The sequence below is a fragment of the Nocardioides sp. T5 genome, assembly GCF_048161455.1.
GTDB lineage: Bacteria > Actinomycetota > Actinomycetes > Propionibacteriales > Nocardioidaceae > Nocardioides.
In genome coordinates this window covers 3091949-3539762 of record NZ_CP182415.1, presented here as the reverse complement: position 1 = coordinate 3539762, position 447814 = coordinate 3091949, and the positions used below count along the sequence as shown (strand labels likewise).

439 protein-coding genes, 8 tRNA genes, 1 other RNA gene, 1 pseudogene and 2 riboswitches (1 of these 451 only partly in view) are annotated in these 447814 nt (G+C 72.1%); of the genes and pseudogenes, 289 read left to right on the top strand and 160 right to left on the bottom strand.

The window, feature by feature from the left end; genetic code table 11:
* Positions 1–81 precede the first annotated feature (81 nt).
* The gene (locus ACNKF0_RS17310) at positions 82–771 is read left to right on the top strand and encodes a lytic transglycosylase domain-containing protein (RefSeq protein WP_416954115.1); all 690 of its coding nucleotides are present in this window, start codon (positions 82–84) and stop codon (positions 769–771) included.
* Positions 772–779: 8 nt separating this feature from the next.
* On the opposite strand, the gene ACNKF0_RS17305 is transcribed toward ACNKF0_RS17310, so the two are convergent.
* The 5 genes from ACNKF0_RS17305 to ACNKF0_RS17285 form a co-directional block, all read right to left on the bottom strand.
* Positions 780–1421, bottom strand: a complete 642-nt coding sequence (locus tag ACNKF0_RS17305) for a DUF4396 domain-containing protein (RefSeq protein ID WP_416954114.1) — start codon at positions 1419–1421, stop codon at positions 780–782.
* A 32-nt stretch (positions 1422–1453) separates the two neighbouring features.
* Entirely contained in the window at positions 1454–2053 is a 600-nt protein-coding gene (locus ACNKF0_RS17300; protein ID WP_416954113.1) for a GNAT family N-acetyltransferase, read from the bottom strand.
* Between the two features lie 59 nt (positions 2054–2112).
* Positions 2113–2817 (bottom strand): class I SAM-dependent methyltransferase, encoded by a 705-nt coding sequence (locus ACNKF0_RS17295; protein ID WP_416954112.1) that lies wholly within the window; start codon positions 2815–2817, stop codon positions 2113–2115.
* Positions 2814–4169, bottom strand: a complete 1356-nt coding sequence (locus ACNKF0_RS17290; protein ID WP_416958568.1) for a class II fumarate hydratase — start codon at positions 4167–4169, stop codon at positions 2814–2816. The genes ACNKF0_RS17295 and ACNKF0_RS17290 overlap by 4 nt, the downstream gene beginning before the upstream one ends.
* Positions 4170–4330: 161 nt before the next feature.
* Positions 4331–4648, bottom strand: coding sequence for a hypothetical protein (locus ACNKF0_RS17285; protein ID WP_416954111.1), 318 nt, complete (start codon positions 4646–4648; stop codon positions 4331–4333).
* Between the two features lie 170 nt (positions 4649–4818).
* Between ACNKF0_RS17285 and ACNKF0_RS17280 the strand changes: the two genes are divergently transcribed.
* Genes ACNKF0_RS17280 through ACNKF0_RS17270 form a run of 3 tightly spaced genes read left to right on the top strand, consistent with a single transcriptional unit; the run spans position 4819 to position 7699 of the window.
* Positions 4819–5208 carry an ArsR/SmtB family transcription factor gene (locus ACNKF0_RS17280; protein WP_416954110.1) on the top strand — a complete coding sequence of 130 codons (390 nt, stop codon included), beginning with the start codon at positions 4819–4821 and terminating at the stop codon, positions 5206–5208.
* Positions 5205–5747, top strand: coding sequence for an SRPBCC family protein (locus ACNKF0_RS17275; RefSeq protein ID WP_416954109.1), 543 nt, complete (start codon positions 5205–5207; stop codon positions 5745–5747). Before ACNKF0_RS17280 ends, ACNKF0_RS17275 begins: the two co-directional genes overlap by 4 nt.
* Before the next feature lie 59 nt (positions 5748–5806).
* The gene (locus tag ACNKF0_RS17270; RefSeq protein ID WP_416954108.1) at positions 5807–7699 is read left to right on the top strand and encodes a penicillin-binding transpeptidase domain-containing protein; all 1893 of its coding nucleotides are present in this window, start codon (positions 5807–5809) and stop codon (positions 7697–7699) included.
* Positions 7700–7706: 7 nt separating this feature from the next.
* On the opposite strand, the gene ACNKF0_RS17265 is transcribed toward ACNKF0_RS17270, so the two are convergent.
* Positions 7707–8429: a spermidine synthase gene (locus ACNKF0_RS17265; RefSeq protein WP_416954107.1), complete on the bottom strand. Its 723-nt coding sequence runs from the start codon at positions 8427–8429 to the stop codon at positions 7707–7709.
* A gap of 144 nt (positions 8430–8573) precedes the next feature.
* On the opposite strand from ACNKF0_RS17265, the gene ACNKF0_RS17260 reads away from it, so the two are divergent.
* Positions 8574–9443 (top strand): MerR family transcriptional regulator, encoded by an 870-nt coding sequence (locus tag ACNKF0_RS17260; RefSeq protein WP_416954106.1) that lies wholly within the window; start codon positions 8574–8576, stop codon positions 9441–9443.
* An 18-nt stretch (positions 9444–9461) separates the two neighbouring features.
* On the opposite strand, the gene ACNKF0_RS17255 is transcribed toward ACNKF0_RS17260, so the two are convergent.
* Positions 9462–9707: a hypothetical protein gene (locus tag ACNKF0_RS17255; protein WP_416954105.1), complete on the bottom strand. Its 246-nt coding sequence runs from the start codon at positions 9705–9707 to the stop codon at positions 9462–9464.
* Positions 9708–9821: 114 nt separating this feature from the next.
* On the opposite strand from ACNKF0_RS17255, the gene ACNKF0_RS17250 reads away from it, so the two are divergent.
* On the top strand, positions 9822–10682 hold the full coding sequence (locus ACNKF0_RS17250) for a MerR family transcriptional regulator (protein WP_416954104.1): 861 nt from the start codon (positions 9822–9824) through the stop codon (positions 10680–10682).
* Positions 10683–10685: 3 nt separating this feature from the next.
* Here ACNKF0_RS17250 and ACNKF0_RS17245 read toward each other — a convergent pair whose 3' ends face one another.
* Positions 10686–12413 carry a fumarate hydratase gene (locus tag ACNKF0_RS17245; protein ID WP_416954103.1) on the bottom strand — a complete coding sequence of 576 codons (1728 nt, stop codon included), beginning with the start codon at positions 12411–12413 and terminating at the stop codon, positions 10686–10688.
* Between the two features lie 193 nt (positions 12414–12606).
* On the opposite strand from ACNKF0_RS17245, the gene ACNKF0_RS17240 reads away from it, so the two are divergent.
* From ACNKF0_RS17240 to ACNKF0_RS17225, 4 genes are all read left to right on the top strand, one after another.
* The gene (locus ACNKF0_RS17240; protein WP_416954102.1) at positions 12607–13731 is read left to right on the top strand and encodes an ABC transporter substrate-binding protein; all 1125 of its coding nucleotides are present in this window, start codon (positions 12607–12609) and stop codon (positions 13729–13731) included.
* An 86-nt stretch (positions 13732–13817) separates the two neighbouring features.
* The gene (locus ACNKF0_RS17235; RefSeq protein ID WP_416954101.1) at positions 13818–14609 is read left to right on the top strand and encodes an ABC transporter permease; all 792 of its coding nucleotides are present in this window, start codon (positions 13818–13820) and stop codon (positions 14607–14609) included.
* Positions 14606–15394, top strand: a complete 789-nt coding sequence (locus ACNKF0_RS17230) for an ABC transporter permease (RefSeq protein WP_416954099.1) — start codon at positions 14606–14608, stop codon at positions 15392–15394. Before ACNKF0_RS17235 ends, ACNKF0_RS17230 begins: the two co-directional genes overlap by 4 nt.
* Positions 15391–16440 (top strand): ABC transporter ATP-binding protein, encoded by a 1050-nt coding sequence (locus ACNKF0_RS17225; protein WP_416954097.1) that lies wholly within the window; start codon positions 15391–15393, stop codon positions 16438–16440. The genes ACNKF0_RS17230 and ACNKF0_RS17225 overlap by 4 nt, the downstream gene beginning before the upstream one ends.
* Before the next feature lie 6 nt (positions 16441–16446).
* Here ACNKF0_RS17225 and ACNKF0_RS17220 read toward each other — a convergent pair whose 3' ends face one another.
* Positions 16447–17214, bottom strand: coding sequence for an isocitrate lyase/PEP mutase family protein (locus tag ACNKF0_RS17220; RefSeq protein WP_299925411.1), 768 nt, complete (start codon positions 17212–17214; stop codon positions 16447–16449).
* Positions 17215–17277: 63 nt separating this feature from the next.
* On the opposite strand from ACNKF0_RS17220, the gene ACNKF0_RS17215 reads away from it, so the two are divergent.
* From ACNKF0_RS17215 to ACNKF0_RS17200, 4 genes and pseudogenes are all read left to right on the top strand, one after another.
* Positions 17278–18834 carry an NAD(P)-binding domain-containing protein gene (locus tag ACNKF0_RS17215; RefSeq protein ID WP_416954096.1) on the top strand — a complete coding sequence of 519 codons (1557 nt, stop codon included), beginning with the start codon at positions 17278–17280 and terminating at the stop codon, positions 18832–18834.
* Positions 18755–19308: pseudogene (locus ACNKF0_RS17210) on the top strand (CapA family protein). Before ACNKF0_RS17215 ends, ACNKF0_RS17210 begins: the two are co-directional and overlap by 80 nt.
* Complete coding sequence (locus ACNKF0_RS17205) at positions 19242–19580, top strand: hypothetical protein (RefSeq protein ID WP_416958639.1); 339 nt, start codon at positions 19242–19244, stop codon at positions 19578–19580. Before ACNKF0_RS17210 ends, ACNKF0_RS17205 begins: the two are co-directional and overlap by 67 nt.
* 285 nt (positions 19581–19865) lie before the next feature.
* The gene (locus tag ACNKF0_RS17200; RefSeq protein ID WP_416954095.1) at positions 19866–20081 is read left to right on the top strand and encodes a M15 family metallopeptidase; all 216 of its coding nucleotides are present in this window, start codon (positions 19866–19868) and stop codon (positions 20079–20081) included.
* On the opposite strand, the gene ACNKF0_RS17195 is transcribed toward ACNKF0_RS17200, so the two are convergent.
* Positions 19999–22971 (bottom strand): ATP-binding protein, encoded by a 2973-nt coding sequence (locus ACNKF0_RS17195; protein WP_416954094.1) that lies wholly within the window; start codon positions 22969–22971, stop codon positions 19999–20001. The genes ACNKF0_RS17200 and ACNKF0_RS17195 overlap by 83 nt on opposite strands.
* 195 nt (positions 22972–23166) lie before the next feature.
* On the opposite strand from ACNKF0_RS17195, the gene ACNKF0_RS17190 reads away from it, so the two are divergent.
* Positions 23167–23454: a hypothetical protein gene (locus ACNKF0_RS17190; protein WP_416954093.1), complete on the top strand. Its 288-nt coding sequence runs from the start codon at positions 23167–23169 to the stop codon at positions 23452–23454.
* A gap of 102 nt (positions 23455–23556) precedes the next feature.
* Here ACNKF0_RS17190 and ACNKF0_RS17185 read toward each other — a convergent pair whose 3' ends face one another.
* Entirely contained in the window at positions 23557–26454 is a 2898-nt protein-coding gene (locus tag ACNKF0_RS17185; protein ID WP_416954091.1) for an ATP-binding protein, read from the bottom strand.
* Positions 26455–26613: 159 nt separating this feature from the next.
* On the opposite strand from ACNKF0_RS17185, the gene ACNKF0_RS17180 reads away from it, so the two are divergent.
* The gene (locus tag ACNKF0_RS17180) at positions 26614–27261 is read left to right on the top strand and encodes a DUF1707 SHOCT-like domain-containing protein (protein WP_416954089.1); all 648 of its coding nucleotides are present in this window, start codon (positions 26614–26616) and stop codon (positions 27259–27261) included.
* A 52-nt stretch (positions 27262–27313) separates the two neighbouring features.
* On the opposite strand, the gene ACNKF0_RS17175 is transcribed toward ACNKF0_RS17180, so the two are convergent.
* From ACNKF0_RS17175 to ACNKF0_RS17165, 3 genes are all read right to left on the bottom strand, one after another.
* Entirely contained in the window at positions 27314–28234 is a 921-nt protein-coding gene (locus tag ACNKF0_RS17175; protein ID WP_416954087.1) for a carbohydrate ABC transporter permease, read from the bottom strand.
* Positions 28231–29214, bottom strand: coding sequence for a carbohydrate ABC transporter permease (locus tag ACNKF0_RS17170; RefSeq protein WP_299925389.1), 984 nt, complete (start codon positions 29212–29214; stop codon positions 28231–28233). Before ACNKF0_RS17170 ends, ACNKF0_RS17175 begins: the two co-directional genes overlap by 4 nt.
* 100 nt (positions 29215–29314) lie before the next feature.
* Positions 29315–30640, bottom strand: a complete 1326-nt coding sequence (locus ACNKF0_RS17165) for an ABC transporter substrate-binding protein (protein ID WP_416954085.1) — start codon at positions 30638–30640, stop codon at positions 29315–29317.
* A gap of 227 nt (positions 30641–30867) precedes the next feature.
* Here ACNKF0_RS17165 and ACNKF0_RS17160 point away from each other — a divergent pair, with 227 nt between their 5' ends.
* Complete coding sequence (locus tag ACNKF0_RS17160; protein WP_299925383.1) at positions 30868–31878, top strand: LacI family DNA-binding transcriptional regulator; 1011 nt, start codon at positions 30868–30870, stop codon at positions 31876–31878.
* Positions 31879–31950: 72 nt separating this feature from the next.
* Positions 31951–33036, top strand: a complete 1086-nt coding sequence (locus tag ACNKF0_RS17155) for an ABC transporter ATP-binding protein (protein ID WP_299925380.1) — start codon at positions 31951–31953, stop codon at positions 33034–33036.
* Between the two features lie 38 nt (positions 33037–33074).
* Here the strand turns inward: ACNKF0_RS17155 and ACNKF0_RS17150 are convergent, their stop codons facing one another.
* Complete coding sequence (locus ACNKF0_RS17150; protein ID WP_416954082.1) at positions 33075–34487, bottom strand: GH32 C-terminal domain-containing protein; 1413 nt, start codon at positions 34485–34487, stop codon at positions 33075–33077.
* 244 nt (positions 34488–34731) lie between these two features.
* Here ACNKF0_RS17150 and ACNKF0_RS17145 point away from each other — a divergent pair, with 244 nt between their 5' ends.
* Complete coding sequence (locus tag ACNKF0_RS17145) at positions 34732–36366, top strand: amylosucrase (protein ID WP_416958566.1); 1635 nt, start codon at positions 34732–34734, stop codon at positions 36364–36366.
* 264 nt (positions 36367–36630) lie between these two features.
* Here the strand turns inward: ACNKF0_RS17145 and ACNKF0_RS17140 are convergent, their stop codons facing one another.
* From ACNKF0_RS17140 to ACNKF0_RS17125, 4 genes are read right to left on the bottom strand one after another with little or no spacing between them, the layout of a single operon-like run.
* Complete coding sequence (locus ACNKF0_RS17140) at positions 36631–37896, bottom strand: ABC transporter ATP-binding protein (RefSeq protein WP_416954080.1); 1266 nt, start codon at positions 37894–37896, stop codon at positions 36631–36633.
* 7 nt (positions 37897–37903) lie between these two features.
* A complete protein-coding gene (locus ACNKF0_RS17135) occupies positions 37904–38746 on the bottom strand; it encodes a carbohydrate ABC transporter permease (RefSeq protein ID WP_299925368.1) in 843 nt (280 codons plus the stop codon).
* On the bottom strand, positions 38746–39702 hold the full coding sequence (locus ACNKF0_RS17130) for a carbohydrate ABC transporter permease (RefSeq protein WP_416954078.1): 957 nt from the start codon (positions 39700–39702) through the stop codon (positions 38746–38748). Before ACNKF0_RS17130 ends, ACNKF0_RS17135 begins: the two co-directional genes overlap by 1 nt.
* Positions 39699–40946 (bottom strand): extracellular solute-binding protein, encoded by a 1248-nt coding sequence (locus ACNKF0_RS17125; protein ID WP_416954076.1) that lies wholly within the window; start codon positions 40944–40946, stop codon positions 39699–39701. Before ACNKF0_RS17125 ends, ACNKF0_RS17130 begins: the two co-directional genes overlap by 4 nt.
* 169 nt (positions 40947–41115) lie before the next feature.
* Between ACNKF0_RS17125 and galK the strand changes: the two genes are divergently transcribed.
* On the top strand, positions 41116–42234 hold the full coding sequence (gene galK / locus ACNKF0_RS17120) for a galactokinase (RefSeq protein WP_416954074.1): 1119 nt from the start codon (positions 41116–41118) through the stop codon (positions 42232–42234).
* 16 nt (positions 42235–42250) lie between these two features.
* Here galK and ACNKF0_RS17115 read toward each other — a convergent pair whose 3' ends face one another.
* Positions 42251–43177: an alpha/beta fold hydrolase gene (locus tag ACNKF0_RS17115; RefSeq protein WP_416954072.1), complete on the bottom strand. Its 927-nt coding sequence runs from the start codon at positions 43175–43177 to the stop codon at positions 42251–42253.
* A 111-nt stretch (positions 43178–43288) separates the two neighbouring features.
* Here ACNKF0_RS17115 and ACNKF0_RS17110 point away from each other — a divergent pair, with 111 nt between their 5' ends.
* Positions 43289–44122 carry an esterase/lipase family protein gene (locus ACNKF0_RS17110; RefSeq protein ID WP_416954070.1) on the top strand — a complete coding sequence of 278 codons (834 nt, stop codon included), beginning with the start codon at positions 43289–43291 and terminating at the stop codon, positions 44120–44122.
* Here ACNKF0_RS17110 and glpX read toward each other — a convergent pair.
* Genes glpX through ACNKF0_RS17085 form a run of 5 tightly spaced genes read right to left on the bottom strand, consistent with a single transcriptional unit; the run spans position 44087 to position 48005 of the window.
* Positions 44087–45091 (bottom strand): class II fructose-bisphosphatase, encoded by a 1005-nt coding sequence (gene glpX, locus ACNKF0_RS17105; RefSeq protein WP_299925350.1) that lies wholly within the window; start codon positions 45089–45091, stop codon positions 44087–44089. The two genes, ACNKF0_RS17110 and glpX, sit on opposite strands and share 36 nt — an antisense overlap.
* Before the next feature lie 10 nt (positions 45092–45101).
* Positions 45102–46082: a sulfate/molybdate ABC transporter ATP-binding protein gene (locus tag ACNKF0_RS17100; RefSeq protein WP_416954068.1), complete on the bottom strand. Its 981-nt coding sequence runs from the start codon at positions 46080–46082 to the stop codon at positions 45102–45104.
* Complete coding sequence (locus ACNKF0_RS17095; RefSeq protein ID WP_299925344.1) at positions 46079–46870, bottom strand: ABC transporter permease; 792 nt, start codon at positions 46868–46870, stop codon at positions 46079–46081. Before ACNKF0_RS17095 ends, ACNKF0_RS17100 begins: the two co-directional genes overlap by 4 nt.
* Positions 46867–47604: a molybdate ABC transporter substrate-binding protein gene (gene modA / locus ACNKF0_RS17090; RefSeq protein WP_416954066.1), complete on the bottom strand. Its 738-nt coding sequence runs from the start codon at positions 47602–47604 to the stop codon at positions 46867–46869. Before modA ends, ACNKF0_RS17095 begins: the two co-directional genes overlap by 4 nt.
* Positions 47601–48005 carry a TOBE domain-containing protein gene (locus ACNKF0_RS17085; RefSeq protein WP_416958564.1) on the bottom strand — a complete coding sequence of 135 codons (405 nt, stop codon included), beginning with the start codon at positions 48003–48005 and terminating at the stop codon, positions 47601–47603. Before ACNKF0_RS17085 ends, modA begins: the two co-directional genes overlap by 4 nt.
* 188 nt (positions 48006–48193) lie before the next feature.
* On the opposite strand from ACNKF0_RS17085, the gene ACNKF0_RS17080 reads away from it, so the two are divergent.
* Entirely contained in the window at positions 48194–48736 is a 543-nt protein-coding gene (locus tag ACNKF0_RS17080; RefSeq protein WP_416954064.1) for a DUF4245 domain-containing protein, read from the top strand.
* Positions 48737–49187: 451 nt separating this feature from the next.
* On the opposite strand, the gene ACNKF0_RS17075 is transcribed toward ACNKF0_RS17080, so the two are convergent.
* Positions 49188–49397, bottom strand: coding sequence for an exodeoxyribonuclease VII small subunit (locus tag ACNKF0_RS17075; protein ID WP_416954062.1), 210 nt, complete (start codon positions 49395–49397; stop codon positions 49188–49190).
* The gene (xseA, locus tag ACNKF0_RS17070) at positions 49390–50658 is read right to left on the bottom strand and encodes an exodeoxyribonuclease VII large subunit (RefSeq protein WP_416954060.1); all 1269 of its coding nucleotides are present in this window, start codon (positions 50656–50658) and stop codon (positions 49390–49392) included. Before xseA ends, ACNKF0_RS17075 begins: the two co-directional genes overlap by 8 nt.
* A gap of 47 nt (positions 50659–50705) precedes the next feature.
* Here xseA and ACNKF0_RS17065 point away from each other — a divergent pair, with 47 nt between their 5' ends.
* Both ACNKF0_RS17065 and ACNKF0_RS17060 read left to right on the top strand, forming a co-directional pair.
* Entirely contained in the window at positions 50706–51704 is a 999-nt protein-coding gene (locus ACNKF0_RS17065; protein WP_299925325.1) for a 4-hydroxy-3-methylbut-2-enyl diphosphate reductase, read from the top strand.
* Positions 51705–51717: 13 nt separating this feature from the next.
* Positions 51718–52341 (top strand): L-threonylcarbamoyladenylate synthase, encoded by a 624-nt coding sequence (locus ACNKF0_RS17060; protein ID WP_416954057.1) that lies wholly within the window; start codon positions 51718–51720, stop codon positions 52339–52341.
* A 4-nt stretch (positions 52342–52345) separates the two neighbouring features.
* Here ACNKF0_RS17060 and ACNKF0_RS17055 read toward each other — a convergent pair whose 3' ends face one another.
* From ACNKF0_RS17055 to ACNKF0_RS17040, 4 genes are read right to left on the bottom strand one after another with little or no spacing between them, the layout of a single operon-like run.
* Positions 52346–52786 (bottom strand): DUF6542 domain-containing protein, encoded by a 441-nt coding sequence (locus tag ACNKF0_RS17055; RefSeq protein WP_416954055.1) that lies wholly within the window; start codon positions 52784–52786, stop codon positions 52346–52348.
* 22 nt (positions 52787–52808) lie between these two features.
* Positions 52809–53972 carry a DNA recombination protein RmuC gene (locus ACNKF0_RS17050; protein WP_416954053.1) on the bottom strand — a complete coding sequence of 388 codons (1164 nt, stop codon included), beginning with the start codon at positions 53970–53972 and terminating at the stop codon, positions 52809–52811.
* Positions 53973–54020: 48 nt separating this feature from the next.
* Entirely contained in the window at positions 54021–54956 is a 936-nt protein-coding gene (locus tag ACNKF0_RS17045) for a phosphotransferase (RefSeq protein ID WP_416954051.1), read from the bottom strand.
* 12 nt (positions 54957–54968) lie between these two features.
* Complete coding sequence (locus ACNKF0_RS17040) at positions 54969–55748, bottom strand: exodeoxyribonuclease III (protein WP_416954049.1); 780 nt, start codon at positions 55746–55748, stop codon at positions 54969–54971.
* A 247-nt stretch (positions 55749–55995) separates the two neighbouring features.
* On the opposite strand from ACNKF0_RS17040, the gene ACNKF0_RS17035 reads away from it, so the two are divergent.
* Together ACNKF0_RS17035 and ACNKF0_RS17030 are read left to right on the top strand one after the other, a co-directional pair.
* Positions 55996–56805 carry a hypothetical protein gene (locus ACNKF0_RS17035; protein WP_416954047.1) on the top strand — a complete coding sequence of 270 codons (810 nt, stop codon included), beginning with the start codon at positions 55996–55998 and terminating at the stop codon, positions 56803–56805.
* A 109-nt stretch (positions 56806–56914) separates the two neighbouring features.
* Complete coding sequence (locus ACNKF0_RS17030) at positions 56915–58726, top strand: acyl-CoA dehydrogenase (protein ID WP_416954045.1); 1812 nt, start codon at positions 56915–56917, stop codon at positions 58724–58726.
* Here the strand turns inward: ACNKF0_RS17030 and ACNKF0_RS17025 are convergent.
* The gene (locus ACNKF0_RS17025; protein ID WP_416954043.1) at positions 58723–60282 is read right to left on the bottom strand and encodes a PH domain-containing protein; all 1560 of its coding nucleotides are present in this window, start codon (positions 60280–60282) and stop codon (positions 58723–58725) included. The two genes, ACNKF0_RS17030 and ACNKF0_RS17025, sit on opposite strands and share 4 nt — an antisense overlap.
* Positions 60279–60782 carry a PH domain-containing protein gene (locus ACNKF0_RS17020; RefSeq protein WP_416954041.1) on the bottom strand — a complete coding sequence of 168 codons (504 nt, stop codon included), beginning with the start codon at positions 60780–60782 and terminating at the stop codon, positions 60279–60281. The genes ACNKF0_RS17025 and ACNKF0_RS17020 overlap by 4 nt, the downstream gene beginning before the upstream one ends.
* 359 nt (positions 60783–61141) lie before the next feature.
* Between ACNKF0_RS17020 and ychF the strand changes: the two genes are divergently transcribed.
* A complete protein-coding gene (ychF, locus tag ACNKF0_RS17015; protein WP_299925292.1) occupies positions 61142–62218 on the top strand; it encodes a redox-regulated ATPase YchF in 1077 nt (358 codons plus the stop codon).
* 57 nt (positions 62219–62275) lie between these two features.
* On the opposite strand, the gene ACNKF0_RS17010 is transcribed toward ychF, so the two are convergent.
* A complete protein-coding gene (locus ACNKF0_RS17010; RefSeq protein WP_416954038.1) occupies positions 62276–62971 on the bottom strand; it encodes an NADPH-dependent F420 reductase in 696 nt (231 codons plus the stop codon).
* On the opposite strand from ACNKF0_RS17010, the gene ACNKF0_RS17005 reads away from it, so the two are divergent.
* On the top strand, positions 62970–63116 hold the full coding sequence (locus ACNKF0_RS17005) for a hypothetical protein (protein WP_416954036.1): 147 nt from the start codon (positions 62970–62972) through the stop codon (positions 63114–63116). The genes ACNKF0_RS17010 and ACNKF0_RS17005 overlap by 2 nt on opposite strands.
* Positions 63117–63192: 76 nt before the next feature.
* Positions 63193–64038, top strand: a complete 846-nt coding sequence (locus ACNKF0_RS17000) for an alpha/beta fold hydrolase (protein ID WP_416954034.1) — start codon at positions 63193–63195, stop codon at positions 64036–64038.
* A gap of 17 nt (positions 64039–64055) precedes the next feature.
* Here ACNKF0_RS17000 and ACNKF0_RS16995 read toward each other — a convergent pair whose 3' ends face one another.
* Entirely contained in the window at positions 64056–64625 is a 570-nt protein-coding gene (locus tag ACNKF0_RS16995; RefSeq protein ID WP_416954032.1) for a GNAT family N-acetyltransferase, read from the bottom strand.
* Positions 64622–65038 (bottom strand): VOC family protein, encoded by a 417-nt coding sequence (locus tag ACNKF0_RS16990; protein ID WP_299925260.1) that lies wholly within the window; start codon positions 65036–65038, stop codon positions 64622–64624. Before ACNKF0_RS16990 ends, ACNKF0_RS16995 begins: the two co-directional genes overlap by 4 nt.
* A gap of 44 nt (positions 65039–65082) precedes the next feature.
* Between ACNKF0_RS16990 and ACNKF0_RS16985 the strand changes: the two genes are divergently transcribed.
* Positions 65083–65370 carry a glutaredoxin domain-containing protein gene (locus ACNKF0_RS16985; protein WP_416954030.1) on the top strand — a complete coding sequence of 96 codons (288 nt, stop codon included), beginning with the start codon at positions 65083–65085 and terminating at the stop codon, positions 65368–65370.
* A gap of 40 nt (positions 65371–65410) precedes the next feature.
* Positions 65411–65821: a YccF domain-containing protein gene (locus tag ACNKF0_RS16980; RefSeq protein WP_416954028.1), complete on the top strand. Its 411-nt coding sequence runs from the start codon at positions 65411–65413 to the stop codon at positions 65819–65821.
* On the opposite strand, the gene ACNKF0_RS16975 is transcribed toward ACNKF0_RS16980, so the two are convergent.
* The 4 genes from ACNKF0_RS16975 to ACNKF0_RS16960 are packed head-to-tail and all read right to left on the bottom strand — an operon-like array spanning position 65818 to position 69202.
* The gene (locus ACNKF0_RS16975; RefSeq protein WP_416954026.1) at positions 65818–66720 is read right to left on the bottom strand and encodes a pseudouridine-5'-phosphate glycosidase; all 903 of its coding nucleotides are present in this window, start codon (positions 66718–66720) and stop codon (positions 65818–65820) included. The genes ACNKF0_RS16980 and ACNKF0_RS16975 overlap by 4 nt on opposite strands.
* Positions 66720–67619, bottom strand: coding sequence for a carbohydrate kinase family protein (locus ACNKF0_RS16970; RefSeq protein WP_416954024.1), 900 nt, complete (start codon positions 67617–67619; stop codon positions 66720–66722). The genes ACNKF0_RS16975 and ACNKF0_RS16970 overlap by 1 nt, the downstream gene beginning before the upstream one ends.
* 34 nt (positions 67620–67653) lie before the next feature.
* Positions 67654–68871, bottom strand: a complete 1218-nt coding sequence (locus ACNKF0_RS16965) for an MFS transporter (RefSeq protein ID WP_416954022.1) — start codon at positions 68869–68871, stop codon at positions 67654–67656.
* Positions 68864–69202, bottom strand: a complete 339-nt coding sequence (locus ACNKF0_RS16960) for a DUF3054 domain-containing protein (protein WP_416954020.1) — start codon at positions 69200–69202, stop codon at positions 68864–68866. The genes ACNKF0_RS16965 and ACNKF0_RS16960 overlap by 8 nt, the downstream gene beginning before the upstream one ends.
* 33 nt (positions 69203–69235) lie before the next feature.
* Between ACNKF0_RS16960 and ACNKF0_RS16955 the strand changes: the two genes are divergently transcribed.
* The 7 genes from ACNKF0_RS16955 (at position 69236) to ACNKF0_RS16925 (ending at position 76265) form a co-directional block, all read left to right on the top strand.
* Positions 69236–70543: a cytochrome P450 gene (locus ACNKF0_RS16955; protein WP_416954018.1), complete on the top strand. Its 1308-nt coding sequence runs from the start codon at positions 69236–69238 to the stop codon at positions 70541–70543.
* A 120-nt stretch (positions 70544–70663) separates the two neighbouring features.
* On the top strand, positions 70664–71041 hold the full coding sequence (locus ACNKF0_RS16950) for a response regulator (protein WP_299925236.1): 378 nt from the start codon (positions 70664–70666) through the stop codon (positions 71039–71041).
* Complete coding sequence (locus ACNKF0_RS16945) at positions 71038–72159, top strand: adenylate/guanylate cyclase domain-containing protein (RefSeq protein ID WP_416954016.1); 1122 nt, start codon at positions 71038–71040, stop codon at positions 72157–72159. The genes ACNKF0_RS16950 and ACNKF0_RS16945 overlap by 4 nt, the downstream gene beginning before the upstream one ends.
* Positions 72160–72163: 4 nt before the next feature.
* Entirely contained in the window at positions 72164–73738 is a 1575-nt protein-coding gene (locus tag ACNKF0_RS16940) for a peptide ligase PGM1-related protein (RefSeq protein WP_416954014.1), read from the top strand.
* Complete coding sequence (locus ACNKF0_RS16935; protein ID WP_416954012.1) at positions 73735–74349, top strand: histone deacetylase; 615 nt, start codon at positions 73735–73737, stop codon at positions 74347–74349. The genes ACNKF0_RS16940 and ACNKF0_RS16935 overlap by 4 nt, the downstream gene beginning before the upstream one ends.
* A gap of 25 nt (positions 74350–74374) precedes the next feature.
* Positions 74375–75433 (top strand): family 43 glycosylhydrolase, encoded by a 1059-nt coding sequence (locus tag ACNKF0_RS16930; protein ID WP_416954010.1) that lies wholly within the window; start codon positions 74375–74377, stop codon positions 75431–75433.
* A 25-nt stretch (positions 75434–75458) separates the two neighbouring features.
* Positions 75459–76265 (top strand): thioesterase family protein, encoded by an 807-nt coding sequence (locus ACNKF0_RS16925; protein WP_416954008.1) that lies wholly within the window; start codon positions 75459–75461, stop codon positions 76263–76265.
* Positions 76266–76267: 2 nt separating this feature from the next.
* Here the strand turns inward: ACNKF0_RS16925 and ACNKF0_RS16920 are convergent, their stop codons facing one another.
* Entirely contained in the window at positions 76268–77374 is a 1107-nt protein-coding gene (locus ACNKF0_RS16920; RefSeq protein ID WP_416954006.1) for a hypothetical protein, read from the bottom strand.
* A 57-nt stretch (positions 77375–77431) separates the two neighbouring features.
* Between ACNKF0_RS16920 and ACNKF0_RS16915 the strand changes: the two genes are divergently transcribed.
* From ACNKF0_RS16915 to ACNKF0_RS16900, 4 genes are read left to right on the top strand one after another with little or no spacing between them, the layout of a single operon-like run.
* Positions 77432–77731: a hypothetical protein gene (locus ACNKF0_RS16915; RefSeq protein WP_416954004.1), complete on the top strand. Its 300-nt coding sequence runs from the start codon at positions 77432–77434 to the stop codon at positions 77729–77731.
* Positions 77732–77736: 5 nt separating this feature from the next.
* Positions 77737–78648 (top strand): N-acetyl-1-D-myo-inositol-2-amino-2-deoxy-alpha-D-glucopyranoside deacetylase, encoded by a 912-nt coding sequence (mshB, locus tag ACNKF0_RS16910; RefSeq protein ID WP_416954002.1) that lies wholly within the window; start codon positions 77737–77739, stop codon positions 78646–78648.
* Positions 78649–78658: 10 nt separating this feature from the next.
* Positions 78659–79033, top strand: coding sequence for a hypothetical protein (locus tag ACNKF0_RS16905; RefSeq protein WP_416954000.1), 375 nt, complete (start codon positions 78659–78661; stop codon positions 79031–79033).
* Positions 79034–79042: 9 nt separating this feature from the next.
* Positions 79043–80794: a VanW family protein gene (locus tag ACNKF0_RS16900; RefSeq protein ID WP_416953998.1), complete on the top strand. Its 1752-nt coding sequence runs from the start codon at positions 79043–79045 to the stop codon at positions 80792–80794.
* A 5-nt stretch (positions 80795–80799) separates the two neighbouring features.
* Here ACNKF0_RS16900 and aspS read toward each other — a convergent pair whose 3' ends face one another.
* The 3 genes from aspS to ACNKF0_RS16885 form a co-directional block, all read right to left on the bottom strand.
* Positions 80800–82068, bottom strand: a complete 1269-nt coding sequence (gene aspS / locus ACNKF0_RS16895; RefSeq protein ID WP_416953996.1) for an aspartate--tRNA(Asn) ligase — start codon at positions 82066–82068, stop codon at positions 80800–80802.
* A gap of 232 nt (positions 82069–82300) precedes the next feature.
* Entirely contained in the window at positions 82301–83137 is an 837-nt protein-coding gene (locus ACNKF0_RS16890; protein WP_416953994.1) for a hypothetical protein, read from the bottom strand.
* Positions 83138–83185: 48 nt separating this feature from the next.
* Entirely contained in the window at positions 83186–84115 is a 930-nt protein-coding gene (locus ACNKF0_RS16885; protein ID WP_416953992.1) for a GNAT family N-acetyltransferase, read from the bottom strand.
* A gap of 63 nt (positions 84116–84178) precedes the next feature.
* On the opposite strand from ACNKF0_RS16885, the gene fdxA reads away from it, so the two are divergent.
* Together fdxA and dapC are read left to right on the top strand one after the other, a co-directional pair.
* Positions 84179–84505 (top strand): ferredoxin, encoded by a 327-nt coding sequence (fdxA, locus tag ACNKF0_RS16880; protein ID WP_056604759.1) that lies wholly within the window; start codon positions 84179–84181, stop codon positions 84503–84505.
* Complete coding sequence (gene dapC, locus ACNKF0_RS16875; RefSeq protein ID WP_416953990.1) at positions 84502–85662, top strand: succinyldiaminopimelate transaminase; 1161 nt, start codon at positions 84502–84504, stop codon at positions 85660–85662. Before fdxA ends, dapC begins: the two co-directional genes overlap by 4 nt.
* 111 nt (positions 85663–85773) lie before the next feature.
* On the opposite strand, the gene ACNKF0_RS16870 is transcribed toward dapC, so the two are convergent.
* Genes ACNKF0_RS16870 through ACNKF0_RS16850 form a run of 5 tightly spaced genes read right to left on the bottom strand, consistent with a single transcriptional unit; the run spans position 85774 to position 88956 of the window.
* Entirely contained in the window at positions 85774–86742 is a 969-nt protein-coding gene (locus ACNKF0_RS16870; protein ID WP_416953988.1) for a hypothetical protein, read from the bottom strand.
* Between the two features lie 9 nt (positions 86743–86751).
* Positions 86752–87681 (bottom strand): 2,3,4,5-tetrahydropyridine-2,6-dicarboxylate N-succinyltransferase, encoded by a 930-nt coding sequence (gene dapD, locus ACNKF0_RS16865; RefSeq protein ID WP_416953986.1) that lies wholly within the window; start codon positions 87679–87681, stop codon positions 86752–86754.
* A 43-nt stretch (positions 87682–87724) separates the two neighbouring features.
* Positions 87725–88273 carry a DinB family protein gene (locus tag ACNKF0_RS16860; RefSeq protein ID WP_416953984.1) on the bottom strand — a complete coding sequence of 183 codons (549 nt, stop codon included), beginning with the start codon at positions 88271–88273 and terminating at the stop codon, positions 87725–87727.
* Between the two features lie 48 nt (positions 88274–88321).
* The gene (locus ACNKF0_RS16855; protein WP_416953982.1) at positions 88322–88540 is read right to left on the bottom strand and encodes a helix-turn-helix transcriptional regulator; all 219 of its coding nucleotides are present in this window, start codon (positions 88538–88540) and stop codon (positions 88322–88324) included.
* Entirely contained in the window at positions 88540–88956 is a 417-nt protein-coding gene (locus tag ACNKF0_RS16850) for a hypothetical protein (RefSeq protein WP_416953980.1), read from the bottom strand. The genes ACNKF0_RS16855 and ACNKF0_RS16850 overlap by 1 nt, the downstream gene beginning before the upstream one ends.
* A gap of 367 nt (positions 88957–89323) precedes the next feature.
* On the opposite strand from ACNKF0_RS16850, the gene ACNKF0_RS16845 reads away from it, so the two are divergent.
* From ACNKF0_RS16845 to ACNKF0_RS16805, 9 genes are all read left to right on the top strand, one after another.
* Positions 89324–90361, top strand: a complete 1038-nt coding sequence (locus ACNKF0_RS16845; RefSeq protein WP_416953978.1) for a hypothetical protein — start codon at positions 89324–89326, stop codon at positions 90359–90361.
* Positions 90362–90911: 550 nt separating this feature from the next.
* Positions 90912–94112 carry an isoleucine--tRNA ligase gene (gene ileS / locus ACNKF0_RS16840; RefSeq protein ID WP_416953976.1) on the top strand — a complete coding sequence of 1067 codons (3201 nt, stop codon included), beginning with the start codon at positions 90912–90914 and terminating at the stop codon, positions 94110–94112.
* Between the two features lie 25 nt (positions 94113–94137).
* Positions 94138–95409, top strand: a complete 1272-nt coding sequence (locus ACNKF0_RS16835) for a hypothetical protein (protein ID WP_416953974.1) — start codon at positions 94138–94140, stop codon at positions 95407–95409.
* On the top strand, positions 95406–96092 hold the full coding sequence (locus ACNKF0_RS16830) for a hypothetical protein (RefSeq protein WP_416953972.1): 687 nt from the start codon (positions 95406–95408) through the stop codon (positions 96090–96092). The genes ACNKF0_RS16835 and ACNKF0_RS16830 overlap by 4 nt, the downstream gene beginning before the upstream one ends.
* 1 nt (position 96093) lies before the next feature.
* Positions 96094–97287, top strand: coding sequence for a hypothetical protein (locus ACNKF0_RS16825; protein WP_416953970.1), 1194 nt, complete (start codon positions 96094–96096; stop codon positions 97285–97287).
* Between the two features lie 8 nt (positions 97288–97295).
* Positions 97296–98354: a succinyl-diaminopimelate desuccinylase gene (gene dapE / locus ACNKF0_RS16820; RefSeq protein WP_416953968.1), complete on the top strand. Its 1059-nt coding sequence runs from the start codon at positions 97296–97298 to the stop codon at positions 98352–98354.
* Positions 98351–99136, top strand: coding sequence for a TIGR00730 family Rossman fold protein (locus ACNKF0_RS16815; protein ID WP_416953966.1), 786 nt, complete (start codon positions 98351–98353; stop codon positions 99134–99136). Before dapE ends, ACNKF0_RS16815 begins: the two co-directional genes overlap by 4 nt.
* Positions 99136–99480 (top strand): DivIVA domain-containing protein, encoded by a 345-nt coding sequence (locus tag ACNKF0_RS16810; protein ID WP_416953964.1) that lies wholly within the window; start codon positions 99136–99138, stop codon positions 99478–99480. Before ACNKF0_RS16815 ends, ACNKF0_RS16810 begins: the two co-directional genes overlap by 1 nt.
* A gap of 16 nt (positions 99481–99496) precedes the next feature.
* Positions 99497–99919, top strand: coding sequence for a hypothetical protein (locus ACNKF0_RS16805; protein ID WP_416953962.1), 423 nt, complete (start codon positions 99497–99499; stop codon positions 99917–99919).
* 71 nt (positions 99920–99990) lie between these two features.
* Here ACNKF0_RS16805 and ACNKF0_RS16800 read toward each other — a convergent pair whose 3' ends face one another.
* Positions 99991–100791 (bottom strand): enoyl-CoA hydratase/isomerase family protein, encoded by an 801-nt coding sequence (locus tag ACNKF0_RS16800; protein WP_416953960.1) that lies wholly within the window; start codon positions 100789–100791, stop codon positions 99991–99993.
* Between the two features lie 181 nt (positions 100792–100972).
* On the opposite strand from ACNKF0_RS16800, the gene ACNKF0_RS16795 reads away from it, so the two are divergent.
* Genes ACNKF0_RS16795 through ACNKF0_RS16785 form a run of 3 tightly spaced genes read left to right on the top strand, consistent with a single transcriptional unit; the run spans position 100973 to position 103046 of the window.
* The gene (locus ACNKF0_RS16795; protein ID WP_082602897.1) at positions 100973–101140 is read left to right on the top strand and encodes a DUF3117 domain-containing protein; all 168 of its coding nucleotides are present in this window, start codon (positions 100973–100975) and stop codon (positions 101138–101140) included.
* A gap of 2 nt (positions 101141–101142) precedes the next feature.
* Entirely contained in the window at positions 101143–102708 is a 1566-nt protein-coding gene (locus tag ACNKF0_RS16790) for a leucyl aminopeptidase family protein (RefSeq protein ID WP_416953957.1), read from the top strand.
* Positions 102708–103046: a hypothetical protein gene (locus ACNKF0_RS16785; protein ID WP_416953955.1), complete on the top strand. Its 339-nt coding sequence runs from the start codon at positions 102708–102710 to the stop codon at positions 103044–103046. Before ACNKF0_RS16790 ends, ACNKF0_RS16785 begins: the two co-directional genes overlap by 1 nt.
* Positions 103047–103074: 28 nt before the next feature.
* Here ACNKF0_RS16785 and ACNKF0_RS16780 read toward each other — a convergent pair whose 3' ends face one another.
* Positions 103075–103734, bottom strand: coding sequence for an O-methyltransferase (locus ACNKF0_RS16780; protein ID WP_299932259.1), 660 nt, complete (start codon positions 103732–103734; stop codon positions 103075–103077).
* A 202-nt stretch (positions 103735–103936) separates the two neighbouring features.
* On the opposite strand from ACNKF0_RS16780, the gene sigE reads away from it, so the two are divergent.
* The 3 genes from sigE to ACNKF0_RS16765 are packed head-to-tail and all read left to right on the top strand — an operon-like array spanning position 103937 to position 106649.
* On the top strand, positions 103937–104536 hold the full coding sequence (sigE, locus tag ACNKF0_RS16775; RefSeq protein ID WP_416953953.1) for an RNA polymerase sigma factor SigE: 600 nt from the start codon (positions 103937–103939) through the stop codon (positions 104534–104536).
* The gene (locus tag ACNKF0_RS16770; RefSeq protein WP_416953951.1) at positions 104536–105057 is read left to right on the top strand and encodes an anti-sigma factor family protein; all 522 of its coding nucleotides are present in this window, start codon (positions 104536–104538) and stop codon (positions 105055–105057) included. Before sigE ends, ACNKF0_RS16770 begins: the two co-directional genes overlap by 1 nt.
* The gene (locus ACNKF0_RS16765; RefSeq protein ID WP_416953949.1) at positions 105054–106649 is read left to right on the top strand and encodes a trypsin-like peptidase domain-containing protein; all 1596 of its coding nucleotides are present in this window, start codon (positions 105054–105056) and stop codon (positions 106647–106649) included. The genes ACNKF0_RS16770 and ACNKF0_RS16765 overlap by 4 nt, the downstream gene beginning before the upstream one ends.
* Before the next feature lie 15 nt (positions 106650–106664).
* Here the strand turns inward: ACNKF0_RS16765 and ACNKF0_RS16760 are convergent, their stop codons facing one another.
* A complete protein-coding gene (locus ACNKF0_RS16760; RefSeq protein WP_416953947.1) occupies positions 106665–106910 on the bottom strand; it encodes a helix-turn-helix domain-containing protein in 246 nt (81 codons plus the stop codon).
* Positions 106911–107009: 99 nt separating this feature from the next.
* Between ACNKF0_RS16760 and ACNKF0_RS16755 the strand changes: the two genes are divergently transcribed.
* Genes ACNKF0_RS16755 through ACNKF0_RS16745 form a run of 3 tightly spaced genes read left to right on the top strand, consistent with a single transcriptional unit; the run spans position 107010 to position 109928 of the window.
* Entirely contained in the window at positions 107010–107726 is a 717-nt protein-coding gene (locus ACNKF0_RS16755; RefSeq protein WP_416953945.1) for an SAF domain-containing protein, read from the top strand.
* Between the two features lie 5 nt (positions 107727–107731).
* A complete protein-coding gene (locus tag ACNKF0_RS16750) occupies positions 107732–109024 on the top strand; it encodes an AAA family ATPase (protein ID WP_416953943.1) in 1293 nt (430 codons plus the stop codon).
* 52 nt (positions 109025–109076) lie between these two features.
* Positions 109077–109928: a calcium-binding protein gene (locus tag ACNKF0_RS16745; protein ID WP_416953941.1), complete on the top strand. Its 852-nt coding sequence runs from the start codon at positions 109077–109079 to the stop codon at positions 109926–109928.
* A gap of 7 nt (positions 109929–109935) precedes the next feature.
* Here ACNKF0_RS16745 and ACNKF0_RS16740 read toward each other — a convergent pair whose 3' ends face one another.
* Positions 109936–111258: a hypothetical protein gene (locus tag ACNKF0_RS16740; RefSeq protein WP_416953939.1), complete on the bottom strand. Its 1323-nt coding sequence runs from the start codon at positions 111256–111258 to the stop codon at positions 109936–109938.
* Positions 111259–111275: 17 nt separating this feature from the next.
* Positions 111276–111719: a hypothetical protein gene (locus ACNKF0_RS16735; protein WP_416953937.1), complete on the bottom strand. Its 444-nt coding sequence runs from the start codon at positions 111717–111719 to the stop codon at positions 111276–111278.
* A gap of 136 nt (positions 111720–111855) precedes the next feature.
* Here ACNKF0_RS16735 and ACNKF0_RS16730 point away from each other — a divergent pair, with 136 nt between their 5' ends.
* The 4 genes from ACNKF0_RS16730 (at position 111856) to ACNKF0_RS16715 (ending at position 115648) form a co-directional block, all read left to right on the top strand.
* Positions 111856–113307 (top strand): WS/DGAT/MGAT family O-acyltransferase, encoded by a 1452-nt coding sequence (locus ACNKF0_RS16730; protein ID WP_416953934.1) that lies wholly within the window; start codon positions 111856–111858, stop codon positions 113305–113307.
* The gene (locus tag ACNKF0_RS16725) at positions 113304–113648 is read left to right on the top strand and encodes a DUF6912 family protein (protein ID WP_416953932.1); all 345 of its coding nucleotides are present in this window, start codon (positions 113304–113306) and stop codon (positions 113646–113648) included. Before ACNKF0_RS16730 ends, ACNKF0_RS16725 begins: the two co-directional genes overlap by 4 nt.
* A gap of 57 nt (positions 113649–113705) precedes the next feature.
* Positions 113706–115334, top strand: coding sequence for an L-glutamate gamma-semialdehyde dehydrogenase (pruA, locus tag ACNKF0_RS16720; protein WP_416953930.1), 1629 nt, complete (start codon positions 113706–113708; stop codon positions 115332–115334).
* Positions 115335–115441: 107 nt separating this feature from the next.
* Positions 115442–115648: a hypothetical protein gene (locus tag ACNKF0_RS16715; RefSeq protein ID WP_416953928.1), complete on the top strand. Its 207-nt coding sequence runs from the start codon at positions 115442–115444 to the stop codon at positions 115646–115648.
* Between the two features lie 115 nt (positions 115649–115763).
* On the opposite strand, the gene ACNKF0_RS16710 is transcribed toward ACNKF0_RS16715, so the two are convergent.
* Positions 115764–116234, bottom strand: coding sequence for a DUF2505 domain-containing protein (locus ACNKF0_RS16710; RefSeq protein ID WP_416953926.1), 471 nt, complete (start codon positions 116232–116234; stop codon positions 115764–115766).
* Positions 116235–116308: 74 nt separating this feature from the next.
* Here ACNKF0_RS16710 and ACNKF0_RS16705 point away from each other — a divergent pair, with 74 nt between their 5' ends.
* Together ACNKF0_RS16705 and ACNKF0_RS16700 are read left to right on the top strand one after the other, a co-directional pair.
* Positions 116309–121198, top strand: coding sequence for an NAD-glutamate dehydrogenase (locus ACNKF0_RS16705; RefSeq protein ID WP_416953924.1), 4890 nt, complete (start codon positions 116309–116311; stop codon positions 121196–121198).
* Positions 121198–122100: an SDR family NAD(P)-dependent oxidoreductase gene (locus ACNKF0_RS16700; protein ID WP_416953922.1), complete on the top strand. Its 903-nt coding sequence runs from the start codon at positions 121198–121200 to the stop codon at positions 122098–122100. The genes ACNKF0_RS16705 and ACNKF0_RS16700 overlap by 1 nt, the downstream gene beginning before the upstream one ends.
* Here the strand turns inward: ACNKF0_RS16700 and ACNKF0_RS16695 are convergent.
* Together ACNKF0_RS16695 and ACNKF0_RS16690 are read right to left on the bottom strand one after the other, a co-directional pair.
* Positions 122086–122856, bottom strand: a complete 771-nt coding sequence (locus ACNKF0_RS16695) for a sulfite exporter TauE/SafE family protein (RefSeq protein WP_416953920.1) — start codon at positions 122854–122856, stop codon at positions 122086–122088. The two genes, ACNKF0_RS16700 and ACNKF0_RS16695, sit on opposite strands and share 15 nt — an antisense overlap.
* Positions 122853–123560: a FadR/GntR family transcriptional regulator gene (locus ACNKF0_RS16690; protein ID WP_416953918.1), complete on the bottom strand. Its 708-nt coding sequence runs from the start codon at positions 123558–123560 to the stop codon at positions 122853–122855. Before ACNKF0_RS16690 ends, ACNKF0_RS16695 begins: the two co-directional genes overlap by 4 nt.
* 132 nt (positions 123561–123692) lie before the next feature.
* Here ACNKF0_RS16690 and ACNKF0_RS16685 point away from each other — a divergent pair, with 132 nt between their 5' ends.
* Genes ACNKF0_RS16685 through ACNKF0_RS16675 form a run of 3 tightly spaced genes read left to right on the top strand, consistent with a single transcriptional unit; the run spans position 123693 to position 126645 of the window.
* Complete coding sequence (locus tag ACNKF0_RS16685) at positions 123693–123974, top strand: hypothetical protein (RefSeq protein WP_299932206.1); 282 nt, start codon at positions 123693–123695, stop codon at positions 123972–123974.
* 8 nt (positions 123975–123982) lie between these two features.
* Entirely contained in the window at positions 123983–125185 is a 1203-nt protein-coding gene (locus ACNKF0_RS16680) for a CaiB/BaiF CoA transferase family protein (protein ID WP_416953916.1), read from the top strand.
* Positions 125182–126645 carry a carboxyl transferase domain-containing protein gene (locus tag ACNKF0_RS16675; protein WP_416953914.1) on the top strand — a complete coding sequence of 488 codons (1464 nt, stop codon included), beginning with the start codon at positions 125182–125184 and terminating at the stop codon, positions 126643–126645. The genes ACNKF0_RS16680 and ACNKF0_RS16675 overlap by 4 nt, the downstream gene beginning before the upstream one ends.
* Before the next feature lie 299 nt (positions 126646–126944).
* Here ACNKF0_RS16675 and ACNKF0_RS16670 read toward each other — a convergent pair whose 3' ends face one another.
* Positions 126945–127922, bottom strand: coding sequence for a Ku protein (locus ACNKF0_RS16670; RefSeq protein WP_416953912.1), 978 nt, complete (start codon positions 127920–127922; stop codon positions 126945–126947).
* Between the two features lie 83 nt (positions 127923–128005).
* On the opposite strand from ACNKF0_RS16670, the gene ligD (ACNKF0_RS16665) reads away from it, so the two are divergent.
* The 4 genes from ligD (ACNKF0_RS16665) (at position 128006) to ACNKF0_RS16650 (ending at position 131825) form a co-directional block, all read left to right on the top strand.
* Positions 128006–128920 carry a non-homologous end-joining DNA ligase gene (gene ligD, locus ACNKF0_RS16665; protein ID WP_416958562.1) on the top strand — a complete coding sequence of 305 codons (915 nt, stop codon included), beginning with the start codon at positions 128006–128008 and terminating at the stop codon, positions 128918–128920.
* The gene (gene ligD, locus ACNKF0_RS16660; protein WP_416953910.1) at positions 128917–129819 is read left to right on the top strand and encodes a non-homologous end-joining DNA ligase; all 903 of its coding nucleotides are present in this window, start codon (positions 128917–128919) and stop codon (positions 129817–129819) included. The genes ligD (ACNKF0_RS16665) and ligD (ACNKF0_RS16660) overlap by 4 nt, the downstream gene beginning before the upstream one ends.
* 90 nt (positions 129820–129909) lie before the next feature.
* The gene (locus ACNKF0_RS16655; protein ID WP_416953908.1) at positions 129910–130602 is read left to right on the top strand and encodes a response regulator transcription factor; all 693 of its coding nucleotides are present in this window, start codon (positions 129910–129912) and stop codon (positions 130600–130602) included.
* A 32-nt stretch (positions 130603–130634) separates the two neighbouring features.
* Entirely contained in the window at positions 130635–131825 is a 1191-nt protein-coding gene (locus tag ACNKF0_RS16650; RefSeq protein ID WP_416953906.1) for an NAD(P)/FAD-dependent oxidoreductase, read from the top strand.
* Here the strand turns inward: ACNKF0_RS16650 and ACNKF0_RS16645 are convergent.
* The 3 genes from ACNKF0_RS16645 to ACNKF0_RS16635 all read right to left on the bottom strand — a co-directional run bounded on the left by ACNKF0_RS16645 (position 131755) and on the right by ACNKF0_RS16635 (position 136419).
* On the bottom strand, positions 131755–133125 hold the full coding sequence (locus tag ACNKF0_RS16645) for a wax ester/triacylglycerol synthase family O-acyltransferase (RefSeq protein ID WP_416953904.1): 1371 nt from the start codon (positions 133123–133125) through the stop codon (positions 131755–131757). The genes ACNKF0_RS16650 and ACNKF0_RS16645 overlap by 71 nt on opposite strands.
* Positions 133126–133169: 44 nt before the next feature.
* On the bottom strand, positions 133170–135257 hold the full coding sequence (locus ACNKF0_RS16640; RefSeq protein ID WP_416953902.1) for a dehydrogenase: 2088 nt from the start codon (positions 135255–135257) through the stop codon (positions 133170–133172).
* Between the two features lie 73 nt (positions 135258–135330).
* Positions 135331–136419 (bottom strand): SDR family oxidoreductase, encoded by a 1089-nt coding sequence (locus ACNKF0_RS16635; protein ID WP_416953900.1) that lies wholly within the window; start codon positions 136417–136419, stop codon positions 135331–135333.
* A 192-nt stretch (positions 136420–136611) separates the two neighbouring features.
* On the opposite strand from ACNKF0_RS16635, the gene ACNKF0_RS16630 reads away from it, so the two are divergent.
* From ACNKF0_RS16630 to ACNKF0_RS16495, 28 genes are all read left to right on the top strand, one after another.
* Positions 136612–137880 carry a CpaF family protein gene (locus ACNKF0_RS16630; RefSeq protein ID WP_416953898.1) on the top strand — a complete coding sequence of 423 codons (1269 nt, stop codon included), beginning with the start codon at positions 136612–136614 and terminating at the stop codon, positions 137878–137880.
* A complete protein-coding gene (locus ACNKF0_RS16625; RefSeq protein ID WP_416953896.1) occupies positions 137880–138734 on the top strand; it encodes a type II secretion system F family protein in 855 nt (284 codons plus the stop codon). Before ACNKF0_RS16630 ends, ACNKF0_RS16625 begins: the two co-directional genes overlap by 1 nt.
* A complete protein-coding gene (locus tag ACNKF0_RS16620) occupies positions 138731–139672 on the top strand; it encodes a type II secretion system F family protein (RefSeq protein WP_416953894.1) in 942 nt (313 codons plus the stop codon). The genes ACNKF0_RS16625 and ACNKF0_RS16620 overlap by 4 nt, the downstream gene beginning before the upstream one ends.
* A gap of 35 nt (positions 139673–139707) precedes the next feature.
* Positions 139708–139893: a hypothetical protein gene (locus ACNKF0_RS16615; protein WP_299932164.1), complete on the top strand. Its 186-nt coding sequence runs from the start codon at positions 139708–139710 to the stop codon at positions 139891–139893.
* A 6-nt stretch (positions 139894–139899) separates the two neighbouring features.
* The gene (locus tag ACNKF0_RS16610; RefSeq protein ID WP_416953892.1) at positions 139900–140295 is read left to right on the top strand and encodes a TadE/TadG family type IV pilus assembly protein; all 396 of its coding nucleotides are present in this window, start codon (positions 139900–139902) and stop codon (positions 140293–140295) included.
* The gene (locus ACNKF0_RS16605) at positions 140292–140795 is read left to right on the top strand and encodes a hypothetical protein (protein WP_416953890.1); all 504 of its coding nucleotides are present in this window, start codon (positions 140292–140294) and stop codon (positions 140793–140795) included. Before ACNKF0_RS16610 ends, ACNKF0_RS16605 begins: the two co-directional genes overlap by 4 nt.
* Positions 140796–140818: 23 nt before the next feature.
* Positions 140819–141235 carry a pilus assembly protein TadG-related protein gene (locus ACNKF0_RS16600; RefSeq protein ID WP_416953888.1) on the top strand — a complete coding sequence of 139 codons (417 nt, stop codon included), beginning with the start codon at positions 140819–140821 and terminating at the stop codon, positions 141233–141235.
* Between the two features lie 174 nt (positions 141236–141409).
* Positions 141410–143590, top strand: coding sequence for a glycogen debranching protein GlgX (glgX, locus tag ACNKF0_RS16595; RefSeq protein ID WP_416953886.1), 2181 nt, complete (start codon positions 141410–141412; stop codon positions 143588–143590).
* Complete coding sequence (gene treY, locus ACNKF0_RS16590) at positions 143587–145914, top strand: malto-oligosyltrehalose synthase (RefSeq protein WP_416953884.1); 2328 nt, start codon at positions 143587–143589, stop codon at positions 145912–145914. The genes glgX and treY overlap by 4 nt, the downstream gene beginning before the upstream one ends.
* 13 nt (positions 145915–145927) lie before the next feature.
* Positions 145928–147676: a malto-oligosyltrehalose trehalohydrolase gene (treZ, locus tag ACNKF0_RS16585; protein WP_416953882.1), complete on the top strand. Its 1749-nt coding sequence runs from the start codon at positions 145928–145930 to the stop codon at positions 147674–147676.
* Positions 147677–147789: 113 nt separating this feature from the next.
* On the top strand, positions 147790–148572 hold the full coding sequence (locus ACNKF0_RS16580; protein ID WP_416953880.1) for a hypothetical protein: 783 nt from the start codon (positions 147790–147792) through the stop codon (positions 148570–148572).
* A gap of 154 nt (positions 148573–148726) precedes the next feature.
* Complete coding sequence (gene prfB / locus ACNKF0_RS16575; protein WP_416953878.1) at positions 148727–149842, top strand: peptide chain release factor 2; 1116 nt, start codon at positions 148727–148729, stop codon at positions 149840–149842.
* Between the two features lie 65 nt (positions 149843–149907).
* Positions 149908–150210, top strand: coding sequence for a hypothetical protein (locus tag ACNKF0_RS16570; protein ID WP_416953876.1), 303 nt, complete (start codon positions 149908–149910; stop codon positions 150208–150210).
* Complete coding sequence (locus ACNKF0_RS16565) at positions 150210–151259, top strand: hypothetical protein (RefSeq protein WP_416953874.1); 1050 nt, start codon at positions 150210–150212, stop codon at positions 151257–151259. The genes ACNKF0_RS16570 and ACNKF0_RS16565 overlap by 1 nt, the downstream gene beginning before the upstream one ends.
* Positions 151256–151822, top strand: a complete 567-nt coding sequence (locus ACNKF0_RS16560) for a tetratricopeptide repeat protein (RefSeq protein WP_416953872.1) — start codon at positions 151256–151258, stop codon at positions 151820–151822. Before ACNKF0_RS16565 ends, ACNKF0_RS16560 begins: the two co-directional genes overlap by 4 nt.
* Positions 151774–152817 (top strand): WD40 repeat domain-containing protein, encoded by a 1044-nt coding sequence (locus ACNKF0_RS16555; protein ID WP_416953870.1) that lies wholly within the window; start codon positions 151774–151776, stop codon positions 152815–152817. The genes ACNKF0_RS16560 and ACNKF0_RS16555 overlap by 49 nt, the downstream gene beginning before the upstream one ends.
* Before the next feature lie 32 nt (positions 152818–152849).
* On the top strand, positions 152850–153137 hold the full coding sequence (locus ACNKF0_RS16550) for a ribosomal protein L7/L12 (RefSeq protein WP_416953868.1): 288 nt from the start codon (positions 152850–152852) through the stop codon (positions 153135–153137).
* A 73-nt stretch (positions 153138–153210) separates the two neighbouring features.
* Positions 153211–153900, top strand: a complete 690-nt coding sequence (gene ftsE / locus ACNKF0_RS16545) for a cell division ATP-binding protein FtsE (RefSeq protein WP_416953866.1) — start codon at positions 153211–153213, stop codon at positions 153898–153900.
* A gap of 71 nt (positions 153901–153971) precedes the next feature.
* Positions 153972–154880 (top strand): permease-like cell division protein FtsX, encoded by a 909-nt coding sequence (gene ftsX, locus ACNKF0_RS16540; RefSeq protein WP_416953864.1) that lies wholly within the window; start codon positions 153972–153974, stop codon positions 154878–154880.
* A 121-nt stretch (positions 154881–155001) separates the two neighbouring features.
* Positions 155002–156243 (top strand): peptidoglycan DD-metalloendopeptidase family protein, encoded by a 1242-nt coding sequence (locus ACNKF0_RS16535; protein WP_416953862.1) that lies wholly within the window; start codon positions 155002–155004, stop codon positions 156241–156243.
* Between the two features lie 31 nt (positions 156244–156274).
* Positions 156275–156754 carry an SsrA-binding protein SmpB gene (smpB, locus tag ACNKF0_RS16530; RefSeq protein ID WP_416953860.1) on the top strand — a complete coding sequence of 160 codons (480 nt, stop codon included), beginning with the start codon at positions 156275–156277 and terminating at the stop codon, positions 156752–156754.
* A gap of 31 nt (positions 156755–156785) precedes the next feature.
* Entirely contained in the window at positions 156786–157661 is an 876-nt protein-coding gene (locus tag ACNKF0_RS16525) for an amidohydrolase family protein (RefSeq protein WP_416953858.1), read from the top strand.
* 194 nt (positions 157662–157855) lie between these two features.
* A complete protein-coding gene (locus ACNKF0_RS16520; protein WP_416953856.1) occupies positions 157856–159022 on the top strand; it encodes an N-acetylglucosamine-6-phosphate deacetylase in 1167 nt (388 codons plus the stop codon).
* 47 nt (positions 159023–159069) lie between these two features.
* Positions 159070–160434: a hemolysin family protein gene (locus ACNKF0_RS16515; RefSeq protein WP_416953854.1), complete on the top strand. Its 1365-nt coding sequence runs from the start codon at positions 159070–159072 to the stop codon at positions 160432–160434.
* Positions 160435–160503: 69 nt separating this feature from the next.
* Positions 160504–160874: a transfer-messenger RNA gene (ssrA, locus tag ACNKF0_RS16510) on the top strand.
* A gap of 141 nt (positions 160875–161015) precedes the next feature.
* On the top strand, positions 161016–161714 hold the full coding sequence (locus ACNKF0_RS16505) for a type 1 glutamine amidotransferase domain-containing protein (protein WP_416953852.1): 699 nt from the start codon (positions 161016–161018) through the stop codon (positions 161712–161714).
* A gap of 97 nt (positions 161715–161811) precedes the next feature.
* Positions 161812–162600, top strand: a complete 789-nt coding sequence (locus ACNKF0_RS16500) for a hypothetical protein (protein WP_416953850.1) — start codon at positions 161812–161814, stop codon at positions 162598–162600.
* Positions 162597–163097 carry an RDD family protein gene (locus tag ACNKF0_RS16495; protein WP_416953848.1) on the top strand — a complete coding sequence of 167 codons (501 nt, stop codon included), beginning with the start codon at positions 162597–162599 and terminating at the stop codon, positions 163095–163097. The genes ACNKF0_RS16500 and ACNKF0_RS16495 overlap by 4 nt, the downstream gene beginning before the upstream one ends.
* A 16-nt stretch (positions 163098–163113) precedes the next feature.
* On the opposite strand, the gene ACNKF0_RS16490 is transcribed toward ACNKF0_RS16495, so the two are convergent.
* Entirely contained in the window at positions 163114–163683 is a 570-nt protein-coding gene (locus tag ACNKF0_RS16490; RefSeq protein ID WP_416953846.1) for a TerD family protein, read from the bottom strand.
* A gap of 50 nt (positions 163684–163733) precedes the next feature.
* Positions 163734–164084 carry a nuclear transport factor 2 family protein gene (locus ACNKF0_RS16485; RefSeq protein ID WP_416953844.1) on the bottom strand — a complete coding sequence of 117 codons (351 nt, stop codon included), beginning with the start codon at positions 164082–164084 and terminating at the stop codon, positions 163734–163736.
* Positions 164085–164162: 78 nt separating this feature from the next.
* On the opposite strand from ACNKF0_RS16485, the gene ACNKF0_RS16480 reads away from it, so the two are divergent.
* The 3 genes from ACNKF0_RS16480 to ACNKF0_RS16470 all read left to right on the top strand — a co-directional run bounded on the left by ACNKF0_RS16480 (position 164163) and on the right by ACNKF0_RS16470 (position 165464).
* On the top strand, positions 164163–164960 hold the full coding sequence (locus ACNKF0_RS16480; RefSeq protein WP_416953842.1) for a MerR family transcriptional regulator: 798 nt from the start codon (positions 164163–164165) through the stop codon (positions 164958–164960).
* Position 164961: 1 nt separating this feature from the next.
* Positions 164962–165240: a hypothetical protein gene (locus ACNKF0_RS16475; RefSeq protein ID WP_416953840.1), complete on the top strand. Its 279-nt coding sequence runs from the start codon at positions 164962–164964 to the stop codon at positions 165238–165240.
* An 86-nt stretch (positions 165241–165326) separates the two neighbouring features.
* Entirely contained in the window at positions 165327–165464 is a 138-nt protein-coding gene (locus ACNKF0_RS16470) for a hypothetical protein (RefSeq protein ID WP_416953838.1), read from the top strand.
* Here ACNKF0_RS16470 and ACNKF0_RS16465 read toward each other — a convergent pair.
* Both ACNKF0_RS16465 and ACNKF0_RS16460 read right to left on the bottom strand, forming a co-directional pair.
* Positions 165455–166327 carry a cobalamin-binding protein gene (locus ACNKF0_RS16465; RefSeq protein ID WP_416953836.1) on the bottom strand — a complete coding sequence of 291 codons (873 nt, stop codon included), beginning with the start codon at positions 166325–166327 and terminating at the stop codon, positions 165455–165457. The two genes, ACNKF0_RS16470 and ACNKF0_RS16465, sit on opposite strands and share 10 nt — an antisense overlap.
* A 33-nt stretch (positions 166328–166360) precedes the next feature.
* Positions 166361–167083 carry an excalibur calcium-binding domain-containing protein gene (locus ACNKF0_RS16460; RefSeq protein WP_416953834.1) on the bottom strand — a complete coding sequence of 241 codons (723 nt, stop codon included), beginning with the start codon at positions 167081–167083 and terminating at the stop codon, positions 166361–166363.
* Between the two features lie 152 nt (positions 167084–167235).
* Between ACNKF0_RS16460 and ACNKF0_RS16455 the strand changes: the two genes are divergently transcribed.
* A complete protein-coding gene (locus ACNKF0_RS16455; protein WP_416953832.1) occupies positions 167236–167652 on the top strand; it encodes an HIT family protein in 417 nt (138 codons plus the stop codon).
* Between the two features lie 21 nt (positions 167653–167673).
* Here ACNKF0_RS16455 and ACNKF0_RS16450 read toward each other — a convergent pair whose 3' ends face one another.
* Positions 167674–168723, bottom strand: a complete 1050-nt coding sequence (locus ACNKF0_RS16450; protein ID WP_416953830.1) for a phosphatase PAP2 family protein — start codon at positions 168721–168723, stop codon at positions 167674–167676.
* 125 nt (positions 168724–168848) lie between these two features.
* Here ACNKF0_RS16450 and ACNKF0_RS16445 point away from each other — a divergent pair, with 125 nt between their 5' ends.
* The 3 genes from ACNKF0_RS16445 to ACNKF0_RS16435 all read left to right on the top strand — a co-directional run bounded on the left by ACNKF0_RS16445 (position 168849) and on the right by ACNKF0_RS16435 (position 171692).
* Entirely contained in the window at positions 168849–169616 is a 768-nt protein-coding gene (locus ACNKF0_RS16445; RefSeq protein WP_299931914.1) for an SDR family NAD(P)-dependent oxidoreductase, read from the top strand.
* A gap of 107 nt (positions 169617–169723) precedes the next feature.
* A riboswitch (cyclic di-AMP (ydaO/yuaA leader) is annotated at positions 169724–169929 on the top strand.
* Between the two features lie 3 nt (positions 169930–169932).
* Positions 169933–170406, top strand: a complete 474-nt coding sequence (locus tag ACNKF0_RS16440; protein WP_416953828.1) for a C40 family peptidase — start codon at positions 169933–169935, stop codon at positions 170404–170406.
* Between the two features lie 263 nt (positions 170407–170669).
* On the top strand, positions 170670–171692 hold the full coding sequence (locus ACNKF0_RS16435) for a DUF3048 domain-containing protein (RefSeq protein WP_416953825.1): 1023 nt from the start codon (positions 170670–170672) through the stop codon (positions 171690–171692).
* Here ACNKF0_RS16435 and ACNKF0_RS16430 read toward each other — a convergent pair.
* Positions 171676–172353 (bottom strand): TetR/AcrR family transcriptional regulator, encoded by a 678-nt coding sequence (locus tag ACNKF0_RS16430; RefSeq protein WP_416953823.1) that lies wholly within the window; start codon positions 172351–172353, stop codon positions 171676–171678. The two genes, ACNKF0_RS16435 and ACNKF0_RS16430, sit on opposite strands and share 17 nt — an antisense overlap.
* A gap of 86 nt (positions 172354–172439) precedes the next feature.
* On the opposite strand from ACNKF0_RS16430, the gene ACNKF0_RS16425 reads away from it, so the two are divergent.
* The 4 genes from ACNKF0_RS16425 to ACNKF0_RS16410 are packed head-to-tail and all read left to right on the top strand — an operon-like array spanning position 172440 to position 175743.
* On the top strand, positions 172440–172994 hold the full coding sequence (locus ACNKF0_RS16425) for a YqgE/AlgH family protein (protein ID WP_299931922.1): 555 nt from the start codon (positions 172440–172442) through the stop codon (positions 172992–172994).
* A gap of 23 nt (positions 172995–173017) precedes the next feature.
* Positions 173018–173311, top strand: a complete 294-nt coding sequence (locus ACNKF0_RS16420; RefSeq protein ID WP_299931924.1) for a DUF3039 domain-containing protein — start codon at positions 173018–173020, stop codon at positions 173309–173311.
* Positions 173308–175086, top strand: coding sequence for a DEAD/DEAH box helicase (locus tag ACNKF0_RS16415; protein WP_416953820.1), 1779 nt, complete (start codon positions 173308–173310; stop codon positions 175084–175086). Before ACNKF0_RS16420 ends, ACNKF0_RS16415 begins: the two co-directional genes overlap by 4 nt.
* A gap of 21 nt (positions 175087–175107) precedes the next feature.
* Positions 175108–175743 (top strand): IclR family transcriptional regulator, encoded by a 636-nt coding sequence (locus tag ACNKF0_RS16410; RefSeq protein WP_416953818.1) that lies wholly within the window; start codon positions 175108–175110, stop codon positions 175741–175743.
* Between the two features lie 28 nt (positions 175744–175771).
* Here ACNKF0_RS16410 and ACNKF0_RS16405 read toward each other — a convergent pair whose 3' ends face one another.
* Positions 175772–176245, bottom strand: coding sequence for an Lrp/AsnC family transcriptional regulator (locus tag ACNKF0_RS16405; protein WP_416953816.1), 474 nt, complete (start codon positions 176243–176245; stop codon positions 175772–175774).
* 81 nt (positions 176246–176326) lie between these two features.
* Here ACNKF0_RS16405 and hppD point away from each other — a divergent pair, with 81 nt between their 5' ends.
* The 4 genes from hppD to ACNKF0_RS16385 all read left to right on the top strand — a co-directional run bounded on the left by hppD (position 176327) and on the right by ACNKF0_RS16385 (position 179496).
* Entirely contained in the window at positions 176327–177559 is a 1233-nt protein-coding gene (gene hppD / locus ACNKF0_RS16400) for a 4-hydroxyphenylpyruvate dioxygenase (protein ID WP_299931930.1), read from the top strand.
* Between the two features lie 251 nt (positions 177560–177810).
* Complete coding sequence (locus tag ACNKF0_RS16395) at positions 177811–178443, top strand: DUF2975 domain-containing protein (protein ID WP_416953814.1); 633 nt, start codon at positions 177811–177813, stop codon at positions 178441–178443.
* The gene (locus ACNKF0_RS16390; RefSeq protein ID WP_416953812.1) at positions 178443–178685 is read left to right on the top strand and encodes a helix-turn-helix domain-containing protein; all 243 of its coding nucleotides are present in this window, start codon (positions 178443–178445) and stop codon (positions 178683–178685) included. Before ACNKF0_RS16395 ends, ACNKF0_RS16390 begins: the two co-directional genes overlap by 1 nt.
* 13 nt (positions 178686–178698) lie before the next feature.
* Entirely contained in the window at positions 178699–179496 is a 798-nt protein-coding gene (locus ACNKF0_RS16385) for a hypothetical protein (RefSeq protein WP_416953810.1), read from the top strand.
* 10 nt (positions 179497–179506) lie between these two features.
* On the opposite strand, the gene ACNKF0_RS16380 is transcribed toward ACNKF0_RS16385, so the two are convergent.
* Positions 179507–180106: a LysE/ArgO family amino acid transporter gene (locus ACNKF0_RS16380; protein ID WP_299931936.1), complete on the bottom strand. Its 600-nt coding sequence runs from the start codon at positions 180104–180106 to the stop codon at positions 179507–179509.
* 72 nt (positions 180107–180178) lie between these two features.
* On the opposite strand from ACNKF0_RS16380, the gene ACNKF0_RS16375 reads away from it, so the two are divergent.
* Both ACNKF0_RS16375 and ACNKF0_RS16370 read left to right on the top strand, forming a co-directional pair.
* A complete protein-coding gene (locus tag ACNKF0_RS16375) occupies positions 180179–181090 on the top strand; it encodes a LysR family transcriptional regulator ArgP (RefSeq protein ID WP_416953808.1) in 912 nt (303 codons plus the stop codon).
* A 120-nt stretch (positions 181091–181210) separates the two neighbouring features.
* Positions 181211–182017 carry a hypothetical protein gene (locus ACNKF0_RS16370; RefSeq protein ID WP_416953806.1) on the top strand — a complete coding sequence of 269 codons (807 nt, stop codon included), beginning with the start codon at positions 181211–181213 and terminating at the stop codon, positions 182015–182017.
* Positions 182018–182039: 22 nt separating this feature from the next.
* Here ACNKF0_RS16370 and ACNKF0_RS16365 read toward each other — a convergent pair whose 3' ends face one another.
* Genes ACNKF0_RS16365 through ACNKF0_RS16355 form a run of 3 tightly spaced genes read right to left on the bottom strand, consistent with a single transcriptional unit; the run spans position 182040 to position 184433 of the window.
* Positions 182040–182807: an amino acid ABC transporter ATP-binding protein gene (locus tag ACNKF0_RS16365; protein ID WP_416953804.1), complete on the bottom strand. Its 768-nt coding sequence runs from the start codon at positions 182805–182807 to the stop codon at positions 182040–182042.
* Positions 182807–183598: an amino acid ABC transporter permease gene (locus ACNKF0_RS16360; RefSeq protein ID WP_416953802.1), complete on the bottom strand. Its 792-nt coding sequence runs from the start codon at positions 183596–183598 to the stop codon at positions 182807–182809. The genes ACNKF0_RS16365 and ACNKF0_RS16360 overlap by 1 nt, the downstream gene beginning before the upstream one ends.
* A gap of 49 nt (positions 183599–183647) precedes the next feature.
* Complete coding sequence (locus ACNKF0_RS16355) at positions 183648–184433, bottom strand: transporter substrate-binding domain-containing protein (RefSeq protein WP_416953800.1); 786 nt, start codon at positions 184431–184433, stop codon at positions 183648–183650.
* A gap of 53 nt (positions 184434–184486) precedes the next feature.
* Between ACNKF0_RS16355 and ACNKF0_RS16350 the strand changes: the two genes are divergently transcribed.
* Positions 184487–185023 (top strand): DUF1697 domain-containing protein, encoded by a 537-nt coding sequence (locus ACNKF0_RS16350; RefSeq protein WP_416953798.1) that lies wholly within the window; start codon positions 184487–184489, stop codon positions 185021–185023.
* Positions 185024–185044: 21 nt separating this feature from the next.
* On the opposite strand, the gene ACNKF0_RS16345 is transcribed toward ACNKF0_RS16350, so the two are convergent.
* Together ACNKF0_RS16345 and ACNKF0_RS16340 are read right to left on the bottom strand one after the other, a co-directional pair.
* Positions 185045–185620, bottom strand: coding sequence for a nicotinamidase (locus ACNKF0_RS16345; RefSeq protein ID WP_416953796.1), 576 nt, complete (start codon positions 185618–185620; stop codon positions 185045–185047).
* Positions 185621–185645: 25 nt separating this feature from the next.
* The gene (locus tag ACNKF0_RS16340) at positions 185646–186893 is read right to left on the bottom strand and encodes a nicotinate phosphoribosyltransferase (RefSeq protein WP_416958560.1); all 1248 of its coding nucleotides are present in this window, start codon (positions 186891–186893) and stop codon (positions 185646–185648) included.
* A gap of 75 nt (positions 186894–186968) precedes the next feature.
* Between ACNKF0_RS16340 and clpS the strand changes: the two genes are divergently transcribed.
* The 3 genes from clpS to ACNKF0_RS16325 are packed head-to-tail and all read left to right on the top strand — an operon-like array spanning position 186969 to position 189074.
* On the top strand, positions 186969–187274 hold the full coding sequence (clpS, locus tag ACNKF0_RS16335) for an ATP-dependent Clp protease adapter ClpS (protein ID WP_299931953.1): 306 nt from the start codon (positions 186969–186971) through the stop codon (positions 187272–187274).
* Between the two features lies 1 nt (position 187275).
* Positions 187276–187869: a DUF2017 domain-containing protein gene (locus tag ACNKF0_RS16330; RefSeq protein ID WP_299931955.1), complete on the top strand. Its 594-nt coding sequence runs from the start codon at positions 187276–187278 to the stop codon at positions 187867–187869.
* Entirely contained in the window at positions 187866–189074 is a 1209-nt protein-coding gene (locus ACNKF0_RS16325) for a DUF429 domain-containing protein (RefSeq protein WP_416953794.1), read from the top strand. The genes ACNKF0_RS16330 and ACNKF0_RS16325 overlap by 4 nt, the downstream gene beginning before the upstream one ends.
* A 361-nt stretch (positions 189075–189435) precedes the next feature.
* Here ACNKF0_RS16325 and ACNKF0_RS16320 read toward each other — a convergent pair whose 3' ends face one another.
* A complete protein-coding gene (locus ACNKF0_RS16320) occupies positions 189436–190689 on the bottom strand; it encodes an MFS transporter (protein WP_416953792.1) in 1254 nt (417 codons plus the stop codon).
* An 88-nt stretch (positions 190690–190777) separates the two neighbouring features.
* Between ACNKF0_RS16320 and ACNKF0_RS16315 the strand changes: the two genes are divergently transcribed.
* From ACNKF0_RS16315 to ACNKF0_RS16300, 4 genes are read left to right on the top strand one after another with little or no spacing between them, the layout of a single operon-like run.
* Entirely contained in the window at positions 190778–191227 is a 450-nt protein-coding gene (locus tag ACNKF0_RS16315) for a M67 family metallopeptidase (protein ID WP_299931961.1), read from the top strand.
* Positions 191227–191517 carry a MoaD/ThiS family protein gene (locus tag ACNKF0_RS16310; protein WP_416953790.1) on the top strand — a complete coding sequence of 97 codons (291 nt, stop codon included), beginning with the start codon at positions 191227–191229 and terminating at the stop codon, positions 191515–191517. Before ACNKF0_RS16315 ends, ACNKF0_RS16310 begins: the two co-directional genes overlap by 1 nt.
* Positions 191518–191521: 4 nt before the next feature.
* Entirely contained in the window at positions 191522–192472 is a 951-nt protein-coding gene (locus tag ACNKF0_RS16305) for a PLP-dependent cysteine synthase family protein (RefSeq protein WP_416953788.1), read from the top strand.
* Positions 192473–192503: 31 nt separating this feature from the next.
* Positions 192504–193151, top strand: coding sequence for a DUF3152 domain-containing protein (locus ACNKF0_RS16300; RefSeq protein ID WP_416953786.1), 648 nt, complete (start codon positions 192504–192506; stop codon positions 193149–193151).
* Positions 193152–193154: 3 nt separating this feature from the next.
* Here the strand turns inward: ACNKF0_RS16300 and ACNKF0_RS16295 are convergent, their stop codons facing one another.
* Both ACNKF0_RS16295 and ACNKF0_RS16290 read right to left on the bottom strand, forming a co-directional pair.
* Positions 193155–194714, bottom strand: a complete 1560-nt coding sequence (locus tag ACNKF0_RS16295; RefSeq protein WP_416953784.1) for a CotH kinase family protein — start codon at positions 194712–194714, stop codon at positions 193155–193157.
* A gap of 33 nt (positions 194715–194747) precedes the next feature.
* Positions 194748–195797 (bottom strand): alkaline phosphatase family protein, encoded by a 1050-nt coding sequence (locus ACNKF0_RS16290; protein ID WP_416953782.1) that lies wholly within the window; start codon positions 195795–195797, stop codon positions 194748–194750.
* A gap of 91 nt (positions 195798–195888) precedes the next feature.
* Between ACNKF0_RS16290 and murI the strand changes: the two genes are divergently transcribed.
* Together murI and ACNKF0_RS16280 are read left to right on the top strand one after the other, a co-directional pair.
* Positions 195889–196713: a glutamate racemase gene (gene murI, locus ACNKF0_RS16285; RefSeq protein WP_416953780.1), complete on the top strand. Its 825-nt coding sequence runs from the start codon at positions 195889–195891 to the stop codon at positions 196711–196713.
* A 70-nt stretch (positions 196714–196783) separates the two neighbouring features.
* A complete protein-coding gene (locus ACNKF0_RS16280; protein WP_416953778.1) occupies positions 196784–197560 on the top strand; it encodes an MBL fold metallo-hydrolase in 777 nt (258 codons plus the stop codon).
* A gap of 18 nt (positions 197561–197578) precedes the next feature.
* Here ACNKF0_RS16280 and ACNKF0_RS16275 read toward each other — a convergent pair whose 3' ends face one another.
* Together ACNKF0_RS16275 and ACNKF0_RS16270 are read right to left on the bottom strand one after the other, a co-directional pair.
* Positions 197579–198238 (bottom strand): response regulator, encoded by a 660-nt coding sequence (locus tag ACNKF0_RS16275; protein WP_416953776.1) that lies wholly within the window; start codon positions 198236–198238, stop codon positions 197579–197581.
* Positions 198226–199380 (bottom strand): sensor histidine kinase, encoded by a 1155-nt coding sequence (locus ACNKF0_RS16270; protein WP_416953774.1) that lies wholly within the window; start codon positions 199378–199380, stop codon positions 198226–198228. The genes ACNKF0_RS16275 and ACNKF0_RS16270 overlap by 13 nt, the downstream gene beginning before the upstream one ends.
* Positions 199381–199613: 233 nt before the next feature.
* Between ACNKF0_RS16270 and rph the strand changes: the two genes are divergently transcribed.
* Together rph and ACNKF0_RS16260 are read left to right on the top strand one after the other, a co-directional pair.
* Positions 199614–200354 carry a ribonuclease PH gene (gene rph, locus ACNKF0_RS16265; protein ID WP_299931990.1) on the top strand — a complete coding sequence of 247 codons (741 nt, stop codon included), beginning with the start codon at positions 199614–199616 and terminating at the stop codon, positions 200352–200354.
* A gap of 41 nt (positions 200355–200395) precedes the next feature.
* Positions 200396–201004, top strand: coding sequence for a non-canonical purine NTP pyrophosphatase (locus ACNKF0_RS16260; protein WP_416958558.1), 609 nt, complete (start codon positions 200396–200398; stop codon positions 201002–201004).
* Here ACNKF0_RS16260 and ACNKF0_RS16255 read toward each other — a convergent pair.
* From ACNKF0_RS16255 to bcp, 3 genes are all read right to left on the bottom strand, one after another.
* A complete protein-coding gene (locus ACNKF0_RS16255; RefSeq protein WP_416953771.1) occupies positions 200993–201868 on the bottom strand; it encodes a bile acid:sodium symporter family protein in 876 nt (291 codons plus the stop codon). The genes ACNKF0_RS16260 and ACNKF0_RS16255 overlap by 12 nt on opposite strands.
* A gap of 67 nt (positions 201869–201935) precedes the next feature.
* Positions 201936–202008, bottom strand: a tRNA-Leu gene (locus tag ACNKF0_RS16250).
* A 137-nt stretch (positions 202009–202145) separates the two neighbouring features.
* Positions 202146–202619, bottom strand: coding sequence for a thioredoxin-dependent thiol peroxidase (bcp, locus tag ACNKF0_RS16245; protein WP_416953769.1), 474 nt, complete (start codon positions 202617–202619; stop codon positions 202146–202148).
* A 141-nt stretch (positions 202620–202760) separates the two neighbouring features.
* On the opposite strand from bcp, the gene ACNKF0_RS16240 reads away from it, so the two are divergent.
* From ACNKF0_RS16240 to ACNKF0_RS16195, 10 genes are all read left to right on the top strand, one after another.
* Complete coding sequence (locus tag ACNKF0_RS16240; protein WP_416953767.1) at positions 202761–203450, top strand: energy-coupling factor ABC transporter permease; 690 nt, start codon at positions 202761–202763, stop codon at positions 203448–203450.
* Positions 203447–203791 carry a PDGLE domain-containing protein gene (locus tag ACNKF0_RS16235; protein WP_416953765.1) on the top strand — a complete coding sequence of 115 codons (345 nt, stop codon included), beginning with the start codon at positions 203447–203449 and terminating at the stop codon, positions 203789–203791. Before ACNKF0_RS16240 ends, ACNKF0_RS16235 begins: the two co-directional genes overlap by 4 nt.
* A gap of 1 nt (position 203792) precedes the next feature.
* Positions 203793–204476 carry a cobalt ECF transporter T component CbiQ gene (gene cbiQ, locus ACNKF0_RS16230; RefSeq protein WP_416953763.1) on the top strand — a complete coding sequence of 228 codons (684 nt, stop codon included), beginning with the start codon at positions 203793–203795 and terminating at the stop codon, positions 204474–204476.
* Positions 204473–205228 carry an energy-coupling factor ABC transporter ATP-binding protein gene (locus tag ACNKF0_RS16225; RefSeq protein WP_299932005.1) on the top strand — a complete coding sequence of 252 codons (756 nt, stop codon included), beginning with the start codon at positions 204473–204475 and terminating at the stop codon, positions 205226–205228. The genes cbiQ and ACNKF0_RS16225 overlap by 4 nt, the downstream gene beginning before the upstream one ends.
* On the top strand, positions 205225–205473 hold the full coding sequence (locus tag ACNKF0_RS16220) for a DUF3618 domain-containing protein (protein ID WP_416953760.1): 249 nt from the start codon (positions 205225–205227) through the stop codon (positions 205471–205473). Before ACNKF0_RS16225 ends, ACNKF0_RS16220 begins: the two co-directional genes overlap by 4 nt.
* Positions 205474–205532: 59 nt before the next feature.
* Positions 205533–205832 (top strand): GroES family chaperonin, encoded by a 300-nt coding sequence (locus tag ACNKF0_RS16215; RefSeq protein WP_191280515.1) that lies wholly within the window; start codon positions 205533–205535, stop codon positions 205830–205832.
* A 35-nt stretch (positions 205833–205867) separates the two neighbouring features.
* A complete protein-coding gene (locus tag ACNKF0_RS16210) occupies positions 205868–207856 on the top strand; it encodes an NAD(P)-binding domain-containing protein (RefSeq protein ID WP_416953758.1) in 1989 nt (662 codons plus the stop codon).
* 87 nt (positions 207857–207943) lie between these two features.
* Complete coding sequence (locus ACNKF0_RS16205; RefSeq protein WP_186340748.1) at positions 207944–208087, top strand: GPGG-motif small membrane protein; 144 nt, start codon at positions 207944–207946, stop codon at positions 208085–208087.
* A 234-nt stretch (positions 208088–208321) separates the two neighbouring features.
* Positions 208322–208522 carry a hypothetical protein gene (locus ACNKF0_RS16200; protein ID WP_416953756.1) on the top strand — a complete coding sequence of 67 codons (201 nt, stop codon included), beginning with the start codon at positions 208322–208324 and terminating at the stop codon, positions 208520–208522.
* Positions 208523–208774: 252 nt separating this feature from the next.
* Positions 208775–209056, top strand: coding sequence for a hypothetical protein (locus ACNKF0_RS16195; RefSeq protein ID WP_416953754.1), 282 nt, complete (start codon positions 208775–208777; stop codon positions 209054–209056).
* A 173-nt stretch (positions 209057–209229) separates the two neighbouring features.
* On the opposite strand, the gene ACNKF0_RS16190 is transcribed toward ACNKF0_RS16195, so the two are convergent.
* Positions 209230–210942, bottom strand: coding sequence for a bifunctional metallophosphatase/5'-nucleotidase (locus ACNKF0_RS16190; RefSeq protein ID WP_416953752.1), 1713 nt, complete (start codon positions 210940–210942; stop codon positions 209230–209232).
* A 275-nt stretch (positions 210943–211217) separates the two neighbouring features.
* Between ACNKF0_RS16190 and ACNKF0_RS16185 the strand changes: the two genes are divergently transcribed.
* On the top strand, positions 211218–214238 hold the full coding sequence (locus ACNKF0_RS16185) for an ExeM/NucH family extracellular endonuclease (RefSeq protein WP_416958556.1): 3021 nt from the start codon (positions 211218–211220) through the stop codon (positions 214236–214238).
* A 143-nt stretch (positions 214239–214381) separates the two neighbouring features.
* On the opposite strand, the gene ACNKF0_RS16180 is transcribed toward ACNKF0_RS16185, so the two are convergent.
* From ACNKF0_RS16180 to ACNKF0_RS16170, 3 genes are all read right to left on the bottom strand, one after another.
* Positions 214382–214454, bottom strand: a tRNA-Lys gene (locus ACNKF0_RS16180).
* A 61-nt stretch (positions 214455–214515) separates the two neighbouring features.
* On the bottom strand, positions 214516–216084 hold the full coding sequence (locus ACNKF0_RS16175) for a phytoene desaturase family protein (RefSeq protein ID WP_416953750.1): 1569 nt from the start codon (positions 216082–216084) through the stop codon (positions 214516–214518).
* 49 nt (positions 216085–216133) lie between these two features.
* Entirely contained in the window at positions 216134–217198 is a 1065-nt protein-coding gene (locus tag ACNKF0_RS16170; protein WP_416953748.1) for an NAD(P)-dependent alcohol dehydrogenase, read from the bottom strand.
* A gap of 161 nt (positions 217199–217359) precedes the next feature.
* Here ACNKF0_RS16170 and ACNKF0_RS16165 point away from each other — a divergent pair, with 161 nt between their 5' ends.
* Complete coding sequence (locus tag ACNKF0_RS16165) at positions 217360–218262, top strand: universal stress protein (protein ID WP_416953746.1); 903 nt, start codon at positions 217360–217362, stop codon at positions 218260–218262.
* A gap of 3 nt (positions 218263–218265) precedes the next feature.
* On the opposite strand, the gene ACNKF0_RS16160 is transcribed toward ACNKF0_RS16165, so the two are convergent.
* From ACNKF0_RS16160 to ACNKF0_RS16140, 5 genes are read right to left on the bottom strand one after another with little or no spacing between them, the layout of a single operon-like run.
* Positions 218266–218451, bottom strand: coding sequence for a hypothetical protein (locus ACNKF0_RS16160; RefSeq protein ID WP_416953744.1), 186 nt, complete (start codon positions 218449–218451; stop codon positions 218266–218268).
* A gap of 46 nt (positions 218452–218497) precedes the next feature.
* Positions 218498–220690 (bottom strand): MMPL family transporter, encoded by a 2193-nt coding sequence (locus ACNKF0_RS16155; protein WP_416953742.1) that lies wholly within the window; start codon positions 220688–220690, stop codon positions 218498–218500.
* Positions 220691–220725: 35 nt separating this feature from the next.
* Positions 220726–221553, bottom strand: coding sequence for a sulfite exporter TauE/SafE family protein (locus tag ACNKF0_RS16150; RefSeq protein WP_416953740.1), 828 nt, complete (start codon positions 221551–221553; stop codon positions 220726–220728).
* Positions 221550–222929, bottom strand: a complete 1380-nt coding sequence (locus ACNKF0_RS16145; RefSeq protein ID WP_416953738.1) for an MBL fold metallo-hydrolase — start codon at positions 222927–222929, stop codon at positions 221550–221552. The genes ACNKF0_RS16150 and ACNKF0_RS16145 overlap by 4 nt, the downstream gene beginning before the upstream one ends.
* Positions 222929–223246 carry a rhodanese-like domain-containing protein gene (locus tag ACNKF0_RS16140; protein WP_299925017.1) on the bottom strand — a complete coding sequence of 106 codons (318 nt, stop codon included), beginning with the start codon at positions 223244–223246 and terminating at the stop codon, positions 222929–222931. Before ACNKF0_RS16140 ends, ACNKF0_RS16145 begins: the two co-directional genes overlap by 1 nt.
* A gap of 98 nt (positions 223247–223344) precedes the next feature.
* On the opposite strand from ACNKF0_RS16140, the gene ACNKF0_RS16135 reads away from it, so the two are divergent.
* The 3 genes from ACNKF0_RS16135 to ACNKF0_RS16125 all read left to right on the top strand — a co-directional run bounded on the left by ACNKF0_RS16135 (position 223345) and on the right by ACNKF0_RS16125 (position 225262).
* Positions 223345–223755 carry a DUF302 domain-containing protein gene (locus ACNKF0_RS16135; protein ID WP_416953735.1) on the top strand — a complete coding sequence of 137 codons (411 nt, stop codon included), beginning with the start codon at positions 223345–223347 and terminating at the stop codon, positions 223753–223755.
* Complete coding sequence (locus ACNKF0_RS16130) at positions 223755–224021, top strand: metal-sensitive transcriptional regulator (RefSeq protein WP_299925012.1); 267 nt, start codon at positions 223755–223757, stop codon at positions 224019–224021. Before ACNKF0_RS16135 ends, ACNKF0_RS16130 begins: the two co-directional genes overlap by 1 nt.
* A gap of 86 nt (positions 224022–224107) precedes the next feature.
* A complete protein-coding gene (locus ACNKF0_RS16125) occupies positions 224108–225262 on the top strand; it encodes an FUSC family protein (protein WP_416953733.1) in 1155 nt (384 codons plus the stop codon).
* Positions 225263–225309: 47 nt separating this feature from the next.
* Here the strand turns inward: ACNKF0_RS16125 and ACNKF0_RS16120 are convergent.
* Positions 225310–225385: transfer RNA gene (locus ACNKF0_RS16120), tRNA-His, on the bottom strand.
* A gap of 47 nt (positions 225386–225432) precedes the next feature.
* Entirely contained in the window at positions 225433–226044 is a 612-nt protein-coding gene (orn, locus tag ACNKF0_RS16115) for an oligoribonuclease (RefSeq protein ID WP_416958553.1), read from the bottom strand.
* A 131-nt stretch (positions 226045–226175) separates the two neighbouring features.
* Between orn and ACNKF0_RS16110 the strand changes: the two genes are divergently transcribed.
* Together ACNKF0_RS16110 and ACNKF0_RS16105 are read left to right on the top strand one after the other, a co-directional pair.
* The gene (locus tag ACNKF0_RS16110) at positions 226176–226979 is read left to right on the top strand and encodes a DsbA family protein (protein WP_416953731.1); all 804 of its coding nucleotides are present in this window, start codon (positions 226176–226178) and stop codon (positions 226977–226979) included.
* 31 nt (positions 226980–227010) lie between these two features.
* A complete protein-coding gene (locus tag ACNKF0_RS16105; RefSeq protein ID WP_416953729.1) occupies positions 227011–228024 on the top strand; it encodes an adenosine deaminase in 1014 nt (337 codons plus the stop codon).
* Positions 228025–228049: 25 nt separating this feature from the next.
* Here ACNKF0_RS16105 and ACNKF0_RS16100 read toward each other — a convergent pair whose 3' ends face one another.
* On the bottom strand, positions 228050–228208 hold the full coding sequence (locus ACNKF0_RS16100; RefSeq protein WP_416953727.1) for a hypothetical protein: 159 nt from the start codon (positions 228206–228208) through the stop codon (positions 228050–228052).
* Between the two features lie 225 nt (positions 228209–228433).
* Here ACNKF0_RS16100 and ACNKF0_RS16095 point away from each other — a divergent pair, with 225 nt between their 5' ends.
* Complete coding sequence (locus tag ACNKF0_RS16095; RefSeq protein WP_416953725.1) at positions 228434–229051, top strand: hypothetical protein; 618 nt, start codon at positions 228434–228436, stop codon at positions 229049–229051.
* Positions 229052–229254: 203 nt separating this feature from the next.
* Here ACNKF0_RS16095 and ACNKF0_RS16090 read toward each other — a convergent pair whose 3' ends face one another.
* A complete protein-coding gene (locus tag ACNKF0_RS16090; RefSeq protein ID WP_416953723.1) occupies positions 229255–229692 on the bottom strand; it encodes a group I intron-associated PD-(D/E)XK endonuclease in 438 nt (145 codons plus the stop codon).
* 64 nt (positions 229693–229756) lie between these two features.
* Here ACNKF0_RS16090 and ACNKF0_RS16085 point away from each other — a divergent pair.
* A tRNA-Arg gene (locus tag ACNKF0_RS16085) sits at positions 229757–229830 on the top strand.
* A 76-nt stretch (positions 229831–229906) separates the two neighbouring features.
* On the opposite strand, the gene ACNKF0_RS16080 is transcribed toward ACNKF0_RS16085, so the two are convergent.
* Complete coding sequence (locus ACNKF0_RS16080) at positions 229907–231295, bottom strand: dicarboxylate/amino acid:cation symporter (RefSeq protein ID WP_416953722.1); 1389 nt, start codon at positions 231293–231295, stop codon at positions 229907–229909.
* Positions 231296–231557: 262 nt separating this feature from the next.
* Here ACNKF0_RS16080 and ACNKF0_RS16075 point away from each other — a divergent pair, with 262 nt between their 5' ends.
* Positions 231558–232157, top strand: coding sequence for a hypothetical protein (locus ACNKF0_RS16075; RefSeq protein WP_416953720.1), 600 nt, complete (start codon positions 231558–231560; stop codon positions 232155–232157).
* 25 nt (positions 232158–232182) lie between these two features.
* Complete coding sequence (locus tag ACNKF0_RS16070; RefSeq protein WP_416953718.1) at positions 232183–232785, top strand: hypothetical protein; 603 nt, start codon at positions 232183–232185, stop codon at positions 232783–232785.
* A 3-nt stretch (positions 232786–232788) separates the two neighbouring features.
* Here the strand turns inward: ACNKF0_RS16070 and ACNKF0_RS16065 are convergent, their stop codons facing one another.
* Entirely contained in the window at positions 232789–233952 is a 1164-nt protein-coding gene (locus ACNKF0_RS16065; protein WP_416953716.1) for a methyltransferase domain-containing protein, read from the bottom strand.
* Positions 233945–235354 carry an aminopeptidase P family protein gene (locus tag ACNKF0_RS16060; RefSeq protein ID WP_416953714.1) on the bottom strand — a complete coding sequence of 470 codons (1410 nt, stop codon included), beginning with the start codon at positions 235352–235354 and terminating at the stop codon, positions 233945–233947. Before ACNKF0_RS16060 ends, ACNKF0_RS16065 begins: the two co-directional genes overlap by 8 nt.
* Before the next feature lie 124 nt (positions 235355–235478).
* On the opposite strand from ACNKF0_RS16060, the gene ACNKF0_RS16055 reads away from it, so the two are divergent.
* The 6 genes from ACNKF0_RS16055 to ettA all read left to right on the top strand — a co-directional run bounded on the left by ACNKF0_RS16055 (position 235479) and on the right by ettA (position 247398).
* On the top strand, positions 235479–240392 hold the full coding sequence (locus tag ACNKF0_RS16055; protein ID WP_416953712.1) for a metallophosphoesterase: 4914 nt from the start codon (positions 235479–235481) through the stop codon (positions 240390–240392).
* A 64-nt stretch (positions 240393–240456) separates the two neighbouring features.
* A complete protein-coding gene (locus tag ACNKF0_RS16050; protein ID WP_416953710.1) occupies positions 240457–241575 on the top strand; it encodes a PrsW family intramembrane metalloprotease in 1119 nt (372 codons plus the stop codon).
* Positions 241572–243335 (top strand): dynamin family protein, encoded by a 1764-nt coding sequence (locus tag ACNKF0_RS16045; RefSeq protein ID WP_416953708.1) that lies wholly within the window; start codon positions 241572–241574, stop codon positions 243333–243335. Before ACNKF0_RS16050 ends, ACNKF0_RS16045 begins: the two co-directional genes overlap by 4 nt.
* A 39-nt stretch (positions 243336–243374) precedes the next feature.
* Positions 243375–245030: a GTP-binding protein gene (locus tag ACNKF0_RS16040; RefSeq protein WP_416953706.1), complete on the top strand. Its 1656-nt coding sequence runs from the start codon at positions 243375–243377 to the stop codon at positions 245028–245030.
* Positions 245031–245190: 160 nt separating this feature from the next.
* Positions 245191–245640 (top strand): single-stranded DNA-binding protein, encoded by a 450-nt coding sequence (locus ACNKF0_RS16035; protein WP_416953704.1) that lies wholly within the window; start codon positions 245191–245193, stop codon positions 245638–245640.
* Positions 245641–245715: 75 nt separating this feature from the next.
* Positions 245716–247398, top strand: a complete 1683-nt coding sequence (ettA, locus tag ACNKF0_RS16030; RefSeq protein ID WP_416953702.1) for an energy-dependent translational throttle protein EttA — start codon at positions 245716–245718, stop codon at positions 247396–247398.
* A 22-nt stretch (positions 247399–247420) separates the two neighbouring features.
* Here ettA and ACNKF0_RS16025 read toward each other — a convergent pair whose 3' ends face one another.
* From ACNKF0_RS16025 to ACNKF0_RS16015, 3 genes are all read right to left on the bottom strand, one after another.
* The gene (locus ACNKF0_RS16025) at positions 247421–247915 is read right to left on the bottom strand and encodes a MarR family winged helix-turn-helix transcriptional regulator (RefSeq protein ID WP_299924952.1); all 495 of its coding nucleotides are present in this window, start codon (positions 247913–247915) and stop codon (positions 247421–247423) included.
* A 35-nt stretch (positions 247916–247950) separates the two neighbouring features.
* Positions 247951–249165: an acetyl-CoA C-acetyltransferase gene (locus ACNKF0_RS16020; protein WP_416953699.1), complete on the bottom strand. Its 1215-nt coding sequence runs from the start codon at positions 249163–249165 to the stop codon at positions 247951–247953.
* Positions 249166–249226: 61 nt separating this feature from the next.
* Positions 249227–249823, bottom strand: coding sequence for a TetR/AcrR family transcriptional regulator (locus ACNKF0_RS16015; RefSeq protein WP_416953697.1), 597 nt, complete (start codon positions 249821–249823; stop codon positions 249227–249229).
* 146 nt (positions 249824–249969) lie between these two features.
* Between ACNKF0_RS16015 and ACNKF0_RS16010 the strand changes: the two genes are divergently transcribed.
* Positions 249970–250152: a hypothetical protein gene (locus tag ACNKF0_RS16010; RefSeq protein WP_416953695.1), complete on the top strand. Its 183-nt coding sequence runs from the start codon at positions 249970–249972 to the stop codon at positions 250150–250152.
* Between the two features lie 42 nt (positions 250153–250194).
* A complete protein-coding gene (locus tag ACNKF0_RS16005) occupies positions 250195–251055 on the top strand; it encodes an acyl-CoA thioesterase (RefSeq protein WP_416953693.1) in 861 nt (286 codons plus the stop codon).
* Here ACNKF0_RS16005 and ACNKF0_RS16000 read toward each other — a convergent pair.
* On the bottom strand, positions 251039–251416 hold the full coding sequence (locus ACNKF0_RS16000; protein ID WP_416953691.1) for a globin: 378 nt from the start codon (positions 251414–251416) through the stop codon (positions 251039–251041). The genes ACNKF0_RS16005 and ACNKF0_RS16000 overlap by 17 nt on opposite strands.
* Before the next feature lie 32 nt (positions 251417–251448).
* On the bottom strand, positions 251449–252567 hold the full coding sequence (locus ACNKF0_RS15995) for a mechanosensitive ion channel family protein (RefSeq protein WP_416953689.1): 1119 nt from the start codon (positions 252565–252567) through the stop codon (positions 251449–251451).
* Between the two features lie 31 nt (positions 252568–252598).
* On the opposite strand from ACNKF0_RS15995, the gene ACNKF0_RS15990 reads away from it, so the two are divergent.
* Positions 252599–252988, top strand: coding sequence for a hypothetical protein (locus tag ACNKF0_RS15990; RefSeq protein WP_416953687.1), 390 nt, complete (start codon positions 252599–252601; stop codon positions 252986–252988).
* A gap of 1 nt (position 252989) precedes the next feature.
* Complete coding sequence (locus ACNKF0_RS15985; protein ID WP_416953685.1) at positions 252990–253358, top strand: DUF5130 family protein; 369 nt, start codon at positions 252990–252992, stop codon at positions 253356–253358.
* A gap of 116 nt (positions 253359–253474) precedes the next feature.
* Here ACNKF0_RS15985 and pepN read toward each other — a convergent pair whose 3' ends face one another.
* On the bottom strand, positions 253475–256045 hold the full coding sequence (gene pepN, locus ACNKF0_RS15980; protein WP_416953683.1) for an aminopeptidase N: 2571 nt from the start codon (positions 256043–256045) through the stop codon (positions 253475–253477).
* A gap of 60 nt (positions 256046–256105) precedes the next feature.
* Between pepN and ACNKF0_RS15975 the strand changes: the two genes are divergently transcribed.
* On the top strand, positions 256106–256705 hold the full coding sequence (locus ACNKF0_RS15975) for a DsbA family protein (RefSeq protein ID WP_299924922.1): 600 nt from the start codon (positions 256106–256108) through the stop codon (positions 256703–256705).
* Here ACNKF0_RS15975 and ACNKF0_RS15970 read toward each other — a convergent pair.
* Positions 256698–258275, bottom strand: coding sequence for a cation:proton antiporter (locus tag ACNKF0_RS15970; RefSeq protein WP_416953681.1), 1578 nt, complete (start codon positions 258273–258275; stop codon positions 256698–256700). The two genes, ACNKF0_RS15975 and ACNKF0_RS15970, sit on opposite strands and share 8 nt — an antisense overlap.
* Positions 258276–258375: 100 nt before the next feature.
* Here ACNKF0_RS15970 and metG point away from each other — a divergent pair, with 100 nt between their 5' ends.
* The 4 genes from metG (at position 258376) to ACNKF0_RS15950 (ending at position 262328) form a co-directional block, all read left to right on the top strand.
* Complete coding sequence (metG, locus tag ACNKF0_RS15965) at positions 258376–260169, top strand: methionine--tRNA ligase (RefSeq protein ID WP_299924916.1); 1794 nt, start codon at positions 258376–258378, stop codon at positions 260167–260169.
* Positions 260166–260747, top strand: a complete 582-nt coding sequence (locus ACNKF0_RS15960; protein ID WP_299924914.1) for a hypothetical protein — start codon at positions 260166–260168, stop codon at positions 260745–260747. The genes metG and ACNKF0_RS15960 overlap by 4 nt, the downstream gene beginning before the upstream one ends.
* Before the next feature lie 64 nt (positions 260748–260811).
* Positions 260812–261453, top strand: coding sequence for an NADPH-dependent F420 reductase (locus ACNKF0_RS15955; protein WP_416953678.1), 642 nt, complete (start codon positions 260812–260814; stop codon positions 261451–261453).
* Positions 261453–262328, top strand: coding sequence for an alpha/beta hydrolase (locus tag ACNKF0_RS15950; protein WP_416958551.1), 876 nt, complete (start codon positions 261453–261455; stop codon positions 262326–262328). Before ACNKF0_RS15955 ends, ACNKF0_RS15950 begins: the two co-directional genes overlap by 1 nt.
* Positions 262329–262370: 42 nt before the next feature.
* On the opposite strand, the gene ACNKF0_RS15945 is transcribed toward ACNKF0_RS15950, so the two are convergent.
* Positions 262371–263318: a GlxA family transcriptional regulator gene (locus ACNKF0_RS15945; RefSeq protein ID WP_416953676.1), complete on the bottom strand. Its 948-nt coding sequence runs from the start codon at positions 263316–263318 to the stop codon at positions 262371–262373.
* Between the two features lie 124 nt (positions 263319–263442).
* On the opposite strand from ACNKF0_RS15945, the gene ACNKF0_RS15940 reads away from it, so the two are divergent.
* Positions 263443–264078, top strand: a complete 636-nt coding sequence (locus ACNKF0_RS15940; RefSeq protein WP_416953674.1) for an isochorismatase family protein — start codon at positions 263443–263445, stop codon at positions 264076–264078.
* A 71-nt stretch (positions 264079–264149) separates the two neighbouring features.
* Entirely contained in the window at positions 264150–264599 is a 450-nt protein-coding gene (locus tag ACNKF0_RS15935; protein ID WP_416953672.1) for a GtrA family protein, read from the top strand.
* Here the strand turns inward: ACNKF0_RS15935 and ACNKF0_RS15930 are convergent.
* A complete protein-coding gene (locus ACNKF0_RS15930; protein WP_416953670.1) occupies positions 264581–265921 on the bottom strand; it encodes a DUF222 domain-containing protein in 1341 nt (446 codons plus the stop codon). The genes ACNKF0_RS15935 and ACNKF0_RS15930 overlap by 19 nt on opposite strands.
* Before the next feature lie 180 nt (positions 265922–266101).
* Between ACNKF0_RS15930 and ACNKF0_RS15925 the strand changes: the two genes are divergently transcribed.
* The 6 genes from ACNKF0_RS15925 to tig all read left to right on the top strand — a co-directional run bounded on the left by ACNKF0_RS15925 (position 266102) and on the right by tig (position 270436).
* Positions 266102–266635, top strand: a complete 534-nt coding sequence (locus ACNKF0_RS15925) for a ribose-5-phosphate isomerase (RefSeq protein ID WP_416953668.1) — start codon at positions 266102–266104, stop codon at positions 266633–266635.
* Complete coding sequence (locus ACNKF0_RS15920) at positions 266628–267530, top strand: Fpg/Nei family DNA glycosylase (RefSeq protein WP_416953666.1); 903 nt, start codon at positions 266628–266630, stop codon at positions 267528–267530. Before ACNKF0_RS15925 ends, ACNKF0_RS15920 begins: the two co-directional genes overlap by 8 nt.
* Positions 267527–268582 carry a PP2C family protein-serine/threonine phosphatase gene (locus ACNKF0_RS15915; protein WP_416953664.1) on the top strand — a complete coding sequence of 352 codons (1056 nt, stop codon included), beginning with the start codon at positions 267527–267529 and terminating at the stop codon, positions 268580–268582. Before ACNKF0_RS15920 ends, ACNKF0_RS15915 begins: the two co-directional genes overlap by 4 nt.
* A gap of 75 nt (positions 268583–268657) precedes the next feature.
* A tRNA-Gly gene (locus ACNKF0_RS15910) sits at positions 268658–268731 on the top strand.
* 45 nt (positions 268732–268776) lie between these two features.
* Positions 268777–268849, top strand: a tRNA-Pro gene (locus ACNKF0_RS15905).
* 180 nt (positions 268850–269029) lie between these two features.
* A complete protein-coding gene (gene tig, locus ACNKF0_RS15900) occupies positions 269030–270436 on the top strand; it encodes a trigger factor (protein ID WP_416953662.1) in 1407 nt (468 codons plus the stop codon).
* A 55-nt stretch (positions 270437–270491) separates the two neighbouring features.
* Here the strand turns inward: tig and ACNKF0_RS15895 are convergent, their stop codons facing one another.
* The gene (locus ACNKF0_RS15895) at positions 270492–271670 is read right to left on the bottom strand and encodes a phosphotransferase (protein WP_416953660.1); all 1179 of its coding nucleotides are present in this window, start codon (positions 271668–271670) and stop codon (positions 270492–270494) included.
* A 24-nt stretch (positions 271671–271694) separates the two neighbouring features.
* Between ACNKF0_RS15895 and ACNKF0_RS15890 the strand changes: the two genes are divergently transcribed.
* The 5 genes from ACNKF0_RS15890 (at position 271695) to ACNKF0_RS15870 (ending at position 275851) form a co-directional block, all read left to right on the top strand.
* The gene (locus tag ACNKF0_RS15890; RefSeq protein ID WP_416953658.1) at positions 271695–272120 is read left to right on the top strand and encodes a MarR family winged helix-turn-helix transcriptional regulator; all 426 of its coding nucleotides are present in this window, start codon (positions 271695–271697) and stop codon (positions 272118–272120) included.
* 118 nt (positions 272121–272238) lie between these two features.
* A complete protein-coding gene (locus tag ACNKF0_RS15885; RefSeq protein WP_172260025.1) occupies positions 272239–272844 on the top strand; it encodes an ATP-dependent Clp protease proteolytic subunit in 606 nt (201 codons plus the stop codon).
* 5 nt (positions 272845–272849) lie between these two features.
* Entirely contained in the window at positions 272850–273458 is a 609-nt protein-coding gene (locus ACNKF0_RS15880) for an ATP-dependent Clp protease proteolytic subunit (protein WP_056908602.1), read from the top strand.
* 169 nt (positions 273459–273627) lie between these two features.
* Positions 273628–274908 carry an ATP-dependent Clp protease ATP-binding subunit ClpX gene (gene clpX, locus ACNKF0_RS15875; RefSeq protein ID WP_416953655.1) on the top strand — a complete coding sequence of 427 codons (1281 nt, stop codon included), beginning with the start codon at positions 273628–273630 and terminating at the stop codon, positions 274906–274908.
* Positions 274909–275029: 121 nt separating this feature from the next.
* Positions 275030–275851 carry a hypothetical protein gene (locus tag ACNKF0_RS15870; RefSeq protein WP_416953653.1) on the top strand — a complete coding sequence of 274 codons (822 nt, stop codon included), beginning with the start codon at positions 275030–275032 and terminating at the stop codon, positions 275849–275851.
* Between the two features lie 64 nt (positions 275852–275915).
* Here the strand turns inward: ACNKF0_RS15870 and valS are convergent, their stop codons facing one another.
* Entirely contained in the window at positions 275916–278579 is a 2664-nt protein-coding gene (gene valS, locus ACNKF0_RS15865; protein ID WP_416953651.1) for a valine--tRNA ligase, read from the bottom strand.
* 77 nt (positions 278580–278656) lie between these two features.
* Here valS and ACNKF0_RS15860 point away from each other — a divergent pair, with 77 nt between their 5' ends.
* From ACNKF0_RS15860 to ACNKF0_RS15795, 14 genes are all read left to right on the top strand, one after another.
* Entirely contained in the window at positions 278657–279622 is a 966-nt protein-coding gene (locus tag ACNKF0_RS15860; protein ID WP_416953649.1) for a GNAT family N-acetyltransferase, read from the top strand.
* Positions 279623–279634: 12 nt separating this feature from the next.
* Positions 279635–281017, top strand: coding sequence for a bifunctional tetrahydrofolate synthase/dihydrofolate synthase (gene folC / locus ACNKF0_RS15855; RefSeq protein WP_416953647.1), 1383 nt, complete (start codon positions 279635–279637; stop codon positions 281015–281017).
* On the top strand, positions 281014–281430 hold the full coding sequence (locus tag ACNKF0_RS15850; RefSeq protein WP_416953645.1) for a DUF4233 domain-containing protein: 417 nt from the start codon (positions 281014–281016) through the stop codon (positions 281428–281430). The genes folC and ACNKF0_RS15850 overlap by 4 nt, the downstream gene beginning before the upstream one ends.
* A 23-nt stretch (positions 281431–281453) precedes the next feature.
* Positions 281454–281882, top strand: a complete 429-nt coding sequence (gene ndk / locus ACNKF0_RS15845; protein WP_416953643.1) for a nucleoside-diphosphate kinase — start codon at positions 281454–281456, stop codon at positions 281880–281882.
* 118 nt (positions 281883–282000) lie between these two features.
* On the top strand, positions 282001–283044 hold the full coding sequence (locus ACNKF0_RS15840; protein ID WP_416953641.1) for a rod shape-determining protein: 1044 nt from the start codon (positions 282001–282003) through the stop codon (positions 283042–283044).
* Positions 283044–283982: a rod shape-determining protein MreC gene (mreC, locus tag ACNKF0_RS15835; protein WP_416953639.1), complete on the top strand. Its 939-nt coding sequence runs from the start codon at positions 283044–283046 to the stop codon at positions 283980–283982. The genes ACNKF0_RS15840 and mreC overlap by 1 nt, the downstream gene beginning before the upstream one ends.
* Entirely contained in the window at positions 283979–284491 is a 513-nt protein-coding gene (mreD, locus tag ACNKF0_RS15830) for a rod shape-determining protein MreD (RefSeq protein ID WP_416953637.1), read from the top strand. Before mreC ends, mreD begins: the two co-directional genes overlap by 4 nt.
* On the top strand, positions 284488–286623 hold the full coding sequence (gene mrdA / locus ACNKF0_RS15825; protein WP_416953635.1) for a penicillin-binding protein 2: 2136 nt from the start codon (positions 284488–284490) through the stop codon (positions 286621–286623). The genes mreD and mrdA overlap by 4 nt, the downstream gene beginning before the upstream one ends.
* A 5-nt stretch (positions 286624–286628) precedes the next feature.
* On the top strand, positions 286629–287816 hold the full coding sequence (gene rodA, locus ACNKF0_RS15820; RefSeq protein ID WP_416953633.1) for a rod shape-determining protein RodA: 1188 nt from the start codon (positions 286629–286631) through the stop codon (positions 287814–287816).
* Between the two features lie 111 nt (positions 287817–287927).
* Complete coding sequence (locus ACNKF0_RS15815; RefSeq protein ID WP_416953631.1) at positions 287928–289901, top strand: TIGR03960 family B12-binding radical SAM protein; 1974 nt, start codon at positions 287928–287930, stop codon at positions 289899–289901.
* 52 nt (positions 289902–289953) lie between these two features.
* Positions 289954–290793 carry a hypothetical protein gene (locus tag ACNKF0_RS15810; protein ID WP_416953629.1) on the top strand — a complete coding sequence of 280 codons (840 nt, stop codon included), beginning with the start codon at positions 289954–289956 and terminating at the stop codon, positions 290791–290793.
* Positions 290790–291518 carry a hypothetical protein gene (locus ACNKF0_RS15805; protein WP_416953627.1) on the top strand — a complete coding sequence of 243 codons (729 nt, stop codon included), beginning with the start codon at positions 290790–290792 and terminating at the stop codon, positions 291516–291518. Before ACNKF0_RS15810 ends, ACNKF0_RS15805 begins: the two co-directional genes overlap by 4 nt.
* Positions 291519–291582: 64 nt before the next feature.
* Positions 291583–291951, top strand: a complete 369-nt coding sequence (locus ACNKF0_RS15800) for a hypothetical protein (protein ID WP_416953625.1) — start codon at positions 291583–291585, stop codon at positions 291949–291951.
* On the top strand, positions 291948–293627 hold the full coding sequence (locus ACNKF0_RS15795; protein WP_416953623.1) for a glycosyltransferase family 2 protein: 1680 nt from the start codon (positions 291948–291950) through the stop codon (positions 293625–293627). The genes ACNKF0_RS15800 and ACNKF0_RS15795 overlap by 4 nt, the downstream gene beginning before the upstream one ends.
* On the opposite strand, the gene ACNKF0_RS15790 is transcribed toward ACNKF0_RS15795, so the two are convergent.
* From ACNKF0_RS15790 to rfbG, 3 genes are read right to left on the bottom strand one after another with little or no spacing between them, the layout of a single operon-like run.
* Positions 293515–295107, bottom strand: a complete 1593-nt coding sequence (locus tag ACNKF0_RS15790) for a DUF2142 domain-containing protein (RefSeq protein ID WP_416953621.1) — start codon at positions 295105–295107, stop codon at positions 293515–293517. The genes ACNKF0_RS15795 and ACNKF0_RS15790 overlap by 113 nt on opposite strands.
* Positions 295108–295118: 11 nt before the next feature.
* Positions 295119–296231 carry an acyltransferase family protein gene (locus tag ACNKF0_RS15785; RefSeq protein ID WP_416953619.1) on the bottom strand — a complete coding sequence of 371 codons (1113 nt, stop codon included), beginning with the start codon at positions 296229–296231 and terminating at the stop codon, positions 295119–295121.
* A gap of 60 nt (positions 296232–296291) precedes the next feature.
* A complete protein-coding gene (gene rfbG / locus ACNKF0_RS15780; RefSeq protein ID WP_416953617.1) occupies positions 296292–297368 on the bottom strand; it encodes a CDP-glucose 4,6-dehydratase in 1077 nt (358 codons plus the stop codon).
* A 175-nt stretch (positions 297369–297543) separates the two neighbouring features.
* On the opposite strand from rfbG, the gene ACNKF0_RS15775 reads away from it, so the two are divergent.
* Entirely contained in the window at positions 297544–298854 is a 1311-nt protein-coding gene (locus ACNKF0_RS15775) for a hypothetical protein (protein ID WP_416953615.1), read from the top strand.
* A gap of 6 nt (positions 298855–298860) precedes the next feature.
* Here ACNKF0_RS15775 and ACNKF0_RS15770 read toward each other — a convergent pair whose 3' ends face one another.
* The 6 genes from ACNKF0_RS15770 to ACNKF0_RS15745 all read right to left on the bottom strand — a co-directional run bounded on the left by ACNKF0_RS15770 (position 298861) and on the right by ACNKF0_RS15745 (position 303878).
* Positions 298861–299631, bottom strand: coding sequence for a CmcI family methyltransferase (locus ACNKF0_RS15770; RefSeq protein WP_416953613.1), 771 nt, complete (start codon positions 299629–299631; stop codon positions 298861–298863).
* Complete coding sequence (locus ACNKF0_RS15765; RefSeq protein ID WP_416953611.1) at positions 299624–300406, bottom strand: NAD-dependent epimerase/dehydratase family protein; 783 nt, start codon at positions 300404–300406, stop codon at positions 299624–299626. Before ACNKF0_RS15765 ends, ACNKF0_RS15770 begins: the two co-directional genes overlap by 8 nt.
* On the bottom strand, positions 300388–300924 hold the full coding sequence (locus tag ACNKF0_RS15760) for a dTDP-4-dehydrorhamnose 3,5-epimerase family protein (RefSeq protein WP_416953609.1): 537 nt from the start codon (positions 300922–300924) through the stop codon (positions 300388–300390). The genes ACNKF0_RS15765 and ACNKF0_RS15760 overlap by 19 nt, the downstream gene beginning before the upstream one ends.
* On the bottom strand, positions 300921–302165 hold the full coding sequence (locus ACNKF0_RS15755; protein ID WP_416953607.1) for a methyltransferase domain-containing protein: 1245 nt from the start codon (positions 302163–302165) through the stop codon (positions 300921–300923). Before ACNKF0_RS15755 ends, ACNKF0_RS15760 begins: the two co-directional genes overlap by 4 nt.
* Positions 302162–302929 (bottom strand): glucose-1-phosphate cytidylyltransferase, encoded by a 768-nt coding sequence (rfbF, locus tag ACNKF0_RS15750; RefSeq protein ID WP_416953605.1) that lies wholly within the window; start codon positions 302927–302929, stop codon positions 302162–302164. Before rfbF ends, ACNKF0_RS15755 begins: the two co-directional genes overlap by 4 nt.
* A 76-nt stretch (positions 302930–303005) precedes the next feature.
* Positions 303006–303878, bottom strand: coding sequence for a glycosyltransferase family 2 protein (locus ACNKF0_RS15745; RefSeq protein ID WP_416953603.1), 873 nt, complete (start codon positions 303876–303878; stop codon positions 303006–303008).
* Between the two features lie 133 nt (positions 303879–304011).
* On the opposite strand from ACNKF0_RS15745, the gene ACNKF0_RS15740 reads away from it, so the two are divergent.
* Positions 304012–305112, top strand: a complete 1101-nt coding sequence (locus ACNKF0_RS15740; protein ID WP_416953601.1) for a glycosyltransferase family 4 protein — start codon at positions 304012–304014, stop codon at positions 305110–305112.
* A gap of 11 nt (positions 305113–305123) precedes the next feature.
* Here the strand turns inward: ACNKF0_RS15740 and ACNKF0_RS15735 are convergent, their stop codons facing one another.
* From ACNKF0_RS15735 to ACNKF0_RS15725, 3 genes are read right to left on the bottom strand one after another with little or no spacing between them, the layout of a single operon-like run.
* On the bottom strand, positions 305124–306026 hold the full coding sequence (locus tag ACNKF0_RS15735; protein ID WP_416953599.1) for a glycosyltransferase family 2 protein: 903 nt from the start codon (positions 306024–306026) through the stop codon (positions 305124–305126).
* On the bottom strand, positions 306023–306415 hold the full coding sequence (locus tag ACNKF0_RS15730; RefSeq protein ID WP_416953597.1) for a DUF2304 domain-containing protein: 393 nt from the start codon (positions 306413–306415) through the stop codon (positions 306023–306025). The genes ACNKF0_RS15735 and ACNKF0_RS15730 overlap by 4 nt, the downstream gene beginning before the upstream one ends.
* Positions 306412–307218 carry a glycosyltransferase family 2 protein gene (locus ACNKF0_RS15725; protein ID WP_416953595.1) on the bottom strand — a complete coding sequence of 269 codons (807 nt, stop codon included), beginning with the start codon at positions 307216–307218 and terminating at the stop codon, positions 306412–306414. Before ACNKF0_RS15725 ends, ACNKF0_RS15730 begins: the two co-directional genes overlap by 4 nt.
* A 117-nt stretch (positions 307219–307335) precedes the next feature.
* On the opposite strand from ACNKF0_RS15725, the gene ACNKF0_RS15720 reads away from it, so the two are divergent.
* Together ACNKF0_RS15720 and ACNKF0_RS15715 are read left to right on the top strand one after the other, a co-directional pair.
* On the top strand, positions 307336–309225 hold the full coding sequence (locus tag ACNKF0_RS15720; protein WP_416953593.1) for a hypothetical protein: 1890 nt from the start codon (positions 307336–307338) through the stop codon (positions 309223–309225).
* 12 nt (positions 309226–309237) lie between these two features.
* Complete coding sequence (locus ACNKF0_RS15715; RefSeq protein ID WP_416953591.1) at positions 309238–309957, top strand: TIGR03936 family radical SAM-associated protein; 720 nt, start codon at positions 309238–309240, stop codon at positions 309955–309957.
* Here the strand turns inward: ACNKF0_RS15715 and ACNKF0_RS15710 are convergent.
* Both ACNKF0_RS15710 and ACNKF0_RS15705 read right to left on the bottom strand, forming a co-directional pair.
* Positions 309912–311132, bottom strand: a complete 1221-nt coding sequence (locus tag ACNKF0_RS15710; RefSeq protein WP_416953589.1) for a glycosyltransferase — start codon at positions 311130–311132, stop codon at positions 309912–309914. The genes ACNKF0_RS15715 and ACNKF0_RS15710 overlap by 46 nt on opposite strands.
* Positions 311122–312894, bottom strand: a complete 1773-nt coding sequence (locus ACNKF0_RS15705) for a hypothetical protein (protein ID WP_416953587.1) — start codon at positions 312892–312894, stop codon at positions 311122–311124. The genes ACNKF0_RS15710 and ACNKF0_RS15705 overlap by 11 nt, the downstream gene beginning before the upstream one ends.
* A 408-nt stretch (positions 312895–313302) precedes the next feature.
* Here ACNKF0_RS15705 and ACNKF0_RS15700 point away from each other — a divergent pair, with 408 nt between their 5' ends.
* The 5 genes from ACNKF0_RS15700 (at position 313303) to proB (ending at position 320273) form a co-directional block, all read left to right on the top strand.
* The gene (locus tag ACNKF0_RS15700; RefSeq protein WP_416953585.1) at positions 313303–316641 is read left to right on the top strand and encodes an Rne/Rng family ribonuclease; all 3339 of its coding nucleotides are present in this window, start codon (positions 313303–313305) and stop codon (positions 316639–316641) included.
* 186 nt (positions 316642–316827) lie between these two features.
* Positions 316828–317127 (top strand): 50S ribosomal protein L21, encoded by a 300-nt coding sequence (gene rplU, locus ACNKF0_RS15695; RefSeq protein WP_056908626.1) that lies wholly within the window; start codon positions 316828–316830, stop codon positions 317125–317127.
* Positions 317128–317171: 44 nt separating this feature from the next.
* Positions 317172–317426, top strand: a complete 255-nt coding sequence (rpmA, locus tag ACNKF0_RS15690; RefSeq protein WP_056908627.1) for a 50S ribosomal protein L27 — start codon at positions 317172–317174, stop codon at positions 317424–317426.
* 158 nt (positions 317427–317584) lie between these two features.
* Positions 317585–319150, top strand: coding sequence for a GTPase ObgE (gene obgE, locus ACNKF0_RS15685; protein ID WP_416953582.1), 1566 nt, complete (start codon positions 317585–317587; stop codon positions 319148–319150).
* Positions 319140–320273, top strand: a complete 1134-nt coding sequence (proB, locus tag ACNKF0_RS15680) for a glutamate 5-kinase (RefSeq protein WP_416953580.1) — start codon at positions 319140–319142, stop codon at positions 320271–320273. Before obgE ends, proB begins: the two co-directional genes overlap by 11 nt.
* Here the strand turns inward: proB and ACNKF0_RS15675 are convergent.
* Positions 320270–320590 carry a MazG nucleotide pyrophosphohydrolase domain-containing protein gene (locus ACNKF0_RS15675; RefSeq protein WP_416953578.1) on the bottom strand — a complete coding sequence of 107 codons (321 nt, stop codon included), beginning with the start codon at positions 320588–320590 and terminating at the stop codon, positions 320270–320272. The genes proB and ACNKF0_RS15675 overlap by 4 nt on opposite strands.
* Positions 320591–320727: 137 nt before the next feature.
* Between ACNKF0_RS15675 and ACNKF0_RS15670 the strand changes: the two genes are divergently transcribed.
* The 3 genes from ACNKF0_RS15670 to ACNKF0_RS15660 are packed head-to-tail and all read left to right on the top strand — an operon-like array spanning position 320728 to position 324009.
* Positions 320728–321909, top strand: a complete 1182-nt coding sequence (locus tag ACNKF0_RS15670; RefSeq protein ID WP_416953576.1) for a cysteine desulfurase family protein — start codon at positions 320728–320730, stop codon at positions 321907–321909.
* A 10-nt stretch (positions 321910–321919) separates the two neighbouring features.
* Entirely contained in the window at positions 321920–323023 is a 1104-nt protein-coding gene (mnmA, locus tag ACNKF0_RS15665) for a tRNA 2-thiouridine(34) synthase MnmA (protein WP_416953574.1), read from the top strand.
* Positions 323020–324009, top strand: a complete 990-nt coding sequence (locus ACNKF0_RS15660) for a methionine synthase (protein WP_416953572.1) — start codon at positions 323020–323022, stop codon at positions 324007–324009. Before mnmA ends, ACNKF0_RS15660 begins: the two co-directional genes overlap by 4 nt.
* A gap of 17 nt (positions 324010–324026) precedes the next feature.
* Here the strand turns inward: ACNKF0_RS15660 and ACNKF0_RS15655 are convergent, their stop codons facing one another.
* The 3 genes from ACNKF0_RS15655 to ACNKF0_RS15645 form a co-directional block, all read right to left on the bottom strand.
* Complete coding sequence (locus ACNKF0_RS15655) at positions 324027–324665, bottom strand: alpha/beta hydrolase (protein WP_416953570.1); 639 nt, start codon at positions 324663–324665, stop codon at positions 324027–324029.
* A gap of 55 nt (positions 324666–324720) precedes the next feature.
* The gene (locus tag ACNKF0_RS15650) at positions 324721–326340 is read right to left on the bottom strand and encodes an MFS transporter (RefSeq protein ID WP_416953569.1); all 1620 of its coding nucleotides are present in this window, start codon (positions 326338–326340) and stop codon (positions 324721–324723) included.
* A 72-nt stretch (positions 326341–326412) separates the two neighbouring features.
* Entirely contained in the window at positions 326413–327021 is a 609-nt protein-coding gene (locus ACNKF0_RS15645; RefSeq protein ID WP_299924744.1) for a TetR/AcrR family transcriptional regulator, read from the bottom strand.
* 164 nt (positions 327022–327185) lie between these two features.
* On the opposite strand from ACNKF0_RS15645, the gene ligA reads away from it, so the two are divergent.
* Genes ligA through ACNKF0_RS15625 form a run of 4 tightly spaced genes read left to right on the top strand, consistent with a single transcriptional unit; the run spans position 327186 to position 333657 of the window.
* Complete coding sequence (gene ligA / locus ACNKF0_RS15640; protein ID WP_416953566.1) at positions 327186–329378, top strand: NAD-dependent DNA ligase LigA; 2193 nt, start codon at positions 327186–327188, stop codon at positions 329376–329378.
* A gap of 54 nt (positions 329379–329432) precedes the next feature.
* Positions 329433–330677 (top strand): calcium-binding protein, encoded by a 1245-nt coding sequence (locus ACNKF0_RS15635; protein WP_416953564.1) that lies wholly within the window; start codon positions 329433–329435, stop codon positions 330675–330677.
* 58 nt (positions 330678–330735) lie between these two features.
* Positions 330736–332982 (top strand): histidine kinase, encoded by a 2247-nt coding sequence (locus ACNKF0_RS15630; protein ID WP_416953562.1) that lies wholly within the window; start codon positions 330736–330738, stop codon positions 332980–332982.
* Between the two features lie 30 nt (positions 332983–333012).
* Positions 333013–333657: a response regulator gene (locus tag ACNKF0_RS15625; RefSeq protein ID WP_299924733.1), complete on the top strand. Its 645-nt coding sequence runs from the start codon at positions 333013–333015 to the stop codon at positions 333655–333657.
* Positions 333658–333688: 31 nt separating this feature from the next.
* On the opposite strand, the gene ACNKF0_RS15620 is transcribed toward ACNKF0_RS15625, so the two are convergent.
* Genes ACNKF0_RS15620 through ACNKF0_RS15610 form a run of 3 tightly spaced genes read right to left on the bottom strand, consistent with a single transcriptional unit; the run spans position 333689 to position 336820 of the window.
* Positions 333689–334600 (bottom strand): LCP family protein, encoded by a 912-nt coding sequence (locus ACNKF0_RS15620; protein ID WP_416953560.1) that lies wholly within the window; start codon positions 334598–334600, stop codon positions 333689–333691.
* Positions 334597–335214 (bottom strand): hypothetical protein, encoded by a 618-nt coding sequence (locus tag ACNKF0_RS15615; RefSeq protein ID WP_416953558.1) that lies wholly within the window; start codon positions 335212–335214, stop codon positions 334597–334599. The genes ACNKF0_RS15620 and ACNKF0_RS15615 overlap by 4 nt, the downstream gene beginning before the upstream one ends.
* A gap of 34 nt (positions 335215–335248) precedes the next feature.
* A complete protein-coding gene (locus ACNKF0_RS15610; RefSeq protein ID WP_416953556.1) occupies positions 335249–336820 on the bottom strand; it encodes a N,N-dimethylformamidase beta subunit family domain-containing protein in 1572 nt (523 codons plus the stop codon).
* Between the two features lie 126 nt (positions 336821–336946).
* Between ACNKF0_RS15610 and gatC the strand changes: the two genes are divergently transcribed.
* The 9 genes from gatC to ACNKF0_RS15565 all read left to right on the top strand — a co-directional run bounded on the left by gatC (position 336947) and on the right by ACNKF0_RS15565 (position 348777).
* Positions 336947–337246: an Asp-tRNA(Asn)/Glu-tRNA(Gln) amidotransferase subunit GatC gene (gatC, locus tag ACNKF0_RS15605; protein ID WP_268112728.1), complete on the top strand. Its 300-nt coding sequence runs from the start codon at positions 336947–336949 to the stop codon at positions 337244–337246.
* Complete coding sequence (gatA, locus tag ACNKF0_RS15600) at positions 337246–338775, top strand: Asp-tRNA(Asn)/Glu-tRNA(Gln) amidotransferase subunit GatA (protein ID WP_416953554.1); 1530 nt, start codon at positions 337246–337248, stop codon at positions 338773–338775. The genes gatC and gatA overlap by 1 nt, the downstream gene beginning before the upstream one ends.
* A gap of 16 nt (positions 338776–338791) precedes the next feature.
* Positions 338792–340285 carry an Asp-tRNA(Asn)/Glu-tRNA(Gln) amidotransferase subunit GatB gene (gatB, locus tag ACNKF0_RS15595; protein ID WP_416958548.1) on the top strand — a complete coding sequence of 498 codons (1494 nt, stop codon included), beginning with the start codon at positions 338792–338794 and terminating at the stop codon, positions 340283–340285.
* 165 nt (positions 340286–340450) lie between these two features.
* A complete protein-coding gene (locus ACNKF0_RS15590) occupies positions 340451–341860 on the top strand; it encodes a hypothetical protein (RefSeq protein ID WP_416953552.1) in 1410 nt (469 codons plus the stop codon).
* Positions 341861–341970: 110 nt separating this feature from the next.
* Positions 341971–342110, top strand: a riboswitch (cobalamin riboswitch).
* 76 nt (positions 342111–342186) lie between these two features.
* Positions 342187–344082: a hypothetical protein gene (locus tag ACNKF0_RS15585; RefSeq protein ID WP_416953550.1), complete on the top strand. Its 1896-nt coding sequence runs from the start codon at positions 342187–342189 to the stop codon at positions 344080–344082.
* The gene (locus ACNKF0_RS15580) at positions 344079–345221 is read left to right on the top strand and encodes a hypothetical protein (protein WP_416953548.1); all 1143 of its coding nucleotides are present in this window, start codon (positions 344079–344081) and stop codon (positions 345219–345221) included. The genes ACNKF0_RS15585 and ACNKF0_RS15580 overlap by 4 nt, the downstream gene beginning before the upstream one ends.
* A gap of 6 nt (positions 345222–345227) precedes the next feature.
* Complete coding sequence (locus ACNKF0_RS15575; protein ID WP_416953546.1) at positions 345228–346328, top strand: energy-coupling factor transporter transmembrane component T; 1101 nt, start codon at positions 345228–345230, stop codon at positions 346326–346328.
* Positions 346325–347944 carry an ABC transporter ATP-binding protein gene (locus tag ACNKF0_RS15570; RefSeq protein ID WP_416953544.1) on the top strand — a complete coding sequence of 540 codons (1620 nt, stop codon included), beginning with the start codon at positions 346325–346327 and terminating at the stop codon, positions 347942–347944. Before ACNKF0_RS15575 ends, ACNKF0_RS15570 begins: the two co-directional genes overlap by 4 nt.
* The gene (locus ACNKF0_RS15565) at positions 347941–348777 is read left to right on the top strand and encodes an ECF transporter S component (protein ID WP_299924696.1); all 837 of its coding nucleotides are present in this window, start codon (positions 347941–347943) and stop codon (positions 348775–348777) included. The genes ACNKF0_RS15570 and ACNKF0_RS15565 overlap by 4 nt, the downstream gene beginning before the upstream one ends.
* A 24-nt stretch (positions 348778–348801) precedes the next feature.
* Here ACNKF0_RS15565 and ACNKF0_RS15560 read toward each other — a convergent pair whose 3' ends face one another.
* Genes ACNKF0_RS15560 through ACNKF0_RS15550 form a run of 3 tightly spaced genes read right to left on the bottom strand, consistent with a single transcriptional unit; the run spans position 348802 to position 351501 of the window.
* Complete coding sequence (locus ACNKF0_RS15560; RefSeq protein WP_416953542.1) at positions 348802–349986, bottom strand: PQQ-dependent sugar dehydrogenase; 1185 nt, start codon at positions 349984–349986, stop codon at positions 348802–348804.
* The gene (locus ACNKF0_RS15555) at positions 349983–350894 is read right to left on the bottom strand and encodes an EamA family transporter (RefSeq protein WP_416953540.1); all 912 of its coding nucleotides are present in this window, start codon (positions 350892–350894) and stop codon (positions 349983–349985) included. Before ACNKF0_RS15555 ends, ACNKF0_RS15560 begins: the two co-directional genes overlap by 4 nt.
* A 13-nt stretch (positions 350895–350907) precedes the next feature.
* A complete protein-coding gene (locus ACNKF0_RS15550) occupies positions 350908–351501 on the bottom strand; it encodes a PadR family transcriptional regulator (protein WP_416953538.1) in 594 nt (197 codons plus the stop codon).
* Between the two features lie 64 nt (positions 351502–351565).
* Between ACNKF0_RS15550 and ACNKF0_RS15545 the strand changes: the two genes are divergently transcribed.
* From ACNKF0_RS15545 to ACNKF0_RS15510, 8 genes are all read left to right on the top strand, one after another.
* Positions 351566–352669 (top strand): exo-alpha-sialidase, encoded by a 1104-nt coding sequence (locus ACNKF0_RS15545; RefSeq protein ID WP_416953536.1) that lies wholly within the window; start codon positions 351566–351568, stop codon positions 352667–352669.
* A gap of 28 nt (positions 352670–352697) precedes the next feature.
* Positions 352698–353156 carry an SRPBCC family protein gene (locus ACNKF0_RS15540; RefSeq protein ID WP_416953534.1) on the top strand — a complete coding sequence of 153 codons (459 nt, stop codon included), beginning with the start codon at positions 352698–352700 and terminating at the stop codon, positions 353154–353156.
* Between the two features lie 320 nt (positions 353157–353476).
* Positions 353477–354127: a helix-turn-helix domain-containing protein gene (locus ACNKF0_RS15535; RefSeq protein WP_416953532.1), complete on the top strand. Its 651-nt coding sequence runs from the start codon at positions 353477–353479 to the stop codon at positions 354125–354127.
* A gap of 65 nt (positions 354128–354192) precedes the next feature.
* A complete protein-coding gene (gene ilvD / locus ACNKF0_RS15530; RefSeq protein ID WP_416953530.1) occupies positions 354193–355884 on the top strand; it encodes a dihydroxy-acid dehydratase in 1692 nt (563 codons plus the stop codon).
* A 43-nt stretch (positions 355885–355927) separates the two neighbouring features.
* Positions 355928–357133, top strand: a complete 1206-nt coding sequence (gene kynU, locus ACNKF0_RS15525) for a kynureninase (protein WP_416953528.1) — start codon at positions 355928–355930, stop codon at positions 357131–357133.
* Complete coding sequence (locus ACNKF0_RS15520) at positions 357130–357906, top strand: GNAT family N-acetyltransferase (RefSeq protein WP_416953526.1); 777 nt, start codon at positions 357130–357132, stop codon at positions 357904–357906. The genes kynU and ACNKF0_RS15520 overlap by 4 nt, the downstream gene beginning before the upstream one ends.
* 1 nt (position 357907) lies before the next feature.
* Positions 357908–358324: a VOC family protein gene (locus tag ACNKF0_RS15515; protein WP_416953524.1), complete on the top strand. Its 417-nt coding sequence runs from the start codon at positions 357908–357910 to the stop codon at positions 358322–358324.
* Positions 358321–358782, top strand: a complete 462-nt coding sequence (locus ACNKF0_RS15510; RefSeq protein ID WP_416953522.1) for a deoxycytidylate deaminase — start codon at positions 358321–358323, stop codon at positions 358780–358782. Before ACNKF0_RS15515 ends, ACNKF0_RS15510 begins: the two co-directional genes overlap by 4 nt.
* On the opposite strand, the gene ACNKF0_RS15505 is transcribed toward ACNKF0_RS15510, so the two are convergent.
* Complete coding sequence (locus ACNKF0_RS15505) at positions 358766–359218, bottom strand: DUF6973 domain-containing protein (RefSeq protein WP_416953520.1); 453 nt, start codon at positions 359216–359218, stop codon at positions 358766–358768. The genes ACNKF0_RS15510 and ACNKF0_RS15505 overlap by 17 nt on opposite strands.
* 25 nt (positions 359219–359243) lie before the next feature.
* On the opposite strand from ACNKF0_RS15505, the gene ACNKF0_RS15500 reads away from it, so the two are divergent.
* From ACNKF0_RS15500 to efeB, 8 genes are all read left to right on the top strand, one after another.
* Positions 359244–360260, top strand: a complete 1017-nt coding sequence (locus ACNKF0_RS15500) for a S66 family peptidase (RefSeq protein WP_416953518.1) — start codon at positions 359244–359246, stop codon at positions 360258–360260.
* A 57-nt stretch (positions 360261–360317) separates the two neighbouring features.
* The gene (locus ACNKF0_RS15495) at positions 360318–361013 is read left to right on the top strand and encodes a 4a-hydroxytetrahydrobiopterin dehydratase (protein WP_416953516.1); all 696 of its coding nucleotides are present in this window, start codon (positions 360318–360320) and stop codon (positions 361011–361013) included.
* Positions 361014–361260: 247 nt separating this feature from the next.
* Positions 361261–363018 carry an acetolactate synthase large subunit gene (locus ACNKF0_RS15490; protein WP_416958546.1) on the top strand — a complete coding sequence of 586 codons (1758 nt, stop codon included), beginning with the start codon at positions 361261–361263 and terminating at the stop codon, positions 363016–363018.
* On the top strand, positions 363018–363575 hold the full coding sequence (gene ilvN / locus ACNKF0_RS15485) for an acetolactate synthase small subunit (protein ID WP_299924652.1): 558 nt from the start codon (positions 363018–363020) through the stop codon (positions 363573–363575). Before ACNKF0_RS15490 ends, ilvN begins: the two co-directional genes overlap by 1 nt.
* 44 nt (positions 363576–363619) lie before the next feature.
* The gene (ilvC, locus tag ACNKF0_RS15480; RefSeq protein WP_416953513.1) at positions 363620–364648 is read left to right on the top strand and encodes a ketol-acid reductoisomerase; all 1029 of its coding nucleotides are present in this window, start codon (positions 363620–363622) and stop codon (positions 364646–364648) included.
* Positions 364649–364789: 141 nt separating this feature from the next.
* The gene (gene efeU, locus ACNKF0_RS15475) at positions 364790–365671 is read left to right on the top strand and encodes an iron uptake transporter permease EfeU (RefSeq protein WP_416953511.1); all 882 of its coding nucleotides are present in this window, start codon (positions 364790–364792) and stop codon (positions 365669–365671) included.
* A 116-nt stretch (positions 365672–365787) separates the two neighbouring features.
* Complete coding sequence (gene efeO, locus ACNKF0_RS15470) at positions 365788–366906, top strand: iron uptake system protein EfeO (protein ID WP_416953509.1); 1119 nt, start codon at positions 365788–365790, stop codon at positions 366904–366906.
* A complete protein-coding gene (efeB, locus tag ACNKF0_RS15465; protein WP_416958544.1) occupies positions 366903–368198 on the top strand; it encodes an iron uptake transporter deferrochelatase/peroxidase subunit in 1296 nt (431 codons plus the stop codon). The genes efeO and efeB overlap by 4 nt, the downstream gene beginning before the upstream one ends.
* A gap of 143 nt (positions 368199–368341) precedes the next feature.
* Here the strand turns inward: efeB and ACNKF0_RS15460 are convergent, their stop codons facing one another.
* Together ACNKF0_RS15460 and ACNKF0_RS15455 are read right to left on the bottom strand one after the other, a co-directional pair.
* A complete protein-coding gene (locus ACNKF0_RS15460; protein ID WP_416953507.1) occupies positions 368342–369448 on the bottom strand; it encodes a hypothetical protein in 1107 nt (368 codons plus the stop codon).
* A complete protein-coding gene (locus tag ACNKF0_RS15455) occupies positions 369448–369825 on the bottom strand; it encodes a hypothetical protein (RefSeq protein WP_416953505.1) in 378 nt (125 codons plus the stop codon). The genes ACNKF0_RS15460 and ACNKF0_RS15455 overlap by 1 nt, the downstream gene beginning before the upstream one ends.
* Before the next feature lie 113 nt (positions 369826–369938).
* Between ACNKF0_RS15455 and ACNKF0_RS15450 the strand changes: the two genes are divergently transcribed.
* Complete coding sequence (locus ACNKF0_RS15450) at positions 369939–371438, top strand: purine-cytosine permease family protein (RefSeq protein WP_416953503.1); 1500 nt, start codon at positions 369939–369941, stop codon at positions 371436–371438.
* Positions 371439–371609: 171 nt separating this feature from the next.
* A complete protein-coding gene (locus tag ACNKF0_RS15445; protein WP_416953501.1) occupies positions 371610–372326 on the top strand; it encodes a DsbA family oxidoreductase in 717 nt (238 codons plus the stop codon).
* Between the two features lie 3 nt (positions 372327–372329).
* On the opposite strand, the gene ACNKF0_RS15440 is transcribed toward ACNKF0_RS15445, so the two are convergent.
* Positions 372330–372902 (bottom strand): YdeI/OmpD-associated family protein, encoded by a 573-nt coding sequence (locus ACNKF0_RS15440; protein WP_416953499.1) that lies wholly within the window; start codon positions 372900–372902, stop codon positions 372330–372332.
* A gap of 217 nt (positions 372903–373119) precedes the next feature.
* On the opposite strand from ACNKF0_RS15440, the gene serA reads away from it, so the two are divergent.
* A complete protein-coding gene (gene serA / locus ACNKF0_RS15435) occupies positions 373120–374691 on the top strand; it encodes a phosphoglycerate dehydrogenase (protein WP_416953497.1) in 1572 nt (523 codons plus the stop codon).
* A gap of 21 nt (positions 374692–374712) precedes the next feature.
* Here the strand turns inward: serA and ACNKF0_RS15430 are convergent, their stop codons facing one another.
* The gene (locus tag ACNKF0_RS15430) at positions 374713–376164 is read right to left on the bottom strand and encodes a PLP-dependent aminotransferase family protein (RefSeq protein WP_416953495.1); all 1452 of its coding nucleotides are present in this window, start codon (positions 376162–376164) and stop codon (positions 374713–374715) included.
* A gap of 61 nt (positions 376165–376225) precedes the next feature.
* Here ACNKF0_RS15430 and ACNKF0_RS15425 point away from each other — a divergent pair, with 61 nt between their 5' ends.
* Positions 376226–376921 carry a YczE/YyaS/YitT family protein gene (locus ACNKF0_RS15425; RefSeq protein WP_416953493.1) on the top strand — a complete coding sequence of 232 codons (696 nt, stop codon included), beginning with the start codon at positions 376226–376228 and terminating at the stop codon, positions 376919–376921.
* Here ACNKF0_RS15425 and ACNKF0_RS15420 read toward each other — a convergent pair.
* Both ACNKF0_RS15420 and ACNKF0_RS15415 read right to left on the bottom strand, forming a co-directional pair.
* Complete coding sequence (locus tag ACNKF0_RS15420) at positions 376887–378386, bottom strand: gamma-glutamyltransferase (RefSeq protein ID WP_416953491.1); 1500 nt, start codon at positions 378384–378386, stop codon at positions 376887–376889. The two genes, ACNKF0_RS15425 and ACNKF0_RS15420, sit on opposite strands and share 35 nt — an antisense overlap.
* A 44-nt stretch (positions 378387–378430) precedes the next feature.
* Positions 378431–378997, bottom strand: coding sequence for an O-methyltransferase (locus tag ACNKF0_RS15415; protein WP_299924626.1), 567 nt, complete (start codon positions 378995–378997; stop codon positions 378431–378433).
* A gap of 424 nt (positions 378998–379421) precedes the next feature.
* Between ACNKF0_RS15415 and ACNKF0_RS15410 the strand changes: the two genes are divergently transcribed.
* Genes ACNKF0_RS15410 through ACNKF0_RS15390 form a run of 5 tightly spaced genes read left to right on the top strand, consistent with a single transcriptional unit; the run spans position 379422 to position 384385 of the window.
* Complete coding sequence (locus ACNKF0_RS15410; RefSeq protein ID WP_172259057.1) at positions 379422–379562, top strand: hypothetical protein; 141 nt, start codon at positions 379422–379424, stop codon at positions 379560–379562.
* Positions 379563–379572: 10 nt separating this feature from the next.
* Complete coding sequence (locus tag ACNKF0_RS15405) at positions 379573–380661, top strand: 3-isopropylmalate dehydrogenase (protein WP_416953488.1); 1089 nt, start codon at positions 379573–379575, stop codon at positions 380659–380661.
* Between the two features lie 35 nt (positions 380662–380696).
* Entirely contained in the window at positions 380697–381785 is a 1089-nt protein-coding gene (locus ACNKF0_RS15400; protein WP_416953486.1) for a branched-chain amino acid aminotransferase, read from the top strand.
* Positions 381782–383647: a Na+/H+ antiporter NhaA gene (nhaA, locus tag ACNKF0_RS15395; protein ID WP_416953484.1), complete on the top strand. Its 1866-nt coding sequence runs from the start codon at positions 381782–381784 to the stop codon at positions 383645–383647. The genes ACNKF0_RS15400 and nhaA overlap by 4 nt, the downstream gene beginning before the upstream one ends.
* Before the next feature lie 21 nt (positions 383648–383668).
* Entirely contained in the window at positions 383669–384385 is a 717-nt protein-coding gene (locus ACNKF0_RS15390; protein ID WP_416953482.1) for a DUF2306 domain-containing protein, read from the top strand.
* On the opposite strand, the gene ACNKF0_RS15385 is transcribed toward ACNKF0_RS15390, so the two are convergent.
* From ACNKF0_RS15385 to ACNKF0_RS15375, 3 genes are read right to left on the bottom strand one after another with little or no spacing between them, the layout of a single operon-like run.
* On the bottom strand, positions 384361–385005 hold the full coding sequence (locus tag ACNKF0_RS15385; RefSeq protein WP_299924611.1) for a response regulator transcription factor: 645 nt from the start codon (positions 385003–385005) through the stop codon (positions 384361–384363). The two genes, ACNKF0_RS15390 and ACNKF0_RS15385, sit on opposite strands and share 25 nt — an antisense overlap.
* A complete protein-coding gene (locus ACNKF0_RS15380) occupies positions 385002–386147 on the bottom strand; it encodes a sensor histidine kinase (RefSeq protein WP_416953480.1) in 1146 nt (381 codons plus the stop codon). The genes ACNKF0_RS15385 and ACNKF0_RS15380 overlap by 4 nt, the downstream gene beginning before the upstream one ends.
* Before the next feature lie 59 nt (positions 386148–386206).
* Entirely contained in the window at positions 386207–386551 is a 345-nt protein-coding gene (locus tag ACNKF0_RS15375; RefSeq protein ID WP_416953478.1) for a TraR/DksA family transcriptional regulator, read from the bottom strand.
* 88 nt (positions 386552–386639) lie between these two features.
* On the opposite strand from ACNKF0_RS15375, the gene ACNKF0_RS15370 reads away from it, so the two are divergent.
* From ACNKF0_RS15370 to cimA, 5 genes are all read left to right on the top strand, one after another.
* Positions 386640–388364: a serine/threonine protein kinase gene (locus ACNKF0_RS15370; protein ID WP_416953476.1), complete on the top strand. Its 1725-nt coding sequence runs from the start codon at positions 386640–386642 to the stop codon at positions 388362–388364.
* Positions 388365–388435: 71 nt separating this feature from the next.
* Positions 388436–388993, top strand: a complete 558-nt coding sequence (locus ACNKF0_RS15365) for a DUF5709 domain-containing protein (RefSeq protein ID WP_299924601.1) — start codon at positions 388436–388438, stop codon at positions 388991–388993.
* Between the two features lie 143 nt (positions 388994–389136).
* Positions 389137–390171, top strand: coding sequence for a zinc metalloprotease (locus ACNKF0_RS15360; RefSeq protein WP_416953474.1), 1035 nt, complete (start codon positions 389137–389139; stop codon positions 390169–390171).
* A gap of 164 nt (positions 390172–390335) precedes the next feature.
* Positions 390336–390752 carry a hypothetical protein gene (locus ACNKF0_RS15355; RefSeq protein ID WP_416953472.1) on the top strand — a complete coding sequence of 139 codons (417 nt, stop codon included), beginning with the start codon at positions 390336–390338 and terminating at the stop codon, positions 390750–390752.
* Between the two features lie 263 nt (positions 390753–391015).
* Entirely contained in the window at positions 391016–392596 is a 1581-nt protein-coding gene (gene cimA / locus ACNKF0_RS15350) for a citramalate synthase (RefSeq protein ID WP_416953470.1), read from the top strand.
* A 42-nt stretch (positions 392597–392638) separates the two neighbouring features.
* Here cimA and ACNKF0_RS15345 read toward each other — a convergent pair whose 3' ends face one another.
* Positions 392639–394432, bottom strand: coding sequence for an LVIVD repeat-containing protein (locus ACNKF0_RS15345; protein ID WP_416953468.1), 1794 nt, complete (start codon positions 394430–394432; stop codon positions 392639–392641).
* A 150-nt stretch (positions 394433–394582) separates the two neighbouring features.
* Here ACNKF0_RS15345 and ACNKF0_RS15340 point away from each other — a divergent pair, with 150 nt between their 5' ends.
* The gene (locus tag ACNKF0_RS15340) at positions 394583–395254 is read left to right on the top strand and encodes a DUF305 domain-containing protein (protein WP_416953466.1); all 672 of its coding nucleotides are present in this window, start codon (positions 394583–394585) and stop codon (positions 395252–395254) included.
* A gap of 11 nt (positions 395255–395265) precedes the next feature.
* Here the strand turns inward: ACNKF0_RS15340 and ACNKF0_RS15335 are convergent, their stop codons facing one another.
* On the bottom strand, positions 395266–395856 hold the full coding sequence (locus tag ACNKF0_RS15335; protein WP_416953464.1) for a TetR/AcrR family transcriptional regulator: 591 nt from the start codon (positions 395854–395856) through the stop codon (positions 395266–395268).
* A gap of 73 nt (positions 395857–395929) precedes the next feature.
* Here ACNKF0_RS15335 and ACNKF0_RS15330 point away from each other — a divergent pair, with 73 nt between their 5' ends.
* A complete protein-coding gene (locus ACNKF0_RS15330; protein ID WP_299924589.1) occupies positions 395930–396484 on the top strand; it encodes an NAD(P)H-dependent oxidoreductase in 555 nt (184 codons plus the stop codon).
* A 20-nt stretch (positions 396485–396504) separates the two neighbouring features.
* Positions 396505–397914, top strand: coding sequence for an amidase (locus ACNKF0_RS15325; protein ID WP_416953462.1), 1410 nt, complete (start codon positions 396505–396507; stop codon positions 397912–397914).
* A gap of 154 nt (positions 397915–398068) precedes the next feature.
* Here ACNKF0_RS15325 and ACNKF0_RS15320 read toward each other — a convergent pair whose 3' ends face one another.
* Genes ACNKF0_RS15320 through ACNKF0_RS15310 form a run of 3 tightly spaced genes read right to left on the bottom strand, consistent with a single transcriptional unit; the run spans position 398069 to position 399991 of the window.
* The gene (locus ACNKF0_RS15320; RefSeq protein WP_416953460.1) at positions 398069–398677 is read right to left on the bottom strand and encodes an energy-coupling factor transporter transmembrane component T family protein; all 609 of its coding nucleotides are present in this window, start codon (positions 398675–398677) and stop codon (positions 398069–398071) included.
* Between the two features lie 10 nt (positions 398678–398687).
* The gene (locus tag ACNKF0_RS15315) at positions 398688–399377 is read right to left on the bottom strand and encodes an energy-coupling factor ABC transporter ATP-binding protein (protein ID WP_416953458.1); all 690 of its coding nucleotides are present in this window, start codon (positions 399375–399377) and stop codon (positions 398688–398690) included.
* Positions 399374–399991, bottom strand: coding sequence for a biotin transporter BioY (locus tag ACNKF0_RS15310; RefSeq protein ID WP_299924577.1), 618 nt, complete (start codon positions 399989–399991; stop codon positions 399374–399376). The genes ACNKF0_RS15315 and ACNKF0_RS15310 overlap by 4 nt, the downstream gene beginning before the upstream one ends.
* A 102-nt stretch (positions 399992–400093) precedes the next feature.
* Here ACNKF0_RS15310 and ACNKF0_RS15305 point away from each other — a divergent pair, with 102 nt between their 5' ends.
* Positions 400094–400654 (top strand): TetR/AcrR family transcriptional regulator, encoded by a 561-nt coding sequence (locus ACNKF0_RS15305; RefSeq protein WP_416953456.1) that lies wholly within the window; start codon positions 400094–400096, stop codon positions 400652–400654.
* Between the two features lie 45 nt (positions 400655–400699).
* On the opposite strand, the gene ACNKF0_RS15300 is transcribed toward ACNKF0_RS15305, so the two are convergent.
* Positions 400700–401308: a pentapeptide repeat-containing protein gene (locus tag ACNKF0_RS15300; RefSeq protein ID WP_416953454.1), complete on the bottom strand. Its 609-nt coding sequence runs from the start codon at positions 401306–401308 to the stop codon at positions 400700–400702.
* 52 nt (positions 401309–401360) lie between these two features.
* Here ACNKF0_RS15300 and ACNKF0_RS15295 point away from each other — a divergent pair, with 52 nt between their 5' ends.
* Positions 401361–402002: a hypothetical protein gene (locus tag ACNKF0_RS15295; protein ID WP_416953452.1), complete on the top strand. Its 642-nt coding sequence runs from the start codon at positions 401361–401363 to the stop codon at positions 402000–402002.
* Positions 402003–402011: 9 nt separating this feature from the next.
* Positions 402012–402422 (top strand): hypothetical protein, encoded by a 411-nt coding sequence (locus ACNKF0_RS15290; RefSeq protein ID WP_416953450.1) that lies wholly within the window; start codon positions 402012–402014, stop codon positions 402420–402422.
* Between the two features lie 10 nt (positions 402423–402432).
* Here ACNKF0_RS15290 and ACNKF0_RS15285 read toward each other — a convergent pair whose 3' ends face one another.
* On the bottom strand, positions 402433–403323 hold the full coding sequence (locus ACNKF0_RS15285) for a 3-methyladenine DNA glycosylase (RefSeq protein ID WP_416953448.1): 891 nt from the start codon (positions 403321–403323) through the stop codon (positions 402433–402435).
* Positions 403324–403412: 89 nt separating this feature from the next.
* Between ACNKF0_RS15285 and ACNKF0_RS15280 the strand changes: the two genes are divergently transcribed.
* From ACNKF0_RS15280 to ACNKF0_RS15200, 17 genes are all read left to right on the top strand, one after another.
* Positions 403413–404774: a pyridoxal phosphate-dependent decarboxylase family protein gene (locus ACNKF0_RS15280; RefSeq protein WP_416953446.1), complete on the top strand. Its 1362-nt coding sequence runs from the start codon at positions 403413–403415 to the stop codon at positions 404772–404774.
* A gap of 24 nt (positions 404775–404798) precedes the next feature.
* On the top strand, positions 404799–405611 hold the full coding sequence (locus tag ACNKF0_RS15275) for a fumarylacetoacetate hydrolase family protein (RefSeq protein WP_416953444.1): 813 nt from the start codon (positions 404799–404801) through the stop codon (positions 405609–405611).
* A gap of 7 nt (positions 405612–405618) precedes the next feature.
* Positions 405619–407097 carry a glutamate--tRNA ligase gene (gene gltX / locus ACNKF0_RS15270; protein ID WP_416953442.1) on the top strand — a complete coding sequence of 493 codons (1479 nt, stop codon included), beginning with the start codon at positions 405619–405621 and terminating at the stop codon, positions 407095–407097.
* A 4-nt stretch (positions 407098–407101) separates the two neighbouring features.
* On the top strand, positions 407102–408106 hold the full coding sequence (locus ACNKF0_RS15265; protein ID WP_416953440.1) for a CPBP family intramembrane glutamic endopeptidase: 1005 nt from the start codon (positions 407102–407104) through the stop codon (positions 408104–408106).
* Positions 408107–408178: 72 nt separating this feature from the next.
* A tRNA-Gln gene (locus ACNKF0_RS15260) sits at positions 408179–408250 on the top strand.
* Positions 408251–408338: 88 nt separating this feature from the next.
* Positions 408339–408414: transfer RNA gene (locus tag ACNKF0_RS15255), tRNA-Glu, on the top strand.
* Positions 408415–408494: 80 nt separating this feature from the next.
* On the top strand, positions 408495–409916 hold the full coding sequence (xylB, locus tag ACNKF0_RS15250) for a xylulokinase (protein WP_416953438.1): 1422 nt from the start codon (positions 408495–408497) through the stop codon (positions 409914–409916).
* A gap of 105 nt (positions 409917–410021) precedes the next feature.
* Positions 410022–411293, top strand: coding sequence for an ROK family protein (locus tag ACNKF0_RS15245; RefSeq protein ID WP_416953436.1), 1272 nt, complete (start codon positions 410022–410024; stop codon positions 411291–411293).
* Entirely contained in the window at positions 411290–412801 is a 1512-nt protein-coding gene (locus ACNKF0_RS15240) for a sugar ABC transporter ATP-binding protein (RefSeq protein ID WP_416953434.1), read from the top strand. Before ACNKF0_RS15245 ends, ACNKF0_RS15240 begins: the two co-directional genes overlap by 4 nt.
* Complete coding sequence (locus ACNKF0_RS15235) at positions 412798–413874, top strand: ABC transporter permease (protein WP_416953432.1); 1077 nt, start codon at positions 412798–412800, stop codon at positions 413872–413874. Before ACNKF0_RS15240 ends, ACNKF0_RS15235 begins: the two co-directional genes overlap by 4 nt.
* A gap of 100 nt (positions 413875–413974) precedes the next feature.
* On the top strand, positions 413975–415051 hold the full coding sequence (locus tag ACNKF0_RS15230; protein WP_416953430.1) for a substrate-binding domain-containing protein: 1077 nt from the start codon (positions 413975–413977) through the stop codon (positions 415049–415051).
* A gap of 168 nt (positions 415052–415219) precedes the next feature.
* Positions 415220–416413: a Gfo/Idh/MocA family protein gene (locus tag ACNKF0_RS15225; protein WP_416953428.1), complete on the top strand. Its 1194-nt coding sequence runs from the start codon at positions 415220–415222 to the stop codon at positions 416411–416413.
* A complete protein-coding gene (xylA, locus tag ACNKF0_RS15220) occupies positions 416410–417570 on the top strand; it encodes a xylose isomerase (RefSeq protein ID WP_416953426.1) in 1161 nt (386 codons plus the stop codon). Before ACNKF0_RS15225 ends, xylA begins: the two co-directional genes overlap by 4 nt.
* Before the next feature lie 275 nt (positions 417571–417845).
* A complete protein-coding gene (locus ACNKF0_RS15215) occupies positions 417846–424229 on the top strand; it encodes a ThuA domain-containing protein (protein ID WP_416953424.1) in 6384 nt (2127 codons plus the stop codon).
* Between the two features lie 302 nt (positions 424230–424531).
* The gene (locus ACNKF0_RS15210) at positions 424532–425539 is read left to right on the top strand and encodes a sugar phosphate isomerase/epimerase family protein (protein WP_254180227.1); all 1008 of its coding nucleotides are present in this window, start codon (positions 424532–424534) and stop codon (positions 425537–425539) included.
* 61 nt (positions 425540–425600) lie between these two features.
* Positions 425601–426737 (top strand): inositol-3-phosphate synthase, encoded by a 1137-nt coding sequence (locus tag ACNKF0_RS15205; RefSeq protein WP_416953421.1) that lies wholly within the window; start codon positions 425601–425603, stop codon positions 426735–426737.
* Positions 426734–427288 (top strand): copper resistance CopC family protein, encoded by a 555-nt coding sequence (locus tag ACNKF0_RS15200; protein ID WP_416953419.1) that lies wholly within the window; start codon positions 426734–426736, stop codon positions 427286–427288. Before ACNKF0_RS15205 ends, ACNKF0_RS15200 begins: the two co-directional genes overlap by 4 nt.
* Positions 427289–427476: 188 nt before the next feature.
* Here ACNKF0_RS15200 and ACNKF0_RS15195 read toward each other — a convergent pair whose 3' ends face one another.
* From ACNKF0_RS15195 to ACNKF0_RS15180, 4 genes are read right to left on the bottom strand one after another with little or no spacing between them, the layout of a single operon-like run.
* A complete protein-coding gene (locus ACNKF0_RS15195; protein ID WP_416953417.1) occupies positions 427477–427884 on the bottom strand; it encodes a universal stress protein in 408 nt (135 codons plus the stop codon).
* On the bottom strand, positions 427881–429425 hold the full coding sequence (locus ACNKF0_RS15190; RefSeq protein ID WP_416953415.1) for a tripartite tricarboxylate transporter permease: 1545 nt from the start codon (positions 429423–429425) through the stop codon (positions 427881–427883). The genes ACNKF0_RS15195 and ACNKF0_RS15190 overlap by 4 nt, the downstream gene beginning before the upstream one ends.
* On the bottom strand, positions 429425–429976 hold the full coding sequence (locus ACNKF0_RS15185; protein WP_416953413.1) for a tripartite tricarboxylate transporter TctB family protein: 552 nt from the start codon (positions 429974–429976) through the stop codon (positions 429425–429427). The genes ACNKF0_RS15190 and ACNKF0_RS15185 overlap by 1 nt, the downstream gene beginning before the upstream one ends.
* Positions 429973–430968, bottom strand: a complete 996-nt coding sequence (locus ACNKF0_RS15180; protein ID WP_416953411.1) for a Bug family tripartite tricarboxylate transporter substrate binding protein — start codon at positions 430966–430968, stop codon at positions 429973–429975. The genes ACNKF0_RS15185 and ACNKF0_RS15180 overlap by 4 nt, the downstream gene beginning before the upstream one ends.
* 113 nt (positions 430969–431081) lie before the next feature.
* On the opposite strand from ACNKF0_RS15180, the gene ACNKF0_RS15175 reads away from it, so the two are divergent.
* Positions 431082–432701, top strand: a complete 1620-nt coding sequence (locus ACNKF0_RS15175; RefSeq protein WP_416953409.1) for an ATP-binding protein — start codon at positions 431082–431084, stop codon at positions 432699–432701.
* Entirely contained in the window at positions 432698–433399 is a 702-nt protein-coding gene (locus tag ACNKF0_RS15170; RefSeq protein WP_416953407.1) for a response regulator, read from the top strand. The genes ACNKF0_RS15175 and ACNKF0_RS15170 overlap by 4 nt, the downstream gene beginning before the upstream one ends.
* A gap of 14 nt (positions 433400–433413) precedes the next feature.
* Here the strand turns inward: ACNKF0_RS15170 and ACNKF0_RS15165 are convergent, their stop codons facing one another.
* Both ACNKF0_RS15165 and ACNKF0_RS15160 read right to left on the bottom strand, forming a co-directional pair.
* Entirely contained in the window at positions 433414–433884 is a 471-nt protein-coding gene (locus tag ACNKF0_RS15165; RefSeq protein ID WP_416953405.1) for a hypothetical protein, read from the bottom strand.
* Positions 433875–434462, bottom strand: coding sequence for an RNA polymerase sigma factor (locus ACNKF0_RS15160; protein WP_416953403.1), 588 nt, complete (start codon positions 434460–434462; stop codon positions 433875–433877). Before ACNKF0_RS15160 ends, ACNKF0_RS15165 begins: the two co-directional genes overlap by 10 nt.
* Before the next feature lie 151 nt (positions 434463–434613).
* On the opposite strand from ACNKF0_RS15160, the gene ACNKF0_RS15155 reads away from it, so the two are divergent.
* Genes ACNKF0_RS15155 through ACNKF0_RS15115 form a run of 9 tightly spaced genes read left to right on the top strand, consistent with a single transcriptional unit; the run spans position 434614 to position 439510 of the window.
* Complete coding sequence (locus ACNKF0_RS15155) at positions 434614–435090, top strand: Asp23/Gls24 family envelope stress response protein (protein ID WP_416953401.1); 477 nt, start codon at positions 434614–434616, stop codon at positions 435088–435090.
* A complete protein-coding gene (locus tag ACNKF0_RS15150; RefSeq protein WP_416953399.1) occupies positions 435080–435388 on the top strand; it encodes a hypothetical protein in 309 nt (102 codons plus the stop codon). The genes ACNKF0_RS15155 and ACNKF0_RS15150 overlap by 11 nt, the downstream gene beginning before the upstream one ends.
* On the top strand, positions 435385–435783 hold the full coding sequence (locus ACNKF0_RS15145) for a hypothetical protein (protein WP_416953397.1): 399 nt from the start codon (positions 435385–435387) through the stop codon (positions 435781–435783). The genes ACNKF0_RS15150 and ACNKF0_RS15145 overlap by 4 nt, the downstream gene beginning before the upstream one ends.
* Positions 435780–435956 (top strand): DUF2273 domain-containing protein, encoded by a 177-nt coding sequence (locus tag ACNKF0_RS15140; RefSeq protein WP_416953395.1) that lies wholly within the window; start codon positions 435780–435782, stop codon positions 435954–435956. Before ACNKF0_RS15145 ends, ACNKF0_RS15140 begins: the two co-directional genes overlap by 4 nt.
* Positions 435949–436314, top strand: a complete 366-nt coding sequence (locus ACNKF0_RS15135; protein ID WP_416953393.1) for an Asp23/Gls24 family envelope stress response protein — start codon at positions 435949–435951, stop codon at positions 436312–436314. Before ACNKF0_RS15140 ends, ACNKF0_RS15135 begins: the two co-directional genes overlap by 8 nt.
* Positions 436311–436865, top strand: a complete 555-nt coding sequence (locus ACNKF0_RS15130; RefSeq protein WP_416953391.1) for a hypothetical protein — start codon at positions 436311–436313, stop codon at positions 436863–436865. The genes ACNKF0_RS15135 and ACNKF0_RS15130 overlap by 4 nt, the downstream gene beginning before the upstream one ends.
* Positions 436862–437518, top strand: coding sequence for a hypothetical protein (locus tag ACNKF0_RS15125; RefSeq protein ID WP_416953389.1), 657 nt, complete (start codon positions 436862–436864; stop codon positions 437516–437518). Before ACNKF0_RS15130 ends, ACNKF0_RS15125 begins: the two co-directional genes overlap by 4 nt.
* Positions 437515–439026, top strand: coding sequence for a DNA-3-methyladenine glycosylase 2 family protein (locus ACNKF0_RS15120; protein WP_416953387.1), 1512 nt, complete (start codon positions 437515–437517; stop codon positions 439024–439026). The genes ACNKF0_RS15125 and ACNKF0_RS15120 overlap by 4 nt, the downstream gene beginning before the upstream one ends.
* 1 nt (position 439027) lies before the next feature.
* Entirely contained in the window at positions 439028–439510 is a 483-nt protein-coding gene (locus tag ACNKF0_RS15115; protein ID WP_416953385.1) for a methylated-DNA--[protein]-cysteine S-methyltransferase, read from the top strand.
* A gap of 3 nt (positions 439511–439513) precedes the next feature.
* Here the strand turns inward: ACNKF0_RS15115 and ACNKF0_RS15110 are convergent, their stop codons facing one another.
* Positions 439514–440095 (bottom strand): TIGR03086 family metal-binding protein, encoded by a 582-nt coding sequence (locus ACNKF0_RS15110; RefSeq protein ID WP_416953383.1) that lies wholly within the window; start codon positions 440093–440095, stop codon positions 439514–439516.
* Positions 440096–440251: 156 nt separating this feature from the next.
* Positions 440252–440974: an IclR family transcriptional regulator gene (locus ACNKF0_RS15105; RefSeq protein WP_090972091.1), complete on the bottom strand. Its 723-nt coding sequence runs from the start codon at positions 440972–440974 to the stop codon at positions 440252–440254.
* Positions 440975–441058: 84 nt separating this feature from the next.
* On the opposite strand from ACNKF0_RS15105, the gene leuC reads away from it, so the two are divergent.
* The 3 genes from leuC (at position 441059) to ACNKF0_RS15090 (ending at position 443923) form a co-directional block, all read left to right on the top strand.
* Positions 441059–442471: a 3-isopropylmalate dehydratase large subunit gene (gene leuC, locus ACNKF0_RS15100; RefSeq protein WP_416953381.1), complete on the top strand. Its 1413-nt coding sequence runs from the start codon at positions 441059–441061 to the stop codon at positions 442469–442471.
* Between the two features lie 50 nt (positions 442472–442521).
* Positions 442522–443121 (top strand): 3-isopropylmalate dehydratase small subunit, encoded by a 600-nt coding sequence (gene leuD / locus ACNKF0_RS15095; RefSeq protein ID WP_416953379.1) that lies wholly within the window; start codon positions 442522–442524, stop codon positions 443119–443121.
* 115 nt (positions 443122–443236) lie between these two features.
* Positions 443237–443923 carry an HU family DNA-binding protein gene (locus ACNKF0_RS15090; protein ID WP_416953377.1) on the top strand — a complete coding sequence of 229 codons (687 nt, stop codon included), beginning with the start codon at positions 443237–443239 and terminating at the stop codon, positions 443921–443923.
* Between the two features lie 48 nt (positions 443924–443971).
* On the opposite strand, the gene cofC is transcribed toward ACNKF0_RS15090, so the two are convergent.
* Positions 443972–444634: a 2-phospho-L-lactate guanylyltransferase gene (gene cofC, locus ACNKF0_RS15085; protein WP_416953375.1), complete on the bottom strand. Its 663-nt coding sequence runs from the start codon at positions 444632–444634 to the stop codon at positions 443972–443974.
* A 132-nt stretch (positions 444635–444766) separates the two neighbouring features.
* Between cofC and ACNKF0_RS15080 the strand changes: the two genes are divergently transcribed.
* On the top strand, positions 444767–445558 hold the full coding sequence (locus ACNKF0_RS15080) for a lysophospholipid acyltransferase family protein (protein WP_299924445.1): 792 nt from the start codon (positions 444767–444769) through the stop codon (positions 445556–445558).
* Complete coding sequence (locus ACNKF0_RS15075; protein WP_416953373.1) at positions 445555–446556, top strand: NAD(P)H-dependent glycerol-3-phosphate dehydrogenase; 1002 nt, start codon at positions 445555–445557, stop codon at positions 446554–446556. The genes ACNKF0_RS15080 and ACNKF0_RS15075 overlap by 4 nt, the downstream gene beginning before the upstream one ends.
* A gap of 210 nt (positions 446557–446766) precedes the next feature.
* On the opposite strand, the gene ACNKF0_RS15070 is transcribed toward ACNKF0_RS15075, so the two are convergent.
* Positions 446767–447814, bottom strand: the 3' portion of a protein-coding gene (locus ACNKF0_RS15070) for a trans-sulfuration enzyme family protein (protein WP_299924439.1). 38 nt of this gene lie beyond the right edge of the window; 1048 of the gene's 1086 nt are visible here — the last part of the coding sequence; the start codon falls outside the window, past its right edge — the gene reads right to left on this strand; the stop codon is at positions 446767–446769.

The window sequence follows — 447814 nt, the reverse complement described above, 5'->3', positions numbered from 1 at the left end:
ACCGTGTCCTCGTCTCGACCCGCGCCTGTCGTGCACCACCAGGCGTGACACCCCCTGTCGTCAACCCCTCCGTGAGTTCCTGTGTCGAAGTCCGACAAGTACGCCCCGAAGCACCGCGCGCCCGGCAAGCACAAGGCTGCGCGCGCGCCCCGTCGAGCCCTGCGCACCGGCGTCGCCCTGACGGGCATCGCCGCCGCCGTGACCGGTGTGAGCGTGACCGGCGGGCTGGCCACGAGCGATCCCGACGCGCTGGCCCCTGCCGCCGCGGACGTGGCCACCACCGCGCCGAGCGCCCCGACCGCGTCCGAGCCCACCGCGTCCGAGCCCACCGCGGAGGCGTCCGACACGGCCGTCGACGAGCAGCGGTCCTCGCGCCAGGTGGCGTCGCGTTCCGCGCGGCGCACCGACAAGACGAAGGCCACCGCGCTCGAGATGTCCGGCGGCTCGGCCGTGACGCGTTCGGAGAAGCTGTCCGCGGGCGACCCGCGCGACATCGCCCGCGCGCTGCTGCCGGCGTACGGCTTCTCCTCCGACCAGTTCTCCTGCCTCGACTCGCTCTACGTCAGCGAGTCGGACTGGCGCGTCGACGCCGACAACCCGACCTCGTCGGCGTACGGCATCCCGCAGGCGCTGACGCAGCTGCACGACCTGCCGGCGGACTACATGACCTCCGCCGAGTCGCAGATCAGGTGGGGCCTGGAGTACATCCAGGACACCTACGGCACCCCGTGCAGCGCCTGGAGCTTCAAGCAGGGCAACGGCTGGTACTGATCTCCTGATCAGCGCTCGGCGGCTGCATGGCCGGTCTCGGGCGGTGCCTCGAGCTCGTCGGCGATCGAGACGACCAGGCCGCCCAGCATGAACGCCACGATGGCAGCGACGAGCGTCGAGGTCGCGAGGTCCGGGATGAACCGCCGTGCCCCCTCCGGCTCCGCGCCGTGGAACCCGTGGGTCAGTGCGTGGCCCTTGCCGCGCGCGAGCAGGTAGCGGTTGACGGGCCAGGCCGCGAAGAACGCCACCGTCAGCGCGAGCATCATCGAGAGCCAGAACACGGGGTTGACCAGCCCCGCCTCCATGGCGCCTGGGATCGCAGCCATGACGAGGTTGTCGACCAGCTCCATGGTGGCGATGGACAGGGTGTCGGCCGCGAGGACGACGCTCAACGCGGCGCCGATCCCGAGGCCGGCGCGCAGGAGCGGCAGCGTCGACAGGGCGTAGCCGAACAGGAACGCCAGGCCGACGGCGATCGCGATCGTGGCGAGGTTGCCGAGCCCGAGGGCGGTGCCGATCATCAGGCCGAGGATCTCGCCGATGGCACAGCCGGTGAGGCAGTGGAGGGTGGCGGAGATCGCCATCGCGTTGGTGCTGCCCATGTCGTGGTGCTCGCCCTGGGCCGTGGGGTGCTCGGTCTGGTGTTCCATGCGTCGGAACATACCCCCAGGGGGTATGCAGGTCAATGGGCGTCGACGACTTTTCGCATGACGCAGTTCTTCAACCCCTTGGGGCGCACGTAGGTGAAGCCGAGGCGCTCGTAGAGCCGCCGGGTGCCGTTGTAGAGGAAGGACGAGGACATCTTCTTCGTCTGGTCCGTGAGGTCGTGGGGGTAGGACTCGACGACGCCACCGCCCGCCTCCGCGATGAGTGCCAGGGCGCCCTGGACCGCGACCTCACTGACACCGCGCCGCCGGTGGCGACGGTCGACGAAGACGCACGTGATCCGGTAGTCCGGGTCGGCGTCCTTCTCGGCGTCGTACTGCTTGCGGTGGTGGATCGTGGGCAGCTCGGCAGGTGTGCCGTACTCCGCCCACGCGATCGCCTCGTCGCCGTCCATCACCAGGGCGGCATGCGCCTCGCCCCGCTCGACGTAGGAGCGCTTCAGGGCACGGTTGGCCTCCGCGCCCTGACTGCGCTCAGGGCCGTCGGGGTGGAACCAGATGCACCAGCAGCCGCCGAAGATGCCGTTGTGCCGCTCGACCAGCGCGTCGAAGGCCGGCCACGTCTCGGCGGTGAGCGGCCTGATGTCGTACGTCGCCTCGCTGCTCGTCGCGGTCATCTCCCGAGGCTAGGGCGCATTCCGGACGATCGGCAGCCCTTGCCCGTCGGCCCTTCTCCTCAGCGGGCCTCGAAGACCGTGACGTGCCCGGCGTAGGTCCGTGAGCCCTCGAAGGGTGGCAGCACGAGGCCCTCGTCGGAGGAGTCGAGGTAGGCCTGTGCCTCGGCGTGGTCGGCGAACACCGCCCGCGTCTCGAGGTCCTGGCGGCGTACGTCGCTGAAGCGCCGCCCGAGCGTGAACTCGCCGTTCTCGCTCGAGAAGCGCGTCGCCATCCGACGACCGCCGGCCTCGCGGCGCAGGTCGGCGAGGCTGTCGTCACCGTTGGTGACGGCGACGAACGTGCCGCCCGGGCGCAGCACGCGACGGACCTCGGCGAGCGCCCGGTCGAGGTCGCGCACGTGGTAGAGCATCCAGCCGGCGTAGACGACGTCGAAGGTGTCGTCGTCGAAGGGGAGGTAGCAGATGTCGGCCTGGCGGGCGTCGACACCGCGGGCTGCGGTCAGCTCGACGAAGCGCTCGGAGTGGTCGACCGCGACCAGCGTGACGCCCGGCAGCGCGTTGATCCGCTCCGCCATCACCCCGGTCCCGCAGCCCACCTCCAGGACACGGGAGTCACCGGTCATGGCGCGGTCGACGGCCTTGAACGCCTCGTCGGCGGGGTCGCGGCCGTCGTCGGTCGGGTGCCAGACCGAGCGCCGGGTCTCGAGCCGGTCCTCCGTCGCGTACTGGGCGCGCACGTGCTCGGGGCTGTCGATGTCGCTCATGCCCGGCCTGTCATGGAGTCGACGTCGAGGGCGGCGTCGAGCTGCTCCTCGGTCAGGTCGCCCCGCTCGACGTAGCCCATGGCGAGCACCGTCTCGCGGATCGTCGCGCCGTCGGCGAGCGCCTTCTTGGCGACCTTGGCGGCCTGCTCGTAGCCGATGTGGGCGTTGAGGGGGGTGACCACCGACGGGGAGGACTCGGCGTAGCGGCGCATCCGATCGGCGTCCGCGGTGATCCCGTCCACGCACCGCTCGGCGAGCAGCACCGTCGAGGTCGACAGCACGTGGATCGACTCGAGCAGCGCGTGTGCCATGACGGGCATCATCACGTTGAGCTCGAAGCTGCCGGACGCGCCCGCCCAGGCGATCGTCGCGTCGTTGCCGACGACCCGGGCGCACACCATCAGCGTCGCCTCGGGCAGCACCGGGTTGACCTTGCCGGGCATGATGCTCGACCCCGGCTGCAGGTCGGGCAGGTGGATCTCGGCGAGCCCGGTCGTGGGTCCCGACGACATCCAGCGCAGGTCGTTGCAGATCTTCGTGAGGCCGGTCGCGACCGTGCGCAGCACGCCCGACAGCTCCACGAGGGAGTCGCGGGTGCCCTGCGCCTCGAAGTGGTCGCGCGCCTCGGTGAAGGGCTGCCCGGTGCGCTCCGACAGCGCGGCGATCGCCCGCTCGGCGAAGGCGGCCGGGGTGTTGATCCCGGTGCCGACCGCGGTGCCACCCAGGGGGAGCTCGCGCACCCGCGGCAGCACGGCCTCCAGCCGCTCGACGCCGAGGCGCAGGGTGGCGGCGTACGCCCCCATCTCCTGCCCGAGCGTCACCGGCGTGGCGTCCATCAGGTGGGTGCGCCCCGACTTCACCGTGTCGGCGAACTCCTCCGCCTTGGCCTCGAACGACGAGGCGAGCCGGTCGAGCGCGGGCAGCAGGTCGTCGACGACGGCGAGCGTGGCGGCGACGTGGATGCTGGTGGGGAAGGTGTCGTTGCTGCTCTGCGAGGCGTTGACGTGGTCGTTGGGGTGGACCTCGACGCCGGCGTGCGCGGCCAGGGTCGCGATGACCTCGTTGGCGTTCATGTTGGAGCTCGTGCCCGACCCGGTCTGGAAGACGTCGATGGGGAACTCGCCGTCGTGCGTCCCCCCGACGATGGCGTCGGCGGCGGTGACGATGGCCTGCGCCTGCTCGTGGCGTACGACGCCGAGCGCGGCGTTGGCGGTCGCGGCGGCCGCCTTGACGTGGGCCAGCGCCTGCACGTGGCGGGGCTGGAGGGTCAGGCCGCTGATCGGGAAGTTCTCGATCGCGCGCTGGGTCTGGGCCCGCCACAGAGCGTCGCGAGGCACTTCGACCTCGCCCATGGAGTCGTGTTCGATGCGTGTCTCGGTCACGGGTCGACCGTACCCACTGCGGTGCTGCCTACGCCTCGCCGGCGACACCGGTCATGCCGGGCACGGAACGCCCCGCCGACACCGGGGAGGGGCGGCGGGGCGTCCACGAAGGAGGGATCAGCCGGCGTGCATCAGCACCAGGGGTAGACGAACAGGCTGTCGTCACCCGCCCGGTGGTCGGCCAGGACGACCGACAGGGGGAGCGGGTCCGGCAGGGAGGCGACGTCGGTGCCGGCGCGCGGGGTCACGCCGACCGACACGGCCGTGGCGATGGGCAGCCCGCCCTTGGCCACGGACGAGAGGAGACCCGCTGACTTGAGCGTGCTGAGGCCGGCGCGCATGCAGTCCGTGTCGGGCTTGGCCTGCGCCGCTGCGGGGGCGAGGACGACGGTGGCCACGCCGAGGGAGAGGGCGGCGAGTCCAGAGGCGGTGCGGGAGGTGCGGGTCATGTCGGTGCTCCTTGTGGGGGGATCAAGGTCGGACCTCCACCGAACCATCGAGACACCCTCGTGTCGAGGGTTTGTCCAAGGTTGTTCCGAGTTCGTCCACAGTCGTCGTGGGCGACAGGTCCGTTCGGCCATCCTTGACAATTGGTAACGAGATGGTTACCAATAGGAGGGTGGACCCGTTCGCAGCCCTCGGTGACCCGGTACGCCGGGGCCTGGTCGTACGGCTGGCGCGCGGTCCGGCGCGGGTGGTCGACCTGACGGCCGACCACCCGATCAGCCGGCCGGCGATCAGTCGTCACCTCCGCGTGCTCGCCGAGGCGGGCCTCGTCGAGGCCGAGGACCACGGTCGTGAGCGGCACTACCGCCTCCGGCGCGACGGGCTGGCAGCCATGGCCGATTGGCTGGCGGCGCTCGAGGCCCCCGCTGCGCCCCGGCCGCGCTTCACCGAGTCGGCCTTCGACGGCCTCGACCTCGAGGTGCGCCGTACCGGGCGCGAGCGCCGGGCAGCGGCCGAGCCCGCGACCCCTCACCCATCCCCACCGCAGGAGGAGACCGCATGAGCACCACCTTGATGACCGGCCGGCGCGAGCAGCGCGACGGCCGCACCCTGCTCGTGATCGAGCGCGAGCTCCGGGCTCCGCTGGACGACGTCTGGGCGGCGTGCACCGACCCGACGCGCATGGAGCGCTGGATCGGCACGTGGAGCGGCGACCCCGAGGCCGGGTCGGTCACCTTCCGGATGACCGCGGAGGGTGACGACGTCCCGGCCGAGGAGATGGACGTCCTGGCGTGCGAGCCGCCGCGACGCTTCGTCGTACGCAGTCGTGAACCGCAACCCTTCAGCGAGGACGGCGCGGGGGAGACGGCGGTCTGGGAGATGGAGCTCGAGCTCGAGGAGGCCGACGGCATCACCTCGCTCAGGTTCGTCCAGGTGCTCGCGCCGGGTGCGACGGGCGTCGAGATGGCCGCGAGCGTCGGCCCGGGCTGGGACTACTACCTCGACCGCCTGCGAGCGGCGCTCTCGGGCGAGGACGTGGACGGCATCGACTGGGAGGCCTACGCCGGCGGGTCGTCCCACTACCGCGAGCGCTTCGCCTGAGGCACGCCGACGCGGCGTCGTGCCGCGGCAGGGAGGCCGTCGGCTGGGAGCATGGGCGCATGCGATCCCTCCGTCTCGGGGTCGCCGCTCTGCTCGTGGGGGTGAGCTCGGCCTGCTCCGTGCTCGGTGGCGACGACACCGCCCCGCCGTCCGGAGTGGCCGACGACCTCGCCGCCGCCCTGTCCGAGCACTCGCTCGGCGACGTGCCGTTGACCGACGAGGCCGACCGCGCCGCGTTCACCGAGCTGGTCTCTCCGCTCGAGGAGGTGCCGGTCGCCGTCGAGGTCGCCTCCGTCGAGGAGGTCGAGGGCGCCGGCGACGAGCCCGGGTCGGCGACGGCGGCGCTGGCGTGGCGGTGGGACCTGACCGATGCGGCGCCCTGGGAGTACGACACCACGGTCGCGCTGGTGCCGGACGGCACCGGGTGGCAGGTCGACTGGGCGCCCGACGCGCTGGTTCCGGGCCTCGCCGAGGGCGACGCCCTCGGCCTGCGCACGCTCCCGGCGGTGCGCGGCGACATCACCGGCGCCGGGGGCGCGGTCCTCGTGACCGAGCGGCCGGTGCTGCGCTACGGGCTGGACAAGACCAAGGTCGAGGGTCCGCAGGTCGCCCGCAGTGCCCGCCGGATCGCCCGGGTGCTCGACGTCGACGTGGCGTCGTACGTCGAGCGCGCGGAGGCGATGGGTGCGGAGGCCTTCGTCGAGGCGCTGGTCCTGCGCGAGGACGAGGCCCTCGACGTGCTGCCCGGGTTCGCGAAGATCCGCGGGGCGCTCGCTGTGCGCGACACCCTGCCGCTCGCCCCGACGCGTGAGTTCGCCGCGGCCCTGCTCGGCCGCGTCGGCCCGGCCACCGCCGAGGTGGTCGAGGCATCCAAGGGCCGGATCGCGGCCGGGGACGAGGTCGGGCTGTCCGGTCTCCAGGAGCGCTACGACGAGCAGCTGCGCGGGACGCCCGGCACCTCCGTGGTCGCCCGGGACGCCGACGACCAGCTGCGCACGCTCGCCGAGGTCCCGGCGACCGACGGTACCGACCTCGTCACCACCCTCGACCCGGCGCTCCAGCAGAAGGCCGAGGACGTGCTCGCCGGCCTCGGCGACGGTGCACCGGCGGCCGCGCTCGTGGCGATCCGCCCCTCCGACGGCGCGGTCCTGGCGAGCGCCAACGGCGCCGGGGCGGAGGGCGCCGACCTCGCGATGACCGGGCAGTACGCCCCCGGCTCGACCTTCAAGGTCGTCACCTCCCTGGCGCTCCTGCGCAGCGGGATGGGCGTCGACGACGTCGTGTCGTGCCCGGCCACGACGGTCGTGGACGGGCGCTCGTTCAAGAACTACGACGACTACCCGGCCTCCGCGCTCGGCGACATCACCCTCACCCAGGCCATCGCCCAGTCGTGCAACACCGCCCTCATCGGCAACGCCGACCGGCTCGCCGAGGGTGAGCTCGCCGCTGCTGCCCAGGCCCTCGGGCTCGGCACCGACCACGACCTCGGCTTCCCGGTCTACTTCGGGCAGGTGCCGCCGCCGGAGACGGAGACCGGTGCCGCCGCCGACATGATCGGCCAGGGCACGGTGCTGGCCAGCCCGTTCGCGATGGCCACGGTCGCCGCGTCGGTCCGGGCCGGCCGGGCGGTGCTGCCGGTGCTGCTCCCGGAGCACGCGGTGGAGCAGGTGCCGCCGCAGGCGCCACAGACCGGGCCCGAGGCGGGCACGCTCCGTGGGTTGATGCGGGCCGTGGTGACCACGGGCTCGGGTCGCTTCCTCCAGGACGTCCCCGGCGAGGTCGGTGCCAAGACCGGCACCGCCGAGCACGGTCAGCCCGACGCGTCGGGCTCGCTCCCGACACACGCGTGGATGATCGCGACACGGGGCGACCTCGCGGTCGCGGTCTTCGTCGAGACCGGCGTCTCCGGGTCGCAGACCGCCGGCCCGCTGCTCGAGGCCTTCCTGCGCTGAGGGGGACTCAGCGGCGGGCGAGGTAGAGGAAGTACTGCTCCGGCCGGTCCTGCAGCAGCACGTCATGGGCCTGTTCGTCCGCGGACCCGAACACCGTGCGGAGCGAGGTCAGCAGGTCCGGCGCGGCGCTGGCTGACCACACCACCAGGACGCCTCCGGGTCCCAGGACGTCCCGGCAGCGCCGGAGGAACTCCTCCTCGTAGACCGCCTCGTTGCGCTCGTGCACCAGGTAGCCCGGGCCGTTGTCGACGTCGAGCAGCACGAGGTCGTACGTCGAGCGCGCCTCGGCGATCGCCATCGCGATGTCGGCGTTGACGACGCTGGCGCGGGTGTCGGCGAGCACGGCCGGCCCGTGCGGCACCGTCCCGTCGCGCATCCACCGGATCAGCGCCTCCTCGATCTCCACCACGACGGCCTGCTCGACACGCGGGTCGGCCAGGACCCGCTGGAGCGTGAAGCCGAGACCGAGCCCGCCGACGAGCACGGTCGCGGGCTGCTCGACGAGGTCGAGCGCCTGCGCGGCGAGCTCGATCTCGCTCGTCGTCTCGAGGGTGTCCATCACGAAGACGCCGTTCACGCGGAGCTCGAGCACGTCGGCGCCGGTCCCGGACGTACGCCGTCGCAGCACCACCTCGCCGCGCGGGCTCTCCGCGCGGGCGACCTCAGCGCTCGTCTCCACGCTCGTCTCCGCGCTCGTCCCGACGTCGGTCGGGGTCTCGGGGCTCACCATGGCGACATCCTGCCAAGCCCGCGGCCGTCCGCGACGCCGACCCGGCCCGGGGCGGGCGGGGAAGCTTCGTCCAAGGTCGCCGCGCACCAGAAGGTGTCGCGAAATGGCTGCCCAGACGCGCGTGGCGCGTCTACCGTGAAACCTGTGTACACCGTGAGCCGCACCGCTGAGCTCACGGGCGTGCCCTCCGGTACCCTCCGCAAGTGGGAGCAGCGCTACGGGGTGGTCGTCCCCCAGCGCTCACCCGGCAACTACCGGCTCTACGACGACGACGCGGTGCGCCGGCTCAGCGTGATGCGCAGCCTCGTCGAGGCGGGGTGGACGGCGCAGGAGGCGGCCCGCCACGTGGCCGAGGACGTCGCGGCCGCCGAGGCCGAGGTCGAGCGACCGGATGAGCCGGCCTACGAGGCACGTTTCGAGACCCTCGTCGCCTGCGCGCAGGACTTCGACGTCCCCCGGCTCGAGCGACTGCTCGCCGAGGGGTTCGCCGACATCGACGTCGTGTCGGTGGTCGACGACTGGCTGCTGCCCTCGATGGTGCACCTCGGCAAGGCGTGGCAGCGCGGGCTCATCTCGGTCGCCGGCGAGCACTTCGTGACCGGCGCCGTGCACCGGCGCCTCGCCCTCGCCTTCCAGTCGCTGGCGCCCGCCCCGAGCGGGGGACCGCGCGTCGTCGTCGGTCTCGCGCGCGGCTCGCGCCACGAGATCGGTGTGCTGGCGTTCGCGCTGGTGCTTCGCTCGCGCGGCGTCGCGGTGACCTACCTCGGCGGCGACCTGCCGCTCGAGGCCTGGGTGGGCGCCGTCCGGCTCATCCAGCCGGAGGCGGTGGTGCTCGCCGCCCCCACGATCGAGGACCTGCCTGCGGTGCGCGAGGTGAGCGCCGCGCTCGATCCGATGACCGAGGTGCTGCTGGGTGGCGCCCACCAGGACCGCGTCGTGGGTCCGGTGCACCTCGGCCACCACGCGGGTGCGGCGGCAGCCGCCCTGGCCACCCGCCTCGGCGCCGTCAGCTGAGGCCGACCGGGCAGCGGATCAGCGGGCGGTGGTCGCCGCCGGCTCGTCGGTGCAACCGCTGCTGAACCACTGGCTGCCCACGATGTCCATCCGGCAGTGTCGGTCGGTCGAGGGTGCCTCCGACATCGCAGGCGACGCCCCCAGCACGGAGCCCATCGCGGCAGCGACGAGGGCCGCGATGCCCGCGGTGCGCAGCCGGCGGTCGGTGCGCCCGTCGCGGTCGGTCGTCGGCTGCGCTGTCATCGTCGCCGTCATGGTCGTCATCAGGTCTCCTGGGGAGGGCTCCTGCGGGTTGTCCACAGTTTGTCCACCGTTGGTGGACAAGAGGACAGTAGGTCCCTGTCCACACTTTGTCCAAAGTTCGCTACCCTGTCGGGTGTGTACACCGTCGGACGCACCGCACAGCTCACCGGAGTGCCGCGCGAGACCCTGCGCAAGTGGGAGCAGCGCTACGGCGTGGTGTCCCCGGCCCGCACCGAGGGCAACTACCGCCTCTACGACGACGAGGCGGTCCGCCGGCTGTCGGTGATGCGCGACCTCGTCGACTCGGGGTGGGCCCCGCGCGACGCCGCCAGGCGGGTGCTCGACGAGCCGGCCGGCTCCGTCTCCAGCGAGCCCAGGCCCGGATCGCCGCTGTCACGGGTTGACGACCTGGCCTCGTGCGGCGAGGACTTCGACGTCGTACGACTGGAGAGCATGCTCGACAAGGCGTTCGCCGAGGGCGACCTGGCGAACGCCGTCGACGAGTGGCTGATGCCGTCGCTCGTGCGGCTCGGGGAGGCCTGGCAGCAGGGTGCCGTCAGCGTCGCCGGCGAGCACTTCGTCAGCGCCGCCGTCCTGCGTCGGCTCGCGCAGGCCTTCCACCAGCTCCCGCACCCCCAGCCCGGCGCGCCGCACGTGATGGCCGGCCTGGCCCGCGGGTCGCGCCACGAGCTGGGGGTCATGGCCTTCGCGATGGTGCTGCGCAGCCGCGGCGTCAACGTCACCTACCTCGGCGCCGACCTCCCCGTCGAGAGCTGGGTCGACACGGCGCGGGTGCTCATGCCCGACGCCGTCGTGCTCGCCGTGCCGACGGTCGAGGACCTCCCGGCCGTGCGCGAGGCCGTCCAGGCGATCACGCCGATCGCCACCGTCCTGCTCGGCGGTGCCCACCAGGGTCGCGTCGAGGGGGCCGAGACGCTCGGTCACCAGATCGGCGAGGCGGCGGCCGACCTCGCCACCCGTCTCACCGCCGCCTGAGCGCTACTCGGCCGAGCGGACCCGGATCCCCGCACCCGTCAGCGAGCTCAGCGGGACCGTCACCGCGCCGGAGGGGTCGGTGAAGAAGTCGTTGCCCTTGTCGTCGACGACGATGAAGGCCGGGAAGTCCTCGACCTCGATCTTCCACACGGCCTCCATGCCGAGCTCCTCGTACTCCACGACCTCGACGGACCTGATGCAGTCCTGCGCGAGGCGGGCGGCCGGTCCGCCGATCGAGCCGAGGTAGAACCCGCCGTGGGTGTGGCAGGCCTCGGTGACTGCCTTGGAGCGGTTGCCCTTGGCCAGCATGACCATCGACCCACCCGCGGCCTGGAACTGCTCGACGTAGGAGTCCATCCGGCCGGCCGTGGTCGGTCCGAACGAGCCGGACGGCATGCCCTCCGGGGTCTTCGCCGGACCGGCGTAGTAGACCGGGTGGTTGCGCAGGTAGTCGGGCATCTCCTCGCCCGCGTCGAGGCGCTCCTTGATCTTGGCGTGCGCGATGTCGCGCGCGACGACCAGCGGACCGGTGAGGGAGAGCCGCGTCTTGACCGGGTGCTGCGAGAGCTCGGCGAGGATCTCGGCCATGGGCTGGTTGAGGTCGATCGGCACGACGGCGCCGCCCTCGATGTCGTGGGCCATGCCGGCGTCGGGCATGTAGTGCGCGGGGTCGGTCTCGAGCTGCTCGAGGAAGACGCCGTCGGCGGTGATCTTGCCGAGCGCCTGCCGGTCCGCGGAGCACGAGACGGCGATCGCGACGGGGCACGACGCACCGTGGCGGGGGAGCCGGACGACCCGGACGTCGTGGCAGAAGTACTTCCCGCCGAACTGTGCGCCGATGCCGAACGACTGGGTGAGCTCGAAGACCTTCTCCTCCAGCTCGACGTCGCGGATCCCGTGGGCGGCCATCGAGCCCTCGGTCGGCAGGTCGTCGAGGTAGTGCGCGGAGGCGTACTTGGCGGTCTTCAGCGCGAACTCCGCGCTGGTGCCGCCGATGACGACGGCGAGGTGGTAGGGCGGGCACGCGGCGGTGCCGAGCGAGCGGATCTTCTCGTCGAGGAACTCCATCAGCCGCGTCGGGTTCAGGACCGCCTTGGTCTCCTGGAAGAGGAACGACTTGTTGGCCGACCCGCCGCCCTTGGCCATGAAGAGGAACTTGTACTCGGGGCTCTGGCTGCCGTCGGGCCCGACCTTGGCCGGCGTGGAGTAGAGCTCGATCTGCGCCGGCAGGTTGGTGCCGGTGTTCTTCTCCTCGAACGTCGTCAGCGGCGCGAGCTGGGAGTAGCGCAGGTTGAGCCTGGTGTAGGCGTCGTACACCCCGCGGCTGATGGCCTCGCCGTCGTCGGCGCCGGTGAGCACGCCCTCGGACTTCTTGCCCATCACGATCGCGGTGCCGGTGTCCTGGCACATCGGCAGCACGCCGCCGGCGGAGATGTTGACGTTCTTGAGCAGGTCGAGAGCGACGAAGCGGTCGTTGCCCGAGGCCTCCGGGTCGTCGATGATCGTGCGCAGCTGGGCGAGGTGGCCGGGGCGGAGGTAGTGGCTGATGTCGTGCATGGCCTCCTCGGTGAGCCGTCGGATCGCCTCCGGCTCGACCTTCAGGAAGGTGCGCCCGTCGACCTCGGTCGTCGACACGCCCTCGGTGGTGATCAACCGGTAGGGCGTCTCCGGAGCACCGTTGGAACCGGCGGTGGGGAGGAGGTCGGAGTAGTGGAATTCAGCGGCGCTCACGGCTGGTGATGCTACGCCGGGTCGGTGCCCTCGTCCGACGCGCCCTCGGGCTCGCGCACCTCGCGGGGCCACACCGGTGTTCATCGGTCGTATGCCACGCGGTCACGCGGGAGTAGCCTCCGAACGGGTGGGACCGACGAGGCTCCGCCCGGCAGACCTGCCGCTCTCGGATCCACGTCCCCCTGGAGGTCCAGTGAACACCCGCAAGACGCTCGTCTCCGTCGCCGCGATGGCCACCCTGCTCTCGGCCGCCGCCTGCGCCGCGCCCGAGAAGGAGAACGACACCACCACCGAGAGCGGCGTCGACGCCGCGTCGGCCACCTCCGTCGAGGACTTCGGCAGCATGGACGAGCTCGTCGCGGCCGCCCAGGACGAGGGCGAGCTCAACGTGATCGCGCTGCCGCCCGACTGGGCCAACTACGGCGAGATCATCTCGACGTTCGAGGACACCTACGACATCACGGTGAACTCCGACCAGCCCGACGCCGCCTCGCAGGACGAGATCAACGCGGCCAACGACCTCCAGGGCACCGACCGCGCGCCCGACGTGTTCGACCTCGGCCAGTCGGTCGCCCTGGCCAACACCGACATGTTCGCGCCCTACCAGGTCGAGACCTGGGACGACATCCCCGACGAGTTCAAGGACCCCGACGGCGCCTGGGTCAACGACTACGGCGGCTACATGTCCATCGGCTACGACTCCGCCGTGGTCCCTGACGTGACCTCGGTGAAGGACCTCCTCGGTCCGGAGTTCAAGGGCAAGGTCGCGCTCAACGGCGACCCGACGCAGGCCGGCGCCGCCTTCAGCGGCGTGATGATGGCGTCCATCGCCAACGGCGGCTCCGCCGACGACATCGCCCCCGGTGTCGACTTCTTCTCCGAGCTCAAGAAGGCCGGCAACTTCCTCACCGTCGACCCCGACTCGACCACCATCGAGCAGGGCACGACGCCGGTCGTCATCGACTGGGACTACCTCGGCTCGGCCGCTGCGGCCAACGTCGACACGTGGAAGACCGTCGTGCCCGAGGAGGCCGTGGTCGCGGGCTACTACTACCAAGCGATCAACGCCGACGCGCCGCACCCGGCCGCCGCACGGCTGTGGCAGGAGTTCCTCTACAGCGACGAGGGGCAGAACCTGTGGCTCAAGGGTGGCGCCCGTCCGGTCCGCGGTGACGCGATGGCCGAGGCCGGCACGATCGACGCCGAGCTGTGGGACGCGCTGCCCGAGGTCACCGGCGACCCGGTCGTCCCGACCGACGACCAGACGGTGACCGCCGGCGAGTACCTGGCCGAGAACTGGTCCAAGGCCATCCGCTGAGCACCGCCACGACGAGCGGGGGCACGGGCCGACGGTTCGCCGTCGGCCCGTCCCTCGCGCTCCTGCCGTTCCTGCTCTTCGTCCTGGTGTTCCTGGTCGTCCCGACGCTCACCGTCGTGGTCGGCGCGTTCCAGGACGAGGACGGTGCGCTGACCCTGGGCAACCTCGATGCACTGACCAGCGAGGCCGCGCTCACTGCGCTGAGGGGGTCGCTGGTCCTGTCGGCGTCGACCGCCGTGATCGGTGCGGTCCTGGGGGCGGTGCTGGCCTACCTGGTCGTGTCGATGTCCCCGCAGAGCCTCCTGCGGCGATCGACCCTGGCCGTGAGCGGGGTGCTCGCCCAGTTCGGTGGCGTCGTGCTGGCCTTCGCGTGGATCGCGACGATCGGTCCGGTGGGCGTCCTCACCCAGGCGATGTCCGACCTGTTCGGGGCGGACATCTACGGCAGCGGGTGGCTCTTCGGCCTGCCCGGCCTGGTCGTCGTCTACTCCTACTTCCAGATCCCCCTGATGGTGATCGTCTTCGCCCCGGCTTTCGACGGCCTGCGGCCGCAGTGGCGCGAGGCGGCGGTCAACCTCGGGGCCAGCACGTGGACCTACTGGCGCCACGTCGCCCTGCCGCTCCTCACGCCGGCCTTCCTCGGCGCGCTGCTGCTGCTGTTCGCCAACGCGTTCGCGGCCTACGCCACCGCGGCCGTGCTGGTCAGCCAGGGCCAGCCCATCGTGCCGCTGATGATCCGCCAGGCGATCACGAGCGAGGTCCTGCTGGGCCAGGCCAACGTGGGGTTCGCCCTCGCGCTGGAGATGATCGTGGTGGTCACGGTCGTGATGGTCGGCTACAACCTGCTGCTGCGGCGTACGGCGAGGTGGATGCGATGACCCCGTCCACGGGCTTCAAGGTCTTCCGCGTCGTCGGGCTGCTGGTGTTCGCGGCCTACTTCTTCGTGCCGTTGCTGGCGATGTTCGACTTCTCGACGCAGCGCCGCGGCAGCGCCGAGGGGCGCACGTGGGACAACTGGGCGTTCATGATGACCGACGAGGACCTCCGGTCCTCGATCGTCGCGTCGCTGCTGCTGGCCCTCTTCACCGTCGTGCTGATGGTGGCGCTGCTGGTGCCGACGATGGTGTGGGTGCGGCTGCGGGTGCCCAGGGCCCGCGGGCTGATCGAGTTCCTGTGCCTGCTCCCGCTGACGATCCCCGCGCTGGTCATCGTCGTCGGGATCACCAACGTCTACTCCTGGGTGACCTACCTGCTGGGCGACAGCGCGCTCGTGCTCACCTTCGCCTACGTCGTGCTGGTGCTGCCCTACTCCTACCGCGCCATCGACGCGGCGCTGTCGGCCATCGACGCGGCGACGCTGTCGGAGGCGGCCCGCTCCCTGGGCGCCGGCTGGTTCACCGTGATCGCGCGCATCATCATGCCCAACATCACCAGCGGGATCCTGGGCGCCGCCTTCATCGCGGTCGCGCTCGTGCTCGGCGAGTACGTCTTCGCCTCCCTGCTGCACTTCGACACCCTGCCGGTGGCGATGGCGGCGCTCTACAAGAGCAACGGGCCGGCCGCCATGGCCGCGGCCCTCGCCTCGATGATCCTGGTGGCCGTGCTGCTGGTCGGCCTCACCTTCCTCAGCCGTGACCGGCACAAGCAAGGAGCGAGCTCATGACCGACCTCAGGACCGAGCGCGGTCTCGCCGTCGAGCTGTCCGACCTCACCCGCGTCTACGGGCAGGTGCGCGCGCTGGACGGCCTCACCCTGGACATCGAGCCGGGGGAGCTCGTGGCCCTCCTCGGACCGTCCGGTTGCGGCAAGACCACCGCGCTGCGGATCCTGGCCGGCCTCGACACCGCCACGTCGGGGACGGTCTCGGTCGGCGGCAAGGACCTGACCCGGGTCCCGGCCAGCAAGCGTGACATGGGGATGGTCTTCCAGGCCTACAGCCTGTTCCCGCACATGACGGTCGCCGACAACGTCGCCTTCGGTCTCAAGATGCGCGGTCGCGACGGAGCCGCCCGACGGGCGCGGGCGGGTGACATGCTCGACCTCGTCGGTCTCGCCGAGCACGCCGACCGCTACGCCCACCAGCTCTCCGGCGGTCAGCAGCAGCGCGTCGCCCTCGCCCGGGCGCTGGCGATCGAGCCGTCGGTCCTGCTGCTCGACGAGCCGCTCTCGGCCCTCGACGCCAAGGTCCGCGTGCAGCTGCGCGACGAGATCCGGCGGGTCCAGATCGAGGTCGGCACCACGACCCTCTTCGTCACCCACGACCAGGAGGAGGCGCTCGCCGTCGCCGACCGCGTCGGCGTCATGAACGCCGGCCGGCTCGAGCAGGTCGCCCCGCCGGCCGAGCTCTACTCGGCCCCCGCCAGCCAGTTCGTCGGAGAGTTCGTCGGCCTCAGCAACCGGCTGCCCGCCCAGGTCACGGGCGACACCGCCGCCGTGCTGGGGCGCGACGTGCCGGTGCTGCCCGGGTCGACCACCGGCCCGGGCCGCGCGCTCGTGCGTCCCGAGGCGGTCTCCGTCGTCGCCGACCCCGACGGCCCGGCCACGGTGGCCACCGTGATGTTCCTCGGACCGCTGTCGCGGGTCACGTGCCGGCTGCCCGACGGGACCGACGTCGTCGCCCAGCTCGCCAGCACCGAGGCGCTGCGCCTCCGGCCCGGCGACTCCGTACGCCTCGAGGTCGCGCCGGAGCCGGTCCTGGTCATCGCCTGACGGCGGTCACCGCCAGGGGGCGACCAGCGCGGCGAGGTCGGGCGCCAGCTCCTGCATCAGCTTTGGACCGAAGGTCACCCGGTGCACGCCCATCACCTGCAGGTCCTCCAGCGACCCGGCGGCGCTGCCGGTGCGCGGGTTGGCGATCACGTTGACCGGGCCGGACAGGGCGTCGAGCAGGGCCTGCAGGGCGGCGGCGTCCGGCACGCCGACGGGGTAGACGCAGCGCGCGCCTGCCTCCTCGCACGCGCGCAGGCGCGTGATCGCCTCGTCCACGGGGTCGGCGAACCGGTCCTTCTTGAGGAAGACGTCGGTGCGCGCGTTGACGACGAGGTCGACGCCGGCCGCGTCGGCGGCCTGGCGGAGCGCGCCGACGTAGTCGGCGTGCTCGGCCGCGGACCTCATCCGCCCGCCCTCGGAGTGCACGGTGTCCTCGACGTTGAGGCCGACGGCACCGGCCTCGAGCAGCCGCTCGACCAGCTCGTCGGGCGCGGCCCCGTAGCCCGCCTCCATGTCGGCGGTGACCGGGACCTCGGGCACGGCCGAGCAGATGCGGCGTACGCCGTCGAGGGCGTCGTCGAGCGTCATGTCCTCGTTGTCGCCCTGTCCGCGGGAGTCGGCCAGCGGGTGGCTGCCGATGCTGAGCGCACCGAAGCCGGCACCGGCGACGACCTTCGCGGACCAGGCGTCCCAGACGTTGGGCAGGACCAGCGTGGAGCCGGTGTGGTGGAGCTCGAGGAGCCGGGTGGCCAGGACGGCGACGGAAGTGGTCATGTCCCGAGGCTGCCACGCCTCGGGTCGCGGGCATAGAGGCGAGCAGGTGGGCGTTGGGACGGCATGCGCGTCCTCGACTCCGTGGTGATCGGCGCCGGCCAGGCCGGTCTCGCCGCGTCGTACTTCCTGCGCCAGCGCGGCATCGACCACGTCGTCCTGGACGCCAACCCGGGACCGGGCGGGGCCTGGCAGCACCGCTGGTCGTCGCTGCGGATGGACGACGTGCACGGGGTCGCGGACCTCCCTGCCTCGACCGCACCCGACGGCAGCGACCGCGCCGCCAACCTGGTGGTGCCCGACTACTTCGACGGCTACGAGCGGTGGCACCACCTCCCCGTCGTCCGGCCGGTGCGGGTGGACCGCGTCGAGAGCGAGGGGGACCTCCTCGTCGTGCACGCCGGCGACCAGGTCCGGCGCACCCGGACGCTGGTGAACGCCACCGGCACCTGGACGCGTCCGTTCGTCCCGCACTACCCGGGCATCTCGTCGTTCGTCGGCGAGCAGCTGCACACCGCCGGCTACCCGGGCCGCGAGCACTTCCGTGGCAGGCGCGTGCTCGTGGTCGGCGGCGGCGCCTCCGCGGTGCAGCTCCTCGGCGAGCTCGCGCCGCTGACCGACACGCTGTGGGTGACCCGGCGCCCGCCGGTGTGGCGCGAGGACGACTTCGACGCGGCCGCCGGCCTCGCCGCGGTCACGGCCGTCGAGGAGCGCGTACGACGCGGCCTGCCGCCGGCGAGCGTGGTCAGCGTGACCGGCCTGGCGCTGCGCCCGCAGGAGCAGGAGGCGGCCCGGCTCGGCGCCTACGAGCGGCGGCTCCCGATGTTCGAGCGGATCGAGCGCGACGGCGTGCGGTGGGCCGACGGCCGCTTCGAGCCGGTCGACGTGATCCTCTGGGCGACCGGCTTCCGGCCCGCCGTCGAGCACCTCGCGCCCCTCGGCCTCCGGTCGCCCGAGGGCGGCATCGCGCTCGTCCCGGTGCGCGGCAACGTGCAGGGCGCGACCACCGCCGCGCGCGACCCGCGGGTGCAGGCTCGTGGGCTACGGCCCCTCAGCGAGCACCGTCGGCGCCTCGCGCGCGGGCCGCCAGGCGGCCTTGGCGGTGTCGCGGCACCTCGCTGCGCTCGCCGCCTGACGCGGGGCGGCCACCACCCGGCAGGCACACTCGAGGAATGGACGTTCGGGTGCGTCACCTCCCCGGGGTCGCTGCCTGCGCGCTGGTGCTCTCCGGGTGCAGGCTCGGCCCCCGCCGGCGAACCGACACCGTCTCGACCCGCCACCGGTGACACGGCGACGACCATGCCGCTGAGGGAGGGCGAGGTGACCCTCGCCTTCGCTGGGGACGTCCACTTCGAAGGTGCCGCCGGGCGCCTGCTGGACCGGCCCGGCGGTCTGGGCCGCATCTCCCGGACGCTGCGTGCGGCGGACGTGGCCATGGTCAACCTCGAGACGCCGGTGACGCGGCGCGGGCAACGCGACCCCAAGGAGCCTGGAGAACGCCGGCGACCGTTACTGGTTCCGCACCGGTCCCCGCGCCGTCGACGTGCTGGCCGACGCCGGTGTCGACGTGGTCAGCGTGGCCAACAACCACGCGGGCGACTACGGCGCCACGGGCCTGGCTGACACCCTGACCGCCGGGCGCGAGCGCGGGGTGGCGATGGTCGGGGCCGGCCGGGGCGAGGCGGCGTACGCCCCTCACGTCGTGGAGGTCGGCGACCTCGAGGTCGCCTTCCTCGCAGCGGACGGTGTCCAGCGCGAGGGTGCCAGCGACGTGTGGACCGCGCGCCCGGGCCGCCTCGGTACGGCGTCGGCGCGGGGCAGCAACGCCGATGCCCTGCTCGCCGCGGTCGAGGAGGCGTCCGCACAGGACCAGGCGTCGTCGTCTACCTGCACTGGGGCAAGGAGTACCAGTCCTGCCCGACGCAGTCGCAGCGCCTGCTCGCACGTGACCTCGCCGCCGCCGGCGCGGACGTCGTCGTGGGGAGCCACTCCCACGTGCTCTCGGCGGCGCGGGGTGGGCGGGCGACGCCGTGGTGGGCTACGGACTCGGCAACTTCGTCTGGTACCACGACCGGCAGGCGGCGACCGGGGTCCTGACCGTCACCCTCGACGGTGGGGGAGCCATGCAGAAGTCGTGGACGCCGGCGCGCATCTCACCGGTCGACGGCCGGCCCGTACCCCTCGCGGGCCCCGACCGGGCCCGCGCCGTCGCGGACTTCCGGGCCCGGCAGCGCTGCACCGGACTGGCCGGCGACCCGGGGAGGCGCAGGCCGACGACCCGGCGTACGACTCCTCGGTCAGCCGCATCGACGCCGACCTCGACGCCCGGATGCGCCGCAGCCACCGACCCGGGTGCCCCGTCCCGCTGAGCGACCTGCGGCACCTCCGGATGACGCACCGCGACTACGACGGCCGCGCCCGCACCGGCGAGATGGTCGTCCACCGGCGGTGGGCCCGCGAGGTGACCGAGGCCTTCGGACGCCTCTACGACGCCGGCTTCCCGATCGCCCGGATGCGGCTCGTGGACGCCTACCGCGCCGACGACGACCTCTCGATGGCGGCCAACAACACCTCCGGCTTCAACTGCCGCCGCGTCGCGGGACAGACGAGCCTGGTCGCAGCACGCCTACGGCGAGGCGATCGACATCAACCCCGTGCAGAACCCCTACGTCCGTCCGGGGCGCGTCGACCCGCCGAACGGTCGGCGCTTCGCAGCGATCGACCGCAGCCGTGGGGCACCCGACCGGCTGGGCGCGGTCCGCAGCGGCGACATCGTCGTCGCCGCCTTCAGACGGATCGGGTGGGAGTGGGGCGGCTACTGGGTGTCGTCGAAGGACTACCAGCACGTCGCTGCGCCGCGGGCGCGCTGACCTGGGCTCGGGCCCGGTCGATCAGGGCGAGGAGGGGCACGTGCCCGCGCGCCTGGGCGTGGGCACGTCGCAGCAGCCGTCCGCCCAGCGTGCCGCGGCCCTCGCGCAGCGCGAGCACGCCCGCCCGCCAGCGGCAGTACGCCGCCTCGTGCGGTCGCCCGACGAGGTCCCACTGCTCGGCCGCCCCGGCCCAGTGCTCCAGCCGGTCGATGCCGTGGAGCCGGGCGAGCTCGGCACGCCACGTGCTCCGGGCCGCAGGGGCCGCGGCATGGACGGCCTCCGGGGCGAGCGGGTCGGGTGACCACTGCTGCTGCCACGCGGCGAGCCGGGCGACGAGGGCGCGCCGGCGGGTCGGGTCGACCTCGGCGACGTCGGCGGCCGCGCGGGCGGCGAGGCAGAGGAGCGACCCGGTGTAGGGCGACCACGACGTGGCTGTCTCACCGGCGATGCCCTCGCCGATGTGGTCGAGCGCCTGCGCGGGGAGCCCGCGCCACAGGTCGCACAACGCCTGGACGTGGAGCAACGCCTGCCGGTGGGCGCTGGTGCCGAGGTCGAGCGCGCCGACCTTCTCCAGGCGTCGATCGGCGGCCTCGAGGTCGCCGTGCAGCACCTCGACCCAGGCGCGGGTGAGGTGCAGGAAGCGCGTCGCGTGCCGGGGGTCGTCCCTCGTGCGGGGGCGGACCAGCCTCGAGGCGGCGCCGACGGCGCCCTCGTGGATCCGCGCCTCGGCCACGTTGCACACCAGCATCGTGCTCAGGACGAACGAGTCGATCCCGGCCTCGCGCACGGCGGCCAGCCCGGCGTCCGCCGCGTCGGCCACCTCGTCGGCTCGCGCGCACAGCATCAGCAGCAGGTCGGTGTGGTAGGTGCCGAGCCACACGTCGCTGAACGGATTTCCCTCGACGAGGATCGACCGCGCCTCGCGGACCGCGCGCAGCCCGACGACGGTGCGCCCGAGGGCGACGTCGTGCCAGGCGCGCTCGGCGAGGGCGTCGCGGTGGAGCGCTGGATCGCCCAGCCGGGCGCTGAGCTGGAGCGTGCGGTCGATGACCGCGTCCGCCTCGGTGTTGCGCCCGGCTCCGCGCAGGGCGCACGACTTGTCGCCCAGGGCCCGCACGAGGGAGGCCTGGTCGCCGAGGGACTCCAGCACGGCGATGGCCTGGTCGGCGAGGAGCACGGCGGCGTCGGGATCGACGTGAGCGAGCACCTGGCTGGCCCGGCGCAGTGCGAGCGCGTGGCCGGTCGCCGGGAGCGCCGGCGCGAGGGCCAGGGCCTCCGCCACCCAGTCACCGGCCTGCTCGGTGCGCCCGGAGCCGATCATGGCGTGGACGAGCTCCAGGAGCAGCTCGGACCTCACGATCCCGGCATCGGCGGGGGCCGGACCGTCCGCCGGCCACAGCTCGAGTGCCCGCTCCCAGTGGGCGGCCTCCTCGTCCCGCGCCAGCCCGCTGCACGCCGCGCGGCCGGCGGCGACGCGCCACGGCAGCTCCTCGCGCGGGTCCCCGGCGCGGCGCCAGTGCTCGGCGACCTCGGCGGCCGAGGGGTGCGGGGTCGCGGCCAGCGCGGATGCCAGCCGGCGATGGGTCGGGGCAGCCTCGCCCGGCACGAGCCGGGCGCGCACGGTGGCGGACATCAACGGGTGCCGGACGGTGACGTCGGTCGAGGTGTAGGGGTCGGCGAGCAGGTGGCGGGCCACGAGCTCGCGCAGGGCGTCGGTGAGCTCGGGCTGGTCCATCGATGTCGCGTCCGCGAGGAGCTGCGGGGGCAGGGGACGGTCGGCCAGCGCCGCGACGAGCAGCACGGCCCGGGCGCTCGGGCCCAGCTGGTCGAGCTGACGGGCGAGCAGGTCGGCGAGCGGCTCCGGGACCGTGTCGGCCGTCGTCGAGCGCGCCAGCTCCTCGGTGAACAGTGGCACCCCCTGCCCGAGCAGGTGCACCCGCTCGACGTCACTGCGCCGCAGCCGCGGCCCCAGGAGCATCCGGAGCTGCTCGCGGGTCTCCTTGCGTGTGAGGGGCGCCAGGTTGAGCACGAGCGCTGCCTCGCGACGCGTGCGGACGAGCCACGCGTCGGCCCCGGGCGACTCGCCCGTGCGCAGGCTGCCGACGATCGGGACGCCCCGGCCGCCGACGACGTGCCGCTCGATGAAGCCGCGTGAGCTCGGATCGGCCCAGTGGAGGTCCTCGACCACGAGCGCCAGGGGACGGAGCGCGGTCAGGGCGGCGAGGGTGGACTCGACGGCGGCGAAGAGGCGGGCGGTCGCGAACCGGTCCTCGACGTCGCGACCGGGCAGCCCGATCTCCGGCAGGACCCGCGCCAGCGCCGGGGCCACGAAGTCGGGGCAGCGGGCCAGTGCCTGGCCCATCCACCGTCCCTCGTCGGCGAGCCAGACCTGGCGCAGCGCGTCGGACACGACCGCGAAGGGTGCGTCGGACAGGAGGGGAAACCCGCTGCTCCTGGCCACGAAGGTGGACACCTGCTGGGCGGCCGCGGCGAGGAGGGTCGTCTTGCCGATGCCCGGCTCGCCGGTGACGACCAGCAGCCCGCCACCGGCCTCGAGGTGACGACGTACGACGAGGAGCTCGGCGCGGCGCCCCGCGATGCTTCGGGCGGGAGGGGGCAGGTGCCGCACGCCGTCCGCCGTCGCGGCCAGCCAGAGGTCGCGGAAGTCGGCCGGGTCGCCCCCGAGCGCCGGCACCACCACCTCGACGAGCGACCACGCGGGCAGGCGCGGGTGCGTGAAGAGGTGGAACACGGTGGTGTGCGAGCACCCCGCGCGGCGGGCGATGGCGCGGACGCTGGGCCGTCCTGCCTCGTGGTGCAGGCGGTGCAGTGCGTCGACGAGGTCGCGGTGGGGTCCGGCCTCGAGCTCGGGCTGGTGCAGCAGGCCCATCGGCCCTCCCAGGGTCTCCTTCAGGATCGACCCGGGGCGGAGGGTTGTCCAGACGCGTCCCGGGCCGCCGGTCCAGACCGGGGACGGACCAGGTGTCAGCGTTCGTCAACCCGTGTCAACCGGTCGCCCACCGGTCCCACCGTGGAAGGACATCCCCCGGACCGCTCGAGGTCCGGGACCACGAAGGGACACCACATGAACGAGAGCTCGCACGCCGTCCGCCGCCGTCTCGCTGCCTGTGCCGCGGTGGCCGTCGTCCTCCCCGCCCTGGCCGCCTGTGGGGCTGACCTCGACCCGCCCGCGCAGGACATCAGCCGCAACAAGGCCGAGAAGACCGACACGGTCACCGTGCCGGACCACACCACGGGCAACCGCCTCGACTTCGGTGACGAGTACGGCAAGGCGCCGGCGAAGGACCGCACGACCGATCCGCCCGAGGCACGGAACCTGAACCGGTTGGACTTCCGGGACAACGGCCTGTGAGGGGGCCGGCCGGACGCCGTCGGGGGGCGTCCGGTCCTTGTCCCTTGGCCGGGTCCACCCGATGGATCCCTGCTCCTCAGGAGCGGGGATCCGTCCGCGTCCTCACCGGGACGTCTCCGCGATCGCCCGGGACAGGGGGACGTGCTCGCGGGCCTCGCCCGCGGCGCGCCGCAGCAGCCGCGCGGCGACGACCCCCCGGTCCTCGCGGAGCGCCACCTGGGCCGCTCGCCAGCGGCAGTACGCCGCTGCGTGCGGTCGACCGAGGTGACCCCAGGCGGTCGCGGCTCGCGACCACTGGTCCACGGTGTCGACGCCGCGGGCACGGTCCAGCTCGGCGTCCCAGGACGTCCCGGCCGCCACCCCCGCCGAGGACCGTCGCGGGTCGAGCGGGTCGAATCGCGCCCGTCGACGCAGGTCCGCCAGGTCCTCGATCGCCGTCGTCGCCTCCGTGGTGGCTCGACGTCCCGGCGACGCGCACAGGTCGGCCGCGGCTCGGGCGAGCACCAGGAACGCCAGCCAGTAGTCGACGATCCCGGGGGAGTCGAGGAAGGCCTCGAGCGAGTCCCGCAGCACGTCCCACGCCTGAACCGGTTCGTCCTGCCACAGCAGCGCGGTCGCCTCCCACACCGCCCGGTTCAGCCGGTTGCGTGGACTGCCGCCGACCTTGACCAGTCCGCGCATGGTCTCGATCGCGTCGTCCGTCCGGCCCTGCACGATGTCGAGGCGTGCCGCGACCCACTGCCCCGGCCAGTCGTCGTAGCTCTGCGACCGGGGCACGTCGACGAGGCGGACAGCGGCCTCGCCCGTCCGGCCGGCGTCGAGGTAGGCCTCCACGACGTTGGCCTTGACCAGGGTGAGCATGTGGAAGTCGAGCTGCCACTCCCGCGCGAGGTCCAGCGCCTGCTGGGCGGCCGCCTCGACCTCGTGGGGCGGGCGGTGGTGCTGCAGGAGCACGTCGGTGTGCATCATCGCGAGGTGCGCCTCCCGCCACGGGCCGGCCGTGCCGTCCACCCGGCTCCGCGCCCGGCGGAACAGCTCGAGCGCGGCGGCCAGGTCGCCGAGGTGGCCCACGTGCCAGGCCAGGGTGGCGGCGGTCTGGAAGTAGAGCGCGTCGTCGTCGAGCTCCGCGCAGGCGTCGAGCGCGCTTTGCAGATCGCGCGTCGCCTCGTCGTAGCGAGCGAGGTCCATCAGGGCGTCGGCGCGCTGGTCCAGGACGTGGACGAGACCGGCGCCGACCGGGTGGCCGGCCAGGCGGTCGAGTGCCCGGTCGGCCAGCACGACGGAGGCCTCCGGGTCGTCCCCGACGAGCCAGACGACCTGCGCCGCGCGCCGGATCACCTTGGCGGCCTGCTCGTCGGGGAGCGCGTCGACGTCCGGCTGGGCGTCGTCCACCAGCGCCGCGCAGGCCTCGAGCCGGCCCGAGAGCTGCAGGGCGTCGAAGGCGGAGAGCCACGCGGTCACCAGGCCCTCGGGAGCCACGACGTGCTGGCGGCCCAGCTCGAGGATCCGCAGCCAGTGCTCGGCCTCCGAGCGTGGGTCGGTACGGCGGCGCGCCTGACGGGCGGCGGCGGCTCGCCACCGGGCCTCCTCGGACGCCCCGCCCGAGAGCCGCCAGTGCTCGGCGACGACGGCCGGGTCCGCCCCGCCGGCGCGTCCGAGCAGCTCGGCGAACGTGCGGTGGAGTCGCCGTACCTCGCCGGGGAGGAGCCGTCGACGAGCGGCCTCGGCCAGCAGGGGGTGCGCCAGCCGGACCATGTCGGTCGGGCCCACGCTCACCAGGTGCCGCGCCGCCAGCTGCCTCAGCGTGACCAGGACGGTGTCCTCGTCGAGGCCGGTCGCGTCCGCGAGCAGCTCGACGTCGACCGGGCGGTCGGCCACGCCGAGCGCAGTGGTCACCCGGTCCTGGTCCGGAGAGAGGTCGCCGAGGCGTCGGTCGAGGAGGTCGGCCAGGAGCGGCGGGAGGCTCGGGTCGTCCCCCTGGATGGCGAGCTGCGCGGTGAAGAGGGGGTGTCCCCGCGACCGCCGGTGGATGCGCTGGGCGCGGTCCGGGGTGCCGTCGGGCCACCCGGCCAGCCGGAGCTGGTCGCATGTCTCCTCCAGGGTGAGCGGGCCCAGGGCGACGGTCTGGGTCCCGGGGAGGGCCTGCACGCGTGCGAGCCACTCGCTGCGCCACTGCGGGACCTTCGGGTCGTCGACGCGCCACGTCACCGCGACCGGGACGTGCGGCCCGCGCGACAGGACGTACTCCAGCAGGTCGAGGGTGGTGGCGTCCGACACGTGCAGGTCCTCCACGACCAGCGCGAGGGGTCGCGACGCCGCGAGCCGGGCCAGCACCGCCGCCACGGCGGCGTACAGGTGCTGCTGGGCGAAGTCCACGTCGTCGGTGGTCGCTGCGTCGACGCCGAGCTCCGGCAGCAACCGGGCCAGCGCCTCGCGGGCGTAGCCGGGACAGTCCGCCAGCGCCTCGTCGATCCACCGCCCGTCGTCCGAGTCGTGGATCGACCGCATCAGCTCCACCACCGGCATGAGGGGGACCTCGGTGGAGAACGGCAGGCAGCGCCCGACCGCCACGTAGGCGTCCGCCAGGGACGCGGCAGCGTCCACGAGCGTCGACTTGCCGATGCCGGCCTCACCGGTCACGACCAGGAGGCCGCCGTTGCCGTCGAGGTGGTGGCGGACGACGACGAGCTCGGCGCGACGACCCGCGATCGCGGGTGGCGGAGGGCGAGGCCCCTCGTCGCCGGTCGACGACGCGGCGAGCCACAGGTCGTGGAACTCCGGCCGGTCGCCACCCATCGCTTCCACGAGGAGCTCGACGGTCCCCCAGGGCGGGAGGCCCCGGCCGGAGAGGACCTTGGAGACCGTGGTGTGGGAGACCCCGGTGCGGCGGGCCAGCGAGCGGAGGCTGGGCCATCCGGCCCGGTGGTGCAGGTCGTGCAGCGCTCGGGCCAGGTCCTGGTGCGCGCCCGGTGGCAGGTCCGGGCTGGGTAGCGCGCCCATGTCACCTCCGGCAGCCGCTGGCGCAGGGCCCGAGACGTCGTCCTCCCAGAATCCTTCGACCGGACCCGGATGTCCACGGATCTACCCGGTCCGGGCGGGCGGGTCGCCCCCTGACGCCCGTCACGGGTCGCGGCCGCTGCTCCTCGCTAGGCTGGAGCCATGGGGGAGATCGAGAACCGCCCGCACGACCCGTCGCAGATGCGCATCTCCGACGCCGACCGCCAGCGCGTCTCCGACGTGCTGCGCGACGCTGCGGGAGACGGCCGCATCGACCTCGACGAGCTCGAGGAGCGCCTCGAGCTGACCTGGCAGGCCAAGACCTACGGCGAGCTCGTGCCGATCACGCTCGACCTGCAGCCCACCGGGCCCGTGGCGCCACCGGCCGGCTCACCCGTGCGTCGTACGCCGTCGTCGGTGCCGGCGGTCGGCCACAACTCGTCGGTCGCGATCATGAGCGAGTGCAAGCGCCAGGGTGTCTGGTCGGTGCCTGAGCACCACAGCGCGTTCGCGTTGATGGGCAGCGTCGTGATCGACCTGCGCCAGGCGCAGCTGTCGGCCCGCGAGACGCTCATCAACGCCAGCTCGATCATGGGTGAGGTCAAGGTGATCGTGCCGGCCGACATGCACGTCGTCATGGACGGCACCCCGATCATGGGCGAGTTCACCCAGGCCAAGGACAAGGTGCCCGCCGAGATCGGCCCGGGGTCGCCGGTCGTGCGCATCCGCGGGATGGCCCTCATGGGCTCGGTCACCGTGCAGCGACAGCCCGCGCCGGGCACCCCGAAGAAGTACCTCGGCACCTACTGAGCGATGCCACCGACGCCGCCCGGCGTCCCACGCCGGGCGACGACGGTGCTGCTCAGCCCTTCACCGCCCCCGCGGTCAGGCCGCGGACGAAGAACCGCTGCATGAAGAGGAACACGATGATCGGCAGGATCATCGAGATGAAGCCGCCGGCCGTGACCAGGTGCTGGCCCGCCCCGGCCTGGCCCATCAGGTTGTTGCGCAGCGCCACCGTGATCGGTGCGTTGTCGCCCGGACCGACGAAGATGAGCGCCACCAGCAGGTCGTTCCAGACCCAGAGGAACTGGAAGATCGCGAACGCCGCCAGCGCCGGCACCGACATCGGCAGCACGAGCCGGAAGAACGTCTGGAAGTGGCTCGCGCCGTCGATCTTCGCCGACTCGATGAGGCTCTTGGGCAGAGTCGCCATGTAGTTGCGCAGGATGTAGATCGCCAGCGACATGCCGAACCCGATGTGCGCCAGCCACACCGCCGGGAACGTGCCGGCGATCTGCAGGTCGCTGTAGATGCGCAGGATCGGCACGAACGCGATGTAGTTGGGCACCACCAGGAGGCTCACCACGGCCAGGAACAGGAAGTTGCGGCCCGGAAACTCCATGAAGGTGAACGCGTAGGCCGCGAAGGCCGCGACCAGGATCGGGATGAAGGTCGCCGGCAGCGCGATCGCGAGGGTGTTCACGAACGCAATGTCGAGCCCGGCGTCGTTCCATGCGGTGACGTAGTTGTCGAAGCTCAGCCGGCTCCATGCCGACGGGGTCCAGAACAGCGTCCACCAGCCGGTCTCGTTGGCGTCGTCCCGTGGCCGGAAGGAGGTCAGGAAGAGCCCGACCACCGGCACGATCCACAGGAAGCACAGGGTGAGGACGACGATCCTGGCGAACCAGCCCGCCTTCTGAGGCTGTCCTTCGCGCGAGGCGCGCTTGCGCGTCTTCTCCGTCGGCGTGGCTGCTGCCATCGTGGTCTGTGTCGAGGTCATCCCATCATCTCCTCGCGACGGAAGTTGCGCACCTGGTAGAACATGATCGGGACGGTGGCCAGCATCAGCATCACGACGATCGCCGCGGCCGCGCCGTTGTTGAAGTTGCTGAAGAGCTGGTTGAAGAACTCGTTGCCGACCACGTTGGTGTTGAAGCCGCCGTTGGTCATCACGTAGACGATGTCGAAGATCTTCATCACGCCGATGAGCGTCGTGACGTAGACGGTCAGCACCGTCCCCCAGATCTGCGGCACGACCACCCGGAAGAAGATGTCGCGCTCGTTGGCCCCGTCGATGCGGGCGGCCTCCAGGGTGTCCTCCGGGACGCCCTTCACCGCTGCGGACAGCAGCACCATCGAGAAGCCGACCTGGGCCCACATCAGCATGATCATCAGGAAGAAGCTGTTGATGTGGAGCTGGTCGAGCTGCAGCCACGCCACGGGGTCGAAGCCCAGCGCGGTGACGATGGCGTTCTGCAGGCCGATCTGCTCGCGTCCCTCCGGGCGGTAGTCGTAGACCAGCCCCCACACGACGCCGGCGCCGACGGCGCTGATCGCCATCGGCAGGAAGATGATCGTCTTGGACGTGCTCTCCCACCGCGGGTTGAGCCGGTCGGCGAGGACGGCCATGGCCAGCCCGAGCGCCACCACGACCACCGGGACGACGATCATCCAGAGCAGCGTGTTGAACAGCGTGTCCTGGAAGTTCTCGCTCTGGAGGAGCTTCGTGTAGTTGTCCCATCCCACCCATGCCGTGCTCGTGGGGTTGGCGAAGCTGAAGACGACGGTCTGGACGGCGGGATAGACGAGGTAGAACACCAGGGCGGCGTAGGCGGGGAGGATGTAGAGGTAGGGCTTGATCCGGTCCTCCCACGGACCAGGCAGCAGCTCTGCGAGCTTGTTGAGCAACCAGTAGAGGACGAGCGCGGCAAGGATGCCCACGCCGACGGTGATCAGGGTGTTGAGGATCTTCAGGACCATGTGTCTCGCTCCTGGATGGGCACGTGACGGGGGAGGACGGGTGCCGGGAGGGGGGACGGCCGCCCGCTGTGGCGGCCGACCGCGTCCCCGCGGGCATCGCTCAGCTGGAGGGCCAGCTGTCGTCGATGTTGGTCAGCGTGGTGTCGAGGTCCTGCTGCTCGCTGATCCACGCCGTCATCTCCTTCCAGAAGCTGCCGGCACCGACCTCGCCGGGCATCTGGTCCGACCCGTCGAAGAGGAAGGGGTCGGCCTGGTAGGCCACGTCGGCGATCTGCCGGGTGAGGTCGCTCGGGTAGAGCGAGGTGTCGAACTCCGTGTGCGGCGAGATGAAGGAGCTCTCGGGTGCCGCCGTGGTGCCGAGCTCGACGCCGGCCAGGATCTCCATGATCGCGCGGGAGTCGTCGTTGTCCTCGAGCAGCGTCGCCAGGTCACCGCCGCCCAGGACCGGGTTCTCGCCACCGGCCTCGGCCGGCGGGAACCCGAAGACGCCGATCCGCTCGTCGACGTTGTCGACGACGTCCTGCGGCATGAAGTCGGCGGAGACGACGAAGTTGCCCTGCTTGAACATCCAGCAGCCCGGCTCGTCCTCCCACATGGTGTCCTCGGCGTCGCCGAAGTTGACGCTGGCGATGGAGCTGCGCCCGCCCGGGACGTTGCCCTCGGCGAGCACGTTGGTCTCCAAGTAGTCGGCGGCCTGGCGCACGACGTCGGAGTCGAACTTCACCTCGTTGGTGACCCACTGGTTGTAGACGTCGGCACCGCCGTAGCGCATGATCAGGTCCTCGAACCAGTCGGTGGCCGGCCAGCCGGTGGCGGCACCGGACTCGATGCCGAAGCACCACGGGGTGCCCCCGTCGCTCTTGATCTGCTCGGTGAGCGCGGCCAGGTCGTCGAGGGTCTCGGGAGCCTCGTAGCCCGCCTCCTCCCAGGCCTGCTTGTTGTAGAAGACCAGGCTCTTGACGTTCATGCTGATCATCAGGCCGTACTGGGTGCCGTCGATCTGGCCGGCCTCCAGCGTGCCGGGCGTCATGTCGGCGATCAGGTCTGCGGGGACGATGTCGTCGGTGAGCTCGACGCCCTCGCCGCGGTCGACGATCTGCTTGATGACGCCTGGCTGCGGGATGACCGCGATGTCCGGCGGGTCGCCCGCCTGGATGCGGGTGAGGATCAGCTGGTTGATGTTGTCGACGCGCTCCATGTTGACCTCGATGCCCGCGGCCTCGGCCTCCTCCTCGACCTTGGCCTTGAGCCCGTCGAAGACGAGCGGGTCGGTCGTGGCGAGGATCTCGACCACGCCGTCGTCACCGCCGCTCTCACCTCCGCCCCCACCGTCGTCGTCGCTGCCGAGACAGCCGGTCGTGGTCAGGGCCAGTGCCGCCGCCGTCGCGGCGAACGCCGTCCGGCGCCGTGTCGCAGTCAGTCGCATGAGGGTGCCTCCTCGGATGGCGGGGTCTGTCCCGCTCAGCCTCTGTGTCGTAGTGTGACGTGTACCACTGCTGAATCGAATCAGCCGCATCATGTGTGCCGGGCGGGACCGGTGTCAAGCAACGTTTCGGACACGTTCCCGCCGCAGGCGCACCACCGCTGCGGCATGCTTCGGCGCGCGTCGACGGACCCGCGACGACCCGACGACCGGGAGACGAGGGAGTGGCAGTGAGAACACGACGTCGCGTGATGCTCGCGGACGTGGCGGCCGAGGCTGGCGTGTCGCCCACCACCGCCTCCTACATCCTCAACGGCCGCGCCGACGAGATGCGGATCGCGCCGGCCACCGTGGCCAAGGTGCAGGCGGCCGTGGCCGACCTGGGCTACCGGCCCAACCGCAGCGCGCGCAGCCTCCGCACCCGGCGTACGGCGACGGTCGGGCTCGTGTCCGACCAGATCGCCGGCGAGCAGTACGGCAGCAGCATGCTGACCGGGGCGAGCCTGGCGGCACGCGAGCTCGACCACCTCGTCGTGATGGGGGAGAGCGGGGGCGACCCCGAGCTCGAGCGGCTGCTGATCGAGGAGATGCTCGAGCGCGACGTCGACGGAGTGGTCTATGCCACCCGCACCGCCCGCACCGTCCACCTGCCGCAGGGCCTGCGCGGCGTGCGGTCGGTGCTGCTCAACTGCGAGGACCTCGACGAGCGGCTCCCGTCGGTGGTGCCCGACGACGAGGGCGGGGGCCGGGCCGCCGTGGCCACCCTGCTGGCCGCCGGCGCCCGGGAGGTGTGGGTCGTGGGCGAGGACCCGGTGCCGGAGGCGACGGCGGGTCCACGCCGGATGGCCGGGATCCGCGCCGAGCTCGCCACCCACGGCCTCGACGTCGCAGGCCTGGTGCGCTGCGACTGGTCGGTGACCGAGGGGTTCGAGGCGACCAGCCGCTGGCTCGCGGGCGGCGGCCGCGCCGACGGCCTGGTCTGCATGAACGACCGCCTCGCGATGGGCGTCTACCAGGCGCTCGCCGAGGCAGGTCTGCGCGTGCCCGACGACGTCAGTGTGGTCTCCTTCGACGGCTCCGCGCTGGCGGGCTGGCTGCGACCCGCGCTGACGTCGGTCGAGCTCCCCTTCACCGAGCTCGGCGCGCTCGCCGTACGCCGGCTCCTCGACCCGGCGGACCACGGAGGCACCGACTCCGTCCCGATGCGCGTGCGCGCAGGCGGTTCGGTCCGCCCGGCATGAATCGCGCTACTGTGACCCCTGTCACTTCACTACGGATCGTCCGGCACGTACCTGCCGGTGAAGGAGCAGAACATGGCATCAGTGACGTTCGAGAAGGCGCAGCGGTGGTATCCCGGCGCCGATGAGCCGGCCGTGCCCGGCATCGACCTGGAGATCAAGGACGGCGAGTTCATGGTCCTCGTCGGGCCCTCGGGGTGCGGCAAGTCCACGACCCTGCGGATGCTCGCGGGGCTGGAAGAGGTCAACGACGGGAAGATCTACATCGGTGACCGTGACGTCACCAACGTCCCGCCCAAGGACCGTGACATCGCGATGGTGTTCCAGAACTACGCGCTCTACCCGCACATGTCGGTGGAGGAGAACATGGCGTTCTCGCTGAAGATGGCCAAGGTCCCGGCGGCCGAGCGCAAGGAGCGGGTCGCGAAGGCGGCCGAGATCCTGCAGCTCACCGAGTACCTCGAGCGCAAGCCGAAGGCGCTCTCGGGTGGTCAGCGCCAGCGGGTCGCGATGGGTCGTGCGATCGTGCGGGCGCCTCAGGTGTTCTGCATGGACGAGCCGCTGTCCAACCTGGACGCGAAGATGCGCGTCGCGACGCGCACCGACATCGCGCGCCTGCAGCAGGACCTCGGTGTCACGACCGTCTACGTCACCCACGACCAGGTCGAGGCGATGACGATGGGCGACCGGGTCGCGGTGATGAAGCTCGGCGTGCTGCAGCAGGTCGACACCCCGCTCAAGCTCTACGACAAGCCCGCCAACCTCTTCGTCGCCGGCTTCATCGGCTCCCCGCAGATGAACCTGCTGGAGGGTGTCGCGGCCGAGGACGGCACGGTCAAGGTCGGGGGCTACAAGGTGCCCGTCGACCCGACCGCGGAGAAGAAGATGTCCGGCAAGGTCACCGTCGGCGTGCGTCCGGAGAACTGGCGCCTCGTCTCCGACTCCGAGGGCGGGCTCCCGGTGCGCATCACGGTCGTGGAGGAGCTCGGTGCCGACAGCTTCGTCTACGGCACCAGCGACGTCGAGGGCGTTCCGTCCAACGTGATCATCCGCGTCGTGGGCCGCACCCAGCCGCGCAAGGGCGAGACGCTCTACGTCACGACCGACCCGCAGCACGTGCACGTCTTCGACACCGACACGGGCGAGCGCCTCTCCGACTGACCGCCTCTCGAGCCCCCGGGAGCCCCGCTCCCGGGGGCTCAGGCGTGCACGACGAGGTGCCGCACGAGCGCCGTGCCGCCCTCGGCGAAGACGGCGAGGCCGTCGTCCCCGGGGTCGGGGAACGCCAGGTCGGTGAGCGCGACCTCGCCGCCGCCGACGAACACCTCCACCGACGACTCGTCCACCACGACCTCGAGGCGGACCGGCCCGTCACCGCGGACCAGCGGGGCGGTGTGCACGGCCGCGAACGCCTCGTGGAAGCCGGTCTCGCCCGACGCGCGCCGGTCGAGCCCGACGGTCCCGGAGCCCGGCTCGACCCACACCGTCGTGCGGTGCCCGGTCCCGGTGCCGGTCCGGACGTGGACCCCGACCCGGTCGGCGTCGCCCGGCTCCACCTCGAGGACGACCCGGCACGTGCGGGCCGCGACGGGCAGCACCCGGGTGCCCGCCAGGGGCTCGTCGCGGAGCTCGTGCACGACGGGGGAGTGGCGCACGACCGGCCGCTGCACCAGGGCCAGCTCGCCGTCGCGGGGGCGCAGCGCGAGGGTGCGGGCCAGCGTCATCGCGCCGCGGTGGGTCGCGGCGGGCACCAGGTCGGCGTACCGCCAGTTGCTCATCCAGCCCTGCACGAGGGGCTCCGGCGCGTCGGCGTAGGACACCGCGGCGTAGAAGTCGGCGCCGTGGTCCATCCACCGTGCGTCCTGGGTGGGGCGGAAGTCGGCGCCGTCGAGCTCGCCGACCCAGTACTGCATCCCCGACCCGCCGGCCGGGGCCCCCTCCTGGACGCTGACGAGCATCACCACCGCTGTCTCGTCGAGCCCCTCGACCGGGACGCGGAGCAGGTCGGGGCACTCCCAGATTCCCTCGACCGAGCCCGTCGGCCCGAACGACGACGCGTGCTCCCAGTGCAGCAGGTCTGGCGACCGGTAGGTCTCGACCCTGCGCTCCTCGGACAGCACGAGCACCATCAGCCAGCCGGCCCCGTCTTCGTTCCCGTCCCGCAGGACCTTGGGGTCGCGGAACGCGGTGGAGCCGATGTCGAGCACGGGGTTGGCGGCGTACGACGTCCACGTGCGGCCGCGGTCGACGCTCCACGACACGGACTGGCGCTGCATCCCGCCGACCGGCTCGAAGGCGGTCCACAACGCCACCAGCGGCCCGGCGCCGTCCCCGCCGAGGCCGGAGGTGTCGGCCGCGTCGTGGACCACGCTGCCCGACCAGACGTGCTCGGTGTCGGTGGCGGCGAGGGCGACCGGGAGCTCGGTCCAGTCGAGGAGGTCCTCGCTCACCGCGTGGCCCCACGACATCGGCCCGTGCACCAGGGAGTCGGGCAGGTGCTGGAAGAACAGGTGGTACTCACCGTCGTGCAGGACGAGGCCGTTGGGGTCGTTCAGCCAGCCCCGGCGCGGCGTGAAGTGGTCGCGTGGGCGCAGGGACGGGTCGTGGCTCACGACCCCAGCGTAGGTCGCCGCACTTCGCCATACTGGGCGCGTGAACGACTTCGAGGAGCGCCTCGCCACCCTCGAGCCCGACCTCCACGACACGGTGTCGCGGGTCTACGGCGCCGAGGCCGCGCCGGAGGTGACCCGGGCCCTGGTCGAGGTCGCCCGCGCCGCGCACGACGCCCGTCCGGCCGAGCTGCGGGCGCTCGACGAGCAGCGGCTGCGAGACCCCGACTGGTTCCAGCGGCCGTCGATGGTCGGCTACGCCGCCTACGCCGACCGCTTCGCCGGCACCCTGCGCGGGGTGGGTGAGCGGGCGGCGTACCTGCGGGGGCTGGGCGTCGGCTACCTGCACCTGATGCCGCTCCTGACGCCACGTCCGGCGCCCAACGACGGCGGCTACGCGGTCATGGACTACCGCTCCGTGCGGCCCGACCTCGGCACGGTCGACGACCTGCGCGACCTCGCGACCACGCTGCGCGGCGAGGGCATCAGCCTGTGCCTGGACCTCGTGCTCAACCACGTGGCGCGCGAGCACGAGTGGGCGGTCGCCGCGCGGGCGGGGGACGAGGCCAAGCGCGCCTACTTCCACGTCCACCCCGACCGCGAGGTGCCGGACGCCTACGAGGCGACCCTGCCGGAGGTCTTCCCCGACTTCGCGCCCGGCAGCTTCACCTGGGACGACGAGCTGGCGGGCTGGGTCTGGACGACCTTCAACGACTACCAGTGGGACCTGGCCTGGTCCAACCCCGCCGTCCTGCGCGAGTTCGCCGACCTCATCCTGTCGCTGGCCAACCTGGGCGTGGAGGTGTTCCGCCTCGACGCGATCGCCTTCATCTGGAAGCGGCTCGGCACCGACTGCCAGAACCAGCCCGAGGTGCACCTCCTCACCCGCGCGCTGCGCACGGTGGCCCGCATCGCCGCACCCGCCGTGCTCTTCAAGGCCGAGGCGATCGTCGGCCCGGCGGACCTGCCGGCCTACCTCGGCGTGGGCGAGCACGCCGGCAAGGTCAGCGACCTCGCCTACCACAACGGCCTCATGGTGCAGGTCTGGTCGATGCTCGCGTCCCGCGACGCCAGGCTGGCGACGTACGCCCTCCAGCAGCTGCCGCAGCCGCCGTCGACGACGGCCTGGATCACCTACGTGCGCTGCCACGACGACATCGGCTGGGCGATCTCCGACGAGGACGCCCGCGCGGTCGGCCTCGACCCCGTCGCCCACCGGCGCTTCCTGTCGGACTGGTACTCCGGGTCCTTCCCCGGCTCGTGGGCGCGGGGGCTGGTCTTCCAGCACAACGAGCAGACGGGGGACCGGCGCATCTCCGGGTCGCTGGCCTCGCTCGCCGGCCTCGAGGCGGGCGACCCGCACGCGGCCGCGCGCATCCTGCTCGCGCACGCGATCATCCTGTCCTTCGGCGGGCTGCCGGTGATCTGGATGGGCGACGAGGTCGGTCTGCTCAACGACATCGGGTGGGCCGACGTCCCCGACCACGCCGCCGACAACCGGTGGGTGCACCGGCCGGTGATGCCGTGGGCATCGGTGGCCGACGACCCGCACGGCATCACGTCCGGGCTGCGGCACCTGGTCGACGTACGACGCTCGCTGCCGCACCTGCACGCGGCCTCGCCCACCGAGATCTGGGACCCGCGTGACCCCGGCGTGCTGCTCGTCGTCCGGCGGCACCCGGACGGCCCGCTCCTCGCTGCCGCCAACGTCACCGACCGGGAGGCGTGGGTGTCCGCCGACGTCCTGTTCTGGCTGGGCCTGCACACCGACGACCTGGTGGACGCCCTCACCGGCGAGCGGCCGGAGCTCCACGACGGCGCCGTCCGGCTCGAGCCCTACGCCGCCGCGTGGTTGCACGCGGCGCCCCAGCCGCCCGCCTGAGCCCCCCGGACCGGACCGGAATTCCCGGCCACCCCTCTCGCAGAGTCCCCGCTCGAGCGGGGAGTCCGTCACTGGGAGGGGCGTACAACCCCCACGAGGTGTCGGAGTTCCCCACCAAGTCCCAACCAAGTCCTCGCCGAGTCCTGCCGCACCAACGCGCGCGGTCGTACGACGCCCCTCCCGCGACGCGGCGAGGCCCCGGGAGCGGTGCTCTCGGGGCCTCGGTTCCGCGCCGACCAGCGGGGTCGGACATCCGTGCTGCGGTCAGCTGGTCGCTTGGTCGGCTCCCGGCTTGACGCCGTCCTGCTCCTCGCCGACCTTCTCGGCCTTCGCCATCGCGTTGCCGTCGGGGATGATGCCGGCGTTGTCGGCGTCGATGGTGAGGTTCTCGCCGGTGCTCGGGTCGAAGAGGTGGATCTTGCGGGCGTCGACCCAGATGGTGGCCTCGTCGCCCTCGCTGATCCGGCTGGCCCCGTCGAGCGAGATCACCAGCTGCGTACGCAGCGACTCGCCGTCGAGGTCCTTCTCGAGCTGCGTGAGCTGCTCGCGCACCTCGTCGGGCGCCTCGAACGGGATGTAGGCGTAGGCCTCGTTGCCGAGCCACTCCACCACGTCGACGGTGGCCTTGAAGGTCGCCTCGTCGGTGACCTTGTCGCTGTCGACGACCGAGGCGTCCTCGAAGTGCTCGGGTCGGATGCCGGCGATCAGCAGGTCCTTGCCCTGCGCCCTCGACGCCCGCTCCTCCGGCATCGTCACCGTGCCGAACGGCAGCTCGACGCGGTTGCCGTCGACCTTCGCCGGCAGGAAGTTCATCGGCGGGGAGCCGATGAAACCGGCGACGAACAGGTTGGCCGGGTTCTCGTAGAGCTCGCGCGGCGTGGCGTGCTGCTGGAGCACGCCGCGCTTCATCACCGCGACGCGGTCGCCCAGCGTCATCGCCTCGGTCTGGTCGTGGGTGACGTAGACCGTGGTGATGCCGAGGCGCTTCTGCAGGCGCGAGATCTCGGTGCGCATCTGGCCGCGGAGCTTGGCGTCGAGGTTGGACAGCGGCTCGTCGAAGAGGAACGCCTCGGCGTCCCGGACGATCGCGCGCCCCATCGCGACGCGCTGGCGCTGGCCGCCCGACAGGTTGCCGGGCTTGCGCTCGAGGTGCTCGTCGAGCTCGAGCGTCTTCGACGCGTCGCGCACCTTCTCGTCGACCTCGGAGTCCGACTTGCCGGCCAGCCGCAGCGGGAAGGCGATGTTCTCGTAGACCGTCAGGTGCGGGTAGAGCGCGTAGTTCTGGAAGACCATCGACAGGTTGCGGTCGCGCGGCGCGAGGTCGTTGACCTTCTTCCCGCCGATGATCATGTCGCCGTCGGTGATGTCCTCCAGCCCGACGATCATCCGCAGGAGCGTGGACTTCCCGCAGCCCGAGGGCCCGACGAGGATCAGGAACTCGCCGTCCTCCACGTCGATGCTCACGTCGTTGACGGCGGGGAAGCCGTCGCCGTACTGCTTGACGATGTTCTTCATCTCGATGGCAGCCATGAGCTGATCACCCCTTCACTGCGCCGGAGGTGAGGCCGGCGACGATCTTGCGCTGGAACAGCAGGACGATGACGATCACCGGCAGAGTGACGATGACCGACGCCGTCGCGAGCTGCGCGTACGGCGGGTTGAACGGGTCGGGACCGACGAAGAAGGACATCTGCGCCGGCACGGTCCGCGAGGCGGTGGTGGAGGTCAACGAGATCGCGAGCACGAACTCGTTCCACGCGAAGAAGAAGGTCAGGATCGCCGCCGTGAACACGCCGGGTGCGGCGAGCGGGACGATGACCTTCCGGAAGGCCTGCCACGACGTGGCGCCGTCGACCTGGGCCGCCTGCTCCATCTCCCACGGGATCTCGCGGAAGAAGGCGGAGAGCGTCCAGATCGCCAGCGGCAGCGTGAAGGACATGTAGGGGATGATCAGGCCGGGCCAGGTGTTGAACAGCCCGAACGTGGTCCACATGTCGAAGAGCGGGCCGACCAGCGCGACCACCGGGAACATCGCGATCGCCAGCGCCAGCGAGAGCACGAGGCGCTTGCCCTTGAACTCCAGCCGCGCGATGGCGTACGCCGCCAGCGTCGCGAAGATCACCGACAGCAAGGTGGCGATCAGCGCGATGCCGAACGAGTTGATCAGCGCCCGCATGAAGTCGGGGTTGTCGATGATCGCCTTGTAGTTGTCGAAGGTGGGCTCCTTGGGCAGGAACTGCGCGCTGCCCGCGGCCGTCTCGCCCTCGGACTTGAACGACAGCGAGATGATCCACGCCACCGGGAACAGGCACCACAGCATGATCAGGGCGAACCCGATCCACGTGCCGACAGCGGTCTTGCCGCTCTGGTTGCCGGCCATCAGCCCTCACCCCTCGCCTGCGCCAGGTCGACGCGGAACAACTTCACGATCAGCCATGCCAGGAGCAGCACGGACAGGAACAGCAGCACCGACATGGCCGAGCCGAGGCCCAGCTGCATCTGCTCGATGACCTGTCGGTAGGTCAGGAACGAGATCGACTGCGTCCCCTCGGCTCCCTTGGTCATCACGAAGATGTTGTCGAAGATGCGGTAGGCGTCGAGGGCGCGGAACAGCACCGCGACCATGATCGCCGCGCGCATGTTGGGCAGGATCACCTTGGTCAGGCGCTGCCACCACGTCGCGCCGTCGACCTTGGCGGCCTCGAGCATGTCCTCGCTGACCTGGGCCAGGCCCGCCAGCAGCAGCAGCGCCATGAACGGCGTGGTCTTCCAGATCTCCGAGACCATGATCGCGAACATCGCGTGCCAGTAGTCGCCGAACCAGTTGGTGTCCTCCGCGATCCACGGCAGCCAGCTGAACCACGCGTTGACGAAGCCGTTGTTGAGGGAGAACGCGAACTGCCAGGCGAAGGCGGAGACGACGGTGATGATGCCGTAGGGGATCAGGATCGAGGTGCGCATCAGGCCGCGGGCGAAGACGATGCGGTGCATCACCATCGCGAACGCGAACCCGATGACCAGCTCGACCGCCACCGTCACGACCATGATCAGCAGCGTGGTCAGCGTGCTCTTCCAGAACTGGTCGTCGCTGAGGATCGTCAGGTAGTTGTCGACCCCGACGAACGCCCGGTCGTCCGGCGCGGTGAGCCGGTAGCGGAAGAGCGAGAGGTAGAGCGCCTGGATCATCGGCCAGGCGGTGACCAGCAGCATCAGGACGACGGCCGGGGCGACCAGCTTGAGCCCCAGCCTGTTCTCCGCCGCGGTGCGGTCGGAGGCGATGGCCTTGGCCTTGTCCTTGGTCCGGGTGGGGGTCTCGGGTGCAGTCGTGGTGGTCACAGCAGGTCATCGCCCTTCAGGACGTCCTCGATGAACACCTTCGACTGCTCCGGGGTGTCGGTGTCGACGGACCGCGGCGGGTGCCAGATGTTCTGGATGGATCCCGACACGTCACTCCAGTAGGGCGTCACCGTGCGGGGTGCTGCGGCGTCGACGCTCTCCTGGAAGAGCTGCAGCAGGTCCTCGGGGAAGGTCTCCTTGAGCTTGGGGTAGTCGTAGCCGTCCGTGCTGGCCGGCATGTTGCCGGTCAGGTCGGCGTTGATGCCCTGCGACTCCGGGCTGACCAGGCACTGCGCCGCCTCGAGGGCGAGGTCCTTCTCGTCGGAGTAGGCGCTCACCCCGATGCCGATGCCGCCGTAGGGGGGCCGGGACTCCTCGCCCTCGACCGTCTGCGGGTAGCGGGTGTAACCGATGTCGTCGGCCACGTCGGGCGCGGTCTCGTCGTAGTTGGTCCAGATGTAGGTCCAGTTGACGAGGAACGAGCCCGCGTCGGAGCCGAACGTCGACCCTGCCGTGCCCTCGTTGGACACGCTGAGGTCGGCGGGAGCGGCGCCGGAGGTGGCGAGCTTCTCGATGATCTCCGCGGCCTTCTTGCCGGCGTCGTCGGAGATCGTGATGTCGGCGTCGACGCCCGCGTCCGCGTCCTGGAGGATGTGGCCGCCCGCGCCCTCCACCAGGGCGTTGATCCACACGACGTAGCCCTCGTACTTGTTGGCCTGCACGCCGACCTTGGCGTCGTTCTCGTTGGCCGCCTCGATGATCTGGTCCCAGGTCACGGGCTTCGACATGTCGATGCCTGCCTTCTCGACGAAGGACTTGCGGTACCAGAGGACCTGGGTGTTGGACCAGAACGGGAAGACGACGAGCTTGTCCTTCCACGTCGCGGCGTCCATCGCGCCCTTGAACGTGCCCTGCTCCTCGAGCTGGCTGCGCGCGTCCTGCGGCACCTCGGCGAGGAATCCCGCGTCGGCGAACTCCGCGGTGAACGGCGGGTCGATCGACATCAGGTCGATCTCCGGGTCCTTCGCCGCGAGCCGGCGCGCGAGCTGGATGCGCTGCTGGCCGGCGTCCTGCGGAAGCACCTGGGTGGAGATCGTGTAGTCGTCGGTGGAGCACTTCTCGGCGACGGCGTCCTGCCCGCCGCTGTCGGGGTTGATGTACCAGGTCAGCTCGGGAGGACCGCTGTCGCCTCCACAGGCGGACAGCAGACCGCTCGCGAGCGCGAGCGCGGCCAGCGGCGCCACCCTCCGTCGCCCCCTTGGCCGGCCTCGTTGCCGGATCGACGGTGCTCGGGACATCCGCGCCCTCCTTGTTCGGTTCGGGCCTCTGGTCTAGTGGTCCTCGACACCTTTTGGCAACATGCATCCCATTCCAACGGGTATGCGGCCCACAGCGGAGACGAGTAGGAATTCGATGACGGTCTGGCGTGCCCCCGGGCGGATCAACCTGGTCGGTGAGCACACCGACTACAACGACGGCTTCGTCCTCCCCTTCGCCCTCGAGGTCGGGTGCACGGCGTCGGTGTCGACGGTCTCCGCGGGCTCGGACGCCTGGACCGTGCGTTCGGTGCAGCAGCCCGAGCCGGTCGTCGTACGCCGCTCCGGCCTGGCGGGTGCCGACCTGACGGAGGTCGCGGAGTGGTCGCGCTACGTGCTCGGTGCGCTGTGGCTGCTCACCGACCGCGGTGTCGACGTCCCGCCCCTCCAGGTCGAGGTCGACTCCGACGTGCCGTCAGGTGCCGGGCTGTCGTCGTCGGCCGCCCTCGTGTGCTCGGTCGCGCGGGCCGTCGACGACCACCTCGGGCTCGGGCTCGACGACGACGCGCTCTTCGCCCTGACACGCGACGTCGAGAACGACGCCGTGGGTGCGCCGACGGGCGGGATGGACCAGCTGGTCAGCCTCCGCGGCGAGGCAGGACACGCGCTGTTCTGCGACATGCGCAGCCACGACACGCGGTCGGTGCCGCTCGACCTCGCCGGCAACGGGCTGACGGTGCTGGTCGCCGACACCCGCGCTCCCCACCGTCACTCCGACGGCGAGTACGGCGCCCGGCGCCGGGGTTGCGAGGAGGCCGCACGTCGGCTGGGCGTCGCGGCGCTGCGCGACGTGACCGCCGACGACCTCGACGAGGCGCTCGGCCGGCTCGACGACGACGAGCTGCGTCGCTACGTCCGGCACGTCGTCACCGAGGACGACCGCGTGCTGTCCGTCGTCCAGCTGCTCGACGAGGGCCGCCTCGCCGACATCGGCCCGCTGCTCACCGCCTCCCACCGGTCCATGCGCGACGACTTCCGGATCACCGTGCCCGAGGTCGACACGGCCGTCGACGCCCTGCTCGAGGCGGGTGCGCTGGGGGCGCGGATGACCGGCGGCGGCTTCGGCGGCTGCGTGATCGGGCTGGTGCCCGAGCGGTCCGTCGACGCGGCGAGCGACGCCGTACGCCGTGCCTTCGCCGACGCGGGCTTCGGCGAGCCCGACCTCTTCACGGCCGAGCCGTCGCAGGGCGCCCACCCCGTCGCTGGTCGGGGCTAGGGCTCTCCCCGCGGGGTCAGGAGGCTCGGTCGGCGGTGCGCCGGATGGCCTCGACGAAGGTGCCGAAGAGCTCGGGCGGCAGGTCGTGGCCCATGCCGTCGATGGTCACCAGCTCGGCGCCGGGGATGGCGGCGGCGGTCGAGCGCCCGCCGCTGACGTGGACCATCTTGTCGGCGGTGCCGTGGATGACGAGCGCCGGGACGCGGAGGCTGCGCAGCCGCGTCGTGCGGTCGTCCTGGGTCAGGATGGCGAGCATCTGCCGCACCGCGCCGCTGGCACTCACGCCGCGGTCGAAGGTCGTCTCCGCGCGGGTGCGCAGGGCGTCGGGGTCCGACGGGTAGGCGGCGGAGCCGATCAGGGACCACATCGCGAGGCTGGTCTCGACGTAGGCGTCCCGCCCGGCCCTGCGCGGCGCGATGAGCCGCGGCAGGAGGGACGGGTGCTGCCAGCCGACGGTGCGGCGACCCGTCGTCGAGCTGATGCTGGTGAGCGACCGCACCCGGCTCGGGTGCTCGACGGCGACGGTCTGCGAGATCATGCCGCCCATCGAGACGCCGACCAGGTGCGCGGACTCGAGGCCCAGGTGGTCGAGCAGCGCGACGGCGTCGCCGGCGAGGTCCGACATCGTGTAGGGGGCGTTGGCGCGGCCCGTCGCGAAGGCCTTGACGAGCTGGTCGGGGCGGGCCGGAGCCGCGATGCGTGACGACCTGCCGGCGTCACGGTTGTCGTAGCGCACGACGTGGAACCCGGCCGACGCGAGCTGCTCGCAGAACACCTGGTCCCACCAGGTCATCGGGCCGCTCAGGCCCATCACGAGGAGCAGCGGATCGTCGTCTGGATCGCCGAAGGTCTGGTAGCAGAGCTCGACCTCGTTGCCGACCGGCGCGCGGAGCTCGTCGGAGGCGACAGGCGGCTGGGTGCGGTCGGGACGCGACTCGGGCATGTAGCCAGTGAACACGAAGGCGGTCGCCAAATAAACGCGCTCGTCCCCAATTACACGCAAAGAGGCCCGCATCCCGGGTCCGGCGCGGGTTCTGGGCTAGGTTCGAACATTGTGACCCAGCGCACAGTGGCCGCATTCCTCACTCCGGAGGGCTTCTCGCAGCCTTCCGTGGTGGCGGTGCTGCGCGAGGGCTCGGTCATCACGGAGGCGGGGCGCTACGCGGTCTCGGCGTGGGGCTCGCGGGGTGCGCGTCGTCGTACGCCGCTGGGCGCGCGCCCGCCGCGGATGGGCGAGCCGGTGCTGCTGGTGCCGGGCTTCCTGGCCGGCGACTCCTCCCTCGGCCCGATGAGCCGGGCACTGCGTCACGAGGGCTTCCGCACCTACCGCGCGGACGTCCGGGCCAATGTCGGCTGCACGCTCTCGGCCGCCGCGCAGCTCGAGGAACGGCTCGAGGGGATTGCGCAGCGTCGCGGCTCACGCGTGCGGATCGTCGGCCACAGCCTCGGCGGCATGCTGGCCCGGGGCGTCGCGGCTCGGCGCCCCGACCTCGTCGCGGGCATCGTGACGATGGGCAGCCCGATGCTGGCGCCGGGCGCGCACCACGTGTCGTTGGCGCGCAGCGTCGACTTGCTCGTCCGGCTCAACCGGGCCGGGATGCGCGGGCTGATGGCGGAGGACTGCGTCGCCGGGCACTGCGCCCAGGAGAGCTTCGACCAGGCGCGCGCGGCGCTGCCGGAGGGGTTCGACTTCACCGCGATCTTCTCCCGGCGCGACGGCATCGTCGACTGGCGTGCGTGCGTCGACCCGGCCGCGCGGCCGGTGGAGGTGCGCTCGTCCCACGTGGGGATGGCGTTCGACCCGGTCGTGATCAGCGCGGTGTCGGCCGCGCTGCGGCCGGCGGTCGCGGCGTCAGTTGTCGAAGTCGATCGTGGAGAGATCGCGTAGCTTCGAGAGCTGGTGCTCGGCGGTGATCGAGCGCACCGTGCCGCTGCGCGAGCGCATCACCAGCGAGTCGGTGGTGACGCCGTTGCCGCGGTAGCGCACGCCTCGCATGAGCTCGCCGTCGGTGATGCCGGTGGCCACGAAGAACGCGTCGTCGCCGGTGACCAGGTCGTCGGTGCCGAGCACGAAGTCGCGGTCGAGGTTGTGGCCGGCGTCGAGGGCGCGCTGGCGCTCGTCGTCGTCCTGTGGCCAGAGCTGGCCCTGGATCTTGCCGCCGATGCACTTCATCGCGCATGCGGCGATGATCCCCTCGGGCGTGCCGCCGACGCCGAGCATCAGGTCCACGCCGGTGTCCGGGCGGGCGGCCATGATCGCGCCGGCGACGTCGCCGTCGGTGATGTACTTGATGCGCGCACCCGTCTCGCGGATGTCCTCGACGAGCCGGGCGTGGCGCGGTCGGTCGAGCAGCACGACGGTGACGTCGTGGATGGAGATGCCCTTGGCCTTGGCGACGCGGGCGATGTTCTCCTTGACCGGCAGCCGGAGGTCGACGACGTCGGCGGCCTCGGGCCCGGTGGCGAGCTTGTCCATGTAGAACACCGCGCTGGGGTCGTACATCGAGCCGCGCGGTGAGACGGCCAGCACCGAGATCGCGTTGCTCATGCCCTTGGCGGTCAGCGTCGTGCCGTCGATCGGGTCGACGGCGACGTCGCACTCGGGTCCGGTGCCGTCGCCGACCTCCTCGCCGTTGAAGAGCATCGGGGCGTTGTCCTTCTCGCCCTCGCCGATCACCACGGTCCCGCGCATCTCGACCGTGGAGATCATCACGCGCATTGCCTCGACCGCGACGCCGTCGGCGTCGTTCTTGTCGCCGCGCCCGACCCAGCGACCGGCCGCCATGGCGGCCGCCTCGGTGACGCGCACCAGCTCGAGGGCGAGGTTGCGTTCGGGCTGGGGCGCGCTGGAGCTCATGTCGCGCATGCTAGCGGCGCGCGGCGTAGCGGCTCACCGCGGTCGCCTTGGTCGACAGCCACACCTCCCGGCCCGGCACCAGCTCGAGCTCCGTCGCCGCGGCGGGCGTCAGGTCGGCGAGCAGGTCGGGGGAGGCGTGCACCAGCAGGCGTACGGCGTCGCCGTGCGGTGCGAGCGTCGCGATCGGGCCGTGCCAGCGCAGCCGCGTCGACCCCTCGGGCTCGTGCAGGGAGACCACGACCGCGTCGGGCGTGAAGGCCATCAGCTCGTCGCCGTCGGCCACGAGGTTGAGCCCCACGAGTCGCGCCACGTGCGCCGTGCGGGGCTCGGCGGCGACCTCGGCGGGAGGGCCGACCTGGACCACGCGGCCGTCCTCGAGCACCACCACGCGGTCGGCCAGCGTCAGCGCGTCGATCGCGTCGTGGGTGACGAGGAGCGCGATCCCCGGGAAGTCGCGCAGGTGTCGGCCGAGCTCGATCCGCAGCGCCATCTGGACCGACACGTCGAGGCCCGTGAAGGGCTCGTCGAGCAGCAGCACGTCGGGCTCGGTCGCCAGGGCGCGCGCGATGGCGACCCGCTGCGCCTGACCGCCGGAGAGCTCGCGCGGGCGGCGGTCGGCGAGGTCGGCGATCCCGAAGCGTTCGAGCCAGTCCCGCGCGACGGCGTCCGCCGTCGCCCGCCGCTCGCCGCGGGCGCGCAGGCCGAAGGCGATGTTGTCGAGGGCGGAGAGGTGGGGGAACAGCAGCTGTCCCTGGAACACCAGTCCGACCCGTCGCTCGCGGACGGGCTGGGTGAGCAGCTCGGTGTCGCCCAGCCGGGCGCTGCCCTCCACGTCGACGAGCCCGGCGAGGGCGTGCAGCAGCGAGCTCTTGCCGGCCCCGTTGGGACCGATGACCGCCAGGACCTCGCCCGGCTCGGCGGTGAAGGTGGCCTCGACCCGGTCCGCGACCCGCAGGTCGGCGACGAGCCGTCTGATCGGCGCCGCGCTCACGGCGTACCCAGCCAGTGGTCACGCAGGGCGACGAGGATGCCGACGGAGACCAGCAGCATCACCAGGCTCAGCGAGAGGGCGGCGTCCTGGTCGGCCTGACGGGTGACGTAGATCAGCGTCGGCATGGTCTGGGTGGTGCCGGGATAGTTGCCGTTGAAGGTGATGGTGGCGCCGAACTCGCCGAACGAGCGCGCCCACCCGAGCACGGTCCCGGCCACGACGCCCGGCAGGGCGAGCGGCACGGTGACCCGGCGGAACGTCGTCCAGCGGGTCGCGCCGAGCGTCGCGGCAGCCTCGTCGTACCTCGGGTCGGCCGAGCGCAGGGCGCCCTCGATGGCGATCACCACGAAGGGCATCGACACGAAGACGTGCGCGAGCACGACGCCGTAGGTCGTGTAGGGGAAGGCGAACCCGGTCAGCTCGAGCAGGGGCTCGCCGATGACGCCCGTGCGCCCGAAGGCGCTGCGCAGCGCGATGCCCGCGACGACCGGCGGCAGCACGAGCGGCACGGTGACGAGGGCACGTACGGCGCCGCGACCGCGGAAGTCGACGCGCGCGAGCAGCCAGGCGAGGGGCAGGCCGAGCAGCAGGCAGAAGGCGATGGCCACCGTCGAGGTGACCAGCGACAGCCGGAGGGCATCGAGCGCGGCGGGGGAGGTCAGGTGGTCCGGCAGCGCCTGCCAGTCGGTGGCCGCGACCATCGCCACGAGCGGGACGAGGAGCAGGAGCGTGGCGAGGGCTGCCGGCACCACCAGGAGCGCCGGCGGTCGCCCGAGGCGGTCCCTCACGGGACGCCGAACCCGGCGTCTGCGAGGACCGCCCGGCCCTCCTGTGACGTCACCCACGCGACCCAGTCGGCGGCGAGGTCGGGGTCCTCGGACTGCTCCAGCGTCGCCACGACGTAGGACGTCGGCTCGTCCTCCGCGCCGGGGATCGCGACGGCCTCGACGTCACCGGCCGCGGAGACCGCGTCGGTCGCGTAGACCAGGCCGGCGTCGGCCTCGCCCGAGACGACCTTGTCGAGGGTGGCGCGGACGTCCTCCTCGAGACTCACCGGTTCGGCCGTGACGCCGTTGGCGTCCAGCACGGCCGCGGCGACCTTGCCGCACGGCACCTCGTCGGCGCAGCGCACCCAGGTGGCGCCGGCGAGGTCGTCGATCGACTCGATGCCGGCGGGGTTGCCCGTCGGTACGAGGATCGTGAGCACGTTGGTCGCAAAGGTCTCGACGTCGGCCGCGACGCCGGCCTCCTCGGCGAGCGTCATCGACGCCTCGTCGGCGGTGGCGAGCACGTCGCCGGGGGCGCCGTCGGCGACCGACGCGGCGAGGTCGGTGCTGGACCCGAGGCTGAAGGTCACGTCGACGCCGTGCTCCTCCTCGAACGGCGGCGCGAGCTCCTCGAAGACGTCGGTCAGTGACGCGGCGGCGAGCACGGTGAGCTCGTCGCTGCCGCTTTCGTCGCTGGTGCCGCCGCCACAGGCGGCGAGGGGGAGCAGCAGGGCCAGGACGGCGAGCCGCCTCATCTCGGGACCTCGACGACGACGTTGGTGGACTTCACGCTGGCGATGGCCCGCACTCCCGGCTCGAGGCCGAGCTCGTCGGCGGCGTCGGTGCTCATCAGCGACACGACGCGGTAGGGGCCGCAGATCATCTCGACCTGGGCCATCACGGGGTCGCGCTTGACCCGGGTGACGATGCCGCTCATCCGGTTGCGCGCGCTCACGGTGCCGGCGCGGGTGCGGTCGCGCTCGGCGAGCTCGCCCGACTCGGCCAGGTGCTCGGCCAGCTCGGCGAGGTCGCGGCCGGCCACCGTCGTGCGGCCGCCGTCGCGGTGGGAGGGGAGACGACCGGCCTCCACCCAGCGACGTACGGTGTCGTCGCTGACGGCCAGCACCTCGGCCGCCTCCGCGATTCGGTAGGTGATCACGGAGTGAGTATGCCGCACGTGCGGCTCCTGTGGGCTCTTGTCCCCGCAACTGCGGTTTCCTGCCGCCTCCTCCCTCGTCCCCTGTAACGCCGGGTTGCTGCAACTACCCACCCGGATGCATCGGGGTCGGTACAGCCACCAACCCGGCGTTACAGCGCTTCGGGCGGGCTGGGAGGATGGCCGGCGTGAGTGGGCAGGGACAGCCGAGCCGTTACACGCGCTCGTTCAGTGGGATGACCGGCGCCCTCATCGTCACCGTCATCGCCGTGCTGGCGTTCGTCGCGTGGCGCGGGCTCTGGCGCACCGACGTCGACAACGAGCCGGAAGCCGTCGACTGGCAGGCGCGGGTCGAGCTGGCCCAGGAGGCCGACCTCGCGGTCGTCCACCCCCGCGAGCTGCCGGCCGGGTGGACGGCCACCAGCACCGAGCTGGCCGCGGGCGACGACCCGCGCTGGAGCCTCGGGGTGCTGACCGACGAGGGTCGCTTCGTCGGCATCCGGCAGCAGGACACCTCGGTCGCCGACCTCGTCGAGCTCTACGTCGACGAGGACGCCGTGGCCGGCGACGACGTCACCGTCGACTCCGACATCGCCGACACCTGGCAGACCTGGTCCGACGAGGGCGGCGACATCGGCTACTCCACCGAGCTCGGCGACGAGGCCCTCCTGGTCTACGGCTCGGCTCCCGCCGAGGACATCGAGGCCTACCTCGGGCTGCTCACCCGCTAGCCCCCGCTCCCGGGCCCCGCTGAGCGGTGGGTGAGGCACGTTTTCGGGCTGGGGAACCTGCGTGGCTCACCGCCGCGCTGCGGGTCGGCGTACGAGCGGTGGGTGAGGCAGCTTCTCGGGCTCCGGAACCTGCGTGGCTCACCGCCCCAGCGCGGGTCGGCGTACGAGCGGTGGCGGGCCCACATTTCTCAACCGTCGAACGTGGGTGGGTCACCGCCGAACCCGGGGTCGTACGAGCGGTGGCTGAAGCACGTTTTCGGGCTGGGGAACCTGCGTGGCTCACCGCCCCGCCGCGTGTCGGCGTACGAGCGGTGGCTGAGGCACGTTTTCGGGCTGCGGAACCTGCGTGGCTCACCGCCCGGCGTGGAGGCGGGCCCACATTCCTCGGACGTCGGACGTGGGTGGGCCACCGCTCGACCGAGGGGCGGTCAGCGCCCAGGACGACACGAGGTCAGGAGTCCTCGGTGCCCATCGCGTCGTCGAGGCGCTTGCGGGCGCCGTCGAGCCATTGCTGGCAGATCTTCGCGAGGGCCTCGCCGCGCTCCCAGAGCGCGAGGGACTCCTCGAGGGTCGTGCCGCCTGCCTCGAGGGTGCGCACGACCTCGATGAGCTCCTCGCGGGCCTCTTCATAGCTCGGCTGGTCAGGGGTGGCGTCACTCATCGGGGTCCTCCTCGACCAACGTGCCTATGTCTGTGTGGTCAGTGTCGATGCGGTCTGTCGTGGCATGGATGCGTCCGTCGGCGACCCGCACGGAGACCGCGGCGCCGGCCTGGGCCTGCGCGACGGACGTGACGACGTGGCCGTCGGCGTCCTGGAGCACGGCGTAGCCGCGCTGCAGGGTGGCGAGCGGTGAGAGCGCCTGTGCCCGGGCGCGCTGGTGGCCGATGTCGTCGGCGGCCCGGTCGAGTCGGTGGGAGAGCGTACGACGGGCGCGCGCGAGCAGCTCGTCGAGCTCGTCGGAGCGGGCGGTGAGCAGGTTGCGCGGGTCGGCCATGGCCGGACGCGAGCGCGCCTGGGCGAGCCACTCCTCCTCCCGGGCGATGCGATGGGTGATCACCTGGCGCAGCCGGTCGCGGGCCCAGGTGACCCCCTGGACCTCCTCGGCCATGTCGGGCACGACCAGCTTGGCGGCATCGGTGGGCGTGGAGGCCCGGACGTCGGCGACCAGGTCCAGCAGCGGCTGGTCGGGCTCGTGACCGATCGCCGACACCACCGGCGTACGCATCCGGTGCACGGCGCGGATCAGCGCCTCGTCGGAGAACGGCAGCAGGTCCTCGATCGAGCCGCCACCCCGCGCCACGACCACGACGTCGACGTCGGCGTGGCGCTCGAGCCGGTCGAGTGCCTCCATCACCTCGGCCGCCGACCGCGTGCCCTGCATGGCGGCGTAGGCGACCTCGAACTGCACGGCCGGCCAGCGGCGGCGCGCGTTGTCGAGGACGTCGCGCTCGGCGGCGCTGTTGGGCGCGGTCACGAGGCCGACGCGGCCGGGGAGGAACGGCAGGTCGCGCTTGAGCTCGGCGGCGAACAGGCCCTCGGCGGCGAGGAGCTGGCGGCGGCGCTCGAGCCGGGCCAGCAGCTCGCCGATCCCGACCATCCGGATCTCGCGTGCGGCCAGGGAGAACGAGCCCCGGTTGGCGTAGAAGCTGGGCCGGGCGTGCACGACGACGCTCGCGCCCTCGACGAGGGGCGGGTTCATCGAGTCGACCAGCGACCGCGAGCAGGTCAGCGTCACCGAGATGTCGGCGACCGTGTCGCGCAGCGTCATGAAGACGGTCTGCATGCCCGGGCGTCGGTTGACCTGCGCGATCTGGCCCTCGACCCACACGCCGCCGAGCTTGTCGATCCATTGCGCGACGGCGTTGGCGACGGCCCGCACCGGGGCCGGCGACTCTGCCGTGGCGTCGCGGAGTGAGGGCACGCGGCGAGGATAGGGGAGGCAACGGACACGCCCGTAGACTCAGCGCCATGAGCACCGACCTCGGCCTTCCTCCGGTCCTCGATCCCGAGACCGCCAAGAACGTCCTGCTCGCGGCTCCCCGCGGCTACTGCGCCGGCGTGGACCGCGCCGTGATCACGGTCGAGAAGGCGCTCGACCTCTACGGCGCACCGGTCTACGTGCGCAAGCAGATCGTGCACAACAAGCACGTGGTGGCCAACCTCGAGTCGCGCGGCGCGATCTTCGTCGAGGAGCTCGACGAGGTCCCCGAGGGCAGGACCGTCGTCTTCTCCGCCCACGGTGTCTCGCCGGCCGTCCACGCCCAGGCGGCCGAGCGCGGCCTGAAGACCATCGACGCCACCTGCCCGCTGGTGACGAAGGTGCACCACGAGGCCAAGCGGTTCGCCTCCGACGACTACGACATCCTGCTCATCGGCCACGCCGGGCACGAGGAGGTCGAGGGCACGGCGGGCGAGGCGCCCGACCACATCCAGCTCGTCGAGAGCCCGGCCGACGTCGCCCGCATCGAGGTCCGTGACCCCGCCAAGGTGGCCTGGCTCTCGCAGACCACGCTGAGCGTCGACGAGACGCTCGAGACGGTCGCGGCGATCCGGGAGAAGTTCCCGCTGCTGCTCGACCCGCCGAGCGACGACATCTGCTACGCCACCCAGAACCGTCAGCTCGCGGTCAAGGAGATCTCCTCGGCCGCCGACCTGGTGATCGTGGTCGGCTCGCGCAACTCCTCGAACTCCGTGCGGCTCGTCGAGGTGGCTCTCGAGGCCGGCGCCAAGGCGTCCTACCTCGTCGACGACCACACCGAGATCGACGAGGCCTGGCTCGAGGGTGTCGAGACCGTGTCCGTCACGTCGGGCGCCTCGGTGCCGGAGGACCTCGTCGAGGGCGTGCTCGCGTTCCTCTCCGAGCGTGGCTATCCCGACGCGCGCGCGGTGCACTCGGCCGAGGAGTCCCTCATCTTCGCGCTGCCGCCGGAGCTGCGACGAGACCTGCGCGCCGCGCAGAAGGCCTGAGGAGGAGCGCACGATGGCCCGCTACCTGGACATCCACCCGGACAACCCGCAGCCGCGGCTCGTCTCCCAGGTCGTCGAGGCCCTGCGCGCCGACCAGCTCATCGCCTACCCGACCGACTCCGGCTACGCCCTCGGGGCGCGGCTCGGCAACCGGGAGGGCCGCGACCGGATCCTCAAGATCCGTGAGCTGGACGACCGTCACCACTTCACGCTGATGTGCAAGGACTTCTCCCAGCTCGGGCAGTTCGTCCACGTCGACAACAACGCGTTCCGGGCGATCAAGGCAGCGACCCCGGGGCCCTACACGTTCATCCTCCCCGCGACGGGCGAGGTGCCCAAGCGGCTGATGCACCCGAAGAAGCGCACGGTCGGCGTCCGCATCCCGGAGCACACGCTCGTCTGCGCATTGCTCGAGGAGCTCGGCGAGCCGATCCTCACCAGCACCCTCATCCTGCCCGGCGAGACCGAGGCGCGGACGATGGGGTGGGAGATCAAGGAGGACCTCGACCACGCCGTGGACATCGTCGTCGAGTCGGGCGAGGTGACCGCCGAGCCCACCACGGTGATCGACTGGTCCGACGCCGAGCCGGTCGTCGTACGCCGTGGCGCGGGCGACCCCTCCCGCTTCGAGGCCTGACCGCTCAGCCGGCGGGCTGGCCGAGCTCGCGCTCGAGCTCGGAGGCGAGGTCGCCCTTGCGGTGGAGCCGCCAGCCGAGCCAGCCCAGGCACAGCGCGTAGCCGATGAACAGGGCGACGCCGTGGGTGGCGACCCCGGAGACGACGGCCTGCAGGACGCTGTCGCGGGGGTCGGCGACCGCGTCGCGCGCGACGAGGGAGATGAACCCGAACACGACCACCATGAGCACCGGTGGGAGCAGCGCGACGAGGTAGAAGTCCTGCCGTCGCACGAGCGCCGCCAGCCCGAGGCAGAGCGCCATGAAGCAGAGGTCGAAGAAGAGCGAGAGGCTGCCCACCAGGAGCACGTCGACGGCGACGGCGGTGAGCGTGAGGGCGACGCCCAGCAGCACCACCTGACGGCCCGGCTCCTGCCCGACCTGCCAGAACCCACCGGCCCGCGTCACGAGCTCCAACCTAGGACCGATCTCAGGCGCCTTGCGCGCGGCGCGCCGCGGCAGGTGCCGTGCCGGAGTGCTGGTCGAGGAGGTCGTCGAGCGTCGGCTCGCCGGTGGCACCCGGTACGCCGTCGAGGACACCCAGCTCGGGGGCGGCGGCCGAGCGAGGCACGGTCTCCACCTGGCGGGGGCCTTCCAGCTGGTCGTTGGTGACGCCGAGATCGGCAAACCGGCGCGCGGACACCAGCACGCGCCCCTCGAGCGACCCCATCGCCTGGTTGTAGGCGACGACGCTGGCGTTGAGGGAGCGGCCCACCTTGTCGAGGTGCCCGGCCATCGAGCCCAGCCGCGCGTGGAGCTCCTGCCCGAGCCGTTGCACCTCCTGGGCCTGGGCGTTGAGCACCTCGTGCTGCCAGCCCTGGGCGACCGTGCGCAGCAGCGCGATCAGCGTCGACGGGGTGGCCAGCACGACGTTGCGAGCCGCCGCCTGCTCGACGAGGTCGGGCACGGCCTGCAGGGCCGCCTGGAGGATCGCCTCGCCGGGGAGGAACAGCACGACGAACTCCGGGGTCCCGGCCAGCGCCTCCCAGTAGCGCCGCGACCCGAGGTCGGCGACGTGCTTGCGGACGTGCTCGCCGAGCCGGGCGAGCGCCCGCTCGTGCTCGGCGGGGTCGTCGGCCCCGGTGAGGTCGAGGAAGGCGGCGAGCGGCGCCTTGGCGTCGACCGCGATGGTGCGTCCGCCCGCGAGGGTGACGACGAGGTCGGGCCGCAGCCGCCCGTCGTCGAGCCGCGTCTGCTCGGCGAAGTCGCAGTGATCGACCAGACCGGCCAGCTCGACGGTCCGGCGCAGGTGGAGCTCGCCCCACTGCCCCCGCACCTGCGGCTTGCGCAGAGCCGTCGCGAGGGTGTGGGTCTCGTGCCGCAGCACGTCGGTGGAGTGGCGTACGTCGGCCACCTGCTGGTGCAGCTGGGCCTGCCACGCGGTGCGGTCGTGGGCCAGGTCGCTCAGCTGGTCCTGGAGCCGCTCGAGCCCGTCCTGGACGACGGCGTGGTCGGCGACGCGCTGCTGCAGTGCGGCGACTGCCGTGTCGTCGGCCGGGCGGCTGCGTGCCCAGAGCACGCCGATCACGGCACCGAGGGCCAGCCCGACGGCGAGGACGGCCGCCAGCGTCAGCACGAGGGGGAAGGTCTCCATGGGACCAGCATGGAGGTGGGCACCGACAGTCCCGCGGACGTCGGTCGCTCAGCGTGCGTCGGCCAGGACGGCGAGGTGCTCGGGGAGCGAGGCGCGCAGGCGGAGCAGCCGGTCGAGGGCGAGGGTCGCCTCGGCGGCGCCGAGCGCGGCGCCGTACGGGGTGTCGACGGGTGCCGTCACCTGGTGTGCGAGCCAGCCGGTGGTCGCCGCGACCCACCCGCCGAAGACCCAGGGCTCGACCAGCACCGAGGCGCCGGTTGCGGCGTACGCCGTCAGCACGCGCGCGAACCCGGCGACGTCGGTGCTCCAGTCGAGCCCGACCGCGACGGCCTCCCGGACCATCGACCGCGGACCTGCGGCGTCCCAGTCGAGCGCGAGCAGGATGGTGCCGAGGGCGAGGGTGTTCTTGGGGTCGAGGTCGCCGTGCGTGCCGGCGTGGGTGACGTGGAGACCGGTGGCTGCGGTGCGCTGCTCCAGCTCGGCGAGGTCCCCGGCGTGCCGGTGCAGGCGGGCGGCGAGGGCTGTCGGGACGTCGGGGCGCCCGGCCAGGGCGGCCCACCCGTCGGCGCCCCGCGGTCGGTCGTCGAGCGGGGCCTCGACGTGGTCGGCCACCGCGTGGATGCGGGCTGCCAGGGCACCTGCCTGCTCGAGCCAGTCTGCCGGCGACACCGGCCGGCCCTCGACCCAGCGGTGCACGCGCACCAGGTCGGGCCCGACCGCGGCGAGGCAGCGACCGTCGACGGGCACGGGCTCCGGGCAGGGGACCCCGGCGTCGAACGCGGCCTGCTCGACGGCGTACGCCGCCTCGACGTTGGAAGCGAAGTCGGGCGCGCCGGCGTTGGTGCGCATCACCTTCACGGCGTAGCGGCCGGTGTCGGTGTCCACCCGCCACAGGTCGTTCGACAGCCCGCCCGGCACCGACGCCACAGAGTGGACGGTCCCGAGCCCGAAGGTCGCTGCGACCTCGTCGGCGTGGGGGAGCATCCGCGCTGGGTCTCAGTCCAGGTCGACGACGACCGGCGCGTGGTCGGACGGCGAGCCCGAGCCCTGGGCTGGGTCGCGCTCGTCGCGGTCGACGAAGGCGCCGCTGACCCGCGACGCGAGGGTGGGGGAGGCGAGGACGAAGTCGATCTTGAGGCCGCGGTCGCGCTCGAAGCGCTGCCGGTAGTAGTCCCAGTAGGTGTAGCCGGCGTCGTGGGCGCGGGTCACCTCGGCGTACCCGTCGTCGAGGAACCCCTGGAAGGCGGCCCGCTCGGGCGGCGTCACGTGCGTCGACTTCGCGAACTGCTTGACGTCGAAGACGTCGTCGTCGGTCGGGCAGATGTTCCAGTCGCCGACCAGCGCGGTCTCGCCGTCGAGCCAGCCGCTCGCGGTCGCGCGCAGCCGGGCCAGCCAGTCGAGCTTGTAGGTGTAGTGCGGGTCGTCGGGCTTGCGGCCGTTGGGGACGTAGAGCGACCAGATGCGCACGCCGCCGCAGGTCGCCCCGATGGCGCGCGACTCGGCCGCCACGGGGTCGCCCCAGCCGGGCATGTCGGTGAAGCCGACCTCGACGTCCTCGAGGCCGACGCGCGACAGCAGGGCGACGCCGTTCCACTGGTTGAGCCCGGCGACGGCCACGTCGTACCCGAGCGCCTGCAGGCCCATCAGCGGCAGCTGGTCCTCGCGTGCCTTGGTCTCCTGCAGGGCGAGCACGTCGATGTCGTGGCGCTGCACGAACGCCTCGACGCGGTCGATGCGGGAGCGGAGGGAGTTGACGTTCCAGGTCGCGATGCGCACGCCTCCACCCTAAGGAGGGCAGTTCGGGCCGTACGCCGTGGGGCGAGGAAGTCTTTACGCAGGAAACTCTTTACAGATCGGGGCTTCGTGGGGGAGGTTCATCGGCACGCACCTGTCTCGGGAACTCGTGCCACCACCTGCTCCACCCTGTCGGACGCTGACCACCTCAGCTCGAGGTCACGTCCGGCGCTGCTCAGGACTCCGAGATGGCGTGTGCCAATCCCCCCATCAGGAGAGAAGAAACAGCATGCAGCGCAGTCGACTCGGGGCGATCGCCCTCAGCTCCGCCGCACTCCTCGGCGCGGCCCTCGCCTCACCGGCAATGGCCATGACGGACTCGGAGATCCCGTCCTTCCAGGAGTTCCAGTCGTCGTCCTACAAGGACGTCGACCAGCAGTACATCGTCAACGGCGACGAGCCGGTCAGCACCACCGGCGACCTCAAGGACTACTACGACCGGATGGTCCACGGCTCCGAGGAGGCCATGGAGGAAGGGCTCGTCGTCAACACCGTCGGCGGCGTCCAGGACAAGTGGTCCACGGCGCAGGTCGGCAACCTGACCTACTGCGTGAGCACCAAGTTCGGCTCGCGCTACACCGACGTGGTCAACGCGATGGCCGCCGGTGCAGCCCTGTGGGAGGGCGCCGCGCCGCGGATCAACTACGTCCACGTCTCCTCGCAGGACGGCAGCTGCACCACCCGCAACAAGAGCGTGCTCTTCTCGGTCGAGCCGGTGCAGACCACGCAGTACATCGCCCGCGCATTCTTCCCGAGCACTCCCAAGCGCTCGCGCAACGTGCTGGTGGACGACTCGATCTGGACCTCCGGTTCGTGGACCCCCGCCAACATCATGGGCCACGAGCTCGGCCACACGCTGGGCTTCCGTCACGAGCACACCCGGCCCGAGGCCGGCACGTGCTTCGAGGACAACAACTGGGTCCCGCTGACGCCGTACGACTCCTCGTCGATCATGCACTACCCCCAGTGCAACGGCACGTCGAGCAACCTCAGCATGACGGCGACCGACCGCCAGGGCGCGGCCGTCGCCTACCCCTGACGCACCCTCCTCACCCAGCCCCGAGCGCCCCTTCCGTCCCGAGCGGAGGGGGCGTTCGGCCTGTCCGGACCGTCGGGACGCCCGGGCTACTTCCGGGTAACCTCGGCGTGTGCCCACCCCTTCCTCGCCCTCGACGATCCTCTCCGCACGCGACCTGCAGTTCCTGCTGTTCGAGTGGCTCGACGTCGAGCAGCTGGCCGAACGGCCCCGGTTCGCCGAGCACGACCGGGAGACGTACGACGCCCTCCTCGCGCTGTGCGAGCAGCTGGCCACCGAGCACTTCGCGCCGCACTACCGTCGCAGCGACATCGAGGAGCCGGTGTTCGACGGCGAGAAGGTGCACCTCATCCCGGAGATCGCCACGGCGTTGGACGCCTTCGCCAAGGCCGACCTGCTCACACTGAGCCTCGACGAGGAGATCGGCGGTCAGCAGGTCCCGCACGTCGTCGCGTCGGCGTGCATGGCGTGGTTCACCGCGGCCAACATCGGCACGGCGGCGTACTCCTTCCTCACCGTCGCCAACGCCGGGCTGCTGCTGGCCCACGGCACCCCCGAGCAGGTCGAGCGCTACGTGACCCCGATGCTGGAAGGGCGCTTCTTCGGCACGATGACGCTGTCCGAGCCGCACGCCGGCTCCAGCCTCGGCGACGTCCTCACGCGTGCGGTCCCCGCCGACGACGGCACGTTCCGGATCTTCGGCAACAAGATGTGGATCTCCGGCGGCGACCACGAGATGGGCGACAACATCGTCCACCTCGTCCTGGCCAAGCTGCCCGACGCTGCGCCCGGCACCCGCGGCATCTCGCTCTTCGTGGTCCCCAAGCACCTCGTCGGCGAGGACGGCTCGATCGGCGAGCGCAACGACGTCGCGCTCGCCGGGATCAACCACAAGCTCGGCAGCCGCGGCACGGTCAACACCGCACCGGTCTTCGGCGGCGGCTCCTTCACGCCCGGCGGCGCACCCGGAGCGATCGGCTACCTCGTCGGCGAGCCCGGCAAGGGCCTGTCCTACATGTTCCACATGATGAACGCGGCCCGGCTCGGGGTCGGGATGTCCGCCACGACCACGGCCTACACCGCCTACCTCAAGTCGCTGGAGTACGCCCGCTCCCGGCCGCAGGGCCGCCGGCTGACGGGCGCCGACCCCGGTGCGCCGCAGGTGCCGATCATCGAGCACGCCGACGTGCGCCGGATGCTGCTCGCGCAGAAGTCCTACGTCGAGGGCGCCCTGGCCCTCAACCTCTACTGCTCGCGTCTGCTCGACGTCCAGGCGACCGCGCGCGACGAGGAGGAGCGCACGGAGAGCAGCCGGCTGCTCGACCTGCTCACGCCGATCGCGAAGTCGTGGCCCTCGCAGTGGGGCCAGGAGAGCAACAGCCTGGCCATCCAGGTGCTCGGCGGGTCCGGCTACACCCGCGACTACGACGTCGAGGCCCACTGGCGCGACCAGCGGCTCAACCCGATCCACGAGGGCACCCACGGCATCCAGGCGCTCGACCTCCTCGGCCGCAAGGTCCTCGGCGGGGGCGGCGCCTCGCTGACGGCCCTCGCCGCCCGCATCGCCGACACCGTCGGCCGGGCCCGCGACCTCGGTGGCGAGCCCGCCGCCCATGCCGACGCGCTGCAGACGGCCGTGGACCGGTTGGGCGAGGTCACCCTCGCGCTCGCCGGGCTGGGCGACCCCGAGCGCACGATGGCCAACGCCACCGTCTACCTCGAGGCCGCCGGCCACGTCGTGATCGCCTGGATGTGGCTCGAGCAGCTCGTCGCGGTGGGGGAGAAGACGGGCGACTTCTACGACGGCAAGCGGGCAGCGGCGCGCTACTTCTTCCGCTGGGAGCTTCCCAAGGTCGGCCCGATGCTCGACCTGCTGGCCTCGGGCGACACCACCACGCTGGAGATGCGCGACGCCTGGTTCTAGGCCGAGTTCCGGGCGTGGCTCCGGGCCGGTTGCGGGGTCGGGGCGCGCCCCACGAAGTCGGAGAGCAGCCCGGGCGTGGCCCGGTCGGCCAGCGCCACGGCCACGTCGAGACGTACGTCGCGGACCAGCACCCGCTCGGTGCCCGCGGCGGTCGTGGCCGTCAGGTCGGCGAGCCCGATGCGGCGCTGCCACCACGACTGCGAGACCACCCAGCCGATGATGCCCTCGGTCTCGAGCACCGTGCGGATCCGGGCGAACGTGCCGCCGCCGGCGACGAGGTGGTCCCCCGAGAGCGCGTGCCCGAGGTGGCGGTACGTCGCCTCGCCCGCCGCCGCCGCGAGCACGAGGAGCGCGACTCCCACCGCGGCGAGCCACCACCACGTGAGGTCGAACCACCACCAGCCGACGGCCAGCAGCACGATGACGTCCAGTGCGTTGCGGAGCTGGCGGAACCATGCGCGCCGGCGGGCCTTCGGCCCGTGCTCCACGAGCGGCTCGACCAGCGGCCCGTGGCGGTCGAGCACCGCCTCGCCGACCGCGACGGCGACGTCGCGCGGGCACGGCGGCAGGACCTGCGTGACGCCGTCCTCCACGCCCGTGGCCAGCGTGGACAGCTCAGCCCCGCCGACCAGCCGCATCAGCACCGGCTCGGTGATCTCGACGCCGCGGACCTTCGCCTCCTCGACCGTGATCGAGCGGGTGGTCACCAGACCGGAGGTGAGGTGCAGCGAGCCGTGCTCGCGCACGAGGCGGAAGCCCCACCACTGCAGGACGTAGCCGGCGACCGACACGACCAGCCAGAGGACCAGCGCGCCGACGGAGAGCACGAGCGCGATGGCGGCGACGGCGAACTGCGTGAGCCACTGCCAGACCGAGGTGGCCGTCTCCTCGTTCCAGATCGGCAGGTCGTCGGCGAACTGCGACAGCACGCCGAGCCCGCCGAGCACCAGGACGAGCCGGCCGAGGCTGAAGGGCGCGAAGCGCAGCCACGACCAGTCGATCTGCGCCAGCGGCAGCGCGGGCGCGGGAGCCGGGGGCGGCGGGGCGACGGGCTCGTCCGACCGCTCGGTCACGAGGTCGTCGGACCGGCCGGCCGCCTGCTCAGCGACCGCGCGACGCGTCAGCAGCGTCGTACGCAGTGCCTGGGCGTCGGGCGCGGCGAGGGCGTCGAGGGTGATGCGGTCGTCGTCGACGCCGGTGCCGATCTGCACCTTCTGCAGGCCGAGGATGCGGTGCATCAGCGATGCCTCGAGGTCGACGCTGCGCACCCGGTCGAGCGGAGCGGTCGAGGTGGTCTTGTTGAGGACGCCGCTGCGCACCTGGATCTGCGTGGCGGTGAGGCGGTAGTGGGTGGTCAGCCACGGCAGCGCACCGAGGAGGAGCGGGCCGATGATGGCGAGCGGGATGATGATCGGCCAGAACTGGGTGTCGCTCCGGCTGATCCCGACCAGCGCGATGACCAGGGGCACGATGGCCTGGCCGACGGCCTTCACGGGGTCGAGCAGGAGCTTGCGCGGGCTGAGCCGGACGTAGCCCTCGCCGGGCTCGGGGATCACGTGGCGTCGTCCTCGGTGGCCGCGGTGATGGCGGTGAGCCGGGCGACCACGTCGCGAGCGACGTGCTGGTCGAGGCAGTCGACGGTGATCGGTCCGGCGGCCGACGCGGTCGTGACGGTGATCGAGGCGAGCCCGAACAGCCGCATCAGGGCGCCCTGCCGGGAGTCCACCGTCTGCACGCGGCTGATCGGCGCGATGCGGGTCTCCCGGCCGATCCAGCCCTCGCGCGTGTGGACGGCCGTGTCGGTGACCTCCCACCGGTGCACCCGGAACCGGATGCGCGGCATCGCCAGCACGTGGACGGTCGCGAGCAGTGCCAGCAGCACGACGAGCAGTCCGACCCACCCCGGGACGCCTGGCACCAGCACGTAGGCGGCCGTCGCGGCGAGCACGAGCACGGCGTCGCCGATGAGCGCCGAGACCGTCCAGAACGGGATCGCCCGCGGCGACACCTGCTGGCTCGGCTCGCGCAGCACCGGCGTACCCCCCACGTCAGTCATGACCCGAAGTCTTGCAGGTCGCCCCGAGCGACCGGACGACGCGAACTTGTGCAACGGCGAGCGTCCGCGAGGCATGTGGAGGACTTCTGCAGGTTCGTGCAGTGCACACACCTGACCCAGCCCGGACCTTCCCCGTCGCGGTCCGGACGGGGTTTGGTGGCGGGGCCAACGGGTCCTCCAACGACCTGTCGATGACCGGGGCGGATCGCGCGGGGGTGCGGTCTGTCCACGGCTCCTGACCGACGCCGAGGCGCGCAGGAGAGAGGGCCCGGCCGGGACGGTCGGGCCCTCTGCCGTCCTCCCTTCCGAGCCGGCCACGAATCGCTCGCGCGCCGCGCGCAGCCGTAGACTCCCCGCCCGTGGCTCTCACCATCGGCATCGTCGGTCTCCCCAACGCGGGCAAGTCGACGCTCTTCAACGCACTGACCAAGAACGACGTCCTCGCGGCGAACTACCCGTTCGCCACCATCGAGCCCAACGTGGGCGTCGTCGGCGTCCCCGACGAGCGGCTCCCGCAGCTCGCGGAGGTCTTCGAGTCCGCCAAGCAGCTGCCCGCCACGGTCGAGTTCGTCGACATCGCCGGCATCGTGCGCGGCGCCTCGCAGGGCGAGGGCCTCGGCAACAAGTTCCTCGCCCACATCCGCGAGTCGGCCGCGATCTGCCAGGTCACCCGCGTCTTCCGCGACGAGGACGTCACCCACGTCGACGGCGAGGTCAACCCCGCCAACGACATCTCCACCATCCAGACCGAGCTGATCTTCGCCGACCTCGAGACCGTCGAGAAGGCGATCGCCCGGCTCGAGAAGGAGTCGCGCAAGGTCAAGGACCTTGTCGCCAACCTCGAGGCGGCCAGGGCCGCCAAGGAGGCACTCGAGTCCGGCACCCCGATCATCGCCACCGACATCGACCGCTCCCTGCTGCGCGAGCTGTCGCTGCTGACGGCCAAGCCGTTCATCTACGTCTTCAACTGCGACGCCGACGAGCTCGCCGACGAGGCCCTCAAGGACAAGATGCGCGAGATCATCGCGCCGGCCGAGGCGATCTTCCTCGACGCCAAGTTCGAGGCCGACCTGGCCGAGATGGACGACGACGAGATGGCGCACGAGATGCTCGCCGAGATGGGCATCACCGAGTCCGGTCTCGACCAGCTCGCCCGCGTCGGCTTCGACACCCTCGGCCTCCAGACCTACCTGACCGCCGGCCCCAAGGAGACGCGGGCCTGGACGATCAGGAAGGGCGCCACCGCTCCCGAGGCCGCCGGTGTCATCCACACCGACTTCCAGAAGGGCTTCATCAAGGCCGAGATCGTCTCCTTCGACGACCTGATGGCCGCCGGCTCCATGCTCAAGGCCCGTGAGGCCGGCAAGGTGCGCATGGAGGGCAAGGACTACGTGATGGCCGACGGCGACGTGGTGGAGTTCCGCTTCAACGTCTGACCCGTGGGAACGGTCGGGTCGAGGGAGCCCGAGCCGTACGACCCGACGGTTCCCCGGTCAGCCCCGGGTCGCGGCCGTGAGCGCGTCGCGCAGCTCCTGGGCGCCGACCCGCTTCGCGGTCGCACCGCTCCACGTGCCGTCGGGACTGCCGTCGTAGGGGAGGCCGTACGCCGGGGTGTCGGGCTGGAAGCGCCAGCCCTCGGCGAGCGGTCCCGCGTCGACGACGTCGTACCCGATCGTGTCGAGCAGCTCGGTCGCGGTCTGCTTGGCCGCGGTGTCGTCACCGGCGATGGCGAGCACGCTGCGCTCGTCGCTGCCGGCCGGCGCCTCGGGGCGGGCGAGCGCGCCGAGGTGCTCGAAGAAGATGTTGTTGAACACCTTCACGACGCGGGCGCCGGGGAGCGTACGCGCGGTGAGCTCGCTCGCGGTGGTCGAGCCGTCGTCGAGGTCGGGGATGCGGCCGTCGCGCTGCGGGTAGTAGTTGCCGGTGTCGAGCACGACCTGGCCGTCGAAGGCGTCCGCCGGAAGGTCGTCCAGCGCCTTGAGCGGCACGGTGAGCACGACCAGGTCGCCGGCGGAGGCCGCGTCCGTGGCGGTCCCGGCCCTGGCGCGGGGCCCCAGGTCGGCCACGAGGTCGGCGAGGGTCTCCGGGCCGCGGCTGTTCGCCAGCACGACGTCCACCCCTGCGTCGACCGCCAGGCGGGCGACGGTGCTGCCGATGTGTCCTGCTCCGACGATTCCGAGTGTGGTCATGACGACCCGAACGCCCTTCGTCGCCTTGATGTTCCGCCGGCCGAGCGGCGCAGGTGCCGCCGATCGGACCGAACGCCCGCCGGCCGGGTCGTCGTACGCGTGGAGCGAGGTCGGCGCGAGCCGTTCGGTCCGTACGACGGCGTGATCTTGGCCCCAGCGCCGCCGCTGCGGGCGAGTTCGGGGTTACCGTGGGGTAACCCACCGACGACCGCGGAGGAACGATGATCCCCCTGGCTCCACAGACGGTCGTGCTCCACGGCCACGAGCTGTCGTACGTCGACAGCGGCTCGGGGCCGGTCGTCCTCTTCATCCACGGCATCCTCGGGTCGCAGCGACAGTGGTCCCACCTCGTCGACGAGGTCGACGACGACCACCGCGTGGTGGTGCCCGACCTGTTCGGGCACGGCGACTCGGCCAAGCCGACCGGGGACTACTCGCTCGGCTCGCACGCTGCGACCCTCCGAGACCTGCTCGACCACCTCGGCGTCGAGCGGGTCACTCTCGTGGGCCACTCGCTCGGCGGCGGCATCGCCATGCAGTTCTACTACCTCTTCCCCGAGCGGGTGGACCGGCTGGTGCTCGTCGCCAGCGGCGGCCTCGGTCGGGAGGTCAACCTCGTGCTGCGCTCGGCCACGCTCCCGGGCGCCGAGCAGGTGCTCGGCGTGATCGCCTCCGGGCCCGTGCTGGAGCGGGTCGAGGCGCTCGGCCGGGGAGCGCAGAAGGTCGGCTGGAAGCCGGGCGCCGACATCGGCGCGATCTGGCGGGGCTTCACCTCGCTCGGCGATCGCGAGAGCCGCCGGGCGTTCCTCGCGACCACCCGAGCCGTGATCGACATCGGTGGCCAGAGCATCAGCGCCCACGACCACCTCGCCGGCGTGACGCCACCGCCGACGCTGATCGTGTGGGGCTCGAAGGACCGGATGATCCCGGCCTGGCACGCGCTGAGCGCGCAGCGGGCACTGCCGCAGTGCCGGGTCGAGCTCTTCGAGGGCGCCGGCCACTTCCCGCACCTCGACGATCCCGACCGCTTCGCGCAGGTCCTGCGGGACTTCATGGCCGAGGCCTGACGCGTACGACGTGGGCCTCAGGTGGTGGCGGCCCGCGCGCGCCACTCGTCCTCGAGCATCGCGAAGCTCAGCTGGGTGGTCCAGGCGCCCTTGAAGTGCACGTTGTCGACGAGGCGGGCCTCCTGCCTCATGCCGAGCCGGGCCAGCAGCCGCGCGGACGCGGTGTTGTCCTCGATGCAGACGGCCGTGATGCGGTGGAAGCCGAGGTCGTCGAAGCCGAGGCGCAGCATCGCGGTGGCGGCCTCGGCGGCGTAGCCGTGCCCCTGGTGCTCGCGGCCGAGGGCGAAGCCGACCTCGCCCTGGCCGTCCGAGGCCCACTTGAGCAGCACCTCGCCGATCACGGTGCCGGTCGACCGCAGCTCGACGGCCAGCACGAGCCACTGGCCGTGGGCGACGAGCTCGGTCTGGGTCAGCTTGACCTGCAGCGTCTCCTCCGTCGCCGCGCGGTCACGTTCCGGCCACGGGACGTAGCGCACCACCTCGGGGTTGGAGTGGAAGGCGACGAGGTCGTCGAGGTCGTCCATCCGGTGGGGGCGCAGCAGCAGCCGCTCCGTGCCGATCGGCAGGACGACGTCGAGCCCGCTCACAGCGAGAAGTGACCGGGCGCGAGGCTGCGCAGCACGCAGAACTCGTTGCCCTCCGGGTCGGCCAGCACGGTCCACGACTCCTCACCGGTCTGCCCGACGTCGGCGTGGGTGGCACCCAGGGCGAGGATGCGCTCGACCTCCTCCTCCTGCGACACGTCGACGGGGGAGACGTCGAAGTGCGAGCGGTTCTTCACCGCCTTGGGCTCGTCCACCTTCGCCAGGAAGATCGTCGGGCAGACCGGTCCGGCACGTACGGCGTCGAGCAGGGCCTGGTCCTCGACCCGCTCGGGGCCGATCTCCACGAGGCCCGGCTCGCGGTGCACGACGACCCAGCCCAGGACGGCGCACCAGAAGTCCGCGAGCAGGTCGGGGTCGTGGCAGTCGAGGGAGATCTCGGTCAGTCGGGAGGCCATGCATCGATCCAAGCAGCGTTCCGGGCCCAGGCATACTGGCCCACGTGTTCAACCGGAAGCCCGCATCGGTGTCGGCCGCCGAGGGTGCGCGCGCCGCTGGGGACGGCCGGGTGGTCGTCTACTGGCGCAAGGGTTGCCCCTTCTGCAAGCGGCTCCAGCTGGTGCTCGGCAAGCGGGTCGCCGACGTCGTGTGGGTCGACGTGTGGGCCGACCCCGCCGCATCGGCGTACGTCAGGAGCGTGAACGGCGGGGACGAGGTCGTGCCGACGGTCGTCATCGACGGTGTCGCGCGCACCAACCCGCCGCCGCGCGCGGTGGTCGCCGCGCTCTGAGGGCCTGCCAGGGCAGCCGACGGTCTGGTTGGATCGCCACGTGCGCCTGCTCCTCAACGTCATCTGGCTGGTCTTCGGCGGCTTCTGGCTGTTCCTCGGCTACGTGCTGGCCGGGGTGCTGCTGTGCATCCCGATCATCACGATCCCGTGGGCGATCGCGTCCTTCCGGATCGCGGGGTTCGCGCTGTGGCCGTTCGGCCGCACGATCGTCGCGAAGCCGTCAGCGGGCGTCGGGTCCTTCGTCGGCAACGTGATCTGGTTCGTCCTGGCCGGGTGGTGGCTGGTGATCGCCCACGTCGTGTCGGCCGTGGCGCTCGCGGTCACGATCATCGGCATCCCGCTCGCGCTGGCCGACCTCAAGCTGATCCCGATCTCGCTGGCGCCGCTCGGCAAGGACATCGTGCCGACCGGGGACGGGGAGTTCGACCGCCGGCGCCAGCAGCAGAGCTAGCGCGAGGCGTGCTCGCGCGCGATGGCCGCGCCCAGACGGGCGTTGTGCTCGACGAGCGCGATGTTGGCCGTGAGCGAGGCGCCGTCGCTGATCTCCACGATGCGGCCCAGCAGGTAGGGCGTGGCGTCCTTGCCGGTGATGCCGAGGGAGTCCATGTCGGCGAGCGCCTGCTCGATGATGCCGCCGATCTCCCCGGCCGGGATCTCCGACTCGGCGGGGATCGGGTTGGCCACGACGACGCCGCCGGCCAGTCCGAGGTCCCACTTGGCCTGCATCAGCGCGGCGACCTCGGCGGGCGAGTCCACGCGCATCGGGGCGCCGAAGCCCGACGAGCGCGAGTAGAACGACGGGAACTCGTCGGTCCCGAAGCCCAGGACCGGCACCCCGAGCGTCTCGAGCTTCTCCAGCGTCAGCCCGATGTCGAGGATGCTCTTCACCCCGGCGCAGACCACCGCGACCGACGTCGTCGACAGCTCGGTGAGGTCGGCCGACACGTCGTACGACGTCTCGGCACCGCGGTGCACGCCGCCGAGCCCGCCGGTCACGAAGACGCTGATGCCGGCGAGGGCCGCGAGTCGCATCGTCGACGCGACGGTCGTCGCGCCGTGCAGACCGCGCGACACGACGTAGGGCAGGTCGCGGATCGAGACCTTCATGACCGAGGCGTCCGAGGCCAGCAGCTCGAGGTCGTCGGCGGACAGGCCGATGGTCGGCCGGCCGTGGAGCACCGCGATCGTCGCCGGCACCGCGCCACCGTCGCGGACGATGCCCTCGACGGTGCGGGCCATCGCCACGTTCTGCGGGTAGGGCATGCCGTGGCTGATGATCGTGCTCTCCAGCGCGACGACGGGCTGGCCCGACGCGAGCGCGTCGCGGACCTCGTCGGTGATGGTCAGCATCAGGGGCTATCCTCGGGTCGCGCGAGCACGTCGCCCAGGTCGGGGCGGACGGTGTGGGGACTCTCGACGGTGGCTGCCGCGGCGCGGTGCCCGAGGTGGGCGGCGGTGACGGGGTCGGCCCCGCGCAACCACGCCGCGACCCAGGCGGCGAGCATCGCGTCGCCCGCGCCGGTCACGTCGACGACCGTGGCCGCAGCGGCCGGCAGGTGGGTCGGCTCGTCGCCGCGGCTGCACATCCAGGAGCCGCTGGCGCCCTGCCGCAGCCACACGTGCTCGACGCCGCGGTCGTGTAGGTCGCCGACCGACGCGCGCCAGTCCGCGGCGGGCCGGCCGGTCAGGGCGGCGAGCTCGTCGGTGTTGGGCGTGACGAGGAACAGGTCGTGCACCAGGTCGGCGAGTCGCCCGGCCTTCGCCACCGAGACCGGCTCGAAGACGAGCGGGACCCCCGCGTCCCCGGCCGCCGCGACGACCCGGGCCGCCTGGGCGCGGGCGAGGTTGCCGTCGAGCACGACCAGCGCCGCGTCGGTGAGGTGGACGGTCTCGAGCACGAGCTCGTCCACGATCGCCATGTCGGACACCGCTGCCACGAGCTCGCCGCGGTCGTCGAGCACGGCGGTGTACGTGCCGGTCGCGCCGGGCGCGCGGCGTACGGCCGACACGTCGGCACCGCACGCGGCCGTCACCCGCAGCGCCTCGTCGCCGAAGGCGTCGTCGCCCACGGCCGACACCAGGCGCACCGGAGCGCCGAGCAGGCCGAGGCAGGCGGCGATGTTGCGGCCGACGCCGCCGGGGGAGATCCGGGTGTGCCCGGGGTTGCTGGTCGCCGGGACGAGAGGTGCCGAGGTGCGGGCCACGACGTCCATGTTGGTGCCGCCGACGACCACCACCCACTGCCTCACGCGCAGATCCTGACAGAGGGGCGCGGCGCGCGGGTCAGATCTCGTCGTCGACGTACGTCGGTCGCGCGACGCGCACGCCCGCGACGGTGAGCGGCACCGAGGTGAGGGCGAGCAGCACCAGGATGAGCGTCCAGCCGCCGGTGGCCTCGTGGACCAGGCCGACGAGGAACGGGCCGACGGCGGCGAGGGCGTAGCCGACCGGCTGCACGAACCCGGAGAGCTGCGCGGTCACCGATGGGTGGCGGGTGCGGGCGGCGATGAGGGCGATCGCGGTCGGGAAGGCGAGCCCGGAGTAGCCGAGCATCAGCGCCCACAGCCACGGGAGGGTGGCCGGCGCGAGGAGCAGGCCGGTGTATCCGAGGGCGAGGAGCACCCCGAACGACACCGCCATCGCCCGCAGCCCGCGTCCGCGGGCGATGATCGTGGGCAGGACGAGGGCGCCGGCGATGCCGACGCTCGAGAGCAGGGCCTGCAGCGCCCCGGCGTGCGAGGCGGAGATACCGGCGTCGCGGTAGACCTGCGGGAGCCAGCCGAACTGGACGTAGGCGTGCATCGACTGCACGCCGAACAGGACGGTCAGGGCCACCGCGGTCGGCGAGTGGACGATGCGCCCGCTGGGGGCCGCGTCGCCGTTGACCTCGTGCTCGGCGGGGGAGCGGCGCTCGTGGACGGTGAGCCACGCCCACAGCGGCAGGGCGAGCACCGCCAGGAGGCCCCACATTCCGAGGCCGGCCCGCCACGACCCGGCCGCTTCGCTGACGGCTGCCGTCGCCACGGAGCTGAGGGTGGCGCCGACGACGAGGCCGGTGCCGTAGACGGTCATCAGCGCGACCGTGTGCCCGTGGGCCTTGATCCACGCGGGCACGAGGACGTTGCCGACGGCCATCCCGGCCAGTCCGACGACGGTGAGCAGCAGGAACACCGGTACGTCGGTCGCCGTGGCGCGCAGGAGCAGGCCGAGTGCAGCCGCGACGAGGCCGAGCGTGATGCCCGCGGTCATCCCGACCCTGCGCGCGAAAGCCACCGACACGGCACCGACGAGGCCGAAGACCAGGCCGGGCAGGCCCGTCACGGCTCCGGCGACCGCGGCACTCATGCCGAGCCCGGTCCGCAGCTCCTCGAGCACGGGTCCGACCGACGACGCGCCGGGCCGCAGGTTGACCGAGACCAGGGCCACGGCGGCGAGGAGGACGCCGAACGCGAGGCCGGTGGAGCGTACGGCGCCGCGGGGGCGGGCGTCGGCGTCAGCCACGGGCACCGAACCTCGCACCGAACCTCGGCAGCACCAGGAACGCCCCCAGGACGAGCGTGGCCACCACGACGAACGCGGTCGCAGTGCCCTGCCCGCTCACCTGACGCAGCACCATGCCCCCGACGAGCGCCCCCGCCCACACGACGAGTCCGGACGTCACCGCGGCCGGCGGCCGCCGGGCGGCAAGGAGCACCGCCCAGCCGAGCAGCGTGCCGGCGAGGAACGGCCACGCCGTCGTCCACCAGCCAGCGACGGTGAGCGACTCGTCGTGGCTCGCCCGCCCGATCGCCGCGAAGACGGCGACGAGCAGGAGGTCGACCGCGAGCCACATGGCCGCCAGCCTAGGCAGCACTACCCTCGGGTCATGGCGGCGCCCACCAGTGAGATCAGGTCGGCGGTGCACTGGGGCGTCGCGCACGGCCTGCCGACGCTGTTCCTGCGTCGCGCGGCTGCGCGGGGCGACCTGCAGGCCCGGCTCATCCGGCTCGGCGCGACCGGCTCCGACGAGGTGTTCGACCTCGTCGAGGAGATCCGGTCGCACGGCCCGCTCTACCGCTCCCGCATCGGCCACGTCACCACCAGCCACGCCGTCGTACGCCACGTGCTGACCAGCGACGACTTCCGCACCGGGCTGCCGACCGCGCAGGGTCCGCTCGGTCGGGTCTCCCGGTGGGCCGCGCCGAGCACGCTCCACCCGGTCGAGCCGCCGTCGCTGCTGGTGACCGAGCCGCCCGACCACACCCGCTACCGCAAGCTCGTCACCCGCGTCTTCACCATGCGGGCGGTGGAGCGGCTGCGCGAGCGGACCGAGGAGATCGCCGCCGACCTGCTCGACTCGCTGGAGGCGCAGGCGTCCGGCCCCGTGGACCTCGTCGAGACCTACTGCTCGGTGCTGCCGGTCACCGTCATCGCCGAGATCCTCGGGGTGCCCGAGCAGGAGCGGGGCCAGGTGCTCGACTTCGGCTCGGCCGCCGCGCCGAGCCTCGACCTCGGGCTGGGCTTCCGGCGCTACCGGTCCGTCGCGCGGGCGCTCGCGCAGTTCGACGCCTGGCTCGGCCGGCACCTCGAGACGCTGCGCCGGACGCCGGGCGACGACCTGCTCAGCCAGCTCGTCGCCGTCCGCGAGGAGGGCCGCGGGCTCGACGAGACCGAGCTGAAGGCGACGGCCGGGCTGGTCCTGGCCGCCGGCTTCGAGACGACCGTCAACCTCCTCGGCAACGGCATCGCGCTGCTGCACGACCACCCCGACGAGCGGGCCCGCGTGAGCGCCGACCCGTCGTTGTGGCCCAACGTCGTGGAGGAGGCGCTGCGGCTCGACCCGCCCGTGCTGCTCACCGGCCGCATGGCGGTCCGCGACACGGAGGTCGCGGGTCGGGCTGTGCGCGGCGGGTCGATGGTCACCGCGATCCTCGGCGGTGCCAACCGCGACCCCGACGTCTTCGCCGACCCGCTGCGCTTCGACGTGGCCCGCCCCAACGCGCGCGACCACATCTCCTTCTCCGCCGGTCGCCACCACTGCCTCGGCGCCCAGCTCGCGCGGATGGAGGGCGAGGTCGGGCTGCGGGCGATCTGGGAACGCTTCCCCGACCTGCGGCTCGAGCCCGGTGCCCGCCGCCGCGAGACCCGCATCCTGCGCGGCTTCGAGACGCTGCCGGTCACGCTGCGACCCTGAGGGACTGAGCCGCCCTTCCCCCAATTCAGGGCTTGCCGGTGCCGCACCGCGGGAGCACACTCGACAAGCGGGGGCTGCAGGGACGGTGCCATGGAACAAGGCCCGAGGCGGTGGTGTGTCGTGAGCCCCAAGGTCCTGGTGGTCGAGGACAACGCGCTCAACCTCAAGCTGGTGCGCGACGTCCTCGAGCACGCCGGCTACGACGTGGCAGCGGCGGCCACGGGCGAGCTGGGGGTGGCGTCCGCGGCGAGCGAGCCGCCCGACCTCGTGCTGCTCGACCTGCAGCTGCCGGGCATCGACGGCCACGAGACGCTGCGCCGCCTGCGTGACGGCGTCCTGCCCGACGGCGTGCCCGTCGTCGCCGTGACCGCCCTGGCGATGGCCGAGGACCGCGACCGGGCACGGAGCGCGGGGTTCGACGGCTACCTGGAGAAGCCGATCAGCCCGCGGTCGCTCCCCGGGCACGTGGAGCGCTTCCTGGCCGGAGGAGGGTCGTGACCGGCCAGGTCCTGCCCCGCCGGACCGTGCTCGCGGTCGACGACCAGCCGACGAACCTCCGCCTCCTCGACGCAGTGCTCTCGCCGCGGGGCTTCGAGGTCCTGTCGGCCTCGAGCGGGCCGGAGGCGCTCGACCTGCTCGCGTCGACCGCCGTCGACGTCGTCCTGCTCGACGTGCAGATGCCCGGCATGGACGGGTGCGAGGTCTGCCGCCGGATCCGGCAGGACCCCCGCACCGAGTTCCTCCCGGTCGTGATGATCACCGCTGGTGGCGGCGCGCAGCGGCTCGAGGGGCTCGAGGCCGGCGCCGACGACTTCATCACCAAGCCCTTCGACCAGTCCGAGCTGCTGGCGCGGGTCCGGTCGCTCGCACGGATCAAGGGCTACCACGACACCGTCCGCCGCCAGGCGGCCGAGATCGCCACCTGGAACCGCGAGCTCGAGGACCGGGTGGCCGCCCAGGTCGAGGAGATCGAGCGCATGGGCCGGCTGCGCCGCTTCCTGTCGCCGCAGCTGGCCGACGTCGTCGTCAACGACGAGGGACTCCTGGCCAGCCACCGCCGCGAGATCGTCGTGGTCTTCTGCGACTTCCGCGGCTTCACCTCCTTCGCCGAGGCCTCGGAGCCCGAGGAGGTGATGCACGTGCTCGGCGAGTTCCACCTGGCGCTCGGGGCGCGGATCGAGGAGCACGGCGGGACGCTGGAGCGGTTCACCGGTGACGGCGTGATGGTCTTCTTCAACGACCCCGTCCCCGTGCCCGAGCCGGCCGGGGCGGCGATCGCGATGTCGCTCGCGGTGCGGGAGGACGTACGACGTCTCGCGTCCGGCTGGGCGCGCCGAGGGCACGACCTGTCGCTCGGGGTGGGTGTGGCGCAAGGGTTCGCCACGCTCGGTCGGATCGGATATCCCGGTCGCTCGGACTACGCGGCCATCGGCAGCGTCACCAACCTCGCGGCCCGGCTCTGCTCCGACGCCGGTCCGTGGCAGGTGCTGGTGACCGACCGCGTGCTGGCGCACGTCGAGGAGCGGGTCGCGGCCGACGTGGTCGGCGACGTGCAGCCCAAGGGCTTCAGCCGGCCCGTGCGGGTCCACGACGTGCTGGAGACGACCGGGAGGTAGGCGGATGGACACGGTGGCGGGCGCTGCGACGACCCTGGCGGACCTGGACGAGGAGCAGCGCTACGCCGCCTTCGACGACCTGCAGCAGCACCTGCCGCAGGTGTGGGACGCCATGCGGACCGACCGGCCCGGGGAGTCGGCGGTCGTCGTGCCGTCGATCAGCCTCGAGAGCTCGACGGCGACGAGCGGGACGTTGATGCAGGCGATGGAGGAGCGTGCGCTGTTCCAGCTGCTGCTCCTGCGGCAGCCGATGCTGACCCTCGTCTACGTCACCTCCTCGCCCATCGCCGACGAGATCGTCGACTACTACCTCGCCCTGCTGCCCGGCGTCATCCCCAGCAACGCGCGCCGGCGGCTGCGACTGGTGTCGGTCGGCGACGCGTCGGTGCGGCCGCTGAGCCAGAAGGTGCTCGACCGGCCGCGGGTGCTGCACCGCATCCGCGACCTGGTCCCCGACCGGTCGGTCAGCCACCTGATCCCCTACACGACGACCGAGCTCGAGCGCGACGTCGCGATCAGCCTCGGCATCCCGATGTACGGGTCGGACCCGCGGCTGGCGTCGCTCGGCAGCAAGTCCGGGTGCCGCCGGCTGTTCGCGGAGGCCGGCGTCCGCGCGCCCGCCGGGGCCGAGGGCCTCCGCACGGTGGACGACCTCGTGTCCGCGACGAGGCGGATGCGGGCCGCGCTGCCGTCCCTGGCGGAGGTCATCGTGAAGATCAACGAGGGCGTGTCCGGGTCGGGCAACGCGCTCGTCGACGTCAGCGGGCTGCCCGCCCCCGGCGACCCCGACGAGGAGCCCGCCGTGCGCGACCGCATCGGCGAGCTGCGGCCCGAGGCGGCGGACCTGGCCGTGAGCGAGTTCCTCGCCGGCTTCGAGCGCCTCGGCGGCGTGGTCGAGGAGCGGATCACCGGGACGGCGCTCACCAGCCCGAGCGTCCAGATGCGGGTGCTGCCCGATCGGTCCGTCGAGCTCCTGTCGACCCACGACCAGCTGCTCGGGGGAGCGAGCGGGCAGAAGTACCTCGGCTGCGTGTTCCCCGCCGACCCGGCGTACTCCCGCCTGATCTCCGAGCCGGCCATGGTCGTCGGGCGCGACCTCGCCGCGCGCGGCGTGCTGGGGCGCTTCGCCGTCGACTTCGTCACCGTCCGCGACGGCGTCGGCGACTGGACCGCCCACGCGATCGAGCTCAACCTCCGCAAGGGCGGCACCACGCACCCCTTCCTCACCCTGCAGTTCCTCGTCGGAGGGGAGTACGACGGCGGCGCCGGGCTCTACCGGGACGCGTCCGGCACCCCCAAGTTCCTGGTCGCGACCGACCACCTCGAGGACGACCGGCTCAAGGCGCTCACCCCGCGCGACGTGTTCGACGTCGTGGTGCGCAAGCGGCTGCACTTCGACCACTCCCGCAAGACGGGTGTGGTGTTCCACATGCTCAGCTGCGTCACCGAGTGCGGCAGGCTCGGCATGACGGCGATCGGAGACAGCCCCGAGCAGGCCTGGCAGACCTACCAGGACGCCACGGAGGCACTGCTCGAGGAGGCCACGCTGGCCCTCGTGCCGGGGACCATGGCCACGTGACCGACCCCGGGACCCCCGTCTGGTACGCCGCCTACGGGACGAACCTGTCTCCGGCGCGGCTGGGCTGCTACCTCTCCGGCGGGCGGCCTCCGGGAGCCGCCCGCGACTACGACGGGTGTCGCGACCCGTCCCCGCCCCGAGCCCATCGGCCCGTCCAGCTGCCCGGTCGCCTGTCCTTCGCGGGGGAGTCGGGGGTGTGGGGAGGCGGGATGGCGTTCTTCGTCCCCGGTGGTGACGGCGTCGTCCACGCGCGTGCCTACCTGCTGGGCCTCGACCAGCTCGGCGACCTCGTCGCGCAGGAGGCGCGGCGACCGGTGGGCGCGGACCTGGTCCTCGCCGCCGACGGCCGGCCGACCCGCCACGGGCTCTCCCGCACCTACGACGTCCTGCTCGACCTGGGCGAGCTCGACGGGCACCGCCTCCTCACCCTCACCGGCACGCGCGTCCCGACGGCCGCCGCGCCGTCGGCGGCGTACGTCCGCACGATGCTCGAGGGCCTGACGGACGGGTTCGGGCTGGACGCCGACGCCCGCGCCGGCTACCTGGCGGCCGCCGACGGGGTCGCGCCCCGCTGGAGCATCGAGGCACTGCGCCGGATGTTGCCCGCGTGAACCGACGCCGGGGTAGGTTCCCCCGGTGCCGAACCGAGGAGCAGCGCGCCTGCTCGTGCTGCTGCTCGCCGCGTCCCTGCTGTCGCTGGCCCGTCCCGCGTCCGCCGCGCCCGCCGAGGAGTGGGTGCCGCGCCCGGTGCTCAACGTCGACTTCCCCGATCCGGCGGTCGTCGCCGCGCCCGGCGGGCTGGTCGCCTACGCCACCGGTGACCTGGTGCCGCACGCCTGGTCGCGCAAGGCCGACGGCCCGTGGCGGCGCGGACCCGGCCTGCTGACCCACAAGCCGTCCTGGTCGCGCCAGGGCGGGGTGTGGGCGGTCGACGTGGCGCGGGTCCGCGGCCGCTGGCTCCTCTACTACGCCACCCCGGTCAAGGGGATGGGCGAGCACGGCCGCTGCATCGGGGTAGCCCGCTCGCGCGCCGCCCGCGGCCCGTTCCGGCCCGTGGGGAGCGCCCCGCTCGTGTGCCCGTCGTACGCCAGCACGCCGACCGCGCAGGACCCGTTGCTGCCGCGCGACCCGACGCTGCCGCGCGCCGGGGTGATCGACCCGTCCTTCTTCCGCGACGCCGACGGGTCGTCGTACCTGCTCTACAAGACCGACCGGATCCCGTCCAGCGTCCGCCTCGTCGCCCTGACCCGCGACGGGCAGTCGGTGAGGCCCGGGGCGACGAGCCTCGAGCTGATGCGCTCCGAGGGCGTCCTGGAGAACCCCGTGCTCACCCTGCGGCCTGAGGGCTACGTGCTCCTGTCCTCCGAAGGCGACTGGACGCGCTGCGGCTACGCGACGACCTGGCGCCGCTCGACCGCCCTGCTCGATTGGACGGCGGCCGTGGGCGGGGTGTTCCTGGACACGACGACCACCGGCCTGTGCGGGCCGGGGGGCGCCGACCTGGTCGAGCGGCGCGACGGCGAGCTGACGATGTTCCTGCACGGCTGGACCTGCCGCGGCACCGCGCTCCCGTGCTCCGGGACCGGGAAGTGGGACCACAAGCCGCGACAGCGCGGGCGACGGGCGCTGTACGCCGCCGAGCTGGGCTGGCTCGACGGTGTGCCGCAGGTCACCAGGTGGCTCCGCGCGCGCTGAGGTGAGCCGGACCTAGGCTCGGAGGATGGCCTCCGAGTGGGACACCCACACCTCCCTGACCGCGGCCGGCGACGGCCTCTTCGGCGCCGACCTCGACCCCGGCTGGGTGGTCGGGGGCGGTGTCAACGGCGGCTACCTCCTCGGGGTCGTCGGCCGGGCGGTCGCCGAGGCCGTCCCGGCCAAGCCGCACCCGCTCACGGTCAGCGCCTACTACCTCTCCGCCTCCCGCCCCGGTCCCGCCCAGGTCTCCACCCGCGTGCTCCGCGAGGGCGGCTCGGTCGCGACCGTGGCTGCCGAGCTCGGCCAGGAGGGCGACACCCGCATCACCGCCCTCGCGACCTACGGTGACCTGCGGTCGATGCCGTCCGACGTGGCCACCACGGCCGAGGAGCCGACCCTGCCGCCGATCGAGGAGTGCGTCGCGGCCTCCCTCGCGCCCGACGACGTACGCCGGACTGCGCCGCTGCTCGAGCGCTTCGACATGCGCATCGACCCCGCCTGCGTCGGGTGGGCGATGGGCGCGCCGAGCGGCAACGGCCACATCCAGGCGTGGTTCCGGATGGCCGACGGCCACGACGTCGACCCGGTCGGCCTGCTGATGGTGTGCGACGCCCTGCCGCCGGTCACCTTCGACCTCGGTCGTCCGGGCTGGGCGCCGACCCTCGAGCTCACCGTCCACGTCCGGGCCGTCCCGGCACCCGGCTGGCTCAAGGTCTCCCACCGCACCCGCAACGTCGCCGGCGGGATGTTCGAGGAGGACTGCGAGGTCTGGGACTCCGCGGGCCGGCTCGTCGCGCAGAGCCGCCAGCTGGCGATGCAGCCGCGCTCCTGACCTCAGTCGAAGAAGCGCCGGTCCATCGACACGATCCAGCGCCGGCGCGGGTGCTCGGTGAGCGACCAGATCCGGTCGGTGGAGGGCCAGTAGGTCAGGTCCTCGGGGCCCATCGGCAGTGCCCAGCGTCGCTCGCGCATCGAGCCGGGCCGGCCGGCGAACACGCTGCCCGGCATCCACGGACCGTGCGACACCGTGACGTGGTAGCGGCCTCCGGCCAGGACGGCACCCTGCATCTGCCTGACCCCGCCCTCGTCGATCGCCAGCGGTCGGGAGAAGCCGTCGTCGCCCGAGGCGAGCTGCCACGTCGCCGGGTCGAGCTCGTAGCGGGCGAGCCGCGTCGTGGCGTCGGGGTCGAGGGCGTACTCACCCGCCAGCAGCGCCGGCGGCTCGGAGCGCCGGTCGAGCGACATGAAGGAGTAGCGCAGCTTCTCGTGCCCCTCGTCGGCGAAGGCCTGGTAGGTGAAGCGCACGGGCAGGACGTAGCGGTGGCCGTAGGAGTAGAGGGACGAGCCCTCGATGCCGAAGCGGTCCGGGTGGTCGTCGTCCCCGGCCACCCGCATGATGTCGTCGACGCGCGCGGTCACGAAGCCGCGTCCGGTCGCCGCGACGTGGAGGTAGGGGCCGGCCCACACGATGCCGCCGGCGTGGATCTTCATCGGCCGCAGGGTGAGGCGGCCGGTCGTGTCGAAGACCGGCGAGACCAGCAGGACGTGGCGGTACTTCCCGGAGTCGAGGTCGACGAAGGTCACCCGCGAGCCGCGCTTCACGCCGTCCCGGCCGGTGGAGTACCACGTCGTCACCACCACCCGTCGACCCCCGATGTCCTCGGTGTCGGAGGAGTCGGCGCTGGTCGAGATGCCCTGGGGGTACCACTGCTCGTCGCGCTCGTCGTAGTCGTCCCAGCGGTAGGCCTCGCGCACGGCCCGGCCGAGCAGCCGGGGCACGACCCGGGCCCGCCGGACGTCGTACTTGAGGTCGCCCAGCAGCCCGTCGAGCCCGGTCGGTTCGCCGAGCACCGAGGCGAGGGCCGCGATCTCGCGGACGTTCTCGTCGGTGCGGCGCAGGTGCACCCCTTGGACGTACGGCGACTCCGAGGCGGTGGTCATCCCACGACACTAGCCAGCCGCGTCGGTGGAGACCCGGCCCGATGGAGAATGACCCCCGTGAGGGCGATCTTCTTCGACGAGGACGACGCGCGGGCGGTCGTCGACCGGCTCCGCGCGGACGGCTTCGAGGCACACGTCGAGCGCGAGCGGCTGGCGGGCGAGGACGACGACGAGGACCACCCGTGGGCGGTCCTCAGCGACGCCCCGGCGTTCATGCTCGAGGTCCTCGTCGACACGCACGACGGCTGGCTCGACGAGGACGACGGCGCCGAGCCACCTCGGGAACAGGGCGCCCCCTCGCCGCCGTTGCACCTGCCGACCGCGCCCAAGCGCATCAAGCGCCCAGACCTAGGCTGACACCCATGACGCACCGTCCCGACCGCCGCATGCTCCTCGTCCACGCCCACCCCGACGACGAGTGCATCAACAACGGCGCCACCATGGCGCGCTACGTCGACGACGGCGTCGGCGTCACGCTCGTCACCTGCACCGCCGGAGAGATGGGGGAGGTGCTCGTGCCCGAGCTGTCCTACCTCGCCTACGAGGACAAGGGCGGGCTCGGCGAGCACCGCCGCGGCGAGCTCGACGAGGCGATGAAGGTCGTCGGCGTCACCGACCACCGCTTCCTGGGCGGCTTCGGCCGCTTCCACGACTCGGGCATGGCCTGGCACGAGGAGGGCCACGCGATCGCGGCCGAGGAGATCCCCGACAACGCCTTCTGGAACGCCGACCTCACCGAGGCCGCCGACGAGCTGGTGAAGGTGATCCGCGAGGTGCGCCCGCAGGTGCTCGTCACCTACGACCAGTTCGGCGGCTACGGCCACCCCGACCACATCCAGGCCCACCGGGTCGCGATGTACGCCGCCCAGCTGGCGGCCGTGCCGTCCTACCGGCTCGAGCTCGGCGAGCCGCACGACGTCGCGAAGATCTACTGGACCGCGATGAGCGAGTCGCGCATGCGGGAGAGCCTGCGCCAGCTCCGCGAGTCCGGTGACACCGAGACGTTCGCGGGGATGGAGCCCGACGGGAAGCTGCCGCCGTTCGTGACCCCCGACGAGCTCATCAGCGCCCGCGTCGACGGCGCCGCGACCGTCCAGCGCAAGATGGACGCCCTGGCCAAGCACGCCACCCAGGTCGAGCAGGACGGCCACTTCTTCGCCGGCGCCGAGAGCGGCCACTCGTGGTGGTCCGACGAGTACTACCGCCTGGCCAAGGGCACCCCCGGCGCGGCCGGTGCGGACGGGTTCGAGGAGGACCTGTTCGCGGGTCTGTGAGGGCGGCCCGGTGAGAGCGGGGCTCGGGCTGGCGGCCCTCGTCGTCGGGCTGGTGTCCGGCGCCGCGGGCACGCTCGTGCACCAGCGTTGGTGGGGCCTCGCCCTGGCCCTCGGTGCCGCGCTCGCCACGCTCGCCTGGCTGCCTGCAGGGGGTGTGAGGCTGGCGTTCGCGGCGGGCTGGTGCGTGCCCGTGCTGCGGGGCGCCCTGGAGCGTCCGGGAGGTGGCTTCCTGATCGGCGGCGACGCGGTCGGGTGGTCGTTCCTGGCCGGCTCGGTGGTGCTGCTGGTGGCGGCGGTGACGACCGCGGCAACGGGACGTCGTACGCCCGGGGTGGACGACCGGGGGCGCGCCGACGATCCGGGAGTTCGGGGTCTGCCCTCCTAGACTCGCCGCGTGCCGAAGAACCAGACCAGTGACGCGCAGCCCCGCGAGAAGGCGGGCGCCAAGGTCGTGCTGTGGCTGCTCCTCGGGCTCGTGGTGCTGTTCGGCGGGCTCTACGTCGCCGCGCACTACGTCGCCGGCGACAAGGTCCCGCGCAACACGACCGTGGCCGGTGTCCGCATCGGCGGGCACCCCCAGGACGAGGCCGCCGAGCGGCTCCGTGCGGGGCTCGCCGACCGCGTCGCGCGCGACATCGCGACCACCGTCGACGGCGAGGAGGTGGCCGTCGATCCCGCCCAGGCCGGCCTCTCGGTCGACTACGAGGCGTCCGTCGCCGAGGCCGGCGGCGAGGAGAGCTGGGACCCGGTCCGGCTCTGGAGCTACTTCACCGGCGGAGAGTCCTCCGAGGCGGAGGTCGAGGTCGACGAGCCCACCTTCAACGCCTTCCTGGCCGGCCTCGACGAGCAGCACGGCGCCACTGCGCGCGACGGGGCGATCGCCTTCGCCGGCGCACGCATCGAGACCACCGACCCGCGCCCCGGCCGGGCGCTCGACCCGAGCGACACCCTGACGGCCCTCGAGGGCGCGTTCCTGGAGGAGTCGCCCGAGGTCGTGGCCCTCGAGATGGCCGAGGTGCAGCCCGCGATCGACGGCTCCGACGTGCAGGAGGCGCTCGACCAGTTCGCGTCCCCAGCGGTCGCCGCCCCAGTGACGCTCACCTTCGAGGGCTCGGACGTCAAGGTGTTCCCAGCCGACTACACGGCCGCCCTCTCGCTGGTCCCGACCGACGGCGAGCTGGTGCCCACGCTCGATGCCGCGAAGCTGTCGGAGGTCGTCGACAGCCGGGTCACCCAGGGCGCTCCCGTCGACGCCACGGTCGCGCTGGTCGGGGGCCGTCCGCAGGTCGTGCCGGCCAAGCCGGGTGTGACCTTCGACCCGGCCGAGCTCGAGGCCGGCTTCCTCGGCGTCGTGGCCCAGCCGCAGGGCGAGCGGACCCTCGCCCTGACCGCCCAGGTCGCCAAGCCGGACTTCACCACCAAGGAGGCCCGCGACCTGCGGGTCCGCGAAGAGGTCTCGACCTTCACGACCTACTTCCCCTACGCGGAGTACCGCAACGTCAACATCGGACGCGCCGCGGAGATCGTCGATGGCACCCTGCTCAAGCCCGGGGAGACCTTCTCCCTCAACGACACCGTCGGTGAGCGCACCGAGGCCAACGGCTTCACCAAGGGCTACGTCATCAACGACGGGATCCTCGTGCAGGACCTCGGTGGCGGCGTCTCGCAGATGGCCACGACGCTGTTCAACGGCATGTTCTTCGCCGGCCTCGAGGACGTCGAGCACAAGCCGCACTCGTTCTACATCGACCGCTACCCGATCGGGCGCGAGGCGACCGTCGCGTGGGGTGCCGTCGACCTGCGGTTCCGCAACGACACCCCCTACGGCGTGCTCATCGACACCTCGTTCACGAACTCGACGCCGTCGTCGTCCGGTGCGGTGACCGTGACGATGTACTCCACCAAGTGGTGGGACATCACGACCAGCACCGGCGAGCGCCACAACCTCACCCAGCCCGAGACCCGGCGCATCGACTCGCTGACCTGCCACCCCAACGAGGGCTTCGGTGGGTTCGACATCGACGTGGTGCGCTACTTCGAGCCGGTCGGCGAGAACACCGAGGACCGCACGGACGAGGTGTTCAGCACCACCTACACCCCCAGCGACACGGTGATCTGCACCAACCCCGACGCCGTCGACGAATAACCCACCTACGGCGTCAGCCGGTGGAGGTCGCGCGGGAAGAGCGTCACCTCGCGGACGTTCGCGGCCTCGACCAGCCGCGCGACCCAGCGCTCCAACCCGATCGCGAACCCGCCGTGCGGCGGCATCCCGTGGCGGAACGCCTGCAGGTAGGAGTCGTACGCAGCCGGGTCCTCGCCGCGCGCCCGGAGCGCGTGCTCGTAGTCCGAGGGACGGTGCAGCCGCTGGCCACCGGTCACGAGCTCCAGGCCCCGGAAGAGCAGGTCGAAGCTGTGGGAGCACTGCTCGTCGCCGGGCCACGGGTGCGTGTAGAACGGCCGCTTCGCCATCGGGTAGCCCTCGACTGCCACGAAGTCGCTGCCGTGCTCGGCGAGCGCCCACGCGCCGAGCGCGCGCTCGTGCTCCGGTGCCAGGTCGGGCTCGTCGGCAGGGGCCCCGACGAGCGCCAGCGCGTCGCGGAAGTGGATGACCGGGATCTCCTCGGGCACGACCGGCAGCCGTGCGCCGGTTCGGTCGACGGCGGCCGCCTCGGTCGCCACCGCTGCGACCATCCCGGCCAGCACCGAGCGCAGCACCGCCAGCACGTCGCGATGGTCCTCGATGAAGCCGAGCTCGACGTCGAGCGAGCGGTACTCGGCCAGGTGGCGCACCGTGTCGTGCGGCTCGGCGCGGAAGACCGGCCCGACCTCGTAGACGCGCTCGAAGACGCCGACCAGCTGCTGCTTGTAGAACTGCGGGCTCTGGGCGAGGTACGCCGGTCGTCCGAACCAGTCGACCGGGAACACGTTCGCGCCCGACTCCGTCGCCGTACCCACGACCTTGGGCGTGGCCACCTCGGTGAAGCCCAGTCCGTCGAGGGTGGACCGGAAGCCGCGCAGCGATGCGGCGGCGAGCTCCCAGCGAGCGCGCTGGGCCTGGTGGCGCCACAGCACCGGGGCGTGGTCGAGCAGCGTGGGCAGCGACACGTCGAGGCCCGGTCGCCACAGCTCGGCCGGCGGTGTCACCGCCTCCTCGGTCAACGCCACCACGGTGGCGTCGGTGACCTCGGTGCCGCCGGGCGCCTGCTCGTTGGCGGTCACCGTGCCGGTGACCCGCACGGTCGTCTCCTCGGACGGCACCGCGGTGCCCGCGGGCAGGACGACCTGCGCCAGCCCGCTCCGGTCGCGCAGGACGAGGAAGGTGACGCGGGAGAGGTGCCGGCGCCGGTGCACCCAGCCCTCGAGGGTGACCTCCTCGCCGGGGGTCGAGGCGGGCAGGTCGTGGCAGAGCGTTCGCATGGGTCCTCCAGTGGGTGTCGGCCCTGGAGGTGTGGGCGGGGGCAAGATCGCGGTGCCACCACACCTTCGCCGGCGGCCCCGGAGGGTGCCGGCCTCTCGTCGGTGACGCCGGACGCGCGGACGGCCGCTGCTCTGCTGCGCAGGGGGTTCGTCAGGCCCCGCGGTCGTCGGGGACGAGCCTAGACGGCCCGGGTGACGCTGCGCGACCGGTTATCCGCGGCGGGTCGAGTGCCTACGTGGTCGTGGTCGCCGCGTGGCCCAGCACTCGACCGTCACGGAGAGCGGCGCGGGCCGTGATCCCGAGGACCGCGACAGCGGCGACCGCCGAGACGACGCCGACCAGTGTGGAGGCGGGCTCGTCGGTGAGCCGGCCGACGGCGATCCAGGCCAGTCCCCAGGCGGCAGCCGCGGCGAAGCTCCATCGAGGTCCCGTACGCGCCACGACCACCGCCGCGACGACGACCACGACGGCGATCACCAGCGCGGCGACGAGCTCGCCCACGAGCGTGGACGTCTCGACGCCGTCGGCGACGAGGGTGGCGGTGATGTTGGCGCAGGTGGCGACCGCGACCCAGCCCAGGTAGAGCCCGAAGGTGCCGTCGACCACGACGCGCTGCACGAGCGAGGGTGCTGGGCCGAGGTCGGCAAGTCGCTGCACGAGCACCCCCAGCACGACCACCAGCGCGAGGATCACCACGACGCTGGCCCACAGCCACCCCTGCTGGGTGACGAGCAGCCAGCCCGCGTTGAGCACCATCGACGCTGCGGCGAGCCAGCCGGTCCGCCGGGCGCGCGGGTCGGTCGTCGCGCCCGGCAGCCACTGCCACACGGTGTAGGCGGCCAGCCCCGCGTAGACCACCGACCAGATCGAGAAGGCCGGGCCCAGCGGGGCCAGCAGGGTCGCGTCGGCGGCGAGCGCGCCGCCGGAGGACTCCTCGACGCGGGTGCCGATGACGCCGACCCCGACGAGCGTGCCGACGATGCAGAAGATCTCGGCCAGGGTCACGACCACCTGGCGACCACGGTCGGCCCCGGTGGCGGTGGGTGCGGTGCGCTGCGCGGTGCTCACGCCGCCATCCAACAGGACCGCAGGTGAGGACGGGAGACGCGAGGAGCGCTACGGGGCCACGAGGTAGCGGTTGGTGTGGTGGGTGACGAAGCCGAGCCGGTCGTACGTCGCCAGGCCGGCCGTGTTGTCGACCTCGACGTGCAGCCACGCCGTGGTCGCGCCGAGCGAGGCGGCCCAGTCGAGGAGGTCGGCGACGACCGCCGTGCCGAGGCCCTCGCGCCGCCGGGCCGGGTCGACCTCGAGGGTGTGCAACCCCACCCAGTCGCCGTCGATGTGCGCCTCTCCGCGGGCGACCACCGCGTCGTCGCCGACCTCGACCAGGCAGGACGAGCCGGTCTCGGTGATCCGGGCGTCGTCGAGCCCGCGCCCGGCGGCACGCAGAGCCCGGGAGACGGAGGCGACCTGGAAGTGCGCGTCGCCACCCGGGACGGGCTGCCATCCCAGCGAGGTGAACCAGCGGGCGTAGCTCGAGCGCAGCTCGACCTGCACCAGGGCCGCCTGCCCGCGGTCTGCGTAGAAGCGGCGTACGTCGTTGGTGGCGTGCACGAGGGGGATGCCGGCGTCGCCCATCGCCAGGGCGGAGTTCGCGCGCTTGCGCGGTCGGTCGCCGCCAGCGGCAGGGCGTGCCCGGAGGACCCACGCGCCGAGGTCGACCCGTTCCATGTCGGGCCACAGGCCCAGCCCGTGCCCCTCGGCCTCCCGCGGTGACACGCGCGAGCGCACGGACGCGCGCGGTGGCACCGGCTTGCCGGTCACGACGTCGGCCAGCGCCACGACGACCGGCCCGTGGCCGTCCCGGTCGATGGTCAGCGAGTCCGCACCCCACGACGTACACGTGCCCAGGACGTCGTTCGCGCGCCCGTCGGGCAGCAGGTGGCGTACGACGACGCGTTGGCCGACGACGTGGGGGCCGAGGCGGTGTCGGCCCACGCGCGCCTCGTCCGTCTCGCCGGGGTGGGGTTCTGGCGTGTCGGGCACCCGCCGGATACTAGAGTGAGAGGACTGCAAGCCCCCGATCCCTTCCGCCTTCAGGAGGACCTGGTGACCTACGTCATCGCCCAGCCGTGCGTCGACCTCAAGGACCGCGCGTGCGTCGACGAGTGTCCCGTCGACTGCATCTACGAGGGCAAGCGAATGCTCTACATCCACCCCGACGAGTGCGTCGACTGCGGCGCCTGCGAGCCGGTCTGCCCGGTCGAGGCGATCTTCTACGAGGACGACACCCCGGAGGAGTGGAAGGGCTACTACGACGCCAACGTCCACTTCTTCGACGACCTCGGCTCGCCCGGTGGCGCCGCCAAGATGGGCGTCATCGACAAGGACCACGAGCTCGTCGCCGCGCTGCCCCCGCAGGAGCACGACGAGTGACTGACCTTCCGCTGGTCGAGGAGGTCGCGCAGCGACCGTCACGAGACCACCGGAGGGTTTCGCAGCGCCTCCCCGACTTCCCCTGGGACAAGCTCACGACGTACGCCGCGACGGCGCGCGCACACCCCGACGGGGTCTGCGACCTCTCGGTCGGCACGCCCGTCGACCCGACGCCCGCCGTCGTCCAGGACGCGCTGCGGGCGGCGGCCGACTCCCCGGGCTACCCGACCACGATCGGGCTGGAGGCGACGCGCCAGGCGGCGATCGACTGGCTGTCCCGGCGCCACGGCGTGACCGGCCTGGGGCTCGACGGCGTGCTGCCGGTGACCGGCTCCAAGGAGCTCATCGGGTCGATGGCGCTCCACCTGGGCATCGGTCCGGGCGACCTGGTCGGCTACCCGGCCCTGGCGTACCCGACGTACGAGGTCGGCGCGGCACTGGCCGGCGCCGACAGCCTGGCCACCGACTCGCTCACCGCCTTCGGGCCGCGCACCCCGCGCCTGCTGTGGCTCAACAGCCCGGCCAACCCCACCGGCCGGGTGCTGCCGCTGGCGCACCTCCGCAAGGTCGTCGACTGGTGCCGCGAGCGCGGCACGGTCCTGGTCTCCGACGAGTGCTACATCGAGTGCGCATGGTCCGACGACCCCGCCGAGCGGCCGCTGTCGATCCTCGACCCGCAGGTCAACGGCGGCTCCCTCGACGGCATCCTCGCCGTCCACTCGCTGTCCAAGCGCTCCAACCTGGCCGGCTACCGCTGCGCGTTCCTGGCCGGTGACCCCGCCCTCGTCGGCGAGCTGCTCGCCGTCCGCAAGAACCTCGGCCTCCAGATGCCCGGCCCCCAGCAGCGCGCGATGATCGCCGCCCTCGACGACGACGCCCACGTGGAGGAGCAGCACGCGACGTACGCCGCTCGCCGGGCGCAGCTGAAGGACGCCCTCGAGGCGGCCGGCTTCCGCATCGACCACTCCGAGGCCTCGCTCTACCTCTGGGCGACGAAGGGCCAGGACTGCTGGCGGACCGTCGCCGACCTCGCGGAGCAGGGCATCCTCGTGGCGCCGGGGGAGTTCTACGGCGCGGCAGGGCGCGAGCACGTACGCGTCGCCTTCACGGCCACCGACGAGCGGGTCGCCGCCGCGGCCGCGCGCCTCGCCGGCTGATCCCCGACCTGTTGGGGAAGTCCGACACCTGGTGGGGGTTGTAGAGGCCTCGAAGTGACGGACTCCCCGCTCGAGCGGGGACTCGACGGGCGCGAGGGACGCCGACCCGCGTCAGTCGAAGACGTCGACGTGGACGTGGTCTCGGTGCTCCAGGATCGCCCGGTCGCCACCTGAGGACGACGGCACGCGGTAGTCGCGCCAGCCGTCATCCGCCCACGACCCGGCGCGCCAGATGCGGTCGTCGAAGATGATCGTCTTCACGTCGAGCCGGTCGGCGTTGGCGACGAGGTAGGACGCCATCGCCCAGCCGCGCTTCTTGTTCTCGTCGTTGACCGGTCGGAAGAACACGTCGATCGCCCGGCCCTCGTAGTGGGCCGAGCCCTCCATGTGGCCGCTCGACACGCCTCCGGGCTCGAACCCGCCGAGGGACAGCGCGCCGAACCGCTCCTCGAGGTCACGGCGTACGACGGCGGCGCGGGCGACGAGCCCGGCCTCGTCGAGCACGTCGCCGGCCTCGTCGGCGTCGCCCGGGACGTCGCACCACAGCGCGGCGCGGGAGTTGCCGGTCAGTGCGGAGGCGAGGGCGCGGCCGTCCTTCTCGTGGTCGGCGTAGGCATCGGGGAATCCGGAGCGCTGCACCTCCTGCGCGGCGACGGTGATCTCCATCGAGTCGTAGCCGTCGACCTGCTGCAGGGCGTCGTAGAAGGCGTTGGTGGCGTAGACGGGGTCGGTCAGCTGCTCGACGCTGCCCCAGCCCTGCGACGGCCGTTGCTGGAACAGCCCGACGGAGTCCCGGTCGCCGTAGTCGATGTTGTAGAGCTTGGACTCCTGGTAGGCCGTCGCGAGCGCGATGCTCGCTGCCCGCGCGGGCATGCCGCGCTCGACGGAGATCGCGGTGATCAGCGCGGCGTTCTCGGCCTGCTCGAGGTCCACCTCGACGGTGTGGCCGTCGACCTCGGCGGTGCACCCGCTGGTGTCGAGCAGAGGCGGCACTGCACCGCGGTCCACGAGGACCACGGCGGTCGCCACGGCGCCGAGCGCGACCACCGCGCCGACGGCGGCCGTGCGGAGGGAGGGCATGAGGGAGTCCTAGTTGGCGTGCAGTGCCGCGTTGAGGGCGATGCCCTCGCCCTTCCACGGCACGGCCTCGATGGCGCCGCTCACGGAGTTGCGGCGGAACAGGACGTTGTCGACGCCCGAGAGGGTGGCGGCCTTCACGACGGCCGGCTTGCCGTCCATGTCCTTGACGGTCACCTTGGTGCCCGCCGTGACGTAGCAGCCGGCCTCCACGACGCAGTCGTCGCCGAGCGAGATCCCGATGCCGGCGTTGGCGCCGAGCAGGCAGCGCTCGCCGATGGAGATGACCTCCTTGCCGCCGCCCGACAGCGTCCCCATGATCGAGGAGCCGCCGCCGACGTCGGAGCCGTCGCCGACGACCACGCCGCCGGAGATCCGACCCTCGACCATCGAGGTGCCGAGCGTGCCGGCGTTGAAGTTCACGAAGCCCTCGTGCATCACCGTGGTGCCCTCGGCGAGGTGGGCGCCGAGGCGGACGCGGTCGGCGTCGCCGATGCGTACGCCGCTGGGCACGACGTAGTCGACCATCCGCGGGAACTTGTCGACGCCGAAGACCGTGACGTGCTGGCCGCTCGCGCGCATCCGGGTGCGGGTGGACTCGAAGCCCTCGACCGCGCACGGGCCGGCGGAGGTCCACACGACGTTGGTGAGCAGGCCGAAGATCCCGTCGAGGTTCAGCCCGTGGGGCCTGACCAGGCGGGCGGAGAGCAGGTGCAGCCGCAGCCAGACGTCCTCGGTCGACGCGGGTGCGTCGTCGAGGTCGGCGATCTCGACCAGCCGCACCTCGCGTCGTACGCCGCGGACCTCGTCGTCGCCCTCCAGCGCGGACAGCTCCGACGGGGCGTCGCCCTCGGTCGCACCGAGGACGGGGGAGGGGAACCAGGCGTCGAGGACGGTGTCGCCGTGCAGGGTCAGCAGGCCGTAGCCGGAAGCAGCAGTCACGCGCACAGCCTACGGAGCGCGTTCCACCCGACCGGGTGGCGGCCTACTGGCCGGCGCGGCCGTCGAGGCACTCCCGCACCAGGTCGGCGTGCCCGCAGTGGCGGGCGTACTCCTCGATCATGTGCACCACGATGTCGCGCACCTCGACCGGGTCGCCGTGCACGTCCACGACCGCGTCGAGTTCGGTGCGTTCGAGGACCTCGCGGGCGTACGCGATCTCCGACTGCCACAGCGCGTGGCTGGCGCGCACGAGGTCGTCGTCGGCGTCGGGGAAGCCGAAGCCAGCATCCTCGGCCTCGTCCTGGAACAGCCGCGGGATGTCCATCCGCGCCTCGATCACCCGGCGGAACCAGCTCTGCTCGACCCTCGCCATGTGCCGGACCAGCCCGAGCAGCGAGATGTTGGACGGCGGCACGGCCCTCGTCGCCAGCTGCTCCGCGGTCAGGTCGTCGCACTTCAGCGCGAGCGTCTGCCGGTAGTGCTCGAGGTAGCCGACGAGGCACTCGCGCTCGCCTCGCGTGGGCTGGAGGTCCGCCATCCGAGGGTCCTGGTCGGAGGGGAGCCACATGCCGTCGTACCCGGGGTTCGCCATGCGGCCAGCCAAGCGTGGCAGCCCGGTCGCGTGCAACCGGGTTGCCGGCTATCCGCCAGCCGGTTCGACGAGGTCGTCGTCGGGGACGAAGACCTCGTCGACCGGCACGGCGAAGAGTCGGCTGATCCGGAAGGCCAGCGACAGCCTGGGGTCGAAGTGGCCCTTCTCGATCGAGATGACCGTCTGGCGTGACACGCCGAGCGCGTGCGCGCAATCGGCCTGCGAGAGCCCCGCGCCCTCACGCAGCACCCGGAGCCGGTTGTCCATCAGCCCTCCCGGCGCTGGAGCAGCACCAGCCGGACCGTCATGTCGGCCAGGCCCAGCAGGACGAAGAGCCACAGGGGGAGCGACGCGGTGTCGAGGACCGAGGTGGCGAACGTGGCCAGCCCCATCGCGATGATCGTGTCGTAGAAGGCGCCGCTGCTGGCCCGCGTCGTCCACTGGGACTCGATGGAGTCCTCGGCCCGCTCGGGGTGCTCGGTGCGATCGAGCGCGATCGCGACGAGCGCGGCGACGAACGGCAGGGTCATCACCGCGAAGACGGCGAAGGTGACGGAGTCCGGTGCGTCGTCGCGCACGGCAGCGGCGACACCGCCCACGGCGCAGGCTCCCAGCAGCCCGGCCACCCCGGCGATCGTCCAGCGGGTGGCAGTGCTCCGGCCGGTGTCGGTGATGGTGTCCATGGTGCCCTCCAGAGAACGTGATGTCTGACTTCTTTGACATCACGTTGCCCTGACGGTCGGCTGATGTCAAGTTTCTCTGACATGGGGTGATCGCCGCAGGGCCGTCGCGTCCTCCGCGCGGTCCGGCGCGCTCGGCGGTGGGTTCCCGGGGGTAGTCCAGTGGCCAACTGCTGTCGCCTGCGGGTAGTCCGGTGGATATCTGCTGCCGAAGGGCCGGGCCGGCGACGGTTCGACACTGGACTACCCCGGCGGCCGTGGGTCAGCGTCGCCGTTCGCGCCAGCGGACGCCCCGGCGTCCGCTGGTGAGCCGCGGTTCCGCCTGTGGATACCGGCTACAGGGACGGCATGAGCCGGGACGATCGATGTCGTGTTCGTCCCCCCGCCCCTCTCCGACCGCAGGCCGGGCCTGGTCAGGCCCGTCAGGCAGGACCGCCGCGGCCTGGACGGGCCGACGCCGGGGCAGGCGCGGGGGCCGAGGTGGCGTACGACGAGTCGCGGCCTGGTCGTCCCGGCCGCTGTGGAGCCGACCCCCGAGCAACGCACGCTCGAGGCGAGCGCGGTGCTCAGGGAGGACGAGGCGGTCACCGGGTGGGCCGCCCTCCACTGGACGGGGTGTGCGTGGTTCGCCGGATCGGTGGACGGGGTCGAGGACCGCGATGTCCCGTTGGTCGCTCGGCGGCACCTGGTCGCCCAGCCCGGGTTCTCGGTGAGCCAGGAGTTCCTGGCCCCTCGCGAGATCGCAGTGGTGGACGGAGTGCCGGTGACGCACGCGCTGCGGTCGGTGGTGTTCGAGATGCGCAACGCCGCAACTCTCGCCGACGCCGTGGTCGCGCTCGACATGGCCTGCTACTCCGACGCGGTCAGCCTCTCCGAGGTGGCGGCGTACGTCGACGCCCTGGGGCCGGTGGTCGGGATCCAGCAGGCGCGGGATGCACTGGCCGAGGGTGAGGAGAACTCGTGGTCGCCGCAGGAGACCCGCATGCGGGGGATCTGGTCCAGGCGTGCCGGCCTGGCCAGGCCGCGGTGCAACAGACCGGTCTTCACCCTCGACGGACGTCATGTGGGTACGCCTGACCTGATCGGGCCGGGCCTGGGCCTGGTGGGGCAGTACAACGGGAGCGCCCACCTCAGCCTCGCTGGAGCTGCGGCCGACATCAAGGTCGAGGCGGCCTACCGTGACCTGGGGCTGGAGGCCGTGACCATGGTGGCGAGCGACTGGTACGACGTCGACGACTTCGTCGACCGGCTCCTCTCCGCAGCCCGCCGTGCCCGCGGCCATTCCGGGCCGCGTGGGTGGACCATCGAGCCACCGCCGTGGTGGACGCCGACCACCACCGTGGCCCAGCGCCGTGCGCTCGGTGAGGCGGAGAAGCGGCGGTACCTGCGCTACCGCCGGGCTGCGTGACGTCGTACGAGCTCGCCCGCAGCCAGCACGCACGCTCCCCCTCGGGGTAGTCCAGTGGCCAGGTGCTGCCGCCCCGCGGTAGTCCAGTGCCCACCTGCTGTCCGAGGCGCCAATCGACAGCAGGTGGGCACTGGACTACCCCGCCGGGGGCGGCGGACTATTCCGCCGGGGGCGGCGGACTACCCCGCCGGGGCGACACCCGCCCGCCGGGGCCGCGGACTACCCGGCCGGGGCGCCAGGACTACTGCGCGCCGGGTTTGGTCAGCCGCGGGAGTCGGCGCAGGGTCCGCACAACCGATTGGCGCGCCCGCGCGCGAGCGCCGTACGATCGCCGCAGGCGCTTGAGCCGTCATCAGCGGCGAGCCTCGGGAAGAACGGGTACGGCGATCCGGCCGCGGCCTCACTAGACCCCGACGGGTACGGCCCGACACAGCCGAACGAAGCGGTCCGTCCCAGCCGGGGCGGGCAAGCGAGGTGGTACCGCGGTCAGCAGATCGTCCTCGTGGTGACAAGCCCGAGACGTACGACGTACCCGCGAGGAGCACCCCAGATGGCCTACCCCAAGGTCTCGCACACCGCAGCGACCACGGTCGCCGGCAGCCCGCGCTTCCCCGAGATCGAGGAGGCGGTGCTGGCGTACTGGGAGTCCGACGACACGTTCCGCGCCAGCGTCGAGCAGCGCGACGCCGGTGACGACGGCAGCAACGAGTTCGTCTTCTACGACGGCCCCCCGTTCGCCAACGGCCTGCCGCACTACGGTCACCTGCTCACCGGCTACGTCAAGGACCTCATCCCGCGCTACCAGACGATGCGCGGGCACAAGGTCGAGCGCCGCTTCGGCTGGGACACCCACGGCCTGCCCGCGGAGCTCGAGGCGATGCGCCTCAACGGCATCAAGACCACCGACGAGATCGTCGAGCTGGGCATCGAGAAGTTCAACGAGGCGTGCCGCCAGAGCGTGCTGAAGTACACCGGCGAGTGGCGCGACTACGTCACCCGGCAGGCGCGCTGGGTCGACTTCGACAACGACTACCGCACCATGAACCCGGAGTTCATGGAGTCGGTCATCTGGGCCTTCAAGCAGCTCCACGACAAGGGCCTGGTCTACGAGGGCTTCCGCGTGCTGCCCTACTGCTGGCAGGACGAGACGCCGCTGTCCAACCACGAGCTGCGGATGGACGACGACGTCTACCAGATGCGGCAGGACCCGGCCGTCACCGTCGGCTACGACGTCACGACCGACGGCCCGATGAAGGGCGTGAAGGTCCTCGTCTGGACGACGACCCCCTGGACCCTGCCGTCCAACCTCGCGGTCATGGTCGGTGAGGACATCGACTACGTCGTCGTCACCTCCGACGGCCCCACGGGCAGCCCGGAGCGCTACCTCCTCGCCGAGGCCCGCCTGGCGTCGTACGCCCGCGAGCTCGGCGAGGACCCGGAGGTCACCTGGCGCGGCACGGGTGCGGACCTCGTCGGCCTGGAGTACGCCCCGCCGTTCTCCTACTACGCCGGCCACGAGCGCGCCTTCCGGCTCGTGCCCGCCGAGTTCGTGACCACCACGGACGGCACCGGGCTGGTGCACACCGCCGGCGCGTTCGGTGAGGACGACAAGGTCGTCACCGACCGCGAGGGCATCGAGGCCGTCATGCCGGTCGGCAAGGACGGGCGCTTCACGTTCCCGGTCACCGACTACGAGGGCATGCAGGTCTTCGACGCCAACCTCCAGATCATCGACCACCTCAAGGCCGTGACGAAGGGCGAGGCCGGCGGCTCCGTCACGCCGGGCACCGTCCTCGTGCGCCGCGAGACCTACGACCACTCCTACCCGCACTGCTGGCGCTGCCGGCAGCCGCTGATCTACAAGGGCGTCTCGTCATGGTTCGTCGAGGTGACCAAGGTCAAGGAGCGCCTGATGGCGCTCAACCAGGACATCCGCTGGGTGCCGGAGCACATCAAGGACGGCCAGTTCGGCAAGTGGCTGGAGAACGCCCGCGACTGGTCGATCACCCGCAACCGCTTCTGGGGCTCCCCGGTGCCGGTGTGGAAGTCCGACGACGAGCACTACCCGCGCATCGACGTCTACGGGTCCTTCGAGGAGATCGAGCGCGACTTCGGCCGACTGCCGCGCGACCAGGACGGCAACCCCGACCTGCACCGGCCGTTCGTCGACGAGCTGACGCGCCCGAACCCCGACGACCCGACCGGGAAGTCGACCATGCGACGCGTCACCGACGTCCTCGACGTCTGGTTCGACTCCGGCTCGATGAGCTTCGCGCAGGTGCACTACCCGTTCGAGAACAAGGACTGGTTCGACAACCACTTCCCGGGTGACTTCATCGTCGAGTACATCGGCCAGACGCGCGGCTGGTTCTACACGATGCACGTCCTGGCGGGCGCGATCTTCGACCGTCCGGCGTTCTCGACGTGCCTGAGCCACGGCATCGTGCTCGGCAACGACGGCCAGAAGATGTCGAAGTCGTTGCGCAACTACCCGGACGTCCGCGAGGTCTTCGACCGCGACGGCGCCGACGCGATGCGCTGGTTCCTCATGTCGAGCCCGATCCTGCGCGGCGGCAACCTCGTCGTCACCGAGCAGGGCATCCGCGACTCGGTGCGGCAGGTGCTGATCCCGTTGTGGAACAGCTGGTCCTTCTTCAGCCTGTACGCCAACGCGGCGAAGGGCGGCGAGGGCTACGACGCCAGCTGTCGTACCGACAGCGCGCACCCGATGGACCGCTACATCCTGGCCAAGCTCCGCGACTACGTCGCCGCGATGACCGACCAGCTCGACAACTACGAGGTGGCCGCGGCGTGCGATTCCACGCGCGGCTTCCTCGACGTGCTGACCAACTGGTACATCCGGCGTTCGCGCGAGCGCTTCTGGGACGAGGACCCCGACGCCTTCGACACCCTGCACACGGTGCTCGAGGTCGTCTGCCGTGCCACGGCGCCGCTGATGCCGCTGACCACCGAGGAGGTCTGGCGCGGCCTGACCGGCGAGCGATCGGTTCACCTGACCGACTGGCCGTCCGCCGACGACCTGCCGGCCGACGAGTCGCTGGTCGCCTCCATGGACACCGTCCGCGACGTCTGCTCGGCCGGCTCCGCGCTGCGCAAGGCCGCCAACCTGCGCAACCGCCTGCCGCTCTCGCAGCTGACCGTCGTCACCGACGCCGACCTCGCCGGCTTCGAGTCGCTGGTCGCCGACGAGCTCAACCTCAGGGCCGTCGAGGTGCTCGCGGTCGACGCGCCCGAGGCGGCGTCGTACGGCGTCTCGCAGCGGCTCACGGTCAACGCCCGCGCGGCCGGTCCGCGCCTCGGCAAGGACGTCCAGCTGGCGATCAAGGGCTCGAAGTCGGGCGACTGGTCGGTCGCCGACGACGGCACCGTCACGGCAGGCGGGCTCGCGCTCGTCGAGGGGGAGTACGCCCTCGAGACCGTGGCCGGGTCGTCGGACGAGGACTCGGCGCTCGGCATGCTGCCGCGCGGCGGCTTCGTCGTCCTCGACACCGCCGTCACGCCCGAGCTCGAGGCCGAGGGCGCCGCCCGCGACCTGGTCCGCGCGGTGCAGCAGGCCCGCAAGGACGCCGGGCTCCAGGTGAGCGACCGCATCAGCCTGACGATCACCGGTCCCGAGGCCACCCTGGCCGCGGCCCGGACCCACGAGGCCTTGATCGCGGACGAGACACTGGCCACCGCGGTGTCGTACGTCGACGCCGCTGAGGTGGACGTGCAGGTCGCCCGGGCCTGAACGCCGTACACGGGGGGACGGGGACATGGACGGCGCGTCCGACATCGACGCGCTCGCCGAAGCATTGCGCGAGGACGGCGTCGTCGTCGACCGCGTGATGGGCTCGGGGGCGGCGCAGGAGTCACACGACCGCATCGCGGCACTGGTGCGCGAGACGCCGTTCCCGGTCTACGTCGCCCTGGTCGAGCACCCCGACGGCGTGCCGAGCGCCGACAGCGTCGAGGCGACCGAGGCGCTGGCGGGCCTGCTCAACCGGCGCCTCGGTGACGGCCTCTACGTGCTGCAGACGACGGAGAGCATCCAGCAGGAGTTCTCCTTCGGCCTCGGCGCGGACCCGGCCCGGCTGAGCATCGGCGCAGGCCGCAACGCCGACGCGCTCGACGAGGCGATGCAGGAGGCGGGCCGCTACCGGATCGGCACCGAGGACTACCTCTACCCCCCGGCGGTCGCCGAGGCCGAGGCCCAGGTGCGGGCCGCCGAGGACCTGGTCGAGATGGCGCGCGGGTCGACGGGCGGCGACCACCCGGTGACGCTCGACGAGTCCGACACCGACGACCTCGCCCGCCATGCCGTGCGCGTCGCCGCCACTGCGAGCTGGCGGCCCACCTCCGAGGGCTACGTAGAGGTGCGGGCCGCTTCGCGTGGCCTCTCCGCGCTCGTCGGCGGCCTGTCGGCCCTGGTCGTGGCGCTGCTCGTCGGCCAGTCGCTGCGGGGCTGGCCGCGCCGTGCGTCGCGCCGGCCCGCCGAGAAGCCCGCGACCCCGGCCGTCCCGCCGGTGGCCCCGCCCGACCTCGAGGACGAGCGCGGGCGCGCCACGCGGCTGGCCGATGCCCTCGTCCGGGCGCTGGAGCGCACCGACTGGGACTCCGTCCGCGACCGCGACGTGGCGTCGCGGGCCCTCACCGCCCGGGACGCCGTCGAGCGGCTGCTGGACTCGGACGACGTCGGCGACCTCATCGGGGCGCGCGTCATCGCTCGGACGGGGACGCACGACCTCGGTCGTGGCCGGCTCGGCAGCGGCACGCCGCTGGTGCCGTGCTTCTTCGACCCACGCCACCCCGACGCCACGACGACCGCGTCCTGGCGCCTCGGCGACGGCATGGTCGACGTGCCGTGCTGCGTCGCGTGCGGCACGGCCGCCCTCCACGACGGGACCCCGCGCTTCCTCCGCCTCCCGCACCGGCGCGGCACGGCCCCCTACTGGGAGCGGGGCGACGTCTGGGCGCGCACCGGGTTCGGTGCGATCACCGACGACCTGGCGCGCGACGTGCTCGCCGAACGGGCGGAGGAGCGGTGATCAGGCGCTACGGCTGGGCGATCGGCGCGGTGGTCGGCATCGTCGCCGGCACCGCCCTGGGCCTCGGGACGCAGGCCTGGCAGGAGTCCCGCGAGGCCTCCGACGTCGCGGCGCGGGCGGCCGTCTTCGGCCACCAGGACGACGTACCGGGTCCGGTCGACACGGTCCGCGAGCTCCTCGACCAGGACACCCACGTGGTCGTCGATCCGTTGCTCGCCGACCGCCTCCCGGCCGAGGACGTCGCCCGGGCGGAGGAGGCGCTGGCCGGATCCGACGTGCCGGCCCGGATCGCCTATCTGCCCTACCCCGACACCAACGAGGTCGGCTACACGACGTCGGGAGTGGGTCCGCAGTGGTGGACCGGCGTCGGCGAGACCGGCCACTACGTCGTGCTCTGGGACAACGGGAGCACGGTCAGCGGGGCGGTCGGACTCGAGGAGCAGTTCGTCGAGACCCGCACCCAGGGCCAGCCCGGCCCGGCACTGGTGCGGCTCGCGCAGGAGATGGCCACCTGGGAGGCGGACCCGCTCCCGACCGAGCCGGCCCCGCCCGACGACGTCGACGAGTGGGGCGGCCCCGGGGGAGGCATCGGCTTCGCGGCGCTGTTCGGTGTCGTGATCGTGCTGCCGGCCTTCCTCATGCTGCGCTGGTGGGTCGGGACCCGACGACGGAAGGTTGCCTGAGATGAGCGCCGAGCAGATCAGCGACGACACGATCAGCGAGATCGAGCAACAGCTCGCCTCCGACGGCGTGTGGATCGACCCCTCCTTCGCGAGGACCCACGACATCTCCGCGGCGGACGAGGCCGCCATCGAGGAGGCGGTCGCCTCGGCGCAGAGCGCCGACCTCAAGGTGGTCCTCGTCGAGGTCGACAGCGACGACGAGCGCTTCCAGGGCAGCTTCGCCAACCTGAGCGCCTGGCTGCACGACGACGCCGGCGGCGACGCGACGTACGTCGGCTGGAACCGCTGGAGCGAGCCCCACCTGAGCGTCCAGTCGTTCGGGGACCAGCCCGACACCATGTCGGTCGCCAACGTCGCCAACCACGAGCACCCCGACGACGTCGCCGACCAGGTCGTGCGCGTGCAGGAGCTGCTCGACGACGGCAACGCCGAGGCGATCTGGTGGGAGGTGCCGAGCGACGAGCGCTACTCCTGGACCGCCGACGAGGGCATCCAGGCCTCCGAGGTGGTCGGCGGGATCGGCGTGGTCGCCGCCCTCGCCGCGGTCGTGGCCGGCCTCGTCGTGTGGCGCCGGCGCAGACGCCTGCGCCCGTCGGGCTTCACCCTGCCGAGCACCGTGCTGCACACGATCCGCGCGGCCGAGGACAAGCGGCTGCGCCAGCAGGCCGACACCGAGGTGCTCGCGCTGGGCGAGGCGATCGGGAGCGGTGAGCCGGGCGGCAGCGCGGCCGCGCTCGAGGCCTGGCAGCAGGCGCTCGACCACTACGCCGCCGCCCGCTCGATCCTGTCGCAGGAGGCGGCGCCCGCCGACGTGGTCGGCGCACTCGTGCTGGCCCGGCGCGGCGACGACGCCCGGGCCGCCGCCCAGGAGGGCACGCCCGGCGCGTGGCGCGCGCCGGTGCACTGCTGGTTCAACCCGCTCCACGACGGGCCGACGAGGGAGGTCACGTGGCGGGGCGGGGAGCGCGACGACGACCGCGCGGTCGACGTGCCCGCCTGCGCGGCGTGCGCCGACGCCGTACGAGCCGGCCGCGAGCCCGACGACGTCCTCGACTTCATCGAGGGCGACCGGACCGTGCACTACTTCCGCCTCGACCTCGGGCCGTGGAGCCGGACCGGCTACGGCAGCCTCGAGCGCGACCTGCTCGGCGCGCTGCGCGCGGCCGGGGCCGGCCGTCGCGGCTCGGCTGGTTGAATCGGGGCATGGCCCACCTCGACCTGTCCGCCGACGTCGTCACCCTGACCCAGCAGCTCGTCGACATCTTCTCCGTCAGCCACCAGGAGCAGGAGATCGCCGACGCCGTCGAGGCGGCCCTGACGGCGCTCCCGCACCTCACGGTGACCCGTCGCGGTCACACGGTCGTGGCGCGCACCGAGCTCGGTCGTGGCGAGCGGGTGGTGATCGCGGGCCACCTCGACACGGTGCCGCTCAACGACAACCTGCCCTCGCGGCTCGAGGACGGGGTCCTGCACGGTCTCGGCACCTGCGACATGAAGGGCGGCGACGCGGTGATGCTCAAGCTCGCCGCCGACCTCACCGAGCCCGACCGCGACCTGACCTTCATCTTCTACGAGGCCGAGGAGGTCGACTCGGTCCACAACGGCCTGCGCAAGCTGACCGAGAGCGACCCCGAGCTGCTCGAGGCCGACTTCGCGATCCTCATGGAGCCGAGCAACGCGGCGATCGAGGCGGGCTGCCAGGGCACCATGCGCGTCGACGTACGGACCACGGGTGAGCGCTCGCACAGCGCCCGGAGCTGGAAGGGCGTCAATGCGATCCACCTCGCCGGCCCCGTGCTGAGCCGGCTCAACGACTACGTCGCCCGCCAGCCGGAGATCGACGGCCTGACCTATCACGAAGGCCTCAACGCCACCGGCATCCGCGGCGGAGTCGCCGGCAACGTGATCCCCGACGAGTGCGTCGTCGAGGTCAACTTCCGCTTCGCCCCCGACCGCAGCGAGGCCGACGCCGAGGCCTTCGTGCGCGACTTCTTCGACGGCTACGAGGTCACGGTGACCGACATGGCTGCCGGCGCCATGCCCGGTCTCGACCGGCCCGCGGCCAAGGCGTTCGTCGATGCGGTGGGCGGTGAGCCGGCCCCGAAGTTCGGCTGGACCGACGTCGCGCAGTTCACCAGGCTCGGGATCCCGGCGGTCAACTTCGGCCCCGGTGACCCGATGTTCGCCCACAAGCAGGACGAGCACGTGCCGGTCGAGCACATCGAGCGGTGCGAGCGGATCCTCAAGGAGTGGCTGGCATGAGCGAGGCACGTACCGACGGCAGGGGCCACGACCGGGTGACCGGGCCGGTCATCGAGCGCCGCGGCCAGGTCCACGAGGGCAGCACGACCGACCAGCGCCTGCTCGACTCCCGCGGCCCGACCGACTGGGTGCACACCGACCCGTGGCGCGTGCTGAGGATCCAGGCCGAGTTCGTCGAGGGCTTCGGCGCCCTGGCGGAGACCGGCCCCGCCATCGCGGTCTTCGGCTCCGCCCGCACCCCGGTCGACCACGCGTTCTACGCGATCGGCGAGGAGGTGGGCCGCAAGCTGGTCGAGGCCGGCTTCGCGGTCATCACCGGCGGCGGCCCGGGTGCGATGGAGGCCGCCAACAAGGGCGCCTGCGAGGCCGGGGGTGCCAGCGTCGGCCTCGGCATCGAGCTGCCCTTCGAGTCCGGCCTCAACCAGTGGGTCGACAAGGGCATCAACTTCCGCTACTTCTTCGCCCGCAAGACGATGTTCGTCAAGTACTCCCAGGGCTTCATCGTCCTGCCCGGCGGCGTCGGCACCCTCGACGAGCTCTTCGAGGCGCTCACCCTGGTGCAGACGCGCAAGGTGACGTCGTTCCCCATCGTGCTCCTCGGCACCTCCTACTGGTCGGGCCTCATCGGCTGGCTGCGCGAGACGGTGCTGGCCGAGGGCAAGGTCAACGAGGCCGATCTCGACATGATGGTGCTCACCGACGACGTCGACGAGGCGGTGTCGCTGATGGTGGCCGCGCGCGAGGACCGCTGGCCCACGCCCGAGCCGGAGCGGCCCGAGTGATGATGTGGTTCTTCGCGGTCCTCGTCGTCCTGGCCATGGGGGGCATCGCGATGGTGGCCTCCGGGCGAGGCGGCTCCATGCCCCCCGCGTACGACGACCGCCCCGACCTCGCGCTGCCCGACGACCGCCCCCTCGAGGCGCAGGACCTGCGCACCGTGCGGTTCCCGCTCGCGCTGCGCGGCTACCGGATGTCCGACGTCGACGCCCTGCTCACCCGGCTCGCGAACGAGCTCGAGGACCGGCGCGGGGACGAGCCGGGGGACGAGCGCGGGGACGAGCCCGGGGACAAGCCCGGCGCCGGTCCCGACAGCCCCGCCTCGTCTGGCGAGCCACCTCGCGTCTAGGGCAGACTGCCCCGTCATGTCGTTCCCGATCGTCGTCTGGATCCTCACGGCCCTCGCCGCCGTGGCGATCGTGCTGACCCGGCTCCGTCTCCGGGGCGAGGCTGCGGCGGGCCGCTTCTCCATCAGCAGCCGCGTGCCGCTGACGCACTTCGTGGCGGGCGTGGTCGCCCTCGTCCTGTGGCTGGGCGTGCTGGTCGCCCCGGAGGACTCCTTCATCGGGGGACCGTTCGTCGGGATCCTCGCGATCGCCTTCTGGTGGGTGACCGCCATCTGCGGGCTGCTGATCCTCATGCGCTGGCTCCCGGCCAAGGGTCGGCACGCGCCCGCGGCTGCCGGGGACTCGTGGAGCGACGGCCCCGGGCTGTCCCTGCTGGCCCACCTCGGCATGGTCGTCGGTGTCCTCGTCTTCACCTACGCCTACCTCACGGCAGCCGTGTGATCGCGGCCCTGCGTCGCTGGGTCGGCGTACGCCGTCGCGCTGGCGCCCACCGCGCGCACCGCGGCTGAGGCTCAGCGGCCGTGGAAGGCCGGCTTCTGCTTGGCCATGAACGCGTCGACGGCCGCGAGGTGGTCCTCCGTGCCGCCGGTCAGCGCCATCTTGTCGGCCTCGAAGGCCAGCGACTCCTCCAGCGGGTGCGCAGCGGCGTACGCCACCGCCTGCCGGATGGAGCCGAAGGCGACGGTCGGGCCGGACGCCAGGCGGGACGCCAGCTCGGCCACGGCCTGCGGCAGCTCCTCGGCCGTGACGACCTGGGTGGCCAGCCCGAGGTCGAGGGCCTCCTGGGCGGACACGGTGCGCGGGAAGTAGAGCAGCTCCATGGCCTTGGCGCGGCCGACGAGGCGGGGCAGCGTCCAGCTCGACCCGGTGTCGCACGAGAGCGCGACGCCCGCGAAGGAGGTGTTGAAGCCGGCGGAGTCGACGACGATGCGGAAGTCGGCGGCGAAGGCCAGGCTGGCCCCGGCGCCGGCCGCGACGCCGTTGACCGCCGCGATCACGGGCTTGGGCATCGTCGAGAGGGCCAGCACGATCGGGTTGTAGTGCTGCTCGACGGTGTCGGAGAGGGGGACGTCCGCCTCGCCCTTCAGCCCGGCGAGGTGCTCCTTGAGGTCCTGGCCCACGCAGAAGGCGCGGCCGCTGCCGGTGAGCACCACGCACCGCACCTCCGGGTCGTCGGCGACCCGGTGGACGGTGTCGCGCAGGAGGTCCTTCGTGGCGACGTCGAGGCCGTTCATCGCCTCGGGGCGGTTGAGCGTGATGGTCGCGATGCCGTCCTGGACGTGGAGCAGGACGGGGGCCTCGGAGGTCGTCATGGGCGCAGTCTGCCCGACGAACATCGGGTGTCGGTTCGCCCTGTGGTGCCGATCACGCGGGTCATGGGGGATAATGGACGTCGTACGACGCCGATCGAGGTGGCCAGCACGACTCAGCCGCCTCGTTTCGCATGTGAAGAGCCACATCCAGTGATGGCTGAACCAGGAAGAGGGTGCGCCGATGGCCGCCATGAAGCCCCGCACGGGCGACGGACCGCTCGAGGTCACCAAGGAGGGGCGCGGCATCGTCATGCGGGTCCCGCTCGAGGGCGGGGGACGGCTGGTGGTGGAGCTCAACGCCGATGAGGCCACGGCTCTCGGGGATGCCCTCAAGGGCGTCGTCGGCTGATCGTGCCCACCACCTCGCTGCCGCCTCAGGTCTCCCCGCCCGGGTTCGCGCTGAGCCCCGCGCTGCCGCACCAGATCGGCGGCGCGGAGGTCTGGGCGTTCCCGGTCCTGCCGGGAGAGGACGGCCCGCTGCTCGGGCCGGGTGCCGACGAGGCAGGTGAGGCCCTCGGGGTCGACCTCCTCGCCGCGCTCGAGGCGGCGCGGGCGACCGGCCGCACGGGCGAGCTCACGACGGTCCCGGTCGGTCGCGCGACCTCCGAGGCCCGAGCCACGGCCGGCTCCGAGGACGCGTCCGACGGGCCCGGGCTGGTGCTCCTGGTCGGCGTCGGTGAGGCGACCCCCACCGACCTCCGCCGGGCCGGCGCCACGCTCGCCCGCGCGACCAAGGACCGCGCCAGCGTCGCGACGTCGCTGGCGGCGATCGCTCCCGTCGAGGGCCTCGGCGCCTTCGTCGTGGGGGCGATGCTCGGCTCGTTCGGCTTCCACTGGCGCTCCACCGGGCCCAAGGAGCGTCCGGTCGCCCGGATCGTGCTGGCAGGTGTCGACGACGACGGGGCCGACGACGAGCTCGCCCGCGCGATCGCACTGGGCGGTGCCGGCTGGCGCTCGCGCACCCTGGCCACGGTCCCGGCCAACCTCAAGACGCCGGCATGGCTGGCCGAGCAGGCCATCGAGGTCGGCGAGGCCGCCGGCCTGGACGTGCAGGTCTGGGACGACGCGCGGCTGGAGGCCGAGGGCTTCGGTGGCATCCGTGCCGTCGGCGGCGGCTCGGTCAACGAGCCCCGGCTGATCCGCATGGACTACACCCCCCGCGGAGCCACCAAGCGCATGCCCACGGTGGTGCTCGTCGGCAAGGGCATCACCTTTGACACCGGCGGCCTCGACATCAAGCCCAGCGAGGGCATGCTGACGATGAAGCGCGACATGAGCGGCGGCGGCGCCGTCATCGCGACGATGGCCGCGCTCCGCGACGTCGACTGCCCGGTCCGCGTGGTCGGCCTCGTGCCCGCCGCCGAGAACGCCGTCAGCGGTTCCGCGATGCGCCCCGGGGACGTCATCACCCACTTCGGGGGCCGCACCTCCGAGGTCAACAACACCGACGCCGAGGGCAGGCTCGTCCTGGCAGACGCGATGGCGTACGCCGTCAGCGAGCTCGCCCCGGCCGCCCTGGTCGACATCGCGACGCTGACCGGTGCGATGAAGGTGTCGCTCGGCCAGTGGACCGGCGGCTACTTCGCCAACCACGAGGGCCTCGCCGACCACGTGAGCGCCGCTGCGACCGCGTCGGGCGAGAACACCTGGCGGATGCCGCTGGTCGCCGACTACGAGGACAAGGTCGCCTCGAAGATCGCCGACGGCGACAACGCCGCCGGCGGCGCCGGCGCGATCACCGCGGCCCTCTTCCTGCAGCACTTCGCCGGCGACGTGCCGTGGGCCCACATCGACTTCGCCTCCGCCGCGGAGTCACCCGCCGACCGCTACGAGTGGACCGCCGGGCCCAGCGGCTGGGGTCCGCGCCTGCTGCTGGCCTGGTTGGGCTCGGACGACCCGCTGGCCGGGATCGCCTGATGCTCGGGCTCACCGTCCGCTGGTCGCTCCTCGACGCGCCCGTGGGGGTCGAGGAGCAGCTGGCGGCCTACGTCGCCGAGACCTCGCACGCCCGGTTCACCGGGATGGCCGGGCTGCGCTTCAAGACCTGGCGCCAGGTGCCGGGCGAGTGGTTCGAGGGCTGCTACGTCTTCGCCACCAGCGAGGCACGCGAGGAGTTCCAGCGCACGTTCACCGAGGGGGCCGCAGAGGCTCCCGGCACCCGGATCATCGGCAGCCCGCCGATCCTCGTCGAGGCGTGCGACGTCGTCGCCGTCGCCGAGGGCTGGGACGGCTTCACGGCCGCCCCCCGCCTCTGACGCCCGGACCTGGACGGGTCGAGCCGGGTCAGGCCTCGGGGGCCCACTCCTTCTTCGCCGCCAGCAGGCCGTCGCCGACGGGAAGCAGCACGGGCACCAGGTCGTCGTGCTCGAGGATGGCCCGGCCGAGGTCGCGGATGGTGACGGTCTCCTCGTCACGCTGTGCGGGGTCGGCGACCCGGTCGTGCCACAGCGCGTTGTCGAACGCCACGATCCCGCCCGGGCGCAGCAGGCGGAGCGCCTCCTTGAGGTAGGCGGCGTACTCGCGCTTGTCCCCGTCGCAGAACACGAGGTCGTAGTGGCCGTCGGTGAGGCGGGGGAGCACGTCGAGCCCGGCGCCGGCGATGGTGCGCGCACGGTTGCCCGGGATCCCGGCCTCGGTGAAGGTCTCCTTGGCGAGGCGCTGGTGCTCGGCCTCGATGTCGACGGTCGTGAGCACGCCGTCGGCGCGCATGCCGCGCAGGAGCCACAGGCCGGAGACACCGGTGCCGGTGCCGACCTCCACCACCGCGCGTGCGTCGAGCACGGAGGCGAGGAAGCGCAGGGCCGCGCCCACGCCGGGCCCGACGGGGGCCACGCCCACCTCCTCGGCTCGGCTGCGGGCGGCGGCCAGGAGCTCGTCCTCGGCCACGAACGTCTCGGCGTAGGACCAGCTCGCGGGCTTGATCGGGGGGGTGTGGTTCGGCACGCGGCGACTCTATCGCGCAGCAGCCGTGCCACGTGGCCGGGAACACACGGGCCCCCTCGCTCGTTGGAGGCGGTGACCCGGGCAGGAGTTCTTGGCCGGACCGCATGGTGTTCACAGGGAACTCTCAGGCGGGGTACCTACCGTCAGGAAGGACATCGAACCGTTGCAGCTGCGGTCGAGGAAGACGAGCCAGGGAGCGCCCGTGGGTGATCAGGTCGATGCCACGTCGGAAGCCGTCGACGTACCCACGTGGGACGAGGTCGTGGAGCAGCACTCCGACCGCGTGTTCCGCCTCGCCTACCGCCTGACAGGCAACCGGCCGGACGCCGAGGACCTCACCCAGGAGGTCTTCGTCCGGGTCTTCCGCTCGCTCGACGGCTACACCCCCGGCACCTTCGAGGGGTGGCTGCACCGCATCACCACCAACCTGTTCCTCGACGGGGCGCGCCGCAAGCAGCGGATCCGGTTCGACCCGCTCTCCGACGAGCGCGCCGCCCGGCTGACCAGCGCCGCGCCGGCCCCCGAGCTCGCGGTCGCCGACCAGACCTTCGACGACGACATCGAGACGGCCCTGGCGACGCTGCCGCCCGACTTCCGTGCAGCGGTCGTGCTGTGCGACGTGGAGGGACTCAGCTACGAGGAGATCGCCGAGATCATGGACGCCAAGCTCGGCACCGTGCGCTCGCGCATCCACCGGGGGCGCACGATGCTCCGCAAGGCCCTCGCCCACCGCGAGCCGGCAGCCGGACGCTCGCGCTACTCGGGCCCCCTCGCCCCCCGGACCCGCGGACCGGTGTCGTGATGAGCCACCTCGGATCCCGGATCAGTGCCCTCCTCGACGGTCGCCTCGCGCCGGAGGAGGAGGAGCGCTGCTGGAGCCACGTGCACTCCTGCCACTCCTGCCGTGACCTCGTCGAGCAGGAGGGGTGGGTCAAGACCCAGCTCGCCCAGCTCTCCTTCGGCCCCGGCCAGCCGTCCCACGACTTCAAGTCCGCACTCGTCGGTCGTTGCTCGGCGATGCAGCCCGGCCCGGGCCACGGCCTGGTCCCGCCGCAGTTCCCGTCCGCACGGCACCGCCCGCGCCGCGGCCTCGTCGCCATCGGCGGTGGCGCGGCGAGCGCGTGCGTCGTCGGCGTGCTCGCCCTCGGCGTGGCCGGCACCCCGCGCGTCGAGCCCCGCCCGCCCGTCACCGACCTGAGCCGGCCGACCGGTCCCGCGACCCCGGCCGTCACCGACGACCGCGGCGCCCGCGGACCGGTCACCCCCTCCCGGACGCCCCTGGCCGAGCGCCTCGTGGCGATCCGGGAGAAGATTGCTCCGTGAGCGACGAGCACAGGCCCGACGAGCAGGTCCCGGACGAGCAGGGCACCGACCGCCCCGAGCCCGGCGAGCCGCACGACGAGCCCACCCAGCCGCTGGCCGGCTGGCACCCGACCGGTGCCGACCATGGTGCCGATCGAGCTGCCGAGCCCGATGCTGCCGAGCCCGATGCTGTTGAGCCCGCTGCCGCTGGCAGTGCCCCGGACGTCCAGCCCGAGGGCCGCCCCTACGGCGCTCCCGACGACGTCGCGCCGGACCGGCCCGGGATGCTCGCCGGCCCGCCGCCGCACCGGACGCCGTACGGCGAGCCGACGCCCCAGCAACCGCACGCGGGTCACGGGCACGAGGCCGCGGCTCCGACCGTGCCCTACCCGACGCAGGGGCCCTATCCGCAGCAGCCCGGCCAGCATCAGCCCGGCCAGCAGCCCGACCAGGCCTGGTTCGGCCCGGGGCCCTACCCGCGCCAGCCGTACGCCGGTCCGACGACCGTCGCCCGCCGGATCCCGCTGTGGGTCTGGCCCGCCGTCGCCTGCCTCGCCCTGGTCGTCGGCATCCTCGGCGGCCTCGCCGGGGGCGCGATCCAGGACGAGCTCGCTGCCCGGCCGGGCACCAACGACAACGGCCTCAACGGCGTACGCACGCAGACCGCGGCACCGCTGGAGGTCGACAACGGGTCGGTGGCCGCGGTGGCGCAGGCGCTGCTGCCCAGCACGGTCCAGATCGTGGCCGAGCTCGACGGCCGGAGTGGCGGGGCCACCGGCTCCGGTTTCGTGCTGGACCGCGACGGCCACGTCGTGACCAACGACCACGTGGTCGCTTCCGCCGCCGAGGACGACGGTCCCATCGTCGTCATCGACCACACGGGGGAGCGCCGCGAGGCCACGGTGGTCGGCCGCAGCTCGGTCTACGACCTCGCCGTGCTGTCCGTCAAGGGCGCCGGGGACCTCGAGCCGGCCGCCCTCGGCTCCTCGCAGGTGCTGCGCGTCGGCGACCCCGTGATCGCGTTCGGGGCCCCGCTCGGGCTCAGCCAGACCGTCACCTCCGGCATCGTGAGCGCGCTCAACCGGCCGGTCACCACGTCGGGGCAGTCCGACGACGACTCGTCCTACATCAACGCCGTGCAGACCGACGCCGCGATCAACCCCGGCAACTCGGGTGGTCCGCTGGTGAACCTCGCCGGAGAGGTGGTCGGGGTGAACTCCGCGATCGCCACCAACGGAGGCGCGTCGGGTGAGGCCGGCAACATCGGTGTCGGCTTCGCGATCCCCATCGAGCAGGTGCGCACGACGGTCGACCAGATCCTGCGCACGGGCGAGGCGGAGTACCCCGTGATCGGCGCCCAGGTGCGCACGGGCGGCGAGCCCGACGCCAACGGCGCCACCATCACCGAGGTCATGCCCGACACCCCGGCCGAACGCGCCGGCCTCGAGAAGGACGACGTCATCACCGCGGTCGACGACCAGCCGGTCAGCGACGGCATCTCCCTCATCGTGGCCATCCGCACCCACCTCCCCGGCGAGACCGTGGAGATGTCGGTCGTCCGCGGTGGCGAGGAGCGGGTCGTGCAGGTCGAGCTCGACGGCAAGGTCGGATAGTCACCCCGACGCGACCTAGGTGTCGGACGATTCGGCCTCAGCGTCCACGAACGGGTGCTGGTCGACGAAGGTCCTGGTCTCGGCGTACATCCGCTGGATGAACTCCTCGAGCTGCACCCGCTCCACGCGCCACTGGCCGCGGCCGCCGATCTTGATGGCCGGCAGCTCGCCCCGGCGGACGAGCGCGTAGACCTGCGCGCCGGAGGTGTTGAGCACCTCCGCGACGTCGGCGAGCGTCAGGAAGCGGGGGTCGTCGGCCATGGGGCCATCGTGCCACCGCGGGTGCGGCTACCGGCGCCGCCCGGCCGTCCCTGTGGAGAGACAGGTGTGAAGTCCGGCTCGTGCGGCAATGATGTCGTCGTGCCTCGGACCAGCTCTCGGACCTCCTCCCGTCACGCCCGTCCGGACGTGGCCGCGCCGCCCGGCCGCGCCACCGACGTGCCGGCCGCGACGCGGGCCACGAGCCCCGGGTGGCGCGACCCCCGGCTGTGGGTCGGGGTGGTCCTGGTGACGGGCTCGGTGGTGGCCGGTGCCCGCATCCTGTCCGGCGCCGACGACCTGACCCCGGTCTGGGCCGCGTCGTCCGACCTGGTCGCCGGGCAGACGATCACGGCCGCCGACCTCGAGCCCGCTCGGGTGCGCTTCGCCGAGTCCGCCGACCACGACCGCTACCTCGGCGTCGACGACGAGCTCCCGGCGGCGCTGACCCTCACCCGGCCGCTGTCGGCCGGCGAGCTGGTGCCGGCCGCCGCCCTGGGGGACGAGCCGGCCGACGACACCGTGTCGCTGTCGATCGCCGTGGCGGCCGAGCACGTCCCGACCGATCTGGTCCGGGGGTCCCGGGTGGACGTGTGGGTCGTGGCCGACCGCACGGTCGTCCAGCGCCGCGGCCGGCCGGCCGCCGAGCTGGTGCTCGGGGACGTCGTGGTCCTCGACGCGCCCGTGGTGGCCGACGCCTTCGCATCGGCGACGAGCCGACAGCTCGTCCTCGCCGTCCCGGAGACCGACGAGGAGTCGCTGGGGGTGGTCCTGGCGGCCGTCGGCGACGATCGGGTCCGCGTCGTGGGGAGGGGCTGACGGCCGTGATCTGCGTGCTGCTCCTCGCGGCGGGCGAGGCGTGGGAGTCGCCGGCGATGGCCGACCTCGAGGCCCATCCCGGGGTGGTCGTGCTCAAGCGCTGCGTCGACGTCGACGACCTGCTCGCGGCCGTCACCAGTGGCCAGGCCGACGTGGCCGTGGTCTCCCTCGACGCCCCGGGCCTCGACCCGACCAGCGTCGCCCACCTGCGGCGCCATGCCGTGCGGCCCGTCGCCGTGACCTCGGCCCTGGCCGACGACCTCGACGCCCGCGAGCACGCCGCACGCCTGGGCATCACCGCACTCGTCGGGAGGGGACAGCTGGCCACCCTGCCCCGGGTGGTCACGACGGTCGAGGACGTCGCCGACACCCGTGCACGGGGTGACGACCTGTCGGTCCTCGACCCGATCGCCGTCGCTGCCCCGCCCGCGGCGGAGGCGGGCCGGCTCGTGGTCGTCTGGGGGCCGGCCGGCGCCCCCGGCCGTACGACGGTCGCGACCAACCTGGCCTGGGAGCTCGCCCGGCGCGACGTGGCCGTGGTCCTCGCCGACCTGGACCCCTACGGTGGCGCCGTCGCGCAGCAGCTCGGCATCCTCGACGAGGTGTCCGGCCTGCTGTCGGCCGCGCGCCTGGCCTCCGCCGGCCAGCTGGACGACCGGTTCGCCTCGGTGTGCCGGAGCGTGGGGGACCGGCTGGCGGTCGTCACCGGCCTCCCGCGGGCCGACCGGTGGCGCGAGGTCAGGGCGGCGCAGGTCGAGCAGCTGCTCGAGCGCGCGCGGGGTCACGGCCAGGTCGTCGTCGACACGGGCTTCAGCCTGGAGGACGACACCGGCTCCGACCTCGGCGGCCGTCCCGGTCGCAACACGCTGACCCTCGCGGCCCTGGAGCAGGCCGACGAGGTGGTGGTCGTGGGCTCGGCCGACCCCGTGGGGCTCACCCGCCTCGCCCGCGGGCTCGTCGACCTGCGCGACCTCACGGCAGGCACGCCCGTGCGGGTCGTCGTCAACCGGATGCGCTCCTCGATCGGGTGGTCGGAGAAGGAGATCGCCGGCATGGTCGAGGGCTTCAGCCGGGTCGCCGGCCTGCACTTCGTGCCCGAGGACCGGCCCGGTCTCGACCGGGCGTTGGTCAGCGGCCGTCCGGTCGCCGACCTCGGCGACTCGTCCCTGGTGCGGGCCCTCGCCGCCCTGGCCGACGCCGTGCTCCCGGCTCACAGCAGTGGAGGAGCGGACCGCTCCTCCGGACAAACCCGCCACTTTCGGCGTCAATTCAGGCAAGTCAAGAGGGCAAAATTCTGAAAAGCATCAAGATTTGACGTAATTTGGGCCCCGAACCCGAGGGGGAACTTCCATGTCGCGTCACTTCCGCATCGCCACCATCGCCACCCTGGCGGTCGTCCTGTCCGCAGCTCCGGCGTCTGCCAAGCTCTTCCAGGGCACCACCGGCCACGACACGATCAAGGGCAAGAACCGCGCCGACAAGATCATGGCGATCGGTGGCCAGGACAAGATCACCGCCCGTGGCGGCAACGACAAGGTCTACGCCGGCAATGGGCACGACACCGTCAGCGGCGACGACGGCGACGACTGGATCACCCTGCAGCCCGGCAACGACTGGGGCTCCGGCGGACTCGGCAACGACTCCCTCGACGGCGGTCAGGGCGACGACGTCATGTACGGCGGTGAGGGCAACGACAAGCTCACCGCGGGCGCCGGCACCGACGTGGTGCACGGCGAGGGCGGCAACGACCTGGTCGGCGGCGGTGACGGTGACGACCAGCTCTTCGGCGGCGATGGCATCGACAAGCACATCGGCAACGACGGCAACGACTGGATCGACGCCGGTCCCGGTGACGACGGCGCGATTCAGGGCGGACCCGGCAACGACGTGCTGATCGACGGGGCGGGCAACGACGTCAAGATCAAGGGCGACGAGGGCGACGACACCGTCTTCCTCGGTCCCGGTCGCGACAAGGTCTTCACCGAGCAGGGCAACGACACCATCTACGTGCTTCCCGACGGCGACGAGGACCGCATCCACTGCGACGACCCGACCCTGGGCGGCGTCGGCAACGCCGACCGGGTGATCTTCGTCGGCTGGCGCGACCCCGCCGACGTGATCGACTACCGCGGTTCCTGCGACATCATCGAGGTCACGTCCGTGCTGCCGGCCGGGTGGCCCTACGGCCCGATCCCGTCCTAGCGCTCGGTCACGCAGCGAACAGCAGGTACAGACCGCCCACGGTGAAGCCGACCATCGCCACCAGCAGCGGCAGCTGACCTGTCAGCTGGTGCCGCTTGGGCAACAGCTTGACCGCCCGGTCGTGCGCCGCGACGACGCCCACCACGTGGCCGAGGGTGACCGCGCAGACCTTCGTGACCGCCAGGAACGTCGGGTGCTGGGAGAGCCAGTAGTTCACCTGGAGGTCGGCGGTGCCGAGGTAGTCGTCGCCGCGGCTGAACGGGTCGCTCAGCTGGATGAGGGTCTGCTGGCCGTACTCGACGAAGTACGTCAGGTAGTGGGCCACGATGTAGCCCACGATGATCGGGATGACCGAGTGGGCGAACAGGTTGGGCAGCGCGCGCCGCGGGAGGTCGCTCGTGACGCCTGTCGCCATGGTGGCCACCGCCAGCACGAGTGAGACACCGGCCGAGAACGCGATGAGCGCCAGGGTGTCGGGCCACACCCGCGAGGTCGACATCGACTGCACGAGCTGGAGCCAGGGTGTCGACTCCCGGAAGGAGTCGAAGGCGGTGCTGCCGAAGAGCACGCCGACGACCGCCACCAGGCCCGGCCGCGGCACGACGGTGTCGAGGTTGGCGAGCGGGCTGCGCAGGACGAGCGCTCCGTCACGGCGACCCCAGACGGACAGCTTCGCGACGAGCGAGGAGTAGACCTCGAACGGGTCGGCCCGGGCGAGGAACGTCGTACCCCACAGCGCGGAGCCGATGAACATGATGCCGAGGTAGGCCGCGAACCAGAGCCGCACCGGGCCGACGTCGGTGGAGTAGGGGTAGACCAGCTCGAGCCACACGAAGGCGAAGAGCCCGGCTGCGGCCGGCCAGTAGCCGAGCCGAGCGGGATAGGCGTAGAGACCCTCGCCCTCGGGTGCCCCGGAGACCTTCGCGAACAGCATGCTGATGGTGCGCGCCGGGCTGATCGCCCGGAAGACGGGACCCAGCAGCAGCGAGGCGGGCACGAGGCCGACCCACAGCAGCACGTAGACGGTGCCGAGGGACGGGTTGATCAGGGTGTCCTCGCCGAGCACCGCGGCTGCGGCGACGTAGAGGAAGAAGGCCATGCCGAACACCCGCGCCGCGACGGCCAGCGCGCGGGACGACACCAACCGGTCCAGCCACGGGGGTGCCGGGCGGCCACTGGTGGCCGCGTCGTAGCGGGGCTCGCGCCAGGCCACGGCCAGCACGGTGAAGGAGACCACGAGCGCGGCGACGGCGCCCGCGATCGCGAGCTCGGAGGGGATCGGCAGGTCCTTGGCGCCGCCGAGGCCATGGGCGGAGATGGAGCCGCCCACGGTTGCGGGACCGAGGCTCACCGGACTTCGAGCTGCAGCAGGATCACGTCGGGGTCGTGGCTCTCGACCTCGACCACACCCGGTCGGTCGACGACGATCTCGTGCTCGGACGTGCCGGCGTCGTAGGAGATCTCCTGCTCAGGCGTGCTGTGCACGTGGAGCTCGCCTGCCTCGTCGGCCTCGATCGTCAGGACCAGGGGCTGGTCGATCCCGAGCTCCACCCGCTCGCCGTTGGGAGTGAAGGAGTCGCCCTCGCGGGTGACGGTCAGGGCGACGGTGTCGGACTCCGCGCCCGAGTCGGACGGGGACTCGGGAGACTCGGCGGGGGACTCGGAGGGGGACGAGGTCGCGGTCTGGTCGGCGGCCGGCGGGTCGGTGTCAGCGTCGCCGCCGCACGCGGTGAGCGAGGCGGCCAGGACGAGCACGACGGGGGCGAGGCGCGTGAGGACGCGACCGGACACGGAGGTTCTCCTTCGACGACTGCACGGGCAGGCAGCGACCGCGGCACGCGCGGCGTCACTGCCTCTGCCAGAATCCCATGCGGGACAAGATCACCGACGAGAGGGCACCACATGAGTGAGCGCAGCGAGTGCGTGCATGAGTGAACGGCTGCGACCTCGGGACCTGGCCATCCTGGCCGCCGAGTCCCCCACGACGCCCATGCACAACGCCACGGTGGAGATCTTCGACCCGGGGGAGTCCGGGTTCGACCACGACCGGCTCGTGCAGCTCATCGCCGACCGGATCGCCTTCGTCCCTCGCTACCGCCAGCGCCTGCAGCTGGTGCCGGGGCGGCTGGCCAACCCGGCCTGGGTGGACGACGAGGGCTTCGACCTCGGCTACCACGTACGCCGCTCCGCGCTGCCGCGACCTGGATCGATCGACCAGCTCCGCGAGCTCGTGGCGCGCATCGCGTCACGGCCGCTCGACCGCAGTCGCCCGCTGTGGGAGTGCTACTTCGTCGAGGGCCTCGAGCACGGCCGCGTCGCCCTGCTGACCAAGAGCCACCAGATCCTCGTCGACGGGCGCGAGACCGTCGACATCGGCCAGGTGCTGCTCGACACGTCCCCGGACCGCTCCACCCTCGGGCACGACGACGACTGGCGACCGGGTCGCCCGGCCGGTCCGGTGGCGGCCGCGCTCAACGCGGTGACCGACAGCCTCGAGAGTCCCCGCACGCTCTGGATGACCACCCGCGCCAACGCCGAGTCGCTCGGTCGCGCGGCGTCCGCCTCGGGCGCCCGCGTGGCCGAGGTGGCCAACGCCCTCGCCGGCCGTGGTCCGGTCCACTCCACGCCGGTGCACCGGCGGCTCTCCCAGCAGCGCCGGTTCGTGACCGCGCGCACCGAGCTCTCCGACTACCGCGCGATCCGCGAGGTGCACGGCGGCACGGTCAACGACGTCATCCTCGCCACCCTGGCCGGCGGTCTCCGCGGCTGGTTGATGGCCCGCGCGGAGTCGCTCGGCGGGCTCCGCACGATCAAGGCCATCGTGCCGATGTCGGTCATCGACGACGAGCTCGAGCCGACGTCGCTCGGCACCCAGATCACCGGCCACCTCGTGCACCTGCCGATCGGCGAGCCCAGCCCGGTCGTCCGGCTGCACCAGGTCAGCTACGACCTGCGCGCCCACCGCGACAACGGGCGCAACGTCTCGGCCCGCAGGCTCTCCGGCATCGCCGGCTTCGCCCCGACGACGTTCCACGCGCTCGGGGCGCGCCTCGCGACCGCCGAGCTGCGACGCGGGTTCCACGTCTCCATCACCAACGTGCCGGGTCCGCAGTTCCCGCTCTACGCCGACGGCGCCCGGATGCTCGAGTCCTACCCGGTGCACCCGCTGCTCCCTGACCACCCGCTGGCCATCGGCGTGACGTCCTACGACGGCAAGGTGTTCTACGGCATCACGACCGACCGCGACGCCGTACCCGACGCCGACGTCCTGGGGCAGTGCGTGCTGGAGTCGCTCGAGGAGCTCAAGGACTCGGCGTCCGACACCCGGCCGCGCGCCCCGCGCGGTCGCAAGAAGGCTGCCGGGAAGGGGAAGAAGTGACACGCCGCTACCTGCCGTCGTCGTTGCCGCGCCTGGCCGACGACTGGGCGGCCGACGGTCCCCGCGTCGTCGACGCGGTCCTCGCCGTCGACGACGCCGAGGAGAGTGAGTACGACGCCCTGATGACCGCCGCGGACGCCTCCACCGAGCTGGTGGCCGGGCTCCCCGACGGGCAGCGGCGGCGCGTCGTCGTGGTCGCCGAGACCGCCGCGGCCGACGCCCCCGTCCGCTGGCGCGACGTCGTCGCGGTGCACGTCGACACCGAGGACGACGCGGACGCCGACGACGACCTCGCCTGGTGGGCCACCCAGGAGATCGGCGACCTCGTCGCCTCCCGGTGATCGTGCCCCCGATCCAGCACTTTGAGGCGCGCAAGCGGGTCTGACACGATCAGCCGCATGGACGCGATCACTTTTCCTCCGGCGCCGACCAACGAGCCGAACCTGACCTACGCGCCCGGCGCCCCGGAGCGCGAGGCCCTGGTCACCGAGCTCGCCCGTCTCGAGGGTGAGCAGCACACCTTCCACGCCGTCATCGGCGGCGAGCACCGCGAGGGCGGCGGCGCGGAGACAAAGGTCGTCCAGCCCCACGACCACCAGCACGTGCTGGGCACCCTGCGCGGTGCGACCACGAAGGACACCGAGGACGCCATCGCGGCCGCGGCCGCTGCCGCTCCGGGGTGGCAGGCGATGCCCTTCGACGAGAAGTGCGCGATCATCCTCAAGGCAGCCGACCTGCTGGCCGGCCCGTGGCGCCAGCGCCTGAACGCCGCGACCATGCTGGGCCAGTCCAAGACGGCGTTCCAGGCCGAGATCGACGCGGCGTGCGAGCTGATCGACTTCTGGCGGTTCAACGTCCACTACGCCAAGCAGATCCTCACCGACCAGCCGATCGCCAACAGCCCCGGCATCTGGAACCGCACCGACCACCGCCCGCTCGAGGGCTTCGTCTACGCGATCACGCCGTTCAACTTCACCGCGATCGCGGGCAACCTGCCCACCGCGCCCGCGCTGATGGGCAACACCGTGCTGTGGAAGCCCTCGCCGACCCAGCAGCTCGCCGCGTCGCTGACGATGGAGCTGCTGGAGGAGGCCGGCATGCCGCCCGGCGTCATCAACATGCTTCCCGGCGACGGTCTCGACGTCTCCAAGGTCGCCCTGGCCCACCGGGACCTGGCGGGCATCCACTTCACCGGCTCGACCCCGACGTTCCAGCACCTGTGGCGCACCGTCGGCGAGAACATCACCGGCTACCGCGCCTACCCGCGCATCGTCGGCGAGACCGGTGGCAAGGACTTCATCGTCGCCCACCCGTCGGCCGACCCCGACGTGCTGCGCGTCGCGATGATCCGTGGCGCGTTCGAGTTCCAGGGCCAGAAGTGCTCGGCCGCCTCGCGCGCCTACGTGCCGCGCTCGGTCTGGGACCGGATCAAGGACCAGCTGATCGCCGACACCGAGGCGCTGGCGATGGGCGACGTCACCGACCTGTCCAACTTCATGGGCGCCGTGATCGACGACCGGGCCTTCGCCAAGCACCGCAAGGCCATCGCCCGCGTCGAGGGCACCGACCACCTCACCCTGCTCGCCGGCGGCCAGACCGACGACTCGGTCGGCTACTTCGTGCGACCCACGATCGTGGAGTCGACCGACCCGACCGACCAGATGTTCGCCGACGAGTACTTCGGCCCGATCCTGGCCGTGCACGTCTACGACGACGCCGACTTCGAGTCCGTGGTGGCGCAGATGGAGTCGTTCGCGCCCTACGCCCTCACCGGCGCGATCATCGCGCAGGACCGCGCCGCCATCGCCTGGGCGCGCGAGACGCTGCGCTTCGCAGCGGGCAACTTCTACATCAACGACAAGCCGACCGGCGCCGTCGTCGGCCAGCAGCCCTTCGGTGGCGGTCGCGCGTCGGGCACCAACGACAAGGCCGGCGCCGCGGTCAACCTGCTGCGCTGGACCTCGCCGCGCTCGATCAAGGAGACCTTCGTGCCTCCGAAGGACCACCGCTACCCGCACCAGGGCTGACCCGCAGCACCACAGCACCGACGGATCGGGGAGTGCCGGCTCGCCCACAGCGAGCCGGCACTCCCCGTTGTCGTCCGTGGTGCGGGCGAGGTGAGACGATCGACACCGTGATCCCCTTCCACATGGGTGCGCTCCATCCCTTCGAGCAGGCGCTGACGCTGCTGCTCGCGTTCGGCCCGTTCGTGGTGCTCGGCGTCGTGATCTGGCGTCGCCGGCGCGAGGAGGACGACTCGGCGGTGCCCGACGAGGACCTCGCATCCACGGACGCCCCCTTGCCCATCGCTGAGGCGCACCGTCATGAGCCGCTCAGCTGAAGACGCTCAGCTGAAGACCGTCAGCTGAAGACCGGGATGGCCAGACCCGCGAGGTCGTCGCGCAGCCGGGAGACGACGGCAGCCAGCGCGTCGTACGACTCGGTGAACGGGGAGGTCATCGAGAGGTGAGCCACTCCTGGCCGACGCGGTGCTCGACGTCGAGCGCGTGGCCCAGCAGGTCGACGACCATCGTCTCGATCCGGCCGCCCAGGAGCGGGACCCGGACGGTGACGGCCAGGTCGACCTTCTGCGTCGTCCGGCTCCCCGACTCGGTGAGCCCGATCGTGCCGGACGCCTCACCGGGCTTGCCGGCGATCGCGATGGCCACGTCGGCCGTGGTCGCCGAGGTCCACGTCTCGGTCTGGACGACGACGATCTCCTCACCCACGAAGGAGCGCGCGAACGACGGGACGTCCCCGGCCGAGCGCACCTGCTCGATCCGCACCACGTCGCCGTCCACGTCCGCCGAGCCGCGTACGACGCGCTGCTGGCGCAGCACCTCCTCACGGAACGCCGGGTCGTCGAGCATGGCCCCGACGGCGTCGGTGGAGGCGTCGTAGGTCAGCGTCTTCGTGAGCTTCTTCATGGCGCTCATCATGGCCCAAACGGCGCCCGCACCCCCATGTTGTGGCCGTCACACCCGGGTTCTAGGGTCGGAGCGTGGCGACGTCTGAGAAGACCAAGGAAAAGCAGCTCGACGCGGCGACGGCCGCACGTCCGGAGTGGGGCGACCTGGTGCGCGACTACTACCGCCACGTCGCTCCCGACGAGGTCGCCGAGCGCTCCCCGCAGGACCTGCTGGGCGCCGTGGCCTCGCACCGCGAGCTCGCGTCCTCCCGCCCACAGGGCACCGCCGCAGTGCGGGTGGTGACCCCCACGATCGCCGACGCCGGCTGGTCGGCGTCGGGCCGTTCGGTCGTCGAGGTGGTCACCGACGACATGCCGTTCCTCGTCGACTCGGTCACGATGGAGCTCAACCGGCTCGGGCACACCGTGCACGCGGTCTTCCACCCCCAGCTCACCGTCGAGCGCGACATCACCGGCGAGCTCCAGGAGGTGCACGCCCACGAGCCGACGGGCGGCGGCCGGGCCGCCGTGCAGGCCGAGACCCGGCCCGCCACCCAGGAGGGGGCGGAGTCGTGGATGCACGTCGAGATCGACCGCACCGACGACGACGAGGCAGCCGAGATCACCGAGGGCCTCCAGCGGGTGCTGCGCGACGTACGCGAGTCGGTCGAGGACTGGGAGAAGATGCACGCCCAGGTCCTCGCGGTGGTGGCCGAGCTCGACCAGGACCCGCCGCCGCTGTCGGCGGAGGAGCTGCGCCAGGGCCGTGACTTCCTGACCTGGCTTGCCGACGACCACTTCACGTTCCTCGGCTACCGCGAGTACCAGCTCGAGGCCGAGGAGGGCGCGCCCGAGGAGTGCGGGCTGCGCGCCGTCGCCGGATCGGGCCTGGGCATCCTGCGCCACGACCAGGACCTGTCGGCGTCGTTCGCCAAGCTGCCGCCGCTGGCCAAGGCGAAGGCCCGTGAGAAGAAACTGCTGGTGCTGGCCAAGGCCAACTCGCGCGCCACCGTGCACCGTCCGGCCTACCTCGACTACGTCGGCGTCAAGACGTTCGGCCCCGACGGAGAGGTCGTGGGGGAGCGTCGCTTCCTCGGCCTGTTCTCCAGCGCCGCCTACACCGAGTCGGTCACCCGGATCCCGGTGCTGCGCGAGAAGGTCACCGAGGTCATGCGCCACGCCGGCTTCGACCCGCGCAGCCACGGCGGCAAGGCGCTGATGGACACGCTGGAGAACTACCCGCGCGACGAGCTGTTCCACACCTCGCCCGACGAGCTGGCCCCGGTCGCGCAGGACGTGATGGGCGCCCGGGAGCGGCGCCAGCTGCGGGCCTTCGTGCGCCGCGACACCTACGGACGCTACGTCTCGGTCCTGGTCTACCTCCCGCGCGACCGCTACAGCACCGCGGTGCGCGAGCGGTTCTCCGACATCCTGCGCGACCAGCTCGGCGGCGAGCACGTCGAGTTCACCGCACGGGTCAACGAGTCGACGACCGCGCGCGTGCACTTCGTGGTCCACCCGCCGAAGGGCGCGCACGTCCCCGAGATCGACGTCCCCGACCTCGAGCGCCGGCTGATGGAGGCCTCGCGGTCGTGGCGCGACGACTTCGTGACGGCCGTCGTGTCCGAGCACGGCGTCGACGAGGGGTCGCGGCTGGCCCGGGCCTGGGCCCACGCGTTCCCCGAGGCCTACAAGGAGGACTTCCAGCCCCAGCGCGGATCGGCCGACCTCGGTCGGATCGAGGCCATCCAGGGCGACGTGGGCATCGACCTCGCGCTCTTCGACCAGGACGAGCAGCGCGGCACCTACCGCCGCGGCGAGTCGCGGCTCAAGGTGTTCCGCGTCGGCGAGCCGCTGTCGCTGAGCGCGATGCTGCCCATGCTGACATCGATGGGCGTCGAGGTCGTCGACGAGCGCCCCTACGAGCTCAGCGGGCTCCCGCGGCCCTCCTACATCTACGAGTTCGGCCTGCGCCACGGACGCACCCTCTCGCCGGAGGAGCGCACCCTGTTCGCGGAGGCGCTTCGCGCGGTCTGGGACGGCTTCAACGAGATCGACGGCTTCAACCAGCTCGTCCTCGCCGCCGGGCTGACCTGGCGGCAGGCCACCGTGCTGCGCGCCTACGCCAAGTACCTGAAGCAGGGCAACTCGCCCTTCGCCCTCGACTACATCGAGGAGGCGCTGCGCAGCAACGTCGACATCACCCGGCTGCTCGTCGAGCTGTTCGAGGCGCGCTTCGACCCCGGGCGCGGCGACCGGGCGCTCGAGCACGACGCCGAGGCGCGGGTGGCCAAGGTGGAGGCGGTCGAGGAGCGGCTCGCCAAGGCCCTCGACGACGTGGTCAGCCTCGACCACGACCGCATCCTGCGGTCCTACCGCACGCTGGTCCGCGCGACCCTGCGCACCAACTTCTTCCAGCGCTCGGCCGACGGCGAGGTCCACCCCTACATCTCCTTCAAGCTCGAGCCGTCGGCCATCCCCGACCTGCCCGAGCCGCGCCCGCGCTTCGAGATCTTCGTCTACAGCCCGCGCGTCGAGGGCTCCCACCTGCGCTTCGGAGCCGTCGCGCGCGGCGGCCTGCGCTGGTCGGACCGTCGCGACGACTTCCGCACCGAGGTGCTGGGCCTGGTCAAGGCGCAGATGGTCAAGAACACCGTGATCGTGCCCGTCGGCGCGAAGGGCGCGTTCTTCTGCAAGCAGCTCCCCGACTCCTCCGACCGCGATGCGTGGCTGGCCGAGGGCGTGGCCTGCTACAAGACCTTCATCTCCGGCCTCCTCGACATCACCGACAACCTCGTCGACGGCGTCACGGTCCCGGCGCGCGAGGTGGTCCGCCACGACGGTGACGACACCTACCTCGTCGTGGCCGCCGACAAGGGCACCGCGACCTTCTCCGACATCGCCAACGGCGTGGCCAAGGACTACGGCTTCTGGCTCGGCGACGCCTTCGCGTCCGGCGGGTCGGTCGGCTACGACCACAAGGCGATGGGCATCACCGCCAAGGGCGCGTGGGTCTCGGTGCAGCGGCACTTCCGCGAGATGGGCGTCGACTGCCAGGCCGAGGACTTCACAGCGGTCGGCATCGGCGACATGTCCGGCGACGTCTTCGGCAACGGGCTGCTCTGCTCCGAGCACACCCGGCTGGTGGCGGCCTTCGACCACCGCGACATCTTCATCGACCCCTCGCCCGACGCCGCGTCGTCGTACGCAGAGCGGCGCCGGCTGTTCGACCTGCCCCGCTCGAGCTGGAAGGACTACGACACCTCCCTCATCTCCGAGGGTGGCGGCGTCTGGCCGCGCTCGGCCAAGTCCATCACGATCTCGGCGCAGGTGCGCGAGGCCCTCGGCATCCCCGCCGGCACCACCGCGATGACCCCGGCGGAGCTGATGAAGGCGATCCTGCTGGCGCCGGTCGACCTGCTGTGGAACGGCGGCATCGGCACCTACGTCAAGTCGTCGGAGGAGACCGACGCCGACGCAGGCGACAAGGCCAACGACGCGATCCGCGTCAACGGCGAGGACCTGCGGGCCCGGTGCGTGGGCGAGGGCGGCAACCTCGGCTTCACGCAGCTCGGCCGGGTGGAGTACGCCCGGTTCGGCGCCCGCGGCAACGGCGGACGGATCAACACCGACTTCATCGACAACTCGGCCGGCGTCGACACCTCCGACCACGAGGTCAACATCAAGATCCTGCTCGACCGCGTCGTACGGTCGGGCGCGATGGGCGAGGACGCCCGCAACGAGCTCCTGGCGGAGATGACCGAGGAGGTCGGGGGGCTCGTCCTGCGCGACAACTACGAGCAGAACCTCGCGCTCGCCAACGCACAGGCCCACGCCCCGTCGCTGCTGCACGTCCACGAGGACTGGATGCGCGCCCTCGAGAAGCGCGGCGTGCTCAACCGGGAGCTGGAGGGGCTGCCCAGCACCCGCCAGGTCAGGCGCCGTCTCGACCGCAAGCAGGAGCTGTCGGCTCCCGAGCTGTCGGTGCTGCTGGCGTGGACCAAGATCGTGCTGGCCGAAGAGCTCGTCGCCTCCGACCTGCCCGACGACCCCTACCTGCGCGAGGACCTGCTCGCCTACTTCCCCAGTCGCATGAAGCCCGACCTCGAGACGGCCATCGAGGACCACCCGCTGCGGCGCGAGATCATCGTGACGCAGGTGGTCAACGACCTGGTCAACGGCGCCGGCATGACCTTCTGGCCGCGCCTGCAGGGCGAGACCGGGGCCAGCCCCGCCGAGCTGACCCGTGCCAACTTCGTCGCCCGCGAGATCTTCGGCTCGCTCCCGCTGCGCCAGGAGATCGCCGCCCTGGACAACCAGGTGCCCGCCGAGCGGCAGACCCGCATGCGGATCGAGATGCGCACGCTCGTGGAGCGCGCGTCGCGCTGGCTGGTCACCAACCGGAGGCCCCCGCTCGACTCGAGCGCCACGGTCGAGTTCTTCCGGGGCCCCGTGCAGGCGGTCATGGCCGAGCTGCCCCGCATCATGAGCGGGCGCGAGCTCGACGACTACCGGGCCCGCGAGAAGCGGCTCACCGACCAGGGCGTCCCCGACGACCTCGCCTCCCGTGTCGCGGTCCTGGCGTCGGCCTACGCCCTGCTGGGCATCGTCGAGACGGCTGACCGGCTCGACCTCGACCCGATCGAGGTGGCCCGCGTCCACTTCGCCCTGGGCGAGCGGCTGGGGCTGCCGGCGCTCGTCCAGCGGATCTTCGCCCTGCCCCGCGACGACCGGTGGCAGACGATGGCCCGGGCCGCGGTGCGCGACGACCTCTACGGCGTCCACCAGCAGCTGACCGCCCAGGTGCTCGAGTCCACCGACGCGAGCGACTCCGCGCCCGCCCGCGTGGCGCAGTGGGAGGACTCCGACGAGCAGCTGGTCGGCCGCGCGTCCAGGACGCTCGAGGAGATCTGCCGCGAGGAGACCGCCGAGCTGGCGCGCCTGTCCGTCGGGCTCCGGGTGGTGCGAGGCCTGCTGTCCTGATGGGCCTGCTGCTCGTCACGCCCCGGGCGCGGCTGCGGCGCCTGGTCCGGCCGGGCGCGCCCAGCGTCCTGGCCGGTCGCACGGTCCTCGTGACCGGGGCGAGCTCCGGCATCGGCGAGGCCACGGCCGTGGCGGCGGCGGCGAGGGGCGCCCACGTCGTGCTGGTGGCCAGGCGGCAGGCCGAGCTGGACCGCGTCCGGGCGACGATCGAGGCCGCGGGCGGGCGGGCGTCGTCGTACGCCGTCGACCTGAGCGACCTCGCCGAGATCGACGTCCTCGTCGAGCGGGTGCTGGCCGAGGTCGGCACCGTCGACCACCTCGTCAACAACGCCGGCCGGTCCATCCGCCGGTCGCTCGAGCTCTCGCACGACCGGTTCCACGACTTCGAGCGCACGATGGCGATCAACTACTTCGCCCCGGTGCGCCTCACGATGGGCCTGCTGCCGACGATGCGGGAGCAGGGCTTCGGCCACGTCGTCAACATCGTCACCTGGGGCGTGCAGGTCAAGGCGCCGAAGTTCGCCGCCTACATCGCCTCCAAGACCGCGCTCGACTCCTGGGCGCGCATCGCGGGCCGGGAGACCTACGCCGACGGCGTCACCTTCACCAACATGCGCTTCGCCCTCGTGCGGACCCCGATGGTGGTGCCCACCGACGCGTACGACGGTCGCGCGAGCATGACGGCCGAGCAGGCAGCGGCTGCCGTCGTCCGCGTGCTGGAGGACCGTCGGGTCACCTGGGACACCGCTGCGGGACGGATCGGCGCCGTGGTCAACGTCGTCGCCCCACGGCTCAGCGACGCGCTGATGTCCCGCTTCCACCGGGCGGTGCCGGACTCGGCCGCCGCCCGGGGCGCGGTGCCGGGACGAACCGGCTCGCCTTCCCGGTCAGAACAGCAGTAGCGCGGCCACCACGCCCGCCGCGACGACCGCCCACCGGAAGACCGCGTCGGGGAGCTTGCGGCCGATGCGGGCGCCGACGTAGCCGCCCACCAGGGAGCCGGCCGCGAGCAGCACCACGACGTCCCAGCGCGGGTCGGCCACCACGATGAAGATCAGGCCGGCGACGACGTTGCCCACCATCAGCGACAGCGTCTTGAGGCCGTTGACGATGCGCAGCTCGAGGTCGGTGCCGATGCCGAGCACGGCCACCATCATCACGCCCGCGCCGGCGCCGAAGTAGCCGCCGTAGACGCCCGTGATCGTGGCGAAGACTGTGGTGGCGGGGGACATGTGGCGGCGCTCGGCGAGGGCGACGCCGTGCCGCGTCTCGTGGCGAGCCCGCAGCCACCTCGCGATGCGGGGCTGCACGCCGACGAGCAGGCAGGTGAAGAGGATGAGGTAGGGGACGATCGCCTCGAAGACGCCCGGCGGGAGGCCCAGCAGCAGGGCGGCTCCGATCACCGCGCCGAGCGCGCAGACGGTGACGATGGTCCGGGCGATCGGGCCCGCCTCGCGGACCTCGGTGCGGTAGCCCAGGACGCCGCCCATGCCGGCGGGGATCAGGCCGAGGGTGTTGGAGACGTTGGCCACGACCGGCGGCAGGCCGAGCGCGACCAGCACGGGGAAGCTCAGCAGCGACGCCACCCCGACCGTCGATGAGAGCACGCCGGCTCCGAACCCGGTGGCGAGCACCAGGAGCGCCTCGAGTGAGGTCACTGCGCCTCGCGGATGATCGCGACGTCACTGACCATCGCGACGTGGGCGTGCATCGCCTCCGCCGCCGCGGCCGGGTCGCCGGCCCGGATCGCCTCGGCGATCGCGCGGTGCCCGGCCAGGGAGTCCTGGGGTCGGCCGGGCTGGCCGAGCGACTCGAGCCGGGTCTCCTTGATCAGGTCGCCGATCTCGTCCATCAGCCGGGCGAGCAGGAGGGAGTGGGAGGCGGCGGTGACGGCTCCGTGGAAGCGCTCGTCGCCCTCCACGCCGCGACCGCCGGCCTCGACGTCGGCGGCCATGAAGGCCAGGGCGTCGTCGATGCGGGCGAGGTCGTCGTCGGTGCGGCGGGCGGCGGCCAGGGAGGCGATCTTGGTCTCCAGCGCGTCACGGGTCTCGATGATCTCGGGCAACCGGTCGGCGTGGCTGCGGATCGCCTCGACGATGCGGCTCGTCTTCTGGTGGCCGGCGGTGACGACGGTGCCGTCACCGTGGCGCACCTCGACGACCCCGACGACCTCGAGCGCGACGAGGGCCTGGCTCAGCGTGGCGCGGCTGACGCCGAGGCGCTGCGCGAGCTCGCGCTCGGGCGGGAGCCTGTCGCCGGCCCGGAGGCCGTTGTCGTCGATCCACGTCGAGATCTGCCCGGCCACCTGCTCGTACAGACGCGTGCGGAGCAACCGCGGCGGAAAGGGGGACGACTCGGACATGGCACCACAGTATTGACGATCGGCTCATTGTCCTATTGGCTAGGCCACTGAGCCAGCACTGTGACGAGGGCCACCCCCCGCGGCCCCGCTGTGCGGACACTCGACTCGGAAGGCAACAACTATGGGTCCGGAATGGATCGCGATCATCGCGCTGGTCGCCCTCTTCGCCCGATCGCGATCCCGCTCGTCGCCGAGGGCGGGCTGTCCGCGGGCCTCTTCGTCGCCGCGCTCGCCGTCAGCTCCACCATCGTCGACGTCAGCCCCTTCAGCACCAACGGTGCGTTGATGCTGGCCAACAGGCCGGACACCATCGACGAGAACACCTACTACAAGCAGATCCTCGGCTACGCCACGATCGTGACCCTCGTCGGCCCCCTGCTCGTCTGGGCCGCCCTCGTCCTCCCAGGATGGTGAACACCCACATGACCTCCCCCTCGACAAGCACCGCCACGAGCGGACCGCTCTCCGACCTCCTCGTCGTCGACCTCACCCGAGCGCTCGCCGGCCCCCACGCCACCCAGATGCTGGGCGACCTCGGCGCCCGCGTCATCAAGGTGGAGGCACCCGGCAACGGCGACGACACCCGCGGCTGGGGGCCGCCGTTCGTCGGCGAGCCCGACGCCCGCCAGTCGACGTACTTCCTGTGCACCAACCGCAACAAGGAGTCGATCGCCCTCGACCTCAAGGACGCGGGCGACAAGGACGTGCTGGTCGGCCTCGTCGAGCGCGCCGACGTGCTCGTCGAGAACTTCCGCACCGGCGTCCTCGAGCGTCTCGGCCTCGGCATCGAGGAGCTCATGCGACGCAACCCGCGCCTCGTCGTCCTCTCCATCACCGGTTTCGGCCACGACGGCCCCGAGGGCGGCCGCGCCGGCTACGACCAGATCGCCCAGGGCGAGGCAGGGCTGATGTCGCTGACGGGCTCCGGTCCCGACGACCCGCAGCGGGTCGGCGTACCCATCGCGGACCTGCTCTCGGGCATGTACGGCGCCTACGGCGTCCTCGCCGCGCTCCACGAGCGCGAGCGCACCGGCAAGGGCACGGTCGTGCGTACGTCGCTGCTGGCGTCGGTCGTCGGCGTGCACGCCTTCCAGGGCACCCGGTGGACCGTGGCCGGCGAGGTCGGTCGCGCCCAGGGCAACCACCACCCCTCGATCGCTCCCTACGGGCTCTTCCACTGCCGCGACGGCGCCGTGCAGATCGCGCTCGGCAGCGAGGGGCTGTGGAAGAAGTTCTGCGCGGGCTTCGGGCTCGACCCGGACGCCGACGGGATGGCCACCAACGGCGAGCGGGTCGCCCGCCGCGAGGACGTCATCGCGGTCGTCGAGCAGGCGTTCGCCGACTGGGACGCCGAGCCGCTGCTGGCCCGGCTCGCCGAGGTCGGCATCCCGGCCGGCAAGGTGCGGACCCTCGACGAGGTCTACGAGTGGGACCAGGTCGCCAGCCAGGGCCTCCTCGTCGACGTCGAGCACCCCACGCTCGGTGGGCTGACGCTGCCCGGCCCGCCGCTGCGGTTCTTCGACGCCGAGGGCGCCGAGGTGACGCGGCGCGACCACGTCGCCCCGCCGCTGCTCGACCAGCACGCCGACGAGATCCGCGCCTGGGTCGGCGGAGGCGGCGCGTGACGACCCCGGTGCGGGCGAAGCGCTGGACCGCCCACGAGCTGCTGGACCTCGTCCTCGACCCCGGGACCCACGCCTCGTGGGACGAGCCGATCGACCTGAGCGGGGTCGACGCCGGCTACCGCGCTGTCCTCGAGGCGGCTGCAGCCAAGGCCGGCACCGACGAGTCGGTGCTCACCGGCCGCGGCGAGGTGCGGGGACGTCCGGTGGCGTTCGTCGTCAACGAGTTCGGCTTCCTGGCCGGCTCGATCGGCCGGGTCGCGGCGGACCGGATCATCGCGGCCGTACGCCGCGCCACCGAGGAGGGCCTGCCCCTGCTCGCCAGCACCGCCTCGGGCGGCACCCGCATGCAGGAGGGCACGCCGGCGTTCGTCCGGATGGCCGAGATCTCGCGGGCGCTGATGGCCCATCGCGCGGCCGGGCTGCCCTACCTCGTGCACCTGCGCCACCCGACCACCGGCGGCGTGTACGCCTCGTGGGGCTCGCTCGGCCACGTGACGGTCGCGGAGCCGGGCGCCCTCGTCGGCTTCCTCGGGCCGAAGGTCTTCGAGGCGCTCAACGGCCGACCCTTCCGCCCCGGCGTGCAGGTCTCCGAGCACCTCGCTGCCTCCGGCGTGATCGACGGCGTCGTCGCGTCGGAGGACCTCCCGGCAATGGTCGACCTCGCCCTCGGCGTGCTGGTCGACCGGCCCGGCCCGGGAGGGCTGCGACAGCGGCCGAAGCGCCTGCTGGGCGACCACCCGGCCTGGGACAGCATCGAGCGCACCCGGGCGGCGGGTCGCCTCGGCCTGCGCGACCTCCTCGCGCACGGGGCCACCGGCACGGTCCGGCTGCGTGGCACGGACGAGGGCGAGCGCGACTCCACCGTGACGGTCGCGCTGACCCGCATCGACGACCAGCCCTGCGTGGTCGTGGGACAGGATCGCTCGCGCCAGACGCCGGGTCACCTCATGGGGCCGGGGGCGCTGCGCGAGGCGCGCCGCGGGATGCGGCTGGCCGAGGAGCTCGGGCTGCCGCTGGTCACCGTGATCGACACCCCCGGTGCCGAGCTCTCGCCCGAGGCGGAGGAGCGCGCCATCGCCGGTGAGATCGCGCGGTGCATCGCCACGCTCACCACGATGCGGGTGCCGACGCTCTCGGTCGTGCTCGGCCAGGGCTGCGGCGGGGGAGCGCTCGCGCTGCTCCCGGCGCAGATGGTCATCGCCACCGAGCACGCCTGGCTCGCGCCGCTGCCCCCCGAGGGCGCCAGCGTGATCGTGCACGGCGACGTCACCCACGCGCCAGAGATGGCCACCCAGCAGCGGGTCCGCGCCGTGGACCTCCTGGCCGACGGCATCGTGCACCACATCGTCCCGGAGGTCGACGGCGAGTCGCCGCACGACCTCGCGGTCGCGGTCGCGGCCGAGGTCGGGGCGCGGCTGCGCGAGCTCGGCGGCCGGGTGCCCGTGGCCCACGCCTCCTGAGGCGTGCCGCCGCTCGAGCGGTGCGTGGCGCAGGTTCTGAAGCCCGGGAACGTGTCTCACGCACCGCTGCGGGGGCGTTCGTCGCTGAGCGGTGCGTGACGCAGGTTCTGACGCCCGGGAACGTGCCTCACGCACCGCTGGGCGGTGGTCCAGCCACACTTCGTACGTCGAGAGCGTGGGTGGACCACCGCCGAGCCGCGTGTCGTACGCCGACCCGCCGGGTGGCGGTGGCCAGCCCACGGTCCGCACCTCGAGAGGGCGGGTGGACCACCGCTCGAGCGGGCGGCCCAGGACCGGGGTCAGCTGGCCTTCTTGGCCTGCTTCTTCGCGGCGGTCTTCTTGGTGGTCGTCTTCTTGGCAGCGGACTTCTTGGCCGCAGCCTTCTTCGCGGGCGTCTTCTTGGCGGCCGACTTCCGGGCCGTCGACTTCTTCGCCGGCTTGTCGGACTCGTCGGAGGAGTCGTCCGAGGAGTCGTCGGACGAGTCCGCCTCACCCCGCGCGGTCTTGGCGGCGGCGACGGACTTCTGCAGCGCGGCGAGCAGGTCGACGACCTCGCCGGAGGTCTTGGTCGAGGTCTCGGTGCGCTTGATCTCGCCGCCCTCGATCTTGGACTTCACGAGCGCCTCGACGGCCCCGGCGTAGTCGTCCTCGAACTCGGTCGCGTCGAAGTCGCCGGCGAGGGTCTCGACGAGCATGTGGGCCATCTTGACCTCCTGCGGCTTCGCGTCGTCCACCTCGACCTTGAAGTCGGGCACGCGCACCTCGTCGGGCCACATCATCGTCTGCAGCACGATGACCTCCCCGGCCTCGGTCTCGCGCACGCGCAGCACCGCGATCGTGGTGCGCTGGCGCAGCGCGACGGTGACGACGGCCATCCGGTCGGCGTCCTTGAGGGCCTGGCGCAGCAGGGCGTAGGGCTTGGCGCCGGCACCCTCGGGCTCGAGGTAGTAGGACTTCTCGAAGAGCAGCGGGTCGATCTGCTCGCGCGGCACGAACTTCTCCACCGCGATCTCGCGCGACGACGTCGACGGCAGCTCGGCCATGTCGTCGTCGGTGAGGATGACCATCTCGCCGTCCTCGGTCTCGTAGCCCTTGGCGATGTCGGCGTAGGCCACCTCCTCCCCGTCGAGGGAGCACACGCGCTGGTACTTGATCCGCCCGCCGTCCTTGGCGTGCACCTGCCGGAACGACACGTCGTGGCTCTCCGTGGCGGCATAGAGCTTGACCGGCACACTGACCAGGCCGAAGGAGACGGCACCCTTCCAGATCGCACGCATGCCACGACGATAGCCGTCACTCCAGACACTCGTCTCCCTCCAGATGGGGGACGCAGGGATGCCAGACTGCACGCGTGCGCCCGATGCTCGCCAGCAAGACCGACCGCGTGCCCACCGGCACGCAGTGGCTGCACGAGGTCAAGTGGGACGGCGTGCGCGTGCTCGTCGACGTCCACGACGGCGTCGTACGCATGACGAGCCGCAACGACAACGACGTGACCGCGGCCTGGCCCGACCTCGCCGCAGCGCCGCTCGGCGACCGTGACCTTCTGGTCGACGGCGAGGTGATCGCCCTCAACGAGCGCGGCGTCCCCGACTTCCGCGTGCTCCAGCACCGCATGCACGTGCGCAACGCCAGGGAGGTCGCACGGCTGGTGAGGTCGGTGCCCGCCACGCTCATGGTGTTCGACCTCCTGCGCCTCGACGGCGAGGACCTGACCAGCCGCCCGCTGGAGGAGCGCCGCGCGCTGCTGGAGGGGCTGCCGCTCGCGGACTCGACGTGGCAGGTGCCAGCGGCGTACGACGACGGCGACATGCTGTTCGACGCCACCCTGCAGCAGGGGCTCGAGGGGGTCGTGAGCAAGCGCCGCTCGTCGCGCTACCGCTTCGACGCCCGCAGCGAGGACTGGCGCAAGCTCGCCCACCGCCACCGCGGGTCCTTCGTCGTCGGCGGCTGGCGCCCGCAGGTCGGTACGACGGACCGGCTGGCGTCGCTGCTCGTGGGCGAGCCGACCCCCGACGGCCTGCTCTACCGCGGGCGGGTGGGCAGCGGCATCGCCGGCGCCACCAGCACCCGGCTCGCCGCGCTGCTGGCGCCGCTGGCGACGGGGGAGTCCCCGTTCGCCGACGAGGTGCCGCGCGTCGACGCCGCCGGCACGTTCTGGGTCGAGCCGCGGGTCGTGGTCGACGTCGACACCCACGGGCTCGGCTACGAGCGCCTGCGCCAGCCGTCGTTCCAGGGCGTCCGCGACGACCTGTCGCCGGAGGACCTCCAATGAGCGAGCTCCAGGTCGACGTCGAGGGCCGCACGCTCACGATCAGCAACCTCGACAAGGTGCTCTACCCACGCACGGGCACCACCAAGGGCGAGGTCCTCAACTACTACGCGCAGGTCTCACCCGTCCTGCTGCCGCACCTGAAGGACCGGGCGGTGACCCGGATCCGCTGGCCGCACGGGGTGGAGGGGGCGAGCTTCTTCGAGAAGAACGCTCCCGCGGGCACGCCGTCGTGGGTGCGGACGCACGAGGTGCCGACCACGGGCTCGCGGTCCGGCAGGGGCGACGGCACCATCCGCTTCCCGATCTGCGACGACCTCGCCACCCTCACCTGGCTGGCCAACCTCGCCGCGCTCGAGCTGCACGTGCACCAGTGGACCGTCGACGCGAAGGGCCGGCCGCGCAACCCCGACCGCCTGGTGATCGACCTCGACCCCGGCGAGCCGGCAGGGCTCCACGAGTGCGCCCAGGTCGCGCTGATGGTGCGCGACGCACTGGCCGCGCGCGACCTCGGGTGCACGCCCGTCCTCAGCGGCAGCAAGGGGCTGCACCTCTACGCCCCGCTGCCCACCGGGCGCGGCAGCCTGGACAGCGACGGCACGACCGCGCTGGCGAAGGAGGTCGCCGAGGACCTGATGAAGGAGCACCCCGACCTCGTCACGAGCGTGATGACCAAGGCCAAGCGGCCCGGCAAGGTGTTCCTCGACTGGTCGCAGAACTCCGGCTCGAAGACGACCATCTCGCCGTACTCGCTGCGCGGTCGGGAGCGACCGACCGTCGCCGCCCCGCTGACGTGGGACGAGGTGGAGGAGGGCGCCGAGGACGACCTGGCGCTCGAGCAGCTCACCATGGACCAGGTGCTGGAGCGGGTGGCCGAGCTGGGGGACGTCTTCGAGGCCTGACCCCGGCCCGACCCTCCGTGCGGGTGCCCTGGTCCGACGACCCCCGGGATTCGGGCCCCCGCGTCAGGACCTGCATCTATGCTCATCGCCATGGCTCACGACGTGCTGGTGGTTGAGGACGAGGAAGACATCGCCGTCCCTCTCATGCGCACGCTCGAGCGCGAGGGCTACGAGGTCAACCGCGTGTCCGTGGGCGCCGATGCCGTGTCGTTCGCCGTGAGCGAGGGACCCGCCGTCGTGATCCTCGACCTGGGCCTGCCCGACATGGACGGCATCGACGTGTGCCGCCAGATGCGCTCGGGGGGCTACCTCGGCGGCATCATCATGGTGACCGCCCGTGCCGGCGAGCTCGACCGCGTCGTCGGCCTCGACGTCGGAGCGGACGACTACCTCGCCAAGCCGTTCGGTCTTGCCGAGCTCCTCGCCCGCGTGCGCGCCCTGCTGCGACGCAGCGGCAGCACCCCCGCGCCCGACGACTCCACCGTCACCACCTCCTCGGGACTGCGGATCGATGCCGGCTCGCGCCGCGTCCACCTCGGCGACCGCGAGATCGCGCTGACCGCCAAGGAGTTCGACGTCCTGGCCGTCCTGGCCAACAACCACGACAAGGTCGTGCCCCGCGAGACCCTCATGAACGAGGTCTGGGACCAGAACTGGTACGGCTCGACCAAGACCCTCGACGTCACCATCGGCCGCCTCCGCAGCAAGCTCGAGGCCGCCGCGGCCGGTGAGAAGGTCGTCGCGATCCGCGGGGTCGGGTTCCGCCTCGAGACCGGGGTCTGAGCCCCTCACGACGCCGGGGCTAGTTTGGGCACGTGCCCGACACCCCGCAGCACCACGACGTCCTGGTCATCGGGGGCGGCAACGCCGGGACGTCCCTGGCCGCCCGTCTGCTGCGCGACGGCGCGCCCGACGTCGCGGTCATCGAGTCGCGGCCGGTCCACCGCTACCGGCCGCTGCTGAGCTACGTCGGCGGGGGCGAGGCGCGCATGTCGTCGCTCTCGCGGCCGGCCGACACCGTCGTCCCTGAAGGAGGTACGACGCTGCGCGACGAGGTCGTCTCCGTCGACCCGGCGGGACCGTCGGTCCTGACCCGGTCGGGGCGCCGCTTCACGTGCAGGACCCTGGTCGTGTGCCCCGGGCTCGACGAGGACTGGGACGCCACCCCCGGCCTGCGTGAGGCGTACGACGCCGGCTGGGCGGCGTCGACCTTCGACGACGACGCCGCGGCACGGGTCTGGCCGGCGCTGCGCGGCCTGCAGTCCGGGCGGGTGGTCTTCACCGTCCCGCCCGAGCCGGCGCCGTGCGGCGCCACCGCGCTCAAGCCGCTGTTCATGGCCTGCGACCACTGGCGGCGCGCCGAGGTGCTCGAGGACGTCGACGTGCACCTGGTGCTCCCCGGCGCCTCGCCGCTCGGGCTCGACGGCCCGGACGCGCGCCTCGAGGCGTCGCTGGCGTCGTACGACGTCCGCGTCCACCGCGAGGCGACCGTCTCCCGGCTCGACGGCCGTGGCGTCACCCTGGCCACGCCGACGGGGGAGGAGACGATCGAGGACGTCGCGTTCGCCCACGTGGTGCCGCGCTACCGGGCGCCCCGCTGGGTCGTCGACGCCGGACTGGCGGGCGAGCACCCGGCCGGTCTGGTCGACGTCGACCCGGAGACGATGCGGCACCACTCCTTCCCGGACGTGTGGTCGCTCGGCGACGTGGCCGACCTGCGCACCCGACCGTCCGGGGGAGCGCTGCGCAAGCAGGTGGCGGTCCTGGCGCCCAACATCCTGGCTGCCCGCCTCGGCCGCCCGCTGCAGCGTTACGACGGCTACACCGTCATGCCGATCACGACGGGGCGCCGTCGACTGATGCTCGTCGAGGTCGACCGCGACGGCCGGCCGCGACCGACCGTCCCGTTCCCCGACCTGACCGTGCCGCGCGCGGTCACGTGGTGGGTGGACCGCTACGTGTTGCCGCAGGTCTACTGGCGTCGGATCCTGCGCGGTCGGGTGTGACGAGCCGGCGCAGCGCGTCCAGCTCGGCCTCGACGAGCGCGACCAGCCGTTCCGGCTGCGGCACGGTGGCTGCGTCGACCTTGAAGCCGACCCGCACCGTCCCGGCGTAGCTGAAGATGCACACGCCCAGCGTCTGGCCGCCCGAGCCCGGCACCCACCCGAGCACGCCCGTCACCTCGACGCCGGCGAGGTAGCGCGGCTGCTGCGGTCCGGCCACGTTGGTGGTGACCCCGACCGCCTTGCCGGCGAAGAAGTCGACCAGCGGCTTCTCGACGGCGTGCAGGTGGCCGATCCCCTCGGCCACCGCCGAGGTGATGAACACCTCGGGGGAGTGCTTGATGTGCTCCATGCGCCGGTGCACCTCCTCGAGGCGCTCCCGCGGGGACATGTCGGCGGTGGGCAGGTGCAGCATGACCAGGGCGAACTTGTTGCCGAGCTCACGGGGCAGGGGCTGGTCAGGGGGCCGGATGTTGACCGGGACCATCGTCGTCAGCCGGTCGACCGACTCGTCGAAGCTGCGCAGGTAACGGGTCAGGGCGCCCGACAGCGCGGCGATCAGCACGTCGTTGACCGTGCTCCCGGTCGCCCTCCCGATCGCCTTGACGTCGGCCAGTGGCTGGGGGCGGGTCCAGGCCAGCCGCTTCTCCACGCCGGGCTCGTGGCTGAACCGCGAGTCGGGCAGCACGTCGAGCAGCAGCTTGCGGGTGACCCCGACCCCCTTGAGGGCCGTGACCGGTGCCGTCGGCAGGCTCGCGGTGGCGCGCAGCAGCCCGGTCGCCGACGAGACGAGCGAGCCGAGGCGCCCCGCCCGGTGGACGTCGAGCTGAGGGGGCGGGTCCTGCCCGTCGGGGGTGGGGTCGGTCAGTGTCAGCATCACCTGCGCCAGCGCGATCCCGTCGGCCATGGCGTGGTGCAGCCGTGAGAAGACGACCGACCCGCCGCCGTACCCGTCGATCACCCACGTCTCCCACAGCGGGCGGGTGCGGTCGAGGGGCCGGCGGACCTTCTTCTCGAGGAACGCGCGCAGCTGGGCGTCGCCACCGGGCTTGCGGAGCTTCGCGTGGTGCAGGTGGTGGGACAGGGAGAAGTCGGGGTCGTCCTCCCAGCCCGGCAGCTCCCACGGGTGCGCCGGGGCCGCGGGGCGTTGGTGGAAGACGGGGTAGACGTCGACCAGCCGCTCCTGCACCGTGCGTCGCAGGCGTGCCGGGTCCAGGGGTTCGGCGGTCCACATGATGCCGTCGATGACCATGAGGTGGTTGGGCCGGTCGGCGTGCAGCCACATCGCGTCGGCGCCGCTCATGGTCCGCCGGGTGGCGGTGCCGCCCCCTCGCGTGCCGCTGCTGGTCATGGCACCGCTCCGGCGAGGTCGCTGGATGCCGTCCCGGCGCGGGCCGCCAGCGCGAGTGCACGCACCTGCTCGAGGTCCTCGGCGGTGACGACGCCGTTCACGCCCGAGATCGTCGCCAGGCGCATGCCGTGCCTGAGTCCGAGCCGGTAGATCTCCTTGACCTTCTCCCACTCGATGTTGCGCCCGACCGTGAAGGACTCGTAGCGGCCCTCGAGGGCCAGCACCACGGTCTCGGCCAGGCAGGCGTACACCACGCCGTCCGGCAGGCCGATGTCGCGCATCCGCACGTGACCGGGGAGCTCGATCTCGCCCGACTCGATCACCAGGACGTCCGGCCGCTTCGCGACGTCCTCCGCCGAGAGGTCCAGCGGGCGGGCGACGTCGGTGATGACGCAGCCCGGCTTGACGGCCATGATGTCGAGGACGCGCTTGCCGGCACCCGACGTGGCGGTCACGACGAGGTCCATCTCGGGGAGCGCGCCGTCGGGGCTGGTGGCGACGTGGACCTCGGTGCCGGGGTGCTCCCGCTCGATCAGCGCCTTGAGCGCCAGCAGCTTCGCCGACTCCGGGGACACCAGCCACAGCCGCGCCCCCGCGACCGCCAGCAGGCGCGCGCAGACCGAGCCGATCGCTCCCGTCGCCCCGACCACCATCGCGTTGCCCTCGAGGACGCCGTCGGCACCGAGCTCGACGAGGTCGAGCCGGTGCAACGCCTCGTGGGCCGCCCAGAGCGCCGCGGACGCGCTGTAGCTGTTGCCGGTGGTGACGGGCAGCGGTGCCTGGCGGGCCACGGTCACCCCGGCGTCGCCGACCACCTTGGTGAAGGCGCCCAGACCCATGATCTGGGCGCCGAGCTTGCGGGCCGTCTCGGCCGCTGACAGCAGCCGGCGATAGGTGAACTCGGGGTCGTGGGCCATCATCTCGCGCGGGGTGCCGCCCACGGTGATGAGCCAGCCCTCCGCCTCGGCGCCGGTCGGTGAGGTGATCCCGGTGACGTGGCTGTAGGTGAACGGCGGGCTGTAGGCCACCGCCTTCTCCACCAGGTCCATCACCGGCTGCGGGGCCAGCCGGGAGACGGTGCGCAGGGGCTCGACGTTGCGGAAGTACTGCTGCGACAGCGGGTGGATCACGAAGGCGAACCGGCTCTTGCGGCGCGGGCCGTTGGGGTGGAGCAGCCGGGGCTCCAGGTCGGCGCCGACGATCATGTCCAGCAGGTCGTCGTCGGTGAGCGCGTTGCCTTCCACCGAGGCGATCATCAGCGCCTCGAGCACGGCCGCCTCGACGACCACGGCGAACGGCTGGGGCGTGATGTCGACGACCAGGTCGACGCCCCGGTCGCCGAGCTCGGCCAGGCGGTGGTCGTCGATCGCCGAGGTGATCAGCGTCTTGCCGGCCAGGTCCTCGAGCCCGAACCCCGCCAGCTCGGCGTACGTCGCCACCAGCACGTCGCATTCCCGCGCGGCCCGGCGCGCCATCGCGTGGGCCGCCTGCCGGGCTGGCGAGAGGAGACGGGTGCGCAGGGCGTACGGCACCATCCGCGCGGGCAGGGCGCCGACCTCGCCGAGCACGTCGGCGGCGAGCCCGACGACCGGGTTGGCGTGCAGCCGGTCGGACAGGTCGAGACGCAGGAGCGGGTCGGCGAGCTCGATGTTGTCGGTGTGCTCGCGCAGGATGCGGGTCGTGCGCTCGTGGTTGCGTCCGCCCAGCACGACCGTGCGCGCGTTGGTGAGGTGGCCGGGCAGCTCGGTGTCGACGCGCCGGACGGCCCACTCCTGCAGCACCTCGAGGAGCTGGTCGCCCTCGGTGATCGGGGTCGAGCCCGCCTCGCCGGTGATGCGCCTGCGGGCCGCATCGGCCGGGCCGGCGTACAGGCCCGCCGCCTGCGCCTCACGGATGCCCGTGAGCGCGACGGCACGCGCCATCGGCGCCCACTCGCGGACCAGCTCGGTGGCCGCGTCGAGGTCCCCCGACGTGCCGCGCCGGACGATCCGGAAGCGCTGCCCGAGGAAGGTGACGCGGGTGTCGTGGTCCCGTTCGGGGCCGTCCAGGCTGAGCTCGAGGACCACGGTCGTGCTGGGTGTCATGTCGGTCCTTCCGAGGTCCGCTGGTGGGTCCGCTGGTGGGTCTGCTGGCGCGTCAGGTGGTGCGCTGTCGCGGTCACGCCATAGCCGCGGAGTCGTGCTCGGGGTGCGCGAGCATGAAGTCGAGCAACCGGTCGGCGTAGTCCTCGAAACGCGGGCAGCTGATGCCCGTCCCGGCGAGGTCGGTCGTGGTGTGCGTCGTGTCGTAGGTGGTGGGGGAGGCGAAGTAGTCGAGCGCCTCGACCGGGAGCCCCATCAGCCGCTCGGCCAGGGGCAGCGACACCGCAGCCCTCGTCACGCCCAGGGGGAGCGGCACCCAGACGACCCGCTTGTGCAGGCGGCGGGCGAAGGCGTCGACGAGCTCGCGGGCAGTGGGCGGGTCGGGGTCGGTCAGGGCGTACGTCCGACCCTCCGACTCGGGCAGTACCGACAGCTGGTCCATCGCGTCGATGACGAAGTCCCGCGGCACCAGGCAGAAGCGGACGGCGTCGGGGTCGGCCACGGCAGGCACGACGGCGACCGGGAGCTGGCGGCGCAGGAAGGTGGCGAGGAAGTAGGGGCCGTCGTACTTCTGGGTCTCCCCGGTGCGGGAGTCGCCGACGACGATGCCGGGGCGATAGATCGTCGCGGGCAGCCCGGCGGCCATCGCCTTGCGGACCAGCAGCTCCGCCTCGTGCTTGGTCGACTCGTAGTGGTTGCGGAAGGTCTGTCCGACGTCGAGGTCGTCCTCGCCGAACGCGCCGTCGTACCGGCCGCTGACGTAGCAGGTGCTGACGTGGTGGAGCCGCTGGAGCCCGGGCAGGCTGCGACAGAGGTCGAGGACCCGGTCGGTGCCGTCGACGTTGACCCGGTGGGCCACCTCCTCGCCGACGGCGAGGTCGTAGACCGCGGCGAGGTGCCACACCTCGGTGACGTCCTCGAGCAGGCCCTTCTCGCCCGCGTCGAGACCCAGGCCCGCTGCGGTGAGGTCGCCGACGACGAGCCGGACGCGGCCCGCGACGTGCGGTTCCTCGAGCTCGATCGCCGCCAGCCGCTCGCGGGCGAGCGGCAGGTGGCGCTGCTGCACCAGGCAGGTCGCGGTGGTGCCCGGGCGCCGCGCCAGCAGGCGGCCGAGCAGGGCGGATCCGAGGAAGCCGGGGAACCCGGTCATCAGCAGTGCGGTCATCGGTGGCTCACACCTCGTGGTCGTCGGTAGCTCCACCCTTTCGGCCCCGCGGGTGTCGTCACCAGTGCCGAACGTCCCGGCCGCGGACGACATGGGTCAGGTTCTCCACAACCTTTGCTTCACCCCTGTTTCCGGACGGCTCGCGCTGGGTAGCGTGACAAAGCACGTTCTCGGGGAAGCAGGTGCCACACGATGGCCGTTGATCGCATCACGCGACCGCACGCCGACGACCTCGTCGAGCGGCTCGACCTCCAGGTGCGCGAGCGCGTCCGGCGCGAGGGCGTCGACCCGCAGCGCGAGGCCGGGGTCGTACGCCGCATCGCCGAGGACGTCGTCCGCGACCACGACGACCTCAGCCTCACCGGCGCCGTGGCGCCCGTCGCCGACGACGGCGCCATGGTCGGCGAGCTGGTCGCGCGGGTGTCGGGGTTCGGCCCGCTCCAGCCCTTCCTCGACGACCCGGAGGTCGAGGAGATATGGATCAACGACCCCAGCCGGGTCTTCATCGCCCGCCGCGGCCGCCACGAGCTGACCAACCTCCGCCTCGACGCCGCGCAGGTCAACGAGCTCGTCGAGCGGATGCTCAAGTCCAGCGGGCGCCGGCTCGACATCTCGACCCCGTTCGTCGACGCCATGCTGCCCGAGGGTCACCGCCTCCACGTCGTCCTCGAGGGCATCACGCGCGGCTTCACCGCGGTCAACATCCGCAAGTTCCTGCTGCGTGCCCACCGGCTGACCGACCTCGTCTCGCTGGGCAGCCTAACGCCCCAGGCGGCGCGCTTCCTCGAGGCATCGGTGCGGGCCGGGCTCAACGTCCTCGTCGCGGGCGGCACCCAAGCCGGCAAGACCACGATGCTCAACTGCCTCGCCGCCGCGGTGCCCGGGGGCGAGCGGGTGGTGAGTGCGGAGGAAGTCTTCGAATTGCGCTTCTCCCACCCCGACTGGGTCGCGATGCAGACCCGGCAGGCCGGGCTCGAGCAGACCGGCGAGATCGTGCTGCGCGACCTGGTGAAGGAGGCCCTCCGGATGCGTCCCAGCCGCATCCTCGTCGGCGAGGTCCGTGCGGCCGAGTGCCTCGACCTGCTGCTGGCCCTCAACTCCGGCCTGCCCGGCATGTGCACCCTCCACGCCAACAGCGCGCGCGAGGCGCTGGTCAAGATGTGCACCCTGCCGTTGCTGGCCGGTGACAACATCTCCGCCCGCTTCGTGGTGCCGACGGTGGCCACGAGCGTCGACCTCGTCGTCCACCTCGGGCTCGGCGCCGACGGCGTACGCCGCGTCAACGAGATCGTGTCCGTGCCGGGGCGGGTCGAGGCCGACGTCATCGAGGTCGAGCCGATCTTCGTGCGGCACGGGGCCGACCTGAGACGCACCGGAGGGGTGCCGGCGCAGGTCGAGCGTTACGAGCGGGTCGGCATCGACGTCCACGAGGTGCTCGCCTCCGGGGAGGTGGGGCGCTGATGGGCGCCCTCGTCGGTCTCGGGGTGGGAGTCGGCCTGCTGCTGATCTGGTCCGCCTTCGTGCTCCCACGGCGCCCGCGGTCGACGGCTCCGACCTCCACGGCGCTGGGCCGGCTCCTCGGCCGGGCGGGTCTCGCCGACGTCACGCCGGCGAGCGTGCTGTCGTTGTGCGCGGTGCTCTTCGCCGTGGCGTTCGCGCTCGTCCAGGCCGTCTCGCGGACCGTCCCGGTCTCGTTCGTCTTCGCCACCATGGCCGCCTACCTTCCGGTCGCCGTCCTGCGCCAGCGAGCCGCCCGGCGGCTCCGGGACTTCGCCGAGGTGTGGCCCGAGGCGGTCGACAACCTCGCCAGCGCGGTCCGCGCCGGCCTCTCCCTGCCCGACGCCGTCGCCGCGCTCGGCACCAACGGGCCCGAGGCCCTGCGCGCCGACTTCGCGCAGTTCGCCCTCGACTACCAGGTCACCGGCCGGTTCGGCGAGTGCCTCGACCGGCTCAAGGACCGCCTGGCCGACCCCGTCGGCGACCGGGTCATCGAGGGGCTGCGGCTCGCGCGCGAGGTCGGCGGCGGCGACCTCGGCCGACTGCTGCGCAACCTCTCCGGCTTCCTGCGCGACGACGCACGCACCCGCTCCGAGCTCGAGTCGCGCCAGGCCTGGACGGTCAACGGCGCCCGCCTGGCCGTCGCCGCGCCGTGGATCGTGCTGCTGCTGATGTCGTTCCAGACCACCGCGATCCGGCAGTACGCCACGCCCGGCGGCGTGCTCGTGCTGGGCGTCGGGTTCGGCGTCTGCGTCCTCGCCTACGTCTCGATGATGCGCATCGGGCGGCTGCCGACCGAGAAGCGGATCCTGTCGTGAGCACCGCCGTGTGGGGTGCCCTGCTCGGAGCCGTGGCCGGAGCCGGGCTGCTCCTCGTCGGGCTGCGGGTCGCGGTGCTGCGCCGCCCGCAGCTCTCGGTGCGGGTCCTGCCCTACCTGCGCGACGTGCCGCGCCTCGACGAGACCTCCGTCCTGCGGCCCGTATTGTCCACGCCCACCTCGGCGGCCGCGGGCATCTTCGGCCCGCTGCTGCGCCGGGCCGCCGACCTGGTCGAACGGGTGCTCGGCGGCAGCACGTCCGTACGCCGCCGCCTCCAGCGCGCCGGCCTCGACCGCACCGTCCAGGACTTCCGCATCGAGCAGGTCGTCTGGGGGCTGGTCGGCTTCGCGGCCGCTGCCGCCGTCGTCCTGCTGCGGGCGCTGGGCGGCGTCGGCAGCGTCGGCTCGGGAGCGGTGTTCTGCGTGCTCGGATTCGTCTGCGGCGTCTTCCTCCGCGACAACCGGCTCAGCACCCAGGTCAAGAACCGCGAGCGCCAGGTCCTCGTCGAGTTCCCCACGGTCGCCGAACTGCTGGCGCTGTCGGTCGCCGCAGGCGAGAGCCCCGTGTCCGCGCTCGACCGGGTCGTACGCCGCAGCAACGGCGCCCTCTCCGACGACCTCGCCCAGGTGCTGGCCCGGATCCGCACCGGGGAGCCGGTCGGTGCCGCCTTCGAGTCGCTCGCCCGCTCCACCGGGCTGCCGATCGTGGCCCGGTTCGCCACCGGCATCACCGTGGCCATGGAGCGTGGCACTCCGCTGGCCGACGTCCTGCACGCCCAGGCCGCCGACGTACGAGAGGCCGGTCGGCGCCTGCTCATCGAGACCGCCGCCCGCAAGGAGATCGCGATGATGGCGCCCGTCGTGTTCTTCGTGCTGCCCGTGACGATCCTGTTCGCCTTCTATCCAGGGGTGCTGGGCCTGCGGCTCACCACTCCCTGACGCCTTCCCTGACGACTCCAACGAAAGGACACGCCATGCACCCGTCCCTCTCGGGACTCCTCCTCCTGCTGACGGCACGCCCACGCGACGAGCGCGGCGACGTGCCCGGCTGGGTGATGGTCACGCTGATGACCGCCATCGTGGTCGCCGCGCTCACCCCGTTCGTCAGCGACGAGCTCCGTGCGCTGCTGTCGCGGGCGTTCGCGATGGTCAGCGGCTAGGCCGACGTGCCTCGCCGCTCGCGCGCCGGCGAGCGCGGGGCAGCGGTCGTCGACTTCGTCCTCGTCCTGCTCGTCCTGCTCCCGCTGGTCATCGGCATCCTCCAGCTCGCGCTGGTGCTCCACGTGCGCAACACCCTCGCGTCTGCTGCGGCCGAGGGTGCCCGGCACGCCGCGGTCGCCGGTTCGTCGGCGCCGGCCGGCCGGGCGAAGGTGCAGGAGCTGGTGAGCGGTGCCCTGTCGCGGGACTTCGTCCGCTCGGTGACCGTGCGCCCGGCGCTCGTCGGCGGAGCGCCGGGCTACGAGGCCGTCGTCACGGCTGACGTGAGCCTGCTCGGGTTCGGCGGAGCGGGCGTGCCCGTCCGGGTGTCCGGGCACGCCATCGCGGAGGTGGCGCCGCCGTGACCCGGCCGCGCCCGACCGCGAGGACGCGCGGCGAGCGCGGCTCGGCCCTCGTCGAGCTCAGCTGGCTCGCGATCATCCTGCTGGTGCCGCTCATCTGGATCGTGGTCTCGGTGTTCGAGGTCCAGCAGGGCGCGTTCGCCACCAGTGCGGCGGCCCGCGCCGCCGGACGGGCCTACGCCCTGGCGCCCGACGACGCGACCGGGGCGACCCGCGCCGAGGCCGTCGTACGACAGGTCCTCGCCGACCAGGGCACCCCCGGCCAGCGCGCCCGCGTGAGCATCACCTGCGAGGCCCCCGCCGGCAACTGCCACGTCGGGACCTCGGTCATCACGGTGCGCGTCGACTCCGGGGTGGAGCTGCCGTTCTTCCCCGCGATCCTCGGCAAGCGTGCCGCCGTCTTCTCGCTCGACGCGACCCACACGGTGCCGATCGGGCAGTACGTCGAGAGCGGCTCCGACGATGGGTCCGACGCCGGGACGGATGGGGCGGACGACCGATGAGGCGCCGCGACGAGCAGGGGCAGGTGACGCTCCTGATCATCGGCTTCGCGAGCATCCTGCTCATGGCGATCGTCGTGGTCATCGACGCGTCCGCGGCCTACCTCCAGCGCCAGGGCCTCGACAACCTCGCCGACGGCGCTGCCCTCTACGGCGCCGACCTCGGCGCGGCCGGCATCTACGAGCAGGGCCTCGACGGTGAGCGCCTCACCCAGCAGGAGGCCGCGGTCGAGGCCGCGGTGCGCGACTACCTCGCCCGCGCCGACGCGGGTGCGCGATACCCCGGCATCGCCGTCGGCGTACGCGTCGACCCGGTCGGTCGCTCCGTCACGGTCCGGCTGAGCGCGCCGCTCGAGCTGCCGCTCACGATCCCCGGCTCGCCCAGCAGCCCGACCGTCGGCGCCAGCAGCACGGCGGCGGTGACCGTGGTGCCCGGAGGGTGAGGACAGCCAGCACGTCATCGGGGAGTGCCGGCTCGCCCTGAGCGAGCCAGGACTCCCCGATCACGCTCCGGCCCGGGCGGGGCCCTCCGGAGCCCGGTGACGGTCGTCACCACCCCCACCCCGGTGGATGGTCAGGAAGAACGACTACCCACCCCTCGCCGGTAGTTTCTTCGCATGACCGAGACCTGGCCCGGCACTGCCTACCCCCTGGGTGCCACCTTCGACGGCACCGGCACCAACTTCGCCCTGTTCAGCGAGGTCGCCGAGCGCGTCGAGCTGTGCCTGTTCGACCCCGACCCGGACAACCCCGGTTCGTTCACCGAGACCCGGCTCGAGGTCACCGAGGTCGACGCCTACGTCTGGCACTGCTACATCCCGACCGTGCAGCCCGGCCAGCGCTACGGCTACCGCGTGCACGGCCCGTGGGACCCCAACAACGGCCTGCGCTGCAACCCCAACAAGCTCCTCCTCGACCCCTACGCCAAGGCCACGGCCGGGGAGATCGACTGGGACCAGTCGCTCTTCGCCTACAACTTCGGTGACGAGGACTCCCGCAACGACGACGACTCCGCGGCGCACATGACCCACGGCGTGGTCATCAACCCGTTCTTCGACTGGGAGGGTGACCGCCGCCCGGCCATCCCTTACAACGAGTCCTTCATCTACGAGGCGCACGTCAAGGGCCTGACCCAGCTGCACCCCGACGTGCCGGAGGAGCAGCGCGGCACGTACGCCGGCCTGGCGCACCCGTCGATCACAGCGCACCTCAAGAAGCTCGGCGTCACGGCGATCGAGCTGATGCCGGTGCACCAGTTCGTGCAGGACTCGACCCTGCTCGACCAGGGCCTGCGGAACTACTGGGGCTATAACACCCTCGGCTTCTTCGCCCCGCACGCCGACTACTCCGCCAGCGGCCTGGGTCAGCAGGTCCAGGAGTTCAAGGCGATGGTCAAGGCGATGCACGCCGCCGGCATCGAGGTCATCCTCGACGTGGTCTACAACCACACCGCCGAGGGCAACCACCTCGGTCCGACGCTGAGCTTCAAGGGCATCGACAACGCGGCCTACTACCGCCTCGTCGAGGACGACCAGCGCTACTACATGGACTACACCGGCACCGGCAACACCCTCAACGTGCGCCACCCGCACTCGGTGCAGCTGATCATGGACTCGCTGCGCTACTGGGTCACCGAGATGCACGTCGACGGATTCCGCTTCGACCTCGCCGCCACCCTGGCCCGCGAGTTCTACGACGTCGACAAGCTCTCCACCTTCTTCGAGATGGTGCAGCAGGACCCGGTCGTCAGCCAGGTCAAGCTGATCGCCGAGCCGTGGGACATCGGCCCCGGTGGCTACCAGGTCGGCGGGTTCCCGCCCCAGTGGACCGAGTGGAACGGCGCCTACCGCGACACCGTCCGCGACTTCTGGCGCGGCGAGCCGTCGCTGGGCGAGTTCGCCTCCCGCCTCTCCGGCTCGAGCGACCTCTACGAGCACTCCGGTCGCCGCCCGTTCGCCAGCATCAACTTCGTCACCGCCCACGACGGCTTCACGCTGCGCGACCTCGTGTCCTACAACGAGAAGCACAACGAGGCCAACGGCGAGGACAACAACGACGGGGAGAGCCACAACCGCTCGTGGAACCACGGCGTCGAGGGCCCGACCGAGGACGCCGAGATCCTCGAGGCGCGTGCCCGCGAGCAGCGCAACTTCATCGCGACCCTCCTGCTCAGCCAGGGCGTGCCGATGCTGCTGCACGGCGACGAGCTGAGCCGCACCCAGGACGGCAACAACAACACCTACGCCCAGGACAGCGAGATCAGCTGGGTCCACTGGGACGACGCCGACAAGCCGCTGATCGAGTTCACCGCGGCGGTGGCCAAGCTGCGCGCCGACCACCCGACGTTCCACCGCAAGCGCTTCTTCACCGGCAACACCGTGCGCACCGGCGACGGCGAGCGACTGAACGACATCGTGTGGCTCGACCTCGACGGCGAGCCGATGGAGGACGACGACTGGGCCGGTGGCAAGGCTATCGGGATGTACCTCAACGGCAACGGCATCGCCGGCAAGGACGCCCGCGGCGCCGCCATCACCGACGACCACTTCCTGCTCTACTTCAACGCCGACGGCCCGGCCCAGGTGACCCTGCCCACGGAGGAGTACGCCGCTGCGTGGGACGTCGTGATCGACACCGGCGGTGACGCCGACGCCGGCCCGACGTTCGAGGCCGAGGGGACGTTCGACCTCGGCACGCACAGCCTCGTCGTGCTCCGCGAGCACACCGAGCCCGAGGTCAGCCCGGACCACTCCGTCGCTGCATCGCTCGCGGCGCGCTCGGGTACGGACCTCACGTGACCGACGCCTCCCCGTCCGACCGGCCCGAGCAGCCCGAGCGACGTACGCCGCGCAGCACCTACCGGCTGCAGGTCAGCCCCGACTTCACGCTGCACGACGCCGCGCAGGTGCTGCCCTACCTGCACGACCTCGGCGTGGACTGGGTCTACCTCTCGCCGCTGCTGGCGTCCGAGCCCGGCAGCACGCACGGCTACGACGTCGTCGCGTTCGACCACGTCGACCCCGAGCGGGGCGGGGAGGAGGGCCTGGCCGCGCTGTCGGCCGAGGCGCGACGCCTCGGGATGGGCGTGCTCGTCGACATCGTCCCCAACCACGTCGGTGTCGCGACGCCGTCGGAGGACCCGTGGTGGTGGGACGTGCTCAAGCTGGGGCGCGGGTCCGAGCACGCGTCGGCCTTCGACGTCGACTGGGCGGCCGGCGACGGGCGCATCGTGATCCCGGTGATCGGTGACGACGACGAGGGTGCGATCCGCGTCGTCCGCCCGCGCAAGGGGGAGGGCGAGGTCCGCTACCACGACCAGCGCTTCCCGCTCGCTCCCGGCACGTCCACGCTGGAGGAGCAGCACTACGAGCTGGTCAACTGGCGCGCGGCCGACGAGGACCTCAACTACCGCCGCTTCTTCGCCGTCAACACCCTCGCCGCCGTGCGCGTCGAGGACCCCGAGGTGTTCGCCGAGACCCACGTCGAGGTCAAGCGGTGGTTCGACGAGGGCCTCGTCGACGGCCTGCGGGTGGACCACCCCGACGGCCTGCGCGACCCCAAGCGCTACCTCGACGACCTCGCCGCCCTCACCGGCGGCGCCTACGTGCTGGTCGAGAAGATCCTCGAGCCCGGCGAGCTCCTGCCCACCGACTGGGCCACCGCCGGCACCACCGGCTACGACGCGCTCGCGCTCATCGATCGGGTGCTCACCGACCCGGCCGGCGAGGCCCCGCTGACCGCGCTCGAGGACCGGCTCCGCGGCACGTCCGTGGACTGGGAGCAGATGGTCCGCGACAACAAGCGCGCCGTCGCCGACGGCATCCTCCACTCCGAGGTCCGGCGCATCACCCGCGAGGTCGAACGCGTCCTGCACGCGAAGGACGAGAGCGCGGACGAGGACGAGGTGGCCGACGCGATCGCCGAGCTCATCGCCTGCTTCCCGGTCTACCGTTCCTACCTGCCCGAGGGCCGCGACCACCTCGACCAGGCCTTCGCCCGGGCGCGCGGGACGCGTCCCGACCTCGCAGCGACGTACGACGTCCTCGAGCCGCTGCTGCACGACGAGTGGAGCCAGCCCGCCCGGCGCTTCCAGCAGACCTCCGGCATGGTGATGGCCAAGGGCGTCGAGGACTGCTCGTTCTACCGCTGGTCGCGGCTGACGTCGCTCAACGAGGTGGGCGGAGACCCGTCGATCTTCGCCATCGGTGTCGACGAGTGGCACGAGGCGATGGCCGCGCGCCAGCGCGACTGGCCCGACGCGATGGTCACCCTGTCGACCCACGACACCAAGCGCGGCGAGGACGTCCGCGCCCGCATCACCGTGCTCGCCGAGGAGCCCGGCCACTGGGAGCGGGCGCTCGACGAGCTGCTCCGGCTCGCGCCCGTGCCCGACCCCGGCTTCGGCTCGCTGCTGTGGCAGGCCGTGCTGGGCGCGTGGACGCCCGACCACCTGCCCGACCTCCGCGAGCGGCTGCACGGCTACGCGGAGAAGGCGATGCGCGAGGCCGGCGACCGGACGACGTGGACCGAGCCCGACGAGGCGTACGAGTCGCAGGTGCACGCCGCGGTCGATGCGGTCTTCGACTCCGACGACGTCCGCTCCGTGCTGCTCGACCTCGCGACCCGCATCGACGCACCCGCGCAGGCCAACTCGCTCGCGGCCAAGCTGCTCGCCATCACGATGCCGGGCGTGCCCGACGTCTACCAGGGCAGCGAGCTGTGGGAGACCTCGCTCGTCGACCCCGACAACCGCCGCCCGGTGGACTTCGGCCACCGGGCCGCCGTGCTCGCCGGCACCGCCGAGGACGACGCGGCGACCAAGCTGCACGTCACCTGCACCGCCCTCACCCTGCGCCGTGAGCGGCCCGAGCTGTTCACGACCTACGCCCCGGTGCAGGCCACCGGGTCGGCCGCGGGCCACGCGGTCGCCTTCGACCGCGGCGGCGCTATCACCGTCGCGACCCGGCTCCCCGTCGGCCTGGCGGCCGACGGCTGGGGCGACACGTCGCTCGACCTGCCCGAGGGCCGCTGGCACGACGTGCTCACCGGCCTCGACACCGACGGCCGGCTCGAGACCCTTCTCGCGGTCCACCAGGTCGCCCTGCTGGTGCAGAAGAACTGAGGAAGGACTGACGATGACCACGCCCTCTCGGGGACCCTTCGACATCTGGGCGCCGCGCCCGCAGCGCGTACGGCTGAGCGTGGCGGCCCCCGGTGGGCAGAGCGTCGTGGACATGACCCGCGGCGCCGACAATTGGTGGACGCCCGCCGGTCCGGTGCCGACGGACGGTCCGGTCGACTACGGCTACCTCGTCGACGACGACCCCGACCCGCGCCCCGACCCGCGCTCGCGCCGCCAGCCCGACGGCGTGCACGGGCTGTCGCGACGGGACACGACGACGTACGAGTGGGGCGACGCGGCCTGGACCGGACGCCAGCTGGCCGGCTCGGTCATCTACGAGCTGCACGTCGGCACCTTCACGCCCGACGGCACCCTCGACTCGGCCATCGAGCGGCTCGACCACCTCGTCGACCTCGGCGTGGACCTCGTCGAGGTGATGCCGGTCAACGCCTTCAACGGCACCCACAACTGGGGCTACGACGGCGTCGCCTGGTTCGCCGTCCACGAGCAGTACGGCGGCCCCGACGCGTACAAGCGCTTCGTCGACGCCTGCCACGCCGCGGGCCTCGGTGTCGTGCAGGACGTCGTCCACAACCACCTCGGCCCCTCGGGCAACTACCTCCCCGTGTTCGGCCCCTACCTCAAGGCCGGCCGCAACACCTGGGGCGACCTGGTCAACCTCGACGGCGAGGACTCGGACGAGGTGCGGCGCTACATCCTCGACAACGTGCGGATGTGGTTCGAGGACTACCACGTCGACGCGCTGCGCCTCGACGCCGTGCACGCGCTGCACGACACCTCGGAGGTCCACCTCCTCGAGGAGATGGCCATCGAGACCGCCGCGCTGTCGGCGCACCTGCGCCGCCCGCTGACCCTGATCGCCGAGTCCGACCTCAACGACACCCGGCTCGTGCGCCCGCGCGAAGCCGGTGGCTACGGCGTCGACGCCCAGTGGAGCGACGACTTCCACCACGCGGTCCACGTCGCGCTGAGCGGCGAGACCACCGGCTACTACGCCGACTTCGAGCCGCTCGAGGCGCTGGCCAAGGTGTGCGAGCGGGGCTTCTTCCACGACGGGACGTTCTCCTCCTTTCGCGAGCGTGACCACGGCGCGCCGGTCGACACCGAGCACATGCCGACCTGGCGGCTCGTGGTCGCCAACCAGAACCACGACCAGGTCGGCAACCGCGCCCGCGGCGACCGGCTCGCCGAGCACCTCGACGACGACCAGCTCGCGTGCGCCGCACTCCTGACCCTCGCCGGCCCGTTCACGCCGATGCTCTTCATGGGGGAGGAGTGGGCCGCCTCGACGCCCTTCGCGTTCTTCACCTCCCACCCCGAGCCCGAGCTGGGCAAGGCGACCGCCGACGGCCGGATCGCGGAGTTCGAGAGGATGGGCTGGGACCCCGACGAGGTCCTCGACCCCCAGGACGTCGAGACGTTCCGCCGCTCGAAGCTGGACTGGGACGAGCTGGCCACAGGCCGCCACGCGGTCGTGCTCGACTGCTACCGGCGGCTCGGCCGGCTGCGCCGCGAGCTGCCGCAGCTCACGGATCCCGCCTTCGACGCGGTCTCCTGCACCGTCGAGGGCCGTCTGTTCACCATGCGCCGCGGCGACCTCCTCGTGGTGGTCAACGCGGGCGACGAGCCAGTGACGGCCGAGGTGGGGGAGCGGGAGGTCCTCTTCGAGACCCCCTCCGGTTCGGCGCTGGAGGGCGGCACGCTCGCGCTCCCGCCGCACGGTGGCGCGCTGCTGCGCTGATCCACACCCTGGTCGGCGGATCCTCTGGGATTCGCCGACAACTTTTCCCCGCCCACCCACGTCTCCCTCGTGAACGGCCCGTTCCCGGGCCCCACATGACGGGGAACAGAACCATGAACCGCATCACCGCACTCGCCGCCACCCTGGCCCTGACCGCCGGCTCGCTGGCGCTCGCCACGCCGACGCAGGCGGCTCCTGCCAAGGCCCGGACCTACAAGGTCACCGCCAAGGCCAGCACCGAGGTCGCCGTCGCCAAGGAGGACGTCGTCAAGATCCGCGGGCGCGTCAAGCCCAAGGCCGCCGGCGAGAAGGTCGTCCTCCAGCAGCGCGTGGGCAACAAGAAGAAGTGGAAGTCCACGGACAAGGCCAAGGTCAAGCGCAACGGCAGCTACGTGCTCAAGGACAAGCCGACGACTCCCGGCGCGCGTGAGTACCGCGTGCTCAAGCCGGGCAGCCGCGGCATCAAGAAGAGCTACAGCAAGACCATGCCGGTCGAGGTCTACAAGTGGGAGAAGCTGGTCTACCGGCCCAGCGGCCCCCGCGTGAACGTCGAGCCCGCGGGCGTCCTCATCGGCGCGGAGTACTACGGCCAGAGCCTGGCGACCACGCTCGCCGGGACGCCGTCCTCGGTGGAGTACACCCTGGGCCGCAAGTGCACCGACCTGCGTGCGACGTACGCCCTCACCGACAGCGCCGCCACCGGCTCCAGCGGCGCCGTGACGGTCAGCGCCGACGGCGCCGTCCTGGCCACGCACTCGCTCTCGGTCGGCACGGTCGTCGCCGACGAGGTCCTCGACGTCTCCGACGTGTTCCGCCTCAAGGTCGACCTGTCGACCACCGCCACGCCCGCCGCCGTCGCCGCAGTCGCGACGCCGGAGGTGCTCTGCACGCGCTGACGCGCACCCGATCCGCAGCGGCGGGCACGACCGGGGTCACAGGCCCGGGAGTGCTCGCCGCTGCTGCTGTCCGGGACCACTGCTGTCCGGGACCACTGCTGTCCGGACCGCTGCTTTCGACACCTTTCGCGCGCGAGCCGTACTGTTGCTCCTTGTGGCAGGCATCGACTTCGACCAAGAGATCAAGCAGCTCCAGGCGACCATGAAGACCGTCGGCCAGGTGCTCAACCTCGACCGCATGCGCGACGAGATCGCGGACCTGGGCGAGCAGGTCGCTGCCCCCGACCTGTGGGACGACGTCGAGAGCGCCACCCGCATCACGGGTCGCCTCTCCGCCCTCCAGGGCGAGCTGGACCGCTTCACCGGTCTCGAGACCCGCATCGAGGACCTCGGCCTGATGGTCGAGATGGCCCAGGACGAGGGTGACGCCGACACGCTCGCCGAGTCCGAGGCCGAGCTGACGCGCATCAAGAAGTCCGTCGAGTCCCTCGAGATCCGCACCCTCCTGTCGGGGGAGTACGACGAGCGCGAGGCCATCGTGACCATCCGCTCCGGCGCCGGTGGCGTCGACGCCGCCGACTTCGCCGAGATGCTGATGCGGATGTACACGCGCTGGGCCGAGCAGCACAAGTACGGCGTCGAGGTCTACGACGTGTCCTACGCCGAGGAGGCGGGCATCAAGTCCGCCGAGTTCGCCATCCACGCGCCCTACGCCTACGGCACCCTGTCGGTCGAGGCCGGCACGCACCGCCTCGTGCGGATCAGCCCCTTCGACAACCAGGGCCGCCGCCAGACCTCCTTCGCCGCGGTCGAGGTCGTCCCCGTCCTCGAGCAGACCGACGAGATCGAGGTCGACGAGAACGACCTCCGCGTCGACGTCTTCCGCTCCGGCGGTCCCGGCGGCCAGTCGGTCAACACCACCGACTCCGCGGTCCGTCTCACCCACATCCCGACCGGCATCGTCGTGTCCTGCCAGAACGAGAAGTCGCAGCTGCAGAACAAGGCGTCCGCGATGGTCGTCCTCAAGGCCAAGCTGCTCGCCAAGGCCAAGGCCGAGGAGGCCGCGCTCAAGAAGGACCTCAAGGGCGACGTCGCCGCGAGCTGGGGCGACCAGATGCGCAACTACGTCCTCAACCCCTACCAGATCGTCAAGGACCTCCGCACCGGCCACGAGTCGGGCAATCCCAGCGCGGTCTTCGACGGCGACCTCGACGACTTCATGGAGGCCGGCATCCGCTGGCGCCGGGGAGCGGAGAAGGTCGACGCCTGAGGCGTTTCGCGCGGTGCGCCCCGGGGTAGAGGTCAGGCACTGACACGCTGAGCCCGGGGGGACACATGTCGCAGCTGCAGGTGCAGCACGCCGCGATGCAGGACGCGGCCAACGCCGCGCAGACCGCTGCCGCCGACGCCAAGGGGCACGGATCGGCCGATGCGCTGACGTGGGCCGGCGGCGGCGTCCCGGGGGCGTCATCGGTCGACCACCTCCGCGAGCTCGGCCAGGGCTGGGACGACGAGGTCGCCGCGTGGGTCACGGCGGCAAACGACTTCGGCGCCGACCTCGCCGCCGCAGGCGAGGACTACCGCGCCGTCGACGAGGCCACCGGCGGACTCTTCGGCGGACTGCTGGGTGGTGGCTGATGACCGTCACCTACGGCGACGCGAAGCGCTGGCAGTCCGAGCCCCTCGGCACCGCCGGGGACAGCCTCAAGAAGGACCTCGACGCGCTCGAGGGCGCCCGCGACCTCCTCGAGACGCAGGGTGTGCCCGAGTCGTGGACCGGGCTGGCCGTGACCTTCGCGGTCGCCCGCCGCACGCTGCTGGTCAAGCAGCTCGACCGCCACATCGACGGCAAGCGCCGGATGCAGCGCGCCCTCTACGACGCGGAGACCATCGTCGCCGAGGTCGAGCGGCTGGTCACCGAGGTCGAGGGCGAGGCCCGCGCGAAGGACTTCTCCATCAGCGCCGACGGCACCGTGAGCGACGTCAGCGACCCGCCCACCTTCCAGAACCGCTACGAGGCCGAGGAGTGGTCACGCATCCGCCAGCAGACCGCCCAGGGGCTGGCCGACGACGTCTCCACCATCCTCGGCCGGGCGGCCGCCGCCGACGCGACCATCGCCGGCGGCGTACCCCCGGGCCACGTGGACTCCGTCGACGACTACGGCGTCGCCGACCCCGAGGTCGCCGAGCGGTGGGCCACGATGACCGACGCCGAGCGACGTGCGGCCGTCGAGGAGATGATCGAGGAGCAGGCGGCCGAGGCCGGCATCCCGACGCCGACCATCACGTGGGAGCCCGAGACGTGGGACCTCTGGGGCCAGGCACGCGGCGGCGGTTCGGAGATCGCGCTCAACGAGGGCATCCTCGACGACCCCTTCATCCTCAACACGGTCGCCCACGAGATGCGGCACGCCCGCCAGTTCGAGGCCATCGACGACCAGGACGCCTGGCGCTGGCCCTGGCAGGACGACCCGTTCGACATGCACGAGGAGGACGGGATCACCGAGGAGCAGGCCGAGGAGTGGGACGAGAACTTCGACGACTACAAGTCCACCTCCAACGGCGACACCTACGAGGAGTACTTCGAGCAACCGGTCGAGGTCGACGCACGTCGGATCGGCAAGGAGGAGCTCGAGGACATGACCGAGGAAGAGCTCGAGCGGCTCCTCGAGGAAGGACAGCGATGACATCCACGACCTACGCCGACCTGGTCGGCGCCCACCTGGCCGACCCGACCCCGGAGACGCTCGAGCCGCTCCGCGACGCCGTACGCGCCGCTCCCGGCTTCGACCCCGAGCTGCGGGTGCGCGAGCAGGCCGACGCGCTGCTGCGCGACGGCCGCTACGACGACGCAGTGATCGCCCTCGAGGCGAGCATGCCCGGGTCGCTGCTCAGCCCGGCCGCCCACGCGATGCTGGCCACCGCCCTGAAGCGCAGCGGCCGCCCCGACGGCGCCGGCCGGCACGCCCGGCTGGCCCGGGCCCGCCCTCGACGGCATCCTCGCCACCGGCGACGGCACCGCCGAGCGCCCGTGGTCGGTCCTGCGCATCAGCGACGAGTACGACGTCGTGGACAGCCTCGGCACGCGGCCGGTGGGCCAGGGCCTGCTGGCCGACGGGTCGCGACGGATCGACCGCATCGAGTGCCAGGACGGGCGCACGCTCCACTTCGACGTCACCCGGGTCCCCGGTGCCGCGGTCCGTGCCTGACCAACGCGTCGTCGCGGCGACGGCGGTGCTGCTCGCGCTGACGGTCGCGGGCTGCTCGGACGACCGGTCGGACGCGCCGAGCACCGGCGGCGCCGGGACCGGAGCCGGCGGGACGGGCACCACCGGCGGGAGCGCAGCCTTCGAGCTCGTCGCCACCGACGACCTGTCGGTGAGCCCCGACGGCGGCGAGGTGCTGGCCGACTGCTGGAACGGCATCTGTCGCTGGGACGCGACCGACGGGACCCTCGAGCTCGTCCCCGACCGGGGCTCGGTCGCGGTCGCGCCAGACTGGTCGACCGTGGCCACCGTCGACGACGGCACCGTGGTGCTGGAGGACCTTGACTCGGGCGAGACGGTCGCCGAGCTCACCGGGCTCGCGGACGACGACGTGGCCGACGGCTCACCCGTGACCGCCGTGGCCTACAGCCCCGACGGCGGGCTGGTCGCGGCCGCCGGGACCGACGACGACGGCGAGGGGCGGCTGGAGGTCTGGTCGGTCGACGGCGCGGAGGAGGCGTCGTTCGACACCCTCGGCGAGGTCCACCGGATCTCGATCTCACCCGAGGGCAACCGCATCGCCACCGCGGGCAACGGCCCGGTCGAGGTGCACGACCTCGTGAAGGGCGAGTCGCAGGAGCTGCCGTCCGGGCAGGGCGGCACGGTGGCCTGGAGCGCCGACGGCGCCCGGCTCCTCGGCGTCGGCGCGGACGGCCAGCCCGCCGTGTGGGACGCCGAGACCTGGACCCTCGTGGCCGAGCTGCGGGGCACCCGCCTCCACGAGGCGGCGTACGCCCCTGACGGCGGCACCGTCGCCCTCACGTCGCTCGACGGCACGGCCGTCACCCTCTGGACGCCGGCGAAGGCCGCGGCGGAGCCGCGCGAGCTCGCCGGCCACACCGACGACCCCGGCGCGGTCGCCTGGTCACCCGACGGCTCGGTCCTCTACTCGGTGTCCGCCGACGACGGCGTCCTCGCGTGGGACACCGCCACCGGCGAGCGCGCGTCGACGGACTTCGAGCTGCCCGAGGGTCGCTGAACGGGTCCAGCGTCGGGTCATAGGCTCGGCGCATGGGACTCTTCAGCAGGCCTGAGGTCATCGGACCCGGCGGCAGCAACGACGCTGACCGCGCCCGGATCGCCGAGCTCGAGCGACGGCTCGCCCGGCTGGAGGCGCAGGTGGCCCAGCTCGTCTCCGGACGTGCGGCGCCCGCCACCACGGCAGCCGAGCCCTGGATGGCCGAGGTGCAGGCTCTGCGCAGCGCCGGTAGGACGATCCATGCGATCAAGGTCTACCGCGAGCACACCGGCGTCGGTCTCAAGCAGGCCAAGGATGCCGTGGAGGGCTTGCCGGGCTGACGGGCGCCAGCCCGGAGCTGGCCCGCTGCGGGGGTTTCGGCGTACCGTCCACCCCTCACGTAGCCTCGACGCCGTGATTCGCTTCGAGAAGGTCACCAAGACCTATCCCGGCCACCCCCACCCCGCACTCGACAACATCTCCGTCGACATCGAGAAGGGGGAGTTCGTCTTCCTCGTGGGCTCGTCGGGATCGGGGAAGTCGACCTTCCTGCGCCTGGTGCTCCGGGAGTACCGCCCCACCACCGGTCGCGTCTACGTCGCCGGCAAGGAGATCAACCGGCTGGCCGGCTGGAAGGTGCCGCGACTGCGCCGCGACATCGGCACCGTCTTCCAGGACTTCCGCCTGCTGCCCAACAAGACCGTCACCGAGAACGTCGCCTTCGCGCTCCAGGTGATCGGCAAGTCCCGCAAGGAGATCAAGGACGTCGTCCCCGAGACGCTCGAGCTGGTCGGCCTGAGCGGCAAGGGCGACCGGATGCCCGACGAGCTCTCCGGCGGCGAGCAGCAGCGCGTCGCCGTGGCCCGGGCGTTCGTCAACCGCCCGATGATCCTCATCGCCGACGAGCCGACCGGAAACCTCGACCCCACGACCTCGGTCGGCATCATGAAGCTCCTCGACCGGATCAACCGCACCGGCACGACCGTGGTGATGGCCACCCACGACGCCGGGATCGTCGACCAGATGCGCAAGCGCGTCATCGAGCTCGAGAACGGGCACGTCGTGCGTGACCAGGCGCAGGGCGTCTACGGCCACCAGAACTGACACCGGGCCCCCACCGGGCCGGTCCCGCCACACCCGATCCGCCACCCCGAACGAATCGAGATCCCGACTCCATGCAGCTGCGCTACGTCTACTCCGAGCTCGGCCAGGGCCTGCGACGCAACCTGACGATGCACCTCGCGGTGATCCTCACCCTCGTCGTGTCGCTGACGCTGGTCGGCATCGGCCTGCTCTTCCAGCAGCAGGCGACACGGGCGGCCGAGCACTTCGGCAACCAGCTCCAGATCACCGTGTACCTCTGCCGGCTCAACGACTCCAACCCGGTCTGCCCGAACCCGGTGACCGAGGCGCAGAAGGCGGAGATCGAGGCCGTGGTCGATGCCAACCCGGAGGTCGCGAGCTATCGCTTCGAGTCCGGCGAGGTGGCCCTGGAGAAGGCCAAGGAGCTCTACGGCGAGGAGCTCTTCTCCGGCGACAACCCCGCGCTGACCGCCGAGGACATGCCGCAGACCGTCTGGATCACGCTCGAGGACCCCGAGGAGTACGAGGGCATCAGCAGCGCGGTGCAGGGCCTCGACGGGGTGTCCCGGGTGCGTGACCTCCGTGAGCAGGTCGGTCCGATCCTGACCACGATCACCAAGATGCGCACGTACGCCCTCGGCACCGCCGGCCTGCTGGTGCTGGCCGCCCTGCTGCTGGTCGCCAACACGATCCGCCTCGCGGCCTTCGCGCGCCGCAAGGAGATCGGCATCATGCGGCTCGTGGGTGCCTCCACGCTCTACATCGCGCTGCCGTTCCTCCTGGAGGCGCTCGTCACCGCGCTCATCAGCGTCGCCCTCGCGGTCGGGGCGCTCGCGGCGTTCCTGCGCTTCGCGATCGGTGATCTGGCGAACAACCTGAGGTTCGTCCCGTGGATCAGCTGGGACGAGTTCTGGCTCGCGGCCGGAGCGATCGCGATCCTCGGGCCGGTGCTCACGTTGATCCCGACACTCGTGTTGACGCGCAAATACCTCAAAGTCTGAGCAGCGGGGGTTAGCGTCTAGGCGTCTCGCTCGGCGTCACGTCGGGAGGGGCACCTTCCCCGCTTCCCCGACGCAAAGGCTTCCCCCGGTGCGTACCTTCCCCCGTGCCGCTCATCGACGCATGGCCGCAGCTCTCGTCGCGGTCATGGCGATGGGTGTGTCCGCCGCTCATGCCGACGACCTCAAGGACAAGAAGAACCAGGTCGAGCGCGAGCTCAAGGGCGCTCACCAGGACCTCGACGAGTCCAGCGCGCAGCTGCGCAAGGCCGCGGCGCGCCTCGCCGCCGCGCAGGAGCAGCTCGGCGTCGCCAAGACCCGGCTCGCCACGGCTCGCGGCAAGGTCGAGGTCGCCCGCGAGCGCGACGCCCAGATGCAGGCCGAGCTGGTGAGCGCCGAGGCCGAGCTCGCCGCCGCCGAGGCGGCCCTCGCGCACGGCCAGGTCGACCGTGACGCCCAGCGCGAGAAGGTCGCCGGCACCGTCGCCGACATGTACGCCGAGGGCGACCCCGAGCTGATCGCCTTCTCCTCCCTGCTCGACGCCGAGTCGACCGAGGAGCTCACCCGCCGCGACGGCGTACGTGACGTCGTCATCGGCCAGGAGGCCCGCGAGTACGACGAGCTCAAGGCCTCCGAGGTGCTCCTCGAGGTGCGCCAGGACCAGGTCGCCGAGGCGCGCGACGTCGTGGCCGCCAAGCGTGAGGCTGCCGCCGAGCACCTCGAGCTGATGCAGGCCCTCGAGTCCGAGGAGCAGGCGGCCAAGGACTCGGTCGTCTCGCTCGTGGTCGAGCGCCGCGACGCCCGGGCGGGCGCGAGCGCGGCCCGCGCCAAGGACCTCGGCAAGCTGCGCAAGCTCGAGAAGGAGCAGCAGCAGATCGAGGAGATGCTGCGCAAGCGCGCCCTCGCCGCCCTCCGCCGCCAGCGCGCGCAGGCCAGGGCGCAGGCCCGCTCGCAGGCCTCGACCCCGAGCCCCGGCCTGCTCGCCTACCCCGTCGAGGGCTACGTCACCTCGCCGTTCGGCTTCCGCTCCCACCCGATCTACCACTACTGGGGCCTGCACGACGGCGTCGACTTCGGCGGCGGCTGCGGCACCCCGCTGCGCGCAGCGGCGCCCGGCAAGGTCGTCTCGTCCTACTTCAGCGGTGTCTACGGCAACCGGCTGGTGATCGACCACGGCGTGCTCGGCGGCAAGGGCATCGCCACGATCTACAACCATGCCAGTGGCTACAACGTCGGCGTCGGCGACCAGGTCCAGGAGGGGCAGGTCATCGGCTTCGAGGGCAGCACCGGCTGGTCGACCGGGTGCCACCTGCACTTCACGGTGATGGCCAACGGCCAGGCCGTGGACCCGATGAACTGGCTGTAAGGCGTTGGACACCGCCTGAGAGAATGGCTCCATGGCGAAGGAGCAGGGCCAGAAGATGGTCGCGCAGAACAAGAAGGCGCGCCACGACTACCACATCGAGGACACGTGGGAGGCCGGCCTCGTCCTGATGGGGACCGAGGTGAAGTCGCTGCGCCAGGGTCGCGCGTCGCTGGTCGACGGGTTCGCCGAGATCGACAACGGCGAGGCGTGGCTGCTCGGGGTGCACATCCCGGAGTACAGCCAGGGCACGTGGACCAACCACTCGGCCCGCCGACGCCGCAAGCTGCTGCTCAACCGCACCGAGATCGACAAGATCGAGCGCAAGCTCACCGACAAGGGCTACACGGTCGTGCCGCTGTCGCTCTACTTCAAGGACGGTCGCGCGAAGGTCGAGATCGCCCTCGCCAAGGGCAAGAAGTCCTACGACAAGCGCCACACCCTCGTCGAGCGCACGGCCAACCGCGAGAAGGTCGAGGCGGTCCAGCGGCGGCTCAAGGGCCACCGGGATTGAGGCGGGGACTGAGGCCGGGGCTGAGCGCGGGGTGACCCCCGTCGAGTTCGCCCGTGCCCTCGGCCTGCCGGGCCTGATCGACCTGCACACGCACTTCCTGCCGCCGCGGGTGATGGCCAAGGTGCGCGCTCAGTTCGACGCCGCCGGCCCGCTCATCGGTCGGCCGTGGCCGCTCCACTACCGCGACGAGGACGACGCGCTCGTGGACGTGCTCCGCTCCTTCGGCGTACACCGCTTCACCGCGCTCCCGTACGCGCACAGACCCGGGATGGCCGAGTTCCTCAACGACTGGGCGGCCGGGTTCGCGGAGCGCGTGCCCGAGGCGGCGGTGTGCGGCACCTTCTTCCCCGAGCCCGGTGTGGCGGCGTACGTCGCCTCCCGCACGGCCGACTCGCCCCACCGGGTCGAGGTCTGGAAGGTGCACGTGCAGGTCGGCGCGTTCGACGTCACCGACCCGCTGCTCGACGAGGCGTGGGGGATTGTCGCGGACGCCGGGACGCCCGTGGTCCTCCACGCCGGGAGCGGGCCCGTCGCCACCGAGCACACCGGCCCCGGGCCCGTGGCCGACCTGCTGGCCCGGCACCCACGGCTGCGCCTGGTGATCGCGCACGCCGGCGCCCCGGAGTACGCCGACTTCCTCGCGCTCGCCGAGTCCCGCGAGCGGGTCGCGCTCGACACCACCATGGCCTTCACGCCGTTCTTCGAGGAGATGGGCGGCGCCTACCCCGCCGACCTGCTGCCCCGGCTGCGTGACCTCGGGATGGCGGGGCGGGTGCACCTCGGGAGCGACTTCCCGAACATCCCCTACCCCTACGTCGTCCAGCTCGAGGCGCTCGAGCGGCTCGGGCTGGGGGAGGACTGGCTGCGCGCGGTGTGCTGGGACAACTCCGCCGCCCTCCTCGGCTGAGATCCCGGCCTTCCGCCCCGAGCGGTGGGCGAGGCACGTTCTGGCGCTCGGAAAGCTGCGCCACGCACCGCTCGTGCGTACGACTGGGGTGGCGCGGTGGGTGAGGCACGTTCTGGCGCTCGGAAAGCTGCGCCACGCACCCCGAGTCGAGTGGCGAGCGGACTCACGTCGGGCGCGGTGACAGGATGAGCGCGGTGTACGACGATGAGCCGATGCCCGACCGCAAGCCGGACCTGGTGGTGAGGGGCGGCTCGCGTGACGTCGCGATCGCGGGCGGCCTGGTCGCCACCACTGCGCCCGGCGGCGCGACCGTGCTCGACGCCAGCGGCCTCACAGTGCTCCCCGGCGTCATCGACCTCCAGGTCAACGGCGTCGCCGGCATCGACCTGACGGCCGAGCCGGCCCGGCTCTGGGAGGCCGGCGCCGCGCTGGCGTCGTACGGCGTCACGGCGTGGCTGCCCACGGTGATCACCTCCGACCCGGACGCCCGCGACCTTGCGCTCGAGACGTACGCCACCGGTCCGCCCGCAGGCTGGCAGGGCTCGGTGCCGCTGGGGCTGCACTTCGAGGGGCCGTTCATCGCGCCCGCCCGCAAGGGCGCGCACCCCGAGCAGTGGCTGCGACTGCCCTCGCCGGAGCTCGTCGAGGGCTGGTCGCGGGACGCCGGCGTGCTGATGGCGACCGTTGCTCCCGAGCTGCCGGGCGCGATCGAGCTCGTCCGCGAGCTGGTCGGGCGCGGGGTGCGCGTGGCCATCGGGCACACGGACGCCACCGCGGACGACGTGGTGGCCGCGGTCGACGCAGGCGCCACGAGCCTCACCCACCTCGGCAACGCGATGCCCCCGATGCTCGCCCGCGAGCCCGGACCGGTCGGTGTCGCCCTGGGCGGTACGCGACCGGACGTCACCCGGCTCGTGGCCGGCGTGATCGTGGACGGTCACCACCTGCACCCCGACGTGGTCACGGCGATGTGGAGCGCGCTGGGCCCGTCGCGGTTCCTGACCGTCTCCGACACGACCGCCGGCCTCGGGCTGCCCGAGGGGCGGGCGCGCCTCGGTGACCACGAGGTGGTGGTCTCCGCGGGCACCGTCCGGCTGGTCGACGGCACGCTGGCCGGCTCGGCGGCCGGTGTCCTGGACTGCCTGCGCCTGCTGCACGCCACGACCGGGTGCTCCCTCGAGGAGGCGGTCGCCACGGTGACCACCACGCCTGCCGGCCTCGTCGGCGACCCCACCCGCGGCCGTCTCGAGCCCGGACTGCGCGGCGACCTGACCCTCGTCGACGCCGACCTGCAGCCGGTCGTCACCGTCGTCGGCGGTCAGGTCGTCCACGACCTCAGGGGGTGTGAGGAGGTCTGCTGACGGCGTCCTGCTGCTGACGATTCGTGGCCGCTCGTTACGTTGGTGCCGTGGAAGCCGGTACCTGGATCGACGTCCTGCTCGTCCTCGCGTTCATCCTCGTGGGCGGTGTGTTCGCTGCGACCGAGATCGCCCTGGTGTCGCTGCGCTCCGGCCAGGTGGAGCGGCTCGATACCCAGGGAGGGCGCGGGCACGCGGTCGCCTCGCTCGCCCGTGACCCCAACCGCTTCCTCTCCGCGGTGCAGATCGGCGTTACGGTGGCGGGATTCTTCTCCGCAGCCTTCGGCGCCTCGACGCTCGCACCTTCCTTCGCTCCCGTCTTCGAGGGTCTCGGCCTGCCCGCCCCGGACACGGTCTCGCTGGTGGTCACCACGCTGGTCGTGTCCTACCTCTCGCTGGTCCTCGGCGAGCTCGTCCCCAAGCGGCTCGCCCTGCAGCGCTCGGTCGGGGTGGCCAAGCTCTTCGCGCCCCCGCTCGGCAAGTTCGCCACCGTGATGACGCCGGTGATCTGGCTGCTGTCGCTGTCGACCAACCTGCTCGTCCGCCTGCTCGGCGGCAACCCCGACGCCTCCGGCGACGAGGTCGACGAGGAGGAGCTGCGGATGATGATCTCGGGCCACGAGGACATCCCGGAGGGCGAGCGACGGCTCGTCGACGACGTCTTCGAGGCCGGCGACCGCTCACTGAGCGAGGTGATGAAGCCGCGCGGCGACGTCGTCTTCCTGGCCGGCGACCTCAGCCTCGCGGAGGCGGTGGCCGTGATCGTCGACCAGCCCTACACCCGCTACCCGGTGACGGGGGAGTCCTTCGACGAGGTGCTCGGCTACCTGCACCTGCGTGACGTCCTCGGTCGCGCCGACGACCGCTCGACGACCGTCGCCGACATCGCCCGGGAGCTGCCGGTGCTGCCCCGCACCAACCGCGTCCTGCCCTCCATCGACCAGCTGCGCAGCCTCGGCGCGCACATCGCGCTGGTGGTCGACGAGTACGGCGGCACCGACGGCATCGTCACCCTCGAGGACCTCATGGAGGAGCTCGTCGGCGAGATCCACGACGAGTACGACACCGACGCCGAGGTCGCTGCGGCCGCCGACCCGACGACCGTCGACGCCGGGGTGACGATCGAGGAGTTCGCCGAGCGCACCGGCGTCGGCCTCGAGGACGGCCCCTACGAGACCGTCGCCGGCTACGTCCTCCATCGCCTCGCCCGGATGGCCGACCTCGGCGACTCCGTCGTGGTCGAGGGCCGCCGGCTCGAGGTCGTCGAGGTCGACGGCCACCGCATCATGCGCGTACGCCTCCACGCCGCGCCCGTGCCGGCGACGGAGGAGCCGGACGGGGAGTCCGACGGGGCGGGGGACGGTCAGGCCGGCAGGGCCCCGGACCGTGAGGACGCGGACGCCCTCAAGGAATAGCGTTCGCCGGTTGTCGGTTGGGACCAGTAGGCTGGAGCCGTGGGCTCGGGCCTGCTTGACAACACAAGAGGGGCTGATCGGTTTCGACTTGGGACGTTAGTTCCAGGGGAAGCGGGTCGAGAAGCCAGCGTCATCTCGTAAACGACCGCTGGAAATCCATAGTTGCCAACACCAATCGCAACGACTTCGCTCTCGCTGCCTGAGCAGTGATCGAAGGGTCTGACCGGGCACCCGTCTCCGTCCCGGACCCAGGCCTCATCTAGGAGACTTGCTGGTCACTCTCTGTCAGGAGGGGTGACCGGGACTTGATCCTGACTGGGCCTGTCGGCGACCTGTCTGTGGGAGCGCCGAGGCCGAGAAAAGCGACATCACTGACTGCACCCGGAGAAGACCTGGATCGACGCTCGAGGACCGGGGTTCGATTCCCCGCAGCTCCACTCACGCGCAGCCCTCTTGACGAGAGCCGTCCCGACACCCGTCGGGGCGGCTCTCGTGCGTGCGCACCGAGCCGACCACCCCGTGGGTAGCGTCGTCGGAGGCGCCGCACGGCGTCCGAGCCCCCGACCTCGAGGAGTACGCACGTGCCGAAGATCTTGGTAGTCCTGACCGGTTCCGACCACTGGACCCTCAACGACGGGACCACGCACCCGACCGGCTTCTGGGCCGAGGAGCTGCTGTCTCCCCTGCAGGTGTTCTCCGACGCCGGGATCGACGTCGACCTCGCCAGCCCGGAGGGCAGGACGCCCGTCGTGGACGAGGGCAGCCTGGCTCCGGACACCATCGGCGAGGAGGAGTCGGCGAAGCAGCGCAAGGCCCTCGAGGCCCTCGCCGGCCGGCTCGGGTCGACGCTCGTCCTCGCCGATGTCGACCTCGACTCCTACGACGCCGTCTTCGTGCCCGGTGGCCATGGCCCGATGGAGGACCTTGCCGTCAGCGACGACCTCGGCCGCATCCTGGCGACCATGCTCGACGGCGGCAAGGTCGTCTCCTCCGTGTGCCACGGCCCGGCCGGACTCCTCCCCGCCAAGCGCGCCGACGGCTCCTGGCTGTTCGCCGGGCGCAACCTGACCGCCTTCACCGACGAGGAGGAGGAGCAGGCCGGTCTGGCCGACAAGGCGCCCTGGCTGCTGGAGTCGCGTCTGCGCGAGGCCGGCGCGACCTTCTCCTCGGGAAGCTCGTGGGAGCCCTTCGTCGTCGTCGACGACAAGCTGGTGACCGGCCAGAACCCCGCCTCCAGCACCGAGGCCGCGCAGAAGGTCGTCGGACTGCTCTCGTCCTGACACCGCCGGGCCGCCTCACTCATCCCGAACGGGTGAGGCGGCCCCGACGGCGCAGCCGCAGGCTGGGGGGATGACACGCCTGGCGGAAGCGCCACGAGTGCCTGTCGAAGGCGCTGTCCTGCACGAGCCGCAGCAGGTGGTCGACGTCGCCCTGGGAGTGGCCGGTGCGGTCGTCGGCACCGGCGTGGCGCTGGGTCGTGCCGTCGTGGACCTGCCACTGCTGCACCAGCGGATGATCTGGCGCCCCCGCTTCGTCCCCGAGCGGTGGCAACCGGCCACGCTGCTCGAGGATGCGGCCCGGCACGGCGCCACCCGCCGCGCCGACCTGGTGCGGGCGGCGCAGGCGCTGCTCGACCAGTGGGCGCCCGTCGTCGTGGAGCGGGTGGTCTCCCGCCTGGACCTGACCGGGCTGGTCCTCCACCACGTCGCCCTCGACGAGGTCGTACGAGCAGTGGACGTCGACGCGGTGGCCGCCCGCCTCGACATCGATGCCGTGATCGGCCGGATCGACGTCGTCGCGATGGTCGAGGAGGTGATCAACGCCATCGACCTCGACGCGATCGTTGGACGGGTCGACCTCGACGCGGCCGTGGCGGGCGTGGACCTCGACGCAGCGGTGGCCGGCGTCGACATCGACGCCATCGCCGCCCGGCTCGACATCGACGCAGTGATCGCTCGTGTCGACCTCGTCGCGATGGTCGAGGAGGTGATCGAAGCCATCGACCTGCCCGCCATCATCCGTGACTCGAGCGGCTCCATGGCGTCGGAGACCATCCGTGGCGCACGGATGACGGGCATCTCGGCCGACGAGGCCATCAGCAGGAGCCTCGAGAACCACCTCTTCCGGCTCCGACGCAAGCGCGTCCCGCCCGAGGCGCCGCCGTGAGCGATCCGGAGATGCTGAGCGTCCCCCGCGAGGCGCGCTCCTACCAGGGCGCAAGTGCCGGTGTCGTCACGCGCGTGGCAGCGGCCGTCGTCGACGCCCTCGTGGTGGCTGCCGCGCTCGTCGGCTCGTACGCCGCTCTGGTCGGCGTCCGGTTCGTGCTCGAGCCACGCAGCTTCCGCATGCCCGACCCGTCGCTCCTGTGGTCGGTGACCCTCTTCATCGGTTACCTCGTGCTCTACCTGACCGTCGCGTGGTGGATGGCGGGTCGCAGCATCGGCGACCACGTCTGGGGGGTCCGGGTGACGTCGAGGAACGGCGGGCGACTGGGGTTGGTCCGGTCGTTCGCCCGAGCAGTGACGTGCGCGTTCTTCCCCGTGGGCCTGCTGTGGTGCGCCGTCGACCGCGACCGTCGGTCGCTCCAGGACCTGGCCCTCCACACCTCGGTCGCCTACGACTGGCTGCCCCACCCCTCCGCCCGGGGCGAGGGACGACACTGACCGGCCGGGCGTGCCGTCACCGGAGGAACGGTACGAGCGCCTCGAGCGAGTCAGTGGGCGTCTTGAGCGCGATGCCCGTCCCGATCGTGCGGAGCTTCCACACCGGTCCGTCGCGGTGCAAGCGCGCCATGACGAGGCCCGTCTCGCGGACCCCGAGCGTCAGGGTAAAACGCGCGAGCTCGGTGCCGTCGTGGTCGACGAGGCGGCAGTAGGCGTTGCGGATGAACTCCAGCGAGTGGCCCTGGTAGCTGCTGACCATGAACAGGATCGAGTCGACCCGGGGATAGACCCGATCCAGGTCCACGGTGATCACCTCGTCGTCACCCTCGCCCTTGCCGGTGGTGTTGTCGCCGAGGTGCACCACGGAGCCGTCACGGGTCGCGAGGTGGTTGAAGTACGCCAGGTCGAAGAACTGGTCTCCGGCGAACTGCACGGCCGAGGCATCGAGGTCGATCGGGGGTGCGCCGCTGCCGATGAAGCCGGCCGTGGGGGAGTGGTCCCAGCCGACGGCCATCTGCACGGTGGTCAGGCTCGACCCGTCCTCGTGGGTGAGGGTGAGCTCCTGCCCCTTGGCCAGCTCGATCACGGGTCGCTCCTCCGGTCGGGGACCCCTCGAACGTACAGCAGCGGGCCGTGTCAGCCGCCGATCACGAGCTCGGTGATGAGGCCCTCGGCGAGGGTGAAGCGGTAGTCGAGGTCGGCGACCCCGCCGGGGAAGTCGCCCTCCAGGCGGTTCACGGCGACCCAGCGGGTCTCGTCGATCCGCCGACCGCCGAGCAGCTCGGTGGTGTAGGTGAACTCCCCGCCCTGGTGGCGCAGGAAGTCGAGCAGCTCGGCGGTGCCACGGAACGTCTGCCCCTGGTCCTGGACGACGGCCGTGGGCGCGAAGGTCCGGGCGGCCGCGTCCACGTCGTGGGCTGCGTGGGCCTCGAGGAAGGCGCGGACAGTGGGTGGGAGCTGGGTGGGTGTGATGTCGGTGGTGGTCATGCGACCACCGTGCGGCGTACACCCGCGAGAGGGTCAAGCACTGGACTCTCCCTCGGGGGGAGGGTGCACACTGCGCGCATGCTGGCGATCGGCGAGTTCTCGCGACTGACCCACCTGAGCGTGCGCACGCTGCGCCGCTACCACGATGCGGACCTGCTCGTTCCGGCCACCGTCGACCACGCCACCGGCTACCGCTACTACAGCGTCGACCAGATCCCGACCGCCCAGGTCATCCACCGCCTCCGTGAGCTCGACGTCCCGCTGCCCGAGGTACGCCGCATCGTCTCCACGTCGGACCCTGACGCCCGCGCGGGCGTCGTCGCCGGGCACCTGCACCGCCTCGAGTCCGAGCTGGACCGGACGCGCGCAGCCGTGGCGTCGCTGCGCCGCCTGCTGGCTCCCGAGCCTGCACCCGTGCACGTCGAGCTGCGTGCCGTTCCTGCGACGGAGGTGGCGGCGGTCGAGGGCGACGTGGCCCACGACGAGGTCCTGGGTTGGTACGCCGGCGCGATGGCGGAGCTCGATGCCGTGGTCGCGGACCCGACCGGCGCCCCGGGCGGGGTCTACGACAACGCGCTCTTCGAGGTGGGCCGCGGCCACGTGCTGGTGCACGTGCCGACCCACGAGGCTCCCCGGTCCGGGCGCGTGCACTCCGTCGTGCTGCCGGCCGTCGAGCTGGCCGTCGCCACCCACGTCGGTAGCCACGACGACATCGAGGTCACCTACGGCGAGGTCGGCACGTGGGTGGTCGGCAATGCGCTCGCGGTCGCCGGACCGATCCGCGAGACCTACCTCGTCGGGCCGCGCGACACCGCCGACCCGACCCGGTGGCGCACCGAGATCGGCTGGCCCGTCTTCCGGGTGTCGGGCGGCTGAGGTGGCCCACCTGATCGACCCCGGCACGATCCGCATCGCGCCGCTGGCGCGCGAGCGCGCGGAGGACCTGGCCACCTGGCGCTACGACCCGCCGTACGACGTCTACGACCTCGCGGGCGCCGAACCCGACGAGCTGCTCGACCCCGCCCTCGGCTTCCACGCGGTGGTGGCGGGGGAGCGGCTGATCGGCTTCCGCTCCTTCGGCCCGGACGGGCAGGTACCGGGCTGGGACTACGACGACGCCGCGCTGGACACCGGCGGCGGCTGCGGCCCTCGCTGACCGGACAGGGGCGTGGGCTCGGGCGGGCGGTCATCTCGGCCGGGCTCGACTTCGGGCGTACGACGTTCGCGCCCGCGGCGTTCCGGGTGACGGTGGCGTCGTTCAACGCCCGGGCGCGCCGGACCGTCGAGTCGCTGGGCTTCGAACAGGTCGGCTCGTTCGCCGCGCTGCGGGACGGGCGGAGGTTCGACGTCCTGGTGCGGGTGGAGCGTCCTCAGACCTGACGGCAGTGGGTCGTCGGCGCGACCGCGTCCGGGTGCAGGATCCCCGCGAGCACCTCGACACCGTCCACGAGGCGCGGGCCGGGGCGGGCGAAGTGGCCGTCGGCGTCCACCGCCCAGACCGGCACGCCCGGGAACCGGTCGCGCACGTCCTGCGCGAGCGTCGTACTGCCCTCGAGGTCGAAGCCGCACGGGGCGCAGACCACGACGTCGGGCCGTGAGGCCACCGCCTCCTCCCAGGTGATCCGGCCCGAGCGGGTGCCTGCCACGCCGAGGGCCGGCTCGCCACCGGCGCGGGTGACCATCTCCGGGATCCAGTGCCCGGGCGCGAAGGGCGGGTCCGTCCACTCGAGCACCAGCACGCGGGGTCGCTCGAGACCGGCGACCCGGTCGGCGACCGCCGTCAGGCGCGCCTCGAGGCCGGCCACCACCGCGTCCGCCTCCTCGGCCTTGCCGGTGAGGCGCCCGACCTCGGTGATCGAAGCCAGCACGTCGTCGAGGGAGTGCGGGTCGAGGGTCGCCACCTCGGCGCGGCACCCCAGGTAGCCCAGCGCCTCGTCGACCGTGTCGACGTCCACCGCGCAGACCGCACAGAGGTCCTGCGTGACGACGAGGTCGGCGTCGAGCTCGGCAAGGGCCCCGGAGTCGAGCCGGTAGAGGTCCTCGCCCGCGGTCATCGCGGCGGCCACGAAGTCGTCGATCTCCTGAGGAGCGAGGCCCTCCGGCATCGCGGAGGTCGACACCACGCGCCGTTCGCGCGCCGCCGGCGGGTGGTCGCACTCGAAGGTCACCCCGACGACGTCGTCACCCGCCCCGACCGCGAACAGGATCTCCGTGGCGGAGGGGATCAGCGAGACGATGCGCATCCGGTGAGCCTAGAGGGACCTCTCAGGCCGGCGTCACCAGCAGCCCTTCCACGCACCGCGTGCGTGGCTGCGGGCGTGGCCGATGGCGCGCACGTACGCGCGGTGCCGCGCGACGGGCTTGCCGCCGTAGACGTAGGGGCGGGTGTAGCCGTCCCAGGCCTGCCGGAAGGACAGGTCGCCGTAGCCGCCCTTGCGTGCGACGTAGCGCAGCAGGCGGCCGTAGCGGTCCTTTGCCGCCTGGGTCCGGTCGGACGCGAGGTGCACGGTCGACCCGACCGGTGCGAGGCGACGCAGGTTGGCGGTGGCGGCGTCCGCGCCGCAACGACCCCGCTCGGGGGTGTCGATGCCGAGCATGCGGACCGAGACGTGCGCCCCGCCGCGCAGGCGGACGCGCAGGGTGTCACCGTCGGTGACCCGGACGACGTTGCCGGTCTCGCGGTAGGTCCGCTGGCCCTGCTGGGTCTGGTTCTGGGTCTGGGTCTGGCTGGTCCCGGTGTTGGCGAACTGCTGCGGCGCCGTGGTGCCCCGACCGATGCACGGGCACGGGTTGGACTCGCACGCGACGCCGTCGCCGTCGTCGTCGAGGCGGTGCGGGTCACCTGCGCCGGCGTTCAGGTAGAAGTTCTGGGCGGCGGCCTGGCTGGCGAAGTCACCGCAGTCGCGGTCGATGACGGCGGACGCCGGCGCCTGGGCCGTGACGCCGAGGCCCAGGGCGACGAGGGCGAGCGCGAGCGCGCGGACGAGCTGGTGGTGCATGTGTTCCCCCACGGAAGTCTTCGGTGCTGACACCGAAGCCTCACACCGGCGGGGCCCGCACGTGGGCGGAACGGGCCAAGTCGCCGTCGAGACCAGGCACGCCCCACCCCGACCGCCGGTGCCCCACACGACGGCGTGGCACGATCCGAGGCGTGGACGGATGCGTGTTCTGCCAGATCGTCGCGGGTGACCTGCCCGGTCACCTCGTGCTCGAGACCGACGACCTGGTCGCCTTCCTCGACACCCGGCCGCTCTTCAAGGGCCACGTCCTGCTCGTCCCGCGCACGCACCTGGTGACCTTGCCGGACCTCCCGGCGGCGCAGCGCGACGGGTTCCTCGCCGCCGCCCAGCGCCTCGCGACGGCGGTGAAGGACGCGCTCGGTGCCCAGGGGTCCTTCCTCGCGATCAACAACACGGTCAGCCAGTCCGTCCCGCACCTCCACCTCCACGTGGTGCCGCGCACCAAGGGCGACGGGCTGCGCGGCTTCTTCTGGCCCCGCACGAAGTACGCCGACGGCGAGGCGGCGGCGTACGCCGAGAAGCTGCGCGACGCGCTCGCGTCCGGCTGAGCGAGCGGCGGGCGCAGCCGGTCAGGAGCCGACCTGCTCCTCCTCGCGCGCCCGGGCCCCGCGCAGCGTCCACGTCCGGTCCCGGCGCCGGAGCGGGTGGCCCGTGGTCCAGGCGGCGAGCACGAGCGCCAGCGTGCCGATCACGACCCCGCCGAGCACGTCCACGAAGAAGTGCCACCCGAGGTAGACCGTCGACAGGCAGGTGAGCCCGGCGAAGACCCAGCCGGACAGCCGTACCCACCGAGGGAGCCGGATGAGCTCGGCGACCAGGCACGTGGTCACCGTGATGGCGACGTGCAGCGAGGCGAAGGCGGCGATGGTCTGGACCGCACGGGTGTCCCAGGGGCCCGCGAGGACGGCCACGCGGTCGTCGAGCAGCAGCTCCTGGACCCCGGTGTTGAAGGTGTCGGGCAGGTCCGCGAAGCCCTGCGGCGCCGAGTAGATCGGGCCGAGCGACGGGACGAGGTAGTAGACGCCGACACCGATCAGCCAGTTGAAGGAGACCGCGGTGACGTAGAGCTCGCCGGTGCGGGAGCGACGCGTCCACACGAGCGCGATCGCCAGCATCGCCGGAACGAGGCCGATCCACAGGACGTACACCCCCGACATCAGCCACGCCGCCCAGCCGGTGCCGAGCACCTGGTGCAGGACGTCGGCCGGGTCGTGACCGAGCCAGAGGAGACGGTCGGCGCGCGCGAGCTCGGTGTCCCACAGCCGGTCGGTGACGAACGGCAGGTATCCCTTGAGGTTGCGGAACGCGACGTAGGCGACGTACCAGGCGGCGAGCCCGACGACGGTGAACTGCACCTGGTCGCGGTTCCAGCGCTCGCGGACGACCGCGCGCAAGGCCGGCCAGGCGCCGACCGCGTCGCGCCGGATCGCGGCCACCCAGCGCGGGACCACGTCGAGCGCGACCGCGAGCAGCACGATCGCCGGCAGCCGCACCCAGGTGGGGATCGACACCCCGTCCGGGTCGCGCACCGGCAGGTCGTAGGCGGCAGCGACGAGCGCGGTGGCGACGGCCATCGCCGCTGCCACGGCGACGGCGCCACGAAAGCCCCCCCGTCCCATCCGTCCACCGTAGCGAGGTGGACCCGGATGGCGCATCGCCTGCACCCAACCTTCACGAGTTCTCGCTACGTGCGCCCACTACGCTCCGGACGACAAGCAGCCACCGAACCTGAGGAGTAAACGAGATGGGTCGATTCGACCGTCGCGTCGCCGTCATCACCGGAGCAGCGCGAGGCATCGGCTTCGGCATCGCGCAGCGCCTCGCGAGCGAGGGTGCCTCGATCGCCGTCCTCGACCTCGACGAGGCCGCCGCGCAGGAGGCTGCCGGCCGGCTCGAGCTGGCCGAGGGCGCCCGCGCCGTCGGCATCGGCTGTGACGTCGTCGACGCCGCCGCGGCCGAGGCCGCCGTGCAGCGGGTGGTCGACGAGCTCGGCGGCATCCACGTGCTCGTCAACAACGCCGGCATCACCCGCGACAACCTGCTCTTCAAGATGACCGAGGAGGACTGGGACCTGGTGATGAACGTCCACCTCAAGGGCGTCTTCAACATGACCAAGGCGGCCCAGTCCCGCTTCGTGGAGCAGAAGTACGGCAAGATCCTCAACCTCTCCAGCGTCTCCGCGCTGGGCAACCGCGGCCAGGCCAACTACTCCGCGGCCAAGATGGGCATCCAGGGCCTCACCCGCACCCTCGGCATCGAGCTCGGCCCGTTCGGCGTCACCGCCAACGCGATCGCTCCTGGCTTCATCGCCACCGAGATGACCGACGCCACCGCGCGCCGCCTCAAGATGGAGCCCGAGGAGCTGCAGCGGCTCAACGCCGAGGCGACGCCCGTACGGCGCGTCGGCCAGCCCGAGGACATCGCTGCGGCCGCGGCGTTCCTGTGCAGCGACGAGGCGTCGTTCATCACTGGTCAGACGCTGTACGTCGACGGTGGGCGCAAGCTGGGCTGAGCCCTCCCGGGCGTGATCCCGGCCACGGTCCCCGCTCGGGGGCCGTGGCCGTTTTGCGTCTCCATCGGTCGTCTGTCACCTTGGATGGCGGTCGAGAGACCCAACCGTCCCGGACTACGCCGAGTCCTGCCCGGCCGGGACGACCCCCGAGACACACCGGGGCAGGAGTGGGGGACCCACAGGTTCCACTGCCGGTCATCGACCGGCTCGGGGCGAAGCCGCCCAAGCTCTCAGCAGCACGACGGGAGCGCGGTGGCAGGGCACTTTCCAGCCCTAGCCCGACAGCTCACCTCACAGGCGTGGGAAAGGACGAACCATGCCTGCGACCCCTCACAAGGTACGAGCCCTCGCGCTCGCCCTCGCCGGGCTCGGCCTCACCGCATCGACGATGAGCGCCCTGCCTGCCAACGCTGCACCCAGCGGCAGCACTTCCGACAACACCTCCGCCACGACCACCACGACGAAGAAGACGGCGCGGGTCAGCGCCAAGCGTCGGGTTGCCAACCGGGTGCTCACTGCGCGCAACATCGCGATGGCCCAGCGCGGCGACGCCTACGCGTACGGCGCCGCCGGTCCGTCGAGCTTCGACTGCTCCGGCCTGATCCGCTACGCCTACAGCCGAGCGGGCATCGCCGTGCCGCGGACCTCGAGCGCCCAGGCCGGTGCTGCTCGTCGCATCGCGAAGAAGGACATGCGTCCCGGCGACCTGATGTTCTTCTACGGCAGCGGCGGCGTCTACCACGCCGCGATCTTCCTGCGCTGGTGCGCTGGTCGCGCGGGCACGCGCTGATGGTGCACTCCCCGCGGCCGGGCTCGCGCGTGCACGTCGCCGCTCCGTGGACCTCCGCGTGGTTCGGCGGGACCCTCCGCCGCGCCTGAACGGCGCCCGGATGCGGGTGACAGTGCAGGATTGGTAGGTCGTTCCTGCTGATCTACCCTGTGGCGCGCCTTCCCCGATCGGGAAGGCGCGGGGGGCCCCCCCCCCCCCCCCCCCCCCCCCCCCCGCCCCCAGACTTTCCTTGGCTCGACACCCCCGCTCGATCGGAGTCCCCCGTGCGTCACCGTCGCCACCCCTCGTCCCGCGCGATCGTCGCCACCCTGGCGGCGGCCACGCTGCTGCTCGCCGGCTGCAGCGGTGGCGACGACGACCCGGCGCCGAGCGCCTCGGCGTCCTCCGAGCCGACCGCCTCCGAGACGACCGAGGAGCCGCCGGAGCCGACGTACTGGCCCCTGACCGGGCTCGAGCGCAAGGCTGACGCCCCCCGGCACCCCGTCGTGGTGACCAAGGTCGACAACACCTCCTCCAGCGCCCCTCAGGTGGGTCTCGGCTCGGCCGACCTCGTCGTCGAGGAGCTCGTCGAGGGCGGCTACACGCGTCTCGCCGCGTTCTACTACTCGAAGGTTCCCGCCAGCATCGGCCCGGTCCGCTCGATGCGCGCCAGCGACATCGGGATCGTGCCCGAGGGTGCGACCGTCGTGACCAGTGGCGCGGCCCCGGTCACGATCCAGCGCGTCAACGGTGCCGGCATCCCCTGGATCACCGAGGGCGACGCCGGTGTCTACCGCGAGACCACGCGCTCGGCCCCCTACAACCTCTTCGCCCGCCTCGGCGACATCGCCAAGCGCCTCAAGGCCGAGGAGGAGCCGCCCCCCTACCTGCCGTGGGGGGACGAGGCCGACCTGCCGAAGGGTGCGAAGGCCAGCACGCTCACCGCGGACTTCGGCGCGCACTCCACGAGCTGGCAGTTCCAGAAGGGCGGCTACGTCAACACCGACTCCTACGCCGCCGAGGGCGACCAGTTCCCCGCCGACTCCGTGCTCGTGCTGCGGGTGCGCGTCGGTGACGCGGGCTACCGCGACCCGGCGGGCTACCCGGTGCCCGAGACCAAGTTCGAGGGCAAGGGCTCGGCGCTGCTCTTCCACGGCGGTCGGGTCGTGAAGGGCACGTGGAGCAAGGACGGCCTCAAGGGTCCGATCGAGCTCTCGACCAAGCGAGGCGAGCTCACCGTGCCCGCGGGGCACGTGTGGGTCGAGCTCGTCCCGGCCGTCAACGGCAACGTCACCTTCGCGAAGTAGTCCCGGCGTCGAACGGGCTCGCCCGTAGCGCTCCGGCGTCCTCCTCGAGCAGGCGCTGGAGGCCTGCCAGGATGATGCCGACCGCCGTCTCGACCCGCTGGGCTGCCGCCGCGGGGTCGTCGCTGACGGCGACCGAGCCGCCCGCTGCCGACATCGCCCCGAAGAAGATGCGGGTGAAGGTGTCGAGCATCGCGTCGTCGAGCCGGGCGTCGTCGAGGGCGCCGCCGTCGGCGGTCAGCACGGACCGCACGATCTCGTCCACGATCGCGTACGTCGAGCGCTCCTCCTGCTCGCGGTAGCGCTCGTGACCGAGCACCGAGGGTCCGTCGGACACCACGACCTGGCGGTAGCCCGGCTCCTGGACTGCGGCGAGGAAGGCGCGCAACCCGGCCCGCGCCTTGTCCCACGGGTCGCGGTGACCCTCGGTCGCCTGCGCGATGCCGGACGTGGCCCGTGACTCCACGCGCTCGAAGGCGGCCTCGAAGATCGCCTGCTTGCCGCTGAAGTGGTGGTAGAGCGCGCCCTTGGTGACGTCGGCGCCGGCCGCGATCGCGTCGAGCGAGGTGGCGGCGTACCCGTGCTCGGTGAAGAGCTGTTCGGCCACCTCGACCAGCGCCCGCTTGGTCGCGTCGGAGTAGCGCTGCCGGCCGCGGTTCTCCATGGCCCGCAGCCTAGGTGACCCCGGCGCGGTCGAGGGGGCGTCGCCGGGGTGGTGTGCCGTGACCCGAGGTCGGCCATAGTGGAGGCATGCAGCTCGCTTCGGGGATGTTGCTGGTGGCGACGCCGGCACTGCAGGACCCCAACTTCGCCGACACGGTCGTGCTGCTGCTCGACGTCACGGAGGAGGGTGCGCTGGGCGTGGTCCTCAACCGCCCCTCGCAGATCATGGTCGCCGACGTCCTCGAGCCGTGGCGCGACGTGGTGGCCGAGCCGGAGGTGCTGTTCCGCGGGGGACCGGTCGGCACCGACGGCGCCCTGGCCGTCGGGGCCCTGCGTGACCCGCAGGACCCGCCCGTGGGGTGGCGTCCGGTCGCCGGGTTGCTGGGCATGGTCGACCTCGACACCCCGACCGAGCTCGTCGACGGCACGCTCAGCGCGATGCGGGTGTTCGCGGGCTACGCCGGCTGGGGTGCTGGTCAGCTCGACGGCGAGGTCGAGGAGGGCAGCTGGTACGTCGTCACGAGCGAGGCCGCCGACGCCTTCCGCGACGACCCGGGCGAGCTGTGGCGCGACGTGATGCGGCGCCAGCCCGGCATGCTCGCCTGGCACGTGAACCGCCCCGTCGATCCCGACATGAACTGATCTCCGCGTTAGGCTTGCCCATCATGAGCACCATCGGATTCTCCCCGGGCACCCAGACGATCGAAGAGCGTCAGACCGTCCCGACGGACGAGGGAGACCACGAGCGGTTCTCGCACTTCGTGCCCAAGGACAAGCTCACCGAGGCGATGGTCATGGGCACGCCCGTCATCGCGCTGTGCGGCAAGGTCTGGGTGCCGTCACGGGCCCCGGAGAAGTACCCGGTCTGCCCCGAGTGCAAGGAGATCTGGGACTCGATGAAGTCGGGCGACAAGCCCGGCGGCGGGTCCGGCTCGGACGGCTCGGGTCCCGAGGCGTGACGGCGCGGCCTGACGCGCCGCTGCCCCCCGCGTGGCCCGACCGGGCCGCCTGGGGCACCGCGCCCTCCCTCCGTGCCTGGCAGCAGGCGGCGGTGGACAAGTACCGCGCCGCGCAGCCGCAGGACTTCCTCGCGGTCGCGACCCCGGGCGCCGGCAAGACGACGTTCGCGCTGACGGTCGCGGCCGACCTGCTCAGCCGCCGCGTCGTCGACCGGATCACCGTCGTCGCGCCCACCGAGCACCTCAAGACCCAGTGGGCCGAGGCCGCGGCGCGGGCGGGCATCCCGATCGACCCCACCTACTCGGCGGGCAAGGGCCGCACCTCCGACGACTACGTCGGCATCGCCGTCACCTACGCCGGTGTCGCGGTCAACCCGCTCGCCATGCGCATCCGCACGGAGCGCTTCAAGACGCTGGTGATCCTCGACGAGATCCACCACGCCGGAGACGCGCTGTCGTGGGGCGAGGGCGTGCGCGAGGCGTTCGACCCGGCCACCCGGCGGCTCGCCCTGACCGGTACGCCGTTCCGCTCCGACATCAACCCCATCCCGTTCGTCAGCTACGCCCCGGGCGAGGACGGCATCCCCACCTCGGCGGCCGACTTCACCTACGGCTATGCCCACGCCCTCTCCGACCACGTCGTGCGCCCGGTGCTGTTCATGGCCTACTCCGGGGAGATGCAGTGGCGCACCCGCGCCGGCGACGAGGTCGTCGCCCGGCTGGGGGAGCCGCTCACCAAGGACATGCACGCCCAGGCGCTGCGTACGGCCCTCGACCCCCGCGGGTCGTGGATCCCCGCGGTCCTCGAGGCGGCCGACAAGCGCCTGTCGGAGGTACGTCGCCACGTGCCCGACGCCGGCGGGCTGGTGATCGCCGGCGACCAGGAGACCGCGCGTGCCTACGCCGCGCTGCTGAAGAAGATCACCGGCGAGTCGCCGACCGTCGTGCTGTCGGACGAGAAGGGCTCCTCGAAGAAGATCGAGAAGTTCACCGCCTCCGAGGACCGGTGGATGGTCGCCGTCCGGATGGTCTCCGAGGGCGTCGACGTGCCGCGCCTGGCCGTCGGCGTGTGGGCGACCACCGTCTCGACGCCGCTCTTCTTCGCCCAGGCGGTCGGCCGCTTCGTCCGCGCGCGGTCCCGCGGCGAGACGGCGTCGGTGTTCCTGCCCTCGGTCCCGCACCTGCTGGAGTTCGCCTCCGACATGGAGGCCCAGCGCGACCACGTGCTCGGGCGCCGCGTGCAGGACGAGGACGACATCTTCGCGGCCGAGGACGACCTCCTCGCCGCAGCCAACTCCGAGGAGGGCGCCTCCGACGAGCTCGAGATGTCGTGGGAGGCGCTGGGCTCCACCGCGTCCTTCGACCACGTGCTCTACGAGGGCGCGCAGTTCGGCCACTCCGGCGAGGTCGTGTCCGGCTCCGAGGAGGAGATGGACTTCCTCGGCATCCCCGGCCTCCTCGAGCCCGACCAGGTGCGCGAGCTGCTGCACTCGCGCCAGAGCGAGCGCGCTCGCAAGCAGAAGGCCGACGGCGTGGGCGACCGGGTCGTGGACTCGGTGCAGGAGCTCAGCACCCACCAGCAGCTGGGAGTGCTCCGGCGCGAGCTCAACGGACTCGTCGCCGCCTGGCACCACCGCACGGGGCAGGCGCACGGCATCACCCACAACGCGCTCCGCAAGGAGTGCGGCGGCCCGCCGGCCGCGGTGGCCAACGCCGAGCAGCTGCACGAGCGGATCAACCGGATCCGCGAGTGGGCCGTGCGCAAGACCTCCTGACTTTCCTGCCATATTGAGGGCGTGCCCTCCGAGACCTCCCAGACGCTGGACCGCGGTCTGCGGGTGCTCCGCGTGCTGGCGGAGAGCCCCGAGGGGCTGACGGTCACCGAGCTCTCGCACCGGCTCCAGGTCAACCGCACGGTCGTCTACCGGCTGGTCAGCACCCTGGAGCAGCACGGGCTGGTCCGCCGCGACGCGCGCTCACGGCTCTTCGTCGGTCTCGGCGTGCTGCACCTGGCCAGCGGGGTGCAGCCGCTGCTGCGTGATCTCGCCATGCCGGTGCTGCGGAGGCTCGCGGAGTCGCTCGGCTCGACCGCCCACCTCACGGTGGCCGACGGCGAGGAGGCGCTCGCGCTGGCGGTCGTCGAGCCGTCCTGGACCGACTTCCACGTCTCCTACCGGGTCGGTGCCCGGCACCCGTTGACCCAGGGCGCGGCGGGCAAGGCCATCGGGCTGGTCGACGTGGACGAGGCGGCGTACGCCGTCACGAGCGGCGAGCTCCAGACCGGCGCCCGCGGTCTGGCCGCCCCGGTGCGCGGGGTCGACGGCCTCCGCGCCAGTGTCGGCATCGTGACCCTCGACGGCGCCATCGACGAGGACGTCGTCGCGCCGCAGGTGATCGCTGCTGCGGCCGAGGTCGCCCAGCGGCTGAAGTGAGGGCAGCGGTTCAGATGAGGGCAGCGGCTCAGGTGAGGGCAGCGCGGGCGAGCGGCACGACCCGGTAGGGGATCTGGGTCGCGAGCGCGATCACGGTCGTCGACCGGTCGATCCCCGGCTCGGTGAGCACCAGGTCGATCACCCGCTGCAGGTCGGCGTTGGAGCGCGCGACGACGCGGGCCCACATGTCGCCGGCGCCGGTGATCGTGAAGGCCTCGAGCACCTCCGGGATGCCGGCGAGGTGGGCGGCGACCGCGTCGTGGCCGCCCCGGTCGGCCGAGCCCTGGCGGATCTCGAGGGTGAGGAAAGCGGTGACGGGGTAGCCGATCGCCTCGGGGGAGAGGTCGGGCCCCCACCCGGTGATCACGCCCGCCGCGACGAGCTTGTCCAGGCGCGCCTGCACGGTGCCCCGGGCGATGCCGAGCCGCCGGCTCGCCTCCAGCACGCCCAGGCGGGGCTCGCTGGCGAACAGGTCGATCACCTTGCCGTCGATCTCGTCCATCGGCGCTCCTCGACTGTGCAGATTGTCCGACGTTTCGACGTACTGTTGCACATCTTGCCGCGACTGGGCAGGGTTCGGCCCATGACGACTGACATCGCCTCGACCGGTGGCGCCCTGACCGTGGACGAGATGAAGGCCGACCTCTCCCTCGAGCAGCTGCGCCAGCTCGTCGGCCTCGTGGAGTACGACGCCGACGCCGACCCGTTCCCGGTGACCGGGTGGGACGCGATCTGCTTCGTGGTCGGCAACGCCACGCAGGCCGCCCACTACTACGCCTCGGCCTGGGGGATGGACCTCATCGCCTACTCCGGCCCGGAGAACGGCAACCGCGACCACAAGTCGTACGTGCTCAAGTCGGGCTCCATCAAGTTCGTGCTGAGCGGCGCCGTCGCGCCCGACAGCGACCTGATCGCCCACCACGCCAAGCACGGCGACGGCGTCGTCGACATCGCCCTCGAGGTGCCCGACGTCGACCAGTGCATCGCCCAGGCCCGCAAGGCCGGCGCGACGGTCCTCGTCGAGCCGGAGACCGTGGCCGACGACCACGGCAAGGTCCGCATCGCCGCCATCGCGACCTACGGCGAGACCCGCCACACGCTCGTGCAGCGCACCGTCGACGGAGAGACGTACGCCGGCCCCTATCTCCCCGGCTACGTGGCCGTCGAGCCGCGCTGGGACAAGAAGGCCGACCAGCCGAAGCGGCTCTTCCAGGCCCTCGACCACATCGTCGGCAACGTCGAGCTCGGCCGGATGGACGAGTGGGTCACCTTCTACAACAAGGTGATGGGCTTCGTGAACATGGCCGAGTTCATCGGTGACGACATCGCCACCGACTACTCCGCGCTCATGTCGAAGGTCGTCGCCAACGGCAACCACCGCGTCAAGTTCCCGCTCAACGAGCCCGCCATCGCGAAGAAGAAGTCGCAGATCGACGAGTACCTCGAGTTCTACAACGGCCCCGGCGCGCAGCACCTCGCGCTGGCGACCGGCGACATCCTCGCCACCGTCGACGCCCTGCGCGCCAACGGTGTGGAGTTCCTCAACACCCCCGACTCCTACTACGAGGACCCCGAGCTGCGCGCCCGCATCGGGGAGGTGCGGGTGCCGATCGAGGAGCTGAAGAAGCGCGGCATCCTCGTCGACCGCGACGAGGACGGCTACCTCCTCCAGATCTTCACCAAGCCGCTCGGTGACCGGCCCACGGTGTTCTTCGAGCTGATCGAGCGACACGGCTCGCTCGGCTTCGGCAAGGGCAACTTCAAGGCGCTCTTCGAGGCCATCGAGCGCGAGCAGGACGCCCGCGGCAACCTCTGACGCCCGGCGCCGATCACCCGCCGCCGAGCGGTGGCCCACCCACATTCCGTACGCCGGAAATGTCGGTGGGCCACCGCTCGCGGCGTCTTGCCGGCGTGTCGTCGTACGAGCGGTGGATGAGGCACGTTTCGCAGCCCGGGAACGTGTCTCACGCACCGCTCGAGCGCGGCCCAGCGGCCATTGACATATCGAAAAACGTTGCCCTATCGTTTGTCGACAACATCGACCATCGATAAGCCAGGGGGACCGTCATGGACGGCACGCGCAGCAACGACCCGCTCAGGATCCTCGAGGTGCTGGTCGGCCTGGTGGTCACCGTGATGGCGATCCTGGCAGTTGCCACGGTGGCCGGCACGATCTTCGGTACCGGCTCGATCCCGGGGGTGAACGCCGAGGTCTGCGCCACCGGTTCGGGCGACCAGCCGGCCTTCCGCAGGGGAGCGGGTGACACGACCGGGCCGGCCGACCTCCGCGACGGCATCACCTGGCGCGTCGACGAGGTGCAGGTCTGCGACCCCGACCCCGACGGCGCCACCCGAGCCCTGGGCGGCGCCGGCCTCGTGGTCTGGGTCGGCGGTCCGATGGTGTTCTTCGTGATGCTGTGGCTCTTCCTGCGACGGGCCCGGCGCGAGGGGGTCTTCGCCGACCGGGTGCCCGGACAGCTGAGGACCCTCGGGCGGATCCTCCTCATGTGGGCCGCGCTCGACTTCGTGCTGTCGGGGTGGGTCAACGCAGCGCTGCTCAACCGGATGACCGACAGCACCCTGATCCTCACCGCGACGGTGCCGTGGCTCCCGGTGCTCCTCGGCATCTCCCTGCTGGCGCTGGCGCGCGTGATGGGAGAGGCCGTCGGCATGCGCCGCGACGTGGAGGCCACCATCTGATGGCGCGGCGCACGCAGCCCGAGGCCGAGGCCGACGAGGCGCACGGCGTCACGGTCCACCTCGACGCGGTGCTGGCCGACCGGGGGATGACGCTGACCGAGCTCGCCGACCGGGTGGGCGTCACCGTCGTCAACCTCAGCGTGCTGAAGAACGGTCGCGCGAAGGCGGTGCGGTTCAGCACGCTCACCGGCATCTGCCGGGCGCTGGAGTGCCAGCCGGGAGACATCCTGCGGGTGGACTGACAGGCTGGGCGCCATGATGATCCGACCGGCCGAGCTGGCCGCGATCAAGGCCGGGGTGGTCGACCTCGCGTTCCGCCGGTGGGCCAAGCCCCGCGTCGTCGTCGGCACCCGGATGCGCACGGGCGTCGGGGTGATCGAGGTGACCAGCCTCGAGCAGGTCGGCGTGTCGAGCCTGCGCGCCGAGGACGCACGCCGGGCCGGTGCGCCTTCGCTCGCGGCGCTCCGGGAGGCCCTGGCAGCCCGCCCGGAGGACCCCGCCTGGCGGATCGGCCTGGCGTACGCCGGTCCCGACCCGCGCGAGGCGCTGCGGGCCGCCGTGCCGGACGCTGCCGAGATCGCGGCGATCAACGCCCGGCTCGACCGCCTCGACGCGGCCTCGTCGTACGGCGCATGGACGCGGGAGACGCTCGACCTGATCGACCTCAACCCGACCGTCCGCGCGCCCGAGCTCGCCGCCCAGGTGGGGCGCGAGACGGCGGACTTCAAGAAGGACGTGCGCAAGCTCAAGGAGCTCGGGCTCACCGAGTCGCTCGCCATCGGCTACCTGCTCTCGCCACGCGGGCAGGCGGTGGTCGACGCCGGACTGCCGGAGCCCCGGGTGCGCGAGCCCCGGCAGGCGGGCACGCCGTTGCCGAGGACCATTGGTGCGCCCGCGACACGGGCCCTGCGTGCGGTGGAGGTGACGACGCTCGAGCAGGTGGCGTCCTACTCCGCAGCGGACCTGGCCGCGATGCACGGCGTCGGACCGATGGCGATCAGCCGGCTGCGCGAGGGGCTGGCCGAGCAGGGCCTGGCCCTGACGGGGGAGTGACCGCGCGGGCTCAGTGGACGAGCAGCCCCACGCCGAGGGCGCCCATCACCACGGCGATCGCGGAGTCGAGCACGCGCCACGCCTTGGGGCGGGCGAACAGGCCGCGCAGCAGCCGGGCGCCGTAGCCGAGCCCGAAGAACCACAGCACGCTGGCGACGAGGGTGCCGGCGAGGAACCACCAGCGGTCGGCCGCGAAGCTGTTGGCCACGGTGCCCAGCATGAGGACGGCGTCGAGGTAGAAGTGCGGGTTGAGCCAGGTCAGGGCCAGCGTCAGCAGCACCGCCCGGCCGGGGGTGAGGGCCGTCGCCTCGCCCGCCTCCAGCGCCGTCGGGCGCCATGCCCGCATCGCGGCGTGCACGCCGAAGGCGATGAGGTAGAGCCCACCGAGCACCTGGGCCACCGGCAGGACGGCGGGCCACCGCTCGAGCACGACCCCGAGGCCGGCCACGCCCGCCGTGATCGCGACGACGTCCGAAACCAGGCAGGTCAGCACGATCGGCAGGACGTGCTCGCCGCGGATCCCCTGCCGGAGGAGGAAGGCGTTCTGCGCGCCGACGGCGACGATGAGGGCGAGTCCGGTGAGCAGACCGGTGAGAGCAACCTGGAACATGAGGACCACGCTAGGTCGCTGAGTGTGTTCAATCCAGCGAACGATTCTGAGGAATCATTAGAATGTCTCATTATGAAAGACATCACCCAGCTGGACCCTGTGGCCCTGCGCACACTGGCCGTCGCGGTCCGCCTCGGCACGTTCGAGGCGGCCGCCCGCGAGCTCCATGTCACCCCGTCCGCCGTGAGCCAGCGCATCAAGGCGCTCGAGACGCGGATCGGCCGCGTCTTGCTGCACCGGGTCAAGCCGCTGGAGCCCACCGAGGCCGGCCTGGTGCTGGTGCGGCTCGCCACCCAGACCGAGCTCCTGGAGCGGGAGGCCGTCGCCGAGCTCGTCGAGGAGGCCGACGCCGGCGGCACGACGTACGCCTCGCTCCCGATCGCGGTCAACGCCGACGCGCTCTACGGCTGGTTCGTCGACGCGCTCGCCGAGGTGCAGTCGCGGCACCGCGTGGTGTTCGAGGTGGTGCGCGAGGACCACACCCGCACCGCGGAGCGCCTGCGGCGCGGTGAGGTGGTGGCGGCGATCACGGGCGAGCCCAAGCCGGTGCCGGGGTGCCGCGTGGTGCGCCTGGGCCGGCTGCGCTACGCCGCGGTCGCGACCCGCGACTTCCACGGCACTCACTTCGCCGACGGTGTCGGGTCCGGTGCTCTGGGGGAGGCGCCCATCGTGGCCTTCGACCGCAGCGACTCGCTCCAGCACGACTTCATCCGCCGGGTGACGCGCCGCCACCTCGCGCCCCCGGTGACGTACGTGCCGTCGGTGCGCGAGTTCGACCGGGCGATCCGGGTCGGCATGGGGTGGGGCCTGCTGCCCGAGTCCGACGTCGTCGACGAGCTCGACCGCGGCGAGCTCGTCGAGCTCGTGCCGGGCCGGCGGCCCGAGGTGCCGCTGTTCTGGCAGCACTGGCGGCTGGGGTCGGCGCTGGTCGACGACCTCACCGACGCGGTCGTGGGCGCGGCCCGCGGTTGGATGTCCGGCTGACGCACCGGCGCCGGCCGCCCCGACGAGATCCGTGATTCCCCTGACAGGCCCCGGAGCCGGTCCTAGGCTCCGAGCGAGATCGAGCACGGAGCTCGTCACGACCTGATCGGGGAAACCCCAGTGGCACGTCGTCGAAGCGCATCGTGGGCCGCCGCGCTCACTGCCGGTCTGGCGCTGACCCTCAGTGCGTGCGGGGGCTCGGGGGAGGCCGCCGCGACCAAGGGCGACGACTTCCTGCTCGAGGGCGAGCAGCTCGAGGCGATCGACAGCCAGGTCGCCAAGATGGGCATCGTGGAGTGGCACGGCCAGCTCCTCACCAAGAACCCGGACAACGGCGGCAGGCGCATCTTCGACCTCGACGGCCGGTACAGCCCCTCCACGGGCTACAGCGAGCTGTCGATGGACTCCGCGATCGACGGCAACGTGCAGCAGGTCGACTACCTCGTCGTCGCCGGACGCACCTACTTCAACAGCGAGGTGTGGGGACCGAACGCCGCCGACTGCTGGGCCGACATCACCGAGGACCAGTCCCGCAGCTGGGCGCTGCCGACCGACCTGGACCCGACCTGGCCGGTCACCGCGGCACGGGCGGTCCGGCTCGCGGGGGACGGCGTCGCCGTCGGCGTGCCCGCCAAGGCCGTGCTGACCGGCATGCCGCGGGGGCTCTTCCCGACCGTGCCTGCAGCGCTCGACGACATCGAGGCCAGGGCGGTCGTCACCCCGCACGGTCACCTGATCGAGGTCGGCGTCGACGTCCTCAACATGTGGAACGCGCTCCCCGAGGAGCAGCTCGCCGCCATCGAGACCCGCAAGGCGGGCTGGTGGGCGATGACGATGAAGGAGTCGCCGGACGGCTCGAGCATCACGCCGCCCCGCCACGTCTTCGACCCCGCCGTCACCCCGCCCAGCCAGTGCAAGCGGGGCTGACCCGCCGGGCGCAGCGCCCGCGCTAGAGCACCTTCGAGAGGAACGACTGCGTCCGCTCGTGCTGCGGGTTGGCGAGCACCTCAGCCGGGTCGCCCTCCTCGACGATCACGCCGCCGTCCATGAAGACGAGCTTGTCGCCGACCTCGCGGGCGAAGCCCATCTCGTGGGTGACGACCATCATCGTCATCCCCTCGGTCGCCAGGTCCTTCATCACGGCCAGGACGTCGCCGACCAGCTCGGGGTCGAGCGCTGAGGTCGGCTCGTCGAACAGCATCATGTCGGGCTGCATCGACAGCGCCCGGGCGATCGCGACGCGCTGCATCTGGCCGCCCGACAGGTGGGCGGGGTAGGCGCCCTCCTTCTCGGCGAGCCCGACCTTCTCGAGGTTGGCACGCGCGATCTCGACCGACTCGTCCTTGTGGCGCCCGGCGACCTTCTGCTGCGCGATGGTGAGGTTGCGCAGCACGGTCATGTGCGGGAAGAGGTTGAACTGCTGGAAGACGATGCCGATCCGGGCGCGCAGCTTGTCGACGTCGGCGTCGGGGTCCGTGATCTCCACGCCCTCGACGAAGATCCTGCCCTTGGTGGGGATCTCCAGCAGATTGACGCAACGCAGCAGCGTCGACTTGCCCGAGCCGGAGGGGCCGATGACGCAGACCACCTGCCCGTGGCTCACGTGGAAGTCGATCCCCTTGAGCACCTCGTTGTCGCCGAAGTACTTGTGCAGCTGCTGGACGTCGATCGCGGCGTCGCTGCGCTCGGTGCTGGTGGTGGTCTGCTCGGCGGTCATCAGCGGGCCCTCTCGGCGCGGCTCTCCATACGGCGTACGACGATCGACAACGGCACCGTGATCAGCAGGTAGCACAGGCCGATCACGATGATCGGGGTCAGGTTGGACGAGGTGTTCATGCCCTCGCGGCCGAACTTGGTGAGCTCGTACTGGCTCAGCGACAGACCCAGGATGTAGACCAGCGAGGAGTCCTTGGTGAGCAGGATCAGCTCGTTGGTCAGCGGCGGCAGGATGATCCGGAACGCCTGGGGGACGACCACGCTGATCATCGCCCTGCTGTGGGACATGCCCAGCGAGCGCGCCGCCTCCATCTGCCCCTTGGGCACCGCCTGGATCCCGGCCCTGATCGTCTCGGCCATGTAGGCGCCACCGACGAGTCCGAGGGCCAGGGTGACGATGCCCAGGTTGCCGAAGGGGATCTCGTACGCCGGGAAGGCGAGGCTGAAGCCCACGCTCAGCGCGATGAACACGACCAGCGCGGGAAGGCCGCGGAACAGCTCGATGACCCCTGTGGCGATCCAGCGGTACGGCCCCACGCTCGAGAGGCGCATCAGGGCCAGGACCAGCCCCAGCGCAAGCCCGAACGTGAAGCCGCACGCGGTGTAGATGATCGTGTTCTTCAGCGCCACCGTGATGACGTCGGGGAACTGGGCCTTGACCACGTCCCAGTCGAAGAACGCCCGCTGGAGCTGCTTCCAGTCGGCGAGGAAGAAGATCGCCACGAGGGCGGCGACGAGGACGGCGTACTGGACGTAGCGCCACCGCGCGGCACGCTGTCGTGGACTCGCCATGGTTCAGGTCACCTTCTGCTCGGGGTCCGCGGACTGGGTGGCGAGGGGGTCACTCGCTGGGAGCCGTGCCGAACCACTCTTCGTAGACCGCGTCGTACTCGTCGCTGGCGATCGCGTCGTTGATGATCGTGAGCAGGTCGTCGTTGCTGTCCTTCTTGACCGAGAAGCCGTAGCTCTCGCCGGTCTTGAACTCGTTGACGACCTCGACGTCGGGGTTCTCGCTGACGAAGTAGTTGAGCAGGCCGTTGTCGTTGACGCCGGCGTCGGTCTTCCCCGTCTTGACGGCCTGCTGCATCAGCGCGGAGTCCTCGAAGGAGACGATCTTGGTGTCGTCCGGCGCGTTCTCACGAACGTAGTCGGCGCCGGTGGTGCCGTCCTGCACGGCGACGGACATGCCGGCGAGGTCGTCGAGCGAGGTGATCCCGGAGCCGGCCTTGGTCATCAGGGCCTGGGTGGCCTCGAAGTACGGGTCGCTGAAGTCCATCACGGCCTCGCGCTCGTCGGTGATCGTCATCGCTCCTGCGGAGACGTCGCACTGGCCGGTGTTGAGCGCCTCGCCGGAGACGATGGTCTCCCAGCCGATGTCGACGACCTCGGTGTCCCAGCCCTCGGCGTCAGCGGCGATCTTGAGCACGTCGGGGTCGAAGCCGACGACCTCGCCGCCCTCGGTGAACTCGAACGGCTCGTAGGGCAGGTGGGTGCAGATGGTCAACGTTCCGCCGTTGATGAGAGTGGCGCCCGACTCGGTGGTCGTGCTGGTGTCATCCTTGGCGCATCCCGCAGCAGTCAGGGACAGGGCGACGGCGATTCCGGTGGCAAGAGCTCGAGTCTTCATGGGTTCACCCTAGACCGGTGTGACGCGGCACTCACGCAGGCATACTCCGCGGTGTGCCCACCTACGTCGCCTTCCTGCGCGCGATCAACCTCGGCGCGAAGCGCAAGTTCCCCAAGGACGCCATCCGGGCGGCCACCGAGGCCGCGGGCGGCACGGACGTCGAGACCTACATCAACACCGGCAACGTGCGCCTGACCCACCCCGCCCGCTCGGTGGCCAAGGTGCGGCAGGCACTGGAGGAGGCCTACGCCGCCGAGGCGGGCTTCGAGGTCCCGACGATCGTGTTCACGACCCGCGACCTCGCCGCGCTCACCGCGCGCGCCGAGGAGCTGCACGCCGAGCACGACCCCGCCGGGCAGCACTACGTGACGTTGTACGCCGCCGCGCCGCCCGCCGCGGCCGTCGAGGCTGCCCACGCGCTCGAGCACGACGGCGAGGTGGTCGTCGTCGACGGGCGCGCGGCCTACGTGCTGCTCGACGGCAACATCCACACCTCGAGGCTCCTCGCCTTGAAGGAGCTGGCGGCACTCGGGCTGGGCACGGCGCGCACGGTCAAGGTGCTGCGCACCGTCACCGAGAAGTGGTGCTGATGCCCACCCGATCTCGACTGCTCAGGCGATCTCGACGCCGGCGCCGGCCAGCTCGGTGATCGCGGCGGCCGTCGACTCCTCCGCGACCCCGGCGCACAACGCGGTCAGGACCCTGGTCGTGAAGCCCGCGCCCGCGCCGTCCAGGGCGGTCGCGCGCACGCAGTGGTCGGTGGCGATCCCGCACACGTCGACCTCCTCCACCTGACGGGCCCGCAGCCAGTCGGCCAGCGGCTCGCCCGACGTCGTACGACCCTCGAAACCGCTGTAGGCCGCCTCGTGCTCGCCCTTGCAGAACACCTCGTCGAAGGGCTGCGGGTCGAGGTTGGGGTGGAACGCCGCGCCCTCGGTGCCGACCTTGCAGTGCACCGGCCACGAGTCGACGAAGTCGGGCTTCAGCGACCAGTGCGACCCGGGGTCGACGTGGTGGTCCTTGGTGGCGACCACGACGTCGTAGGCCGGTGCGTCGTCGCCGCCCGCGTGCCAGCGGTGCAGCAGCTCGTTGATGTCGGCCGCGACCCGTGCGCCGCCCGGGACGGGCAGCGAGCCGCCCTCGCAGAAGTCGTTCTGGACGTCGACGACGATCAGGGCGCGGGCCATGGTCCGAGGTTAGCGGGGCCCGAGGTCAGTGGGGCCCGAGGTGCACCGTCGGGATCGCCGCCTCGCCGGCCGACATCATCGTGACCGAGCGAGGCAGCTCGGCGACCGAGGCGCGGTGGCGGGCCCGGGCCTCCTCGAGCGTGGCGCGGCCGACGACCTCGCCGTCGCGGACGAGCGGGACGAGGAGGGCGCGGTCGTCGCCGTCGTCCTCGGGCGCCGCGCCGATCCCGACGACCTCCGCCTCCGCCACGCCGCTGGGGCCACGCCGGCGCAGGGCGTACTTGCGTCCGCCGATGGACGGCTTGTCGGTCGACTTCTTGGCCACCGACACCAGCTCGCCGGTCGCGTCCTCGCGTGCCACGAGCTTGTAGACGAAGCCGCACGTCGGGTGCCCCGAGCCCGTGACCAGCTGGGTCCCCACGCCGTAGGCGTCGACGGGGGCGGCGGCGAGGGCGGCGATGGCGTGCTCGTCGAGGTCGCTGGTCACCACGATCCGGGTCGCGCTCGCGCCGAGCCCGTCGAGCTGGGCGCGGACCTCCCGGGCGACCTCGCCCAGGTCGCCGGAGTCGAGACGGACGGCGCCGAGCCCCCTGCCGGCCACCTCGACCGCGAGGCGGACGGCCTCGGCGACGTCGTAGGTGTCGACCAGCAGCGTCGTGCCGACCCCGAGGGTCTGCACCTGGGCACGGAAGGCGTCGGCCTCGGCGTCGTGGAGCAGGGTGAAGGAGTGGGCGGCGGTGCCGGTGGACGGCACGCCGTAGCGGGCACGCGCGGCCAGGTTGCTGGTGGCGTCGAACCCGGCGACGTACGCCGCCCGCGCGGCGGCCACCGCGGCCTCCTCGTGGGTGCGGCGCGACCCCATCTCGATGCACGGCCGGTCACCGGCCGCCAGCGTCATCCGCGACGCCGCCGAGGCGATGGCGGAGTCGTGGTTGTAGATCGACAGCAGGACGGTCTCGAGGAGGACGGCCTCGGCGAAGGTCCCCTCGACGACGAGCAGCGGCGAGTAGGGGAAGTAGGCCTCGCCCTCGGCGTAGCCCCACACGTCGCCGGAGAAGCGGTAGGAGCCGAGCCAGTCGAGCATGTCGGGGTCGACGACGCCCTCGAGCGCGGTGAGCACGCTGGCGTCGAAGCGGAAGTCCTCCAGCGCGTCGAGCGCCCTCCCGACCCCGGCCACCACGCCGTAGCGGCGACCCGCCGGGAGGCGCCGCGGGAAGAGCTCGAAGACCGCCCTCCGGTCCGCCGTGCCGGACTGGCGCGCCGCCTGGACCATGGTCAGCTCGTAGTGGTCGGTCAGCAGCGCCGTCGACCTACGGGGTGGGCTCGTCACGACCGACACTGTGCCACGATGGACCTCGTGTCAGCCGCCAGTCCCGTAGAGGTCGAGCCGACCCTCACCCCCGACGAGATCACCTTCCTGGCCAAGCCGTGGGTGACCCTCGTGTGGGACGACCCGGTCAACCTGATGTCCTACGTCTCCTACGTGTTCCAGAAGTACTTCGGCTACGACAAGGCGAAGGCCGAGAAGCTGATGCTCGAGGTGCACACCGAGGGCAAGTCGGTCGTCTCGACGGGCACGCGCGAGGAGATGGAGCGCGACGTGCAGGCGATGCACGAGTACGGGCTCTGGGCGACGATGGAGAAGGCGTCCTGAGGTGAGCGGCTTCGAACGACACCGCAGGTCCGGCCACGTCATCGCCACGTTCACCGGCTTCGAGGCCGACCTCCTGCGCTCGCTCGCCTCGCAGATGGTCGAGCTGCTGCGCAACGAGCGGGCCGAGCCCGCCGCGCCGACCGCCGACGCCTTCGAGGCGATGATGGCGGAGTTCTCCGGCGCCACGACGATCCCCGAGGACCCGGTGCTCGCGCGCCTGTTCCCCACCGCCTACCCCGACGACGTGGAGGCCGCCTCCGACTTCCGCCGCTTCACCGAGGGAGGGCTGCGCGACGGCAAGGCCGCGGCGGCCGCGGCGATCATCGACGCGGTGGAGGAGGCCGGCCTCCCGCCCGAGCTGACCGAGGACGGCCTCGTCATCGACGTCGAGCTCACCCACGCCCAGGCCGAGACCTGGATGCGCGCCTTCACCGACATCCGGCTCGCGCTGGCCACCCGCCTCGGCGTCGAGGCCGGCGACGAGGACTACTGGCACTCCCTGCCCGACGACGACCCGCGTGCGCAGGCGCACGACATCTACGAGTGGGTCGGCTACCTCCAGGAGACGGTGGTCGAGGCGCTGACGGCCGGATGACGCCCGTCCCCGACTTCGTCGTCGCCCTCCGCGACAAGATCGGCAGCGACCACCTGCTCTGGCTGCCCGGTGTCACCGCGGTCGTACGCCGCGGGGACCAGCTGCTGCTGGTGCGGCGCTCGGACAACGGTCAGTGGTCCCCGGTCACCGGCATCGTCGACCCCGGCGAGGAGCCGGCGGTGGCCGCGGCCCGCGAGGTGACCGAGGAGACCGGCGTACGCGTCCGGGTCGACCGGCTCGTCTCGACCGGCGTGCATCCCGAGGTCGTCCACGCCAACGGCGACCGGGCCGCCTACCTCGACCTGACCTTCGCCTGCACCTGGCTCGAGGGCGAGGCCCACGTCGCCGACGACGAGTCCAGCGACGTGCGCTGGTGGCCCCTCTCCTCGCTGCCCCCGATGAGCGACGTCCTGCTCGCCCGCATCGACGCCGCGCTGGGCGACGAGCGCGAGGCACGCTTCACGGCCCCGCCCGACCAGGGCGAGGTCGAGCCGCCGCCCGTCCTCAGGCCGCCCGCCCCGGTCCTCGGCGTGGACGCCTGCCCGGCCGGCTGGGTCGGCGTCGTCCTCGACCCCAGCTTGCGGGCCTCCGTCTTCGTCGCCGCCGACATCACCGGGCTGCTCGATCTCGTGCGCGAGCAGCACGACGTACCCGTGGTCGCCGTCGACATCCCGATCGGCCTGCCCGACCGCGGCGGCCGGCTCGCGGACGCCGAGGCCCGCCGGGCGCTGGTCGGCAAGGCGTCCTCGGTGTTCTCCACGCCCGTACGCTCCGCGGTCGAGGCCGCGACCTACGCCGAGGCGCGCGAGGCCAACCTCGCCGCGACCGGCGGGCGCACCAGCGTCAGCGCCCAGGCCTACGCCCTGCGGGAGAAGGTGCTGCAGGTGGACGCGTGGGTGCGCGGCCGGCCCGGGACGCGGGTGATCGAGGTGCACCCGGAGGTGAGCTTCGCCCGGATGGCCGGGGCTCCCGTGCTGGCGCGCAAGAAGGACGCCGACGGCGTCCGCGCCCGCCGCGAGGCGCTCGCCACCCATGGGATCGTGGCCCCGGCCTGGTTCCGCGGCGCCGGGTTCGGAGAGGACGACCTGCTCGACGCCTGCGCCGTCGCCTGGACGGCCGTACGTCACTCGCTCGGGGTCTCCGAGTCGTTCCCCGACGTGCCGGAGGTCTTCTCCGACGGGATCCCGGCCGCGATCTGGGTGTAGGGCCACTTCTCGGACACGTGTGGCGGTTGTGGCCCCTGGGCGGCGGGTTCGAGGGCGACATCTCGGACACGTGTGGCGGTTGTGGCCCTCGGGGGCCCGGTCCTGGGCGGCCTGCCGGGCGGAGGCGTCGTACGTCCGCACGTGTGGCGGTTGTGGCCCCTGGGCGGCGGGTTCGAGGGCGACTTCTCGGACACGTGTGGCGGTGGTGGCCCTTGGGCGGCTGGTTCGAGGGCCACTTCTCGGACACGTGTGGCGGTCGTGGCCCCTGGGCGGCCGGTTCCGGGGCAGCTTCTCGGACACGTGTGGCGGTTGTGGCCCTTGGGGCCCGGTCTTGGGCGGCCACCCGACGGGCGCCGGAGCGTCAGCCCGAGTGCGTCAGCACGCCGTATCGCTCGCGGGAGGCGAGCGCCCACCGGGAGGCAGGGACCGACACCAGCGCCACGCCCAGCATCAGGCCGGCGAGCACCAGCCAGCCGGTCTCGCCCATCTCGACGCACAGCAGCGTCACGACCGGGGGTCCGACGACCGCGATGACGCTGAAGCCGAGCCCGGCGAAGCCCTGGTACTGGCCCTGCCGCTCGTGAGGGGCCAGGCCCATCTGCAGGCCCCACTGGCCGCCCGAGCCGATCATCTCGCCGACGACGTGCACCAGCGACCCGACGACGAGCACGACGACGGCGAAGGTCGCGTCACCGCGGTCGGCCAGCGCCACGATGGCGAAGCCGGCCGCGATCCAGACGGCGCCGCGGACCAGCGCCCGGGCACCGGCCTCCACGGAGTCGGCGCGACGCGACAGCTTCACCTGGAAGAGCGCGACGCACGCGGTGTTGACGATGAGGAGCACCGCGACCATCACGGGCGGCGCGGCGGTGCGCTCGGAGATGTAGAGCGCCAGTCCCAGCTCCATCACGAAGAAGTGGAGCGAGAAGAGCCCGGTCAGCGCCACCACGACGACGTAGGGCCAGTCGCGCAGCACGGCGAGGCGCGGCTCGCCCTCCAGCCGGACGTAGGCCGGAAGGTCCGGGAGCCGGGTGCTGTTCCACGCGGCGAAGCCGGTGAACACCGCGTTGAGGACGAAGACCGAGACGTAGGCCCACGACTCGTCGACGACGAGGGCGGCGCCGCCGAAGACCGAGCCGAGGCCGATCGCGGTGTTGGTCACTGCCCGCAGGTAGGCCTTGAACTGCACGCCGCGCCCGCCGGTCGCGAGCTGGGCGATCACGCCCTGCTGGACGGACCCGGCCGAGCGTTCGAAGAGGGTCAGCAGGGCCAGCAGCAGCGCGAGCTGCCACGGCGTACGAGCCAGGACGGGCAGGGCGCTCGTGAGGGCGGCGCCCACCATGCAGACGGTCAGGACCCGGCGCGGGCCGTGGCTGTCGCCGAGCTGGCCGGCCGGCACCTGCACGAGGATCCCGACCACGGCCGCCACCGCCAGCGCGAGGGCCACCTCGGCGGCGGTGAAGCCCACCTGCCGGGTGAAGTAGAGCGCGCTGGTCGTCATCACGGCGCCGGCGCCGAACCGGTTGGCGAAGGAGCCGATCGCCAAGACCCGCAGGTCCCGCTCGAGGGGGATGCCGCGGCGGGTCAGGGGCGCCTGCGCCTGCGACAACGACATCTGGTGGACCCCCCGAACTCTCTCGACGTCAAGACTATGTCGTGAGACGCGCACGGACCGCATCGGGCGCCTGCCTACCCTTGACCGCGTGCTGACCATCGCCCAGGAGATCTACGACGCCATCGTGGCGCACGCCCAGCGCGACCACCCCGACGAGGCGTGCGGCGTCGTCGCCGGCCCCGAGGGCACCGACCGCGCCGAGCGGTTCGTCCCGATGGTCAACGCCGCCGGCAGCCCGACGTTCTACGAGTTCGACTCCACCGAGCTGCTGGCGCTCTACAAGGACATGGACGCCCGCGACGAGGAGCCGGTGGTGATCTACCACTCGCACACCGCCACGGAGGCCTACCCCAGCCGCACCGACATCGGCCTGGCCAGCGAGCCCAACGCCCACTACGTGCTCGTCAGCACACGGGAGCGCGGGAATAGTGAGCGCCCGGTGGAGTTCAGGTCCTACAGAATCATCGACGGTGTCGTGACCGAAGAGGACGTCACGATCACCCCGACCCCCGAGCACCAGAGAGCGAGCACCCCCTGATGGCCATCGACGTCCGGATCCCCACCATCCTGCGCACCTACACCGACGGCGCGAAGTCGGTCGAGGGCTCGGGTGGCACGCTGTCCGCGCTGATCGACGACCTGGACGGCAACCACCCCGGCATCAAGGACCGCCTCGTCGAGGACAAGTCCGGTTCGATCGACCTGCGCCGGTTCGTCAACGTCTACATCAACGACGAGGACGTCCGCTTCATGGGTGGGCTCGAGGCCGAGCTCGCCGACGGCGACCAGGTCGTCGTCCTCCCCGCCGTCGCCGGCGGGGCCCGCTGACCGAATGACCCGTTTCGACAGCCTGCTGGAGTCGGTCGGCAACACCCCGCTCGTGGGGCTGCCGCGGCTCTCGCCCAGCCCCGACGTACGCCTCTGGGCCAAGCTTGAGGACCGCAACCCGACCGGCTCCATCAAGGACCGCCCGGCCCTCAAGATGATCGAGCAGGCCGAGAAGGACGGCACCCTGCGTCCCGGCTGCACGATCCTCGAGCCCACCAGCGGCAACACCGGCATCTCGCTCGCGATGGCCGCCAAGCTCAAGGGCTACCGCATCGTCTGCGTGATGCCGGAGAACACCTCCGAGGAGCGACGCCAGCTGCTGCGGATGTGGGGCGCGGAGATCGTCTCCTCGCCCGCGGCCGGCGGGTCCAACGAGGCCGTCCGGGTCGCCAAGCAGGTCGCGGGGGAGCACCCCGACTGGGTGATGCTCTACCAGTACGGCAACGAGGCCAACGCCCTCGCGCACGAGGAGGGCACCGGGCCCGAGCTCCTCGCCGACCTGCCCTCGATCACCCACTTCGTCGCCGGCCTCGGCACGACCGGCACCCTCATGGGCGTCTCCCGCTTCTTCCGCAGCGCCAAGCCCGGCGTGCGGATCGTCGCGGCCGAGCCCCGCTACGGCGAGCTCGTCTACGGCCTGCGCAACCTCGACGAGGGGTTCGTCCCCGAGCTCTACGACGCCTCGCTGATCGACTCCCGCTTCAGCGTCGGTCCGCGCGACGCCGTACGTCGGGTGCGCGAGCTGCTGGAGCTCGAGGGCATCTTCGCCGGGATCTCGACCGGTGCCATCCTCCACGCGGCGCTCGGGCAGGCCGCCAAGGCCGTCAAGGCAGGGGAGAGCGCCGACATCGCCTTCGTCGTGTGCGACGGCGGCTGGAAGTACCTCTCGACCGGCGCCTACGAGGGCACCGTCGACGAGGCGGAGGACCGGCTCGACGGACAGCTCTGGGCCTGACCCGGGCCTCATCCGGGCCTAGGCTGGTGCGGTGGACCGCGCGCCCCGACCCCTGCGACGTCTTGGCGTGCTGGTGCCGCTCGTCCTCACGCTCCTGGGCGCACCCGCCCACGCGACGGTCGAGGACGCCAGGGAGCACCGGCGGGCCGCCGCGACACCCACGCAGTCCACCGTGGAGTCGTACGCCGTCCCGGTGAGCCGCCGCGTCACCTACTCGGTCACCACCCGGGGGCGGGTGACGGCCTCGATGAAGGTCTTCCGCCGGCATGCCCAGGAGACCTTCGACCACCCGCGCGGCTGGCGCGCCGCCGGCGTGAAGTTCCGCCGGGTGCGCCGGGGTGGCGACTTCACCCTCGTGCTCGCCACGGCGGGCACGCTGCCGTCCTTCTCGTCGGGCTGCTCGGTGCAGTGGTCGTGCCGTGTCGGTCGGCACGTCGTGATCAACCAGCTGCGCTGGACGCGGGCCTCGCCCGCCTGGAACGCGGCTGGTCGGTCGCGGCGCGACTACCGGCACATGGTCGTCAACCACGAGACCGGCCACTGGCTGGGGCGCCCCCACACCTCGTGCCGCGGACGTGGCCGGGCGCCGGTGATGATGCAGCAGTCCAAGGGCACCGGCGGGTGCCGGTTCAACCCGTGGCCGCTCGCCTGGGAGGCCGCGGCGGTCAGGCGGCGCTAGGCGTCACCGCACGTTGGCGTCGATGACCACCGTGGTCGTCGACGGCGAGCCGACGACGATGTCGTGGCTGGCGCCGGTGAGGGAGACCTGCACCGTCTCGCGGCCCTCGGTGACCCGGTCGTCGAGGATCTGGACCGGGACGTAGCGCTCCACCTGCCCGGCGGCGAACGTCGCCTGTCCGGTCGCGGCCACGAAGTCCTCGCCCGCGGTCGCGGTGCCGGCCTGGACGGTCCAGGAGACGTCGACCGTCCCGTTCGCGGGTGACTGCAGGCGCACCGGCACCCAGACCGTGCGCTCGCGCTCCGGCGTGCGCTGCCGGATCCCGCCGAGGCGCACCTCGTTGTTGCTCAGCCACTGGATGCGCTTGGTCAGCCAGTCGCCGAGGAAGTCGACCTCCGCCTGCCGCGTGCTCCCACGGTGGGTCCAGTCCAGGTCGCCCGAGGCGTGCCACTGCGCCCAGTCTGCGTCGGCGACGGGAGCCAGGGTGGCCGCCGCGGCGGGGATCTCGGAGACGACCTGGCGCGCGATCGGCTTGAGGCGGGCCCAGCGGCTCTTCACGCGGGCGGAGAAGGCCGGGTCCTGCAGCATCCGGGCGACCCAGTGGCGCCCGACCCGCGTGTGCCAGGTGTCGGGCTGCGAGGAGCCACGCCAACGGGTGCCGGCGCTCAGGTCGAAGTCCCACACGGGGCCGAAGACGAAGCGCTTGCCCGGCACCCAGCTGACGTTGACGCTGGACTGGAAGTTGGAGTCCTGGTTGGAGAAGAGCTCCTCGACGAGGTACCAGTCAATGAGCTTGCGGACGTTGACGTACGCCGCGTAGCCGGTCTCCGGGTCGGCGAAGTCGGGCCCGTAGAGGACCTTCTCGAAGCGCGTGACCGCGCGTCGCACCTCGCGTCGCTGCTTCTTGGTCACCTCGTCGGGGTCCTTGAACGCGATGGCGGAGCCCCAGCGGGTGCGGAACCCGGGCTCGTCGTCGCGCAGGTAGCGCTTGTTGAACTCCAGCAGGTAGCCGTCGTCGGGCAGGTTGACGCGTCCCTTGCCCTCCTCGACCTGCTCGGTGAGCATGTAGAGGCCCTGCGACTGACCGTTGAGGACCATCTCGACGAAGCGGAAGCGGGGAGTCCACTTCAGGCGGGTCTGCGCCGCGACGGCGAACGCCGCGGCCGTGCGGAGCGAGCTGCGGTCGGCGTATCCGGCGAGGAGGACCCACTCGTCGTAGTCGCGCGACCCGACGAGGGCGGCGTCCTCCTCCAGCTTGAGCTTCAAGGGCTTCTTGTCCCAGCCCCAGGTCGAGTTGCCGCGTCCGCGCACCTCGGTGACCCGGGTGACGCCGTCGAGGGTGACCGTGCCCGGCACGTAGTCCTCGCGCCCCACGGTGACGCCCGCGGTGTCGATCACCAGCTGGGTCGGCGGGGCCGGCGGCCAACCGATCACTGCGGCTGCGCGCTCGGTGCTCGCGGGCTCGCGGCCCGTGGCCGGGGCGAGCGCCGCGGTGGACGATGCGACGACAAGCGCGGTCGCGACGCCGAGGCGTCTCAGGGCGGGCTTGGTCAACAGGGACATGGGTCTCCTCAGCCCGGCGTGCGGGCGACTGGGTCAGGCAGGTGGCGGTGAGACGTCGAGATCGAGCCGGAAGTTGTGCTCGCTGCCCGGAACGGCCGGCAGGTCGAGCATGTCGAGCGTCAGGTTCGCGACGGCGCCGTTGCGAACCGGCTGCAGCGACTGGCGGTAGCCGGTGCGCCGCTTGCCGGGGTCGCGGTAGTCGTCCGCGTTGAGCTCGTAGAGGTCCGCGCCGGCCGCCACGCCCGGGCCGACCACCATGAAGGGCACGCGGTAGTTGGCCAGCTTGCGGGAGTCGGAGTGGCTGGCGCCGAGTCCGCCGTGGTCGCTGGTGAGGATGATCGCGGTGCGGCCGACGAGCTCGGCGTCGGTGCGCACGGCGTCGACGATCACCCCGACGAGGCGGTCGGCCTGCTCGACCGCACGCAGGTAGCGCGGCGACATGAAGCCGTGGTCGTGACCCACGGCGTCGGGCAGGGAGAGGTGCACGAAGCGGAAGGCGCGCTCGTGGTCGCGCAGGTCGCGCCGCACGGAGCGCGCCAGGACCGCGTTGTCGAGGCGGATGCGGGTGGTGTCGATGGCCAGGGGCCAGCTGCGCTTCCAGAGGGTGAACTTCGTCTTGCTCGCGAAGAGCGCGGTCGATCCGCCCGCCGCGGCGATCTGCGTGAAGACCGACTCGACGCGTTCCCCGGCGGCCGCCTGGACGGTCGTGGGCCGGCGCCGGTCGTCGTTCCAGGTCACGCCGTGGCCGCCGGTGGTGGCCTCGACGCGGCGACCGGTGACCATCCCGGTGTGGTTGGGCAGGGTGACGGTGAGCTCGCGCTCGGTGCGGGCGTTGAGAGTAGAGGCGCCGGAGTCCATGAGGTCGTGCAGGCGCGGCGTGCGCTCGCGGCCCAGCTTGCCGAGGGCGTCGGTGTTGAGCCCGTCGACGGAGATCGCCACGACGGAGTCGATGGCGTTGTCCGCCGAGACGCGCGCGGTGCGCGGCGCGGGGTCCCCTGAGGGCACCTGGGCCGGGGCCGACATCGGCACCAGGCCGACGGCGGTGCAGGCGAGCAGGGAGGCGAGGGCGGTACGCAGTGTCACGCCGCGACCCTAACCCGGCACGGGCCGTGTGACGGGGCCGACGCACGCGACCGCGTGACCCGCAGCGGCCCGACCGCCTAGCCTTCCTCCTGTGCCGACGTCCACGCCGAGAGAGACCGCCGACGCCCCGATCGGCATCTTCGACTCCGGCTTCGGCGGGTTGACCGTGGCGCGCTCGGTGATCGACCAGCTTCCGCACGAGTCGGTCGTCTACCTCGGCGACACCGCCCGCCAGCCCTATGGCCAGAAGCCCATCGGCGAGGTCCGCGAGTACGCCCTCGAGTGCCTCGACCACCTCTACGAGCAGGGCGTCAAGGCACTCGTCATCGCCTGCAACTCCGCGAGCGCCGCCATGCTCCGCGACGCCCGTGAGCGCTACGACGTACCCGTCGTCGAGGTGATCCTGCCCGCAGCCCGGCGTGCGGCCGCTGCCACGCGCAACCAGCGGGTCGGCGTGATCTGCACCCGCGCGACCGCCAGCTCGATGGCGTACGACGACGCCTTCGCCGCGGCACCCCACCTCGACCTGCACATCCGGGCCTGCCCGCGCTTCGTCGACTTCGTCGAGCAGGGCGTCACCGGGGGCGACGAGCTGCTGGCCGCGGCCCACGACTACCTCCACCCGCTGGCCGAGGCGGGGGTCGACACGTTGATCCTCGGCTGCACTCACTACCCGCTGCTGACCGGCGTGATCTCCTACGTGATGGGCGACCAGGTCACCCTGGTCAGCTCGGCAGAGGAGTGCGCGAAGGACGTCTACAAGATGCTGGCCCGCACCGGTCTGATGCGTCCCGACGGCGAGGCGAGCTACACGTTCTCCACCACGGGCAGCCCCGACGACTTCGCCACGACCGGACGCCGCTTCCTCGGCGCGGAGCTGCTCGGTGCGACGCAGTTCGCCGGGGGGCGTCGATGAGTCATCACCCCACGAACTTCTTCGTCTCCCCCGCTCCGCTCCTCCGCCGAACAACTTCGTGGGGGCCCCGATGAAGCTCACCATCGTCGGGTGCTCGGGGTCCTACCCCGGCCCCGAGTCCGCGGCGAGCTGCTACCTCCTCGAGGAGGAGGCGGACGGCCGCACGTGGCGCATCCTGCTCGACCTCGGCAACGGAGCGCTCGGCCAGCTGCACCGCTACGCCGACCCGCTCGGCATCGACGCGGTGTTCCTCAGCCACCTCCACGCCGACCACTGTCTCGACCTTTGCGGCTACTACGTGATGCGCAAGTACCACCCCACCGGCCCGCAGCCGCAGATCCCCGTGTGGGGTCCGGCCGGGACGGCAGAGCGGATGGCGCGGGCCTACGACCTGCCGCTCCACCCGGGCATGACGGAGGAGTTCGCCTTCGCGGAGTACGACGGCCACGACCATGCCGCGGTCGAGGTGGTGGAGGTCGGACCGTTCCGGGTCGAGGCCCGGCAGGTGGTCCACCCCGTCACCGCCTATGCCCTGAAGGTCACCGCCGGTGGTCGCACGCTCGTCTACTCGGGCGACACCGGACCCTGCCCACAGCTCGACGAGCTGGCCGAGGGCGCACACCTGCTGCTCGCCGAGGCGTCCTTCCGCACCGGTGACGACAACCCGCCCGACCTCCACATGACCGGCGCCGACTGCGGACGCACGGCCGAGCACGCCGGGGTCGGGCGCCTGGTGCTGACCCACGTCCCGCCGTGGCACGACCCGGCCGACGCCGAGGCCGAGGCACGCGCCGAGTGGTCGGGCCCGGTCGAGCTGGCCCGCGCCGGGGCGACGTACGACCTGTAGGCGGGTCCCAGACCAGCCTCAGACCAGGCCGGCGTCGTGCACGACCATCGCCACCTGCACGCGGTTGGTGGCGTCGAGCTTGGTCAGCAGGCGGGACACGTGCGACTTCACGGTCGGGATCGACAGGTAGAGCTCCGAGGCGATCTCGGAGTTGCTGAGCCCGCGTCCCACGCACACGGCGACCTCGAGCTCGCGCTCGGTCAGCACGGCCAGCCGGTCGGCGGCCGTCGAGGTGCGGTCGCTCGTCGAGGTGCTGCGCAGCCGGGAGACCAGGCTGCGCGTCGCCGACGGCGACAGCATCGCGTCGCCGGCCGCGACCGTGCGGATCGCACCGACGATGTCACCGGGCGGGGTGTCCTTGAGCAGGAACCCGTCGGCGCCCGCCGCCACGGCCCTCAGCACGTGGTCGTCGGCGTCGAAGGTGGTGAGCACGACGACGGCCGGTGGGGACGGCCTCGAGTGCAGGATGCGCGTGGCCTCCAGGCCGTCCATCACGGGCATCCGGATGTCCATCAGCACCACGTCCGGCCGGTGCAGGGCGACCTGGGCCAGGCCGGCCTCGCCGTCGGGGGCCTCGCCGACGACCTCGATGTCGGACTGGCCGCCGAGCATCAGCGTCAACGCCGAACGGACCAGCGGGTCGTCGTCGACGAGCAGCACGCGGATCACGCGGTCCACGGTAGCCAAGCCTCCAGCACGAACCGTGCCCCCTCCGTGCGCTGGTGCAGCCGACCGCCTCGGAGCTCGGTGCGCTCGCGCAGCCCGACGAGCCCCAGCCCCGAGCCGGGTGCGGCGCTCGGCCGGTCGCCCAGCGGGTTGCTGATCACCACCGTGATGCCACCCCGCTCGTCACCAGTGGAGCGGATCGCCACCTCGGCGCCGGGGGCGTGCTTGCGCACGTTGGTGATGCCCTCCTGGACGATCCGGTAGACCGTGCGGCCCGTCGCCGGAGGCACCGGCACGTCGCCGTCGACGTGGTCGGTCCAGTCGATGTCGAGTCCGTGCGACCTCGCCTCGTCGACGAGGGCGGCGATGTCGTCGTACGTCGGTTGCGGGCGCGCGGTGGGCGGGCTCGTGTCGTCCTCGCGCAGCACGCCGAGCACGTCACGCAGCTCGTGGAGCGCGTCGTTGGCCTGGCGCTGGATCTGTCCGAGCCCCTCGCGGAGCCGGTCGCCGTCGAGGTCGTCGCGGAAGGCGAGCGCGCCGGCGTGCATGGAGACCTGGGTGATGCGGTGCGCGACCACGTCGTGCATCTCGCCGGCGATGCGCGCACGCTCCGTGGACCGGGCCTGGGAGAGACGGAGCTCCTGCTCGAGCTCGGCCCGCTCGGCGCGGTTGCGGAGGTTCCAGAGCAGCTCGCGCCGCGAGCCGATGTAGAGACCCCAACCCATCATCCCGGTGTTGACGGCGAGGTTGACCAGCGTGGTGACGAGGAAGTCGTTGTCCTCGATCGGTGCGATGGTCGTCCACGTCTGGGCAGCGACGAAGTTCGCGCTGCCGACCAGCACCACCTCGCGCCAGCGACGCCGCGTGGCCACGGAGACCGCCGCCAGGGTGGCCGGACCGGCCGCGATCCCGGAGAGGGCGCTCATCGCCGCGATCACCAGCGCCACGCGCACCGGCGCCCGGCGGCGGAAGTACACGAGAACGAAGGCGGCCAGGCCCAGGACCACCTCGGCGGCGAAGAGCAGGCGGTGCTCGCGCCACTCGGGCCCCGCCACCGTCTGCCAGATCGCGGCAGAGAACACCACGCACACGGCGTACCGCCAGGCGTGCGACACCCACGTCAGCTCCGGCTGGGTGTCGGGTCGAGGCTCCACGGCCCTCAGGGTAACGAGCACTTTTCCTACTTTGGTCGCATCGACATGGCCTCAGGGCCGATGCGCCGGGCGTCCGACGCGGCCGATGGTGGTGGCACCAACCGCGCGGAGGGAGCTGCGCGGCGTGGGGCCGCGCACGACCGGACGGTCCCACTGGGGACGGGGCTTCGAGCCGGGTCCGGTAACACACGGGGGTGACCGGACCCGGCTCAGTCACGTCTAGGGTCGTGCCCATGACTTCTGTCCCGACTCCGGCTCCCCGGGCCGACGGCCGCGCCGACGACGAGCTGCGCCCCATCACCATCACCCGCCACTGGCTCGACCACGCGGCCGGATCGGTGCTGGTCGAGTTCGGCGGCACCAAGGTGCTGTGCGCCGCCTCCGCGTCGGAGGGCGTGCCCCGCTGGCGCAAGGGCTCGGGGCTGGGGTGGGTCACCGCCGAGTACGCCATGCTCCCCGCGGCCACCAACACCCGCTCCGACCGCGAGTCGGTCAAGGGCCGCATCGGCGGCCGCACGCACGAGATCTCACGGCTGATCGGACGCTCGCTGCGGGCGGTCATCGACTACGAGGCACTCGGCGAGAACACCATCGTGCTCGACTGCGACGTCCTGCAGGCCGACGGCGGCACGCGCACCGCCGCGATCACCGGGGCGTACGTCGCCCTGGCGGACGCGGTGGCGCACCTGCGGGCCAGCGGCGCGCTGGCGGGCGAGCCGTTGACCGGCTCCGTCGCCGCCGTCAGCGTCGGCATCATCGACGGCGCGCCGCGACTCGACCTGCCCTACGTCGAGGACGTGCGCGCCGAGACCGACATGAACGTCGTGATGACCGGCGAGGGCACGTTCGTCGAGGTGCAGGGCACGGCCGAGGGCGCCGCCTTCGACCGCGCCGAGCTCGACGCCCTGCTGGACCTGGCCGCGAAGGGCTGCGTCGACCTGACGCGCCTGCAGCAGGAGGCGCTGGCCCGGTGAAGATATTCCTGGCCTCGGCCAACGCCAAGAAGATCCTCGAGATGCAGCGCATCCTCGCCGAGCACGTGCCCGGCATCGAGGTGCTCGGCATCGCCGACGTCGACGGCTACGTCGAGCCGGTCGAGGACCAGCCGACGTTCGAGGGCAACGCGTTGCTGAAGGCGCGCGCCGGTGTCGCGGCCACCGGGCTCCCGTCGGTCGCGGACGACAGCGGCCTGTGCGTCGACGCCCTCAACGGGATGCCGGGCGTGCTGTCGGCCCGGTGGTCGGGGTCCTCGCTGGGTGACAAGCAGGGGGCAGACCAGCGCAACAACGAGCTGCTGCTCGACCAGCTCCACGACGTACCGGACGAACGTCGCGGCGCGCACTTCGCGTGCGCCGTGGCGTGGGTCCTGCCCGACGGGCGCGAGCGCGTCGTCGAGGGCCGGATGGACGGCCGCATCATCCGCGAGGTGCGCGGCAGTGGCGGGTTCGGCTACGACGTGGTCTTCGTCGCGGTGGAGCACGACGCCGAGGACCTCACCTCCGCCGAGCTCGGGCCGGGGGAGAAGGACCTGATCTCGCACCGCGGCCGGGCGCTGCGCGAGCTCGCGCCGTACGTCGCCGCGGACCTCGCCGGCACGCAGCCGGGCGCGGGGTCAGACGACTGACGCCTCCTCGCGCGCGCCGACCTGCCTGCTGACCCACATGCCCCACAGGGCGGCGAAGAGGAACATGACCAGCGAGTAGACGGCCGCCGGCACCGAGATCTCGACCTCGTCGAGCACCTCGACCGCGACGAAGATCGCGAGTGTGGCGTTGTGCACCCCGACCTCCATCGAGGACGCGATGGCCTGCGGGCCGGTGACCCCCACGGCCTTGGGAACGTAGTAGCCGACGACCAGGCTGATCGCGCAGAAGAGGGCGGCGATCAGGCCGACGTCGGCGAGGTAGTCGGCGACGTTCTCGCGCTGGTCGAGCAGGATGCCGAGCACGAGGACCGCGAGGATCACGGCCGACCCGATCCGCACCGGCTTGTCCATCCGTCGCGCGAAGCCGGGCGCGCGGGCGTTGACCAGCATCCCGATGCCGACCGGCAGCAGGATCAGCGCGAACACCTTGACGATCTCGACCAGCGGCATCGAGACGTCGTCCTGGCGGTCGTAGTAGGCGATGGCGAGGCCGGTGATCAGCGGGAGCGTCACGACAGCGATGACGGTGTTGATCGCCGTCAGCGTGATGTTGAGGGCGACGTCGCCGCGGAAGAGGTGGCTGAAGAGGTTCGCCGTCGTGCCGCCCGGCGAGGCCGCGAGCAGCAGCATGCCGATCCCGAGGAGGGCCGGGAGGTCGAAGAGCACCACCAGCCCGAAGCAGATCGCCGGCAGCAGCAGGATCTGGCAGGCGAGCGCGACGCCCACGGCCTTCGGTGCCCGGCCGACCCGCTTGAAGTCTCCGACCGTCAGGTCCAGGCCGAGCCCGAACATGATGATCGCCAGCGCGAGCGGCAGTCCGACGGTCGTGAGCGCGGAGTCCATGCGCGGACCCTAGTGGTGACGGGGGTCACATGGGCGGGACTCGCGCGAACTGCTCGTTCGTGCAGGGTGCGCTCGGAGAGATTCGAACTCTCACTGGCCGCGACCTAAACGCGGTGCCTCTACCGTTGGGCTACGAGCGCGGAGGCTCAATCCTCACACGTGTCCGAGACGTCGCCCTCTGCGGCGTGCCGGCGGGGCGACATGTCGGACACGTGCGGCGGATGTGGCCCTCGCGACGTACCCCGAGGGGCCAGGACCGCCACACGTGCGGCGTACGTCAGGAGTCGAGGCCGAGGTCCCGCCGCAGCTTGGCGACGTGGCCGGTGGCCTTGACGTTGTACTGGGCGAGCTCGACGGCTCCGTCCTCGTCGATCACGAAGGTCGAGCGGATCACGCCCTCGACCTCCTTGCCGTAGAGCTTCTTCGTGCCGAAGGCGCCGTAGGCCCGGTGCACGGCCAGGTCCTCGTCGGAGAGCAGCGTGAGGGTGAGCGCGTCGCGCTCGCGGAACTTCGCGAGCTTGGCGGGCTTGTCCTTGGACACGCCGAGCACCTCGTAGCCCGCGCCACGCAGCGAGTCGAGGGACTCGGAGAAGTCGCAGGCCTGCTTGGTGCATCCGGGCGTCATGGCTGCGGGGTAGAAGTAGAGGATCACCTTCTTGCCGCGCAGGTCCGCGAGCGAGACCTGCTCCTCGGTGTCGCTGGTCAGGGTGAAGTCGGGTGCGGTGTCGCCGGCGGCGAGGCGGTCGGACATGCGGGCTCCTGTGCGCGGTCGGTCCGGACGAGGCGTCCGGTTGGTTGTTGCAAGGGGTTTGCAATAAGGTCGAGGTGTGCCGGCCCGGCATCGGGGGATCCGTGCCGGCCACCAGACATCCAACCAGTCAGGAGCGACCAGGTGCACGTGCCCGACGGCTTCCTCGACGCCCCCACGTCGGCGGCGACCGGCGTGGTGGCGGTGGCGGCGGTGGCCCTGTCGCTGCGGGGCGCGCGACGCGAGCTCGACGACCGTACGGCGCCCCGGGCCGGGCTGGTCGCGACCTTCGTGTTCGCTGCCCAGATGATCAACTTCCCTGTGGGGGCCGGCACCAGCGGTCACCTGATGGGCGGCGCGCTCGCCGCGGTCCTCGTGGGGCCGTGGACGGCCGTGCTGTGCCTGTCGGTGGTGCTCGTGGTGCAGGCCCTGCTGATGGCGGACGGGGGCATCACGGCCCTCGGCACCAACATCACCCTCATCGGCATCGTGACCGTCGCCGTGGGCTGGGCGGTCTTCGTGCTCCTGCGCCGGGTGCTGCCCAAGCGGGTCAGCATGGTGGCCCCGGCCGCCGCGGTCGGCGCGCTGGTCAGCGTCCCGGTGGCGGCCCTGGTCTTCACCCTGCTCTTCTCCGTCGGCGGCAACGTGTCAGTCGACCTCGGCGCCGTCATGACCGCCATGCTCGGCTGGCACACGGTGATCGGCATCGGCGAGGCGCTCATCACCGGTCTGGTCGTCGGGAGCGTCGTCGCCACCCGTCCCGACCTCGTCCACGGCGCCCGCCCGCTCCTCGAGGAGCGCGAGCTCGAGCTCCGCACGGGTGTCGTCCGATGAGCACCCGCCGCCTCTTCGCCGTCGCCCTCGTCGTCAGCCTGCTCGTCGCCGGTGTCGCGAGCTACTACGCCAGCTCGCACCCCGACGGCCTCGAGTACGTCGCCGAGCAGACCGGCTTCATCGACTCCGCCGAGGACTCGGCGACGGCCGAGAGCCCGCTCGCCGACTACCAGACCTCGGGCGTCGACGACGCCCGCGTCAGCGGGGGACTCGCCGGTGTCATCGGCGTCGTCGTGATGCTGGTGCTCAGCACCGGCCTGTTCTGGCTCGTCCGGCGGCGCGAGCCGCGCGACGCCGACGCCGACGCCGACGCCGGCCAGCGCGCCCAGTCGGAGGCCTGACATGGGCGCCGGGCACGGACACCGGCTGCACTTCCACGGCCACAGCCCGGTGCACCGCGCCCCCGCGCACCTGAAGGTCCTGGCGCTGCTGGGGTTCATGCTCGTGGTCGTCGCGACCCCCCGCCAGGCGTACGCCGTCTTCGCCGTCGAGGCCGCCGTCCTGCTGGCGGTCATCGCGCTGTCGCGGGTGCCGCTGCGCTACCTGCTTCCCCGGATGGTCGTGGAGGTGCCGTTCGTCGTGTTCGCGGTGCTGATGCCGTTCATCGCCCACGGGCCGCGGACCGAGGTGCTGGGCATGACCGTGTCCGAGCCCGGACTGGTCGCCGGTGTGGCGCTGCTGGTCAAGGGCACCATCGGTGTGCTCGCCTCGCTGACCCTGGCCGCGACCACCGAGCCGCAGGACCTCCTCCGCGGGCTCCAGCGGCTTCGGGCGCCCGACCTGGTCGTCCAGATCATGGGCTTCATGATCCGCTACCTCGACGTGGTCACCGCGGAGCTCGGCCGGATGATGACGGCCCTGCGCTCGCGTGGCTGCGACCCGCGCTCCCCGCGGCACTGGCCGGTGCTCGCCCGCTCGCTCGGTGCTCTGTTCATCCGGTCCTACGAGCGCGGCGAGCGCGTGCACCTGGCGATGCTGTCGCGAGGGTACGACGGCCGCCTGCCGCAGTCGGGGGAAGCGCGATGACCGCCCCGGTGCTCGACGTCCAGGGGCTTGCCTTCGCCTACCCCGACGGCCACCAGGCGCTCTTCGGGGTCGACCTCCACGTCCACCGGGGCGAGCGGGTCGCGCTGCTCGGGCCCAACGGCGCCGGGAAGACGACCCTCGTGCTCCACCTCAACGGCATCCTCGCCGCGGGGCGGGGCTCCGTCACGGTCAGTGGCCTCCCGGTCTCCAAGGAGCACCTGAAGGAGATCCGCCGTCGCGTCGGGATCGTCTTCCAGGACCCCGACGACCAGCTCTTCCTCGGCACCGTCCGCCAGGACGTCGCGTTCGGTCCTGCCAACCTCGGCCTCAAGGGCGCGGCCCTCGACCGGCGCGTGATGGACGCGCTCGACCGGGTGGGGATGGCCGACTTCGTCGACCGACCGCCGCACCACCTGTCCTACGGCCAGCGCCGTCGGGTGGCGGTCGCCACCGTGCTGGCGATGGAGCCGGAGATCCTGGTGCTCGACGAGCCGTCGTCCAACCTCGACCCGGCCTCACGCCGCGAGCTCGCCGACATCCTGCGCAGCCTCGACGTGACCGTGCTGATGGTCACCCACGACCTGCCCTACGCGCTGGAGTTGTGCCCGCGCAGCGTCGTGCTGAGCGAGGGGGTGGTGGTCGCCGACCGGCCGACCTTCGACGTCCTCACCGACGACGAGCTGATGGCCGCCCACCGCCTCGAGCTGCCCTGGGGTTTCGACCCGAGGCGCATTGATAGCCTTCCCGGGTGACCCAGGACATGAGCGCGCTCGAGCGCGAGATCGAGGAGACGCGTGAGCGGCTTGCCTCGACCATCGACCAGCTCGCCTACCGCGCCCACCCCAAGACGATCGTCGGTCGGCAGGTGGCGACCGTGAAGTCCCAGTTCGTCGAGCCCGACACGGGTGCCCCGCGCACCGACAACATCCTCAAGGCGGCCGGTGCCGTCGTCGGCGTCGTCGTGCTGTTCGCCCTCGTCCGCAAGGTCGCGAGCTGAGCGCGCCCTCCGGCAGCATGCCGAGCGGGGGCGGCGATCCGAGGACCGCGCCCATCAAGATGCTGCACGACCGCCTGCTCGTCGAGGTCGACCAGGAGGCCGGCGAACGGCGCTCCACCGGCGGCATCGTCATCCCCGCCACCGCGGCCATGGGTGCCCGGCGTCTTGCCTGGTCGCGCGTGATCGCGGTCGGTCCGCACGCGCGTGCGGTCGAGGTCGGCGACCGGGTGCTGTTCGACCCCGAGGACAAGGCCGAGGTCGAGGTCCACGGCGAGGTCTACGTCGTCATGCGCGAGCGTGACGTGCACGCGGTCGCCGCCGAGCGCCTCGAGGGCGGCTCGACCGGTCTCTACCTCTGATCGCTCGTCCTGCTGCCAGCCCTAGGCTTCGGCCCATGGCCTACCTCGTCAAGCAGTCCCACCGCGCTCCGGCGGTGACCTCCCCGGTGCCCGTCGACGAGTCGCTGCCGCGTGCCTGCGTGATCGGCGCCGGCTCCTCGGGCATCGCGGCGGCCAAGCAGCTCCACGTGTCCGGCATCGGGTTCGACTGCTTCGAGAAGGGCAGCGACATCGGCGGGACGTGGGTGCTCGACAACTCCAACGGCCAGTCGGCCTGCTACGACACGCTCGAGATCAACACCTCGTGCCCCCGCATGGCGTTCTCCGACTTCCCGATGCCCGCGGACTACCCGCCCTACGCACGCCACGACCAGGTCCACGCCTACTTCGAGCAGTACGTCGACCACTTCGGCTTCCGCGACAAGATCACCTTCGACACCACGGTGGAGCAGGTCACCCGGTCCGCCGACGGCCGCTGGGACGTGCGGTTCACCGGACCGGACGGCACCGAGACCCGCACCTACGATGCCGTCCTCGTCGCCAACGGCCACCACTGGGACCCGCGCTGGCCCGAGCCGGCCTACCCCGGCACCTTCGCCGGTGAGCAGATCCACTCCCACGACTACCGCTCCGCCGACCAGCTCGCCGGGCGCGACGTGGTCGTGGTCGGCGCGGGCAACTCGGCGATGGACATCGCGGTGGAGTCCTCCCGCGTGGCGCGTACGACGACGTGGTCCGTGCGCCGCACCGAGTGGGTGCTGCGCAAGTTCCTCCTCGGCAAGCCGAGCGACCAGGTCGCCCTGCCGGGCTGGTTGCCGTGGTGGGTGACCGCCGCGCGGCTGCGGATCGGGGCGACGTACGCCGGCAACATGACGAAGTACGGACTGCCCGCACCGACCCACAAGCCCGGGCAGTCGCACCCCGTGCAGTCCGACCAGATCCGCGAGCGCCTCGACGCGGGTGCGATGGCGGCGCGGCCCGGCATCGAGCGCCTCGACGGCGACCGGGTGGTCTTCGTCGACGGCTCGACCGCGCCGGCCGACCTGATCGTGTGGGCGACCGGCTACAAGGTGACGTTCCCGTTCCTCGCCCCCGACCTGGTCTCGGCGCAGGGCAACGAGCTGCCCCTGTGGAAGCGCACCGTGCACCCTGACCTCCCCGGCCTCTACTTCATCGGCCTCGTGCAGGCGATCGGCGCGGTGATGCCGATCGCCGAGGCGCAGTCGGCGTGGGTGGCCGAGACGCTCGCCGGTCGCTACGTGCCACCGGCCGACGACGTCGTACGACGCCAGATGGCCGCGGAGCACCGCCGGGACAAGAAGCAGTTCTACGCCTCGCCGCGCCACACCATGGAGGTCGACTTCGACCACTACCTGTGGGACCTCGAGCGGGAGCGCAAGGCCGGACGTGCGCGGGCTGCGAGCCGTCCCGCGTCGACCACCGCCGGCCAGCCCGCTGCGCAGCCGGCGACCAGCAGGGGAGTACGACCCATGGTCGCCCGCGTCCTCCTCGGTGCGGCGCGGTGGCGGACCGTCGGCGAGGTGCCCCAGCGCGGCGTCCTGGTCGGTGCGCCGCACACCTCCAACTGGGACTGGGTCCTGACGATCCTGCTGGCCTGGAGGTACGGCATCACCATCCGGCTGCTGGTCAAGAAGGAGCTCTTCGTCGGCCCTCTGGGGTGGCTGCTGCGTCGCACGGGGGCGGTGGAGCTGGACCGCAAGAGCCCCGGCGGCACGATCAAGGACCTGCTGGCCGAGTCCGAGGGCGACGCCCCGTGGCTCATCGGCCTCGCCGCCGAGGGGACCCGCTCGCGGGGGACGCACTGGAAGTCGGGCTTCTACCGCATCGCCCAGCAGACCGGCCTGCCGATCACCCTCGCCTTCATCGACGCCCCGTCGCGCACGGTCGGCTGGGGACCCACGTTCCGACCCACCGGTGACGTGCGCGCCGACATGGACCTCGTACGGGGGTTCTACGCGGACAAGACCGGCATCAAGCCGGAGAACTTCACGCCTCCGCGGCTGCGCGAGGAGGGCACCGCCTGAGCCGACGACACGCCCATCGGGGTGTGGCTCGGTGTCGCTCGGCAACCGTGAAGGCTAGGTTGAGGGTTCAACCGAAGGGAGCATGCAATGGCATTTCTGCTGTGGATCCTCGCCGTCATCCTCGTGGTGTCCGGCATCGTCTCGTTGATCAGGGGTCAGATGCTCTGGGGCATCGTGCTCATCATCGTCGGGCTGCTCGTCGGCCCCGGTGGAGTCAGCCTGTTCACGTAGCAGCACCCCTGCGGGAGAACGACGAAGGGCCGGTCCTGGTGGACCGGCCCTTCGCTTGTTGTACGCCATCAGGGACTCGAACCCCGAACCCTCCCATGTCGCGCGAGCCCGTTCCGCCGGACTGCTCGTCCTCGCCGAAGCGATCCCATCGTCGAGCGGACCCTCGACTGCACCGTCGAGCCGTGCTTTGATCGAAACGCCGCCTGTGCGCGGACGACCGAGGGGAGCCCCATAGTGCTGCAGTTCTTCTTCGCTGTCGTAGCCGTGCTGTTCATGGTTGCCGTCATCGTCGCCTATCTCGTCCTGGTCGTCAGTGACGTGCGCAGCAGGAACGGTGAACCTCTGGACCCCGACGGGCAGCGCCGCTTGGACGCACATGAACAGCGTGAGGCTCAGCGACGGGTCAACAAGGGCGCTCGCAGCGCCGGCTGGTAGCGAAGGAGCGGACCACCTGCGCCGCTCCAGGAAGACCTCTGCATCAGCACGGGCGATTGAGTTCGCCCTCCAAGTGTGGCCTTGCAGGACGTCATGAGTTCTCGCGGTGCGAACCGGCATTGTTCATGACGTCAGGGGGAGCGAGCGACCGCTGGCACAACTACTGGCCATGACGTCGCAACGTTCGCTACATCCGGATCTGCCCGCGATGAGTGCAAGGCTCTTGAAGGAGAGTCGCACTAGCCTGAGTAGGTGTCCGAGAAGGCAGCGCGTCAACTAGCACGCCAGCAAGTGGCCACCTACCACGAGGCAGAGCTCGCCGAACTCGTCTCACACGTCGCCGGCGCGATCGATCAATTCCGGGACGGTGATCTCGACGCATTCGATATGGATTGCGTGCTGTTCCAGTACTCCCGAGCGGCGAAGGAGCTCTGGAAGTACTGCAACCTAGGCAACGTCGAGGTGGCCGCACGGTACATACGGGAGGACCCGGCGATCGACTGGTGGGAGCGCGGAGCCTTGAGGGAGCGGTGACGCGGATGCGTCAGTCCGCCGCCTGAGAGCGTCGAGTCAGCCGTACCGGCATCTGCTTCGTTCGCGTGCGAGGCGAACCTCTCCAGATTCGAGAGCTGGCGCGGCGCTACGACCGGCACGGATTCGTCGTACGGGGGCGTCGGGTCGGCGCCCCCGCACGAGGTGGTGCCTGCTCAAGGCAAGCGGGTGATCCGGTTCTGCGGGCCGGGAGCCACGGTGCCCTGTGCGACGAAGTACTTCTCGAGCGCGTCGAGGTCGACGTCGCCGCCGAGCCGGTCGGTGCCCTCGCGCAGGATGGTGTAGCCGTCACCACCGTCAGCCATGAAGTTGTTGACCGTGATCCGATAGCTCGCCGCCGGGTCGATCGCGACGCCGTTCAGCATGATGGACGCCTGGTCCACCTTGCTGCCCGTCGGGGCCGAAGCGCTCCAGCTGTACTGGAAGCCCGCCGAGACCTGCAGGATGCGGTTCTGGCCGGCGCTCGGGTTGTCGAACTGCTGCTCGAGCAGTGTGTCGATCTGTGCGCCGGTCACCGTCATGGTGACCAGGCTGTTGCCGAACGGCTGCACCGTGAAGGCTTCGCCGTACGTCACGTTTCCGTCGCCCTCGCCGGCGGGGCTGCTGGGGAACGTCAGGTCGGCGCGGATGCCGCCCGAGTTCATGAAGCCGATCACGGCTCCCCCGAGCTCCGGCGCCGTCGTCGCGTGCAGCTGCGCGTCGGCGATGACGTCGCCCAGGGACGACTCACCCGCGGAGTTGGCCCCCCGGGTGATCGGCGCGGTGATCGAGCCGATGACGCGGTTGGCCAGCGGTGCGGAGAGTCCGACGTACTTGTTGACCAGCTCGGACAGCGCCGGGGCCTTGGGGACAGTGCGCGTGACGATCGTGTTGTTGACGGAGTGCGCGACGACGTCCTTGGTCGCCCGGCTCAGCGTCAGGTCGATGTCCGTGACGAGGCGGCCGGCGGACGCTGCACCCGTGACGATCTTGCCGTCGATGAGGCAGTTGACCGCCCAGTTGGTGTGACCGGTGACGACCACGTCGATGTCGTCGTGCATCCGGTCGACGATCGGCGGCAGCGCCCCCGACGGGTTGTTGCAGCTGTTGATCGTCGTCTCGTTGAGTCCGCCGGAGACCGAGCCGCCCTCGTGCAGCAAGACGACGAACGTCTCGACGCCCTGCCTCTTGAGGACGGGGACCAACGCGTTGACCGAGTCGGCCTCGTCGAAGAAGTCGACGTGCGAGATGCCGGCCGGCGTCACGATGTCAGGTGTGCCCTCGAGGGTCATGCCGATGATGGCCACCTTGACGCCCTCGAACTTGTGGATCTTGTACGGCGGGAAGATGGTCTCGCCGCTGTCCTTGTACGCGACGTTGGCGGCGAGGAAGTCGAACTGTGCGCCGGCGAACCCGTCGCCGTCCTGGCAACCGTCGACGGGGTGGCAGCCGCCGTTCTGCATGCGCAGCAGCTCGTCGACGCCCTCGTCGAACTCGTGGTTGCCCACGCCGTTGTAGTCCAGGCCCATGAGGTTGAAGGCCTCGATGGTCGGCTCGTCGTGGAACAACGCGGAGGTGAGCGGCGTGGCGCCGATCAGGTCACCGGCGGACACGAAGATCGTGTTGGGGTTGGTCGCGCGCAGCTGGTCGACGTGGGTTGCGAGGTACTCGACGCCGCCCGCGTCCGTCCCGCCGATCCGGCCGCCGGAGCCGCTCGGCGGCTCGAGCGCGCCGTGGAAGTCGTTGAGGCCGAGGATCTGGATCTTCGTGGTCTGGGCCTTCTCGGCTCGGCCGGGCGCGGGATCACCCGCGGCAGGTCCTGTCGTTGCGGCCACCGTCAGTCCGAACGCGACCAACAGGGTGGCCGGCAGAGCGAGCTTGTTCCTCATCCGTGATGTCCTTTGCTACGCGCGCCAAGCAGCCAGCGTGGCGTCTGGTCGCACGCAGGGCGTGGCGGGAGGTGGGGGTGGTGTCGTCGCCGAAGGGGTCGATGCCGACCGGGCGACGGTAACCACCGATCGGCCCGGCCGGACAGAGGTCCGCGACCACACCCAAGATTGGGTAACGCTCTCCACCACGGACCGTCCGTCCGTAGCCAGCCTTCACAGGTGCGGCTTACCCTCGGAGCTCTCGCCCCTTACCTCGAGGACTACTCGTGACCCATATGCCTGGATCAAGACACTGTGCAGGTCGCGGAGCGGCGAGAGCGGTACGTGCGGCCGTGCCGCTGACCATGCTGGCCAGCCTGGTTGCAGTCGCGCCTGCGGCTGTGGCCGTTGCCCCGGACTCTGCGGTGTTCATCAACGAGCTGCACTACGACAACTCCGGCGCCGATGTCGGTGAGTTCATCGAGGTCGCCGGGCCGGCGGGCACGGACCTCACGGGGTGGAGCGTCGTTCCGTACAACGGGAGCACCGGATCGACGTACACCCCGCAGGGCGTCCTGACCGGCACCCTGAGCGATGACACAGGATCGGGCTTCGGCTTCCTGTCGGTGCCCCTGGTCCTGCAGAACGGCGCGCCTGACGGTGTCGCACTGGTGGACGCCGACGGCGGCCTCGTGCAGTTCCTCTCGTACGAGGGAACGATGACCGCTGTGGGAGGACCTGCCGATGGTCTGACGAGCACGGACATCGGGGTCGTCGAGAACGGCGCCGGCCCCGTCGGTGAATCGCTGCAGCTCACCGGCACCGGTGACACGTACGCCGACTTCACGTGGGCGCCGTCGGCCGCCGAGACGCCCGGTGACGCCAACCGCGACCAGGTGTTCGTCGCGTCCGGGGACCCGCAGCCGCCGACGATCAGCTGCGAGCCCAGCGTCGAGACGACCACCGGTGAGGCAGCCACGTCACCGGTGTCGGCCACCGACGCCGACAGCGGCATCGACAGTCTCGTCATCACCTCGGACGCGGTGCCCGGGATCACGCTCGAGGGATCGACCGCCCCCACCCAACAGGGAGAGGCCGCGACTGCGACCCTCACGGTCGCGCGTTCTACCGCGGTGGGCAGCTACCAGGTGCAGGTCACGGCGACGTCGGACGACGACGCTCAGGCCGTCTGCACCGTGACCGTGACCGTCACTGCGCCGCTGGAGACGATCCTCGTTTCAGCCGTCCAGGGCTCGGGAGCCGCCTCGCCGCTCGCCGGCCAGGAGGTCCAGGTCGAGGCGGTCGTCACCTCGCTCATCACCAGTGGCGACGTCCTCAACGGCTTCTACGTCCAGGAGGAGGACGCGGACGCGGACAACGACCCGGCGACGTCCGAGGGCATCTACGTGTTCTGCGGCTCGACCTGCCCGACGGGCCTCGCCGCCGGTGACCGGGTGGAGGTGGCCGGCACCGTCGCCGAGTTCTTCAACAACACCCAGATCAACGTCACCGGCGGGTCCGTCAGCGTGCTGGCCTCCGGGCTGCCGCTGCCTAGCGCCGCCGTCGTGACGATGCCGGCGAGCTCCTCCACAACGGCACCCGCCACCTTCGAGCCGGTCGAGGGCATGATCACGACCATCCCCACAACCCTCGCGGTGAGCGAGTACTTCGAGCTCGCGCGGTTCGGCGAGATCGTCCTCACGGCCGACGAGCGCGAGTTCCAGTACACCCAGACCAACACGCCCACTGTCGAGGGCTACCAGGCGTTCCTGGACGACCTGGCAACGCGCCGCATCATCCTGGACGACGACAGCAACGACGAGAACGACGCGACCAGTGGCCCGCTGAACAACGAGCCCTACTACTACCCGACGCCGGGACTCAGCACGGGCAGCTACTTCCGGGGCGGTGACACGATCACCGATCTCACCGGTGTCATGGAGTACTCCTTCGGAGCCTGGAAGCTGCGCCCCGTGCCCGGCGTGGACTACACGTTCGAGGCGGCCAACCCCCGCCCCGCTTCGCCCGACGACGTCGGCGGCCGGCTGCAGGTCGCGAGCTTCAACGTGCTGAACTACTTCGCGACGGTGGACACCACGTCGTCGAACAACAGCGGTCCGTGCGGGCCGAGCGGGACCGACGACTGCCGCGGTGCCGACTCCGAGGCGGAGCGGCAGCGCCAGCTCACCAAGATCGTGGCTGCGCTGGAGACGATCGACGCCGACGTCTTCGGGCTGATCGAGATCCAGAACGACGCGGGCCTCGCCACCCAGCAGATCGTCGAGGCGCTCAACGCCGCCACGTCGCCGGGCACGTACGCGTACATCGACACGGGCTTCATCGGCACCGACGCCATCAAGCAGGCCTTCCTGTACAAGACCGCGACCGTGGCGCCGGTCGGCGACCACGACCTGCTCACCGAGGAGGACGATGTCCGGTTCGACGACGACGCCAACCGTCCGGCCCTGATCCAGACGTTCGACGAGATCGCCACCGGCGAGCGGTTCACCGTCGCGGTAAACCACCTCAAGAGCAAGGGCTCCGGCTGTGGAGCCGGCGACGACTCGCCCGCTGACGGGTCCGGCAACTGTGACCTCACCCGCACCCGAGCGGCTGCGGCACTCGCGGACCACCTGGCGAGCGACCCGACCGGGAGCGGTGACCCCGACTTCCTGATCATCGGTGACCTCAACTCCTATTCGATGGAGCGGCCGATCACCACGCTCGAGACGGCCGGCTACGTCGACCTGCTCGAGCGCTTCGAGGGCCTGCAGTCCTACGGGTACGTCTTCGACGGTCTGCTCGGTCACCTCGACCACGCCTTGGCCACTGAGTCGCTCGCAGCCCAGGTGACGGGCGCCGGCGGCTGGAAGATCAACGCCGACGAGGTGCCGCTGTTCGACTACAACGACGAGGTTCGCGACGCGGGCGAGGCAGCCTTTGAGCGCGAGTCGTCGGCCCTGCCGCTCTACGAGCCCACGGCCTACCGATCGAGCGACCACGACCCGGTCATCGTCGGCCTGAGCCTCAACACCGCCCCGGTCGCCGACGCCGGGGGTCCGTACACGGTCAAGCCGGGTGCTCGCATCGAGCTCGATGCCTCGGGATCCTCCGACCTCGAGGGTGACGACCTCACGTACGCGTGGGACCTCGACGGTGACGGTGAGTTCGACGACGCCACGGGCCCGGTGGCGACCTTCCGGGCAAACCGGCCGCCGGGCAGCTACCCCGTCGCGGTACAGGTCAGCGACGGCACCGAGTCGTCGGTCGACGAGACCGTCGTCAACGTGGTGCCCCGCGGCCAGCAGCCCGACTAGGCGACCGGCGAAGATCGTTGGTAGTGGGTTCGGAGTCACCCGGTGACACCGAATCCACGCCAGCTTTCGGGCACGTGACGGGCACAGGACGGGCAACGAGAAAGCCCCTGACCAGCGTTGTCACTGGTCAGGGGCTTGATCTGTACGCCATCAGGGACTCGAACCCCGAACCCGCTGATTAAGAGTCAGCTGCTCTGCCAATTGAGCTAATGGCGCGTGCGGTGAAGCGAGTAGAACTCTACCGCGTGGTGATCGGCAGGCGAAATCGAGGTGGTCCTCAGAGCTCGGCGAGGACGGCCTGTGCCGCGTTGTGGCCGCCGAGCCCGGACACCGCCCCGCCGCGACGTGCGCCGGAGCCGCAGAGCAGCACCGCGTCGTGGCCGGTCTGGACGCCCCACTGCTGGGCCGGGGTGTCGAGACGCGAGCGGTTCGGCGCCCAGGGCCAGTCGAGGTCGCCGTGGAAGATGTGGCCGCCCGGCATGGCCAGGTCCTTCTCGACGTCCTGAGGGATCTTCGCCTCGATGCACGGCCGACCGTCGGCGTCCGTGGCCAGGCAGTCGGCGAGGGGCTCGGCCAGGACCGCGTCGATCGAGGCGAGGGCGCGCTGCACGGCGACGTCCTTGGCGCCGGGGTCGGCGTCGAAGAGCCCCACGGGCGTGTGCAGGCCGAAGTAGGTCAGCGTGTGCGCCGAGCCGGCGCGGTCGCCGAGGATCGAGGGGTCGGACAGGCTGTGGCAGTAGACCTCGCCCGGCATCGGGTCGGGCACCGCGCCGCCGGCCGCGGCGGCGTGGGCCTGCTCGATGGTCGAGTAGTCCTCGGCGAGGTGCAGGGTGCCGGCGAAGGCCACCGCGGGGTCGGCGCCCGAGCGCAGCGCCGGCAGCCGGTCGAGGAGGAAGTTGATCTTGAGCTGGGAGCCGGCGGGCTTGGTCTCGGCGTCCTCGCCCTCGCCGAGCAGGATGCGCAGCACCCAGGGGGCGACCCCGGACAGCACGCGCCGCCCGGTCACCGAGCGCTCCTGCTGACCGTCGTGCCAGACGACCTCGGCGCCGTCCGGGCCGGGTCTGATCGCGCTGACCCCCGCACCCGTCACGACCTCCGCGCCCGCGTCGACCGCGGCCCTGGCCAGCGCGTCGGTGACCGCTCCCATCCCACCGATCGGCACGCGCCACTCGCCCGTGCCGTTGCCGATCAGGTGGTAGAGGAAGCAGCGGTTCTGCGCGAGCGAGGGGTCGTCCATCGAGGCGAACGTGCCGATGAGCGCGTCGGTGGCGACGACCCCGCGCACGGTGTCGTCGGCGAAGCGCCGGGTGATCGCCCGGCCGAGGGGCTCCTCGACGACGTCGGCCCAGATGCGCTCGTCGACGAGGGCGCGCACGTCCCGCTCGAGCGGCAGCGGTCGCATCAGCGTCGGCGCCACGACCTCGGCGAGCCGGCCGACGTCGCCGTAGAACGCCTCCCACGCGGCGTACTCCTCGTCGCCCCCGGTGAGGTCGCGGAACGACGCCCGCGTCGCCTCGCCCTCGGGGCGCTCGACCAGCAGGCCGCCGCTTCGCTCGCCGCGCGTCCAGGGCGTGTACGACGCGGTGGTGCGCGAGGCGAGGCGGACATCGAGGTCGAGGTCGGCCATCAGCTGCTCGGGCATCAGGCTGACGAGGTAGGAGTAGCGCGAGAGCCGCGCCGCGTGCCCGGAGAAGGGCTCGACCGACACCGCCGCCCCGCCGGTGTGGCCCAGGCGCTCGAGCACGAGCACCGACAGCCCGGCGCGGGCGAGGTAGGCGGCGCTGACGAGGGCGTTGTGCCCGCCGCCGACCACCACGACGTCATAGCTGCTCTTGCCCGGGTTCACCGAGCCAACGTAGACCCTCGTGGCAGCGGGCTCCGGCGCGACACCGGCGTCATGGCGTGAACGTGTCGTTGGGCACCACGACCGCGCGGCCGACCACCCGGCCGTGGGTCAGGTCGTCGTACGCCGCGACCGCGTCCTCGAGCGGGTAGATCGTCGTGTCGGCATGGAGCAGGCCGCGGGCGGCCAGGTCCAGCACCTCCACCAGCTCGCGGCGGTTGCCCCAGTAGGTGGTCTGCACGCTCGTCTCGTAGGGGAGGCCGAAGAACGACACCGGCAGCGTCCCGCCGGCGATGCCGACGATCGTGAGGTCGCCCAGCTGGCGCATGCTGGCGGCCGCGGTGGCCAGGGTCTCGTCGGAGCCGACGAAGTCGAGCACCACGTCGGCGCCGCGGCCTCCGGTGGCCTCCCGGATGCGCTCGACGGTGTCGGGGCCCGGGTCGAGGACGAGGTCGGCGCCCAGCTCGGAGGCGTGCACCCGCGCGCTGTCGCGACCGTCGACGGCGACGACGCGGGCGGCGGTGATCGCCTTGAGCACCTGCACGCCGAGGTGGCCGAGTCCACCGACACCGATGACCACGGCCGTCGTGCCGGGGCCGAGCTTGCCGAGCGAGCGGCGGACGGCGTGGTACGGCGTCAGCGCGGCGTCGGTCAGCGGGGCCGCGTCGACCACCTCGAGGCCGTCGGGGAGGGGGACGAGGTGGCGCGCGGACGGCACCAGCATGAAGTCGGCCATGCCTCCGTCGAGGCCCAACCCGCCACCGCCGCCGGGAACGGGGGCGAGGTCGGGGCGCTCGCAGTAGGTCTCGAGGCCGTCGAGGCAGTGGTCACAGGTGCCGCAGCCCCAGGCGCCCACGACCGCCACGGCCTGGCCGACCTCGAGGCCGGTCACGCCCTCGCCGAGGGTGTGCACCCAGCCGGCGTTCTCGTGGCCGAGGGTGAAGGGCGGGTTCCACGGCACGGCGCCCGCCTCGAACTCGTGCATCAGGTGCAGGTCGGAGTGGCACGCGCCCGCGGCCCCCACCTGCACCAGCACCTCGCCCGGCCCGGGCTCGGGCACGGGGACCTCCTCGAGAACGGGCTCGCTCTTCCACTCCTTCAGGCGCAACGCACGCATGGCGACCTCCTCAGGTTCGCTCCCATCCTCGTGCCGGCGACGTTCGCGCGGGAGGGCCCTTTGCCGAGGGCCACCGGGACGAATGACCCTTCGTACGCCGCCGCGGCAGGCGAAGAGTGGAGTCGAGGAGACGGGTCGCAGGACCAGTCGAGGAGGACGTCATGACCGAGCAGCGCACCACCGCACGTGGGCCCCGCATCGTGGTCGGGGTCGGACCGGAGGAGTTCGGGTCCGCGCTCGCCTTCGCCGCGGACGAGGCGCAGCGGGCCGGGTGCGGCCTGCACCTGGTGCACTCGGTCGACCTGACCCCGATCCCCGCCGACCACGTCCTGATCCCCGCGGCCGACGTCGAGGCCTGGGGCGCGGAGCGGCTCGCCGAGGCGGTCAAGCTGGCCGACGACGTCGTCGGCGACACCGTCCCCGTCACCCACGAGCTCGTGCGGGGCACGCCGGTGGGCGCGCTCGTCGAGATCGGCCGTACCGCCCGGATGGTCGTGCTCGAGCACCGGCACCTGTCGCGGCTGTCCAGGATCGTGAACCGCACCGTCGCCGGCGGCGTCGCCGCCCACCTGCGGGTGCCGGTGGTGGCCGTGCCGAGCGGCTGGCGGCCCGACGGGAAGCAGCGGGTGGTCGTCGCCGGGGTCGACGTTGCCGACCGCTCGGACGAGGTGCTGCGTGCCGCGCTGGCAGAGGCCCACGCCCGGGACGCGCAGCTGCGGCTCGTCCACTCGTGGTCGCTGCCGCGGCCCTACGAGGGTTCGCTGTCGGCCGAGGACGTCCGCAGCTGGTCCGACAGCAGCCGTGCCGAGGTCAATGCCGCGCTCGACCGGCTCGGCGACCTCACCGCCGCGACGGACGCCGAGGTGCAGGTCGAGCAGGGGCGTGCCGCCGAGTCCCTCGTGGCGGCCTCCGCCGACGCCGAGCTGCTCGTGATCGGGCGCCACGACCCGCTCGTGCCGATCGGCTCGCACATCGGCCCGGTCGCCCGCGCCGTGCTCAGGGAGGCCACGTGCCCGGTGCTGCTCGCGAGCCCGCGACCGCACCGGGCGGCGTACCACCCGTGAGGGTCAGTCCCGGTTGAACAACCGGGACAGGAAGCCGCCGCCCGAGCCGCTGGCGGCCTTCTCGGCAGCGGAGTGCTGGCCGTTGCACCAGTCCTTCGCCGGGACGCCGGCCTTGACCTGCCCGACGTGCTGGCCGCAGCCGGCCCAGGTGGTCTTGCCGCAGGTCTTGCATCGCACTGCTCGGCACATGGTGGATCTCCTTCTGAGGGGTGTGTGGTGGGTTGCCGCGGCCGGGTCAGCCGTGGGAGAACGTGATCTTGGGGAGGACGCGGGTGAGCCAGCGCGGGGTCCACCATGCCGCCCGGCCGGTGAGGCGGAGCATCACGGGCAGCAGCACGAGGCGCACGAGGAACGCGTCGAGCAGCACGGCGACGCCGAGCACGATGCCCATCTCCTTCGGGGGCAGCGGGCCGGACAGCGCGAAGGTGAAGAACACCGCGACCATGACGGCACCGGCGGCGAAGATCACGCGTCCGGAGTGGGCCAGCGAGCCGACCATGGCCTCCTTGGGGTCGCCGGACTTCTCGTAGTGCTCCTTGGCGGAGGCGAGGAGGAACACGGTGTAGTCCATCGCGATCGCGAAGATCATCGCGAAGAAGAACACCGGCGCCCACGCGTCCAGGAAGCCCTGGGACTCGAACCCGAGCAGGTCCGCACCGATGCCGTCCTGGAAGACCAGGCGCGCGACACCGAACGCGGCGGCGGTCGACAGCAGGCTGGCCAGGGTGCCGAGGAGCGAGATGAGCGGCGCCTGCAACGCGATGAGGAGCAGCAGGAACCCGAGACCGAGCACGACGCCGATGACGAGCGGGGTGGAGTCGTCGAGCTGTGTCTTGAGGTCGAGGTTCTCCACGGCTGCTCCGCCGACGAGAGCAGTGTCGGGCAGGTCGGCGCGGAGCCGGTCGACGGTGTCGGCGAGCTCGGGGTCGGACGGGTCGACGGTCGGGACTGCCTGGATGAGCACCAGGTCCGCGTCCGCGCCGGCGTCGTCGGAGGCGGGCTGGGCGGGCATGGCGCCGGCGATGCCGGGGTCGGCCGCGAGGACCGTGGCGGTGGCCTTGGCGTCAGCGGCGTCGGTGATGACCTGGAGGGTGCCGGGGGCTCCGTCACCGAAGGCGTCCTTGACCTGGTTGTAGCCGACCCGGGCGCTGGCGTCGTCGGGGAGGACCTGGATGGACGGCATCGCGGTCTTGAGCCCCAGGACGGGCGCGGCGAGGGCGAGCAGGACGACGAGCGACGCGAGCCCGAACGCGATGGGCCGCTTCCACAGGCGCTCGCCCCAGGCGGCGAACTTCGCGGACCGGTGCTCACCGGTGTGGACCCACTTGAGCGCTCCCTTGTTGATCTTGTGGTCGAGCTTGAACAGCACGAGCGGCAGCAGGGTCAGCGTCGCCAGCAGGACGAAGGCGACGGCGAGCATGATGCCGCCGGCCATGGACCGGAACGCCGGCGAGGGCACGAGCATGACCGCGGACAGCGAGACGAGCACGGTGGCGCCGGACAGCAGGACGGCCTTGCCGGCGGTGTCCATCGTCTCGGCGATGGCCTGGCGTGGCGTCTCGTGGTGCCCCATCCGGGCGGCGCGGAACCGGACGACGAGGAAGAGCGCGTAGTCGATGCCGAGGGCGAGGGCGAACATCATGGCGAAGTTCATCGCCCAGATGGAGACGGGGATGAGCTCGTTGATGAGCACGAGTGAGCCCGCGGAGGCGACGAGGCCGGCGAGGGTGAGGATCAGCGGGAGCCCGGCGGCGACGAGGGCGCCGAAGGCGAGGACGAGGATGGCCAGGGTGACCGGCCACGACATCATCTCGGACTTGAGCATGGCGTCGAGGTTGGCCTCGTTGAAGTCCGACCAGAGCAGGGAGGCGCCGGTCGGGTTGACCTCGATGCCGACACCGGAGAGGGCCTCGAGCTCGGCCTTGAGGTCGTCGGCGACGCGGACCATCTCGTTGGGGTCGGCGCCGGCGCCGGCGAGCACGACGGCGGTCTCGCCGTCCTGGCTCAGGGTGGCGCCGGGCTGGGGTGCGATGACGTCGGCGATGCGGGGCTCGTCGTCGAGGATGGTGGTGACCTCGTCGATGACGCTCGCGCCGGTTCCCTCGGTGACGGGTCCGTCGGTGCTGTGCACGACGACCTGGATCGCGGAGCTGGCATTGCCGCCGAAGCTGTCGGTGGCGAGCTCGCGCACGGCGACGGACTCGGAGCCGTCGGCCTGCCAGCCGGCGCCGGACAGGTTGGCCTCGACCTTGGGTGCGAACGCGCCGAGGCCGATGACGAGGAGCAGCCAGACCAGGGCGGTCGCCTTGCGGTGGTGGGTGACCCACAGGCCGAGCCGACCGAGCGGGCCGGGGCGGTAGCCGATGCCGTCAGGGTCAGCGTCGTGGGACGGGGTGCGGGCGTGGCGGCGGGTGGCCGTCGACGTCATGAGCAGAACTCGTTTTCTGTGCAGGGACGTGGGGGTCAGAGGAGGGCGGGCACGGCGATCGCGACGGTGTAGGCGGCGACGAGGAGGACCAGGCCGGTGAAGGCGGCGGAGAGCCGGTCGGTGTCCGTGCGGGCGGCGATGCGTGCTCCGGCGATGGAGCCGGCGACAGCGGTGATGGTGAGGGCGCCGACGAGCCACCAGTCGGGTGCGATGCCGGTGCCGGCGCGGGCGGCGAGGGCGGCGGCGCTGGTGATGGTGATGACGACCAGCGAGGTGCCGGCGGCGTAGCCCATGGGGAGCGCGAGGGCGAGGGTCAGGGCGGGAACGACGAGGAACCCGCCGCCGACGCCGAGGAACCCGGTGAGCAGGCCGACCGCGGTCGCGGTGACGAGCACCTTCAGCGCGCGGGGGCACTGGCACATGAAGGTGGGGCTGAACGTGATGATGGGGTCGTCGAGGCGGGGCCGGTCGGCGTGAGCGCCCGAGGAGGTGTCGCGCCGGCTGCGCAGCTGCCGGACGGTCATCAGGCCGGCCACGACGAGCATCAGGCCCGCGAACGCGGCGAGCAGCACGGGCTCGGGCACGGCTGCGGAGGCGTGTGCGCCGATGACCGCGCCGCCGATGGCGACGACACCGAACGTGACGCCGCGCGCGAGGAGGACGTTCCCGGCACGGTGGGCGGTCACGGCTCCCGCCAGGGAGGTGACGCCCACGACGACCAGGGACCCGGTGGTGGCCTGCGTCGCGGTCTGGCCGAGTGCGAGGAGCACGGGGACGGCCAGGATGGAGCCGCCGCCGCCGAGCGCACCCAGGCTGAGCCCGATGAGCGCTCCGGCGACGACGGCCAGGAGGAGCTCGATCACGCGTCGGGTCCCACGAGGTGGAGACCCACCTGCTCGGCGTTGTCGAAGGAGTCGTCGATCGCCACGAGCGAGCGACCGGCGGCGTCGAGCATCGAGGCGGCGACCGACGCGCGGTAGCCACCGGCGCAGTGCACCCACACCTCGCCCGCGGGCACCTCGGCGAGCCGGTCCCACAGCTCGTGGAGCGGGATGTTGACCGCGCCGTCGATGCGCGCGGCGTCGTGCTCGTCGGCGCGGCGCACGTCGAGGACGACGACCTCGCGGTGATGGCGTACCTGGGCGAGGTCGGCGAACGTCGCGGTCGCGAACGAGCTGAGCTCGCGGTCGCTCCAGTCGTCCGGGCCGCCGGTCGCGTGGGCGGCGGGGCGGTCGATGCCGATGCGGACCAGCTCGCGCTGGGCCTCCGCGACGTCCTCGGCGGTCTCGCCGAGGAGCGTGATCGGGGTGCCCCAGGTGACGAGCCAGCCGAGGTAGGTCGCGAAGCCGCCGTCGAGCCCGAAGTTCAGCGTGCCGGGGGCGTGCCCCGCGGCGAAGGCCGTGCGGTTGCGCAGGTCGACGACCCACTCCCCGGCCTCGATGCGACGCCGCAGCTCGGTCGCGTCCGCGACCGCCGGGGGTGACAGGTCGGGCTCGGAGGGGCCGGCGGCGTTGGCCGGGGCCATGTGCGCGTAGTAGGCCGGCCACGGGCCGAGACCGGCCAGCAGCTCGTCGACGTACGTCTGCTCGTCCTGGGTGAGGACGGGGTTGGCCTGCTTCTCCCGGCCGATGGTCGACGACGAGGCGTCGGACTGGGTGGCGGAGCAGAAGGAGCCGAAGCCGTGGGTGGGATAGACCTCCGCCTCGTCGGGCAGCAGCTCGGCGAGCCGGTGGGCCGAGGCGTGCTGGTGGTGCACCAGGGCGTGGGTGTGCTCGGGCCCGAGGAGGTCGGGGCGACCGGTGGCGCCGTAGAGCAGCGACCCGCCGGAGAACACGCCGACGTGCTGGTCGCCCTCGGCGGCCGCGTCGACGAGGAGGTAGGAGAGGTGGGTGAACGTGTGGCCGGGGGTCGCCAGCGCGGTCACGCGCATGCGTCCACCCACCTCGACGACGTCTCCGTCCGCCACCGGGGTGCGGGAGAAGGAGACCTCGTCCTCGCCGTTGACGAGGTAGTGGGCACCGGTCTGCTCCGCGAGCGCGAGGCCGCCGGTGACGTAGTCGTTGTGGATGTGGGTCTCGAAGACGTGCGTGAGGCGTACGCCGTGCTCGTCGAGGAGGGTCAGCACGCGGTCGATGTCGCGCTGGGGGTCGACCACGAAGGCGACCTCGCCGTCGTGCACCAGGTAGCTGCGGTCGCCGAGCGTGGGCGTGTCGATCACGAGGACGGTCAGGTCGGTCATCACAGACCCACCCCCACCGCGCGGCCCGAGGCGATCCAGGCCTGGGTGCCGCCGGCGACCGACACGGCGTCGAAGCCCTGGGCAACGAGCAGGTCGGTCATCGCCTTCGAGCGGTTGCCCGAGGCGCAGATGACGTGGATCCGGGACGAGCGGTCGAGCTCGCCGAGGCGCGAGGCCAGCTGGCCCATCGGCACCAGGACGGCGCCGGGGACGTGTCCCTGCGCGTACTCCCCGCGCTCGCGCACGTCGACGGTCGTGCCGTCCTGGTGCGCTGCGGCGAACTCCTCGAGGGTGATCTCGGGCGTCGGGCGTGACATGCGGTTCCTCTCGTCTGCGAACGTTCTGATCGGTCGTTGTATACCCTAGGGGGTATCGCCGAGGAACGCAAAAACACCCCGGGGGGTATGCTTGGTCCATGACCACCTACACGATGTCCGTCCAGGTCGACCGCCCCTACGACGAGGCCGTCGAGGCGACCCGGGCGGCCCTCACGGACCAGGGCTTCGGGATCCTCACCGAGATCGACCTCGCGGCCACGATGAAGGCCAAGCTCGACGTCGACCTGCCCCCGCAGGTGATCCTCGGCGCCTGCCGCCCGCCGCTGGCCTACGAGGCGATCCAGGTCGACCCGTCGATCGCGGCCGTGCTGCCGTGCAACGTCGTCGTCCGCGCCCTCGACGACGCGACCACGCTCGTGGAGGCCTTCGACCCCGACGCCATGATGGGCCTGGCCGGAGCCGACGCCCTCGACTCCGTCGCCGCCGACGCCAAGCAGCGACTCACCGCGGCCCTCGCCGCACTCACCACGTCCACCCAGGAGGACTGATGCAGCTCGACCCCGACGAGATGACGCCCGTCATCAACCGCATCAAGCGCGCCCAGGGGCAGCTTGCCGGCGTGCTCCGCCTGCTCGAGGAGGGGCGCGACTGCGAGGACGTCGTCACCCAGCTCGCCGCGGTGTCCAAGGCGCTCGACCGCGCCGGCTTCGCCATCGTCGCCTCCGGGCTGCAGCAGTGCCTCGTCGCCGGTGACGGTGAGGTCGACAGCCTCGACGTGAAGAAGATGGAGAAGCTCTTCCTCTCCCTGGCCTGAGGCCGCCGACAGTCGCGCACCCCTCTTCGGGTGCTTGCACCGCCCGTCGACGTCCGTAGGGTCGATCGGTGAGGGAGAGGAGCACCATGAGGGAGCACGAGAGGGAGAGCGCGGGGGAGAGTTTCGGGGAGAGGTGGCGCCAGCGCGTCGACGACAAGCTGGGTGACCCGATCTGGTGGAACGACGTCCTGCAGCTGGTCAAGACCGTGGTGGCCGCCGTCGCCGCGTGGCTGATCGCGTCGAGCGTGCTGGACGTGCCGCAGCCGTTCCTGGCGCCCTGGGCCGCGCTGCTGGTGGTGCACGCGACCGTCTACCGCACCTTCTCCAAGGGCATGCAGCAGGTGGCCGCGACCGTCGTCGCGGTCCTGCTCGCCACGATCGTCGGTGAGGCCCTCGGGCTGAGCACGGGGGCGATCACCCTGCTGCTGGTCGTGGCGCTGATCCTCGGCTCCGTGCCCTGGCTGGGCGCGGAGGCGACGACGATCGCCACGACGGGGCTGGTGGTCCTCACCACCGGCTTCGACAGTGACCGCCTGCTCATCGCGCGACTGCTCGACACCGCGATCGGTGTCGCCGTCGGCCTGCTGGTCAACGTCCTGGTGTGGCCGCCGCTGCGGCGCCACACCGCCGCGCAGGCGCTCGACCGCATCGACGACCGCATCGGCGAGCTGCTGGTCGACATGGCGGGAGGGCTCGGTGATGGTTGTCAGGACGAGGACGTCAAGGGCTGGATCGACCGCACCCGCGACCTCGACGGCGACCTCGAGCAGGCCTGGGCGCTGGTCCGCCAGTCCCAGGAGAGCGCCCGGATGAACCCGCGCCGCTCGGCGCGCGCGATGAAGAACCCCAGCGACTGGCACGAGCTGCTGCGCCGCATGGAGCAGGCGGTCGCCGAGACCCGCAGCCTGGCCCGCACCCTCGGCGGTCAGCGCGCGCACCGCGAGACCTGGGGCGAGGACTTCGCCGACCGGTGGATCTCCATGCTGGGCGATGCCGGTCGGGCGACCAGCGCGGCAGACGCCGCCGCGCTGCTCGACGTACGCAGCCGGCTCGAGACGCTCACCGAGGACCTCCGGGCCACGGAGCGCTCGCCCGAGTGGCCGGTCTACGGCGCCCTCATCATCAACCTGCGCAACATCGTCGACGCGATGGACCGCGTCGCCGAGGCCAACCCCATCGGCCACGCGCGCGTCCCGATCCGGGTCCCCGTCCGCCGCGCCGCGGACCCCGACGTCACCTGAGGACGACTCGAGCCCCCGGCCTGGTCAGGCCGGGGGCTCGATCTGTCTGGGGTGAGTAACGGGACTTGAACCCGCGACATCCGCCACCACAAGGCGGCGCTCTACCAGCTGAGCTATACCCACCATGTCCCACAGCGCCAGCGCTGCGGACGACGAGAAGTGTAGGACACTCAGCCCGCGGAGCCGGAATCGGCGTCGGTGTCCGGACCGAGGCCGGTCAGCTGCCCGCCGTGACGCGCGGCGATCTCCTTGGCGCTGGCGCTGTCGGGGCCGGGCTGGGGCACGAAGACGGCCTCGCGGTAGTAGCGCAGCTCCTCGATGCTCTCCTGGATGTCGGCGAGCGCGCGGTGGTTGCCCCGCTTGGTGGGCGCGGCGAAGTAGGCCCGCGGGTACCACCGGCGCGACAGCTCCTTGATCGAGGAGACGTCGACGATCCGGTAGTGCAGGAACGACTCCAGACCGGGCATGTCGCGAGCGAGGAACGTGCGGTCGGTCGCCACGGTGTTGCCGGCCAGCGGGGGACGGCTCCCGTCGGGGCAGTGCTCCTTGATGTAGTCGAGCACCTGCTGCTCGGCCTCGTCGAGCGTCGTACCGCTGGAGAGCTCCTCGAGGAGGCCGGACTTCTCGTGCATCGAGCGCACGAACTCGACCATCTGGTCGAGCGCCTCCTGCGAGGGCTTGATGATCACGTCGACGCCCTCGCCGAGGACGTTGAGCTCGAAGTCCGTCACGAGGGCTGCGACCTCGATGAGCGCGTCGGCCCCGAGGTCGAGCCCGGTCATCTCACAGTCGATCCACACCAGTCTGTCGCTCACGACGGGCCACCCTACTTGGACGCTCCCTCCCGTGGACCTGGACGCTCTCAGGGTCGACTCAGCCTCGCCTCATAGGGTCGGGGGTGCAGCACCGGCAGATGAGCACACCGATCACGAAGGAAGCCTCGATGGCGCAGAAGAAGAGCTCGCACAGGACGGCTGAGGAGAAGGCGGCGACGGCCGCCAGGCGAGAGGCCCGTCGGGCGCGGACCGAGCGCTCCCGGGCCGAGGCCGAGGAGCGTCGCAAGAAGGCCAAGCGCAAGGAGCAGCTCACCCGCTTCGGGCTGATCGGTGCGGTGCTGGTCCTGATGGTCGGCGGCTACTTCCTGGTCACCAACCTCGGCTCCGACAAGCCCGACACCGCGCCGGCCGGCGCGAGCGACGACTTCGGCATGGTCGTCGGCGACGCGGACGCGCCGAAGTCGATCGTGATCTACGAGGACTTCCTCTGCCCCTTCTGCGGCCAGCTCGAGCAGACCGTGGGCGACCAGCTCGACGCCGCCGTCGAGGCGGGCGACGTCAACGTCGAGTACCGCCCGCTCCCGTTCCTCGAGCGGATCAGCGACTACTCGCCCGAGGCCGCCAACGCCTTCGCGGTCGTGCTCGACGAGTCGGGCCCCGAGGTCGCCAAGGAGTTCCACGACCTGCTCTTCGACAACCAGCCGGCCGAGTCGGGTCCCTTCCCCGACAGCGACCAGCTCGTCGAGTGGGCCGTCGAGGCCGGTGCCGAGGAGGACGCCGTACGCCCCGGCATCGAGGACATGGCGTTCGAGGGCTGGGTCGAGGCGGCCGGCGAGGCCGCGGCCGACGCCGACGTCAACTCCACGCCGACGGTGCTGGTCGACGGCGAGGTCGTCGAGGGCGAGACGCTGCAGGACATCGCCGCCCAGATGGTCGGCTGAGGTCCTCGGCAGGTCTGCGACACTGCGGGGCGTGAGCCTCCAGTCCTTCATCGCCGGCCTGCCCAAGGCCGAGCTGCACGTGCACCACGTCGGGTCGGCGTCGCCGCGGATCGTCTCCGAGCTCGCGGCGCGCCACCCGGCGGCCGGCGTCCCGTCCGACCTCGAGGCGCTGCGGGAGTTCTTCACCTTCCGCGACTTCGCCCACTTCATCGAGGTCTACCTCGCCGTGGTCGACCTGGTCCGCACGCCCGAGGACGTCCGGCTGCTGACCTACGAGGTCGCCCGCGAGATGGCCGAGGGCCAGAACCTGCGCTACGCCGAGCTCACCTGCACGCCGTACACGTCCGTGGTCCGCGGCATCCCCATCCAGGCCTACACCGAGGCCATCGAGGACGCGCGGGTCGCGGCCGAGCGTGACTTCGGGCTCGTCCTGCGTTGGATCTACGACATCCCGGGCGAGTCCGGTCTGCCGGCCGCCGACGCGACCCTCGAGTACGCCCTGCAGCACCGCACGGACGCCCTCGTGGGCTTCGGTCTGGGCGGGCCCGAGGTCGGGGTCCCGCGGGCGCAGTTCGGCCCCCACTTCGACGCCGCCCGCGCCGCCGGGCTGCGGTCGGTGCCGCACGCGGGCGAGACGACGGGGCCGGAGACGGTCTGGGAGTCACTGCGCCTGCTCGGCGCCGAGCGCATCGGCCACGGGGTCTCGGCTGCGCAGGACCCCGAGCTGCTCGCGCACCTGGCCGACACCGGGGTCGTGCTCGAGGTGTGCCCGACGTCCAACATCGCGACCCGTGCCGTCGAGCGGATCGAGCACCACCCGCTGCGGACCTTCGTCGACGCCGGGGTGACGGTGACCATCAACTCCGACGACCCGCCGATGTTCGCCACGTCGCTCAACCGCGACTACGAGGTGGCGGCCGGCCTGCTCGACCTCGACGAGCAGGGGGTGGCCGACCTCGCGCGGGCGGCCGTCGACGCGTCGTTCGCACCCGCGGACGTCAAGGAGCGCATCGGCGCGGAGATCGAGGCGTACGCCGCGGGCTGAGCCGCAGGGCGTACGGGCGGGCCGGTCAGGTGTCGGCGCCGCCGCGGGGCGCGCGGTGCGTCGGCAGCTGCTTGGCTGTGCGGACGCTGGTCGGGTCGAGCACCGCGAGGACGTACAGCAGCACGCCGATGCCGGCGAGCACGCCGAGCACGGTCAGGAGGCTCAGGCCCAGGTCCTGGTACATCGGGACTCCGATCTGGTGGGGGGATGCGACGACGGCCCCGTACCCGCGCTCCCGCGCCGCATGAGCCGGCCCTCACCCGCAGGGCGGTGAAAACGGGTGTGAACGGGAGTTCGACCCGGTGTCCTACCTGTTGGGGTATGACCGCCGCGAGCGTCCGTGCTTAGCGTCCAGCGGAGGGAGCGGCAGATGCTGCTTCGCGGGAGGCAACACCACTCGGAGGGGAACATGAACCAGTTCACGCACGTAGCCCGGCGGCTCGCCGCAGGGGCGGTGGTCGCCCTGGCCATGACCGTCGGCCTCACCACGCTCACCGTGGCAAGCTCGTCCGCCGCGCCGACCTCGAGCAAGTCGGTGGTCGGCAAGTCCGACGCCGGCAAGATCACGAGCAAGGTCGTCGGCAAGACGTCGAACGGCGACAAGGTCGGTGGTTCGTTCACGCCGATCAAGGTCGTCGAGCGTGACGGCGTGCTCTACATGAAGGGCTTCATGAAGGGCGTCATCAAGGACGCCGGACCCAACACGAAGTTCTCGGGCATCCAGACCATCCCGATCAAGAAGATCAACGGCAGCTCGGTCACCGACGGCCGGGTCGCCGCCAATGCGGGTGCCTGCGACATCCTCAACCTGGTGCTCGGCCCGCTGGACCTCAACGTCCTCGGCCTGCAGATCGACCTACAGCGCGTCGTGCTCGACATCACCGCGGTCGCCGGTGCCGGCAACCTGCTCGGCAACCTGCTGTGCGCGGTCGTCGGTCTGCTCGACGGTGGCCCGCTCGCCGGGCTCCTGGGCCAGCTGCAGACCCTGCTGAACCAGATCCTGGGTGCGCTCAACCTGGGCGTCTGACGGTTCGCCCGTCTGCCTGACGCACGCTGACGGCCCGGAGCCGGAGGTCGAGAGACCTCCTGCTCCGGGCCGTCGTACGTCTGCGGACCCGGACGCGTCGGGCAAGCATTCGGCCCCGCTACCTCATACGTGGCGGGGCCTGGCCACATCCTGACCGCGCGCGGTCGCGTCATCCGGGAGGTCGGCGGGCGTGTCGGCAGGCGTCACGCCGGTCCTCTGGCGGGGGAGACCCGGACGGCGCGGAAGTCGTCGGCCGAGAGCACGCCGTGCACCTGTCCGTTGCGGGTGGGCGACACCCGGAGGGTGACCGACTCGCCGTGCTCCTCGGGCCGCACGTAGTAGCAGCAGTCGGTCTCAGGGCAGTAGATGCACACGACGTCCACCTGGGACTTGTCGGACGGTTTCACGTGCGTCCCGTGCCGGTCCGCCCAGACCGAGCGGAATCGCACGGTGATGGCGCCGGACCACGCCGAGCGGTACTTCACCTGCACGCGCACGAAGGTGCTGGGTCGATAGGCGACCAGGTCGAACTCGGCGTGCTCGGTCGCAGGGAACAGGACCATGAATCCGCGGGCGACGAGGTCGGCATGCGCCTTCGCGGTGCCGAGATCGCCCTTGTCCTTGGTGTGGTGCACCGCCATCGCCCAACTGTAGGAGGATCGCGACGCCCAGGTGCCTGGCCATGATTGACTTGTGGATGGCAGAGCCCCCGTAGCTCAGCTGGATAGAGCGAGTCACTTCTAATGACTGGGCCGCAGGTTCGAATCCTGCCGGGGGCGCGCGGCGACGACTCGGACCGTCGGAGCGTCGGGCCTACGGATCGTAGGCCCGACGCCTGCCACAGGGCCTGAGTCGTCAGGCTGCGGCGGTCGCCGGCTCCCGGGCGTCGACGTCCTCGCGCCAGGCCTCGCGCCCGCGCGGGGCGTCGTACGTCGCCCGGTCGAGGATGCCTTCTCGCTTGGCGACGATCGTCGGTACGAGCGCCTGCCCGGTGACGTTGACCGCGGTGCGGCCCATGTCCAGGATCGGGTCGATGGCGAGGAGCAGGCCCACGCCCTCGAGCGGCAGGCCGAGCGTGGAGAGCGTGAGCGTGAGCATGACGGTCGCACCGGTCACGCCCGCCGTGGCGGCCGAGCCGATCACCGAGACGAACGCGATCAGCAGGTAGTCGGTGACCGAGAGGTCGAGGCCGAAGAACTGAGCGACGAAGATCGCCGAGATCGCGGGGTAGATCGAGGCGCAGCCGTCCATCTTGGTGGTGGCGCCGAGGGGGACGGCGAACGACGCGTAGGACCGCGGGACGCCGAGGTTCTTCACCGTGACGGACTCGGTGACGGGCATGGTGCCGACCGAGGATCGCGACACGAACGCCAGCGAGATGGCCGGCCACGCACCGGAGAAGAACTGGCGCACCGACAGCCCGTGGAGGCGGAGCAGCGTCGGGTAGACGCCCGCGACCACGAGGGCGAGGCCGGCGTAGACCGCGACGGTGAACATGCCGAGGGACCCCAGCGCGTCCCAGCCGTAGCTGGCCACGGCGTTGCCGAGCAGGCCGACGGTCGCGACCGGGGCGAGCAGGATGATCCACCAGAGGACCTTCTGCACGACGGCGAGCGCGGAGCGGACGAAGGCGAGGAACGGCTCGGCGGCCTCGCCGACCTTGAGGGTCGCGATGCCGACGGCGATGGAGACGACGAGGATCTGCAGCACGTTGAAGGACAGGCCGACCGAGCCGTCGTCGGAGGCCGAGCCCTCGAGCCCGAGCACGTTGGCGGGGACCAGGCCGGTCAGGAAGTCGAGCCAGGAGCCGGTCGTCGAGGGCGCCGACGCCGCGTCGGAGGTGACGCTCGTGTGGTCACCAGGCTGCAGCACGAGGCCGAGCACGATGCCGATGACGACCGCGATGAGCGCGGTGATCGCGAACCACGTCAGCGTCCGCCATGCGAGCCGGGCGGCGCCGGTGACGTCACGGAGGTTGGCGATCGAGGCCACGATCGCGAGGAAGACGAGCGGGGGCACGACGGCGCGCAGCAGCGTCACGAAGGTGCCGCCGATGGTGCTGAGCGTCTCGGTGAGCCAGTTGGGGTCCACCTCGCCGGTGGTGGCGTCCACGCCGTCCGCACCCATGCTGCGGGCGACGAGTCCGAGGACGACGCCGAGGACCAGGCCGATGAGGACCTGGACGCCGAAGGAGGGGAGCCGGAAGCGGGTGGGCTTCTTCTCCGCCGTAACAGATGTAGTCATACTGAAGAGGTAACCTTTCGGGACCGCGCAGTCGCAACCGGGCGGGGACGCAGGTGGTCGAGGATCAGTCGATGGTGCGTCCGAGGCGACACAGCGCGCTCTCGGTGCGGGCGAGGTCGACGGCACGCCGCTGGGTCAGCAGGTCACCCACGGTCGTGGGGACGGTCGTCGAGGCAGGCACGTCCAGCCCAACTGCAGGCTCATACTTTCGATTCCGTGCTTCGTGTCACATCCCGGGCGACGGGCAACCTAGGGTTCGCGCATGTCTCGTGTCGCCACACGGCTCGTTGCCGTCCTCGTCCCCGTTGCTCTCCTCACCCCTGCGGCTGCCCGCGCGGAGAAGGTCGTCACCGAGGACGCCGTCGGTGACGCCGTGACCCTCGTCGACGAGGCGGTGGACCTCGGCGAGGCCGTCCCTGCGCCCGACCACGAAGCGACCGACGTGATCCGGACAGCGGTGGCACACGGCGCCAAGCGGCTGCGGGTGGGCGTGGCGTTCCGGGCACTCGAGCGCGACCCCTTCCAGTTCATCGTGATCCGCGTCCGCACCCCCCAGGGGAACTACGAGCTCCTCGTCGAGCGACTGGGCGGCAAGCCGATCACCAGCATCGATCGTGGGCCGCGGACCGTGGACTGCGAGGGTCTGGGGGCCAAGGTGGACCTGCGCGCCGACACGGTGACGGCGTCGCTTCCCACGTCCTGCCTCGACGCTCCGCGCTGGGTGCAGATCGGCGTGGGCGCCGTCTCCGTGTCAGGACAGCAGGCCAACCCCGAGCTGGACGCTGCCTACGCCGACGATGCGCACCGCGACGGGGCGATCCGCGACACCATCGCCACGGGGCCCAAGGTGCGTCGTGGCTGAGGACCCCGGAGCCAGGGTTCGTCCCGTGCCGTCACGTCTCGGCCTGCGCCTCGTCGCGCTCATCGCCCCGGCCGCGCTCCTCGCACCGGCCGCCGCCCACGCCGAGAAGGTGGTGACGCACGACCCCGCTGGGGACGCAGGCGTCCTCGGCTGGCTCGCGGACGAGGACGCCGAGCTGCCCCCGGTGCCGGACCCGTCACCGGCGGACATCGTTCGCACCGTCGCCGCGCACGGGGAGAGGCGACTGAGGTTCACGGTCCACTTCGCCGACCTCGCGGGCGTGCGGGACCACTCGATGCAGGTCGCTGTCCGGACCCCGTCGGGCGGCTACCGCCTCGGGATCGAGAAGGAGGAGGGGCGACGGGCGCGCGCGACGCTCACGCAAAGGGGACAGCACCTCGACTGTCGCGCCCTGCGCGCCAGGTACGACGCCGGTGCGGACGTGGTTGCCGTGTCCGTTCCCACCGCGTGCCTCTCGTCGCCCCGCTGGGTCCGCCTGGGCATCAAGGCCTTCGCGCCGCTCGCCACGACCGATCCGGCCGTGCTCGCGTCCACCGTGGACGACGGGCACAGCGACTCGTTCCGCGTGATGAGGGCGAGCACGGGACCGCGGATCCGCCGCGGCTGACCCTCAGCGCGCGAGCAGCACCATGACCTCGTAGTGGGTGGTGTGCGGGAACATGTCGAGCACCCTCGCCTCGACCGGCCGCAGCGACGGCATCAGTGCCAGGTCGCGCGCGAGCGACTCGGCGTTGCACGACGAGTAGACGACGTGACGCACGCCTGACGTCTCGAGCCAGGCCGCCAGGTCGGAGCCGATGCCGCGCCGGGGCGGGTTGACCACGACGAGGTCCGGCACCGCGTCCGAGCCGAGGGCGTACGCCGTCGCGTCCGCCGCGACGAACTGCGCCGCCACGCCGAGCTCGGCTGCCGTTGAGCTAGCCGCGTCGACGGCGTCGGCCGACACCTCCACACCCAGGACGTCACGGCCCGGTCCGGCGAGGTGGAGCGCGAAGCCACCCACGCCGCAGTAGAGGTCCCAGGCCGTATGCACCTCGGGGAGCGCCGCGACCCACGAGCGCGCCTGGTCGTACAACGCCTCGGCGACACGTGTGTTGGTCTGGAAGAACGACCGCGGGCCGAGCCTCAGCGTGACCCCGGTCGCGAGCCGCATCGGCAGCGTCGACTCCGCCGTCAGGACGATCTCCCGCTCACCCTCCAGCACGGCCTTGTGCTCGGGCTGGAGGTTGATCGTCACCACCCGCAGTGCCGGCACGGCCTCGAGGAGCGCAGGCAGGCGGGACCGGACGCGCGCCTCCAGCGCCGTCGAGCGCATCACGAGCCGGAGCATGAGCTCACCGTCGGGCGACTCGGTGAGCAGCACGTGCTTGAGCTCGCCGCGCCGCGCCCCGACGTCGTACGGCGTCAGACCGGCGTCGCTCACCCACGAGCCGACGCGGTCGAGGGCCGCCCGGAGGCCGTCGGAGTGCAGGCCGCAGTCGCGCAGGTCGACCCCGACCAGGTCACGGTCGAGGATGCCCAGCGTCATCGCGTCGACGGTCCCCCCGACCGCCATTTTGGCCTTGTTGCGGAACCCCACGTCGGGGCCCGCCACGGTCGGCAGCCACACCGGAGCGGACACGAGCCCGCGGGCGTGCGCCTCCTTGTCGGAGAGCTGGTCGTCGCGGGTGGTGCCGAGCAGCGTGCACGATCGGCACCGGTACGCGTCGAAGTGGTGACAGCGTGGGAGCCCGTCGACGACCGCGAGGCTGGACGCGGGCGCCGCGTCAACCACCGATGCGGGAGCCCATCCACTCCTCGACGCCGGCGGACGTGCGGGGGAGCGAGGCCGAGAGGTTCCGGTTGCCGTCGGCGGTGACGAGGATGTCGTCCTCGATGCGGATGCCGATGCCGCGGAGCTCCTCGGGGACGAGCAGGTCGTCCTCCTGGAAGTAGAGACCCGGCTCGACGGTGAGCACCATGCCCTCGGCGAGGTCGCCCTTGGGATAGATGTCGGCCGACGAGCGACCGCAGTCGTGGACGTCCATCCCGAGCATGTGCGACGTGCCGTGCAGGGTCCAGCGGGCGTAGACCTTGGACTCCGGGTCGAGGGCCTCCTCCGCGGAGACCGGCAGCAGCTGCATGTCCTCGAGGCCGTGGGCGAGCACCTTCATCGCGGCGTTGTGGGCGGCGAGGAACGGCACTCCGGGGCGTACGGCGTCGATGCCGGCCTGCTGCGCCGCGAAGACGAGGTCGTAGAGCTCGCGCTGCAGCGACGTGAAGCGTCCGTCGACCGGGAGTGTGCGCGTCACGTCGGCGGTGTAGAGGTTGTGCCCCTCCACACCCATGTCGAGCAGCACCAGCTTGCCCGGCTCGATCGCGCCGGTGTTGTCGATCCAGTGCAGCGTCGTGGCGTGCGAGCCGCCGGCGCAGATCGAGTCGTAGCCGATGTCGTTGCCCATTGCGCGGGCGCGGCGGAAGAAGGTGCCCTCGATCCAGCGCTCGCCGAACTCGCGCACGCGGTCCCACTCGCGCACGGAGTCCTCGAAGCCGAGCGTGGTGATGTCGCAGGCCTCCTGGAGCTCGCCGATCTCCCACTCGTCCTTGACCAGCCGCAGCTCGTCGGCGACGCGGGCGAGGTCCTCGTCGCGCGTCAGGTCACGGGTCTTGCGGTCGTCGTCGAAGGACGGCAGGTCCTGGACGTGGCGCACCTCGATGCCGAGGGAGTCGGAGATCTCCTGCGCCGACGGGCGACGACCGGCCCACAGCTCGCCGTACTGCCGGTCCCGGAAGAACTCGTCGGTGTCGCGCTCGGAGCGGGGCCGTGCGTAGAGCACCGACTCGCCGTCCTCGATCACCAGCACGGCGTCGGAGGTCTGGTTGCCGGAGAAGTAGGTGTGGGCGGTGTCGGGCCGGAAGCGGTAGTCGGTGTCGTTGGCGCGCACCTTGAAGGTCCCGGCGGGCAGCACGAGGCGGTCGTCGGGGAACGCAGCGACGAGCTTCGCGCGACGCTCGGCGGCCCGGTCGGCGACCGGGTGCCGCTGCACGTCGAGCGTGCGGTCGCCCCAGCCCTCGCGCATGAAGGCGGCGTAGGCGGCCGGCACGGCGGGGTCGTGCGACTCGGTCTTCGGCTGGTCGGCGGTCTCGTCGACGCTCTGGACGGTCTCGGCGGGGATCTCGGCAGTCGGCTCGCTCACGCGGTCACTGTACGACGCTGGCGTGCCGGTCGGGCATGCGCCAAGGCAGACCTGACGTCCGGGCGAGCGACCACGTTCACCGAGCGGTCGTGAGCGGTTCACGCGCCGCCTGTGGGGTGCAGCCATGCCGTCTGCGAGACACGTCCTGCGCTCCCTCACCACCCTGGCCGCCTCGGTGGCCCTCACCGCGGGGACACTCGCCGTGGCGACGCTGCCGGCCCGGGCGGCGGCCGGCCCGCCGGCGCTCGTGGTCACCGAGATCAACGTCGACTCGAGCAACCGGCCCACCGCCGACGGCTCGTCGGTCGACGCCTTCGAGTTCGTCGAGGTGCGCAACACCACCGACGCCCCGATCAACCTCGCCGACGCCGGCTACTCCGTCGTCTACCTGAGCGGCACCACCCAGAAGACCCTCACCCACGACCCCGCCGCCACGGTGCCCGCCAACGGCACGCTCGTGATGTGGCCGCGGCACAGTGGCTTCACGGGCGACGCGGCCCTGTCCGAGCAGGACTTCCGCGACTTCTACACCGGCCTCGGATGGACGGGCTCCTACGACCTCGCCGTCCTCTCCGGCCAGAACGGTCTGAACAACGGCGGCACCACGATGTGGATCCGCCGCACCGACGCCGGCGCCACCACCGACGTGGCGCAGGTCAGCTGGACCTCCGGCGACAAGGGCGTCGACAAGACGGTGGAGTACGCCGTCCCGTCCGACGGCACCGCGGTCCACCGCGTGCTCGCCACCCAGCAGGCCCCCAACCCCGGCGCGGTGCGCGACGAACAGCTCGCCACCGGTCAGGACGGGGACCCGGAGGAGCCCCCGGCCGAGGAGCCCGGTGTGCCGACGCAGCCGCCGGCGCCTCCGACGGACCCCGACCTGGATGCACCGATCCTGCAGGTCACCGAGGTCGCCCCCGACACCGCCAACGTCGGCGGCGCCGACGCCTACGAGTTCGTCGAGGTCTACAACGCCTCCGACGCCCCGGTGGACTTCCGCGACTTCACCCTCAACTACCTCTACATCGACGCCAACGCGGTCACCACCAACCAGGCGCTGTGGCCGGCCGTGCCGCGCGACGCGGTCATCGACCCCGGCCAGACGCTCGTGCTGTGGGTGAAGAACGCCGCGAACGAGGCGATGACCGCCGACGACTTCAACGCGGCGTTCGGAGAGAGCCTGACGGCCGGTGAGGACCTCGTCGAGCTGCGCACGGCGGGCATGTCCAACGGCGGCCTGCGTGGGATCCAGGTGATGACCAACACCGGCATCGACACCAGCACCTCCTACTACTTCACCGACGCCCAGACCACGGCCACCACTGCGATCCAGTACGCCTGGAACCCGGCCGACTCGCCCGACCACCTGTGGGTGCCGCAGCCCAAGGACGGAACCGTCCAGACGATGACGCTGCTCGATGCCCCGACACCGGGCTACACCCACGCCGACCAGGTCCCCGACGGCCTCGTCGCCACGCCGGCCAACGACACGGCCCCCAGGATCGACGACCTCACCGGCGGCCCCCTGCTGCCCGAGACCGAGGACCTCACCCTGGGCTTCGACGTCCGCGACGACCACCAGGTCCGCACGGCCGAGCTCACCCTGGCCACCGACGTGGGCGACCCGATCACCCGGTCGCTGCGCTTCGAGTCGCCCGACCGGTTCGTCTACACGATCCCCTCCGTCGACCTCTACGGGAAGCAGTGGGTCGACTACACCCTCGAGGTGTCCGACGGCACCCACACCACCACGCTCGGCCCGGTCCGGATCGACCTGGGCGAGGGGCCGCGGCCGCCCGTGCGGCTCAACCACGCCGACGGCGACTTCGTCTCCGGCGACGCGCCGGTCACCGCCACCACCGACGGCGACCCGTCCGGGCTCTCGCTCGCCATCGACGGCCAGCAGGTCGACGACGTCGTACCGTCCCTGGAGGCGTCGCCGCGCTTCGCCTTCGAGGCCACCAACACCGACGCCTTCTTCCGCAACGGCGTGAAGATCGGCGACGAGGTGCTGACGGTCTTCGACGAGGGGTTCTACGAGCGCACGGAGACAGTCGCGGCCGACGTCCCCCTCGAGCAGGTGGTCAGGGGCGAGCAGGTCACGATCGGCATCTACGCCGGCACCAAGGCCTGGCCCCAGCCCGACGCGAACGAGAACAACGACGACTGGGTCGCCGTCGACCCGCGCCTCGCGCTCCCCGACGGGAGGGTGCTGCGGCCCGTGTCGTGCGCCGGGGCCGGCGAGGGCCAGGAGCCCACGGAGCGCAGCTGCCCCGCGCCCGACGCCCGGATCGGCTTCTCCGACGCCAACCTCGTCTACTTCCTCGCCACCTTCGACGTCCCCGACGACGCGTTCGACTCGGTGCTGCACCAGTGGGACACCACGGCCGTCGCGGACGGGCAGCACACGGTCACCGCTGCGGCCGGTGGCCAGTCGGCCACCCGGACGCTGGTCGTCGACAACTCCGCACCCCAGATCAGCGCCACCGTCGAGGACGGCGCCACCATGCGCGGGTCGTTCGACGTCGACGCCCAGGCCACCGACGCCGGCTCCGGCGTGGAGTCGCTGACGGCGACCCTCGACGGGGAGGAGATCACGCTGCCGCACCCGACCTCCTCGGTCGAGCTCGAGGCAGGCGGGCACGAGCTGGTGCTCACCGCCGTCGACACCCTCGGCAACACCCGCACCCGCACGATCGCCTTCACCACGCCCGAGGAGCAGCCGTCGGCGTCGCTCCAGGCGCCGGAGGACGGCGCCGAGGTGGAGGCGGGAGACGTCACCCTGGAGGCGACGCCCAGCGACCCGGAGGGCGACGTGCTCGACGTGGAGATGCGTCGTGGCTTCCACCTGGCCGCCGACGACGAGGCCGTCACCGCCAGCGCGGGGACGGCGTACGACGCCGGGCGCGTCACGCGCGACGGCGCGGTCCTGCTCGGCGAGGACGACCTCGCGGCGATCACCACCACCGACGGCCTGGTCGCCACCACGGAGTCCGACGACCTGTTCCCCTACCAGCTCTACACCGTCGAGGTGCCCGAGGGGGCGGGCGACGACTTCACCGCCCGGGTCCACTGGTCCGGCTCGGCCAACGCCGAGGCCCGCATCGGCCTCCACGTCCTCGACGTGGCGGCGGGGGAGTGGGACGAGGTCGACGAGCACCTGAGCACCGGTGGGGCCCCGACGGAGTTCGAGCTCGACGCGCTCGTGCCGGCGAAGGACCACGTCGCGGACGGGAGGATCACCGTCCTGGTGCAGCACTCCGAGGGCTTCACCACGCCCGGCCAGAGCACGCGCGGCGACCAGGTGCCGCCGTACTCCGCGAAGGGCGTGACACCGCGCGACCAGTACGACTTCACGGTCGCGTGGGAGTCCGACACGCAGTACTACAACCAGAACCCCGACTTCTACCGGCACCAGCGCGCCATCCACGACTTCCTCGTCGGGCAGCGCAAGAACCTCGACCTGCAGTACCTGATGCACACCGGTGACATCGTCAACGACTGGGACCAGCCGGCCCAGTGGGAGCGTGCCGACGTCGCCTACCGCGACCTCGACGAGGCGGGCATCCCCTACAGCGTGCTCGCCGGCAACCACGACGTCGGCCACCACCGCAACGACTACGGCGCCTACGGCCAGTGGTTCGGCGAGGCCCGCTACGCCGACAAGCCCTGGTACGGCGGGTCGCACGAGAACAACCGCGGCAGCTACAACCTCGTCAGCGCCGACGGCGTCGACCTGATGGTCGTCACCATGGGCTGGGGCGCCGGCGACGCACAGATCCGCTGGATGAACCGGGTGATCGCCGAGCACCCCGAGCGCAAGGTGATCCTCAACCTGCACGAGTTCATGCTCACCACGGGCGGGCTCGGCCCGATCCCGCAGCGGATCATGGACGAGGTCGTGACGCCCAACGCCAACGTCATCGCCGTCGGCTCCGGTCACTACCACGACGCCTACACGCGTCTCGACGAGATGGACGACGACGGCGACGGCGTCGCGGACCGCACCGTCTACTCGATGCTGTTCGACTACCAGGGCCTGCCCGAGGGTGGCCTGGGCTACCTCCGCCTGCTGCACTTCGACAACCAGGGCGGCCGCATCGTCGTTCGGACCTACTCGCCGTCGCTGGACGACTTCGACTCCGAGGACCCGTCGCTCGAGCCGGTCCACCAGGAGTTCGAGATCCCCTACGCCGCCTCGGGGCTGACGCCGCGGACCAAGACGCTGTCGACCGACGAGCTGAGCGTCGACATCCTCACCACCGAGCGGATCGCCGCGTTCGACGATGTCGCGAGCGGCACCCCGCTCACCGCCACCTGGAACGTGGAGCCGGGGGAGCACGGGTGGTACGTGCGCACCGCCGACCCCTACGGGGCCGTCGACCACTCCGTCGTGCACACCTTCACGGCGGCCGGTGAGACCACCGTCCCGCCGACCGACCCGTCGACTCCGGACCCCACCACGCCGGCTCCGGACCCGACCACGACGCCGACGCCCGTTCCGGGCTCGGTCGTCGCCGGCACGCCGACGCTGCGGGGCAAGCCCCGCGTGGGCCGCGAGCTGCGCGTGGACCCCGGCACCTGGAGTCCGGGCGCCACGCTCACCTACGCCTGGTACGCCGACGGACGGCGGCTCGGGGGCGAGGCCGGGAACGTGCTGGAGCTGCGTGCGCGGCACCGCGGGGCTCGCATCAGCGTCGACGTCACGGGAGCCGCCGAGGGCCTCACCCCGACGACCGCTGCCGTCGAGGACGACGCCGACGTACGCCGCGGGCGGCTGGCGGGTCCGCGTCCGCGGGTCCTCGGCCGGCCGTCGGTGGGAGAGGTCCTGCGGGTGCGGCCGGGTGACTGGACCGCCGGCACGAAGCTCCGCTTCGTCTGGCTGGCGGACGGCAAGAAGGTGGGGACCGGGAAGCGGCTCGCGCTGCGGCCGACCCATCGCGGCGAGCGGATCTCGGTGCGGGTCGTCGCGCGCAAGCGCGGCTACGAGACCTCGCGTCGGACCAGTCGGCCCACCCGGGCCGTCAGGCCCCGCTGACGGGACGCCCGAAGGGGTGCGGCGGCGGACCGGCCGCCGCACCTGCTCCGTTAGGGTCGGACCCATGCAACGAGGCCGCCGCGACAGTGTCGCCTTCACCGTTGTGGTGGCGGCACTGGTGCTCCTCGGCGGGGTCGTCATGGCCGTGGTCGTCGCACTGTCGGGGGCGCCCGGATCCCTCGCGCTGGCGGCTCTCCTCGCGGCGGTCCCGGTCGGTCCGCTGGTCGGCTGCTTCATGTGGCTCGACCGCTACGAGCCCGAGCCGCGCAACCTCCTCGTCGCCGGCCTGCTCTGGGGCGCGTTCGCGGCCACGGGCGCGGCCATCGTCTTCCAGGGCCTGGGCCTGGCCGGCGGCGCCACCGAGCGCGACGTGCTCGGCGTCGTCGCACCCGTCACCGAGGAGGTGACCAAGGGTGCGTTCCTGTTCCTGCTCCTGTGGTGGCGCCGGCACGAGCTCGACGGCGTGCTCGACGGCATCGTCTACGCCGGCATGGTCGGCATCGGGTTCGCCTACACCGAGAACATCCTCTACCTCGCTGCCGCCTACGACGGCACGGACGGGCTCGGCCCCGGCGGCACGACCGCCCTGACGGCCACGTTCGTCGTCCGCTGCCTCATCAGCCCGTTCGCCCACCCCTTCTTCACCGCGTTCATCGGCATCGGCGTGGGTCTCGCGATCGTCTCGCGGCGGACGGGGGTGCGACTTCTCGCGCCCGTGGTCGGCCTCGCGCTGGCTGCCCTCCTGCACGGCGTGTGGAACTACTCCACCGTCTCCGGCACCACCGACTTCTTCGTCGTCTACGGCACGTTGATGTTCCCCGGGTTCCTCGGCGTGGTCGCGTTCGCCGTCTACCGGCGTCGCTCCGAGCGTCCGCTGCTCGCCCGGGCCCTGCAGGACGCCGCGGACCGCGGTCTGCTGCCCGCCACCGACATCCCGTGGCTGGTCGACCTGCGCGCCCGGCGGCACGCGCGTCGGTGGGCCCGCCACCAGGGCGGACCGATGGCCGAGCGCGCGATGCGGGAGTACCAGGCCGCCGCCATCGAGCTCGGCTACCTCCACCACCGCTACCTGCGCGGCACGGCGCCGACCGACTTCTCCGTACGTGGCCAGGAGCACGTCGAGGAGCTGCGCCGGATCCGCCCCTACATCTCCTTCCCCGGACAGGTGGTCCCCACGCGATGACAGGCCCCGACAGCACGACCGCCATGGTGACCGCCCTGGTGCGGCTGCGCGGCGCCCTGCAGGAGGCGCGACTGCCGCTCGAGCTCCCCGGCGCGGAGGAGCAGCGTGCCGCTCGCACCGAGATGGTCGACCAGCTCGAGGACTACGTCATCCCGCGCCTGATGACCCTCGACGCGCCGTTGCTCGCGGTCGTCGGCGGGTCCACCGGCGCCGGCAAGTCGACGCTGGTCAACTCCGTCGTCGGCACCCGTGTCACCGCTCCCGGTGTCCTGCGACCCACGACGCGCTCGCCGGTGCTGGTGCACCACCCCGACGACGCCCGGTGGTTCGGCCAGGACCGCCTGCTGCCCGAGCTCGAGCGGGTCGACCGCCAGACCAACGACCCCGCCGCGCTGCAGCTCGTCCCGTCACCGGTGATGGCGCCCGGGCTCGCGGTCCTCGACGCCCCCGACATCGACTCGGTCGAGGAGCAGAACCGCGTGCTGGCGGCCCAGCTGCTCGCCGCCGCAGACCTGTGGCTCTTCGTCACCTCGGCTGCCCGCTACGCCGACCAGGTGCCGTGGGACTTCCTGCGCAAGGCCGCCGACCGCTCGGCCGCGGTCGCGATCGTGCTCGACCGCACGCCGCCCGAGGCGGTCGACACCATCACCACCCACCTGGCCCGGATGCTCGCCAGCCGCGGCCTCAAGGACTCCCCGCTCTTCGTGGTCGAGGAGGGCGAGGTCAGCGACATGGGGCTGCTGCCCTCGTCGTCGGTCGCCGAGATCCGGCAGTGGCTGCGCGCCCTGGCCGAGGACCAGGAGGCCCGGCAGTCGGTGGTGCAGCAGACGCTGGACGGCGCGATCCGCACGCTGGCGCGTCGTACGCACTCGGTGGCGGACGCCGCCACCGAGCAGGTCGACGCCGTACGCCGCCTGCGCGAGGACGCCAACGAGGCCTACGACCGGGCCGTGACGGCGGTCGGCGAGGCGTCGGCCGACGGCACCCTGCTGCGCGGCGAGGTGCTGGCCCGCTGGCAGGAGTTCGTCGGCACCGGCGAGCTGCTGCGCTCGCTGGAGACCCGCGTCGGCTGGATCCGCGACCGGGTCGTCAACGCCGTCAAGGGCAAGCCCCAGCAGGCCGAACGCGTCACCGTGGCCGTCGAGTCCGGCCTCGAGACCCTCATCCTCGAGCACGCCGAGGCCGCGGCCGAGCGCGCCGAGGCGTCCTGGCGCAGCACCGCAGCCGGGCAGATCCTGCTGCGCGACGCCGGTGAGGACCTCGGTCGCGCCTCACGCGACTTCCGCCGCCGTGCCGAGCGCGCGGTCCGCGACTGGCAGTCCGACGTGCTCGACATGGTCCGCACCGAGGGCGCCGAGAAGCGCTCGACGGCCCGCTTCCTCGCCTTCGGCGTCAACGGCCTGTCCGTGGCGCTCATGGTCGTCGTCTTCGCCCATACCGCGGGCGTCACCGGAGCCGAGGCGGGCATCGCCGGCGGCTCCGCGATCCTGGGCCAGAAGCTGCTGGAGGCGGTCTTCGGCGACCAGGCCGTCCGTTCGTTGGCCGAGCGCGCCCGGCAGCGGCTCGAGTCGTCGATGCGCGACCTCCTCGACGCCGAGCGCCGCCGCTACACCGACCTGCTCGACACCATGGAGGTGTCGCCCGAGACGCCCGAGCGGATGCGCGCGGCAGCACGCAAGGTCGACGACCTCCGCTTCGCCGCGACGCGCCGCACACCCGAGCCGGCAGCCGACCCGGACTCTGTGGATGACGCCCCCTAGGGTTGGGGTGCACAGCACCACTCGGACGGTGAGGAAGTCATGACGTCGTTGCTCGAAGGGGCCAAGAAGCTGGTCACCAGGAGCTCTGACATCGGCGCGCGCGTCGACGGACTCGAGCGCGCCGCCGAGGCGGCGCGCGGTCGCGTCGACGACGCCGTGGTCGACGACGCCGGCGCAGTCGCCGCGCGCGCGGCGAGCCGACTCAAGCTGTCCGCTGAGCACACGGTGGTCGCGCTGGGCGGCGCCACCGGCTCCGGCAAGTCCTCCACGTTCAACGCGTTGAGCGGCCTCGAGCTCGCCGCGGTCGGCGTACGCCGTCCCACGACGTCGTGGGCCACCGCGGTCGTGTGGGGCAAGCAGGGCGCCGAGGAGCTGCTCGAGTGGCTGGGCATCCCCGCCCGCCACCAGGTCACCCGCGACTCGATGCTGTCCAAGGCCGACGAGGACGTCGAGATGCGCGGCGTCGTGCTCCTCGACCTGCCCGACCACGACTCCACCGAGGTGTCCCACCACCTCGAGGTCGAGCGGCTCGTGCAGCTCGCCGACATGATGGTGTGGGTCCTCGACCCGCAGAAGTACGCCGACGCCGCGATCCACGACCGCTTCCTCAAGCCCCTCGCGGGCCACCAGGACGTGATGCTGGTCGTGCTCAACCACATCGACACCGTGCCGGAGGACCGCCGCGCGGGCATGGTCGACGACGTACGACGCCTCCTCGAGGCCGACGGCCTCGCCGGGGTCCCGGTGCTGCCGGTCAGTGCCCGCCACGGCTGGGGCATCCAGGAGCTGCGCGGCATGATCGCCAAGCGCGTCGCGGAGAAGAAGGTCACGCGGTCCCGTCTGGAGGCCGACGTGCGCACCGCTGCCCAGCGCCTGGAGGCCGCCACCGGCACCGGCAAGGTGCCGACCCTGTCCAAGGAGCGCGTCGCCGCGCTCGACGACGCGTTCGCCGACGCGGCCGGCGTGCCCACCGTGGTGAAGGCGGTCGCCGACTCCACCCGGATGCGCGCCAACCGCGCGACCGGCTGGCCCGTCACCTCGTGGTTCTCCCGGCTCAAGCCCGACCCGCTCAAGCGCCTCCACCTCGACCTCGGCTCGGCCGGCAAGGAGCTCACCGGCGCCGCGCGCACCTCCGTGCCGCAGGCGACCGGCGTCCAGCGTGCGCGCGTCGACACCGAGGTGCGCGCGCTCGCCGACCAGGTGGGGGAGGGCATGGCGCCGTCCTGGGCCGGCTCGGTGCGCGCGGCGTCGGTGTCGCGGCTGCCCGACCTCAACGACCGTCTCGACCGCGCCGTCGCCGCGACCGACCTCGGGGCCACCAGGATCCCCTGGTGGGCCGGGCTCGTGCGCGTCCTGCAGTACGTCCTCATCGTCGCCGCGATCGTCGGCGCCGGCTGGCTCGCGCTGCTGGCCCTCGGGTCCTACGCCCGGCTGCCCGAGCCGCCCACCCCGGAGGTGGGGGCCTTCCCGCTGCCGACCCTCCTGCTGCTCGGGGGGATCGGCCTCGGCCTGCTCCTCGCCCTCGTCTGCCGCTGGCTCGTCGCGCTGACCGCCAGGTCGCGGGCGCGGGCGGCCGACAAGCGCCTGCGCGACGCGATCTCCGAGGTCTCCGCGGAGATGGTCGTCGCCCCGATCGAGGCCGAGCTCGCCTCCTACGCCGCCGTGCGCGAGGGACTGGCCGCCGCGCTCCGCTGAACCTCCGCTCGACCGTCGCTGGCCACCTCGCATCCACAGCCACGCGTGGCGCGGGGTTGTCCACAGCTCGCGGCCGGCCCGGCCCCCGACGTCGGTCGGGGCGTCGAGCCTTGGGTGATCGCGGCGGACCCACCGCCGCCGGCACTCGGAGGCAGACACCATGAACGACACCCAGATCACGCTGACCGGCCGGATCGGCGGCGACGTCACCCTGCGCGAGATCACCGGCGGGCGCGCGGTCGCCACGTTCCGGCTGGCGTGCACCCCGACCCGCTACCGCGACGGCGAGTGGGTCAAGGGCACCACCTCGTGGCACACCGTCAAGGCCTGGAACCGGCTGGGCCGCCACGTCGCAGCCTCGCTCGCGAACGGCGACCCGGTCGTCGTGCACGGCCGGCTCGTGGCCGACCTGTGGGAGCGGGACGGCAAGCCGCAGACCTCCTTCGAGGTCGTCGCCTCGGCCGTGGGCCACGACCTCTCCTTCGGCACGACGGTGCTCACGCCTCCGGTCCCGGCGACCGACTCCGTGGCAACGCCCGAGGCGGCCCCGGTCGTGACCCCCGCGGTCACCGAGGCGGGGGAGGTCGAGCAGCCGGCGCGGGCGGCGTGAGGCGGCGGTCGGAGGCGGTCCCGGGCGACGGGTGCGATTGTCGGCGCGGGGGCGCTTCCCCGTAGGCTCGCCTGCATGGCTGAGTACGTCTTCACACTGCGCAACGTGCGCAAGGCCCACGGTGACAAGGTCGTCCTCGACAACGTCACCCTCTCGTTCCTCCACGGCGCCAAGATCGGCGTCGTCGGACCCAACGGCACGGGCAAGTCGTCGTTGCTCAAGATCATGGCGCAGCTCGACCACGCCAACAACGGCGACGCGATCCTCGACCCCGACGCCACGGTGGGGATGCTCCAGCAGGAGCCCCCGCTGAGCGAGGGCAAGACCGTCCTGGAGAACGTCGAGGAGGCCGTCGGCGAGCTGAAGGCGAAGATGAAGCGCCTCGAGGACGCCTACATGGAGATGGGCGAGCCCGACGCCGACCAGGACGCCCTCATGGAGGAGACCGGCAACCTCCAGACCGAGCTCGACAACGCCAACGCGTGGGACCTCGACAGCCGCCTCGACCAGGCCATGGACGCGCTGCGCTGCCCGCCGCCGGACGTGCTGGTCGACAACCTCTCCGGTGGTGAGCGCCGCCGCGTCGCGCTGTGCAAGCTGCTCCTCCAGCAGCCCGACCTGCTGCTCCTCGACGAGCCCACCAACCACCTCGACGCCGAGTCGGTCCAGTGGCTCGAGGGGCACCTCGCCTCCTACCCCGGCGCCGTCCTGGCCGTCACCCACGACCGCTACTTCCTCGACAACGTGGCGCAGTGGATCCTCGAGCTCGACCGCGGCAAGGCGCACCCCTACGAGGGCAACTACACGACGTACCTCGAGACCAAGAAGGAGCGCCTCAAGATCGAGGGCCAGAAGGACGCCAAGCGCGCCAAGGTCCTCGAGCGCGAGCTCGAGTGGGTCCGCTCCAACGCGAAGGCCCGCCAGACCAAGAGCAAGTCCCGTCTCGCTCGCTACGAGGAGATGGCCGCCGAGGCCGACCGGATGCGCAAGATCGACACCTCCGAGATCAACATCCCGGCCGGTCCGCGACTCGGCGACGTCGTCCTGGAGGCCGAGAAGCTCGGCAAGGGCTTCGAGGGCCGCACCCTGATGCACGACGTGTCCTTCAAGCTGCCGCGGGCCGGCATCGTCGGCGTCATCGGCCCCAACGGCGTCGGCAAGACCACGCTGTTCCGGATGATCACCGGCCAGGAGGAGCCCGACGAGGGTGACCTCAAGGTCGGCCAGACGGTCAAGATCTCCTACGTCGACCAGAGCCGCGGTGGCATCGACCCCAACAAGAACGTCTGGGAGGTCGTCTCCGACGGGCTGGACTTCATCAAGGTCGCGAACTTCGAGATGAACAGCCGCGCCTACGTCGCGTCGTTCGGCTTCAAGGGCCCCGACCAGCAGAAGAAGGCCGGCGTCCTCTCGGGCGGTGAGCGCAACCGGCTCAACCTCGCGCTGACGCTGAAGATGGGCGGCAACATGCTGCTGCTCGACGAGCCCACCAACGACCTCGACGTCGAGACGCTGTCCTCGCTCGAGGACGCGCTGCTCGACTTCCCGGGCTGTGCCGTGGTCACCTCGCACGACCGGTGGTTCCTCGACCGCGTGGCCACCCACATCCTCGCCTGGGAGGGCGACGACGAGGACCCGGCCCAGTGGTTCTGGTTCGAGGGCAACTACGCCGCCTACGAGGAGAACAAGATCGAGCGGCTCGGCATCGAGGCCGCCCGCCCGCACCGGGTCACCCACCGGCGCCTCACCCGCGACTGAGACGAGCACCCGGCGCCCCGGGTCAGGACTGTCGGATCTCCGACTCCGGGTGCCGGGTGACCAGGTGGTCGGACACCCGGTCGAAGACCCGTCCCACGGCGGCGAAGTCCTCGGCCGGCACGAGGTCGACGATGTTGCGTCGTACGCTCTCGACGTGGCACGGCGCCGCGCGCACGAGCAGGTCGTAGCCCTTCTCCGTCATCGTCGCGACGACGCCGCGGCCGTCCTCGGGGGTGGTGCCGCGGGTGACGTAGCCGACGGCCTCCATCCGAGCGACCGTGTGGGTGACCCGGCTGCGCGAGTGCGCCATCGCGTCGGCGAGCTGCGCCATCCGCATCGCCCGGCCCGGTCGCTCGGACAGGCGGACCAGGATCTCGTACTCGCCCAGTGACATGCTGAACTCGCGGCGCAGGTCGTCGTCGAGTCGCTCGAGCAGCAGCGTGATCCCCATCATCAGGGCACGCCAGGAGTGCTGCTCGTCATCACCGAGCCAGCGCGGCTCCCCTGTCGCGGTCATGGGGCAAGCCTAGTGCGGGAAGGCCGCAGAACGGCTCAGGAGAGCCGCTCGAGGATCATCGCCATGCCCTGGCCGCCGCCGACGCACATGGTGATGAGGCCGGTCGTCTTGTCGTGCCAGTCGAGGCTGTTGAGCATGGTGTTCTGCAGGCGGGCGCCGGTCATGCCGAACGGGTGGCCCACGGCGATGGCGCCGCCGTTGACGTTGAGCCGGTCGAGGTCGATGCCGAGGTCCTGGTAGGACGGCACGACCTGGGCGGCGAAGGCCTCGTTGATCTCGACCAGGTCGATGTCGTCGATGCCCATGCCGGCGTACTTCAGGGCGTTCCGGGTGGCCTCGACCGGACCGAGGCCCATGATCTCGGGGGAGAGGCCGGACACGCCGGTGGACACGATGCGCGCCAGCGGGGTGAGGCCGAGCTCGGCGGCCTTGGTGTCGGACATGACGACGACCGCTGCGGCGCCGTCGTTGAGGGCGCAGCAGTTGCCGGCCGTGACGACGCCGTCGGGGCGGAAGACCGGGTCGAGGCCGGCGATGGCCTCGTACGTCACTCCGGCGCGCGGGCCGTCGTCCTGGGTGACGACCGTGCCGTCGGGGGTGGTGACGGGGGTGATCTCGCGTGCCCAGAAGCCGTCGGCGATGGCCTTCTCGGCGAGGTTCTGCGAGCGGACGGCGAACTCGTCGAGCTCCTTGCGGTCGAGTCCACGCATCCGCGCGACGTTCTCCGCGGTCTGGCCCATCGCGATGTAGATGTCGGGCAGCTGGCCGTCCTCGCGGGGGTCGTGCCAGTCCTGGCCGCCCTCGGCGAGCTCGGCGGTGCGGGCCCCGGCGTCGGTGAAGAGCGGGTTGCGGGTGTCGGGGAGGTGGTCGGACGTCCCCTTGGCGAAGCGCGAGACCGTCTCGACACCGGCGGAGACGAAGATGTCACCCTCGCCCGCCTTGATGGCGTGGAAGGCCATCCGCGTGGTCTGCACCGACGAGGAGCAGTAGCGGGTGACGGTGGCGCCGGGGACCTCGAGGCCGAGGAGGGTGGTCACCACGCGGGCCATGTTGTTGCCGGACTCCCCGCCCGGCAGGCCGCAGCCGAGCAGCAGGTCCTCGATGGCGTGGGGGTCGAGGTCGGGGACCTTGTCCAGCGCGGCCTGCACGGCGAGGACGGTGAGGTCGTCGGGACGGAAGTCCTTGAGCGAGCCCTTGTTGGCGCGGCCGATGGGGGTGCGCGCTGCGGAAACGATCACTGCCTCGGGCATGGAGAACTCCGGTTACTCGGCGGTTGCACGGTCTCTCCGCACCCTAGTGCGGGACGTGGGCTCAGGTCTGCGCCGGGTTGGGTCCGAGCCCCGACAGGAGCTGCTCGACACTGTCGCTGACGAACGTACGACGACGTCGCCGGGGGAGCAGGAGCGACGCGAGCAGCACGCCGTCCAGCGCCGCGACGAGGGTCTCGGCCGACGCGCCGCCGTCCTCGTCGGCCGCCTCCATCACCCCGCGCACCATCTCGACGAGGTCGTCGCGCCACTGCGTGAAACGCTCCGCGAGCGCCGGGTCGCGGGTCGCGGCGACGGTCAGCTCGAGCCGGGCGGCCAGCAGGTCGGGCTCGCCGAGCCACCGGGAGAACAGCCGGGAGACCTCCGCGACGGCGCGCTCGTGGTCGCCGGGGCACGACGCGAGCCGGGCGCCCAGGGCGGCCACGTCGGCGGCCAGCCGGTCCGCGACGAGGTCCCCCAGGGCGCGGAGCAGGGCGTCGCGGGTGCGGAAGTAGGCCGACGAGCTCCCCTCGGGCAGCCCCGCCTCACGGTCGACCGCGCGGTGGGTGAGCCCACGGTTGCCCTGCTGCGCCAGCACGGTCGTCGCCGCCGCCAGGATCTGTCGGCGGCGCGGTGACAGCCCCTCACGCGCGTGGCTCACGCTCTCCTCCTCGTACGCCGTCCGGGTGGTTCGTGGTGGCGGGACCGCGGTGACGCAGGACACTACCGGCCCGACTTGTGCCCCGCAGCGCGTGGCGTACTCTTCTACATACGTAGAACTTCTACACTCGTAGAAAGGAACCCACCATGCAGATCCTCGACCCCACCATCGTCATCGCCCTCATGACCCTCGTCGGCATCGCCGCCCTCGCCGCCGTCACCCTGGTCCTGGTCGCGGTCCCGGCCGCGCTCCGCGAGACCCGCGGTGACCGCATCGCCCGCCGTGAGTCCGTCCCGACCTACTACGGGCGCCTGCACTTCGCCCACTGAGCCTCACCGGCGGGCCGACTGGTCATCTGCGACGATCGTCGGGTGCGCCATCTCTACCGCTGCCCGCTGAGGTGGGCCGACCTCGACCTGCTCGGCCACGTCAACAACGTCACCTACGTCGACTACCTCCAGGAGGCGCGGGTGGACATGTTCCGCACCCACGCTCCCGACAGCCGTGCGGAAGACCTGGCCGAGGGTGTCGTGGTGGTCCGGCACGAGGTGACCTACGTGGCCTCGCTGACCTTCGGCTTCGAGCCGGTCTCGATCGAGTGCTGGGTCACCGAGATCCGCGCCGCGAGCTTCACGATGGCCTACGAGGTCTTCGAGGAGGACGAGACGGGGGAGCGCACCGTGTTCCTGCGAGCGCGGACCGTGCTCACCCCCTACGTCTTCGCCACCGAGCGACCGCGGCGCCTCCACCCGGAGGAGCGCGAGTCGCTCGGTCGGCTGCTGGAGCCGGACGAGCCGGTGCGGCCCCCGGCCGCGCCGGAGGTCGTCGACGTGCCGGGCGGGCACTACCCGGTGCACGTCCGCTTCAGCGACGTCGACGTCTACGGTCACGTCAACAACGTGAAGTACTTCGAGTACTTCCAGGAGGCGCGCATCCAGCTCATGGTGGCCAGCGGCCGCGAGCTGGGCCAGGGCTTCCACCTCGTCGTCGCACAGACCGACGTCGACTACCGGCGCCCGATCCTCTTCCGCGCCGAGCCCTACGACTGCTCCACCTGGGTCTCGCACATCGGCAGCACGTCGGTCGTCTTCGAGTCCGTCGTACGTGACTCCGACGACGTGCTCGCCCGGGCGAAGGTCGTCGGCGTGTGCATCGACAGTGCGACCGGGAGGCCGGCGCCGGTGCCCGAAGAGTTCCGCGGGATGGTCGCCGCGGTCACTCCATCGAGTTGACCATGAACTGGGCTGCGTGCGTCACGTAGTCCCAGAACCTGGCGTCCTGCTCCTCGCTGAGGTCGGCCTCGTCGAGCCCGGCCCGGAAGTGGACCAGCCATCGCTGCGCTGCCTCGGGCGTCACGCGGAACGGGGCGTGGCGCATCCGCAACCGGGGGTGCCCCCGCGTGTCGCCGTACGTCGTCGGACCGCCCCAGTACTGCATGAGGAACAGCGTGAAGCGCTCCTCCGCGGGGCCGAGGTCCTCCTCGGGATACATCGGGCGCAGCAGCTCGTCCTCGGCCACGCCCTCGTAGAAGCGGTGGACGATCGTGCGGATCGTCGGCTCGCCGCCGATCTCGTCGTAGAACGTGGTCGTCACCCGGCCATTGTGTCCGGTCCCTGCCCGCGGGCTCAGGCGGGTCCCTCGGCCCGGGCGGGTCCTTCGGCCGGCGGCGTGCCGGCAGGTGCCGTCGCGGGCGAGTCCGCGGCGTCGCCGTGGGGCTCGCGCGGGTCACCGTCGCGCATCCACAGCACGCGCTGGGCGAAGGGGATCTCGATCCCCTCGTGGTCGAAGCGGTACTTGATCCGTTGGCGCATCTCACGCGCGACCGCCCACTGCTCGAGGGGCGCCGTCTTGAGCGCCACCCGCACGACCACGGCGTCCGGTCCGAGGTCCTGCACGCCCCACACCGAGGGCTCCTCGATGATGCGGCCCTTGAAGTCCTCGTCCTCCCAGAGGTCGTGGGCGACGTCGGCCAGGACCCGCCGCACGCGTGCGAGGTCCTCGCCGTACCCCACGCTCACGTCGAGAACGGTGCGGGCCCAGTTCTGGCTCATGTTGCCCACGCGCAGGATCTCGCCGTTGCGGACGTACCAGACGGTGCCGTTGACGTCGCGCAGCCGCGTGACCCGCAGGCTGACGGCCTCCACGGTGCCGACGGCCTCGCCGAGGTCGACCTCGTCCCCGACGCCGTACTGGTCCTCGAAGATCATGAAGATGCCGGACAGGAAGTCCTTGACCAGCGTCTGCGAGCCGAAGCCGATGGCCACGCCGATGATGCCGGCGCTGGCGATCAGCGGCCCGATGTCGTAGCCGAGCTCGGAGATGAACATCAAGGTGACGACGACGAGGACGACTCCCGTGACGATGCTCTTGAGCAGCGAGCCCATCGTGGCGGCGCGCTGGACACGTCGGGTGTAGCCGGGGTCCTCGCGCAGGTTGAGGGCCGTCCCCATGCGACCGCCGGAGATGGCGCGGCTGACGCGGTTGGGCAGCATCCCGTGCTCGGCCTTCTTCACGACACGGTCGATGAGCCGGTGGAGCACCCACCGGACGATGAGCCCGATGAGGATCAGTCCCAGCAGCGCCGACGGCTTTCCGACGACCCAGTCCACCGCCGTCGCGAGGGTCGAGTCGCCGGTCTGGTCCCAGGTGAGCTCGCAGAGGTTCTCGCCCTCGTCGCAGGGGTTGGTCTCGCTCCCGGAGACCTCGGTCACGTCCATGATCGGGGTGGTGAGGGGGTGAGGCATGCCCGCCAGTATGGGCGATACCCTGTTGCCCGTGACCACGCACGTCAGCCCCGTCCGCTCGTCCCGCAGCACGCGCACCCGCCGGGCGCGACGCGCCACGGCCCTCACCGGCGGCGCCCTGCTCGCGCTCCTCGCGACCCCGGCCCACGCCGACGTCCCCGAGGGCTGGGGAGGCCAGACCGAGCAGTCCGGCCTCGACGTGCTCCACTCCCTCGGCATCTTCCTCGGTGCCCCGCTCCTGCTCTTCGCGCTGATCGCCCTGGCGGTCTACCTGCCCGCCATGGTCCGCGGCGAGAAGCTCCTGCCCGACCACTCGGCCGGCGAGGCCCAGTGGATCGGCGGACCCCGCCAGGGCGTCGCCGAGCTGCCCGCGCCCGACGGTGACGACTCGCGGGCGGGTGGCGCAAGTGGCCGCTGGTGAGGTGCTGAGCGAGACCGACCGGCTGGCCCTCGACAAGACGATCCGTCTCGCGGAGCAGACCTGCCGGTTCGAGTTCTCCGTCTACGTCGGCCCCGTCGAGGGTGACGACACCCGCGCCTGGGCGACCCGTCTCCACAACCGGCTCGTGGTGCCCGCCCGCAGCGTGCTGGTGCTGGTCGACCCGCGTCGCCGTGTCGTCGAGGTCGTCACCGGCGGTGACGTACGCCGCCACCTCAGCGACGCCGAGGTCGAGCTCGCCGTCCTGGCGATGTCGTCGGAGTTCGCCACCGGCAACGTGCTGGTCGGGCTCCAGCGCGGCATCGCCATGCTCGCCGAGCACGCCCGGCCGCAGAACACCCTCCACGCCTGACCACTACACGTGACCGGGCAGTTCCTGCCCGTCACGAACGCCGACCGGGCGCTTCCTGTCCGTGTTGGTGGCAGGAAGCGCCCGGTCAGTGCGTCGGACGGGCAGGAAGCGCCCGGTCAGCGGGCGTCGTGCTGCTGCGCCGCCAGTGCGCGGGCGATCTCCGCGCGCGCCTCGCCGACGTAGCGCTGCGCCTGCATGGGCGCGGTGCTGTCGGTGAGCCACTCGTCGAGGCGGCGGAGGGTGGCCTCGGAGCCGAGCGGGCGGGGGAAGCCGTACTCCAGGATGGTCGAGGCCTTGTGGAAGCCCAGCGTGTCGACGAGCGTCTGCGACGCCTCGAGGAACTTCTCCAGGTAGGGCTCCAGCACGTCCTCCTGGCCGAAGCGGAAGATCGAGAACGCGATCTCGCGCGACGTCTCGTTGGGCGTCGAGGGATCGACGAGCGCGTCCCACGCCGCGGCCTTGGCCTCCGCGGTCGGCTGGGCGGCGCGAGCGGCGGCCGCCTGCTCCTTGCCCGAGATGGTCTTGTCGACCTCGAGCTCGGCGTCGATCTCCGCGTCGCCGAAACGACCCTGCTTGGCCAGTGCCGTGATCAGCACCCAGCGCATGTCCTGGTCGATGGCGAGGCCCTCGACCGTGAACGACCCGTCGAGCAGGCCGATGAGGTCGTCGAGCGCGGCGTCGCTGTGGGCGGCACCGGCGTAGGACCGGGCGAAGGTGAGCTGGTGGTCGCTGCCGGGCTCGGCGCCGAGCAGCAGCTCGCGCAGGCCCGTCTCCCAGGTCGCCTTGAGCTCGGACCGGTGCGCGGGGTCGGAGTAGAAGTTGATCGCGAGCGCGGTGGACGCCGGGATCCGGGTCACGGCCCAGGCGTCGGTCTCCTGGCCGATGTTGGCGAGCACCAGGTCGGCCCAGTCACGGGTGCGCATCTCGGCGTCACGGGTCATGTCCCAGGCGGCACCCCACACGAGCGCCCGCGGCAGCGAGTCCTCGAAGGTGGAGAGCGACTCGATCGCGGTCGACAGCGACCGCTCGTCGAGGCGGATCTTCGCGTAGGCGTGGTCCTCGTCGTTGAGGAGCAGCAGCGCGGGCTGCTTCACGCCGACGAGCTCGGGCACGTCGGTGCTCGGGCCCTCGACGTCGATCTCGAGGTAGTCGCGGCGGACGAGCCGGCTGCTCCCGCTCCCGTCGGACACCGTGTCGTAGAGGCCGATGCCGAGGCGGTGACGACGCAGGGTCGGCCAGTCCTCGTGGGCCGACTGCTCGACGGAGAACGACGAGTACGCGCCCTCGCCGTCGAGCTCGAACGCGGGGGCGAGGGTGTTGACGCCCGCGGTCTGGAGCCACTCCTGCGCCCAGCCCTGCAGCTCACGGCCCGAGGACTTCTCCAGGGTCATGAGGAGGTCCTTGAACTCCGGGTTGCCGTACTCCCACTCCTTGAAGTAGGCGCGCAGGCCCTCGAGGAAGGGCTCGATGCCGACCCACGCGACGAGCTGCTTGAGCACCGAGGCGCCCTTGGCGTAGGTGATCATGTCGAAGTTGACCTCGACCGCGTGCAGGTCGACGTTGTCGGCCGCGATCGGGTGGGTCGAGGGCAGCTGGTCGGCGCGGTAGCCGGTCTGCTTGCGGGCGTTGGCGAAGCCGGTCCACGCGTCGTCGAACTCGGTGGCGTTGGCCTCGCACCAGTAGCAGGCCCACTCCGCGAACGACTCGTTGAGCCAGAGGTCGTCCCACCACTTCATGGTGACCAGGTCGCCGAACCACATGTGGGCCATCTCGTGGGTGATGACCGAGGCGCGGAACTCGAAGAACGAGCGCGGCTGGCGGCTGCGGGGGAGGTACTCGTCGCGCAGCGTCACGCAGCCGGCGTTCTCCATCGCCCCGGCGTTGTACTCGGGGACGTAGAGCTGGTCGTACTTGCCGAACGGGTAGGGGTAGTCGAACTGCTCCTCGAACCACTCGAAGCTCTGCTTGGTGAGCTTGACCAGCTCGGCCGTGTCCATGTGCTCCTTGAGCGACTGGCGGCAGTAGTGGCCGAGGGGGATCGTGCCGAACTTGCCCTCGTAGGTGTCGAACTCGCCGTGGTACTCGCCGGCGACGATCGCGGTGATGTAGGTCGACATCCGCTTGGTGGTCGGGAAGTGCCAGGTCGACGCGCCGCTCTGCTCGGCCTCGACAGGCTCCGGCGTCGCGGCGTTGGAGACCACGACCCAGTGCGAGGGAGCGGTGACGTTGAAGGTGAAGACGGCCTTGAGGTCGGGCTGCTCGAAGGTGGTGAAGACGCGGCGGGCGTCGGGCACCTCGAACTGGCTGTAGAGGTAGACCTTGTCGTCGGCCGGGTCGACGAAGCGGTGCAGGCCCTCGCCGGTGTTGGAGTAGGCGCAGTCGGCGGTCACGACGAGCGTGTTGGTCGCCTCGAGGCCGTCGAGTGCGATGCGGCTGTCGGCGTACGCCGTGGCGGGGTCGAGCGTGCGGCCGTTGAGCGTGATCTCGCGGACGCTGGGGGCGACCAGGTCGGCGAAGGTGCTCGCGCCTGGCTCGCGGCAGGTGAACTCGAGCGTGGTGGTGGAGACGAAGGTGGTCTCCTGCGGCTGGGTGGCTGACGTCAGGTCCAGGTCGACGGTGTACGCCGTGACGTCCAGGAGGGCGGCGCGGGTGGCGGCCTCGTCCCGGGTGAGGTTGGTTCCAGGCATGCGGGCATCCTGCCACCGAGGTCGTGGAATACCAGAGTTGGAGCGGCACTTGTGGGTGACATGGCTACTGCTGACCTCTGGTTCGACCCGCTCTGCCCGTTCGCCTGGATCACCTCGCGCTGGATCCGCGAGGTCGAGCAGGTCCGCGACATCGACGTGCAGTGGCACGTGATGTCTCTGGCCTACCTCAACAAGGACAAGGACATCCCCGCCGACTACCGCGAGATGCTCCAGGGCACCGAGAAGCCGGTGCGCGTCGCGATCAAGATCGCCGAGCTCTACGACAACGCGACCCTCGGCGACTGGTACACCGCCATCGGCACGCGCCGCCACAACAACGGTGAGGAGCTGTCGGAGGAGACGATCGCCGCTTCGCTGGCAGACGTGGGCCTGCCCGCCGACCTGATCGAGGCGTGGGACGACGCGTCCCTCGACGACGCCGTGGCGAAGAGTCACCACGAAGGCATGGACCCCGTCGGCGACGACGTCGGCACGCCGACCATCCACATCAACGGCTCGGCGTTCTTCGGGCCGGTGCTGTCGAAGATCCCGCGCGGCGAGGAGGCCGGCGAGCTCTGGGACGGTGCGGTCGCCGTCGCGAAGTTCCCCTACTTCTACGAGCTGAAGCGCTCGCGCACGGGAGACCTCGACTTCAGCTGAGCCCGGGGCCGGCCGTGCGCACCGCACGGTCGGCCAGCTCCGCCCCCGCCGCGTCGTACAGCCCGACGACGGCCGCGCGCTCCACCAGCTCGTGGATCTCCTCGTCGTAGCGCGTCACCGCTGTGACCGATCCGGCGAAGCCGCTGCGCTGCAGCTGCTCCAGTGACGCGAGGTTGCTGCCGTGGAAGGGCATCGCCAGGACGACGAGCCGTACGGTGCCCTCGTCCCTGACGCGTGCCCAGAAGAGGGGGTCGGTGGCGTCCCCCTCGACGACGTGAAGACCTTCGGCGCGCAGGTCGTCCACCCGCGTTGCGTCGGAGTCGACACCGGTGACGCGCAGGCCGTACGCGTCGACGAGCCGCCGGCTCGCTGCTCGGCCGAGGCGCCCCATGCCGAGCACGAGCGCGTCGGCGTGCCGGAGGTCGACGGGTCGTTCCTCGGGATGGAGCCGGACGGGATCCGGCACCCGTCCGGACACCTCGGACGACACGCGGTCGACGGCGGCGCTCGCCACGGTCGTGACGACGAAGCTGATGGCGACCGCGGTCGAGATCACGACCAGCCAGTCGGGCTCGAGGTTGGCCGCGCCGACGCCCGCCACGACGACGATGAGCGCGAACTCGGAGAGGCTGGCGAGGGAGAGGGCCGAGCGGGTCGCGGTGCGCATCCGGAAGCCGGAGGCGCGCAGCAGCACCGCGTACAGGACCGTCTTGAGGGGGACCAGCGCCACCAGCGCCAGGGCGAGCACGATGCTGGAGGGGTCGGGGGCGCCGTGCAGACCGACGGACAGGAAGAACGCGACGAGGAGAAGCTCCTTGACCGAGAAGATGGACTTGGCCAGCTCCTCGGCGCGCGGGGACGAGGCCAGCAGCAGCCCGATCGCCAGGGCGCCCACGTCGCCCTCGAGGCCGGCCGCATCGAAGAGGGCGTAGCCGGGGACCACCGCGAGCGTCACCCCGACGAGGGCAAGCAGCTCGCCGTGCTCGAGCCGGGTCAGCAGCCGCCGCGCCGGCCACGAGGCAGGCACGAGGAGGAGCAGGGCGGGCGCCCACCAGTGCGGTGCCTCGCCGCCGACCGCTGCCATGAGGACGACCGCGACGAGGTCCTGCACCACCAGGATCCCGATCGTGGTGCGCCCGTGGAGCGAGCGTGTGGCGTTCTGCTCCTCCAGCAGCTTCACTGCGACCACCGTGCTGGAGAACGACAGGGCCACGGCCACGAGGACCAGGTCGGTGCGCTCCGCCCCCGCGAGCAGGCCGACGCCGACGGCGCCTGCGGCCGCCAGCACGGTCAGCGCCAGCACGGTGCTCAGGAGGGCGTGCACCAGGCTGACACCCAGCACCTCGCGTCGGCCGAGCACCCGGACGTCCAGCTTGAGGCCGATGGCGAACAGCAGCAGCATCACGCCGACGTCCGCCACCGCGTCCAGAGCGGGCGTGCCGTCGACACCCATGGCGGCCAGGGCGAAGCCCGCCGCCAGGAAGCCGACCATCGGCGGCAGCCGCACCGCGTGGGCCAGCAGGCCGCCGCCGACGGCCAGGGACAGCATGAGCACCAGGTCGATCGACACGTCACCTCCCACCGTCGGGTCGGCGCCACCCTAGGCCGTCGGCCGACCCGGGTCGTACCGGCTCGAAACCGGGTCGCGACCGGTCACTAGGCTTGCGCCCATGACTCGTGTCCTGTCTGCCGTCGCCTGGCCGTACACCAACGGCCCGCGCCACATCGGCCACGTCGCCGGTTTCGGCGTGCCCTCCGACGTGTTCAGCCGGTTCATGCGGATGGCGGGGCACGACGTCCTGATGGTCAGCGGCACCGACGAGCACGGCACGCCGATCCTGGTGCTGGCCGACAACGAGGGCGTGCCCGCCCGCGAGCTGGTCGACAAGTACAACCAGGTGATCGTCGACGACCTGTGCGGCCTCGGCCTCTCCTACGACCTCTTCACCCGCACCACCACCGGCAACCACTACGCGGTGGTGCAGGAGATGTTCGAGACCTGCCGCCGCAACGGCTACATGGTCGAGCAGACGACGAAGACGGCGATCAGTCCCTCCACGGGCCGCACCCTCCCCGACCGCTACATCGAGGGGACGTGCCCCATCTGCAAGTACGCCGCAGCGCGCGGTGACCAGTGCGACAACTGCGGCAACCAGCTCGACCCGACCGACCTGATCGACCCGCGTTCGAAGATCAACGGGGAGACGCCGGAGTTCAAGGACACGCAGCACTGGTTCCTCGACCTGCCGGCGCTCGCGGGCGCCCTGGGGGAGTGGCTCGACCAGCGCGAGGCGACCGGCCTGTGGCGCCCCAACGTCATCAAGTTCAGCCAGAACATCCTCAAGGAGATCCGGCCGCGGGCGATGACCCGCGACATCGACTGGGGCATCCCGGTCCCGGGCTGGGAGGACCAGCCGACCAAGCGGCTCTACGTCTGGTTCGACGCGGTCATCGGCTACCTCTCCGCCTCGATCGAGTGGTCCCGCCGTCTGGGTCAGCCCGAGAAGTGGCGCGAGTGGTGGAACGACCCGGATGCCCTGACCTACTACTTCATGGGCAAGGACAACATCGTCTTCCACTCCCAGATCTGGCCGGCCGAGCTGCTCGCCTACAACGGCGAGGGCGACCGGGGCGGCGAGCCCGGTGCCTACGGCACGCTCAACCTGCCGACCGAGGTGGTCTCCAGCGAGTTCCTCACCTTCGGCGACACCCAGTTCTCCACCAGCCGCGGCAACGTCATCTACGTCGGTGACTTCCTCGCCCGCTACGGCCCCGACCCGCTGCGCTACTACATCTGTGCCGCCGGGCCCGAGACGTCCGACGCCGCCTTCACCTGGGCCGACTTCGTCACCCGCAACAACTCCGAGCTCGTCGCGGGCTGGGGCAACCTGGTCAACCGCACCGCGACGATGATCGCCAAGAACTTCGGCGAGATCCCGGCGGCCGGACCCCTGGAGGACGTCGACGAGCAGGTGCTCGCGACCGTGCGTGACGGCTTCGCGACCGTCGGCGGCCTGGTGGAGAAGCACCGCCTGCGGGCCGCGATCGCCGAGGCGATGCGGGTGGTGGGCGAGGTCAACAAGTACCTCACCGTCACCGAGCCCTACAAGATGAAGGACGACTCGCAGCGTGAGCGCCTCGGCACCGTGCTGCACGTCGCGGCCCAGTGCGTGAGCGACTGCAACACGCTCCTCTCACCGTTCCTGCCGCACTCGGCCAACAAGGTGCACGCGGTGCTCGGCGGCGAAGGCGAGCTCATGCCGATGCCGCGGATCGAGCAGGTCGAGGAGCTCGAGCCCGGCAACGGCGCCGGCCACACCTCGTACGCGGTCATCACCGGCGACTACACCTCGACGCCGTCCTGGGAGTCGCGACCGGTCGTCGTCGGGGCCAAGGTCGACAAGCCGACGCCCGTCTTCACCAAGCTCGACCCGTCGGTCGTCGAGGAGGAGCTCTCGCGATGAGTGCCGAGACGGCTGCCGAGATGTACCTGCCGCACTTCGTGGTGAAGCAGAAGCTCACCTTGATGGTCAACCGCTACGAGGTCTCGGAGTCCGACGAGTCCGGCACCCCGACCCGGCTGATGGCGCTCGCCGAGCAGAAGCGGATGGCGTTCAAGGAGCAGGTCACCTTCTTCGCCGACGCCGGCAAGCAGCGCGCGGTCTTCGGCTTCAAGGCCCGCAAGAAGCTCGACCTCAACGCCGGCTACGACATCACCGACGAGTCCGGCGCGCAGATCGGCTACTTCAAGAAGGACTTCGGCGCCTCGCTGATGCGCTCCACCTTCCACGTCGAGGGCCCGGGCTTCACCGGCACCGGGCGCGAGCGCAACCAGGTCGCCGGGCTGCTGCGCCGATTCACCGAGCTCGACTTCATCCCGATCCACTTCGACTTCGTCGACCCGACGGGCAGCCCGCTCTTCTCCGTCGAGCGCAAGATGTCCCTCGGCGACCGCTACCGCGTCACCGTGCCCGACCAGCGGGTCGACTTCCGGGTGGCAGCCGCCGTGGCCGTCGCCCTCGACGCGCTGATGGCGCGCTGACCCCACCCACCTGACCCCACCCACCTGACCCGACCCGTTTCGTCCCGCATCCCAGGAGGTCGTCATGCAGGTCGCAGTCCTCGGCACCGGGATGGTGGGTCGCACGATCGCCCCGCGACTGGCGGAGCTCGGGCACGGCGTACGCCTCGGCACCCGCGACCCCTCGGCCACCCGCGCCCGCGACGGGTGGACCGACCTGCCGGGCGTCCCGCTCATGACGTTCGCCGAGGCCACCGCCGGGGCTGATCTCGTCGTGCACGCCGGCAACGGTGCCGCTGCGCTCGACCTGCTCACGCAGGCCGGCGACCTGGCCGGAGCCGTCCTCCTCGACGTCTCCAACCCGCTCGACTTCTCCGCCGGTTTCCCACCGACCCTCGCGGTGAAGGACACCGACTCCCTGGCCGAGCAGCTGCAGCGGGCGTTCCCCGACACCCGCGTGGTCAAGTCGCTCAACACGCTGACGGCCGAGCTGATGGTCCACCCCGACCGCCTGCCCGAGCCGACCAGCGTGTTCGTCAGCGGGGACGACGACGACGCGAAGCGGCTCGTCACCGGCCTGCTCACCGAGCTCGGCCACCGCGACGTGATCGACCTCGGCGGCATCGAGACCGCGCGGGGGACGGAGATGTGGCTGCCGCTGTGGCTGCGGCTGATGGGTGCCCTCGGGACGGCGGACTTCAACCTCAAGATCGTGCGTCCGTCGTGATGTACCCCGAGGTCCGCGCGGCCCTCGAGGCCGACGCCGGCGTCGACCTCGGCGCGCCCGGCTTCGACCTCGCCGCCCACCGCGAGGACGTACGACGCGTCAACCTCCGCCAGCCGCGGGAGGACGTCGCCTCCGTCGAGGACGTCGACGCCGACGGGGTCCGCTGCCGGCTCTACGTCCCGGCCGACCCGCTGCCGGGGCTGGTCGTCCACGCCCACGGTGGTGGGTTCGTGCTCAACGACATCGACGTCCACGACGGCATCTCCCGCCGCATGGCCAACCGCGGCCGCCGGGCGGTGCTGAGCGTCGACTACCGCCAGCCGCCCGAGCACCCGTTCCCCGCTGCGCCCGACGACCTCGACACGGTCGTCGGCTGGCTGCGCCGTGAGGGCCCGCCCGGGCCGTACGCCGTCCACGGCGACTCGGCGGGCGCCAACCTCGCCGTCGTCGCCGCCCTGCGCAACCCGGGCTTCTTCGCCGCGGTCGCGCTGATCTATCCCTTCCTCGACCCGCGCACCGCCTTCTCGTCCTGGGAGCTGGGGGCCGCGTCGGGCTTCGCACCTGCGGAGGCGACCTGGTACTGGGAGCAGTACGCCCGCACCGAGGCCGACTACGACGACCCCGACCTCGCCCCGCTGCTCTCCGCGCGGCTGCACGCCCTGCCGCCGACCTTCGTCGCCACGGCGGAGGCCGACCCGCTCCGAGACGAGGGGGAGGAGCTCGCCCGGCGGATCGCGGAGGCGGGCGTCGAGGTCGTCGGCATCCGCTGCCTCGGCCAGACCCACGGCTTCTGGCGGCACGCGACCTTCACCGCATCCGAGCCGCTGGTGCGCCAGGTCGCGGGCTGGCTCGACCAGCACCTCACGACTGCGTGAGCCCGTCGCCTCCGGCGATCGTGGCTGCGGTCCGATCGACGATCAGGAGGTCTCGAACCGCTTGCGGTACGACGTGGGCGTCGTCGAGAAGGCAGAAGCGAAGTTCTGCCTGAAGGTGACCGTGCTGGCGAAACCGCACTCGCGAGCGACGCGCTCGATCGACCAGTCGGTGTTCTCCAGGAGTCCGCGCGCCCGGTCGAGCCGGCGGGCAAGGACCCACCGCGCAGGCGTGGCACCGGTGACCTCGAAGAAGCGTCGGTTGAAGTTGCGGCGGCTCATTCCGGCGTGCCCGGCAAGTGCCTCGACATCGAGGTCTGCGTCGAGGTTGGCCAACGCCCAGTCCAGCGTCGGACCGAGCTGGCCGCCCTTCTCCGGGTCGGGGATCGGACGCTCGACGTACTGCGCCTGCCCTCCCTCGCGGTGGGGAGCGACCACGAGGTGGCGTGCGACGGTCGTCGCCGCGGCTGACCCCAGCTCGGCGCGCACCACGTGCAGGCACGCGTCGATGGCCGAGGCCGTTCCGGCCGAGGTGAGCACGTCGCCGTGGTCGAGGTAGAGCGAGGACGCGTCGACGGTGGTCGACGCCCGGCGGTCCTCCAGCGAGGAGGCGGCGGCCCAGTGGGTGACGACCGTGCGCTCGCCCACCACGCCGCTGTCGACGACAGGGAACGCGCCGAGGCACAGGCCGGCCACACGTGCCCCGCGCTGGTGTGCCCGTGCCACCAACCGGGACAGCTCGTCGGAGGTCGGGCGGAAGTCGGTGTGCCACGACGGGAACACCACCAGGTCCGCCTCCTCGACGACGTCGGGACCGTTGACCTCGTCGACCCGTAGGCCCTCAACGGTCCGGACGCCGTGGCCGTCCTCGGTCCACACCTGCACCCTCCAACCGTCGGCGAGGCCCTGCCGGGTGACCTCGCCGAAGACGAGCAGCGGCACGGAGAGGTGGAACATCGTGATGCCGTCGAAGGCGTGCACGGCGATGCGCATGCTGTCCTGATCTCATCGAAAGGCGTCTTCTGTGCCACTCACGCTACCCCCGGCTCGCCGGCGAGGCTAGGAGGACAGGCGCCGACGAGCGGCGCCGACCCGAGCACCAGGAGGCAGACCCGCCATGACCACCCCCCGCCGCGCCCTCATCGTCGTCGACGTCCAGCAGGAGTACTTCGACGGCATCCTCCAGGTCCAGCACCCGGACCGTGAGGTCTCGCTCGCCCACGTGACCCGGGCCATGGACGTCGCCGCGGCTCAGGACCTGCCCGTCGTCGTCGTCCATCACCAGCTGCCCGAGGGTGCCCCCGTGTTCGCCCAGGGCTCACCCAGCTGGGAGCTGCACCCCGACATCGCCAGCCGCGTCCAGCCCGGGCACAAGCGCGTCACCAAGGACAAGTCCAGCGTGTTCGCCGGCACCGACGTCGCCGCCTGGCTCGCGGCGCAGGGAGTGGACACGATCACGATCGTCGGCTTCATGACCAACAACTGCGACATCGCGACAGCAGCCGCCGCCGAGGAGCTCGGGCTGGCAGCTGAGGTCCTGTCCGACGCCACCGGTGCCATCCACCTCGCCAACGAGGCCGGCAAGGTTTCGGCGGAGCAGCTGCACGACACGCTGCTCGTGCTGCTCCAGTCCAACTTCGCCGCCGTCGCCACCACCGACGCCTGGGTCGACGCCGTCGAGAGCGGTCAGGCCCTGGTGAAGTCTGACCTCGGCACTTCCGCCATGCAGGGTCGCGCCGCCTTCGCCGGCTGACGAACGGCTTCGCGCTCGGGCAGGATGTCCGCCATGCCGTGTCGCGCACCTCATGAGTGTCGGTGCCGCGGGTGAGCGCTGAGGTCCTGACCGGCGCGACGGCGCGTCGGCGGCCGGTCTTCGTGCAGCTGGTCGTCTTCGCGAGCGTGGGCGCTGCATTCAACGTGCTCTACGGACTGCTCTACCTCGTCCTCCGCGAGCAGCTCAGCGCGCAGCCGGCGAACGCTCTCGCGCTCATCCTGTCGACGATCGCTGGAACGTTCGGGCATCGCTACATCACCTTCGGGGTCCGTGGCACGGACCGAACCGTGCGGCACCAGGCGCTCGGGCTCGCCCTCCTGGGCTTCAGCCTGGCCGTGACGGCAGGTTCCTTGTGGCTGCTCGACACCCTTGTCGCCCAGCCCTCGCGCCTGCAGGAGGTGGTCGTCCTCATCGCGGCGAACCTGGGCACCGGGTTGGTGCGGTTCTTCGTGTTTCGTGTGGCGATGATCGGCCGACGGGACTACGAGGCCAGGGTGTAGTTGCTGGCGAGCCGGAGCTCGTAGGGCGAGTAGCCGACGGAACCCGCGGGGCCTCCGGGGAGTGGTGGTGAGGTGGAGCGGGTGATGCGGAGGTGCTCGGTGACACCGTGGACCTGGTGGAGGTGGGCGTCTCCCGGGTCGGCGACCCAGGAGGTCCACCCGGGGGACTCCTTGACGTAGTTGCAGCGCTCGCAGAGGCCCTGGCCGTTGTGCGCGGCGGTCGGGCCGTCATCGGCGGCGGGGGTGACGTGGTCGTGGTGGCGGATGGCGGCGTTGCAGCCGGTGGTGCGGCACGTGCCGCCGTCGCGGAGGTCGAGGAACTCGGCGAGGAGCCCGTCGAAGCGGCGGCTCGTCGACTCCATCGCGACCAGTGCCCGATCGGCGGGCGCGACGAAGAGCCGCCGGAGGGTGGCCTTCGCGGCCTGGCTGGCGCGGCGGACCAGGTCGATGCACAGGGCGGCAGGGAGGTGTCCGGCTCCCGTGACCTGGCCGGGCTCGGTGCCGTCGCCGAACAGTGACTCGACTCCGATGACGAGGTTGACGCGGACCGCGACGGCGTCGTTCACGCTCTGGTCGCCGGTGATCCGCGCGGCGAGGGTGTCGGCGCGGACCTGGCCGGCGGTGCGGCCGTCGCCCTCGGCTCGCGCGGTCGCGGCTGCGTTGTCGAGGGCTGCGCGGACCGCGGCCAGGACCTCGAGGGGGAGGGTGGCGACGAGCTGGCCGGTGCCGTCGTCGAGACGGCGCGAGGTGACCCGCCGGTCGGCGCGTGCCCGCCGGCAACGCCGGGTCTCGGACTCGGCGGCGTGGGTGAGGCAGGACCGACGCACGGCGTCGCGGAGACGGATGTCGCCGAGACCGGCCAGTCGTGGTGCCAGGTCGTCGTCGACGCGCAGGCGCTGCTCGGGGGCGAGGTGGGCGACCTCGCGCGCGACAGCGAACGCCCGGTCCTCGGTGAGCTCGCCCCGACGCAACGCTGCCAGCGTCAGCGGGAGGTGGTCACGCAGGCGGCGGGACAGCAGCACCCGCTGCTCGCCGGCGTAGGGACTGGCCAGGGTGGCAAGCGCCACCTCGGCGCCGACCGACATCGCGCGCTGGGGCGTACGCCGGCCGCCGCCCGGCGCGTCCTCGCTGTCGGCGGCATCGGCGAAGGTGGCCGCCACGATCGCCTCGGCGGCCGCGGCTGCTGACTTGATCCGCTCCAGGCCTTCGAGCTGGTCGAGCAGGTCAGGCCCCAGCGTGGCGGGCGCCAGGTCGGCAAGGAGGTCAGCCAGCGCGTGCAGGTCGTCGGCCTGCCACACCTGCCGCTCTGCTCCAGCTGCCATCGAACCCTCCGAGTGATCGAACGTGTGTTCGATTGTCTCCCGTTTTGGGTCGGAGGTCAAGAGCGCGGGCATGATCGTGGATGCGCCGGGCGCCCGGACGACGCCCGCGCCTCGGGCGTGTCCACAGGCCCCGGTCATCCGCCTCGATCCTCACGGGCCGGCTCTGCCAAACTCCTCCTCATGCGCGTTCACCTGGGCTCCGACCACGCCGGCCTCGAGCTGAAGGACCACCTGATGACCTGGCTGGTGGACCACGGCTACGAGGCCATCGACCACGGTCCGTTCGTCTACGACGCCCTCGACGACTACCCCTGCTTCTGCCTCCGGGCGGCCGAGGGGGTCGCGGCCGACCGCGCCGAGGGCCTCGACAGCCTGGGCGTCGTGATCGGTGGATCCGGCAACGGCGAGCAGATCGCGGCCAACAAGGTCGAGGGCATCCGGTGCGCCCTGGCCTGGTCGGAGGAGACGGCGACGCTGGCCCGCGAGCACAACGACGCCAATGTCGTCTCGGTCGGCGGCCGGATGCACCCGGTGGACGACATGACCCGGTTCGTCGAGGTCTTCCTGACCACGCCCTTCTCCGAGGACGAGCGCCACGTGCGCCGCATCGGCCAGCTCACCACCTACGACGAGTCGGGCGAGCTGCCTCCGCTGCCGGAGTCGGCCCTGCGCGGTCCCGGCTCCGAGGCGTCCCCCGACGACGCGGATGCCTGAGGGACACACCCTTCGCAAGCTGGCCGACGACCTCAGCGCCGCCTTCGCGGGGCGGAGGGTCCGGGTGTCGTCGCCGCAGGGCCGCTTCGCCGCCGACGCCGAGCAGCTCGACGGGTCGCGCGTGGTCGGTGCCGACTCCGCCGGGAAGCACCTGTTCCTCGAGCTCGAGGGGGAGCGCTTCGTCCACGTCCACCTCGGTCTGATCGGTCAGTTCGACGTGCACGCGAGCGCCGCCGAGGTGCCCGCGCCGGTGGGAGCGGTGCGGTTGCGCCTGGTCACTCTGGACGGCCCGGACGACGCCCGTCCGACGGCGTACGCCGACCTGCGCGGCGCGATCGTCTGCGACCTCGTCGGCGCCGGGCGGCGCGCGGAGATCCTGGGCCGGCTCGGTCCCGACCCGCTGCGCCCCGACGCCGACCCCGACCGGGCCTGGCGCCGCATCTCGGCGAGCCCGCGGGCCATCGGCGACCTACTCATGGACCAGAAGGTGCTGGCGGGGGTCGGCAACGTCTACCGCGCCGAGGTGCTCTTCCGGCACCGCATCCACCCGCTGCGCCCCGGCAACACCCTGCGCAGCGGTCAGTGGCGGGCGATGTGGGCCGACCTCGTCGAGCTCATGGCCGAGGGCGTGCGCACCGGCCGGATCGACACGGTGCGTCCCGAGCACACGCCCGAGGCGATGGGGCGCCCGCCCCGCAAGGACGACCACGGGGGCGAGGTCTACGTCTACCGTCGTACGTCGCAGCCGTGCCTGGTGTGCGGCTCGACCGTGCGCACGGGTGAGCTCGTCGGACGCAACACGTTCTGGTGTCCCCGATGCCAGCCGAAGTTCCGCTCCCGGGCCGTACGATCTGCCACCAAGGAGACCGGGAGAGCAGGAGGGGCTCGGGGATGAGTTCTCCATCGCTCAACGCCGCCGCCAGCCGGCTCGTCCCGCGCGGCTCGCGGACCCTCGTCCTGCTCGTCGCGGCGACGGTGCTCATCGGGCTCGCCATCTGGCTGCTGGACCCGAGCGTGCCCCTCGTCAGCCTGCTCGTCCCGCTGGTCCTCTCGAGCCTGGTGCTCGGTCCCCGGCAGCTGCCGTGGTTCGTGGTGTTCGTGCTGCTCGTGCTGGCGCTGGTCGTGCCGACCCAGGAGGACATCGACCTCCGGGTCGCGCTCACCGTGGCCATCATCTTCGGCCTCGGGTTCGTGGTGCTGCTGTCGTCGTTCCGCCGCACGCGCCTGGGCGTGGCGGGCATCCAGGGCGAGATGATGTTCGTGGACCTGCGCGACCGGATCCTGCGCCAGGGAGGCATCCCCGACCTGCCCGCGGAGTGGTACGCCGCCAGCGAGCTGAGGTCGGCCGGCGGCACCCCGTTCGCCGGTGACTTCGTCGTCGCCTCGCGGGTCGAGGGCCGCCTCGAGGTGGCCGTCGTCGACGTCTCCGGCAAGGGCCAGGGCGCCGGCACCCGCGCCCTGCTGCTGTGCGGCGCCCTGGGCGGGCTGCTGAGCGCCCTGCCGCCCAGTGAGTTCCTCGACGGCGCCAACCAGTTCCTGCTCCAGCAGGACTGGGACGAGGGGTTCGCCACCGCGATCCACCTCTCGCTCGACCTGACGACCGGCCACTACGACATCCGCAGCGCCGGCCACCCCCCGGCGGCCCTGCGCCACGCCGGGTCCGGGCGCTGGGAGGTGCTGGAGTCGGAGGGGCCGATCCTGGGCCTCATCGACGGGGCGAGCTTCCCCGCCGTCTCGGGGGAGATGCGCCGCGGCGACGCCCTACTGCTCTACACCGACGGCATGGTCGAGACCCGCAACCGTGACATCGCGCTCGGCATCGACCGGATGCTCGGCCAGGCCGAGCGGCTGCTGCGGGGCGAGTTCGAGGGCGGCGCCACGCGCCTCGTCGAGGCCCTCGGCTCGCGCAACGACGACCGAGCGCTGCTCCTGGTGCACCGGCGCTGAGCCGGGTTGGAGCGCGCGTTCGCGGGTGTGGCACCATGACACCCGCACCGGCGAGACCACGTCGTCGGCACGCACGCGGATGTAGCTCAATGGTAGAGCCCCAGTCTTCCAAACTGGCTACGCGGGTTCGATTCCCGTCATCCGCTCCAAGCAGGCTGTGACGTCTCCGTCCGGAGCTCGTCGGGCCCGTTTGGCGGGGCGTAGCGTAGTGGCTAGCGCGCCTGCTTTGGGAGCAGGAGACCGCAGGTTCGAGTCCTGTCGCCCCGACCCACCAGCCGACTCCAACCCCACCCGTCACGCGGTGGAGGGGTCCTCCGGGCGTGATTCGGCCTGTGCGCGCGCCGTCGATAGACTGGCGAGGTTTGCGGCCGCCGGGCTCCGTGTCCGGGCGCTGCCGCACTTTCCCCGTGTGGTCCACCCACAGACCTTCAGCATCAGGAGACATTTGTGAAGAGCGCCGTCGAGACCTTGAGCCCCACCCGGGCCAAGCTGACCGTCGAGGTGCCCTTCGAGGAGCTCAAGCCGAGCCTCGACGCGGCGTACCAGAAGATCGCGAAGCAGATCAACGTCCCGGGCTTCCGCCGCGGCAAGGTCCCGCCGGCGGTCATCGACCGCCAGGTCGGCCGCGGCCCGGTCCTCGACGAGGCGATCAACGCCGTCGTCCCGCAGCAGTACATGGCCGCCCTGCAGGAGCACGACCTCGAGCCGCTGGCCCAGCCGGAGATCGAGGTGACGAAGTTCGAGGACAACGAGTCCCTCGAGTTCACCGCCGAGGTCGACGTCAAGCCCGACTTCGAGCTGCCCTCCTACGACGGCCTCGAGGCCAGCGTCGACGACGTCGAGATCAGCGATGCCGACGTCGACGAGCAGGTCGAGGCCCTGCGTGAGCGCTTCGGCACCCTCGTCCCGGTCGAGCGCGCGGCCGCCGACGGCGACTTCGTCACCATCGACCTGGTCGCTTCCAAGGACGGCGAGACCGTCGAGGGTGGCGAGGTCACCGGCATGTCCTACAAGGTCGGCCGCGGCGGCATGATCGACGGCCTCGACGAGGCCCTCGTCGGCCTCTCCGCCGGCGACGACGCGACGTTCGACTCCGAGCTCGCCGGCGGCGACCTGGTCGGCGAGCCCGTCCAGGTGACCGTCAAGGTCACGGCCGTGCAGGAGCAGCAGCTGCCGGAGTACGACGACGAGTTCGCGCAGCTCGCCTCCGAGTTCGACACCGCCGAGGAGCTCACCGCCGACGTGCGTGAGCGCCTGGGTCGCGGCAAGCGCCTCGAGCAGGCCGCCGCCGCCCGTGACGCGGTCCTCGAGGCCCTGCTGGAGAAGGTCTCCATCCCGCTCCCCGAGGTGATGGTCACCGACGAGCTCAACGCCCGCCGCCAGAACGTCGAGCAGCAGCTCGGCTTCGCCGGCATCACCATGGAGAAGTACCTCGAGGACGAGGGCCAGACCCAGGACGAGTTCGAGGCCGACCTCGAGCGTCGGGTCCGCGACGCCGTCGCCGCCCAGTTCATCCTCGACAAGATCGCCAAGAAGGAGGAGTTCGGCATCGACCAGGCCGAGCTCTCCGAGCACCTCGTGCGCCGCGCCCAGCAGTCCGGGCAGGACCCGCAGGAGTTCGCGAACCACATGTTCGAGCACAACCACATCCCCGAGCTGGTGCAGGAGATCCTGCGCGGCAAGGCGCTGGCCACGATCGTCGAGGCGGCGACCGTCAAGGACGCGTCGGGCAACGTGGTCGAGCTCAAGAACCTCCGCCCCGACGGCACCATCGGCGCAGAGCCCGTCGAGGAGAGCACCGAGACGAGCACGGACGAGAGCGCCGACGAGTCCGACGAGGCCGAGAAGGCCTGACCGGCTCCGCTCCTCGACCGGCGTCCACCCTCCCGGGGTGGGCGCCGGTCGTCGTCTACCCGGGCTCGGTGCTGGCCAGGACGTCGAGGGAGTAGCGAGCGATCGCGGCGCGCTGCCGCGACCAGTGGTCCAGCGCGGCCTCGTCGGGGTCGTCGAGCCGCTCGAGCGGCAGGCTCGGCAGGCCGTTGAACAACATCAGGCTCACGGCGTGGCCACGTCGCACTTCCGCCGGCGAGACGTCGAGGCCCTCGTCGGCGAGCCCGGCGGCGTACGACGCCAGGCACGCGGCCGCGCGCCCGGGCAGGTCGTCGGCGTCCTGCCGTCCGACCTGGATGTCACCGACCAGCAGCTGGGCCAGGTCGAAGCCGACCGGCTGGGGTCGCCAGAAGCCGAAGTCGATCAGCGTGAATCCCGCGTCGTCCGCGCGACGCAGCAGGTTGTTGGGGCAGGCGTCGCCGTGGGAGGCGAGGTGGCGGGAGGAGGCGAACTCCTGCGCGAGCACGTCGAGGTGGCGTGCTGCCGCCAGGAGCCCGTCGCGGACGTCGCCGAAGTGCGCGGCGACGGCGGGGTGGCGCCACGTGGCGTCGTCGTGCAGGCCGGGGAGCACGGTGTAGGCCAGTCGGCCGGCGACGAAGCTCTCGACGTGCCAGGGCTGCGGGTCGATCGCGGCGAGGTCCGCGACCGTCCGGCTGGCGGAGAGCCGTCCCAGCAGGCGCGCGGCGCGGACGCTGTCGTCGGAGTCCCAGGCCACGTCGTCGGCGGCGACGGCCTCCATCCAGATCGTCGCGGTCTCGTCGGGACGTTCCTCGACCCGCAGTCCGCGCGGCATCGTCAGCCCCTCGGGGAGCCGCTCGCGCAGGTCGGAGGCGTAGACGAGCGGTTCGGCGCGCCACGGGAGCGAGGCGGCCGCCCACTCGCCGATCTCGGGAGGTACGCCGGCGAAGGCGGGGGAGTGGCGCCAGTTGTGCACCCGCTTGACGAACAGCGTGAACTCCCGAGCAGTGGCGCCCGAGTCCTCACCGGTGTCGGCGTGGCCGCGCACCCACGTGCGTGCGCCGGTGAGGATCGAGGGGACGTCGTAGGCGACGGGCTCGGCCGTGGAGTCGCGCAGCCGCACCGTCGGCACGCCCCACAGGTCGGCGACCATCGCCTCGAGCTCCGCGTCGGTGACGTCGTCGGCGCCGAGCACCTCACGCCGGTCCACCCCGTCGGAAGGCGTGAAAGTTGCTTTCATGATCTTAGAAGGTAAGTTGCTTTCATGACTGGCGTCAAGAGGCTTCCTGCGGCCCGTCCGCACCTGCCCATGCTGATGGGGATGGTCTTCGGGCGGCTGCGCGAGCGGCTGGCCGCCGAGGCGCCCGAGCTGCGGCCCTCCCAGCTGCGCGTGCTGGAGTGGCTGCCGCAGGAGGGGATGACGATCAGCGAGCTGGCCGAGTGCGCCGAGATGACCACCCAGGGGTGCGGCCAGTTCGTCCGCCAGCTCGAGGCGCTCGGCATGGTGGACGTGGCCGTCGCCGACCACGACGCCCGCGCCCGCGTCGTACGCCTCACCGACGCCGGCCGCGACGCCCTCGCTCGCTCGGCCGCTGTGCTGAGGGCGTGCGACGAGGCGTGGGCCGCGCAGGTGGGCCCGGAGCGGTGGCGGGTCTTCCGCGAGGTGCTGGAGGAGGTCGCGCTCGGGTGAGCGTGCGGCGCTGAATCCGCTGTGGGCGAACAGGGTGGGTCAGCGCGTGGAAGTGTCCGTCCTTCCGGCTAGTGTCGCCAGCGTGAACCAGAACTCCAGCCCAGCCCTCTCGCCCGAGATGAACGGCGCCGGTGGGATGTATGGCCTCGACGACCACATCTACCAGCGCCTCCTCCGTGAGCGCATCGTCTTCCTCGGCTCGGAGGTGCGCGACCAGAACGCCAACGCGATCTGCGCGCAGCTCCTCCTGCTCTCCGCGGAGGACCCGGAGGCCGACATCTTCCTCCACATCAACAGCCCCGGCGGCTCGGTCGACGCCGGCATGGCGATCTACGACACGATGAACTACATCCCCAACGACGTGGCGACCGTGGGCATGGGCCTGGCGGCCTCGATGGGCCAGTTCCTGCTCTGCGCCGGCACCAAGGGCAAGCGCTACGCCCTGCCCCACGCCCGGATCATGATGCACCAGCCCTCCTCGGGCATGGGTGGCTCGGCCTCCGACATCAAGATCCAGGCCCAGCAGTCGCTGCACATCAAGAAGGTGCTGCTCGACCTCATCGCCGAGCACACCGGCCAGAGCGTCGAGCAGGTCGTGGCCGACGCCGACCGTGACCGGTGGTTCACCGCCGACCAGGCCGTCGACTACGGCCTCGTCGACCAGGTCATCACCAGTGCCCGCGAAGCCGCCGACGAGGGCCGCCCGGCCCGGACCAAGGACTGAACCCCATGAACTACTACATCCCGCAGTGGGAAGAGCGCACCTCCTACGGCTTCCGCCGCATCGACCCCTACGCCAAGCTGTTCGAGGAGCGCATCATCTACCTCGGCACGCCGATCAGCGACGACGTGGCCAATGCGGTCATCGCCCAGCTGATGTGCCTGGAGACGATGAACCCCGACACCGACATCAGCATCTACATCAACAGCCCCGGTGGCTCGTTCACGGCGCTGACGGCGATCTACGACACGATGAAGTTCATCAAGCCCGACGTGCAGACCGTGTGCCTGGGCCAGGCGGCCTCGGCGGCGGCGATCCTGCTGGGTGCCGGAGCCAAGGGCAAGCGGATGGCGCTCCCCAACAGCCGCATCCTGATCCACCAGCCCTACACCGAGGGCACGTTCGGCCAGACCTCCGACATCGAGATCCAGGCCAACGAGATCCTCCGCATGCGCGAGCTGCTGGAGAAGATGATCGCCGAGTCCAGCGGCAAGGACATCGAGCAGGTCAGTCGCGACATCGAGCGCGACAAGATCCTGACCGCCGAGCAGGCCGTGGAGTACGGCCTGATCGACGCGGTCATCGAGTCCCGCAAGGGCGCCCCGGCCCTCGCCTGAGGGTGGGCCGAGGCTGAGCAGAGACTCGAAATGATGGTCGGCGACATCTCGTGTCCGGCCCCAGTCCGGGGCCGGCGCGGGGTACCGTCGTACGGCCCGTTGGTAAGCAGCGCTGTGCAAGGTGTGGAGTGCCGGAGCCCCCATCCGGCGAGACTGGAGGACACGACTCGTGGCACGTATCGGTGACGGAGGCGACCTGCTCAAGTGCAACTTCTGCGGCAAGAGCCAGAAGCAGGTCAAGAAGCTCATCGCGGGCCCCAACGTCTACATCTGCGACGAGTGCATCGAGCTCTGCAACGAGATCATCGAGGAGGAGCTCGCCGAGGGCGCCGAGGTGAGCCTCGAGGAGCTGCCGAAGCCTCGTGAGATCTTCGAGTTCCTCAACTCCTACGTGATCGGCCAGGAGCACGCCAAGAAGTCCCTCGCCGTCGCGGTCTACAACCACTACAAGCGGGTCCAGGCCGGGCTGCAGCCCGTCAGCGGCAAGGCCAAGGACGACGTCGTCGAGGTCGCCAAGTCCAACATCCTGGTGATCGGGCCGACGGGCTGCGGCAAGACCTATCTCGCGCAGACCCTCGCCCGGATGCTCAACGTCCCCTTCGCGATCGCCGACGCCACGGCGCTCACCGAGGCCGGCTACGTCGGTGAGGACGTGGAGAACATCCTCCTCAAGCTCATCCAGGCCGCCGACTACGACGTCAAGAAGGCCGAGACGGGCATCATCTACATCGACGAGATCGACAAGGTGGCCCGCAAGGCGGAGAACCCCTCGATCACGCGTGACGTGTCCGGCGAGGGCGTGCAGCAGGCGCTGCTCAAGATGCTGGAGGGCACCACCGCGTCGGTCCCGCCGCAGGGTGGTCGCAAGCACCCCCACCAGGAGTTCATCCAGATCGACACCACCAACATCCTCTTCATCGTGGGTGGCGCGTTCGCGGGCCTCGAGCAGATCATCGAGCAGCGCGTGGGCAAGAAGTCGCTGGGCTTCACCGCGGAGGTGCGTGGCGCCGCCGAGCGCGAGGCCGACGACCTGCTGGCGCAGGTCCGTCCCGAGGACCTCACCAAGTTCGGCCTGATCCCCGAGTTCATCGGTCGCCTGCCACTGATCGCCAGCGTGAGCAAGCTCGACCGCGAGGCGCTCGTGCAGATCCTCACCGAGCCGCGCAACGCGCTCGTCAAGCAGTACCAGAAGCTCTTCGACCTCGACGGCGTCGAGCTCGAGTTCACCGACGAGGCCATCGACTCGATCGCCGACGCGGCCCTCGAGCGTGGCACCGGCGCCCGCGGCCTGCGGGCGATCATCGAGGAGGTCCTCCTCTACGTGATGTACGACGTCCCCTCGCGCGGCGACGTCGCCAAGGTGATCGTGACCCGCGAGGTCGTCGAGGACGACGTCGCCCCGACCCTCATCCCCCGCGAGGCCGAGGGCCGCAAGAAGAAGTCCGCCTGATCCCTGGCCCGACATGACCATGGCGGTCTAGTCATTTCGGGCTATTCCGGGCCATCGACGCGGGACACGCGTCATGGTCCGGAGAGACTGGCGTCTCGTCTGCATGTGGGAAGGGGACCCCGTGGGGGTTGACCAGAAGCGACCGCTCGTCGGCTTCGCGCTCGTCGCTGTGCTCTGTGCCGTCCTGATGTCGGTCTCGGTCGAGCGCGGGTTCGGCCTCAGCGACCTCGTCCACCCGGGCAAGCCCATCGCCGCGCCCGTCGAGCGCACCCCGGTCGACCCACCCGCCGAGGTCGCCGTTCCGGAGGCGCCCGTCGCGATCCCGGCCGAGCTGAGCGCCCAGCCGCTGGAAGCGGTCGTCGCTGCCGCCGCCGAGAAGACGTCCCGCGCCACGGGCTCGGAGACCTCCGACGCCGCCGGCACCCGCAGCAGCTCTCCGAACGACTCCGACGCCGCCGGCTCCGACGACGACAGCTCCGAGGCGGCGGACCGTGACGCCGAGCGGGAGGCCGAGAGGGCCCAGCGTGGCGCGGAGCGGGAGGCCGAGAAGGCCCAGCGTGCCGCGGAGCGGGAGGCCGAGAAGGCCCAGCGTGCGGCCCAGCGTGCCGCGGAGCGGGAGGCCGAGAAGGCTCAGCGTGCCGCGGAGCGGGAGGCCGAGAAGGCTCAGCGTGCCGCGCAGCGGGAGGCCGAGAAGGCTCAGCGTGCCGCGCAGCGGGAGGCCGAGAAGGCTCAGCGTGCCGCGCAGCGGGAGGCCGAGAAGGCTCAGCGTGCCGCGGAGCGGGAGGCCGAGAAGGCCCAGCGTGCGGCCGAGCGTGACGCTGCGAAGGCTGAGCGTGACGCCGCCAAGGCCCAGCGCGAGGCAGAGCGAGCAGCAGCCCAGGCCGCGCAGCAGGCGGCCCAGACCAACGGCAACGGCAACGGCAACGGCCACGGGAAGGGCTGACACCCCTCACGCACGAACCCCCTCACCCACCGTGTCGTACGGCGGGTGAGGGGGTTCGGCTGTCTCAGGCCTCGGTGGGCGCCAGCTCGGCGGCGGTCACCCGCAGCTCGGTGGTGGACTCGTCGGTGACGAAGTCCAGGTCGCCGACGATGGTGCCGACCGCGCGGAGGTCGTCCTGCGCCTGCTGCGCGGCCTCCACCAGCGAGGCCGGACCGGTGATCTCCACGCGGGAGAGCGGGGCACGCATCTTGGCCTTGGCCTGCGACTTGGCGCCGCGGATGCCGGTCAGGGCGGCGGCCACGGCGTCGAGCACCAGCGGCTGCGAGGCAGCGGCCGAGCCGAGGTCGGCCGCGGTGGGCCAGGCGGCGTGGTGGATGGAGCCGTCCTGCCACCACGACCAGACCTCCTCGGTGGCGTAGGGCAGGAACGGCGCGAGCAGCCGCAGCTGGACGTGGAGCGCGATGGCGAGCGTGGCGCGCGCGGAGTCCGTGCCGGCGCCGCCCTCGGCGTCGTAGGCCCGCTCCTTGACCAGCTCGAGGTAGTCGTCGCAGAACTCCCAGAAGAACTTCTCGGTGACCTCGAGCGCGGTCGTGTAGTCGTAGGCGTCGAAGGCCTCGGTCGCCCTGCGGACGACCACCTCGAGCCGGCCCAGCAGGGCGCAGTCGACCGGGGCGCTGACCACGGCCGGGCTGAGCTCGGTGGCGCCGACGTTGCCGAGGACGAACTTCGAGGCGTTGAGGACCTTCATCGCCAAGCGGCGGCCGACCTTCATCTGCGACTCGTCGAAGGGCGAGTCCAGGCCGGGCCGGCCGATCGCGGCGCGCCAGCGGACGGCGTCGGCGCCGTACTTGTCCAGGATGTCGGTCGGGACCACGACGTTGCCCTTGGACTTCGACATCTTCTTGCGGTCCGGGTCGACGATGAAGCCGGAGATCATCGCGTGCGACCACGGCACGACCTGGTGCTCGAAGTCGGCGCGGACCACGCGGGAGAACAGCCAGGTGCGGATGATGTCGTGCGCCTGGGTGGCCAGGTCGTAGGGGAAGACCCGGGAGAACAGGTCGTCGTCGACCTCCCACCCGCCCGCGATCTGGGGCGTGAGCGACGACGTCGCCCACGTGTCCATGACGTCGGGGTCGCCGACGAATCCGCCCGGCTTGCCGCGCTGGTCCTCGGTGTAGCCCTCGGGCGCCTGCGTCGACGGGTCGACCGGGAGCTGGTCCTCGCTCGGCATCAGCGGGTGGTCGTGGTCGGGCTCGCCGTCGGCGTCGAGGGGGTACCAGACCGGGAAGGGGATCCCGAAGAACCGCTGGCGCGAGATCAGCCAGTCGCCGTTGAGGCCGCCGACCCAGTTGTCGTAGCGGTGCTTCATGTGCGTGGGGATCCAGGTGATCTCCTCGCCGCGGACGAGCATCTCCTTGCGCAGCGCCGCGTCCTTGCCGCCGTTCTTGATGTACCACTGGCGGGTCGCGACGATCTCGAGCGGCTTGTCGCCCTTCTCGTAGAAGTTCGCCATGCGCTGGGTCGGCTTCGGCTCGCCGTCGAGGTCGCCGGACTCGCGCAGCAGGGCGACCATCGCCTCGCGGGCGCTGAACGTGGTCTTGCTGGCCATCTCGGCGTACGCCGTCGCAGCGCCCTCGGCCCCACCCGAACCAGCACTGAGCCACTCGGGCGTCTCGCGGAGCAACCGCCCGTCGCGACCGACGACGGTGCGGACCGGGAGGCTGAGCTCGCGCCACCACATCACGTCGGTGAGGTCGCCGAACGTGCAGCACATCGCGATGCCGGCGCCCTTGTCGGGCTCGGCCGCGTGGTGGGCCAGGACCGGGATCTCGACACCGAAGACCGGTGAGGTGACCGTGGTGCCGAAGAGGTCCTGGTAGCGCTCGTCGTCGGGGTGCGCGATCAGCGCCACGACGCTCGGGATCAGCTCGGGCCGGGTGGTCTCGATGTGGATCGGGCGGCCGGCCCCCCCGTCGGTCGGCACCGTGTGGAAGGCGACGCGGTGGTAGGCGCCCGGGTAGTCGCGCGCCTCGAGCTCGGCCTGCGCGACGGCGGTCTGGAACGTGACGTCCCACAGGGTCGGCGCCTCGGAGAGGTAGGCCTCGCCGCGGGCGAAGTTGCGCAGGAAGGCGCGCTGGCTGACGGTGCGCGAGTGGTCGCCGATCGTCGTGTAGGTCGGGTTCCACTGGACCGAGAGCCCGAGCTGGCGCCACAGCGCCTCGAAGGCCTTCTCGTCCTCGACGACGAGCTGCTCGCACAGCTCGATGAAGTTGGGCCGGCTGACCGGGACCTGCTTCTTCGCGTCCGGCTTCTCCGGCGGCGTGAAGTCGGGGTCGTAGGGCAGCGTCGGGTCGCAGCGGACACCGAAGTAGTTCTGCACGCGGCGCTCGGTCGGCAGGCCGTTGTCGTCCCAGCCGATGGGGTAGAACACGGCCTTGCCCTGCATGCGCTGGTAGCGCGCGATGAGGTCGGTGTGGCTGTAGGAGTAGACGTGGCCGACGTGGAGCGAGCCGCTGACGGTCGGCGGGGGAGTGTCGATCGAGTAGACGTTCTCCCGCGGCTGGGTGCGGTCGAAGGCGTAGGTGTCGTTGTCGGCCCACGCCCGGGACCACTTGTCCTCCAGACCCTCGAGCGCCGGACGCTCCGGTACGACGACGGCACGCTGGTCGGTGCTCGCTGTCGTCGGACCAGTGTCCGGGGCCTGGGTGCTGGGGTTGTCAGTCATGCGCCGAGTCTATTGACGGGCCTCCGGCCTGTGAAAACGAGTATCGACGCGCATCCACCGACCCCTAGCGTGACGGCATGGATCTCCCGACCGATGGCGCGTTCACGCTCGAGTTCTTCGACCACCCCCAGCCCTTCCTCGGCGCCGCTGGTGAGGTCCTCGCCGCTGACCCGGTGATGGGCAGCGTCATCGCCAGCGTCACCCAGCGGACGGCGCGGGAGGTGGCGGTCGGTCGCGGTTCGTGGGCGGAGGTCGGTGCGCCGTTCGAGCGCTGGTGGGTGGTGGTGCGCGACGCCGGTGGACGCGCCGTGAGCGCGACCATGCGGACCGCCCCCTTCCCGCCGCACCCGTCCTTCTCGATGCCCATGCCGGACGCCGCCGCCCGCATGCTTGCCACCGCCCTCCACGAGCGCGGGGAGCTCCTGGGCGGCGCCAACGGCGCCCTGCCCGGTGCCGAGGTGCTGGCCCGCGCCACGGCCGAGCTGGCCGGCGGCGTGGTGGTCGCCGACAAGGCGACCCGGCTGTGGGAGGCCACCTCGGTCGTCGTGCCGCCCGCGCCCGAGGGGCGGTTGCGGCTCGCGACCGAGGACGACGCCGACCTGGTGCTGGCGTGGTTCACCGCCTTCCACGAAGAGGCCGACGAGCAGGCCGGGCGCGAGCCCGACCCCGCGGCCGGTGAGCACAACACCCTCGACAGCGTGCTCGTCCGGATCAGGGAGGGCGTCGAGTGGTTGTGGGAGCTGCCCGACGGCACGGTCGCCCACCTGACGGGCGCCGGACTGCCGTCCTACGGCGTCTCCCGCATCGGCCCGGTCTTCACGCCGCGCGAGTTCCGCGGCCGAGGCATTGCGTCGTACGTCGTCGGCGAGCTGACGCGGCGCGGACTCGAGGCGGGCCACCGGATGTGCCTGTTCACCGACCGGGCCAACCCGACGTCCAACAAGATCTACGCGGCGCTGGGCTACGAGCCGACGGTGGACATGGCCGAGCACGTCGTGCGGGTGCCCGGCGACGAGTCGTCACCCGGTGGCGGAGGTCAATAGACTCGAGGGGCGATGACTGACCCCCACGACACGGCCCCCGACGCCGCCGACGCCCCCCGCCTCGCCGAGACCTACGACGAGGTCGAGGACGCGCTGCTGTCGCGCTGGCCGGAGACCAGGCTCGAGCCCAGCCTCGACCGGATCGAGGCCTTCACCGAGCTGCTCGGCGAGCCGCAGCGCTCCTTCCGCTCGATCCACCTGACCGGCACCAACGGCAAGACCAGCACCAGCCGGATGATCGAGACGCTGCTGCGCGCCCTCGACCTGCGCACCGGACGCTTCACCTCCCCGCACCTCGAGCGGATGAGCGAGCGGATCAGCGTCGACGGGGAGCCCCTCGACGACGAGGCGTTCGTCCGCGCCTTCAACGACGTCGCCCCCTACACGCACCTCGTCGACGCCGAGCAGGACCACCCACTGAGCTTCTTCGAGACGATCGTCGCGATGGCCTATGCCGCGTTCGCCGACGCCCCGGTGGACGTGGCCGTGGTCGAGGTCGGCATGGGCGGCAGCTGGGACGCCACCAACGTGATCGACGCCGACGTCGCGGTGGTGCTGCCGGTCGCGGTCGACCACGCCAAGTACCTCGGCGAGGACGCGGTGACCATCGCAGCCGAGAAGGCCGGGATCATCAAGCCCGGCTCGGTCGCCGTCCTGGCCGAGCAGACGCCGGAGGTCGCTGCCGTGCTCCTCGAGCGCGCGGCCGAGGCCGGCGCGACGATCGTGCGCGAGGGCATGGAGTTCGGCGTCGTCGCCCGCACGCCCGCCGTCGGCGGCCAGGTCGTCTCGCTGCAGGGCCTGCGCGCTCGGTACGACGACGTGTTCCTGCCCCTCTACGGCGCGCACCAGGCCCAGAACGCCGCCGTGGCGCTCGCCGCGGTCGAGGCGTTCGCCGGGACGGGCGTCCTCGACGACGAGGTGGTGCGCGCCGCCTTCGCCGAGGTCACCTCGCCGGGCCGGCTCGAGATCATCCGCCGCAGCCCGACGATCCTGCTCGACGCCGCGCACAACCCGCACGGGGCGGAGGCCGTCGGAGCCGCACTCGACGACTCCTTCTCCTTCAGCCCGCTGGTCGGGGTGCTGGGCGTGATGGAGGACAAGGACCACGACGGACTGCTGGCGGCGTTCGAGCCCCACCTCGCGCACGTGGTCTGCACCCAGAACTCCACCCCGCGCTCGCTCTCGGCCGCGGCCCTCGGGCGCGCGGCCGCCGAGATCTTCGGCGAGGACCGCGTCAGCGTCGTGCCCGACCTGGCCGACGCGATCGAGCGGGCCGCGACGCTGGCCGAGGCCCAGGAGGCCATCGACGTCTCGATCGGTGCCGGTGCGGTGCTGGTCACCGGGTCGGTCGTCACCGTGGGCGAGGCCCGCTCCCTGCTCAAGGGACGGCGATGAGCGACCAGGTGCCCAGTGACCAGGTGCCCGGTGACCCGGTGCCCAGCAACACCGAGCGCTCGCCCCGGCGCGGGATGGCCGCCGCCGTCCTGAGCCTCGAGGCGATCACGCTCGGCCTGACGACGCCCGTCATGATCACGATCGCCGACGTCCCGGCCGGCACCGCCGTGGCCGTCGGGCTGGGCCTCGCGGTCGTGTGCCTGCTGCTGGCCGGCATGCTGCGGGCCGAGTGGGCCTACCTCGCCGGCTACGTCGTGCAGGTCGCGGCCATCGGCCTGGGCTTCGTCGTCCCCGTGATGTTCGGCCTCGGGGCCGTCTTCGCCGCGCTCTGGACCGCCGCGGACCTGCTCGGCCGCAAGATCGAGCGGGAGCGCGCCGCCGCCTGGGCGGCGTACCGCGCGGAGCAGACCTGAGCCTCCTCGCTAGGCTGCCCCGCATGAGCACCGTCCAGCGTTCCCTCGTCCTCGTCAAGCCCGACGGCGTGCGCCGCGGCCTCTCGGGCGAGGTCCTCCGCCGGATCGAGGCCAAGGGCTACACGCTCGCGGCCGTCGAGCTGCGCACCGCGACCCCCGAGATCCTCGCCGAGCACTACGCCGAGCACGAGGGCAAGCCGTTCTACGGCCCGCTCGTCGAGTTCATGCTCTCCGGGCCCGTGCTGGCCGTCGTGATCGAGGGGGAGCGCTGCATCGAGGGCTTCCGCTCGCTCGCCGGCGCCACCGACCCGACCGTCGCCGCCCCGGGCACCATCCGTGGCGACCTCGGCCGCGACTGGGGCGTGGCCGTCCAGCAGAACCTCGTGCACGGCTCGGACTCCGAGGAGTCGGCGGCCCGCGAGATCGGCATCTGGTTCAGCGACCTGGGCTGACGCCCGCCGCGTGTCCTCCCGGGAAGACCCGGTCCCGCTCCTTAACCTGAGCGTGGGTCGGCAGCCTCGCCGACTCCTCTTCCCGAGTACGACCCGACCTGCAAGGGCAGCAGCGGCAATGGCACTGAATGGCACAACAGGGGGCTTGATCGGCCGCGACATGGCCGTCGACCTCGGCACCGCCAACACGCTCGTCTACGTCCGTGGCCGGGGCGTCGTGCTCGACGAGCCCTCGGTCGTCGCGATGAACACCACCACCGGTGAGGTGCTCGCCGTGGGCCACGAGGCCAAGCGGATGATCGGTCGCACCCCCGACAGCATCGCGGCCATCCGCCCGCTCAAGGACGGCGTGATCGCCGACTTCGAGGCGACCGAGCAGATGCTGCGCTACTTCATCCACCAGGTGCACCGCCGCCGCTACTTCGCCAAGCCCCGCATGGTGATCTGCGTGCCGAGCGGCATCACGGCCGTCGAGCAGCGCGCGGTCAAGGAGGCCGGCTACCAGGCCGGCGCCCGCAAGGTCTACATCGTCGAGGAGCCGATGGCGGCCGCGATCGGTGCCGGGCTGCCCGTCCACGAGGCCACCGGCAACATGGTCGTCGACGTGGGCGGCGGCACCACCGAGGTCGCCGTCATCAGCCTGGGCGGCATCGTCACGAGCCTGTCGGTGCGCACCGCCGGCGACGACCTCGACCAGGCGATCATCGCCTGGATGAAGAAGGAGTACTCCCTCATGCTGGGGGAGCGCACCGCCGAGGAGATGAAGATGACCCTCGGCTCCGCCTTCCCGCTGCCCACCGAGCCCGACGCCGAGATCCGCGGTCGCGACATGGTCTCCGGCCTGCCCCGCACCGTGGTCGTGTCCAGCTCCGAGCTGCGCCAGGCGCTCGAGGAGCCGCTGCACAACATCATCGACGCCGTCCGCACGACCCTCGACCAGACGCCGCCCGAGCTGGCCGGCGACATCATGGACCGCGGCATCGTCCTCACCGGCGGCGGCGCGATGCTGCGCGGCCTCGACGAGCGGCTGCGCCACGAGACCGGCATGCCCGTCCACGTCGCGGAGGACCCGCTGTCCTCGGTGGCCTACGGCGCCGGCAAGTGCGTGGAGGAGTTCGAGGCGCTCCAGCAGGTCCTGGTGTCCGACCCGAGGCGCTTCTGATGGGGGCCTTCGGGGGGCACGAGGGCCGCGAGCGCCGCTGGACCGGGCTCGACCGGCTCGAGTCGCGCAACCGTCCGCCGCGCTCGCTGCTGCTGGCGCTCGTCCTGGCCAGCATCACGCTGATCACCCTCGACGTCTCCGGTGGCGGCAGCTCGCCGATCGAGCCGGCGCGGCGCGCGGTGGGCGAGGCGTTCGGTCCGGCCGAGGCCGGCGTCGCCGCGGCGGTGCGGCCGTTCACCGCCGTCCCCACGTGGTTCCGCAGCAAGGGCGACCTCGCCGACCAGGTGCGTGACCTCGAGGCCAGCAACGCCGAGCTCAAGGGCCGGATCGACCTGGCCGGCTTCGACCGCAACCGCCTCGAGCAGTACGACGGACTCACCACGGCCGCGGAGGACCTGGGATCCGCCCTCGTCCCGGCCCGCGTGGTCGCGCTCGGGTCGCGGCAGTCACAGAGCTTCACGGTCACCATCGACGCCGGCTCGGCGGCCGGCGTCGGCCCCGACATGACGGTCGTCAACAACGACGGCCTCGTCGGCCGGGTCCTGCGGGTCACCCGCACGACCGCCACCGTGCTGCTCGTCATCGACCCCGACTCGACCGTCGGCGGCCGTGTCGGATCGAGCATGGAGATCGGGTTCGTCACCGGCAGCGGGTCGCTCGACCAGGAGGCGGGGCTCGACCTGCGCCTCGTCGACGACGCGTCGGTGCCCGCGCGCGACGACACCGTGGTGACGTGGGGCAGCACGACCGGTCCCTACGCCCCGGGCGTGCCGATCGGCACCATCACCGAGGTCTACAGCTCGCTGCGCGAGGCCTCCCAGCGTGCGGTGGTGAAGCCCTTCGTGGACTTCTCCGCCCTCGACGTCGTCGGCGTCATGGTGCCGAGCGGCTCCCGCAGCGACCGCGCGGTGATCGAGGCGGACGGGAGCCTGCGGTGAAGGGGCTCCGCTGGGTGGCAGCGCTGGCTGCCGTCGTCGTCGCGCTCGTCGTGCAGGTCACGCTGTTCCCCCACGTCGCGTGGCACGGCATCGTGCCCAACCTCTGCCTGCTCGTCGTGGTCGCGGCGGCGCTGACCGTCGAGGCGCCGTTCGCGCTGGTCCTCGGGTTCACGGCCGGGCTCACCCTCGACCTGGCTCCGCCGGCCGACCACGTGGCGGGCCGCTGGGCGCTCGCTTTGACGATCGCGGCGTTCCTCGCCGCCCGCGTGCGCCAGGACCAGAAGCCGACCGCCCTCGCCGTGGTCGGCACCGTCGCCGCGGCGTCGTTCGTGGCGAGCTCGCTCTTCGCGCTGTCGGGGCTGCTGCTCCAGGACCCCGCCATGTCGGTCGCGGGCCTCCTCGAGGTCGTCCTGGTCGCCGTCGCCTGGGACGTGCTGCTCACGCCGTTCGTGCTCCCGCCGCTGATGAAGCTCTTCGCCCGGCTCAGCCCGCAGTGGGCCGCCTCGTGAGGCCTGCCACCCGGGCCAGGGGCGACCGCAGCCGCCTGCGCCTGGTGGTCGTGCAGGCACTCGTCTTCTCGCTCTTCGCCACCCTGTTCGTCCGGCTCTACTACCTCCAGGTCATCGGCGGCGAGTCCTACCAGGCGCAGGCCGCCGACCAGTCCGTGCGCGACATCGTCGTCCAGCCCCAGCGCGGGCTCATCGTCGACAACCAGGGCCGGCCCCTGGTGGCCAACCGCACGTCGTGGGTCATCTCGATGGACCGCACCCTCCTCGGCAAGCTGGGGGAGGGCCAGCGCACCGAGCTGGTCCGGCGCGTCTCGGTCGTCGTCGGCGCCGACGCCGAGGACGTCGAGGCCCGCCTCGTGACCTGCGGCGACCCCGGCAGCGTCCGCGACGTCTGCTGGAACGGCTCGCCCTACCAGCCCGTCCCGGTCGCGACCGACGTCTCCAAGAGCGTCGCCCTGCAGGTGCTCGAGCAGCCGGAGGACTACCCCGGCGTCCTCGCCGAGCAGCAGAACGTCCGCTCCTACCCACGACCCTTCGGCATCAACCTCGCCCACGTGCTGGGCTACCTCAGCCCCGTCACCGAGGACGAGTACGACCTCGCCGCCGAGCGCGACGACCGTTCCCTCAACGGCGCCTCGGTCGTCGGCCGCGCCGGGGTGGAGAAGCAGTACGACGAGTGGTTGCGCGGCCTGCCCGGCTACCGCCGCGTGGCGGTCGACTCGATGGGCCGTGTGCTGGGCGACGACTCACTCGTGGAGAGCACCCCCGGCGACACGCTCGTCACCTCGATCGACGCCAAGGTGCAGTCGGTCGTCGAGCGCCAGCTCGCCCAGCGGATCGCCTTCCAGCGCACGCAGCTCGACACGGTGACCGGCCGCAAGTACGTCGCCGACTCGGGTGCCGCCGTCGTCCTCGACGCGAAGACCGGCCGGGTCATCGCGATGGCGAGCCAGCCGACGTACGACCCCGACGTGTGGACCGGCGGCATCAGCGAGGAGCAGCTGAGGCGGCTCTACTCCGAGAAGGCCGGCACGCCGCTGCTCTCGCGCGCCACCCAGGGCCAGTTCGCCCCCGGGTCGACGTGGAAGCCGTTCATGACGGCCGGCGCCCTGACCAACGGCTACTCGATGGACACCACGCTGCCGTGCTCGTCGGGATTCCAGGTCGGCAACCGGGTGTTCAAGAACTACGAGTCCGGCGCCTACGGCAGCATCGGCTTCGCCAAGGCGCTGGAGGTCTCCTGCAACACCTTCTTCTACCGCATCGGCTACGACTTCTGGCAGCGCTTCGGCAGCGACCCGGCCGACATCGACGCCAAGGACCCGCTGGTCGAGGAGGCCAAGGAGTTCGGCTTCGGCTCGCGCACCGGCATCGACCTGCCCGGTGAGGCGCCCGGCCGGATCGCCGACCGCCACTGGAAGCAGGCCTACTACGAGTCGCAGAGGGACTACTACTGCGAGCTCAGCGACAAGCCGCAGACCGAGGACACCAGCGACTTCGTCTACAAGTTCGCGCGCGAGTTCTGCCTCGAGGGCAACCTCTACCGTGCCGGCGACGCCGTGAACTTCTCCATCGGTCAGGGCGACACGATCGTCACGCCGCTGCAGCTCGCCCGCGGCTACGCCGCCCTCAGCAACGGCGGCACCCTCTGGGCGCCCACCGTCGCCAAGGCGATCGTCAGCCCGGAGGGCAAGGTGCTGCGCCGCATCGCGCCGAGGAAGGTCGCGAAGGTCGACGTGCCGAAGAAGTACCTCGACTACATCGACGGGGCCCTGGAGAACGTCTCCCGCGTGGGCACGATGGCGTGGAAGCTCGTCGGCTTCCCGATCGACGACGTCACCATCCGCGCCAAGACCGGCTCCGCGGAGGTCTACGGCAAGCAGTCGACCGGCTGGGTCGCGTCCTACTCCAAGGACTACGTCGTGGTGATGATGATCAGCCAGGGCGGTACCGGGTCGGGCTCCACCGGTGAGGGCATCCGCGCGATCTGGGAGGCGCTCTACGGCATCGAGGGCGAGTCCGTGCGTCCCGCACGCGCCGCGATCCCGGGCACCGTGCCGCCCGCCAGGCTGCCGCAGTTCCTCGAGGACGGGTCGATCATGCCGCCCGTCCCCGACAAGGCGGGGGGGTAGCTCCGATGACCGTCCTGTCCACCCGGCCCACCGGCCGTCCCGCCGCCCGGCCCCTGCGCGCGGCGTCGAGCCTCCGCGCCCCGGGGCTCGACTGGCTGCTGATGCTGGCCGCACTGGCGCTCGTCGTCCTCGGCACCCTGCTCGTCTGGTCGGCCACCTCGACCCGCGCCGACCTGACCGGCGGCGATCCCAACGCCTACCTGCGCAAGCAGCTGGTCAACGTCGCGATCGGCCTGGTGCTGATGGTCGCCGTCCTCGCCACCGACCACCGCTGGGTGCGGATCCTCGCCCCGCTGGCCTACCTCGCCAGCGTCGGCGGACTGGTCATGGTGCTGGTGGCCGGCAGCACGATCAACGGGTCACGGTCGTGGATCCAGCTCGGCGGGATGTCGATCCAGCCTGCTGAGTTCGCCAAGCTCGCCGTGGTGATCGGGATGGCGCTCGTCGTGGCCGAGCGCACCGAACGACGGTGGGGCAGGCGCGTCGGCAGCCTCGAGGTCGTCGTCATGCTCGTGATCGCCGCGGTGCCCGCGGCGCTGATCCTGCTCCAGCCCGACCTCGGCACCATGCTGGTGCTCTCCGCCACGGTCTTCGGCGTGCTCGCGGTGGCCGGCGCCGGCCGCTTGTGGCTGGCAGGCCTGAGCGTCGGCGCGGTCGGCGGCGCCGTCGCGGCGGTGTCGCTGGGGGTGCTCAAGCCCTACCAGGTCGATCGCTTCCTCGCCTTCACCAACCCCGGCCTCGACCCGCGCGGCGCCGGCTACAACACCGAGCAGGCACGCATCGCGGTCGGCAACGGCGGCCTCTTCGGACAGGGCCTCTTCGACGGCTCGCAGACCCGCTCGGGCTTCGTGCCCGAGCAGCACACCGACTTCATCTTCACCGTCGCCGGTGAGGAACTCGGGCTCGTGGGCGCGGGCGTGCTGATCCTGCTCGTGGCCGTCGTGATCTGGCGCGCGCTCGTGATCTCCGCCCAGGCCGGCGACCTCTTCGGCCGCGTCGCGGCCGCCGGCATCGCCTGCTGGTGGGGGTTCCAGGCGTTCCAGAACATCGGCATGTGCCTCGGCATCATGCCGGTCACCGGCGTGCCGCTGCCGTTCGTGTCCTACGGCGGCAGCTCGCTGTTCGCCGGGATGCTGGCGCTCGGGCTGCTGCAGAACATCCACCTGAGGTCGGCGGGCCCGCTGGGTCGATGAGCAGGGGCCGTTGAGTAGGCCGCACCACCGACCGGGACGTAACCTTGAGGGTCGGCGCGGCCACCGTGCCCGCCCGTCCCTGGTTCCTAGCCCTGTCGAGGTGTTGCTGTCATGTCCGTCGCGTCGGTCTTCCCGCGCCTGGAGGCGAGGCTTCCGTCGGTGCAGAAGCCCATCCAGTACGTCGGCGGTGAGCTCAACTCCGTCGTCAAGGACTGGGACTGCGCGGAGGCGTCGGACACCGGTGGTCCGACGGTCCGGTGGGCCCTGATGTACCCCGACGCCTACGAGGTGGGCCTGCCCAACCAGGGCGTCCAGATTCTCTACGAGGTGCTCAACGAGCGCGACTGGATCCTCGCCGAGCGCACCTACTCGGTGTGGCCCGACATGGAGCAGGTGATGCGCGAGGGTGACGCGCAGGGACCGATCCCGCAGTTCACCGTCGACAGCCACCGCCCCGTCGGCGCCTTCGACCTCTTCGGCCTGAGCTTCTCCACCGAGCTCGGCTACACCAACATGCTCAACGCCCTCGACCTGGCCGGGATCCCGCTCCACGCGGTCGACCGCGGCGAGGACGACCCGGTCGTGATCGCCGGCGGCCACGCCGCGTTCAACCCCGAGCCGATCGCCGACTTCGTCGACGCCGCCGTGCTGGGCGACGGCGAGGAGGTCGTGCTCGCGATCTCCGACGTCGTACGCGAGTGGAAGGCCGAGGACCGCCCCGGCGGTCGCGAGGAGCTGCTGCGCCGGCTCGCGGTCACGGGCAACATCTACGTCCCGCGGTTCTACGACGTGGCCTACGCCGCCGACGGCTCGATCGAGGCCGTCGTGCCCAACCGGCCCGGCATCCCGTTCCGGGTCCGCAAGCACACGCTGATGGACCTCGACCAGTGGCCCTACCCGGCCAACCCTCTGGTGCCGCTCGCCGAGACCGTCCACGAGCGCTTCTCCGTCGAGATCTTCCGCGGCTGCACGCGCGGGTGCCGCTTCTGCCAGGCCGGGATGATCACCCGCCCGGTCCGCGAGCGGTCCATCGAGACCATCGGTGACATGGTCGAGAACGGCATCCGCAAGACGGGCTTCGAGGAGGTCGGCCTGCTGTCGCTGTCCAGTGCCGACCACACCGAGATCGGTGACGTCGCCAAGGGCCTCGCCGACCGCTACGAGGGCTCCAACGTCTCGCTGTCGTTGCCCAGCACGCGTGTCGACGCCTTCAACATCACCCTCGCCAACGAGTTCTCCCGCAACGGCCGTCGCTCGGGCCTGACCTTCGCCCCCGAGGGCGGCTCGGAGCGGATGCGCAAGGTGATCAACAAGATGGTCAGCGAGGACGACCTGATCCGCACCGTCGCAGCGGCGTACTCCCACGGCTGGCGCCAGGTGAAGCTCTACTTCATGGTCGGCCTGCCCACCGAGACCGACGATGACGTGCTGCAGGTCGCCGACCTCGCCAGGCGCGTGATCGCCAAGGGGCGCGAGGTCACCGGCCGCAACGACATCCGCTGCACGGTGTCGATCGGCGGGTTCGTCCCCAAGCCGCACACGCCGTTCCAGTGGGCCGCGCAGCTCGACCACGAGACCACCGACGACCGGCTGAAGAAGCTGCGCGACGTCGTGCGCGACGACAAGAAGTACGCCCGCGCGATCGGCTTCCGCTACCACGACGGCAAGCCCGGCATCGTCGAGGGACTGCTGTCCCGCGGCGACCGGCGCGTCGGGCGGGTCATCGAGGAGGTCTGGCGCGACGGGGGCCGCTTCGACGGCTGGAGCGAGCACTTCTCCTACGACCGCTGGATGGCGTCGGCCGAGAAGGCGTTCGCCGGCACCGGGGTCGACGTCGACTGGTACACCACCCGCGAGCGTGACTACGACGAGGTGCTGCCGTGGGAGCACCTCGACTCCGGTCTGGACAAGGACTGGCTGTGGGGTGACTGGGAGGACGCCCTCGCGACGGCCGACGGCGCCGACATCGAGATCGAGGACTGCCGCTGGACGCCCTGCTACGACTGCGGCGTCTGCCCCGAGATGGGCACCGAGATCCAGGTCGGCCCGACGGGCCAGAAGCTGCTCCCGCTCTCCGTCGTGTGAGGGCGGTCTGACCTCCGCGGTCAGCGCCGTGGGCCGTGGCATGATCCGGCTCGTGCCACACGTGCTGGACCTCGGGTCCCGGAAGTTCTGGCAGCTGACGGGTCGCCGGGTCGACCTCGAGGGTCGCGAGCGGTGGCTGGACGCACCGGTGAGCCGGGAGCCTCGCGTCGGCGAGGACTGGCTCGCGGCCGAGGCCGCCCGGCACGGAGGCGTGCTGGGCGGTGATGAGCCGGACGCCGGACTGCTGCCCTCCATGGCGGTGCTCGACGGACCGGGCTTCGACTCCGCCCGCCTGCGACCGGAGATCCGCGACTTCTACGAGCGCACCGCGTCGTGGCACATGGAGGTCTGGTCGTCCTGGTCGCCGGTGTTCTGGCCGGCGGGGGAGCTGGTCTCCCGGCTGTGGGGGCGGCGGGTGGAGCAGCTCGCCCTTCCCATGCGGCCGCTCGACGTCGCCCGCGGCATGGACAGCCGGGTCACCCCGATCCGGGACCGCGACGGCGACCAGGTCGCGGCCGCCTGGACCCGCACCCTGCGCGGCACCGGTCGGCCGGTCTTCAGCGGCGCCTACTCGGCGCGCACGCTGCCCGGCGCCGACCGCCCGAGCGTCCACGTCGCGTTCCCGCTCGAGTCGGGCAACGTGCAGGTGTTCCTCCGCCCCACCGTCACCGCCGACGGCGGTCTGCTCCTGGAGTCCCCGACGGGCCGCTTCGGCCAGGACGGGGCGTACGTCGTCGTCCGCGACCGTCGTGCCCACGCCGCGCGCGTCCCGCTGCACGAGACCTTCCACCTCTACGTCGATGGCGACGGGGTGCTGCGGACCGACCACGAGCTGCGCCTCCGGACGGCGTCGGCCGTCCGCCTGCACTACAAGCTCGAGCGAGCGTCGTGACGATCCACTCCTTCCACCTCGCCGAGGTGCCGAGGCACGTGGGCGTGCGGGCGCTCGTCCGGCCACCGGGCGGCTCGACGCCCGGGCTCGACCACCTCGAGTGCCTCTCGCTGATGCGGCTCGGCGCCCCCGTCGTGTCACCGGACCGCCTGCAGGTCGGCCGGCTAGCCGTCTTCGGGCAGTGGCGCGACGAGGCGGCGCTCGAGCGCTTCCTGGCCCGGGACGCGCTGGGGCGCGAGCTCGCCGGGGGCTGGCACGTCCGGCTCGAGTTCCTGCGTCGCTGGTCGAGCCTCGCCGCCCTCCCCGGGCTGCCCGCGCGGGCCGGTGCCTGGCGGCAGGACGAGCCCGTCGTGGCGGTGACGCTGGCGCGGATGCGGATCCCCGAGCTGCCGCGGTTCCTGCGCAGCGGCAGGCCGGTCGAACGACTGGTGCGCGACCACCCGGGCGTGACCCTCGCCGTCGCCGCCCTGCGCCCGCCGCGCACCATCTCCACCTTCTCGGTCTGGCGGACCGTGCAGGAGATGGAGGACATGGTGCGGGGCCGCTCGGCCGTGCCCGACCCGTCCCGCCACGCCGCGGCGATGGCCGAGCGCGACCGTCGCGACTTCCACCACGAGTTCGCGACCTACCGGTTCCGGGCGATCTCCGAGCACGGCTCCTGGGCGGGCAGGAGGGGCATCGTCCCGTCGTCGGGCCTGCCCGGCGACGGTCCAGCCTTGGGATAGCCTGACGCGCGCACGGAGCAGGACCGGCGCGCACCCGCGCGCGGCAGCATGCGGAGGAGACAGGGTGACCCAGGACGCGACGACCCCGGCGGGCGAGTCGGAGATCGAGCGGCTCCGCCGGGAGATCGCCGAGGTCCGCCACGAGCTGCTCCTGAGCCGTGACCAGGTCATCGGCAGCGACGCCGAGGTCGGTCGGGTCAACCGCGACCTCACCCGGCTCGCCCAGGAGCTGCGCTCGACCACCCGCAAGCTGCGGCGCACGACCGCCCGCCGCGACGAGCTCCAGCAGCGCCTCGACCGCTCCCGCAAGCGCCAGGAGGAGCAGGTGCAGCGCCTGCGCAACCGGGTGGCCCAGCTCGAGGGCGAGCTGTCGGCAGCGCGTACGTCGTTCCCGCGACGCGTCGCGGGAGCCGTGCGCCGGCGGCTGCGGTGAGCCCGGCACGCGCCGGCAGCGCCGGCGACACCCCGCTCTTCTCCATCGTCACGCCGGTCTTCGACCCGCCGATCGAGGTGCTCGAGGAGACCATCGCCTCCGTGCTCGCCCAGGAGCACCGCGACTGGGAGTGGATCCTGGTCGACGACGCGTCGACCGACCCGCGCGTGGTGGGCACCATCACCCGCCACATGCTCGACGACGAGCGGATCCGGCTGCTCGAGCGCGACGTCAACGGCCACATCGTGGCAGCCTCCAACGACGGCATCGACGCCGCGCGGGGTGAGTTCGTGGTGCTGCTCGACCACGACGACCTGCTCACCCCCGACGCGCTCGAGGTCAACGCGCGCCGGATCGCCGAGCACGACGACGTCGACTACCTCTACTCCGACGAGGACAAGGTCGACGACCGCGGCCGCACCTACGGCCGCTTCGCCAAGCCCGACTGGTCCCCGGAGCGGCTCCGTGGCCAGATGTACACCTCGCACCTCTCCGTGATCCGCACGTCGGTGGTGCGCGAGGTCGGCGGCTTCCGTGAGGGCTACGACGGGTCGCAGGACCACGACCTGGTGCTGCGCGTGGGTGAGGTCGCCCGCCGGGTGGTGCACATCCCCGAGGTGCTCTACCACTGGCGTGCAGTCGCCGGGTCGGCGTCCGCGGCCATCGACGCCAAGCCCTACGCCACCGTCGCCGGCCAGCGCGCCGTGCAGGACCACCTCGACCGCACCGGCGTCCCGGCGCGGGTCGAGCAGGGGGCCGAGCCCGGCCGCTACGTCATCCACCGCGACCTCGACCCCGGTATCCGGGTGTCGGTCGTCATCCCGACGCTCGGCCAGAGCGACCTCGTCTTCGGCCGGCGGCGGGTGATGGTCGTGGAGGCCGTGCGCTCGCTCCTGGCGCGCACCGAGCACCGCGACGTCGAGGTGGTCGTCGTCCACGACGCACCGACCCCGCCCGAGGTGCTCGAGCAGCTGCGCGAGGTCGCGGGTGACCGGCTGGTGCTGGTGCCCTACGCCAAGCCGTTCAACTACAGCGAAAAGATGAACCTCGGCGCCGTCGCCGCCACCGGTGAGCGACTGGTGCTGCTCAACGACGACGTCGAGGTGATCTCCGAGCGCTGGCTGGAGAACCTCGTCGCGCCCCTGGACGACCCGCGGGTCGGGATGACCGGCGCCAAGCTCTACTTCGCCGACAGCACCGTCCAGCATGCCTGCCACGCCTACTGGGGCACCCACTACCGGCACCCGTTCCGGTTCTGGACGCGCGACGAGGCCGGGCCGTTCGGCGAGCTCGTGGTCAACCGCGAGGTCAGCGGCGTCACCGCGGCCTGCGCGGCGATGACGCGCGAGACCTACTTCGAGGTCGGCGGCTTCACCGAGACGCTGCCGGCCAACTTCAACGACGTCGACCTCTGCTACAAGGTCCGCCACGTCGGCCGCTCGATCGTGTGGGTCGCCAACTGCGAGCTGTTCCACTTCGAGTCGCGCACCCGCGAGGGGAAGGCGGAGGCGTGGGAGCGCTACGCCGTCGTACGCCGCTGGGGGATCCCGGAGGAGGACCCGTTCACGCCGAGTGCTGTGGCGTCGCCGATGATCGACCCGCACCGGATCCTGCGGGAGCGGATCCGCGACGCCGACCCGGGACTGCGCGCACCTGCCCCAGCACCACAGCAGTGAGCACGGCGAACCCGATCGAGGCGATGAGCCACGTCGCCGTGGGGCCGGGACCGCTCGACCACCACCACTCCGTGTCGTCGCCGAACCGGACGAACGAGACGTCGAGGCCGGTGACGTAGCGCCGGATCTGGATGTGCAGCGCGATCGAGTGCACCACCGTGAGTGCGGCGACCGCGGACCAGTAGGCGGCCGGCGACAGGCGCGCCGTCACCCCGCGTACGCCGAGCAGGCACAGCCCGGTGAAGACCACGATGAGCGGCAGCAGGTAGCGCGGCTGGACGCCCTGGCCCACCAGCACGCCCGACCGGACGAGGAGGTACATCGGCTGGACGAAGAGCGCCGCTCCGACGAGCACCAGGCCCACGACCTTGGCGGGGAAGAGCTGCTTCGCTCCCTGGAGCAGGAGCGGGAACCAGACGGCGATCGTCAGCATCGGCACGATCGGGGGGTAGGGGGTGTCCAGCCAGCCCGTGCGGCCCAGCGGTCCGGAGCCGAAGATGCCGAGCCACAGCGACGGCAGCATGGCGAGGTTCATCAGGACCAGCTGGCTCAGGGTCAGCGTCTGGTCGAGCTGTCCGAAGCCGTCCGCGAGGGCCGAGTTGAGACCGGCCCGCAGGAAGAGGGTGCCCGCGAGGACCAGGCAGGCCACGGCGGCGCCGGTCACGAGCGGGGCGCGCCGGAGGTGGCGCGCGCGCAGGATGAGCACCAGCACGACGCTCATCATCACGAACAGGCACGTGTCGGGCCGCGAGCCGGCGCCCAGGAACGATCCGACGACGGCGAGCGCGGCCAGTCCGTTGCGGCGCCATCCCGTCTCCTCGTAGGCGACGTAGAGCGCGAGCCACACCACGGCACACCCCAGCACCGACCAGGAGCTGGGGTTGGTCGAGGGGATGATCGACAGGGACAACGGCACCGCGGTCAGCAGGAGCGGGAGCGTGGCGAGGGGCCGTCGGCGACGCGGCAGCAACGCCGCGAGGGCACCGACCAGCGCCACCGCGATCAGGGAGTTCACCAACCTCATGGTGAGGACGGCCGCTGGCACGTCGCTGCCCACGAACACGGACATGGCCGCGTAGAAGTACGGCGGGTAGGCGCCACCCCAGTTGCCGTGGGCCGTGGCGACAGCGGGCTCGTCGGTGTCGAAGTCGTCCTGGCAGGCGCCGCTCAGCGTGAAGTCGGTCGCGAAGCAGGACGCGGCGCCGGACGCCAGGTAGGGGAGCAGGCGCTGGTCCGGCTCACCAGGGACGGGAGCACAGCGCTGGGCGTCAATGCCCTGGGCGCACCAGATCGAGGCGAGGTGGTAGTCGTCGTCGGGCGAGGACGCGACCGGCGAGGCCAGCGACCACCCGGCGAGGGCGATGAACGCAGCCAGGCACGTCGCGAGCCAGGCGCCGACGACCCGTCCGACCCGACGCCGGGAACGGTCACCGGCCTCTGTTGCGACGTCGTCGGTTGCGACGGAGGGTCCCGTGGACATGGGCGCTGAGCCTAGCTGGCGGCGCGCCCGGTCGAGGGGACCGGGTCACCTGCCGGAGCAGCGGTCGGACGGGGCTTGCGACGCAGCGCCGGGCGCTCGACGAGGCGCCACGACGCGATGGCCAGCACCCACACGACGGGCGTCGCGATCGCCATCACGACCCACGGGTCGTCGGCACCGAGGAGGACGATGGTCTGCTGCACCGGGAAGGCCCAGATGTAGACGCCGTAGGACGCGTCGCCCCAGCGGACGAGGGGCCGCCCGACGACCGGGACCGCGTAGGCGAACCAGTAGGACAGGTAGACCGCCGCCACCGTCCACACCACAACTCGTACGGACGCAGGCCCCAGCCCGCTCACGACGCACAGGGCGACCAGCGCCAGGGCCGCGGGCCAGGCCAGGACGATCCGGTCGCGCCACGTGTAGGCCGCCGCGCCGACCGCGAAGGCCGACAGCACGTAGACCGCCCCGAGGGAGTCCGAGGTGTGGGGCACCCACCACGCGGCCCACACGAGGCTGGCGGCGGCGAGCGCGGTCACGACCCACCGGCGGGCGAGCAGGCCGGTCACACCCAGCACGAAGAGGCCGAAGTAGGCGAAGACCTCGACGGGCAGGCTCCACAGCGGACCGTTGACCCCCGGGTAGACGTTGTCCTCGAAGACGCCCGGCAGGCCGGCCCCCACGGTGTAGAGCAGGCTCACGCGCACGGGGTAGATCCACGTCTCCCACGCGGAGAAGTAGGCCGTGAGGGGGCGGCTGGTGACGATCGGCCCGAGGACGAGCGCGGTGACCAGCGCGACCGTGGCGAGCGCCGGCAGGAGCCGCAGCGCGCGCTTGGTCCAGAAGTCGCGCGGCGAGGGGTCGTACTCCCAGCTGCGGCGGATCAGCAGGCCGCTGACGGCGAAGAAGACGAGCACTCCGACGTTGCCCAGGCTCGCGTTGAGCTGGTGCAGGGGCTCGGCCTCGCCGACGAGCGCGAACGAGTGCGAGACCAGGACCGACCACGCGGCGAACAGCCGCAGCACGTCGAAGTTGTTGTCCCGGTCGCCGATCCGGTCCCCGAGCCGTACGCCTCTGGCCAGCCGGCCTGTCGAGGCCCGGACCGGGCGGGACGGCGCAGACATGGGGTGCACCGTATCAACGCCGGGTCGCCCGGCAGGAACCCGCGACGTCGCGATCCGGGCCTACTGCGGGGCCCGGCCGGCGATCGCGACGTAGTCCGCCACCTGCTCGAGGACCAGGGCTCGCGGCGCCTCGCCGTCGGCGGCCCTGACGTACCACTCGAGCGTCCGGCTGGTCGCCTCCTGCCATCCCCAGGCGTTGCCCCACTGCAGCAGCTCCTGCGCCCGGCTCGCATCGAGGGTGAGGTCGTGGGTCTCCTCCATCTCGGGATGGGGATCGACCTCCCAGGCGCCACCCGCCGCCGGTCCGCGCAGCTCGCGCCACCGCTCGGCGGCGTGCTCGACGAGTGCCTGCACGGTGACCGCCTGGGCCGCGTCGGGCCCGAAGTTGAGGGCACGGGGCACGTCGCGGCCCGCGGCGACGTCCTCGGCGTAGAGCAGGTAGCCCAGCAGCGGCTCGACGACGTGCTGCCACGGGCGGACGGCCAGCGGCCGCCGCAGGACGAGGGTCTCGTCCGTCGACCACGCGCGGACGATGTCGGGGACGATCCGGTTGAGTGCGAAGTCACCGCCGCCGATGACGTTGCCGGCCCGGGCGGTCACCACGCGGCCCGTCAGGTCGGGCCAGGAGTGGGTGGCGAGCTCAGCGGCCGCCTTGCTCGCGGAGTAGGGGTCCTTGCCGCCGAGGAAGTCGCCCTCCCGGAACGGTGTCGGTTGGCGCACGTCGTAGACCTTGTCGGTGGTCACGACGAGCGCGGCGCGCACGTCGGGCAGCGACTCGACCAGCGACAGCACGCGCACGGTGCCCATGACGTTGGTCCCGAAGGTGCCGGCCGGGTCGCGGTAGCCCTCGCTGACGAGGGACTGCGCGGCGAGGTGGAGCACGACCTCGGGCCGGAACGCGGCGGCGCCCGCCAGCCAGCCGGTGCCGGCGACGTCGTCGCGCACGTCCTGGACGCCATCGAGCTCGAGCCGGTCCCACAGCGGCGTGGCACCCGCCTCCGGCGGCAGCGAGACGGCGTACACCTCGGCGCCGAGGTCCCGGAGCCAGCAGGTGAGCCAGGATCCCTTGAAGCCGGTGTGACCGGTGACGAGCACGCGGCGCCCGGACCAGAAGGCCGGGTCGTGGGTGCGGTGCATGTGTCCCCTCGTGCGTCGTCGCGGTCCTCGCGCTTCCAGCGGTCGCCGCGATTGAACCACACGGCATCCCCGCTCCGGCCGGGGTCCGGCCGGGGGTGCCGGAAGGATAGGCTGGCCGCGGCCCAGGCCCCCACGCGCCCGACCGCCACCAGGACCCCAGAAGGAGACACCGCCAGTGTCGGACCAGGCCCCTGCACCGGGATCGGTCCCGCGGGTGGCGCGGCGTACGACACTCCTGACCGGGACGGTCGTCGTGGCCATCGGGCTGACGGTCACGGGTCTCGGCACCATCGCGATGCTGAGCATCGCCGCGCGCAGCATGCCGAGCCCCGAGTACGCCGACTTCGTGGTCTGGTGGACGGTGGCCACGCTGCTCGGGACGAGCTTCGGCGTGTTCGAGGTCTACCTGGCCAGGCTCCTCATCTTCGAGATCGCCGGCGGTCGCGAGCCCGCCACCGTCACCGGGGTGCTCATCGGCCGGGCCATGGTCATGGCGGGCGCGCTCGGCGCGGTGATCCTGGCCGCGGCGCCGGCGCTGGCCGACCAGCTGTTCAGCGGATCCCTGGCTCCGGTGCTCCTGCTCTGGGTCTTCATGTGCCTCACGGCCATGCAGTCGTTGCAGCGCGGTGCCGCCACAGGTCGGCGCAACATGGTGGCCATCTCGACACAGCTGTCCACGGACGGGGTCGGGCGGGCGGCGATCGTCGGTGTGCTGGCGGCCACGGGCAACGACTCGATCTCCGCGCTGGCGCTGGGCTGCTGCCTCTCCGTCGTGCTGAGCCTGGTCGCCGGTGGGCGTCTGGTCGGGCCGTGGCTGGCCGTGCCGTCGCTCCGCGGCTCGAACGTGCCGCTGCGCCCGCTCGTGCTGCTGCTGATCGGCACCGCGGGTCCGTTGCTGGCGAACAACGGCTCGGTGCCGTGGCTGCGCTCGACCGACGCCGTCAGCCCCCACGTCCTCGGCGCCTTCGCCGGTGCCGTGACGTTGAGCCGGATCCCGACCCAGTTCTTCTCCGCGGTGCTGAGCCCGCTGCTCGCCCACCTCTCCGACAGCGTCGACCGCGCCGACCAGGTGGGGTTCGAGCGGACCCGGGCCACGGCGCAGGTCCTCACCCTGGCAGCAGGCGTCGCCTTCATCGTCGTCTTCGCGGCCGGCGGGCAGCTCATGCTGTCCCTCTTCCTCGGCCCGGACTTCACCCTCGGCGTCGCCAACCTCGCGGTCCTCGCTGCCGCGAGCAGCGGCATGTTCGTGGGCGTCGTGCAGCAGGCCGCGCTCGGGGCGCTCGGTCAGTGGGACCGCATCGCCTGGGCCTGGGTGGCCGCCGCGGCGGCCTTCGTCGCCGTGCTGCTGCTGCCGGGTGACCCCCTGTGGCTGGCGACGGTGGCGCCGCTGGTGGGGGTCATGACGGCCCTGGCGATCATGTGGGCCTTCGGCCGGAACGGTTGGCGCTCGCGCTCGAGGGTGCTGCCGCGCGGTCCCGAGGCCTGAGCCCGCTCAGCGACGACGCAGGATGCCGTCGCGGAACTCGGTGACGAGGGCGCGACGGCCCCACTCGTCGGCGCGGGTGAAGTCGTCGTGCGCCTCGAGGAAGGCGTTGACCGCGGTCATCGGGTTGTTGCCCCGGTCCCACGGGCGCCCCTCGTAGTGGCCCTCCGGGAACTCCTCGACGAGGGTGTCGGCGACCAGCACCAGCCCGCCCGTCGGCAGCAGCGGGGCGAGGGCCTCGAGCTCGCCGAGCACGTGGTCGTGCGTGTGGTTGCTGTCGAGGACGAGGACGACGCGCTCGGCCCCGTCGATGAACCGCTGCACCGCCTCCACCGCCGTCTGCGACGTCGAGTCGGCCTCGAGCAGGTCGACGCCACCACCCAGCGGGTGCTCGCGCAGCGCCGTGGTGGTGTGGGGGTAGAGCTTGTGGTCGATGCCGAGCACCGCCGGCTCGAGGTCGCACATGCGCATCAGGCTGGCGTTGAGGAGCATGCTGCCGCCTCGCGCGACGCCGGTCTCGACCACCCGCTCGGGCCGGTAGGACCAGAACAGCTCCTGCAGCACCATCACGTCGTCGGGGATCCGGATGACCGGCACTCCGGCCCACTCCCACTGATACGTGTAGTGATGCCGCTCGGCGGCGACCTGCAGGTCGACGGCCTGCTGGCGCAGCGTGCCGTCAGCCCCGAGCGACTCGCGCCACGAGGCGCGCTGGGCGGCGAACTCGCCACCGTCGGGGACGTAGTCGCCGTGCGACGAGCGGTCGCTGTTGTCAGCCATGGTCGAAGAGCTCCTCGGTTCTCGTGGGTGCCCACCCCGTGCGGATCAGGCGGGTGATGTCAGCAGTCTCGTCGGTGTGTGCCGGGGCGGGTGCGGCCGGGTCCTCGTCGGCCGACCAGCTGGCGCCCAGCCGGGCGACCAGCTCGGCGACCGTGTGCAGCCGGCCCGAACCGATCGGCAGCTCACCGGTGAGGTCGTGGGCCACCGCTGCCACGACCGCGCGGCCGACGTCGGAGGCGTGCACGAAGTCGTGCGCCTGGTGGGGGCTGCGGAGGTGCAGCGTCTCGCCGCGCTCGCGGGCGGCGGTCGCCAGGTCGACGACGGCCGGGCGGCGTCGTACCTCGTCGAAGACGTAGAAGGGACGCAGCCAGCCCACCTCGCCCTGCTCGATGGCGGCGGCGAGCGCCGACCTCAGCCGGACCTTGGCACGGGTGTAGGCGTCGGTCGCGTCGACCTCGCCGTCGACGGCCGTGCCGGTGAGCCACACGCGGGCGCCCACGGCACGGGCCGCACCGACCAGCTCGAGGGTGGCGTCGACCCATCTCTCGTTGTCGTCGGTGGTGCGGTAGTCCGGCCGTCCGCTCGCGGACCAGGCCAGGTGCACGACCTGGGCCGGCCGCGTCCGTGCCACGAGGTCGGCCGCCGAGCCGGGCACGAGCAGGTCGACGTCGGCGTGGCGCACCGGCAACGGCGTCGTCGAGGTGTCGTCCCAGTGGTGCAGGACCCAGCCGCCGACCAGCCCGGACGCCCCGGTGATCAGTGCGTGGGAGGCCACGGGTGCCCTTCGCGGTCCTTCGCCGAGATGCGGGTCGGCTCGAGCGGCCACGCGATGCCGACGGTCGGGTCGTCCCACCGCAGGGTGCGCGCGTGGCCGGGGGAGTGGCTCGCGCTGATCAGGTAGACGAGGCGGGTGTCGTCCTCGAGCGTCTGGTAGCCGTGGGCCAGACCGGCCGGCACGTGCAGTGCCACGTCGTCGCTCGCGGCGAGGTCGACGCCCACCCACTGGCCGTAGGTCGGCTCGTCGGGCCGCAGGTCGACCAGGACGTCGTGCAGGGCACCGTCGGTGACCCACAGCGTCTTGGCCTCCGTGGCCGGCGCCACCTGGTAGTGCATGCCGCGGATCGTCCCGGCGACCTCGTTGGCCGTGGTAACGACCTCGGCCACCGAGACGTCCAGGCCGTGCTCGCGCGCCTCCCCGGCGACGAGCACCTTGCGCAGGTGCCCCCGCTCGTCGCGGTGGCGCTCGCCGCGCAGCAGGGCCGCACCGCGGAGCGCGAGCGGCTCCACGATCACCCGAGCTCCCGCATCTCCGGGATGGCGATCCAGCACGACGCGTCGGGCACGAGCCCGGCGACGAGCCCGCTGATCTCGGGAGCGATGTTCCACGGCAGGATCAGTACGTCGTCGGGCGCCGCCGCTGCGAGCGTCGACGGTGCCGCGACCGGGACGTGGCTGCCCGGGAGGAAGGTGCCCTGCTTGGCCTCGCTGCCGTCGACGACCACCACCAGGTCGTCGGACCGCACGCCGGCCGCGTTCATCAGCGTGTTGCCCTTGGCCGCGGCGCCGTAGCCTGCGACCGTCCTCCCGCCGGCGCGGCGCTCGTCGAGCCACGTGCGCAGGCCGTCGATGGCCGAGCGGCTGCGCCGCGCGAAGTCGTCCCACAGCTCCGGCGAGAGCAGGCCCGCCGCTCGCTCCTCCTCCAGCACGGCGGCGACGCTGGGGTGTGCCTCGTGCACGCCGGTCCGGGTGAGCCAGTAGCGGTTGGAGCCGCCGTGCGTCGTGAGCTTCTCCACCCGCGTGAGCTCGAGGTCGACCCCGCGCGTGGCGGCCGCGACCGCGTGGGCGGAGAGGTAGGAGAAGTGCTCGTGGTAGATCGTGTCGAACTGGGTCTCCTGCATGAGGGTCACGAACGACGGGTTCTCCACCGTCACGACTGTGTCGTCGTCGCACAGGTGGCTCAGGCCGCGCAGGAAGTCCTGGAGGTCGGGGACGTGGGCCATCACGTTGTTCGCCGCGATCAGGCGCGGCCGGCCGTGGGAGGCCGCGACCTGCTCCGCCAGTGCGAGGCCAAAGAAGTCGTTGACCGTCTCCACGCCGCGGCTGCGGGCGATCTCGGCGACCTTGAGGGCGGGCTCGATGCCCAGGACGCGCATCCCGCGCTCGCTCATCTGGGTCAGGAGGTAGCCGTCGTTGCTCGCCACCTCCATGACGAGGTCACCGGGAGCCAGCGACAGCTCGTCGACCATGTGGTCGGCGTAGGCGCCGGCGTGGGCCACCCACGACGTGCTGACCGACGAGAGGTAGGGGTACTCGGCGCCGAAGATGCGCTCGGGCAGGACGTACTCCCCGATCTGGCCCAGCCCGCAGGCCGGGCAGACGCGCAGGTGCAGCGGGAACGTCGGGCTCGGCTCGGCCTGCGAGCGAGCCATCTCGTTGGACAGCGGCTGCCGGTCGAGGTCGAGGACGGACACCAGGCCGTCGGCCGCGCAGCCGCGGCAGGTGCGCGACCCGCGCTCGGTCAGCTCGTCACTCATCGCCTGTTCCACCACGGTGCGTTCCCCGAATTCCAGATCTTGTTGAGCTCGTCGCGCTCACGGACGGTGTCCATCGGCATCCAGAAGCCCTCGTGCTGGTAGGCCCCGAGCCGGCCCTCCTGCGCGAGTCGTGCGAGGGGAGCCGCCTCGAACGACACGGAGTCGTCGTCGATCAGGTCGAGCACGTCCGGCTCGACCACGAAGTAGCCGCCGTTGATCCAGTCGTGGGAGTCCTGCGGCTTCTCGCGGAAGTCGGCGACCATGCCGTCCTCCACGCCCAGCGACCCGAACCGCGGAGGTGGGTGCACGGCCGTGACCGTCGCCGACGCGCCGACCGCCTCGTGGTGGGCCACGACGGCGTCGATGGGCACGTCGGAGAGGCCGTCGCCGTAGGTCAGCAGGAAGCGCTCGTCGAGCAGCCCGGCGAGCCGCTTGATGCGGCCACCGGTCATCGAGTCCGCGCCCGTGTCGATCAGGGTGACCTTCCAGTCCACCTGGCTGCGGGAGAGGTACTCGACCGAGCCGCTCGACAGGTCGACCGACATGTCGCACGCGTGCATCAGCTGGTTGGCGAAGTACTCCTTGATCACGTAGCCCTTGTAGCCCAGGGCCACCACGAAGTCCGTGTGACCGTGGGCCGCGTAGTGCTGCATGATGTGCCACAGGATCGGTCGGTCCCCGACGGCGACCATCGGCTTCGGGATCGCATGGGTCTCCTCGGCCAGGCGCGTTCCCCGGCCCCCGGCCAGGATCACAGTCTTCACGACCAGTTCTTCTCCTCGTCCAGCGATGTCAGGCGTCGACCCTAGCGAAGGATGCGGCTCCTGCTCCGCCGAGCACTCAGGTCCGCGCGCCGCGACGGCGCCGTCGGACGAGGTCGCCCCCGACGAGGTAGAAGTCCCACGCGATGTGCTTGAGCCACTGGCGGTGCCACAGGCTGCGCACCAGCTCGCGACGCGCGGTGCGGGTCACGCGTCGGTCCACACCGGGCGCGCCGGCCTCGCGCCACAGGCTCCGCCACAGGTGGGTCATCAGCCAACGGCGCCTGCCCTTGGTGGGGTTCAGCGACTCGGCCACGGCGTCCGCGGACTTCACGGGGTAGGTGCGGTACTCCACGAGCGGCTCGTCGAGGACGACGAGGGGCGCCCGCAGCAGGAACCACCAGGTGAGCAGCACGTCGGCGCCGAACTCCGGCTGGAACATCGGCGAGGCCAGCAGCATGTCGCGGCGGTAGAGGCAGTAGACCTCGGTCCAGCGAGGTCGGTTCAGGAAGGAGCGGAGGCGGGTCCGTGGGTCGGTCGAGGACAGGTGGGGGTCACGCTGCACGCCGAGGCGTGCGCCGTCGGGGTCGATGAACTGGATCGACGACAGGCACGCGGCGGCCCCGGGATGGGCACGCAGGGTCTCGAGGGTCCGCTCGACGAATCGCGGAGCCAGACGGTCGTCGGCCCCGAGCCACGCGAAGTACTCGCCCGAGGCCTCCTCGACGGCCCGGTTGAAGTTCGCGACCGCACCGAGGTTGGTCGGGCTGCGCCGGACGTTGTGCTCGCCCGCCCGGGTGGACGCGATCTCCCACGTCCGGTCGGTCGAGCAGTTGTCGAGGACGAGGAGCTCGTCGGGGGCGCGGGTCTGCTCGGCGACCGAGTCGATCGCCTCACCCAGGTAGTCCTCGCCGTTGTAGACCGGTATCGCGATCGACACGCTGTCGCCCATGGTCCCCCTCGCTCGTCCGCATGGCCGAGCCCAGCATATGGGGACCCGGCCCCGAGGAGCGCCGGCCCAGGCGGCACGTCACCGCGGCGGTCGTGGAGACTGGGACACCCATGCCTCCGGTGGAAGGACCCCCGTGCGCCCCCTCGTCCTCGTCGACATGCTCTCCTACACGGGCACCAAGGGCGGGATGGAGACCTACACCCGCGAGCTCTACAGCCACCTCGGACGGATGGACACCGGGCTCGACTTCGTCGCCCTCGCCAGCGCCGAGGGTGCCCGGCTGGACCTCTCGTGGTTCCCCGGCGAGGTCATCGCGTCGCGCATCAGCGGCGAGAACCGCTTCGTGTGGGCCTTCGGCGAGCTCGTCGCCTCCAGCTGGGTGGCGCAGCGCCGCAAGGCCGACCTCGTCCACTCGCCGGCGACGCTGGCACCGATGTGGACGTCGATGCCGACCGTGATCACCATCCACGACATGCTCTACTGGAGCCATCCCGAGCTGATGACCACCCCGCTCTACACGCGGCCGGTGATGTGGATGGAGAGGCGCGGGGCGGCGAACGCGGCCCACGTGATCACCGACAGCGAGGTGTCGGCCGGGGAGATCGTGAAGTACCTCGGGTTCCCCCGCGAACGGCTGCACGTCGTGCCGCTGGCCGCCGGGCAGGCCGCGGGCCGTGGCGGCGTTGACCGTCCCACCGAGAACCTCGTGCTCGCCAGCGGCCAGCGTCGTCCCCACAAGAACTGGGATCGCCTGATCAGGGCACTCGCGCTCGTCGAGGAGGACGTCCGCCCGCGCCTGGTGATCACCGGCGGACGCGGTGAGGACCCGCTCGCCCCGGTCGTCGCCGAGACCGGGATGGCCGACTGGGTCGAGCTGCGCGGCTGGGTCGACGACGACGAGCTCTCCGACCTGCGGGCCCGCGCCCGGGCGATGGCCTTCCCGACCCTGGCCGAGGGCTTCGGGTTGCCGGTCCTCGAGGCGATGGTCGAGGGCCTTCCCGTGCTCGCCTCCGACCTGCCCGTGCTGAGGGAGGTCGGCGGCGACGCGGCGGTGTGGTTCGACCCCCTCGACCTGGAGTCGATCGCCGGTGCGCTGCGACTGGCGGCCACCCGCCCCGACGAGCTGTCCGCCCTGGCGGCCGCCGGCCTGGAGCGCTCCCGCCTCTTCAGCTGGGAGCGCGTGGCGAGGGAGACCCTCGAGGTCTTCCACCGTGCCCTCGCGGCGGGCCGCTGACCGGCTCTCGGTCAGCGACCGAGGACGTGGCGCAGCGCCTGGGCGACGCCTGCGCGGTGTCGGAGGCGTGCCGCGTGGGGCAGCACGGCCAGACCGTGCAGGCGTGACGTCCAGCGCCACCCTGCGGCTCGTGCGGCCCGCGGCCAGCCGGCCCGGCGCATCTGCCCGGCCGCCTCGGCGAAGTAGCGCCGGTCCTGGGCGAACCTGCTCCCGTCCGCCAGCGCCGTCCCGGACAGGCTGGTCGCGTGACGTCGGTAGGCGAAGGTCACGACGGGGTCCAGCAGCAGCTGAGCGCCGTCCGCGACCATGTCGAGCACCAGCGCGAGATCGAGGATGATGGGCAGGTCGCGCCGGAAGGCGTACTGCTGGACCCGTTCGGTGCGGAAGACCAGGGAGGGCCAGTAGAGCCAGTTGCCGCGCAGCAGGCTCGCCGCCAGCTGCTCTCCCGAGAGGAGGACCGGCTCGGTCGAGCGTGGCCTGAGCCGCGTCTTGACCCGGTCGGCCAGGGAGGTGGAGGGCCTGCCCGTGTCGTCGACGGTCCTGACCCCGGGCTGGATGATGTCGGCCTCCGGGTGCTGCTGCGCCAGGGTGCGGACCCGGGCCACGAAGTCGGGCTCGAGGAGGTCGTCGCACCCCATGAACATCATGACGTCGCCCGAGGCGAGGTCGAGGCAGCGTTGGAAGTTGGCCTCGATGCCGAGGTTGGTCTCGTTGCGCTGGTAGCGGATGCGCGGATCGGCCTCACGGGCGAAGTGCTCGGCGACGCTCGCGTCGGGGTAGCAGTCGTCGACGACGGTGACCAGCCAGTCGGGGTCGGTCTGCGCCTTGACGCTCTCGACGGTGGCGTAGAGCAGCGCGGGGTCTCCCCAGTAGGGGATCCAGACCTCCAGCGGGCTCAGGGTCTCAGGGCTCACTCGCGCGTCTCGTCGGGCGTGTCGCCGGGGCGTACGACGCTGCTGGCGTCGCGGTGCTGGGCGATCTCGAGGCGGAGGAGGGCGATCTCCTCGGCGAGGGTGCGGGTGCGCTCCTCGAGGCGCCCGAGCTCGGAGCTGTGCTGGAGCGTCAGCACCATGATCACCATCGACGCCCCGAAGAACAGCAGGTTGGCCGGCACCTCGAGGCCGATGGCCTGCGAGGTGCGGAAGAGGATGACGGGGAACGCCGCGACGGTGATGATGGACAGCGCGACGAGCGCCCAGATGAGGGCGTACTTCTCCCGGAGCCGGTGGCGCCGCATCATCTCGAAGAGCGCCAGCAGGATGATGACCGAGCCGACGAGCCCCAGGATCGTGACGCCGCTCACGGGCGGACCTCCTGCTGGTGGGGAGCGGCCCCCGGGTGGACACCCTCGGGGAGGCCGCCCTCGACGTCCTCGGCCGTCGAGCCCTCCTCCAGCTGGGCAGGCCAGTCGCGCACCAGGGCGAGGACCAGGGCGACGATCGCGCGGCACAGGTAGACCGCTGCCTTGACGGGGGAGTGCGAGGCGCGGCCGGCCACGCGGGCCCGCATCGTGACCGGGACCTGCCTGATGGTGCACCCGGCGCGGGCCGCGATGACCAGGGACTCGACGGTGTCGCCGAGGTACTCGGCGGGGTAGTGGGTCGAGAAGACGGAGATGGCCCGCCGGTTCGAGACGCGGAACCCCGACGTGACGTCGGTCAGGCGGGTCTTGGCCAGGCGGGACAGCACCCACGCGAGGAGCACCATCGCCCAGCGGCGCGGACCGCGCACCTTGTACGGGTCGTCGGGCGTGGCGAACCGGGCGCCGATCACCACGTCGGCCGAGTCGAGCTCGTCGAGCAGCCGGGCGAGGTAGCGCGGGTCGTGCTGCCCGTCGGCATCGATCTGCACGGCGGCGTCGTAGCCGTTGCGGAGCGCGTAGCGGTATCCGGTCCGCATGGCGCCGCCGACGCCGAGGTTGAACGGCAGCGGGCAGACCGTCGCACCGGCCGCCTGCGCGCGCTGCGCGGTGAGGTCGAGCGACCCGTCGTCGATGACGAGGAGGTCGGCGTCCGGCACGCACTCGCGGATCTCGGCGATGGTGCCGCCGATGGCGTCCTGCTCGTTCCACGCGGGCACGATGATGAGCACGCGCCTCCCAGACATGGCCGCGATACTATCGCGGCCGCTCCCAAGTCCAAGTCGTCAGGAGGCCAGGTCCCGGTGGGCCACGACACTGTTGGCGCACCGCGTCGGACCCGGCTGGCGTCGGTCCCCTGGCACGTGGTCGCGCCTCTCCTCCTCTACGTCCTGGTCTCCCTCGCCGGGGTCACCCAGTCCTCCATCGGCGCCGCCGAGCTGCGGGTCGACCCGACCGACCCGTCCGGGGTGATGCTCGGCGAGGCGCGCAGCACCCGTTCCGACGAGTTCCTCACCTCGAGCCCCCTCGCCCTCGGGGTGACGGCCACCGGCCGGGCCGAGGACCTCAACCCGCTCACGGCGTCCCAGGCCTTCCTCAACGGCCTGCCCTCGGGTCCGGCCACGTCGGTGATCTTCCTCGACGGGTCGCTCCTGCGGCTCGGTCCGTGGCTGCCCGACTCCGTGCTCTTCGCTGCGAAGTACTGGCTGGGCACCCTGCTCCTCCTGCTCGCCGCTCCGGCATGGTTCCGGACCCTCACCGGCAGCCGGTCGATCGGGTGGTTCGCCGCCGCGCTGATCCTGCTCTCGCCGGCCAACGTGTGGTGGTCGAGCAGCCACGGGAACCTGATCGGCTTCACGCTCGCCGGTGCCGTCGCGCTGCAGCGTGCCTCCCGCGACGCGGAGACCGGCCGGTGGTGGCAGGCGGTGGCGTGGGCGCTCGCCGCCGCGTGGCTGCTGGTCCGGACGCCCCTGTTCTACCCGCCGTGGGCCGTCGTGGTCGTCCCCGTGGTCCTGGCGGGGACGGTCGCGGCGTTGCTCGCCGCGTCGCCCGCCCGTCGTCGTACGGTCGCGGCGGTCGTCGGGGTCGGCGTGCTGACGCTCGTGCTCCTGGCGGCCGTGTTCCTCGAGAACCGGGACGCGATCACCGCGACGACCGGCACGGTCTACCCCGGTGCGCGGGTGGTGTCGGGATCGGCCAACGCGCTCCAGTCGCTCTTCGGCGCCACCAACCTCGGTGTCCTGGCCGACGGGGTGGAGGTGCTCGGCTCCAACTCGTCCGAGATCTCCTCGGGCTACACCGTCGCCCTGGTCCTCGCCGTGCTGCTGCTCGCGCGCGGCGTCGCGTGGCGCGTGCCCGGCCAGCGGTGGGCCGTGGTGTCGATGGGGACCATCACCGGTTTCTGGGTGCTCTGGTCGACCGTCGACTTCGGGACGTTCGGCTCGAGCATCCCGCTGCTCAACCAGGTGCCTTCCGCGCGGTCGACCCAGGTGCTCGGCCACCTGGGTGTCCTGCTGCTGTGCGCGGTGCTGCCCGCGGTGCGTCGGCGCGGCGCCGTGTCCTGGTCGTTGATGGCGGCCGGCACGACTGCGGCCCTGGCGGCGTACGCCGGGTCGCTGCTGCGGCTGCAGACGGTCCCGGCGCTCACCGTCGGCGGCATCTGGCTGGCGGCGCTCGCGCTGGCCGTGACGGTGTTCGTCCTCACCTTCCGCCCCCGGCACGTGGCCGGCTACGTCATGGGCGGTGTGCTCGCGCTCGCGCTGGTGTGGCAGGTCAACCCGGTGCTGGTGGGCCTGGGGGACCTCCGCGGCACCGAGGTCGCCCAGCAGATGGAGCAGGACGGGGAGGTCGCGCGCGCGGACGGGGGCGTCTGGGCCTCGGACCACTACTCCGTCGACGCCCTGATGATGGCCACCGGCGTCCCGGCCTTCTCCGGGCGCCAGATGTCCGGACCCGACCCCGACGTGTGGGGCCGGCTCGACCCCGGCCGCGAGCACGAGGACGTCTGGAACCGCGGCGGGGCCTACATCTGGTTCTCCTGGTCGGGCCGCGAGGAGCTCGAGTGGACCAACCCGACGCCCGACGTGATCCACGTCGCCGGCTCGCCCTGCGTGGTCGCGGAGCGGCTTCCCCGGCTGACGACGGTCGTGGCCAAGCGCGAGCTGGACCTCGACTGCCTGCGCCCCGAGCGCAGCTTCGACTGGGGCGGGGAGCCGCGCTGGGTCTACTCCGTCGAAGGCCGGGCCGGGCGATAGCCTGACCCCGCCATGCCCCGACAGGATCCCCCCCAGCAGCCGCCCCCGGTCCAGCGCCTCCGCGTCCGCTACGCCAAGCGCGGCCGGCTGCGGTTCACCAGCCACCGCGACTTCTCCCGCGCGTTCGAGCGCGCCGTCTTCCGCGCGCGCATCCCGATGGCCTACTCGTCCGGCTTCAACCCGCACCCGCGCATCTCCTACGCCGGTGCCTCACCCACGGGGGCGGCGAGCGAGGCCGAGTACCTCGAGCTGGCGCTCGCGGAGGTGCTGGTCCCGGCCGAGGTGCAGGAGCTGCTCGACTCCTCGCTGCCGCCGGGGCTCGACGTGCTTGCAGTGGTCGAGTCGCCGGGCGGCTCGCTGTCCGACCGGCTCCAGGCCAGCCGCTGGCGGATCGAGGTCGACGTACCCCGTGCCGACGCCGAGCGCGCGGTGGAGGCGTTCCTCGCCGCACCGGAGGTCACCGTCGAGCGGATGACGAAGCGCGGTCTGCGCAGCTTCGACGCCCGCGCGGCCGTGTCATCGCTCGCGGTCGTCGAGCCGGCCGAGGGCGCGCCGACGACCGTCGAGCTGGTCCTGCGGCACGGTGAGCCGGCGGTGCGTGCCGACGACATCCTGTCGGGGATGACCCGGCTCGGCGGGCTGGTCCCGGCCGGCCCGGCGCTGCTGACCCGGCTCGACCAGGGTCCCTACGACGAGGCGACCGGCGAGGTCGGCGACCCCTTCGCCAGCTGAGCGTCCAGCGCCCGACGCACGGACGCCGCGACCGAGTCCCACGCCCACGTGGTGTGGGCCTGCTCGGCGGCGGCCGACATCGTCGTGGCGTAGCGCCGGGTGTCGCGGGCGAGGTCGACGGCCTCGGCGAGTGCGCCGTCCCACTCGTGGTCGCGGGCCAGCCGTCCGGTGACCCCGTCGGTGACGGCGGCGTCGAGCGACGGCGTGTGCGACGCCACGGTCCACGTGCCGACCACCGCGGCCTCGAAGAACTTGAGGTCGGACTTGCAGACGTTGAAGGCGTTGTGCTGGAGGGGGGCGATGTTGACCTCCACCTCCGCGATCGAGTGCTGCAGCTCCACGTAGTGCATGAACGGCACGAACTCGATGCGGTCGCGGAACTCCTCCAGCGGGCCCACGTCGTCGAGGAACCCGGCGATCCGGACGTCCACGTCGGGGTCGCGGGCGAGCAGTCGGGCCAGCGCGGGTGCGGCGACGGTGAAGTCGCGCACGTGTGACGGCGTGCCGCTGAAGTAGCCGACGGTCACAGGGCCCGAGCGGCGGTAGCCGGTCGACTCCTTGGCCTCGAGCAGGGTGCGGCTGTAGTCCTGCTGCACACGGTTGAGCACGTTGGGCACCACGTGGACGCTGTCGAGGGGCAGGTGGCGGGCGAGCTCGGCCCGCAGCGTCTGGTTGGTCGTGAACGCGCCCTCGCACAACCCGAGGGTGGCGTTGAGGCGGCCCATGTAGGAGAACCACACGTCCCAGTCCAGGCTCACCGTCGCGTCGCGCCCCAGGGAGTCCATGACGAGGCCCGCGTACGAGGTGTCGAAGACGAGGTCGTCGGTGTCGAAGAGCAGGGGTACGCCGGCGCGCTCGGCCGTCGCGGCGAGGCGTCGTACGTTGCCGCCGTAGCGGTGGCGGGCGAGCACGATCGCGTCGAGCTGAGGCACGACCGGCAGGACGGCGGGGATGTCGTCGTCGCTGAACCAGCCCGCGCCGACCACGCCGTCCGGGTCGCTGTTGACCGCCTCGACGACGTTGGCCACGCGGTAGCGGAAGGTGCTCGTGTCGGGCTGGCCGTAGAACCACGCCACCCGTACGTCGCCGTCGAGCATCCGTCCCACGCGCTGCGTCACGGTGCTGTCCCACAGCACCGGCATCGGCCCGGTGGGACGGGGGAGGTCAGCGAACATCGCCGGACCGCATCACGGCCGCGAAGCGCTCGACGAGGGCGTCGACGGTGGGGGAGAGGCTGGTGTTCCAGTCGCGCTCGATGGCGTCGGCCCGCAGGTTCGCCGTGCGCCGCTCCCGGTCGTCGGCGAGCTCGAGCAGCCGCTGCATGCCCTCGAGCAGCCCGTCGACGGTGGACGGGGCCGTGAGGATGTTGGCCGAGTAGTCGCTCAGGTCCTGCTTGGTGCCGTGGGTGTTGGTCAGCACGGGGACGCCTGCGGCCGCGAGGTCGAGCGGCGGGTAGGACGGGTGGGGTGTGTCCATCAGCACCAGCGCGGCGTCGATCGTGTGCACGAGCGCCTGGTAGTCGAGCCAGTTGAGCCCCTCGACGACGAGCGGCCTGGTGTCGCGCGGGAAGGTCAGGTCGGGCGTACGCCGTCCGACGAGGTACAGCTCCCACTCGTCGGGGTCGAGGATGCCCTGCTCGACGGCGCGGGAGAGGACGGTGCCGCCCCGCCAGAACAGGTTGCGGGCGTTCTCCGGTCGTGAGTAGAAGAAGAGCCGCCGCTTGCCCTCGGGCCGCGGGCCCAGGTCGGCGTCCTCGCGCGGCAGCCCGCCGGGGAAGGCCGGCGTGAGCGCGATCGCCTCGTCAGCCAGGTGCGGGTAGTTGTCGGGCGACCCGAGGTGGTCGAGCAGCCGCTGGGTGTTGACGACGACCGTGAAGCCGCGCTCGTCGAGCGTCTCGCTGCACATCAGCCGCTCGTCGCCGAACGCGTAGAACATCCGCTCGTCCTCCTGCAGGAGGTAGAGCACCTGCTCGCGGGGGACCGTGCTGCCCAGCGCTGCGCGGGTCGTCCACCACGACGTGGTCATCAGGATCTCGTCGTCGGCGACAGCCAGCTCCGCCTCGCCCGAGACCGGGACGTACGCCGTCTCCAGCGCCCCCTCGAGCCGGACGCCGGACGCCTGCTCGAGGGTCGCGACGACGCTCGGGTCCGGGGCCTCGGTGCGGGTGGCGATGCGCAGCGTGGCGCCGAAGCGGTTGGCCAGCAGGATCGCGAGGATCACCGAGGTGCCGACGCCGCCGAAGAGGCTGGACGGCCCGACGCTGTCGGTCAGCACCGTCACGCGCGGTGTCACCGACGCGAGGTGGGCCACCGGCAGCGGCGCGAGCTGCGCCCACTGCTGCGCGAACAGGCTGTCGAAGTAGGGCTCGCGCAGCCGACCGCGCGGCGCGATCCGGCCCTCGTGCCGTCCGAAGCGCAGGTAGTGGAGTAGCGGGTTGGCGCCGCTCTTGGCGACGTCGACGTTCTGCCGCTGGTAGCCGGTCGTGGAGAACAGCTCGCTCGGGTCGTCGCCACGACGGGCGCCGAAGCGGAGGTAGTGGCGGACCAGGTCGGCGTCCTCGGGCAGGTCCGGGTGGAAGTGCCGGTAGTAGTCGGCGTCGAAGAGGCCCGACTCGACGATCAGCGCGATGTCGTCGGCCAGCGGGTTCATGCTCCTGCCCTCGGCCCGGCCGATGCGCAGGTAGTGCACCAGCGGGTTGATCTTCGCGGCCGCCACCTCCGGGTTGCGCTGGAGGTAGGACCGGGAGGAGAAGGCCGCCGACGGATCCTTGCCGTTGAAGCCGCCGCGCTTGAGGTAGTGCGTGACCGGGTCCTTGCCCTGCTCGCGGAGCTTCGGGTTGTGCTGGAGGTAGAAGTCCTCGTCGAAGAGGTCGGACTCGCGCACGAGGTCGGCGTCGCTGACCTCGCGTCGATGGATCTTGCGCTCTGTCGTGGCCAACTCGGGCGTCCTCTTCGGGTGATGAGTTCGGGTGCCCGGGGAGCATATCGGCGCATCGGGGCGCGCCCGGCCGCTGCGCGCCTTGGGGCGGGAGCCGACCGGTGTGCGATACTCGCCACGTTCGACGCCCCGTCCAACCGTCGGGATCCGTCGAGCCGACGACGTTCTCGCCGGCCGCACCAGCGGTCGGCACCCCGGGTGGGTGGACGTCACCGGACCGCGACGCGGCCACAGGAGTCGGTGACAGCGACTCGCGTGGCCCGGCGACCGCGGCGGGTGGCGCACCGGCCGTCCGGAGACGCACCCGCGGAGGGGGTCGCCGCCACAGAAGCTTTGCGCCCCCGCCGATCGCGTCGCGAGAGGAGCGGGCGCCGTACCGGCACCGTCACGGTGCCCGAGGAGCACCACATGCTCAGTGATGACCAGCCCGACCAGCCCGAGCGCACCGAGTCGGGGTCCGCGACTCCCGGAGCTACCGACGGGGGCACCGCGCCCGTCGTGACACGTCGTACGCGCAAGGCGCCTGCCAAGAAGGCAGCCGCTGCGCCGGCCGGAGACACGCCGGCCGCCGCTCCCGCCGACGCGGCCGCGTCCGCCCCGGCTTCCGCGGCCGGTGACGCCGACGCCCCCGTCGTGCGCAGCACCACCTCGCGCCGGGCGCCCGCCAAGAAGGCGCCGGCTCGCAAGAGCGCCGCGAAGAAGGCCGCCGCGACGCCCGAGGCCGACGCGCCCGTGGTGGAGCCGGAGGCCGATGTCGTGGCCGAGGACGCCCCGGCGCCGGTGAAGAAGGCCGCCGCCCGCAAGTCCGCGGCCAAGTCCGCCGAGAAGGCCCCGGCCAAGAAGGCGGCCGCCAAGCGGACCAGCGCCAAGAAGGCCGCCGCAGCACCCCAGCCAGAGGTCGAGGAGACCGCGCCGGCCACCGACAGCACCAACGACACCACCGCCGACACCACCGACGCCGCGACCGGTCACGCCGTGCTGTTCCAGCCGCCGGTCGTCACCACGACCACCCGCCGCACCCGCAAGAAGGCGGCGCCGGCTCCGGTCGAGAGTGCGCCGGCCGGGCTCGAGGCCGAGGCGACCGGGCCCGCTGACGCCGCGGACGCCCCCGTGACCGGGAAGAAGGCCGCGGCGAAGAAGTCGGCGGCCAAGAAGTCAGCCGCGAAGAAGTCGCCCGCCGAGACATCCGACGCCCAGGCATCCGACGACCAGACGTCCGACGCCGAGCAGCCTGCCGAGAAGCCGGCCAGGAAGAGGTCCGGGTCGAGGTCCGGCAAGAAGGCTGCCGCGGCGCAGGTCGATGAGGTGCCCGTCCCCGACGAGGACGAGGAGGCCACCGCCGACACAGTCCTCGCCGATGCCGACGCGACCGAGGTTGCCGGGGAGGTCGCCGACACCGGCACCGACACCGCCGACGCGGGGGAGTCCAGCGACGAATCAGAGGGTGACGGTGGCTCCGGTCGCCGGCGCCGCCGTCGTGGCGGTCGTCGCCGTCGCAAGTCCGGCGAGGGCGGCGACGAGGGTGGCGACACCGACGCCGGGTCCGCCGACGCGGCCGGCGACACCGCGGAGGCGACCACGACCTCCGGCCCGAGCGACGCTGACTCCGACGGGGCCGACGGCACCGGCGAGGGCACCTCGCGCCGCCGTCGCCGCCGTCGCCGTGCCGGCGAGGAGGGCTCCTCCGACGACAGCGAGCCCAACACCGTCACCCGCGTCCGCAAGACCCGCTCCGCCGAGGACCAGATCACCTCGGTCCAGGGCTCCACCCGTCTCGAGGCCAAGAAGCAGCGCCGTCGCGAGGGCCGCGAGGCCGGCCGACGCCGGGCGCCGATCGTCAGCGAGGCCGAGTTCCTCGCCCGCCGCGAGTCGGTCGAGCGGGTGATGGTGATCCGCCAGCGCAAGGAGCTGACCCAGATCGCCGTGCTCGAGGACAAGGTCCTCGTGGAGCACTACGTCGCCCGCGAGTCCCAGACCTCCCTCATCGGCAACGTCTACCTCGGCCGCGTGCAGAACGTCCTCCCGTCGATGGAGGCCGCCTTCATCGACATCGGCAAGGGCCGCAACGCGGTCCTCTACGCCGGCGAGGTCAACTGGCAGTCGCTCGGCCACAAGGAGGGCCAGCCGCGCAAGATCGAGTCGGTGCTCTCCAGCGGCCAGATGGTCCTCGTGCAGGTCACCAAGGACCCGGTCGGCCACAAGGGCGCCCGCCTGACCAGCCAGGTGAGCCTGGCCGGCCGCTTCCTCGTCTACGTCCCGGACGGCACCACGTCCGGGATCTCCCGCAAGCTGCCCGACACCGAGCGCAGCCGTCTCAAGACGCTCCTGAAGGAGATCGTCCCCGACACCGCAGGCGTCATCGTGCGCACCGCGGCGGAGGGTGCCAGTGAGGAGGAGCTGACGCGCGACGTCGAGCGCCTCAAGGCACGCTGGGAGGACATCGAGAAGAAGGCGACCCACAGGGGTTCCGGCCCGCAGCTGCTCTACGGCGAGCCCGACCTGACCCTCAAGGTCGTCCGCGACCTGTTCACCGAGGACTTCGCCAAGCTGGTCATCGAGGGTGACCAGGCCTGGGAGACCGTCCGTGGGTACGTCGACTCGGTCGCCCCCGACCTCGGCGAGCGGCTCGAGAAGTTCGAGCGCGGCGCGACCGGGGGCGACGTGTTCTCGACCTACCGCATCGAGGAGCAGATCCAGAAGGGCCTGGACCGCAAGGTCTGGCTGCCCTCGGGAGGCTCGCTCATCATCGACCGCACCGAGGCGATGACCGTCGTCGACGTCAACACCGGCAAGTTCACCGGGTCCGGGGGCAACCTCGAGGAGACGGTCACCAAGAACAACCTCGAGGCGGCCGAGGAGATCGTGCGCCAGCTCCGGCTGCGCGACATCGGCGGCATCATCGTCGTCGACTTCATCGACATGGTGCTCGAGTCGAACCGCGACCTCGTCGTACGCCGGCTCGTGGAGTGCCTCGGTCGCGACCGCACCCGCCACCAGGTCGCCGAGGTGACCTCGCTCGGGCTGGTGCAGATGACCCGCAAGCGCATCGGCACCGGCCTGGTGGAGGCGTTCAGCGAGAACTGCGAGCACTGCCACGGCCGTGGCGTGGTCATCAAGGACCAGCCGGTCGACCCCGACGCACGCTCCGACGACGGCGAGGGCCGTCGCGGCAGCCGGAGGCGCGGACGCCGCGGCTCGGGCAACGAGGAGTCCGGCAACGACAGCGGCAACGCCGCGTCCGGCGAGCAGCACCACGCCCCGTCGCCCAAGGACGTCGCAGCCATGGCGCGGGCCGACCGGCAGGTCGAGGAGGCGTCGACCGAGGCTGCCCCCGAGGCTGCTCCCGAGCCGGCGGCAGAGGCTTCCCCCGAGACGGCCCCCGAGACGGCCCCCGAGCCCTCGCCCGAGGCCTCGCCCGAGCCGTCGGCCGACGGCGGGGCGGTCGAGGAGAAGACCGAGCGGCCCGTCGAGCAGCACGTTGAGGTGGCCGTCGAGGCGCCTGTCGAGGCCGAGAAGCCGAAGGTGGTCACCCGCACGCGTCGCCGTTCCGCCAGCCGCCCCGCCGGACCGCCGTCCGGTGTGGGCACGGTGCCGGCGTCGGGCGTTGTCGAGCCCGGGACCGCCGGTCTGGAGCCCGGAGCGGACGGCCAGTCGAGCGCGCAGCCGGAGCTGTCGTCCGGCGGTCCGGGCGAGGCGCCGGTGGTCGAGCACGTCCCGATCAAGAAGAAGGGCTCGCGCAAGCGCTGAGCTCGCGGGAGCGGGTGGCCGACCTCGTTTTGCCCGGTCGGCCCCCGATCCCGTAGTCTTGACCCTCGGTGTTCGACGCACCGATTCTGCGCGCCCGCCACGCGGCGTACTCGCCCGATCAGGCGGTGTCGTGCGCAGTCCCGAAGTTTTTTCACCTGTAGTTCGTATCGAGGAGAGTGACTCGCCGTGTACGCAGTCGTGCGCAGTGGCAGCAAGCAGCAGAAGGTTGCCGTGGGCGACGTCATCGAGATCGACGCGATGGCCGCCGCCGGTGACACCCTCACCCTTCCCGTGGTGATGGTCGTCGACGGTGACAAGGTCACCGCGACCGGCCTCGACAAGGCGAGCGTCACCGTCGAGGTGACCGGCCGCACCAAGGGCCCGAAGATCATCATCCAGAAGTACAAGAACAAGACCGGCTACAAGAAGCGCCAGGGTCACCGCCAGAAGTACACCCAGGTGAAGGTCACCGACATCTCCCTCTGAGCGCTCGCTCGAGGTCGACCAAGTCTCTTCAGAAGGACTGAACAATGGCTCACAAGAAGGGTGCCGCGAGCACCAAGAACGGTCGCGACTCCAACGCACAGCGCCTCGGCGTGAAGCGCTTCGGCGGCCAGGTCGTCGGCGCCGGCGAGATCATCGTCCGCCAGCGCGGCACGCACTTCCACCCGGGCACCGGCGTGGGTCGCGGCGGTGACGACACCCTGTTCGCCCTGCAGGCCGGCGCCGTCGAGTTCGGCACCCGCCGCGGTCGCAAGGTCGTCAACATCACGCCCGTCGACTGAGCCTGCGAAGTCGACACAGGGCGGGAGATTGAGGAGAGCTCGGCTCAGGTCCGAGCTTGCGAGGAGCTGAGCGACTCGTCTCGAAATCCGTCTCACCACTGGGCGTCCCACCTGGGGCGCCTTTTGTGGTTTCAGCACCACTGACAGCAAGGAATCTGATGGCCATCCCCACGTTCGTCGACCAGGTCACGCTGCACCTCGCGGCCGGACGAGGTGGCAACGGCGTGGCCTCGGTCAAGCGGGAGAAGTTCAAGCCGCTGGGCGGCCCGGACGGCGGCAACGGCGGCCAGGGCGGGTCGATCATCCTGCAGGTCGACACGAGCGTCACGACGCTCGTCGACTACCACCACAGCCCGAAGCGCCGCGCCGACAACGGCGGCCAGGGCGCGGGTGACCACAAGAACGGCGGCAACGGCAAGGACCTGGTCCTGACCGTCCCCGACGGCACCCTCGTCAAGGACGCCGACGGCTCCGTGCTGGCCGACATGGTCGGCCACGGCACGACCCTCGTCGTCGCTGCCGGCGGCCGCGGGGGCCTCGGCAACGCCGCCCTCGCCTCCTCCAAGCGCAAGGCCCCCGGGTTCGCCCTGCTGGGTGAGCCCGGCGACGAGCTCGTCGTACGTCTCGAGCTCAAGGTCGTCGCCGACATCGGCCTGGTCGGGTTCCCGAGCGCCGGCAAGTCGTCGCTGATCGCGGCGATCTCCCGGGCGCGGCCCAAGATCGCCGACTACCCGTTCACCACCCTGATCCCCAACCTCGGTGTGGTCACCGCGGGCGAGACGACCTTCGTGGTCGCCGACGTGCCCGGCCTGATCGAGGGCGCCGCGGAGGGGCGCGGCCTCGGCCACGACTTCCTGCGCCACATCGAGCGCTGCGCGGCGCTGGTCCACGTCGTCGACACGGCCTCGATCGAGCCCGGCCGCAACCCGCTCGACGACCTCGAGGTCATCGAGGGCGAGCTCGCCCGCTACGGCGGGCTGGAGGACCGGCCCCGACTGGTCGCCCTCAACAAGGTCGACGTCCCGGACGGCCAGGACATCGCCGACATGGTGGTCGAGGAGCTGCGCGGCCGCGGGATGCGGGTCTTCGAGGTCAGCGCCGCCTCCGGCGCCGGGCTCCGGGAGCTCACCTTCGCCATGGCCGAGATCGTCGTCGCGTCCCGCGAGGTCGCTCCCGCGGCCGAGCCGGAGCGGATCGTGCTGCGACCGAAGGCTGTCGACGGTGGGGACGACTTCCAGGTCGTCGAGACCGAGGACGGTTGGCGGGTGCGTGGCACCAAGCCCGAGCGCTGGGTGCGGCAGACCGACTTCAGCAACGAGGAGGCCGTGGGCTTCCTGGCCGACCGTCTCAACCGGCTGGGCGTGGAGATCAAGCTGGCGCAGATGGGGGCGCAGGAGGGCGACGCCGTCATCATCGGGCCGGAGAACAACTCGGTCGTCTTCGACTTCAAGCCCAGCATCGAGGCCGGTGCCGAGATGCTCGGCCGTCGCGGTGAGGACGAGCGACTCCGCGAGAACCGACCGGCCCGCGACCGACGACGTGACATCGCCGAGGCGATGGAGACGAAGTCGGAGGAGGAGGCCCGCGCCGACGTGGCCCGCCGCCTTGACGAGGAGCGCCGGAAGAAGGGGCCCAACCGCAGCACCGGCAGCTCCGGCGTCGGTCCGATGGCCTACGAGATCGGCAGCAAGGACGACCCCGACTGGGACGGCAGTGACGACTGACCGCTCGGCCACCCGGCTGAGCCTGGTGGACGGTGCCCGTCGCATCGTCGTCAAGGTCGGCTCGTCGTCGCTGACCACCGCCGCCGGCGGCATCGACCCCGCACGCGTACGTCAGCTGGTGGAGGTCCTCGCTGCCGCGCGCGGCAGCGGTGCCGAGGTCGTGCTCGTCTCGTCGGGCGCCATCGCCGCCGGCCTGGCCCCCCTCGGGCTGACCAGGCGCCCGCGCAGCCTCGCCGCACAGCAGGCCGCCGCGTCGGTCGGCCAGGGGCTCCTCGCGCACCGCTACCAGGAGGAGTTCGCCCGGCACGGCATCGTCACGGGCCAGGTGCTGCTCACCGTCGACGACGTCACGCGGCGTGCGCACTACCGCAACGCCCACCAGACCTTCGCCAAGCTGCTCGAGCTCGGTGTCGTGCCGATCGTCAACGAGAACGACACCGTCGCGACCTCCGAGATCCGCTTCGGCGACAACGACCGGCTGGCGGCGCTCGTCGCCCACCTCGTGCACGCCGACCTGCTGGTGCTGCTCTCCGACGTCGACGGCCTCTACGACGGTCCTCCGTCGCGCCAGGGCACGCAGCTGGTCCCGGTCGTCCGCTCCGAGGACGACCTGGCGGCGGTGACCATCGGGTCGGCCGGCGCCGCCGGCGTCGGCACCGGTGGCATGACCACGAAGGTCGACGCGGCGCGGATCGCGACCGGCGCCGGCATCGACGTCGTGCTGACCTCCGCCGACCAGGCCGCCGCCGCGCTGTCAGGTGCGGTGGTCGGCACCCACTTCGAGGCCACCGGCAAGCGCCGCCCCACCCGGCTGCTGTGGCTGGCGCACGCGACGTCCGGGCAGGGCACGCTGTCCCTCGACGAGGGCGCCGTGCGCGCGGTCGTCGAGCGGCGCGCGTCCCTGCTCCCGGCGGGCATCACGGCCGTCGACGGCACGTTCGTCGCCGGTGATGCGGTCGACCTGCTCGACCCCGACGGCGCGGTGGTGGGCCGCGGGCTCGTGAACTTCGACGCCGACGAGCTGCCCGCCCTCCTCGGCCGCTCGACCCGGGAGCTGAAGCACGCGCTGGGGACGGCGTACGAGCGCGAGGTCATCCACCGCGACGACCTCGTCGTGCTCTAGGGCTCCTCGGCCAGGACCTCGTCGAGCTCGTCCATCGTGCTGGTGAAGGCGGCGGCGAGGTCGACGTCGTACGCGTCGGCGAGGGTCAGGACGCTCCACAGGCAGTCCGCCAGCTCATGCGCCAGCGCCTCGTCGAGGTCGTCGCGAGGGCGCACCCCGGCCTTGCCCTGCACGAGCTTGGCCAGGTCGCCGACGTCGCCGAGGAAGCCGAGCATGACCGCCTCGACCGTCCACGACCGGCCGTAGGTGGAGGCCTCGACCTCGGCGTAGCGCGCCCGGACCTGTCGGGCGCGCTCCTGCATCTGCTGGAAGTCCATGCGGTGATCCTGCACCCTCGGAGCCGGCGGGCTCGTGGGTGTGCACGGGCACACCTCCCACCGGCCCGGGGCCTCCGGTGTGAAGGTGGCCACGCGGGGCGGGTGGGCGAAGGTCGGCCCCGTAGGCTTGGCAGGTCATGAACCAGCCGCTCGTCTACCTCGACCACGCCGCGACCACGCCGATGCTCCCGGTCGCGGTCGAGGCGATGACACGCCAGCTCACCGGCGTCGGCAACGCCAGCTCGCTGCACGCCTCGGGACGCGGCGCCCGGCGGGTGGTCGAGGAGTCCCGCGAGACCATCGCACGCGTGATCGGCGCCCGGCCCGGTGACGTCGTCTTCACCTCCGGCGGCACGGAGTCCGACAACCTCGCGCTGAAGGGGATCTTCTGGGCCCGGCGGGCCGAGGACCCCCGTCGTACGCGCATCCTCGCCACCGCCGTCGAGCACCACGCGGTGCTCGACCCGCTCGACTGGCTGGCGGAGTCCGACGGCGCCGAGGTGGAGCTGCTGCCCGTCTCGTCCGACGGTGTCCTCGACGTCGACGCCTTGCGGGACTCGATCGCGCGGGACCCGGCGTCCGTGGCCCTGGTGTCGGTGATGTGGGCCAACAACGAGGTCGGCTCGCTGCAGCCGATCGCCGACGTGGTCGCCGTCGCCGCCGAGCACCAGGTCCCCGTGCACACCGACGCCGTGCAGGCCCTCGGACAGGTGCCGGTCGACTTCGCCGCCTCGGGTGTCGACGCGCTGACCTTCACCGGCCACAAGGTGGGTGGCCCCTACGGCGTGGGAGCGCTCGTCGTACGACGTGACCTGGCCGTCAGCGCGCTGGTGCACGGCGGTGGTCAGGAGCGCGACATCCGCAGCGGCACGCTCGACGTGCCCGCCATCGCCAGCCTTGCCGCGGCCGTCGAGGAGTCGGTCAAGCACCAGCACGAGCACGCGGTGCGGGTCGCCGCCCTGCGCGACGACCTCGTGCGCCGCGTCATCGAGGTGGTGCCGGACGCCCACCTGCACGGTGCGCCGGCGGGACCGCTGCGGCTGCCCGGCAACGCCCACCTCGGCTTCCCCGGCTGCGAGGGCGACTCCCTGCTGATGCTGCTCGACGCCCGCGGCATCGAGTGCTCCACCGGGTCGGCGTGCTCCGCAGGCGTGCCCCAGCCCTCGCACGTGCTGCTCGCGATGGGCTGCGACCCCGACCAGGCGCGCCACTCGCTCCGCTTCTCGCTCGGCCACACCACCACGCCGGCCGACATCGACGCCGTCGTCGAGGCCATCGGACCCGTCGTGGAGCGCGCCCGGGCCGCCCGGGCTCGCTGAGGAGCCGGGGATGAAGGTCGTTGCTGCGATGTCCGGCGGGGTGGACTCCGCCGTCGCCGCCGCCCGAGCCGTCGAGGCCGGGCACGACGTGACGGGCGTGCACCTCGCGCTGAGCCGCAACCCGGCGTCCTACCGCTCCGGGGCTCGGGGGTGCTGCACGATCGAGGACAGCAACGACGCGCGCCGCGCGGCCGACGTCATCGGCATCCCGTTCTACGTCTGGGACCTCTCCGACCGCTTCCACGAGGACGTCGTCGAGGACTTCATGGACGAGTACGCCGCCGGCCGCACCCCCAACCCGTGCCTGCGCTGCAACGAGAAGATCAAGTTCGCCGCGGTGCTCGACCGGGCGCTCGCGCTCGGCTTCGACGCGGTCGCGACCGGCCACTACGCCCAGCTGCGCACCGGAGCCGACGGCCTCATCGAGATGCACCGCGCCGCCGACCACGCCAAGGACCAGTCCTACGTCCTCGGCGTGCTCGACCAGCAGCAGCTGCGGCACTCCCTGTTCCCGCTCGGCGACACCGACAAGCCGGCCGTGCGCCGCGAGGCCGAGGCGCGCGGCCTGCTGGTGGCCGACAAGCCCGACTCGCACGACATCTGCTTCGTCGCCGACGGTGACAACGCCGGCTGGCTGCGCGAGAAGCTCGGCGATCGCGCGCCCAACCACGGTGGCGACATCGTCGACGCCACCTCTGGCGAGGCCGTCGGCCGGCACACCGGCACGTACGGCTTCACGATCGGCCAGCGCCGGGGCCTCCGGCTCGGTGTGCCCGCGGCCGACGGCAAGCCCCGGTTCGTGCTCGACATCGAGCCGGTCAGCGGCACCGTCACCGTCGGGCCGCGCGAGCGCCTCGCCGTCGACCACGTGTCGGGCATCCGACCGCGCTGGTGCGGCACCGTGCCCGACCGGGTCGAGGGCACCGTGCAGCTGCGTGCGCATGGTGCCGAGCACCGGGCCGTCGTGCTCGTGGCGGGGGACCGCGTCGAGATCGACCTCCTCGACCCTGCGGAGGGCATCGCGCCGGGGCAGGCAGCGGTGATCTACGACGGCACCCGCGTCGTCGGCTCCGCCACCATCGCCTCCACCCGCTCCGTCGACGGCGCCGCATGACGCGCGCCACCGGCGTGGGCTCGATGCCCGGCACGACCGACGCCGACCACGTCGAGGCGACCCGTCTCGTCCTGGGCGAGCTGCCCGACCTGCCGCACGTGCCGGAGGTGCCCGGTCGCGGTGTCACGGCCGCGATGACAGGTCGGGGGCTCGCGGTCGTCGCGGGTCTCGGTGCCGACCTGCAGCCCGCGGGCTGGCGGCTCACCGACGCCAGCGGGGTCGACCACCGCCGGGCACGCTCGCTGCTCGCGCAGGACCTCGACACCGTCGAGGAGCTCGCCCAGGACTACGAGGGCGCGTTCAAGACCCAGGTCACCGGCCCCTGGACGTTGGCCGCCACGGTCGAGAAGCCGCGCGGCGACAAGGTGCTCGCCGACCACGGCGCCCGTCGCGAGCTCGCCCAGGCGCTCGCGGAGGGGGTGCGCAACCACCTCGCCGACCTGCGTCGGCGCATCGGGGGCGCCGACCGCTGGATCGTGCAGCTCGACGAACCGGCCCTGGCCGCGGTCGTGGCCGCCCAGGTGCCGACGGCCAGCGGCTTCGGCCGGCACCGCAGCGTCGACCTGCCCGAGGCCTCGGCCCACCTGGAGTGGGTCGTCGCCGCCATCGTCGACGCCGGGGGCGAGGCGTGGGTGCACTCCTGCGCCCCGCAGACGCCGTGGTCGCTCGTCGCGGGCTCCGGGGTGCACGGGCTCTCCGCCGACCTCGACATGCTCGGCCCGGCCGACCTCGACACGTTCGCCGAGGTGCTGGAGTCCGGCCGCACCGCCGCCCTCGGCGTCGTACCGTCCAGCGCTCCTGCCGGGGGTTCGTCCGAGGTCGGCACGACCGAGCGGGTCCAGCGCTGGCTCGACATGCTCGGCCTGGACCCCGACGGCGTCGGTGACCACCTGGTGATCACGCCGACCTGCGGCCTCGCCGGGGCGACGGCCGAGTGGGCGGGCCGGGCCGTACGGCTCTCGGCGACGGTTGCCCGCAACCTCTGACCGCCCGCTGGGCCCGGTCAGCGCTCGGCGCGGGGGACCCTGGCGGCGAGCACCTCGAGGACCGACCCCAGCGCGACGTCGTGCCAGTGCCCGGACCCGGCGAGCATGTAGTGGCCGAGGCCGCCCATGTCGTGGAGCTCGGCACTGGCGGCGACCCTGCGCGCCCGGTCGACGTAGCGGCTGGTCTCCCGGAAGGACGTGATGCGGTCGCGGCGCCCGTGCGCGGCCCGGAGGTCGCGACCGGCCAGCGTGGTGACGGGGTCGTCGGCGGACCACCACGGGGCCAGGCCGACCACCCCGACGACCGAGGGGTCGTCGGCCACGTGCACCGCGACCCGGGCGCCCATCGAGTGCCCGAGGAGCACGACGGGTACGTCGCCGTGCGCGGACCGCAGCTCGTCGAGCGCCCACCGGGCGTCGTGCACCGGTCCGGCGCCGCCGTTCCACCCGCGCACCCGGTAGCGCGCGAGCCACACACCGACGCCGGCCTCGTGCGCCTGCGGCACGATCGAGCGCTGGAGCCACGCGGCCCGGCGCCACGACGCACTGGTCGGGCCGATGACCCGGTCCGACCGGGGCTTGCCCCCGTGGAGGACGAGGACCATGGCGCGCGGGTCGCCCGGGACGTCGGCGGTGGTCAGGAGAGGATCACTCACGTTTGTCCTTCGAGACGGTGGCGACGTCGGATGGGCGGGCGGGCCGGACGCCGGGTCAGTGGACGCCCACGCCCTCGGGTGCGGACTCGGTCGCGAGCTCCTCGTGCTTCACGTCGAGGAAGATCCACACGATCGCCGAGGCGGCGATCATCATCAGCGAGCCCACGAAGAACGCCATCGTGGCGCCCTCGGTGAACGAGCCCAGCGAGGCGAGCTGGCCCAGCGCCGCCTGGTCGAGCTGGGGCGCGGCCGCGGCGATCGACGGAGCGATCTCGTCGGCCCGCGTCTGCGCGAAGTGCAGCGACACCGTGCTGAGCGTCGCCAGGCCGAGAGCGCCGCCCACCTGCTGCATCGTGTTGAGCACGCCGGAACCGATCCCGGTGTCCTGCGCGCGCAGGTGGTGCACCGCGACCAGGGTCAGGGGCACGAAGTTGAGCCCCATGCCGAAGGCCATCAGCACGACGAACGGCAGGATCTGCGTCCAGTAGTTGACGCCGTCGCCCAGCGCGACGCCCTGACCGCCCAGCGACGCGGGGAGCGAGGCGAGGATCGACCCCGGGTCCTCGGGGACCGTGATGCGGCTGAAGCCGTAGAGCGCAGCGGCCGAGAGCAGCGTGCCGACGCCGGAGAGGTAGCGCGGGTCGACGAAGGCGATCAGCCTGGAGGCGGCCGTCGCCGAGATGATCATGGCGATCGAGAACGGGAGGAAGGCCACGCCGGTCTGGAGCGGGGAGTAGCCCACGACCAGCTGGATGAACAGCGAGAGGAAGAAGAACATCGCGAACATCGCGGCGGGGACGATCATCATGACCGCGAAGGCGGCCGCGCGGTTCTTGCTCCTGAAGATCCGGAACGGCATCAACGGGTGCGCGACGCGGCTCTCGATCAGCAGGAACACGCCGAGGAGCGCGAGGCCGAGCACGAGGCTGGCGATGGTCGTGGTGTCGTCGAAGCCGTAGCGTGAGTCGCCCGCACGGGACAGGCCGTAGACGATGGCGAGCAGGGCACCCGTGCCGGTGATGGCACCGGGGACGTCGAGCCAGCCGGTGTGGCGCTCGGACTCGTCGAAGAAGCGGGGTGCGAAGAACGCCGCACCCAGTCCGATCGGGACGACGATGAGGAACGTGTAGCGCCAGCCCTCGAGGCCGAGGATCGGGTCGAGCCCGGTGAGCCAGCCGCCGAGGAGGAGCCCGACGGCCGCGCCGACGCCGGCCATCGCCGCGTAGATGGCGAAGGCACGGTTGCGCTCCTTGCCCGCGGGGAACGTGGTGGTGATCAGTGCGAGGGCGGCGGGGGAGGCGAGCGCCGCTCCCAGGCCCTGGAGGGCCCGGGCCGACAGCAGCATGAACTCGTTCTGGGCGAAGCCGCCGACGAGCGAGGCGACTGCGAAGACCAGCACGCCCACCATGAAGATCAGCCGGCGGCCGTAGAGGTCCGCCAAGCGGCCGCCCAGCAGCAGGAAGCCGCCGAAGGTCAGGGCGTAGCCCGTGACGATCCACTGGAGGTTGGCCTGGTCGATGTCGAGGTCGGCGCCGATGTAGGGAAGGGCGATGTTGGCGATGGTGCTGTCGAGCACCACCATCAGCTGCGCCAGCGAGATGAGCACGAGCGCCCAGCGCAGGCGCTTGTGCTGCTCGGGGGTCACCTCGTCGGCGACCAGGGTGCTGTCGGTCATGGAACGTCCTTCGTGGATGGTGGTGCGCGTCAAGTGGATCAGGGGGGTCCGACAGTGGGTCGGACGTGATGGTCAGTCGGTGCGGGACGTGGGTCCGTTGAGCGCCGCGGGGAGGATGACCTCGTCGAGCACCCGTCCGACGAGCTCGGGGGTGACGGGCTCACCGAGCAGGAAGGCGCGGTGCAGCACGATGCCGGCGAGTGAGGGGCCGAGGATCGTGAGGTCGGCGTCCGGGTGGACTTCTCCTCGTGCGCGGGCCCGCTCGTAGATGGCCCGGGACGTCGCGATCTTGGGCCTGATGAAGTCGCGACGGTAGACCTCGGCGAACTCCGGGTCGCGCCCCATCGCCGTGACGACGGCGGCGAGGACGGACTGGGCCTGGGTGTCGTTGAGGCCACCCTGCCCGCAGTAGGCGGCGAGCAGGTCACCGCGCAGGGTGCCGGTGTCGGGGGCCGAGGACGTGGTGGCGTGGTGGTGGGTGACCGCGGCGACGACGAGCTCGGGCTTGCCCTTCCAGCGACGGTAGAGCGTGGCCTTGGACGCCTTCGCCCGGGTGGCGACGGCGTCCATCGTGAGCAGGTCGTAGCCGACGTCCGCGAGCACCTCGAGGGTCGCCTCCAGGATCTCCAGCTCGCGCTCTCCCGCCACGCGGGGGCGGGTGCCGGTCTCGGTCGGGGTCACGCATGCTCCTCGGTCGTCCTGGGCGGAACGGAGTGATGAAACGGAACGGTTTCGTTTCGACAACGTCAGGGTAGGCAGATCCATTCCGATGGAACAAAGGCGTTTCATCCGGTCCAGACCACTGCGTCGCGCGAGGTGTCCGAGGTGACCGGCAGACTGTGCGCATGAGCACGTCCGAGCGGCCCGACCCCGAGCTCACCGAGGTCACCGACGCCCCCGCGGCGTCGGTGGCGTCCGCCCCGCCCGAGGCGCGCGAGCGCCACCAGGACCTGAGCGAGCAGGTGGACGACGCCCGCTGGCGCTACTACGTCCTCGACGATCCGGCGCTGTCCGACGCCGAGTTCGACGTGCGGCTGCGCGAGCTCGAGTCCCTGGAGGAGGAGTTCCCCGAGCTGCGCACCCCCGACTCGCCCACCCAGAAGGTCGGGGGAGCGGTCTCCACCGAGTTCACGGCGGTCGACCACCTCCAGCGGATGGAGAGCCTCGACAACGCCTTCTCCTTCGAGGAGCTCGCCGCGTGGCACACCCGCATCCTGCGCGAGGGCATCGAGTCGCCCGCGCTGCTGTGCGAGCTCAAGGTCGACGGCCTCGCCATCAACCTCCTCTACGAGCAGGGCCGCCTCGTGCGTGCGCTCACCCGCGGCGACGGGCGCACCGGCGAGGACGTGACGCCCAATGTGCGGACCGTCGCCTCCGTGCCGCACCGGTTGACCGCGACCGACGAGCACCCGGTGCCCGCTCTGCTGGAGGTCCGCGGCGAGGTGTTCCTGCCCACCGACGCCTTCGAGCGGCTCAACGCCTCCATGGTTGAGGCGGGCAAGCCGATGTTCGCCAACCCCCGCAACGCCGCCGCCGGCTCCCTGCGCCAGAAGGACCCTCGGGTCACCGCGACCCGCGACCTCGGCATGGTCTGCCACGGCATCGGTGCGCGCGAGGGCTTCGAGCCGACCTCGCAGAGCTCGGCGTACGACGCCCTGCGGGCCTGGGGCCTGCCCATCTCCGAGCAGGTCAGGGTGGTCGCCACGCTCGCGGAGGTCGAGGAGTTCATCACCCACGTCGGCGAGCACCGCCACACCATCGTCGGCCACGAGATCGACGGGCTCGTGGTCAAGGTCGACGACGTCGCGCTGCAGCGTCGGCTCGGCTCCACGAGCCGGGCGCCGCGGTGGGCGATCGCCTTCAAGTATCCCCCCGAGGAGGTCAACACGCTCCTCAGGTCGATCGAGGTCAACGTCGGCCGCACCGGGCGCGTCACCCCCTACGGCGTCATGGAGCCCACGAAGGTCGCGGGCTCCACGGTCGAGAACGCCACCCTCCACAACGCCCACGAGGTCAAGCGCAAGGACGTGCGCCCCGGCGACACCGTCATCCTGCGCAAGGCCGGCGACGTGATCCCCGAGATCCTCGGCCCGGTGCTGGCGCTGCGACCGAAGGGCCTGAGGCCCTGGCGGATGCCGACGAGGTGCCCCGCGTGCCGCACGCCGCTGGCGCAGCAGAAGGAGGGCGACAAGGACCTCCGCTGCCCCAACCACGAGAAGTGCCCGGCCCAGGTGCGCGAGCGGGTCTTCCACGTCGCCGGCCGGGGTGCCTTCGACATCGAGGGTCTGGGCTACGAGGCGGCGGTCGCGCTGCTCGACGCCGGCGTGATCACCAACGAGGGCGACCTGTTCGACCTCGACGAGGCAGCCCTGCTGAGGGCGCCGTTGTTCACCCGGGCGCCGAAGAAGGGGGAGGAGGGGCCGCAGCTGTCGGCCAACGGCGCGCGCCTGCTGGCCAACCTCCGCGAGCGCAGGGCGGCCGTGCCGCTGTGGCGGGTGCTGGTGGCGCTCTCGATCCGCCACGTCGGGCCGACCGCAGCGCGTGCGCTGGCCACCGAGTTCGGCTCGATGAGCGCGATCCGCGAGGCCTCGGAGGAGGCGCTGGCGGCCACCGACGGCGTCGGCCCGACGATCGCGGCGTCGGTGCGCGAGTGGTTCCACGGCGCGAGCGTCGGCGACGCCGAGTCCGAGGAGGTCGGCGACAACGCCGCGTGGCACAACGCGATCGTCGACGCCTGGGCCGCCGCCGGCGTGTCGATGGCCGACGAGAGGGACGAGTCCGTCCCGCGCACGCTCGAGGGCCTCACGATCGTGGCCACCGGTTCCCTGCAGCACTACACGCGCGACTCGGTGAAGGAGGCAATCATCAGCCGCGGCGGCAAGGCTTCGGGGTCGGTGTCGAAGAAGACCGACTACGTCGTGGTCGGCGACAACGCCGGGTCGAAGGCCGACAAGGCCGAGCAGCTCGGCGTGCCGGTGCTCGACGAGGACCAGTTCGTGGTGCTGCTGGAGAAGGGACCCGACGCGCTGGAGGTTTGAGAAGGGCCGGGGGCGGTCATCAACCCAGGAACGAAACCATTCCTGGGAGTCTGCATGCGCCTCATCCGTCACCTCGTGCCCGCCGTCGTCGCGGCAGCCGGTCTCGCGGCACCGCTCGCCGTCGCGCCCACCGCGCACGCCGCCCCGAGCTGTGCCGGCCTGCGGGCCACGATCGTGGGCAACGACAAGGCCAACACCATCACCGGCACGCCGCAGCGCGACGTGGTGGTCGCACGCGGCGGCAACGACACCGTCCGCGGACTCGGTGGCAACGACGTGATCTGCGGCGGCGACGGCGCCGACACGATCCTCGGCGGTGACGGCAACGACCGCCTCCACGGCGAGACCGACCTGGTGCGGCTCGACCAGTTCGGCCGGGTCGTCAAGAAGGGCGACACCATCTCCGGCGGCGCAGGCGACGACACGATCGACCTCGGCCACGACCCGCGGCCCGCCAGCGAGGGCACCGCCGTGCTTCTCGACGGCGTCACCTACGTCAACGCGATCGCCCCGGTGGTGGTCGACTTCCGCGCCGCCGCGACCGTCCCGATCGCCGCCGACGGCAACGACACCGTCACCGGGTTCGACGGCGGCATCCGGCTCGTCGGGTCACCCCTCGGCGACACGGTCAAGGGCACCAACTCCGCCGACGTCATCACTGCGCGCGGCGGCGACGACACGATCTTCGGTCGGGGTGGTGACGACACGATCGTCGCCGACACCGCCGGCGCCCTCGGCAACGACCGGCTCTACGGCGACGCGGGTGACGACACGCTGACCGGCAGCCTCGGCTCCGACACCTTCGTCGGCGGCAGCGGCGCCGACACGCTGAGCTCGACCTCGGAGCTCCACCAGGAGTTCCGCGGCGGGAGCGGCGTCGACACCGTCACCTTCCCGATCCCCGGCGAGTCCGGCTTCTCCGCCCGGGGCCACGGCGGGCAGGACAAGCTCCGGCTGCTCCCCAACTCCAACCCGGCGATCAAGCCCACCCTGCGCATCGACCAGATGAGAAGGACGACCATCCGCGACCTCCCCTTCACCATCGAGGGGAAGATCAACGGCTTCAGCGACGTCGTGCTCCCGGCGCGGACGCTGTCGATCTTCAAGGGCAGCAACGACTCCGAGGTCATCACCGCGCACCCCGACTACCGCGCCATGATCTACGGCCGCGGCGGCGCCGACGTGATGACCGGTTCCCGGCAGCCCGACCGCCTCGACGGCGGCCGCGGGTTCGACATCGCGCGCGGTCGTAGCGGCAACGACACCTGCAAGGCGGCCGAGAAGCGCTCCAGCTGCTGAGCCTCCTGCGCAGCGCGTCTTCTTCCCCCGCAGCGCCGGACGGGGGCACGATTCCTCCATGGCGCGCACCAGCAGGCTGCTCGTGCTCGCAGTGGCCTGGGCGGTGCCGGTCTGCTGGACCGTCCTCGCGCTGCTGGCCGGCCCGTCCGACGGCACCAGCCTCTCCTCGAGGCTCCTGCCGTCGGCCGGCGCGAGCTGGGGCGAGACCGTGCGGGTCGCGACCACCTACGGCGAGACCCCCCTGCGGCCCGGTGACGTGGTGCAGGCCGTCGACGGGCGCTCGCCGGCCGATTGGGTCAGCGACAGCGACCGGGACGGCGACGGCGTACGGCGTCAGGTGGGCGACGTGGTCCGCTACGAGGTGCGCCGCACCGGGTCCGGCCTCGACCTGATCCAGCAGGTCGACGTCACGCTGACCCGCTACCCGCTCGGGGCCGCCACGCGGAGCGCCCCGCACGTGGTGCTCCTGCCCGCCCTGCTGCTCGTGCTGGGCTCCCTCGTCTTCTGGGCACGACCGGCGGCCGGTCCCGCCCGGGCGTTCCTCGCGGCCGCCGCCCTGCTGCCGGCCGCCATCACGTCCACCCCGCTGGGTCTCGGCGTCATCGACCTCGCCGGCGCCCGTGGCGCCTGGCCCCAGCTCGTCGGGGAGGCCATGGCCGCTCTCGGGCTGGTGGCGCTCCTGCTCTCGGTCGCGCTCCTGACCCGAGCCGCTGCCCGCGACCGGTGGGCGACGCTCGCGCTCCTCACCGTCCCCCTGCTCGGGTACGCCGGCTGGGTGGCGGTGCGTCTCGGGAGCGCCGGTTCGCCCCTGGAGCGGCTGTCGGTGTGGGCGACCGTCTGGGCGCCCGCCCTCTGGGCCACCGCCCCGGCCCTCCTCGTGGTCGCGACCATGGCGTACCTCAGGGCTCGAGAGCGCACCGACGTGCTCGCCACCCGGCTCGCGCTCCTCGGCATCGCCGCCGGCGCCACGGCCTGGTTCGTCCTCGGCCCAGCGCCGGCCCTGCTCACCGGCGCCCCGTTGCTGCGCCAGGACGTGCTCGTCCTGCTCGCAGGGGCGCTCGGGCTGGCCGGCGTCGCGGCCGCCGCCGGGCGCTACCACCTCGCCGAGATCGAGCCGCGGGTCCGGCGCGGGCTCGTCCAGGCGCTCGTGCTGGTCGTCGTCGCCGCCGCCTTCGTCGCCATGGTGCGGGCCGTGGACGCCGCGGCGGACATCTCGGTCGGCTCGATGCTCGCCGGTGGTCTGCTGGCGCTGCTGCTGCTGCCGGCGGCCGTCGCGGTGCAGCGGACGGTGCGCCGCGTGGTCTACGGCGACCGGGAGTTCCCGCACCGGGTGGTCTCGGACCTGCGCCGGCTCGACGCGCTGACCGCTCCGGAGGACGCGTTGCGGGAGGCGCTCGAGCTGCTCGCGCGCCGCCTCCACCTGTCCTTCGCGGCCGTCGACGTGCTGGCCACCCCGACCTCCGGGCCGGTGGCCGCCTCCGTCGGTGCTCCGACCGGGACGCCCGCGACCGTCGACCTGTCCGTCGGCGGCACCACCGTGGGCCGTCTCCGCCTGGAGGTGGACGCCGGCCACGACCCCTTCGGACCCGGTGACCGACGGCTGCTCGAGGACGTCGGCACGCAGGTGGGTGCCCTGGTCCAGGCCGTCACCGCCAACCGCGAGCTGCAGGTGTCCCGGCAGCGGCTGGTCGCAGCGAGGGAGGAGGAGCGACGCAGGCTCCGGCGCGACCTGCACGACGGCCTGGGGCCGTCGCTCGCGTCGCTCGCGATGCGCCTCGAGGCAGCCACCGACCTCATCGAGGACGACCCCGGGCAGGCGGCCGACCTGGTCGCGCGGCTCTCCGACCAGGCCCGTGAGGGCATCGGCGAGGTACGCCGGCTCGTGGAGGGCCTGCGCCCGCCGGCGCTCGACCAGCTCGGCCTCGTGTCGGCGTTGCGCCACCGGGCTGCCGAGCACGGCGCCGGGGCGGGCACGGTGCCGTGGACCGTCGAGGCCGACGACGACATCGAGCCGCTCACCGCGGCGGTGGAGGTCGCTGCCTACCGCATCGTCGTCGAGGCGGTGACCAACGCGCAGCGCCACAGCGGCGCCGACCGGTGCGTCGTACGCCTGTCCCGCGACGCCGGCGACCTGCGCATCGAGGTGTCCGACACGGGGTCGGGGCTGGCAGCGGACCGCCGTCCGGGTGTAGGCCTGTCCTCGATGCGGGAGCGGGCCGAGGAGCTCGGAGGGACGTTCGAGGTCGTCGACCGCCCCGGTGGCGGCACCGTGGTCCGGGTGGGTCTGCCGCTCGACCAGGGATGAGGAGTCCGAGCACGAGTCAGGAGGAGCCCGATGGACGGCTACCGGGTGTTGATCGCCGACGACCACGAGGAGTTCCGCCGTGGGCTGGAGGCCCTGCTCGCCGCGACGCCGGACGTGGAGGTGGTGGGCACGGCCTCGGACGGCGCCATGGCGATCGCCCTGGCCCTCGACCTCCAGCCCGACGTGGTGCTGATGGACCTGCACATGCCGCGGGTCAACGGCATCGACGCGACCGCGCAGATCGTCGGCTCGTCTCCCCACATCGGGGTCCTCGTGCTGACGATGATGGAGGACGAGGAGTCCGTGTTCGCGGCCGTGCGCGCCGGGGCACGTGGCTACCTCCTCAAGGGCGCGCGGCGCGGTGAGATCACCCGGGCGGTCCAGGCCGTCGGCGCCGGCGAGGTGATCTTCGGGCCGGGCATCGCCGACCGGGTGATGGCCTACTTCGCGGGTGCCCGCAGCCGACCGGCCGCCGACGCGTTCCCCGACCTCACCGAGCGTGAGCGGGTCGTGCTGGGGCTCATCGCGGAGGGCAAGGAGAACGGGGAGATCGCCCGACAGCTCGGCCTGTCGATCAAGACCGTGCGCAACCACGCCAGCAACATCTTCACCAAGCTGCAGGTGGCCCACCGGGCGCAGGCGATCGTCAAGGCCCGCGAGGCGGGGCTGGGCTGAGCGACGAGGCTCGGCTGAGTCGGGATGGGGGTCAGCCGGTGTCGTCGCGGCAGCCGCCCTGGAGCCGCGCGTCGTCGCGAGCGTCGGCACCCACGGCTCGGGCCTGGGCCAGGTCGGGGTAGACGACGGACGCGCCGTCCTCGGTGCCGAAGGTGCCCGTGATGATGCAGCCCGTCGTGCGCCCCGGGTCGACCAACGTCAGGGCCTGGACGAGGCGGTAGACCTCCGCGGGCGACATGTCGGTCTGCAGGCCGCCGAGCGCGGAGAGCGCGACCCCCTCCATGAAGCCCTCCTCGTCCTCGGCGCTCCGGAGCCGCTCCAGCGTGCCGAGGAGCAGCCGCTGGTGGTTGGCCACACGCTCGAAGTCGCTGCCACCCGGGAGCGTCTCGCGGGTGCGCGCGTACGACAGCGACTGATCGGCGTCGAAGGTGTTGCGCCCTCGCTCCACCCGGACGTCGCCGTCCTCGGTGGTGAAGGCCTGCGGCGAGTCCACGCGGACGTCGCCGACGGCGCCCATCATCGTCAGGAACCCCTCGAACCCGGTCACCAGGACCACGTCGGGCTCGATCCCGAGCAGGTCGTCGACCTCGCGCGCGATCCCCTCGGGGCCGTCGTCGCGCAGAGCCGTGTTGAGCCGGGCCCGACCGCCGTCCAGCTCGACGTAGAGGTCGCGGGGGAGGCCGATCGCGACGGCGCGGCCGGTGTCGAGGTTCACCCCGACGAGCTGGATCGCGTCCGTCAGGCCCGCCATCACGTCCTTGCCGGCGGCGGCCTCGGAGCCAAGGGCGAGGACCCAGACGACCCCGTCGCCCGCGTCGACCGCCTTGGCGGTGCCGATGGTCGTCAGGCTGATGGTCGTGGGGTGCACGGCGCCGGACGGCACGACGAGCGCGATGCCGGCCAGGAGCGCCAGCCGTGCGGCGGTGCGCCGCAGCCACCTCATGACCCGGCCTCCGGCTCCGTCTCGGCGGACGACTCGTCACCATCGTCGAACCTGACGTCGTAGCCGAAGATCGACCAGCTGTCGTCGTCACCGGCCTCGAGCATGAACCGCCCGTCGAGCGCCAGCGGTCGCGTCGAGCCGTCCTCCATGGTCGCCTCGAAGGTGAAGTGCACCGCGGCGGTCCCGCCGTGCACCTCGCCGGCCTCGTCGAGGAACGACAGCCGGGCGTCGAGCTCGGTGGCGCGCACGGCGGTCGCGTCGCGCACGGTGGCGGCGGTGAGCAGGTCGATGTCCCGGGTCGCCTTGCGCGCGGCCACGCTGGTGAAGGACTCGAAGGCCCGGACGAAGTCCTGGCGGGGGAACTCCCCGAGGAACCCCTCGACCACGTAGTCGGAGAGGACGTCACCGACGGCGCCCTCGACCTCGGCGCGGGCGGCCTCGTCGAGGCTCTCGGCCCCGGTGACCGTCTGCACGCGGAGCGCGGCGGACTCGGCGCTGGGGGTCTCCTCGTCGTCGGGCGGGCTGCCCGTCGAGCAGCCGGCGACGAGCAGCGCCACCGCGACCGCGACGCCGGTGCGTGCGGTCCGCCCGACGTGGCGTCGAGTGTGGCCCATGCCGATCATCATGGCCGACGCAGCCTGCGCTGTCTCAGCTCGCCGGGACCGTGTTGACGGGGGAGAGGTCGAACTGCGCCACGTTGTCGTGGGCCGGGTGCCGTGTGCCGACCGGGCCGCGGGCGAACTCGGTGACCAGGGTCCCGGTGACCGTGCGGGTGAACTCCAGCGTCCGGGCACCGAGCGGGCGCTCGCACCGGTCGACCATCGCGCAGCCCCAGCGCAGCGTGCCGGCCGCGAAGACCCCGGCACCCGACCCGGCCGTGTAGTAGACCGACTGCGTCGTGGTCGTGACGCCCCGGCACGAGTACGGCGAGTGGCTGAGCACCTGCAGCGGTCGCGGCAGCCGCCCGTCGGGGTAGACCCGGTCGGCCTCCGGACCGACGAGGCCGTGGACGTGGGTGCCGCGGCGTACGCCCGTCCCCCGGAAGCCCCACCAGCCCGGGGTGGCGACGACGTAGTCGGCGTCGACCGGGTAGCACTCGTACTGCATGCCCAGCAGGTCGTGCTCGGGGCGGGGCACCGGCGGCTCGCGGAACAGCGCGGTGGCGTCGACCGAGCCCTGCGCGTAGAGCGGGTCGAGGTGGGCCGAGTGGCGGTAGCCGACGACGACGCGGGCGGGGCCCTCGGAGCCCGGCTCCAGCCGGATCCGCCAGTACATGGTGTTCGCCCCCAGGAAGGCCAGGTTGGTCCCGGCGTCGCGGGCGCCCATCACGACGTCGCGCATGGTGTTCGTCCAGTACTCGTCGTGACCCATCGAGACGTAGCCGCGGGCGCCGGCCAGCGCGCCCGGCGTGGTGTGGAGGTCGACGTTGGTGAAGTAGGACAGCGGCACGCCGGTCCGCTCGGCGCGCACGACGACCGGGATCGCGGCGGTGCGGTAGTCGTTGGCCCCGGTCGCCCCGTTGTAGGGCCGGTCGAAGCTCACCGCGTGGCTGGGTGCGTCGCCGTTGGCGCCGGCGTACAGGCTGTAGCCGCCCCACTCGTTGTAGGCCTGCCACGTGGTGACGGGAGCGACGAGCGCGACGGTGCCCCGCGCCGACTCCGAGCTGACGACGTAGGGGACCTGCGTCTCCCACCCGGTGTCGGTGCGCAGGCGGAAGACGTAGAAGCCGGGCGTCCAGGTGGAGGTGTCGACGGTCAGGTCGCGCTCCCACGGGGCCACCACGGTGCGCCGCTCGTACGACGACCACCGGGGCGCCGGCTGCCGGCGGCCGCGACGGAACCCGGACTCCCACACGAAGGCGCCGGTGCCGCCCTCGTAGGACCCGATCCGGAACGCCGCCGCCTCCCAGCCGCCCTCGGTCGTCGACACCTTCAACCCCAGCTGCGTGCCCGGCACGCCGCTCGCGTGCGTGGTGTAGGCCGCGACCTCGCCCCGGTAGGACGGCCGGCTCACCCGCCAGTCCTCCGTGCCGCGGGGCTCGGGCGTGGGCTCGGGCTCCGGCGGCTCGGTCGCCTCCGCGTCCGCCTGCGCCCGGGGCAGGCCGATCGCGACCCCCGGGTCGGTGCCGGCGTCCCGACCGGTCCGCGCGTCGGGTGCACACCCGGTCGCCAGCACCACGAGCGCCACCAGGACTGTCATCGGCTGTGCCAGGATCGTCATGCTGTCGACGCTCGTCGGGAGGCACTTCCCGGCACATGGGGCGGCGATCCCGGACGGTCGGGACGTTGCGGACCACGTCCCGACCGGGGGCGGGCGCTGCCGAGGCGGGGACCTAGGATCAACCCCATGCCCGAGATCTCCAGGGACGAGGTGGCCCATCTGGCCATGCTCGCCCGCATCGACCTCTCCGACGCCGAGCTCGACCACCTGGCGCCCCAGCTGAGCGTCATCCTGGAGTCGGTGGCCTCCATCAACGGGGTCGCAGGCGACGACGTGCCGCCCACCTCGCACGCCCTGCCGCTGACCAACGTCTTCCGCGAGGACGTCGTGGTGCCGGGCCTGACGGCCGAGGAGGCGCTGTCCGGCGCCCCCGCCGTCGAGGACCAGCGCTTCTCCGTCCCGCGGATCCTGGGCGAGGAGGCCTGATGAACGAGATCACCCGCAGCACGGCCGCCACGCTCGCCGAGGGGCTCGCGGCCGGCGACCACACGTCGGTCCAGCTCACCGAGGCCCACCTCGACCGCATCGACGCCGTCGACGGCGCGGTCCACGCGTTCCTCCAGGTCGACCGCGACGGAGCGCTCGCCGACGCCGCGGAGTCCGACGCCCGGCGCGCCCGCGGCGAGGCACGCGGGCCGCTCGACGGCGTACCGATCGCGGTCAAGGACGTCCTCGCCACGAAGGGCCTCGCGACGACCTGCGGCTCGAAGATCCTCGAGGGGTGGATCCCGCCCTACGACGCCACCGTGGTGTCACGGCTGCGTGAGGCCGGGCTGCCGATCCTCGGCAAGACCAACATGGACGAGTTCGCGATGGGCTCCTCCACCGAGCACTCGGCCTACGGCCCGACCCGCAACCCGTGGGACCTCGACCGGATCCCCGGCGGGTCCGGTGGCGGCTCGGCAGCCGCGGTCGCCGCCTTCGAGGCTCCGCTCGCCATCGGCACCGACACCGGCGGCTCCATCCGCCAGCCCGGCGCCGTGACCGGCACGGTCGGCGTGAAGCCGACCTACGGCGGCGTCTCGCGCTACGGCCTGGTGGCGCTCGCCAACAGCCTCGACCAGGCCGGCCCGGTCACCCGCACGGTGCTTGACGCGGCGATGCTGCACGACGTCATCGGCGGGCACGACCCGCGTGACTCCACCTCCATCCAGCAGGAGTGGCCGTCCTTCACCGAGGCGGCGCGGGCCGGCTCGGTCGGCGACATGAGCGGCGTCAAGGTCGGTGTCATCACCGAGCTCGCCGGCGAGGGCTGGCAGGCCGGCGTCATGGCGCGCTTCCAGGAGTCGGTCGACCTGCTGGTCCGGGCGGGGGCCGAGGTCGTCGAGGTGTCGTGCCCGTCGTTCGTGCACGCCCTCGCCACCTACTACCTCATCCTCCCGGCCGAGGCGTCGAGCAACCTCGCGAAGTTCGACGCGATGCGCTACGGCCTGCGCGTGACGCCGGACGGCGACCCGAGTGCCGAGGAGGTCATGCGGGCCACCCGCGACGCGGGCTTCGGCGACGAGGTCAAGCGCCGCATCATCCTCGGCACCTACGCCCTGTCGAGCGGCTACTACGACGCCTACTACGGCCAGGCCCAGAAGATCCGCACGCTCATCAGCCGCGACTTCGACGCCGCCTTCGCCGGTGTCGACGTGCTCGTGTCGCCGACGGCACCCACCACGGCGTTCAGGCTGGGGGAGAAGCTCGACGACCCGATGGCGATGTACCTCAACGACCTCGCCACCATCCCCGCCAACCTCGCCGGCGTGCCCGGGATCTCGGTCCCCAATGGCCTCGCCGACGAGGACGGCCTGCCCAGCGGCTTCCAGGTGCTCGCCCCCGCGCTCGCCGACGACCGCGTCTACCGCGTCGGAGCCGCGCTCGAGGCCCTCCACGCCGACCAGTGGGGCGGCCCGCTGCTCGACCAGGCGCCCGCCCTGACCGGCGCCCCGACTGCCGAGGTGAAGTGACGTGACCGAGACCCTGATGCCCTTCGACGACGTGCTCGCGGCCTACGACCCGGCCCTCGGCCTCGAGGTCCACGTCGAGCTCAACACGGCCTCGAAGATGTTCTGCGGCTGCCCGGCCGTCTTCGGTGGCGAGCCCAACGCCGGCGTGTGCCCGACCTGCCTCGGCCTGCCCGGTGCGATGCCGGTCGTCAACGGCAAGGCCGTGGAGTCGGCCATCCGCATCGGCCTCGCCCTCAACTGCGACATCGCCGAGTGGTGCCGGTTCGCCCGGAAGAACTACTTCTACCCGGACATGCCGAAGAACTTCCAGACGTCGCAGTACGACGAGCCGATTGCCTTCGACGGCTACATGGACGTCACGGTGCCGACCGAGGGGGGCGACGACGAGACCTACCGGGTCGAGATCGAGCGTGCCCACATGGAGGAGGACACCGGCAAGTCGCTGCACGTCGGCGGCGCCACCGGTCGCATCCACGGCGCCGACCACTCCTTGGTCGACTACAACCGCGCCGGGATCCCGCTCATCGAGATCGTCACGCGGCCCATCCTCGGCGCCGGCGAGCGGGCGCCCGAGGTCGCCAAGGCCTACGTCGCGCAGCTGCGCGAGCTGATCGTCGCGCTCGGCGTCTCCGAGGCGCGGATGGACCAGGGCAACCTGCGCGCCGACGTCAACCTGTCGCTGTCGCCCAAGGGCAGCGGCACCCTCGGCACCCGCACCGAGACCAAGAACGTCAACTCGTTCCGCTCCGTCGAGCGGGCCGTGCGCTTCGAGATGCAGCGGCACGCCGCGATCCTGAGCGGCGGCGGATCGATCCTGCAGGAGACGCGCCACTGGCACGAGGACACGGGGATCACCACGAGCGGGCGGGTGAAGTCGGACGCGGAGGACTACCGCTACTTCCCCGAGCCGGACCTGGTGCCGGTCGCGCCGAGCCGTGAGTGGGTCGAGGAGCTGCGCGGCACGCTGCCGGAGAACCCGACCGTACGCCGCGCGCGGCTGCAGGCCGAGTGGGGCTTCAGCGACCTCGAGATGCGCGACACCATCGGTGCCGGCGCGCTCGGCCTGGTCGTCGAGACGATCGCCGAGGGTGCCGCCCCGCAGGCCGCCCGCAAGTGGTGGCTCGGTGAGCTCGCCCGGCGCAGCAACGAGGACGGGGTCGACCTCGTGGACCTGCCGATCACGCCCGCCCAGGTCGCCCGCATCCAGGCGCTCGTCGACGAGAAGGTCGTCAACGACAAGCTGGCCCGCCAGGTGTTCGAGGGCGTCCTCGCAGGTGAGGGCGGCCCCGACGAGGTCGTGGAGAAGCGCGGCCTCGCGGTCGTCTCCGACGACGGTGCGCTCGGTGCGGCGGTCGACAACGCCATCGCCGCCAACCCCGACGTGGCTGACAAGATCCGCGACGGCAAGGTCGCCGCTGCCGGCGCCCTGATCGGCGCCGTGATGAAGGAGATGCGCGGCCAGGCCGACGCCGGCCGGGTCCGGGAGCTGATCCTGGAGAAGCTCTCCTGACCCCTACTTTGGTCGGAAGATGCGTCCGAAACACGGTCTAGACAACTTGTTATGGTGCTGGCGAGTCCCATTGGTCACATCGCCAACCAAGACGCTCGCAGCATCGGGGGAAGTGGTCGGCCGCGGCATGCGGCCGTGACGTCCCCGGCGAGCGGAAAGGAAGTCATGCACCATCGCATTCGACCCATCCGATCAGCAGCGGTCGTCCTGTCGACCGTCGCCCTGGGCGCCGGAGTGCTCGCCGCTCCGCCGGCCACGGCCGACCCGTCGTCGGCCCTCCGGGCTGCCAAGGCAGGCGTGAAGACCGACAGCACGCCGTCCAACGTCGCGGCCGACTGGATCACCGACGAGCTCGCCAACGGGCTGATGGTCGGCTCGAGCGGACCCGACTACGGGCTGACTCTCGACACCGGCCTCGCGCTGCACAGCGTCCCGGGTCACGAGGCCGGCGTCGCGGCGATCAACGCCGCGTTCAAGCCGCGCGTCGACGAGTACGTCGGCGACGGCACCAAGGAGTCGTACGCCGGAGCGCTCGGCAAGGCCGCCGCGTTCATCCGCGCCGCGGGCGAGAACCCGATCGACTACGGCGGCAAGAACCTGGTGGCGCGCCTCGAGCAGCGCACGGCCGACGTGCCGGCGGACCCGGCCGCCGAGCCGCAGGCCGCGGCCATCGCCGGCCGGATCTTCGACAAGTCGGAGTTCGGCAACTACGCCAACGTCGTCGGGCAGTCCTACGCCGTGCGCGAGCTGTCACTCGCCCGGTCCTCCGAGGCGGTCGCGGCACGCGACTTCCTGCTGAAGCAGCAGTGCGCGTCGGGCTACTTCCGGCTCAACTTCGAAAAGGCCAACGTCCCCAACCAGTCGTGCACCGAGGGCACGCCCGGCAGCGAGCTCGATCCGGACGCCACCGCGCTCGCGATGATCAACCTGATCGAGTCGCACGACAGCTCCCCGGCGGTCAAGGCCGCCCTCGACAAGGCCAGCGCCTGGCTGGTCGACCGGCAGCGCAACAGCGGTGCCATCCGCAGCTCCGGCGCCAACGCGCAGATCAATACCAACACCACCGCCCTCGGTGGTTACGCCCTCGGCCTGATGCGCCAGTCCGACGCTGCGCAGAAGGCGGCGCTCTGGGTCCGCAAGAACCAGCCGGTCGACAAGTACAAGTGCCGCACGGCACTGACCAAGGACACCGGTGCCGTCGCCTTCCGCAAGGACCGGTCCAAGGCAGCCAAGGCCACCGGCATCCCTGCCGAGGGTCGCGACGAGTGGCGCCGCGCCACGGCCCAGGCGATCCTCGGCCTGCAGTTCGCCCCGGCGAGCAAGGACAGGTTCCGCATCGAGTCCGTGCGCAAGCAGGCCCGTGCCGGCGAGCGCGTCCAGTTCCGCGTCTACGGGCTGGCGCCCGGCGAGAGCGCCTGCATGCAGGTCAAGGGTGACTTCCGCCGCGTCAAGGGCAAGACGAAGGGCACCAAGATCGTGCGCAAGCTCCGTCTGCCGACCGGCAACCAGCGTCGTGTGGGTCTCGTGAAGACCTCGGACGACGAGGCGCGTACGTGGATCCGGGTCCGCAACTGACCCACTGCTCCACCCGATCCACAGCCCCACCGCTGCGGCCCGGCGTCCACGGATCTCATCTCGTGGCGCCGGGCCGCAGTGCGTCCCGGGCCGTTCTGGGCGTAGGCTGCGCAAGCCGCACCCGACCGGGTCGGCACCACACACGCCCGAGCTGGGGAAAGCCGGTCCGAAACCGGCGCTGACCCGCAACCGTGGGCACGGGAGCGATCCCGTGCGAGCCGGAACACCTGCCTCGACGCGTCTTGATCACCATCGCTGTCGAGGAATGCAGCGGGGGCGGGCCGGTGCATGCCGCTTCCCTCGCTGTCGCAGCGAGGGAAGGAACCATGAAATTCTCCACGTCGAGGACCGCCCTGTCGGGCCTCGCCCTCTCGGTCGCCGCCACCGCGCTGGCGCAACCGCTGCTCGCACCCGCCGCCCATGCCGCGACGGACGCCCCGCCCACGAGCGCCGCACGCACCGGCACCGGGTGGCTCGCCACCCAGCTCACCAACGGTGTCATCCACAACGACACCTACGACTTCGACGACCTCGGCATGACGATGGACATCGGGCTGAGCATGGACGAGGTCGGTGGCGACCAGGCCATGGTCCGCCAGATCCGCTCGTCGCTCGCGAGCCGCGTGCAGGAGTACGCCGCGCCGTCGGCCACCGAGCGCTACTCCGGCTCCCTGGCCAAGTCGCTGGTGTTCGCCCAGGTCTCCGGCGCCGACCCGCGGGCCTACGGCGGGCTCGACCTGGTCGCGGAGACGGAGGCGCGGGTGACCGAGGGCGGTCCCAGCGCGGGCCGTCTCCAGGACCTCTCCGACTACGGCGACTACGCCAACACCTTCGGCCAGGCGCTCGCCGTGCGCGGCCTGTCCGTGGCCGGCTCCGCCAAGGCCGCCCCGGCGACCGACTTCCTGCTCCAGCAGCAGTGCTCCTCGGGCTACTTCCGCGTCTTCTTCGCCACCGACGCGTCCGCGGCCGACCAGTCGTGCGTCGAGGGCACCGACCCGACCGACACGGACACGACGGCGTACGTCGTCAACCAGCTCGCGGCCACCTCGCCCCGCTCGGCTGCCGTGGACGCCGCGATCGCTCGGGCTGTCTCCTGGCTCGGCGCGACCCAGCGGGCCGACGGCTCGTTCGTCGGCAGCCCCTTCACCCCGGACCCCAACACCAACAGCACCGGGCTCGCCGCCAGTGCGCTCGCCGCGGCCGGGACGTGCGAGCAGGCCGGCCGTGCCGCCGAGTGGGTCGCCTCCCTGCAGGTGGGCCCGCAGCCCTCGACCTCGCCGCTGGCCGGCGAGGAGGGCGCCCTGGCCTACGACCAGGCGGCGATGGACGCTGCCGCCGCCAATGGCATCGGCGCGGGGCGCGACCAGTGGTGGCGCGCGACCGTCCAGGCCGTCGCCGGCCTCACCCACGCCCGTGGCTCGGCGAAGGCGCTCGCCGTCACCTCCACCGGCAGCGAGCCCGGTGGCACGGCGAGGCTGTCCGCGACCGGCGGCACCGCGGGTGACCGCTTCTGCCTCACCGGCCCCGGCATCGCCGGCAGCCGCACGGTCGTCGTCGGCGCCGACCGCGTCCTCGACGCCGCCGTCACCCTGCCTGCGGCCGCCGGCCCGGCGACGTACACGCTCACCGGCCGCGATGGTGCGACCACCCACACCGTCGCCGTCCGCTCGTCGGCGCAGCCGACCCAGCCGACCCAGGCCGACGCCGCGCGCGGCTCGGTCGCGGGCGTCCGTCTCGTCGGACCCGCCGGCTTCCGCAAGGCCGGCAGCAAGGTCGCCCTCGAGGTGCTCGGCGCTGCTCCCGGTGCCCGCTTCGTGCTTCGTGGCCCCGGTGTCGCCGACGCCACCATCGTGGCGGCGTCGGACGGCGTGCTGACCCGCACCGTCACGCTGCCGCAGGCGACGACGACCGCCGCCTACGTGCTGCTCGGCTCGGACGGCCAGGTCGGCGACGAGACCCGGGTGCTGGGGAAGCGGAAGCTGAAGGTGTCCACGCTCAAGAGCGACGGTCCCCGCACCCGCGTGCTGGTCCGCCGCCTCGTCGCCCGGGAGAAGGTGCGCCTGGTCGTCGCCGGCCGGACGCTCGCCAAGGGCCGCGCCAACGCCAAGGGCCGCTTCCTCGCCCGCGTCGCGTTGCCGGACGGTCGCGCCAAGGTCCGCGTCCGTGCCGTGGGGCAGTTCCCCGCGCTGCGCTCCGGCTCGACGAGGGTGACGCTGCGATGACGACGTACGCCGTGCGCCGTGTGCTCACCGCCCTGCTGCTGGTGGCCGCCCCGGGGCTCGTCCTCGGGTCGGCCACGGCGGCCGGCGCCGCCACGTGCGCGTCCTCGGGCGGCGTCAGCGTCGTCGTCGACTACCGCGAGCTCGGCGGCGGCGCGGTCACCGCCTGCGCCGCCGACGGGGGCGGCAAGAGCGCCGCGGCGATCTTCGCCTCGGTCGGGGTCGACATCTCCTACGCGACCCGGCAGCCCGGGTTCGTGTGCCGCGTCAACGGCGTCCCGGCCAGCGATCCCTGCGTCAACACGTCCCCGGCCGATGCCTACTGGGGCCTGTGGTGGGCCGACGGGTCGAAGGCGTCGTGGACCTACGCGTCCTACGGCGTCGGTTCGCTCACCGTGCCGGCCGGTGGCTCGGTGGGCTGGTCCTGGCAGCAGGACCGCACGGCCTCGACGAGCGTCCCGCCCGGCGTCGCCCCGCCCGTGACGAAGTCGACGCCCACCTCGTCGCCCTCGCCGACGGCGACCTCGTCCCCGTCGCAGACCTCCTCGCCGACCTCCTCGCCGACCTCCTCGCCCAGCTCGGGCGGCAGCGGGTCCGGCAGCGGGTCGGGCGGCGGGTCCGGGAGCGGGTCGGGCAGTGGGGGCTCCCAGCCCAGCAGCTCGTCCTCCCCGTCGGCAGGCAGCGGGGGCGGCTCGGGGTCCAGCCCCTCGTCCAGCCCTTCGTCCAGCCCGTCGTCGGCGTCCTCGCCCTCGGAATCGGCGTCCGCCGACCCGTCGGAGGCGCCCGTTGCCGGTGAGTCTCCTGGAGACTCACGCCGCTCAGCGGGCGCCGGCGGGGCCGGCGACAAGGGCGACGCAGGGTCGGGCAAGGGGTCCGGGAAGGGGTCCGGGAAGGGGTCCGGGAAGGGCTCCGACGACCGTGAGTCTCCCAGCGACTCACCGTCCAGTGCCGGCGACGACCCCTCCGAAACCGCCTCTGAGTCGCCCGCAGGCTCAGCGTCGAACGCCTCCTCCGAGGCGGTCGACCCGCAGGCCGACGACCCCGCCCGGGTGCCGGCCGCCGTCACCTGGGGCGTGCTCGGGCTGCTCCTGGTCGCGATCGCGGTCAGCGCGGTCGTGGCGCGTCGTCGACGGGGGGTCTGACGCGTCGTGACCGGACCGGCGGCCCTGCCGCGTGACCTGCACCCGATCGCCTGGTGGTCCTGGGCGATCGGGCTGGCCACCGCGGCGTCGTTCACCACCAACCCGCTGCTGCTGCTCCTCATCATGGGGTCGGCGACGGTGGTGGTGATGGCACGTCGGTCCGGTCATCCCTTCGGCCGGTCGTTCCGGCTCTACGCCATGCTGGCCGCGTTCACGGTGGTCGTCCGGGTGGTCTTCCGGATCATCTTCGGCGGCCAGGAGGTCGGCAACGTGCTGCTCGACCTGCCCGAGATCCCGCTGCCCGACTGGGCGGCCGGCATCCGGCTGCTCGGCCCGGTGACCAGTGAGGCACTGCTGGCCGGGTTGTACGACGGGCTCCGGCTCGCCGCGATCATCCTGTGCGTGGGCGCCGCGAACTCGCTCGCCAATCCCAAGCGGCTGCTCGCCTCCGTGCCGCCGGCGCTCTACGAGATCGGCGCCGCCCTTGTCGTGGCGGTGACGATCTTCCCGCAGCTCGCCGACAGCGCCCGCCGGGTCCGTGCCGCCCAGGCGCTGCGCGGCGGCGCGACGTCGGGCGTCGGGCGCCTGCGCCGCTTCCTCGTGCCGGTGCTCGAGGACGCGCTCGAACGGTCCCTGGCGCTCGCCGCCGGGATGGACACCCGCGGCTACGGCCGCTCCGGCGGCGCGACCGTCCGGGAGCGGTGGGTGACCGGTTCCCTGCTGCTCCTCGCCCTCACCGGCATCTGCGTGGGGACCTATGCCTGGCTCGACCCGACGGCCCCCCAGGTCCTGGCACTCCCCATGCTCGGCGTCGGTGTCTCGGTGGCCGTCGTCGGGCTCGCCAGTGCCGGACGTCGGGTGCAGCGCACCCGCTACCGCCCCGATGCGTGGCGCGGTGCCGAGCTCTTCACCGTCGGCGTCGGCGTCGTGGTCGCGGGCCTCGGCTGGTACGTCGGCCGTGCCCAGGTCGTCGTCGCCTACCCGGGTGTCGACATCGTCCCCTACCTCTCTCCCCTCGCCCTCGCGGTGGGGGTGCTGGGGGCGCTCCCCGCCGTCGCAACCCCGGTGCCCGCCAGTGCACCCGTCCGCCAGGAGGTGGTCGCATGAGCGGGCACGGCGTGATCGAACTGCGCGACATCGGCTTCCGCTACGACGAGCACCAGGTGCTGGCCGGCGTCGACCTCACCCTCGACGAGGGCGAGCTCGTGCTGGTCTCGGGTCGCACCGGCGTCGGCAAGTCGACGCTCCTCGGCATCGTCACCGGGCTGGTGCCGCGCTTCACCGGCGGTGTGCTCACCGGCGACGTGCTGCTCGACGGGCGGAGCATCGTCGACCAGCCGCCGCGGGAGCGCGCCCACCTGGTGGGCTACGTCGGACAGGACCCGCTGGCCGGCTTCGTCGCCGACACGGTCGAGGAGGAGCTCGCCTACGGCATGGAGCAGCTCGGCACCGCGCCCGAGACGATGCGGCGCAGGGTCGAGGAGACCCTCGACCTGCTCGGCATCGCCGAGCTGCGGGCGCGCGACCTGCGCACCCTCTCCGGCGGGCAGCAGCAGCGGGTCGCGATCGGCGCGGTCCTCACCACCCACCCCCGCGTGCTGGTCCTCGACGAGCCCACCTCGGCCCTCGACCCGACGGCCGCCGAGGACGTGCTCGCGACGATCACCCGCCTGGTCCACGACCTCGGACTGACCGTGCTCCTCGCCGAGCACCGGCTCGAGCGGGTGGTCCCCTTCGCGGACCGGATCTGCCTCGTCACCGGCGACGGCGGCATCCGGGTGGGTGACCCGCACACGGTCCTCGTCGACTCGCCGGTCGCTCCACCGCTCGTCGAGCTCGGTCGCCTCGCCGGCTGGGAACCGCTGCCCTTGACCGTGCGCGACGCCCGGCGCCGGGCTCGTTCGCTGCCGGAGATCGTCCCGTCCGAGCCGACGCCGAGCCCCGCTGCCGAGCCGCTGCTCGCCGCGCGGGGGGTGACGGTGGTGCACGGCGCCCACGTCGCCGTGCGCGACGTCGACCTCACCCTGTCCTCGGGACGCGTCACCGTGCTCATGGGCCGCAACGGCTCGGGCAAGTCCAGCCTGATCTGGGCGCTGCAGGGCTCCGGCAAGCGTCGCTCCGGGACGGTCCACGTCGCGGGCGACGACCCGGCCGACCTCGCGCCCGCCCAACGACGTACGCACGTGGGGTTGGTGCCGCAGACCGCCGCCGACCTGCTCTACCTCGAGACCGTCGTGGAGGAGTGCACCGCCGCCGACGTCGGCTCGGGGGCCGACCCCGGCACGTGCCGCGGCCTCCTCGACCGGCTCGTCCCGGGCATCGACGAGACGATCCACCCACGCGACCTGTCCGAGGGGCAGCGGCTCGCCCTGGCGTTGTCGATCGTCCTCACCGCCCGCCCGCCGGTCGTGCTCCTCGACGAGCCGACCCGCGGGCTCGACTACGCCGGCAAGGCGGAGCTGGCGCGCATCGTCGCCGACCTCGCCGCCGACGACCACGCCGTGCTGCTCGCCACGCACGACGTCGAGTTCGCCGCCCACGTCGCCGACGAGGTCGTGGTGATGGCCGAGGGCGAGGTCGTGTCCAGCGGTACGCCGCGACGGGTCCTGGCCGAGTCGCCTTCCTTCGCCCCGCAGGTCACCAAGGTCCTCGGACCGCCCTGGCTGGTCGTCGACGAGGTCGCCGTGGCGCTGCGCGCCCGGGTCGGGGAGGAGCACCGATGAGCATCCAGGAGCGAGTGCTCGAGCGCACGCGGACCCGGGCCGAGCTGCCGGTGGCCCTGCCGATCGGCCCGCGTACGGCGGCCGTGCTGGTCCTGGCGTCCATCGCCGGCCTGATGATGCTGTGCTGGCCACTGCTGCTGGCGGCGCGACCCGGCGAGCGGGTCGAGCCGCCGTTCCTCTTCCTCGCGCTGCTGCCGCTGGTGATGGTGGTCGTGCTCGCGGAGATGGGCGAGGGGGGCATGGACTCGCGCGTCCTGGCCGTGCTGGGCGTGCTGTCCGCCATCAACGCGGTGATGCGCGGGCTCGGGGCCGGGACGGCCGGCATCGAGATGGTGTTCTTCCTGCTCGTGCTGGGCGGACGCGTCTTCGGTGCCGGGTTCGGCTTCGCGCTGGGCTGTACGTCGTTGTTCGCATCGGCGCTGCTCACCGCGGGCGTCGGACCGTGGCTGCCGTTCCAGATGATCTGTGCGGCGTGGGTCGGCATGGGGGCGGGCCTGCTGCCGCGGCGGGTCGGCGGCCGCGCCGAGATCACGATGCTCGTCGTCTACGCGGTGGTCGCGTCCTACCTCTACGGCCTGCTGATGAACCTCAGCTTCTGGCCCTTCGCGCTCGGAATCGCGGTGCCGGGTCACGAGGGCTCGCTGGCCTACGTCGCCGGGGCGCCGGTGCTCGAGAACGCCCACCGCTTCCTCATCTACACGCTCCTGACCTCGACGGGCGGCTGGGACACCGGGCGCGCGATCACCACCGGCATCGCGATCGTGGTGCTCGGGCCGGCGATCCTCACCACGCTGCGCCGGGCGGCCCGCCGCGCCGTCGTACGTCCCGGCTGACCGACCCCGGTCGCCGCCGGCCCGTCAGGGCCGGACGCGGAGGATGCGGTCGTCGGCCGGAGTCGGCTCGCCGCGCCCGTCGCGGTTGGACGTCGTCAGCCAGAGCAGCCCGTCGGGCGCGGCGGCGACGGTGCGCAGCCGGCCGAAGTCCTCGGTGAAGAACGCCCGCGGCTTCGACGCCTCGCCGCCGGGGGAGACCGCGATGCGCCACAGGCGCTGTCCGCGCAGGCCCGCCATCCACAGGTGGCCGTCGGCGAAGGCGAGCCCGCTCGGGGAGGCCTGGTCGACCGGCCACACCAGCTGCGGGTCGACGTACGACGCGTCGCCACCGGCTCCCTCGACCCGCGGCCAGCCGTAGTTGCCACCCTTCTCGACGAGGTTGAGCTCGTCCCACTCGGAGTCGCCGAACTCGGACGCCCACAGGCGCCCCTCGTCGTCCCAGGTCAGGCCCTGCACGTTGCGGTGCCCGAGCGACCAGACCGGGGAGCCGGGGTCGGGGTTGCCGGGGGCGGGTCGGCCGTCGGTCGTGATCCGGAGGATCTTGCCGGCGAGGCTCTGGGGGTCCTGGGCCAGCTCGGGGTCGCCGGTCTCGCCGGTCGTGACGTAGAGGTGGCCGTCGGGGCCGAAGGCGATGCGGCCGCCGTCGTGGATGAAGCCGGCGGGGATGCCGTCGAGGACGACCGTCGTCCGTCCCAGGCGCGTGCCGTCGAGGCGGGCCCGGACCACGCGGTTGTCGGTGCCGGTGGTCAGGTAGAGGTAGAGCGCCCGGTCGGTCGCGAAGTCGGGGGAGACGGCGACGCCCAGGAGGCCGGCCTCGCCCTGGGGGACGGCGCCGGGGACCGTGCCCAACGGGGTCACTGCGCCGTCCGTGCCGACGCTGAGGACGCGGCCGGAGATGCGCTCGGTCACGACCGCCCGGCCGTCGGGGAGGAAGTCGACGCCCCACGGCACCTCGAGCCCTTCGACGAAGGTGTCGGCGACCTCGGGCGGGCCGCTGCCGCCGTCGGGGGACTCGGGGGAGCCGGACGGCGTCTCGGTCCCGGCGTCAGCCTCGGACTCGCTGGGCGTCGGCTGGCTCGGCAGGTCGGTGGGCTGGGTGACCTGCGGGATCGGTTCGGCGTCGGTGCCCGAGCAGCCCGTGGCCGCGGCGCCGAGCGTGAGCACCAGCACGCCGAGGGCGAGCCTGGATGTCCTGTCGTCCCCGGTCATGTGGCCAGTGTGCCGTGCGCCGCCGAATGGTCGTCGTCGTGATGGCCTCGTGGCTCGCTCGGGTTCGCGCCCGAGCGGGTCGCGCCGATCGACGCGGCGACGACGCACGCGATGGCCAGCCACTGCACCGGCGACAGGTGCTCCTGGAGCACCACGATCGCGGCGAGTGCGGCGGCAGCCGGCTCCAGGCTCATCAGGATCCCGAAGACCGCCGGCCGCAGGCTCCGCAGCGCGACGAGCTCGCAGCTGTAGGGAATGACCGAGCTGAGCAGGCCCACGAGCGCGCCGATCAGCAGCACGCGGCCGTCCCACAGCGACGTACCGGCCGCCACCAGTGCCGGCAGCGTCATCGCGGTCGCGGCCACGACGCTCGCGACCGCGAGCCCGTCGAACCCGGCCCACCGGCGCCCGGTGCTCGCGCTGAGCAGGATGTACGCCGCCCAGGCCGCGCCCGCGAGCAGGGCGTACGCCACGCCGACGGGGTCGAGACCGGTGCGCTGGAAGCCGAGTAGGGCAACCCCGACGCCCGCCAGCAGCACCCACACGAGGTCGCGGGCGCGCCGCGAGCCGAGGACGGCCAGGGTCAACGGTCCGATGAACTCGATGGTCACCGCGATGCCGAGCGGGATCCGGGAGAAGGACTGGTAGATCCCCCAGTTCATCGTGGCGAGGCTGGCGCCGAAGGCGAGCACGACGAGCCAGTCGCGTCGCGTACGGCCGGCGAGCCGAGGCCGCGCGACGAGCGCCAGCACCAACGCACTGGTCACCAGCCGCAACCACACCATCGCGGTGGGGGAGATCTCGCCGAACAGGCCCTTCGCGATCGCGGCGCCGAGCTGGACCGACAGGATGCCCACCAGGACCAGGCCCACAGGGCCGAGCAGGGTCTGGCTCGGTCGCTGGGTCACCGGGCAAGCCTATTCAGCCCGCTGTGCGCTCCTTGGCGCTGCCCTCCTCGAGGCTGCCCTCCTCGAGGCTGTCCAGCGCCCGGCGGGCGTGGCGCCCCTCGGCGGCGAAGTAGTCGAGGCCCCAGTCGGCGACCAGCGAGGGGAACCGGAACGGGTCGCCCGGCCGGTCCGCGCCCCGGAGCGCCTCGCGGACCTCGGCGAGATCGGCGACGGCGCGCTCGAGCTCGTCGAGGTAGTCGAGCAGCATCCGCCGGGTCTGCCCGGGCTCGCTCGCGTGGCCGATGAGCAGCCGCAGCAGCACGGTGTGCTTGAGGACCGGGAAGCCCGCCGGTGTCTGGTCCATCCACTCCCGCAGCGCCTGCTGCCCGGCGTCGGTGATGGCGTACGTCGTCACCTCGCGACCACCGTCGGGACGTGCGTCGGCTCGCACCAGCCCGAGCCCGGTGAGCCGCCGCAGCTCGGTGTAGATCTGGCTCATCGCGGGGGAGACCCAGTAGAAGCGCAGCGTCACGTCGGCGCGCTGCTTGACCTCGTACCCCGTCAGCTCGTCGCCGAACGTGAGGAGGCCGAGGATCGCATAACCGGTCACCGGTACGTCTTGACTCATCGCCCTCCGAGAGTAGTGTTCCTAATCGGAATAGTCATGCTCCTCGGCGTCCAGGAGGCACTCGATGTCGCGCACCCTGCTCATGGTCGGCACCCGCAAGGGTCTGTGGCTCGGGACGTCCGACGAGGACCGGACGTCGTGGGACTGGACGGGGCCGCACTTCCCGATGGAGGAGGTCTACTCCGCCATGGTCGACACCCGCGGCGGGTCGCCTCGGCTGCTCGCCGGTGCCTCGTCGAGCTGGCTCGGCCCGCAGGTGTGGCGCTCCGACGACCTCGGGGCCACGTGGGACGAGACCCCCAACGGCGCGGCCCGCTTCCCGGAGGACACGGGCGCCACGCTGGCCCGGGTGTGGCAGCTGCAGCCCGGTCCCTCGGCCGACGGCGGCGACGGCGTGGTCTGGGCAGGCACCGAGCCCGGAGCGATCTTCCGCTCGGAGGACCGGGGCGAGACCTTCTCGCTCGTCCGGGGGCTGTGGGACCACCCGCACCGCCCCGAGTGGAACGAGGGCTTCGGCGGCCAGGCGTTCCACACGATCCTCCCGCACCCGTCCGACCCCGCGCGCGTGCTCGCCGCGCTGTCCACGGGCGGCGTCTACGTCACCGAGGACGGTGGCTCTTCGTGGCGGGCCTCGAACACGGGGGTGAAGGCAGAGTTCTTCCCCGGTGAGCGCAACTACCCCGAGTTCGGGCAGTGCGTGCACAAGGTGGCGCGCGACGCCGCGGACCCCGACCGGCTCTACCTGCAGAACCACGGCGGCGTCTACCGCTCCGACGACGGCGGTGCCTCCTGGCAGGACATCGCCCCGGGCCTGCCGACCGAGTTCGGCTTCGCCATGGTGGCCCACCCCCACCGCGCGGACACGGCGTACAACTTCCCCATCACCGGGGCCGAGGCCCGTTGGCCCGTCGACGGCAGGGCGCGGGTCTACCGCACCACTGATGCCGGCTCGTCCTGGGAGCCGCTGGGTGAGGGGATCCTGCCCGACGGCTACTACACCGCCGTGATGCGCGACGCCCTGTGTGCCGACGACCACGACCAGCCCGGTCTCTACTTCGGTGGCCGCAACGGCGGGGTCTGGGCCTCGCCGGACGAGGGAGCGTCGTGGCAGGAGATCCACAAGGACCTCCCCGACGTCCTCGTCGTCCGCGCCGCGCGGATCGCCTGACCGGATCGCGCCGGACTGGAGCCTCGCCATGGCCGACTTCTCGCTCTCGCGCAGGACCCACGTCCAGGCGCTCCCGGACCGCATCCACGTGTTGCTCGACGACTTCCGCGAGTGGCAGAAGTGGTCGCCGTGGGAGGGCGTGGACCCCGACCTGGACCGCGAGTACTCCGGCCCCGACCACGGGGTCGGATCGACCTACCGCTGGGCCGGCAACAAGAAGGCCGGTGAGGGCGAGATGACCATCACCGGGTCCACCCCGACCTCGGTGGTCGTCGACCTGGTCTTCCTCAAGCCCTTCAAGGCCACCAACGTCACGCGCTTCGAGCTCGTCCCGACCGGCGAGGCGACCGACGTCACCTGGACGATGACCGGCACCCGCAGCGTGGTCATGTCCGCGGCAGGCAAGCTGTTCTTCGACAAGGCAATCGGCAAGGACTTCGACCGCGGCCTCGCCGCCCTCAAGCGCGAGGCCGAGCGCGCCCCCTGACCGCTGCGGACTCTTGCCCGTGAGTCTCTGAGGGACTCACGTCCTCGACCCGTCGCGCCCCCCCGCTGCCGGCGATCCTTGCCGGTGAGTCTCTCAGCGACTCGCCGGCAAGTGGGCGGCTTTGGGGGTGGGGGTGCGCGCCTTCGGCGGAACGGGATGACGGGGTGACCGTCGGGCCCGGAAGTGTCCACAGGCGACCCAATCCAGGGTCACGAGGGGCGTCTGTGGACGAGGCTGCCTCGATGTCGGCGTAGGGGTCTGTGCTGGAGGTACGAGGTGCCCGACCGCGGGTGCCAGACAGCGGACGAGGGGTGGACCCGATGGAAGACGTGGACGGGGCGGACGAAGGCGGCGAGGAGCTCGAGGTGGGGGAGATCGACCGCGCGTCCTGGGACTCGATGGCGAACTGGACGCAGGCCGAGCGGGACTACTGGTTCATGGGTCCGTTCGACGGCGGGCTGCCCGGCATGATCCGGCGCGTCAGAAGGATCCTGGACGTCTCGCAGCGGGGTCTTGCGGCACTCCTGAAGGTGTCCCAGTCGGTGGTGGCGCGGTGGGAGACCGGGCGCACGAGCCCGCGAGCGTGCGTGGTGGAGCAGCTGCTGCGGATGGCCCGGCTGCGGGCGACGGTCCGCGACGAGCAGGGCGAGGAGGTGGGGCCGATGCGTGCCGACGGAGCCAGGACCCACGCCGGCAGCCGCTACCCCGCGCACGTCGATCTGCGGGCGACGGGGTGGTGGGTGCCGCGCCGGTTGCGGTCGATGACCTCGGTCGAGGCGTTCGCCTGGCGCGACCGGTCGAGACGGGTCGGCGACCCGGCGATCCGCTACAACGCCGCGCCCTTCTGGAAGGCGGTCGAGCGGGAGCTGCACGGCACCCCGGACGACCATCCTGCGGTGCACCAGCTCGCCGCCGAGGTGCGGTACCTCGACGAGCGTCGGGAGGAGCGATTCCGGCCGCGAGCCGCGTGAGACCGCCGCAGGATCGGGATGAGACACGACGCGGCGCCGCCACTCGTGCCCACTAACCTGCAGGCATGAGCCACGCAGCCGACGGACCCGACATCAAGCCTCGCAGCCGCGACGTCACCGACGGGCTCGAGAAGGCCGCGGCCCGGGGCATGCTCCGGGCGGTCGGCATGGGTGACGACGACTGGGAGAAGCCCCAGATCGGGGTCGCGTCGAGCTGGAACGAGATCACCCCCTGCAACCTGTCCCTCGACCGGCTCGCCAAGGCCGTGAAGAACGGCGTGCACGCAGGCGGCGGGTTCCCGCTGGAGTTCGGCACCATCTCCGTCTCCGACGGCATCTCGATGGGCCACGAGGGCATGCACTTCTCGCTCGTCAGCCGGGAGGTCATCGCCGACTCGGTCGAGACCGTGATGATGGCCGAGCGCCTCGACGGATCCGTCCTGCTCGCCGGGTGCGACAAGTCGCTCCCCGGGATGCTGATGGCGGCTGCGCGGCTCGACCTGGCCAGCGTCTTCCTCTACGCCGGAACGATCATGCCGGGTCAGGTCGACGGCAAGGACGTGACGATCATCGACGCCTTCGAGGCCGTCGGCGCCTGCCTCGCCGGCAAGATCAGTCGCGAGAAGGTCGACGAGATCGAGCGGGCCATCTGTCCGGGCGAGGGCGCCTGCGGAGGGGCGTACACCGCCAACACGATGGCCAGTGTCGCCGAGGCCCTCGGCATGTCGCTGCCCGGCAGCTCGAGCCCGCCCGCGGTCGACCGGCGCCGCGACGGGTTCGCGCACAAGTCAGGCGAGGCGGTGGTCAACATGCTCCGCCAGGGCATCACCGCGCGCCAGATCATGACCCGCCCCGCCTTCGAGAACGCGATCGCGATGGCGATGGCCCTCGGCGGCTCGACCAACGCAGTTCTCCACCTGCTGGCCATCGCGCGCGAGGCCGAGGTCGACCTGACCCTGGACGACTTCACCCGCATCGGCCGCACGGTCCCGCACCTGGCGGACATGAAGCCGTTCGGGCGCTTCGTGTGGACCGACTTCGACCGCGTCGGCGGGATCCCGGTCCTGCTGCGGGCCCTGCTCGACGCCGGCCACCTGCACGGCGACGTGCTGACCTGCACCGGCAAGACGATGGCGGAGAACCTCGCCGACCTCGACCCCAAGCCGCTCGACGGTGAGATCCTGCGCCAGCTCGACCGGCCGATCCACGCCACCGGTGGGCTGACCATCCTCAAGGGGACGCTCGCGCCCGAGGGGGCCGTGGTGAAGAGCGCCGGCTTCGACGACTCCACCTTCACCGGCACCGCCCGCGTCTTCGACGGTGAGCGCAAGGCGCTCGACGCCCTGGCCGAGGGCGCCATCACCGCCGGCGACGTCGTCGTCATCCGCTACGAGGGTCCAAAGGGTGGTCCGGGGATGCGCGAGATGCTCGCCATCACCGGTGCCATCAAGGGCGCGGGCCTGGGCAAGGACGTCCTGCTGATCACCGACGGCCGCTTCTCCGGAGGCACCACCGGTCTCTGCGTCGGCCACATCGCCCCGGAGGCGAGCGACGGCGGTCCGATCGCGCTGCTCCGCGACGGCGACCGGATCACCCTCGACGTGGCCAACATGACGCTCGACGTGCACGTCGACGAGGCCGAGCTGGCCGCCCGGGCGGAGGGCTGGGAACCGCTCCCGCCGAAGTACACCCGCGGCGTGCTCGGCAAGTACCGCAAGGTCGTGCAGAGCGCCGCCCACGGAGCGGTCTGCTACTGACGCGGGGAGAGGCGTCGGGGCGTCGACGGATAGGTTGCGGAGCGTGAGCACCGCAACAGACCTCGACGCCGCCGACCCGCTCGCCCGCTTCCGCGACCGCTTCGTCGGCGCCGCCAGTGACCTCGTCTACTTCGACGGCAACTCCCTCGGACGACCCGTGGCGGCGACGGCGGACCGGCTGGGCGCCTTCGTCGAGCAGGAGTGGGGCGGACGACTGATCCGCGGCTGGGACGAGCAGTGGATGGACCTGCCGACGACCCTGGGTGACGACCTGGCTCGCGTGTGCCTCGGGGCGGCCGCCGGCCAGACGGCGATCGGCGACTCGACCACGGTGTGGCTCTACAAGCTGATGCGCGCCGCGGTGGACCACGCCGTACGCACCGATCCGGACCGCACCGAGATCGTCATCGACACCGACAACTTCCCCACCGACCGCTACGTCGCCGAGGGCATCGCCGCCGAGCGTGGGCTGACGCTGCGCTGGATCGAGGTCGACACCTCCGAGGGGGTCACCGCCGACCAGCTCCGCGAGGCGGTCGGCGAGAGCACCGCCCTCGTCGTGCTCAACCACGTCGCGTACCGCTCGGCGTGGCTCGCCGACGCCCCGGAGCTCACCCGGATCAGCCACGACGCCGGCGCGCTGGTCCTCTGGGACCTGTGCCACTCCGCGGGCGCCGTGCCCGTCGCCCTCGACGAGTGGGACGCCGACCTGGCCGTCGGCTGCACCTACAAGTACCTCAACGGCGGCCCCGGCTCCCCGGCGTTCGGCTACGTCAACGCCCGCCTCCAGGAGCAGCTCACCCAGCCGATCCAGGGATGGATGGGCCACGCCGACCCGTTCCTGATGGGCCCGGGCTACACACCCGCGCCGGGCATGCGCAGGTTCATCTCCGGGACGCCTCCGATCCTCGGCATGGTCGCGATGCAGGACATGCTCGCGCTGGTCGAGGAGGCCGGCATCGAGGCGATCCGCGCGAAGTCCGTCGCCCTCACGTCGTACGCCGTCGAGCTCGCCGACGCGACGCTGCCCGAGGTCACGCTCGCCTCGCCGCGCGACCCGGCCCGGCGTGGCGGCCACGTGACGCTGCACCACGACCGGATGCGCGAGGTCACCGCGCTGCTCTGGGAGCGCGACGTGATCCCGGACTACCGCGACCCCGGCGGCCTGCGGATCGGCCTGTCCCCGCTGTCGACGTCCTTCGACGAGGTCGAGCGCGGCCTGGCCGCCGTCGCGGAGGCGCTGCGATGACCGGGCCGGTGGGCGTACGGCTCTCGGCGACCCGGACCCGCTCGACCAACGACCACGGCCAGCCCCTGGGCCGCCCCGTCGAGTGGACGGGAGCGGCGGCGCCTGCGACTGACACGGTCCTCGAGGGGAAGGGAGTCCGGCTCGAGCCGATCGGACCGCAGCACGTCGACGACCTGTTCGCCGCCCTGTGCCGACCCGACGACGACGCGACCTGGACCTACCTGTTCTGGGAGCGCCCCCGCGACCGCGACGAGCTGGCGCGAATCTTCGACGCGAACCGCGAGGCGGGCCAGGTCACCTTCGCGATCATGCCCGTCGAGACGGAGCGAGCAGCAGGGTTCTGCTCGCTGATGCGCATCGATCCGGCGATGGGCTCGATCGAGATCGGCGGCATCGCCTTCGGCCGGCAGCTCCAGCGCAGCCGCGCCGCGACCGAGGCGATGGCACTGCTGATGCGGCACGCCTTCGACGACCTCGGGTACCGCCGCTACGAGTGGAAGTGCGACAGCCTCAACGGTCCGTCGCGCCGCGCCGCCATCAGGCTCGGCTTCATCTGGGAGGGCCGCTTCCGCAACGCGGTCGTCTACAAGGGCCGCAACCGCGACACCGACTGGTTCTCGATCACCGACCGGGAGTGGCCGCGCGTGAGCGCGGCTCTCGACGCGTGGCTCGACGACGACAACTTCGACGACATGGGGCGCCAGCGCGCCCGCCTGGCCGCGCGGCCGCCGGAGCAGCAGCCCGACCAGCAGCCCGACCAGAAGGAGCAGTGACATGGACCAGCGCGTCAGCTTCATCACCCTCGTCGTGACCGACCTCGCGGCGTCACGCCGGTTCTACGTCGAGGGCCTCGGCTGGGAGGCCGAGGTCGACATGCCGGACGAGGTCCTCATGTTCCGGGTGGCGGACAAGGTCGTGCTGAGCCTCTGGGACGAGCGCGGGTTCAGCGCGGAGGTCGGGCACCGGCCCGCACGCGGCGGCGTACCCCCGGTCACGCTGTCCCACAACCTCGCCACCACCCAGGGCGTCGACACCGTCCTCGAGCAGGCCCGCGCCGCCGGGGCGTCGCAGGTCGGCGAGGCGAGCGAGCGCGACTGGGGCGGCTACTCGGGCTACTTCGCCGATCCCGACGGCTTCCGCTGGGAAGTGGCCCACAACCCGGGTGAGATCGGGCAGTCTGTGCTGCCGTGAGCACTGTCAGCACCGGGAGCGCCGACCACGTCGTCCCCGGGTGGGACGACTACTTCCTCGGCATCGCCGACGCCGTCGCTGCCCGGGCCAAGTGCACGCGTCGACGGGTGGGTGCGGTCCTCACGATCGAGCACCGGATCATCGCCACGGGCTACAACGGCGCCGCACCGGGCGAGGACGACTGCCTGGCCGGGGCCTGCCCCCGCGGCCAGCTCGGGTACGACGACGTGCCGGGCCTCGGCGACTACGACCGTCCCGGCACACCCGGCTTCTGCATCGCCATCCACGCCGAGGTCAACGCGCTGCTCTTCGCCACGCGCGACACCAAGGGAGCCACCGCCTACATCACCGACCCGCCGTGCCCGGGTTGCCGCAAGGCGCTCGCCGCGGCGGGCGTCGTACGTGCCGTGTGGCCCGGTGGCGAGCACGACCGCGTGGGCCTCACCGCCTGGGAGTGACCCAGACCAGCTCGCCCGACTCCCACATCGCCAGCGCGACCGGCACCAGGCTCGTCATCGCCTCGGACGGGGCGAGCCCGGCGAGGTCGTCGGCGTGCGCGGCCGCGTAGGCCTGCCCGGCGGCGTTGTTGTGCGCGTCGGCGCGGGAGTCACTCCTGTTCGGGGTGCCGGCCTCCTGGGCGGCAGCGATCGCCCGGGCGACATCCGCCCCGAACCGCGCGGTGAGCGTCGCCTGCCACATGAAGTGACGCATCGCGTTGGTGCGCCCGGGGACGCCGCGCCCGTGGGTCGCGGCGGCCTGCAGGGCAGCCTGCGAGATGCGCAGCACCTCGAACGCGCCCGACGGCCCGAGGCCGGCGCGGGTCGCGGCGGCGTACAACCGCGGCACCCCGGTGCCCGCGTGGATGGCCTGCTGCACGACGTCGCCGAAACCCATGGACACAGACTGTCAGAATCGGTGCATGGCCCCGCCGATCCGCTTCCCCCGCCCCCTCCGACCGGGTGACCGCATCGCGGTGACCGCACCGTCCGCCGGCGTCGAGGGTCCGTCGGCGGCCCGCATCGACTTCTGCCTGGACTGGCTGCGCGGTCGCGGGTACGACGTCGTGGTGGGGGAGTGCCTCCACGGCGGCGGCCTCACGTCCGCCCCCGCGGAGCAGCGGGCCGCCGAGCTGACCCGCATGCTCGCCGACCCGGAGATCCACTGCGTCGTCCCGCCCTGGGGTGGCGAGACCGCCATCGACATGGTCGACCTGCTCGACTGGGACGCGCTCGCCGACGCCGAGCCGACGTGGCTCGTGGGCTACTCCGACCTCTCGACCCTCCTGGTGCCGATCACCACCCGCCTCGGCTGGGCCACGCTCCACGGCGACAACCTCGCGGACACGCCGTACGCCGTCCCCGACGGGCTGCTGCACTGGCTCGACCTGGCGGGCGGCCCGGGCCCGTTCGTCCAGCGCGACTCCGGCCTGGTCGCCGAGTGGGTCCGCTTCGAGCAGGACCCCCGCGCCACCGAGTGGGGCCACGTCGGAGAGGGCCACTGGGAGGTGCAGGGCGGCGGGAGCCTCGACGTCAGCGGGCGCCTCATCGGTGGCTGCACCGAGACGGTGGCCAACCTCGCCGGCACGCCGTACGGCGACGTGCGCGCGTGGGCCGAGGCACTCGACGAGCCCACGATCGTCTACCTCGAAGCGTGCGAGGAGCACGCCGTCAGCACCTGCCGCTACCTCCACTCCCTGCGCCTGGCCGGGTGGTTCGACCGGGCGGCTGCCGTGCTCATCGGCCGGACCCGGGCGCCCGACCACCCGGACCTCACCCAGCGCGAGGCGGTGCTCGACGCCCTCGGGCGGCTCGACGTGCCGATCGTCTGGGACCTGGAGATCGGCCACGTGCCACCGCACCTGCCGCTGGTCAACGGGGCGCTCGCCCGGGTCGTCGTCGACGGCGACACCCGCGAGATCACGCAGACGCTGGACTGACCCACCTCGACGACCACGGGGGTGGTCGCTGTCGGTGCCCCGTGGCAGGGTCGGGCCATGAGCGATGCGACGACGGACCCCCAGGCGCGACTCACCCACGACCAGGTCCTCGAGGCGGGCCTCGACGACTGGCGCAAGGTCCTCGACCGGCTCAAGGCGCGCTTCCGCACCGGCGACTTCGCGACCGGCGTTGCGCTGGTGGACCGGATCGGTGCCGCTGCCGACGAGGCCGACCACCACCCCGACGTGTCGCTGACCTATCCCGAGGTCATCGTCACCCTCAGCAGCCACGACGTCGGCGGCATCACCAGCCGCGACATCGATCTGGCCCGCCGCATCAGCGGCTTCGCGGCCGAGCTGGGGGCCGAGGCCGACACCTCCGGACTGACCGAGCTCGAGCCGGCCCTCGACACCTCCGGCGACGGACGGCTGGGCGACTTCTACGCCGCCCTCCTTGGCGCCGAGTCAGGGCCCGGGGGAGTCGTCGACGCGAGCGGGCAGGTGCCGGCGGTGTGGTTCCAGACCCCGCCCGGGCCCGACGACCCGCGCGGCGCCGAGCTGCCCCCGCAGGACCCCGAGCAGCGCTGGCACCTCGACGTGTGGGTGCCGCACGACGAGGGGGAGCGGCGGCTCGCGGCCGTGCTCGCGGCCGGCGGGCGGCTGGTGAGCGACGCCGAGGCTCCGTCGTACTGGGTCGTGGAGGACGCCGACGGCAATCGCTCCTGCATCTGCACGCCGCTCGACCGCGGCTGACGCCCCGCCCGCAACGCCACATCGCGAGACCCGCGTTCCAGATACTGGGACGCCTGTCACACTTGCTTGACGCCGGACCACCCCGGCGACGACGGTTGTCGCATGCGCACCGAGATTCTTGTACGCACGCGACGCGTGAGCTGAGGCCGACCGGCCAACGCACGCGCGTCACCCCTCGTCGCCCACCGGGCCGAGGGGTTTTTTCATGGGCTCATCGCTGGACACCGCAGACGCAGGAGAGAAGGACATGACGGAGCAGGGCGCACACGGAAGCGGGTCGGTCACGGGCGCACAGAGCCTGGTGACGTCCCTCGAGGCGGCCGGTGTCACCGACATCTTCGGCATCCCCGGCGGCGCGATCCTCCCGGCCTACGACCCGCTGATGGACTCGACCCGGATCAGGCACATCCTGGTCCGCCACGAGCAGGGAGCGGGCCACGCCGCCCAGGGCTACGCCGCCGCGACCGGCCGGGTGGGCGTGTGCATGGCGACCTCCGGACCGGGCGCGACCAACCTGGTCACGCCGCTCGCGGACGCCCACATGGACTCGGTGCCGATGGTCGCCGTCACCGGGCAGGTGGGTGCCGCGATGATCGGCACCGACGCCTTCCAGGAGGCCGACATCCGCGGCATCACGATGCCGATCACCAAGCACAACTTCCTGGTCACCGACCCGGCCGACATCCCGCACACGATCGCCGAGGCCTTCCACATCGCCTCGACCGGCCGTCCGGGACCGGTGCTCGTCGACGTGGCCAAGTCGGCCCTGCAGGCGCAGACGACGTTCGCCTGGCCCGACGAGCTGCACCTGCCCGGCTACCGTCCCGTGACGACGCCGCACGCCAAGCAGATCAAGGAGGCCGTTCGGCTGATCCGCGAGGCCCGGCGTCCCGTGCTCTACGTCGGCGGCGGTGTCATCCGCGCCGGCGCGTCGCGCGAGCTGGCGCAGCTGGCAGCGCTGACGGGCATCCCGGTCGTCACGACGCTGATGGCCCGCGGCGCGTTCCCCGACAGCCACCCGCAGCACCTCGGCATGCCGGGCATGCACGGCACGGTCGCGGCCGTCGCCGGCCTGCAGAAGAGCGACCTGATCATCAGCCTCGGCGCGCGCTTCGACGACCGAGTGACCGGCAACCTCGACTCGTTCGCACCGAACGCGCTCGTCATCCACGCGGACATCGATCCCGCCGAGATCGGCAAGAACCGTCACGCCGACGTGCCGATCGTGGGCGACTGCAGGGAGGTCATCGCCCAGCTGGTCGCGCTGCTGCAGGCCGACGGCGCCGACGGCGACTACGAGGCGTGGGTCGCCTTCCTCGCCGGGCTGAAGACCCGCTACCCGCTCGGCTACGACACCCCGGCCGACGGCTCGCTCGCCCCGCAGTACGTCATCGAGCGGCTCGGCGCGATCGCCGGCCCCGAGGCGATCTACGCCTCCGGTGTCGGCCAGCACCAGATGTGGGCGGCCCACTACGTCGGCTACGAGAACCCCAACACGTGGATCAACTCCGGCGGCCTCGGCACGATGGGCTTCTCGGTGCCGGCAGCGATGGGCGCCAAGGTCGGCATGCCCGACACCACGGTCTGGGCGATCGACGGCGACGGCTGCTTCCAGATGACCAACCAGGAGCTCGCGACCTGCGCGATCAACGACATCCCGATCAAGGTCGCGATCATCAACAACGAGTCGCTCGGCATGGTGCGGCAGTGGCAGACGCTCTTCTACAACGAGCGCTACTCCAACACCGACCTGCACTCCAAGCGCATCCCCGACTTCGTCAAGCTCGCCGAGGCCTACGGCTGCGTCGGCCTGGCCTGCGAGTCGCCCGACGAGGTGGACGCGACCATCGAGAAGGCCATGGCGATCGACGACCAGCCCGTCGTGGTCGACTTCCGCGTGCACCGCGACGCGATGGTGTGGCCGATGGTGGCCGCCGGCACCAGCAACGACGAGATCAAGTACGCGCGCGACCTGGCGCCCCAGTTCGACGAGGACGACATCTGATGACGAGCCCCAGCAACAAGCACACCCTGAGCGTGCTGGTCGAGAACAAGCCCGGCGTCCTGGCCCGCATCGCGAGCCTGTTCTCCCGCCGCGGCTACAACATCGACAGCCTCGCCGTCGGCCCGACCGAGCACCCCGAGATCTCGCGGATGACCATCGTGGTCAACGTCGACGAGTCCCCGCTCGAGCAGGTCACCAAGCAGCTCAACAAGCTCGTCGAGGTCATCAAGATCGTCGAGCTCGACGGCGCCGGGTCGGTCAACCGCGAGCTGCTCCTCGTCAAGGTCCGCGCCGACGCCACCACCCGTGGCGCGGTCCTCGACGCCGTCCAGCTCTTCCGGGCCAAGGTCGTCGACGTCGCACCCGACGCGGTGACCGTGCAGGCCGTCGGCAACGCCGACAAGCTCGCCGACCTGCTGCGCGTGCTCGAGCCCTTCGGCATCCGCGAGCTCGTGCAGTCCGGCATGGTCGCCATCGGTCGCGGATCGCGGTCGATCAGCGAGCGCACGCACCGGCCTGTCGCCGTACCCGCCCCTGTTTCCGCCATCGCCAACTGACCACCCGAACAGACCCAGAGACACAACCCGAAGGAGAGCCCCCAGTGGCTGAGATGTTCTACGACGACGACGCCGACCTGAGCCTGATCCAGGGCAAGAACGTCGCGGTGATCGGCTACGGCAGCCAGGGCCACGCCCACGCGCTGTCCCTGCGCGACTCCGGCGTCGACGTCCGGATCGGGCTGCAGCCCGGGTCGAAGAGCCGCGACAAGGCCGAGGCCGAGGGCCTGCGCGTCCTCACCCCGCGCGAGGCAGCGGAGGAGTCCGACCTGATCGTGATCCTCGCCCCCGACCAGCACCAGCGGAAGCTCTACGCCGAGGAGATCGAGCCCGCGCTGACCCCGGGCGACACCCTCGTCTTCGGCCACGGCTTCAACATCCGCTTCGGCTACATCACCCCGCCCGAGGGCGTCGACGTCTTCATGGTCGCTCCCAAGGGTCCCGGCCACCTCGTGCGCCGCGAGTACGTCGACGGCCGCGGCGTGCCCGTGCTGGTCGCGGTGGAGAAGGACGAGTCCGGCAAGGCCTGGGACCTCGCGCTCTCCTACGCCAAGGCGATCGGCGGTCTCCGTGCCGGCGGCATCAAGACCACCTTCACCGAGGAGACCGAGACCGACCTGTTCGGCGAGCAGGCCGTGCTCTGCGGCGGCGCGTCGCAGCTCGTGATGTACGGCTTCGAGGTGCTGACCGAGGCCGGCTACCAGCCCGAGGTGGCCTACTTCGAGTGCCTCCACGAGCTCAAGCTCATCGTCGACCTGATGTACGAGGGCGGCATCGCCAAGCAGCGCTGGTCGGTCTCCGACACCGCCGAGTTCGGCGACTACGTCTCCGGCCCGCGCGTGATCACCCCGGACGTGAAGAAGAACATGGAGGACGTGCTCGCCGACATCAAGAACGGCGCGTTCGCCGAGCGCTTCATCACCGACATGGACAACGGCTCGCCGGAGTTCACCGAGTTCCGCAAGAAGGGTGAGTCCCACCCCATCGAGCAGACCGGTCGCGAGCTGCGCAAGCTCATGGCCTGGGTGAAGTCGCACGACACCGACTACGTCGAGGGCTCCTCGGCCCGCTGACGCACGACCTCATGGACACCCGAGGCCGTCCTGCCCCCCTGGGGTGCGGGGCGGCCTCGCCGTCGTACGGACCCGGGCTGTGATCCACACCTCGGTCGGATTAGTTAGGCATGCCTAACCTCAGGTGTAGTCTCGTCGTTCGTGCTGGCGAACTACCTGATCGGCCTCCGCGAGGGCCTCGAGGCGTCCCTCGTCGTGACCATCCTCGTGGCCTACCTGGTCACGACGGACCGGCGTCACCTGCTGCCGCGGATCTGGGCCGGCGTCGCGTTGGCCGTCGCCGTCAGCCTCGCCTTCGGTGCCGTGCTCACCTTCGGTCCGCGCGGCCTGACCTTCGAGGCGCAGGAACTGATCGGCGGCAGCCTCTCCATCTTCGCGGTCGGCTTCGTGACCTGGATGATCTTCTGGATGGCCCGCGCCGCGCGCGGCCTCAGCGGCGAGCTCCGTGGCCGGATCGACGAGGCCGCCGACGGCAGCCGCTGGTCGCTCGTCGTCGTGGCGGTCCTGGCCGTCGGGCGCGAGGGCCTTGAGACCGCGCTGTTCCTCTGGGCGGCCACGCAGGCCGGCACCCGCGCCGCCACCGGCATCACGACGCCGACCTGGGAGCCGCTCACCGGCGCGGCCCTCGGCCTCGCGACCGCCGTCGTCCTCGGCTGTCTGATCTACCGCGGCGCCGTCCGCATCAACCTGACGAAGTTCTTCACCTGGACCGGCGCCTTCCTCATCGTGGTCGCCGCCGGCGTCCTGGCCTATGGCGTGCACGACCTGCAGGAGGGTCGCTTCCTCCCGGGCCTCCACGACCTCGCCTTCGACGTCTCCGAGACCATCGACGTCAACAGCTGGTACGGCACGATCCTCAAGGGCGTCTTCAACTTCTCGCCGGCCACGACCAAGCTCGAGGCGGCAGCGTGGCTGCTCTACGTGATCCCGGTGATGGCCCTCTTCCTCCTCGCCGTCCGCCGCCGTCCCACGGCGCCCCCGGCGAAGAGCCCGAGCGAGGCGCCGGCCTCGTCGGCGGCCTGACCCACCCCGGACCCCCCTCTCCACCTGACCACCTGATCTGAAGGACGACCTCCGCCCATGCGCAAGACGACCCTCGCGGTGACCACGCGGCTGCTCGCGTCACCCCTCTGGGCCGCGTGCACCGAGAACGCGACCCCGGCCGGCTCCTCCGCGAGCGGCTCGCCCAACGCCCGCGCGCTGACGGTCGACTCCTCGGCCGACGCCTGCACCTGTCGGCCACCGACGCCCCGGCCGGCACCCTGACCTTCGACGTGACCAACTCGGGCACCCAGGTCACCGAGTTCTACCTGCTCGGCGAGGACGGCCTCCGCATCGTCGCCGAGGTCGAGAACGTCGGCCCCAGCATCACCCGCGCGCTCACCGTCAACGCGGCCGCCGGCAAGTACATCACGGCCTGCAAGCCCGGCATGACCGGCGAGGGCATCCGCGCCGACTTCACCGTCACCGAGTCCGACGACGCGCCGACCGTCAGCCAGGACGAGGCCGAGCTGGTCGATGCCGCGCAGAAGAACTACGCCGCCTACGTCCAGGATCAGTCGGCCCAGCTGCTGGAGAAGACCCGGGAGTTCGTGCAGCTCTACGAGTCCGGCGACGACGACGGCGCCCGCGCGCTCTACCAAGTCGCCCGCACCCACTGGGAGCGCATCGAGACGGTGGCCGAGTCGTTCGGCGACCTCGACCCGATGATGGACGCCCGCGAGGCCGACCTCGAGCCCGGCCAGAAGTGGACCGGCTGGCACCTCATCGAGAAGGACCTCTGGCCCCAGCGCGCCACCGACTACACGGCGCTCACCGACCAGGAGCGCAAGACGTACGGCGACGACCTGCTCGCCAACACCAAGGCGCTCGACTCCCGCGTCCAGGACCTCACCTACACCGTCGACTCGATCGCCAACGGCTCGCGCGGCCTGCTCGAGGAGGTCGCGAAGGGCAAGGTCACCGGCGAGGAGGAGTACTGGTCGCGCACCGATCTGTGGGACTTCCAGGCCAACGTCGACGGCGCCCGCGTGGGCTTCGAGGGCGTCCAGCCGATCATCGAGGAGAAGGACCCCGAGCTCTCCCAGCAGCTCACCACCCGCTTCGCCGACCTCCAGAAGCTGCTCGACGAGCAGAAGGAGGGCGACGGCTTCAAGAGCTACGACGACCTGACCCCCGACGAGGTCAAGGGCCTCTCCGACGCGGTCAACGCGCTCTCCGAGCCGCTGTCCAAGCTCACCGCGGCGGTGCTGTCCTGACCGAGCACGAGCAGTCGCCGACGCCCGACAGGTTCCTCTCCCGACGAGGCCTGCTGGGCGGCGGCGTCGCCGCTGCCGGAGTCGTCGGGGCCTTCGCCGCGGGCCGCGCGTCCGCCGAGCCCGGTACGGCGACCGCGGGAGGTGGCGGCGCCGGCTCGGCGACGTACGCCTTCCGGGGCGAGCGGCAGGCCGGCATCGTCACGCCGGCGCAGGACCGGCTGCACTTCGCGGCCTTCGACGTCGTCAGCGACTCGCGTGATGACCTCGTCGCGCTCCTCCAGGCGTGGACCGCGGCCGCGGAACAGATGACGCAGGGCCAGCCGGCGGGCAACGGAGCGGTCGACGGTGAGGTCAACCTCCCGCCCGACGACACCGGCGAGGCGCTGGACCTGCCCGCGAGCGGGCTGACCATCACGTTCGGCTTCGGGCCCTCATTGTTCCGCGACGCCGACGGCAAGGATCGCTTCGGCCTCGCCGACCGCCAGCCGAAGGCACTGCGGGAGCTGCCGCACTTCCCGGGCGACATGCTGGACCCGGAGCGCTCCGGCGGCGACCTCTGCATCCAGGCGTGCGCCGACGACCCGCAGGTCGCCGTGCACGCTGTACGCAACCTCGCTCGGATCGGCTTCGGCACGGTCTCGGTCCGCTGGTCGCAGCTCGGCTTCGGGCGTACGTCGACCACCTCGACGAGCCAGTCGACCCCGCGCAACCTGTTCGGCTTCAAGGACGGAACGGCCAACGTCAAGGCCGAGGAGACCGACGCCCTCGACGAGCACGTCTGGGTCGGCGACGACGACGCGAAGGCGTCGTGGCTGACCGGCGGCTCCTACCTGGTGGCCCGCCGGATCAACATGAACATCGAGATCTGGGACCGCCAGACCCTTGGCGACCAGGAGGGCTTCATCGGCCGCACCAAGGGGACCGGCGCGCCGCTGTCCGGCGGCGAGGAGATGACCGAGCCCGACTTCGACATGCCCGGCAGCAACGACCAGCCGGTCATCCCGGTCGACTCGCACGTGCGCGTCGTGCATCCCGACATGAACCAGGGCGTGCGGATGCTGCGCCGCGGCTACAACTTCGTCGACGGCTCCAACGCCCTCGGCGGGCTCGACGCCGGCCTGTTCTTCATCGCCTACGTGTGCGACCCCGACACCCACTTCGTGCCGGTGCAGCTGGCGATGTCGAAGACCGACGCCCTCGCGGAGTACCTCAAGTTCACCGGCTCGGCGCTCTTCGCCGTGCCGCCCGGTATCGGCCCGGGCGAGCACGTCGGCCAGGCGCTGTTCGCCTGAACCGGAGCCCGATGCTGGCCCAGGACCCGCCGCCCGGGCGTCGAGACCACCGTCATCCAGATTATCGAGGAGTCCGCATGGGGCTGTGGCCCCCGTGCTCCTCGTGCTGTTCGGCCTGTGAGGGCCGGACGACGGCGTTCGGCCTAGATGTCCACCTTGGGTGGGTTCCAGGAGCCGTTCCCCTCGCTCTCGGTCACGTACTTCTGGAACGACCCGCCGGCGTAGACGTCCCGGGACTGCAGGGTGTCGAGGTTCTGCAGCAGCCCCTCCTGGGCCTTCGCGAGCGCGCCGACGAAGTCCTCGTAGATCGCGCTGGCAGCCGGAGCCTCGGTGGTGCTCACGCTGATCTCCCACTCCTGCGCCGCGAAGCCCAGGATCATCGACACCTTGCCCACCGGGTCGGTCACGACGCCCGCGCCGGGGATGAGTCCGATCCAGTCGGTCGCGGTCTGTACCGCGTCGGTGACCTGGGTGACGAGGTTGTCCTTGGCGGTGCGGGTGACCGTCGTGCTGTAGGGCGCCTTGTTGGCCTGCCAGTACTTCAGGGCACCGATGACCTGCTCCCGCGTCTCGAGCCCGATGCGGTTGACCAGCTTCTGGTACTTGGTGATCAGTGCCGAGGCCGCCGCGGTGGTCGTGGCCAGGTGGAACGCTGCCTCCGCGTAGTTGCCGGTCAGGTCCGACAGGTCGCCGTAGAAGTCGAAAAAGGAGTCCGAGGCCAGGGACCCCGCGCTCCAGCCGTTCTTTTCGAGGTTGCGCACGAATCCGGGCATCGACTCGGAGTCGTTGGTATCGAGTCCGGACGTAAGGGTGTGCAGCTTGTCCGCAGCCGTGGCCATGGCATGGGCCTGCACGGACAGCTGCACCGCATTGGGTTTGAAGACGAGGTCGCAGTACTGCTTGATCGTTCCTTGGTCGAGGGGAGAGTTGTCGAAGCAGTCCTTGATCTCGTCCGCCGCCCGGATCTCCTGGTCGATGTACAGGTCGTCGGTCATCGCGGTGTAATCGTTGATCCAGTCGGCGTTGAACGGGTAGTCGCTCAGCGTCTTTGCCATGGAGTCGTGCTTGTGGATGATCGCCATGTTCGCGGTGTTCTCGACGTACCAGTTCTCCAGCTGCTCGAACCGGTTCCAGACACCCTCGGTGGACCAGAGGTCCTCGAGGAGGGAGCAGATCTCGCGCACGTACCAATCGAACTTCTCGGTCTCCGAGGAGTTGCGGCCAGCGTTCCAGACGTCCGGGTCGACCATCAGTTCACCTTGGGCTGCTCGGGAAGGCGAGCCCGATCGGGCGTGCCTCCGTATCCGTTGTCATCGAGCCAACGGCGGTGCTGGTCCATCCACGAGGACGCTTCCCCGTCCTTGGCTGCGAAGTCGTCCGCGATCTCGTCGAGCGCCGTCGCGCACTCATTCATCGTGCTGCTGACCTGCCGCAGCCGGAACACGATCTCGTCGCCGAGGTTGAAGATGTCGGTGGCGAGACTGTGACCGAGCTTGCTGAGCTCGCCCGACGCCGAGGACGTGGCTCCCGACACGGCAGTACCCTGCTTGCCCAGAAGGGCGGCCTGGGCAGGGATGTCGACGTGCGCGGCGCGGTAGATCGCCGACAGCTTCAGCTCGATGCTCATGTGTCTCCTTGGTGGGTGGGCTGTCGCACGTCTACCCACAACGAGCCGTGGGAAACACCGAGCGTGCTTCCCCGGTGTTGGCCGCGCGCCCTCCAGTGCGCGACGATGCGGGCATGAGCGAGACAGCGACCACGGGCTCGGGCCTCGAGCAGACCCGCCGCCTGGGCGTCGAGACCACCGGCATCGAGATCATCGAGGAGTCCGAGCGGACCGCCAGGCCCCAGGACCTGTTCTGGCCGTGGTTCGCGGCCAACGTGTCCGTCTTCGGCATCAGCTACGGCTCGTTCGTGCTGGGCTTCGGCATCTCGTTCCGGCAGGCGGTGGTGGTGACGGTCGTCGGCATCATCGTCTCCTTTGCGCTGTGCGGGATCGTCGCGATCGCCGGCAAGCGCGGCTCGGCGCCCACGATGGTGCTCAGCCGGGCGGCGTTCGGCGTCAACGGGCAGAAGGTGCCCGGCGTCATCTCGTGGCTGGTCTCGATCGGCTGGGAGACCTTCCTCGCCATCCTCGCCGTGTTGGCGACCGCGACGATCTTCGACCAGCTCGGCTGGGCCTCCGGTGACGGGACGAAGATCGTCGCGACGCTCGTCGTCGCCGCGCTGATCGTCTCGGCCAGCGTCGCCGGCTACCACGTCATCATGCGGATGCAGTCGGTCCTGACCTGGCTGACCGGCGTCGTGACGATCGTCTACGTCGCGCTCACGATCGACGAGATCGACTGGTCCGCGGTCACCTCGATCCCCGACGGCAGCACCCAGCAGATGGTCGGAGCGCTGGTCATGGTGATGACGGGCTTCGGCCTCGGCTGGATCAACATCGCGGCGGACTGGTCGCGCTACCAGCACCGCGACGCCAAGGGCTCGGCCATCGTCGGCTGGAACACCTTCGGCGGCGCGGTCGCGCCTGTCCTGCTCGTGGTCTTCGGCCTGCTGCTCGCCGGTTCGTCGCAGCCGCTGTCCGCGGGCATCGTCGCCGACCCGATCGGCACCCTCGGCACGCTGCTGCCGACGTGGTTCCTGGTGCCGTTCCTGCTCGCCGCGATCCTCGCGCTCGTGAGCGGCGCGGTCCTCGGCATCTACTCCTCGGGCCTCACCCTGCTCTCGCTCGGCGTACGGATCCCGCGGCCCGCCGCTGCCGGCGTCGACGGCGTGATCCTCACCCTCGGCACGATCTGGGTGGTCTTCTTCGCGGAGGACTTCCTCGGCCCGTTCCAGAGCTTCCTGATCACGCTCGGCGTCCCGCTCGCCGCGTGGGCCGGGATCATGATCGCCGACATCGCGCTGCGCAAGCGCGACTACGACGAGGACGCCCTCTTCGACCCGTCCGGCCGCTACGGCTCCTTCGACCTGGTCTCGATCGGCACGATGGTCGTGGCCTCGGTCCTCGGTTGGGGGCTGGTGGTCAACAACTTCGCCGCGGACGCCGCCTGGAACAACTGGCAGGGCTTCCTCATCGAGCCGCTCGGCCTCGGGACCTACGTCGACGACCCGCTCGGCGCCTACTGGGACGGTCCGTGGGCCTACGCCAACCTCGGCGTCCTGCTCGCGCTCGTGCTGGGTTTCGTCGCGACGTACGTCTTGCGCCGCTCGACGGTGCAGCGCCAGGAGGCCTGAGTCGGGCGGCCGGGGGCGTCGCGACCTGCCACTGGTGCTCGACGACCGACAGCCCCCATTCCCTCAACCTGATCGCCGACGACACGCCCGGGACTGGTCCATGAGTCTCCAGGAGACTCACGTACGAGTGCCGGCGGGAACACCAGGTGGGCGAGCGGCGTTGGGGCAGTCGTGAAGATCGAGATCTGGTCCGACGTCGTCTGTCCGTGGTGCTACATCGGCAAGCGTCGCATCGAGAACGCCCTGGCCGAGTTCGAGCACGCGGACGAGGTGGAGGTGCACTGGCGCTCCTACCAGCTCGACCCGGGCGCGCCGACCGAGCCGACGGAGACCACGACGACGATGCTGGCGCGCAAGTACGGCCAGTCGCCCGACGGTGCCCAGCAGATGCAGGACCGGGTCGAGGCGGTCGCGGCCGAGGAGGGCCTGGTCTACCGGCTCTCGCAGACGCTGCACCTCAACACGGTGGACGCCCACCGCCTCATCCACCTCGCGCACGAGCAGGGCGGCGACGAGCTGCAGGGCCGGGTGAAGGAGGCGCTGCTCGCGGCGTACTTCACCGAGGCCCGCAACGTCGCCGACCACGGCGTGCTGCGCGACGTCGCGCTGGCGGCCGGGCTCGACGCGGCACGCGTCGAGGAGGTGCTCGGGTCCCGCGAGTTCGAGGACGCCGTCCACGCCGACGCCGCGCAGGCCCAGGCCTACGGCGCGAGCGGGGTGCCGTTCTTCGTCGTCGACGAGAAGTACGGCGTCTCCGGCGCCCAGCCGACCGAGGTCTTCACGCAGGTGCTCGAGCGCGCGTGGTCGGAGTCCCGCCCCGCGATCGAGGTGCTCGCCACGGGCAGCGCAGGCGGGCAGGAATGCGGCCCGGACGGTTGCGCCGTCTGAGGCCTACTGCGACCTGATCCCCCGGGCGGCCTTCTCGGCCGTCGTCCCGACGCGTGCGGCGCGGGTCTCCGGGCGCTTGGCCAGCACGATCCAGGTCAGGATGAGCTTCTGCGCCGATGCCGACCACGACTCCCAGTGCTCGCGCGAGCCCGGGTGACGGTCGAAGGCCTCCGCCAGGTCGTCCGGCACGACCAGGTCCTCGACCTGGTCCATGAGGGTCCACATGCCCGACTCCTGGGCGGCCGCGACGGCGGCGGCGCCGGCGGGCTCGAGGAGTCCGGCCTCCTCGAGACGGGCGACCCTGCCCTTGTTGATGCGGGTCCACATGCTGCCCGCGCGGCGCGGGGCGAACCACTGCATCGACCGACCCTCGTCGACGGGCTTCACCGTCGAGTCGACCCAGCCGTAGCGCAACGCCTCCAGGACCGACTCCTCGTAGGAGAACGGGCGGTCGGCGGCCCTGCGCGGGGCCACCAGCCACACGCCCAGGGGCTGCTCGTGGTGCTCGCGCAGCCAGGCACTCCACTCCTCGACCGTTGCCGGCTCGAGCCGCTCCGCGTCGTCCATCGCGCCCATGGAGCGATCGTAGGAGTGCCCTCCGACAGTCCACCCCGCCCCCGTGGCGACCCGCGGCGAACGGCGCCACCTGAGGAGTGGGACGGGTTCAGGCACCGACGGACCCGCGGGTAGGGTGGGCCGAGCACAGCGTCGTGCAGTCCCGGACACACCCTTGATACGCCACGAGGACCCCGCTGTGAACGCACCCGCACCCTCCACGCACGCTCGGCCGGTCGTGCTCATCGCCGAAGAGCTGAGCCCCGCCACGATCGAGGCGCTCGGCCCGGACTTCGAGATCCGCAACTGCAACGGTGCCGACCGCGCCGAGCTCATCCCCGCGATCGCCGACGTCGACGCGATCCTGGTCCGCTCCGCGACGAAGGTCGACGCCGAGGCGCTCGCCGCGGCCCAGCGGCTGAAGGTCATCGCACGCGCAGGCGTCGGCCTCGACAACGTCGACGTGAGGGCCGCCACCCAGGCCGGCGTCATGGTCGTCAACGCGCCGACGTCCAACATCGTCAGCGCCGCCGAGCTCGCCGTCGCGCTGATGCTCGCGGCGGCCCGCCACATCAGCCCCGCCCACGCCGCGCTCCGCGGCGGCGAGTGGAAGCGGTCGAAGTACACCGGCATCGAGCTCTACGAGAAGACCGTCGGCATCGTCGGCCTCGGCCGCATCGGCGTCCTCGTCGCCCAGCGTCTCAGCGCCTTCGGCATGAAGGTCATCGCCTACGACCCCTACGTGCAGGCCGGTCGTGCGGCCCAGATGGGCGTACGCCTCGTCGACCTCGACACGCTCCTGGCGGAGTCCGACTTCATGAGCGTCCACCTCCCCAAGACGCCGGAGACGGTCGGGCTGATCGGCTCCGAGCAGCTCGCCCGGGCCAAGCGCAGCCTGGTCCTCGTCAACGCCGCCCGCGGTGGGATCGTGGACGAGGCCGCGCTCTTCGACGCCCTCAAGACCGGGCAGATCGCCGCCGCCGGGCTCGACGTCTTCGCGAGCGAGCCCTGCACAGACAGCCCGCTCTTCGAGCTCGAGAACGTCGTCGCCACGCCGCACCTCGGCGCCTCCACCGACGAGGCCCAGGAGAAGGCCGGCGTCGCCGTCGCCCGGTCGGTCCGGCTCGCCCTGAGCGGGGAGCTGGTGCCCGACGCCGTCAACGTGCAGGGCGGGGTCATCGCCGAGGACGTCCGCCCCGGCATCCCGCTGACCGAGAAGCTCGGTCGGGTCTTCACCGCCCTCGCCGGCGAGGTCGCGCAGCAGCTCGACGTGGAGGTCCGCGGCGAGATCACCGAGTACGACGTCAAGGTGCTCGAGCTGGCCGCGCTCAAGGGGGTCTTCGCCGACATCGTGGAGGAGCAGGTCTCCTACGTGAACGCCCCGCTCCTCGCCGCCGAGCGCGGCACCGAGGTACGCCTGGTGACCGAGGCCGAGAGCCCTGACCACCGCAACCTGATCACCATCCGCGGCACGCTCGCCGACGGCACCCAGGTGTCGGTGAGCGGCACGCTCGTGGGCATCTCGCAGAAGGAGCGGCTCGTCGAGGTCAACGGCTTCGACGTCGACATCGAGCCGACCGACCACCTCGCGTTCTTCACCTACGTCGACCGGCCCGGCATGGTCGGCACGGTCGGGGGGATCCTCGGCGACGCCCAGGTCAACATCGCGGGCATGCAGGTCTCCCGCCAGGGCAAGGGCGGCGAGGCGCTCGTCGCGCTCAGCGTCGACTCCGCGATCCCGGCCGAGACGCTCGGCGAGATCGAGGCCGCCATCGACGCGGTCTCGGTGCGCGCCGCCGACCTGGTCTGAGGCGACCTGGTCTGAGCAGGCCTACGCGACCATCACCCGGCCGGCAGCGCGACGCGTCGCCGGCCGGGCTGCGTTGGTGGACACGTGCTCCCACGCGGCGGCGAGACGTCGTACGGCCTCGGTGAGGTCGTCGGGGGAGGCGGTCCAGGGGATCCGGACGAAGCGGTCGAGGCCGCCCTCCACCGCGAACACCGGCCCCGGTGCGACGACCACCCCGCGGCGCTCGGCCTCGGCCGTCGTCGCGGTGCCGAGCGCCTCGGGCAGCTCGCACCACAGCGCGAGCCCGCCGTCGGGGACCCGGAAGCGCCACGAGGGGAGGTGCTCGTGGACGGCCGCGACGAGGGCGTCGCGGCCGGTGAGCAGCCGCTCGCGGTGCACCGGGAGCACCTCGTCGGCCCGGTCGAGCAGGTCGGCGAGCACCAGCTGCTCGAAGACCGGAGCGCCCAGGTCGAGGCCGATGCGCGCCTGCAGCAGGCGGTCCATCTCGGCGAGCGGCGCCCGCACCCAGCCCAGGCGCAGCCCGCCCCAGAACGACTTGCTCGCGCTGCCGATCGTGATCGCGTCGGGGGCGTAGGCCGCCAGGGGCCGCGGCATGTCGTCGGCCAGGCCCGGTCGCAGGGCCAGCGCCTGGTGGGCCTCGTCGGCGACGACCGTGGTGCGGGTGCGGGCCAGGGCCCGGGCGAGCTCCTCGCGCTGCCCGTCGCTCATCAGCTGCCCGGTCGGGTTCTGGAAGTCGGGGATCAGGTAGGCCAGGCGGGGCGAGGTCTGGCGGAGCGTGGCGGCCAGCGCGTCGAGGTCCCAGCCGTCGGGGTCGACCGTGGCTGCGACCAGGCGCGCCCCCGCGTGCCGTACCGCCTGGGTGGCGTTGGGATAGGTCGGCGACTCGACGACGACCCGCTCGCCCGGGGCGGTGAAGGCCTGCGCCACGACGGACGCCGCCGCCAGTGCGCCGGCGGTGACCATCACCTGCTCGGGCACGGTCGGCACCCCGCGGGCCGCGTAGGCAGCGGCGATCCGCGCCTGGAGCGCGGGCACGCCGAGCGGGAAGTAGCCCGGTCCGCTGAGGTAGGCCGGCAGCTGCTCGGTGGCGCGCTGGTAGGCCTCGACGAGCCCGGGCGGCGCGGAGTGTGCCGCGCAGTTGAGGTCGATGACGTCCTCGCCACCGGTGCCGGGCATCAGCGACCGGTCGTGCGCGCGGCGCTGCCCGCCCGGCACGGTGGTGAACGTGCCCGACCCGCGGCGCGCCTCGGCGTACCCGGACTCCCGCAGCACCTCGTAGGCCCGCGTCACCGTGGTGCGCGAGACGTCGAGGGCGGCGGTGAGGTCGCGCTCGCTCGGCAGTCGTACGTCGATGCCGATCCGGCCGTCGCCGATGAGGACGCGCAGGCTCTCGGCGAGGCCGAGGTAGGCGGGGGAGCGCGGGAACTCACCGACGAGGGTGGCTACGCGTTGTGACGTGACGACCCGGCTCATGCAGGCCACTGTTCCACGATTGGCTATGTCCGACAAGGCCAATCCGGGCAAGGATGGCGTCATGACCAGCACCACCCCCTCAGGAGCCACCATCGCCACCGCCAGCGCCCCCCGCGGCGTCCTCGTCGACCTCGGGCCGGTCGCCCAGCTGCGCGCCGGACGCCTGGCCCGGCGCCTGCCCCAGCTCTACGTCGGGCTCTTCCTCTACGGCGTCTCGCTGGCGCTGATGGTGCGCGGCGCGCTCGGCCTGGCACCGTGGGACGTCCTGCACTCCGGCTTCGTCCGCCACGTCCCGATGACCCTCGGCCAGGCGGTCGTGCTCTTCAGCTTCGTGGTGCTGGTGCTGTGGATCCCGCTGCGCGAGACGCCGGGGCTCGGCACGATCAGCAACGCCGTCGTCGTCGGCCTCTCCGCCGACGCCACCCTCGCCGTCCTCGACCGGCCCGAGGCGATCGCGGGGCGGCTCGGTCTGATGGTGGGCGGCGTGCTGCTGTGCGGCCTGGCGAGCGCGCTCTACATCGGTGCGCAGCTCGGGCGCGGTCCGCGCGACGGCCTGATGACCGGGCTCGCGCGACGTACCGGCCTCTCGCTGCGACTCGTCCGCACCGGCCTCGAGGTCGCCGTCGTGGTCATCGGCCTGCTCCTCGGCGGCGTCCTCGGCGTGGGCACGGTGGTCTACGCCCTCGCGATCGGTCCGCTCACCCAGCTGATGCTCCCGTGGTTCACCGTCGACCTGATGGCCCCGGCCGAGGGCTGACCCCGCCCGCCCCGACCACCCGGGCCTCGCCCTCGCGGCGCGGGTCGGCGACGGCCTCGAGCGTCCCGTCGGCCCGGGTCAGTGCGGCTCCGACGCCACCGAAGTACATCGACAGCTCGTCCTCCACGCGCACGACCTCGTCGGGAAGCCCGGCCCGGTGGACGTGCACCCGGGGATGCGCCACGGCGGCCCCGAGGTCGAGCCCGCCGTTGACGAAGCCCGCCAGGGCACACACGACGGCCGTGGTGATGCGGTCGGCGCCCGGCGAGCCGATCGCCAGGGTCGCCCCGTCGTCGTGGCGTCCGACGACCGGGGCCATGTTGGACAGCAGCCGCGAGCCCGGAGGCACGTGCCGGGCGGGCGGGTTGAGCTCCTGCTCGCCGAGGCAGTTGTTGAGCCAGATCCCGGTGCCGGCGGCGATCATGCCGGCGCCGTAGCCCGACGACACCGTGAGGGAGCAGGCCGAGCCCTCGGCGTCGGTGACCGACACGTGGGCCGTCGAGCCCGACTCGAGCACCGCCCGGTGGTCGGCGTCGACCCGGTCCAGCCACGCGCGCGACGCGTCGGTGAGGTCGGTGGCGACCTCGAGGACCTCGCGACGGTGGCCGAGGACGGCCCGCTGCACCTGGACGAGGTGGGCGACGTCGTGGGCGTCCCAGCCGGCCCTCGGCCGGTCCTCCATCAGGCGCAGCATGGCCGCGAGGACGACGCCACCGACCGAGGGCGCCGTCGTGGTCGCCAGGCTCCAGCCGTGGACGCGGGTCGTCAGCGGCTCGCGGACGACGGGTGCGTACGCCGCCAGGTCGGCGCGGCCGAGCAGGCCGCCGCGGGCGCCGACGTCGGCCGCGATCGCGTCGGCGAGGTCGCCCTCGTGGAGCGCGCGCGGGCCGACGGACGCGACGTGCTCCAACGTCGTCGCGAGGTCGGCGACGACGACGCGATCCTTCGTCAGCCGGCCCGCGGCGTCGTGCAGGGCGTCGTGGCTGGCCGGGTCCCACCCGAAGATCGACTCGTGGACGTGGCGCAGGTAGTAGCGCGACGCCGAGCCCAGGACGAAGCCGTCGCGCGCGACGTCGATCGCCGGCCCCACGAGCTCCGCCCACGGGAGGCGGCCGTCGCGCGCGTGCGCCTCGCCGAAGGCCGCCAGGGAGCCGTGCGTGGCGACCGAGCCGGCGCCGATCGTGATCTCCACGCCGCCGCCGTACTCCGTCGACACGTCCCAGGTCCGGGCCGGGGGAGACGCGGGGTCGCGGCTGATGCCGGGCCGGTCCATCCAGCCGTCGACGGTGTAGGCGGCGCCTGCCGCCGGCTGCACCGTGACGAAGCCGCCCGAGCTCAGCGAGACGAGCCCGACCTCGGTGACCATGGCGACCAGCGCGGCCGCGATCGCGGCATCCACCGCCGAGCCGCCGGCACGGGCGATCGCCTCGGCTGCGTCCGCGGCCTCCGGGCTCGGAGCCGCCACAGCGAGGGGTCTCACGACAGGCGCTCGGCGGGTCTCGGCCGGGCTCAGCGCCGGGTGGCGATGACGGCGGACGCGTCGGCGGCCACCATCACCTCGACCGCGGTGAACCGCTCGTCGGTGAGCCACTGCTCGCGCAGGGTGTCGACGCGGCCGTAGGTGATCGGCGGCCAGGACTCGCACGGCGCGAAGTCGTCGAGCACCACGATGCCGCCGGGCTCGACGAGGTCGATGACGGCGTCGACGCCCACCTCGGACGGTGTGCCGGAGTCGAGGAAGAGCAGGGAGAAGGGGCCGTGCTCGCGCAGCACGCTCCAGTCGGCCGCGAGCACCTCGACCTTCGCGTCGTCGGTGAAGATCGCAGACGCCGCGCCGGCCAGCGACTCGTCGAGCTCGGCGGTGAGGATCCGCGCCCCGTTGCGTACGCCGCTGCGCAGCCACGCGGTGCCGACACCGCAGCCGGTGCCGAACTCGGCCATCGTCCCGCCCCGCGTCGCGGCGAGGGTCGCGAGGAGGCGACCGGTCTCGTTGCGGCAGAACGCGACGTAGCCGGCCTGGCGGCACACGTCGAAGGCGCGCTGGACGATGTCGGGGAGATCAGGAGGAGCGGACATGAGGTCGCCGAGTCTGTCACTCCTCGTCCGTGATCCCACTGGACGGTCCGGCGTCTCACGATCTGACACGTTCCTGGAAACCCCGTGCGGCGGCCGCTCCGGCGGTCGTACAGTCGTCCCATCATGCGGAGCGTGTTCGTACTTATCGATCGCCGCGGCGAGGCCTGACAGAGAGGCCACCTCGTCGCGGTGTTCGGCGTTGACGAGGTTCCGCCGCCCGGCCTTTCGCCCCTCCGCCGAGCGCCTGCTCGGCCGAGCTCGAAGCCACCGCCTTCGCGGCGGGTCCGCCGCAGTCCTGCGCGATCCGCACGCTCGTCGGCCGGCAGCCGGGCCCGGGCGATCCCCGACGTCCTGCTTCCCTCCCCGCCGCGGTGTCGGCGGCTTCGGGCTCACCCCATCACCAGTCCACACAGGAGTGAGACCCATGTACGCGATGTATCCCGACACCTGGGGCCCGGCGGCCCACGACCCCGAGAACCCGCGCAGCGCCGAGAACACCGCTGTCGCCGTCCAGACCGCGCTTGACCTGCGAGACGGCGGCGGTCAGCGGCCGGACGACAACTAACGTTCGCTGCATGCCTGACTCCGCGCAGACCGCAGCCGCCCGCGACACCGGGAGCCCGACCCTCGCCGTCATCCCCGGCGACGGAATCGGTCCCGAGGTGACGGCCGAGGCCCTCAAGGTCCTCGAGGTCGCCGCGCCGGTGAAGTTCGAGCCGACGCGCTACGACCTGGGCGCCGAGCGCTACCTCGCGACCGGCGAGGTGCTGCCCGACTCGGTGCTCGCGGAGATCCGTGAGCACGACGCGATCCTGCTCGGTGCCGTCGGTGGCAAGCCCAACGACCCCAACCTGCCGCCCGGCATCCTCGAGCGCGGCCTGCTCCTCAAGCTGCGCTTCGAGCTCGACCACTACGTCAACCTCCGCCCCTCGCGCCTCTTCCCGGGCTCGGTCTCACCCCTGGCCGACCACGTGCTGAGCAAGGGCGACATCGACTTCGTCGTCGTGCGGGAGGGCACCGAGGGCCCCTACACGGGCAACGGTGGCGCCCTTCGCGTCGGCACCCCGGCGGAGGTCGCGACCGAGGTGTCGGTCAACACCGCGTACGGCGTCGAGCGGGTGATCCGGGACGCCTTCGCCCGGGCGGAGAAGCGGCCGCGCAAGAAGATCACGCTGGTCCACAAGACCAACGTCCTGGTCAACGGCGGCTCGCTCTGGTGGCGCCTGTTCGAGCAGGTCGCTGCGGAGCATCCCGACGTCGCGACCGACTACATCCACATCGACGCGGCCATGATCTTCATGGCCACCGACCCCGCCCGCTTCGACGTGATCGTCACCGACAACCTCTTCGGCGACATCATCACCGACCTCGCCGCCGCCATCACCGGCGGCATCGGGCTGGCCGCGTCCGGCAACGTCAACCCCGACCGGACCGCCCCGTCCATGTTCGAGCCCGTCCACGGCTCGGCGCCCGACATCGCCGGGCAGCAGAAGGCCGACCCGACCGCCGCGATCCTCTCCGGCGCGCTCCTGCTCGACCACCTCGGCCACGCCGATGCGGCCGCCGCGATCGAGGCGGCCGTGCTGGCCGACCTCACCGAGCGCGACCCGGGCACGAGCCGTCGTACGAGCGAGGTCGGGGACGCCATCGCCGCCCGCCTCTGAGAGCCCGCCGACGGGTTCTGGAATAGGTTGACCCCATGCAGATCAGCACCACCGCCAACCCCGCCCCCGTCGACGACGCCCGGCTCGCGGAGATCCTCGCGAACCCCGGGTTCGGCCAGCACTTCACCGACCACATGCTCACGGTCGAGTGGACGCCCGAGGACGGGTGGCACGCCGCGCGCATCGAGCCCTACGGCCCGCTGACCCTCGACCCGGCCACCGCGGTGCTGCACTACGCACAGGAGACCTTCGAGGGCATGAAGGCCTACCGCCACGACGACGGGTCGGTCTGGACCTTCCGTCCCGACCAGAACGCCGCCCGGATGGTGCGCTCCTCTCAGCGGTTGGCCTTCCCCGAGCTCCCGGTCGACGACTTCGTCGCCTGCGTGGACGCGCTCGTCGAGGCCGACCAGCGGTGGGTCCCCGACAACGCCTCGGGCGGGGGCGAGGGCGAGAAGTCGCTCTACCTGCGGCCGTTCATGTTCGCCTCCGAGGTCTTCCTCGGGGTCCGTCCCGCGCAGCACGTGACCTTCATGGTCATCGCCTCGCCCGCGGGCGCCTACTTCAAGGGCGGCATCAAGCCCGTCAACCTGTGGCTGTCGGAGACCTTCACCCGCGCCGGTCGCGGTGGCATGGGCGCGGCGAAGACCGGTGGCAACTACGCCGCGTCGCTCGCTGCGCAGCGTGAGGCGATCGAGCAGGGGTGCGACCAGGTCGTCTTCCTCGACGACCAGGAGTTCCGCTACATCGAGGAGCTCGGCGGGATGAACCTCTTCTTCGTCCATGCCGACGGCCACATCGTCACCCCCGAGACCGGGACGATCCTCGAGGGCATCACCCGCGCCTCGATCATCGAGCTGGCCGGCAAGCTCGGCCACGCGGTGGAGGAGCGGAAGTTCTCCATCGACGAGTGGCGCGACGGCGTCGCTTCGGGGGAGATCACCGAGGCGTTCGCGTGCGGCACCGCCGCCGTCGTCACCCCCGTCGGTGAGCTGCGCTCGCCGCACGGCACCACCCCCGCCCCTGCCAGCACCGAGCTCACCATGCAGATCCGCGAGGCGCTCGTCGGGATGCAGTTCGGGCGCGCCGAGGACACCTTCGGCTGGATGCACCGGGTCGTGTGAGCGAGGACCAGTCTTCCTGCACGGGGTCGGCGGCGTTCGAGGCGCAGAGCTCGCGCTCGCTGCGCGACTTCATCCGGACCGAGTCCGGCTCTGCCGGCATGCTCGTGGTCGCCGCGCTCGTCGCGCTGGTCTGGGCGAACTCGCCGTGGTCGCAGTCCTACGTCGACCTCTGGCACACCGAGGTGTCCCTCACGTTCGGTGACGGCGGCCTGTCGATGGACCTGCACCACTGGATCAACGACGGCCTGATGGTCGTGTTCTTCTTCGTCATCGGCCTCGAGGTCCGCAAGGAGTTCGCCATCGGCGAGCTCGTCGACCGCAGTCGCGTCGTGGTGCCGCTCGTCGCCGGTGTCATGGGCATGCTCGTGCCGGCCGCGATCTACCTGGCGCTCAACCCGTCCGGCGAGGCCGCTGCCGGCTGGGGTGCCGTCATCGGGACCGACACCGCCTTCCTGCTCGGCGTGATGGCGCTGGTGGGCCCAGCGGTGTCGACGCAGCTGCGGATCTTCCTGCTGACGCTCACCGTCATCGACGACATCGTGGCCGTCAGCGTCATCGGGGTCGTCTACTCCGACGACCTGTCCCTCGGCGCCCTGGCCGTCGCCGCGGCCTGCCTGCTCGTGCTGGTCGGTCTCGATCGCGCGGGCGTGTGGCAGGCGGCGCCCTACGTGCTGGTGGTGCTGGTGCTGTGGTTCGCCACGCTGCAGTCCGGCGTGCACGCCTCGATCGCCGGCATGCTCAGCGGCCTGCTGGTCCCGGCGCTCGACCCGCGCCGGTCCGACGTCGAGGACGCCGCTCGCAGCTTCCGCGCCTTCCGGCAGTCGCCGATGCCCGGGGTGCAGCGGGCCGCGCGCCGGTCGCTGACGCGCGCCATCTCGGTCAACGAGCGCCTGCAGGAGGCGCTGCACACCCCGACCAGCCACGTCGTCGTACCCGTGTTCGCGCTCGCCAACGCGGGGGTCGACCTGCGCGACGGCGTCCTGGGCGACGCCCTCGGCTCGCGGCTGATGTGGGGCATCGTGCTGGGCCTCGTCGTCGGCAAGGCGCTCGGCATCTTCCTGGGCGCCTGGACGAGCGTCCGCCTGGGCTGGGGCCGACTGCCGCAGGGCGTCGGGCTCGGTCACACGCTCGCCGGCGGGGCGCTCTCGGGCATCGGGTTCACCGTGTCGCTGCTCATCATCAGCCTCGCCTTCGAGTCCTCCCGGCTCCAGGACCAGGCGCGCGTCGGCGTGCTGCTGGCCGCCGCACTGGCGAGCCTGGCCGGCTGGCTGGTCTTCCGCTTCGCTGCCCGCTTCCTCGGCCAGCGCGACGCTGCCCTGCCGACCCACCTCAGCCGGCCGGTCGACCCGGCGTACGACCACATCTCGGGCCCGGTGGACGCCCCGCTGACCCTGGTGGAGTACCTCGACTTCGAGTGTCCGTTCTGTGCCCGCGTCAGCGGGGTCGGCAAGGAGCTCCGCACGCACTTCGGCGACCGGCTGCGCTACGTCACCCGTCACCTGCCGCTGCCGGTGCACCCGCACGCCGAGCTGGCCGCGCTGGGTGCGGAGGCCGCGGCACGCCAGGGTCGCTACTGGGACATGCACGACGTGCTCTTCGCGCACCAGGACGAGCTCGAGCTGGCGGACCTCGTCGGCTACGCCGCCGACCTCGACCTCGACGTCGAGGCATTCCTACGCGACCTCGAGGACGAGGACCTGGCCCGGCACGTCGCGCACGATGTCGCCTCGGCGGAGGAGAGCGGCGTGCGCGGTACCCCCACGTTCTTCGTCGGCGACACCCGCCACATCGGTCCCCACGACGCCCGGACGCTGATCGCGGCGCTCGAGGCGGCGACGCCGATGACTCGGCCGATCGGCTGATCCGCGCCGGCCTGCGGGCCGATGCGTCGTACGCCCGGCGCGACGAGGCTCGTCGCCACGACGACCGCCTCCGACCGTACCGGCCCGCCCGTCGCCCGACCCCGTCCCCGCCGCGACTGGTGGATCCCCACGAGCCTGCTGGCGCTCACCTTCGTGCCGGTGGTCGCGGGGGCCGCCCGGCTGGTGGACCTGTCGTCGGGACGCACGAGCGAGAACGCCCGCTTCTTCGACCTCCCGGTCCCGGTCGTGGTGCACATCCTCGGAGCGACGACGTACTGCGTGCTCGGTGCCTTCCAGCTCATGCCGTCCCTCCGTCGCCGACGTCCGCGCTGGCACCGCTGGAGCGGCCGCGTGCTCGTCCCCGCCGGCCTCGCTGCCGCCGTGAGCGGGCTGGTGATGGCGGTGTCCGACGACCTTCCGGTCCACGACAACGCCGCGCTCATGTGGCTCCGACTGGTGTTCGGCACCCTCATGGCGGTCGGGCTCGTGCTCGGCCTCGCGGCGATCCGCAGTCGCGACGTGCGCGGCCACCAGCGGTGGATGGCGAGGTCGTACGCCGTCGCGCAGGGCGCGGGCACGCAGGCGGTCGTCCTCGGGCCGATGGTCCTCCTCGTCGACCAGCCGGGCGGGGCCCTGAAGGCGACCGGGATGGGATTCGCGTGGGTGCTCAACCTGGCCGTCGCGGAGTGGCTGGTGCGGCGCTCGCAGGCGCGTCAGTCGAGCCGTCGGGTCTGGTAGGCCCACAGCGCGAGCTCGACCCGGTTGCGCACGCCGAGCTTGGCCATGAGCGAGCCGAGGTGCGTCTTGACGGTGCTGAGCGAGATGTAGAGCTCGGCGGCCACCTCGTGGTTGGTCAGGCCGCGGGCGACGGCGACCAGCACCTGCTCCTCCCGCTCGGTCAGGGGCGTCGTGGGCTGCGGGGGAGTGTCACGGCCGGCGAAGCTGCGCAGCAGGCGCGTCGTCACGGTGGGCGCGATCAGCGAGCCGCCGTCGGCCGCCGCCCGCACGGCGTGGGTGAGCAGCTGCGGGCCGCAGTCCTTGAGCAGGAAGCCGCGCGCGCCGGCGAGCAGCGCGCCGTAGACGTAGTCGTCGAGGTCGAAGGTGGTCACCACGACCACCGCCATCGGGTCGGCGACGTCCGGTCCGGCCAGCGCGCGCGTGGCCTCGATGCCGTTGAGCCGGGGCATGCGGATGTCGAGCAGGCACACGTCCGGACGCAGCGCGCGCGCCTGCTCGACGGCGTCCTGGCCGTCGACGGCCGTGGCGACGACCTCGATGCCGTCCTGGGCGCCGAGGATCATCGCGAGCCCGGTGCGGACGATCTCCTGGTCGTCGGCGACCAGCACGCGCAGGGTCATAGGGCCTCCTCGAGGGGGAGGTGCGCGGTGACCCGCCAGCCGACCAGCGGGGCCAGCGACCCTGCCTCGAGACGGCCGCCGAGCAGGGCGGCCCGCTCGGTCATCCCGGCGATGCCGAACCCGTCGCCGCTGCCTGTCGACCCGCGACCGTCGTCGGTGACGACGAGCTCGACGCAGTCCTGGTCGCTGGCGACCCGCACCTGGACGAAGGTGGCGTCACGGGCGTGCCGGCGGGCGTTGGCGACGGCCTCCTGGGCGATGCGCTGGAGCGCGGCGGCGACGGTGGGGGACAGGTCGTCGAGGTCGCCGTCGACCGCGACCTCCACCGTCGGTCCGGGTCCGCTGCTCGCCAGGCCGAGGAGGTCGTCCAGCGGTCGCTCGCGCGGCTCGTCGTCGGTCCGGAGCATCCGCAGCACCTTTCGGGTCTCGGCCAGCGTGCGCGTCGCCTCTTCGTCGATGCGACGCAGGGCGTCCGCCGCCGCCTCGGGCTGCCGGTCGGCGACGGCGAGGCCGGCCTGCGCGCTGATCGCGATGGCGGTGAGGTGGTGGGCGACCGTGTCGTGGAGGTCGCGCGCCAGACGCTCCCGCTCGAGACGGCGTACGTCGTCGAGCTGGCGCGATCGCAGCATGGACCGGGCGCGGCCAGCGGCGCCGAGTGCGACGGCGGCCACGACCACCGCGGTGCCGCCGATGCGGTCGGCGGCCGACACGTCCTGCGACGCCAGGGAGATGCTCGCGACGACGAAGAAGAGGGTGAGGCCCTCCGCGGCGCCCGCGCCCGACGCCCACCGGGCGAGGCTGTAGGGGATGAGGAGTGCCACGACGGCGGTGTTGAGGTCGCCCGGCGCCGGCGCCGCGGTGGTCGACGTCACCACGAGCAGCGCCAGCATCGCCGCCGCGAACACCGACACCGTCAGCAGCGGCATGGTCCGGCGCACCAGCAGCGTGGGCAGCCACGCCAGGAAACCAGCGAGTGACAGCCACCGGAACGGCAGGTCCGTGCGCAGCACCGCGACCTCGATCACGGCCACGACGGCCGCCACGGCCACGAAGGCGTAGTCGAAGGGCCCGGCCGGGCGGGCGTCCGGCGCGGCGGGCAGCCGCCACACGGACAGGACCAGTGATCGGACGCGGGTGAGCACCCGAGCACGGTAGTGCGCTCTCGCCGTCCGCCGGATCGGCCAGATGGCCGAGGGGCAGCTCACGACCGCCGGGACGCACAGTGGATGCAGGTGCGCGCGGCTGGCAGCGCGTCGAGTCGCGCGTCCCCGATTGCCGACCCACACACTTCGCAGGTGCCGTAGACGCCCGCGTCGACCCGGGCGAGCGCGGCGTCCAGCTCGGCGAGGTGGTGTCGCACCTGGCGCACGAGCGCGCCGATCTGGGACCTCTCGAAGGCGATGGTCGTGCCCTCGGGGTCGTGCTCGTCGTCGGCGTTGGTGTCGAGGGACGCCGCGACGACCGCGTCGTAGTCACCGGTCAGGCTCGCGAGTCGCTGGAGCGTCTGCTCGCGCTCGTGCTGGAGTCGCTGCCGGGGGTCGTCCACCACCCCATGGTCGCCCACGGGGCCGACAGCGCCCCGCCGCGCGTGCCGGGATCGGGGTGCACCGCGGCTCCCGCCGTATCCTCGTGCCGTGACGACGTCCCCGAAGGCGCCGCCGCCCGGGCTCACCGTCGGCGGCTACGCGCTGCGCGCCCGCCTCGGCGAGGGCGGCATGGGCGTGGTGCACCTCGGGCAGAAGCCGGGCGAGCGTCCGGTGGCGATCAAGGTCCTGCGACCGCACGTCGTCGGCGACGACGAGGCCCGGCGCCGGCTGGCGCGCGAGGTGAGCTCGCTGAGCCGCATCCGCAGCCGTCGCATCGCCGAGATCGTCGACGCCGACCCGTTCGGCGAGATCCCCTTCGTCGCCACGCGCTACGTGCCCGGCCTCTCGCTCCACGACCACGTGCAGGAGGAGGGGGCGCTGGAGGGCGCCGACCTGCTCTGGTTCGCCGACTGCCTCGCCGAGGCGCTCGAGGCGGTCCACTCCGTCGGGGTGCTGCACCGCGACGTGAAGCCGTCCAACGTGATCATGGAGGGCCGCACGCCGATCCTGATCGACTTCGGCCTGGCCCGCGTCGCCGAGGACTCGCGGATCACGATGAACGGCTGGCTGCTCGGCACCCCGGGCTACCTCGCCCCCGAGATCCTCTACGGCGACGACGCCACCGCCGCCTCCGACGTGCATGCCTGGGCCGCCACGGTGGCGTACGCCGGCACCGGTCGCGCGCCCTACGGCCGCGGGCCGTCCGTGGCGGTGATGGACCGCGTCCGGCGTGGCGAGCACGACCTGACCGGCCTGGACCCCGTCGTGGTCGAGCTCGTCGAGGAGGCGCTCGCGCCCGAGCCCGCGGACCGGCCTTCGCTGGAGGAGGTGCGCGACTGGCTCGAGGACCTCGGGACGCCCGGGGCCGAGGAGCGCCACCACGCGGCGAGCCCGGTCACGCTGCCCTACGTCGCCGGTGTCCGCCAGGACCTGGAGGCTCCGACCCGTGTCGGCAGTGCGGCCGCGCTGGCGGAGCCGGTCGCCGCCCCGCTCCACGCGCCGGAGGTCCACGAGCCGGTCCACGAGCCGGTCGACGAGCCGGTCCACTGGTCCCACGACTGGGACCGCTCCGAGCACGACGACACCGTCGGGTGGGGCGACGCCGGGACGCTCCCGCACCGCCAGACCCGCGTCCTCCCGGACGGTTCGACCGAGCACGTGACCGACTACGGACCGCCCGCCCGACCGCACGTGCCCGCCGGCCAGCGGATGCGCCGCTCGCTCACGCTCCTCGCCGCCGGTGGCGTCGTGGCCGGCGCGATCACCTTCGCCCCCTACGTCGCGCTCGCCGTCCTCTTCGTCCTCGTGTGGCCGCTGCGCAGCGGCTCGCTGGCCGCGGCGTCCGCCGGCAACCGCCGCTACCGTCGCGGCGCGAGGTGGTACGACGGCATCCAGGTGCTGCTGGCCGCCCCCTGGCACGCGCTTGCCGGTCTCGGCGGCTCCCTCGTGCTCTTCCTCTGGAGCGCCGGGATCGCCTGCGCGGTCGCGCTCCTCTGCTTCGCGGCGTCGCTGTCGCTGACGACCTCGCTCGCCGTGATCGGCGCGATGTTCGCGCTGTCGACCTGGTGGGGGCCGGGGTCGGAGCGGCTGCGCTCGCCGGTGCACCGCCTCGTCGACCCGCTCGCCCGTCGCGGCGTGCCGTGGCTGCTCGTCACCCTGCTGGTCGCCGCCACGGGCTCCGGCCTCGGTGCCGCAGCGTCGGCGCAGGGCACCAGCTGGACGCCGTACGACGCCGCCCCCTTCTCCGACGTGAGGCTCCCCGGCTGGCTGTGACGGACCTCGCCGTTCAGGTGGGCCCTCACGGGGTACCTAGCCTGCCCACGCACCTGACAGCAGGAGGACCGATGAGCTCCGACCAGCCCGACATCGCCACCGAGATCGGCACCGACCCGGCCGTGGACGTCACCGGGGACAGCACCGACAACGAGAGCTACCACGGCTACAGCGTCGACGACGAGAACCAGCCCCAGGGCGACGGCGACAGCCTCGTCGACGACCGGGGTCTCGCCGAGCCGCTGGACGAGGGCTACTCGCCGCCGGAGAAGTGGTCGGCGGCGCAGGGCTACGGCAACACCCCGCTCGAGGAGATCCAGGGCGAGTCGCTCGACCAGCGGGTCGACCAGGAGGTCGCCGAGCCCGACCCGTACGAGGTCGCCGACGAGGAGGCCGCGCGTGGTGACCTGGCCGCGATGGTGGCCGAGGACTCGAGCGAGGGCGAGGCCGTCCAGGCCGACGTCGAGGGCGCCGAGGGCGAGCGCGCGGGACGCCTGGTCGCCGCGGACGAAGGTGTGCGGACCGACACCGAGAAGGACCTCGTCGCCGAGGACGTGGGCATCGACGGTGCCGCGGCCGGCGCCGAGGAGGCGGCCGTGCACGTGGTCGAGGACCCCGACCGGCCGTAGGTGACGATCACGAGAGCCCCCGACCAGAGGTCGGGGGCTCTCGCGTCGTCCCGACGGCCTGCTCCACCCGAAAGTGGGTCTTCTCCCGACCCGCCGCGCGGGCATACGGTCCCCTCAACCGACTCACGTGAACGGGACCCCCCATGCACCTCAGCAGCACCCCTGCCCTACGACGCCTCGGCGTCGCGGCCACCGCCCTCGTCCTCGGGATGGGCATGTCGACGCCGTCGTTCGCCGCGCCCGCCAAGGACAAGGCCACCGACTGCATCGACTACGGCGACATCGCAGCCGCGCCGGCCGGCACCATCCCGCGCGATGACCTCCACGTCGTGCACAAGGACCCGCTCGCCCAGGCGGCGAAGGCGCGCACGACCTCGCGCACGTCCGCCAAGGGCAAGCCCGGCACGACACTGGCGGCCGCTGCGTTCGAGCCCGTGACAGTCCCGGTGCGCTTCCACGTGATCGCCAAGGACCGTGGCCAGGAGGGCGGCGACCTCTCCCGTGCCCGCATCGACGAGCAGATCCGGGTGCTCAACGAGGCCTACGCCCCGCACGGCTTCTCCTTCGAGCTCGAGGAGGTGACGCGCACCTACGAGCCGCAGTGGTTCAACCTGATCTCCTCCAACGGCGCCGAGCCGCGCTACTTCCGCGGTGGCGGCAAGGAGGTGGCGATGAAGAAGGCGCTCTACGGTGACAGCACCTCGGAGACGCTCAACATCTACTCCGCCTCGCTCGGCCAGTCGCTCCTCGGCTGGGCCTACTTCCCCTCCGACTTCGACGCCGAGGCCACGGCCGGCAACCCGCTCCCGCAGTACCGCGACGGCGTCGTCGTCGACTACCGCAGCCTGCCGAGCGTCCCGGGCGACACCGGTGACACCAGCGTCTACTCGACCTACGGCGAGGGCGACACCGCGACGCACGAGGTCGGCCACTGGCTCGAGCTCTACCACACGTTCCAGGGCGGGTGCGCCGAGCCGGGCGACTACGTCGCGGACACCGCCCCCGAGGCGTCGCCTGCCTTCCAGTGCCCGGTCGCGCGCGACACGTGCGCCGGCGGGGGACTCGACCCGATCACCAACTTCATGGACTACACCTACGACTCCTGCATGACCGAGTTCACCAACGGTCAGGCCGCTCGCATGCAGATGGCGTGGACGGAGTACCGCGCGCTCGGGTGACCCGAGCCGACGTCCCCCGCGGGGCACCGCCTCGCGGGGGACGCCCGGCCACCCGGCCAACTGTGCGAGAACTGTGCGGGTCGCTGTTCGTGGCCGACGCCAGCCCCAGGCGGTGGACTGCTCCTGCCGCGACCCGCAGGGGGTCCGGGGGAGGGAACAGAACCATGGGCATCACCACCGTCCGACGCCTCGGCGTCATCACCGCCGGCGCGGCCGCAGCCATCGCCGTCACCGCGGCAAGCGCCAGCGCTCACCACTGCTTCATCCCGATGTACTCGCTCAACGGGCCGACGTCGTCGAACTGGTTCGTCGTCTCCGCCGAGATGGGCGCGGGCTTCGAGGGCTACACCGCCGCCTGCGACGGCGCTCGCGACGCCGGCTACGCCGCGCTCCGGGAGGCCGGGCTGCCGGTCGGGCTCAAGGTCTTCGAGAAGATGACCATCGGCGACCCCAAGCACACGGGCCGCACCAACCCCAACGGCGCCGACGGCAAGGGGCTGGAGTACTTCGCCGAGGGCTCGCCGCTGCCGATGCAGATGGTGGAGACGTACGTCGCCGGGGCAGACGCCTACAGCTGCTGACCGGCTCAGGGTCCGGGGGGACATCACGTGCCCCGGGTGTCGCTCGTGGGGGGTGGCGCCCGGGGCACGCGTGTGCGTGCCGACCGGATGCCGAGACGTACGTCTCAGGGGCGTGGGATCGGTGGCACCATGGATGCGTGACCACCTGCACCAGCATCATCATTTCCTAGCGCGACGGGATCCCCGCCGCGCCTACCTCCTGCACCCCAGGAGGTTTTTTTCTGCCCCACCGCCGCCCCACACTCGCGACCGAGAGACCTCCGATGGACCTGCACGGCTCGTTCCACGTCTACGACACCACCCTGCGCGACGGCGCCCAGCAGGAGGGCCTCAACCTCTCGGTCGCCGACAAGCTGTCCATCGCCAAGCAGCTCGACGGCCTCGGCGTGGGCTACATCGAGGGTGGCTGGCCGGGGGCGAACCCCAAGGACACCGAGTTCTTCCGCCGCGCCCGGGAGGAGCTCGACCTCAAGCACGCCAGGCTCGCCGCCTTCGGCGCGACCCGCCGGGCCGGCGTACGCGCCGCGGACGACCCGCTCGTCGCCGCCCTCCGCGACTCCGGGGCGGGCGTGGTCACCCTCGTGGCGAAGTCGCACGACCGGCACGTCGAGCTCGCCCTGCGCACCACGCTCGAGGAGAACCTCGCGATGGTGCGCGACACGGTCACGCACCTGCGCGAGGAGGGCCAGACGGTCTTCCTCGACGCCGAGCACTTCTTCGACGGCTACCGCGCCAACCGGGCCTACGCCCTCGAGGTGCTGCGCACCGCCGCCGAGGCCGGCGCCGAGGTGGTCGCGCTGTGCGACACCAACGGCGGCATGCTGCCCGACTGGGTCTCCGACGTCGTGCTCGACGTGGTCGGGACGACCGGTGCCCGGGTCGGCATCCACGCCCACAACGACAGCGGCTGCGCGGTGGCCAACTCGCTGGCCGCCGTCGCCGCCGGTGCGACCCACGTCCAGGGGTGCATCAACGGCTACGGCGAGCGGACCGGCAACGCCGACCTGGTCACCGTCGTGGCCAACCTCGAGCTGAAGCTGGACCGCGCCGTCCTGCCCCAGGGCCTGCTCCGCGAGGCCACCCGCATCGCCCATGCGGTCGCGGAGGTCACCAACGTCCCGCCGGCCTCACGCCAGCCCTACGTCGGCACGTCCGCGTTCGCGCACAAGGCGGGCCTTCACGCCAGCGCCATCAAGGTCGACCCCGACCTCTACCAGCACCTCGACCCGCTCGTCGTCGGCAACGACATGCGCCTCCTCGTCTCCGACATGGCCGGTCGCGCCTCCATCGAGCTCAAGGGTCGCGAGCTCGGCTACGACCTCTCCGACGACCGGGAGCTGGTCACCCGCGTCACCGAGCGGGTCAAGGCGATGGAGCAGCGCGGCCACACCTTCGAGGCAGCAGATGCCTCGTTCGAGCTGCTGCTGGCCGAGGAGGTGGAGGGCACCCGGCCGTCCTACTTCGACGTCGAGTCGTGGCGCGTGATCACCGAGACGCGCACCCAGGGCGAGGCCGTCTCCGAGGCGACGGTGAAGCTCCGGGCCGAGGGGGTGCGCTACGTCGTCACCGGCGAGGGCAACGGGCCGGTGAACGCCCTCGACGCCGCCCTGCGCGAGGCGATCGGCCAGGCCTTCCCCGAGGTCGCGAAGTTCGAGCTGATCGACTACAAGGTGCGCATCCTCGACCAGGGGCACGGCACCGACGCGATCACCCGCGTGCTCATCGAGACCACCGACGGGGAGTCGTCGTGGGTCACCGTCGGTGTCGGCGCCAACGTGATCGAGGCGTCGTGGGGTGCGCTCGTCGACGGGCTCACCTTCGGGCTGCGGCGCCACCACCGCTGAGGGGCGGCGCCACCACCGGACCGGTGGTGGCGCCCCCGCCGCTCAGAGATGCTCGCGGAGCTCCTTCAGCGCCTGCTTGAGCTCGCCCTGGTCGCCGGAGTCGTCGAGCACCCGGATGGCGTTGGCCAGCTGGGCCTTCGACGCGGCACCCCGACCGTCGAGCTGCTCTGCCTTCTCGAGGTGCTTGGACACCTTGGCCAGCGTGGCTCCGGCGAGCTCGCCCGACCGGACGGCCTGGTCGAAGTAGGCACCGGCGACGTTGAAGCTCGGCGTCCAGACGATCTGCTCCTGGTGCTGGGCGTTGAACTCCTCGAGCTGCACCTCGCGAGCGGCGTCGAGCTCGTTCTCGCTGAGCATGTCACTCGTGGTCAGGCCGAAGGTGTCGAAGCCGCGTGCGATCTCGGTGCCGTAGACCTGGCCGTTGTACCAGTAGGTCGACCACAGTCCGCCGAGGTTGAGTCCGTTGGGGTTCGCCGGCGTGCTGATCGGCCCGCGGTCGAAGTAGGCGATCTCGACCGGGTTGGCGGTGTCGCTGAAGTCGATCACCGACAGGCCGCCCTGGTACCAGGCCTGGACGAGGATGTCGCGACCGGGCACCGGGACCAGCGACGAGTTGTGCGCGACGCAGTTCTCCGCGGTGGTCTGCACGGCCGGCATCTTGTAGTAGCTCGCGAACTCCATCTGGTCGCCCTCGAGGTCGAAGAGCGCGTCGGCGCCCCACTCCGGCTGGTCGGTCGCGCGGCACCGGGCACTGGTGCCACCGCCCCACTCGTCGGTGAAGATCACCTTGGTGCCGTCGTTGTTGAAGCTCGCGGAGTGCCAGTAGGAGAAGTTCGGGTCGGACACCGCATCCAGGCGCACCGGGTTCACCGGGTCCTCGGTGTCGAGCAGGATGCCGTTGCCCTGGCAGGCGCCGGCCACCAGCTCACGCGCCGGGAAGGCGGTGACGTCGTGGCAGGTGTTGGTGTTGGGCAGCGGGGAGTACGGCGTACCGCTGGGGTGCAGGGTGCCGGGCGTGGTGTTCTGCAGGCCGTTGAAGGCGCCGGTCGCGGGGTCGGTGAAGATCCGGGGCTGGCTCACGATGGCAGCGGTCTCGGGTGCCACGAGCGGGACCTTGATGACGTCGATGCGCCACTGGGTCGGGTTGCCCGAGGTCACCGGGGCCGGGTTGTTGGGGTTGACGTTCTCGCAGCCCGCCAGCTCCAACGGCGACCGGACGCCGGAGGTGCCGGAGTTGTAGATGTAGACGTTGGCCGGGTCGTCGGGGTCGGAGACGATCGTGTGGGTGTGGGAGCCGCGGCAGGTCTGCACGCCGGGGAGCTGCACCGGGTTGTCGATGTCGGAGATGTCGAAGATCCGCACGCCGCGGAACCGTTCGGCGTTCACGGCGCCGGGGGCGCCCTGGGTGCCGCAGTCGATGCGGCCCCGCGTCTCCTCCACGGAGATGAAGAGCAGGTCACCGTAGACCGACGGGTCGCCCTGCCCGCCCGGGCACACGAACGACGTGCGCAGCGTCGGGTCGGTCGGGTCGGAGAGGTCGTAGACCTGGAAGCCGTTGAAGCTACCGACGATCGCGTTGTCGCCGCTGAACGCGAGGTCGGAGTTGGCGAACCCGATGCCGTTAAAGCCCGTCACGTCCGAGTCGAAGGCACCGGCGCGGGGGTCGTTGTCGAGCAGCTCGATGTTGCTGCTCGCCTCCGACCACGGGAGGTAGCCCGGCGGGAGGTCCTCGCGCGGGTCGGCAGCGTAGGCCGCGGCGGGGACGAGCGCGGCGGCCAGGACCAGCACCCCCGCGGCGCGCATCGTGGTCCGGCTCCGACGGGGTTGACGAGACATCGCGGTGACCCTCCCAGCTCAGGTCGGCACGTGATGTCCGGTCCGGGAGGGCCGCGGCGTGGTCGACCTACTATGACCTGTCAACGTAGCGATGACAGGCCGCGACCGCCAGACCCAGAATGTGGCATCACCGCCGTGAATGGAGACCGCATGCCGACAACCCGAGTCCGCAGTCTGGGCCGCGCCACCGCTGCGCTCGCAGTGCTCGTGCTTCCGCTCGCGGGCTGCACCTCCGAGGCCGAGCCCGAGGACGAGGCCGCGCCCGTGGTGCAGCTCGGTGCGCCGGGGGAGTCCAACACGACACTGTCGCCCGAGGAGGCCGAGTCGGTCGACGACCCGGCGTACACCGCCGCCGACGTCGCCTTCGTGCAGGGGATGATCCCGCACCACCAGCAGGCCCTGGAGATGACGGCGCTCGTCGGCGACCGCGCCGACGACCCCGACCTGACGGCGATGGCGGAGCGGATCGAGGTGTCCCAGCTCGCGGAGATCGACCAGCTCGAGGGGTGGCTGACCACCCGCGGCGAGAGCATCACCGGCATGCATGCGGGTCACGGCGACGGTGAGCACGGGATGCCGGGGATGCTCACGCCCCGGGAGATGGACCGGCTCGAGCGCGCCTCGGGTCCACGCTTCGACCGGTTGTTCCTGGCGGGCATGATCCGCCACCACGAGGGAGCGGTGCTCATGGTGGAGTCGCTGCTGACCGAGGGCGAGGGCGGGCAGGAGTCCGAGGTCTTCCAGCTCGCCGGTCACATCGGCTCCGACCAGCAGGTCGAGATCGCGGCCATGAAGCGCAAGCTCGCCGAGCTCGCCGGCTGAGGACGGCAGGGTCAGGCGCCGACCACGCGGCGTACGAGGTCGTCCCACCCGGCCTCGATCCGGTCGAGCGCGATGTGCTCGGCGTTGACCTGCTGGTCCAGCACGACCATCTCCAGTGGCGCGAGGAGCGCGGTGGCGAGCATCAGCAGGTCCCCGGTGACCCCGAGCTCGCCCAGCAGGTAACGGACGTGCATGTTGGCGAACGAGACGGCGGCAGCCGACCGGGCGCCGGGACGACCCGCAGCCGCGATGAGCTCGGCGTGGGTCAGGTTGGTCCGCAGGCGGGAGTGCCCGAAGGCGAGCAGCCGGTCCAGCGGTGGGGCGCCGGGCCCCAGCGGGGGCGGGCCCGAGATGACTTGCCCCTGCCATGCGGTCTCGGACTCGTTGAGGACCGCGGCCATCAGCCCCTCGCGGCTCTCGAAGCGCCGGAACAGGGTGCCCTTGCCGACCCCCGCCTCGGCGGCGACCGTGTCCATCGTCACGCACCCGACCCCCCGTGTCCGCACCAGGCGCAGCGCCGCTGCGAGGATCGCCTCGCGGTTGCGCGCCGCGTCGGCCCGCTCGGGCGCGGGCTCGTCGGCCAGCGGCAGGAGGTGGGTCACCCCGCCAGCCTAGGTCTCGAGAAGGATCGGCCGCACCGGGAATAGAAGCGGACCACGGTCCGTTTCGACGAGCATGACCACTCAGAAGCAGACCCGTGTCGCCGTCCTCCTCGGCTCCAACCGCGCCGGCTCGCTCAACCGTCGCATCGCCGAGCACCTCCGCGACCACGCCCCCGCAGGTGTCACCGTCGACGTCGTGCAGGGCCTCGACGCCGTCCCGTTCTACACCGAGGAGCTCGACGGCGACGCCGCGCCGGCCGCCGCCACCGCCCTCCGTGAGGCCGTCGCCGGAGCCGACCGCGTGCTGGCCGTGACGCCGGAGTACAACGGCACCATGCCGGCCGTGCTCAACAACGCCATCGACTGGCTCTCGCGCCCCTACGGCCAGGGCGCCATCGTCGGCAAGCCGTTCGCGGCCATCGGCGCCACCCCCACGCCGTACGGCGGCAAGTGGTCGCACGAGCACGCCCGCCACTCGGCCACCATCGCAGGCGCCGTCGTGGTGGAGGGCATCGTCGTCGACGAGCCCGCCCTCGAGGGCGACCCGCTGCAGGACGAGGCAGCCGTGCAGCGCTTCCTCGGCGCCCTCGACGCCCTCGTCGCGCACGAGGTCGTCGTCGCCGCCTGACGGGCGCTAGGTTCGGCCGTGTGCTCCACGACCTGACCGCGCTCGAGCAGGGTGACGCCGTACGCCGGGGCGAGGTGTCGCCGCTCGAGCTGGTCGAGCACTACGCCGGCCGTGCCGGCTCGATCGAGGTGGGCGCCTTCATCACGCCGACGCACGACCTGGCGCGTGACCACGCGCGACGGCTGACCACCGTGCTGGCCGAGGCGGGGCGCCCCCCGGGCGCAGGTCCGTTGTGGGGCGTCCCGACGGGCATCAAGGACCTCCACCCCACGGCCGGGGTCCGCACCACCTTCGGCTCGGCGGCGTACGACGACTTCGTGCCGGATGCCTCCGACGACCTCGTCCTCACCGTCGAGGCCGCCGGCATGCCGAGCCTGGGCAAGACCAACACGCCGGAGTTCGGCTCGCCCTGCTACACCGAGCCCGACGTCGCCCCACCGGCCGTCACGCCCTGGGACACCTCGCGCACCGCTGGCGGCTCGTCCGGTGGAGCCGCGGCGGCGGTCGCCGCCGGGCTGCTGCCGGTCGCGCCCGGGTCCGACGGGGGCGGGTCGATCCGGATCCCTGCCTCGTGCTGCGGCCTGGTCGGTCTGAAGCCCTCACGAGGACGGATCAGCGGAGCGCCCCGCTACGGCGACCCCGTGGGGCTCGCGACCGCCGGGACCCTGGCCCGCACGGTGCGCGACGCAGCCGCGCTGCTCGACGTGCTGGCAGGCCGCCGGGTCGGTGACCCCTACTGGGCGCCCGAGCCGTCGGGCACCTTCCTCGAGGCGTGCGACCGTGCGCCGGGACGGCTCCGGGTCGCCCGCTTCATCGCACCGGTCATCGCCGACGTCGACGTCCACCCGGCATCGGTGGCCGCGTGGGACGACGCCTCCCGCCTGCTCGAGTCCCTCGGCCACGACGTGGAGGACGTGCCCGTGCCGATCCCGCGCGACGCCGTGGCCGACTTCGAGACCTGCTGGGCGGTGCTGACCGCCCTGTCGCCCGCGCCGCCCGGCCGCGAGGACCGGCTGCGTCCGCTGACCCGATGGCTGGGCGGTCTCGGCCACGCCGTCAGCGGGCCGGAGCTCGGGCTCGCGATCGGCCGGCTGCGGCAGCACGCGGCGGCCGCGCTCGCCGCGCTGGCGTCGTACGACGTCGTCGTCACGCCCACCCTCGCGAGCCCGCCCGTCGAGGTCGGGGCGCTGCGCGACGACGCCGACCCGGCCCGCGACTTCGCCGCCCAGAAGGCGTTCACGCCGTGGACCAGCGCCTGGAACGTGACCGGCATGCCGGCGATGTCGTTGCCGCTGCACTGGACCGACGACGGGCTGCCGGTCGGCGTGATGCTCGCCGCGCGACCGGCGGAGGAGGAGCTGCTGCTCTCCCTCGCCGCGCAGGTCGAGGCCGCGGCGCCGTGGGCCGCCCGGCGGCCGCCCGGTTGGTGAGGGCGTACGGGTCGCCGCTCGGATCGACGCCGATGAACTTCCACCCGAGCGCGTGGAAGTCCAGGCGCAGATCGTCGTGATCACGCTCAGCCGTGGATGAAGCTCCACGCCTGCGGGTGGAAGTTCATCGGGGCGCCGGGGGAGAGTCCGATGTTCAGTCCCCGATCCCGCGCGCGTGCAGCGCGTCACCGGTGTCGCGCGCCCGCGCGACCACGCGGACCACGAACGGGATCAGTCGGGCCCGAGGCGAGCGCTCCAGCCCGCGCGCGAGCGCCGCATCGCGCGACTCCTCGGCGAGCGCGATCGTGGTGGGGATGGCGCGGAGCATCAGCGAGAACGCCAGCGCCACCGCCTCGGGGTCGACGCCCACCCGGCGCAGCGGCCGCAGCCCGCGCGCGACCGCGTCCATCACCTCGTCGACCGGCGTGGTCACGGTCATCGTGGTGGCGAGCAGGATGAGGGCGACCAGGTCGCCGACGACCTCGATCGCGCGCGGCCAGCCGTTCTGCCAGACGGTCCATGCGCCGAGGATCGCCGCGGTCAGCAGCAGCCAGCGCATCGCGCGCAGGGTGAGGCCGAGCCGCGCGCCCGACCAGACCAGCAGGGCCGCGGCGACGGCGACGAAGACCAGTGCCGACACCGGACCCCGCACCGCGACCACCACGATGCTGGCCACCATCAGGCCGAGCAGCTTGGCGCCGGCCGGGAGCCGGTGGAGCACCGTCGTTCCCGGTTGGTGCAGGCCGAGGAGCTGGGCGCTCATCGTCGGGTGGTCATGCGGTCGCCCGGTAGTGGTCGAGGACCGCGGACGGGTCACCGTCGCGCTCCACCCTGCCGTCGCGGACCAGCAGCACCCGGTCGCACTGGGCGGCCAGGTCGAGGTCGTGGGTGACGACGACGACCTGCTGCTCAAGGCCGAGCAGCAGGTCGCCGATGCGGCGGCTGTTGCCGAGGTCGAGCAGGGTCGTCGGCTCGTCGGCCACGAGGATCGACGGCCTGGTCGCGAGCACCCCCGCGAGTGCGAGGAGCTGTCCCTCGCCGCCGGAGAGCCCGTGCACGCTGCGGTCCCCGAAGCCCTCCAGGCCGAAGTCGGCCAGCACCCGGTCGGCCGCGGCGAGACGCTCGGCCTTGTCGGGGTGTGTGCGCCGCAGCGACAGGGCGACGTCCTCGCGGGCGGTCGGCATGACGAGCTGGGCCGCCGGGTCGGTGAACACGAACCCCACCCGACGGCGTACGTCCCGGCCGTCTCGCGCCACGTCGAGGCCCTCGACCAGCACCCGGCCGGTCGACGCCCGGACGAGCCCGTTGAGCAGCCGCGCGATCGTCGACTTCCCCGACCCGTTGGGACCGACGAGCGCGACCCGGTGCTCGGTCAGCTCCAGTGAGGTCTCGTGGAGGATGCGCCGCTCGCGGTCGTGGGTCGGGACCGAGACGGTGACCTTCTCGAGACGGATCCCGCTCACGCGGTGGGCGTGCCCTCGGGCTGGCCCTGGTCGGCGGGCTCCCGCGTCGTCGGGCGGTCGAGCAGGTCGGGGAAGGCGCGGTGGACAGCGGTGGCGACGAGCGCCATGGCGATGTTCTTGAGGACGTCGCCGATCCAGAAGATCTTGTCGACGTCCCAGGCCTGGGCCCAGGTGAGGTCGGCGCGCAGGACCAGGCCGGCCATGCCGAGGGTGTGGATGCACAGCGCCGAGCTGACGATCCCGGCGCAGAAGATCGCGACCGGGCTGACCAGCGAGCGGCGGGGGAGGCGCTCGACGATGGCGCCGCACAGGCCGGCCGCCAGCGGGAAGCCGATCAGGTAGCCGGCCGTGGGGCCGGTGAGCACGGCGAGGCCGGCCGCCCCGCCGGAGAAGATCGGCAGCCCCGCCGCGCCCGCCACGACGTAGAGCAGCACCGCGAGGAAGCCGCGCCGCATGCCGAGCACGGCGCCGGACAGCAGCACCGCGAAGGTCTGCAGGGTGATCGGCACAGGCCCGGCGACCTTGATGGCCGGCAGCAGGGCGCACACCGCGACGAGGGCCGCGAAGGCGGCGATCAGGGCGACGTCGGTGCCGGGGTTGCGGCGAGTGCTCATGGGGTGTTTCCTCTACCTGAACGGTGATCAGTTGAACGGCGTTCAGGTTAGGGTCGTCGCGGCGTCCCGTCAACGCCGGGTCGAGAGGGGAGGGGGTACGTCGTGCCGCACCGCCGCGCGGACGTGCTCGAGCAGGCCGTCACCCTGCTCGACGCCCACGGGCTCGCCGCCCTCACCATGCGTCGCCTCGGCGCGGAGCTCGACGTCCAGCCGAGCGCGATCTACCACCACTTCCCGAGCAAGCAGGCACTGCTCGCGGCCGTCGCGGACGAGATCCTGGCCCGCGGCGCACGACCCCGTACGGCGTCGGAGTGGCCCGACCGGCTGCGCGAGGTGTGCTCCGAGCTGCGGCACGCGATGCTCGCGTGCACCGACGGCGCCGATGTCGTCGCGACGGTGTGGGCCTTCGGCCTCGGTGCCGCCGCGCCGGTGGCGGAGCTGGAGAAGGTGCTCACCGAGGCCGACGTGCCCGCGGAGCTGGTCCCCGTCGCCTCGCGCGCCCTCGTCCACTACGTCTTCGGCCACGCCTTCGAGGAGCAGACCGCCCGCCAGGCCGTCGGTCTCGGCGCCGTCGAGCGCTCGCTCGACTCCCTGCCCGACTTCGACCTCGGGCTCGACCTGGTCATCGACGGCCTGCGCGCCCGCCTCGACCCCGATATCTGAGGACGCCGTGAACGGATCTCGGCCGGGGATCCGTTCACCACGTCCTCAGGTAGCAACGTCGACGTCCGCGCCGTGCAGCTCGGCGAGCAGCACGGCGCCGGCGAGGTCGAGCCGCGTCCGCTTCAGCTCGGCCGCCGACAGGTCGACGCCGTCGAGGCTCGCACCGCGCAGGTCGGTGCGGTCGAGCCTCGCCTGCCGCAGCACGGCACGGTCCAGCCGGGCCCGGGCGAGCGAGGTCAGGGTGAGGTCCGACATCGACAGGTCGGCCTCGCGGAGGTCCACCCCGGTGAGGTCGAGGCGGGAGAGGTTGGCGCCGCGGATCGTCACGCCGAGCCACGACCCGCCGACGACGGTGAGCGGGCGCAGGGTGCACTCGGCGAAGACCGAGCCGACCAGCTTGCACCCGTCGAGCGTCGCGTCGAAGAACGACGTACGCCGGAAGTCGCACCCGACGAAGGCGGTGGCGGTGTGGACCGAGGCGTTGAACCGCCCGCCGTGGAAGGTGCACCGCTCGAAGGTGGCCCCGGACGTCGTGGACTCGGAGAGGTCGACGTCGGTGAAGGTGCAGTCGACGAAGCGCGCGGCGCCGAGGTCGTCGCCGTACCAGTCCTCGCCGCGGACGTGCTGGCCGGTCGCTGTCCGGGGCTCGGTCACGGCGCCCACCGTAGTCGTGGGGCCGGGGGGCCGGGACGGATAGGGTCGTCCCGTGATCGCGTCCCACCAGCACCGCTTCATCTTCCTCAAGACCCGCAAGACGGCGGGCACGAGCGTGGAGATCGCGTTGTCCAAGGTGTGCGGACCCGACGACATCATCACCGAGATCAGCCCCGAGGACGAGGAGCTCCGACAGGCCGCCGGGGGACGTCCGCCGCAGAACTTCCAGTCTCCGCCGCTGCCGCGCAAGGCCTACAACCACATGGGCGCCAAGGCGACCCGCGACCTCGTCGGCGCCGACGTCTTCGGCGACTACTTCACCTTCGCGATCGAGCGCAACCCGTGGGACGCGGTCGTCTCGCTCTACTTCTGGAAGTACAAGGACCGGCCCGAGCTGCCGGACTTCGAGGCCTACGTCCAGGAGATCTGGATCGAGCAGCTCGCCAACAACCGTCGCCTCTACCGCATCCGCGGCAAGATGGCGCTCGACCGCGTGCTGCGCTACGAGAACCTCGACGCCGAGCTCCGCGACGTCTGGGAGCACCTCGGGCTGCCCGGCGAGCCCGACCTGCCCCGCGCCAAGGGCAACGCCCGACCGGCCGGTCACTACCGCGAGCTCTACACGCCCGCCTCCAAGCAGCGTGTCGCGACGGTGTTCGCCGACACCATCGACGCCTTCGGCTACGAGTTCTGAAGAGGTGCCATGACGTCGACACCCGGCCCCCGGTGGGCAAGCCCGACCACTGCGGTGGTCGTCGGCGTCGTGGCCGCCTTCGCCGTCGCCACGCCCATCGCGATCGAGCTCGACGCACGGATCGACCGCACCCGTCCGATGTACGACGACCGCGGCCAGATGGAGTGGCTGCAGTACCAGAGCGTGCTGTCCACCGGGCAGGGCGTGGCCCTCGACCTCGCCGCCGGGGAGTCGGCGGACGTCGCCGGCGAGCAGTTCACCCCGTCGGCCGGGGTGGACGTCGAGGTGCGCACCGAGGTCGCCGATCGTCCGTGCGTCCGGGTGAGCAACGACCACGGCGACGTCTCGGAGTGGGCGTGCCTCGACCCCGAGAGCCCGCCCGTCGACCCGGATCCCGAGGTCGTCGACCCCGCCGTCTGATCGCGCCGGCTCAGGCCGGCACGACCGCCAGCAGCCGCTCGCACTCCTCGACCAGCCGCGCCCGAAGCGGAGCACCGCGCTCGGCGAACCCGCGCTGCGCCTCGACGTACGCCGCCTTGCCCTCCGTGGTCTCGATCCGCACCGGCTCGAAGCCGAGGTCGGCGAGGTCGTAGGGCGCGGCGCGCATGTCGAGCACCCGGATGTCGCGGGCCAGCTCGAAGCAGTCGGCCACCAGGTCGCTGGCGACCATCGGCGTGAGCCGGAAGGCGTGCTTGTAGAGGTCCATCCCGGCGTGCAGGCAGCCGGGCTGCTCGAACGCGGGTCGGTCGTCACGGGCCGGCTGCAGGGTGTTGAGCGGGCGGGCGGTGGGGGTGAAGAACCGGAACGCGTCGAAGTGCGAGCAGGCGATCCGGTGCGACTCCACGACCGCGTCGGTGCCCTCGGCGCCGAGGCGCAGGGGCCAGTCGTGCCGGGTGCCGTGCTCGACCGAGCGGTGCACCATCGCCCACTCGTGCAGGCCGAAGCAGCCGAACTGGGGCGTGCGGGCGGCGGTGGCGGTCAGCAGCGCGTGCAGCTGGGTGAGCAGCGGACGTTGCGAGGCGACGTACGCCTCCGCGACCCGGGTCGTGTGCGCAGCCCCGTGGCGACTGCTGCCGCGACCGCACTCGACCTGCTCGTAGCCCTTGAGGCCGGCATGGTCGTCGGCGTCCTCGAGCGCGACGCCGAAGCCGGGGTGCCAGCGGCGCAGCTGGGCGGGCCGCTGGGAGTAGTAGGTGAAGAGGAAGTCGTGGACGGGGTGCTTCACCTGGTCGGCACGACGGGTGAGGTGCGGCTGGACGAAGTCGTCGACGCGGGCGGCGTGCGCCTCGGCGAGGGGACGCCACTCGGAGGTCGACAGCACGTGCACTGCGCCAAGGCTAGTGCGGGGGAGCGGTCGCCGCCGCTTCGAGGCCCTCGACGTGCGGCCGATGCCGGGTGGACACTGCCGGGATGGACCGCACCGCCGGCCTCGAGAGGGCGTACGCGCACGCGCTCGGGTGGCTCGACTCGCTCGCCGCGCGACCGGTCCCGCCGGCCATGAACGCCGAGCAGGTGCTCGCCCGCCTCGACCGGCGCCTCCAGGACGGGCCGACCGACCCTGCGGCGGTCGTCGACGAGCTGGCCGAGGCGTGCGAGCCCGGCCTGACCGCGATGCCCGGTGGACGGTTCTTCGGCTTCGTCATCGGCGGCACGCACCCGGCTGCACTGGCGGTGGACTGGCTGGTCAGCGCGTGGGACCAGAACTCCGGGCTGCGGCTGTTGACGCCTGCCCACTCCGCGGTCGAGGACGTGACGGAGGCCTGGGTCGTCGACCTGCTCGGCCTCCCGGCCGGCAGTGCCGTCGGCTTCGTCACCGGGGGCACGATGGCCAACTTCACCTGCCTCGCCGCCGGGCGTGACGAGGTGTTGCGGCGGGCGGACTGGGACGTCGCCGAGCGCGGGCTGGTGGGCTCGCCGGGTGTACGCGTCCTGGTCGGGGCCGAGCGCCACGACACCATCGACCTCAGCCTGCGCTACCTCGGGCTTGGTGCGCCCGAGCCGGTGGCCGTCGACGACCAGGGACGCATCGAGGCGGCCGCCCTGGCAGCAGCCCTCGACGCGGGTGACGGACGTCCGACGGTGGTGTGCCTGCAGGCGGGCAACGTCCACTCCGGTGCGTTCGACCCCTTCGACGCGGCGATCGCGGCCGCCCACGACGCGGGGGCGTGGGTGCACGTCGACGGCGCGTTCGGCCTCTTCGCGGGGGCCTCGCCGCGGCGGCGCCACCTCCTCGCAGGGGCCGACCGCGCCGACTCGTGGGCGACCGACGCCCACAAGACCCTCAACGTGCCCTACGACTGCGGGCTCGCGATCGTCCGCGACCGGGCAGCCCTGCGCGCCGCGATGGGCATGCACGGCGAGTACCTCATCCACGACGCCGCGGGCGAGCCGTTCGACAAGGTGCCCGAGATCAGCCGTCGTGGTCGCGCGTTCCCCGTCTGGGCGGTGCTCCGGGCACTGGGCCGCGACGGCGTGGCCGAGCTCGTCGACGGCTTCTGCGACCACGCGGCCGCCTTCGCCGAGGGGATCGCGGCGATCGAGGGCGCCGAGGTGCTCAACGACGTGGAGTTCACCCAGGTGTGCGCCTCCTTCGGCGACGACGACCGCACCCGGGCCGTGGTCGACGCGATGCTCGCGGAGGGGACGGCCTGGACCACCGGCTCCCGGTGGCACGGCCAGGCGGTGCTCAGGGTCAGCGTGAGCAACTGGTCCACGACCTTCGACGACGTCGCCTCCAGCCTCGCCGCCCTGCACCGCGCCGCCGGCCACTGACGGACGGTTGGATAGCCTCGGGGCATGCGCATCTGTCGGTTCAGCACGGGCGAGGAGCCCCGCTTCGGCGTCGTCACCGGTGAGGTCGACGAGTTCGGCCAGCCCGCCGAGGACTCGGTCGTCGTGGCCCTCGCCGGCGACCCCCTCTATGCCGGGGTCAAGCTGCTCGAGGAGGAGCACAAGCTCAGCGACGTACGCCTCCTCGCGCCGATCATCCCGCGCAGCAAGGTCGTCGGCATCGGTCGCAACTACGCCGCGCACGCCGCCGAGATGGGCAACGACCTGCCCAACGAGCCGCTGATGTTCCTCAAGCCCAACACGTCGGTGGTGGGTCCCGGCGACCCGATCTTCTACCCGTCGCAGACCAGCAACCTCCACTACGAGGGCGAGCTGGCGGTCGTCATCGGCCGCATCTGCCGCGACGTGCCGGCCGAGCAGGCCACCGACGTGATCTTCGGCTACACCATCGCCAACGACGTGACCGCGCGCGACCTGCAGCGCTCCGACGTGCAGTTCACGCGCGCCAAGGGGTTCGACTCGTTCTGCCCGATCGGGCCCTGGATCGAGACCGACCTCGACCCGCAGGCCTTCGCCGACGGTCGTGAGGTGCAGACCTACCTCAACGGCGACCTCGTGCAGGACGGCTCGACCGCCGACATGATCTTCGACGTCCCGACCCTCGTGGCCCACGTCTCGTCGGTGATGACGCTCCTGCCCGGCGACGTCATCCTGACCGGCACCCCCGAGGGTGTCGGGCCGATGCAGGTCGGCGACGAGGTCGAGATCTCGATCGCCGGCATCGGCGCCCTGACCAACCCCGTCGCCCAGAGGAATTGAGCACCCGATGACCAGCCCCGACCGCCGGCCCGTCCGCGTCCGCATGGCTCCGTCCCCGACGGGGTCGCCGCACGTCGGCCTCGCCCGCACCGCCCTCTACAACTGGGCGTTCGCGCGACACCACGGTGGCACCTTCGTCTTCCGCATCGAGGACACCGACAAGGCGCGCAACACCGAGGAGTCCTACGACTCGCTCATCGACCTCATGCAGTGGCTCGGCCTCAGCTGGGACGAGGGCGTCGTGGTCGGTGGGGCCCACGGTCCCTACCGCCAGTCCGAGCGCACCGAGATCTACGCCGACGTGCTCGCCCGCCTGCGCGAGTCGTCGTACACCTATGACTGCTTCTGCACGAACGACGAGGTCGAGGCGCGCCGCAAGGCGAGCGGCTCCAAGGTGATGGGCTACGACGGCTTCTGCCGCGAGCTCAGCGACGAGCAGCGGTCCGCCTTCGAGGCCGAGGGACGCTCCTCGATCGTCCGCTTCCGGATGCCCGACGGGTCGATCACGTGGGACGACCTGGTCCGTGGCGACATCACCTTCGAGACCGAGCACGTCCCCGACTTCGCGCTGTGCCGCGCCAACGGCGACCCGCTCTACACCCTCACTGCGCCGGTCGACGACGCGACGATGGAGATCACCCACGTGCTGCGCGGCGAGGACCTGCTCTCCAGCACCCCCCGCCAGGTCGCGCTCTTCGACGCGCTCAAGGAGCTCGGCGTCGCGAAGGAGACGCCCGCGTTCGGCCACCTGCCCTACGTCATGGGCGAGGGCAACAAGAAGCTCTCCAAGCGCGACCCGCAGGCCCACATGGCGCTCTACCGCGAGCAGGGCTTCCTGCCCGAGGGGTTGCTCAACTACCTCGCCCTCCTCGGGTGGGCGATCGCCGCGGACCGCGACGTCTTCTCCCTGGACGAGATGGTCGAGAAGTTCGACATCAAGGACGTCAACCCCAACCCGGCGCGCTTCGACCTCAAGAAGGCCGAGGCCATCAACGCCTCGCACATGCGGCTGCTCTCGATCGACGAGATCACCCACCGCGTGCTGCCCTTCCTCAAGGAAGCGGGCGTCGTGGGCGACCCGGTGACCGACGCCGACGCCCAGATGCTCGAGCTGGCGATGCCTCTGGTGGCCGAGCGGATCAACAAGCTCACCGAGGCCGCGCCGATGCTCGGCTTCCTGTTCGTCGACGAGGCCGACTTCGAGCGCGACCCCGCCGACGTCGCCAAGCTGCTCGACGAGACGGGCCGCGGCGTCGTCCAGGCGTCGTACGACGCCCTCTCCGGGCTGCACGAGTGGTCGACCGCGGCCATCGAGGAGGCGCTGCGCGTGGCGCTGATCGAGGGCATGGAGCTCAAGCCCCGCGTGGCCTTCGGTCCGGTGCGCGTCGCCGTGACCGGAAAGCGGATCAGCCCGCCGCTGTTCGAGTCGCTGGAGCTGCTGGGCCGCGAGCGCAGTCTCGCGCGCCTGCAGTCGGCCCTGGCCTGACGCCGTGCCCGCACCGCTGGCCCCCGACTTCCGGCCGCGCTACCACGAGCTGCACCGGGTGGGCCGACCCGGCTGGTGGCGCTCGGTCGTGGGTGTCGTGCTGCTCCTCGTCCTGGTCTTCGCCGTCGTGCCGCTCGTGGTCGGGGGCATCGCCTTCGTGCTGCTGCTCGCCACGGGGAGCAGCGCGAGCGAGGCCTCGACCGTCCTCGACGTGACCGCGGAGGCGACGCCCGCCGGGCTCGCCCTGCTCAACGTGATCATCGCCGCGGCGATCCCGCTGACCTTCCTGGTCACCTGGTGGCTGCACCGGCTCAAGCCGCGCTGGGTCTCCTCGGTGGCGCCCCGCCTGCGGTGGGGCTACCTCTTCGTCTGCCTCGGCCTGTCGGTGGTGGCGCTCCTCGCCTCGCTCGGCGTGGCGATGCTGCTGCCCGTGCAGCCCGGCGACATGCCGGCGAGCACGGTCAACGACTTCACCTCGCAGACGCGCGACTTCATCCTCGTCATCCTGCTCCTGACCCCGCTCCAGGCCGCAGGCGAGGAGTACCTGTTCCGCGGCTACCTCACCCAGGCGTTCGGCTCGCTCGTCTGGGCGCGCCGGGCCTCGGAGACGCTGGCCGTGCTGGGACCGGCGCTGATCTTCGCGCTCTTCCACGGCCTGTCGCAGGACTGGCCGGTCTTCTTCGACCGGTTCGCCTTCGGCGTCGTCGCCGGCATCCTCGTCATCCGCACCGGAGGTCTCGAGGCACCGATCGCGATGCACGTCCTCAACAACTTCCTGGCCTTCGGGCTCGCCCTCGCCTTCGGCGACCTGACCACGGCGCTCAACGCGGAGGGGGGCAGCAGCTGGTGGACGATCCTCTCGACGCTGACGCAGTCCCTGGTCTACCTGGGCCTCGCGACGTGGGTGGCGCGGGCGATGGGCCTGGTCACCGCAGGACCGCCTGTCGGGGGAGCGTTGCCACCCGCCGGAGGGGACCCCGTTTTGGCCGTGCCGCCACCCCGCGTGTAACGTTCGGGATCGGTTCCGCAAGGAATCACGTGGGGTCGGGACGATCGCAGGCCGGTCGAACTGATACCCCCATGGGGTATGGTGTAATTGGCAACACGGCTGGTTCTGGTCCAGTTGTTCTAGGTTCGAGTCCTAGTACCCCAGCGGATCCGCCCCACCAGGGGCCGGATTTGGTGCGGAACTCCAACTTCGGTAGAGTTTCGCTCCGCTGCTCCAGGGCAGCAACATGCAAGCCCCCGTCGTCTAGCGGCCTAGGACGTCGCCCTCTCACGGCGGTAACGCCGGTTCAAATCCGGTCGGGGGTACCAACGCATGGAAGGGCCCGGTCTTCGGACCGGGCCCTTCGTCGTCGTCCGGCAGTGCGCCCGGTGGGCTAGCATCCGCGCCCATGACTGACGGACCCCGGCTGGTCGCCGGCATCGACTCATCCACCCAGTCCTGCAAGGTCGTCGTCCGCGACGCCGCAACGGGCGCGCTCGTGCGGCAGGGGCGCGCCGGTCACCCGGACGGCACCGAGGTCCACCCCGACCACTGGTGGGCCGCGCTGCAGGCGGCGGTCGCCGAGGCCGGAGGCCTCGACGACGTGGCGGCGATCAGCGTCGGTGGCCAGCAGCACGGCATGGTCTGCCTCGACGAGGACGGTGCCGTCGTACGCCCTGCGCTGCTGTGGAACGACACGCGTTCGGCCGGCGCCGCGCGCGACCTCGTCGACGAGCTCGGCGGCCCCGAGGTGGGCGGCCGTGCCTGGGCCGAGGCGGTCGGCGTCGTGCCGGTGGCGTCGTTCACGGTGACCAAGCTCCGGTGGCTCGCCGAGCACGAGCCCGACAACGCCCGACGAACGGCCGCGGTGTGCCTGCCCCACGACTGGCTGACCTGGAAGCTGTCCGGGAGCACCGACCTGCGCGACCTCACGACCGACCGGAGCGACGCGAGCGGAACGGGCTACTGGTCGGCCCCGACCGGTGCCTACCGGACGGACCTCCTCGAGCGCGCCTTCGGCGCCGTGCCCCACCTGCCGCGCGTCGTGGCCCCCGGCGAGGTCGCGGGCACCGCGGGCGACGCGGTCCTCGGCGCCGGTGCCGGCGACAACGCGGCCGCCGCGCTGGGCCTGGGGGCGGGGGAGGGCGACGTCGTCGTGTCGATCGGCACCTCCGGGGTCGTCACCGCGGTCACGAGCACCCCGGCCGTGGACCCCACCGGTTCAGTGGCGGGGTTCGCCGACGCCACCGGGCTCTACCTCCCGCTCGTCGCGACCCTCAACGGCGCCCGCGTGCTCGACGCGGCGGCGCGCCTGCTCGACGTCGACCACGACACCCTCTCGCGGCTCGCGCTCGAGGCCCCCTCGGGTGCGGGCGGCCTGGTGCTGGTGCCCTACCTCGAGGGCGAGCGCACCCCCAACCTCCCGGACGCGACCGGATCGCTGCACGGGCTCACGCTCGCGACGGCCACCCGTCCGGCGCTGGCCCGGGCAAGCGTCGAGGGCCTGGTCTGCAGCCTCGCCGACGGCCTCGACGCCGTGGTGGCCACCGGCGTCACGCCGTCGCGGGTCCTGCTCGTCGGCGGCGCCGCCGCGTCGGAGGCGGTGCGCACAGTGGCCGCCGAGGTGCTCGGGGTTCCCGTCGACGTCCCGCCGCCGGGGGAGTACGTCGCCGACGGCGCGGCACGGCAGGCGGCGTGGGCCGCGTCGGGCGCGGAGGCGCCGCCGGAGTGGGTGCGCGAGGGTACCCGTCGCTACGCCGCGGACCCGGTGCCGGCCATCCGCGAGCGCTACGCCGACGGTCGGTCGCGACACCTGGACCGGACCACCTGAGATTTCTGCGTGCCGATCCTTGACGTGACGGCCGTCACCGACTTAGTTTGGCGGTCCGTCAAACTAAATGGGTGACGGAGGTCACACACAGGATCGAGGACACTGATGTCGCAGGTGCGAGACGGCTGGTCGACGACCAGCACCGGCGGTGCCGATCAGGGCACCGTCCGTCGCGCCAACCTGTCCCTCGTGCTCCGCAGCCTCCGCGAGGGTGGCGCTCGGTCCCGGGCCCGGCTCGCCGCCGACCTCGGCCTGAACAAGGCGACCGTCTCCAGCCTCGTCACCGAGCTGCGCGAGCGCGGCCTGGTCCGCGAGGGCAGCGCCGAGCGCGGCTCCGTGGGACGCCCCGGCACGATCGTCGAGATCGACGGCGCCGGCGCCTACGGCCTGGGCGCGGAGATCAACGTCCACCACGTCTCGACCCGCGCGGTCGACCTGGCCGGCACCGTCGTCAGCGAGCGCCGTACGTCGGTCGACACCCGCGGCCTCGAGCCCGACGAGGTGGTCGACCGGCTGGTCGAGCAGCTCAACGGCACGCTGGCCGACCTGGCCGCCCTGGGTGCGACGCCGGTGTCCGCGGTCGTCGGGGTCGCCGGTCTCGTCGACCGCGACCTCGGCAACGTCTCCGTCGCCGCCAACCTCGGGTGGCAGGGTGTCGGGCTGGCCGGGCTCCTGCGCGCCAAGCTCGGCGACCCCGCCTACCTCCTCGAGGTGGACAACGAGGCCAACCTGGCGGCCGTCGCCGAGGCGACTCCCGGTGACCCCGAGCGTCGCGACATCCTGGTCATCCACGGTGAGGTCGGCATCGGTGGCGGCATCGTCGCCGACGGCCGGCCCTACCCCGGACGTCGCGGCTACGCCGGCGAGTTCGGGCACATGGTCGTCGACCGCGACGGCAACGTCTGCGGGTGCGGTCGCACCGGGTGCTGGGAGACCGTCATCGGCCTGAGCCACCTGATCGACCTCGCCGCCGCCGGTGACGACGACCTGCTGCGCTCACCCGTCCTCGACCTCGAAGGCAAGGTCGAGGAGATCAGCCGCCGCGCCGCCGCCGGCGACGAGCGCACGCTCGCCGCGTTGAGCGAGGTCGGCCACTGGGTCGGCGTCGGCGCCGCCGTCCTCACCAACGTGCTCAACCCCGGCATGATCGTCCTGTCCGGCTACCTCGGCGAGATCGGCGAGTGGATCCGGGCCGAGGTCGAGGCCGAGCTCGCGTCCGGCGTCCTGGCCCCCGACGCGGGCGGCACGCGCATCGCGCTCTCCGCGCTCGGATTCTCCGCAGCGGTGCACGGCGCCGCCGCCGTCGCCATCGACCACGTCTACGACGACCCGACCCTGGTGCCGCGGGTGGTCCCCACCCTGGAGGTGATGTCATGAACGACACCCCGCTGCTGACGATGCGCGGCATCGTCAAGCGGTTCCCCGGAGTGCTCGCGCTCGGCGGAGTCGAGCTCGAGGTGCGCGCGGGGGAGGTGCACTGCCTCCTCGGCCAGAACGGCGCCGGAAAGTCGACGCTCATCAAGGTCCTCTCCGCGAGCTACCAGCCCGACGAGGGCGAGATCCTCTGGGAGGGAGAGCCCGTCACGCTCTCGACGCCGCAGGCCGCGATGGCGCTCGGCATCTCCACGATCTACCAGGAGCTCGACCTCGTCCCCGACCTCAACGTCGCGGAGAACATCTACCTCGGCCACGAGCTGAGCACCGCCGGCTTCAGCCAACGCGGTGAGGCGCTGCGCCGCACACGCGACCTGCTCAAGCGGCTCGGCCACGAGGAGATTCCCGCCACCCGCTCGGTCGGCCGGCTCTCGCCAGCCGCCCAGCAGATCGTCAGCATGGCGCGCGCCCTCTCCCACGACACCCGGCTGCTGATCCTCGACGAGCCGTCCGCGGTGCTCGACCAGGGCGAGGTCGACAACCTCTTCCGCGTCATCCGCGACCTCACCGCCGAGGGCGTCGCCGTCGTCTACATCTCCCACCGGCTGGAGGAGATCCGCCAGATCGGCGACCGGATCACCGTCCTCAAGGACGGCAGCACCGTGGCCACCGGCCTGCCCGTCGACCAGACGCCGACGAGCAAGCTGATCGAGCTGATGACGGGCCGGTCCATCGAGTACGTCTTCCCCCCTCGCGGCGACGCGCCGCCGCCGACCGGCGACCCGGTCCTCGAGGTGATCGGCCTCGAGCTCCCCGGCGTCTTCACCGGCGTCGACCTCAGCGTCCACGCCGGCGAGATCGTCGGTCTCGCCGGTCTCGTGGGCGCCGGCCGCTCGGAGATCCTCGAGACCCTCTACGGCGCGCGCCGTCCCTCTGCCGGCAGCGTCCGGGTCGCGGGCCGCGAGCTGCGTCGCGGGTCGGTGCCTGCCGCGGTCAAGGCCGGAATCGGGCTCGCCCCGGAGGAGCGCAAGAGCCAGGGCCTCCTCCTCGACCAGGCCATCTACAGCAACATCACCGTCTCCACGCTGGCCCGCTTCAGCCGCTTCGGGATGCTCGACAGCCGTGCCGAGCGCAAGCAGTCCACCGAGCTCACGGAGTCCCTTGACGTCCGCCCGACAGGGGTCGATCGCCTCGTGCGCCTCCTGTCGGGCGGCAACCAGCAGAAGGTCGTCCTGGCCCGGTGGCTGCTCCGCGACTGCCGCGTGCTGCTCCTCGACGAGCCCACCCGAGGGGTCGACGTCGGAGCCCGCGCCGAGATCTACACCCTCGTCCGCTCACTGGCCGACTCCGGCGTCGCCGTGGTGGTCGTGTCGAGCGAGGTGGAGGAGGTGCTCGGACTCTCGGACCGGGTCCTCGTGGTCCGAGAGGGCCGTGTCGTGCACGAGGGTCCCGCGGGGGAGATCGACGAGTCCCGGGTCCTGGACCTGGTCATGGAAGGAAAGGTCGCATGAGCGAGCAGAGCACGAGCCGAGACACCGGAGCGGTGGAGAACACCGTCGCCCCCTCCTCGGCATCGGTCCGGGAGGAGCGCGCCGCCGCAGAGTCAGGACGAAGCGGTGGGGGAGGCCTGATGAGCGGACCGTTCGGTCGCAACCTCGGCCTCGTCGTCGCGTTGCTCCTCATCTGTGCCGCCGGGGTCATCACCGCCGGTGACCGGTTCGCGAGCGTCGACAACACGCTGACGATCCTCCGCTTCGCCTCCACCATCGGCGTGGTCAGCATCGGGATGACCTTCGTCATCACCGGTGGCGGCATCGACCTGTCGGTCGGCGCCATCCTGGCGCTGTGCTCGGTGTGGGCGACCACCTTCGCCACCCAGACGATGGCTGACGACACCCACTGGGTGATCATGGTCTTCGCCGCCCTGGCGGTCGGCTCCGCCTGCGGGCTCGTCAACGGCATCGTGATCGCCTACGGAAAAGTGGTGCCGTTCATCACGACCCTGGCGATGCTCGCCGCTGCCCGTGGTCTCGCCGAGATCATCTCCGAGCGGCGCACCCAGATCGTGACCGTCGACGGCTTCCGCGAGTTCTTCTCCGCCAGCGTGCTGGGCGTGCCGTTCCTCGTCATCATCTTCGCGCTCGTCTCGGTGGTCGGCTGGATCCTCTTCAACCGGACGACGTTCGGACGGCGCACGCTCGCCGTGGGCGGCAACCCCGAGGCGGCCCGCCTGGCCGGCATCAACGTAAAGCGCCACACCGTGATGCTCTACGTCCTCGTCGGGTTCTGCTGCGGCCTTGCGGCGCTGATGCTGGTGAGCCGCACCACGACCGGCAGCTCGACCCACGGCACCCTGCTCGAGCTCGACGTCATCGCGGCCGTCGTCATCGGCGGCACCCTGCTCACGGGCGGGCGCGGCACGATCGTCGGCACCGTCCTGGGAGTGCTCATCTTCGCCACCCTCGGGAACGTGTTCACCCTCAACAACCAGGACACCTCGACCCAGGCGGTCGCCAAGGGCCTGATCATCGTCGTCGCCGTCCTGCTCCAGCAGCGCCTGGCGCGCAACGCGACGTCGACCTAGCCACCCGCACTCGGAACCACCGCACCACCACGCCGGCTCGTCTCGGAGCGCCGGCCGCAGCACCGCACCCATCGAGAACAACACACAAGGAGCACGACACATGCGACTGCGCACTCCCCTCCGACGGCAGCAGAGCCGCCGCTACTCCGGCCTCGTGGTCGGCGCGGTCGCCGTCCTGTCCCTCGCCGCCTGCACCGGCAGCGCCGAGGATGCCGCCGACGAAGACAACGGCGGCTCCGACGCCGCACCTGCCGCTGCCGCGGGCAGCAACGACGAGGAGGGCGACCAGGTCACCATCGGCTTCTCGGCACCCGCCGCGGACCACGGCTGGATGGCCGCCATCACCAACAACGTCCGCGACCTCGCCGAGCAGTACCCCGACATCGACCTCCAGGTCGCGGAGGGCACCAACGACGTCAACCTCCAGATCAGCCAGGTCGAGACCTTCATCAACGACGAGGTCGACGCGATCGTCCTGCTGCCCTTCGACGGCGCCGCGATGACCCCCGTCGCCCTCAAGGCGATGGAGGCCGGGATCCCGGTCATCAACGTCGACCGCGAGTTCGAGGACCCCAACGCAGCCCGCGTCACCGTCCTCGGTGACAACTACGGCATGGGCGTCTCGGCCGGCCAGTACGTCTGCGAGCAGGCCGGTGACAACAAGGACGCCGTCGTCGCCGAGATCGCGGGCATCGACTCCCTGCCGCTCACCCAGGACCGCAGCCAGGGCTTCGAGGACGCGCTCTCCGAGTGCGGTCTCGACGTCGATGCGCGTCAGGCGGCCGAGTTCACCGTCGAGAGCGGCGAGGAGGTCGCGGCGAACCTGCTCCAGGCCGAGCCGAAGATCGACTTCCTCTGGAACCACGACGACGACCAGGGCGTCGGCGTCCTCGCGGCCATCGAGAACGCCGGCCGCGACGAGTTCACCATGATCGGCGGCGCCGGCTCGGCCAACGCGATGCGCGCGATCCAGGAGGACAGCGGTGTCCTCAAGGCCACCGTCATCTACCCCTCCACCCAGGGCGCCGACGGCGTCAAGCTCGCCCGCCTGCTCGTGCAGGGCAAGGCGATGAGCGACCTCGTCGAGGTCGAGGTGCCCCGCCTCGTCCAGCTCTACGCCCCGGTCGTCACCTCGGAGAACGTCGACCAGTACATCGACTCGGCCTTCGAGTCCTGACCGGTCCCGCGGCGGCTCCCCACCGGGAGCCGCCGCGGCACCCCGGCACCACCCCCTGAACACCCAGATCTGAGCGACCGTCACGACCCGGGCTCGCCGCCCACCGGCACCCGGGGTCTACCAGCCGCGCCCCGACACCCCCCACCAGTCCGCACACGAGGAGGTCCGATGACCACCACTCCCGACGCCCCCGACAGCACGCACGACCTGTCGGTCGGCATGGTGGGGTACGCCTTCATGGGCGCTGCGCACTCGCACGCCTGGCGCACCGCCCCACGGTTCTTCGACCTCCCGCTCCGCCCGCGCATGCGCGCCGTCGCCGGACGCGACCCGCAGGGCGTCCGGGCCGCCGCCGAGCGCCTCGGGTGGGAGTCCACCGAGACCTCGTGGCAGGCCCTCATCGAGCGTGACGACATCGACCTCGTCGATGTCTGCACCCCCGGCCACACCCACGCCGAGATCGTCATCGCCGCCCTCGAGGCCGGCAAGCACGTCCTGTGCGAGAAGCCGCTGGCCAACAGCGTCGAGGAGGCCGAGGCGATGACCCGCGCCGCCGAGGCGGCCGCCGCCTCCGGCGTCCGCGCGATGGTCGGCTTCACCTACCGCCGCGTGCCCGCGATCGCCCTGGCCCGTCAGCTCGTCGCCGAGGGCCGGCTCGGCACGCTGCACCACGTGCGGGCGCAGTACCTCCAGGACTGGATCGTCGATCCGCAGGCTCCGCTCTCGTGGCGCCTGGAGAAGGACAAGGCCGGTTCCGGCTCGCTGGGCGACATCGGCGCCCACATCATCGACATCACGCAGTACATCACCGGCGACACCATCAGCCGCGTCAGCGGCCGACTGCGCACCTTCGTCGAGGAGCGCCCGCTCCCCAGCGAGCACTCCGGACTCTCCGGCACGGCCGGCTCGGGCACCGGCAAGGTGACCGTGGACGACGCCGCCACCTTCCTCGCCGACTTCCGTGGGGGAGCGATGGGCGTCTTCGAGGCGACCCGCTTCGCGTCGGGCCGCAAGAACGCCATCCGCATCGAGGTCAACGGGTCGCAGGGCAGCATCGCCTTCGACTTCGAGGACATGAACGTCCTCCACTTCTTCGACGGCACCGAGGACGCCCGCACCGCCGGCTTCCGCCGGATCCTCGTCACCGAGCCGCAGCACCCCTACGTCGGCGCGTGGTGGCCCCCGGGCCACGTCATCGGCTACGAGCACGGCTTCATCCACCAGGCCGTCGACCTGGTCCGCGACATCGCGGCCAACAACGACCCCTCCCCATCCTTTGCCGACGGACTCCAGGTGCAGCGCGTCCTGGCCGCGGTCGAGACCAGCTCTGACAACGATTCGTGGCAGGAGATCCCCGCATGACCGACTACACCCATTCCCCTGAGGACAAGTTCTCGTTCGGCCTCTGGACCGTGGGCTGGCAGGGCACCGACGTGTTCGGCCCCAGCTCCCGCGCGCTGCTGGACCCGGTCGAGGCCACCTACAAGCTCGCCGAGCTCGGTGCCGCCGCCGTCACCTTCCACGACGACGACCTCGTCCCCGACGACGACAAGCGCGACGCCGTCCTCGAGCGCTTCGAGAAGGCGCTCGCCGACACCGGCCTCGCCGTCGAGATGGTGACCACGAACCTCTTCGGCCACCCCGTGTTCAAGGAGGGCGCGCTCACCGCCAACAACCGCGAGGTGCGGCGCTACGCGCTCACCAAGGCGCTGCGCAACATCGACCTGGCGGCGTCGCTGGGCGCCAAGACGTTCGTGCTCTGGGGCGGCCGCGAGGGCGCCGAGCACGGTGCCGGGAAGGACGTGCAGGCCGCGCTCGACCGCTACAGCGAGTCGCTCAACCTGCTCTGCGCCTACGTCAAGGAGCAGGGCTACGACATGCGGTTCGCCCTCGAGCCCAAGCCCAACGAGCCGCGCGGCGACATCCTGCTCCCGACCATCGGTCACGCCCTCGCGCTCATCTCCGAGCTCGACGACCCGGACATGGTGGGCCTCAACCCCGAGGTGGGCCACGAGGAAATGGCCGGGCTCAACTTCGCCCACGGCATCAGCCAGGCGCTCTGGCACGACAAGCTCTTCCACGTCGACCTCAACGGCCAGCACGGTCCCCGCTTCGACCAGGACCTGCGCTTCGGCGCGGGCAACGTGCGCGGCGCCTTCTGGACCGTCGACGCCCTGCTGGGCGCGGGCACGGGCAAGGCCTACGACGGCTACGTGCACTTCGACTTCAAGCCCCCGCGTGCCGAGGCCGAGGACGGTGTCTGGGAGTCCGCCCGCGGCTGCATGCGCAACTACCTGATCCTGCGGGACAAGGTCCAGGCCTTCCGCGCCGACCCCGACGTCGTCGCGGCCCTCGAGGCGGCCGAGGTCGGCACGCTCCGCACCCCGACCCTCGCCGAGGGGGAGTCGCTCGCCGACCTCCGCGCGGCGTCGTACGACGTGGAGGGCCTCGGCGCGCGCAGCGTCGGCCAGGAGGCACTCGACCAGCTCGCCCTCGAGCACCTGATGGGCGTGCGCTGAGGAGACCCCGAGGCCCGGCGGGCGCCGAACCCGCCGGGCCCCACCACCCGAACCGCCATCCGAACCACCGTCCGTCCGAACCACCGTCCATGCACCCACCGATGCACCACCTGACGCACCACCCGATCCACCGCACCACCGCGTGACAGGGGCCGAACGCCCGGGGACCCGCCCCGGAACTGATGGAGCGCACATCCGTCACCACAGAAGGGATCGTGATGAACAGACTCATCACGCGACTGCAGAGGCGCTCTCGCGTCGCAGTCGGCTCCAGCATGGCCTTGCTCGTGTCGCTGCCGCTGGGCGCGGGCATCGGGCTGGCCTCCTCGGCAACCGCGGCGCCGAGCACCGAGCGCGCCGCCGCCACCGCCCCCGAGGCGTCGGCCACCGACCGGGCCGAGAACAAGAAGAAGAAGGAGTCCGCGACCACCCTGGGCGACGCGGTCCCGTGGACCGCCGACCCGGCGGCATCGGCTGCTGCGGCGGCGGAGGAGTCGTTCGACGCGCTGGTCTTCTCCAAGACCGCGGCGTTCCGCCACGCCAACATCGACGAGGCCACCACCGCCATCCAGGCGCTCGCGGCCGACAACAACTTCACGGTGGCGGTCACCGAGGACAGCACCGCGTTCACCGACGCCAACCTCGAGCAGTACGAGGTCGTCATCTTCCTGTCGACCACCGGTGACGTGCTCAACGATGCCCAGCAGGGTGCGTTCGAGCGCTACATCCAGGCCGGCGGCGGCTACGCAGGCATCCACGCCGCGTCCGACACCGAGTACAGCTGGCCGTGGTACGGCGAGCTGGTCGGCTCCTACTTCAACAACCACCCGCCGGGCACCCCGACGGCGACCGTCAAGGTCGAGGACCACGCGCACCCGTCGACCGCCGGCATCGAGCCGCGCTGGGAGCGCACCGACGAGTGGTACAACTTCCGCACCAACCCCCGCGGGAAGGTGCACGTGCTCGCCTCGCTCGACGAGTCGACCTACACCCCCGGCAACGGCGCGATGGGCAACGAGCACCCGATCGCCTGGTGCCAGGACTACGACGGCGGCCGCAGCTGGTACACCGGCATGGGCCACACCGAGGCGTCCTTCACCGACGCGAAGTTCCTCGGTCACATCCTCGGCGGCATCCAGACCGCGGCCGGCGTAGTCGACTCCGACTGCAAGGCCACCCTGGAGCCGAGCTTCGAGAAGGTCGCGCTCGACGAGAACACCTCCAACCCCATGGAGCTCGCCATCGCCGACGACGGCCGGGTGTTCTACGTCGACCGCAACGGCGACGTGAAGATCATCCTCACCAACGGCAACGTGGTGACCGCCGGCAGCATCCCGGTCTACACCGGCCAGGAGTTCGGCATGCTGGGCATCGCGCTCGACCCGGACTTCGACACCAACAACTGGGTCTACCTGCACTACTCGCCCGCGGGCTCGGCGGCCATCGACCGCATCGCCCGCTACACGATGTCGGGCAACACGCTCCAGCTCGACACCGCCACGACGATCCTCGACGTGCCCACGCAGCGCGACCAGTGCTGCCACGCGGGTGGCGCGATGGAGTTCGACAACGACGGCAACCTCTACCTCGCCACCGGTGACAACACCAACCCGTTCGACTCCAGCGGCTACACCCCGATCGACGAGCGGCCCGGCCGCAGCGCCTGGGACGCCCAGCGCACCTCGGCGAACTCCAACTCGCTGATGGGCAAGGTGCTGCGCATCAAGCCCCTGGCCGCCGGCGGCTACAGCATCCCGGAGGGCAACCTCTTCGACGAGGCCGACGACGCCGACGACAAGACCCGTCCCGAGATCTACGCGATGGGCTTCCGCAACCCGTTCCGGATCGGCCTCGACGAGCAGAACAACAACCTCCTCGTCGCCGACTACGGCCCGGACGCCGGCTCGGTCAGCGCGACGCGCGGACCCAATGGCCGCGTCGAGTGGAACATCCTCGACGAGCCCGGCAACTACGGCTGGCCCTACTGCGTCGGCAACAACACCCCCTACAACGACTACAACTTCGCCAGCAGCACCGCCGGCGCGGCCTTCGACTGCGCCAACCCGGTCAACGACTCGCCCAACAACACGGGCCTGACCAACCTGCCGCCGGCGAAGGCAGCCGTCATGTGGCAGAGCAACAACGCCTCGCTCACCGGCACCCCGGAGATCGGGGCCAGCGGTGCGCCGATGACCTCGGGCACCTACTCCTACGACCCCGACCTGACCTCCGACCGCAAGTGGCCCGCCTACTTCGACAGCAAGGCGATCTGGGCCGACTGGAACAACAGCCGCCTGTTCACGGTGCAGCTCAACGAGGCCGGCACCGACTACACCGACCTCAACCGCTTCCTGCCCAACCTGCCCATGCGACGTCCCCACGCCCTGCAGTTCGGGCCCGACGGCGCGCTCTACATGATCGAGTGGGGCAGCGGCTTCAACGGCAACAACACCGACTCCGGCATCTACCGGATCGACTACGTCGAGGGCAACCGCGCGCCGGTGGCCAGGGCGACGGCCGACAAGACGTCGGGTCCCGCGCCACTGACCGTCCAGTTCGACGGCACGGCATCGTTCGACGCCGACACGGGTGACGCCACGGGCCTGACCTATGCCTGGGACTTCGACGGCGACGGCACCACCGACGCCACCACCCCGACCGGCAGCTGGACCTACACGGCTCCGGGTGACTACACCGCGCGCCTGACGGTGACCGACGAGGGCGGCCGGACCGGGACGACCAACGTCGACATCACGTCGGGCAACACCGCCCCGACCGTCGAGCTGGTCCTCCCCCCGGACGGCGGCTTCTTCGAGTTCGGTGACTACCTGGAGTACGAGGTCGAGGTGAGCGACGCCGAGGACGGCACGATCGACTGCGACCGCGTCGTCGTCCAGCCCGGGCTCGGCCACGACCAGCACTCGCACGACTACGAGCAGTACCGGGGCTGCAGCGGCACCCTCGCGCTGCCCGGTGACACCGGCCACGTGGGCGCCAACATCTTCGGCACCATCAAGGCCACCTACACCGACAGTGGAGCCGGCGAGGCCGGCGAGCTGACCAGCGTCGACGGCATCATCCTGCACACCAAGCAGAAGGAGGCCGAGTACTTCGACCGCACCGGTCGCACCGGGTCCAACGCCACGGGCACCCCGGGCGTCACGACCCAGACCACGACCGACACCGACGGCGGGCAGAACGTCAACGGTGTCGAGACCGGAGACTGGTTCGCCTGGGACGTGATGAACCTGACCAACATCAACGGCGTCACGATGCGTGCGGCCTCCACCACGGCCGGCGCGGCGTTCGAGATCAGGCAGGGTTCGGCCACGGGCACCGTGATCGGCACGCTGGACGTGCCCAACACGGGCGGTGCTCAGACCTACCAGGACGTGTCGACCACCTTCACCGGCGCCTCGACCGACAGCGAGCCGCTGTTCGTCGTGGCCACCACCGGTGGCGCCAACGTCAACTGGCTGCGCTTCAACGGCCGGGGAGTCACCGACAACCAGCCCCCCGCCGTCTCGATCGAGGCCAGCACGACCAACGGCGAGGCACCCCTGCCCGTGCAGTTCACCAGCACGGTCGAGGACGCCGACGGTGACATCCCTGTCACCTACGCGTGGGACTTCGGGGACGACACCAGCTCCACCGACGCCAACCCGAGCCACACCTACACCACGCCGGGCACGTACGTCGTCACGGCGGTCGTGACCGACTCGCGCGGGGCGAAGACCACCCGCACGCTGGAGGTGAGGGTCAGGGCATCGCAGGACATCTGCTTCAGCGGTCGTTCCGACGACTTCGTGGGAGATGCCCTCGACACCGAGCGGTGGAACCGGAGCGTGCGCGTCGACCAGGCGCTCACCGTGGCTGACGGGACGCTCAACATCCCGTTGACCAACTCCGACATCTACCAGGGCACCAACACCACGCCCAACATCGTCCTCCAGGACCTGCCGGGCGGGGCCTTCGAGGTCACGACCAAGCTCACGCTGCCTGCCGTCCGCGGCTACCAGCAGGGTGGCCTGATCGTCTACGGCGATGACAACAACTACCTCAAGCTCGTCTACTCCGGTCGTTCCACGGCCGCGGCGGGCAGCAAGGCGGCCAACGTCATCCAGTTCGCCAAGGAGGTCAACGGCACGGCATCGGAGTCCAACTCCACCGCCCTCGGCGCGGACTTCCCCGACACCGTGTGGCTGCGGATGACGAGCACCGACGGCAACGTCGTCACTCCCACCTACAGCACCGACGGGGCCACCTGGCTCCCCATCACCACGTCGAACGGCACGGCCGCTCCCCGCGACCTGTCCAGCATCACCGCACCGAAGGTCGGCCTGCTCGCCCTGGGCAGCACGGCAGCGGGTGCGGCGGACAACATCACCGCCGAGTTCGACTACTTCACCCTGACCCCTGACGACACGGCCGTGCCCTGCGCCGAGCCCTGCGTCGTCGAGGAGTTCAACGGCCAGTCCCTGGCGTCCCCGCCGTGGACCGTCGTACGACCGAGCGGGAACCTCACGGTCTCCGACGGCTCGGTGAAGATCCCGATGGAGGCGACCGACCTCTACCAGACGACGAACACCGCCCGCGACCTGGTCCTCCGTGACCTGCCCGAGGGTCCGTTCGTCGCCACGACCAAGGTCACCGCACCGATCGACAGGTCCTACCAGTCGGCAGGCCTGCTCATCTACGGAGACGACGACAACTACCTCAAGCACGTCTTCCAGGGACGCAGCGGCGACCCCAACGCGGCGTCCAACATCATCCAGACGGCGCGGGAGACCGCAGCCAGTGCCGTCGAGACCAACACGCCGGGCCTCGGGGCGGAGTTCCCGACCACCGTGTGGCTGCGGCTGACCAGCGAGGACGGCATCGAGGTCCTCGGCAGCTACAGCACCGACGGTGAGTCGTGGACGGACATGGACGCCGGCTACAGCATCGCCGGCCTCACCGACCCGAAGATCGGCCTCCTCTCCGCCGCCAACCAGACGGCCGGAGCCGGGATCACGTCGAGCTTCGACTTCTTCACCCTCGGTGAGGACGACACCTGCGAGCCGGGTGGCGAGGAGCCGGGCGACACCACGGCACCGACGACGACCTTCTCCATCCCGGATGCCACCGGCGAGGCCGGCTGGTACACCACGCGGCCGTCGTTCACCCTGGCCGCTGCCGACGAGACGGACGGGTCGGGCGTCGCCTCGACCGAGTACCGCATCGCCGGGGGCGACTGGACGCCGTACACCGGTGCCGTCCAGGTCACGGGTGAGGGCTCGCGCCTGGTCGAGTACCGCTCGACCGACGAGGCCGGCAACGTGGAGGCGACGAAGTCGCTGACGGTCAAGATCGACACGGTCGCACCGACCGCGACGATCAAGGTGCCCGACGCCACGGGCCAGGACGGGTGGCACACCAGCCGTCCGTCGTTCACCCTGGCTGGCACCGACGCTGCGGGCGGGTCGGGCCTCGGCTCGATCGAGTACCGCATCGACGGCGGGGACTGGATGCCCTACTCCATCGCGGTCCCGGTGACCGGCGAGGGTGAGCGCCTGGTCGAGTACCGCTCGACCGACGTGGCGGGCAACGTCTCGGAGCTCGGTTCGGAGACCGTCAAGGTCGACACCGCTCCTCCGGTCGTCACCACGGCTGAGACCGGCAGCACCACCAAGACGGTCACGCTGACCGCCACCGACGCCACCTCGGGTGTGGCAGGCATCGAGTACCGGATCGGCGACGCCACCACGTGGAGCGCGTACGACGCGCCGCTGACGTTCGACGAGCCGGGGACCTACCTGGTGCGCTACCGCGCGGCCGACAAGGCGGGCAACACCGCGGGCGGACAGCTCGAGGTCGTCGTCAGCGAGCCGGGTGAGCCGGTCGAGCCGGCGAAGCCGTCGGTCACCATGACCACGGCGCCCGCCGCGGCCAACGGCCGTGCCAACTGGTTCACCGCACCCGTCACGGTCACCCTCGCGGGTGCCGGCGGCGAGGGTCGGGTCTCGATCCAGTACCGCATCGACAACGGCCCGTGGACGGCGTACACCGCGCCGTTCAAGGTCAGCGCCGACGGCGTCACCCGGGTCCAGGCCCGGGCCACCGACGCCGCCGGGACGACCTCGGCGATCGAGACGACCACCATCAAGATGGACGCCACGGCGCCCACGGTGGCCGTCGACGGCATCGCCGACGGCGCCAAGCTCGACGTCGCCGCGGTCCGCACCGCACGGGTCTCGGTCTCCGACGCCACGTCGGGTGCCGCCGAGCAGGTGGTCCGACTCGACGGAGAGGTGGTGAACGCTCCGGTGCGCCTCGACGCGATGTCGCTGGCACCGGGCCGTCACACCCTCGAGGTCACCGTCCTCGACGAGGCCGGCAACCAGGCCTCGCAGGCGGTCACCTTCCGGGTGGTGGTCCGGTCCTACGGGAAGGTCAAGAAGCTCGTCAACCGACTCGACGACCAGGGCCTGGTCGGTCCGAAGCTGGCCAAGAAGCTGAAGAAGCAGCTCCAGGCCGCCAACCGTGCCGACCGTCGCAAGGACGCAGGGCAGGCCGTCAGGTCGCTCAAGCGCTTCGAGCGGCTCGCCACCCGGGTGGGCGACAAGGAGGTGAGGCTCGCACTCAAGCGCCTGTCGCGCACGCTGAAGTCGCAGCTGTAGGCGCCGGCGAGCACGAGGACGTCCGAGGTCGGGCGGCTCGGCCACCACAGCACCCTCGGGTGAGGTGAACCGGCGCGTACGCAGGATCGGCCCTGCGTGCGAGCCGGAGGCCGGGCCCCCGACCGGGCGGGGGGTGGTGCCGCAAGGCGCCGCCCCCAAGCGGCCGGTGCCGGGACACGGCGCTCCGTCCCGGCACCGGTTCGCGCCGGCCGACCGGCCACCAGATATCACTGAACCACCCGCACGACCCGCACCATCCGCACCACCAGCCGAAACGCACCACCACTACCTGAGGAGCACACATGCCACGCCCCGTCACCCTGTTCACCGGCCAGTGGGCCGACCTGCCGTTCGAGGAGATGTGCAAGCTCGCCTCCGGCTGGGGCTACGACGGCCTCGAGCTGGCCTGCTGGGGCGACCACTTCGACCCGTGGGCAGCGGTCGAGGACGAGTCCTACGTCCCGGCCAAGCTGGAGATGCTCAAGAAGTACGACCTGCAGGTCTTCGCGATCAGCAACCACCTCAAGGGCCAGGCGGTCTGCGACGACCCGATCGACGCCCGCCACCGCGACATCCTCCCCGACCGCATCTGGGGCGACGGCGACGCCGAGGGCGTGCGCCAGCGCGCCGCGGAGGAGATGAAGATGACCGCGCGCGCCGCGCGCAAGCTCGGGGTGGACGTCGTCGTCGGGTTCACCGGGTCCTCGATCTGGAAGTACGTCGCGATGTTCCCGCCGGCCTCCCAGGCGCTCGTCGACGCCGGCTACCAGGACTTCGCCGACCGGTGGAACCCGATCCTCGACGTCTTCGACAGCGAGGGCGTGAAGTTCGCCCACGAGGTGCACCCGTCCGAGATCGCCTACGACTACTGGACCACCGTGGCCGCGCTCGAGGCGATCGACCACCGCGAGGCGTTCGGCCTCAACTGGGACCCCTCGCACTTCGTCTGGCAGGACCTCGACCCGGTCGGCTTCCTGTGGGACTTCAAGGACCGGATCTACCACGTCGACTGCAAGGACGCGAAGAAGCAGGTCGGCAACGGTCGCAACGGTCGCATGGGCTCCCACCTGGCCTGGGCCGACCCGCGCCGCGGGTGGGACTTCGTCTCGACCGGTCATGGCGACGTGCCGTGGGAGGCATGCTTCCGGATGCTCAACACGATCGGCTACGACGGCCCGATCTCGGTGGAGTGGGAGGACGCCGGCATGGACCGTCTCGTCGGCGCTCCGGAGGCGCTCGAGTTCGTGCGGCGGCTGGCGTTCGACGCCCCGACCGCGGCCTTCGACGCGGCCTTCTCGACCTCGTCCTGACCCACCGGACGTCCACCTGAACGTCCACCGTGCCCCCGCCCACCAGTCCGAGGAGGACGACATGAACACCACGCCCGAGGTGACGGCCAGGACAGGCGTGTGGTTCGTGGGTGCGCGGGGCTCGGTGGCCACCACAGCGGTGGTCGGTGCGTACGCCGTGGCGCATGGCCTCGCACCGACCACCGCTCTCGTGACCGAGCTGCCGGACCTGCGGCCCGACGGCCTGCCGCCCCTGGCGGGGCTGGTCTTCGGCGGCCACGACGTCAGCGCCCAGTCGCTGCCCAAGCGGGCCGAGGAGCTCGCGGCCGGCGGCGTCGTCCCGGCAGCTCTGGTGGACGCCGCCCGCGCCCACCTCGAGGCCGTGGACGCCGACGTACGACCCGGCCACGCGGCTGGGTCGGCCACCGCCGCCGAGGCGGTGGAGCGGCTCGCCGCCGACATCGCCGACTTCCGCGACCGGCACCGGCTCGACCGCGTGGTCGTGGTCGACGTCGCCAGCACCCAGCCGCCGGTCCCCGACCCCGACTCGATGACGGCCGTCGACGACGCGCTGCCGGTCGGGGCCGTCTACGCGCTGGCGGCCTTCCGCGCCGGCGCGTCCTTCGTCTCCTTCACCCCCAGCCCGTGCCTCCGGCTGCCGGTCGTGGTGGCGGCGGCGCGATGCAGCGGCCTGCCCTGGGCCGGGTGCGACGGCAAGACAGGGGAGACCCTGCTCAAGTCGGCGCTCGCGCCGATGTTCGTCATGCGCGCCCTCGAGCTGCGGTCGTGGACGTCGGTCAACCTGCTCGGCGGTGGCGACGGCGCGACCCTGGCCGACCCCGAGGCGGCGCGGAGCAAGACCGTGGCCAAGCGCAGCGGCCTCGACGCCATGGTCGGCCGGGCGGTCCCGGGGCCGATGCACATCGACCAGGTCGAGGACCTGGGGGAGTGGAAGACGGCGTGGGACCACGTCCGGTTCGACGGCTTCCTCGGCACCCGCATGACGCTCCAGCTCACCTGGGAGGGGTGCGACTCCGCGCTCGCCGCGCCGCTGGTCCTCGACCTCGCGCGGCTGGTGTCCGCCGCGCACGCGGCCGGGCGGACCGGCCCCCTCACCGAGCTCGCCTTCTTCTTCAAGGACCCCGTCGGAGGCACCGAGCACCGGCTGGCCCAGCAGTGGGCCGACCTCGTCGCCTGGCGCCACGGGCTCGAGGCATGAGCGCCGCACCACCGCCGCGCGCCGGGCGCGGCGCCGCCGTCCTCGCGAGCCTCGGCGCCGTCCTGGTCGTGCTCGCGTCGGCACCGCCGGCCGCGGCCCACGAGGAGCTGCTCTCGTCCGACCCCTCGGAGTCCGGTGTGGTGGAGACGCTGCCCTCGCGCGCGATCCTCACCTTCTCCGGTGCGGTCAGCGAGGTCCACGAGATCACCGTGACCGGCCCGGACGGCAGCGTCGCCAACGGCGCCGCCACCTCGGTCGGGGCGGAGGTCCGCCAGAACCTGTGGGCGGGTCCCGACGGCGCCTACACCCTCACCTACGACGTGCTCTCCTCCGACGGTCACGAGATCGCCGGGGAGATCAACTTCGAGGTCGGCGGCGGCACCCCCGCGAGCGGCGACGAGGAGGCCGCGGCAGGCGCGTCCTCCTCGTCCGACACCGCCCCGGAGGGCGTGCTCCGCGGCGTCGTCGTCCCGGCAGCGGTGGTGCTGCTGTCCGGCGCCTGCGCGCTGGTGCTGTGGCACCGGCGTCGGGCGACCGGCGGGGCCACCTGACAACGCGCCCGACGAAGCAGTGCGGTGGCTGTGGTCCACCCGGTGGACCACAGCCACCGCACTGTTGATGCACGGCACCTTTGCGCCGTCGACCCGCCAGGCGCTCCGGATCGTCAGCCACCGCGCCGCCGATGTCGTTCTGCCGGAGGACGCCCTCGCGGGTCGTCGACCGGTGACCCGCGCGCGGCTCAGTCCGGCTTGACCGCCAGCACGGCACAGTCCGCGCCGAGCAGGATCCGCTGGGCGACGCTGCCCATCAGCAGCTTGCCGACGGGAGAGCGGCGGCGCAGGCCGATCACGACCAGGTCGGCGGTGACGTCCTCGGCGACCGCGAGGACCTGGTCGCCGACGTCGGCGCCCATCGAGCGGCGTACGTCGACCGCGACACCCGCCGCGCCCAGCTCGGCCGCGAGCGCGGCGAGCTGGTCCTCGTCGGCGTAGCGATCGTCGACCAGCGCGTCACCGCGTGTGGCGTTGACGACCACGACACGTCCGTCGCGGAGCCTCGCCTCCTCCACGGCGCGGTGCAGCGCCGCCTCGCCGTACTCGTCGGGGGACCAGCCCACCACGATCGTCACTGCGTCCTGCTGGCTCATCGCACCTTCTCCTCTTCCTCGGCGGGGGCCTGGAGCTCATCGGCCACGGCGGCCGGGGTGGGGCGGATCCGGCGGACCGCCAGGGGAGCGACCACGGCGATCGCGACGACCACGTAGATCGCGATGGCGAGGGGCTCGCTCCACAGGCCGGAGACGTCGCCTCCGGAGATCGCCATCGCCTCACGCAGCTTGAGCTCCATGAGCGGGCCGAGGATGACGCCGAGGATCAGCGGCAGCACCGGCAGTGCGAACCGCCGCATCATCAGTCCGAGCAGGCCGAGGAGCAGCAGCAGGAACAGGTCGAAGGCCTGCAGGTTGGTGGCATAGGCGCCGAGCGCGGCGAAGAACAGGATGCCGGCGTAGAGCTGGGGCCGGGGGATCCGCAGCAGCTTGGCCCACACCGGAGCGAGCGGCAGGTTGAGCACCAGCAGCAGGACGTTGCCGATCAGCAGGCTCGCGAGAAGCGCCCAGACGAGGTCGGGCTGGTCGGTCATCAGGCTGGGTCCGGGCTCGATGCCGTAGCCCTGGAAGGCGGCGAGCATGACCGCGGAGGTCGCCGTCACCGGCAGGCCCAGGGCGAGCAGCGGCACGAAGGTGCCGGCGGCCGAGGCGTTGTTGGCCGCCTCAGGGCCGGCGACGCCCTCGATTGCACCCCGGCCGAACTCGTCCTGGCCCTTGCGCGCAGCGATCCGCTTCTCGGTGATGTAGGACAGGAACGTCGGGATCTCCGCGCCACCGGCCGGCACCGCACCGAACGGGAAGCCGTACGCCGTGCCGCGCAGCCACGGGCCCCACGACCGCCTGAGGTCCAGGCGGCTCATCCACGGACGACCGACCGGGATCACGTGCGCCGGGCTGCGTCGCAGGTGTGCGGCCACCCAGAGTGCCTCGCCGAGGGCGAAGATGCCGACCGCCACCACGACGACGTCGATCCGGTCGGCGAGCAGCGGCTGGTCGAAGCTGAGCCGCGGCTGCCCGGTGTTGAGGTCGAGGCCGACGAGGCCGATGGTGAGGCCGAGGAACAGGGCGATGAAGCCGCGCAGCGTCGAGCCGCCGAGCACGCTCGTCACCGACACCATCGCCAGGACCATGAGCGCGAAGTACGACGGTGCCCCGATCTCGACGGCCACCGATGCGAGCGCCGGGGCGAAGAAGACCACGAGGAGCGTGCCGATCGTGCCCGCGATGAAGGACCCGATGGCCGCGGTGGCGAGTGCCTGCGCGGCCTTGCCTGCCCGCGCCATCAGGTTGCCCTCGAGCGCAGTCATCACCGACGCCGACTCACCCGGCGTGTTCAGCAGGATCGCGGTCGTCGAGCCGCCGTACATGCCGCCGTAGTAGATGCCGGCGAACATGATGAAGGCGGCGACCGGGTCGAGGCCGTAGGTCACCGGCAGCAGCAGCGCGACCGCCATGGCCGGGCCGATGCCCGGCAGCACGCCGACGAACGTGCCGAGCAGCACGCCGATGGCGCAGTACATCAGGTTCTCCGGGGTGAGGACGGCTCCGAAGCCGCCCATCAACAGGCTGAGGTTGTCCATCAGAGCACCCCGTCCAGGATCCCGGCGGGCAGGATGACGCCCAGGCCCTCGTGGAAGGCGTACCAGCTGGTCACCGACAGCACGAGGCCGACGATCACGTCACGCACCAGGGTGCGGCTGCCGAGCGACCAGGCCGATCCGACGAAGAGGATCGCGCCGCTGATCGCCCAGCCCAGGAACGAGACCGTCAGGACCGTGAACATGAAGACGCCGACCAGCTTGAGGACGGTGACCCAGTCAGCCGGCTGGCGCAGGTCGACGTCCTCGCCGCCCTCGGCCTCCGGGACGTCGCCGCGCAGGGTGGCGAGCACCAGCAGGCCGCCGAGGAGGACGGTCACGGCGCCGATGACGTAGGGGAAGACGCGCGGCCCGACCGGGTCGCCGAAGCCGATGCGCAACGTGGTCGCGTCGTAGACGGTGTAGGCGCCGACGACGACCAGTGCGGCCGCGAGGCCGAGCTGCGCCATGTCGCGCCGGGGCTCGGCCGCCGGGGCGGCGGGTGCGCCCGGGGTGTCCGGGGTGTCCGGGTGGGTGTCGAGTGGTGTGCTCACAGCAGGTCCAGCTCCTCGAGGGTGGTGGCGACGCGCTGGTCCTGTTCCTCCAGGAACTGGGTGAAGTCGTCGCCGGTCTTGAACTCGTCGATCCAGCCGTTGTCCTCGAGGGCCTGCTGCCACTCGGGGGTCTCGTGCATCTCCTCGAGCATCGCGATGAGCTCGTCGCGCCGCTCCTCGCTGATGCCGGGGGGCGCCCACACGCCGCGCCAGTTGGTGAAGACCAGGTCGATGCCGGCCTCCGTGAGGGTGGGCGCCTGGCTGATGCCCTCACCCTTGAGCCGCTCCTCGCCGGACACGGCCAGCAGCCGCAGCTCGCCGGACGAGAGCTGGCCCTCGAACTCGCCGACGCCGGAGAAGCCGACGTCGATCTTGTTGCCGAGCAGGGCGCTCGTCAGCGGACCGCCGCCGTCGTACGGCACGTAGGTCACGTCGCGCGGGTCGACGTCCACGGCGCTGGCGAGCTGCATCGGGAACAGGTGGTCGGGGCCGCCGGGGGAGGACCCTCCGCCGAGGACGATGGCGGCCGGGTCGTCCTGCCACGCCTGCACGAGGTCGTCGATCGTCTCGTACGGCGAGTCGGCGGGGACGAGGACGCCCTCCTGGTCCTCGATGAGCTGGGCCAGCGGTGTCGCGTCGTCCATCGCGTAGGGCGCACCGAACGAGTAGAGCGACCCGACCACGCCGAGGCCGGCGGTCATCAGGGTGTGCTCGTCGCCGTCGGCGTTCATCAGCCGCGTCATCGCGACCGACCCGCCGGCGCCGATCACGTTGGTGACCTCGAACGAGCCGCCGGTGATGTCGCCGTTCTCCATCACGGCCACCGCCGCGCGACCGGTCTGGTCGTAGCCGCCGCCCGGGCTGTTGGGGATCAGCATGGTCAGGTCCCGGCTCTGGTCGCCGCGGGTCACCCCGCAGCCGGTCGCCAGCACCAGCGCGCTGCCGAGGGCCACCACCGTGGCGATGGCCCGCGTCGTCCTTCGGCGCCTCATGTGCACTCCGCTCTGTCGTCTCTGTCGGCGGCCCACGCAGGTCCGCCCACGACGATGGTGGAGACTGCGTGTGGTGCCCGTCACGCTTGGGTAAGCAATGGAGGTTGTGGAACTTGTGGTCACGCTCGCGCTGGTGGCCGGCGACCCTCGCCGGGCAGTTCCTGGTGCTGCAGCTCACGGTGCTGCTCCTCGTGGTCGCCGTGGCCAGCGTCGTGTCGGTGCAGCAGAGCGACGCCGACTTCCGTGACACCCGCGGTGCCCGGCTGCGCGCGGCGGCCGAGTCGATGGCCAACATCGAGCCGGTGCGCGACCCGTTCCTGGAGGGCCTCGTCGAGCGCCGGCGGGCCTCCCTGACGTCGTACACCCAGCAGGTGCGCACCAGGGTCCAGGCCAGCGGTGTCTACCTCACCGACCCGGACGGCGTCGTCCTGGTCAGCAGCGACTTCGGCGGCCGCGAGCGACGGATCGACCTCGACGACAGCACGGTGCAGCAGCTGCGCACGTGGACCGGTGACGTCGACGACTTCGGCACCCCGTCGATCGCCGCGCAGGTGCCGATCATCGACGACGAGGGTGAGCTCGTCGGCATCGCGATGGTGGCCGAGGAGTACCCCACGTGGGGCGAACGGGCCCGCAGCGTGCTTCCGGACCTGCTGACCTTCGCGGGTCTCGGTCTCAGCCTCGGTGTCGCCGGCGCGTTCCTGCTCTCGCGCCTGATCCGGCGGCGTACGCGCGGCCTCGAGCCGGCCGCCATCGCCGCCCTCGCCGACCAGCGCGAGGCACTGCTGCACTCGATCCGCGAGGGGGTGGTCGCCGTGTCGGACGACGGCACCGTCACCGTGCTCAGCGACAGCGCCCGCGAGCTGATCGGGCTCGACGGTGAGGTCGAGGGCCGGCGCATCGACGACCTGGACCTGGATCCCGCCGTGCGGGACCTGCTGGCCGACGGCGCCGAGATCCGCGACCACGTCGTGGTGCTGGGGGAGCGGGTGCTGGTCGTGAACCGCAACCCGGTCGTCGAGGGCGGGCGCCGGGTCGCCTCGGTCACCACGCTGCGCGACCGCACCGAGCTGCTCGCGCTCCAGAGCGAGCTCAGCGCACGCGAGTCGATCACCAACACGTTGCGTGCCCAGACGCACGAGTTCCACAACCAGCTCCACACGATCTCCGGGCTGGTGCAGCTGGGGGAGTACGACGAGGTGTCGCGCCTCGTCGGCACCCTGAGCCGGCGTCGCCGCGACATCTTCGACGCCGTGACGGCGCACGTCGAGGACCCCGCCGTGGCCGCGCTCCTCATCGCCAAGACCAGTCTCGCCGCGGAGCGCGGGGTCGGCCTGGTCATGGCCCCCGACAGCGACCTGCCCCGCCTCGACCCGGAGGCGTCCACCGACGTCGGCACGGTGCTGGGCAACCTCGTCGACAACGCCGTCGACGCCTCCGTGTCGGTCGGCGGCGCGACGGTCGAGGTCGACGTGCGCCTCGACGGGGACGTCGTACGCCTTGCCGTCGCCGACACCGGGCCCGGTGTGCCGCCCGAGATGGTCGGGGAGATCTTCCGTCGGGGCTGGAGCACGAAGGCGTCGACCGTGGAGGGTCGGGGTGTCGGGCTCGCGCTGGTGCAGGTGGTCTGCGAGCGTCGGGGCGGCGCCGTCACCGTCCACCCCGGCCCGGACGGCTCGGGCGCGGTGTTCGAGGCGCAGCTGCCGGGTGCGGAAGTGGGAGTGCAGGCATGACGGTTCCGGCTGGGGCACTGGGCGTGCTCGTCGTCGACGACGACTTCATGGTCGCGCGCATCCACACCCAGTTCGTGGAGCGGACCGAGGGTTTCGTGGTGGTCGGGGTCGCCAGCAGTGGCCAGGCCGCGCTCGACGACACCGCTCGCCTGCGCCCCGACCTCCTGCTGCTCGACGTGCACCTTCCCGACATGACCGGCATCGACGTGCTGCGGCGCCTGCGTGCGGCCGGTGACGACGTGGGGGTGCTGATGGTCACCGCGGCCCGTGAGGCCGACACCGTCCGGGCGGCCGCGTCCGGCGGGGCGGTGCACTACCTCGTCAAGCCGTTCGACTACGCGGACCTGCAGGTGCGCCTCGAGTCGTTCCGCGCCGCCCAGCTCGCCCTCTCCGGCACGGGCGCGCCCGGCCAGGACGACATCGACGCGGTGTTCGGGGCGGCCGCTGCCGCGCCGGCGACGGCCGTGAGCCTGCCGAAGGGGCTCAGCCCGGAGACCGCCGAGGCCGTGCACGACGCGCTGCGCGGCGCCGGCGAGCTCTCCGCGGCGGAGTGCGCCGACCTCGTCGGCATCTCCCGCGTGTCCGCACGCCGCTACCTCGAGCACTTCGTCGCCCGCGGCGTCGTCGTCGTACGGCTGCAGTACGGCGGAGCCGGGCGCCCCGAGCGTCGCTACCGGCCGGCCGGCCAGCCGCAGTGAGGTGCGGCGGGGCCTCAGGACAGGCGTACGTCGCCGACGACGACGTCGGTCACGGCCACGTCGACCGGCGCCCGGGTGCCGGGGCCCAGCAGGTCGGACACGATCACCTCGACCAGCGCACGCACCTGCTCGACCGCGACCGGCAGCTCGGTGCCGTAGGCGCAGACGAGGTCGATCTCGACGCGCGCCAGGCGTTCGTCGTCACCGACGGTCAGGTCGATGCGCTCCGGTGTCGCGTCCGCACTGCGTCCCAGCGCCTCGCGCAGCCGGGAGCGCACGACGCGCGAGGCGACGTAGGTGCGCGAGCCGTGCTCGTCCTGGTCGGTGGTGCCGTCGGCAGCGACCACGACGACGGGCCGCGACGGAGTCACGGTCGCGTGGATGCGTCGCTTGACCGAGCGCGACACCGACTCCCAGTCCTCCGGCTCCTCCGCCCGAGCAGCGGCCGCCGCCCGCTCGAGGGGGCCGGTCTGACTCAACGCCATCGTGCCATCCTCTCTGCCAGCTGTCGGCGGCGGCGGTGCAGGTGGCCCCGCACGCTGCCGACCGTCGTCCCCATGGTCCGTGCGATCTCCTCGTACCCCAGGCCCTCGACCTCACGCAGCAGCCAGGCCGCGCGCTGGTTCCACGGTAGTTCGTCGAGCGCTCGCTGCAAGGCCTCGAGCAGCTCGGCGTCCAGCACGTCCTGCAGCGGGTTGTCGCCGGACGCCTCGATCACGCGCGAGATGAGCTCGTCGTCGATCGGCGTCGGGCGCCGGTGCCGCTGCAGGTCCACGGCCCGTCGGTGCACCAGCCGGAACAGCCACGTCCGGATCGACGACTCGCCGCGGAACGTGTCGAGGCTGCGCCACGCCGAGATGAACGCCTCCTGCACCACCTCGCCCGCGTCGGCCTCGCTCCCGCCCACCAGCCGTCGGGCGTAGCGCAGCATCGACGGTCCGTGCCGGTCGACCAGTGCGCCGAACGCGTCGTCGTCCCCGAGCCGGGCCGCGCGCACCAGTGCCGCGTCGGAGGCGACCCCCATGTCGTCCTGCGCGACGACGGGGGAGCGGTCGGTGGGCACGCGGGGAGTCTGCCCGGCCCCAACCTTTGTCCAAGGCTGGGGCCGCGTGACGGGGCTCACACCATCTCAGGCGTGACGACGAGCGAACTCGACACGACCAACCCGTGTCCCGATCCACCGCGGAACGGGAACACGTACGAACGGAGAGACCATGACCGAGAAGCAGACGCCCACCACGCCGGCCACGACGACGTCCGTCGCGACGACCGGCACCGGCACCGGCACCGGAGCGCTCGTGAGCGAGCAGGGCAAGACCTCGATCGCCGACACCGTCGTCTCCAAGATCGCCGGCATCGCCGCCCGTGAGATCAGCGGTGTCCACGACCTCGGTGGCGGCACCGCCCGTGCCGTGGGCGCCCTCCGCGAGCGCATCCCGGGCTCGCGCACCAACCTGAGCCAGGGCGTGGCCGTCGAGGTGGGCGAGCACCAGGCTGCCGTCGACCTCGACATCGTCGCGGAGTACGGCGTCGCGATCGCCGACCTCGCCGCGGCCATCCGGCGCAACGTCGTCGACCAGGTCGAGCGGATGACCGGCCTGGAGGTGACCGAGGTCAACATCACCGTCCACGACGTCTTCCTGGAGGGCGACGAGCCGGACGAGGAGCCGGCAACCACGCGTGTCCAGTGAGCTGACCCCTGCCGAGCTGGCCGACCGGGTGGCGAGTGCCGTCCTGGCCGTCCCGGGGGTCCACGACCTCCACGGAGGTGTGCTCGGCGAGGTCGCGACCTACCTGCCGGGACGCCGCGTGACCGGCGTACGCCTGCGCGACGGGGACACCCAGGTCCACCTGGTCCTGTCGTGGGGCGCGCCGATCACCGCGACGACCGACGAGGTGCGGTCGCGCGTGGCGGAGATCGTCCCGGGCACCGTGCACGTGGCGGTGGAGGACATCGCCGCCCCAGGTGCCGGCCCGGGGACCCCATGACCAGCAGCGCCGACCGGACGGTCCGCGAGCGACGCGCCGCGAGGCGTGCTGCGCTGCGGGCCGTCCACCCCGACCTGGGCGGTGACACCGAGGCGTTCATCGACGTGATGCGCGCCTTCGAGCAGTCCCATCCCGCCGGGGTGGGAGCAGGGTCGGGGACGACGCCGGAGACGGCTACGGGGGTGGCCCCCGGCGTCGGCGCTGCTGCGGCGGGCCCGGGCGCGGGGTGCGCCCGGCCCGCCACCAGCACGGTCACCGTCACCACCACCTTGCGCTCACGCACGTCGCGCCGGGCCCGCCGGGCCCGCCGCCGGCTGCGCGCCCTCGCCGGGCGTCACCGCCCGGCGTCGTGGCCCGCGCGCCACTACACGTACCTGTCAGAGGAGCGAGCATGACCACGTCCACCCTGGGCCTCATCGCAGGCCTGCTGCTGACCATCGCCATCACGACGGGCGGCCTGACCGGGCTGCTCCTGGCACTCGTGCTCGGGACCGTCGGCTACCTCGTGGGCGGTCACGTCGACGGGGAGGTCGACGTCCGCTCGATGCTGCGGGGGCGTCGTGGGTGAGCTGACCGAGGTGCGGGACGCGGCTGCCGTCGAGTCCCGCGGCAGCCTCAACGTGCGGGCCCAGGCCCTCCAGCACATCGTCGAGTCGGTGGCGCTGGAGGTGCCGGGCGTGCACCTGGTCGACGGCGGCCTGGCCGGGGTGCGTCCCGGCAGCCCGCGGGCGTCGGTGCGCGTGCGCGGCACCAGCGCCCGCGTCCAGATCGAGGTCGCCTGTCGGTGGCCGGCTCCCGTGAGCCGCATCGCCGCCGACGTACGGCGCCACGTGCTGGACCGTGCGTCCGAGCTGAGCGGGGTCCGGCTGGCCTCGGTGGACGTCACCGTCGAGCTCGCCGGCACCGATGAGAGGAGAGCGTCATGAGCAGCCGCACCGATCGCGTCCTGGCGCGACCACCCGTCTCCCGCCACCGTGCCGTGGCTGTCGGTGTCGTCGTGGCACTCGCCCTCGTCGGCGTGGCCGTCATCGCCGTGCGCGACCTCGCCGTCACCCAGGGCTGGGCCGCCGGCGAGCCCTGGCTGGACGCCGGCGTGCGCGGCCTCGACGGCCTCGAGCCGACCGCCGGTGTGCTGGCGGTCGCGACGGCCGTCGGCGTCCTCGGCCTGCTGCTGGTCCTCGCCGGGCTGCTGCCCGCCCGGCGGCGCCACGTGCCGGCCGCAGGGGCCGAGCACCTCTGGTCGACCCCGGCGGCCGTCGCCGAGGTCACCCGCGGCGCGGTGGACCGGTCCCAGGGCGTCGTCGCGGCCCGGGTGGCCCGCGCCTCGCGTGGCCGCGTCGCGCTCGACGTCGTCACCCACGACGGGAGCTCCGGCGCCCCCGCCGTCGAGACGGCGCGTGAACTCGGAAGCGCTGCCGGCACTGCGCTCGGCGCCCGCCGTGTCGACGTACGAACCGTCCAGGAGGAGATCGCATGACCACCCGCCGCACCCGTGGCACCGACCGCTCCGTCACCGTCCTGCTCGGCCTGGTCCTGCTGGCCGTCGCGGTGCTGGCGTGGGAGTGGCGCCTGGACCTCACCGGTCGGCTCGGCGGCACCCTGCAGACGTCGGACGCCGACCCGGTGCTCGACAGCGCCTGGTGGCCCTGGGCCTGGGCGGCCGCGGGCATCGCCCTCGGCCTCGTCGGCCTGGCCTGGCTGTCCTCGCACCGCCCGCGGCTCACCCGCGGCACCAGTCGGCTCGCCGGGAGCGACCCGAGCGGACGGCTCGAGGTCGACCGGTCCTCGCTCGCCTCCACCCTGGCCGGGCGTTGGAGCGACCTGGCCCCGGTGACCGGTGCGCGCGGTCGCGTGCTCCCGGACGCGCCCGAGGTCCTCGAGCTGTCCGCGCACGTGGAGGTGGAGGCCGAGGCCGACGCCCTCGTCCAGGCGGCCGGCCAGCTCGAGCGCGAGGTGGCGGAGGCCTTCCCCGACGACGCCGTCCGCGTGCGGTTCCTGCTCCAGGGCCCGGCGCGCCAGCCGCGCACCCGGCGTACGACCGAGATTGCCGTCCAGGAGGAGGAGCGGCCCACGGCGGTGTCCGATTTCCGCTGGTGCGGGGTGGTCGTGGGTGACAGGCTCGGGTCATGACACCGACCGGGCACCTCGACACCGAGGCCTGCTACCGCGCCGTCCGCAGCCGGGACCGCCGCTTCGACGGGGTCTTCTACACCGCGGTCCGCACCACCGGCATCTACTGCCGTCCCTCGTGCCCGGCGCGGACCCCCGCGCCGGGCAACGTCACGTTCCACCCGACTGCGGCGAGCGCGCACGCCGCCGGCTACCGCGCCTGCAAGCGCTGCCTGCCCGACGCGACGCCCGGCAGCCCGGAGTGGGACGTCGCCGCCGATGTCGCGGGTCGCGCGATGCGCCTGATCGCCGACGGCCTCGTCGACCGCGAGGGGGTCGACGGGCTGGCCCGCCGGGTCGGCTACACGCCGCGTCACCTGGGCCGGCTGCTGACCCAGGAGCTCGGTGCGGGACCGCTGGCCCTGGCACGGGCGCGTCGGGCGCAGAGCGCGCGGGTGCTCATCGAGACCACCGACCTGCCGCTCACCGACGTCGCCTTCGCGGCCGGCTTCGCCAGCGTCCGGCAGTTCAACGAGACGCTCCGCGAGATCTACGCGTCGTCGCCCAGCGAGCTGCGCGGTCGCCGGAGCGGCACCCGCAGCGCCGGCGCCGTCACCATGCGGCTCCCCGTCCGCACCCCCTTCGCCGGTGGCCGGGTGCTCGCCTTCCTCGCCTACCACCTCGTGCCGGGTGTCGAGGTCGCCGGACCCGGGTGGTACGCCCGGACGCTCGACCTGCCCCACGGCAGCGGCACCGTGCGGCTCGAGCTCGCCGACCTGTCCGTCACCGACCGCCCGGGCGGTGGGACCGGCTTCGTGACCGCCGAGTTCCGGCTCGAGGACCTGCGCGACACCGCGGCCGCGAGCGAGCGCGTACGCCGGCTGCTCGACGCCGACTGCGACCCGCGTGCCGTGGACGGCCACCTCGGGGCCGACCCGGTCCTGGGGCACCTCGTGGGGGCGACGCCCGGTCTCCGCGTGCCCGGTCAGGTGGACGGCGACGAGACGGCGATCCGCACGGTCATCGGCCAGCAGGTCAGCGTGACGGGCGCTCGCACCGTCGCCGGTCGGCTCGTCGCCGCGCACGGGCGGCCCCTCGAGTCGGACGTGCCGGGGCTGACGCACCTCTTCCCCGACGCCGCGTCGCTCGCGGCCGCCGACCCCGCCACCCTGCCGATGCCTCGCGCGCGGGGCCGGGCGCTGGTCGGGCTCGCCGCGGCGCTCGCCGAGGGGAGGGTGCTGCTCGACCGCGGCCCCGACCGCGACGACGTACGCCGCGCGCTGCTCGAGCTGCCCGGCATCGGGCCGTGGACGGCCGACTACGTGGCCATGCGGGCGCTCGGGCATCCCGACGTCTTCCTGCCCACGGACCTGGCAGTGCGCCGGCTCCTGGGTGAGCTGGCCACGTCCGGCAACGGCGAGCCGGACCCCGACCGGTGGAGGCCGTGGCGCTCCTATGCCCTGATGCACCTGTGGAACACCCTGATGCCCGACACCCCTGCGCCGTCCCGCGCCGATGAGGAGAACTGACATGTGGACCGTGATGCCCTCGCCCGTCGGCGACCTGCGCGTCGTCGAGCGCGACGGCTCGATCGTGGCGATCGAGTTCTCGCCGTTCCGGCAGCCGGTCGACGGACGCCCGCTCGGTGCGCGCTCCGACGACCTCCCGGTGCTCGTCGAGGCGGTGCGGCAGCTGACGGCGTACTTCGACCGTGAGCTCACCGACTTCGACCTGCCGCTGGCCCCGGCCGGCACCGACTTCCAGCGCCGGGTGTGGACCCAGCTCGGGCTGATCGGCTACGGCGAGACCGCGTCCTACGGCCAGATCGCCGGTCGCCTGGGCATGACCAACGCGGCCTCCCGCGCGGTCGGACTGGCCAACGGTCGCAACCCGATCCCCATCGTGGTGCCGTGCCACCGGGTCATCGGCGCCAACGGCACGCTGACCGGCTACGCCGGCGGGCTCGAGCGCAAGCAGCAGCTGCTCGAGCTGGAGCAGGACGCGCTCTTCTGATCGTCAGGCGGACCAGCGTGGGTCGCGGCCCGATCGGGCGAGCACCTGCTCGAAGGCCGTCGCCCCCGGGCCCACTGGCACGGAGGGACCGAACAGCCCTGGCGTGCCGCTCTCGTCGAAGCCGCCGACGAACGCCATGCACGCCCCGGCAGTCGCGTCGTCGCAGTCGTAGGGCTGGCCTGTGGCCCGCGCCAGGTCCCAGCCGTGCAGGACGATCTCGTCGAGCGCGACCAGCCCGCCCACCTGGCCCGGCAGGTCGACGCCACCGGCGCGCGTCATGCCCTCCCACGCCTCCGGATTGCGCCAGGCCGCGGCCAGCGCCGGGACCTGCTCGGCGAGGGCGTCCCGCCAGCCGGGTTGGACCTCGGGCCACCCGGCCTCGCCAGGACTGGTGTCGGTGAGGGGACCGAAGTCCTTGTCCGCCGCGGCCCGGAAGGCGAGCGTCAGTCCCACGAGGTGCTGGACGAGCTGACCGACCGTACGTCCCTCGCAGGGGGTCGGCCCGTCGAGCTGGTCGTCGGTGACGTTGGCGGCGACGGCGGCCAGCCGCTCTCCCGCCGGTCCGAGGTCCACGAGGTCTGCCATGCGCCCACCCTGCCCGAGATCACCGACCCCGGGAAGGCGAGCGGGCACTTCCTGCCCGTCCTCGCCGTCGACCGGGCACTTCGTGCCCGTAGGCACCTCCTGACGGGCACGAAGTGCCCGGTCGGTGAGGCTGATGGGCAGGAAGTGCCCGGTCGGCTACTCCGAGGCGGCGCGGCGCAGCGACTCGGACAGCCGGTCGGCCGCGGCGAGCACGGCAGGTGCGTGCATCCGGCCGGGCTGGCGGGACAGTCGCTCGAGCGGTCCGGAGACCGACACCGCGGCGATGACCTTGCCGCCGGGGGAGCGGACGGGAGCCGAGACCGAGGCCACGCCCTGCTCGCGCTCGCCGACCGACTGCGACCAGCCGCGTCGGCGGATGCCGGACAGGGCGGTGGCGGAGAAGGCGGCGTTCTGCAGGCCGCGGTGCATCCGCTCGGGGTCCTCCCACGCGAGCAGGATCTGGGCGGCGGAACCGGCGTTCATCGTGAGCTGCGAACCGACCGGGATGGTGTCGCGCAGGCCGGACGGGCGTTCGGCGGCGGCCACGCACACGCGGTGCTCACCCTGGCGGCGCCACAGCTGCGCGGACTCGCCGGTGATGTCGCGAAGCCGGGCCAGCACGGGTCCGGCAGCGGCGAGCAGGCGGTCCTCGCCGGCAGCCGCCGACAGCTCGGCCAGCCGCGGTCCGAGGACGAACCGGCCCTGCATGTCGCGCGCGACGAGGCGGTGGTGCTCGAGGGCGACCGCGAGGCGGTGCGCGGTCGGCCGGGCCAGGCCGGTGCCCGCCACCAGGCCGGCCAGGGTGGCCGGTCCGGCCTCCAGTGCTGCGAGCACGAGCGCGGCCTTGTCGAGTACGCCGACGCCAGATCCGTTGTCCATATGCCGATATTCTCATCTCAGAGAGTGGGATGCAAGAGGTAGCGTCGTCCCACCGCACGCGGCAAAGGCAAAGGAGTTTGTGTCATGGGCAAGACCCTGTCCGAGAAGGTCTGGGACGAGCACGTCGTCCGGAGTGCCCCCGGGGAGCCCGACCTCCTCTTCATCGACCTCCACCTCCTCCACGAGGTGACCTCGCCGCAGGCCTTCGACGGCCTCCGCCTGGCGAACCGGTCCGTGCGCCGTCCCGACCTCACCCTGGCGACCGAGGACCACAACGTGCCCACCCTCGACTGGGACAAGCCGATCGCCGACCCGGTGAGCCGCACCCAGGTCGAGACGCTGCGCAAGAACTGCGCCGACTTCGGCGTCCGCCTGCACCCGCTGGGCGACGTCGAGCAGGGCATCGTCCACGTCGTCGGCCCGCAGCTGGGCCTCACGCAGCCGGGCATGACGATCGTGTGCGGTGACTCGCACACCTCCACGCACGGTGCGTTCGGTGCGATCGCCTTCGGCATCGGCACCTCCGAGGTCGAGCACGTGCTGGCCACGCAGACCCTGACGCAGGCGCGCCCGAAGACAATGGCCGTCACCGTCAACGGCAGCCTCCCCGACGGCGTCACCGCCAAGGACCTCGTCCTCACCCTGATCACACACACCGGCACCGGCGGCGGGCAGGGCTACATCGTCGAGTACCGCGGCCAGGCCATCGAGGAGCTCTCGATGGAGGGCCGGATGACGGTGTGCAACATGTCGATCGAGTGGGGGGCGAAGGCAGGACTGATCGCTCCCGACCAGACCACCTTCGACTACATCGAGGGCAAGCCGGAGGCGCCGAAGGGCGCCGACTGGGACGCCGCGGTCGCGCACTGGAAGACGCTGCGCACCGACGACGACGCCGTCTTCGACAAGGAGATCGAGCTCGACGCCTCCACGATGACGCCGTTCGTCACGTGGGGCACCAACCCCGGCCAGGGCGCGCCGCTCGGTGCGACGGTCCCGAGCCCCGACGACTTCGACGAGCCCAACGACAAGGTCGCGACCGAGAAGGCCCTGCAGTACATGGGTCTCGAGGCCGGCACGCCCCTGCGCGAGGTCAAGGTCGACACGGTGTTCGTCGGCTCCTGCACCAACGGTCGCATCGAGGACCTGCGCCTCGCGGCGTCGATCCTCGAGGGCCGCACCGTCGCCGCCGACACCCGCCTGCTCGTCGTGCCCGGCTCGGTCCGCGTACGCCTCCAGGCCGAGGCCGAGGGCCTCGACAAGGTCTTCATCGCCTCGGGTGCGGAGTGGCGCGGCGCCGGGTGCTCGATGTGCCTGGGCATGAACCCCGACCAGCTCGCACCGGGTGAGCGCAGTGCCTCGACGTCCAACCGCAACTTCGAGGGTCGGCAGGGCAAGGGCGGTCGTACGCACCTCGTCTCGGTGCCCGTCGCCGCCGCCACCGCCGTGCGCGGCACGCTCTCCTCGCCCGCCGACCTGCCCGCCCTCGCTGGTTGAGGAAGTCGCGCAGCGACTGTCTCGAAACCGTTCTGAACCAGGAGCTCCCGATGGACAAGTTCACCACCCACACCGGCGTCGGTGTGCCGCTCAAGCGCAGCAACGTCGACACCGACCAGATCATCCCGGCGGTCTACCTCAAGCGGGTGACGCGCACGGGCTTCGAGGACGGACTCTTCGCGGCCTGGCGCAACGATCCCGACTTCGTGCTCAACAACCCCGTGTACGCCGGTGGTTCCGTGCTCGTCGCAGGTCCCGACTTCGGCACCGGCAGCTCGCGCGAGCACGCGGTGTGGGCCCTGCAGAACTACGGCTTCCAGGCCGTCATCTCCTCGCGCTTCGCCGACATCTTCCGCGGCAACTCCGGCAAGGCCGGGCTCCTCGCGGCGCAGGTCGACGAGAAGGTCGTGCAGCGCCTGTGGGACTGGCTCGAGGACAACCCGGGTGGCGAGATCACCGTCGACCTGGAGAGCCGCACCGTCCGCGCGGGGCTGGGCGAGGGCGCCGTCGAGGACTCCTTCGACATCGACGACTACACGCGCTGGCGTCTCCTCGAGGGTCTCGACGACATCGGCATCACCCTGTCCCACGACGCCGACATCACCTCCTTCGAGGCGGGCCGACCGAGCTGGAAGCCCGTCACGGCCTGAAAAACCCCTACAAACAGGGGCTTTGGTGATTGTTCTCACCCTTCCATGTGCCTAGCGTGCCTTGAGAAGGTCGAGCACGAGCTCGGCGTCCGAGGTTCATTGGGAAGGGAAGCTAGTGAACAAGTCAGAGCTCATCGACGCGCTCGCCGCGCGTTACGAGGGGAACCGCAAGCAGGCGGCCCATGCACTGGAGTCCGTGCTCGACACCATCACCCGCGAGGTGGCCAAGGGCGAGAAGGTCGCGATCACCGGCTTCGGCTCGTTCGAGAAGGCCGTCCGCAACGCGCGCTGGGTCCGCAACCCGCAGACCGGCGAGCGGATGAAGTCGAAGAAGAAGGCCGTGCCGAAATTCTCCGCCGGCAAGGAGCTCAAGGACGTCATCTCGGGCGCGAAGAAGCTGCCGAAGCTGACCGCCGCGACGATGCCCAAGCCGCCCGGCGTCCGGGCTGCGGCCGCAGCGGTGACCGGCGCTGCCGCCAAGAAGTCCGCACCGGCCAGGTCGACTGCCTCCAAGGCGGCCGCACCGGCCAAGAAGACCGCGACGAAGACGGCCGGCACCGCCAAGAAGTCGACGGCCAAGAAGTCCACCACCGCGAGCACCGCCAAGAAGGCGCCCGCGAAGAAGACCGCCACCAAGGCCGCCAGCAAGTCGACCGCCAGCAAGTCGACGGCGAGCAAGAGCACGACCAGCAAGAGCACCGCAAGCAAGAGCACGGCCAGCAAGACGGCGGCCAAGAAGGCCCCGGCGAAGAAGGCGCCGGCCAAGAAGTCGACGGCGAAGAAGACCGCGAAGAAGTCCTGACGCAGCTCCTTCGCTGCAGTCCTGCTGCAGCCGCGTGACACGGGCGGGTCACCCCGAGTGGGTGGCCCGCCCCTCGCTTGCCCGCGTCGTGTGCGGACCGACCCCGGCGAGCAGGGCCGCGCCGAGGTCGTCGGGGTCGTCGACGTCCGTACGCACGCTGGTCGCGGTGGTGCCCACCTCGACGGCGCCGGCTGCCTCGTGCCGCGTCGCGGACGCGACACCGAACGACGGGTCGAACGCGTCTGCAGGAGCGGCGTACAAGGTGGTGCCCAGGCCTGTGTGGTCGCGCACGAAGGCGACCCGGCCGGCAGTGACCTGGTGGTGCACCTCGCCGAGCACCCCGGCGAGCTCGACGGGTCGCACGCCCGGCAGGTCGGCGCACAGCACCACGGGCACCGCGCCCGGCCAGCGCCGCGCGACCTCGGCGGCCGCCTGCACGAGCGTGGCGTTGAGGTCGTTGCTCACGCCGTCCGGGATCACCTCGCAGCCGAGGGTGCGCACGGACGCGGCGAGTCGGTGGTCGTCGGTGACGACGAGGACGGCGTCGACGCCCGGCGTCGCGGTGGCGGCCTGGACCGTGTCGAGCGCGAAGGCCTCGGCGAGGTCGCGTCGCTGGTCGTCGGGAAGACCGCTCAACCGCGACTTCCCGTAGGTGGGCGGCTTGACGGGTACGACGACCACGCAGCGCGCGGCCCGGGCATCGGCGGACATCGCGATGATTCTCCCACCCGGGACCAGCGTGCCGGTGGGGTCCCCGCACCCCGCCGACCGAGTAGCCTGCTCGCGACGCAGCGAGCGTCCGGGCCTGGCCCGCGAGCACAGCACGAGGGGAGGGGATGTCGGGTGCGCGTCAGGAAGCTCGAGCAGAAGCGCGGCTGGGCCATCACGGTCGCCGCGACGATCCTCAAGCCGACGCTGCTCAGCGCCACCTCCCGCACCTGGATCGACGGCGAGAAGATCCCGGCCACCGGCGGCTGCATCGTGGTGATCAACCACATCTCCCACGTCGACCCGTTGCTCTCCGCGCACTTCGTCTACGACCACGGCCGCCTGCCGCGCTACCTGGCGAAGTCCGGGCTCTTCGCCAACAAGTACCTCGGCGGCTTCCTGACCTCCGCGGGCCAGATCCCGGTCGAGCGGCTGAGCCGCAACGCGATCGGGGCGTACGACGCCGCGGTCAAGGCCATCGGCGACGGCGAGTGCATCATCGTCTACCCCGAGGGCACGCTGACGCGCGATCCCGGCCTGTGGCCGATGAAGGGCAAGACCGGCGCCGCCCGGCTCGCGCTCGCCACCGGCTGCCCGGTCATCCCGGTGGGCCAGTGGGGCGCGCACGAGGTGCTCCCGCCCTACACGAAGAAGCCGCACCTGGTCCCGCGCAAGAACATCGTGATGAAGGCGGGGGACCCGGTGCCGCTCGACGACCTCCTCGCGCTGCCGTCGTCGACCGAGCGGACGGCGCGAGCGACCGATCGCATCATGGACGCGATCACCGAGATCGTCGCCGACATCCGCCACGAGACACCGCCCACGCAGCGCTACGACCCCCGCAGCAGCGGCGTACGCGAGATCGGCAACCCGCACGACACCGCCCACGACGGGGCACACCGGACGAAGAGGAAGCGCACCCGATGACGAAGATTGCAGTGTTCAGCGCCGGGTCGTGGGGCACCGCGTTCTCGCTGGTGCTGGCCGACGCCGGCAACGACGTGTCCCTGTGGGCCCGCCGCGGGGAGGTCGTGGAGGCGATCAACGAGCGCCGCGAGAACACCGACTACCTCCCGGGCATCGAGCTCCCGCCGTCGATCTCCGCGTCCACCGATGCCGAGGAGGTCGCCGCCGACGCGGACGTCGTGGTGCTCACCGTGCCGTCCCAGAGCCTGCGCGAGAACCTCACCGCCTGGGCGCCGATCCTGCCCGAGAAGGCCACGCTCGTCTCGCTGATGAAGGGCGTCGAGCTCGGCTCGCTCATGCGGATGAGCGAGGTGATCCAGGAGGTCACCGATGCGTCGGCCGACCGGATCGCCGTCATCAGCGGGCCCAACCTGGCGCGCGAGATCGCCCGCCGGGAGCCGGCCGCGTCCGTCGTCGCCTGCGTCGACGAGGAGCGCGCCAAGCACCTCCAGGCCATCACGCACGGACCGTCGTGGCGGCCCTACACCTCGGTCGACGTGCTCGGCTGCGAGATCGGCGGCGCCTACAAGAACGTCGTCGGCCTCGCCGTCGGCATGGCCGTCGGGCTGGGGTTCGGCGACAACACCACCGCCTCGGTCATCACCCGCGGGCTCGCCGAGACCGCCCGCCTGGCCACCGCACAGGGCGCCAACCCGCTGACGCTGATGGGCCTCGCCGGCCTCGGCGACCTCGTCGCCACGTGCTCGTCGCCGCTGTCTCGCAACCGCACCTTCGGCGAGCGGCTCGGCCAGGGGATGACGACCGAGGAGATCTACGCCTCGACCCGCCAGGTGGCCGAGGGTGCCAAGTCCTGCAAGTCGCTGCTCGAGCTGGCCCGCCGCACCGGCGTCGACGCCCCGATCGCCGAGGCCGTCGACGCGGTCGTCGACGGCAAGATGACCGCGCACGACATGATGAACTCCTTCATCGCCCGCGACACCAAGCCCGAGCTGCACTGATGAGACGCCCAGCTCCGACCGAGGAACGAGGTCGGGGCGTGGGGGCGGCCAGATTGAGCAAGCGACGCGACTGAGGAACGAAGTCGCACGAGCGCGCCGAAATCCGGGCAGCCGAGAAGCAGCCTTTGCCAGCCGGGGGTTTCGAGACGGTCGCTGCGCGACCTCCTCAACCAGCGATGGGTCGGCGACCTCCTCGACCAGCGGTCGTCGCTACCCCACGCAGCCGTCGAGGGCGGCGCGGAGGTCGTCCCAGAGGTCCTCGACGTCCTCGATGCCGACGGAGAGCCGGACGAGGCCGTCGGGGATGGTGGCGGCCTCGGCCTTCCAGCGGCGGCGACGCTCGAGGCTCGACTCGACACCGCCGAGCGAGGTGGCGTGGATCCACAGCCGCGTCTTGCGGCTGAGCAGGTCGGCGGCCATCTCGCCCTGGGCCAGGACGATGCTGACGATCGCGCCGAAGCCGGGGTAGCGCACCTCCGACAGCGCCGGGTGCTCGCCGAGCCGGCGTACGAGCTCCTGGGCGTTGGCCTGCGCGCGCTCGACCCGCAGGTGGAGAGTGCGCAGCCCGCGCAGCGTCAGCCACGCCTCGAACGGACCCGGGATGGCGCCGACGAGGTCGCGGCGTCCCTTGAGCACGGCCCACAGGTCGTCGTCGCGGGTGATGATCGCGCCCATCTGTACGTCGGAGTGGCCGGCGAGGTACTTGGTCGCGGAGTGCACGACGAGGTCGACGTCGTCCTCGAGCGGACGCTGCAGCAGGGGAGTGGCGAAGGTGTTGTCGACGACGACGTAGGCGCCCGCCTCGTGAGCGGCCTTCGTGATCGTGGGGATGTCGGCGACCTCGAGGGCCGGGTTGGTGGGTGACTCCAGCCACACGAGCGCCGCGCCGTCGCACGCCGCGACGACCGCGTCGGTGTCGGTGATGTCGACCATCTCGGCCGTCAGCCGACCGCGCGACTCGAGGTCGGCGAGCTGCATGATCGTGCCGGTGTAGCCGTGCCGTGGCACGACGACCTTGCCCTCCGCGCCGACCAGGTCGAGCACCGTCGCGACGGCGGCCAGGCCCGAGGCGAAGGTCAGGCAACGGCCACCCTCGAGGGCGCCGAGCGCGTCCTCGAGCGCCGTCCAGGTCGGGTTGCCGTAGCGGCCGTACTCCACCTCGCCGCCGGCGACGTAGGTCGCGGCCATGGTGATCGGGGTGTTGAGCGGCGCGTCGGGGACCTTGTCCGGTCGGCCGGCCGTGACGGCGATCGTGCCG

Coding starts and splice junctions, on each gene's coding strand:
- ACNKF0_RS17305 (WP_416954114.1), bottom strand. CDS start 1,421: ATGGAACACCAGACCGAGCACCCCACGGCCCAGGGCGAGCACCACGAC.
- ACNKF0_RS17300 (WP_416954113.1), bottom strand. CDS start 2,053: ATGACCGCGACGAGCAGCGAGGCGACGTACGACATCAGGCCGCTCACC.
- ACNKF0_RS17295 (WP_416954112.1), bottom strand. CDS start 2,817: ATGAGCGACATCGACAGCCCCGAGCACGTGCGCGCCCAGTACGCGACG.
- ACNKF0_RS17290 (WP_416958568.1), bottom strand. CDS start 4,169: ATGGGCGAGGTCGAAGTGCCTCGCGACGCTCTGTGGCGGGCCCAGACC.
- ACNKF0_RS17285 (WP_416954111.1), bottom strand. CDS start 4,648: ATGACCCGCACCTCCCGCACCGCCTCTGGACTCGCCGCCCTCTCCCTC.
- ACNKF0_RS17275 (WP_416954109.1), top strand. CDS start 5,205: ATGAGCACCACCTTGATGACCGGCCGGCGCGAGCAGCGCGACGGCCGC.
- ACNKF0_RS17270 (WP_416954108.1), top strand. CDS start 5,807: ATGCGATCCCTCCGTCTCGGGGTCGCCGCTCTGCTCGTGGGGGTGAGC.
- ACNKF0_RS17265 (WP_416954107.1), bottom strand. CDS start 8,429: ATGGTGAGCCCCGAGACCCCGACCGACGTCGGGACGAGCGCGGAGACG.
- ACNKF0_RS17255 (WP_416954105.1), bottom strand. CDS start 9,707: ATGACGACCATGACGGCGACGATGACAGCGCAGCCGACGACCGACCGC.
- ACNKF0_RS17230 (WP_416954099.1), top strand. CDS start 14,606: ATGACCCCGTCCACGGGCTTCAAGGTCTTCCGCGTCGTCGGGCTGCTG.
- ACNKF0_RS17225 (WP_416954097.1), top strand. CDS start 15,391: ATGACCGACCTCAGGACCGAGCGCGGTCTCGCCGTCGAGCTGTCCGAC.
- ACNKF0_RS17220 (WP_299925411.1), bottom strand. CDS start 17,214: ATGACCACTTCCGTCGCCGTCCTGGCCACCCGGCTCCTCGAGCTCCAC.
- ACNKF0_RS17215 (WP_416954096.1), top strand. CDS start 17,278: ATGCGCGTCCTCGACTCCGTGGTGATCGGCGCCGGCCAGGCCGGTCTC.
- ACNKF0_RS17195 (WP_416954094.1), bottom strand. CDS start 22,971: ATGGGCCTGCTGCACCAGCCCGAGCTCGAGGCCGGACCCCACCGCGAC.
- ACNKF0_RS17190 (WP_416954093.1), top strand. CDS start 23,167: ATGAACGAGAGCTCGCACGCCGTCCGCCGCCGTCTCGCTGCCTGTGCC.
- ACNKF0_RS17185 (WP_416954091.1), bottom strand. CDS start 26,454: ATGGGCGCGCTACCCAGCCCGGACCTGCCACCGGGCGCGCACCAGGAC.
- ACNKF0_RS17180 (WP_416954089.1), top strand. CDS start 26,614: ATGGGGGAGATCGAGAACCGCCCGCACGACCCGTCGCAGATGCGCATC.
- ACNKF0_RS17175 (WP_416954087.1), bottom strand. CDS start 28,234: ATGACCTCGACACAGACCACGATGGCAGCAGCCACGCCGACGGAGAAG.
- ACNKF0_RS17170 (WP_299925389.1), bottom strand. CDS start 29,214: ATGGTCCTGAAGATCCTCAACACCCTGATCACCGTCGGCGTGGGCATC.
- ACNKF0_RS17165 (WP_416954085.1), bottom strand. CDS start 30,640: ATGCGACTGACTGCGACACGGCGCCGGACGGCGTTCGCCGCGACGGCG.
- ACNKF0_RS17155 (WP_299925380.1), top strand. CDS start 31,951: ATGGCATCAGTGACGTTCGAGAAGGCGCAGCGGTGGTATCCCGGCGCC.
- ACNKF0_RS17145 (WP_416958566.1), top strand. CDS start 34,732: ATGGTCGGCTACGCCGCCTACGCCGACCGCTTCGCCGGCACCCTGCGC.
- ACNKF0_RS17140 (WP_416954080.1), bottom strand. CDS start 37,896: ATGGCTGCCATCGAGATGAAGAACATCGTCAAGCAGTACGGCGACGGC.
- ACNKF0_RS17135 (WP_299925368.1), bottom strand. CDS start 38,746: ATGGCCGGCAACCAGAGCGGCAAGACCGCTGTCGGCACGTGGATCGGG.
- galK (WP_416954074.1), top strand. CDS start 41,116: ATGACGGTCTGGCGTGCCCCCGGGCGGATCAACCTGGTCGGTGAGCAC.
- ACNKF0_RS17115 (WP_416954072.1), bottom strand. CDS start 43,177: ATGCCCGAGTCGCGTCCCGACCGCACCCAGCCGCCTGTCGCCTCCGAC.
- glpX (WP_299925350.1), bottom strand. CDS start 45,091: ATGAGCTCCAGCGCGCCCCAGCCCGAACGCAACCTCGCCCTCGAGCTG.
- modA (WP_416954066.1), bottom strand. CDS start 47,604: ATGAGGCGGCTCGCCGTCCTGGCCCTGCTGCTCCCCCTCGCCGCCTGT.
- ACNKF0_RS17075 (WP_416954062.1), bottom strand. CDS start 49,397: ATGAGTGACGCCACCCCTGACCAGCCGAGCTATGAAGAGGCCCGCGAG.
- ACNKF0_RS17065 (WP_299925325.1), top strand. CDS start 50,706: ATGAGCACCGACCTCGGCCTTCCTCCGGTCCTCGATCCCGAGACCGCC.
- ACNKF0_RS17060 (WP_416954057.1), top strand. CDS start 51,718: ATGGCCCGCTACCTGGACATCCACCCGGACAACCCGCAGCCGCGGCTC.
- ACNKF0_RS17050 (WP_416954053.1), bottom strand. CDS start 53,972: ATGGAGACCTTCCCCCTCGTGCTGACGCTGGCGGCCGTCCTCGCCGTC.
- ACNKF0_RS17045 (WP_416954051.1), bottom strand. CDS start 54,956: ATGCTCCCCCACGCCGACGAGGTCGCAGCGACCTTCGGGCTCGGGACC.
- ACNKF0_RS17035 (WP_416954047.1), top strand. CDS start 55,996: ATGCAGCGCAGTCGACTCGGGGCGATCGCCCTCAGCTCCGCCGCACTC.
- ACNKF0_RS17020 (WP_416954041.1), bottom strand. CDS start 60,782: ATGACTGACGTGGGGGGTACGCCGGTGCTGCGCGAGCCGAGCCAGCAG.
- ACNKF0_RS17005 (WP_416954036.1), top strand. CDS start 62,970: ATGACGACCCGAACGCCCTTCGTCGCCTTGATGTTCCGCCGGCCGAGC.
- ACNKF0_RS17010 (WP_416954038.1), bottom strand. CDS start 62,971: ATGACCACACTCGGAATCGTCGGAGCAGGACACATCGGCAGCACCGTC.
- ACNKF0_RS17000 (WP_416954034.1), top strand. CDS start 63,193: ATGATCCCCCTGGCTCCACAGACGGTCGTGCTCCACGGCCACGAGCTG.
- ACNKF0_RS16990 (WP_299925260.1), bottom strand. CDS start 65,038: ATGGCCTCCCGACTGACCGAGATCTCCCTCGACTGCCACGACCCCGAC.
- ACNKF0_RS16975 (WP_416954026.1), bottom strand. CDS start 66,720: ATGCTGACCATCACCGACGAGGTCCGCGACGCGCTCGCGTCGGGCCAG.
- ACNKF0_RS16960 (WP_416954020.1), bottom strand. CDS start 69,202: ATGTGGCTCGCGGTCGACCTCCTGCTCGTCGCCGTCTTCGCGGCGATC.
- ACNKF0_RS16955 (WP_416954018.1), top strand. CDS start 69,236: ATGGCGGCGCCCACCAGTGAGATCAGGTCGGCGGTGCACTGGGGCGTC.
- ACNKF0_RS16940 (WP_416954014.1), top strand. CDS start 72,164: ATGGACACGGTGGCGGGCGCTGCGACGACCCTGGCGGACCTGGACGAG.
- ACNKF0_RS16925 (WP_416954008.1), top strand. CDS start 75,459: ATGGCCTCCGAGTGGGACACCCACACCTCCCTGACCGCGGCCGGCGAC.
- ACNKF0_RS16920 (WP_416954006.1), bottom strand. CDS start 77,374: ATGACCACCGCCTCGGAGTCGCCGTACGTCCAAGGGGTGCACCTGCGC.
- mshB (WP_416954002.1), top strand. CDS start 77,737: ATGACGCACCGTCCCGACCGCCGCATGCTCCTCGTCCACGCCCACCCC.
- aspS (WP_416953996.1), bottom strand. CDS start 82,068: ATGCGAACGCTCTGCCACGACCTGCCCGCCTCGACCCCCGGCGAGGAG.
- ACNKF0_RS16870 (WP_416953988.1), bottom strand. CDS start 86,742: ATGCCCTCCCTCCGCACGGCCGCCGTCGGCGCGGTGGTCGCGCTCGGC.
- ACNKF0_RS16860 (WP_416953984.1), bottom strand. CDS start 88,273: ATGGCGAACCCCGGGTACGACGGCATGTGGCTCCCCTCCGACCAGGAC.
- ACNKF0_RS16855 (WP_416953982.1), bottom strand. CDS start 88,540: ATGGACAACCGGCTCCGGGTGCTGCGTGAGGGCGCGGGGCTCTCGCAG.
- ACNKF0_RS16850 (WP_416953980.1), bottom strand. CDS start 88,956: ATGGACACCATCACCGACACCGGCCGGAGCACTGCCACCCGCTGGACG.
- ileS (WP_416953976.1), top strand. CDS start 90,912: ATGGCCTACCCCAAGGTCTCGCACACCGCAGCGACCACGGTCGCCGGC.
- ACNKF0_RS16835 (WP_416953974.1), top strand. CDS start 94,138: ATGGACGGCGCGTCCGACATCGACGCGCTCGCCGAAGCATTGCGCGAG.
- ACNKF0_RS16825 (WP_416953970.1), top strand. CDS start 96,094: ATGAGCGCCGAGCAGATCAGCGACGACACGATCAGCGAGATCGAGCAA.
- dapE (WP_416953968.1), top strand. CDS start 97,296: ATGGCCCACCTCGACCTGTCCGCCGACGTCGTCACCCTGACCCAGCAG.
- ACNKF0_RS16815 (WP_416953966.1), top strand. CDS start 98,351: ATGAGCGAGGCACGTACCGACGGCAGGGGCCACGACCGGGTGACCGGG.
- ACNKF0_RS16810 (WP_416953964.1), top strand. CDS start 99,136: ATGATGTGGTTCTTCGCGGTCCTCGTCGTCCTGGCCATGGGGGGCATC.
- ACNKF0_RS16805 (WP_416953962.1), top strand. CDS start 99,497: ATGTCGTTCCCGATCGTCGTCTGGATCCTCACGGCCCTCGCCGCCGTG.
- ACNKF0_RS16800 (WP_416953960.1), bottom strand. CDS start 100,791: ATGACGACCTCCGAGGCCCCCGTCCTGCTCCACGTCCAGGACGGCATC.
- ACNKF0_RS16795 (WP_082602897.1), top strand. CDS start 100,973: ATGGCCGCCATGAAGCCCCGCACGGGCGACGGACCGCTCGAGGTCACC.
- ACNKF0_RS16785 (WP_416953955.1), top strand. CDS start 102,708: ATGCTCGGGCTCACCGTCCGCTGGTCGCTCCTCGACGCGCCCGTGGGG.
- ACNKF0_RS16770 (WP_416953951.1), top strand. CDS start 104,536: ATGAGCCACCTCGGATCCCGGATCAGTGCCCTCCTCGACGGTCGCCTC.
- ACNKF0_RS16760 (WP_416953947.1), bottom strand. CDS start 106,910: ATGGCCGACGACCCCCGCTTCCTGACGCTCGCCGACGTCGCGGAGGTG.
- ACNKF0_RS16745 (WP_416953941.1), top strand. CDS start 109,077: ATGTCGCGTCACTTCCGCATCGCCACCATCGCCACCCTGGCGGTCGTC.
- ACNKF0_RS16730 (WP_416953934.1), top strand. CDS start 111,856: ATGAGTGAACGGCTGCGACCTCGGGACCTGGCCATCCTGGCCGCCGAG.
- pruA (WP_416953930.1), top strand. CDS start 113,706: ATGGACGCGATCACTTTTCCTCCGGCGCCGACCAACGAGCCGAACCTG.
- ACNKF0_RS16710 (WP_416953926.1), bottom strand. CDS start 116,234: ATGAAGAAGCTCACGAAGACGCTGACCTACGACGCCTCCACCGACGCC.
- ACNKF0_RS16700 (WP_416953922.1), top strand. CDS start 121,198: ATGGGCCTGCTGCTCGTCACGCCCCGGGCGCGGCTGCGGCGCCTGGTC.
- ACNKF0_RS16690 (WP_416953918.1), bottom strand. CDS start 123,560: ATGTCCGAGTCGTCCCCCTTTCCGCCGCGGTTGCTCCGCACGCGTCTG.
- ACNKF0_RS16685 (WP_299932206.1), top strand. CDS start 123,693: ATGGATCGCGATCATCGCGCTGGTCGCCCTCTTCGCCCGATCGCGATC.
- ACNKF0_RS16680 (WP_416953916.1), top strand. CDS start 123,983: ATGACCTCCCCCTCGACAAGCACCGCCACGAGCGGACCGCTCTCCGAC.
- ACNKF0_RS16670 (WP_416953912.1), bottom strand. CDS start 127,922: ATGCGTGCGATCTGGAAGGGTGCCGTCTCCTTCGGCCTGGTCAGTGTG.
- ligD (WP_416958562.1), top strand. CDS start 128,006: ATGCTCGCCAGCAAGACCGACCGCGTGCCCACCGGCACGCAGTGGCTG.
- ligD (WP_416953910.1), top strand. CDS start 128,917: ATGAGCGAGCTCCAGGTCGACGTCGAGGGCCGCACGCTCACGATCAGC.
- ACNKF0_RS16655 (WP_416953908.1), top strand. CDS start 129,910: ATGGCTCACGACGTGCTGGTGGTTGAGGACGAGGAAGACATCGCCGTC.
- ACNKF0_RS16645 (WP_416953904.1), bottom strand. CDS start 133,125: ATGAGCGGCGCCGACGCGATGTGGCTGCACGCCGACCGGCCCAACCAC.
- ACNKF0_RS16640 (WP_416953902.1), bottom strand. CDS start 135,257: ATGACACCCAGCACGACCGTGGTCCTCGAGCTCAGCCTGGACGGCCCC.
- ACNKF0_RS16635 (WP_416953900.1), bottom strand. CDS start 136,419: ATGACCGCACTGCTGATGACCGGGTTCCCCGGCTTCCTCGGATCCGCC.
- ACNKF0_RS16630 (WP_416953898.1), top strand. CDS start 136,612: ATGGCCGTTGATCGCATCACGCGACCGCACGCCGACGACCTCGTCGAG.
- ACNKF0_RS16625 (WP_416953896.1), top strand. CDS start 137,880: ATGGGCGCCCTCGTCGGTCTCGGGGTGGGAGTCGGCCTGCTGCTGATC.
- ACNKF0_RS16615 (WP_299932164.1), top strand. CDS start 139,708: ATGCACCCGTCCCTCTCGGGACTCCTCCTCCTGCTGACGGCACGCCCA.
- glgX (WP_416953886.1), top strand. CDS start 141,410: ATGACCGAGACCTGGCCCGGCACTGCCTACCCCCTGGGTGCCACCTTC.
- treZ (WP_416953882.1), top strand. CDS start 145,928: ATGACCACGCCCTCTCGGGGACCCTTCGACATCTGGGCGCCGCGCCCG.
- ACNKF0_RS16580 (WP_416953880.1), top strand. CDS start 147,790: ATGAACCGCATCACCGCACTCGCCGCCACCCTGGCCCTGACCGCCGGC.
- ACNKF0_RS16570 (WP_416953876.1), top strand. CDS start 149,908: ATGTCGCAGCTGCAGGTGCAGCACGCCGCGATGCAGGACGCGGCCAAC.
- ACNKF0_RS16565 (WP_416953874.1), top strand. CDS start 150,210: ATGACCGTCACCTACGGCGACGCGAAGCGCTGGCAGTCCGAGCCCCTC.
- ACNKF0_RS16560 (WP_416953872.1), top strand. CDS start 151,256: ATGACATCCACGACCTACGCCGACCTGGTCGGCGCCCACCTGGCCGAC.
- ACNKF0_RS16550 (WP_416953868.1), top strand. CDS start 152,850: ATGGGACTCTTCAGCAGGCCTGAGGTCATCGGACCCGGCGGCAGCAAC.
- ftsX (WP_416953864.1), top strand. CDS start 153,972: ATGCAGCTGCGCTACGTCTACTCCGAGCTCGGCCAGGGCCTGCGACGC.
- ACNKF0_RS16535 (WP_416953862.1), top strand. CDS start 155,002: ATGGCCGCAGCTCTCGTCGCGGTCATGGCGATGGGTGTGTCCGCCGCT.
- smpB (WP_416953860.1), top strand. CDS start 156,275: ATGGCGAAGGAGCAGGGCCAGAAGATGGTCGCGCAGAACAAGAAGGCG.
- ACNKF0_RS16485 (WP_416953844.1), bottom strand. CDS start 164,084: ATGACCACCACCGACATCACACCCACCCAGCTCCCACCCACTGTCCGC.
- ACNKF0_RS16480 (WP_416953842.1), top strand. CDS start 164,163: ATGCTGGCGATCGGCGAGTTCTCGCGACTGACCCACCTGAGCGTGCGC.
- ACNKF0_RS16465 (WP_416953836.1), bottom strand. CDS start 166,327: ATGCGCATCGTCTCGCTGATCCCCTCCGCCACGGAGATCCTGTTCGCG.
- ACNKF0_RS16460 (WP_416953834.1), bottom strand. CDS start 167,083: ATGCACCACCAGCTCGTCCGCGCGCTCGCGCTCGCCCTCGTCGCCCTG.
- ACNKF0_RS16450 (WP_416953830.1), bottom strand. CDS start 168,723: ATGGGACGGGGGGGCTTTCGTGGCGCCGTCGCCGTGGCAGCGGCGATG.
- ACNKF0_RS16445 (WP_299931914.1), top strand. CDS start 168,849: ATGGGTCGATTCGACCGTCGCGTCGCCGTCATCACCGGAGCAGCGCGA.
- ACNKF0_RS16440 (WP_416953828.1), top strand. CDS start 169,933: ATGCCTGCGACCCCTCACAAGGTACGAGCCCTCGCGCTCGCCCTCGCC.
- ACNKF0_RS16430 (WP_416953823.1), bottom strand. CDS start 172,353: ATGGAGAACCGCGGCCGGCAGCGCTACTCCGACGCGACCAAGCGGGCG.
- ACNKF0_RS16425 (WP_299931922.1), top strand. CDS start 172,440: ATGCAGCTCGCTTCGGGGATGTTGCTGGTGGCGACGCCGGCACTGCAG.
- ACNKF0_RS16420 (WP_299931924.1), top strand. CDS start 173,018: ATGAGCACCATCGGATTCTCCCCGGGCACCCAGACGATCGAAGAGCGT.
- ACNKF0_RS16405 (WP_416953816.1), bottom strand. CDS start 176,245: ATGGACGAGATCGACGGCAAGGTGATCGACCTGTTCGCCAGCGAGCCC.
- hppD (WP_299931930.1), top strand. CDS start 176,327: ATGACGACTGACATCGCCTCGACCGGTGGCGCCCTGACCGTGGACGAG.
- ACNKF0_RS16395 (WP_416953814.1), top strand. CDS start 177,811: ATGGACGGCACGCGCAGCAACGACCCGCTCAGGATCCTCGAGGTGCTG.
- ACNKF0_RS16390 (WP_416953812.1), top strand. CDS start 178,443: ATGGCGCGGCGCACGCAGCCCGAGGCCGAGGCCGACGAGGCGCACGGC.
- ACNKF0_RS16385 (WP_416953810.1), top strand. CDS start 178,699: ATGATGATCCGACCGGCCGAGCTGGCCGCGATCAAGGCCGGGGTGGTC.
- ACNKF0_RS16380 (WP_299931936.1), bottom strand. CDS start 180,106: ATGTTCCAGGTTGCTCTCACCGGTCTGCTCACCGGACTCGCCCTCATC.
- ACNKF0_RS16375 (WP_416953808.1), top strand. CDS start 180,179: ATGAAAGACATCACCCAGCTGGACCCTGTGGCCCTGCGCACACTGGCC.
- ACNKF0_RS16365 (WP_416953804.1), bottom strand. CDS start 182,807: ATGACCGCCGAGCAGACCACCACCAGCACCGAGCGCAGCGACGCCGCG.
- ACNKF0_RS16360 (WP_416953802.1), bottom strand. CDS start 183,598: ATGGCGAGTCCACGACAGCGTGCCGCGCGGTGGCGCTACGTCCAGTAC.
- ACNKF0_RS16355 (WP_416953800.1), bottom strand. CDS start 184,433: ATGAAGACTCGAGCTCTTGCCACCGGAATCGCCGTCGCCCTGTCCCTG.
- ACNKF0_RS16345 (WP_416953796.1), bottom strand. CDS start 185,620: ATGGCCCGCGCCCTGATCGTCGTCGACGTCCAGAACGACTTCTGCGAG.
- ACNKF0_RS16340 (WP_416958560.1), bottom strand. CDS start 186,893: ATGGTCCAGGCGGCGCGCCAGTCCGGCACGGCGGACCGGAGGGCGGTC.
- clpS (WP_299931953.1), top strand. CDS start 186,969: ATGGACCTCGTGTCAGCCGCCAGTCCCGTAGAGGTCGAGCCGACCCTC.
- ACNKF0_RS16325 (WP_416953794.1), top strand. CDS start 187,866: ATGACGCCCGTCCCCGACTTCGTCGTCGCCCTCCGCGACAAGATCGGC.
- ACNKF0_RS16320 (WP_416953792.1), bottom strand. CDS start 190,689: ATGTCGTTGTCGCAGGCGCAGGCGCCCCTGACCCGCCGCGGCATCCCC.
- ACNKF0_RS16310 (WP_416953790.1), top strand. CDS start 191,227: ATGGCCATCGACGTCCGGATCCCCACCATCCTGCGCACCTACACCGAC.
- ACNKF0_RS16305 (WP_416953788.1), top strand. CDS start 191,522: ATGACCCGTTTCGACAGCCTGCTGGAGTCGGTCGGCAACACCCCGCTC.
- ACNKF0_RS16295 (WP_416953784.1), bottom strand. CDS start 194,714: ATGTCCCTGTTGACCAAGCCCGCCCTGAGACGCCTCGGCGTCGCGACC.
- ACNKF0_RS16280 (WP_416953778.1), top strand. CDS start 196,784: ATGAAGCTCACCATCGTCGGGTGCTCGGGGTCCTACCCCGGCCCCGAG.
- rph (WP_299931990.1), top strand. CDS start 199,614: ATGACTTCTGTCCCGACTCCGGCTCCCCGGGCCGACGGCCGCGCCGAC.
- ACNKF0_RS16260 (WP_416958558.1), top strand. CDS start 200,396: ATGCAGCGCATCCTCGCCGAGCACGTGCCCGGCATCGAGGTGCTCGGC.
- ACNKF0_RS16255 (WP_416953771.1), bottom strand. CDS start 201,868: ATGGACTCCGCGCTCACGACCGTCGGACTGCCGCTCGCGCTGGCGATC.
- bcp (WP_416953769.1), bottom strand. CDS start 202,619: ATGTCCGACCGCCTCGCCGCCGGCGACACCGCACCCGACTTCACCCTG.
- ACNKF0_RS16235 (WP_416953765.1), top strand. CDS start 203,447: ATGAGCACCCGCCGCCTCTTCGCCGTCGCCCTCGTCGTCAGCCTGCTC.
- cbiQ (WP_416953763.1), top strand. CDS start 203,793: ATGGGCGCCGGGCACGGACACCGGCTGCACTTCCACGGCCACAGCCCG.
- ACNKF0_RS16225 (WP_299932005.1), top strand. CDS start 204,473: ATGACCGCCCCGGTGCTCGACGTCCAGGGGCTTGCCTTCGCCTACCCC.
- ACNKF0_RS16215 (WP_191280515.1), top strand. CDS start 205,533: ATGCTGCACGACCGCCTGCTCGTCGAGGTCGACCAGGAGGCCGGCGAA.
- ACNKF0_RS16210 (WP_416953758.1), top strand. CDS start 205,868: ATGGCCTACCTCGTCAAGCAGTCCCACCGCGCTCCGGCGGTGACCTCC.
- ACNKF0_RS16205 (WP_186340748.1), top strand. CDS start 207,944: ATGGCATTTCTGCTGTGGATCCTCGCCGTCATCCTCGTGGTGTCCGGC.
- ACNKF0_RS16190 (WP_416953752.1), bottom strand. CDS start 210,942: ATGAGGAACAAGCTCGCTCTGCCGGCCACCCTGTTGGTCGCGTTCGGA.
- ACNKF0_RS16185 (WP_416958556.1), top strand. CDS start 211,218: ATGCCTGGATCAAGACACTGTGCAGGTCGCGGAGCGGCGAGAGCGGTA.
- ACNKF0_RS16170 (WP_416953748.1), bottom strand. CDS start 217,198: ATGCGTGCGTTGCGCCTGAAGGAGTGGAAGAGCGAGCCCGTTCTCGAG.
- ACNKF0_RS16165 (WP_416953746.1), top strand. CDS start 217,360: ATGACCGAGCAGCGCACCACCGCACGTGGGCCCCGCATCGTGGTCGGG.
- ACNKF0_RS16160 (WP_416953744.1), bottom strand. CDS start 218,451: ATGTGCCGAGCAGTGCGATGCAAGACCTGCGGCAAGACCACCTGGGCC.
- ACNKF0_RS16155 (WP_416953742.1), bottom strand. CDS start 220,690: ATGACGTCGACGGCCACCCGCCGCCACGCCCGCACCCCGTCCCACGAC.
- ACNKF0_RS16145 (WP_416953738.1), bottom strand. CDS start 222,929: ATGACCGACCTGACCGTCCTCGTGATCGACACGCCCACGCTCGGCGAC.
- ACNKF0_RS16140 (WP_299925017.1), bottom strand. CDS start 223,246: ATGTCACGCCCGACGCCCGAGATCACCCTCGAGGAGTTCGCCGCAGCG.
- ACNKF0_RS16135 (WP_416953735.1), top strand. CDS start 223,345: ATGACCACCTACACGATGTCCGTCCAGGTCGACCGCCCCTACGACGAG.
- ACNKF0_RS16130 (WP_299925012.1), top strand. CDS start 223,755: ATGCAGCTCGACCCCGACGAGATGACGCCCGTCATCAACCGCATCAAG.
- ACNKF0_RS16125 (WP_416953733.1), top strand. CDS start 224,108: ATGAGGGAGCACGAGAGGGAGAGCGCGGGGGAGAGTTTCGGGGAGAGG.
- orn (WP_416958553.1), bottom strand. CDS start 226,044: ATGACCGGGCTCGACCTCGGGGCCGACGCGCTCATCGAGGTCGCAGCC.
- ACNKF0_RS16110 (WP_416953731.1), top strand. CDS start 226,176: ATGAGCACACCGATCACGAAGGAAGCCTCGATGGCGCAGAAGAAGAGC.
- ACNKF0_RS16100 (WP_416953727.1), bottom strand. CDS start 228,208: ATGTACCAGGACCTGGGCCTGAGCCTCCTGACCGTGCTCGGCGTGCTC.
- ACNKF0_RS16095 (WP_416953725.1), top strand. CDS start 228,434: ATGAACCAGTTCACGCACGTAGCCCGGCGGCTCGCCGCAGGGGCGGTG.
- ACNKF0_RS16090 (WP_416953723.1), bottom strand. CDS start 229,692: ATGGCGGTGCACCACACCAAGGACAAGGGCGATCTCGGCACCGCGAAG.
- ACNKF0_RS16080 (WP_416953722.1), bottom strand. CDS start 231,295: ATGACTACATCTGTTACGGCGGAGAAGAAGCCCACCCGCTTCCGGCTC.
- ACNKF0_RS16075 (WP_416953720.1), top strand. CDS start 231,558: ATGTCTCGTGTCGCCACACGGCTCGTTGCCGTCCTCGTCCCCGTTGCT.
- ACNKF0_RS16055 (WP_416953712.1), top strand. CDS start 235,479: ATGCCGTCTGCGAGACACGTCCTGCGCTCCCTCACCACCCTGGCCGCC.
- ACNKF0_RS16050 (WP_416953710.1), top strand. CDS start 240,457: ATGCAACGAGGCCGCCGCGACAGTGTCGCCTTCACCGTTGTGGTGGCG.
- ACNKF0_RS16045 (WP_416953708.1), top strand. CDS start 241,572: ATGACAGGCCCCGACAGCACGACCGCCATGGTGACCGCCCTGGTGCGG.
- ACNKF0_RS16040 (WP_416953706.1), top strand. CDS start 243,375: ATGACGTCGTTGCTCGAAGGGGCCAAGAAGCTGGTCACCAGGAGCTCT.
- ACNKF0_RS16035 (WP_416953704.1), top strand. CDS start 245,191: ATGAACGACACCCAGATCACGCTGACCGGCCGGATCGGCGGCGACGTC.
- ettA (WP_416953702.1), top strand. CDS start 245,716: ATGGCTGAGTACGTCTTCACACTGCGCAACGTGCGCAAGGCCCACGGT.
- ACNKF0_RS16025 (WP_299924952.1), bottom strand. CDS start 247,915: ATGACCGCGACAGGGGAGCCGCGCTGGCTCGGTGATGACGAGCAGCAC.
- ACNKF0_RS16020 (WP_416953699.1), bottom strand. CDS start 249,165: ATGCCCGAGGCAGTGATCGTTTCCGCAGCGCGCACCCCCATCGGCCGC.
- ACNKF0_RS16010 (WP_416953695.1), top strand. CDS start 249,970: ATGCAGATCCTCGACCCCACCATCGTCATCGCCCTCATGACCCTCGTC.
- ACNKF0_RS15995 (WP_416953689.1), bottom strand. CDS start 252,567: ATGCCTCACCCCCTCACCACCCCGATCATGGACGTGACCGAGGTCTCC.
- pepN (WP_416953683.1), bottom strand. CDS start 256,045: ATGCCTGGAACCAACCTCACCCGGGACGAGGCCGCCACCCGCGCCGCC.
- ACNKF0_RS15975 (WP_299924922.1), top strand. CDS start 256,106: ATGGCTACTGCTGACCTCTGGTTCGACCCGCTCTGCCCGTTCGCCTGG.
- metG (WP_299924916.1), top strand. CDS start 258,376: ATGACTCGTGTCCTGTCTGCCGTCGCCTGGCCGTACACCAACGGCCCG.
- ACNKF0_RS15960 (WP_299924914.1), top strand. CDS start 260,166: ATGAGTGCCGAGACGGCTGCCGAGATGTACCTGCCGCACTTCGTGGTG.
- ACNKF0_RS15955 (WP_416953678.1), top strand. CDS start 260,812: ATGCAGGTCGCAGTCCTCGGCACCGGGATGGTGGGTCGCACGATCGCC.
- ACNKF0_RS15950 (WP_416958551.1), top strand. CDS start 261,453: ATGTACCCCGAGGTCCGCGCGGCCCTCGAGGCCGACGCCGGCGTCGAC.
- ACNKF0_RS15945 (WP_416953676.1), bottom strand. CDS start 263,318: ATGCGCATCGCCGTGCACGCCTTCGACGGCATCACGATGTTCCACCTC.
- ACNKF0_RS15940 (WP_416953674.1), top strand. CDS start 263,443: ATGACCACCCCCCGCCGCGCCCTCATCGTCGTCGACGTCCAGCAGGAG.
- ACNKF0_RS15930 (WP_416953670.1), bottom strand. CDS start 265,921: ATGGCAGCTGGAGCAGAGCGGCAGGTGTGGCAGGCCGACGACCTGCAC.
- ACNKF0_RS15925 (WP_416953668.1), top strand. CDS start 266,102: ATGCGCGTTCACCTGGGCTCCGACCACGCCGGCCTCGAGCTGAAGGAC.
- ACNKF0_RS15920 (WP_416953666.1), top strand. CDS start 266,628: ATGCCTGAGGGACACACCCTTCGCAAGCTGGCCGACGACCTCAGCGCC.
- ACNKF0_RS15915 (WP_416953664.1), top strand. CDS start 267,527: ATGAGTTCTCCATCGCTCAACGCCGCCGCCAGCCGGCTCGTCCCGCGC.
- ACNKF0_RS15895 (WP_416953660.1), bottom strand. CDS start 271,670: ATGAAAGCAACTTTCACGCCTTCCGACGGGGTGGACCGGCGTGAGGTG.
- ACNKF0_RS15890 (WP_416953658.1), top strand. CDS start 271,695: ATGACTGGCGTCAAGAGGCTTCCTGCGGCCCGTCCGCACCTGCCCATG.
- ACNKF0_RS15885 (WP_172260025.1), top strand. CDS start 272,239: ATGAACGGCGCCGGTGGGATGTATGGCCTCGACGACCACATCTACCAG.
- ACNKF0_RS15880 (WP_056908602.1), top strand. CDS start 272,850: ATGAACTACTACATCCCGCAGTGGGAAGAGCGCACCTCCTACGGCTTC.
- valS (WP_416953651.1), bottom strand. CDS start 278,579: ATGACTGACAACCCCAGCACCCAGGCCCCGGACACTGGTCCGACGACA.
- ACNKF0_RS15860 (WP_416953649.1), top strand. CDS start 278,657: ATGGATCTCCCGACCGATGGCGCGTTCACGCTCGAGTTCTTCGACCAC.
- folC (WP_416953647.1), top strand. CDS start 279,635: ATGACTGACCCCCACGACACGGCCCCCGACGCCGCCGACGCCCCCCGC.
- ACNKF0_RS15850 (WP_416953645.1), top strand. CDS start 281,014: ATGAGCGACCAGGTGCCCAGTGACCAGGTGCCCGGTGACCCGGTGCCC.
- ndk (WP_416953643.1), top strand. CDS start 281,454: ATGAGCACCGTCCAGCGTTCCCTCGTCCTCGTCAAGCCCGACGGCGTG.
- ACNKF0_RS15840 (WP_416953641.1), top strand. CDS start 282,001: ATGGCACTGAATGGCACAACAGGGGGCTTGATCGGCCGCGACATGGCC.
- mreC (WP_416953639.1), top strand. CDS start 283,044: ATGGGGGCCTTCGGGGGGCACGAGGGCCGCGAGCGCCGCTGGACCGGG.
- rodA (WP_416953633.1), top strand. CDS start 286,629: ATGACCGTCCTGTCCACCCGGCCCACCGGCCGTCCCGCCGCCCGGCCC.
- ACNKF0_RS15815 (WP_416953631.1), top strand. CDS start 287,928: ATGTCCGTCGCGTCGGTCTTCCCGCGCCTGGAGGCGAGGCTTCCGTCG.
- ACNKF0_RS15790 (WP_416953621.1), bottom strand. CDS start 295,107: ATGTCCACGGGACCCTCCGTCGCAACCGACGACGTCGCAACAGAGGCC.
- ACNKF0_RS15785 (WP_416953619.1), bottom strand. CDS start 296,231: ATGTCTGCGCCGTCCCGCCCGGTCCGGGCCTCGACAGGCCGGCTGGCC.
- rfbG (WP_416953617.1), bottom strand. CDS start 297,368: ATGCACCGCACCCACGACCCGGCCTTCTGGTCCGGGCGCCGCGTGCTC.
- ACNKF0_RS15770 (WP_416953613.1), bottom strand. CDS start 299,631: ATGGCTGACAACAGCGACCGCTCGTCGCACGGCGACTACGTCCCCGAC.
- ACNKF0_RS15755 (WP_416953607.1), bottom strand. CDS start 302,165: ATGAGTGACGAGCTGACCGAGCGCGGGTCGCGCACCTGCCGCGGCTGC.
- ACNKF0_RS15745 (WP_416953603.1), bottom strand. CDS start 303,878: ATGGGCGACAGCGTGTCGATCGCGATACCGGTCTACAACGGCGAGGAC.
- ACNKF0_RS15725 (WP_416953595.1), bottom strand. CDS start 307,218: ATGTCTGGGAGGCGCGTGCTCATCATCGTGCCCGCGTGGAACGAGCAG.
- ACNKF0_RS15715 (WP_416953591.1), top strand. CDS start 309,238: ATGCCCCGACAGGATCCCCCCCAGCAGCCGCCCCCGGTCCAGCGCCTC.
- ACNKF0_RS15710 (WP_416953589.1), bottom strand. CDS start 311,132: ATGTTCGCTGACCTCCCCCGTCCCACCGGGCCGATGCCGGTGCTGTGG.
- ACNKF0_RS15700 (WP_416953585.1), top strand. CDS start 313,303: ATGCTCAGTGATGACCAGCCCGACCAGCCCGAGCGCACCGAGTCGGGG.
- rpmA (WP_056908627.1), top strand. CDS start 317,172: ATGGCTCACAAGAAGGGTGCCGCGAGCACCAAGAACGGTCGCGACTCC.
- obgE (WP_416953582.1), top strand. CDS start 317,585: ATGGCCATCCCCACGTTCGTCGACCAGGTCACGCTGCACCTCGCGGCC.
- ACNKF0_RS15675 (WP_416953578.1), bottom strand. CDS start 320,590: ATGGACTTCCAGCAGATGCAGGAGCGCGCCCGACAGGTCCGGGCGCGC.
- ACNKF0_RS15670 (WP_416953576.1), top strand. CDS start 320,728: ATGAACCAGCCGCTCGTCTACCTCGACCACGCCGCGACCACGCCGATG.
- mnmA (WP_416953574.1), top strand. CDS start 321,920: ATGAAGGTCGTTGCTGCGATGTCCGGCGGGGTGGACTCCGCCGTCGCC.
- ACNKF0_RS15660 (WP_416953572.1), top strand. CDS start 323,020: ATGACGCGCGCCACCGGCGTGGGCTCGATGCCCGGCACGACCGACGCC.
- ACNKF0_RS15650 (WP_416953569.1), bottom strand. CDS start 326,340: ATGACCGACAGCACCCTGGTCGCCGACGAGGTGACCCCCGAGCAGCAC.
- ligA (WP_416953566.1), top strand. CDS start 327,186: ATGAGCACGTCCGAGCGGCCCGACCCCGAGCTCACCGAGGTCACCGAC.
- ACNKF0_RS15635 (WP_416953564.1), top strand. CDS start 329,433: ATGCGCCTCATCCGTCACCTCGTGCCCGCCGTCGTCGCGGCAGCCGGT.
- ACNKF0_RS15630 (WP_416953562.1), top strand. CDS start 330,736: ATGGCGCGCACCAGCAGGCTGCTCGTGCTCGCAGTGGCCTGGGCGGTG.
- ACNKF0_RS15625 (WP_299924733.1), top strand. CDS start 333,013: ATGGACGGCTACCGGGTGTTGATCGCCGACGACCACGAGGAGTTCCGC.
- ACNKF0_RS15620 (WP_416953560.1), bottom strand. CDS start 334,600: ATGAGGTGGCTGCGGCGCACCGCCGCACGGCTGGCGCTCCTGGCCGGC.
- ACNKF0_RS15615 (WP_416953558.1), bottom strand. CDS start 335,214: ATGGGCCACACTCGACGCCACGTCGGGCGGACCGCACGCACCGGCGTC.
- ACNKF0_RS15610 (WP_416953556.1), bottom strand. CDS start 336,820: ATGACGATCCTGGCACAGCCGATGACAGTCCTGGTGGCGCTCGTGGTG.
- gatC (WP_268112728.1), top strand. CDS start 336,947: ATGCCCGAGATCTCCAGGGACGAGGTGGCCCATCTGGCCATGCTCGCC.
- gatA (WP_416953554.1), top strand. CDS start 337,246: ATGAACGAGATCACCCGCAGCACGGCCGCCACGCTCGCCGAGGGGCTC.
- gatB (WP_416958548.1), top strand. CDS start 338,792: ATGCCCTTCGACGACGTGCTCGCGGCCTACGACCCGGCCCTCGGCCTC.
- ACNKF0_RS15590 (WP_416953552.1), top strand. CDS start 340,451: ATGCACCATCGCATTCGACCCATCCGATCAGCAGCGGTCGTCCTGTCG.
- ACNKF0_RS15585 (WP_416953550.1), top strand. CDS start 342,187: ATGAAATTCTCCACGTCGAGGACCGCCCTGTCGGGCCTCGCCCTCTCG.
- ACNKF0_RS15580 (WP_416953548.1), top strand. CDS start 344,079: ATGACGACGTACGCCGTGCGCCGTGTGCTCACCGCCCTGCTGCTGGTG.
- ACNKF0_RS15570 (WP_416953544.1), top strand. CDS start 346,325: ATGAGCGGGCACGGCGTGATCGAACTGCGCGACATCGGCTTCCGCTAC.
- ACNKF0_RS15565 (WP_299924696.1), top strand. CDS start 347,941: ATGAGCATCCAGGAGCGAGTGCTCGAGCGCACGCGGACCCGGGCCGAG.
- ACNKF0_RS15560 (WP_416953542.1), bottom strand. CDS start 349,986: ATGACCGGGGACGACAGGACATCCAGGCTCGCCCTCGGCGTGCTGGTG.
- ACNKF0_RS15550 (WP_416953538.1), bottom strand. CDS start 351,501: ATGAGTCAAGACGTACCGGTGACCGGTTATGCGATCCTCGGCCTCCTC.
- ACNKF0_RS15545 (WP_416953536.1), top strand. CDS start 351,566: ATGTCGCGCACCCTGCTCATGGTCGGCACCCGCAAGGGTCTGTGGCTC.
- ACNKF0_RS15540 (WP_416953534.1), top strand. CDS start 352,698: ATGGCCGACTTCTCGCTCTCGCGCAGGACCCACGTCCAGGCGCTCCCG.
- ACNKF0_RS15535 (WP_416953532.1), top strand. CDS start 353,477: ATGGAAGACGTGGACGGGGCGGACGAAGGCGGCGAGGAGCTCGAGGTG.
- ilvD (WP_416953530.1), top strand. CDS start 354,193: ATGAGCCACGCAGCCGACGGACCCGACATCAAGCCTCGCAGCCGCGAC.
- ACNKF0_RS15520 (WP_416953526.1), top strand. CDS start 357,130: ATGACCGGGCCGGTGGGCGTACGGCTCTCGGCGACCCGGACCCGCTCG.
- ACNKF0_RS15515 (WP_416953524.1), top strand. CDS start 357,908: ATGGACCAGCGCGTCAGCTTCATCACCCTCGTCGTGACCGACCTCGCG.
- ACNKF0_RS15505 (WP_416953520.1), bottom strand. CDS start 359,218: ATGGGTTTCGGCGACGTCGTGCAGCAGGCCATCCACGCGGGCACCGGG.
- ACNKF0_RS15500 (WP_416953518.1), top strand. CDS start 359,244: ATGGCCCCGCCGATCCGCTTCCCCCGCCCCCTCCGACCGGGTGACCGC.
- ACNKF0_RS15495 (WP_416953516.1), top strand. CDS start 360,318: ATGAGCGATGCGACGACGGACCCCCAGGCGCGACTCACCCACGACCAG.
- ACNKF0_RS15490 (WP_416958546.1), top strand. CDS start 361,261: ATGACGGAGCAGGGCGCACACGGAAGCGGGTCGGTCACGGGCGCACAG.
- ilvN (WP_299924652.1), top strand. CDS start 363,018: ATGACGAGCCCCAGCAACAAGCACACCCTGAGCGTGCTGGTCGAGAAC.
- ACNKF0_RS15460 (WP_416953507.1), bottom strand. CDS start 369,448: ATGGTCGACCCGGACGTCTGGAACGCTGGCCGCAACTCCTCGGAGACC.
- ACNKF0_RS15455 (WP_416953505.1), bottom strand. CDS start 369,825: ATGAGCATCGAGCTGAAGCTGTCGGCGATCTACCGCGCCGCGCACGTC.
- ACNKF0_RS15450 (WP_416953503.1), top strand. CDS start 369,939: ATGAGCGAGACAGCGACCACGGGCTCGGGCCTCGAGCAGACCCGCCGC.
- ACNKF0_RS15440 (WP_416953499.1), bottom strand. CDS start 372,902: ATGGGCGCGATGGACGACGCGGAGCGGCTCGAGCCGGCAACGGTCGAG.
- ACNKF0_RS15430 (WP_416953495.1), bottom strand. CDS start 376,164: ATGAGCCGGGTCGTCACGTCACAACGCGTAGCCACCCTCGTCGGTGAG.
- ACNKF0_RS15425 (WP_416953493.1), top strand. CDS start 376,226: ATGACCAGCACCACCCCCTCAGGAGCCACCATCGCCACCGCCAGCGCC.
- ACNKF0_RS15415 (WP_299924626.1), bottom strand. CDS start 378,997: ATGTCCGCTCCTCCTGATCTCCCCGACATCGTCCAGCGCGCCTTCGAC.
- ACNKF0_RS15410 (WP_172259057.1), top strand. CDS start 379,422: ATGTACGCGATGTATCCCGACACCTGGGGCCCGGCGGCCCACGACCCC.
- ACNKF0_RS15405 (WP_416953488.1), top strand. CDS start 379,573: ATGCCTGACTCCGCGCAGACCGCAGCCGCCCGCGACACCGGGAGCCCG.
- ACNKF0_RS15400 (WP_416953486.1), top strand. CDS start 380,697: ATGCAGATCAGCACCACCGCCAACCCCGCCCCCGTCGACGACGCCCGG.
- ACNKF0_RS15390 (WP_416953482.1), top strand. CDS start 383,669: ATGCGTCGTACGCCCGGCGCGACGAGGCTCGTCGCCACGACGACCGCC.
- ACNKF0_RS15385 (WP_299924611.1), bottom strand. CDS start 385,005: ATGACCCTGCGCGTGCTGGTCGCCGACGACCAGGAGATCGTCCGCACC.
- ACNKF0_RS15365 (WP_299924601.1), top strand. CDS start 388,436: ATGAGCTCCGACCAGCCCGACATCGCCACCGAGATCGGCACCGACCCG.
- ACNKF0_RS15360 (WP_416953474.1), top strand. CDS start 389,137: ATGCACCTCAGCAGCACCCCTGCCCTACGACGCCTCGGCGTCGCGGCC.
- ACNKF0_RS15355 (WP_416953472.1), top strand. CDS start 390,336: ATGGGCATCACCACCGTCCGACGCCTCGGCGTCATCACCGCCGGCGCG.
- cimA (WP_416953470.1), top strand. CDS start 391,016: ATGGACCTGCACGGCTCGTTCCACGTCTACGACACCACCCTGCGCGAC.
- ACNKF0_RS15345 (WP_416953468.1), bottom strand. CDS start 394,432: ATGTCTCGTCAACCCCGTCGGAGCCGGACCACGATGCGCGCCGCGGGG.
- ACNKF0_RS15340 (WP_416953466.1), top strand. CDS start 394,583: ATGCCGACAACCCGAGTCCGCAGTCTGGGCCGCGCCACCGCTGCGCTC.
- ACNKF0_RS15330 (WP_299924589.1), top strand. CDS start 395,930: ATGACCACTCAGAAGCAGACCCGTGTCGCCGTCCTCCTCGGCTCCAAC.
- ACNKF0_RS15320 (WP_416953460.1), bottom strand. CDS start 398,677: ATGAGCGCCCAGCTCCTCGGCCTGCACCAACCGGGAACGACGGTGCTC.
- ACNKF0_RS15310 (WP_299924577.1), bottom strand. CDS start 399,991: ATGAGCACTCGCCGCAACCCCGGCACCGACGTCGCCCTGATCGCCGCC.
- ACNKF0_RS15290 (WP_416953450.1), top strand. CDS start 402,012: ATGACGTCGACACCCGGCCCCCGGTGGGCAAGCCCGACCACTGCGGTG.
- ACNKF0_RS15280 (WP_416953446.1), top strand. CDS start 403,413: ATGGACCGCACCGCCGGCCTCGAGAGGGCGTACGCGCACGCGCTCGGG.
- ACNKF0_RS15275 (WP_416953444.1), top strand. CDS start 404,799: ATGCGCATCTGTCGGTTCAGCACGGGCGAGGAGCCCCGCTTCGGCGTC.
- gltX (WP_416953442.1), top strand. CDS start 405,619: ATGACCAGCCCCGACCGCCGGCCCGTCCGCGTCCGCATGGCTCCGTCC.
- xylB (WP_416953438.1), top strand. CDS start 408,495: ATGACTGACGGACCCCGGCTGGTCGCCGGCATCGACTCATCCACCCAG.
- ACNKF0_RS15245 (WP_416953436.1), top strand. CDS start 410,022: ATGTCGCAGGTGCGAGACGGCTGGTCGACGACCAGCACCGGCGGTGCC.
- ACNKF0_RS15240 (WP_416953434.1), top strand. CDS start 411,290: ATGAACGACACCCCGCTGCTGACGATGCGCGGCATCGTCAAGCGGTTC.
- ACNKF0_RS15235 (WP_416953432.1), top strand. CDS start 412,798: ATGAGCGAGCAGAGCACGAGCCGAGACACCGGAGCGGTGGAGAACACC.
- ACNKF0_RS15230 (WP_416953430.1), top strand. CDS start 413,975: ATGCGACTGCGCACTCCCCTCCGACGGCAGCAGAGCCGCCGCTACTCC.
- ACNKF0_RS15225 (WP_416953428.1), top strand. CDS start 415,220: ATGACCACCACTCCCGACGCCCCCGACAGCACGCACGACCTGTCGGTC.
- xylA (WP_416953426.1), top strand. CDS start 416,410: ATGACCGACTACACCCATTCCCCTGAGGACAAGTTCTCGTTCGGCCTC.
- ACNKF0_RS15215 (WP_416953424.1), top strand. CDS start 417,846: ATGGCCTTGCTCGTGTCGCTGCCGCTGGGCGCGGGCATCGGGCTGGCC.
- ACNKF0_RS15210 (WP_254180227.1), top strand. CDS start 424,532: ATGCCACGCCCCGTCACCCTGTTCACCGGCCAGTGGGCCGACCTGCCG.
- ACNKF0_RS15205 (WP_416953421.1), top strand. CDS start 425,601: ATGAACACCACGCCCGAGGTGACGGCCAGGACAGGCGTGTGGTTCGTG.
- ACNKF0_RS15200 (WP_416953419.1), top strand. CDS start 426,734: ATGAGCGCCGCACCACCGCCGCGCGCCGGGCGCGGCGCCGCCGTCCTC.
- ACNKF0_RS15195 (WP_416953417.1), bottom strand. CDS start 427,884: ATGAGCCAGCAGGACGCAGTGACGATCGTGGTGGGCTGGTCCCCCGAC.
- ACNKF0_RS15190 (WP_416953415.1), bottom strand. CDS start 429,425: ATGGACAACCTCAGCCTGTTGATGGGCGGCTTCGGAGCCGTCCTCACC.
- ACNKF0_RS15180 (WP_416953411.1), bottom strand. CDS start 430,968: ATGAGGCGCCGAAGGACGACGCGGGCCATCGCCACGGTGGTGGCCCTC.
- ACNKF0_RS15170 (WP_416953407.1), top strand. CDS start 432,698: ATGACGGTTCCGGCTGGGGCACTGGGCGTGCTCGTCGTCGACGACGAC.
- ACNKF0_RS15165 (WP_416953405.1), bottom strand. CDS start 433,884: ATGGCGTTGAGTCAGACCGGCCCCCTCGAGCGGGCGGCGGCCGCTGCT.
- ACNKF0_RS15155 (WP_416953401.1), top strand. CDS start 434,614: ATGACCGAGAAGCAGACGCCCACCACGCCGGCCACGACGACGTCCGTC.
- ACNKF0_RS15145 (WP_416953397.1), top strand. CDS start 435,385: ATGACCAGCAGCGCCGACCGGACGGTCCGCGAGCGACGCGCCGCGAGG.
- ACNKF0_RS15140 (WP_416953395.1), top strand. CDS start 435,780: ATGACCACGTCCACCCTGGGCCTCATCGCAGGCCTGCTGCTGACCATC.
- ACNKF0_RS15130 (WP_416953391.1), top strand. CDS start 436,311: ATGAGCAGCCGCACCGATCGCGTCCTGGCGCGACCACCCGTCTCCCGC.
- ACNKF0_RS15125 (WP_416953389.1), top strand. CDS start 436,862: ATGACCACCCGCCGCACCCGTGGCACCGACCGCTCCGTCACCGTCCTG.
- ACNKF0_RS15120 (WP_416953387.1), top strand. CDS start 437,515: ATGACACCGACCGGGCACCTCGACACCGAGGCCTGCTACCGCGCCGTC.
- ACNKF0_RS15115 (WP_416953385.1), top strand. CDS start 439,028: ATGTGGACCGTGATGCCCTCGCCCGTCGGCGACCTGCGCGTCGTCGAG.
- ACNKF0_RS15110 (WP_416953383.1), bottom strand. CDS start 440,095: ATGGCAGACCTCGTGGACCTCGGACCGGCGGGAGAGCGGCTGGCCGCC.
- ACNKF0_RS15105 (WP_090972091.1), bottom strand. CDS start 440,974: ATGGACAACGGATCTGGCGTCGGCGTACTCGACAAGGCCGCGCTCGTG.
- leuC (WP_416953381.1), top strand. CDS start 441,059: ATGGGCAAGACCCTGTCCGAGAAGGTCTGGGACGAGCACGTCGTCCGG.
- leuD (WP_416953379.1), top strand. CDS start 442,522: ATGGACAAGTTCACCACCCACACCGGCGTCGGTGTGCCGCTCAAGCGC.
- cofC (WP_416953375.1), bottom strand. CDS start 444,634: ATGTCCGCCGATGCCCGGGCCGCGCGCTGCGTGGTCGTCGTACCCGTC.
- ACNKF0_RS15075 (WP_416953373.1), top strand. CDS start 445,555: ATGACGAAGATTGCAGTGTTCAGCGCCGGGTCGTGGGGCACCGCGTTC.